Annotated in this window: 445 protein-coding genes, 10 tRNA genes, 1 other RNA gene, 11 pseudogenes and 2 other annotated features (2 of these 469 only partly in view); of the genes and pseudogenes, 192 read left to right on the top strand and 275 right to left on the bottom strand. The window is 42.5% G+C overall.

Annotation, left to right across the window (positions count from 1 at the left end; genetic code table 11):
• From ABEF84_RS08010 to ABEF84_RS07985, 6 genes are all read left to right on the top strand, one after another.
• On the top strand, positions 1–381 hold the final stretch of the coding sequence (locus ABEF84_RS08010; RefSeq protein WP_347454110.1) for a molybdopterin molybdotransferase MoeA. It extends 870 nt beyond the left edge of the window; 381 of the gene's 1,251 nt are visible here — the last part of the coding sequence; its start codon lies beyond the left edge, outside the window; it ends in the stop codon at positions 379–381.
• A 17-nt stretch (positions 382–398) separates the two neighbouring features.
• Positions 399–1,151 (top strand): molybdate ABC transporter substrate-binding protein, encoded by a 753-nt coding sequence (gene modA / locus ABEF84_RS08005; RefSeq protein WP_052127909.1) that lies wholly within the window; start codon positions 399–401, stop codon positions 1,149–1,151.
• 12 nt (positions 1,152–1,163) lie between these two features.
• Positions 1,164–1,850 (top strand): molybdate ABC transporter permease subunit, encoded by a 687-nt coding sequence (modB, locus tag ABEF84_RS08000; protein WP_034587176.1) that lies wholly within the window; start codon positions 1,164–1,166, stop codon positions 1,848–1,850.
• Positions 1,850–2,494, top strand: coding sequence for an ATP-binding cassette domain-containing protein (locus ABEF84_RS07995; RefSeq protein ID WP_034587178.1), 645 nt, complete (start codon positions 1,850–1,852; stop codon positions 2,492–2,494). Before modB ends, ABEF84_RS07995 begins: the two co-directional genes overlap by 1 nt.
• A 97-nt stretch (positions 2,495–2,591) precedes the next feature.
• A complete protein-coding gene (locus ABEF84_RS07990) occupies positions 2,592–3,794 on the top strand; it encodes an MFS transporter (protein WP_034587180.1) in 1,203 nt (400 codons plus the stop codon).
• 271 nt (positions 3,795–4,065) lie between these two features.
• Positions 4,066–4,269, top strand: a complete 204-nt coding sequence (locus ABEF84_RS07985) for a hypothetical protein (protein ID WP_034587181.1) — start codon at positions 4,066–4,068, stop codon at positions 4,267–4,269.
• A gap of 166 nt (positions 4,270–4,435) precedes the next feature.
• Here the strand turns inward: ABEF84_RS07985 and ABEF84_RS07980 are convergent, their stop codons facing one another.
• Together ABEF84_RS07980 and ABEF84_RS07975 are read right to left on the bottom strand one after the other, a co-directional pair.
• Complete coding sequence (locus ABEF84_RS07980) at positions 4,436–4,774, bottom strand: P-II family nitrogen regulator (protein WP_034587183.1); 339 nt, start codon at positions 4,772–4,774, stop codon at positions 4,436–4,438.
• A 185-nt stretch (positions 4,775–4,959) separates the two neighbouring features.
• Complete coding sequence (locus ABEF84_RS07975; RefSeq protein WP_004679438.1) at positions 4,960–5,823, bottom strand: IS982 family transposase; 864 nt, start codon at positions 5,821–5,823, stop codon at positions 4,960–4,962.
• Between the two features lie 205 nt (positions 5,824–6,028).
• Between ABEF84_RS07975 and ABEF84_RS07970 the strand changes: the two genes are divergently transcribed.
• Positions 6,029–6,232, top strand: coding sequence for a hypothetical protein (locus tag ABEF84_RS07970; protein WP_034585199.1), 204 nt, complete (start codon positions 6,029–6,031; stop codon positions 6,230–6,232).
• 8 nt (positions 6,233–6,240) lie between these two features.
• On the opposite strand, the gene ABEF84_RS07965 is transcribed toward ABEF84_RS07970, so the two are convergent.
• Together ABEF84_RS07965 and ABEF84_RS07960 are read right to left on the bottom strand one after the other, a co-directional pair.
• Positions 6,241–6,849: a MarC family protein gene (locus ABEF84_RS07965; protein ID WP_034585197.1), complete on the bottom strand. Its 609-nt coding sequence runs from the start codon at positions 6,847–6,849 to the stop codon at positions 6,241–6,243.
• Positions 6,850–6,877: 28 nt separating this feature from the next.
• Positions 6,878–8,914: a choline transporter gene (locus ABEF84_RS07960; RefSeq protein ID WP_160255607.1), complete on the bottom strand. Its 2,037-nt coding sequence runs from the start codon at positions 8,912–8,914 to the stop codon at positions 6,878–6,880.
• A gap of 271 nt (positions 8,915–9,185) precedes the next feature.
• Between ABEF84_RS07960 and betI the strand changes: the two genes are divergently transcribed.
• The 10 genes and pseudogenes from betI (at position 9,186) to ABEF84_RS07915 (ending at position 20,921) form a co-directional block, all read left to right on the top strand.
• Positions 9,186–9,764, top strand: coding sequence for a transcriptional regulator BetI (gene betI, locus ABEF84_RS07955; protein ID WP_005235723.1), 579 nt, complete (start codon positions 9,186–9,188; stop codon positions 9,762–9,764).
• Positions 9,765–9,785: 21 nt separating this feature from the next.
• Positions 9,786–11,261, top strand: coding sequence for a betaine-aldehyde dehydrogenase (gene betB, locus ABEF84_RS07950; RefSeq protein ID WP_347455849.1), 1,476 nt, complete (start codon positions 9,786–9,788; stop codon positions 11,259–11,261).
• A gap of 10 nt (positions 11,262–11,271) precedes the next feature.
• On the top strand, positions 11,272–12,927 hold the full coding sequence (gene betA, locus ABEF84_RS07945) for a choline dehydrogenase (protein ID WP_034585192.1): 1,656 nt from the start codon (positions 11,272–11,274) through the stop codon (positions 12,925–12,927).
• 127 nt (positions 12,928–13,054) lie between these two features.
• Positions 13,055–13,825, top strand: coding sequence for a hypothetical protein (locus ABEF84_RS07940; protein WP_034585190.1), 771 nt, complete (start codon positions 13,055–13,057; stop codon positions 13,823–13,825).
• A 355-nt stretch (positions 13,826–14,180) separates the two neighbouring features.
• A complete protein-coding gene (locus ABEF84_RS07935) occupies positions 14,181–16,382 on the top strand; it encodes an OsmC domain/YcaO domain-containing protein (RefSeq protein ID WP_034585187.1) in 2,202 nt (733 codons plus the stop codon).
• Between the two features lie 222 nt (positions 16,383–16,604).
• Positions 16,605–17,603: an acyl-CoA dehydrogenase gene (locus tag ABEF84_RS07930; protein WP_347455848.1), complete on the top strand. Its 999-nt coding sequence runs from the start codon at positions 16,605–16,607 to the stop codon at positions 17,601–17,603.
• A complete protein-coding gene (locus tag ABEF84_RS07925; protein WP_347455847.1) occupies positions 17,591–18,385 on the top strand; it encodes a PIG-L family deacetylase in 795 nt (264 codons plus the stop codon). Before ABEF84_RS07930 ends, ABEF84_RS07925 begins: the two co-directional genes overlap by 13 nt.
• Positions 18,303–18,776 (top strand): annotated as a pseudogene (locus ABEF84_RS15630) (class I SAM-dependent DNA methyltransferase); the annotation flags it as partial. The gene ABEF84_RS07925 and the pseudogene ABEF84_RS15630, both read left to right, overlap by 83 nt.
• 15 nt (positions 18,777–18,791) lie before the next feature.
• The gene (locus ABEF84_RS15625) at positions 18,792–19,493 is read left to right on the top strand and encodes a glycosyltransferase (RefSeq protein WP_404798883.1); all 702 of its coding nucleotides are present in this window, start codon (positions 18,792–18,794) and stop codon (positions 19,491–19,493) included.
• A gap of 213 nt (positions 19,494–19,706) precedes the next feature.
• Entirely contained in the window at positions 19,707–20,921 is a 1,215-nt protein-coding gene (locus ABEF84_RS07915) for an MFS transporter (protein WP_034585183.1), read from the top strand.
• A 39-nt stretch (positions 20,922–20,960) separates the two neighbouring features.
• On the opposite strand, the gene ABEF84_RS07910 is transcribed toward ABEF84_RS07915, so the two are convergent.
• Together ABEF84_RS07910 and otsB are read right to left on the bottom strand one after the other, a co-directional pair.
• The gene (locus tag ABEF84_RS07910; protein WP_034585181.1) at positions 20,961–22,388 is read right to left on the bottom strand and encodes a trehalose-6-phosphate synthase; all 1,428 of its coding nucleotides are present in this window, start codon (positions 22,386–22,388) and stop codon (positions 20,961–20,963) included.
• A complete protein-coding gene (gene otsB / locus ABEF84_RS07905) occupies positions 22,355–23,206 on the bottom strand; it encodes a trehalose-phosphatase (RefSeq protein WP_227504140.1) in 852 nt (283 codons plus the stop codon). The genes ABEF84_RS07910 and otsB overlap by 34 nt, the downstream gene beginning before the upstream one ends.
• A gap of 261 nt (positions 23,207–23,467) precedes the next feature.
• On the opposite strand from otsB, the gene tnpA (ABEF84_RS07900) reads away from it, so the two are divergent.
• The 3 genes from tnpA (ABEF84_RS07900) to tnpC (ABEF84_RS07890) all read left to right on the top strand — a co-directional run bounded on the left by tnpA (ABEF84_RS07900) (position 23,468) and on the right by tnpC (ABEF84_RS07890) (position 25,904).
• Positions 23,468–23,851 carry an IS66-like element accessory protein TnpA gene (gene tnpA / locus ABEF84_RS07900; RefSeq protein ID WP_004762545.1) on the top strand — a complete coding sequence of 128 codons (384 nt, stop codon included), beginning with the start codon at positions 23,468–23,470 and terminating at the stop codon, positions 23,849–23,851.
• The gene (gene tnpB / locus ABEF84_RS07895) at positions 23,848–24,183 is read left to right on the top strand and encodes an IS66 family insertion sequence element accessory protein TnpB (RefSeq protein WP_004691519.1); all 336 of its coding nucleotides are present in this window, start codon (positions 23,848–23,850) and stop codon (positions 24,181–24,183) included. The genes tnpA (ABEF84_RS07900) and tnpB (ABEF84_RS07895) overlap by 4 nt, the downstream gene beginning before the upstream one ends.
• Before the next feature lie 74 nt (positions 24,184–24,257).
• Positions 24,258–25,904 carry an IS66 family transposase gene (gene tnpC, locus ABEF84_RS07890; protein ID WP_347452989.1) on the top strand — a complete coding sequence of 549 codons (1,647 nt, stop codon included), beginning with the start codon at positions 24,258–24,260 and terminating at the stop codon, positions 25,902–25,904.
• Between the two features lie 195 nt (positions 25,905–26,099).
• On the opposite strand, the gene ABEF84_RS07885 is transcribed toward tnpC (ABEF84_RS07890), so the two are convergent.
• The gene (locus ABEF84_RS07885; RefSeq protein ID WP_347454101.1) at positions 26,100–27,479 is read right to left on the bottom strand and encodes a transposase; all 1,380 of its coding nucleotides are present in this window, start codon (positions 27,477–27,479) and stop codon (positions 26,100–26,102) included.
• Between the two features lie 188 nt (positions 27,480–27,667).
• Here ABEF84_RS07885 and ABEF84_RS07880 point away from each other — a divergent pair, with 188 nt between their 5' ends.
• Positions 27,668–29,680, top strand: a complete 2,013-nt coding sequence (locus ABEF84_RS07880) for a CocE/NonD family hydrolase (RefSeq protein WP_081403469.1) — start codon at positions 27,668–27,670, stop codon at positions 29,678–29,680.
• A 62-nt stretch (positions 29,681–29,742) separates the two neighbouring features.
• Here ABEF84_RS07880 and ABEF84_RS07875 read toward each other — a convergent pair whose 3' ends face one another.
• The gene (locus ABEF84_RS07875) at positions 29,743–30,795 is read right to left on the bottom strand and encodes an aromatic ring-hydroxylating dioxygenase subunit alpha (RefSeq protein WP_034585177.1); all 1,053 of its coding nucleotides are present in this window, start codon (positions 30,793–30,795) and stop codon (positions 29,743–29,745) included.
• A 167-nt stretch (positions 30,796–30,962) separates the two neighbouring features.
• Positions 30,963–31,895 (bottom strand): LysR family transcriptional regulator, encoded by a 933-nt coding sequence (locus ABEF84_RS07870; RefSeq protein ID WP_034585175.1) that lies wholly within the window; start codon positions 31,893–31,895, stop codon positions 30,963–30,965.
• A 269-nt stretch (positions 31,896–32,164) separates the two neighbouring features.
• On the opposite strand from ABEF84_RS07870, the gene ABEF84_RS07865 reads away from it, so the two are divergent.
• The 8 genes from ABEF84_RS07865 to ABEF84_RS07830 all read left to right on the top strand — a co-directional run bounded on the left by ABEF84_RS07865 (position 32,165) and on the right by ABEF84_RS07830 (position 41,234).
• The gene (locus tag ABEF84_RS07865; protein ID WP_347456336.1) at positions 32,165–33,220 is read left to right on the top strand and encodes an aromatic ring-hydroxylating dioxygenase subunit alpha; all 1,056 of its coding nucleotides are present in this window, start codon (positions 32,165–32,167) and stop codon (positions 33,218–33,220) included.
• Between the two features lie 109 nt (positions 33,221–33,329).
• Entirely contained in the window at positions 33,330–33,815 is a 486-nt protein-coding gene (locus ABEF84_RS07860) for a nucleoside deaminase (RefSeq protein WP_034585171.1), read from the top strand.
• A 328-nt stretch (positions 33,816–34,143) separates the two neighbouring features.
• The gene (locus ABEF84_RS07855) at positions 34,144–35,235 is read left to right on the top strand and encodes a BMP family ABC transporter substrate-binding protein (protein WP_347454942.1); all 1,092 of its coding nucleotides are present in this window, start codon (positions 34,144–34,146) and stop codon (positions 35,233–35,235) included.
• Between the two features lie 106 nt (positions 35,236–35,341).
• Positions 35,342–36,943, top strand: a complete 1,602-nt coding sequence (locus ABEF84_RS07850) for an ABC transporter ATP-binding protein (RefSeq protein WP_347456335.1) — start codon at positions 35,342–35,344, stop codon at positions 36,941–36,943.
• A gap of 41 nt (positions 36,944–36,984) precedes the next feature.
• The gene (locus ABEF84_RS07845) at positions 36,985–38,082 is read left to right on the top strand and encodes an ABC transporter permease (RefSeq protein WP_347456334.1); all 1,098 of its coding nucleotides are present in this window, start codon (positions 36,985–36,987) and stop codon (positions 38,080–38,082) included.
• A gap of 23 nt (positions 38,083–38,105) precedes the next feature.
• On the top strand, positions 38,106–39,026 hold the full coding sequence (locus ABEF84_RS07840) for an ABC transporter permease (protein ID WP_347454945.1): 921 nt from the start codon (positions 38,106–38,108) through the stop codon (positions 39,024–39,026).
• Positions 39,027–39,058: 32 nt separating this feature from the next.
• Positions 39,059–40,444, top strand: coding sequence for an amidohydrolase (locus tag ABEF84_RS07835; RefSeq protein WP_347456333.1), 1,386 nt, complete (start codon positions 39,059–39,061; stop codon positions 40,442–40,444).
• Between the two features lie 106 nt (positions 40,445–40,550).
• A complete protein-coding gene (locus ABEF84_RS07830) occupies positions 40,551–41,234 on the top strand; it encodes a metallophosphoesterase (protein WP_034585201.1) in 684 nt (227 codons plus the stop codon).
• A 76-nt stretch (positions 41,235–41,310) separates the two neighbouring features.
• Here the strand turns inward: ABEF84_RS07830 and cynS are convergent, their stop codons facing one another.
• Positions 41,311–41,760: a cyanase gene (gene cynS / locus ABEF84_RS07825; RefSeq protein ID WP_347456332.1), complete on the bottom strand. Its 450-nt coding sequence runs from the start codon at positions 41,758–41,760 to the stop codon at positions 41,311–41,313.
• A 290-nt stretch (positions 41,761–42,050) separates the two neighbouring features.
• Between cynS and ABEF84_RS07820 the strand changes: the two genes are divergently transcribed.
• The 3 genes from ABEF84_RS07820 to ABEF84_RS07810 all read left to right on the top strand — a co-directional run bounded on the left by ABEF84_RS07820 (position 42,051) and on the right by ABEF84_RS07810 (position 46,132).
• Positions 42,051–42,860: a formate/nitrite transporter family protein gene (locus tag ABEF84_RS07820; protein ID WP_034585157.1), complete on the top strand. Its 810-nt coding sequence runs from the start codon at positions 42,051–42,053 to the stop codon at positions 42,858–42,860.
• Positions 42,861–42,911: 51 nt separating this feature from the next.
• Positions 42,912–44,639: a bifunctional protein-serine/threonine kinase/phosphatase gene (locus tag ABEF84_RS07815; protein ID WP_034585154.1), complete on the top strand. Its 1,728-nt coding sequence runs from the start codon at positions 42,912–42,914 to the stop codon at positions 44,637–44,639.
• Between the two features lie 179 nt (positions 44,640–44,818).
• Positions 44,819–46,132 carry a sorbosone dehydrogenase family protein gene (locus ABEF84_RS07810; protein ID WP_347454096.1) on the top strand — a complete coding sequence of 438 codons (1,314 nt, stop codon included), beginning with the start codon at positions 44,819–44,821 and terminating at the stop codon, positions 46,130–46,132.
• Positions 46,133–46,498: 366 nt separating this feature from the next.
• Here the strand turns inward: ABEF84_RS07810 and ABEF84_RS07805 are convergent, their stop codons facing one another.
• The 3 genes from ABEF84_RS07805 to ABEF84_RS07795 all read right to left on the bottom strand — a co-directional run bounded on the left by ABEF84_RS07805 (position 46,499) and on the right by ABEF84_RS07795 (position 52,067).
• A complete protein-coding gene (locus ABEF84_RS07805; RefSeq protein WP_347454950.1) occupies positions 46,499–47,197 on the bottom strand; it encodes a DUF1826 domain-containing protein in 699 nt (232 codons plus the stop codon).
• Between the two features lie 138 nt (positions 47,198–47,335).
• Positions 47,336–49,888 carry an EAL domain-containing protein gene (locus tag ABEF84_RS07800; protein ID WP_347456331.1) on the bottom strand — a complete coding sequence of 851 codons (2,553 nt, stop codon included), beginning with the start codon at positions 49,886–49,888 and terminating at the stop codon, positions 47,336–47,338.
• Positions 49,889–50,141: 253 nt separating this feature from the next.
• Positions 50,142–52,067: a sigma 54-interacting transcriptional regulator gene (locus tag ABEF84_RS07795; RefSeq protein WP_347455768.1), complete on the bottom strand. Its 1,926-nt coding sequence runs from the start codon at positions 52,065–52,067 to the stop codon at positions 50,142–50,144.
• 224 nt (positions 52,068–52,291) lie between these two features.
• Here ABEF84_RS07795 and ABEF84_RS07790 point away from each other — a divergent pair, with 224 nt between their 5' ends.
• Genes ABEF84_RS07790 through ABEF84_RS07760 form a run of 7 tightly spaced genes read left to right on the top strand, consistent with a single transcriptional unit; the run spans position 52,292 to position 58,182 of the window.
• On the top strand, positions 52,292–52,774 hold the full coding sequence (locus ABEF84_RS07790) for an MSMEG_0572/Sll0783 family nitrogen starvation response protein (RefSeq protein WP_034585141.1): 483 nt from the start codon (positions 52,292–52,294) through the stop codon (positions 52,772–52,774).
• A 34-nt stretch (positions 52,775–52,808) separates the two neighbouring features.
• Positions 52,809–53,816: a Nit6803 family nitrilase gene (locus ABEF84_RS07785; protein WP_347454093.1), complete on the top strand. Its 1,008-nt coding sequence runs from the start codon at positions 52,809–52,811 to the stop codon at positions 53,814–53,816.
• 49 nt (positions 53,817–53,865) lie between these two features.
• Positions 53,866–54,945 carry an MSMEG_0568 family radical SAM protein gene (locus ABEF84_RS07780; RefSeq protein ID WP_347456330.1) on the top strand — a complete coding sequence of 360 codons (1,080 nt, stop codon included), beginning with the start codon at positions 53,866–53,868 and terminating at the stop codon, positions 54,943–54,945.
• An 11-nt stretch (positions 54,946–54,956) separates the two neighbouring features.
• Positions 54,957–55,556: an MSMEG_0567/Sll0786 family nitrogen starvation N-acetyltransferase gene (locus ABEF84_RS07775; RefSeq protein WP_347454091.1), complete on the top strand. Its 600-nt coding sequence runs from the start codon at positions 54,957–54,959 to the stop codon at positions 55,554–55,556.
• Positions 55,557–56,603 carry a sll0787 family AIR synthase-like protein gene (locus ABEF84_RS07770; protein WP_347454954.1) on the top strand — a complete coding sequence of 349 codons (1,047 nt, stop codon included), beginning with the start codon at positions 55,557–55,559 and terminating at the stop codon, positions 56,601–56,603.
• Positions 56,591–56,884, top strand: a complete 294-nt coding sequence (locus tag ABEF84_RS07765) for an MSMEG_0570 family nitrogen starvation response protein (RefSeq protein WP_347454088.1) — start codon at positions 56,591–56,593, stop codon at positions 56,882–56,884. Before ABEF84_RS07770 ends, ABEF84_RS07765 begins: the two co-directional genes overlap by 13 nt.
• An 11-nt stretch (positions 56,885–56,895) precedes the next feature.
• Positions 56,896–58,182 (top strand): MSMEG_0569 family flavin-dependent oxidoreductase, encoded by a 1,287-nt coding sequence (locus tag ABEF84_RS07760; RefSeq protein WP_347454955.1) that lies wholly within the window; start codon positions 56,896–56,898, stop codon positions 58,180–58,182.
• 87 nt (positions 58,183–58,269) lie between these two features.
• On the opposite strand, the gene ABEF84_RS07755 is transcribed toward ABEF84_RS07760, so the two are convergent.
• Positions 58,270–58,404: a diguanylate cyclase domain-containing protein gene (locus ABEF84_RS07755; RefSeq protein WP_347454087.1), complete on the bottom strand. Its 135-nt coding sequence runs from the start codon at positions 58,402–58,404 to the stop codon at positions 58,270–58,272.
• A gap of 254 nt (positions 58,405–58,658) precedes the next feature.
• Here ABEF84_RS07755 and ABEF84_RS07750 point away from each other — a divergent pair, with 254 nt between their 5' ends.
• The gene (locus tag ABEF84_RS07750) at positions 58,659–59,360 is read left to right on the top strand and encodes a VIT family protein (protein ID WP_034584550.1); all 702 of its coding nucleotides are present in this window, start codon (positions 58,659–58,661) and stop codon (positions 59,358–59,360) included.
• A gap of 209 nt (positions 59,361–59,569) precedes the next feature.
• On the opposite strand, the gene ABEF84_RS07745 is transcribed toward ABEF84_RS07750, so the two are convergent.
• From ABEF84_RS07745 to tatA, 4 genes are all read right to left on the bottom strand, one after another.
• Entirely contained in the window at positions 59,570–61,765 is a 2,196-nt protein-coding gene (locus ABEF84_RS07745) for a PhoX family phosphatase (RefSeq protein WP_347454086.1), read from the bottom strand.
• 185 nt (positions 61,766–61,950) lie between these two features.
• Positions 61,951–62,730, bottom strand: a complete 780-nt coding sequence (gene tatC, locus ABEF84_RS07740; RefSeq protein ID WP_347454956.1) for a twin-arginine translocase subunit TatC — start codon at positions 62,728–62,730, stop codon at positions 61,951–61,953.
• Positions 62,727–63,149 (bottom strand): Sec-independent protein translocase protein TatB, encoded by a 423-nt coding sequence (gene tatB, locus ABEF84_RS07735; protein ID WP_347454957.1) that lies wholly within the window; start codon positions 63,147–63,149, stop codon positions 62,727–62,729. The genes tatC and tatB overlap by 4 nt, the downstream gene beginning before the upstream one ends.
• 9 nt (positions 63,150–63,158) lie before the next feature.
• Positions 63,159–63,377, bottom strand: a complete 219-nt coding sequence (gene tatA / locus ABEF84_RS07730; protein ID WP_034584542.1) for a Sec-independent protein translocase subunit TatA — start codon at positions 63,375–63,377, stop codon at positions 63,159–63,161.
• A 331-nt stretch (positions 63,378–63,708) separates the two neighbouring features.
• Here tatA and ABEF84_RS07725 point away from each other — a divergent pair, with 331 nt between their 5' ends.
• The 5 genes from ABEF84_RS07725 (at position 63,709) to pstB (ending at position 69,958) form a co-directional block, all read left to right on the top strand.
• Positions 63,709–64,803, top strand: a complete 1,095-nt coding sequence (locus ABEF84_RS07725) for a porin (RefSeq protein ID WP_347454083.1) — start codon at positions 63,709–63,711, stop codon at positions 64,801–64,803.
• 344 nt (positions 64,804–65,147) lie between these two features.
• On the top strand, positions 65,148–66,179 hold the full coding sequence (locus ABEF84_RS07720; protein WP_034584633.1) for a substrate-binding domain-containing protein: 1,032 nt from the start codon (positions 65,148–65,150) through the stop codon (positions 66,177–66,179).
• 78 nt (positions 66,180–66,257) lie between these two features.
• The gene (gene pstC / locus ABEF84_RS07715; RefSeq protein ID WP_347456329.1) at positions 66,258–67,637 is read left to right on the top strand and encodes a phosphate ABC transporter permease subunit PstC; all 1,380 of its coding nucleotides are present in this window, start codon (positions 66,258–66,260) and stop codon (positions 67,635–67,637) included.
• A complete protein-coding gene (pstA, locus tag ABEF84_RS07710; RefSeq protein WP_347456328.1) occupies positions 67,637–69,028 on the top strand; it encodes a phosphate ABC transporter permease PstA in 1,392 nt (463 codons plus the stop codon). Before pstC ends, pstA begins: the two co-directional genes overlap by 1 nt.
• A gap of 12 nt (positions 69,029–69,040) precedes the next feature.
• Complete coding sequence (gene pstB, locus ABEF84_RS07705; RefSeq protein WP_404798972.1) at positions 69,041–69,958, top strand: phosphate ABC transporter ATP-binding protein PstB; 918 nt, start codon at positions 69,041–69,043, stop codon at positions 69,956–69,958.
• A gap of 279 nt (positions 69,959–70,237) precedes the next feature.
• Here pstB and ABEF84_RS07700 read toward each other — a convergent pair whose 3' ends face one another.
• Entirely contained in the window at positions 70,238–70,846 is a 609-nt protein-coding gene (locus tag ABEF84_RS07700; protein ID WP_034584623.1) for a TetR/AcrR family transcriptional regulator, read from the bottom strand.
• Between the two features lie 98 nt (positions 70,847–70,944).
• Here ABEF84_RS07700 and ABEF84_RS07695 point away from each other — a divergent pair, with 98 nt between their 5' ends.
• Both ABEF84_RS07695 and ABEF84_RS07690 read left to right on the top strand, forming a co-directional pair.
• On the top strand, positions 70,945–72,303 hold the full coding sequence (locus tag ABEF84_RS07695; protein WP_201771787.1) for an NAD(P)/FAD-dependent oxidoreductase: 1,359 nt from the start codon (positions 70,945–70,947) through the stop codon (positions 72,301–72,303).
• A gap of 84 nt (positions 72,304–72,387) precedes the next feature.
• Complete coding sequence (locus tag ABEF84_RS07690) at positions 72,388–73,251, top strand: alpha/beta hydrolase (RefSeq protein WP_052127886.1); 864 nt, start codon at positions 72,388–72,390, stop codon at positions 73,249–73,251.
• 150 nt (positions 73,252–73,401) lie between these two features.
• Here ABEF84_RS07690 and ABEF84_RS07685 read toward each other — a convergent pair whose 3' ends face one another.
• A complete protein-coding gene (locus ABEF84_RS07685) occupies positions 73,402–74,322 on the bottom strand; it encodes an alpha/beta hydrolase (RefSeq protein WP_034588431.1) in 921 nt (306 codons plus the stop codon).
• Between the two features lie 250 nt (positions 74,323–74,572).
• On the opposite strand from ABEF84_RS07685, the gene ABEF84_RS07680 reads away from it, so the two are divergent.
• From ABEF84_RS07680 to ABEF84_RS07655, 6 genes are all read left to right on the top strand, one after another.
• A complete protein-coding gene (locus tag ABEF84_RS07680) occupies positions 74,573–75,094 on the top strand; it encodes a helix-turn-helix domain-containing protein (RefSeq protein ID WP_347473872.1) in 522 nt (173 codons plus the stop codon).
• 175 nt (positions 75,095–75,269) lie between these two features.
• Complete coding sequence (locus tag ABEF84_RS07675) at positions 75,270–77,381, top strand: TonB-dependent receptor (RefSeq protein WP_034588426.1); 2,112 nt, start codon at positions 75,270–75,272, stop codon at positions 77,379–77,381.
• Positions 77,382–77,614: 233 nt separating this feature from the next.
• Entirely contained in the window at positions 77,615–78,613 is a 999-nt protein-coding gene (locus ABEF84_RS07670; protein ID WP_034588424.1) for a putative oxygenase MesX, read from the top strand.
• Positions 78,614–78,662: 49 nt separating this feature from the next.
• Positions 78,663–79,691 (top strand): methionine synthase, encoded by a 1,029-nt coding sequence (locus ABEF84_RS07665; RefSeq protein ID WP_034588422.1) that lies wholly within the window; start codon positions 78,663–78,665, stop codon positions 79,689–79,691.
• Positions 79,692–79,790: 99 nt separating this feature from the next.
• A complete protein-coding gene (locus tag ABEF84_RS07660) occupies positions 79,791–80,285 on the top strand; it encodes a flavin reductase (RefSeq protein ID WP_034588420.1) in 495 nt (164 codons plus the stop codon).
• Positions 80,286–80,425: 140 nt separating this feature from the next.
• Positions 80,426–81,343, top strand: a complete 918-nt coding sequence (locus ABEF84_RS07655; RefSeq protein ID WP_034588418.1) for a LysR family transcriptional regulator — start codon at positions 80,426–80,428, stop codon at positions 81,341–81,343.
• Between the two features lie 238 nt (positions 81,344–81,581).
• Here the strand turns inward: ABEF84_RS07655 and ABEF84_RS07650 are convergent, their stop codons facing one another.
• Positions 81,582–81,872: a hypothetical protein gene (locus tag ABEF84_RS07650; protein WP_347473868.1), complete on the bottom strand. Its 291-nt coding sequence runs from the start codon at positions 81,870–81,872 to the stop codon at positions 81,582–81,584.
• 13 nt (positions 81,873–81,885) lie between these two features.
• Entirely contained in the window at positions 81,886–83,109 is a 1,224-nt protein-coding gene (locus ABEF84_RS07645; protein WP_347473867.1) for a phage/plasmid replication protein, II/X family, read from the bottom strand.
• Positions 83,110–83,234: 125 nt separating this feature from the next.
• On the opposite strand from ABEF84_RS07645, the gene ABEF84_RS07640 reads away from it, so the two are divergent.
• The gene (locus tag ABEF84_RS07640; protein ID WP_247166053.1) at positions 83,235–83,429 is read left to right on the top strand and encodes a hypothetical protein; all 195 of its coding nucleotides are present in this window, start codon (positions 83,235–83,237) and stop codon (positions 83,427–83,429) included.
• 685 nt (positions 83,430–84,114) lie between these two features.
• On the opposite strand, the gene ABEF84_RS07635 is transcribed toward ABEF84_RS07640, so the two are convergent.
• From ABEF84_RS07635 to ABEF84_RS07610, 6 genes are all read right to left on the bottom strand, one after another.
• Positions 84,115–85,488, bottom strand: coding sequence for a zonular occludens toxin domain-containing protein (locus ABEF84_RS07635; protein ID WP_347473871.1), 1,374 nt, complete (start codon positions 85,486–85,488; stop codon positions 84,115–84,117).
• A gap of 1 nt (position 85,489) precedes the next feature.
• Entirely contained in the window at positions 85,490–85,762 is a 273-nt protein-coding gene (locus ABEF84_RS07630; protein ID WP_151725911.1) for a DUF2523 family protein, read from the bottom strand.
• Complete coding sequence (locus ABEF84_RS07625) at positions 85,759–87,069, bottom strand: virulence factor TspB C-terminal domain-related protein (RefSeq protein WP_347473870.1); 1,311 nt, start codon at positions 87,067–87,069, stop codon at positions 85,759–85,761. The genes ABEF84_RS07630 and ABEF84_RS07625 overlap by 4 nt, the downstream gene beginning before the upstream one ends.
• A 132-nt stretch (positions 87,070–87,201) precedes the next feature.
• Positions 87,202–87,480: a hypothetical protein gene (locus tag ABEF84_RS07620; protein ID WP_347473869.1), complete on the bottom strand. Its 279-nt coding sequence runs from the start codon at positions 87,478–87,480 to the stop codon at positions 87,202–87,204.
• A 476-nt stretch (positions 87,481–87,956) separates the two neighbouring features.
• Positions 87,957–88,247 (bottom strand): hypothetical protein, encoded by a 291-nt coding sequence (locus ABEF84_RS07615; RefSeq protein ID WP_347473868.1) that lies wholly within the window; start codon positions 88,245–88,247, stop codon positions 87,957–87,959.
• 13 nt (positions 88,248–88,260) lie between these two features.
• Positions 88,261–89,484: a phage/plasmid replication protein, II/X family gene (locus tag ABEF84_RS07610; protein ID WP_347473867.1), complete on the bottom strand. Its 1,224-nt coding sequence runs from the start codon at positions 89,482–89,484 to the stop codon at positions 88,261–88,263.
• Positions 89,485–89,609: 125 nt separating this feature from the next.
• Here ABEF84_RS07610 and ABEF84_RS07605 point away from each other — a divergent pair, with 125 nt between their 5' ends.
• Positions 89,610–89,804 carry a hypothetical protein gene (locus ABEF84_RS07605; RefSeq protein ID WP_247166053.1) on the top strand — a complete coding sequence of 65 codons (195 nt, stop codon included), beginning with the start codon at positions 89,610–89,612 and terminating at the stop codon, positions 89,802–89,804.
• A gap of 685 nt (positions 89,805–90,489) precedes the next feature.
• On the opposite strand, the gene ABEF84_RS07600 is transcribed toward ABEF84_RS07605, so the two are convergent.
• The 6 genes from ABEF84_RS07600 to ABEF84_RS07575 form a co-directional block, all read right to left on the bottom strand.
• On the bottom strand, positions 90,490–91,863 hold the full coding sequence (locus ABEF84_RS07600; protein ID WP_347473871.1) for a zonular occludens toxin domain-containing protein: 1,374 nt from the start codon (positions 91,861–91,863) through the stop codon (positions 90,490–90,492).
• A gap of 1 nt (position 91,864) precedes the next feature.
• Entirely contained in the window at positions 91,865–92,137 is a 273-nt protein-coding gene (locus ABEF84_RS07595; RefSeq protein WP_151725911.1) for a DUF2523 family protein, read from the bottom strand.
• Positions 92,134–93,444: a virulence factor TspB C-terminal domain-related protein gene (locus tag ABEF84_RS07590; protein WP_347473870.1), complete on the bottom strand. Its 1,311-nt coding sequence runs from the start codon at positions 93,442–93,444 to the stop codon at positions 92,134–92,136. Before ABEF84_RS07590 ends, ABEF84_RS07595 begins: the two co-directional genes overlap by 4 nt.
• 132 nt (positions 93,445–93,576) lie before the next feature.
• The gene (locus tag ABEF84_RS07585) at positions 93,577–93,855 is read right to left on the bottom strand and encodes a hypothetical protein (protein WP_347473869.1); all 279 of its coding nucleotides are present in this window, start codon (positions 93,853–93,855) and stop codon (positions 93,577–93,579) included.
• 476 nt (positions 93,856–94,331) lie between these two features.
• Positions 94,332–94,622, bottom strand: coding sequence for a hypothetical protein (locus tag ABEF84_RS07580; protein WP_347473868.1), 291 nt, complete (start codon positions 94,620–94,622; stop codon positions 94,332–94,334).
• A 13-nt stretch (positions 94,623–94,635) separates the two neighbouring features.
• On the bottom strand, positions 94,636–95,859 hold the full coding sequence (locus ABEF84_RS07575) for a phage/plasmid replication protein, II/X family (RefSeq protein ID WP_347473867.1): 1,224 nt from the start codon (positions 95,857–95,859) through the stop codon (positions 94,636–94,638).
• Between the two features lie 125 nt (positions 95,860–95,984).
• Between ABEF84_RS07575 and ABEF84_RS07570 the strand changes: the two genes are divergently transcribed.
• Entirely contained in the window at positions 95,985–96,179 is a 195-nt protein-coding gene (locus tag ABEF84_RS07570) for a hypothetical protein (RefSeq protein ID WP_247166053.1), read from the top strand.
• Positions 96,180–96,864: 685 nt separating this feature from the next.
• On the opposite strand, the gene ABEF84_RS07565 is transcribed toward ABEF84_RS07570, so the two are convergent.
• The 6 genes from ABEF84_RS07565 to ABEF84_RS07540 form a co-directional block, all read right to left on the bottom strand.
• Positions 96,865–98,238 carry a zonular occludens toxin domain-containing protein gene (locus tag ABEF84_RS07565; RefSeq protein WP_347473871.1) on the bottom strand — a complete coding sequence of 458 codons (1,374 nt, stop codon included), beginning with the start codon at positions 98,236–98,238 and terminating at the stop codon, positions 96,865–96,867.
• Position 98,239: 1 nt separating this feature from the next.
• Positions 98,240–98,512, bottom strand: a complete 273-nt coding sequence (locus ABEF84_RS07560) for a DUF2523 family protein (RefSeq protein ID WP_151725911.1) — start codon at positions 98,510–98,512, stop codon at positions 98,240–98,242.
• On the bottom strand, positions 98,509–99,819 hold the full coding sequence (locus ABEF84_RS07555) for a virulence factor TspB C-terminal domain-related protein (RefSeq protein WP_347473870.1): 1,311 nt from the start codon (positions 99,817–99,819) through the stop codon (positions 98,509–98,511). The genes ABEF84_RS07560 and ABEF84_RS07555 overlap by 4 nt, the downstream gene beginning before the upstream one ends.
• Before the next feature lie 132 nt (positions 99,820–99,951).
• Positions 99,952–100,230 carry a hypothetical protein gene (locus ABEF84_RS07550; RefSeq protein ID WP_347473869.1) on the bottom strand — a complete coding sequence of 93 codons (279 nt, stop codon included), beginning with the start codon at positions 100,228–100,230 and terminating at the stop codon, positions 99,952–99,954.
• Positions 100,231–100,706: 476 nt separating this feature from the next.
• A complete protein-coding gene (locus tag ABEF84_RS07545) occupies positions 100,707–100,997 on the bottom strand; it encodes a hypothetical protein (RefSeq protein WP_347473868.1) in 291 nt (96 codons plus the stop codon).
• Between the two features lie 13 nt (positions 100,998–101,010).
• Positions 101,011–102,234 carry a phage/plasmid replication protein, II/X family gene (locus ABEF84_RS07540; protein WP_347473867.1) on the bottom strand — a complete coding sequence of 408 codons (1,224 nt, stop codon included), beginning with the start codon at positions 102,232–102,234 and terminating at the stop codon, positions 101,011–101,013.
• Between the two features lie 125 nt (positions 102,235–102,359).
• Between ABEF84_RS07540 and ABEF84_RS07535 the strand changes: the two genes are divergently transcribed.
• Positions 102,360–102,554 (top strand): hypothetical protein, encoded by a 195-nt coding sequence (locus ABEF84_RS07535; protein ID WP_247166053.1) that lies wholly within the window; start codon positions 102,360–102,362, stop codon positions 102,552–102,554.
• A gap of 685 nt (positions 102,555–103,239) precedes the next feature.
• Here ABEF84_RS07535 and ABEF84_RS07530 read toward each other — a convergent pair.
• The 6 genes from ABEF84_RS07530 to ABEF84_RS07505 form a co-directional block, all read right to left on the bottom strand.
• Entirely contained in the window at positions 103,240–104,613 is a 1,374-nt protein-coding gene (locus tag ABEF84_RS07530) for a zonular occludens toxin domain-containing protein (RefSeq protein ID WP_347473871.1), read from the bottom strand.
• Position 104,614: 1 nt separating this feature from the next.
• Positions 104,615–104,887, bottom strand: a complete 273-nt coding sequence (locus ABEF84_RS07525; protein WP_151725911.1) for a DUF2523 family protein — start codon at positions 104,885–104,887, stop codon at positions 104,615–104,617.
• Entirely contained in the window at positions 104,884–106,194 is a 1,311-nt protein-coding gene (locus tag ABEF84_RS07520) for a virulence factor TspB C-terminal domain-related protein (protein ID WP_347473870.1), read from the bottom strand. Before ABEF84_RS07520 ends, ABEF84_RS07525 begins: the two co-directional genes overlap by 4 nt.
• Positions 106,195–106,326: 132 nt before the next feature.
• Positions 106,327–106,605, bottom strand: coding sequence for a hypothetical protein (locus ABEF84_RS07515; protein ID WP_347473869.1), 279 nt, complete (start codon positions 106,603–106,605; stop codon positions 106,327–106,329).
• Between the two features lie 476 nt (positions 106,606–107,081).
• On the bottom strand, positions 107,082–107,372 hold the full coding sequence (locus ABEF84_RS07510; protein ID WP_347473868.1) for a hypothetical protein: 291 nt from the start codon (positions 107,370–107,372) through the stop codon (positions 107,082–107,084).
• 13 nt (positions 107,373–107,385) lie between these two features.
• Complete coding sequence (locus ABEF84_RS07505) at positions 107,386–108,609, bottom strand: phage/plasmid replication protein, II/X family (protein WP_347473867.1); 1,224 nt, start codon at positions 108,607–108,609, stop codon at positions 107,386–107,388.
• A gap of 125 nt (positions 108,610–108,734) precedes the next feature.
• On the opposite strand from ABEF84_RS07505, the gene ABEF84_RS07500 reads away from it, so the two are divergent.
• Both ABEF84_RS07500 and ABEF84_RS07495 read left to right on the top strand, forming a co-directional pair.
• Entirely contained in the window at positions 108,735–108,929 is a 195-nt protein-coding gene (locus tag ABEF84_RS07500) for a hypothetical protein (RefSeq protein ID WP_247166053.1), read from the top strand.
• A 392-nt stretch (positions 108,930–109,321) separates the two neighbouring features.
• Entirely contained in the window at positions 109,322–110,647 is a 1,326-nt protein-coding gene (locus ABEF84_RS07495) for an ISNCY family transposase (RefSeq protein ID WP_347473866.1), read from the top strand.
• Between the two features lie 99 nt (positions 110,648–110,746).
• Here the strand turns inward: ABEF84_RS07495 and ABEF84_RS07490 are convergent, their stop codons facing one another.
• The 3 genes from ABEF84_RS07490 to ABEF84_RS07480 are packed head-to-tail and all read right to left on the bottom strand — an operon-like array spanning position 110,747 to position 113,373.
• The gene (locus tag ABEF84_RS07490) at positions 110,747–112,114 is read right to left on the bottom strand and encodes a hypothetical protein (RefSeq protein WP_347473865.1); all 1,368 of its coding nucleotides are present in this window, start codon (positions 112,112–112,114) and stop codon (positions 110,747–110,749) included.
• 8 nt (positions 112,115–112,122) lie between these two features.
• On the bottom strand, positions 112,123–113,100 hold the full coding sequence (locus ABEF84_RS07485) for an AAA family ATPase (protein WP_347473864.1): 978 nt from the start codon (positions 113,098–113,100) through the stop codon (positions 112,123–112,125).
• A 3-nt stretch (positions 113,101–113,103) separates the two neighbouring features.
• On the bottom strand, positions 113,104–113,373 hold the full coding sequence (locus tag ABEF84_RS07480) for a hypothetical protein (protein WP_347473863.1): 270 nt from the start codon (positions 113,371–113,373) through the stop codon (positions 113,104–113,106).
• An 84-nt stretch (positions 113,374–113,457) separates the two neighbouring features.
• On the opposite strand from ABEF84_RS07480, the gene ABEF84_RS07475 reads away from it, so the two are divergent.
• A protein-coding gene (locus ABEF84_RS07475) for an IS3 family transposase (RefSeq protein ID WP_100357698.1) occupies positions 113,458–114,677 on the top strand; the annotation gives its coding sequence in 2 pieces (ribosomal slippage) (positions 113,458–113,734 and positions 113,734–114,677; 1,221 coding nt in all).
• Positions 113,733–113,849 (top strand) — a sequence feature (AL1L pseudoknot). It overlaps the preceding gene by 117 nt.
• 182 nt (positions 114,678–114,859) lie before the next feature.
• Positions 114,860–115,777, top strand: coding sequence for a hypothetical protein (locus ABEF84_RS07470; protein ID WP_347473862.1), 918 nt, complete (start codon positions 114,860–114,862; stop codon positions 115,775–115,777).
• Between the two features lie 51 nt (positions 115,778–115,828).
• On the opposite strand, the gene csm6 is transcribed toward ABEF84_RS07470, so the two are convergent.
• From csm6 to ABEF84_RS07405, 14 genes and pseudogenes are all read right to left on the bottom strand, one after another.
• Positions 115,829–116,965, bottom strand: a complete 1,137-nt coding sequence (gene csm6, locus ABEF84_RS07465) for a CRISPR-associated ring nuclease Csm6 (RefSeq protein WP_347473861.1) — start codon at positions 116,963–116,965, stop codon at positions 115,829–115,831.
• A 12-nt stretch (positions 116,966–116,977) separates the two neighbouring features.
• Positions 116,978–117,529, bottom strand: coding sequence for a hypothetical protein (locus tag ABEF84_RS07460; RefSeq protein ID WP_347473860.1), 552 nt, complete (start codon positions 117,527–117,529; stop codon positions 116,978–116,980).
• Between the two features lie 323 nt (positions 117,530–117,852).
• Positions 117,853–119,087, bottom strand: a protein-coding gene (locus ABEF84_RS07455) for an IS3 family transposase (protein WP_347455548.1) whose coding sequence is annotated in 2 segments (ribosomal slippage) — positions 117,853–118,811 and positions 118,811–119,087 — 1,236 coding nt in all. Because the reading frame shifts where the segments join, the coding sequence is not laid out codon by codon here.
• Positions 118,696–118,812 (bottom strand) — a sequence feature (AL1L pseudoknot). (Overlaps the previous gene by 117 nt.)
• A 555-nt stretch (positions 119,088–119,642) precedes the next feature.
• The gene (locus tag ABEF84_RS07450) at positions 119,643–120,413 is read right to left on the bottom strand and encodes an alpha/beta fold hydrolase (RefSeq protein WP_347473859.1); all 771 of its coding nucleotides are present in this window, start codon (positions 120,411–120,413) and stop codon (positions 119,643–119,645) included.
• Positions 120,414–120,910: 497 nt separating this feature from the next.
• Positions 120,911–121,306 (bottom strand): hypothetical protein, encoded by a 396-nt coding sequence (locus ABEF84_RS07445; RefSeq protein WP_034584264.1) that lies wholly within the window; start codon positions 121,304–121,306, stop codon positions 120,911–120,913.
• Complete coding sequence (locus ABEF84_RS07440; protein ID WP_034584261.1) at positions 121,303–121,671, bottom strand: hypothetical protein; 369 nt, start codon at positions 121,669–121,671, stop codon at positions 121,303–121,305. Before ABEF84_RS07440 ends, ABEF84_RS07445 begins: the two co-directional genes overlap by 4 nt.
• 126 nt (positions 121,672–121,797) lie before the next feature.
• Positions 121,798–122,400 carry a nitroreductase family protein gene (locus ABEF84_RS07435; RefSeq protein WP_034584258.1) on the bottom strand — a complete coding sequence of 201 codons (603 nt, stop codon included), beginning with the start codon at positions 122,398–122,400 and terminating at the stop codon, positions 121,798–121,800.
• A gap of 353 nt (positions 122,401–122,753) precedes the next feature.
• Complete coding sequence (locus tag ABEF84_RS07430; RefSeq protein WP_034584256.1) at positions 122,754–123,245, bottom strand: hypothetical protein; 492 nt, start codon at positions 123,243–123,245, stop codon at positions 122,754–122,756.
• A 223-nt stretch (positions 123,246–123,468) separates the two neighbouring features.
• Positions 123,469–123,666 (bottom strand): hypothetical protein, encoded by a 198-nt coding sequence (locus ABEF84_RS07425; protein ID WP_347463719.1) that lies wholly within the window; start codon positions 123,664–123,666, stop codon positions 123,469–123,471.
• 12 nt (positions 123,667–123,678) lie between these two features.
• The gene (locus tag ABEF84_RS07420; protein ID WP_347463720.1) at positions 123,679–123,867 is read right to left on the bottom strand and encodes a hypothetical protein; all 189 of its coding nucleotides are present in this window, start codon (positions 123,865–123,867) and stop codon (positions 123,679–123,681) included.
• 128 nt (positions 123,868–123,995) lie between these two features.
• Positions 123,996–124,167 (bottom strand): annotated as a pseudogene (locus ABEF84_RS15620) (putative metallopeptidase); the annotation flags it as partial.
• A 311-nt stretch (positions 124,168–124,478) separates the two neighbouring features.
• Positions 124,479–124,652, bottom strand: a complete 174-nt coding sequence (locus ABEF84_RS07415; RefSeq protein ID WP_347456324.1) for a hypothetical protein — start codon at positions 124,650–124,652, stop codon at positions 124,479–124,481.
• 236 nt (positions 124,653–124,888) lie between these two features.
• Positions 124,889–126,283: a class II fumarate hydratase gene (gene fumC, locus ABEF84_RS07410; RefSeq protein ID WP_034586548.1), complete on the bottom strand. Its 1,395-nt coding sequence runs from the start codon at positions 126,281–126,283 to the stop codon at positions 124,889–124,891.
• Positions 126,284–126,397: 114 nt separating this feature from the next.
• Positions 126,398–127,405, bottom strand: a complete 1,008-nt coding sequence (locus ABEF84_RS07405; protein WP_034586550.1) for a UDP-glucose 4-epimerase — start codon at positions 127,403–127,405, stop codon at positions 126,398–126,400.
• A 272-nt stretch (positions 127,406–127,677) separates the two neighbouring features.
• Here ABEF84_RS07405 and ABEF84_RS07400 point away from each other — a divergent pair, with 272 nt between their 5' ends.
• A complete protein-coding gene (locus ABEF84_RS07400; protein WP_347473858.1) occupies positions 127,678–127,851 on the top strand; it encodes a hypothetical protein in 174 nt (57 codons plus the stop codon).
• Between the two features lie 99 nt (positions 127,852–127,950).
• Positions 127,951–128,730 (top strand): hypothetical protein, encoded by a 780-nt coding sequence (locus tag ABEF84_RS07395; RefSeq protein ID WP_347473857.1) that lies wholly within the window; start codon positions 127,951–127,953, stop codon positions 128,728–128,730.
• Positions 128,731–128,760: 30 nt separating this feature from the next.
• Here the strand turns inward: ABEF84_RS07395 and ABEF84_RS07390 are convergent, their stop codons facing one another.
• The 45 genes from ABEF84_RS07390 to ABEF84_RS07170 form a co-directional block, all read right to left on the bottom strand.
• On the bottom strand, positions 128,761–129,057 hold the full coding sequence (locus ABEF84_RS07390; RefSeq protein WP_347473856.1) for a DUF6527 family protein: 297 nt from the start codon (positions 129,055–129,057) through the stop codon (positions 128,761–128,763).
• Positions 129,054–129,827: an N-acetylmuramoyl-L-alanine amidase gene (locus tag ABEF84_RS07385; protein WP_347473855.1), complete on the bottom strand. Its 774-nt coding sequence runs from the start codon at positions 129,825–129,827 to the stop codon at positions 129,054–129,056. Before ABEF84_RS07385 ends, ABEF84_RS07390 begins: the two co-directional genes overlap by 4 nt.
• On the bottom strand, positions 129,824–130,105 hold the full coding sequence (locus ABEF84_RS07380) for a holin (protein ID WP_347473854.1): 282 nt from the start codon (positions 130,103–130,105) through the stop codon (positions 129,824–129,826). Before ABEF84_RS07380 ends, ABEF84_RS07385 begins: the two co-directional genes overlap by 4 nt.
• 61 nt (positions 130,106–130,166) lie before the next feature.
• Positions 130,167–130,400, bottom strand: a complete 234-nt coding sequence (locus tag ABEF84_RS07375; protein ID WP_347460608.1) for a hypothetical protein — start codon at positions 130,398–130,400, stop codon at positions 130,167–130,169.
• Complete coding sequence (locus tag ABEF84_RS07370; RefSeq protein ID WP_347473853.1) at positions 130,393–132,480, bottom strand: hypothetical protein; 2,088 nt, start codon at positions 132,478–132,480, stop codon at positions 130,393–130,395. Before ABEF84_RS07370 ends, ABEF84_RS07375 begins: the two co-directional genes overlap by 8 nt.
• Positions 132,481–132,497: 17 nt before the next feature.
• Positions 132,498–132,884 (bottom strand): hypothetical protein, encoded by a 387-nt coding sequence (locus ABEF84_RS07365; protein ID WP_347473852.1) that lies wholly within the window; start codon positions 132,882–132,884, stop codon positions 132,498–132,500.
• Positions 132,881–133,240 carry a carboxypeptidase regulatory-like domain-containing protein gene (locus ABEF84_RS07360; protein ID WP_347473851.1) on the bottom strand — a complete coding sequence of 120 codons (360 nt, stop codon included), beginning with the start codon at positions 133,238–133,240 and terminating at the stop codon, positions 132,881–132,883. Before ABEF84_RS07360 ends, ABEF84_RS07365 begins: the two co-directional genes overlap by 4 nt.
• 12 nt (positions 133,241–133,252) lie before the next feature.
• A complete protein-coding gene (locus ABEF84_RS07355; RefSeq protein ID WP_347473850.1) occupies positions 133,253–134,536 on the bottom strand; it encodes a hypothetical protein in 1,284 nt (427 codons plus the stop codon).
• Positions 134,537–134,589: 53 nt separating this feature from the next.
• Positions 134,590–136,209 (bottom strand): hypothetical protein, encoded by a 1,620-nt coding sequence (locus ABEF84_RS07350; protein ID WP_347473849.1) that lies wholly within the window; start codon positions 136,207–136,209, stop codon positions 134,590–134,592.
• A gap of 9 nt (positions 136,210–136,218) precedes the next feature.
• Positions 136,219–138,180 (bottom strand): hypothetical protein, encoded by a 1,962-nt coding sequence (locus ABEF84_RS07345; RefSeq protein ID WP_347473848.1) that lies wholly within the window; start codon positions 138,178–138,180, stop codon positions 136,219–136,221.
• 3 nt (positions 138,181–138,183) lie between these two features.
• Positions 138,184–138,588 carry a hypothetical protein gene (locus ABEF84_RS07340; RefSeq protein WP_347473847.1) on the bottom strand — a complete coding sequence of 135 codons (405 nt, stop codon included), beginning with the start codon at positions 138,586–138,588 and terminating at the stop codon, positions 138,184–138,186.
• Positions 138,585–142,181, bottom strand: a complete 3,597-nt coding sequence (locus tag ABEF84_RS07335) for a tape measure protein (RefSeq protein WP_347473846.1) — start codon at positions 142,179–142,181, stop codon at positions 138,585–138,587. Before ABEF84_RS07335 ends, ABEF84_RS07340 begins: the two co-directional genes overlap by 4 nt.
• 62 nt (positions 142,182–142,243) lie before the next feature.
• Positions 142,244–142,834 (bottom strand): hypothetical protein, encoded by a 591-nt coding sequence (locus ABEF84_RS07330; RefSeq protein WP_347473845.1) that lies wholly within the window; start codon positions 142,832–142,834, stop codon positions 142,244–142,246.
• Entirely contained in the window at positions 142,834–143,472 is a 639-nt protein-coding gene (locus tag ABEF84_RS07325) for a hypothetical protein (RefSeq protein ID WP_347473844.1), read from the bottom strand. Before ABEF84_RS07325 ends, ABEF84_RS07330 begins: the two co-directional genes overlap by 1 nt.
• A gap of 2 nt (positions 143,473–143,474) precedes the next feature.
• On the bottom strand, positions 143,475–143,753 hold the full coding sequence (locus tag ABEF84_RS07320) for a hypothetical protein (RefSeq protein ID WP_347473228.1): 279 nt from the start codon (positions 143,751–143,753) through the stop codon (positions 143,475–143,477).
• A 52-nt stretch (positions 143,754–143,805) separates the two neighbouring features.
• Complete coding sequence (locus ABEF84_RS07315; RefSeq protein WP_347473843.1) at positions 143,806–144,387, bottom strand: hypothetical protein; 582 nt, start codon at positions 144,385–144,387, stop codon at positions 143,806–143,808.
• Positions 144,388–144,463: 76 nt separating this feature from the next.
• Positions 144,464–145,216: a hypothetical protein gene (locus tag ABEF84_RS07310; protein WP_347473842.1), complete on the bottom strand. Its 753-nt coding sequence runs from the start codon at positions 145,214–145,216 to the stop codon at positions 144,464–144,466.
• Positions 145,206–145,370 carry a hypothetical protein gene (locus tag ABEF84_RS07305; protein ID WP_347473841.1) on the bottom strand — a complete coding sequence of 55 codons (165 nt, stop codon included), beginning with the start codon at positions 145,368–145,370 and terminating at the stop codon, positions 145,206–145,208. Before ABEF84_RS07305 ends, ABEF84_RS07310 begins: the two co-directional genes overlap by 11 nt.
• A gap of 1 nt (position 145,371) precedes the next feature.
• Positions 145,372–145,803 (bottom strand): hypothetical protein, encoded by a 432-nt coding sequence (locus tag ABEF84_RS07300; protein WP_347473840.1) that lies wholly within the window; start codon positions 145,801–145,803, stop codon positions 145,372–145,374.
• Positions 145,778–146,275, bottom strand: coding sequence for a phage virion morphogenesis protein (locus tag ABEF84_RS07295; RefSeq protein WP_347473839.1), 498 nt, complete (start codon positions 146,273–146,275; stop codon positions 145,778–145,780). The genes ABEF84_RS07300 and ABEF84_RS07295 overlap by 26 nt, the downstream gene beginning before the upstream one ends.
• 8 nt (positions 146,276–146,283) lie before the next feature.
• Complete coding sequence (locus ABEF84_RS07290; protein WP_347473838.1) at positions 146,284–146,751, bottom strand: DUF1320 domain-containing protein; 468 nt, start codon at positions 146,749–146,751, stop codon at positions 146,284–146,286.
• 9 nt (positions 146,752–146,760) lie between these two features.
• The gene (locus ABEF84_RS07285) at positions 146,761–147,744 is read right to left on the bottom strand and encodes a major capsid protein (protein WP_347460630.1); all 984 of its coding nucleotides are present in this window, start codon (positions 147,742–147,744) and stop codon (positions 146,761–146,763) included.
• 11 nt (positions 147,745–147,755) lie between these two features.
• Complete coding sequence (locus ABEF84_RS07280) at positions 147,756–148,127, bottom strand: head decoration protein (RefSeq protein WP_347460631.1); 372 nt, start codon at positions 148,125–148,127, stop codon at positions 147,756–147,758.
• A 12-nt stretch (positions 148,128–148,139) separates the two neighbouring features.
• A complete protein-coding gene (locus tag ABEF84_RS07275; protein ID WP_347473837.1) occupies positions 148,140–149,036 on the bottom strand; it encodes a hypothetical protein in 897 nt (298 codons plus the stop codon).
• 51 nt (positions 149,037–149,087) lie between these two features.
• Positions 149,088–150,293, bottom strand: coding sequence for a phage minor head protein (locus ABEF84_RS07270; RefSeq protein WP_347473836.1), 1,206 nt, complete (start codon positions 150,291–150,293; stop codon positions 149,088–149,090).
• Positions 150,294–150,578: 285 nt separating this feature from the next.
• On the bottom strand, positions 150,579–152,057 hold the full coding sequence (locus ABEF84_RS07265) for a DUF935 family protein (protein WP_347473835.1): 1,479 nt from the start codon (positions 152,055–152,057) through the stop codon (positions 150,579–150,581).
• A 9-nt stretch (positions 152,058–152,066) separates the two neighbouring features.
• Positions 152,067–153,599 (bottom strand): phage terminase large subunit, encoded by a 1,533-nt coding sequence (terL, locus tag ABEF84_RS07260; RefSeq protein ID WP_347473834.1) that lies wholly within the window; start codon positions 153,597–153,599, stop codon positions 152,067–152,069.
• A complete protein-coding gene (locus tag ABEF84_RS07255) occupies positions 153,600–154,070 on the bottom strand; it encodes a DUF2280 domain-containing protein (protein WP_347473833.1) in 471 nt (156 codons plus the stop codon).
• Between the two features lie 45 nt (positions 154,071–154,115).
• Positions 154,116–154,763, bottom strand: coding sequence for a putative metallopeptidase (locus ABEF84_RS07250; RefSeq protein WP_347473832.1), 648 nt, complete (start codon positions 154,761–154,763; stop codon positions 154,116–154,118).
• The gene (locus tag ABEF84_RS07245) at positions 154,760–155,194 is read right to left on the bottom strand and encodes a hypothetical protein (RefSeq protein WP_404798976.1); all 435 of its coding nucleotides are present in this window, start codon (positions 155,192–155,194) and stop codon (positions 154,760–154,762) included. The genes ABEF84_RS07250 and ABEF84_RS07245 overlap by 4 nt, the downstream gene beginning before the upstream one ends.
• A gap of 58 nt (positions 155,195–155,252) precedes the next feature.
• Positions 155,253–155,528, bottom strand: a complete 276-nt coding sequence (locus ABEF84_RS07240; protein WP_347473830.1) for a hypothetical protein — start codon at positions 155,526–155,528, stop codon at positions 155,253–155,255.
• Positions 155,470–155,691 (bottom strand): hypothetical protein, encoded by a 222-nt coding sequence (locus ABEF84_RS07235; RefSeq protein WP_347473829.1) that lies wholly within the window; start codon positions 155,689–155,691, stop codon positions 155,470–155,472. The genes ABEF84_RS07240 and ABEF84_RS07235 overlap by 59 nt, the downstream gene beginning before the upstream one ends.
• Before the next feature lie 427 nt (positions 155,692–156,118).
• The gene (locus tag ABEF84_RS07230) at positions 156,119–156,559 is read right to left on the bottom strand and encodes a hypothetical protein (RefSeq protein ID WP_347473828.1); all 441 of its coding nucleotides are present in this window, start codon (positions 156,557–156,559) and stop codon (positions 156,119–156,121) included.
• A 12-nt stretch (positions 156,560–156,571) separates the two neighbouring features.
• A complete protein-coding gene (locus ABEF84_RS07225) occupies positions 156,572–157,249 on the bottom strand; it encodes a metallophosphoesterase (protein ID WP_347473827.1) in 678 nt (225 codons plus the stop codon).
• A gap of 10 nt (positions 157,250–157,259) precedes the next feature.
• Positions 157,260–157,598 (bottom strand): DUF1064 domain-containing protein, encoded by a 339-nt coding sequence (locus tag ABEF84_RS07220; RefSeq protein ID WP_347464215.1) that lies wholly within the window; start codon positions 157,596–157,598, stop codon positions 157,260–157,262.
• Complete coding sequence (locus ABEF84_RS07215; RefSeq protein ID WP_347473826.1) at positions 157,595–157,924, bottom strand: DUF3310 domain-containing protein; 330 nt, start codon at positions 157,922–157,924, stop codon at positions 157,595–157,597. The genes ABEF84_RS07220 and ABEF84_RS07215 overlap by 4 nt, the downstream gene beginning before the upstream one ends.
• Positions 157,921–158,079 (bottom strand): hypothetical protein, encoded by a 159-nt coding sequence (locus ABEF84_RS07210; RefSeq protein WP_347464211.1) that lies wholly within the window; start codon positions 158,077–158,079, stop codon positions 157,921–157,923. Before ABEF84_RS07210 ends, ABEF84_RS07215 begins: the two co-directional genes overlap by 4 nt.
• Positions 158,076–158,672, bottom strand: a complete 597-nt coding sequence (locus ABEF84_RS07205) for a hypothetical protein (protein WP_347464210.1) — start codon at positions 158,670–158,672, stop codon at positions 158,076–158,078. The genes ABEF84_RS07210 and ABEF84_RS07205 overlap by 4 nt, the downstream gene beginning before the upstream one ends.
• The gene (locus tag ABEF84_RS07200; protein WP_347473825.1) at positions 158,669–159,079 is read right to left on the bottom strand and encodes a hypothetical protein; all 411 of its coding nucleotides are present in this window, start codon (positions 159,077–159,079) and stop codon (positions 158,669–158,671) included. Before ABEF84_RS07200 ends, ABEF84_RS07205 begins: the two co-directional genes overlap by 4 nt.
• Complete coding sequence (locus tag ABEF84_RS07195; RefSeq protein ID WP_347473824.1) at positions 159,039–159,731, bottom strand: hypothetical protein; 693 nt, start codon at positions 159,729–159,731, stop codon at positions 159,039–159,041. The genes ABEF84_RS07200 and ABEF84_RS07195 overlap by 41 nt, the downstream gene beginning before the upstream one ends.
• The gene (locus tag ABEF84_RS07190) at positions 159,728–161,056 is read right to left on the bottom strand and encodes a DnaB-like helicase C-terminal domain-containing protein (protein ID WP_347473823.1); all 1,329 of its coding nucleotides are present in this window, start codon (positions 161,054–161,056) and stop codon (positions 159,728–159,730) included. Before ABEF84_RS07190 ends, ABEF84_RS07195 begins: the two co-directional genes overlap by 4 nt.
• Positions 161,056–161,913 (bottom strand): replication protein, encoded by an 858-nt coding sequence (locus ABEF84_RS07185; RefSeq protein ID WP_347473822.1) that lies wholly within the window; start codon positions 161,911–161,913, stop codon positions 161,056–161,058. The genes ABEF84_RS07190 and ABEF84_RS07185 overlap by 1 nt, the downstream gene beginning before the upstream one ends.
• On the bottom strand, positions 161,883–162,044 hold the full coding sequence (locus ABEF84_RS07180) for a hypothetical protein (protein WP_347473821.1): 162 nt from the start codon (positions 162,042–162,044) through the stop codon (positions 161,883–161,885). Before ABEF84_RS07180 ends, ABEF84_RS07185 begins: the two co-directional genes overlap by 31 nt.
• Positions 162,045–162,087: 43 nt before the next feature.
• Positions 162,088–162,579 (bottom strand): phage regulatory CII family protein, encoded by a 492-nt coding sequence (locus ABEF84_RS07175; protein ID WP_347461046.1) that lies wholly within the window; start codon positions 162,577–162,579, stop codon positions 162,088–162,090.
• A 56-nt stretch (positions 162,580–162,635) separates the two neighbouring features.
• A complete protein-coding gene (locus ABEF84_RS07170) occupies positions 162,636–162,848 on the bottom strand; it encodes a Cro/CI family transcriptional regulator (RefSeq protein WP_347461045.1) in 213 nt (70 codons plus the stop codon).
• A gap of 110 nt (positions 162,849–162,958) precedes the next feature.
• Here ABEF84_RS07170 and ABEF84_RS07165 point away from each other — a divergent pair, with 110 nt between their 5' ends.
• The 10 genes from ABEF84_RS07165 to ABEF84_RS07120 all read left to right on the top strand — a co-directional run bounded on the left by ABEF84_RS07165 (position 162,959) and on the right by ABEF84_RS07120 (position 169,188).
• The gene (locus ABEF84_RS07165) at positions 162,959–163,660 is read left to right on the top strand and encodes a LexA family transcriptional regulator (protein WP_347461044.1); all 702 of its coding nucleotides are present in this window, start codon (positions 162,959–162,961) and stop codon (positions 163,658–163,660) included.
• 218 nt (positions 163,661–163,878) lie between these two features.
• Positions 163,879–165,000 (top strand): XRE family transcriptional regulator, encoded by a 1,122-nt coding sequence (locus ABEF84_RS07160; RefSeq protein ID WP_347473820.1) that lies wholly within the window; start codon positions 163,879–163,881, stop codon positions 164,998–165,000.
• A gap of 2 nt (positions 165,001–165,002) precedes the next feature.
• Positions 165,003–165,536 (top strand): DUF4411 family protein, encoded by a 534-nt coding sequence (locus ABEF84_RS07155; protein ID WP_347473819.1) that lies wholly within the window; start codon positions 165,003–165,005, stop codon positions 165,534–165,536.
• Between the two features lie 214 nt (positions 165,537–165,750).
• Positions 165,751–166,005, top strand: a complete 255-nt coding sequence (locus ABEF84_RS07150) for a hypothetical protein (RefSeq protein ID WP_347461040.1) — start codon at positions 165,751–165,753, stop codon at positions 166,003–166,005.
• Entirely contained in the window at positions 166,002–166,982 is a 981-nt protein-coding gene (locus tag ABEF84_RS07145) for a lambda-exonuclease family protein (protein WP_347460656.1), read from the top strand. Before ABEF84_RS07150 ends, ABEF84_RS07145 begins: the two co-directional genes overlap by 4 nt.
• A gap of 19 nt (positions 166,983–167,001) precedes the next feature.
• Positions 167,002–167,985 (top strand): recombinase RecT, encoded by a 984-nt coding sequence (locus ABEF84_RS07140; RefSeq protein WP_347473254.1) that lies wholly within the window; start codon positions 167,002–167,004, stop codon positions 167,983–167,985.
• A gap of 78 nt (positions 167,986–168,063) precedes the next feature.
• Positions 168,064–168,267: a hypothetical protein gene (locus ABEF84_RS07135; RefSeq protein WP_347473818.1), complete on the top strand. Its 204-nt coding sequence runs from the start codon at positions 168,064–168,066 to the stop codon at positions 168,265–168,267.
• Positions 168,267–168,611: a hypothetical protein gene (locus ABEF84_RS07130; protein ID WP_347473817.1), complete on the top strand. Its 345-nt coding sequence runs from the start codon at positions 168,267–168,269 to the stop codon at positions 168,609–168,611. The genes ABEF84_RS07135 and ABEF84_RS07130 overlap by 1 nt, the downstream gene beginning before the upstream one ends.
• Positions 168,612–168,621: 10 nt before the next feature.
• Positions 168,622–168,909: a hypothetical protein gene (locus tag ABEF84_RS07125; protein ID WP_347454025.1), complete on the top strand. Its 288-nt coding sequence runs from the start codon at positions 168,622–168,624 to the stop codon at positions 168,907–168,909.
• Positions 168,910–169,188, top strand: a complete 279-nt coding sequence (locus ABEF84_RS07120; RefSeq protein ID WP_347473816.1) for a DNA-binding protein — start codon at positions 168,910–168,912, stop codon at positions 169,186–169,188.
• On the opposite strand, the gene ABEF84_RS07115 is transcribed toward ABEF84_RS07120, so the two are convergent.
• Positions 169,185–170,204, bottom strand: a complete 1,020-nt coding sequence (locus ABEF84_RS07115) for a site-specific integrase (RefSeq protein ID WP_347454301.1) — start codon at positions 170,202–170,204, stop codon at positions 169,185–169,187. The two genes, ABEF84_RS07120 and ABEF84_RS07115, sit on opposite strands and share 4 nt — an antisense overlap.
• Before the next feature lie 280 nt (positions 170,205–170,484).
• Here ABEF84_RS07115 and tusD point away from each other — a divergent pair, with 280 nt between their 5' ends.
• The 4 genes from tusD to ABEF84_RS07095 are packed head-to-tail and all read left to right on the top strand — an operon-like array spanning position 170,485 to position 171,867.
• Positions 170,485–170,853 carry a sulfurtransferase complex subunit TusD gene (gene tusD / locus ABEF84_RS07110; protein ID WP_034586554.1) on the top strand — a complete coding sequence of 123 codons (369 nt, stop codon included), beginning with the start codon at positions 170,485–170,487 and terminating at the stop codon, positions 170,851–170,853.
• A gap of 43 nt (positions 170,854–170,896) precedes the next feature.
• Positions 170,897–171,247 carry a hypothetical protein gene (locus ABEF84_RS07105; RefSeq protein ID WP_034586558.1) on the top strand — a complete coding sequence of 117 codons (351 nt, stop codon included), beginning with the start codon at positions 170,897–170,899 and terminating at the stop codon, positions 171,245–171,247.
• A gap of 11 nt (positions 171,248–171,258) precedes the next feature.
• Positions 171,259–171,543, top strand: a complete 285-nt coding sequence (locus ABEF84_RS07100; RefSeq protein WP_034586561.1) for a DsrH/TusB family sulfur metabolism protein — start codon at positions 171,259–171,261, stop codon at positions 171,541–171,543.
• Positions 171,544–171,555: 12 nt separating this feature from the next.
• Complete coding sequence (locus ABEF84_RS07095) at positions 171,556–171,867, top strand: TusE/DsrC/DsvC family sulfur relay protein (RefSeq protein WP_347454302.1); 312 nt, start codon at positions 171,556–171,558, stop codon at positions 171,865–171,867.
• Positions 171,868–171,994: 127 nt separating this feature from the next.
• On the opposite strand, the gene ABEF84_RS07090 is transcribed toward ABEF84_RS07095, so the two are convergent.
• A complete protein-coding gene (locus ABEF84_RS07090) occupies positions 171,995–172,480 on the bottom strand; it encodes a hypothetical protein (RefSeq protein ID WP_347454303.1) in 486 nt (161 codons plus the stop codon).
• 299 nt (positions 172,481–172,779) lie between these two features.
• On the bottom strand, positions 172,780–173,247 hold the full coding sequence (gene ybaK / locus ABEF84_RS07085) for a Cys-tRNA(Pro) deacylase (RefSeq protein WP_347473815.1): 468 nt from the start codon (positions 173,245–173,247) through the stop codon (positions 172,780–172,782).
• An 861-nt stretch (positions 173,248–174,108) separates the two neighbouring features.
• On the opposite strand from ybaK, the gene aroQ reads away from it, so the two are divergent.
• From aroQ to accC, 3 genes are read left to right on the top strand one after another with little or no spacing between them, the layout of a single operon-like run.
• Entirely contained in the window at positions 174,109–174,564 is a 456-nt protein-coding gene (aroQ, locus tag ABEF84_RS07080; protein ID WP_347473814.1) for a type II 3-dehydroquinate dehydratase, read from the top strand.
• A gap of 16 nt (positions 174,565–174,580) precedes the next feature.
• Positions 174,581–174,997 carry an acetyl-CoA carboxylase biotin carboxyl carrier protein gene (gene accB / locus ABEF84_RS07075; RefSeq protein WP_004809213.1) on the top strand — a complete coding sequence of 139 codons (417 nt, stop codon included), beginning with the start codon at positions 174,581–174,583 and terminating at the stop codon, positions 174,995–174,997.
• 18 nt (positions 174,998–175,015) lie between these two features.
• Positions 175,016–176,383: an acetyl-CoA carboxylase biotin carboxylase subunit gene (accC, locus tag ABEF84_RS07070; RefSeq protein ID WP_347473813.1), complete on the top strand. Its 1,368-nt coding sequence runs from the start codon at positions 175,016–175,018 to the stop codon at positions 176,381–176,383.
• 65 nt (positions 176,384–176,448) lie between these two features.
• On the opposite strand, the gene ABEF84_RS07065 is transcribed toward accC, so the two are convergent.
• Positions 176,449–176,937 (bottom strand): hypothetical protein, encoded by a 489-nt coding sequence (locus ABEF84_RS07065; protein ID WP_347454019.1) that lies wholly within the window; start codon positions 176,935–176,937, stop codon positions 176,449–176,451.
• A 276-nt stretch (positions 176,938–177,213) separates the two neighbouring features.
• On the opposite strand from ABEF84_RS07065, the gene ABEF84_RS07060 reads away from it, so the two are divergent.
• Positions 177,214–178,641 carry a diguanylate cyclase gene (locus tag ABEF84_RS07060; protein ID WP_347454018.1) on the top strand — a complete coding sequence of 476 codons (1,428 nt, stop codon included), beginning with the start codon at positions 177,214–177,216 and terminating at the stop codon, positions 178,639–178,641.
• A gap of 39 nt (positions 178,642–178,680) precedes the next feature.
• Entirely contained in the window at positions 178,681–180,171 is a 1,491-nt protein-coding gene (locus tag ABEF84_RS07055) for an amidase family protein (protein WP_347473812.1), read from the top strand.
• 15 nt (positions 180,172–180,186) lie between these two features.
• Here ABEF84_RS07055 and ABEF84_RS07050 read toward each other — a convergent pair whose 3' ends face one another.
• Complete coding sequence (locus tag ABEF84_RS07050; protein ID WP_347454016.1) at positions 180,187–181,350, bottom strand: MFS transporter; 1,164 nt, start codon at positions 181,348–181,350, stop codon at positions 180,187–180,189.
• A gap of 424 nt (positions 181,351–181,774) precedes the next feature.
• Positions 181,775–182,005: a hypothetical protein gene (locus ABEF84_RS07045; protein WP_347454015.1), complete on the bottom strand. Its 231-nt coding sequence runs from the start codon at positions 182,003–182,005 to the stop codon at positions 181,775–181,777.
• A gap of 256 nt (positions 182,006–182,261) precedes the next feature.
• Between ABEF84_RS07045 and ABEF84_RS07040 the strand changes: the two genes are divergently transcribed.
• Both ABEF84_RS07040 and ABEF84_RS07035 read left to right on the top strand, forming a co-directional pair.
• The gene (locus tag ABEF84_RS07040) at positions 182,262–182,747 is read left to right on the top strand and encodes a nicotinamide-nucleotide amidohydrolase family protein (RefSeq protein WP_347454014.1); all 486 of its coding nucleotides are present in this window, start codon (positions 182,262–182,264) and stop codon (positions 182,745–182,747) included.
• Between the two features lie 37 nt (positions 182,748–182,784).
• Entirely contained in the window at positions 182,785–183,432 is a 648-nt protein-coding gene (locus tag ABEF84_RS07035; RefSeq protein WP_347454307.1) for an aminotransferase, read from the top strand.
• 67 nt (positions 183,433–183,499) lie between these two features.
• Here ABEF84_RS07035 and prpC read toward each other — a convergent pair whose 3' ends face one another.
• Positions 183,500–184,642, bottom strand: coding sequence for a 2-methylcitrate synthase (prpC, locus tag ABEF84_RS07030; protein ID WP_347454012.1), 1,143 nt, complete (start codon positions 184,640–184,642; stop codon positions 183,500–183,502).
• A 4-nt stretch (positions 184,643–184,646) separates the two neighbouring features.
• A complete protein-coding gene (prpB, locus tag ABEF84_RS07025; protein WP_347454011.1) occupies positions 184,647–185,531 on the bottom strand; it encodes a methylisocitrate lyase in 885 nt (294 codons plus the stop codon).
• A 232-nt stretch (positions 185,532–185,763) separates the two neighbouring features.
• On the opposite strand from prpB, the gene ABEF84_RS07020 reads away from it, so the two are divergent.
• Positions 185,764–186,417 carry a TetR/AcrR family transcriptional regulator gene (locus tag ABEF84_RS07020; protein WP_347454010.1) on the top strand — a complete coding sequence of 218 codons (654 nt, stop codon included), beginning with the start codon at positions 185,764–185,766 and terminating at the stop codon, positions 186,415–186,417.
• 111 nt (positions 186,418–186,528) lie between these two features.
• The gene (gene argF, locus ABEF84_RS07015; protein WP_347454009.1) at positions 186,529–187,449 is read left to right on the top strand and encodes an ornithine carbamoyltransferase; all 921 of its coding nucleotides are present in this window, start codon (positions 186,529–186,531) and stop codon (positions 187,447–187,449) included.
• Positions 187,450–187,502: 53 nt separating this feature from the next.
• On the opposite strand, the gene ABEF84_RS07010 is transcribed toward argF, so the two are convergent.
• The gene (locus tag ABEF84_RS07010; RefSeq protein ID WP_347454008.1) at positions 187,503–188,795 is read right to left on the bottom strand and encodes an MFS transporter; all 1,293 of its coding nucleotides are present in this window, start codon (positions 188,793–188,795) and stop codon (positions 187,503–187,505) included.
• Between the two features lie 335 nt (positions 188,796–189,130).
• Between ABEF84_RS07010 and ABEF84_RS07005 the strand changes: the two genes are divergently transcribed.
• Positions 189,131–189,607, top strand: coding sequence for a hypothetical protein (locus ABEF84_RS07005; RefSeq protein ID WP_034588896.1), 477 nt, complete (start codon positions 189,131–189,133; stop codon positions 189,605–189,607).
• Between the two features lie 39 nt (positions 189,608–189,646).
• Here the strand turns inward: ABEF84_RS07005 and ABEF84_RS07000 are convergent, their stop codons facing one another.
• The 9 genes from ABEF84_RS07000 to rpiA all read right to left on the bottom strand — a co-directional run bounded on the left by ABEF84_RS07000 (position 189,647) and on the right by rpiA (position 199,256).
• On the bottom strand, positions 189,647–190,000 hold the full coding sequence (locus ABEF84_RS07000) for a YnfA family protein (RefSeq protein WP_034588893.1): 354 nt from the start codon (positions 189,998–190,000) through the stop codon (positions 189,647–189,649).
• Between the two features lie 92 nt (positions 190,001–190,092).
• Positions 190,093–192,369: an ATP-dependent Clp protease ATP-binding subunit ClpA gene (gene clpA / locus ABEF84_RS06995; protein WP_347454007.1), complete on the bottom strand. Its 2,277-nt coding sequence runs from the start codon at positions 192,367–192,369 to the stop codon at positions 190,093–190,095.
• Positions 192,370–192,378: 9 nt separating this feature from the next.
• Entirely contained in the window at positions 192,379–192,789 is a 411-nt protein-coding gene (gene clpS / locus ABEF84_RS06990; protein ID WP_034588912.1) for an ATP-dependent Clp protease adapter ClpS, read from the bottom strand.
• 17 nt (positions 192,790–192,806) lie between these two features.
• On the bottom strand, positions 192,807–193,553 hold the full coding sequence (locus ABEF84_RS06985; protein ID WP_347454006.1) for a DUF6776 family protein: 747 nt from the start codon (positions 193,551–193,553) through the stop codon (positions 192,807–192,809).
• Between the two features lie 75 nt (positions 193,554–193,628).
• Positions 193,629–194,684, bottom strand: a complete 1,056-nt coding sequence (argC, locus tag ABEF84_RS06980) for an N-acetyl-gamma-glutamyl-phosphate reductase (protein ID WP_347454152.1) — start codon at positions 194,682–194,684, stop codon at positions 193,629–193,631.
• Positions 194,685–194,891: 207 nt separating this feature from the next.
• On the bottom strand, positions 194,892–196,487 hold the full coding sequence (locus tag ABEF84_RS06975) for a rhodanese-like domain-containing protein (protein ID WP_347454005.1): 1,596 nt from the start codon (positions 196,485–196,487) through the stop codon (positions 194,892–194,894).
• A 92-nt stretch (positions 196,488–196,579) separates the two neighbouring features.
• Positions 196,580–197,521 (bottom strand): aliphatic sulfonate ABC transporter substrate-binding protein, encoded by a 942-nt coding sequence (locus tag ABEF84_RS06970; protein ID WP_347454004.1) that lies wholly within the window; start codon positions 197,519–197,521, stop codon positions 196,580–196,582.
• Positions 197,522–197,786: 265 nt separating this feature from the next.
• Positions 197,787–198,467: a M48 family metallopeptidase gene (locus ABEF84_RS06965; RefSeq protein WP_034588883.1), complete on the bottom strand. Its 681-nt coding sequence runs from the start codon at positions 198,465–198,467 to the stop codon at positions 197,787–197,789.
• Between the two features lie 117 nt (positions 198,468–198,584).
• Complete coding sequence (rpiA, locus tag ABEF84_RS06960) at positions 198,585–199,256, bottom strand: ribose-5-phosphate isomerase RpiA (protein WP_347454002.1); 672 nt, start codon at positions 199,254–199,256, stop codon at positions 198,585–198,587.
• 104 nt (positions 199,257–199,360) lie between these two features.
• Between rpiA and ilvA the strand changes: the two genes are divergently transcribed.
• The 3 genes from ilvA (at position 199,361) to ABEF84_RS06945 (ending at position 203,067) form a co-directional block, all read left to right on the top strand.
• Positions 199,361–200,899, top strand: coding sequence for a threonine ammonia-lyase, biosynthetic (gene ilvA, locus ABEF84_RS06955; protein WP_034588878.1), 1,539 nt, complete (start codon positions 199,361–199,363; stop codon positions 200,897–200,899).
• Between the two features lie 177 nt (positions 200,900–201,076).
• Entirely contained in the window at positions 201,077–201,733 is a 657-nt protein-coding gene (locus tag ABEF84_RS06950) for a TrkA family potassium uptake protein (protein WP_034588876.1), read from the top strand.
• Positions 201,730–203,067, top strand: a complete 1,338-nt coding sequence (locus ABEF84_RS06945; protein WP_034588874.1) for a TrkH family potassium uptake protein — start codon at positions 201,730–201,732, stop codon at positions 203,065–203,067. The genes ABEF84_RS06950 and ABEF84_RS06945 overlap by 4 nt, the downstream gene beginning before the upstream one ends.
• 62 nt (positions 203,068–203,129) lie before the next feature.
• On the opposite strand, the gene ABEF84_RS06940 is transcribed toward ABEF84_RS06945, so the two are convergent.
• From ABEF84_RS06940 to ABEF84_RS06930, 3 genes are all read right to left on the bottom strand, one after another.
• Complete coding sequence (locus ABEF84_RS06940) at positions 203,130–204,272, bottom strand: phospholipase A (protein ID WP_347473259.1); 1,143 nt, start codon at positions 204,270–204,272, stop codon at positions 203,130–203,132.
• 19 nt (positions 204,273–204,291) lie between these two features.
• The gene (locus ABEF84_RS06935; protein ID WP_347473260.1) at positions 204,292–207,231 is read right to left on the bottom strand and encodes an insulinase family protein; all 2,940 of its coding nucleotides are present in this window, start codon (positions 207,229–207,231) and stop codon (positions 204,292–204,294) included.
• 165 nt (positions 207,232–207,396) lie between these two features.
• Entirely contained in the window at positions 207,397–207,846 is a 450-nt protein-coding gene (locus ABEF84_RS06930) for a GNAT family N-acetyltransferase (protein WP_034588870.1), read from the bottom strand.
• A gap of 275 nt (positions 207,847–208,121) precedes the next feature.
• Here ABEF84_RS06930 and ABEF84_RS06925 point away from each other — a divergent pair, with 275 nt between their 5' ends.
• The 3 genes from ABEF84_RS06925 to ABEF84_RS06915 are packed head-to-tail and all read left to right on the top strand — an operon-like array spanning position 208,122 to position 210,090.
• Positions 208,122–209,126 carry an adenosine kinase gene (locus ABEF84_RS06925; protein ID WP_347454001.1) on the top strand — a complete coding sequence of 335 codons (1,005 nt, stop codon included), beginning with the start codon at positions 208,122–208,124 and terminating at the stop codon, positions 209,124–209,126.
• A 14-nt stretch (positions 209,127–209,140) separates the two neighbouring features.
• Entirely contained in the window at positions 209,141–209,449 is a 309-nt protein-coding gene (locus ABEF84_RS06920; protein WP_347454151.1) for a Rieske (2Fe-2S) protein, read from the top strand.
• 20 nt (positions 209,450–209,469) lie between these two features.
• Positions 209,470–210,090 carry an OB-fold-containig protein gene (locus tag ABEF84_RS06915; protein ID WP_347454000.1) on the top strand — a complete coding sequence of 207 codons (621 nt, stop codon included), beginning with the start codon at positions 209,470–209,472 and terminating at the stop codon, positions 210,088–210,090.
• Positions 210,091–210,152: 62 nt separating this feature from the next.
• Here the strand turns inward: ABEF84_RS06915 and ABEF84_RS06910 are convergent, their stop codons facing one another.
• Both ABEF84_RS06910 and ABEF84_RS06905 read right to left on the bottom strand, forming a co-directional pair.
• A complete protein-coding gene (locus ABEF84_RS06910; protein ID WP_347453998.1) occupies positions 210,153–210,827 on the bottom strand; it encodes a YidB family protein in 675 nt (224 codons plus the stop codon).
• Between the two features lie 113 nt (positions 210,828–210,940).
• On the bottom strand, positions 210,941–211,411 hold the full coding sequence (locus ABEF84_RS06905; protein WP_347473261.1) for a DUF6231 family protein: 471 nt from the start codon (positions 211,409–211,411) through the stop codon (positions 210,941–210,943).
• Between the two features lie 35 nt (positions 211,412–211,446).
• Here ABEF84_RS06905 and ABEF84_RS06900 point away from each other — a divergent pair, with 35 nt between their 5' ends.
• A complete protein-coding gene (locus ABEF84_RS06900; RefSeq protein ID WP_347453996.1) occupies positions 211,447–212,319 on the top strand; it encodes a DUF2797 domain-containing protein in 873 nt (290 codons plus the stop codon).
• Between the two features lie 48 nt (positions 212,320–212,367).
• On the opposite strand, the gene ABEF84_RS06895 is transcribed toward ABEF84_RS06900, so the two are convergent.
• Positions 212,368–213,243, bottom strand: a complete 876-nt coding sequence (locus ABEF84_RS06895; protein WP_347473811.1) for an alpha/beta hydrolase — start codon at positions 213,241–213,243, stop codon at positions 212,368–212,370.
• A 246-nt stretch (positions 213,244–213,489) separates the two neighbouring features.
• Between ABEF84_RS06895 and ABEF84_RS06890 the strand changes: the two genes are divergently transcribed.
• Positions 213,490–214,236 (top strand): IS5-like element ISAba31 family transposase, encoded by a 747-nt coding sequence (locus ABEF84_RS06890; protein WP_347461136.1) that lies wholly within the window; start codon positions 213,490–213,492, stop codon positions 214,234–214,236.
• 97 nt (positions 214,237–214,333) lie between these two features.
• Here ABEF84_RS06890 and ABEF84_RS06885 read toward each other — a convergent pair whose 3' ends face one another.
• The 3 genes from ABEF84_RS06885 to ABEF84_RS06875 form a co-directional block, all read right to left on the bottom strand.
• Positions 214,334–216,199, bottom strand: coding sequence for a SurA N-terminal domain-containing protein (locus ABEF84_RS06885; protein ID WP_347473262.1), 1,866 nt, complete (start codon positions 216,197–216,199; stop codon positions 214,334–214,336).
• 130 nt (positions 216,200–216,329) lie between these two features.
• Positions 216,330–216,602, bottom strand: a complete 273-nt coding sequence (locus tag ABEF84_RS06880) for an HU family DNA-binding protein (RefSeq protein ID WP_004786051.1) — start codon at positions 216,600–216,602, stop codon at positions 216,330–216,332.
• A gap of 157 nt (positions 216,603–216,759) precedes the next feature.
• Entirely contained in the window at positions 216,760–217,239 is a 480-nt protein-coding gene (locus ABEF84_RS06875) for a phasin family protein (RefSeq protein ID WP_347453993.1), read from the bottom strand.
• A 202-nt stretch (positions 217,240–217,441) separates the two neighbouring features.
• Between ABEF84_RS06875 and ABEF84_RS06870 the strand changes: the two genes are divergently transcribed.
• From ABEF84_RS06870 to fdx, 8 genes are all read left to right on the top strand, one after another.
• On the top strand, positions 217,442–218,089 hold the full coding sequence (locus ABEF84_RS06870; RefSeq protein ID WP_347453992.1) for a hypothetical protein: 648 nt from the start codon (positions 217,442–217,444) through the stop codon (positions 218,087–218,089).
• A 111-nt stretch (positions 218,090–218,200) separates the two neighbouring features.
• On the top strand, positions 218,201–218,674 hold the full coding sequence (locus ABEF84_RS06865; protein WP_034588848.1) for an Rrf2 family transcriptional regulator: 474 nt from the start codon (positions 218,201–218,203) through the stop codon (positions 218,672–218,674).
• Position 218,675: 1 nt separating this feature from the next.
• On the top strand, positions 218,676–219,893 hold the full coding sequence (locus tag ABEF84_RS06860) for an IscS subfamily cysteine desulfurase (protein WP_034588847.1): 1,218 nt from the start codon (positions 218,676–218,678) through the stop codon (positions 219,891–219,893).
• A 103-nt stretch (positions 219,894–219,996) separates the two neighbouring features.
• Positions 219,997–220,383, top strand: a complete 387-nt coding sequence (gene iscU, locus ABEF84_RS06855; RefSeq protein ID WP_034588846.1) for a Fe-S cluster assembly scaffold IscU — start codon at positions 219,997–219,999, stop codon at positions 220,381–220,383.
• 40 nt (positions 220,384–220,423) lie between these two features.
• Positions 220,424–220,744 carry an iron-sulfur cluster assembly protein IscA gene (gene iscA, locus ABEF84_RS06850; protein ID WP_034588843.1) on the top strand — a complete coding sequence of 107 codons (321 nt, stop codon included), beginning with the start codon at positions 220,424–220,426 and terminating at the stop codon, positions 220,742–220,744.
• A gap of 133 nt (positions 220,745–220,877) precedes the next feature.
• Complete coding sequence (hscB, locus tag ABEF84_RS06845) at positions 220,878–221,393, top strand: Fe-S protein assembly co-chaperone HscB (RefSeq protein ID WP_347453990.1); 516 nt, start codon at positions 220,878–220,880, stop codon at positions 221,391–221,393.
• Positions 221,394–221,433: 40 nt separating this feature from the next.
• Positions 221,434–223,293, top strand: a complete 1,860-nt coding sequence (gene hscA, locus ABEF84_RS06840; RefSeq protein ID WP_347456318.1) for a Fe-S protein assembly chaperone HscA — start codon at positions 221,434–221,436, stop codon at positions 223,291–223,293.
• A gap of 16 nt (positions 223,294–223,309) precedes the next feature.
• The gene (fdx, locus tag ABEF84_RS06835; RefSeq protein WP_034588838.1) at positions 223,310–223,648 is read left to right on the top strand and encodes an ISC system 2Fe-2S type ferredoxin; all 339 of its coding nucleotides are present in this window, start codon (positions 223,310–223,312) and stop codon (positions 223,646–223,648) included.
• A 67-nt stretch (positions 223,649–223,715) separates the two neighbouring features.
• Here the strand turns inward: fdx and ABEF84_RS06830 are convergent, their stop codons facing one another.
• The 5 genes from ABEF84_RS06830 to aspA all read right to left on the bottom strand — a co-directional run bounded on the left by ABEF84_RS06830 (position 223,716) and on the right by aspA (position 231,500).
• On the bottom strand, positions 223,716–225,242 hold the full coding sequence (locus ABEF84_RS06830; RefSeq protein WP_347456317.1) for an adenylate/guanylate cyclase domain-containing protein: 1,527 nt from the start codon (positions 225,240–225,242) through the stop codon (positions 223,716–223,718).
• A gap of 58 nt (positions 225,243–225,300) precedes the next feature.
• On the bottom strand, positions 225,301–225,735 hold the full coding sequence (locus ABEF84_RS06825) for an HIT family protein (RefSeq protein WP_347453987.1): 435 nt from the start codon (positions 225,733–225,735) through the stop codon (positions 225,301–225,303).
• Between the two features lie 246 nt (positions 225,736–225,981).
• Positions 225,982–229,440 (bottom strand): transcription-repair coupling factor, encoded by a 3,459-nt coding sequence (gene mfd, locus ABEF84_RS06820; protein WP_347460667.1) that lies wholly within the window; start codon positions 229,438–229,440, stop codon positions 225,982–225,984.
• Between the two features lie 122 nt (positions 229,441–229,562).
• Complete coding sequence (locus tag ABEF84_RS06815) at positions 229,563–229,922, bottom strand: hypothetical protein (protein ID WP_347453985.1); 360 nt, start codon at positions 229,920–229,922, stop codon at positions 229,563–229,565.
• Between the two features lie 126 nt (positions 229,923–230,048).
• Positions 230,049–231,500: an aspartate ammonia-lyase gene (gene aspA, locus ABEF84_RS06810; protein ID WP_347473877.1), complete on the bottom strand. Its 1,452-nt coding sequence runs from the start codon at positions 231,498–231,500 to the stop codon at positions 230,049–230,051.
• 437 nt (positions 231,501–231,937) lie between these two features.
• Between aspA and trmA the strand changes: the two genes are divergently transcribed.
• From trmA to ABEF84_RS06795, 3 genes are all read left to right on the top strand, one after another.
• On the top strand, positions 231,938–233,020 hold the full coding sequence (trmA, locus tag ABEF84_RS06805) for a tRNA (uridine(54)-C5)-methyltransferase TrmA (RefSeq protein WP_347453983.1): 1,083 nt from the start codon (positions 231,938–231,940) through the stop codon (positions 233,018–233,020).
• Between the two features lie 253 nt (positions 233,021–233,273).
• On the top strand, positions 233,274–233,498 hold the full coding sequence (locus ABEF84_RS06800; RefSeq protein WP_034587298.1) for a hypothetical protein: 225 nt from the start codon (positions 233,274–233,276) through the stop codon (positions 233,496–233,498).
• Between the two features lie 312 nt (positions 233,499–233,810).
• Positions 233,811–234,371, top strand: a complete 561-nt coding sequence (locus tag ABEF84_RS06795) for a lecithin retinol acyltransferase family protein (RefSeq protein WP_347456520.1) — start codon at positions 233,811–233,813, stop codon at positions 234,369–234,371.
• Positions 234,372–234,422: 51 nt separating this feature from the next.
• Here ABEF84_RS06795 and ABEF84_RS06790 read toward each other — a convergent pair whose 3' ends face one another.
• Positions 234,423–235,334 (bottom strand): bestrophin family ion channel, encoded by a 912-nt coding sequence (locus ABEF84_RS06790; RefSeq protein ID WP_347456353.1) that lies wholly within the window; start codon positions 235,332–235,334, stop codon positions 234,423–234,425.
• A 136-nt stretch (positions 235,335–235,470) separates the two neighbouring features.
• On the bottom strand, positions 235,471–237,198 hold the full coding sequence (locus ABEF84_RS06785; protein ID WP_347456314.1) for a glutamine--tRNA ligase/YqeY domain fusion protein: 1,728 nt from the start codon (positions 237,196–237,198) through the stop codon (positions 235,471–235,473).
• Between the two features lie 477 nt (positions 237,199–237,675).
• Between ABEF84_RS06785 and ABEF84_RS06780 the strand changes: the two genes are divergently transcribed.
• The 3 genes from ABEF84_RS06780 to ABEF84_RS06770 all read left to right on the top strand — a co-directional run bounded on the left by ABEF84_RS06780 (position 237,676) and on the right by ABEF84_RS06770 (position 240,682).
• Positions 237,676–238,185, top strand: coding sequence for a peptidylprolyl isomerase (locus tag ABEF84_RS06780; RefSeq protein WP_347456313.1), 510 nt, complete (start codon positions 237,676–237,678; stop codon positions 238,183–238,185).
• 116 nt (positions 238,186–238,301) lie between these two features.
• Positions 238,302–239,018 carry a UDP-2,3-diacylglucosamine diphosphatase gene (locus ABEF84_RS06775; RefSeq protein WP_347456521.1) on the top strand — a complete coding sequence of 239 codons (717 nt, stop codon included), beginning with the start codon at positions 238,302–238,304 and terminating at the stop codon, positions 239,016–239,018.
• Positions 239,019–239,266: 248 nt separating this feature from the next.
• Positions 239,267–240,682 carry an LLM class flavin-dependent oxidoreductase gene (locus tag ABEF84_RS06770; protein WP_347460668.1) on the top strand — a complete coding sequence of 472 codons (1,416 nt, stop codon included), beginning with the start codon at positions 239,267–239,269 and terminating at the stop codon, positions 240,680–240,682.
• 83 nt (positions 240,683–240,765) lie between these two features.
• On the opposite strand, the gene hpaI is transcribed toward ABEF84_RS06770, so the two are convergent.
• Positions 240,766–241,560 (bottom strand): 4-hydroxy-2-oxoheptanedioate aldolase, encoded by a 795-nt coding sequence (hpaI, locus tag ABEF84_RS06765; protein ID WP_347456848.1) that lies wholly within the window; start codon positions 241,558–241,560, stop codon positions 240,766–240,768.
• 246 nt (positions 241,561–241,806) lie between these two features.
• On the opposite strand from hpaI, the gene nfsB reads away from it, so the two are divergent.
• A complete protein-coding gene (nfsB, locus tag ABEF84_RS06760) occupies positions 241,807–242,460 on the top strand; it encodes an oxygen-insensitive NAD(P)H nitroreductase (protein WP_347453977.1) in 654 nt (217 codons plus the stop codon).
• 109 nt (positions 242,461–242,569) lie between these two features.
• Positions 242,570–242,797 carry a hypothetical protein gene (locus tag ABEF84_RS06755; protein ID WP_347456522.1) on the top strand — a complete coding sequence of 76 codons (228 nt, stop codon included), beginning with the start codon at positions 242,570–242,572 and terminating at the stop codon, positions 242,795–242,797.
• Here ABEF84_RS06755 and ABEF84_RS06750 read toward each other — a convergent pair.
• The 3 genes from ABEF84_RS06750 to ABEF84_RS06740 all read right to left on the bottom strand — a co-directional run bounded on the left by ABEF84_RS06750 (position 242,760) and on the right by ABEF84_RS06740 (position 246,236).
• Complete coding sequence (locus ABEF84_RS06750) at positions 242,760–243,614, bottom strand: EamA family transporter (RefSeq protein ID WP_347453975.1); 855 nt, start codon at positions 243,612–243,614, stop codon at positions 242,760–242,762. The two genes, ABEF84_RS06755 and ABEF84_RS06750, sit on opposite strands and share 38 nt — an antisense overlap.
• Before the next feature lie 91 nt (positions 243,615–243,705).
• Positions 243,706–244,740, bottom strand: a complete 1,035-nt coding sequence (gene fba, locus ABEF84_RS06745; RefSeq protein ID WP_034589185.1) for a class II fructose-bisphosphate aldolase — start codon at positions 244,738–244,740, stop codon at positions 243,706–243,708.
• Positions 244,741–245,048: 308 nt separating this feature from the next.
• A complete protein-coding gene (locus ABEF84_RS06740; protein WP_347453974.1) occupies positions 245,049–246,236 on the bottom strand; it encodes a phosphoglycerate kinase in 1,188 nt (395 codons plus the stop codon).
• Between the two features lie 142 nt (positions 246,237–246,378).
• Here ABEF84_RS06740 and ABEF84_RS06735 point away from each other — a divergent pair, with 142 nt between their 5' ends.
• The gene (locus ABEF84_RS06735; protein ID WP_347453973.1) at positions 246,379–246,762 is read left to right on the top strand and encodes a DUF2237 domain-containing protein; all 384 of its coding nucleotides are present in this window, start codon (positions 246,379–246,381) and stop codon (positions 246,760–246,762) included.
• Complete coding sequence (locus tag ABEF84_RS06730) at positions 246,762–247,355, top strand: Maf family protein (protein ID WP_347453972.1); 594 nt, start codon at positions 246,762–246,764, stop codon at positions 247,353–247,355. Before ABEF84_RS06735 ends, ABEF84_RS06730 begins: the two co-directional genes overlap by 1 nt.
• A gap of 68 nt (positions 247,356–247,423) precedes the next feature.
• Here ABEF84_RS06730 and ABEF84_RS06725 read toward each other — a convergent pair whose 3' ends face one another.
• Entirely contained in the window at positions 247,424–248,299 is an 876-nt protein-coding gene (locus tag ABEF84_RS06725) for an IS982-like element ISAba825 family transposase (RefSeq protein WP_000102417.1), read from the bottom strand.
• A gap of 91 nt (positions 248,300–248,390) precedes the next feature.
• Positions 248,391–248,828: a hypothetical protein gene (locus tag ABEF84_RS06720; protein ID WP_347453971.1), complete on the bottom strand. Its 438-nt coding sequence runs from the start codon at positions 248,826–248,828 to the stop codon at positions 248,391–248,393.
• Between the two features lie 65 nt (positions 248,829–248,893).
• Here ABEF84_RS06720 and tnpA (ABEF84_RS06715) point away from each other — a divergent pair, with 65 nt between their 5' ends.
• The 3 genes and pseudogenes from tnpA (ABEF84_RS06715) to ABEF84_RS06705 form a co-directional block, all read left to right on the top strand.
• Entirely contained in the window at positions 248,894–249,277 is a 384-nt protein-coding gene (gene tnpA / locus ABEF84_RS06715; protein WP_004762545.1) for an IS66-like element accessory protein TnpA, read from the top strand.
• Positions 249,274–249,609 carry an IS66 family insertion sequence element accessory protein TnpB gene (gene tnpB / locus ABEF84_RS06710; RefSeq protein ID WP_347456825.1) on the top strand — a complete coding sequence of 112 codons (336 nt, stop codon included), beginning with the start codon at positions 249,274–249,276 and terminating at the stop codon, positions 249,607–249,609. Before tnpA (ABEF84_RS06715) ends, tnpB (ABEF84_RS06710) begins: the two co-directional genes overlap by 4 nt.
• A 74-nt stretch (positions 249,610–249,683) precedes the next feature.
• Positions 249,684–249,968: pseudogene (locus ABEF84_RS06705) on the top strand (IS66 family transposase); the annotation flags it as partial.
• Positions 249,969–250,020: 52 nt separating this feature from the next.
• Here the strand turns inward: ABEF84_RS06705 and ABEF84_RS06700 are convergent.
• Positions 250,021–250,953 (bottom strand): IS5-like element ISAba12 family transposase, encoded by a 933-nt coding sequence (locus tag ABEF84_RS06700; protein WP_063454701.1) that lies wholly within the window; start codon positions 250,951–250,953, stop codon positions 250,021–250,023.
• 175 nt (positions 250,954–251,128) lie between these two features.
• Here ABEF84_RS06700 and ABEF84_RS06695 point away from each other — a divergent pair, with 175 nt between their 5' ends.
• A complete protein-coding gene (locus tag ABEF84_RS06695) occupies positions 251,129–252,298 on the top strand; it encodes a cupin domain-containing protein (protein WP_347456824.1) in 1,170 nt (389 codons plus the stop codon).
• 80 nt (positions 252,299–252,378) lie between these two features.
• Here the strand turns inward: ABEF84_RS06695 and ABEF84_RS06690 are convergent, their stop codons facing one another.
• From ABEF84_RS06690 to ABEF84_RS06680, 3 genes are all read right to left on the bottom strand, one after another.
• The gene (locus tag ABEF84_RS06690; protein WP_347473810.1) at positions 252,379–253,158 is read right to left on the bottom strand and encodes a glutathione S-transferase N-terminal domain-containing protein; all 780 of its coding nucleotides are present in this window, start codon (positions 253,156–253,158) and stop codon (positions 252,379–252,381) included.
• Positions 253,159–253,264: 106 nt separating this feature from the next.
• Positions 253,265–253,774 carry a ribonuclease E activity regulator RraA gene (gene rraA, locus ABEF84_RS06685; protein WP_347456303.1) on the bottom strand — a complete coding sequence of 170 codons (510 nt, stop codon included), beginning with the start codon at positions 253,772–253,774 and terminating at the stop codon, positions 253,265–253,267.
• Positions 253,775–253,786: 12 nt separating this feature from the next.
• Positions 253,787–254,452, bottom strand: coding sequence for a nucleoside-diphosphate sugar epimerase (locus tag ABEF84_RS06680; protein ID WP_347453967.1), 666 nt, complete (start codon positions 254,450–254,452; stop codon positions 253,787–253,789).
• Between the two features lie 213 nt (positions 254,453–254,665).
• Here ABEF84_RS06680 and rpsT point away from each other — a divergent pair, with 213 nt between their 5' ends.
• On the top strand, positions 254,666–254,935 hold the full coding sequence (rpsT, locus tag ABEF84_RS06675; protein WP_004786139.1) for a 30S ribosomal protein S20: 270 nt from the start codon (positions 254,666–254,668) through the stop codon (positions 254,933–254,935).
• A gap of 192 nt (positions 254,936–255,127) precedes the next feature.
• Here rpsT and ABEF84_RS06670 read toward each other — a convergent pair whose 3' ends face one another.
• Positions 255,128–255,250, bottom strand: a complete 123-nt coding sequence (locus ABEF84_RS06670; RefSeq protein WP_347453965.1) for a hypothetical protein — start codon at positions 255,248–255,250, stop codon at positions 255,128–255,130.
• A gap of 276 nt (positions 255,251–255,526) precedes the next feature.
• Between ABEF84_RS06670 and ABEF84_RS06665 the strand changes: the two genes are divergently transcribed.
• A complete protein-coding gene (locus tag ABEF84_RS06665) occupies positions 255,527–255,967 on the top strand; it encodes a hypothetical protein (RefSeq protein WP_347456822.1) in 441 nt (146 codons plus the stop codon).
• A gap of 54 nt (positions 255,968–256,021) precedes the next feature.
• Here the strand turns inward: ABEF84_RS06665 and ABEF84_RS06660 are convergent, their stop codons facing one another.
• On the bottom strand, positions 256,022–256,771 hold the full coding sequence (locus tag ABEF84_RS06660; protein ID WP_347456821.1) for a phosphoglycerate mutase family protein: 750 nt from the start codon (positions 256,769–256,771) through the stop codon (positions 256,022–256,024).
• A 60-nt stretch (positions 256,772–256,831) separates the two neighbouring features.
• Positions 256,832–257,683 (bottom strand): 3'(2'),5'-bisphosphate nucleotidase CysQ, encoded by an 852-nt coding sequence (locus ABEF84_RS06655; protein ID WP_347456820.1) that lies wholly within the window; start codon positions 257,681–257,683, stop codon positions 256,832–256,834.
• A 12-nt stretch (positions 257,684–257,695) separates the two neighbouring features.
• Here ABEF84_RS06655 and ABEF84_RS06650 point away from each other — a divergent pair, with 12 nt between their 5' ends.
• The 4 genes from ABEF84_RS06650 to ABEF84_RS06635 all read left to right on the top strand — a co-directional run bounded on the left by ABEF84_RS06650 (position 257,696) and on the right by ABEF84_RS06635 (position 260,706).
• Positions 257,696–258,382 carry an HAD-IA family hydrolase gene (locus ABEF84_RS06650; RefSeq protein ID WP_034582456.1) on the top strand — a complete coding sequence of 229 codons (687 nt, stop codon included), beginning with the start codon at positions 257,696–257,698 and terminating at the stop codon, positions 258,380–258,382.
• Positions 258,375–258,815, top strand: a complete 441-nt coding sequence (locus ABEF84_RS06645) for an RNA-binding S4 domain-containing protein (RefSeq protein ID WP_034582459.1) — start codon at positions 258,375–258,377, stop codon at positions 258,813–258,815. The genes ABEF84_RS06650 and ABEF84_RS06645 overlap by 8 nt, the downstream gene beginning before the upstream one ends.
• Positions 258,816–258,959: 144 nt before the next feature.
• Positions 258,960–260,003, top strand: a complete 1,044-nt coding sequence (gene recA / locus ABEF84_RS06640; protein ID WP_034582462.1) for a recombinase RecA — start codon at positions 258,960–258,962, stop codon at positions 260,001–260,003.
• Between the two features lie 85 nt (positions 260,004–260,088).
• Positions 260,089–260,706, top strand: a complete 618-nt coding sequence (locus ABEF84_RS06635) for a regulatory protein RecX (RefSeq protein ID WP_347453962.1) — start codon at positions 260,089–260,091, stop codon at positions 260,704–260,706.
• Between the two features lie 563 nt (positions 260,707–261,269).
• On the opposite strand, the gene ffs is transcribed toward ABEF84_RS06635, so the two are convergent.
• Positions 261,270–261,366: signal recognition particle sRNA small type (gene ffs / locus ABEF84_RS06630), an RNA gene on the bottom strand.
• A gap of 290 nt (positions 261,367–261,656) precedes the next feature.
• Between ffs and ABEF84_RS06625 the strand changes: the two genes are divergently transcribed.
• Entirely contained in the window at positions 261,657–262,478 is an 822-nt protein-coding gene (locus ABEF84_RS06625; protein WP_347456818.1) for a YbgF trimerization domain-containing protein, read from the top strand.
• A 60-nt stretch (positions 262,479–262,538) separates the two neighbouring features.
• Here ABEF84_RS06625 and lpxA read toward each other — a convergent pair whose 3' ends face one another.
• The 12 genes from lpxA to rimO form a co-directional block, all read right to left on the bottom strand.
• Positions 262,539–263,327, bottom strand: coding sequence for an acyl-ACP--UDP-N-acetylglucosamine O-acyltransferase (gene lpxA / locus ABEF84_RS06620; RefSeq protein WP_347453959.1), 789 nt, complete (start codon positions 263,325–263,327; stop codon positions 262,539–262,541).
• Positions 263,324–263,809: a 3-hydroxyacyl-ACP dehydratase FabZ gene (gene fabZ, locus ABEF84_RS06615; RefSeq protein ID WP_152598512.1), complete on the bottom strand. Its 486-nt coding sequence runs from the start codon at positions 263,807–263,809 to the stop codon at positions 263,324–263,326. Before fabZ ends, lpxA begins: the two co-directional genes overlap by 4 nt.
• Positions 263,810–263,814: 5 nt before the next feature.
• Positions 263,815–264,885, bottom strand: coding sequence for a UDP-3-O-(3-hydroxymyristoyl)glucosamine N-acyltransferase (gene lpxD, locus ABEF84_RS06610; RefSeq protein ID WP_347456846.1), 1,071 nt, complete (start codon positions 264,883–264,885; stop codon positions 263,815–263,817).
• Between the two features lie 4 nt (positions 264,886–264,889).
• Complete coding sequence (locus ABEF84_RS06605; RefSeq protein ID WP_347454149.1) at positions 264,890–265,387, bottom strand: OmpH family outer membrane protein; 498 nt, start codon at positions 265,385–265,387, stop codon at positions 264,890–264,892.
• A 106-nt stretch (positions 265,388–265,493) separates the two neighbouring features.
• Positions 265,494–267,965, bottom strand: a complete 2,472-nt coding sequence (gene bamA / locus ABEF84_RS06600) for an outer membrane protein assembly factor BamA (protein WP_404798975.1) — start codon at positions 267,963–267,965, stop codon at positions 265,494–265,496.
• An 85-nt stretch (positions 267,966–268,050) separates the two neighbouring features.
• Positions 268,051–269,406, bottom strand: coding sequence for an RIP metalloprotease RseP (gene rseP, locus ABEF84_RS06595; RefSeq protein ID WP_347453956.1), 1,356 nt, complete (start codon positions 269,404–269,406; stop codon positions 268,051–268,053).
• Positions 269,407–269,409: 3 nt separating this feature from the next.
• A complete protein-coding gene (gene ispC, locus ABEF84_RS06590) occupies positions 269,410–270,606 on the bottom strand; it encodes a 1-deoxy-D-xylulose-5-phosphate reductoisomerase (protein WP_347453955.1) in 1,197 nt (398 codons plus the stop codon).
• Positions 270,607–271,431, bottom strand: a complete 825-nt coding sequence (locus ABEF84_RS06585) for a phosphatidate cytidylyltransferase (protein WP_347453954.1) — start codon at positions 271,429–271,431, stop codon at positions 270,607–270,609.
• Between the two features lie 3 nt (positions 271,432–271,434).
• A complete protein-coding gene (gene uppS, locus ABEF84_RS06580; protein ID WP_347453953.1) occupies positions 271,435–272,187 on the bottom strand; it encodes a polyprenyl diphosphate synthase in 753 nt (250 codons plus the stop codon).
• 7 nt (positions 272,188–272,194) lie between these two features.
• Complete coding sequence (gene frr, locus ABEF84_RS06575; protein WP_034582478.1) at positions 272,195–272,749, bottom strand: ribosome recycling factor; 555 nt, start codon at positions 272,747–272,749, stop codon at positions 272,195–272,197.
• A 78-nt stretch (positions 272,750–272,827) separates the two neighbouring features.
• Entirely contained in the window at positions 272,828–273,556 is a 729-nt protein-coding gene (pyrH, locus tag ABEF84_RS06570) for a UMP kinase (protein ID WP_034582480.1), read from the bottom strand.
• Between the two features lie 40 nt (positions 273,557–273,596).
• A complete protein-coding gene (rimO, locus tag ABEF84_RS06565) occupies positions 273,597–274,940 on the bottom strand; it encodes a 30S ribosomal protein S12 methylthiotransferase RimO (RefSeq protein ID WP_347453952.1) in 1,344 nt (447 codons plus the stop codon).
• A gap of 351 nt (positions 274,941–275,291) precedes the next feature.
• Between rimO and glnL the strand changes: the two genes are divergently transcribed.
• Complete coding sequence (gene glnL, locus ABEF84_RS06560; RefSeq protein WP_347453951.1) at positions 275,292–276,401, top strand: nitrogen regulation protein NR(II); 1,110 nt, start codon at positions 275,292–275,294, stop codon at positions 276,399–276,401.
• Complete coding sequence (gene glnG / locus ABEF84_RS06555) at positions 276,388–277,860, top strand: nitrogen regulation protein NR(I) (protein ID WP_347453950.1); 1,473 nt, start codon at positions 276,388–276,390, stop codon at positions 277,858–277,860. Before glnL ends, glnG begins: the two co-directional genes overlap by 14 nt.
• 60 nt (positions 277,861–277,920) lie before the next feature.
• Here glnG and ABEF84_RS06550 read toward each other — a convergent pair whose 3' ends face one another.
• From ABEF84_RS06550 to mnmG, 3 genes are all read right to left on the bottom strand, one after another.
• Positions 277,921–278,247, bottom strand: coding sequence for a hypothetical protein (locus ABEF84_RS06550; RefSeq protein ID WP_347453949.1), 327 nt, complete (start codon positions 278,245–278,247; stop codon positions 277,921–277,923).
• Positions 278,248–278,384: 137 nt separating this feature from the next.
• Positions 278,385–279,590, bottom strand: coding sequence for a 3-(3-hydroxy-phenyl)propionate transporter MhpT (mhpT, locus tag ABEF84_RS06545; RefSeq protein ID WP_347453948.1), 1,206 nt, complete (start codon positions 279,588–279,590; stop codon positions 278,385–278,387).
• Between the two features lie 302 nt (positions 279,591–279,892).
• Positions 279,893–281,773: a tRNA uridine-5-carboxymethylaminomethyl(34) synthesis enzyme MnmG gene (gene mnmG / locus ABEF84_RS06540; RefSeq protein ID WP_347453947.1), complete on the bottom strand. Its 1,881-nt coding sequence runs from the start codon at positions 281,771–281,773 to the stop codon at positions 279,893–279,895.
• Between the two features lie 266 nt (positions 281,774–282,039).
• Here mnmG and ABEF84_RS06535 point away from each other — a divergent pair, with 266 nt between their 5' ends.
• From ABEF84_RS06535 to ABEF84_RS06425, 23 genes are all read left to right on the top strand, one after another.
• On the top strand, positions 282,040–282,384 hold the full coding sequence (locus tag ABEF84_RS06535; protein ID WP_347453946.1) for a hypothetical protein: 345 nt from the start codon (positions 282,040–282,042) through the stop codon (positions 282,382–282,384).
• Positions 282,385–282,512: 128 nt separating this feature from the next.
• Positions 282,513–283,403 carry a bile acid:sodium symporter family protein gene (locus tag ABEF84_RS06530; RefSeq protein WP_347453945.1) on the top strand — a complete coding sequence of 297 codons (891 nt, stop codon included), beginning with the start codon at positions 282,513–282,515 and terminating at the stop codon, positions 283,401–283,403.
• A gap of 77 nt (positions 283,404–283,480) precedes the next feature.
• Complete coding sequence (locus ABEF84_RS06525) at positions 283,481–284,368, top strand: bile acid:sodium symporter family protein (protein WP_347455745.1); 888 nt, start codon at positions 283,481–283,483, stop codon at positions 284,366–284,368.
• A gap of 135 nt (positions 284,369–284,503) precedes the next feature.
• The gene (gene prmA, locus ABEF84_RS06520) at positions 284,504–285,409 is read left to right on the top strand and encodes a 50S ribosomal protein L11 methyltransferase (protein ID WP_347453943.1); all 906 of its coding nucleotides are present in this window, start codon (positions 284,504–284,506) and stop codon (positions 285,407–285,409) included.
• Between the two features lie 14 nt (positions 285,410–285,423).
• Entirely contained in the window at positions 285,424–286,299 is an 876-nt protein-coding gene (locus ABEF84_RS06515) for a DUF3426 domain-containing protein (RefSeq protein ID WP_347456299.1), read from the top strand.
• 401 nt (positions 286,300–286,700) lie between these two features.
• A complete protein-coding gene (gene fis, locus ABEF84_RS06510; protein ID WP_001086304.1) occupies positions 286,701–286,970 on the top strand; it encodes a DNA-binding transcriptional regulator Fis in 270 nt (89 codons plus the stop codon).
• Positions 286,971–287,065: 95 nt separating this feature from the next.
• A complete protein-coding gene (gene purH / locus ABEF84_RS06505; RefSeq protein WP_347453941.1) occupies positions 287,066–288,640 on the top strand; it encodes a bifunctional phosphoribosylaminoimidazolecarboxamide formyltransferase/IMP cyclohydrolase in 1,575 nt (524 codons plus the stop codon).
• A 147-nt stretch (positions 288,641–288,787) separates the two neighbouring features.
• Entirely contained in the window at positions 288,788–290,071 is a 1,284-nt protein-coding gene (gene purD / locus ABEF84_RS06500) for a phosphoribosylamine--glycine ligase (protein ID WP_347456816.1), read from the top strand.
• Positions 290,072–290,488: 417 nt separating this feature from the next.
• The gene (locus tag ABEF84_RS06495; RefSeq protein WP_347473809.1) at positions 290,489–290,800 is read left to right on the top strand and encodes a hypothetical protein; all 312 of its coding nucleotides are present in this window, start codon (positions 290,489–290,491) and stop codon (positions 290,798–290,800) included.
• A gap of 140 nt (positions 290,801–290,940) precedes the next feature.
• Complete coding sequence (locus tag ABEF84_RS06490) at positions 290,941–291,339, top strand: DUF4238 domain-containing protein (RefSeq protein ID WP_347473808.1); 399 nt, start codon at positions 290,941–290,943, stop codon at positions 291,337–291,339.
• A gap of 31 nt (positions 291,340–291,370) precedes the next feature.
• Positions 291,371–291,913, top strand: a complete 543-nt coding sequence (locus ABEF84_RS06485; RefSeq protein WP_347456814.1) for a GNAT family N-acetyltransferase — start codon at positions 291,371–291,373, stop codon at positions 291,911–291,913.
• A gap of 541 nt (positions 291,914–292,454) precedes the next feature.
• The gene (locus ABEF84_RS06480) at positions 292,455–293,330 is read left to right on the top strand and encodes a MetQ/NlpA family ABC transporter substrate-binding protein (RefSeq protein WP_005235248.1); all 876 of its coding nucleotides are present in this window, start codon (positions 292,455–292,457) and stop codon (positions 293,328–293,330) included.
• 72 nt (positions 293,331–293,402) lie between these two features.
• Positions 293,403–294,428, top strand: a complete 1,026-nt coding sequence (locus ABEF84_RS06475; protein WP_347453937.1) for an ATP-binding cassette domain-containing protein — start codon at positions 293,403–293,405, stop codon at positions 294,426–294,428.
• Positions 294,425–295,120 carry a methionine ABC transporter permease gene (locus ABEF84_RS06470; protein ID WP_347453936.1) on the top strand — a complete coding sequence of 232 codons (696 nt, stop codon included), beginning with the start codon at positions 294,425–294,427 and terminating at the stop codon, positions 295,118–295,120. Before ABEF84_RS06475 ends, ABEF84_RS06470 begins: the two co-directional genes overlap by 4 nt.
• 657 nt (positions 295,121–295,777) lie before the next feature.
• Entirely contained in the window at positions 295,778–299,350 is a 3,573-nt protein-coding gene (gene dnaE / locus ABEF84_RS06465; RefSeq protein ID WP_347455742.1) for a DNA polymerase III subunit alpha, read from the top strand.
• 34 nt (positions 299,351–299,384) lie between these two features.
• Entirely contained in the window at positions 299,385–300,233 is an 849-nt protein-coding gene (locus tag ABEF84_RS06460; protein WP_347453934.1) for an RNA methyltransferase, read from the top strand.
• A complete protein-coding gene (gene cysE / locus ABEF84_RS06455) occupies positions 300,233–301,042 on the top strand; it encodes a serine O-acetyltransferase (RefSeq protein ID WP_347453933.1) in 810 nt (269 codons plus the stop codon). Before ABEF84_RS06460 ends, cysE begins: the two co-directional genes overlap by 1 nt.
• A 105-nt stretch (positions 301,043–301,147) precedes the next feature.
• Positions 301,148–302,053 (top strand): ABUW_2363 family tetratricopeptide repeat lipoprotein, encoded by a 906-nt coding sequence (locus ABEF84_RS06450; RefSeq protein WP_347456813.1) that lies wholly within the window; start codon positions 301,148–301,150, stop codon positions 302,051–302,053.
• 118 nt (positions 302,054–302,171) lie between these two features.
• A complete protein-coding gene (locus ABEF84_RS06445) occupies positions 302,172–304,181 on the top strand; it encodes an alpha/beta hydrolase (protein ID WP_347456812.1) in 2,010 nt (669 codons plus the stop codon).
• 279 nt (positions 304,182–304,460) lie between these two features.
• A complete protein-coding gene (mutS, locus tag ABEF84_RS06440) occupies positions 304,461–307,097 on the top strand; it encodes a DNA mismatch repair protein MutS (RefSeq protein ID WP_347456811.1) in 2,637 nt (878 codons plus the stop codon).
• A 200-nt stretch (positions 307,098–307,297) separates the two neighbouring features.
• Positions 307,298–307,621 (top strand): ferredoxin FdxA, encoded by a 324-nt coding sequence (fdxA, locus tag ABEF84_RS06435; RefSeq protein WP_000144889.1) that lies wholly within the window; start codon positions 307,298–307,300, stop codon positions 307,619–307,621.
• 142 nt (positions 307,622–307,763) lie between these two features.
• A complete protein-coding gene (locus ABEF84_RS06430; RefSeq protein WP_347456810.1) occupies positions 307,764–308,474 on the top strand; it encodes a D-Ala-D-Ala carboxypeptidase family metallohydrolase in 711 nt (236 codons plus the stop codon).
• A gap of 132 nt (positions 308,475–308,606) precedes the next feature.
• Positions 308,607–309,272, top strand: a complete 666-nt coding sequence (locus ABEF84_RS06425; protein WP_347454322.1) for an O-methyltransferase — start codon at positions 308,607–308,609, stop codon at positions 309,270–309,272.
• Positions 309,273–309,497: 225 nt separating this feature from the next.
• On the opposite strand, the gene ABEF84_RS06420 is transcribed toward ABEF84_RS06425, so the two are convergent.
• The 15 genes from ABEF84_RS06420 to ABEF84_RS06350 form a co-directional block, all read right to left on the bottom strand.
• Complete coding sequence (locus tag ABEF84_RS06420) at positions 309,498–310,340, bottom strand: universal stress protein (RefSeq protein WP_034582516.1); 843 nt, start codon at positions 310,338–310,340, stop codon at positions 309,498–309,500.
• 174 nt (positions 310,341–310,514) lie between these two features.
• Positions 310,515–311,132: an acyltransferase gene (locus tag ABEF84_RS06415; protein WP_347456809.1), complete on the bottom strand. Its 618-nt coding sequence runs from the start codon at positions 311,130–311,132 to the stop codon at positions 310,515–310,517.
• The gene (locus ABEF84_RS06410) at positions 311,125–311,724 is read right to left on the bottom strand and encodes a YigZ family protein (protein WP_347456808.1); all 600 of its coding nucleotides are present in this window, start codon (positions 311,722–311,724) and stop codon (positions 311,125–311,127) included. Before ABEF84_RS06410 ends, ABEF84_RS06415 begins: the two co-directional genes overlap by 8 nt.
• Positions 311,725–311,831: 107 nt before the next feature.
• The gene (locus ABEF84_RS06405; RefSeq protein WP_347456807.1) at positions 311,832–313,019 is read right to left on the bottom strand and encodes an HlyD family efflux transporter periplasmic adaptor subunit; all 1,188 of its coding nucleotides are present in this window, start codon (positions 313,017–313,019) and stop codon (positions 311,832–311,834) included.
• Positions 313,016–315,154: a type I secretion system permease/ATPase gene (locus ABEF84_RS06400; RefSeq protein WP_347453924.1), complete on the bottom strand. Its 2,139-nt coding sequence runs from the start codon at positions 315,152–315,154 to the stop codon at positions 313,016–313,018. The genes ABEF84_RS06405 and ABEF84_RS06400 overlap by 4 nt, the downstream gene beginning before the upstream one ends.
• The gene (locus ABEF84_RS06395; RefSeq protein ID WP_347453923.1) at positions 315,151–316,695 is read right to left on the bottom strand and encodes a TolC family outer membrane protein; all 1,545 of its coding nucleotides are present in this window, start codon (positions 316,693–316,695) and stop codon (positions 315,151–315,153) included. The genes ABEF84_RS06400 and ABEF84_RS06395 overlap by 4 nt, the downstream gene beginning before the upstream one ends.
• Positions 316,696–316,833: 138 nt before the next feature.
• Positions 316,834–317,577, bottom strand: a complete 744-nt coding sequence (gene lptB, locus ABEF84_RS06390) for an LPS export ABC transporter ATP-binding protein (protein WP_347453922.1) — start codon at positions 317,575–317,577, stop codon at positions 316,834–316,836.
• Positions 317,577–318,143 carry a lipopolysaccharide transport periplasmic protein LptA gene (lptA, locus tag ABEF84_RS06385; protein WP_347453921.1) on the bottom strand — a complete coding sequence of 189 codons (567 nt, stop codon included), beginning with the start codon at positions 318,141–318,143 and terminating at the stop codon, positions 317,577–317,579. Before lptA ends, lptB begins: the two co-directional genes overlap by 1 nt.
• Complete coding sequence (lptC, locus tag ABEF84_RS06380) at positions 318,127–318,675, bottom strand: LPS export ABC transporter periplasmic protein LptC (RefSeq protein ID WP_347453920.1); 549 nt, start codon at positions 318,673–318,675, stop codon at positions 318,127–318,129. The genes lptA and lptC overlap by 17 nt, the downstream gene beginning before the upstream one ends.
• A gap of 32 nt (positions 318,676–318,707) precedes the next feature.
• Positions 318,708–319,247: an HAD-IIIA family hydrolase gene (locus tag ABEF84_RS06375; protein ID WP_347454325.1), complete on the bottom strand. Its 540-nt coding sequence runs from the start codon at positions 319,245–319,247 to the stop codon at positions 318,708–318,710.
• Positions 319,248–319,251: 4 nt separating this feature from the next.
• A complete protein-coding gene (locus ABEF84_RS06370) occupies positions 319,252–320,283 on the bottom strand; it encodes a KpsF/GutQ family sugar-phosphate isomerase (RefSeq protein ID WP_347473807.1) in 1,032 nt (343 codons plus the stop codon).
• A gap of 217 nt (positions 320,284–320,500) precedes the next feature.
• Positions 320,501–320,576 (bottom strand) — tRNA-Gly (locus ABEF84_RS06365).
• A gap of 64 nt (positions 320,577–320,640) precedes the next feature.
• Positions 320,641–322,062, bottom strand: a complete 1,422-nt coding sequence (cysS, locus tag ABEF84_RS06360) for a cysteine--tRNA ligase (protein ID WP_347473806.1) — start codon at positions 322,060–322,062, stop codon at positions 320,641–320,643.
• A gap of 152 nt (positions 322,063–322,214) precedes the next feature.
• Positions 322,215–322,631, bottom strand: a complete 417-nt coding sequence (locus ABEF84_RS06355; RefSeq protein ID WP_404798974.1) for a hypothetical protein — start codon at positions 322,629–322,631, stop codon at positions 322,215–322,217.
• Between the two features lie 129 nt (positions 322,632–322,760).
• Positions 322,761–334,904 carry an Ig-like domain-containing protein gene (locus tag ABEF84_RS06350; protein WP_347473804.1) on the bottom strand — a complete coding sequence of 4,048 codons (12,144 nt, stop codon included), beginning with the start codon at positions 334,902–334,904 and terminating at the stop codon, positions 322,761–322,763.
• 450 nt (positions 334,905–335,354) lie between these two features.
• Between ABEF84_RS06350 and ABEF84_RS06345 the strand changes: the two genes are divergently transcribed.
• From ABEF84_RS06345 to ABEF84_RS06335, 3 genes are all read left to right on the top strand, one after another.
• Positions 335,355–336,224, top strand: coding sequence for an SDR family oxidoreductase (locus ABEF84_RS06345; RefSeq protein ID WP_347454330.1), 870 nt, complete (start codon positions 335,355–335,357; stop codon positions 336,222–336,224).
• Between the two features lie 206 nt (positions 336,225–336,430).
• Positions 336,431–336,601, top strand: coding sequence for a hypothetical protein (locus tag ABEF84_RS06340; protein ID WP_347454331.1), 171 nt, complete (start codon positions 336,431–336,433; stop codon positions 336,599–336,601).
• 120 nt (positions 336,602–336,721) lie between these two features.
• Positions 336,722–337,399 carry a type 1 glutamine amidotransferase domain-containing protein gene (locus tag ABEF84_RS06335; protein WP_347454332.1) on the top strand — a complete coding sequence of 226 codons (678 nt, stop codon included), beginning with the start codon at positions 336,722–336,724 and terminating at the stop codon, positions 337,397–337,399.
• A 117-nt stretch (positions 337,400–337,516) separates the two neighbouring features.
• Here ABEF84_RS06335 and yfcF read toward each other — a convergent pair whose 3' ends face one another.
• Positions 337,517–338,182, bottom strand: a complete 666-nt coding sequence (gene yfcF / locus ABEF84_RS06330) for a glutathione transferase (RefSeq protein WP_347454333.1) — start codon at positions 338,180–338,182, stop codon at positions 337,517–337,519.
• Positions 338,183–338,416: 234 nt separating this feature from the next.
• Between yfcF and ABEF84_RS06325 the strand changes: the two genes are divergently transcribed.
• Positions 338,417–339,133 (top strand): glutamine amidotransferase, encoded by a 717-nt coding sequence (locus ABEF84_RS06325; RefSeq protein ID WP_347473803.1) that lies wholly within the window; start codon positions 338,417–338,419, stop codon positions 339,131–339,133.
• Positions 339,134–339,187: 54 nt separating this feature from the next.
• Here the strand turns inward: ABEF84_RS06325 and ABEF84_RS06320 are convergent.
• The 7 genes and pseudogenes from ABEF84_RS06320 to tkt all read right to left on the bottom strand — a co-directional run.
• Positions 339,188–340,255: pseudogene (locus tag ABEF84_RS06320) on the bottom strand (IS4 family transposase); the annotation flags it as partial.
• Positions 340,256–340,278: 23 nt separating this feature from the next.
• Positions 340,279–341,142 (bottom strand): IS982 family transposase, encoded by an 864-nt coding sequence (locus ABEF84_RS06315; RefSeq protein WP_347473799.1) that lies wholly within the window; start codon positions 341,140–341,142, stop codon positions 340,279–340,281.
• 94 nt (positions 341,143–341,236) lie between these two features.
• Positions 341,237–341,479, bottom strand: a pseudogene (locus ABEF84_RS06310) (transposase domain-containing protein); the annotation flags it as partial.
• 98 nt (positions 341,480–341,577) lie between these two features.
• Positions 341,578–342,168 (bottom strand): YceI family protein, encoded by a 591-nt coding sequence (locus ABEF84_RS06305; protein ID WP_347453917.1) that lies wholly within the window; start codon positions 342,166–342,168, stop codon positions 341,578–341,580.
• A gap of 126 nt (positions 342,169–342,294) precedes the next feature.
• Positions 342,295–342,747: pseudogene (locus ABEF84_RS06300) on the bottom strand (GNAT family N-acetyltransferase).
• A 143-nt stretch (positions 342,748–342,890) separates the two neighbouring features.
• On the bottom strand, positions 342,891–343,106 hold the full coding sequence (locus ABEF84_RS06295; protein ID WP_034585063.1) for a hypothetical protein: 216 nt from the start codon (positions 343,104–343,106) through the stop codon (positions 342,891–342,893).
• A 130-nt stretch (positions 343,107–343,236) separates the two neighbouring features.
• Entirely contained in the window at positions 343,237–345,225 is a 1,989-nt protein-coding gene (gene tkt, locus ABEF84_RS06290; protein ID WP_347473802.1) for a transketolase, read from the bottom strand.
• A gap of 637 nt (positions 345,226–345,862) precedes the next feature.
• On the opposite strand from tkt, the gene ABEF84_RS06285 reads away from it, so the two are divergent.
• From ABEF84_RS06285 to ABEF84_RS06275, 3 genes are all read left to right on the top strand, one after another.
• Positions 345,863–346,726 (top strand): IS982 family transposase, encoded by an 864-nt coding sequence (locus ABEF84_RS06285; protein ID WP_347473799.1) that lies wholly within the window; start codon positions 345,863–345,865, stop codon positions 346,724–346,726.
• Positions 346,727–346,938: 212 nt separating this feature from the next.
• Positions 346,939–348,105 carry a methionine adenosyltransferase gene (metK, locus tag ABEF84_RS06280; protein ID WP_347453915.1) on the top strand — a complete coding sequence of 389 codons (1,167 nt, stop codon included), beginning with the start codon at positions 346,939–346,941 and terminating at the stop codon, positions 348,103–348,105.
• A gap of 166 nt (positions 348,106–348,271) precedes the next feature.
• The gene (locus ABEF84_RS06275) at positions 348,272–348,583 is read left to right on the top strand and encodes a hypothetical protein (protein WP_347453914.1); all 312 of its coding nucleotides are present in this window, start codon (positions 348,272–348,274) and stop codon (positions 348,581–348,583) included.
• A gap of 133 nt (positions 348,584–348,716) precedes the next feature.
• Here ABEF84_RS06275 and ABEF84_RS06270 read toward each other — a convergent pair whose 3' ends face one another.
• The 3 genes from ABEF84_RS06270 to ABEF84_RS06260 all read right to left on the bottom strand — a co-directional run bounded on the left by ABEF84_RS06270 (position 348,717) and on the right by ABEF84_RS06260 (position 351,330).
• The gene (locus tag ABEF84_RS06270) at positions 348,717–349,226 is read right to left on the bottom strand and encodes a hypothetical protein (protein ID WP_347454147.1); all 510 of its coding nucleotides are present in this window, start codon (positions 349,224–349,226) and stop codon (positions 348,717–348,719) included.
• A 65-nt stretch (positions 349,227–349,291) separates the two neighbouring features.
• A complete protein-coding gene (locus ABEF84_RS06265) occupies positions 349,292–350,071 on the bottom strand; it encodes a TIGR03915 family putative DNA repair protein (protein ID WP_347473801.1) in 780 nt (259 codons plus the stop codon).
• Positions 350,072–350,103: 32 nt separating this feature from the next.
• Positions 350,104–351,330: a putative DNA modification/repair radical SAM protein gene (locus ABEF84_RS06260; protein ID WP_347453912.1), complete on the bottom strand. Its 1,227-nt coding sequence runs from the start codon at positions 351,328–351,330 to the stop codon at positions 350,104–350,106.
• Positions 351,331–351,534: 204 nt separating this feature from the next.
• Between ABEF84_RS06260 and ABEF84_RS06255 the strand changes: the two genes are divergently transcribed.
• Entirely contained in the window at positions 351,535–352,581 is a 1,047-nt protein-coding gene (locus ABEF84_RS06255; protein ID WP_347453911.1) for a nitronate monooxygenase, read from the top strand.
• Positions 352,582–352,638: 57 nt separating this feature from the next.
• On the opposite strand, the pseudogene ABEF84_RS06250 reads toward ABEF84_RS06255, so the two are convergent.
• The 4 genes and pseudogenes from ABEF84_RS06250 to dusB form a co-directional block, all read right to left on the bottom strand.
• Positions 352,639–352,905 (bottom strand): annotated as a pseudogene (locus ABEF84_RS06250) (hypothetical protein); the annotation flags it as partial.
• A 51-nt stretch (positions 352,906–352,956) separates the two neighbouring features.
• Positions 352,957–353,625, bottom strand: a pseudogene (locus ABEF84_RS06245) (glycine zipper domain-containing protein); the annotation flags it as partial.
• Between the two features lie 281 nt (positions 353,626–353,906).
• Entirely contained in the window at positions 353,907–354,566 is a 660-nt protein-coding gene (locus ABEF84_RS06240; RefSeq protein ID WP_347455723.1) for a hypothetical protein, read from the bottom strand.
• Positions 354,567–354,809: 243 nt separating this feature from the next.
• Entirely contained in the window at positions 354,810–355,835 is a 1,026-nt protein-coding gene (dusB, locus tag ABEF84_RS06235; RefSeq protein ID WP_347453909.1) for a tRNA dihydrouridine synthase DusB, read from the bottom strand.
• Between the two features lie 80 nt (positions 355,836–355,915).
• Here dusB and ABEF84_RS06230 point away from each other — a divergent pair, with 80 nt between their 5' ends.
• The 3 genes from ABEF84_RS06230 (at position 355,916) to ABEF84_RS06220 (ending at position 358,233) form a co-directional block, all read left to right on the top strand.
• The gene (locus ABEF84_RS06230; RefSeq protein ID WP_347453908.1) at positions 355,916–357,121 is read left to right on the top strand and encodes a DUF1615 family protein; all 1,206 of its coding nucleotides are present in this window, start codon (positions 355,916–355,918) and stop codon (positions 357,119–357,121) included.
• Positions 357,088–357,723: an HAD family hydrolase gene (locus tag ABEF84_RS06225; protein ID WP_347453907.1), complete on the top strand. Its 636-nt coding sequence runs from the start codon at positions 357,088–357,090 to the stop codon at positions 357,721–357,723. The genes ABEF84_RS06230 and ABEF84_RS06225 overlap by 34 nt, the downstream gene beginning before the upstream one ends.
• Positions 357,724–358,023: 300 nt before the next feature.
• Complete coding sequence (locus ABEF84_RS06220) at positions 358,024–358,233, top strand: hypothetical protein (protein ID WP_347453906.1); 210 nt, start codon at positions 358,024–358,026, stop codon at positions 358,231–358,233.
• 62 nt (positions 358,234–358,295) lie between these two features.
• On the opposite strand, the gene ABEF84_RS06215 is transcribed toward ABEF84_RS06220, so the two are convergent.
• Positions 358,296–359,390, bottom strand: a complete 1,095-nt coding sequence (locus tag ABEF84_RS06215; protein ID WP_347453905.1) for an acyl-CoA desaturase — start codon at positions 359,388–359,390, stop codon at positions 358,296–358,298.
• Positions 359,391–359,404: 14 nt separating this feature from the next.
• A complete protein-coding gene (locus tag ABEF84_RS06210) occupies positions 359,405–360,472 on the bottom strand; it encodes a ferredoxin reductase (RefSeq protein ID WP_347453904.1) in 1,068 nt (355 codons plus the stop codon).
• 148 nt (positions 360,473–360,620) lie between these two features.
• Here ABEF84_RS06210 and fabR point away from each other — a divergent pair, with 148 nt between their 5' ends.
• On the top strand, positions 360,621–361,301 hold the full coding sequence (gene fabR / locus ABEF84_RS06205) for an HTH-type transcriptional repressor FabR (RefSeq protein WP_034582563.1): 681 nt from the start codon (positions 360,621–360,623) through the stop codon (positions 361,299–361,301).
• Positions 361,302–361,356: 55 nt separating this feature from the next.
• Here the strand turns inward: fabR and ABEF84_RS06200 are convergent, their stop codons facing one another.
• A complete protein-coding gene (locus tag ABEF84_RS06200; RefSeq protein WP_347453903.1) occupies positions 361,357–362,160 on the bottom strand; it encodes an alpha/beta hydrolase in 804 nt (267 codons plus the stop codon).
• Between the two features lie 236 nt (positions 362,161–362,396).
• Here ABEF84_RS06200 and ABEF84_RS06195 point away from each other — a divergent pair.
• Positions 362,397–363,619 (top strand): IS3 family transposase gene (locus ABEF84_RS06195; protein WP_230244305.1). Its coding sequence is split into 2 segments (ribosomal slippage): positions 362,397–362,733 and positions 362,733–363,619, totalling 1,224 coding nucleotides; the frame shifts between segments, so codons are not numbered across the junction.
• A gap of 51 nt (positions 363,620–363,670) precedes the next feature.
• On the opposite strand, the gene rapA is transcribed toward ABEF84_RS06195, so the two are convergent.
• From rapA to ABEF84_RS06180, 3 genes are all read right to left on the bottom strand, one after another.
• Positions 363,671–366,508, bottom strand: coding sequence for an RNA polymerase-associated protein RapA (gene rapA, locus ABEF84_RS06190; protein ID WP_347453902.1), 2,838 nt, complete (start codon positions 366,506–366,508; stop codon positions 363,671–363,673).
• Positions 366,509–366,650: 142 nt separating this feature from the next.
• Positions 366,651–367,295 (bottom strand): RluA family pseudouridine synthase, encoded by a 645-nt coding sequence (locus ABEF84_RS06185; RefSeq protein ID WP_347453901.1) that lies wholly within the window; start codon positions 367,293–367,295, stop codon positions 366,651–366,653.
• Between the two features lie 130 nt (positions 367,296–367,425).
• Positions 367,426–368,136, bottom strand: coding sequence for a phosphopantetheine-binding protein (locus ABEF84_RS06180; RefSeq protein ID WP_347453900.1), 711 nt, complete (start codon positions 368,134–368,136; stop codon positions 367,426–367,428).
• A 188-nt stretch (positions 368,137–368,324) separates the two neighbouring features.
• On the opposite strand from ABEF84_RS06180, the gene ABEF84_RS06175 reads away from it, so the two are divergent.
• Complete coding sequence (locus tag ABEF84_RS06175; protein ID WP_347473800.1) at positions 368,325–368,585, top strand: hypothetical protein; 261 nt, start codon at positions 368,325–368,327, stop codon at positions 368,583–368,585.
• Here the strand turns inward: ABEF84_RS06175 and ABEF84_RS06170 are convergent.
• Entirely contained in the window at positions 368,556–369,431 is an 876-nt protein-coding gene (locus ABEF84_RS06170; protein WP_000102417.1) for an IS982-like element ISAba825 family transposase, read from the bottom strand. The two genes, ABEF84_RS06175 and ABEF84_RS06170, sit on opposite strands and share 30 nt — an antisense overlap.
• 106 nt (positions 369,432–369,537) lie before the next feature.
• Between ABEF84_RS06170 and ABEF84_RS06165 the strand changes: the two genes are divergently transcribed.
• Positions 369,538–370,008, top strand: a complete 471-nt coding sequence (locus tag ABEF84_RS06165) for a hypothetical protein (RefSeq protein WP_347454345.1) — start codon at positions 369,538–369,540, stop codon at positions 370,006–370,008.
• Positions 370,009–370,193: 185 nt separating this feature from the next.
• Here the strand turns inward: ABEF84_RS06165 and ABEF84_RS06160 are convergent, their stop codons facing one another.
• From ABEF84_RS06160 to thiE, 3 genes are all read right to left on the bottom strand, one after another.
• Positions 370,194–370,610 carry a heme-binding protein gene (locus ABEF84_RS06160; RefSeq protein WP_347454346.1) on the bottom strand — a complete coding sequence of 139 codons (417 nt, stop codon included), beginning with the start codon at positions 370,608–370,610 and terminating at the stop codon, positions 370,194–370,196.
• A 155-nt stretch (positions 370,611–370,765) separates the two neighbouring features.
• Positions 370,766–372,067 (bottom strand): glutamate-1-semialdehyde 2,1-aminomutase, encoded by a 1,302-nt coding sequence (gene hemL, locus ABEF84_RS06155; RefSeq protein WP_347453896.1) that lies wholly within the window; start codon positions 372,065–372,067, stop codon positions 370,766–370,768.
• Positions 372,068–372,109: 42 nt separating this feature from the next.
• Positions 372,110–372,736 (bottom strand): thiamine phosphate synthase, encoded by a 627-nt coding sequence (gene thiE / locus ABEF84_RS06150; RefSeq protein WP_347453895.1) that lies wholly within the window; start codon positions 372,734–372,736, stop codon positions 372,110–372,112.
• Positions 372,737–372,920: 184 nt separating this feature from the next.
• Here thiE and ABEF84_RS06145 point away from each other — a divergent pair, with 184 nt between their 5' ends.
• Entirely contained in the window at positions 372,921–373,784 is an 864-nt protein-coding gene (locus tag ABEF84_RS06145) for an IS982 family transposase (protein WP_347473799.1), read from the top strand.
• A gap of 683 nt (positions 373,785–374,467) precedes the next feature.
• Here the strand turns inward: ABEF84_RS06145 and ABEF84_RS06140 are convergent.
• Complete coding sequence (locus tag ABEF84_RS06140; RefSeq protein WP_347453894.1) at positions 374,468–374,851, bottom strand: DUF962 domain-containing protein; 384 nt, start codon at positions 374,849–374,851, stop codon at positions 374,468–374,470.
• 332 nt (positions 374,852–375,183) lie between these two features.
• Between ABEF84_RS06140 and ABEF84_RS06135 the strand changes: the two genes are divergently transcribed.
• Together ABEF84_RS06135 and ABEF84_RS06130 are read left to right on the top strand one after the other, a co-directional pair.
• Positions 375,184–376,641: a CYTH domain-containing protein gene (locus ABEF84_RS06135; protein ID WP_347453893.1), complete on the top strand. Its 1,458-nt coding sequence runs from the start codon at positions 375,184–375,186 to the stop codon at positions 376,639–376,641.
• A gap of 212 nt (positions 376,642–376,853) precedes the next feature.
• Positions 376,854–378,311, top strand: a complete 1,458-nt coding sequence (locus ABEF84_RS06130; protein WP_347453892.1) for a CHAD domain-containing protein — start codon at positions 376,854–376,856, stop codon at positions 378,309–378,311.
• 12 nt (positions 378,312–378,323) lie between these two features.
• On the opposite strand, the gene ABEF84_RS06125 is transcribed toward ABEF84_RS06130, so the two are convergent.
• A complete protein-coding gene (locus ABEF84_RS06125; RefSeq protein WP_347453891.1) occupies positions 378,324–378,956 on the bottom strand; it encodes a hypothetical protein in 633 nt (210 codons plus the stop codon).
• A 108-nt stretch (positions 378,957–379,064) separates the two neighbouring features.
• Here ABEF84_RS06125 and ABEF84_RS06120 point away from each other — a divergent pair, with 108 nt between their 5' ends.
• The 3 genes and pseudogenes from ABEF84_RS06120 to ABEF84_RS06110 all read left to right on the top strand — a co-directional run bounded on the left by ABEF84_RS06120 (position 379,065) and on the right by ABEF84_RS06110 (position 380,930).
• Positions 379,065–379,466 (top strand): DUF3144 domain-containing protein, encoded by a 402-nt coding sequence (locus ABEF84_RS06120; protein ID WP_347453890.1) that lies wholly within the window; start codon positions 379,065–379,067, stop codon positions 379,464–379,466.
• Between the two features lie 135 nt (positions 379,467–379,601).
• Positions 379,602–380,661: pseudogene (locus ABEF84_RS06115) on the top strand (amidohydrolase family protein).
• A 14-nt stretch (positions 380,662–380,675) separates the two neighbouring features.
• Positions 380,676–380,930, top strand: coding sequence for a hypothetical protein (locus ABEF84_RS06110; RefSeq protein ID WP_347453889.1), 255 nt, complete (start codon positions 380,676–380,678; stop codon positions 380,928–380,930).
• 73 nt (positions 380,931–381,003) lie between these two features.
• Here ABEF84_RS06110 and ABEF84_RS06105 read toward each other — a convergent pair whose 3' ends face one another.
• Both ABEF84_RS06105 and ABEF84_RS06100 read right to left on the bottom strand, forming a co-directional pair.
• Positions 381,004–383,790: a pitrilysin family protein gene (locus tag ABEF84_RS06105; RefSeq protein WP_347460678.1), complete on the bottom strand. Its 2,787-nt coding sequence runs from the start codon at positions 383,788–383,790 to the stop codon at positions 381,004–381,006.
• Between the two features lie 122 nt (positions 383,791–383,912).
• The gene (locus tag ABEF84_RS06100; protein ID WP_347460679.1) at positions 383,913–384,734 is read right to left on the bottom strand and encodes a PhzF family phenazine biosynthesis protein; all 822 of its coding nucleotides are present in this window, start codon (positions 384,732–384,734) and stop codon (positions 383,913–383,915) included.
• A gap of 125 nt (positions 384,735–384,859) precedes the next feature.
• Here ABEF84_RS06100 and ABEF84_RS06095 point away from each other — a divergent pair, with 125 nt between their 5' ends.
• Together ABEF84_RS06095 and gloB are read left to right on the top strand one after the other, a co-directional pair.
• Positions 384,860–385,447, top strand: coding sequence for a flavin reductase family protein (locus tag ABEF84_RS06095; protein ID WP_347453887.1), 588 nt, complete (start codon positions 384,860–384,862; stop codon positions 385,445–385,447).
• Positions 385,448–385,578: 131 nt separating this feature from the next.
• The gene (gene gloB, locus ABEF84_RS06090) at positions 385,579–386,313 is read left to right on the top strand and encodes a hydroxyacylglutathione hydrolase (RefSeq protein ID WP_347453886.1); all 735 of its coding nucleotides are present in this window, start codon (positions 385,579–385,581) and stop codon (positions 386,311–386,313) included.
• Between the two features lies 1 nt (position 386,314).
• Here gloB and ABEF84_RS06085 read toward each other — a convergent pair whose 3' ends face one another.
• Positions 386,315–386,587 carry a hypothetical protein gene (locus ABEF84_RS06085; RefSeq protein ID WP_347453885.1) on the bottom strand — a complete coding sequence of 91 codons (273 nt, stop codon included), beginning with the start codon at positions 386,585–386,587 and terminating at the stop codon, positions 386,315–386,317.
• 390 nt (positions 386,588–386,977) lie between these two features.
• Between ABEF84_RS06085 and ABEF84_RS06080 the strand changes: the two genes are divergently transcribed.
• Positions 386,978–387,181, top strand: a complete 204-nt coding sequence (locus ABEF84_RS06080; protein ID WP_034586525.1) for a hypothetical protein — start codon at positions 386,978–386,980, stop codon at positions 387,179–387,181.
• A gap of 147 nt (positions 387,182–387,328) precedes the next feature.
• Positions 387,329–388,261 carry an IS5-like element ISAba12 family transposase gene (locus tag ABEF84_RS06075; protein ID WP_063454701.1) on the top strand — a complete coding sequence of 311 codons (933 nt, stop codon included), beginning with the start codon at positions 387,329–387,331 and terminating at the stop codon, positions 388,259–388,261.
• 109 nt (positions 388,262–388,370) lie between these two features.
• On the opposite strand, the gene ABEF84_RS06070 is transcribed toward ABEF84_RS06075, so the two are convergent.
• From ABEF84_RS06070 to ABEF84_RS06020, 11 genes are all read right to left on the bottom strand, one after another.
• Positions 388,371–388,455 (bottom strand) — tRNA-Leu (locus tag ABEF84_RS06070).
• A gap of 43 nt (positions 388,456–388,498) precedes the next feature.
• Positions 388,499–388,572, bottom strand: a tRNA-Trp gene (locus tag ABEF84_RS06065).
• Between the two features lie 34 nt (positions 388,573–388,606).
• A tRNA-Leu gene (locus tag ABEF84_RS06060) sits at positions 388,607–388,691 on the bottom strand.
• 304 nt (positions 388,692–388,995) lie between these two features.
• Positions 388,996–389,081 (bottom strand) — tRNA-Leu (locus tag ABEF84_RS06055).
• 183 nt (positions 389,082–389,264) lie between these two features.
• Positions 389,265–390,227, bottom strand: a complete 963-nt coding sequence (locus ABEF84_RS06050) for an IS30-like element IS18 family transposase (RefSeq protein ID WP_075174500.1) — start codon at positions 390,225–390,227, stop codon at positions 389,265–389,267.
• A 255-nt stretch (positions 390,228–390,482) separates the two neighbouring features.
• Positions 390,483–390,568, bottom strand: a tRNA-Leu gene (locus ABEF84_RS06045).
• A gap of 316 nt (positions 390,569–390,884) precedes the next feature.
• Positions 390,885–390,969 (bottom strand) — tRNA-Leu (locus tag ABEF84_RS06040).
• A 43-nt stretch (positions 390,970–391,012) separates the two neighbouring features.
• A tRNA-Trp gene (locus ABEF84_RS06035) sits at positions 391,013–391,086 on the bottom strand.
• Positions 391,087–391,121: 35 nt separating this feature from the next.
• Positions 391,122–391,206 (bottom strand) — tRNA-Leu (locus ABEF84_RS06030).
• 107 nt (positions 391,207–391,313) lie between these two features.
• Positions 391,314–392,078, bottom strand: a complete 765-nt coding sequence (locus ABEF84_RS06025; RefSeq protein ID WP_347473798.1) for a protein kinase domain-containing protein — start codon at positions 392,076–392,078, stop codon at positions 391,314–391,316.
• 25 nt (positions 392,079–392,103) lie between these two features.
• Entirely contained in the window at positions 392,104–393,621 is a 1,518-nt protein-coding gene (locus tag ABEF84_RS06020) for a DUF3336 domain-containing protein (RefSeq protein ID WP_347453883.1), read from the bottom strand.
• Between the two features lie 191 nt (positions 393,622–393,812).
• On the opposite strand from ABEF84_RS06020, the gene ABEF84_RS06015 reads away from it, so the two are divergent.
• Both ABEF84_RS06015 and ABEF84_RS06010 read left to right on the top strand, forming a co-directional pair.
• The gene (locus ABEF84_RS06015) at positions 393,813–394,688 is read left to right on the top strand and encodes an ATP-binding protein (protein ID WP_347453882.1); all 876 of its coding nucleotides are present in this window, start codon (positions 393,813–393,815) and stop codon (positions 394,686–394,688) included.
• A gap of 550 nt (positions 394,689–395,238) precedes the next feature.
• On the top strand, positions 395,239–396,303 hold the full coding sequence (locus tag ABEF84_RS06010; RefSeq protein ID WP_347455652.1) for a hypothetical protein: 1,065 nt from the start codon (positions 395,239–395,241) through the stop codon (positions 396,301–396,303).
• A gap of 64 nt (positions 396,304–396,367) precedes the next feature.
• Here the strand turns inward: ABEF84_RS06010 and tsaD are convergent, their stop codons facing one another.
• On the bottom strand, positions 396,368–397,384 hold the full coding sequence (gene tsaD, locus ABEF84_RS06005) for a tRNA (adenosine(37)-N6)-threonylcarbamoyltransferase complex transferase subunit TsaD (protein WP_347453880.1): 1,017 nt from the start codon (positions 397,382–397,384) through the stop codon (positions 396,368–396,370).
• A gap of 147 nt (positions 397,385–397,531) precedes the next feature.
• Between tsaD and rpsU the strand changes: the two genes are divergently transcribed.
• Both rpsU and ABEF84_RS05995 read left to right on the top strand, forming a co-directional pair.
• Positions 397,532–397,747, top strand: a complete 216-nt coding sequence (gene rpsU / locus ABEF84_RS06000) for a 30S ribosomal protein S21 (protein ID WP_001136722.1) — start codon at positions 397,532–397,534, stop codon at positions 397,745–397,747.
• 34 nt (positions 397,748–397,781) lie between these two features.
• The gene (locus ABEF84_RS05995) at positions 397,782–398,228 is read left to right on the top strand and encodes a GatB/YqeY domain-containing protein (RefSeq protein ID WP_034584132.1); all 447 of its coding nucleotides are present in this window, start codon (positions 397,782–397,784) and stop codon (positions 398,226–398,228) included.
• Between the two features lie 87 nt (positions 398,229–398,315).
• On the opposite strand, the gene ABEF84_RS05990 is transcribed toward ABEF84_RS05995, so the two are convergent.
• The 14 genes from ABEF84_RS05990 to ABEF84_RS05925 form a co-directional block, all read right to left on the bottom strand.
• Entirely contained in the window at positions 398,316–399,278 is a 963-nt protein-coding gene (locus ABEF84_RS05990) for an IS30-like element IS18 family transposase (protein WP_075174500.1), read from the bottom strand.
• 116 nt (positions 399,279–399,394) lie between these two features.
• Complete coding sequence (locus tag ABEF84_RS05985) at positions 399,395–399,751, bottom strand: hypothetical protein (RefSeq protein WP_347455651.1); 357 nt, start codon at positions 399,749–399,751, stop codon at positions 399,395–399,397.
• Positions 399,752–399,865: 114 nt separating this feature from the next.
• Entirely contained in the window at positions 399,866–401,308 is a 1,443-nt protein-coding gene (locus ABEF84_RS05980; RefSeq protein WP_347455650.1) for a M48 family metalloprotease, read from the bottom strand.
• 86 nt (positions 401,309–401,394) lie between these two features.
• Positions 401,395–402,363 (bottom strand): D-glycerate dehydrogenase, encoded by a 969-nt coding sequence (locus ABEF84_RS05975; protein ID WP_347453876.1) that lies wholly within the window; start codon positions 402,361–402,363, stop codon positions 401,395–401,397.
• Positions 402,364–402,369: 6 nt separating this feature from the next.
• Positions 402,370–403,014: a hypothetical protein gene (locus tag ABEF84_RS05970; RefSeq protein WP_347453875.1), complete on the bottom strand. Its 645-nt coding sequence runs from the start codon at positions 403,012–403,014 to the stop codon at positions 402,370–402,372.
• Between the two features lie 198 nt (positions 403,015–403,212).
• Positions 403,213–405,102: a M48 family metalloprotease gene (locus tag ABEF84_RS05965; RefSeq protein WP_347453874.1), complete on the bottom strand. Its 1,890-nt coding sequence runs from the start codon at positions 405,100–405,102 to the stop codon at positions 403,213–403,215.
• A 91-nt stretch (positions 405,103–405,193) separates the two neighbouring features.
• Positions 405,194–406,729, bottom strand: coding sequence for an amidophosphoribosyltransferase (gene purF / locus ABEF84_RS05960; RefSeq protein ID WP_034584148.1), 1,536 nt, complete (start codon positions 406,727–406,729; stop codon positions 405,194–405,196).
• 24 nt (positions 406,730–406,753) lie between these two features.
• Entirely contained in the window at positions 406,754–407,335 is a 582-nt protein-coding gene (locus ABEF84_RS05955) for a CvpA family protein (RefSeq protein WP_347453873.1), read from the bottom strand.
• Between the two features lie 5 nt (positions 407,336–407,340).
• On the bottom strand, positions 407,341–408,342 hold the full coding sequence (locus ABEF84_RS05950) for a quinone-dependent dihydroorotate dehydrogenase (protein WP_347455648.1): 1,002 nt from the start codon (positions 408,340–408,342) through the stop codon (positions 407,341–407,343).
• A 90-nt stretch (positions 408,343–408,432) separates the two neighbouring features.
• Positions 408,433–408,912 (bottom strand): type II secretion system protein GspM, encoded by a 480-nt coding sequence (gene gspM, locus ABEF84_RS05945; protein ID WP_347453870.1) that lies wholly within the window; start codon positions 408,910–408,912, stop codon positions 408,433–408,435.
• Positions 408,912–410,051: a type II secretion system protein GspL gene (gene gspL, locus ABEF84_RS05940; RefSeq protein WP_347455647.1), complete on the bottom strand. Its 1,140-nt coding sequence runs from the start codon at positions 410,049–410,051 to the stop codon at positions 408,912–408,914. The genes gspM and gspL overlap by 1 nt, the downstream gene beginning before the upstream one ends.
• A 29-nt stretch (positions 410,052–410,080) precedes the next feature.
• Positions 410,081–410,536 carry a phosphoglycerate mutase family protein gene (locus tag ABEF84_RS05935; RefSeq protein ID WP_347453868.1) on the bottom strand — a complete coding sequence of 152 codons (456 nt, stop codon included), beginning with the start codon at positions 410,534–410,536 and terminating at the stop codon, positions 410,081–410,083.
• 67 nt (positions 410,537–410,603) lie between these two features.
• On the bottom strand, positions 410,604–411,677 hold the full coding sequence (locus tag ABEF84_RS05930) for an NAD(P)H-dependent glycerol-3-phosphate dehydrogenase (protein ID WP_347455646.1): 1,074 nt from the start codon (positions 411,675–411,677) through the stop codon (positions 410,604–410,606).
• 27 nt (positions 411,678–411,704) lie between these two features.
• Positions 411,705–412,286 (bottom strand): nitroreductase family protein, encoded by a 582-nt coding sequence (locus ABEF84_RS05925; RefSeq protein WP_347453866.1) that lies wholly within the window; start codon positions 412,284–412,286, stop codon positions 411,705–411,707.
• Positions 412,287–412,547: 261 nt separating this feature from the next.
• Here ABEF84_RS05925 and ABEF84_RS05920 point away from each other — a divergent pair, with 261 nt between their 5' ends.
• Positions 412,548–412,928 (top strand): hypothetical protein, encoded by a 381-nt coding sequence (locus ABEF84_RS05920; RefSeq protein ID WP_347453865.1) that lies wholly within the window; start codon positions 412,548–412,550, stop codon positions 412,926–412,928.
• A 57-nt stretch (positions 412,929–412,985) separates the two neighbouring features.
• Here the strand turns inward: ABEF84_RS05920 and rhlB are convergent, their stop codons facing one another.
• A complete protein-coding gene (gene rhlB, locus ABEF84_RS05915; protein WP_347453864.1) occupies positions 412,986–414,137 on the bottom strand; it encodes an ATP-dependent RNA helicase RhlB in 1,152 nt (383 codons plus the stop codon).
• 98 nt (positions 414,138–414,235) lie between these two features.
• On the bottom strand, positions 414,236–414,451 hold the full coding sequence (locus tag ABEF84_RS05910; protein WP_034584177.1) for a cold-shock protein: 216 nt from the start codon (positions 414,449–414,451) through the stop codon (positions 414,236–414,238).
• Between the two features lie 381 nt (positions 414,452–414,832).
• Between ABEF84_RS05910 and ABEF84_RS05905 the strand changes: the two genes are divergently transcribed.
• From ABEF84_RS05905 to ABEF84_RS05885, 5 genes are all read left to right on the top strand, one after another.
• Positions 414,833–415,066, top strand: a complete 234-nt coding sequence (locus ABEF84_RS05905) for a sulfurtransferase TusA family protein (RefSeq protein WP_347455645.1) — start codon at positions 414,833–414,835, stop codon at positions 415,064–415,066.
• 141 nt (positions 415,067–415,207) lie between these two features.
• Entirely contained in the window at positions 415,208–416,077 is an 870-nt protein-coding gene (gene rpoH / locus ABEF84_RS05900) for an RNA polymerase sigma factor RpoH (protein ID WP_034588065.1), read from the top strand.
• A 121-nt stretch (positions 416,078–416,198) separates the two neighbouring features.
• Positions 416,199–416,564 carry a DUF423 domain-containing protein gene (locus ABEF84_RS05895; protein WP_347453862.1) on the top strand — a complete coding sequence of 122 codons (366 nt, stop codon included), beginning with the start codon at positions 416,199–416,201 and terminating at the stop codon, positions 416,562–416,564.
• A 28-nt stretch (positions 416,565–416,592) separates the two neighbouring features.
• Positions 416,593–416,790 carry a sulfur carrier protein ThiS gene (gene thiS / locus ABEF84_RS05890; RefSeq protein WP_347453861.1) on the top strand — a complete coding sequence of 66 codons (198 nt, stop codon included), beginning with the start codon at positions 416,593–416,595 and terminating at the stop codon, positions 416,788–416,790.
• Positions 416,791–416,804: 14 nt separating this feature from the next.
• On the top strand, positions 416,805–417,587 hold the full coding sequence (locus tag ABEF84_RS05885; RefSeq protein ID WP_034588070.1) for a thiazole synthase: 783 nt from the start codon (positions 416,805–416,807) through the stop codon (positions 417,585–417,587).
• 70 nt (positions 417,588–417,657) lie between these two features.
• Here ABEF84_RS05885 and ABEF84_RS05880 read toward each other — a convergent pair whose 3' ends face one another.
• Positions 417,658–418,269 carry a glutathione binding-like protein gene (locus ABEF84_RS05880; RefSeq protein WP_347453860.1) on the bottom strand — a complete coding sequence of 204 codons (612 nt, stop codon included), beginning with the start codon at positions 418,267–418,269 and terminating at the stop codon, positions 417,658–417,660.
• A gap of 218 nt (positions 418,270–418,487) precedes the next feature.
• On the opposite strand from ABEF84_RS05880, the gene ABEF84_RS05875 reads away from it, so the two are divergent.
• On the top strand, positions 418,488–419,933 hold the full coding sequence (locus ABEF84_RS05875; protein WP_347453859.1) for a SulP family inorganic anion transporter: 1,446 nt from the start codon (positions 418,488–418,490) through the stop codon (positions 419,931–419,933).
• Between the two features lie 158 nt (positions 419,934–420,091).
• Complete coding sequence (trmB, locus tag ABEF84_RS05870) at positions 420,092–420,808, top strand: tRNA (guanosine(46)-N7)-methyltransferase TrmB (protein ID WP_347453858.1); 717 nt, start codon at positions 420,092–420,094, stop codon at positions 420,806–420,808.
• A 44-nt stretch (positions 420,809–420,852) separates the two neighbouring features.
• Here trmB and ABEF84_RS05865 read toward each other — a convergent pair.
• The 4 genes and pseudogenes from ABEF84_RS05865 to ABEF84_RS05850 all read right to left on the bottom strand — a co-directional run bounded on the left by ABEF84_RS05865 (position 420,853) and on the right by ABEF84_RS05850 (position 425,932).
• Positions 420,853–422,235: pseudogene (locus ABEF84_RS05865) on the bottom strand (coniferyl aldehyde dehydrogenase).
• Between the two features lie 87 nt (positions 422,236–422,322).
• Entirely contained in the window at positions 422,323–423,936 is a 1,614-nt protein-coding gene (locus ABEF84_RS05860; RefSeq protein WP_347453857.1) for a choline dehydrogenase, read from the bottom strand.
• A 103-nt stretch (positions 423,937–424,039) separates the two neighbouring features.
• A complete protein-coding gene (locus tag ABEF84_RS05855; protein WP_347453856.1) occupies positions 424,040–424,819 on the bottom strand; it encodes a F420-dependent NADP oxidoreductase in 780 nt (259 codons plus the stop codon).
• A gap of 54 nt (positions 424,820–424,873) precedes the next feature.
• The gene (locus ABEF84_RS05850; RefSeq protein WP_034586922.1) at positions 424,874–425,932 is read right to left on the bottom strand and encodes an RNA-guided endonuclease TnpB family protein; all 1,059 of its coding nucleotides are present in this window, start codon (positions 425,930–425,932) and stop codon (positions 424,874–424,876) included.
• 20 nt (positions 425,933–425,952) lie between these two features.
• Here ABEF84_RS05850 and tnpA (ABEF84_RS05845) point away from each other — a divergent pair, with 20 nt between their 5' ends.
• Together tnpA (ABEF84_RS05845) and ABEF84_RS15615 are read left to right on the top strand one after the other, a co-directional pair.
• Positions 425,953–426,366 carry an IS200/IS605 family transposase gene (gene tnpA / locus ABEF84_RS05845; protein ID WP_075167884.1) on the top strand — a complete coding sequence of 138 codons (414 nt, stop codon included), beginning with the start codon at positions 425,953–425,955 and terminating at the stop codon, positions 426,364–426,366.
• A 111-nt stretch (positions 426,367–426,477) separates the two neighbouring features.
• Positions 426,478–426,666, top strand: a pseudogene (locus ABEF84_RS15615) (transposase); the annotation flags it as partial.
• Here ABEF84_RS15615 and ABEF84_RS05840 read toward each other — a convergent pair.
• On the bottom strand, positions 426,661–427,623 hold the full coding sequence (locus ABEF84_RS05840) for an IS30-like element IS18 family transposase (protein ID WP_347473797.1): 963 nt from the start codon (positions 427,621–427,623) through the stop codon (positions 426,661–426,663). The pseudogene ABEF84_RS15615 and the gene ABEF84_RS05840 sit on opposite strands and share 6 nt — an antisense overlap.
• Before the next feature lie 75 nt (positions 427,624–427,698).
• Between ABEF84_RS05840 and ABEF84_RS05835 the strand changes: the two genes are divergently transcribed.
• On the top strand, positions 427,699–428,859 hold the full coding sequence (locus ABEF84_RS05835; RefSeq protein ID WP_347473796.1) for a transposase: 1,161 nt from the start codon (positions 427,699–427,701) through the stop codon (positions 428,857–428,859).
• A 14-nt stretch (positions 428,860–428,873) separates the two neighbouring features.
• Here ABEF84_RS05835 and ABEF84_RS05830 read toward each other — a convergent pair whose 3' ends face one another.
• The 7 genes from ABEF84_RS05830 to tnpA (ABEF84_RS05800) form a co-directional block, all read right to left on the bottom strand.
• Entirely contained in the window at positions 428,874–429,680 is an 807-nt protein-coding gene (locus tag ABEF84_RS05830; RefSeq protein WP_347456801.1) for a hypothetical protein, read from the bottom strand.
• 233 nt (positions 429,681–429,913) lie between these two features.
• The gene (locus ABEF84_RS05825; protein WP_347453851.1) at positions 429,914–430,570 is read right to left on the bottom strand and encodes a hypothetical protein; all 657 of its coding nucleotides are present in this window, start codon (positions 430,568–430,570) and stop codon (positions 429,914–429,916) included.
• Between the two features lie 169 nt (positions 430,571–430,739).
• On the bottom strand, positions 430,740–431,972 hold the full coding sequence (locus tag ABEF84_RS05820) for a dihydroorotase (RefSeq protein ID WP_347453852.1): 1,233 nt from the start codon (positions 431,970–431,972) through the stop codon (positions 430,740–430,742).
• 10 nt (positions 431,973–431,982) lie between these two features.
• Positions 431,983–432,999 (bottom strand): aspartate carbamoyltransferase catalytic subunit, encoded by a 1,017-nt coding sequence (locus ABEF84_RS05815; RefSeq protein ID WP_347453853.1) that lies wholly within the window; start codon positions 432,997–432,999, stop codon positions 431,983–431,985.
• A gap of 219 nt (positions 433,000–433,218) precedes the next feature.
• A complete protein-coding gene (locus ABEF84_RS05810; RefSeq protein ID WP_347453854.1) occupies positions 433,219–433,548 on the bottom strand; it encodes a hypothetical protein in 330 nt (109 codons plus the stop codon).
• A 151-nt stretch (positions 433,549–433,699) separates the two neighbouring features.
• The gene (locus ABEF84_RS05805; protein ID WP_347453855.1) at positions 433,700–434,020 is read right to left on the bottom strand and encodes a hypothetical protein; all 321 of its coding nucleotides are present in this window, start codon (positions 434,018–434,020) and stop codon (positions 433,700–433,702) included.
• Positions 434,021–434,262: 242 nt separating this feature from the next.
• The gene (gene tnpA / locus ABEF84_RS05800) at positions 434,263–434,676 is read right to left on the bottom strand and encodes an IS200/IS605 family transposase (RefSeq protein WP_075167884.1); all 414 of its coding nucleotides are present in this window, start codon (positions 434,674–434,676) and stop codon (positions 434,263–434,265) included.
• Positions 434,677–434,696: 20 nt separating this feature from the next.
• Between tnpA (ABEF84_RS05800) and ABEF84_RS05795 the strand changes: the two genes are divergently transcribed.
• Both ABEF84_RS05795 and rlmKL read left to right on the top strand, forming a co-directional pair.
• Positions 434,697–435,755 carry an RNA-guided endonuclease TnpB family protein gene (locus tag ABEF84_RS05795; protein ID WP_034586922.1) on the top strand — a complete coding sequence of 353 codons (1,059 nt, stop codon included), beginning with the start codon at positions 434,697–434,699 and terminating at the stop codon, positions 435,753–435,755.
• 98 nt (positions 435,756–435,853) lie between these two features.
• Positions 435,854–438,058, top strand: coding sequence for a bifunctional 23S rRNA (guanine(2069)-N(7))-methyltransferase RlmK/23S rRNA (guanine(2445)-N(2))-methyltransferase RlmL (rlmKL, locus tag ABEF84_RS05790; protein ID WP_347453849.1), 2,205 nt, complete (start codon positions 435,854–435,856; stop codon positions 438,056–438,058).
• Positions 438,059–438,140: 82 nt separating this feature from the next.
• Here the strand turns inward: rlmKL and clpB are convergent, their stop codons facing one another.
• The 3 genes from clpB to crp all read right to left on the bottom strand — a co-directional run bounded on the left by clpB (position 438,141) and on the right by crp (position 443,024).
• Entirely contained in the window at positions 438,141–440,720 is a 2,580-nt protein-coding gene (gene clpB / locus ABEF84_RS05785; protein ID WP_347453848.1) for an ATP-dependent chaperone ClpB, read from the bottom strand.
• A gap of 352 nt (positions 440,721–441,072) precedes the next feature.
• Positions 441,073–442,122 (bottom strand): NADP(H)-dependent aldo-keto reductase, encoded by a 1,050-nt coding sequence (locus ABEF84_RS05780; RefSeq protein WP_347453847.1) that lies wholly within the window; start codon positions 442,120–442,122, stop codon positions 441,073–441,075.
• 194 nt (positions 442,123–442,316) lie between these two features.
• Positions 442,317–443,024, bottom strand: coding sequence for a cAMP-activated global transcriptional regulator CRP (gene crp / locus ABEF84_RS05775; protein WP_347453846.1), 708 nt, complete (start codon positions 443,022–443,024; stop codon positions 442,317–442,319).
• Between the two features lie 147 nt (positions 443,025–443,171).
• On the opposite strand from crp, the gene ABEF84_RS05770 reads away from it, so the two are divergent.
• A complete protein-coding gene (locus tag ABEF84_RS05770; RefSeq protein WP_034588106.1) occupies positions 443,172–443,594 on the top strand; it encodes an OsmC family protein in 423 nt (140 codons plus the stop codon).
• Positions 443,595–443,672: 78 nt separating this feature from the next.
• Here the strand turns inward: ABEF84_RS05770 and ABEF84_RS05765 are convergent, their stop codons facing one another.
• The 15 genes from ABEF84_RS05765 to ABEF84_RS05695 all read right to left on the bottom strand — a co-directional run.
• Positions 443,673–444,713: a metallophosphoesterase gene (locus ABEF84_RS05765; protein ID WP_347453845.1), complete on the bottom strand. Its 1,041-nt coding sequence runs from the start codon at positions 444,711–444,713 to the stop codon at positions 443,673–443,675.
• Positions 444,714–444,764: 51 nt separating this feature from the next.
• Positions 444,765–445,022 carry a hypothetical protein gene (locus ABEF84_RS05760; RefSeq protein ID WP_347453844.1) on the bottom strand — a complete coding sequence of 86 codons (258 nt, stop codon included), beginning with the start codon at positions 445,020–445,022 and terminating at the stop codon, positions 444,765–444,767.
• Positions 445,009–445,299, bottom strand: coding sequence for a hypothetical protein (locus ABEF84_RS05755; RefSeq protein ID WP_347453843.1), 291 nt, complete (start codon positions 445,297–445,299; stop codon positions 445,009–445,011). The genes ABEF84_RS05760 and ABEF84_RS05755 overlap by 14 nt, the downstream gene beginning before the upstream one ends.
• A 293-nt stretch (positions 445,300–445,592) precedes the next feature.
• Entirely contained in the window at positions 445,593–447,830 is a 2,238-nt protein-coding gene (locus tag ABEF84_RS05750) for an NADP-dependent isocitrate dehydrogenase (protein ID WP_347453842.1), read from the bottom strand.
• Positions 447,831–448,727: 897 nt separating this feature from the next.
• Positions 448,728–449,381: a YitT family protein gene (locus tag ABEF84_RS05745; RefSeq protein ID WP_347453841.1), complete on the bottom strand. Its 654-nt coding sequence runs from the start codon at positions 449,379–449,381 to the stop codon at positions 448,728–448,730.
• 450 nt (positions 449,382–449,831) lie between these two features.
• Positions 449,832–451,478, bottom strand: coding sequence for an IS66 family transposase (gene tnpC, locus ABEF84_RS05740; protein ID WP_347473795.1), 1,647 nt, complete (start codon positions 451,476–451,478; stop codon positions 449,832–449,834).
• A 74-nt stretch (positions 451,479–451,552) separates the two neighbouring features.
• Complete coding sequence (gene tnpB / locus ABEF84_RS05735) at positions 451,553–451,888, bottom strand: IS66 family insertion sequence element accessory protein TnpB (protein WP_000618091.1); 336 nt, start codon at positions 451,886–451,888, stop codon at positions 451,553–451,555.
• On the bottom strand, positions 451,885–452,268 hold the full coding sequence (gene tnpA, locus ABEF84_RS05730; protein WP_347452990.1) for an IS66-like element accessory protein TnpA: 384 nt from the start codon (positions 452,266–452,268) through the stop codon (positions 451,885–451,887). Before tnpA (ABEF84_RS05730) ends, tnpB (ABEF84_RS05735) begins: the two co-directional genes overlap by 4 nt.
• A 201-nt stretch (positions 452,269–452,469) precedes the next feature.
• A complete protein-coding gene (locus ABEF84_RS05725; protein ID WP_347473794.1) occupies positions 452,470–454,197 on the bottom strand; it encodes an NAD-dependent malic enzyme in 1,728 nt (575 codons plus the stop codon).
• Positions 454,198–454,663: 466 nt separating this feature from the next.
• Positions 454,664–454,740, bottom strand: a tRNA-Val gene (locus ABEF84_RS05720).
• 26 nt (positions 454,741–454,766) lie between these two features.
• On the bottom strand, positions 454,767–456,773 hold the full coding sequence (locus ABEF84_RS05715; RefSeq protein ID WP_347473793.1) for a DUF3488 and transglutaminase-like domain-containing protein: 2,007 nt from the start codon (positions 456,771–456,773) through the stop codon (positions 454,767–454,769).
• Between the two features lie 9 nt (positions 456,774–456,782).
• Positions 456,783–457,691, bottom strand: coding sequence for a DUF58 domain-containing protein (locus ABEF84_RS05710; protein WP_347454146.1), 909 nt, complete (start codon positions 457,689–457,691; stop codon positions 456,783–456,785).
• An 8-nt stretch (positions 457,692–457,699) separates the two neighbouring features.
• Complete coding sequence (locus ABEF84_RS05705; RefSeq protein ID WP_347453819.1) at positions 457,700–458,659, bottom strand: MoxR family ATPase; 960 nt, start codon at positions 458,657–458,659, stop codon at positions 457,700–457,702.
• Positions 458,660–459,093: 434 nt separating this feature from the next.
• On the bottom strand, positions 459,094–459,396 hold the full coding sequence (locus ABEF84_RS05700; protein ID WP_347453818.1) for a YbdD/YjiX family protein: 303 nt from the start codon (positions 459,394–459,396) through the stop codon (positions 459,094–459,096).
• A gap of 10 nt (positions 459,397–459,406) precedes the next feature.
• Positions 459,407–461,373, bottom strand: the 3' portion of a protein-coding gene (locus tag ABEF84_RS05695; RefSeq protein WP_347455634.1) for a carbon starvation CstA family protein. It continues 133 nt past the right edge of the window; the window shows 1,967 of its 2,100 coding nt (coding positions 134–2,100); the start codon falls outside the window, past its right edge; it ends in the stop codon at positions 459,407–459,409.

The following is a 461,373-nucleotide window of genomic DNA, read 5'->3' as shown; positions in this document are numbered from 1 at the left end:
AAACCGGGCAAGCCAATGTTTTTTGCCAAGTCAGAACGATCCGAGCAAGGCACATGTTATTTACTAGGGCTGCCGGGTAATCCGGGCGCAGTCTATGTCGGAATGCAAATCTATGTAGCGACTTTGATGGATGCTTTACAGGGCCAAAAGCTGTTACCGCAATGGTTTAATGGGGTAATTAGTCATGATCTGAAAGCGGATAGTCGGGAACGATTGTTACGCATGGTCGCCAGCTTTGAAACAGGAATACTCAAATTGTCCAGCTTGCCAAAACAGCAGTCACATATGTTGAGTAACCTGATGCAGGCCAATTGCCTGGTGCGGATTCCAGCCCATCAAAACATACAGTCAGGGCAAGTATTACAGGGCTTATTTATTTAATTTACGTTGGTTCAGTCTTGAAGAATATATTTTTCAGTTTGGGGGTATGCAGCCTAATACCTGTTGCTGAGGCGGGAACGGTACGAATTTATGCCGCAGCTAGCTTGACCAATGCCGTGACGGATATCGTGCAGCTATTTGTCAAACAACATCCCCAAGTGAAAGTTGTCCCTGTGTTTGGGGCTTCTTCAGCCCTCGCAAGACAGATTGAAGCGGGCGCACCGAGTGATATTTTCTTTTCAGCCGATCAGGACTGGATGAATTATCTTGTAAATAAGCAAAAGGTGGTTAAAGCACAGGTCAAGCCTCTGTTGAGCAATCAGCTGGTTCTGATTAATCCCATTTATTCCAAGCAAAAATTCCAGGCCAGTCCTCAATTTAATTTTGCACAGTCCTTTCAGGGGCATTTATGTACCGGGCAAATGGAGTCGGTGCCGGTTGGGAAATATGCTAAACAGAGTTTAAGCAAACTCAATTGGCTGCACAGCCTGAATGGCCGAATTGTCGGAACTGACAATGCCCGTGCAACTTTGGCTTTGGTCGAGCGTGGTGAATGTCAGGCAGGGATCGTTTATAAAACCGATGCATTGCAAAGCAAGAAAGTCAAAATTGCCGGTATCTTCCCACCCCATAGTCACAGCCGGATCGTTTATCCAATCGCAGTAACCCAATTGGGGATTCGAAATGCTGATGCCATGAAACTAATGCGCTTTATGAGTCATCATGCCAAAGCCAGAGAAATTTACCAGCATTATGGTTTTAGATTCTAGGATGGGTCCAGCATGCTAACGCCAGAGGAACTGAATGCACTGTATCTGTCCGCCAAAGTCGCTGGCTTTGCGACAGTGATCTGTTTGCCTTTTGCTATCCTGCTGGCCTGGGTTCTGGCACGTTATGAATTTCGCCTGAAATATATTGTGGAAGCACTGCTGCAAATGCCGATGGTGTTGCCACCTGTGGTGCTGGGCTATTTATTATTGGTCGTTTTTGGTGGCAATGGCTGGATTGGACAATGGTTACAGCAGTGGGGCATACAACTAGCATTTAACTGGAAAGGGGCTGTGCTAGCAGCGATGATCGTGGCTTTCCCACTCATGGTGCAGCCCATCCGTTTATCTTTTCAGTTGATGAATCCACAACTGGAGCAGGTTGCCAGTTCATTAGGGGTTCATCCCTTCAAAGTCTTCTGCAGTATCAGTCTGCCACTGGCTTTTCCCGGTATTCTGATTGGCAGCATTCTATGCTTTAGCCGCAGTCTGGGTGAATTTGGTGCCACCATTACTTTTGTTGGCAATATTCCCGATGAAACCCGCACTATTCCCATTGCAATCTATTCATTGTTACAACAACCGGATGGTGAGCAAATAGCGTTGCGGCTGGTATTGTTGTCTCTTGGGCTGGCTTTTGCCGCTTTGCTGGCAAATTACTGGATCATGCAGAAATACCAGCGAAAAATTCAGGAGTGCTAATGCTGCAGTGTGAGTTTCATTATCAAAATAAAAACTTTAGTTTGGATGCAGCCATCCAGATGCAACATTCGGTATTAGGCATTATTGGGCCATCCGGTGCAGGTAAAACGACCTTTTTGAAACTGCTACTTGGACTCTATCAACCACAAACAGGCTTTATTCATTTAAATCAACAGATCCTGACAGATACAAGCCAGAAAATTGATCTTCCAATGCATCAACGTAAAATCGCTTTGGTGTTTCAGCAAGTGATGTTATTTCCACACATGAATGTGCAACAGAATCTGCTGTATGCCAAAAACTGGGGCAAACTGAAACAGAGCAAATTCCATTTAAATGAAATTGCGAAGTTGCTGGAAATTGATCATTTATTAGAACGACGGGTGCAACAATTATCAGGAGGTGAAGCACAACGTGTTTCCATCGGTCGGGCACTGTTATCTAGCCCTGAATTACTCTTACTTGATGAACCACTCACAGGATTAGATAGCAAACTGAAACAGCAAATCCTGCCTTTTTTAGCCCGAATCCGGGATGAAATTCAGGTGCCGATGATTTATGTGACCCATCATCATGAGGAGTTAGAACAGCTAGATGCAGAAATGATTGAATTAAAAGATCATCGCTTGAGCAATTTGCCGTAATGAATGATTTGAAAATACGAAAAAATAGAAAAATAAAATAAATTTCAAGTAATTTGGCTTAGCGTATAATCTTCAGCCATTACCGAATACGACATGGATGAATATGACGGATACCGCACAGGCCGAAGTAACGCAGTCTGCCTCAAAAATGGTTTTACCCATTGTTTTTGCTGTTGCCCTTGCACATTTTCTCAATGACCTGATTCAAGCCTGTTTACCAGCGATCTATCCTTTGCTGAAAACCAATTATGACCTGAGTTTCGGTCAGATCGGCTTAATTTCTCTCGTGTATCAATTGACGGCTTCTTTATTGCAGCCTTGGGTGGGCTTCTATACCGACAAATATCCAAAGCCTTATTTGCTACCGATCGGTATGGGTTTTACCTTATTTGGAATTTTGCTATTAGCTCTATCGCAGAGTTTTGCAATGTTGCTAGTTGCTGCTGCGATTATCGGGATCGGTTCTTCGACTTTTCATCCAGAAGCATCCCGAGTCGCGCGTATGGCATCAGGTGGCAAGCTCGGCACTGCACAATCGGCCTTTCAGGTGGGTGGCAATAGTGGTTCTGCGGTAGGGCCTTTACTGGCTGCACTGATTATTATTCCCAATGGTCAGGCATCTTCAGCATGGCTAATGCTGTTTGCTGCTTTTGGAATATTTGTGCTGTTTAAGGTTAGCCGCTGGACCATTACAAATAGTCAGACACAACTAAAAAAGATGGGTAGTACAGCAGCGGCTAAACTGCAGGGAACCACTTTAGTACGTGCGCTTGGTGTCATTGGTATCCTGATGATCGCCAAGTTTACCTATACCGTAAGCATCAGCAACTATTTTACTTTCTATCTCATTGATAAATTTGGCATCTCAATTCGAGATGCACAATTATATCTATTTGCCTTTTTAGGTGCCGTGGCAATGGGTACTTTCTTTGGTGGCCCAATTGGTGACCGGATTGGCCGAAATGCAGTGATCTGGTTTTCCTTTTTGGGCATGGCACCATTTGCCTTACTCATGCCGTATGCCAATTTATTCTGGACCTGTATCTTTTCAATTTTTGCAGGCCTGATTTTATCTTCAGCATTTTCTGCCATGGTGGTTTATGCCCAGGAAGCAGTCCCAGGTCGTGTCGGAACGATTGCTGGACTGATGTTTGGTGTGATGTTTGGCATCAGCGGGATTGCAGCAGCCGGATTAGGTTATGTGGCAGATCATACCAGCATCGCGTGGGTCTTCCAGTTATGTTCATACCTGCCATTATTAGGCATATTGAGCTTCTTCCTGCCTAAGACGCAAAAATAAAAATAGCATTTGAACGATCTTCTGAATGTAGATTGTGCCTGTTTAAAACCTCAAAGATCATTCATCTTTGAGGTTTTTTATTATTTCATCTGAATTTTATAAAAGGAAAGATAGGCAAAAATATGTGATTGATATTGCATTGTTTTATTTAATAAAGAATATGCTAGATTATAGTGAATAAAATATGATCAAATTTAAGAATTGGAATAATAATTGCTTGATATAAAACAAACAAAATCAGTTCAGTAGTTAAAAAGTTGGAGGGTGAGCGATGAAAGTAAGAATAATATCTACTCTCGCATTTTTAGGTAGCATTTCCATGTTCACGACAGTCAGTATGGCGGGCGAGGGTGGTTTGCATTTTGCTGAAAAAAATATTGCCAAAGCTGCAGAATACCAGGAGAAAAAGAAAGTGACGGTAACAGATGCCGAGGTTTTACAGGCCAAAACTGTTGAGGCTAAAATTCAAAACTAAAGATTTAAAAGATTTGATTTTTCATTTATTCAGAATAAAGCTCACTGCATCATGAGATGGGTGAGCTTTTTAGTAAATTATTGGTCTATATCGAAGTGAAATATAATTTATTTAGCTTCATGAACCACACTTGAATAAAGATAGATTTTAGGTTTAAACAAACATCTTAAAGTGCTGCTACGCCAGTCTCACTGGTTCTGATTCGCACCACCTGTTCAAGCGGAGTGACAAAAATCTTGCCATCACCGATTTTATCAGTACATGCCGCTTTAATAATGCCTTCAATCACCTGATCGACTTTTTCATCTGGGACGGCAACTTCTACTTTTACTTTTGGAAGAAACTCAACGCTATATTCAGCGCCACGATACATTTCAGAATGACCTTTCTGGCGTCCGGCACCTTTGACTTCAGTGACTGTTAAACCATGAATATCATGATGAGAAAGCTCAGTACGTACATCATCGAGTTTGAATGGTTTAATAATTGCTGTTATTAATTTCATCTCGATCTCCTTGGCTTATTGTAATGATTTAAAAATAGGTGATGGATGAAGAATAAGCAATGATATTATTTTTCAATTCATATGAAATTAAATGGATTTATGTATTTGATTTATAACTTTTCATAATAGTTAAGCTTAATCATCAGCGTTTTAAAATTTGAGTATCTCGGATGACTATCTATTACTTAACCTTTTAGCATATTTTGGAAAGTTGGCTTATTGGGGTTCAAACAATAAGCCACTACAGCAGCCATGATATTCACCATGAAGTTATTTACCGAACGATGACGTGAATGTTCAAGTTGATGTAAATTTTTTAATTGATCATTCACTGTTTCGATCAATCCTCTTCTGCAAAGTAATTGTTTTTCTTCTTCAGTTTGGATGGGTTTATTTTTCATATTCCGACGTGATGGGGTCAATATTTTCAGTCCTCTTGCTGCTAAAGCTTCGGCTTTTGCTTTGCTCAAATAGCCTTTGTCTCCGAGTAGGATCCCTTTTAATTCTTGAGTTAAAGATTCTAATATAGCAACATCATGAACATTTCCCGATGTCAGCTTGAGATTAATAATTTCACCTAAATTATTGATAACGAGATGTAATTTAAAACCATAAAACCAACCCGTACTACTTTTTCCACGACCGGCCAAGCCTTTAAATACACGATGCCTTTTAATCCGAAGATTATGGCAAACTACCAATTTAGTGGAGTCAATGATACTGATTCCCGTATCTTTTCCTTTCACCTGATGGAAGAAGCTACTCAGAGCTTGCAAACAACGGGGCATGATTTCAATAAATCGGTTGTAGCTAAGCAGTTTAGGAAAAGCAGATTTCCAGAATGGAACGATCATTTGGCAATAAAAATATTTGAAGAATCTAAAACCGGATTGATGAAATAAAATGACAATGGTCATTGCTTCAGACAAGCTTAAAGCTGACTTTTTCAACCTGGTTTTTTGATTAGAAATTAAAGCTTTCTCTAAAGATTCATTAAATTTTTTGCAGAAATCATCCAAAATACAAAATAATTCGGTAATATGATCCATTGAGAAGCCTTGTTTTATAACATTTTGTCTTGAGAACCAATATGTTACAAAAACAGGGCTTTTTTTCTACTCTTTTTTTATATCGAACTCAGGTTACTTAAATAAATCCGTTTCAAACCACAAATTTTCATTTACCAGACTTCAACAGCACATGATTTATAGTGTTTTAAAATAAAATCAACTGTTTGATGATATGTTGAAATGAATGAGAGTAAATACCAAGAAATTAACCGCTAAATTGCTCACGGCACATTGGACGCGTGAGCAGGACATTATTCTAATCGAAAATAATCACTTGCCGATTGAACAGCTCAGTGAAATGCTGAAATGCAGCCAAGAAGATATTATGGCGCGCCGAAAAGTCTTGGGATTGGTGACACGCAACAAGCAGTTAAGACGACTTTTATAATGATTAAATTATTTCTGTATGATGCCACTGACACCTGTCACAATCATATCAATGGCGATGGTTCCGATTAATAGTGCTGCGACACGACCAACGATATCGACATAAAGGTCAATATAATTAGAATATTTGTGCTGCATATGATCATGCAGATACTTCATCAGGATCAGTAAGCTACAGGTTAAAAATAAAGTGAAAAAGATCACCAGAATGGTTTGCATTAAACTGAGCTGAATCCCGGTAATCACGGAAGCCGAAATGGTGCCGGGACCGATCATAAACGGCATGGCAATCGTACCCGCCAGATGACTGGGCGCTCCACGCATCACACCAATCGTATCAGCACCTTCAAAGACATAACGATAGCCAATCACCAGAAAAATAATACCGCCAAAAATCTGGAAGGACTCAAACCGTACATGCAAGACTTCATTAAAGAAGGCTTCACCGGTTTTTGCAAAAATGATGAACACAATAAAGCTGATCAGACTGCCCTGAATCAATGCCATGTTGAATACTTTTGCGTCGGAATTACGGATAATTCCGAGCATATAGATACTCATCAGAAAAGGGTTGAGCAGGGAGAAAAACAGGGCAAATGCATTCAAACTTTCTGACATCATTCAGTCCTTCCGTAGTTGAGATATCCTAGATTTCACGGTCCGGGAACAGCGGACGTTTACCTGGGCTGATCCGGTTAATATGCAGATACATCATATGGCGTTCATATTTATCCAGGATGTCATTGATCACCTGTTCCTTACTATAACCGACCAGATCGTTGCCCTGAGAGCCTTCAAACAGATAACTTTCCAGACGATAGTAATAACGTTTGGTTCGTTTACCCCGTGAACTGAAATTTGGCGTGTCATAGCGTACCGGCCATATTTCATAGACAAAGTTTTCTTCTTCATCCAGCTGAATGGTGAGATCCAGATGATACAGTTCAGGTTCTTCCTCAAGCGGTTTTTCCTGAATATTTACTTGAATGCCTTTGTCAATTAACTCGGTTGCAACGGCCTCAATGGCTGGTTTGCAAACATTATCCAGCATGGTTCGGGTCTGGGATAGGCTTGGATGCAGCATGACCCGGCTCAGACGCTTCTTCCAGTTCAGGATATCCACATTACCGACCACAGGCGCAGCATTCAGACTGGTACTGGCCTGCCGAAAATCCTCCAGACGCAAGGACTTATACAGTCCGGCCATCACAAAGAAAATCACGAAACTAAAAGGCAGACCCATAATAATCGTGGTGTTCTGTAATGCTGTCACGCCATTCGCCATGAGCATTGCCAAAGTTAGCAAACCGATAGCAATGGCCCAGAACACACTGAGCCAGCGCGGTGAATCATGCTCAATATTAGTGAATTTAGTGGTGAAGTTCCCCAATACCAATGCCCCTGAATCCGCTGAAGTCACATAGAACAGCAAACCTGTAATGGTGGCGACACCTGCGAGAAATGTGAAACCTGGATACTGTGCTAGCAGGTCATAAAAACCATGCGCTGGATTTTCTAAAACAGTTGTCGCAAGCTGAGTATTACCATCAAAAATCACGCTGTATAAAGCACTGTTACCGAAAATAGACAACCAGGTCAGGGTAAATAACAGAGGAATAACTAAAGTCCCGGTGACAAATTCACGAATAGTACGACCACGGGAAATACGTGCCAGGAACAGACCGACAAAAGGCGACCAGGCAATCCACCATGCCCAGAAGAACAGCGTCCAGCTATTCATCCATTCTTTAGGCTGCTCAAAAGGAAAACTGCTTAAAGAGAGTTTCGGGAACTGGCTGAGATAATCACCAAAATTCTGAATTAGAGCCGCTAATAAAAACTCTGTATTTCCCATAAAGAGAATAAAGAGCAGCAACCCGATTGATACATAGATATTAATTTCAGACAGAACCCGAATACCTTTATTGACACCCGCAGTCACGGAAATAATAGTAATAATGACTGCAACACCAATTAATGCAGTTTGAATCCAGATATTTTCCGGCAAGCCGAACAGGACATGCAGACCGTAGTTCAGCTGAACCACACCAATACCGCAGGTTGTGGCAATACCAAAAATCGTACCGAGTACTGCAGCGGTATCTACTGTATGGCCAATTGGGCCATTAATTCTTTTTCCAAAAATAGGATAAAGCGCAGAGCGAATTGTCAGCGGTAAATTATAGCGATAACTGAAATAACCCAACGCAACCCCAATCAGCGCATACATGCTCCAGCCGGTCAGACCATAGTGAAACAGGGTCCAGACCATGGACTGACGTGCGGCTTCAAAGGTTTCAGCTTCACCCACTGGTGGACTCATATAGTGCGACAGAGGTTCAGCGACCGAGAAGAACATCAAGTCAATCCCGATCCCGGCTGAGAACAACATGGCCGACCAGCTCAGCAGGCTGAATTCGGGTTTAGAATGTTTGGGACCAAGCTTGATTTCGCCATAACGTGAGCAGGCGATAAAGACTATAAAAACCAGATACAGCGTTGCCGCCAGCAGGTAATACCAGCTAAAGGTACTACTGACCCAGTTTAAAATATTAATAATGACTAGATTGGCTTGTTCATTAAATAAAATCGTGATGATAGAAAACAGCAGAATAAGCGTCGCCGAACAATAAAAGACTACCTTATTCAGACTATCTTGCACCTCTTCGTTTTTCTTTTGCATAAATCTCTGACCATCGTTTTTGTTGCCGGATGATCTACAGTGCAGTGTGATTTAAAAGCAAAAGTTGGCCCTAAAGCTTCCTTGTTTTCGTGAATTACAAACTTTTGCAAATCCAAAACAAACTGCGCTGTACATCAAGGGTGAGCTGGCAGTATAATTTTTATTAATTGAACGTTCAATTAAAAAAGCGTTTATGAATTGTTACATCATTCAGCTATTTGCATTAGCAGAATGATTTTTTATTGCTACATCCGTTATTCAGGTTAGTCCTATGCCAAAAGTTGGTATGCAACCGATCCGTCGTCAGCAACTGATCGATGCCACCTTAGCTGCAGTCAATGAGCTAGGTTTTGCAGAAGCTTCAATTAGTCAGATTGCTCAGAGGGCAGGTGTCTCAACCGGCATCATAAGTCATTATTTTCAAGGTAAAAATGGGTTAATTGAAGCCACAATGCGTTACTTATTGCAGCAATTAGGTAAGTCTGTTGCTGAAATCAAGTCACAGGTGAATGACGCCCCTGAACAACGCTTACTGGCGATTGTGCGTGGCAATTTTACTGCTCCACAAACGGATAAAGCGGCCATGAAGGTGTGGTTGGCTTTTTGGGCCAGCAGTCTGCATCAGCCCGATTTACATCGTTTACAGCAAATAAACCATTACCGCTTACATTCCAATCTTAAATATGAATTCATGAAAAAGCTGAGTAAGGATCAAGCTGAGAAGGCAGCACAAGGTCTGGCTGCACTCATTGATGGATTCTGGCTAAGAGGTGCTTTAGTAAGTGGCGAAATTGATCCAGAACTGCCGATTGAACTGTGTAGTGAATATATCCGGCAACAACTCAAATAACCAATCTGCGAGGGAATTCCATTGACAACATTCAAACTGCAACGTCCTTATATCCATGGACAATATGTCGATGCAACGTCCAATAGCACGTTTCAAACTATTAATCCTGCCACCGGTGAAGTCCTGGCTGAAGTGCAGGTCTGTTCAAAAAATGATATTGATCGTGCGGTTGAATCTGCACAGCAAGGACAAAAAATCTGGGCAGAAATGACCGCGATTCAACGTTCGCGCATCTTGAACAAGGCAGTCGCCATTTTACGCGAGCGCAACGATGAGCTGGCAAAATTAGAAAGTCTGGACAGCGGTAAAGCCTTTAGTGAAACATCGACTGTTGATATTACGACAGGTGCAGATGTACTCGAATATTATGCGGGGATTCTACCGGTTCTTGAAGGCCAGCAAATCCCGCTGAGAAGCAGTTCCTTTGTCTATACTCGCCGTGAACCTTTGGGTGTTGTCGCTGGAATTGGCGCATGGAATTATCCGATTCAGATCGCATTGTGGAAATCTGCACCGGCACTCGCTGCAGGCAATGCCATGATTTTCAAAGCCAGTGAAGTTACGCCTTTAACTGCGCTGAAACTGGCAGAAATTTATACTGAAGCTGGTGTACCGCATGGTGTCTTTAATGTGGTTACCGGCAGTGGTGAAATTGGTGGTTATCTGACTTCGCATCCTGATATTGCCAAAGTATCGTTCACTGGTGGCCTTTCAACCGGCAAAAAAGTTATGGCACAAGCTGCAAATTCTAGCCTGAAAGAAGTCACTATGGAGCTGGGCGGAAAATCTCCACTCATTATCTGTGAAGATGCCGATCTGGATCTGGCGGCTGATATTGCCATGATGGCCAACTTCTATAGTTCCGGTCAGGTGTGTACTAACGGTACTCGCGTTTTTGTACCTTTGGCATTGAAAGCAAAATTTGAAGAAAAGATTTTGCAGCGTGTTGAACATATCCGTATGGGTGATCCTCTCGATCCTGAAACCAATTTCGGTCCGGTGTCCAGCTTTGAGCATATGGAAAAAGTGCTGGGCTATATCGAAAAAGGCAAGATAGAAGGGGCGCGCTTATTGTATGGCGGCGGCCGTGCTGAGGATGAACAGTTTGCCCAAGGGGCGTATGTCCTGCCAACCGTGTTTACCGACTGCCGCGATGACATGACCATTGTACGTGAAGAAATCTTCGGTCCAGTCATGAGCATCTTGAGTTATGATACCGAGCAAGAAGCGATTCGCCGTGCCAATGATACCGATTATGGTCTGGCCGCAGGTGTCGTCACACCAGACTTAGTCCGTGCACACCGAATTATTCATCAGGTCGAAGCCGGTATCTGCTGGATTAATACCTGGGGTGAATCACCTGCGGAAATGCCGGTCGGTGGTTATAAGCACTCCGGTGTTGGACGTGAAAATGGGCTTGTAACCTTGCAGCATTACACCCAGACCAAATCGATTCAGGTCGAACTCAGTCCTTTCCAGTCTGTATTTAGCGCATAAGGGGGATTTGATGAATTACGACTATATTATTATCGGTGCGGGCTCTGCGGGTAATGTTCTGGCAGCGCGTTTAACTGAAGATCCAGATACTAAAGTGCTATTACTTGAGGCAGGTGGTCCGGACTATCGTCTGGATTTTAGAACCCAGATGCCGGCTGCTTTAGCTTATCCTTTACAAGGACGCCGTTATAACTGGGCCTACCTGACTGATCCAGAACCCCACATGAACAATCGCCGTATGGAATGTGGTCGTGGTAAAGGTCTGGGCGGATCTTCACTGATTAATGGCATGTGCTATATCCGTGGTAATGCTATGGATCTGGAACAGTGGGCCAGCCTTAAAGGTCTGGAACACTGGAACTATGCGCAGTGTCTACCCTATTACAAAAAAGCTGAAACCCGCGATATTGGCGGCAATGACTATCATGGCGATTCAGGCCCGGTTTCAGTCGCAACGCCTAAGAATGGTAATAATGAGCTGTTTCATGCCATGGTGGAAGCTGGGGTTCAAGCCGGTTATCCACGTACCGATGACTTGAATGGCTACCAACAGGAAGGCTTCGGGCCAATGGATCGTACTGTGACACCACAAGGTCGTCGCTCCAGTACGGCACGTGGTTATCTGGATATGGCCAAAGGCCGGGATAATCTCACCATTATTACCCATGCCATGACCAACCGAATTCTGTTTAATCGCAATCAGGCGATTGGCGTAGAATATTTTGAAGGTCAAAATACCTTACAGCCGATTCAGGTCTTTGCGGATCGTGAAGTTCTACTATGTGCAGGTGCAATTGCATCTCCACAAATCTTGCAACGCTCTGGTGTAGGTCCGGCTGAGTTATTAAAAAGTCTGGATATTCCCGTGGTTCAGGATCTGCCGGGTGTGGGTGAAAACCTGCAAGACCATCTGGAAATGTACTTACAATATAAGTGCAAAAAACCGGTCAGTTTATATCCGGCATTGAAATGGTATAACCAGCCCATGATTGGCGCAGAATGGCTATTCCTGGGCAAAGGCATTGGCGCCAGCAACCAGTTTGAAGCCGGAGGCTTTATCCGTTCTTCGGATGAGTTTGAATGGCCAAACATCCAATACCACTTCCTGCCAGTGGCGATTAACTATAATGGGACCAATGCTATTCATGAGCACGGTTTCCAGGCCCATGTCGGTTCTATGCGTTCACCATCTCGTGGTCGGGTTCGCCTGAAATCCAAAGATCCATTTGAACATCCAAGCATTCTGTTCAACTATATGAGCACTGAACAGGACTGGCGCGAATTCCGGGATGCTATCCGTATTACCCGTGAAATTATGCATCAGCCCGCCCTGGATCCCTATCGTGGTGAGGAAATCAGTCCGGGCAAAAATCTGCAAACTGATGCAGAAATTGATGAATTTGTTCGTAATCATGCAGAAACAGCGTATCATCCGTCCTGTAGCTGTAAAATGGGTGAGGATGATATGGCAGTTGTCGATGGTTATGGGCGTGTGCATGAGATGCAAGGCCTACGTGTCATCGATGCTTCAATTATGCCGCTTATTATTACAGGCAACCTCAATGCAACCACGATCATGATGGCTGAAAAGCTTGCAGATCATATCCGTGGCAAGCAGGCATTACCTGCTTCTACAGCGCCTTTCTACCGGGCCCCACGCGCTTAAGTCATGGCTATATTCCTGTTGCTTATTGCATCAAGGAATATAGCGAAATTTATTTTTACCCAAAGCTGGATAGGGCTGTCATCGGTTTCAGTGTTATCCATTCTTTGCTTAATATAATTTATATTTTATGAGAATTTTCAAACAAACAGTCCTTTTCGGCTGTGCTGCTGTTTCTAGTGTTTATTGTTTTGCAGATGATGCAGAAGCAAAAAAAATTGAAACCAGTGGAAACATCAGTGTAGTTTCTAAATACATCTCCCGTGGTCTGACCAATGCGCCAGAAAATGATGACGTTGCCTTACAGGCAGCGCTGAATCTGGCTTATGGTAATTTTTATGTCGGTTACTGGGGCTCAACCTTAGGTTATTCCTATCCGGAACTGGAAGGCAAGAAGTCACATCGTCGCGATAAAGTCGAACATGATTTTATCGTGGGCTATACCTATAGCAGTGAAAACTACGACTGGAATTTTTGGGATGCGACCTACTATTATCCGGGTGGCAGCCATACCACTTCAAATGAATTAGGTTTGAATGTAAGTCGTGCACTGAATGACAAGACCAGTGTTACAGCAGGTGTATCGACCTATTTATATGATGTCGCCTATGCCAATCAAGGTGATACTTTTTATACCCTGGATCTAACCCATCAGATTAATAACAAGCTTGGTGCGCATGTCGGTGCAGCAGGTGGTTACTTTAATGATGAAGGCAAATATGAAGGTAATGAGCTGGGTAATACCACAAAACAGCATGCTTTCCGTTATGCAACTGCCGGATTGAGTTATGAAGTTGCGCCGAAATTGACCTTGTCTGGTGATTATATCTTCGGTGGTTATGACCGTTTTGGTGATAAACAGCGCGATCTCGCTGTGTTTGGTATTGGCTATGACTTTTAATTTGGATCTTTATCTGATTTAAACGACATATCTCACAGCCCATAAAATCCAGTCGGGAACAGCAAGTATCAATAAAAACAGCCTGTTCCCGGCTTAAAGCCAGATTTCCTGAATATTTAATTAACAGATATTTTGATAAATCTGCAGGAAATTCGAGCAAACATTATCAATTTCATAAAATGATTCTATAATAGCGCCCATTCTTACTCGAGCTTATCCTCAAGCTAACTGGTTGAAGGTTTAACCCGGGTTATTTTTATTTTTGAGTCAAATTCTCCTCCGTGATTCGGCTTGTATATTCAGATTTAGCATCTTATCTGTCCGTGGCGGCACATAAGAATATTTAGGTATCCACATGGAAATTAAGGTCAATTATCTCGATAATCTTCGTCAGGAAGCCAAGTTCGATGACTTCACGGTAATCGCCGATCAGCCGATCCGCTATAAAGGTGATGGTTCTGCGCCAGGCCCATTTGATTATTTTCTGGCATCTTCAGCTTTATGTGCAGCGTATTTCGTAAAAGTTTACTGTCTGGCACGTAATATCCCAACCGATAATATTCGTCTGTCGCAAAACAATATTGTTGATCCGGAAAACCGTTACAAACAGATATTCAAAATTCAGGTTGAACTGCCAGCTGATATTTCTGAAAAAGACCGCCAAGGCATTTTGCGTTCAATCGACCGTTGTACTGTGAAAAAGGTAATCCAGACCGGTCCTGAATTTGTCATTGAAGAAGTCGAAAGCATTGATGCTGATGCACAGGCCTTGCTAATGCCAAACTTGGCTTCTGGTCAGAGCACCATGATTCCGGGTAAGGACCTGCCGCTGGAAGAAACGATTGCCAATATGTCTGGCATTCTGGCTGGTCTGGGCATGAAGATCGAGATTGCTTCGTGGCGTAATATCGTGCCGAATGTCTGGTCGCTGCATATCCGTGATGCACAGTCACCAATGTGCTTTACCAATGGTAAAGGCTCGACCAAAGAGAGTGCACTGGCATCGGCGCTGGGTGAATTTATTGAACGTCTGAACTGTAACTTCTTCTATAATGACCAGTTCTGGGGTGAAGACCTGGCCAATGCCGAGTTTGTTCATTATCCAGATGAAAAATGGTTCCAGCCAGGTCCAAATGGCGAATTGCCAGCTGAAGTTTTAGATGACTACACCCGTGAAATTTACGATCCGGAAGGTGAGTTACTGGGTACACATTTATATGACACTAACTCAGGTAATAAAGCACGCGGCATCTGTTCACTGCCATTTGTGCGTCAGTCTGACAGCGAAACCGTATATTTCCCATCGAACCTGATTGAAAACTTATACCTGAGTAATGGTATGAGTGCCGGTAATACATTGGCAGAAGCTCAAGTACAATGTCTGTCTGAAATCTTTGAACGTGCGGTGAAACGTGAAATTTTGGAAGGTGAATTGACCCTGCCAGATGTACCAGAACATGTACTAGCCAAATATCCAAAGATTGTTGAAGGGATTAAAGGTCTGGAAGAACAGGGCTTCCCGGTACTGGTCAAAGATGCCTCATTAGGCGGTCAATTCCCAGTCATGTGTGTCACCCTGATGAACCCACGTACTGGTGGGGTATTCGCTTCATTTGGCGCACATCCAAACTTTGAAGTAGCACTAGAACGCAGTCTGACTGAACTGCTACAAGGCCGTAGTTTTGAAGGCCTAAATGACCTGCCACGTCCGACATTCAGCTCAAATGCTGTGACCGAGCCAAATAACTTTGTAGAACACTTTATTGATTCCAGCGGTGTAGTGTCTTGGCGTTTCTTTAGCAGCAAAGCGGATTATGAATTCGTGGAGTGGGACTTTACCAATAACGGTCAAAACAGCAATGCCGAAGAAGCTGAAGCCATGCTGAACATCCTGCAAGATATGGATAAAGAAGTATATATGGCGGTTTATACGCATCTGGGAGCAACAGCCTGCCGTATTCTGGTACCGGGTTATTCAGAAATCTATCTGGTGGAAGATCTGGTTTGGGACAATACTAACAAGGCGCTGTTATATCGTGAAGATATTCTGAACCTGCATCGTCTGGATGATGAACAGCTGGAAGCACTGGTTGAACGCCTGGAAGAAGCAGATGAAGATGATTACACCGAGATTCGTACCCTGATCGGGATTGAATTTGACGAAAATACCGAATGGGGTCAGCTGACCATTCTGGAACTAAAACTGCTGATCTATCTGGCTCTACAGCAATTTGAAGAAGCCAAAGATCTGGTAGAACAGTTCCTGCAATACAATACCAATACGGTAGAACGTGGCCTGTTCTATCAGTGCATGGATGTAGTACTTGAAGTACTGCTCGATGATGAGCTGGAACTGGAAGATTTTGAACCGAACTTCCGCCGAATGTTTGGTGACGAACGTATGAATGCCGTCATTGGTTCGGTTGAAGGCACTGTCCGTTTCTATGGCCTGACTGAAACCAGCATGAAACTGGAAGGTCTGGACCGTCATTTACGTCTGATCGACAGCTACAAGAAACTGCACGCAGCCCGTGCCAAGTTTGTTGCACAGCAATAATACTGTCTAACCTTAACCAAAAGACCGTCTCTCTGGAGGCGGTTTTTTTATGGGTGAAAAATCCCTTTATTTACAAATCCGACAAATTTCTGACAGAAACACTACAGCGTTTAGTCCTGAGTATAGGCATAAAATAATTCATAAAACAGTCATTTAAACCCTAGATTTAATGCGATGTCAGGGTAATAAAAGCGTGATAAAAATATTGAATGAGGAAAATTCATGTACCTCAAACAGCTGATCGACCAATTAAAAGCAGACTTTGATCCTACTGCAAACGAGCTTGAGCAGCAGATTGATCATGCCTTGTATCAGCTGATTCAGCATAGTGCTGAAGTGCCATATCCGGGTGAAGGACAAACCTTAAAACGTTGGAAAATCCTGAGTCAGGTGGCAGCAATTGATCTAAGCCTGGCTAAAATTTTTGAATCACATCTGGATGTACTGGCGATTCTGCATGAACTGCATGCAGGCCCTGAGCAGATAGTTGGACTCGCCGCAATCTGGGCAGCAGAAGGTGGTCCTGAACCATTAGAGCTGGAACATGGGCTTCTTTCCGGGATTAAACCTTGGTGTTCGGCAGCTGAACAGGTACAACAGGCATTAGTAACTTATCGGGATGAAGAAGAACGTTCTCAGCTGTTGTTAGTCGATATGACTCAGGATGGCATTGAGATTGATACCAGTGCCTGGCACGCCGTCGGGATGCAATATACCCAGACTGCTGCAGTGACCTTCGATAAAGTTCAAGCCAAACTGATTAGCAAACCCAATTACTACTTAGATCGTGCCGGATTCTGGCATGGCGCAGCGGGTGTGGCTGCCTGCTGGTATGGGGCAACGGCGAAACTGGCAGGTTTTCTTAAACAGGCGATGCAACATCAATCCAATGCGTTCAGGGAAATGTATTTGGGTGAGGTGAGCAGTAAGCTATATGCCTCACAAGCCTTATTTTATGAAGCTGCAAAACAGATTGACGCTGACCTTAAACATAGCCATGAACTGATAGTTCGATCTTTGCGTGCCGAGGTCGAAAATACTGCACTAGCCGTATTAGAATTGACAGGAAAAGCCTTGGGTGCAGCACCGTATTGTCAGCAGGCAGATTTTGCCCGTTGTGCAGCCGATCTGCCAGTGTTTATCCGGCAAAGCCATGCTGCTTTTGACCTGCAAAGGATCGGACAACTTTCCATGGGGGATGCGCCGTCATGGGCACTTTAAAACATCCAATCGTTGAGGACCGCATCATTCAGGGCGAAGGCACGGCGTTAGAAGAATGGCAGCAAAGCCAGCAACTCGCTAACTTAAAGCTATTTGACTTCACTTCTATATTTCCAGTGAATCACCGAATCTGTATTATCGCGCCACATCCGGATGATGAAATTATGGGATGTGCTGGCATGATCCAACAGCTGGATGCTGCGGGTTATGAAATTGTCCTGTTTGCTGTGACTAATGGTACAGCCAGCCATCCAAATTCCAGCCTGTATACACCTGAACAACTGGATTTGATCCGCCCACGAGAAAGCCTAAATGCCTTGCAAACCCTGAATCTCTCTAAACCTGTTCAACGGATTGCCCTCAATATTCAGGATGGAGAAGTCGCCCAGCAGCGTGATCAGCTGGCAGCTGCCTTAAAACAATATTTGAAGTCCCATGATATTTTAGTCACGGCTTTTGAGTATGATGGTCATCCGGACCATGAAATTACTGGGCAGGTATGTAAACAAGTGTCAATCGAGATGTCTTTAAAATGCCTGCAAGTTTTAATCTGGGCATGGCATTGGGCAAATCCGGAAGATGCACGCATTCCATGGCATAAAGCCTTAAAACTAGAACTTAGTTCACGTCAATTAAAGCTCAAATCAAAAGCAATGCAGTGCTTTAAAAGCCAGTTAGAGCCAGACTTGAGCACAGGCAATGATCCGATCGTGTCAGCCAGTGCATTGGAACGCTTATTACAGCCTTGGGAGGTTTATATTTATGACCAAGGTTGTATATAAGCATGACTACTTTGCTGAACTATACCGTGAAAATAATGGTGATCCATGGCGTTATGAACAACGCTGGTATGAACAGCGTAAACGTGACATCACGTTGGCAGTATTACCACAACCTTCATTCTCAACAGGAATTGAAATAGGTTGTAGTAACGGTGTGCTGAGTTCCGAACTTGCGAAACGTTGTGAATATTTAATATGTATGGATGCTAATCCAACGGCGATCCAGTTGGCCAATCAACGACTCACACATGATCATGTAAAAGTAGTGCAGGGGATTGTGCCACTGGATTTACCTGAGCAGCAGTTTGATCTCATTGTCGCCAGTGAAGTGCTGTATTACCTGGAAGAACAGATTCTGCAGCAGTTAATCTACTGGGTGAATACACATTTAAGTCCCAATGGTTGCATTGTAGCCTGTAATGAAGAGCTGGAAATTGCAAATTGTCTACAAGCTTTGGAACGAGCACGCCAGTATTTTTACCAGCATCAATCCCAGACCAAAAACATTGATATTGAAATCTTAGTCGTACTGGATAGCTGTACTGATCGAACTTTAGAAATCATCAAGACTTATAATGTTTCAATGATAAGTTGTACCTATCGCTGTGTGGGGCAAACGCGTGATTTAGGGATACGTTATCTCATTGAACAAGGCTGTGACTGGATTTGCTGTACTGATGCGGATTCCCGAGTGAGCTTGGACTGGTTTACCAGCATGCTAAAACATCAGCCGACACATGTGATCTGCGGAGTTGTCGAAATTGCAGAATGGCAACACCTGAGTGATGCAACCCGTCAAGATTACCTTTCTCATTATCAGGATCGGACGGGCCACCGACATATTCATGGTGCCAATTTATGTTTCCGGGCATCCAGCTATCTGGCTTTAGGCGGCTTTAAAGCGATGCCATGTCATGAAGATGTTGATCTGGTCAAAAGGGCTGAAAAAATCGGACTACATATTAGCTGGTCGAATCAGCTGCGCGTCATCACCAGCAGCCGTTTGAACTCACGTGTAGATGAAGGCTTTTCCCGCTTCCTGCGGGTGATTGAACAGGAAAATCTGCATGAATATTCATCTGAATCTGCACTCAGAAAAATTGTCTGAAATTTTTTGAAACTTTATTTTTTCATGAATCATAGGCTTAACAATTTAGCCTGATTTTGCTGATTAAAAACTATTCCATTTCGCATAAAACTGCTTATAATTCATCCGAAATAAGCCTCATGTACTAATACATTTCAAGTATAAGTACATGAGGTTTTTCTATGGATCAACGGTTAGGGATGCCGCACTGATTTACTTAATGGTTCATGCGATATGTATTTATTACCTGCTTCTGTTCGTGCGCTTCCACGTTCTCAATGGCAACGCATTGCGACTGCATTATGTTTCTTCGCTCTAGGCTTTAGCACAGCAGCCTGGGCACCGTTGATTCCATTGGTACAGCAGCGCCTGAATCTGTCACACTCAGATTTTGGAGTGTTACTGCTGGGTGCAGGTGTAGGTTCAATGATTGCAATGCCATTGGCTGGCCGTCTGGCACACCGTTTTGGTTGCCGTCCGGTGATTGCCACTGTGCTGGCAGCTTTTGCTGTCATTCTGCCGGCATTAGCATTAAGTCCATCTAAAGGTGTACTCGCTGCAGCATTATTTGCGTTCGGTTCGAGTGCAGGTGCACTGGGTGTTTCAGTCAACCTGCAGGCCATTAAACTGGAAAGCCAGCAACGTAAAAGTATGATGTCATTGTTCCATGGTATCTGTAGCTTAGGCGGTTTGGCTGGTGTATTAGGCATGACAACTATGCTTGGCTTGGGTTTAGCTGTTCCATTAAGTGCACTGGTGATCAGCCTGAGTATTATGCTGGTGATGATGCTAGCTGTACCTTTCTGCCTAAAAGCAGAAGCTCCTGCGACTGAAACTACACAGGTAAGTAAAGTTGAAGAAGAAAAGCATCGCCCTAGCTTTGCCATTCTGTGCATGGGACTTATCTGTTTTATCGCTTTTCTGTCTGAAGGCGCAGCGATGGACTGGAGTGGAATTTACCTGAATACTCAATTTAAAGTAGAAGCATCTCAGGCAGGTTTAGCGTATAGCTGTTTCGCAGCTTTAATGGTGGCAGGCCGTTTAAGTGGTCACCTGATCATCAAATTCTTTGGTGAAAAGAATACCATTTTGTACAGTGCAGCATTGGCGGGTCTAGGTCTGTTAACTGTGGTATTTGCACCAGTCTGGTATGTGGCTTTGATCGGCTATGCAATTTTGGGTCTAGGCAGCGCCAACATCGTACCTTTGATGTTCTCGCGTGCCGGACGTCAACCAAACATGCCTAAACATATTGCTTTATCATATGTTTCGATCTTTGCTTACACCGGTTCGCTGCTTGGACCTGCACTGGTCGGCTTTGGTAGTGAAATGATTGGTTTAAGTCATGTATTCTTTGTGATTGCAGTTGGCCTGATCGGGATCACTGTGTTGAACCAGATGAGTTCAGCACCGGCAACTGCAGCAGAAAAAACACAAACACCAGCTTAAAGCTGGTGTTTTTCTTTATAAAAATAAAAGTTAAATAATTTAGTGCTGTAAAGAGAGATGATGTGCCTTTTGTTTGCTGAGCGGGCGGTAAATATACTGGCTGCCCACATGTTTCAGATCTTTTAAAATCGAATCGCGCCAATGCAGAATGTCATAATCCAACAAACCTTGAAATAAGGCTTTATAACGGGCAATACGTTCAGTTCTTGGCATGGTAATGGCCCGTTTTAATGCTCTGATCATGCTGTACTGATCATGCGGATCAACAATCAGGGCTTCCTTCATTTGTTCTGCAGCACCCGCATATTTGGATAGAATCAAGATTCCTGGATCTTGTGGATCCTGCGCAGCGATATATTCCTTAGCCACCAGATTCATTCCATCATAAATGGAATTCACCCAGCAGATTTCCGCTTTGCGGTACAAGCTCATCAGGGCATGATGACTTAAAGTATCGTAGTAACAATCAAACACCGGTTTCTCTGTAGCAAATTCCTGATTGAGCTGTTCCACACCTTTTTGGAAATCACGATAAAGATGGGCATAGGTCGGAACTTCCAGCCGGCAAGGCGAAGCAATCTGGAACTGACGTATTTGTGACAGCATTTCTGGTGATTGCTGGAAACACTGCCGTAATGCATTCACTTTTTGTAATAAGCCTTTGCTGTAATCAATCCGGTCTACAGAAATAATGTGTTTGACGTCTGGATCAGCACTAAAATCAAAAGGCAAATCCATGGATGCTTGCTGTTCAGCACGACGCTGAATTGCGGTTGGATGTACACTGATCGGATAAGCCTTGATTTCTACCTGGCGCTGACCATTGCGCAGTGTATTCGGTGAATGCGCAGTCAAGGCAAACGTCGTTTTCAGAAATTCATAACAGTGTTTCTGATCACGTTGGGTTTGTAGGCCCAATAAGTCATATTGCGCCAAATGCACGGCAAGTTGCGGTGCACACACCAGATCTTTCCATTTCGCTGTTTCCGGAAAAGGAATATGCAGGAAGAAACCAATCCGGTTACGCATACCGAGCTGACGGCAATAATGGGCAACACTTAAAAAGTGATAATCTTGCACCCAGATCATATCGCTAGGTTGCGCGATCTTTTGTAGCTGGCGGGCAAACTTTAAATTGACATCCTGATAGATCTGGTAGTCCTGATCTGTATAGTCAATATACTGATTCTGGTCATGCATCAATGGCCAAAGTGCACCATTGGCAAAACCACAGTAATATCCCTGATATTCAGCTTCTGAGAAGCTGCAGGTATGATATTCAATTTGATGATCTTTCAGGACGTCAAATGTATGTTGCCGATTTGTCGTCTTTTTACCATTCCATCCCATCCAGATGCCACCAATACCGTTGAGGGCATCTTCAATGGCAACCGCCAGTCCACCTGCCTGTGTGGATTTTGGATTCGGCAGGGTTACGCGGTTGGATAATACAATGAGTCGGGACACGTGTTTTCTCCTTTCATTTCTTGTTTTAACGCTTGTAGTGTTGTTAAAAATTCATGTAAGAAAAAACCGACATCTGCCACATGATCTAAACGACCTCGGGCTGCGCTTTCTCCTGGACCAACTTTGATCGACATACCTCCATAGTCATTAATGGTGTGAAAACCAGCTTCATCCGTTAAATCATCCCCAATAAAAATGGGGTAGAACGCATGATCTTCAAGGCTGTTTAAGACGTGCCGGATGGCCGCACCTTTGTTACAGCCTCGAGGTACCAGTTCATAAACGCATTTGCCGCTTTTCAGTTCAAAACTTGAATTGTGTTTTAGATAATCTTCAATAATGGCTTTTGCCTGATCCGCATATTCAGGATGCTCACGAAAATGCAGGGCGATTGAATAGGTTTTGATTTCAACGCGGATTGGATGCCATTGTTCGGAATGTTGCTGTGCATGGACTTTGAGTTGATTTAATTCTTCGAGATTGACTTGTACCAGCTGTTGAACACTGCCATCTTGTTGCAGCAATTCCAGACCATGTGAACCGGCAATATTCCACTGGTGTGGTTGAATCAACTTTTGTGCCTGAGAAATGGAGCGTCCTGTTACTAGATATAGAGGAATCAGCTGTTGCAGCTGATTCAAGACATGTAATGTCGAAGTAGGAATGAAGCTTTTTTCGGGATCAGGATGGAATTCTGAAAGGGTGCCATCAATGTCTAAAAATAAAATAAAAGGATTGTTATTAATATTCGATCGTCGCTCAACTTTGTTGGCGATTTTATTAAAAATAAGATCAAGGACGGGGTATGAAGTTTTCATTTTGGTTTGTAAAAAATTACAGTCTCTTTGATGCATTGCTTATTTTTATAGCATGCAAAAGAACTGCTTTTTTTATTCTCACAATGAATAATACATTTCGCCTATCTAAAGTAACGTTGAAATATCTTGTAAAAATATCTTGAAAATCTAATACCTAGATTAATTTTATCCGACAGTAAGCGTCCGCTGAACACACCTTATGAATTCATCCTATAAGCCTTAATTTAGTCCCCACTTAAAAACAAGTGGGGACTAAAATTTATGACTACAAATCACCAGACATCCATCGCATCTCTTGCGAAAAAACGAAGAACATACAGTGCTGAATTTAAACAGCAGATCGTTCAGGCTTGTAAAGCACCGGACGTTTCAATTGCTTCGGTCGCTTTGCAACATGGATTGAATACAAATCTTGTATCCAAATGGATTCGCTTAATTGATGGTAAGCCAGGGAATGATCGCTCACCACTACCGAATAAACCTGCATTTATTGCCTTATCTTGCTCTGCACCATTAGATCCTACTCCTACTGACATGTTAACGGTTCAAATTACTTTACCCCACTCAAAAGCAGAAATTGGCTTGAAATGGCAAGTATCAGAAATATCTGCTTTAGCAGAATTACTCAAGGCACTTGCAACATGATCCGCATTGATGAAATCTGGCTCTCCACCCAACCTCTGGATATGCGAGCAGGGATGGATACTATCATGGCTCAGGTGGTGAGAGCCTTTGGCTACATTAAACCGCATTGTGCTTACCTGTTCTGTAATAAACGTGGCCATCGCATGAAAGTGCTGGTACATGATGGACTGGGCATCTGGCTGTGTGCCCGGCGGCTGGAACAGGGAAAATTCCACTGGGCGCAGGTTCACCAGGGTGAAAGCATGGCGATCAGTCCGGAACAGTTACAGGCACTGATCCAGGGTTTACCTTGGCAGCGCATTGGACGACAGCAGGTGGTGACGATGCTCTAAACTAGGTTGGTCCATTCTGCTATTCTCCAAACGTTCTATTTCATTCTTCTCATGACCTCAGGCATACTGCGGTCATGAATACGCTGCCTGACTTAAGCCAACTGACCCATGAACAACTGCTGGAATTCACCCGGCAGTTGGCAATGCAGCATCAGTCTCTGGCACAATCAAATCAAGAATTAGAAAAATCAAACCAACAATTAGATACCAAAGTTCAGCATCTTGAAGTCACCAATCAGCAATTAGATGCTCAAGTTCAACATCTTTCCATTCTCACGCAAAAATACGAGCATGAGCTCGCACTATTTAAACAGCACAAATTCGGCAGTAAAAACGAACATCTCACCGCAAAACAAATCCATCTCTGGGATGAAGCGGTCGAAGAAGATATTGCAGCCGTTGATCTAGAATTAGAACGATTAAATGCAGATAAAACCGATGCAGCGACAGAGAAAGCCACAGTCAACAAACCTAAACGTCGACTGCTGCCCGATCATCTACACACCATTCGTATTGAGCATGAACCAGCATCAACCCAATGCAGTTGTGGCTGCCAGTTACGTCGTATCGGCGAAGATATCAGTGAAAAACTGCATTTCAGACCGGCACAGTTCTATAAGGAACAGCATGTCCGTGGCAAATGGGTCTGTGATCAGTGTGACACCCTGACTCAGCAAGCGATGCCTGCCTATGTGATTGATAAAGGCATTGCTTCACCTGAACTGCTCAGCCATGTGCTGGTATCGAAGTATGCCGATCATTTACCGCTGTACCGTCAACGTCTGATCTATCAGCGGGCGGGAATCGAGCTTTCTAGATCAACGTTATCTGACTGGATAGGTCGCTGCGGTGTAGAACTGGAACCTCTGGCCAATGCCTTAAAAGAGGTGGTACTACAACAGCAGGTGCTGCATGCAGATGAAACACCGGTCACCATCATGCGGATGGGTGAGAATGATAAAAAACCGAAGAAAGGTTATGTCTGGGCCTATGCCACTACACAGTACAATCCAGTTCAGGCGGTGATCTATGACTTTCAGGATAGTCGTTCAGGCCAGCATGCTGCAGAGTTCTTGAAAGGCTGGCAGGGTTATCTAGTCTGTGATGATTACAGTGGTTATAAAGCACGCTTTAAATCAGGCCAGGTCATTGAGGTGGGCTGCATGGCCCATGCACGTCGTAAATTCCATGAACTGCATGTAACTGGGAAAAGTCAGGTCGCTGAACAGGCATTAGTGCTGATTCAGAAACTGTATGCGATAGAAGCAGAGCTCAGGAAAAAGACCGATGGTACAGCGGAAGACCGCCGCGAATACCGACAACAGCATAGTCAACCAGTGATGCAACAACTATATGAATGGCTCAACCAACATCATCTGACGGTGCCATCGAGTTCTCCCACCGCCAAGGCGATCAATTACACTCTGAAGCGTTGGCCAGCCTTAAGCCGCTATTTGGATGATGGCAATCTACCGATTTGCAATAATTGGGTAGAGAATCAAATGCGACCTTGGGCCTTAGGGCGCAAGAACTGGCTGTTTGCTGGCTCGCTGCGCAGTGGACAGCGAGCGGCAAATATCATGACTTTAATCCAGTCAGCAAAGCTGAATGGCTTGGATCCGTATGCCTATTTAAGTGATGTGCTGAAAAGGCTGCCGACGCATAAAGCGACCCAAATAGAAGAATTACTACCACATCGCTGGAAATCCAACTCAAATTAAAAAAATAGGCATGGGGTTCAGCGGACGCTTACATCCGACATTATTTTGCTGCCGCTATACAACAGATAAATAGATGCGCTTTTGTATAAGATTTTTTATTCATGACAAGCAACATTGTCACTTTGATATCGAAGTGTTAAGAATTGAGATTAAAAATGGATCAGAATTACAAGGAGACTGTTCCTTAAAATGTAGTCAAACATGGTCAAGGACTAATTCGCACTCTGTTAATGTCTTGTTGCCAAGCGTGTAACTAGAGCCTGAGTCGGTCAGTTCCGACTTGTAGCGGTCAGTCCGTTCTTGCAGAATACGTTTTACAGTTTTGTAAGGCGTATAACGACTTATCTCATTGTCGTTTAATCTTGCAAGCACGTTTCTCGCAGCATTCCAATCAGCCTGTATAACTTCCCCATTAGTACGGTAAAACCGATCTCCTTTACGTGTGCCAATCAATAGCCCACTAAAGGAATCAATTTGCGAAGTATATGCAGAATTGACAAGATGCACCGTAGAACCTCTACGGTGAGATATACCTGTTAGGGCATCAGCTAATAAGCCTTTAACCCATGTATTTAAGCGTCTATTGGTGTTTTTGCCATAGTTGCGTTTACTTTGAATTGGGGATGTTAAATCCTCCGCAACAATAACCTTAGCCTTATCAACTAATCGGTGGGTAGCTGTAAAGATCAATGTCTTGAGCTTTGCTTTTTGAGTATCTTGTCGCTTATCTAGTTTTTTTCGACCTAGATTATTTAACTCAATTTTCTGTTTCTTGTGTGGTTTAGATTTGGCAATCGCTCTGAGCTTGTTTCTGTGCTTGTACTTTTGATTTAAATAATCTGATTCACTTGAGATCAAATTGCCTAAACCATCACCATATACATCGCCATCAGAGTCCACAAAAGCTTCTGAGTACCCTTTATCAACGCCTACCGTTGCTGTGCCACAATCTTGAGTTTCAACTGCATCATAGGTTGAATGAACTTCAACATTACCATTTCTTAGAATAATCCTTAATGTGCCTTGCGGTGCAAAATCAACAGTCGTATTTAATGGGATTTTAATGGTTTGTCGAGGGATTAGGCTTGGTACTTTAAGCCAACATTGACCATTTAACTCAAAGGTTTTACACATATCCGCACGAACAATAATCTGATTATACGTGTGATTAACGCCATGCCTAAAGTGTTTACGCATTTGACGATGGAGGAAATTATCAGTAGCCCACTCTTCTTTTTTAAGCAACGTGTATAGTCTTTTTAATTCCTTATCGCATGTCGTTCTTTTTCGGATTGCTTGTTTTACCTTTTCTTTTGATGCTTCTCGATAGGCTTTAATATCACCTATGCAATCACGTAGCGTTTCCTTCCACGCATTTGCTGAAACACCAAAGTCACGACCTTCTTTCATCCACGCATCACGAATAGCTCTGTCACTGATATTCAAACCTGAAATAGCACCATATTTAGCCCAAACCTCGCTACGAATACGACCAAGTAAAACAGCTTGTTTCTCAAGCTGTTTGTACTTTTGCACATTCAAGTTTTTACAGTGGTGGATGCGGGTTAGTTTCAAAAGAAGTAAAACCTTGTGTTAGAATATTTAATAAAAAACATATACATATTGTATATGTTTGGTGTCTTTTGTCTATATTTTTAATGATAGTAATCTACTCTCTTATTTTAAAGAAAATCAAAAATAAACAAATGGATAAACAAAAAGTCCAAAAAAATAAAAACACAATAAAGCTCAGGACAACAGCCATGACGCTTCTTAATAAACTTTATGCTGCAATCGCAGCCACGGTAACCGTAGTTGCCGTAACCGTGGGTGTGGTCAACAAGGTCACATCACCCACCCAGCAGGTAGATGCAGATTTAAACTACCTGCAACCTCAGGTTTTACCTGTTTCTACAGGCTCAAGCTCTTCATATACCACAACTTTAAAAAATACCAAACTTGGTACCCGCCAGTTTCAGAGCCAGGCTCAAACACCTGTATCTGATAATGCAAATGCAAGATGGAGTAATTACACACGGGACTATCAATATCCGAATATGGTGACGCTGCCGGTGCAGTGGCTCAGCATGCGTGATGGCACCAGAATCGCAGTGCGAGTGACTTTACCTGCAGATGAAAATAAGCAGCCAATCTATGGCAAATTCCCGGTGATTCTGATCCAGACGGCGTATAACACCGGCCTAGCAGGGCAGATTGCTGACATGGCGGGTGGCCCAAACCCGGAATTTGTTCGTCGTGGTTATGCCACCGTCGTTGCTGATGTACGTGGCACCGGTTCTTCGGAAGGAGTATGGCAGGCCTTCGATGAAACAGAACAGGAAGACAGCAAGGAAATTATTGACTGGGCCAGCAAGCAGTACTGGTCAAATGGCAAGATTGGCCTCTATGGCGTGTCTTATCTTGGTATTACCAGCCTGCTCGGTGCATCTACGCAACATCCAGCAGTCAAGGCCGCTTTCCCAATGGTACCGATTGGCGATGGCTACCGTGACATTCTATTCAATGGCGGTCAACTCAATACCAACTTCATTCCGTTATGGATGAGTCTGGTCGGCTTGCTGGGTGCTTTGCCGGTCGATGCACTACAGGTTGATCCGGTCAACGGCATTGTCATGGGATTGGACAAAATCCAGAACATGCTGTTTGAATTCCAGCTTCCCTTAACCTTCCAGGCCCTACAGGGTACCGATACCGCTTTTGACAGCGATTTCTGGCGTCAACGTTCGCCGTTGGAATATGCCCATAAAATCAAGGTGCCGACCTTTGTTGTCGGTGGTACGCGTGACCTGTTCCAGCGTAGTGAACCCTTATGGCTGGAAGCGTTAAAAGACCAGACCACAGCCAAAATTCTAATTGGTCCATGGAACCATTTACAGGCTGCTTTGGGTTCAACTTCAGGCAATGGAGATGTCCCTGCAGTCAACAACATTGCCTTACAATGGTTTGACCAGTATCTCAAGGGTATAGATACAAAAGCAGAAAAATTACCCAACGTAACCCAATGGGTCTATGGTCATGAAAAATTTGTGACATCAACCGACTGGCCACATATCGGAATTCAGCCAGACCGTTTATACCTGAATAGCTTGGGCAAACTGGTGACGAACAAGTCAACGTCCAGCATTGGTGAAAGTTTCCTGCTTGAAGCACCTACTTTCGGGATTTGTTCGAATACAGTTGAGACAGTGACCATTGGTGTTGCTGCAATATTGCCATTCCCATGTTTGCAAAATAACAATATGTCGAACATTCCAGCAGCAGTGTTTAATTCTGATACCTTGCAGAATGACTATTATCTGAATGGGCCAATTCAGGCAGATCTTTGGGTCTCTTCCAGTGCTCCGGATATGGGACTGGTGGTTCGTATTGCAGATGTGGATCCAAAAACAGGCAATGCCAAAGCACTGAGTACCGGTATTCTGACCGCTTCTTTACGCAAGGTGGATGAAACGCGTTCTCGGTATATCAATGGCGTGATGATGCAGCCGTGGCATACCTTCAAGAAAGAGGATGTCCAACCACTGGAGAAGAACAAACCAGTGCTGATGAATATTGAAATTGCACCAGTGGCAGCACTGATTCCGAAAGGGCATCAATTACAGATTTCTGTGGTAGCAAGTGATATCTGGAAAGGCGTTGCACCATTACCAACGTTGAAATCCACCTTGAATGGTTCAATTTCGATTTATTCGAACTCCAAGTATCCATCCAGCGTGGTATTGCCAAAAGTGTCAACACAATATCTGAATCCTTAATTTCTTGAAAGATAAAAAGCCCCAGCATAAGTTCTGGGGCTTTCTTTTAGAAAATACTTAAATCAGGCTGCAAATAATGGACTAAAACCATGCTTACGTAATAATTTCCGGTACATGCTGGAGCTACGGTCGGCAGGGAAATGGGCTTCCAAAGACAAGTCCAAAGGCAAATATTCTGGTTTCTGGTTCTCCACAATCATACGGTCTTCTTCAAAGATTTTCAGGTTAAAGTCATACGCATCTTCAACTGGCAGATCTTTGTCATAGTTCCGACAGATGGGGGCAAACAGGCGAGTGGTACGCGCTGTCATCGGTGAAGCCGCATTCATAATCACTTGTTTGGCATCTTCCGGGAAATGAATGGTGAGTGTTGCCGTAAATGGTACACTTATTTCAAAATGTCGTAACCATTTAAAATTTTCTGCTCCCCGTTGATCCAGTCCAATCGGGTAACGTCCAACAGTACTTAGATAATCTGCTGCAAAACCATAATCCGTTTCATAGGTTTTATAATCAGGCACTTCAGCATTATCGGGATCACCAAAGGTATCTGGATGGACCCAGGCGAAATGCGCGACATCAATAAAACCTTCTAGTTGACGTCCCGCAAAGCATTTAATGTCCACGATTGGGCAGACCAGTTGCTGATAATCAGGATCTTCCCAATAAGGCATATACGGAATATTCGGTTCCGCATTTTTATCCGCCAGTAGAGAACACCAGATCAGGCCATATTTTTCTACTGAGGCATAGGTTTTTAGATGGAATCGATCAGAGATCTTTTGATCGGGATGGGCAGGAATACGGTTGCATTTACCTTCAGCACCGAAGCGCAAACCATGATAGGGACAGACCACACCTTGGCCGTCATTTTTGCCTAAACTTAACGCTACCCCACGATGCGGACAGGCATCTTTGGCAACAATCACTTCATCACCCATTTTATAAATCACCAAGGGCATATCCAAAAGCATTGTGCCCATCGGCTGCTCTGTGACTTCACGTGCCAGTGCGACTGGATACCAGTATTTTGCCAACAAGTGCCAGTCATGTTCAGAAAATGTCATATGAACTGGCAAGTCTGGATTATGGGTGAGGATCGTTTTGCTATTCATCATGGCCTCAAATTCGTCTGCTTTTCATGACTATAGAACAAGGACCCATTCACTGAAATTAGAGAAATCTGGACAACGCATTAAGAAAATTAGAACAGCTAAACGACATGCCTAACAAAAAGCGTGTTTTCGCTTAAACCTGAGGTTTAGACGATCTAAGCCATTATTTATCCCTCCAATTCCTGAGAGAGCTGATTTTTAAGGTGTTCCATCTGCTCAATAATGTGTTTAATCATCAGTTGTGACGCACGGGAAATTTGGCGTTTCGGTGCCACGCAAAGTGCGATAGTCAAAGGGCGTACACCTTTTTCGGTAATGGGTTTAAAAATCAGTTCATCACGTTGCAGCTCGGGATAGACATCCAGATAACTTAAGATGCCAATCCCGGTATTGGCCTTGATCATACTGTTCATTAAACGAATATCATTCGATTCCGTTTTCCGTGCAGGTATAAATTTGTGGTGTTTATAAATCGCCTGTACATAGTCATGCACAATTAGCGGTTCTGAGGGAATAAAGTGGTTGTCATTTAACGTATCCGAAAAATAAATCTTTTCAGCCTCTGCCAGTGGATGTTGTTTGGACATGACAAAACCCAATGGCAATTCAAGGAAATGTAAGACTTCAAGCTGATGATGGGCTTTGGGATTCATAATGAGTCCAAAATCCAGTTCAGCATCCATTATTTTGCGGGCAACCACTTCACTGTCAGCCACTCTAATATTGAAATTGATCCAGGGATACTGTTCATACATATGCTGCAGCGACTGCATGACAAAACCCTCACTCAAAGCAGCAATCAGCCCGAATTCGATACTGCCACGTTTTAGCCCCTGAATTTCATCAAAGCGAATACAGGTCTGCTGGAATTCCTTTTGCCATTTCAGAATATCGGCATACAGCATTTCACCCGCCAAAGTCAGTTTCAGCCCATTCGGTAAGCGCTCAAACAGATCGATACCCAGTTCTTCTTCAGCAAGGGCAATTTGACGATGTACTGCAGATACCGAGATAAACAGCTGATCCGCAGCCTTACGCAAACTTCCGCTTTTCGCTACCGCAATAAAGTATTCGGAAAAACGTGAGAAAGGAGTATTCAACAATTTACTCAAGCCAGATCTACCTGTATTTAAAATTCGATAAACAGCTTTATGCGAGTTTTATGCCAAGGCCGGGAACTAGAACCCAATAAAATCAGGTATTTCAGTCTTATGTTCTAATTTTTAGAATGATTTATACGAAACATTCTAATAGACGAAATATCAAAAAAACCAGTAATTTCAATCATAAATAAGTGGGACGTTAACTGAACTCGGCCACGTTCCAAGACATTAAAACGATTCAGAATTTTGCAGAAAAAAGGTTTGATATGAACGCTATTCCAATGATCAATGTATTTAGCAAACCATGCTACAGCCAGTTTGACGATCAGGATTGGGAGATTCTGGCGCATCATTGGTATCCGGTTGCACGTATTCAGGACGTCACCGAAAAACCGCAGCAAGTCACGTTGCTGGATGTCAAACTGGCAATCTATAAAACTGAAAGCGGTGCAATTCATCTAGTCCGTGATATCTGTCCGCACCGCGGGGTCCCACTGAGTAAGGGATGGGTTTCTGGAGAAAGTATCGTCTGTCCATATCATGGCCTCGAATATAATGAGCACGGGAAATGCGTCAAAATTCCGGCACAACCTGAGCTGACCAAAATTTCTGACCGTTTTTCACTGACCAAATTCCCAGTGGTCGAAAAATACGGTCTGGTGTGGACTAGCCTGTTTAATCGTGATGAAAGCACAGCGAATTTCCCGGTGCTAGAAACCTGGGATACAACAGAACATCAATCTATCCTGCCACCGTTTGTAGATATTGGTGGTTCCAGCGGTCGTCAATTAGAAGGCTTTATCGATGTCGCACATTTTGCCTTTGTGCATCACAATGCCTTTGCTGATCGTGACAATCCGGTGGTGCCAAAATACAGTACCGAACGTACACCATATGGCCTGCATACTGAATATGTTAGCAATGTCAGCAACTACCCGCATGGCTTGCAACATCTGGCACCAGAAGGTTTTTTATGGAAACGTGTGTTTGATGTCTATCCGCCATTTTCAGCAACATTAACCGTGCATTTCCCTAATGATGGCATCCTTAAAATCCTGAATGCGTGCTGTCCGGTCTCACATAATAAAACCCGACTGTTTGTACCACTGACCCGTAATTTTGATACGACAGGCGATTTACAGGCAGTTTACGATTTCAACGCGCAAATCTTTGCTGAAGATCAGGAAATGGTAGAAAGCCAAAAACCAGAAGAACTTCCGCTGGATATTTCAATGGAAGCGCATTTTGAAGCCGACCGTTCATCGACTACTTATCGACGTATATTAGCTGAAATGGGATTAAGTAAACGCTATGTTGTTTAATATGAGAGATTAATTTGGATTTAATATAAGCTGTATTTAAATAATATATTTTAAGTGCAGCTTATATTTTAAATATGATTTTATTTAAAATAAATTATGGAATGATTAAATGAGCCGTCCGAATCAGGAACAGATATTAAAATTTTTGAAACTCTCCAATGAGGTTGGACGTCGTGCGACCGAGCTAGGGCATCATCCTTTTGGAGCTGTACTGGTCGCGCCAGATCATGAAACGGTACTGTTGACCCAGTGCAATATCGATACGGTCAATCATGCCGAATCAACTTTGGCCCGTATCGCAGCGACCAATTATCCCGCGGATTATTTATGGCAATGTACGCTATATACCGCTGTAGAACCTTGCTGCATGTGTGCAGGAACCATTTATTGGGCCAATATTGGCCGTGTGGTGTATGGCATGTCGGAAGAACGACTGCTGGAATGTACCGGCAATCATCAGGAAAACCCGACCATGAGTGTCAGCTCGGAATATGTGTTTAGTCATGGACAAAAGGACATTGATCTGATTGGTCCAGTGCCAGAAATTGAAGCGGAAACTGTCAGCTTGCAACAGCAGTTCTGGCAAAACCGATAAATATTTATTTAAACTAAAATCCCATTTTTATAATGGGATTTTTTATTTTATAACGTAATAATTTTAAATATAAACGCCCAATTTAATTGCAGAAAATATTAAAAATGCACTTATTTAAAACACATTTATTCAATATAAAAAATAATCTCTGTTTATAAATTTAAAAACACTAAAGATGAGCTTTTATTTAAAAGGAATAAATTAAATCCATGGTTTTTTAAACAAGTTGGAATAGTTATTGCTAATTATAAATAGAACCGACTGAACTCATCTGAGCCAAGTTTTTAATGAATGTGCAAGAGCACACGTACAACAAGAGCGGAAGAGAATGAAAGAAAAAAAGACCTTTAAAACCGGATTCAAAACACTCATGGGGATGCTGTTTGCGGGTGGCCTGATGGCTGCTTCAATGACACATGCACAGGATAAAGCCGCATTTGTTTATATCGGACCGACCAGCGACCATGGCTGGACCTATTCACATGATCAGGGCCGAATCAAGGCTGAGAAAGCACTGGCCGGCAAATATAAAACTTCCTATATCGAGAATGTGCCTGAAACTGCCGATGCAGAACGTGTGATCCGTAACCTGGCACAGCAGGGCAATAAAGTGGTTTTTGCGACTTCATTTGGTTATATGAATGCGATGGAGAAAGTCTCCAAGCAGTTCCCGAATACCGTCTTTATGCATGCGACAGGTTATAAGCAAGGTAAAAACCTAGGCGTCTATGACGTACGTACTTATGAGGGTGCCTATATGCTCGGTGTAGTCGCAGGCCAGAAAACCAAAAACAATACACTCGGCGTTGTAGCGTCATTCCCGATCCCAGAAGTGGTGCGTAACATCAATGCCTATACCCTGGGTGCACAAAGCGTCAATCCAAAAGTAAAAACCAAAGTGATCTGGGTAAATTCTTGGTTCAACCCCGGTAAAGAACGTGATGCAGCTTTAGCTTTAATTGCACAAGGTGCAGATGTGCTGATGCAAAACACTGACTCTCCAGCCGTGGTTCAAGCCGCTGAACAGAAAGGTGTTTACGCTTTTGGCTGGGACTCAGACATGAGCAAGTTTGGTCCTAAAGCGCATCTGGCAGCTTCAGTACTACACTGGGAAAAAATCTATACCCCAGTGATGACGCAAGTCAGCAATAAAACCTGGAAACCAAGTGCTTTATGGTATGGCGTAAAACAAAAAGCAGTGGATATCGAAAACTTTGGTCCAATGGTCACTGCGGATGAGAAGAAAAAAGCCTTGGCTGCACGTGACGCGCTTCTAAAAGGCACCCTTCATCCATTTAGCGGACCAATTTACAAACAGGATGGCTCACTGTTAGTGGCTAAAGGCAAAACACTGGATGATGCAACCTTAGGAAAAATGAACTACTACGTGAAAGGTGTAGAAGGCGCATTACCAAAATAATGACAACAATAAGCAGCACTTTGATCTAAAAACAGGCTTGGTGATTCATCTGTTCTTGAACGAAAGTCAGATGAGTCATCCAGCCACATAAAACAGGGCACTGACAATGAACCAAACACAAGATTTGTCTGCGCATTCGCCCAAGCTGAATACAGTTTCAAGCCGAGAAATTCCACGTCTGGAACTGATCAATATCTGTAAAAGTTATAATTCTCTTAAGGCAAATGACCAGATTCATTTAACTGTTTATCCCGGACAGATTCACGCCATTTTAGGTGAAAATGGTGCAGGCAAAAGTACCCTGATGAAAATCATCTATGGTGCGGTCAAAGCAGATCAGGGCCAGATTCTCTGGAATGGCAAAGAAGTCAGAATCGACAGCCCATCCTTCGCCAGGAAGCTGGGTATCGGCATGGTCTATCAGCATTTTTCTTTGTTTGAGACCCTGACAGTTGCTGAAAATATTCTCTTAGGGCTAGACGAAAAAGCAGATTTAGCCGATCTCAGCAAGAAAATTATTGCCGTTTCTGAACAATACGGTTTACCAGTTGATCCACGACGTGAAGTACATTCCTTATCTGTCGGTGAACGCCAGCGTGTCGAAATCATTCGTTGCCTGTTACAACATCCAGAGCTGATTATTCTGGATGAACCCACTTCAGTGCTGACCCCACAGGCTGTACGACAATTATTTAAAACCTTACGCCTGCTGGCATCTCAAGGGGTATCTATTCTCTATATCAGCCATAAGTTGCATGAGATTCAGGAACTCTGTGATGAAGCAACGATTTTGCGGAATGGATGCGTGACTGGCAATGTAGATCCACGAGAAAAATCCACCAGTGAACTGGCTCGGCTGATGATTGGTCGGGATTTACCAACTTATGTACGCGCAGAATATGAAGGTACGCCTGAAACCTGCTTCGAAGTGACAAACCTCAGCTTTGAGTCCGAAGACCCCTTTGGAGTTTCTTTAAAAAATATCAATCTCAGCGTTCAGGCTGGCGAAATTATGGGCATTGCCGGTATTTCAGGAAATGGACAGGCTGAACTGCTGTCTTTGCTTTCAGGTGAAGCACTGACCAAAAACGGCATGCTGTATCTGGAACGGCAGGACATTACTGCACTGAGTGCTGGTCAACGCCGCGATGTTGGACTGGGCTTTGTTCCAGAAGAACGTTTAGGTCGTGGTGCCGTACCGAATATGACTCTGTCACAAAATACGCTGCTGACGGCCTATCGCCAGAAGTTTACCCAATGGGGGCTGATTAAATTTCAGAATATCCAGACTTTTGCAGAAAAAATTATCGAAAAGTTTGGCGTAAAAGCCAGTGGTGCTTCAGCAGAAGCCCGATCTTTATCAGGTGGTAACCTACAAAAGTTTATTGTTGGCCGTGAAATTCTACAAAACCCAAAATTTCTGATTGTGGCTCAGCCCACCTGGGGCGTGGACGTCGGTGCTTCCATGTTTATCCGCCAGACCTTAATCGATCTATCTCGTCAGGGGGTTGGTATTTTGGTGATTTCTGAAGAACTGGAAGAGCTGTTTGAGATGAGCGATCGCCTTTGTGTACTTTCCAATGGGGAATTATCAGCACCAGTACCGACTCAAGAAACCAATGCGGAAAAGATCGGCTTGCTCATGTCCGGTATTCAACAGCAGGAAGCTACCTCTACAACAACAGAAGAGGTAGGTGTTCATGCTTAAAACCGTATTCAAACAGTTAATACTTTTGGGAGGATGAGCACATGCATTTACTCGAACCGCGTGAGCATCCATCACAACTGATGAAATGGCTTTCACCCATCATTGCCTTAGTCGCCATGCTGATCGTAGGCAGTATTTTATTTTTAATGCTGGGCATCAGTCCGGCACAAGCCATGTATGTGTTTTTTATTGAACCGCTGATGAACTCTTATGGCTGGAGCGAACTGGCAGTTAAAGCCGGACCGTTAATCCTGATTGCACTGGGTTTAGCCGTCGGATTCCGTGCCAAGTTATTCAATATCGGGGCAGAAGGCCAACTGATCATGGGTGCCATTTTTGGTGGTGGGATCGCACTGCTATTTCATGAGCAAACAGGTTGGTGGATTCTACCGCTGATGATCGTCATGGGTGCCATTGGCGGTGCCGTATGGGGTGCAATTCCTGCTTTGTTAAAGACCCATTTCAATGCTGAAGAAACCCTAACCACCTTGATGATGAATTATGTGGCGCTGTTTGTATTGCTGTATCTGGTCAATGGGCCATGGCGCGATCCTGAAGGCATGAATTTCCCGCAAACCGTAATGTTTAGTGATGGTGCACTGTTGCCAATGATTGTGGAAGGGACACGCGTCAATACTTCGATCTTTATTACGATTGTGGCTGTGATTCTGTTCTGGGTGTTCATGCGTAAAAGCTTGACAGCATTCAAACTGGAAGTCAGCGGGCAGGCACCTTTAGCCGCTAAATATGCTGGTTTTTCATCTTCCAAAGCGATTTGGCTCAGTCTGGTCATTTCTGGAATGATGGCGGGGATTGCAGGCATATGCGAAGTGGCAGGTCCTATAGGTCAGCTCAATCCAAACCTGTCACCAGGTTATGGTTATGCCGCGATTATTGTGGCTTATCTAGGGCGTTTAAATCCAATTGGAATCGTCCTTTCAGGTTCATTAATGGCTCTCATCTACCTGGGCGGGGAAATGGCACAAATGCAATTACAACTCCCAGTCGCGATTACCGGGATTTTCCAGGGTTTATTGCTATTTTTCCTGTTGGCGTCTGATGCCTTGATTGAAAACCGCTACCGTTTTGCCAAAAAACGCGCGCTGCCTGCAGCTGAACCTGCTTCAGCGAATGCTTAACAAGATAAGAGGAAAAAAAGAATATGGCTATAGAAATGACTGCAATTCTGGCAGGAACCATTGCCGCAGCAACGCCTCTGATCTTTGCAGGCTTGGGTGAACTGGTGTCACAACGGACTGGCGTGATTAATTTAGGGGTGGAAGGCATGATGCTGGTCGGCGCAATTGCTGGCTTTGCGTTCGCTGCCCAATATGAGGCCAGCGTGTTTAGTGCCTTATTGATCGGTGGGCTGGCAGGGATGTTTATGGCATTGTTGTTTGCATTTTTCACGCTTTCACTTAGCACCAATCAGTCCGCATGTGGCTTGGCATTGACGATTTTCGGTATCGGGATCTCGGCGTTCTGGGGACAAAACTATGTCAGCATGGCTTTACCCGGCCTCAGCAGCTGGAATATTCCTGTATTAGCCGATATTCCATTCATTGGGCCAATCCTGTTCCAGCAAAACTATGTGGTTTATCTATCCATTCTGACATTTTTCGCAATCTGGTTTGTGCTGGCTAGAACCCGTCTAGGTTTGCTGTTAAAAGCAGTTGGTGAATCGCCTGAAAGTGCCCATGCCATGGGATATAACGTGCTCGCAATCCGCTACGGTGCTGTACTATTCGGCGGACTCATGGCAGGGATTGGCGGCGCTTTCTTATCGACGGTCTATACCCCCATGTGGATTGAAAATATGGTTGCAGGTCGTGGCTGGATCGCAATTGCACTGGTGGTCTTCGCTGTGTGGAAGCCAACCCGACTCATGCTGGGTGCCTATCTATTTGGGGGGGTGACGATTCTACAATTTCATGCACAGGCGCTTGGGATCAAAGTCCCGAATGAATTCTTAGCAGCGCTGCCTTACCTAGCAACAATTGTGGTGTTGGTGGTAATTTCCCGCGACAAGAAACTTTTAAAGATGAATTTGCCAGCGTCATTAGGCAAAACTTTCGTACCTTAAAGCTCATTAATGAAAAGATGATGTAGAGCAAAATGAAAATATTAGCAGCAGCCTATGTGCTGACCATGAATCATCAAAATGAATGCATCAAAAATGGGGCTGTATTGGTTGATGGCGACAAGATCAAAGCCATTGGCACCAAAGCTGAACTGACCCAGCAATATCCAGACGTGATGGTGCATGATTATCCCAAAGCCTTGCTGATGCCAGGCTTAATCAATACCCACTGTCATTCTGGACTCTTAAGGGGTACTGCTGAAGGTCTGCCTGTCTGGGACTGGCTGCAGCAGTTTATTGATCCTATGCATCGTGTTCTACTACCCGAAGATGCCAAGGCTGCATCCTATCTCTGTTATGCTGAAGCATTACTTTCTGGTACCACAACTATCGTAGATATGTGGCGTTATATGGATGGCAGTGCAGAGGCAGCAAAAGACTTAGGAATTCGTGCTGTTCTGGTGCCGTATGTAGCTGAGCATCCGGACCATGACTATTTTGAAACCTTAAAAAGCAATGAGTCCTTAATTAATCGTTGGCATCAACAAAATCATGGGCAAATTCAGGTCTGGGTCGGTTTAGAACATTTATTTTATGCAGAACCGCATGCGCTAAAACGTATTCAAAGCTTATGTCAGGATTATCAGACAGGTTTCCACACCCACAGCAATGAAAGCCAGTTCGATGTTCAGGAAAACTTACGCCGTCATGGTGTACGTCCCATCCAAACCTTAGAACAACTAGGTCTGTTGGATTTACCACAAACCCTCCTTGCACATTGTGTCTGGGCAGATCCGACTGAAATTCAAATTATGAAACAACACAATGTCGGCGTTGCCCATAATCCAATTTCCAATATGAAACTGGCATCAGGTGCTGCGCCTGTGCTGGAGATGCTCAAACAGGGGATTGCAGTAGGCTTAGGTACGGATGGCGAAAAAGAAAATAATAATCTAGATATGTTTGAGGAAATGAAAACGGCGTCATTATTGGCGAAGTTCTCTACTTTAGATGCCGCAGCATTGGATTCATTATCTATTTGTCAGATGGCAACGCGTACTGGTGCAAAAGCCGTAGGTATGCAGAATCAGATTGGCAGTCTTGAAGTAGGTAAATTAGCAGACATCATTGCTGTGAATATAGCGACACCACGTATGACACCATTGATCGATGAAGGTCGACTCTTTAATTTATTTACCAATCTGGTGCATGCTGTGCAGGGACAGGATGTGGTGATGACCATGGTCGGTGGTCAAATCGTCGTTGAAAATGGTAAATTGCTAAATGCAGATCTACAGCACTTAATCGATGAAGTGAATCGAGTAACGCCTTTACTCTTTGAACGTCGTGATGCATGGATGGCGCAAAAAGGAAAAGTCGTTAATGAATTAAATCGAAATATCGTTGAGGAAACTGAATAAATAGATTAATAATAAGTGTAGTAAATATAAAGAAAAACTATGACTATTGGACTTATCATTGATTGATGAATAAGTCCACTTTCAAATAATGAAAAATTCAGATCACATGACAGCGCTTTGTAGAACTATTCAAGGAACAGATTACGCCGCCATTTATGTAGTTGGGGATTTGCATGGTTGTTATCGCCTGTTGATGCAAGAACTGGAGAAAGTCTGCTTTAATTTTGAGACAGACTTACTGATTTGCACCGGTGATCTGGTGGATCGTGGCCGTGAAAACCTGGAATGTGTATCACTGTTGGATCAACCCTGGTTTTGCAGTGTGCGCGGTAACCATGAGGAAATGTGCATCAAAGGTCGCGATGATGTCTGGATGCAGGAGATGCATGCCCGCAATGGCGGCGAATGGTTTTATCTCTTGCCCATAGAAAAACAGGATCAATTAAGCGATATTTTTCTGTCACTTCCACTGGTGATTGAAGTTCAGCTGGAAGATAAAAAGATTGGCATTCTGCACGCTGATATTGATATCCATGACTGGAACCGGTTTAAGAAAAGAATTGCCAAGGGTGAAAGGAAAATTCCGGGCTTTACTTCAGCTTATACCAATACACTCTGGGGTAGAGGCCGCATTCGCCATCATTCACGCCGTTATAGAACCGTGAAAAAAGTGGATGAGATTTATCTGGGGCATACTATTGTCAGGGGGCATACCCAGATTGATAACTGCCACTATATTGATGTGGGTTCTTCTTATACGCAGAGGCTGTGTATCGTCAAAATTAAATAAGTTTAAGAACGATAAGAAAGAAAATTTTTATTCGAAATAAAAAGCCATCGTGTTCGATGGCTTTATCACATTTTGATTAATAGGTTTTATAAGGCAGGAATTTGCCAGACAATACGACATTGACGCGGTCACCATTCGGGTTTTCCTCACGCTGAATATCCATGCTGAAGTCGATCGCGCTCATAATGCCGTCACCAAATTCTTCATGAATCAGTTCCTTAATGGTAGAGCCGTACACATTTACCACTTCATACCAGCGGTAAATAAGAGGATCTATAGGAACGCTTGTTGGCAAAGAGCCTTTATAAGGCACAATTTGTAGCCATGCGACAGCTTCATCACTCAGGTCAAAAATCTGACCAATTTTCTCTGACTGCTCTTTATTAAATGCCATTTGTCCCAGACAAGCCGCCGTTACCCATTCTTTAGAAAGACCAATTTCCTTGGCGACATCTGTCCATTTAATTGACTTTAAAACTTTCGCTGAAATGATCATGTCAGTTACTTGTTGACGATGGGTAATCATAAAAAATCTCCAGAATATTTTTAAAATAGATTTATGTGAAATTTCAACAATGCAGTTCTCATGCCAACAATAGCTTTGGCATGAGGATGAAATGAAGAATAAAAAATTGAATGATTTTTATATTATTTGTGGCACAGCTTTTGCTTCATTAATCACAAACATGGCAATGGCGCCATAACACAAATTACCTGTTCTGATATTTAAGGCAACGACGCCTAAGGTTTAAAAGACCTTAGGCGTCGTTTTGTTTAAAGAACGGGTTAAGATTTAGAAATAATGAGGACGACCATATGGCATATCTTGCTCCTGCAGAATTTGCAAAAAAAGTAGTAGATGCTGGTGAAGCCAAGCTTCATATGGCAACGCGTGATGTTTTGATCCGTGCATTTATGGCGGGCGCGATTTTAGCCTTGGCAGCAGTATTTGCCATTACTATTGCCGTACAAACCGAGTCACCATTAATTGGTGCATTACTGTTTCCAGTCGGCTTTTGTATGTTGTATTTATTGGGCTATGACTTGTTAACTGGCGTATTTGTATTGACACCATTGGCTTGGCTGGATAAACGACCAGGTGTCACATGGGCACGGATTCTTAAGAACTGGGGGCTGGTTTTTGCGGGTAACTTTACTGGCTGTTTGGTAGTTGCTGTGCTGATGTCTGTGGTTTACACCATGGGCTTTGCAGCAGATCCAAACCCGGTCGGCGAAAAGATTTCCCATATTGGCGAAGACCGTACGCTTGGCTATGCTGCTTATGGTTTTTCTGGCTGGTTGACCATTTTTATCCGCGGCATGCTGTGTAACTGGATGGTATCTTTGGGCGTGATTGGCGCGATGATGTCAACCACTGTTAGCGGTAAATTTATCGCGATGTGGATGCCAGTGATGCTGTTCTTTGCCATGGGCTTTGAACACTCTGTCGTGAATATGTTCCTGTTCCCATTTGCCATGATGATGGGTGGTGACTTCTCGATTGCTGACTACTTCTTATGGAATGAACTTCCAGTTGCTTTAGGTAACCTGGTGGGTGGTTTATCCCTAACTGGTTTGGCACTTTATACGACACATGTCCGTACTGGTGCGAAAAAAGAATTTTAATCATTCACCATGTTTAAAGGGATCAATTTGATCCCTTTTTGAGTTTTTAGCATGAAAAAAAGCTTAAAAGTCAGTGTCGGGCAAAATTCTACGGCTGGAATTAAAGAGCAGAATCAAGATTTTTATGGCATCTATTTGCCAGAAGGTCATGTCCTAAAACAAAAAGGGATTGCCTGTGCGATTGCTGACGGGATTGGTAGTAGTAATGTCAGCCATATTGCTGCTGAAACCGCTGTCGGTAGTTTTTTATCGGACTATTATTCTACCTCAGATGCCTGGAGCACACAGACTTCGGCTGAACGGGTGATTCGTGCTACCAATTCATGGCTGTATGCTCAAACCCAGCAAAGCCAAGGACGTTTTGATAAAGACCGGGGCTATGTATGCACCTTATCTGCACTAATTTTAAAACAGCAACATGCCCATATTTTTCATGTTGGAGATAGCCGGATCTATCGAATCCGCAATGGAAAAATTGAATTACTCACAAATGATCATCGGGTCTGGCTATCTTCCAGAGAACACTACCTGAGCCGAGCCTTGGGTGTCGATTATCGGATAGAGATCGATTACCAAAGCATTGAGCTAAAAGAAAAAGATCTATTTTTACTCATGACCGACGGCGTCTATGAATTTGTTACAGACCAGCAATTATTAGATTTCAGCTTAGAAACAGACGATTTAAACCTACTTGCTCAAGCATTCGTCGAGCAGGCTTTAAAGCAGGGCAGTGATGATAACTTGAGTATTCAGGTGCTTTGTATCGAGCAGTTACCTGAAATGGCACAATTTCGAACTCAGCAAGACTACGTATTTCCGCAGCAGCTGAGCAAAGGCGAAGTATTTGAAGGGTATATCATTGATAAAATCCTGCACCAAAATCATCGCAGCTGCCTGTATTTGGCACACAATTCCCAGAATCAGCCCTTGGTGATTAAGACCCTGGCTGTCGATTTACAGCAGGATGAAAGCGCAGTAGAACAGTTTCAACTGGAAGATTGGATTTCAAAACGCCTGAAACATGACAACCTGATGCAGTGCTATCCCCATCACAACCAGAAAAAATATTTATTTCAATGTTATGAATACTTGCAGGGAGAAACCCTGGATCGTTGGCTGCATCGCCAGAAAAAGCCATTACAGCTTGAAGATATTTTACCCATTCTGCAACAAACGGCTTTGGCTTTAAATGCAATGCATCGACTTGAGATGCTGCATCAGGATGTACGACCAGAAAATATCATGGTCTTAGATACTGGAAATGACATCAAAATTAAGCTGATTGATTATGGTTCAACGGCGGTACGTGGTCTGGCAGAAATCAATCCCCAGCATGCCAATCGTCCTTTAGGCACATTAGCTTTTATGGCACCGGAATATTTTATTGATACCGCACCGTCCGTTCGATCCGATCAGTTTTCTCTAGCTGTAATGGCTTATTACTTACTTACCCGGCAATTACCCTATGGCACCGATCTGGCGCGTTGCCAGAGCTTAAACCAGCAGAAAAAGGTTCGATATCATTCTATTCAGAAATATCGGCCTGATTTGCCTGTCTGGCTGGATCAGGTGCTACATAAAGCACTGAATATTGAGCCAATGCGCCGTTATGAGGCATTGTCGGAATTCATTCATGATTTATCACACCCATCCAAAGAACTGTTAAAAACCAAACCATCGGCAATAATCGAACGTGATCCTTTGCTTTTCTGGCAGGTCTGTTGTGGGGTATTAGGGCTTTTACTGCTCTTGAGTATCGCATGGCCTTATCTTAAATAAAATGAAAGTCATATAGGGACTGATTAAGAGGATAAATAGGACTTTATTAAATAGATAATGAAATGAGATGTGCCGACTATAATAATGAATCGGCAACCAGATAAAACAAGAACTATATCGAGACAACTTAAACAGGCTTTTAAGATAAGGAAAGAACTACAAGAAAGCAGGGAATAACCATGTCTGCTCGATTTTTCCTATCAATCCTGAGTGCTACATTCATAGCTTCATTTACTGGTTGTACCTCATCCTCTAAGGCGCCAATTACAGACAGTTATGGTCCTCAGCCGCATTTACCAGAACCCAAAGCTAGTTTATTTCCAACCGTTAATATTGCACCTGCTAAGGGCTGGCCTGCAGGCACAATGCTTACACCGGCTGCCGGCTTAAAAGTTCAAGCCTTTGCCAAAGACCTTCAACATCCACGTTGGCTATATGTATTATCCAATGGAGATGTGCTGGTGGCTGAAACCGACGCACCACCTAAGCCGGAGGATAGTAAAGGAATTAAAGGCAAGATCATGAAAATGGTGATGCAAAAGGCAGGATCATCCTTTCCAAGTGCCAATCGTATCAGCCTGCTTCGCGATAGCAACAATGACGGCGTTGCTGACCAGAAAACGGTATTTCTGCAGAATTTATATTCACCGTTTGGAATGACACTGGTGGGTAATGTGCTGTATGTGGCAAATACAGATGCTTTAGTACGTTTTTCTTATCAATCCGGTATCACGCAAATCAGGGAAAGTGGCAGCAAAGTATTAGATTTACCAGCCGGTCCCTTAAATCATCATTGGACGAAAAATGTCATCACCAATCCTGCAGGTACCAAACTCTACATAACAGTTGGCTCCAATAGTAATGTGGCTGAAAATGGATTAGATCAGGAAGAGGGACGCGCACTGATCATGGAGTTTGATATCGAAACAGGTAAAGCCCGGCCATTTGCCACCAGACTGCGCAATCCCAATGGCATGGACTGGCAGCCACAGAGTGGGGAGTTATGGACTGTGGTTAATGAACGGGATGGGCTTGGCAATGACCTGGTTCCTGATTATTTAACCTCGGTGAAAGATGGTGCTTTTTATGGCTGGCCTTATAGTTACTTTGGTCAGCATATAGATACAAGAGTGAGACCACAAAACCCTGAACTGGTTGCACGTGCAGTTAAGCCAGATTATGCACTAGGTAACCATACTGCATCTTTAGGCTTAACTTTTTATAAAGCTAATTTGATGCCGCAATATCGTGATGGTGCATTGATTGGCCAGCATGGATCATGGAACAGAAAACCGCATAGTGGCTATAAAGTGATTTTTGTGCCATTTCAAAATGGCCAACCTGCTGGTCAGCCGCAAGATATTCTGACTGGATTTCTCAGCAATAAAGGGGAGGCTTTGGAAAGACCTGTTGGAGTGGCCGTAGATGCCGAAGGCGCGATATTAGTTGCGGATGATGTAGGCAATGTGATCTGGCGTGTGTCACCCAAATGATAGAGTGATTCAAAAGTAGGCACAAAAATAAAAGCCTTATAGTCTCTCCCAAAACTATAAGGCTTAGCGGCTGTAGTCTCTTCTTTTATCACTTACATCCCTTAAGTTCGCTGTCTTTCGACTTTATAATAATAATTATGCGGTTATTACCGGCTTTCCTTGCCAGCTCTTTGTGTGAAAGATAATGACAAGAATTAAGCAATGTTAAAATAGGGTAATTACTCTAAATTATGTAGGATATTACTTACAAAGCAGTACTTTTTTCATACAAAAGTTAACATTATATGAAATTTCATATAAAACAACTGGTTCTACTCCTGATTAACCCAGAGTTTAAACGGATTGAATAAGGGAATAGTGAATCTTTTAACAGATCAATAACAACCGATACTCTCCATCATTTTCTACAGGCGCCCGGTGCACGCAGGGTAAAGCCTGTTGGGTAGGATGATCAACAGCCAGTCGCCAAAGATTACCCAATCCTAAATTGATAGGCTGTGCATCCGCTTTCGGTTGATAATGCAGGTCAAAGTAATATTCTTCCAGAAACTTTTCGAACGATTCTTCAGTGCCATCATGTAATTGTTTCAGTTGTTCCCTGATTTCTGGGATCAGGATTTTTTGTTCGGCCTGATGATTGGGCAAAATATCACTCGCAGCACCATGATAGGTACATAAAAAAGTATCTGTTTCGATTAGTGAGCGGTCCACATGATAGGAATAGACATCTGTCGAAATAAAATCGAGTTCATCATCCCGTTCATAGCATTTAAGCAAATTTAGAGCAGGGGAAGCACCGCATTCTGTTAATAACTGCATATCTTGCAGAATGATTTCTCGGGCAAGAAGGCCATTTTTAGATAATTGAAGCGCTAATAAATCATCAATAGTAACTTCAGTGATATTTTCTTTTAATTCAAGCTGATCAACAATTTCTTTAAAATCTCCCACTAAATTTCTAGACCAGCAGGCAGCATTCATTTCATCTTTAAACTTTGTATGAATCAGCTCGGCAAAAGTAGAAACAACTTGAATTTGATGATTGTCAGAAAATGTATTGGTCATTTAGGAGAAAAGCGATTAATAGACTGTGCCTAATAATACGCTTAGATTTTTAGATGTGAAGCAGAATAAATAAGCTATATCCAAATTTTGGTCTTACTTATAATTTTAATTATTTACTCGTGAATCCATCATGCAGAATTATGGGTAATTTAACTTCAACTCGGTCAGCGCGGCAGGTTTCGCAAAATAATAACCCTGGAAATAATCACACTCTTGTTGTCTTAAAAACTCTGCTTGCGCTAAGTCCTCAATCCCTTCCGCAACGACCTGAAGACCGAGTTTATGCGCCATCACAATCATCGCGGCAACAATCGCACTATCTTTTTCATCTTCAGGTAAATGTTCAATAAAGCAGCGATCGAGTTTGATTTCATCTACCGGTAAGGTACGTAAATAACTCAGACTCGAATATCCCGTTCCAAAGTCATCCACAGACACTTGAATTCCCAAATCACGCAGCGCTTTCAGGATCTCTAAAGAACGATCCGCACCGGCGATTAACATGCTCTCGGTTACTTCTATTTTTAATAATTCAGGTGCTAGTCCGGTATTTTTCAGTGTTTCTTGTAATTCGTGCAAAAAGCCGGTGCGCTTAAACTGTAAAGGGGAAAGGTTCACCGCTACACTGAGACTCGCCCCATTTTTCTTATTCCATTCGACAATATCCTGACATGCTTGCTGTAAAACCCATTGTCCAATGGCGACAATCTGGCCTGTTTCTTCAGCAAATGGAATAAACTCGGCTGGAGAGATAAACCCTTTTTCTGGATGCTGCCAGCGGATTAAGGCTTCTACACTTTTGAGCTGGCCTGAGCGCGCATCAATTACCGGTTGATAGAACACCCTAAACTGGTTTTCTTCCAGCGCCACCATGAGTTCATGGCGCATCATGACATAATCCACTTTTGGTGTGGTGGCAGAATTAGATGCATACCAATGCCAGGTATTGCCACCTTCTTTTTTCGCTTCATTCATGGCATGGATGGCATGATGCAGGAATTGGCTGGATTTTTCGATCTGAGGGTCATCGTCAGCAATCCCAATACTGGCACTGATATGGATTTTATGACCCTCAATATCAAATGGGGCAGAAAGGCTTTTGAGGATTTGTTCTGCAATGACAACGACCTGTTTTAAGTCCTGATAATTATTCAGAATGATGCCAAATTCGTCAGCAGAGAAGTGCGCAATTATATCGTCTTGTTTAAAGAACTGACTTAGACGCTCTGCAACCGCAACCAGAAGTTGATCACCCAGCAGGTAACCTAAACTGTGATTGAGAGGCTGGAAACCATCTAATTCAATATACATGACAATCAGCGAACCATGATTCTCTCGGTGTTCACGGAAGGCAGTCTCCAGTTGTGTTTCAAAGGTGTGATGATTAATCAGGCCAGTTAAAGTGTCATGGGTTTGCTGACGGGCGATATATTCACTATCGGCCAGCTGTTGGGTAATATCCTGCTGTATGCCAATAAAATGGGTACAGACATTACTATCATTAAAAACTGGGCCTAAGATTAACTGGTTCCAGTACCAGCTGCCATCTTTACGATAGTTTTTAAGGATAGTTTTGATTTCTTTTTTTTCTATGAGTGCCTTTTCTATTTCCAGAATGATCTCAGGATCTGTGTCCGGACCTTCTAGAATTCGGCAACTCTTACCAATCAGCTCTTCTTTTTTATAGCCCGTAAGTTCTTCAAAAGCTGGATTTACATATTCAATGGGCTGATCTTTGGTCGCGCGCATCAAAGCGAGTCCATGTGGATTGGCATCGACACTGCGTTTCAACAGACGTAACATTTCTTCGCTTTCACGTCGCTCAGTAATATCACGGGCAATACTGAAAACTCCAACCACTTCTTCAGCTTGTTTAATTGGCAGGTAGGTTAGGTCCAACCAGTATGCTTTACCCAAACCATTGACTGCCTGAATTTCAAGATGCTGACTATTGCCTTTCAAGGCCTGATCGAAGGCGGCTTGTGTAACGGATTTATATTCTTCAGCAATGAAATTCGAAAAATGGACCCCCAGCCGCTCTTCCAGATGGAATTTGGTTGTTATTTCAGAAGCTAGATTGGCTTCAATGATAATGCCATCCAGATTATGTTCAAAAATCGCATCTGGGTGATAGGTAAAGAAAGAGCGGTATTTGTCATTCAGCGCCAGCCGTTGTTGCCGTTCAACATGCAGATCCATACTCAAGGCAATTAAAGAGGCGGCATGGCGAATTAATTGAATATGCGTAGCAGTTGGACGTTTAGGAAAGCGATAATAGGTCGCGAAGGTGCCATAGAGTTTTCCCATAGCATTAATAATCGGGGCAGACCAGCAGGCGTGTATATTTTCTTCTTGAATCAGATCATAGAATGGCTGCCAGTTGGGATCTGTATCCAGATTTTCACAAATGACTAATTTTTTATAAAAAGCAGCGGAACCACAGGCTCCCACATTTGGACCAATTTTAAGATCAGTAATCAGTTCACGATAACGGGGGGAAAAATGTTTTTCACCACTGACCAAATTTAAAGTTTGTTGTTCTTCTGAATACAGCATGACGGATACCATCGAATTCGGTATCCGGTTTTCCAGCCATTCACTGATGGTTTGAAATATGAGCGATAAATCAGCATGTTGCCCAATCAAATCAAAGATTGATTGGGTGTCTAAATAACTTGCTGTTTGCCCCATATGGCAGACCATCCTGTTGTTGTCGTTATATTATCTATATTTGCTTCATGGCTGTATAATCCATTTAGACGAAATGTTTACTTAAAATTATGTAAAATTCGCTAAATAGGGATGATTAATTCTACTCAATAAAATAGCAGAATCATGATCATGTTTATATATAATCATCTCAAAAACTTATATATTTTAGACTTTAACTTAAGTCAGTTTCTTGATTAAAATTGAATGATTATCCCCTGATATGTACCTTGAATTAATATTCAATTTTCAACTTTTTCAGTTTGGAAATTAAGGTCGTTGGATTAATTCCCAGCAATTTTGCTGCACCATTTTCTCCAAAAATTTTTCCATCACAATGCTCAACGGCGCGTTTCAGGTTATCTATTTCCAGCTGTTTCATATCCTCGATAGTTAGGATCTCTGGAATGTTTTGTTGTAATGGAATATTAGGCTGTTTTGCCGGATGCGCAATAGGCTGACCATCCTGTTCCAATAAATACTGAAATGACACAGCACCATGACGAGCTGTAATCATGGCACGTTCCAACACATTCTGTAATTCGCGGATATTGCCGGGCCAGTTATAGCGTTGCAATTCCTGGATATGTTTCTGGCTAAAGGATAGGTAAGGCACTTTACGTTTTTCACTGATCAGCTTGCTAAAGTGGCTAACCAACAGCGGAATATCTTCTTTACGTTCACGTAATGCAGGCGAAAAAATTGGAAATACGTTCAGGCGGAAATACAGGTCTTCCCGGAAGCGCTTCTGTCTGACTTCCAGTTTTAGATTACGGTTGGTCGCAGCAATAATCCGGACATTAACTTTACGCGTGCGTTCTTCACCGACCCGTTCAAAGGTGCCCTCCTGCAAGACACGAAGCAGTTTACTTTGCAACTCGAGTGGAATTTCACCGATTTCATCCAAGAAGAGTGTGCCTTGATCTGCCAGTTCAAAACGTCCGGCACGATCCCGGACAGCGCCAGTAAAGGCACCTTTGGCATGACCAAAAAACTCACTTTCAAACAGTTCAGCAGGAATTGCGGCACAGTTAACCCGGATTAGAGGCTGCTGCTTGCGATGACTAGACTGGTGAATCGCACGGGCAATCAATTCCTTACCCGTACCAGACTCGCCATAGATCATCACGTTGGCATCGGTTTGTGCAACGACCTTGATCTTTTCGATAATTTCCCGGATCGAACTACTATTCCCGACAATCTCATGGTACTGATTATCTTGCAGGATTTCTTCCTGCAGATATTCATTTTGCTGCTCCAGACGGCTTTTCAGGTTTTGCAGTTCATTCAGTGCCTGGGTAAGCTTGGCCTCGGTATTTAAGCGTTCAGAAATGTCACGGAAGACCACGACTGCGCCAATAATCTCGCCATCACGAATCACCGGGGTACTGGTAAATTCAACCGGGAAATAGCTGCCATCCACCCGCCAAAACACTTCCTGAATACCTTCATGCACCACGCCGTCATGGACCGCTGCATAAATTGGACATTCTTCTACGGGATAATGCCGGCCATCTTCATGGGTATGATGGTGAATCTGGTGAATATTCTTGCCGATAACATCTTCAGGTTTCAGCCCCAGCATTTTGGCGCCAACGGGGTTAATAAAGGTACACAGTCCTTGATGATTAATACTATAAATCCCGTCGCCCACGGCGCTCAGCAGTAAATGTTTACCCGTATCGGAATCAATAAACAGTTCCTGTAATGCCTGCCATTCCAGTAGACCCGCACGTATGGCCTTGTCGGCATTTTTATTAAATTGGCGCAGCTCCAGATCTTTAACATCCACCAGCGACCAGATCATGTAGTCATGCTGTTGATATGGTAAATGGATTGAATGCACATCCAGCTGGATTTTCTCGCCATTGCGGTCAAAGGCATAAATCTCATTATTCCAGGCCTGACCTTTATTTAACGTTTCCTCGGTAAAAGCGATCAGATAGGGCAGCTGGGTAAAATGACCAAAAAGAGAAGTAACTGATTTATTTAACAAGTCTTGCCGCTCATAACGCAGTAGACGGGCAGCAGCAATATTGAAATCAATAAAACGGTTCTCTTTCGGATCAATCATCATCAATGCCTGTGCGGTATGCTCGAAAGCCAAAGGCCGTAAAGAGTCCTCAGATTGTGCCCAACCTGAAATAAAGTCTGCTGCCATGATATGAAATTTCGTAGATATAGCTATGAAAAATCATAGTAATACGAAATTTCATAATTGTAAAAGACTTTTATTTAAACATTAAAAAAATGATGAAAATTAATTATTAAATAAAAACAATAATTTAAAAAATATTTTTAGCCATTCTCTTAACTTGGCACAGCTTTGGCAATAACTAAGACAAACCAATCAAGGTTGTTTAACTCATCTTATCGGAGCGCATTATGCCAAAAGTAGATATCGAACAATATAAAGATGGCGACTTCCTGGTCGACTATGAAGAAAAGGTATTTGAGGATGTTAAAGCCCAGCCAGGTGAAAAAGCACTGGTAACATTCCATACCGTGGCATTTGAAGGTTCGATTGGTTTAGTCAATGTACTGCAGGCGAAACGTCTGTTACGTAAAGGCTTTGAAACCAAAATCCTGCTTTACGGTCCAGGCGTACAACTTGGCGTACAACGTGGTTTCCCGACATTAGGTGCTGAGGCTTTTCCAGGTCACTTGGCAGTTAACAACCAGCTGAAAGCCTTTATGGAAGAAGGTGGTGAAGTCTATGCCTGCCGCTTCGCACTCCAGGCACTGTATGGCCAGACTGAAAAAGCGCTCATTCCTGGTATTCGCGCTATCAATCCACTGGATGTGATGGACTTAAAACTACTAATGCGTCGTGACAACGCATTAATTATCGATACCTGGACTGTGTAATTCAAAGATTAGGAAAAAATAGGGGAGTAAAACCATGAGTCGAATCGTAAAAGCTGCAGCCGTACAGTGTAGTCCAGTGCTTTATAGCCAAGCAGGCACCGTAAAAAAAGTCTGTGAGCTGATTACTGAGCTTGGACAGCAAGGTGTGCAATTTGCAGTTTTTCCTGAGACTGTGGTGCCGTATTACCCTTATTTTTCCTTTGTCCAGCCACCGTTTGCGATGGGTAAAGAACATCTCAAACTGCTCAATGAATCTGTGGTGGTGCCTTCAGAAGCCACAAACCTCATTGGCGCTGCATGTCGTACTGCGCAGATGGTGGTCTCTATTGGAATTAATGAACGTGCAGGTGGGACAATTTATAACGCCCAGCTGCTCTTTGATACAGATGGCAGCATCATCCAGCATCGTCGCAAAATTACCCCGACTTATCATGAACGTATGGTGTGGGGACAAGGTGATGGCAGTGGTTTACGCGCCATTGATTCCGCCGTCGGACGAATTGGTTCATTGGCGTGCTGGGAACACTACAACCCATTGGCGCGTTTTGCCCTGATGGCAGATGGTGAACAAATTCATGCCGCAATGTTCCCTGGCTCTTTAGTGGGACAGGTTTTTGCCGATCAGATCTCCGCAACGATTCAACATCATGCACTGGAATCCGGCTGTTTTGTAGTGAATGCCACAGCATGGCTGACACCAGAACAGCAAGAACAAATTATGCAGGATACCGGCTGTGAAAAAGGTCCAATCTCAGGGGGCTGCTTTACTGCCATTGTTTCACCAGAAGGCAAATTTTTAACAGCACCGTTAACTGAAGGTGAAGGTTATGTAATTGCCGATCTGGACTTTAGCCTGATCGATAAACGCAAACGCATGATGGACTCAGTGGGTCATTACAGTCGTCCTGAATTGCTGAGCCTGCTGATTGATCGCCGCAAAACCCAGGTTTTACATGAATATCCAGAATCAAATCTATCAACAAACCAAGAAAAACTGAGCAACTTTACCACGCCAACAGAAGAGCTGTTTAGTAAAGCATAGCAGTCAAATTTGAAAATGAATTAAGTATTACGTGTAAGGAGTGTCCGCCATGTCAGCAGTTGAATTACTCAGTGACCTGCAATGCAATGGCCTGAAATGGGAAGGTGAAGTCGGTCTGGCCCGTAAAGGTGGTGCCGGCCCAAGCGACCACAAAGCCCTGAGTCTGAATGGACAGACCATGATGATTCCTGTGCTGAATCTTGCCGCTCAGGATTCTCCTTATACTGCACAGCAGGACAAAGAAACCGACAATGTCATTGTTTTCAAAAATAAGATTCCGGTTGCCACGCTGACTGCACCGAAACGCCCTAAGTTTTATGACCTGAAAACCGCAGATGGCATTCCATATGAACAGATTGCCACCTTGCATAGTCATGATGTTCTGGCAACCACAGTTTTGCAGCACTGTATTCGCATGAATAACAAGGCAACTGCATGCCAGTTCTGTTCGATTGATCAATCTCTCAAAGATGGCCGGACCTTAATCCGTAAACGTCCTGAACAACTGGCGGAAGTGGCTAAAGCAGCTGTCGAGCTGGATGGGATCTCTCAGATGATTCTGACCACAGGAACACCGAATACACCGGATCGTGGTGCTGAGATTTTATTTGATTCAGTAACTGCAATTCGTGCAGCCGTTGATTTGCCAATCCAGGTGCAATGTGAACCACCTGATGATTTTAGCTGGTTTGCCAAGTTAAAAAATGCAGGTGCCGTATCTATTGGCATGCACTTAGAAGCTGTGAGTGATCGGGTGCGACACAAGATCATGCCGGGTAAAGCGGAAGTATCCCTAGATAAATATTTTGCGGCATTTAAGGCAGCCGTTGAAGTCTTTGGCCGGGGGCAGGTCAGTACCTATATTCTGGCTGGGCTTGGCGATACCCAAGAAGAAATTCTGGAGATGACAGCTAAACTGACTGAAATCGGTGTCTATCCATTTGTGGTGCCATTCGTACCAATTCAAGGTACACCACTTGAGCATCATCCAAAACCTGAGCCTGAATTTATGCAGGCGCTCTATCTGGAAATTGGTGCTCAGTTGAAACAGCATCAATTGAAGTCTGAAGACACTCAGGCGGGTTGTGCCAAATGCGGTGCCTGCTCATCACTCAAAGCTTATGAATAGGAGAGATCGCGATGTATTTAGATGATGATCTTTCACAAAACCCATGGCTGCAGGCAGTTAACCAGCAACTGAAACATTATCTGGCTGATGAATTTATTAGTGCAGATATCGTGATCAAAATCGTTAGTGAAGACTGGGAACGCCGCCAGTATTACCGTCTCCGTGAAGCGACATTTCGTGATGAACAACAAATTCTGAAAGAAGATCGGGATGAATACGATTTTAAAGCATTCGGTATTGTGGCAATTGGTCAGATGTTTGGTGAACCGGATCGTGTGATTGGTGCAGTCCGAATCTTTCCTGACGGCAAACAGACCTGGTGGGGTGGCCGGCTCTGTGTCGATCCCTTATACCGTCACCACCGAGCCATTGGTAAGGCCCTAATCAATGCAGCTGTTTCTACTGCAAAAAATCTGGGATGTCAGCGTTTTCTCGCGACAGTACAGCAACAGAATGAAGGGTATTTCCAGAAGCTGCATTGGCATAGCGAACAGAATATTCAAGTTGCCAATATTCCGCATGTACTGATGCAGGCAGATCTAGCACATTATCCATTGAGCAATATCAGTCAGGCTTACATGCAGCATTCCTATGCAATGCAGGAGGTGTAAATGAACCAGTCAGAACTTGAACGATTGCTCGGCTACCTCAAACAGACACCCGCCATGCAGGCGAAAATGAATATTGGTCAAGGGATCAAAATAGCCCAGCCAAACATTGAAAAGCTGGCAGATCTGTATGCCTTGCCGGGAGATGATACCGCTGCGATTGCCACAGAACATGGCTATATGCTGCATGCCTGCGAAGGCATGATTCCCAGCTTTGTTGAACATCATCCCTATTTTGCAGGCTGGTCAGCGGTGATGGCGAATATCAGTGATATTGCAGCGATGGGAGGCCGAGCGACATCTGTTGTGAATAGCTTCTGGCATCGCAACACTGAGCAAGCACAAGCATTAATTCAAGGGATGCAGGATGCCTGTCAGTGCTACGGTGTGCCATTAGTCGGTGGACATACACATATAGATTCTAATTTTCAGCCAGCACTATCGGTTGCCATTCAGGGGCAAGCTAAACGGCTGTTATCAGTCATGCATGTGCAACCACAACAAAATATTTTGCTGGCACTCAATATGAAAGGCCAGTTCCATCCAAACACCACTTACTGGAAATGCTTTGAAAACGTAGATGGAGCCAAGTTACAGGCAGAACTGGAAATTTTCCCACAACTGGCAGAACAGGGCTTAGCTTATGCAGCACGAGATATCAGCAATGCCGGCATTCTGGGCAGCCTGCTGATGTTACTGGAGGCATCCGGCTGTGGTGCAGATATTCAGCTGGATCAGATTATTAAACCGCAAGATGTCGACTGGCAGCACTGGCTACAAATCTTTCCTAGTTATGGTTTCCTGCTGACTGCAGATGATGCTGAGTGTGAAGAAATTATTGAACTTTTTGCTTCGCAAGATCTGCATTGTGCCGTGATTGGGCAAGTAAAAGATTCAGACAAAGTCACTGTTGCTAATAAAGATTTAAAAGCTGAATTCTGGGACTTCCAGCAAGCATTTACCGGTCTGTGCTATGCAAAACAGATCCAAGATTTTCAAAGATATCAACATGATTTTAGACAAGCGGAGCTCAGCGTATGCCAAGCGTGAATTTCACAGTGAAATGGCCGAATGGTCAAAGCAGTAATTTCTATTCACCAAGCACCATTGTCTATGAATATTTTCACAAAGGTCAGCAATGGGCCGTTCAGGAATTTTTAAAACAGGCTGAACAGGCCCTGCATGCTGCTTCCGAACGGGTACGTGCGCGTTACGGCTTTGCCTGCAGTTCAGCTATGGATACGCTCAACCGTATTCAGGAACAGGCAACGTCATTCTCAGTCAAGCCTGAAGACACCATTGAAATAACTGACATTTATAACATCGACTAGAGGAAATCATTATGTTTCAATCAACAAGTTTAAAATCACATTATGATGTCGTTATTGTCGGTGGTGGGCAGGCTGGACTTTCAGTCAGTCATTATCTTAAACAGGCCAATATCGATCATGTCGTTTTAGAAAAAGAAGATTGTCTAACCCATAGCTGGCGTAAAAAACGCTGGGACAATTTCACTTTGGTAACGCCAAACTGGCAGTGTTTATTGCCGAACCATCCATATCATGGCAATGATCCAGACGGTTTTATGAAACGGGATGAAATTGTCGACTATCTGGATGGATTTATTGAAAAGCTAAATCCACCTGCATTATTAAATGTCGTCGCTGAACAAGTCACTAAAATTGCCGAGCAGCATTTTCACATTCGAACCAGCATTGGTGAAACGACTGCAAATCAGGTGGTGATAGCAGCGGGCGGTTATCACACGCCAATATATCCAAAACTCAGCTCTGAATTACCGGAGCATGTCTATACCATTCATTCCGAGCAGTACTTTAATGCTGAGCAATTACCGGAAGGGAATGTCCTGGTTGTCGGTTCTGGCCAGTCTGGTGCGCAGATCGCAGAGGATTTGCATTTAGCTGGCAAGAAAGTCTATCTCTCCATTGGTGATGCACCGCGCTGTGCACGTTTTTACCGTGGCAAGGATGTGGTGAAATGGCTGTTTGAGATGGGCTATTACGAAACCACGGTGAAAGATCATCGCTATAGTGAAGAAGTTCGTAACAGTACCAACCATTATGTAACCGGTCGTGATGGTGGTCGAGACATCGATCTGCGTAAGTTTGCGCTCGAGGGCATGCAGTTATTTGGACGTTTTGCTGACTACCAGAATGGTTCACTTAAATTCCAGCCAAACCTGGTACAAAACCTGGATAATGCAGATGCTACCTATAACCGTATTAATGCTTCCATTGATACGTATATTGAGCAGAATGAAATTGAAACGGCTGAACCTGCCAGTGTCTATACACCAGTTTGGCAACCAGAAACAGAGCGGACAGAAATCAATTTAGCTGAGGAAAATATTACTTCAATTATCTGGTGCATCGGCTTTAAACCGGATTACTCATGGATTGATCTGGATATTTTTGAAAACAGCGGCTATCCAAAACATGATCGTGGGATCACAGTAGATCCAGATGTCAGCTTTATTGGTTTACCATGGTTATACACTTGGGGGTCAGGACGTTTCCTAGGGATCGATCAAGATTCACAATATTTGTCTAAGCATATTATTCAACGCCATCATGCCTTTAAGGAAAAATATGCAGAGATGATTGCATAAAGATCATCAGCATAATCTCTAGAATTTTGACCGCATGATTTCATGCGGTCATTTCCGTTAGACAGATAAAAAATGAATAATCTTGAATCAGGCAAAGACAACCTGGTTTCGGCCTTGCTGCTTTCCTTGATACATGGCCTGATCTGCTCGTGCAATCGCAGTCTGCATGCTTTCATTCGACTCCACCAAAATAATGCCAGTATTTGCGGTGGTATGAATCACTTCACCACTTTTCAATTTACGATGCCGAAGTGTGTGACGCTGCTGTGCGTTTAATTCGCGATAAAGGATATGTTTTACCGAGTTAAATAGGTTTGATGCCCAGTGAGTTAGTATTCAAAAACACATCATGATTTTATCTTTTGAATCATGATCCGGGAGATGACCACACCGTTATTTTCTTAAAATAAATAGTTGTTTCTTTTAGGGAAATAATTATAGGATAAGAATGTTGATAACAATAAAGAGAGCTCATCGTGCGGCATTCTTATCATAGTGAAAAGCATTATTTTGAACGGGCAGGATGGTTGCGTGCTGCTGTACTTGGGGCAAATGACGGTATTATTTCCGTGACCAGTCTGGTCGTGGGAATGGCAGCGAGTGGGGCCTCTACACATACCTTACTGGTGACTTGCGTAGCTGGATTAATTTCTGGGGCAGCATCGATGGCTGCGGGAGAATATATCTCGGTTAAATCCCAGCAGGATATTGAAAAGAATGATTTGGCAATGGAGGCACGTGAACTAAAACGCCACCCGGATAATGAGCTGAAAGAACTTGAAAATATTTATATCAAGCGTGGACTCTCACCAGATGTGGCACAAACCGTTGCCTTACAACTTACAGCGCACAATGCTTTAGACGCCCATGCCCGCGATGAAATCGGAATATCTGAAAGTAACGCTGCGCAACCGTTTCGTGCGGCATTTTCTTCCGCCTGTGCCTTTACCACAGGTTCACTCTTTCCATTACTTTCAATTTTGTTACTGCCTGAACAATACCTAGATAAAGGTGTAATACTGGTCGGTGTCTTGAGCCTGGGAATTACAGGAGCACTGGCGAGTTATACAGGCGGAGTAAGTATCTGGAAAGGTTCAGTTCGAGTAATGATTTGGGGCATCATCGCGATGCTGTTTAGTTCCTGGATCGGTTCATTATTTAACGTGACTGTGGCTTAGCTTCGTAGATATTTTTTATCTATTCAATCAATGTGTTAGATAAAGAATAGCCCTAATAACTTTTACAGCCTCAAAAAAAATAGACTCATTGCATAATATGCAATCTCAATCAAAAGCTCACCTCATAAAGAAATTATTATTTATTACAATAACTTATAAAAAACACAAAATGCCGGCATCAAGCCAGCATTTTGAGATAAGTCAGTTATTTATCCAGCTATAGTTCCGCCATCCTTGCGAGTAATGACTACAGTAGCAGAGCGTGGGCGAGAAGTGGCAGACGAGTTAGTCTGTGAAGCAGGCCAATGACTGGTCGGCTTATCATAACTTCGCGAGTCTTCTCCAGGGTGCTGTACGTTGACAAAAATAGCCTTATAGTCTGGTGTCATGGTTACCCCTGTAATCTCACAGCCTTTTGGGCCTGTCAGGAAACGACGTAATGTCTGGTCTGTCACTTGAGCACCGACAATCGTTTCTTGACCTGAAGATGTTATTGTTCGGATACCATCTCCAACTTGACCTGGAAGTGCAGCTAGCATCATACAGTTGGTGGTGTCTGTATAAGCACCATCATCAGTCTGAATCCACAGCACTCCACGAGGGTCAAACCACATTCCATCTGGCGATGAGAGGTCATTATTATCATTCAAACCAGATAGGTTGATATTTTGTGCCATTTGGGCTTCAGCACCAAATAGATAAATATCCCATTTGAATGTTGTTGCTGTAGTTGTATCCGCATCTTCATGCAAACGGATGATATGGCCATTTACGTTACCCTTACCACCTTCAGGATCACTATAGTTACGCGGATTGGCTGTATCTAAAGGATGTGTAGTACCGCGGTTTGAGTTGTTTGTCAGCGTTACATAGACTTCGCCATTTTCAGGATTAACTGCAACCCATTCAGGACGATCCATCTTGGTCGCGCTAACGCTATCAGCTGCCAGTCGGGCAAAGGTCACAACATCAGCTTGTGAACTAAAAGGATAGACAGTGTTTTGCTCGTTCAAACCATTGCTTGCATAACTCAGTTCAATCCATTGGCCACTACCGTCTGCATTAAATTTGGCAACATAAAGTTTACCATTGTCCATATATTTATCTCCGGCTGCATAACCACCATTACGGTCGTTTTCATTCCATTTGTAGTCAGAGACAAATTTATAAATGTACTCTCCACGAGAGTCATCACCCATATAGAAAGCCAGATTATCATCTTCACGAGCCCGACTTGCGCGACAATCTTCATGAGCAAAACGGCCTAAAGCTGTACGCTTCACAGGCATTTGTCGGCTATCAAAGGGATCAATTTCTACAATCCAACCAAAAGTATTTGGTCCATTACGGTAGTCCTTTGCTGCCTGATCAGCTGTCACATCCGCATTCCATCGATCATAAAGATCTTGCGGTTCAATTGAACCCACTGCAGTTTCCCAAGCATAACGTGAACTTGAACCTGCTTTTAAACCATAACGTTCTAAAGCTATTTTTTCATGAGCTTGGCGATTATCGTCATCCGTTTTGCTACGGACAAAATATCCAATAAAATTCTCTTCTGTGGTGAGATATGTTCCCCAAGGGGTATAGCCATTACCACAGTTGTTATGAGTACCCCGGGTTAATTTTCCACCTGGCGAGAAACGTGTAGATAGTAGAGTTGACCCACTTGCAGGACCTGAAAAGCTCATGACAGTAGAGGCAGTAATACGACGGTTAAAAATCGAATTTTTAACAATTTCTACCTTTTGAGTGGTGCTATCTTTTTGAATATGGACGATAGAAATCCCATGTGCATTCGTTTCACGAATCACTTCATCTTCAGGACGACGACCATCAACTTTGGTTGGGCCTTGAGGATGTAAGAAAGTTGGATTGATATATTCATGGTTCATCACAAGTAGACCATGTTCAGACACAGTCGGATCATAACGACCATTGGTCATGTTCAAGCCAAAAAAGCTCATGCCATCATGGCAATCGCCAGAGCGAAACTGAAAGCTTGGACCATTTGGAATATTGTTATCATCCCAGTCTGAATACGCAGGATTAATCGAATCACCAAGTGCGTATAGGACATTAGCCTCATAGCCGTCTGGTACAGTGACGATATCGTTTAAATTCTTAGCAACCGGGCTAAAGCTCAGTTTCTCAGGTTTTGCATCTGGGTTAAGGGCAGGTGGATTTGGCATTGTCTCAGTGGGTGGTAGAGTAGATTCATTATCATCATCGTTACCACAGCCTGTGAGAGAAGAGGCTAAAGCTAATGCGGCAGCTCCACTAGCAGTTTTAGCAATCAAGTCACGACGAGATACGGATATTTCTAAAATATCCCGAAAGTGTTGATTGTTAGAATTATTATTGTCTAATTCCTGATTTTCATCATATGGCAGGTAGTCTGTCATTTTTTTATTCCCATAACTAAGGTTTGGTTGTGTTTTAAAGTCAGGAATAAATTACTGGTTAAATATGACAGATCGGTGAAGCTAATATTACAAATTTATTAAACATAATATTGATTTTTATAGAAAAAATAAAGCAGCCAAGGCTGCTTCATAAGTTTTTTTCTTCTTGTATGTTCTTTTTCTTCTTATTCCTTTTTCTCTAAAGATGCCTTTTCTATGCATTTACCGGCTGCTAAACCTAATTCAAATAATAACCACATTGGCACCGCTAACATGATCATGGACAGGGCGTCTGGTGGTGTTACAAACATGGCAATAAAAAAGCATCCCACTATAATAAACCGTCTTTTTTCCACCAAAGTCTGTGTACTGACTATCCCAATCAGGATGAATAATAGGGTGATAATCGGGATTTCAAAAGTAAAACCAAACACTAAAAAAAGTTTAAGACAAAATGCCAGATAACTATTGATATCGGTCATCGGTGCTACGGTTTCTGGCGATACGCTGATAAAAAAATGAAGGATAGACGGCAAAGCGATTAAATAAGCAAAAGCAATACCTGTATAGAAAAGCGCAATACTGCTGATTAATAGGGGTAAAGCGAGTCTTTTTTCTTTTGTATATAACGCTGGCCGAATAAAGGTCCAGAGTTGATATAGGATAAATGGCATTGCAATAAACAAAGCAATGAAAAAGTTTAATTTAAAGGGTGCCATGAATGTCGCAGTTACATCGGTTGCAATCATGGTGGAACTTACAGGTAACTGAGCACGCAAAGGCTCTGATAAAAGCTGATAAGTTTCCGATGCGAAAGGCAATAAGCATAAAAATAGCACTAATAATACACTTACAATTTTGAAAAGGTGTTTTCTTAAAATCACCAAGTGTTTCGAAATCGGCATTTCTTCTAACTGGATTGATTGCGCATCCTTATTCATTTGGGTCGAAGGTAAAATACTCATACAGCCACCTTTATATCAGTATAATTTTTTTCTTGTTTTGCTACCTTATCCAGTTGGGTTGGCGGTAGATATATTGGCGAAACAGGTTGGGTGATGAATTGATAAGTACGTTCGTTGTTTAATATCGGTTTTTCAGAACTTTTAAACGTTGGCTGAATAACGCTGTTCGTATTCGCTAGTTGTGCCTGCATTTTTGATTCTAATTCCTGAATACGATTTAGCTCAGTTTGCATTTGCTCACGCAGTTCTGACAGTCTTAATTCACGGTCTAGATCATTTTGTATATTGCTAGCGATCCTTTTGAATTTGGCCGACCATTTACCGATGAAACGTGCTGCTTCAGGCAGTTTATCTGGTCCAAGAACGAGAAGCGCAATGATGCCAAAGACCAGGAGCTCAGTCATTCCAATATTGAGCATAGCGATACCTTAATTCTTGATTGAAGTCTCACTCGCTTTAACTTCAGCATCAATCGTACGGGAATGTTGAAGTTGAGCTATTTCGGTTTCTTCTTCACGAACTGATTTCTTGAAGTCCTTGATTGCACCGCCTACATCTTTTCCTAGATTTTTTAGTTTGGAAGTACCAAAAAGTAAAATCACGACGATTGCAAAAATCAATACATGCCAGATAGATAGTCCTGCCATTTCTTTATTCCTTATTGAATAGATTTAGATTGACGGACTTATATCAACATTAAAAAATGACAAAACCATGAAACTTTGATGTCAATTTAATGACAGGGACAGAAAAGGTAAATTTACAATTACGTGTGATTGGAATATATATTTAAGCAGCTTTCTTTAAACTCAAATTATGTAGTCATAGGCTTAAACGGGATTCGAGTTATTTAATATTTTTGTAATATTTTCTTAATAATACTGACATATTCGAAATCAATACTGGCTCCAAAAGAGACGTGGTGATCCTCATCACTACAGCATTTAAAAACGACGATAAGTCTTTATTGGAGCAAAAATGAAAAAAACTGCTATCGCACTTACCATTGGGGCAAGCATTTTAACACCTATGATTGCGTCAGCTGCAGACGTTAAATTATATGGGCGAGCACATGTCTCTCTCGACTACTTAGAGGATGGTCAAGACTACCAGGAAGTTGGACTATCCTCTAACTCATCACGTTTAGGTTTTAAAGTTGAACAAAAAATTAATGATGATTTAAATGTTTTTGCACAAATTGAACAGGAAATCAGTTTCGCGAGTGGTGATCAAGACTCAAAAGCCATTAATTTTTCTACACGCGATACTTTCGTAGGGCTTAAAAATGATCAATACGGTCAACTACGTGTAGGTCGATTTGATAGTCCATTTAAAACTGCACGTAGTCCAGTCAATCAATTTGGCGATATGATCGGCGATATTCGGAATGTAACGCGTGTTGGCGACTTAAAATTCGATGAGCGCAATGAAAATACACTGGAATATAAATCACCCAAATTTGCAAATGGCTTTAATGTACTCGCTGCAATTTCTATGAACAGTGGTAAAGAAAATTCCAAGGATGCAGATGGATCTGGTAAAGACGATAGCAAAGCATATGACCTTGCGCTGACCTATAAAAAAGATCGCATTGACTTTGCAGCCGCTTACCAGAATTTCGGTAAAAATTCAGCCAATACAGCAGCACCTACAGAAGAGACGAACTCGGGGCGCGATGCATTTCGTATCGCAGGTTCTTATCAATTCACTGAAAGTTTAAACTTGGGTGCCTTATATCAAAAAGCGCAGTTTGATGATTCAGATCGCGGTCTAGATGCACAAGTTTGGGGAGTTTCAGGTGAATATAAATTCACACCTAAAACACTGCTACGCACTGAGTATTTTTACCGGGATGTCGACAGAGAGGATGCGAACACGAGTTTAATCGCCTTAGGCGTGGAACACAAACTTGATCCTGCTCTACGCTTATACGGTAATGTCGCAACCACTCTGAATGATAAAAATGCCAACTTAACCCCTTGGAAAGAAGGCCGAAGTTTAGGTAATGGCGTTAGTGGATTAGCAGGTCAAGATGCTCTCGCGCTATCACTGGGTATGCGCTACGATTTCTAATCAACAAACACTGATATAAAAGGATACCCATCTAAGGTGTCCTTTTTTTATTTAATTGATCATGGCATTGGGTATGTTCTTAGGTAGCCTTGTACCGGACATAGCGGCTAGTAAAACTGCATCTGATGATTTGATTTACTATCACATTATTTTCTGTACTACAGACTCAAAACACAACCCAATATTTTGAAAATATTGATTATTTATAATTAATTTCTTGCTGTAATAACTTTCATAAAACTTTAATAAATCTGCAACCTGCTTGTCATATTCAAAAATCAAAATGTTGGTATCGAAACAAGTAACACGCTAAAGGCGTAGCTAAATATAAAGAGAGATACTAAATGCGTTTAACAACAGCAATGACAACAGTGGCATTAATGGGAACTGTAGCGGCATGTGCAGCGAATGCCGCACGCGATACGATCCAGATTGCAGGTTCTTCAACTGTCTTACCTTATGCCAGTATCGTGGCTGAAGAATTTGGCAACACATTCCCACAGTTTAAAGCCCCAGTAGTCGGTTCAGGTGGTTCATCTGCAGGCTTAAAGCAGTTCTGTCGTGGTGTGGGTGATAACACGATTGATATTGCCAATGCTTCCCGCCAGATCAAAAGTGCCGAACTCGCCGAATGTAAGAAAAATGGTGTCAATAAAGTTCTGGAAATCAAGATCGGTTATGACGGCATTGTCTTTGCCTCGAATGCCAAGAAAGCAGCTTATAAACTGCGCCCACAACATGTCTTTGCCGCACTCGCCGCTGAAGTGCCATCTAATGGCAAGATGGTACCTAATCCATATACCCGCTGGAACCAGATTGATCCAGCACTTCCGAATGAGCTAATCACGCTGGTTATCCCGGCTTCTAATCATGGAACGCGCGAAGTCTTCCAGGAGAAGATGGTGGATGCAGGTTGTGAAACGTACGCTGCAATTAAGTCTCTAGACAAAGATGCCCAGAAAAAAGCGTGTAGTACCTTCCGTAAAGATGGTCGGGTGATTGAAATATCCGGTGATTATACTGAAACCCTGGCACGCCTGAAAACATCACCAAATGCAGTAGGAGTCTTTGGGCTTGGTTTCTATGATCAGAACCGTGACAAGCTACGTGTCGCGACGGTGAACAATGTTGCTCCATCAGAGAAAACGATCCTGAATGGTACTTATCCGGTATCCCGTCCATTGTACTTCTATGTCAAAGGTGAACACCTGAAATCAATTAAAGGTCTGCAACAGTTCACTGAATATTTCCTGAATAAAAAAGTATCGGGCAAAGGATCAAAACTGGAAAGAGCAGGGCTGATTGCCATGTCTGACAAGGAGCGGTCAGTGGTGCTGACAAACTTCAAAGCAAATAAGGCAGTTGTACTGAAGTAGGTAATGAAATGGCTGGGAGCAGGAAACTGTGACCAGCTTTTTTTCAACGATGAAGATTGAAAAAACAGTGGAGCATCAATGAATCTGCTACTACTCGGTATATTACTGGCGATCATCGCGATTGCTTATCAGCTCGGATTAAGCCGAAGCCAGCAATTGGCAGGTCAGGGTAAGAATACCGCCATGCTGAATTCACGTCCTGGCTACTATGGTGCGATGGTGGCTTTATGGTGTGGGATTCCAGCATTTTTTATTTTTCTGCTCTGGAGTCTGGTAGAGCCTGTCATCCTGAAACAGTTGGTTGTGAACCATTTGCCAGGACAGATGGTGGCAGACATGGATCAGGCAAGCTTAAGCATCGTGGTGGATCGGGTACAGGCACTGGCTTCCGGTTTTGGCGTCAGCGATACGCCCCAAGCCTATGAACTGTCTGCAGCAGAACAGATGGCACGCATGCTGAGCATCAGCAGCTATGCCAAGCTGGTGGTGGTCATCTCAGCTGCGGTTGCCGGGCTGGTCTGGGCAAAGCGACGCATCACCAAACAGTTACGTGCCCGCCATCAGGTCGAAAAAGTGATCAATATTAGTCTGGCACTCTGTTCTGGCGTGGCCATCCTGACCACACTGGGTATCGTCATGTCGATGTTTGGCGAAGCCATGCGCTTCTTTAGCTTTGTTAGTCCGATTGATTTCTTCTTTGGTACTGAATGGAATCCGGGATTTAGCAGTTCAGGCGATGCCGAAGGCAGTTATGGTCTGTTGCCATTACTGTGGGGCACAGTCATGGTCAGTGCAATTGCACTGCTGGTTGCTGTACCTATCGGTTTGATGATTGCAATCTATCTGGCGGAATATGCTTCTCCACGATTTAGAGCCTGGGTCAAGCCGATCATTGAGGTACTTGCAGGGATTCCAACGATTGTCTATGGCGTATTTGCCTTGATGATTTTAGGTCCATTTCTGAAAAGTCTAGGTGCCATGTTAGGTGTTGATATCAATGCCACCAGTGCCCTGACAGCGGGTGTGGTAATGGGCATCATGATCATTCCATTTGTCTCATCACTTTCAGATGACATCATTACCCAGGTACCACGTGCACTTCGCGATGGTTCGCTAGGACTGGGCGCAACCAAATCGGAAACCATCCGTCAGGTGGTGCTTCCCGCTGCCTTACCCGGTATCATGGGCGCCTTTTTACTTGCAGCTTCCCGTGCCATAGGTGAAACCATGATCGTGGTACTGGCTGCGGGGAACAGTCCGATCCTGCATGCCAACCCGCTTGAAGCGGTCTCTACCGTCACCATGACCATTGTGAATCAGCTGACAGGGGATACAGATTTCGCCAGTCCACAGGCATTGGTAGCCTTTGCACTCGGTCTAACCCTATTTGTGATTACTTTAGGTTTAAACATCATTGCACTGATCATTGTGCGCAAATATCGTGAGCAATACGACTGATGACTACTTCAAATACCACGCCGATGGATCAGGATCTAGATCCAGTAAGTGCAGCAGCGCAGCGGGAAAAGCGCAAAAGGATCATTCAGGATTCCTTGGCCAAGCGCCATCGCCAGGAAAAATCATTTCGCAGGTTTGGTCAGTCTGCAGTATTGGCGGGTCTGTTCTTTGTGGTGTTGCTATTTGGCAGCATCTTGGCCAAAGGATTACCTGCATTCTGGCAGAGCAGCATGAGCCTGCCGATTTACTTTGACCCAGCTATTGTTAATGTAGAGCCGAAGCCAGTGCAGTCTGACAAAGAATCACCGGCACAATATCAGGAACGCTTGTTAGCCTGGCAAATGGAAATGGGCATGGTGGATTGGGATGCACTGATCATCAATGGCATGTTGGCACGGAATCCCAAGCTAGAAGCACAGCGTGACGAACTGGGCGCTTTATACGCCAGTTCTGAAGCCTACCGTTTGCGGGACATGGTGATGAATGACCCATCACTGATCGGTCAGACAGAGCAGGTAAAAATTCTGGCGGATGCCAATGTTGATGTCTGGCTAAAAGGCAATATTGACCGCGATCTGTCAGATGAACAACAACAGCTGAGTCCAGAAGTACGCCAACTGGCAGACAGTATGAAAACTTCAGAGCTCATCAAAAGCAGTTTTAATACCCAGATCTTTACCAGTCCAGATTCACGCAGTTCACCTGCGGCTTCTGGTTTGGCAGGTGCCTTTATGGGGTCGCTGTTCATGATGCTGATTGTCATCCTGATCTCGATTCCCATTGGTGTTGCATCAGCTATCTATCTGGAAGAGTTTGCACCAAAGAACTGGATCACAGATGTGATTGAGGTGAATATCAACAACCTCGCAGCAGTACCTTCCATTGTCTTTGGTTTACTGGGTGCAGCGATCTTTATTGGCTGGATGCATTTACCTTTATCTGCACCATTAGTAGGTGGTTTGGTCTTAAGCCTGATGACTTTACCTACCGTGATTATTACTACCCGAGCTTCTTTAAAAGCCGTACCGCCGTCGATTCGTCAAGCTGCACTGGGCTTGGGTGCCTCACGCTTACAAACAACTTTCCATCACGTGTTGCCACTGGCACTGCCGGGTATTTTAACTGGTGCAATCATTGGTGTAGCACAAGCATTAGGTGAAACAGCACCACTTCTATTGATTGGGATGAGTGCCTTTGTTGCCAGTGTACCGGCCACTCCACTGGATCAATCGACAGCCTTACCTGTGCAAATTTTCCTGTGGCAGGGCAATGAACTGCGTAACTTCTTCGAAGGACGTACTGCCGCAGCCATTATTGTTCTTCTTGCGCTCATGATTGGATTAAACAGTTTAGCCATCTGGTTGCGCAAGAAATTTGAAATCCGTTGGTAATAAGGAAAAAGAATGATGAACACGACAGAAATTTTAAAATCTATCATGCAGGATCCAGAGTTGAATTCACAAGCATTATTATTTAATTCAGCAGATGCAGCAGCTAAATCCATCCCTATATTGACTCCACAATCAGTCGCTAAAACTGAAAGCAAGCAAGCTGACAAAAGTCATCAGATCAAAATCAGTACCCAGGATGCGCATGTTTACTATGGCGAATCTGAGGCCATTAAAGGAATTGATCTGGACATTTATGAAAATGAAGTCATTGCCTTTATTGGTCCATCTGGCTGTGGGAAATCAACTTTCCTGCGTATGCTCAACCGCATGAATGACAGTATTGAGGGTTGCCGTATGACAGGAAAAGTGTTGCTGGATAATCAGAATATTTATGATCCGACTCTGGATGTGGTAATGCTACGCGCCCAAGTCGGCATGGTGTTCCAGAAACCGAATCCGTTTCCAAAATCAATTTTTGAAAATGTGGCTTATGGTCCAAAACTGCATGGACTAGCTCTAGATCGATATGATCTGGAAGAAATTGTTGAGAACAGTTTACGTAAGGCGGGGTTATGGGCTGAGGTAAAAGATCGACTGAATCAACCAGGAACAAGCCTGTCAGGTGGACAGCAGCAGCGTTTATGTATTGCACGTACCATTGCAGTTTCACCTGAGGTGATTTTAATGGATGAACCCTGTTCAGCACTTGATCCGATTGCAACCGCCAAAGTTGAAGAACTGATAAGTGAATTAGCGCAGCAGTACACGATTGCAATCGTCACGCACTCGATGCAACAGGCAGCGCGTGTATCCAACCGAACAGCATATTTCCACCTGGGTCATTTAATTGAAGTGAATGCAACAGAAAAAGTCTTTTCTCAACCTGATCATGAGTTGACTGAGGCTTATATTACTGGACGTTTTGGGTAATACGACCCGTAGAAGGCTTAAAAGTTAAAACATTTAATTAAAAAATAGAGCAATTGAAGTGTTTAATGCTGGTTTTGACATGGACTGCATAATATAGATTAAATCAAATAATAGTTTTTATGTATTATATTATACATATAAAGTCTTTTATTGTTTAAGAAGTGATCTGTATAATTCTCGCCCAGATACTAAGGCTGTAGTTTCTGATTTATTTCTTATTCTTGTTTTTCTAAGCTCATCCGTCCCGCGGATGAGCTTTTTTTTTGTCTGGTCTTTAGATTAAATATAAGCTTTTTTCTCCAGATAAGCTTCGCAAACCAGTAGGGCTTCTTGCTGCAATTCCTCAGTAATATAGCCATAACGATAAAAGCTGTGTTTCATCAACGAGAAAATTAATTCAATCATGATGGTGATATCTTCGGTTTTTTTGAGCGTTAAAGGATTTTCCTTTTGGGTAAAAATTTTGACGAACTCTTTGGATATCTCTTCGATCACAGCTTCTTGAAGGCTAAAACCTTCAATGTTTACTGGACCACCCAGAATCAGCATGCTGGCTGGCTTATTCTGGTTATAAAAAGCAGAGGCGTTACTCAAGGCATCTTGAATGATGTCCAGCACTGACCATGTCTTGTAGATCTGAGCATTATGGGTCAAGTAACTTTGCAATTTTTGGAAATACCGATTTACGATTAAGCTAAACAGATGATCTATCGTAGGAAAATACTGATAGATATGATTTCGTGGCACACCTGAAATTTGTGAAATTTCCTGGATGTTGCATTCAGCTAAAGCCCTGGTTTCTAAAAGATCTATGGTGGTTTGAATCACTTTTTCCAGACGCTCGATACTTCTTTTCTGAACTGGCATCTTCACTTCATTCATCAGCATCTTACATCCCCTCATTGATTTCCTAAAAAAACTACCCTATATTTTAAAAAACCGACACGTGACGGATTTTAGATTAAAATATTTTCATGGAGCTAAAAATGAATAAAACTGTCTGCATTATTGGCGCAGGCCCTTCAGGCATTGCCGCAGCAAAAAACTGTAAAGAATATAATATAGCGTTTGATCTATTTGAAAAGAATGACAAAGTTGGCGGAAACTGGGTATTTAACTCAAAAACAGGTCATTCATCTGTTTATGAGAACACGCATATTATCAGTTCCAAAAAACTTTCAGAGTATGAAGATTACCCGATGCCGGATCATTATCCAGATTACCCACGGCATGATCAGCTACAACAATATTTCGAGAACTATAGTAAATACTTTCAGGTGTATGACCAGATCAAGTTTAACCATACCGTAGATCATGTTGAACGTATGGCTGACGGTCAGTGGCAAGTGGATTACACCGATGCAGAAGGGCAGAAGCACCAAAAAATTTATCAGTATCTGATGGTGTGTAATGGCCATCACTGGATGCCAAAGTATCCAAAATATGAAGGCAAATTTACCGGCAAATGGATGCATTCACATGATTTTAAAGGTGTGAATGATGAATGGCGTGATAAAAAGATTTTAGTGATTGGAGCCGGGAACTCAGGCTGTGATGTCGCAGTAGAAGCCGCACGCGTCAGTAAAGATGTTTACCTCTCAATGCGTAGCCCTCAATGGTTCCTGCCAAAATTTCTGCTTGGCCTTCCAAGTGATATGGTCGCAAAAGCCTTAGAGAATTTACGTCCTAAAACACGTCAGAGCATTCTGACCAAATCTTTAAAAATCCTGACTGGTAATTATGAGAGTTTTGGATTACCTCCAACGACGAAGCCAGTATTAAGCCAGCATCCGACAGTCAACTCAGATTTAATTGATTATGTTCGCCATGGGAAGGTCAAGCCTAAACCAGCCATTAAAAAATTAGATGGCAAAACAGTTGAATTTACCGATGGTACCAAGCAAGAGTTTGACATCGTTTGTTGCTGTACCGGATTCTGGACTGTATTCCCATTCTTTGACCCTGAATTTATCAATTTCCAGCATGCTGAAAAAATACCGCTGTATCGTAAAATGATGCATGCGGATTATGACAATTTATACTTTATTGGATTGTTCCAGCCGATTGGTTGTATCTGGCCATTAGCAGACTTCCAGGCACGTATCGCTTGTCAGGAAATCTTGGGCAAGTATAAGCGTCCAAAAGATATGAAAGCAGCAATCCAACATGAGCTGGATCATCCTCACTACAAATTTGAGGGTGGGCAACGGCATGCTGTAGAAGTAGATTACAATACGTTCCGTACTGAACTTGTTTCTGATCTAGCATCAGCAGGTGTACAAGTACCTCCTCGTCATTTCAATATTTCAGCGACAAAATTATTCTCCAGATTATTGACTGCTTAGCTAAATGCGGTAAGTTTTGTAATAAGTGCTCCCTGCACTTATTACAAATAATTAAAAAAAGAACCGTATTACAAGGAATGCGTGATGCAGATAAAAAATATTCTAATTCCCATAGAGTCGTTTCACATTCAGGCTGATTTATATATAAATAATAAAGACTTACCCTTTGTAATCATGGCACATGGCTTGGGTGGTGATAAAAGTTGCGCTCTAGACCTTTACATTCAAGCTTATCTGGAACAGGGCTATAATATTTGCTGTTTTGATCATCGCGGATTTGGTAAGAGTAGTGGAAAATATAAAAATCTCGTTGATAAAAACAGTCAATTGAAGGATTGGAAAGCGGTCATTCAATATATTAAAGATGAGTTCAATCTGACTGAAAAAGACCTCATTTTATGGGGATATTCCTTTAGCGGGGGACATGTCTTAACACTTGCCAGTGAGCAGAATTACCGTGCCGTCATTGCCAATTTTCCCCATGTCGACGGATTGGCAAGCCTTTGCAAATATCCAATCCAATATCTTTTGCCTGCAACTTTCTTAGCGCTTACGGATATGTGCTATCGTGTTTTTGGAAAAGCCAAGAATATGAGCGTGGTTGCCAAAAACCGGTTTGCAGTACTTTCAGGCAAAGATTGCTATGATGGATATTACTCGTTAATTCCTGAAAATCAGCATTGGGATAATCAAGTACCTGCCAGAATTGTATTGACGATCCCATTTTATCGCCCCATCGCGATCAGCCATAAAATTCAAACGCCGACCTTGATCGTTGGAGCTAAGCAAGATTCATTGATTCCGATTTCAAGAACACGTAAGACCGCCCAAAAATCAGGCCATATCGAGTATTTTGAAGAGGAATGTGGGCATTTCGATCTATTTCATCAGCCGTTCATGAATCGGATTCAGTCACAACATTTTAGGTTTCTTCAGCAACTTAGGTGATTCCAAGCATTGAAAGCATCAATCGATAGAGAATCCTATGCAGAGTCAGATCCCTAATGAAAAAGCAGCCTGATACAAAATTAGGCTGCTTTTTGTCAGGTACGTAGTACTTTCAATTGATTGCTTTACATTAAATAGATTTCTTTGGTTTCATCCATTTAAATTCTTAAGAAAATTCAACTGGTATCCGACATTTTTTGAGAAATAAGGCTCGAAGTATGGATCAAAATGATCGGCTTCCATTTCGATAACTTGCAGGAAAGGATTCTTCACCTTTTCAATTTTTTCAGGAACAAAAGGTGCGACAGTATCTTGTTTCGCTCCAATAATCAGCATAGGAACTTTGACCTGTTTTAACCGTTTCCATGGGCGATAGAATCCCATGGTTAATAAGGACCGTGCAGTTACCCGATTGTCATAGTCTATATTCAACTTTTCTTTGGCAAGTTCCATGGCATTCCAGGCCTGATCACGATCCATGGCTCCCAATTGACCTGGTTGAGAAACAGTGGGAATACAAATGCGTTCACCAGGTTTAATTCTGTCTGCCAGACCATACCCTAAGAATTTAAACATTTGTGGGAGGGGAACAGAGCGAACAGTTTTGATGCCATCAAGCATAGGAACCTGGATAATCGCGCCTTTTAATTCAGGATGCTTTGCTGCCAAGTCCACTACGTGTCCACCACCAAATGAAGTCCCCCAAACAATGATGTTGTCAGCATCTACTTGGGATAAGGATTTCAGATGTGCTAATGCCTGGTGAGCAGTTTTTACGCGTTTCCACGGATTGATATCTTGCCGTGGTAAGCCAGCACTACGTCCCCAACCTGGATAGTCGAACTCCATTACCGCATAACCTTGGGCAACAAAGTGATTGATAAAAGAGTCGGTTAATGCACCTTGAATACTTCCCCAACCACCCACCATAAGAACTGCTGGAAGTTTCTGATTTTTACACTCGTTTGGAACATGTAATGTTGCCGAGCAAAGGGTGCCATCGGTTAAAAATGTAGATTCAAGGACAGATTTCTTGATATGTGAGGTATCAGGATATTTGCGGTCTGACATATATGTTTGCCTGCTCTTAGATTTTTCGATGGCTACCTTCCATCTCATTTTTATTGAAGAATGCACCAGAAAATTAAACTTATTTTGATCAATCCATAGTGCATTATTATTCTTTTACGTTATCTTGAATGACAATCAAGATAACTAAATTTAACTATATTCTTGAATACTATTCAAGAAATATTTACGATGCTGTTTTTGATAGTTTTATGCGATAGAACTTTAATTACTAGAAGAGTGAGAAATCTGAATGGCCCGTAATAAACGTGTACAAGATCGAGAACAAAAACAACAAGAGATCATTGATGCTGCACGTTTGTTGTTTCTGACTGAAGGGTATGATGAGACATCCATGAGCCGTATCGCCGTGGAAGCTCAAGTTGCGCCGAATACCATTTATTGGTATTTCAAAAATAAAGATGAACTGCTGGTGAGTATTCTCAATGCGGAATTAACCAGGCATGCAAATGAATACATGATGCAATCCGAAAAGGAGCTTTCTGAACGCCTGATCTGGGTGGTGGATCAGCTGCAATTGGTGAATCGTCTAGTGAGTACTGTACATGCCAGATTAAAGTTTTCACCCGAGTTGAAAGAGTGGCATGAGCGATTTCATACCATGGTAGAAGCGTTATTCCGTTTGGAATTACAACAGATAGGTGTTTCCGCAGATCAAATGGAAACGAGAGTCAAAATAGCTGTTTTTACTATAGAAGGTCTTTTAGCGCATCAGTTACCTGAGCCAGAAAAAAAGCTATTTGTTCGGCATTAGTTGCCAAGTTTTAGTTAAATTATAAATAGAAGTAATTAGAGAATGATAAGTTCTTCAATGGAAAATTCGAGATTATTCCCAAAATATATCGTTAGGTAAATTTAAAAATTAATAAAAATAGATATTTGGCATACGTTTTGCTTGTAAGGGGCGCATTATACTTATAGGGATTAAGATGAGATTAAAAGCATTAACCATCGGACTTTTTGCCACTGGGAATTTATTTAATTTTGCTTTTGCTGGTGGAACGCTTTATCCCCAACTTGAAACCATTCACATTTTTGCACATGCCGATTCTGAAAGCCAAAATGGTATTGCATATTCAGCTACCCAAGGAACGGTCACTAAAGAACAACTCAAAAATCGGCCTATGCTTCGACCTGCTGAAGTTCTAGAAACTGTACCGGGTTTAATCGTGACCCAACACAGTGGTGATGGTAAAGCTAATCAATACTTTTTACGTGGCTTTAACCTCGATCATGGGACAGACTTCGCGACCTCGGTTGATGGTATGCCATTAAATATGGTGACCCATGCACATGGGCAGGGATATACAGACATAAATTTTGTTATCCCTGAACTTATTGAAAACCTGCATTATCATAAAGGTTCTAATGAGGCTGCTGATGGTGATTTTGCTTCGGCAGGTAGTGTCAAACTCAAAACCATCAGCACACTTGATCGTCCATTTGTACAAATGACATTAGGTTCACACGATTACAAACGTATCATTGCTGCTGAAGCTGCAGAAATTGCAGACGGTACATTGCTTGGTGCCGTAGAAGGTTTAAGCAATGATGGGCCATGGGATAGAGATCAAAATCTAAAAAAACAAAACTATTTATTAAAATACACACATGGTGATGAAAAGAATGGCTGGAGCTTAACAGGCAATCATTACGATTCCAGCTGGAATTCGACAGATCAGGTGGCTCAGCGTGCAGTTGAACAGGGCTTAATTGGACGTTTTGGTACGCTCGATCCAAGTGATGGTGGAGAGACCACCCGTACATCCATTGCCTTTGAAAAGCTGGTGACACATGACGATCAACAAACAGAGTTCAATCTATATGGCATTCATTCCAAATTAAATCTGTTCTCTAATTTTACTTATTATCTTACGGATGCAGAGCGTGGCGATCAGTTTGAACAGGCGGAGGATCGTTATATCTTTGGTGGAGCTGTCCAGCATAATTGGCACAGTCACTGGGATAATCGGTTGGTGATTATCCGAATAGGCGCATCTACACGTTTTGATGATATAGATGGATTAGGCCTCTATCAGACACAAGGTCGCCAACGTTTTAATACTATCCGTGAAGATCAGGTGAAAGAATATAACGTCGGGGTTTGGGCAGAGAATCAGGTGCAATGGACACCATGGTTCAGGAGTATTACAGGTCTGCGTACAGACTACTTCAATTTCGATGTAGATTCAGATTTAGCAGTAAACTCGGGTCATACAGATGACCACATTTTCAGTCCAAAACTGAATTTGGTTTTTGGTCCATGGGCGAATACCGAATATTACGTGAATTATGCTTACGGTTTTCATAGCAATGATGCACGTGGGACGACCATTAAAATCAATCCAGATCCGCGAGATGAAAGTTATCTAGAACAAATAGATGCCGTAGATCCACTGGTAAGAACGAAAAATGCGGAACTTGGCGTTCGTGGACAGTGGTTGCCAAATTTAAATACCACCATTGCATTGTGGCAATTGGATTCAGATTCGGAGTTACTCTTTGTGGGTGACGCGGGTACAACTGAAGCGAGCCGTCCGAGTCGTCGTCAAGGTATTGAGGTGAGTAACTTCTATAAGCCAAATGACAATTGGATGGTAGATGTTGATTTGGCCTTATCCAAAGCACGATATAAAGACCATGCTGAGGAAGGGAGGTACATTCCTGGTGCGATTAATAGAACTGCATCCGCTGGAATTATTTACACACCTGCACAACCATGGAGCATTGGCTTAAGAATGCGTTACTTTGGTGCAAGACCGCTGATTGAAGATAACAGTGTGAAATCAAGTGCATCAACTTTGGTCAATCTACAAGCTGGCTACGAGATTTCTAAAAATCTAGAGGCAAAACTGGATGTGCTGAATTTGTTCAACCGTAAAGTGAATGACATTGAATACCTGTATGAGTCCTGTTTAGCCAATGAACGTTCTACACCTGAGTGCGATGCAGCTTCAGATAGCCGTGAAGGGTTTGTAGATCAGCATATACACCCAGCAGAAGACCGTAGTTATCGTTTTTCTCTGAAATATACATTCTAATCAATTTGGAAATATTCCATGAAAACCTCCCCAGACTGGGGAGGTTTCTGTTTTTTCAGGTAGAGATCGATATTTAGGAAAATATTTAGTAAATCGTTTGGAGAATACCTTAAAGTGAATTTCCTTCAACTTTAACTGAATTTATATCGTTTTACTCATTTAGAAATTCACGCTTAAATAAGCCCATTCAGAAATTTTGCTTTTATTTTAAAAATTTAAGGTTGTGAATCTCCATGAGTAACAAATTTGCATGTTCAATTAAACGTATTCGTTTTGATGAGAACTATGAGCCAGCAAACAGCACACGTTTGACTACGAACTTTGCCAATTTGGCACGCGGGGAAAGCCGTGAAGAAAACCTGCGTCGTACCTTGGCGATGATCAATAACCGTTTTAATAGCTTGGCAACGGTAGATAATCCAAAAGGTGATCGCTATTCACTTGAAATCGATATTATCTCTGCTGAAATTGATATCGAAGGCAACGGCCAAACGTTTCCATTTATTGAAACCCTAAAAAGTACCATCATTGACCATCAAACGGGTGAACGTATTGAAGGCATGATTGGTAACAGTTTCTCATCGTATGTGCGTGATTATGACTTTAGCGTGGTACTACCAGCACTAGGTTGTAAGTTTAATGAAATGCCAGAAGACTTTGGCGACCTGCACGGCAAGCTTTATTTACATTTAGTGAATTCTGATGTGTTTAAAGCTGAATTCAAAAAACAGCCAGTGATCTGCTTAAGTGTTTCGACAACCAAAACGTATTACCAAACTGCCAATGTACATCCAGTACTCGGTGTGGAATACACTAATGATGATTACTCTCGTACTGATGCCTACTTTGCCAAAATGGGTTTAAGCGTACGTTACTTTAAGCCTCAAGGTGCGAACGCGCCACTCGCATTCTACTGCGCAGGGGACTTGTTACGTGATTACACCGATTTTGAATTGATCAGTGCCATTAGCACCATGGAAAGCTTCCAACGCATCTATCGTCCTGAAATCTACAATACCAATTCACCTGCAGGTGTGGTGTATCAACCAAGCTTGAGTTATGGCGATTATTCATTGACGCGTGTTGTCTATGACCGAGTTGAACGTGGTCAGTTAGCTGTGAAACAAGGCAAATGGACTGAAGAAAACTTCATCAAGCCATATAAACACATCCTTGATGAATGGGCTGCCAATTTCAAAGTAGAAACAGCCCAGAAAAACCAAGCTGCTTAAAAACTCAAGATATTTACAGATTTGCGAATTTAAAGAAAGAAGATTAGTTATGGCAATTTTACTTCCTACCTCAACAGCAGGCAGCTTACCGAAACCATCTTGGCTTGCTGAACCTGAAAAGCTGTGGTCTGCGTGGAAACTTGAAGGTGAAGAACTTTTAGAGGCGAAACGTGATGCACTGAAGTTATCTTTACATGAACAACGTCAAGCAGGCATTGATATTGTCAGCGATGGTGAACAAACCCGTCAGCACTTTGTCACCACATTTATTGAACATCTTGAAGGTGTGGATTTTGAGAAACGTGAAACCGTTCGTATCCGTAACCGTTACGATGCCAGCGTACCATCAGTTGTAGGTGAAGTTTCTCGTAAACAGCCTGTCTTTGTTGAGGATGCCAAATTCTTACGTAGCCAAACCAATCAACCGATCAAATGGGCATTACCTGGTCCAATGACGATGATTGATACACTGTACGATGGTCACTATAAGAGCCGTGAAAAACTGGCCTGGGAATTTGCCAAGATTCTGAATCAGGAAGCTCTGGAACTCGAAGCAGCAGGAGTAGACATCATCCAGTTCGATGAACCAGCATTTAACGTGTTCTTTGATGAAGTGAATGACTGGGGGGTGGCAACTCTGGAACGCGCGCTTGAAGGTCTGAAATGTGAAACAGCCGTTCACATTTGCTATGGCTATGGTATTAAAGCCAACACAGACTGGAAAAAGACCTTGGGTTCAGAATGGCGTCAGTACGAAGAAGCTTTCCCTAAACTGCAAAAATCCAAGATTGATATTGTGTCCTTAGAGTGCCAAAACTCACGTGTACCGATGGATTTAATTGAACTGATTCGTGGCAAGAAAGTGATGGTCGGTGCCATTGATGTCGCAACTAATCAGATCGAAACACCTGACGAAGTGGCCGATACTTTACGCAAGGCACTTCAGTTCGTCGATGCAGACAAGCTGTATCCTTCAACCAACTGTGGTATGACACCGCTGTCTCGTCAAGTGGCACGTGGCAAGCTTGAAGCGTTAAGTGCAGGAGCTGCCATTGTTCGCCAGGAGCTTTGTGCTTGACACCAAAGGGGACGAGAGCAGGGGCGAAAGATTCATCCATCATTCGCTTCTGCTTGATTCGAAGCACCACGCCAATTATATACATTTGAGATCAAAGAGATGATTGAAGCAACTGACTTTAGAAATGCAATGTCTTTATTGACGACTGCTGTAAATGTTATTACAACACAAGGTACAGCAGGGATGCATGGCTTTACTGCATCTGCGGTATGTAGTGTCACCGATACACCACCAACATTACTGGTTTGTATGAATCAATCCTCTCGTTCTCATGCACATTTTATTGAAAATAAAGTGCTATCAGTCAATGTACTCAGCACACAGCATGAACAGCTCTCAAATGCATTTGCATCAAGCAAATTCAATTCTGAAGACCGTTTCAAACTTGGGAGTTGGACCACACTCAAAACAGGTGCTCCGATTTTAGAAGATGCTTTGGTAAGTTTTGATTGCAAGATAGAAGAGATTAAAAATGTTGGCACACATAGCATTTTCTTATGTCGTGTATTAGCCATCAAACAAAGTCAACAAGAGGAAAGCCTGGTCTATTTTAACCGTGCTTATCATCAGATTGGTGAGGTCGAAACAGTTTAATAAGCATAAGTAATATGTATTCATATTGAGTGAATTTGATTCACTCAAATCAATGAAAGTTGAGATTTATACATCTTTAAGTTTCATTACCGTATGCTGTCTCTGACAGATAAGGCTTTTCCCAATGGTTTGGATCTTTCATGATTGAATTACGACACTTAAAGACACTTAGCGCTATACGTGAACATGGCTCTTTAGTCGCGGCAGCAAGTGATTTATGTTTAACGCCGTCTGCAGTATCGCATCAACTGCGTGAGTTGGATCAATGGTTTGGTGTGGAAGTTGTGAACCGTAAGACTCGTCCGGTTAGTTTTTCAAATGTTGGATTACGCCTATTGAAGTTGGCAGATGAAATCTTGCCTCAAGTTCAAATAGCACAAAGCGATATTACTCGTATTGTTCATGGACAAACAGGACGCATTATTTTTTCTTCAGAGTGTCATAGTTGTTTTGACTGGTTGATGCCACTTCTGAATCAGTACCGTAGTCAATATCCCGATGTTGATTTAGATTTTGCTTCTGGTTTTGAAGCGAATCCACATGAGCTTTTGCAAACAGGTGAGTTTGATCTGCTGATTACTGCTGATCCAATAGCCCTGAAGGGAATCGAATATTTTCCAATTTTTGAGTATGAATCTCGGCTAGTTTTATCTAATACACATCCGTTGGTGCGTGCCAAAGAGATTACAGTACAAGAACTTGCAGAAGAAACCTTGATCACTTATCCAGTAGATAAGCATCGTTTGGATATCATGTCATGTTTATTTATTCCGGCGAACATCATGCCTAAGAAAATTCGAACTACTGACTTAACCCAAATGTTGATCCAGCTAGTGGCTAGTGGTCGAGGAATTGCTGCATTACCAGATTGGGTTGTAAGTGAGTATGAACAGAAAGGATGGGTATCGTCACGACGTTTGGAATGTGTTTCGCCTCAAGGTTTGCGCCGTAGCTTATATGCGGGTTATAGAATTGAAGAAAAGCAAAAAAACTATTTCGAAGGTTTTTTGAAGCAGCTTGAGCGGTTTTCTAAGATGAGGATGGATTATTACAGTTAGCTAGTAAAAAAATCTAAGTACAATAAATCTTTTAAATAAATTGTAGTTTCAAGTAAAACATCAAAGTCATAAGAGTAGGTTCACCTCATAATATTTTATTTAACATAATATACATTATACGAAATAATGTATTTTAAACCTTTGATTTTGCTAAGCTTTCTAAATGCAAAGCATTCATGAAAAGATAAATCTTGTTCATTAACAAAATATTGGCCACACCCTGAACAGAAATCCATATCTAAGCTCCAACTTTCTTAAGCACTGGCTTAACACTGAAAATTTGCATCTCTGCACCATAATTTGTTTGACGTTCAACAAATTCAATTTCTACTTCTTGATAATTTTCCGCACACTCAATAAGGACTGCTTGGATCTGTTCAACTGGCATCATGCCAGGTGTAGGTTTTAAACTATATTGAACAGGACTTAACACAGTGGTTTTCAGGGAAAGCTTATCTTCACCTGTTTTTTTATCCTGATACTTGTTAGCAATTGGTGTAATTGTGCGTTTATTAAATTGAACTTGCATGGTTATAGCCTCCTCAGGCAACTAGATATAAGCCCTTTTTAGGACTGTATTGTGAAACTGGAATTTGATAGTCAGATGGCTGCTGGTCGCACATCTTGAGTTCAAACATACGGACAAACGGAATAACTTTGCCGTTAGGATTCTTATGAAGGTTTTGAATGTGAGATTTTGAAATACCGCAATCTAATAATGAATTAAGGCATTTATAAAATTGAGCTTCACTATACAAACCCTTAGTTGCAGTTAATCCAATCTGACGTACCAAAGAATAAAACTTCATAGCGTTATTAGCTTTTGTAAAACTTTCTTTACCAGTCTTTGTATAAGTCACTAATTTAGATTTGAGTAAATCTAAAATTTCGCCATCACTTGAAAAATTCATATATTTACCCTTCATTGTGTCTAAGATCGGGTCAAAAGCTACGTGCCAGAGGCGTAGCAATAATTCTGGCTGTTCATGTTGCAAATTAATTAACTGAAATAAATTAGACGGATAACCGTTTTTAGTTAGATACGTTTTAGTAATACGTGCTTCGAGACGTAAAACAGCATTAGCAAAAGGCAAAGCATCATGCATAGCCATGACAAGTGATTTAGAGCGCATACAGCCCTTCTCTGCTTGTTTCTGAACCTTATTTAATTGGGCTTTTACTTCTTCAAATTTGCCATACGCTTTAGGACGAACACTTGCACCATCGTTACCCCAAGTAATGTAATTATCGTATTTGACTTGACGCGCTTTACGGTGGCCAGATGCAAGATTGGACATATAGTCAAGAACTGGCTGAACCATATTCTGATGAGGCAATCTAAAAAGATAAGTAGTATCAAGACAAAGAACTTCTGTTTTATCTCTATCAAGAATCGCACTCAATTTAGGAAATGCTTCAAAAAACATTCCAAGCATGTGCATAGCACCAAGTTCTATAGATTCAAAACCATAAACATTGTGACCCTGTAAAAGCTTAAGTGGAGATGCTTTTAACTCAACATAAGGTACTGTATTCATAGTATTGGTATAAAACTTAACAGCCATATCTGTATAGTCACTTGGTAGAGCTTCATAAGGGTGATACAAGTCCCCTGTTATGGTCTGGCCGTCATCTGTCTTACTTACATGGCGTGTTGCTGCTGGAACTCCATAATCGCGAATATCACCATTGAACTGATGGTGATTATCAAAACTACGCACATGCGTAGGAATGATTGGAATCGCTAAACGGAGGAAATCGAGCATTTTTATACATGTATACAAATTACATTGAGATAAATTTAATACATGTACACATGAATATCAAGCACAAATTACATGTATACAAGTAGTATTGACAACATGTTAGATGAATACAGATTGGTTAAAAAATGGCAATTACAGTTAGGCTAAACGATAAAGAGCAAGAAATGCTTAGAAAAAAATGTATTGAGCTTAATAAACTATTGATTAATAGAAATTTAATGCCAATAAAAGAAAGCGAGCTTGTACATATTATTTTAGAACAATGTATAAATGAAACTGAATTAACAACAAGTGGACAAGTAAGGGTTATAGCTAAATAATTGGCTTAAATGCGAAACATTCTTGATAACTCTGAAAGCTCCGTTATATATAGCTCATAGAGCGAATTGCAAAAAACTTTCGAGAGTCAGGCACACTATTAGACAGTAGTGTGCCTTTTTCTTAGCGCCCTACTCCTCACACTCGTCGAAGCTCCTCGCGTTCGTCATGATGCGCAGACAGATGTTCGTATAATGAAGATTGATGTTAAAAAGCCCCGTGAGACGGTCTATTTTCTCACTGGGGCTTAGTAACATAATCTTCGGCTACATTATACGAAATCAGTCTTATAAGATTTTCACCAGGATAACACCTGGTCAAATGTAATATTTTGCCAACAATAAAAAATGATCAGAACAAAGAATCAATAACTTACGAAATTTTATGCTTTCCCAGGATAACTTCCCAGGTGATACATAATGCCAATCTCCCTGGTAAGCATTGATCTCTCCAGTGGCTAAAAAATCGAGTATAAAAACCGTATCAAAAAGCCAATAATTAAAAGCATTATAAAAAACTTAAAGCACCACTTAAAAAAACCTTTGAAATCCATATTATGTCAGTTCGGGCGGAACACGCCCTCTATTTGCCCCTATTAGATTCATCTTACCGGATTTTGTAATCAGGGAAAGAAAAATCATAATTTTAATGGGTGGCGTGTCACTCGTAGACACTCGTTAATTAATATCAAGCAGATGATTCTTGAACAGGTAAAGCGTTTTCAGTTTGCGGAGCTGCTGATTGTGGTTGCTGACCTGAATTAGTCGTTTGATTGCTTGAGGCCTGTTGTTTGAAATAGTTATATGGTCTGTTTGAACTGTCTTCCATAAGTCCTTTGCAGAGTTTTGGATCAATTCCGTTAATTTGTGTTCCCTGCTGGTCATAAGCTTTACATGATTTCTTGCTACAAAAACAACCAGAAAAAACCCGAATACTTGTAGGCTGAACGAACTGAACAGGCTGATAGCCGAATGGATCGGCAGGGTCATAAGCTGGCTCAATATCCAGAGTAGATTCATTGTTAGAAGTATTAAGAGGATTGTCATTTTCCCCCTGAACTTTCTCAGAGCCTGTTTCTGTTGTTGCTGGTGATTGCTTAGAATCAGATTTATCGCTTGATGGTTTGGCTGAATCATGTGGAGTACCTGTAGCAATCTGTCTAACTACGTTATTTTCCTTTGAAAAAGTACAGGTAAATAAGGAAATACAAGCAATTAAGACAGCAGATAAAATCATAATAAAGCGCCAAGGCAATCGACGCTTATGTGTATGAGCAGTTGAAGAACGGTAATATTTATAAAGATCAGGTGGAAAGGCAAAAGTATCTTTAATTTCGGCTGTTGCCTTATTCTTAAACGCATTCGGATCAATCTTGCAGGTTGACCATTCATATTGTGTAGAGCGTTTAAGACCAAAAGAATTGACCAAATGACGATGATGACCAACTAAAGCCCTAAATTCTTTTCGAACAAGATCAGGAAATTGAGTAATACCAACAATGTCAAAACCACGATGACGATGAATAGTTAAGTCTTTAACAATTGGATCAACTCCCCTATTTTCAGATGAAAATATAGGAATATTCTGGATTTCATCATAAACAACATAAGAGCCATCTGGGAGCTTGCGCCAGTCTGCATCTGATGGAATAGGACGGACTGTATCAATTTCTAAGCCAGCGATATTGGTATAGATAGTTCTAACAGGTCGGACTTTATTTAAAGAAAGATTATGTTCTTTATTAACTCGTTCAATAATTTCATTATAAAAAATAGAGCGATAAAAATAATCTTCAATACGTTCTGATGATTTTAAAAAATCAAAGTAATTATTATCAAAATGAAAAACTTCATCTTTTAAATCAACACCTTGACCAACTTTTCGAACACAATAAGCAAATTCGTCAGATAAACTTTTATCCTGGATAAGCTTTAAATTAGTTTCATATATTTTTGGATTAAGAATGATATTTTTTTGATTAGTTTTTTCTAATTGAACAATATCACGAACGTTAATTAACGTTTTGCCTGCACCTGGTGTTCCTGTATCTAAACGAATCATTTTAAATCTTCTTTAATGCCAAGTTGCCAGCATTCAGTGATAGCCTTGTCACGATTGCAGCAAGTACAGTTGAAAAGAAAATATCAAATCCGGCTAAGTGTAGAATCGCAATCAAATCACCGGGTATACCGTAAGATTGTTGTTGAACAGCATTAACCGCCTGTTGAAAAGCAATGTAAGAAATTGATGAAGTTGTAAGAGCAACACCAGCACCAGTCAGGATATTTTTAAGAGCGCCCTTTTGTAAATCCTGTAATAAAGAAGATAAACTCATTCTGATCTCACCCCACCAATAATTAATGCAGCAATAAAAAAACCGACAAAAATAAGCACAGGTTTAGCTGTAGAAACAGTTGTACAAATTGGCTCATAAGAGATAGGTAATTTGATGATACCGACGCCCATATTGACCTCGGCTTCACGATCGGAAGGACATGAACCCCCAAAAGCAATATCAGTATCTATATCTGGTTGTTCTTGTTCTGGAATATCTAATTCAGTGTCATCTTGTTGTTCTGACTTAGCCCAATCCTTAACAGCAGTCCAGGCTTCAGAAATTGATGTAGCCCATTCTTCGGCCTTTGATTTTCCTGTTTCCCACCAATTTGTAAGAGTTTGAGGAAAAGAGATAACAACTTGAGCAGCTTCACAGACCAAAGGTGCCCAACCACAAAAAACAGGAAATTCAATTGATAAATCGGTTGCTTCAGGATTAGCTGTATTAGGTTTTGCTTCTCCAGTAGCTTCATTGGCTTTTTCAGCAGCAGCTTCATCAGCAGGCTTTGTTTGTGCAGATGCTTCTAACTGTTGAACGATAGGACGAGCTTTTGCATCATCTTTTTCAGCTTCGGCAACAATATCAGCAGCAGCGGCAGTAGTAGCAACTTGTGCAGAAGCATCACCACTTTCAGCATTTGAAATTACTTGTTGAGCAACAGTTTCTAGAGGAATAGATTTTTCCTCACGTTCTGCATTGGGATTGTAAGCAGGATTTGAAACATAAGGAATTTGATAATTCAAATCCCAGTTACGCAGATCGGGATAACGCTTAGAATGAAAATAACAATTACCATTTTCGGCATTAGCCATATTGGTACTGATTAAGGTATAGTCCCTTTGATTGCTTTGAGTTGCAACAAAAGCACATGCAGTAGTTAGAGAATCAAAAAGATATCTTTGTCTATCATCGCCATAAACAGTAAAAACTTTTTGAGCATGTGGACAGCCTGAAGATTGACAATCACTTACTTCAGGAAAATATTTAATTGCATTATTTTCAGGATCGAGAACCCAATCAACAGAGCCTAACAACTGTTCAACAGCAACGGAAAGAGCATAACCAGCAGCACCACGAGCGAGGACTTTAGCAACACCGCTTGCAGGGGGAGTAATTTTTGCAGTGCCTTTTTTTATGTAATCAACGCCATCAATAACAACTCTTTTTGTACCTTCATAAACAGTAGAAGCACCTTGAGCAACACCACCGCCCAAAGTCCAACCGCCAACATTGGCAGCATGAGCCGTAGTAAATAAATTGAAATAAAGAGTAAATGTAAGAAGTACAGTTAAAAACTTTTTCATCTGATTACTCTCCAAATACCATGTAAAGCAACCCAAGGAACGATGACTAATAACCAATAAAAAATAGATGCGTTTTCCATACTTCCCCCTTATACGAAAATCCCAGCCGAAGCTGGGAGATTCGAGCAGTAATTAACGTGCTTTCTTGACGTAAGCCCAACCAAGAAGCAACGCAACTACACCTGCAAGGATTGTTAGAATTGACAAAACGCCAGTTGAAACGCCACTCATTTCAGTTGAAATTTCGGTAAACAGATCAGCAACACCAGCAGCATTTGCACTAGAAGCAACTACCATTGAACCAACAGCAGCACCAGCAGCAGCAAAAGTAGGACAATGACGTTGGAACCAAGTTTTTTTACCCTGTTGAACAGTTGCTTCCATACGTTCTACGTTTTTTAAATTAGACATAATCGTCTCCTTTTTTATTTGCTCTGGTGGTAGATGAGCATAATGAAAGACCACCCAATCAAAAGGACGTAGATACTTGCAATCGGTGTTAAGATTAAAAGTGCATCGTCCTTTGTGATTGCTAACTGGTCGATTACTGGCGTGTACTCGACCCACTTAAGGCAGGCATTTGTGCTTTCTTCGACAATTTCACAGATGCTTGCCATTTCTTAAATTCTCTTTGTACAGTTATAAAAATGCTTGCAATAAACCAATTGATCAGAGAATTTAGCACCGCATTTCTTGCACTTATAAATGAGCTGTGACATTATAATTATTACCCTAACCTATTGATTTATTTACATATTATACATTATACGAAATAATGTATTTTAAACCTTTGATTTTGCTAAGCTTTCTAAATGCAAAGCATTCATGAAAAGATAAATCTTGTTCATTAACAAAATATTGGCCACACCCTGAACAGAAATCCATATCTAAGCTCCAACTTTCTTAAGCACTGGCTTAACACTGAAAATTTGCATCTCTGCACCATAATTTGTTTGACGTTCAACAAATTCAATTTCTACTTCTTGATAATTTTCCGCACACTCAATAAGGACTGCTTGGATCTGTTCAACTGGCATCATGCCAGGTGTAGGTTTTAAACTATATTGAACAGGACTTAACACAGTGGTTTTCAGGGAAAGCTTATCTTCACCTGTTTTTTTATCCTGATACTTGTTAGCAATTGGTGTAATTGTGCGTTTATTAAATTGAACTTGCATGGTTATAGCCTCCTCAGGCAACTAGATATAAGCCCTTTTTAGGACTGTATTGTGAAACTGGAATTTGATAGTCAGATGGCTGCTGGTCGCACATCTTGAGTTCAAACATACGGACAAACGGAATAACTTTGCCGTTAGGATTCTTATGAAGGTTTTGAATGTGAGATTTTGAAATACCGCAATCTAATAATGAATTAAGGCATTTATAAAATTGAGCTTCACTATACAAACCCTTAGTTGCAGTTAATCCAATCTGACGTACCAAAGAATAAAACTTCATAGCGTTATTAGCTTTTGTAAAACTTTCTTTACCAGTCTTTGTATAAGTCACTAATTTAGATTTGAGTAAATCTAAAATTTCGCCATCACTTGAAAAATTCATATATTTACCCTTCATTGTGTCTAAGATCGGGTCAAAAGCTACGTGCCAGAGGCGTAGCAATAATTCTGGCTGTTCATGTTGCAAATTAATTAACTGAAATAAATTAGACGGATAACCGTTTTTAGTTAGATACGTTTTAGTAATACGTGCTTCGAGACGTAAAACAGCATTAGCAAAAGGCAAAGCATCATGCATAGCCATGACAAGTGATTTAGAGCGCATACAGCCCTTCTCTGCTTGTTTCTGAACCTTATTTAATTGGGCTTTTACTTCTTCAAATTTGCCATACGCTTTAGGACGAACACTTGCACCATCGTTACCCCAAGTAATGTAATTATCGTATTTGACTTGACGCGCTTTACGGTGGCCAGATGCAAGATTGGACATATAGTCAAGAACTGGCTGAACCATATTCTGATGAGGCAATCTAAAAAGATAAGTAGTATCAAGACAAAGAACTTCTGTTTTATCTCTATCAAGAATCGCACTCAATTTAGGAAATGCTTCAAAAAACATTCCAAGCATGTGCATAGCACCAAGTTCTATAGATTCAAAACCATAAACATTGTGACCCTGTAAAAGCTTAAGTGGAGATGCTTTTAACTCAACATAAGGTACTGTATTCATAGTATTGGTATAAAACTTAACAGCCATATCTGTATAGTCACTTGGTAGAGCTTCATAAGGGTGATACAAGTCCCCTGTTATGGTCTGGCCGTCATCTGTCTTACTTACATGGCGTGTTGCTGCTGGAACTCCATAATCGCGAATATCACCATTGAACTGATGGTGATTATCAAAACTACGCACATGCGTAGGAATGATTGGAATCGCTAAACGGAGGAAATCGAGCATTTTTATACATGTATACAAATTACATTGAGATAAATTTAATACATGTACACATGAATATCAAGCACAAATTACATGTATACAAGTAGTATTGACAACATGTTAGATGAATACAGATTGGTTAAAAAATGGCAATTACAGTTAGGCTAAACGATAAAGAGCAAGAAATGCTTAGAAAAAAATGTATTGAGCTTAATAAACTATTGATTAATAGAAATTTAATGCCAATAAAAGAAAGCGAGCTTGTACATATTATTTTAGAACAATGTATAAATGAAACTGAATTAACAACAAGTGGACAAGTAAGGGTTATAGCTAAATAATTGGCTTAAATGCGAAACATTCTTGATAACTCTGAAAGCTCCGTTATATATAGCTCATAGAGCGAATTGCAAAAAACTTTCGAGAGTCAGGCACACTATTAGACAGTAGTGTGCCTTTTTCTTAGCGCCCTACTCCTCACACTCGTCGAAGCTCCTCGCGTTCGTCATGATGCGCAGACAGATGTTCGTATAATGAAGATTGATGTTAAAAAGCCCCGTGAGACGGTCTATTTTCTCACTGGGGCTTAGTAACATAATCTTCGGCTACATTATACGAAATCAGTCTTATAAGATTTTCACCAGGATAACACCTGGTCAAATGTAATATTTTGCCAACAATAAAAAATGATCAGAACAAAGAATCAATAACTTACGAAATTTTATGCTTTCCCAGGATAACTTCCCAGGTGATACATAATGCCAATCTCCCTGGTAAGCATTGATCTCTCCAGTGGCTAAAAAATCGAGTATAAAAACCGTATCAAAAAGCCAATAATTAAAAGCATTATAAAAAACTTAAAGCACCACTTAAAAAAACCTTTGAAATCCATATTATGTCAGTTCGGGCGGAACACGCCCTCTATTTGCCCCTATTAGATTCATCTTACCGGATTTTGTAATCAGGGAAAGAAAAATCATAATTTTAATGGGTGGCGTGTCACTCGTAGACACTCGTTAATTAATATCAAGCAGATGATTCTTGAACAGGTAAAGCGTTTTCAGTTTGCGGAGCTGCTGATTGTGGTTGCTGACCTGAATTAGTCGTTTGATTGCTTGAGGCCTGTTGTTTGAAATAGTTATATGGTCTGTTTGAACTGTCTTCCATAAGTCCTTTGCAGAGTTTTGGATCAATTCCGTTAATTTGTGTTCCCTGCTGGTCATAAGCTTTACATGATTTCTTGCTACAAAAACAACCAGAAAAAACCCGAATACTTGTAGGCTGAACGAACTGAACAGGCTGATAGCCGAATGGATCGGCAGGGTCATAAGCTGGCTCAATATCCAGAGTAGATTCATTGTTAGAAGTATTAAGAGGATTGTCATTTTCCCCCTGAACTTTCTCAGAGCCTGTTTCTGTTGTTGCTGGTGATTGCTTAGAATCAGATTTATCGCTTGATGGTTTGGCTGAATCATGTGGAGTACCTGTAGCAATCTGTCTAACTACGTTATTTTCCTTTGAAAAAGTACAGGTAAATAAGGAAATACAAGCAATTAAGACAGCAGATAAAATCATAATAAAGCGCCAAGGCAATCGACGCTTATGTGTATGAGCAGTTGAAGAACGGTAATATTTATAAAGATCAGGTGGAAAGGCAAAAGTATCTTTAATTTCGGCTGTTGCCTTATTCTTAAACGCATTCGGATCAATCTTGCAGGTTGACCATTCATATTGTGTAGAGCGTTTAAGACCAAAAGAATTGACCAAATGACGATGATGACCAACTAAAGCCCTAAATTCTTTTCGAACAAGATCAGGAAATTGAGTAATACCAACAATGTCAAAACCACGATGACGATGAATAGTTAAGTCTTTAACAATTGGATCAACTCCCCTATTTTCAGATGAAAATATAGGAATATTCTGGATTTCATCATAAACAACATAAGAGCCATCTGGGAGCTTGCGCCAGTCTGCATCTGATGGAATAGGACGGACTGTATCAATTTCTAAGCCAGCGATATTGGTATAGATAGTTCTAACAGGTCGGACTTTATTTAAAGAAAGATTATGTTCTTTATTAACTCGTTCAATAATTTCATTATAAAAAATAGAGCGATAAAAATAATCTTCAATACGTTCTGATGATTTTAAAAAATCAAAGTAATTATTATCAAAATGAAAAACTTCATCTTTTAAATCAACACCTTGACCAACTTTTCGAACACAATAAGCAAATTCGTCAGATAAACTTTTATCCTGGATAAGCTTTAAATTAGTTTCATATATTTTTGGATTAAGAATGATATTTTTTTGATTAGTTTTTTCTAATTGAACAATATCACGAACGTTAATTAACGTTTTGCCTGCACCTGGTGTTCCTGTATCTAAACGAATCATTTTAAATCTTCTTTAATGCCAAGTTGCCAGCATTCAGTGATAGCCTTGTCACGATTGCAGCAAGTACAGTTGAAAAGAAAATATCAAATCCGGCTAAGTGTAGAATCGCAATCAAATCACCGGGTATACCGTAAGATTGTTGTTGAACAGCATTAACCGCCTGTTGAAAAGCAATGTAAGAAATTGATGAAGTTGTAAGAGCAACACCAGCACCAGTCAGGATATTTTTAAGAGCGCCCTTTTGTAAATCCTGTAATAAAGAAGATAAACTCATTCTGATCTCACCCCACCAATAATTAATGCAGCAATAAAAAAACCGACAAAAATAAGCACAGGTTTAGCTGTAGAAACAGTTGTACAAATTGGCTCATAAGAGATAGGTAATTTGATGATACCGACGCCCATATTGACCTCGGCTTCACGATCGGAAGGACATGAACCCCCAAAAGCAATATCAGTATCTATATCTGGTTGTTCTTGTTCTGGAATATCTAATTCAGTGTCATCTTGTTGTTCTGACTTAGCCCAATCCTTAACAGCAGTCCAGGCTTCAGAAATTGATGTAGCCCATTCTTCGGCCTTTGATTTTCCTGTTTCCCACCAATTTGTAAGAGTTTGAGGAAAAGAGATAACAACTTGAGCAGCTTCACAGACCAAAGGTGCCCAACCACAAAAAACAGGAAATTCAATTGATAAATCGGTTGCTTCAGGATTAGCTGTATTAGGTTTTGCTTCTCCAGTAGCTTCATTGGCTTTTTCAGCAGCAGCTTCATCAGCAGGCTTTGTTTGTGCAGATGCTTCTAACTGTTGAACGATAGGACGAGCTTTTGCATCATCTTTTTCAGCTTCGGCAACAATATCAGCAGCAGCGGCAGTAGTAGCAACTTGTGCAGAAGCATCACCACTTTCAGCATTTGAAATTACTTGTTGAGCAACAGTTTCTAGAGGAATAGATTTTTCCTCACGTTCTGCATTGGGATTGTAAGCAGGATTTGAAACATAAGGAATTTGATAATTCAAATCCCAGTTACGCAGATCGGGATAACGCTTAGAATGAAAATAACAATTACCATTTTCGGCATTAGCCATATTGGTACTGATTAAGGTATAGTCCCTTTGATTGCTTTGAGTTGCAACAAAAGCACATGCAGTAGTTAGAGAATCAAAAAGATATCTTTGTCTATCATCGCCATAAACAGTAAAAACTTTTTGAGCATGTGGACAGCCTGAAGATTGACAATCACTTACTTCAGGAAAATATTTAATTGCATTATTTTCAGGATCGAGAACCCAATCAACAGAGCCTAACAACTGTTCAACAGCAACGGAAAGAGCATAACCAGCAGCACCACGAGCGAGGACTTTAGCAACACCGCTTGCAGGGGGAGTAATTTTTGCAGTGCCTTTTTTTATGTAATCAACGCCATCAATAACAACTCTTTTTGTACCTTCATAAACAGTAGAAGCACCTTGAGCAACACCACCGCCCAAAGTCCAACCGCCAACATTGGCAGCATGAGCCGTAGTAAATAAATTGAAATAAAGAGTAAATGTAAGAAGTACAGTTAAAAACTTTTTCATCTGATTACTCTCCAAATACCATGTAAAGCAACCCAAGGAACGATGACTAATAACCAATAAAAAATAGATGCGTTTTCCATACTTCCCCCTTATACGAAAATCCCAGCCGAAGCTGGGAGATTCGAGCAGTAATTAACGTGCTTTCTTGACGTAAGCCCAACCAAGAAGCAACGCAACTACACCTGCAAGGATTGTTAGAATTGACAAAACGCCAGTTGAAACGCCACTCATTTCAGTTGAAATTTCGGTAAACAGATCAGCAACACCAGCAGCATTTGCACTAGAAGCAACTACCATTGAACCAACAGCAGCACCAGCAGCAGCAAAAGTAGGACAATGACGTTGGAACCAAGTTTTTTTACCCTGTTGAACAGTTGCTTCCATACGTTCTACGTTTTTTAAATTAGACATAATCGTCTCCTTTTTTATTTGCTCTGGTGGTAGATGAGCATAATGAAAGACCACCCAATCAAAAGGACGTAGATACTTGCAATCGGTGTTAAGATTAAAAGTGCATCGTCCTTTGTGATTGCTAACTGGTCGATTACTGGCGTGTACTCGACCCACTTAAGGCAGGCATTTGTGCTTTCTTCGACAATTTCACAGATGCTTGCCATTTCTTAAATTCTCTTTGTACAGTTATAAAAATGCTTGCAATAAACCAATTGATCAGAGAATTTAGCACCGCATTTCTTGCACTTATAAATGAGCTGTGACATTATAATTATTACCCTAACCTATTGATTTATTTACATATTATACATTATACGAAATAATGTATTTTAAACCTTTGATTTTGCTAAGCTTTCTAAATGCAAAGCATTCATGAAAAGATAAATCTTGTTCATTAACAAAATATTGGCCACACCCTGAACAGAAATCCATATCTAAGCTCCAACTTTCTTAAGCACTGGCTTAACACTGAAAATTTGCATCTCTGCACCATAATTTGTTTGACGTTCAACAAATTCAATTTCTACTTCTTGATAATTTTCCGCACACTCAATAAGGACTGCTTGGATCTGTTCAACTGGCATCATGCCAGGTGTAGGTTTTAAACTATATTGAACAGGACTTAACACAGTGGTTTTCAGGGAAAGCTTATCTTCACCTGTTTTTTTATCCTGATACTTGTTAGCAATTGGTGTAATTGTGCGTTTATTAAATTGAACTTGCATGGTTATAGCCTCCTCAGGCAACTAGATATAAGCCCTTTTTAGGACTGTATTGTGAAACTGGAATTTGATAGTCAGATGGCTGCTGGTCGCACATCTTGAGTTCAAACATACGGACAAACGGAATAACTTTGCCGTTAGGATTCTTATGAAGGTTTTGAATGTGAGATTTTGAAATACCGCAATCTAATAATGAATTAAGGCATTTATAAAATTGAGCTTCACTATACAAACCCTTAGTTGCAGTTAATCCAATCTGACGTACCAAAGAATAAAACTTCATAGCGTTATTAGCTTTTGTAAAACTTTCTTTACCAGTCTTTGTATAAGTCACTAATTTAGATTTGAGTAAATCTAAAATTTCGCCATCACTTGAAAAATTCATATATTTACCCTTCATTGTGTCTAAGATCGGGTCAAAAGCTACGTGCCAGAGGCGTAGCAATAATTCTGGCTGTTCATGTTGCAAATTAATTAACTGAAATAAATTAGACGGATAACCGTTTTTAGTTAGATACGTTTTAGTAATACGTGCTTCGAGACGTAAAACAGCATTAGCAAAAGGCAAAGCATCATGCATAGCCATGACAAGTGATTTAGAGCGCATACAGCCCTTCTCTGCTTGTTTCTGAACCTTATTTAATTGGGCTTTTACTTCTTCAAATTTGCCATACGCTTTAGGACGAACACTTGCACCATCGTTACCCCAAGTAATGTAATTATCGTATTTGACTTGACGCGCTTTACGGTGGCCAGATGCAAGATTGGACATATAGTCAAGAACTGGCTGAACCATATTCTGATGAGGCAATCTAAAAAGATAAGTAGTATCAAGACAAAGAACTTCTGTTTTATCTCTATCAAGAATCGCACTCAATTTAGGAAATGCTTCAAAAAACATTCCAAGCATGTGCATAGCACCAAGTTCTATAGATTCAAAACCATAAACATTGTGACCCTGTAAAAGCTTAAGTGGAGATGCTTTTAACTCAACATAAGGTACTGTATTCATAGTATTGGTATAAAACTTAACAGCCATATCTGTATAGTCACTTGGTAGAGCTTCATAAGGGTGATACAAGTCCCCTGTTATGGTCTGGCCGTCATCTGTCTTACTTACATGGCGTGTTGCTGCTGGAACTCCATAATCGCGAATATCACCATTGAACTGATGGTGATTATCAAAACTACGCACATGCGTAGGAATGATTGGAATCGCTAAACGGAGGAAATCGAGCATTTTTATACATGTATACAAATTACATTGAGATAAATTTAATACATGTACACATGAATATCAAGCACAAATTACATGTATACAAGTAGTATTGACAACATGTTAGATGAATACAGATTGGTTAAAAAATGGCAATTACAGTTAGGCTAAACGATAAAGAGCAAGAAATGCTTAGAAAAAAATGTATTGAGCTTAATAAACTATTGATTAATAGAAATTTAATGCCAATAAAAGAAAGCGAGCTTGTACATATTATTTTAGAACAATGTATAAATGAAACTGAATTAACAACAAGTGGACAAGTAAGGGTTATAGCTAAATAATTGGCTTAAATGCGAAACATTCTTGATAACTCTGAAAGCTCCGTTATATATAGCTCATAGAGCGAATTGCAAAAAACTTTCGAGAGTCAGGCACACTATTAGACAGTAGTGTGCCTTTTTCTTAGCGCCCTACTCCTCACACTCGTCGAAGCTCCTCGCGTTCGTCATGATGCGCAGACAGATGTTCGTATAATGAAGATTGATGTTAAAAAGCCCCGTGAGACGGTCTATTTTCTCACTGGGGCTTAGTAACATAATCTTCGGCTACATTATACGAAATCAGTCTTATAAGATTTTCACCAGGATAACACCTGGTCAAATGTAATATTTTGCCAACAATAAAAAATGATCAGAACAAAGAATCAATAACTTACGAAATTTTATGCTTTCCCAGGATAACTTCCCAGGTGATACATAATGCCAATCTCCCTGGTAAGCATTGATCTCTCCAGTGGCTAAAAAATCGAGTATAAAAACCGTATCAAAAAGCCAATAATTAAAAGCATTATAAAAAACTTAAAGCACCACTTAAAAAAACCTTTGAAATCCATATTATGTCAGTTCGGGCGGAACACGCCCTCTATTTGCCCCTATTAGATTCATCTTACCGGATTTTGTAATCAGGGAAAGAAAAATCATAATTTTAATGGGTGGCGTGTCACTCGTAGACACTCGTTAATTAATATCAAGCAGATGATTCTTGAACAGGTAAAGCGTTTTCAGTTTGCGGAGCTGCTGATTGTGGTTGCTGACCTGAATTAGTCGTTTGATTGCTTGAGGCCTGTTGTTTGAAATAGTTATATGGTCTGTTTGAACTGTCTTCCATAAGTCCTTTGCAGAGTTTTGGATCAATTCCGTTAATTTGTGTTCCCTGCTGGTCATAAGCTTTACATGATTTCTTGCTACAAAAACAACCAGAAAAAACCCGAATACTTGTAGGCTGAACGAACTGAACAGGCTGATAGCCGAATGGATCGGCAGGGTCATAAGCTGGCTCAATATCCAGAGTAGATTCATTGTTAGAAGTATTAAGAGGATTGTCATTTTCCCCCTGAACTTTCTCAGAGCCTGTTTCTGTTGTTGCTGGTGATTGCTTAGAATCAGATTTATCGCTTGATGGTTTGGCTGAATCATGTGGAGTACCTGTAGCAATCTGTCTAACTACGTTATTTTCCTTTGAAAAAGTACAGGTAAATAAGGAAATACAAGCAATTAAGACAGCAGATAAAATCATAATAAAGCGCCAAGGCAATCGACGCTTATGTGTATGAGCAGTTGAAGAACGGTAATATTTATAAAGATCAGGTGGAAAGGCAAAAGTATCTTTAATTTCGGCTGTTGCCTTATTCTTAAACGCATTCGGATCAATCTTGCAGGTTGACCATTCATATTGTGTAGAGCGTTTAAGACCAAAAGAATTGACCAAATGACGATGATGACCAACTAAAGCCCTAAATTCTTTTCGAACAAGATCAGGAAATTGAGTAATACCAACAATGTCAAAACCACGATGACGATGAATAGTTAAGTCTTTAACAATTGGATCAACTCCCCTATTTTCAGATGAAAATATAGGAATATTCTGGATTTCATCATAAACAACATAAGAGCCATCTGGGAGCTTGCGCCAGTCTGCATCTGATGGAATAGGACGGACTGTATCAATTTCTAAGCCAGCGATATTGGTATAGATAGTTCTAACAGGTCGGACTTTATTTAAAGAAAGATTATGTTCTTTATTAACTCGTTCAATAATTTCATTATAAAAAATAGAGCGATAAAAATAATCTTCAATACGTTCTGATGATTTTAAAAAATCAAAGTAATTATTATCAAAATGAAAAACTTCATCTTTTAAATCAACACCTTGACCAACTTTTCGAACACAATAAGCAAATTCGTCAGATAAACTTTTATCCTGGATAAGCTTTAAATTAGTTTCATATATTTTTGGATTAAGAATGATATTTTTTTGATTAGTTTTTTCTAATTGAACAATATCACGAACGTTAATTAACGTTTTGCCTGCACCTGGTGTTCCTGTATCTAAACGAATCATTTTAAATCTTCTTTAATGCCAAGTTGCCAGCATTCAGTGATAGCCTTGTCACGATTGCAGCAAGTACAGTTGAAAAGAAAATATCAAATCCGGCTAAGTGTAGAATCGCAATCAAATCACCGGGTATACCGTAAGATTGTTGTTGAACAGCATTAACCGCCTGTTGAAAAGCAATGTAAGAAATTGATGAAGTTGTAAGAGCAACACCAGCACCAGTCAGGATATTTTTAAGAGCGCCCTTTTGTAAATCCTGTAATAAAGAAGATAAACTCATTCTGATCTCACCCCACCAATAATTAATGCAGCAATAAAAAAACCGACAAAAATAAGCACAGGTTTAGCTGTAGAAACAGTTGTACAAATTGGCTCATAAGAGATAGGTAATTTGATGATACCGACGCCCATATTGACCTCGGCTTCACGATCGGAAGGACATGAACCCCCAAAAGCAATATCAGTATCTATATCTGGTTGTTCTTGTTCTGGAATATCTAATTCAGTGTCATCTTGTTGTTCTGACTTAGCCCAATCCTTAACAGCAGTCCAGGCTTCAGAAATTGATGTAGCCCATTCTTCGGCCTTTGATTTTCCTGTTTCCCACCAATTTGTAAGAGTTTGAGGAAAAGAGATAACAACTTGAGCAGCTTCACAGACCAAAGGTGCCCAACCACAAAAAACAGGAAATTCAATTGATAAATCGGTTGCTTCAGGATTAGCTGTATTAGGTTTTGCTTCTCCAGTAGCTTCATTGGCTTTTTCAGCAGCAGCTTCATCAGCAGGCTTTGTTTGTGCAGATGCTTCTAACTGTTGAACGATAGGACGAGCTTTTGCATCATCTTTTTCAGCTTCGGCAACAATATCAGCAGCAGCGGCAGTAGTAGCAACTTGTGCAGAAGCATCACCACTTTCAGCATTTGAAATTACTTGTTGAGCAACAGTTTCTAGAGGAATAGATTTTTCCTCACGTTCTGCATTGGGATTGTAAGCAGGATTTGAAACATAAGGAATTTGATAATTCAAATCCCAGTTACGCAGATCGGGATAACGCTTAGAATGAAAATAACAATTACCATTTTCGGCATTAGCCATATTGGTACTGATTAAGGTATAGTCCCTTTGATTGCTTTGAGTTGCAACAAAAGCACATGCAGTAGTTAGAGAATCAAAAAGATATCTTTGTCTATCATCGCCATAAACAGTAAAAACTTTTTGAGCATGTGGACAGCCTGAAGATTGACAATCACTTACTTCAGGAAAATATTTAATTGCATTATTTTCAGGATCGAGAACCCAATCAACAGAGCCTAACAACTGTTCAACAGCAACGGAAAGAGCATAACCAGCAGCACCACGAGCGAGGACTTTAGCAACACCGCTTGCAGGGGGAGTAATTTTTGCAGTGCCTTTTTTTATGTAATCAACGCCATCAATAACAACTCTTTTTGTACCTTCATAAACAGTAGAAGCACCTTGAGCAACACCACCGCCCAAAGTCCAACCGCCAACATTGGCAGCATGAGCCGTAGTAAATAAATTGAAATAAAGAGTAAATGTAAGAAGTACAGTTAAAAACTTTTTCATCTGATTACTCTCCAAATACCATGTAAAGCAACCCAAGGAACGATGACTAATAACCAATAAAAAATAGATGCGTTTTCCATACTTCCCCCTTATACGAAAATCCCAGCCGAAGCTGGGAGATTCGAGCAGTAATTAACGTGCTTTCTTGACGTAAGCCCAACCAAGAAGCAACGCAACTACACCTGCAAGGATTGTTAGAATTGACAAAACGCCAGTTGAAACGCCACTCATTTCAGTTGAAATTTCGGTAAACAGATCAGCAACACCAGCAGCATTTGCACTAGAAGCAACTACCATTGAACCAACAGCAGCACCAGCAGCAGCAAAAGTAGGACAATGACGTTGGAACCAAGTTTTTTTACCCTGTTGAACAGTTGCTTCCATACGTTCTACGTTTTTTAAATTAGACATAATCGTCTCCTTTTTTATTTGCTCTGGTGGTAGATGAGCATAATGAAAGACCACCCAATCAAAAGGACGTAGATACTTGCAATCGGTGTTAAGATTAAAAGTGCATCGTCCTTTGTGATTGCTAACTGGTCGATTACTGGCGTGTACTCGACCCACTTAAGGCAGGCATTTGTGCTTTCTTCGACAATTTCACAGATGCTTGCCATTTCTTAAATTCTCTTTGTACAGTTATAAAAATGCTTGCAATAAACCAATTGATCAGAGAATTTAGCACCGCATTTCTTGCACTTATAAATGAGCTGTGACATTATAATTATTACCCTAACCTATTGATTTATTTACATATTATACATTATACGAAATAATGTATTTTAAACCTTTGATTTTGCTAAGCTTTCTAAATGCAAAGCATTCATGAAAAGATAAATCTTGTTCATTAACAAAATATTGGCCACACCCTGAACAGAAATCCATATCTAAGCTCCAACTTTCTTAAGCACTGGCTTAACACTGAAAATTTGCATCTCTGCACCATAATTTGTTTGACGTTCAACAAATTCAATTTCTACTTCTTGATAATTTTCCGCACACTCAATAAGGACTGCTTGGATCTGTTCAACTGGCATCATGCCAGGTGTAGGTTTTAAACTATATTGAACAGGACTTAACACAGTGGTTTTCAGGGAAAGCTTATCTTCACCTGTTTTTTTATCCTGATACTTGTTAGCAATTGGTGTAATTGTGCGTTTATTAAATTGAACTTGCATGGTTATAGCCTCCTCAGGCAACTAGATATAAGCCCTTTTTAGGACTGTATTGTGAAACTGGAATTTGATAGTCAGATGGCTGCTGGTCGCACATCTTGAGTTCAAACATACGGACAAACGGAATAACTTTGCCGTTAGGATTCTTATGAAGGTTTTGAATGTGAGATTTTGAAATACCGCAATCTAATAATGAATTAAGGCATTTATAAAATTGAGCTTCACTATACAAACCCTTAGTTGCAGTTAATCCAATCTGACGTACCAAAGAATAAAACTTCATAGCGTTATTAGCTTTTGTAAAACTTTCTTTACCAGTCTTTGTATAAGTCACTAATTTAGATTTGAGTAAATCTAAAATTTCGCCATCACTTGAAAAATTCATATATTTACCCTTCATTGTGTCTAAGATCGGGTCAAAAGCTACGTGCCAGAGGCGTAGCAATAATTCTGGCTGTTCATGTTGCAAATTAATTAACTGAAATAAATTAGACGGATAACCGTTTTTAGTTAGATACGTTTTAGTAATACGTGCTTCGAGACGTAAAACAGCATTAGCAAAAGGCAAAGCATCATGCATAGCCATGACAAGTGATTTAGAGCGCATACAGCCCTTCTCTGCTTGTTTCTGAACCTTATTTAATTGGGCTTTTACTTCTTCAAATTTGCCATACGCTTTAGGACGAACACTTGCACCATCGTTACCCCAAGTAATGTAATTATCGTATTTGACTTGACGCGCTTTACGGTGGCCAGATGCAAGATTGGACATATAGTCAAGAACTGGCTGAACCATATTCTGATGAGGCAATCTAAAAAGATAAGTAGTATCAAGACAAAGAACTTCTGTTTTATCTCTATCAAGAATCGCACTCAATTTAGGAAATGCTTCAAAAAACATTCCAAGCATGTGCATAGCACCAAGTTCTATAGATTCAAAACCATAAACATTGTGACCCTGTAAAAGCTTAAGTGGAGATGCTTTTAACTCAACATAAGGTACTGTATTCATAGTATTGGTATAAAACTTAACAGCCATATCTGTATAGTCACTTGGTAGAGCTTCATAAGGGTGATACAAGTCCCCTGTTATGGTCTGGCCGTCATCTGTCTTACTTACATGGCGTGTTGCTGCTGGAACTCCATAATCGCGAATATCACCATTGAACTGATGGTGATTATCAAAACTACGCACATGCGTAGGAATGATTGGAATCGCTAAACGGAGGAAATCGAGCATTTTTATACATGTATACAAATTACATTGAGATAAATTTAATACATGTACACATGAATATCAAGCACAAATTACATGTATACAAGTAGTATTGACAACATGTTAGATGAATACAGATTGGTTAAAAAATGGCAATTACAGTTAGGCTAAACGATAAAGAGCAAGAAATGCTTAGAAAAAAATGTATTGAGCTTAATAAACTATTGATTAATAGAAATTTAATGCCAATAAAAGAAAGCGAGCTTGTACATATTATTTTAGAACAATGTATAAATGAAACTGAATTAACAACAAGTGGACAAGTAAGGGTTATAGCTAAATAATTGGCTTAAATGCGAAACATTCTTGATAACTCTGAAAGCTCCGTTATATATAGCTCATAGAGCGAATTGCAAAAAACTTTCGAGAGTCAGGCACACTATTAGACAGTAGTGTGCCTTTTTCTTAGCGCCCTACTCCTCACACTCGTCGAAGCTCCTCGCGTTCGTCATGATGCGCAGACAGATGTTCGTATAATGAAGATTGATGTTAAAAAGCCCCGTGAGACGGTCTATTTTCTCACTGGGGCTTAGTAACATAATCTTCGGCTACATTATACGAAATCAGTCTTATAAGATTTTCACCAGGATAACACCTGGTCAAATGTAATATTTTGCCAACAATAAAAAATGATCAGAACAAAGAATCAATAACTTACGAAATTTTATGCTTTCCCAGGATAACTTCCCAGGTGATACATAATGCCAATCTCCCTGGTAAGCATTGATCTCTCCAGTGGCTAAAAAATCGAGTATAAAAACCGTATCAAAAAGCCAATAATTAAAAGCATTATAAAAAACTTAAAGCACCACTTAAAAAAACCTTTGAAATCCATATTATGTCAGTTCGGGCGGAACACGCCCTCTATTTGCCCCTATTAGATTCATCTTACCGGATTTTGTAATCAGGGAAAGAAAAATCATAATTTTAATGGGTGGCGTGTCACTCGTAGACACTCGTTAATTAATATCAAGCAGATGATTCTTGAACAGGTAAAGCGTTTTCAGTTTGCGGAGCTGCTGATTGTGGTTGCTGACCTGAATTAGTCGTTTGATTGCTTGAGGCCTGTTGTTTGAAATAGTTATATGGTCTGTTTGAACTGTCTTCCATAAGTCCTTTGCAGAGTTTTGGATCAATTCCGTTAATTTGTGTTCCCTGCTGGTCATAAGCTTTACATGATTTCTTGCTACAAAAACAACCAGAAAAAACCCGAATACTTGTAGGCTGAACGAACTGAACAGGCTGATAGCCGAATGGATCGGCAGGGTCATAAGCTGGCTCAATATCCAGAGTAGATTCATTGTTAGAAGTATTAAGAGGATTGTCATTTTCCCCCTGAACTTTCTCAGAGCCTGTTTCTGTTGTTGCTGGTGATTGCTTAGAATCAGATTTATCGCTTGATGGTTTGGCTGAATCATGTGGAGTACCTGTAGCAATCTGTCTAACTACGTTATTTTCCTTTGAAAAAGTACAGGTAAATAAGGAAATACAAGCAATTAAGACAGCAGATAAAATCATAATAAAGCGCCAAGGCAATCGACGCTTATGTGTATGAGCAGTTGAAGAACGGTAATATTTATAAAGATCAGGTGGAAAGGCAAAAGTATCTTTAATTTCGGCTGTTGCCTTATTCTTAAACGCATTCGGATCAATCTTGCAGGTTGACCATTCATATTGTGTAGAGCGTTTAAGACCAAAAGAATTGACCAAATGACGATGATGACCAACTAAAGCCCTAAATTCTTTTCGAACAAGATCAGGAAATTGAGTAATACCAACAATGTCAAAACCACGATGACGATGAATAGTTAAGTCTTTAACAATTGGATCAACTCCCCTATTTTCAGATGAAAATATAGGAATATTCTGGATTTCATCATAAACAACATAAGAGCCATCTGGGAGCTTGCGCCAGTCTGCATCTGATGGAATAGGACGGACTGTATCAATTTCTAAGCCAGCGATATTGGTATAGATAGTTCTAACAGGTCGGACTTTATTTAAAGAAAGATTATGTTCTTTATTAACTCGTTCAATAATTTCATTATAAAAAATAGAGCGATAAAAATAATCTTCAATACGTTCTGATGATTTTAAAAAATCAAAGTAATTATTATCAAAATGAAAAACTTCATCTTTTAAATCAACACCTTGACCAACTTTTCGAACACAATAAGCAAATTCGTCAGATAAACTTTTATCCTGGATAAGCTTTAAATTAGTTTCATATATTTTTGGATTAAGAATGATATTTTTTTGATTAGTTTTTTCTAATTGAACAATATCACGAACGTTAATTAACGTTTTGCCTGCACCTGGTGTTCCTGTATCTAAACGAATCATTTTAAATCTTCTTTAATGCCAAGTTGCCAGCATTCAGTGATAGCCTTGTCACGATTGCAGCAAGTACAGTTGAAAAGAAAATATCAAATCCGGCTAAGTGTAGAATCGCAATCAAATCACCGGGTATACCGTAAGATTGTTGTTGAACAGCATTAACCGCCTGTTGAAAAGCAATGTAAGAAATTGATGAAGTTGTAAGAGCAACACCAGCACCAGTCAGGATATTTTTAAGAGCGCCCTTTTGTAAATCCTGTAATAAAGAAGATAAACTCATTCTGATCTCACCCCACCAATAATTAATGCAGCAATAAAAAAACCGACAAAAATAAGCACAGGTTTAGCTGTAGAAACAGTTGTACAAATTGGCTCATAAGAGATAGGTAATTTGATGATACCGACGCCCATATTGACCTCGGCTTCACGATCGGAAGGACATGAACCCCCAAAAGCAATATCAGTATCTATATCTGGTTGTTCTTGTTCTGGAATATCTAATTCAGTGTCATCTTGTTGTTCTGACTTAGCCCAATCCTTAACAGCAGTCCAGGCTTCAGAAATTGATGTAGCCCATTCTTCGGCCTTTGATTTTCCTGTTTCCCACCAATTTGTAAGAGTTTGAGGAAAAGAGATAACAACTTGAGCAGCTTCACAGACCAAAGGTGCCCAACCACAAAAAACAGGAAATTCAATTGATAAATCGGTTGCTTCAGGATTAGCTGTATTAGGTTTTGCTTCTCCAGTAGCTTCATTGGCTTTTTCAGCAGCAGCTTCATCAGCAGGCTTTGTTTGTGCAGATGCTTCTAACTGTTGAACGATAGGACGAGCTTTTGCATCATCTTTTTCAGCTTCGGCAACAATATCAGCAGCAGCGGCAGTAGTAGCAACTTGTGCAGAAGCATCACCACTTTCAGCATTTGAAATTACTTGTTGAGCAACAGTTTCTAGAGGAATAGATTTTTCCTCACGTTCTGCATTGGGATTGTAAGCAGGATTTGAAACATAAGGAATTTGATAATTCAAATCCCAGTTACGCAGATCGGGATAACGCTTAGAATGAAAATAACAATTACCATTTTCGGCATTAGCCATATTGGTACTGATTAAGGTATAGTCCCTTTGATTGCTTTGAGTTGCAACAAAAGCACATGCAGTAGTTAGAGAATCAAAAAGATATCTTTGTCTATCATCGCCATAAACAGTAAAAACTTTTTGAGCATGTGGACAGCCTGAAGATTGACAATCACTTACTTCAGGAAAATATTTAATTGCATTATTTTCAGGATCGAGAACCCAATCAACAGAGCCTAACAACTGTTCAACAGCAACGGAAAGAGCATAACCAGCAGCACCACGAGCGAGGACTTTAGCAACACCGCTTGCAGGGGGAGTAATTTTTGCAGTGCCTTTTTTTATGTAATCAACGCCATCAATAACAACTCTTTTTGTACCTTCATAAACAGTAGAAGCACCTTGAGCAACACCACCGCCCAAAGTCCAACCGCCAACATTGGCAGCATGAGCCGTAGTAAATAAATTGAAATAAAGAGTAAATGTAAGAAGTACAGTTAAAAACTTTTTCATCTGATTACTCTCCAAATACCATGTAAAGCAACCCAAGGAACGATGACTAATAACCAATAAAAAATAGATGCGTTTTCCATACTTCCCCCTTATACGAAAATCCCAGCCGAAGCTGGGAGATTCGAGCAGTAATTAACGTGCTTTCTTGACGTAAGCCCAACCAAGAAGCAACGCAACTACACCTGCAAGGATTGTTAGAATTGACAAAACGCCAGTTGAAACGCCACTCATTTCAGTTGAAATTTCGGTAAACAGATCAGCAACACCAGCAGCATTTGCACTAGAAGCAACTACCATTGAACCAACAGCAGCACCAGCAGCAGCAAAAGTAGGACAATGACGTTGGAACCAAGTTTTTTTACCCTGTTGAACAGTTGCTTCCATACGTTCTACGTTTTTTAAATTAGACATAATCGTCTCCTTTTTTATTTGCTCTGGTGGTAGATGAGCATAATGAAAGACCACCCAATCAAAAGGACGTAGATACTTGCAATCGGTGTTAAGATTAAAAGTGCATCGTCCTTTGTGATTGCTAACTGGTCGATTACTGGCGTGTACTCGACCCACTTAAGGCAGGCATTTGTGCTTTCTTCGACAATTTCACAGATGCTTGCCATTTCTTAAATTCTCTTTGTACAGTTATAAAAATGCTTGCAATAAACCAATTGATCAGAGAATTTAGCACCGCATTTCTTGCACTTATAAATGAGCTGTGACATTATAATTATTACCCTAACCTATTGATTTATTTACATATTATACATTATACGAAATAATGTATTTTAAACCTTTGATTTTGCTAAGCTTTCTAAATGCAAAGCATTCATGAAAAGATAAATCTTGTTCATTAACAAAATATTGGCCACACCCTGAACAGAAATCCATATCTAAGCTCCAACTTTCTTAAGCACTGGCTTAACACTGAAAATTTGCATCTCTGCACCATAATTTGTTTGACGTTCAACAAATTCAATTTCTACTTCTTGATAATTTTCCGCACACTCAATAAGGACTGCTTGGATCTGTTCAACTGGCATCATGCCAGGTGTAGGTTTTAAACTATATTGAACAGGACTTAACACAGTGGTTTTCAGGGAAAGCTTATCTTCACCTGTTTTTTTATCCTGATACTTGTTAGCAATTGGTGTAATTGTGCGTTTATTAAATTGAACTTGCATGGTTATAGCCTCCTCAGGCAACTAGATATAAGCCCTTTTTAGGACTGTATTGTGAAACTGGAATTTGATAGTCAGATGGCTGCTGGTCGCACATCTTGAGTTCAAACATACGGACAAACGGAATAACTTTGCCGTTAGGATTCTTATGAAGGTTTTGAATGTGAGATTTTGAAATACCGCAATCTAATAATGAATTAAGGCATTTATAAAATTGAGCTTCACTATACAAACCCTTAGTTGCAGTTAATCCAATCTGACGTACCAAAGAATAAAACTTCATAGCGTTATTAGCTTTTGTAAAACTTTCTTTACCAGTCTTTGTATAAGTCACTAATTTAGATTTGAGTAAATCTAAAATTTCGCCATCACTTGAAAAATTCATATATTTACCCTTCATTGTGTCTAAGATCGGGTCAAAAGCTACGTGCCAGAGGCGTAGCAATAATTCTGGCTGTTCATGTTGCAAATTAATTAACTGAAATAAATTAGACGGATAACCGTTTTTAGTTAGATACGTTTTAGTAATACGTGCTTCGAGACGTAAAACAGCATTAGCAAAAGGCAAAGCATCATGCATAGCCATGACAAGTGATTTAGAGCGCATACAGCCCTTCTCTGCTTGTTTCTGAACCTTATTTAATTGGGCTTTTACTTCTTCAAATTTGCCATACGCTTTAGGACGAACACTTGCACCATCGTTACCCCAAGTAATGTAATTATCGTATTTGACTTGACGCGCTTTACGGTGGCCAGATGCAAGATTGGACATATAGTCAAGAACTGGCTGAACCATATTCTGATGAGGCAATCTAAAAAGATAAGTAGTATCAAGACAAAGAACTTCTGTTTTATCTCTATCAAGAATCGCACTCAATTTAGGAAATGCTTCAAAAAACATTCCAAGCATGTGCATAGCACCAAGTTCTATAGATTCAAAACCATAAACATTGTGACCCTGTAAAAGCTTAAGTGGAGATGCTTTTAACTCAACATAAGGTACTGTATTCATAGTATTGGTATAAAACTTAACAGCCATATCTGTATAGTCACTTGGTAGAGCTTCATAAGGGTGATACAAGTCCCCTGTTATGGTCTGGCCGTCATCTGTCTTACTTACATGGCGTGTTGCTGCTGGAACTCCATAATCGCGAATATCACCATTGAACTGATGGTGATTATCAAAACTACGCACATGCGTAGGAATGATTGGAATCGCTAAACGGAGGAAATCGAGCATTTTTATACATGTATACAAATTACATTGAGATAAATTTAATACATGTACACATGAATATCAAGCACAAATTACATGTATACAAGTAGTATTGACAACATGTTAGATGAATACAGATTGGTTAAAAAATGGCAATTACAGTTAGGCTAAACGATAAAGAGCAAGAAATGCTTAGAAAAAAATGTATTGAGCTTAATAAACTATTGATTAATAGAAATTTAATGCCAATAAAAGAAAGCGAGCTTGTACATATTATTTTAGAACAATGTATAAATGAAACTGAATTAACAACAAGTGGACAAGTAAGGGTTATAGCTAAATAATTGGCTTAAATGCGAAACATTCTTGATAACTCTGAAAGCTCCGTTATATATAGCTCATAGAGCGAATTGCAAAAAACTTTCGAGAGTCAGGCACACTATTAGACAGTAGTGTGCCTTTTTCTTAGCGCCCTACTCCTCACACTCGTCGAAGCTCCTCGCGTTCGTCATGATGCGCAGACAGATGTTCGTATAATGAAGATTGATGTTAAAAAGCCCCGTGAGACGGTCTATTTTCTCACTGGGGCTTAGTAACATAATCTTCGGCTACATTATACGAAATCAATCTGTAAGCCCAAAATAGAAATGTCCGGTTTCTCCAAAGTAAAAATGTCCGCTTTTAGAATATGCACTTTTGCGATTATTGAAGCGGACGGTTTGATATGTTGGTGTCTATGTCGGATAAAGAACTTAAACGATTGTCGGTCTTGCAGGAAATCTGCGATCAACGCATAACTCAATCCCAGGCTGCTCAGCTACTTCATATTTCAGAACGTCAGATCAGACGCTTACTGCAGAAATACAAAGCTCAAGGTCCCGCTGCATTAGCCCATGCCGGTCGTGGCCAAATTAGCAATTCCAAACTTCCTGAAGAACTCAGACTCAAGTGCCTCAATATTGTTTCTGACCAACTCCATGGTTTCGGACCCACTTTAGCGCATGAAAAGCTCACTACCGTACATGGATTCGATCTTTCAGTAGAAACCCTGCGTTCTTGGATGATTGCAGCTGACTTATGGATTCCTCGATCCAAGCGCCTGAAACGCCCATATCAGCCTCGATATAACCGGGATTGTTATGGTGAACTGGTACAAATCGATGGCTCACACCATGACTGGTCTGAAGGAAGAGCCGCTAAATGCTGTCTGCTAGTCTTTATCGATGATGCCACAGGCAAATTGCAGCATTTACGCTTCTGTGAATCAGAATCAGCCTTTGACTATATGATTTCGACACGCTTGTATGTTGAACAGCATGGTAAGCCTTTAGCGTTTTACAGCGACAAACATTCAGTCTTTAGGGTGAATCAAAGCAGCAAGAAAGACAGCAAGATTACCCAGTTTGGACGCGTACTCAGTACCCTCAATATCGATATCATCTTCGCCAATTCACCCCAGGCCAAAGGCCGTGTGGAACGTGCCAACAGAACCCTTCAGGACCGTCTGATCAAAGAGATGCGTTTGGAAGGTATCAGTTCGATTGCAGATGCCAATAAGTGGTTGCCCTGCTTTATTGAGCAATTTAATCGCAAATTTGCCAAGATGGCCTTTAACCCTAAGGATTTACACCGCTCTGCCACCGAAACAGCCGAGCAATTAGATGATATTTTTACCTGGCGAGAGCCACGTAGAGTCACCAATAGCCTGACCATTACTTATGATAAATGTGTATATCTCCTGGAGAGTACAGAAGAAAACCAGAGGCTGATTGGTAAATATCTTGAGTTCCTGGAATACCCGGATGGTACCGTGGCCATCATGCATGAAGGCCGGAAGATCAATTACAGCATCTTCGATAAATTAAGTCAGCTCAACCAGCGAGAGATTGTTGAGAATAAACGGTTGGGTGCTGTTCTGAATCATATCCAACAACAGCATGAAGAACTGGAACAACAAAACAAACGCAATCGTTCTCAAAAGATGCCAAGCAGACGTGCACAGAAAACAGCAATTCAACAACGAAATCTGAATCCTGTGCTTGACTTGGAAATGTCCATATAGGACATTTCTATTTGGTTATTAGGTAGGACATTTCTACTTGGGAATAACACAATCAATATATTTGATTCTAATTCAACGGATCCACCATCGTTCATTTAATTAAACTTGTAATTGAAAATAAAGTAAATTTGTAATTCTTTCAGACGTACCTAAAGTATTTATCAGTAGACATTTTTTGTCTTCTAATTTCAAATAAATATTTGAAGCAAATAATTCACGGATATCAACAGAATAAAAATTATCTATTGCTTTAATTCTTTTATCTAAACCAATCACAGTATTAATAAGTATTTCAAGCAAAATATCTTCAATAAATTCTTTAATGGGTCTACTTATCTTAAGATTCTTATATGTGGATTCTAATTTGATGATTCTTTTTATTTCATTCCTACCCAATAGATTAAAATCCAACCAGTTTGAACACATTAAATGACTTGCATACTCATATTGACAAACAGTCCAAATATTATTATGAAATTGAGAACCATCCGATACCCAACGATACTCTCTTTTTCTTTCAGCCCATTTGCATTTACGTTTGTTTTTAAGGTGAATGATCTTATTATACTCAAGATAATGATTAACCAAATTAAAGATTTTAAAATTATTAAATTTATTTAGTTGCAATTTATTTTTATAAAATTCTAATATGTTATTTATTTGATCTTTATACTGTATCAAGAAAAATAAAATTTCCTCGTTATCGTAAATTTTAACTCTAGCTTTTGTTTTCCTAAAATAAGGAAACAAAAAAAGAAGTTCATTAGGGATTGGAGAAATATAATTTAAAAAACTTATCAAATTTTTAAGATTATTCTCATTTACCGTATGAATTATATTCCCTGTAATTAAAGAATAACAATTTATATTTTCCTCCAAACCAATCAACCAATCTCTTATTTTACAAAAATATGATGTTAAAAATTTATGTTTATTCCTTGGCCAGGATGGATTTTCCATAACTGATAATTCAATTATTTTCTGCACTCTTAATGAAAAAATATCATTTTTACTCAAATTTTTTCTTACTATTAGACTTTCTTTTTTTAATTTAATCCTATGGACAGGACATATAACCATCCAATTTTTATTAAATAGCTCACTATGAAAACCAGATTTAATACATGATTCACAATAAGAGAATATCTTACTATGGCAATCATGATTCTTTTCAATAATTATTTCTCTTTCAATGCAATCATGTCTTTTATATAGAAAATTCGAATAGGATTTTAAAATTTCCTTATCATTCAATGATATGTTATTAAAAAAAATATTAAATTTCCTCTCATTCTCATATAGATTTGACCAGAATTTAAAAAAATTTTTAGCAGTCATCTGATTTAAATAACAAAATTTAGCAGCAAAACACTCGAATGATTCCGTTTCACTCAAGATATCAATACCCCAATTAAAGGCGATATAATTTTCATTAAAGCTATTAAGATTGCTTATATTTTTAATCATGAACTCACCTAAAGTGGTATTTCAGAAATCATAAGAATATGGCTTTCAAAACCTGTTGTTTTTATTGAATTTAACCAATATTCTAATGATTCAAGCTTTTCCCAGTCTTCATCATCATTAACAAAGTCTTTAAGAGTTCTTTCAATTAATGCTGCTATATGCTGCATAGGTATTTCGAATTTATTTTTCTTATATAAATTTTGTGGATATTCTTTTTGAAAAGCCTCCCATATTAAGTCAGCATAATTGAAAAGCCGTTTTCCTTTTTTATACCCCCTTGGGGCAAAGTATTCCAAATATGTAGTTCCACTTCCATCCGGCCACTCAGAATCTTCCTCATATGACTGAAGAATAAAAATAAGTTCCTTTATATCTGTAATACCTTTAAATCGATAATTACCTGTAAAAAATCTAGCTGTTATGTGTGGATTGCCAGTTCTAGCCAAATAATTCGGTTTATAATTAATGTTATGTGAAGCTATTGAAAATACACTTAATTTGTATCCATTTATATCTAAATTATTTTGCAGCCCTAATAGCCATTTCCATTCTTTAAGTGTTATTTCTTGGGCTTCATCAATTAAAAGAATTACATAATTACTTTGAGCAAAATCAGCTATCGTTTTAAATCTTTCTTCTACTAAATTTCTTGCAACAATTTTTGTTTTGGGTTTTTTTATATCATAAAGTTCATACTTTGATGCTTTTAGTATTTCATTCCAAAACTCGCCTTCACCCATTAAAGAGTCTTTGCGACTCCATAATACTAATGGCACGTCCTGTCCAAAGCGTTGTGACAATTCGATAATCAAATAATCCCTTACACTACGAGTTTTGCCAAATCGAGATGGTCCAAACAAATACTCTCCACTCAGTCTTTGTTCTATCCAATTTCCAATTACCGAAATCATTTCATCCATAGGTGGAGTATAAATAGTATATTTCTGGGTAAATATAGGATGATTGGGATCAACTCTAGAATTCATATGTCACCCCTGCACTATTTTTCTTCTTGCTGGTAAGTTTGTTAAATCATAATTCTTACTGCTTCTTTCCAATGATTTAGCTGAAGACTCCTCACTAGGAGATAGAGTCGATTTGGATTCATCTTGAGGTGTAGAAATATCTAATGGTTTGATTACGTTTTCATCATTAATTGAAGAATCTGTTTGCATCATTTCTTCATTTACTAATATCCTTTGTAATTCTAAATAAGCGGGATGTGGTGGCAGCTTTCTATGTGTTACTGCATACTCCATAAATGCGGTTACAGCATCTTGGTTTTTGTATGTATGAACCGTACCGGGTTTGTCGGAGAGTCAATATTCTGAGAGACTATTCCGATGAAAAAACCAAACTATACCCCCGAAATTAGAGAAAGAGCGGTTCAATTACTAATTGAATCTGAAAAAGATTATCCATCGAATTGGGCAGCAGTTTCCGCAATTGCTCCTAAAATTGGCTGTACTCCTGAAACACTACGTGTTTGGTATCAAAAATACTTAGATCAACAAAATCCCGCCAAAGTACAACAGGTATCTGACCAAGAAAAAATGAAGCAAATGGAACGTGAAATTAAAGAATTAAAACGTGCCAATGAAATTCTACGTAAAGCAGCCGCTTTTTTCGCCCAGGCGGAGCTCGACCGCCCACACAAATAATGGTGGATTTTATCCTTAACAATAAAGATCGATATGGTGTTGAGGCGATTTGTAGGATTTTACCGATCGCTGCTTCAACCTATTACCGGACTTTAGATCTCACAGTAAATCCAGAACATCGAGCGAAACGAGATTTACATGACTTGCAGCATGCTGAGGAGATTAAGCGAATTTGGAAAGAAAGTTCAGGTCGATACGGTGTGCGTAAGGTCTGGCAACAACTGAAACGTGAAGGCTATGTGATTGCACGTTGTACAGTTGCTCGATTGATGCAAAAGCTAGGTATACAAGGTGTTTGGCGTGGTAAGAATAAACAAACCACCCGTAACCGAGATGACCAAAAACGAGCAGATGATTTAGTGAAACGTAATTTTAATGCTGATCATCCAAACCAACTATGGGTGGGTGACTTTACGTATATTCAAACTCATTCAGGCTGGGTATATACCGCATTTGTTATTGACGTGTTCTCACGAGCAATTGTTGGATGGAAAGTATCTACACGGATGAATACAGATATGGTGCTCGATGCATTGGAGCAAGCATTGCACGATCGAGGTATGCCTAAGAATGTGATTCATCATTCAGATAGAGGTGTTCAATATCTTTCTATTCGCTATACCAATCGTTTAGAAGCAGCAAATTTACGAGCATCAGTCGGTACGACAGGTGATTCATACGATAATGCTTTGGCTGAAACGGTGAATGGCTTATACAAAACAGAGGTGATTGAATATCTAAAAGCAGATTGGCAAGGTTTAGCGGATGTACAACTTGCGACATTAAATTGGGTAGATTGGTTCAACAAAAAGCGTGTACACAGTGCACTGGGTTATGTATCGCCTTTTGAGTTTGAAGCAATGTACTATGATAAGATTAATCCGTTAGGTCAGGTGGCCTAACTTAAATAAAAAAGTCTCCGACAAACCCGGTACGGTTCACATATAGTAACCGGGGTACAATTTCTTTACATGACCGCAATAATAAGCTGATTCTAGAGAAAAAAGAGGAATCAATTTATGATCATCGCACACCAGTAACTTTAACCCATACCTTTTCAGAATTTAAGACTCTTCAGCCAAGATTGGAAATTTCAAAACTTACTGGCTACTCAAATCTTTGGTTAAACTCTTTAAACGCCATGACCTTTTCATCTTGGAACTATATCCAAGATTTTACAAGCAGAGTTACAGGCAATGGACCTGTAATTGAAGGAATGTCTTGGTATGATTTCGCTCGAAAAGTAGCATGGGAACGTTTCTATCCTTCTCTACCTTTCGTTTTTATTCTTTTAGGTGTGGCTCTGTACGGTGGTTGGCGCAGATATCAAATTGAAAAAATAAATATCAAGTTAATTAAACAGCAACAACGTTTAAATCAGGAGAAATTTGAACTAGAAAAATCTGTTCAACAATTGAATGTAGACTTAGAAGAAAAAGATCATGAGGCTTTTTTACTTAACTCTAGTATCCAAGATCTTATTGTAAAAATTGAAAATTCGGTTGATCGCAAAGAAATTGATGCTCTATTAGTTGAAAAACAAGAACTAGAAAACGAACTTCGAAATAATGAAAGCGAAAAATCTAAACTTTTAAGAGTACTCGGTCAAAAGGATCGCGCTCAACAGGAATTACAAAGTCGTATTGAGGAATATGAAATTAAGCATGGCTACACTTTAGTTGGGGAATTTGTACGATATTGGACATATTTCGAAAAACAACTTCAACGTTTATGTTCTAGAGAACTCCAACAACAATTAAACAACTCTAAGGGCAAATCGGTATCTGCTTCATTAATGATTGATGACCTATATAATCAAGCAATCATTAATCAAAATTTGCGTGATGACTTACACCTAGCCCGTAAATTCCGTAACAGCGTTATGCATGCATCAAATGTCGATAATCAAAGTCATTATCAACATATTATTCATGATTTAAAAGGTAATATTAAAATCCTTGAACAAGCTATCGATAAATTACAAAAACAGGATCTTTACTAAACTAACGTTGATGATTTATAAGGGCAGCTGCTTACAGCTGCCCTTATAATATTAGAAAGATATAACGCGATCCTTAAAATTATCTTTTATAGTAATGTCCTCTCTTTCAATCGGAAGATAAAAAGGCATACTTCTTCCATTTTGCTTTGGTACGATTCTAGCTGCCAACTCGACACCTAATTTTTTTTCTAGATGTTTTTTTAGCTTAGACTTTGTTGACTCGAAGAATTCTTTATTCACGACTATAGATGTCTCACCACCCTTAAGCTCATCATAATGTGTTAGGTATTCGGCAGTCAGTTCTTCTATAATTTGAATTTCTGCATCAGAATTATCACCCTTTGCCTTACCTGTTGGTGCTTTAATGCCAGCCTGACCTTTAATTTTGTTGTCAGCGAACCACATCAGCATGGCCATTTCTCGAGCAGGAATATCTATCTGTTCTCCACCATTAACCCTAATATATTGATGAGTGACATCGATCTCTAATGAAAGATTTTGATTAGATTGGTTGATTTGTTCCACAACATCTGAAAATTGGTAGGTGTCCATTTTAAGCGGATGAGTATCTGGCAATGCATTTCTTAAGCGCACGAAAGGGATATCTGCCAAAAAAACTTTAGCATGCTGTGCATTTAATCGTTCTTGTGACATATTTTTGCCAACATAATGCTCATATGGTGTTGGATAGTAAAAGCCATCTGCAAATTCGAACTCTTCTGATACTAGAACATGAGACATACTATCTTGGGCTCTGCCATACAAAGAAAGTGCATAGCCTGCATAAAACCCCATTGTTTTACGACCACCTGCAATAGACACATGTAACTTAGAATCATCATCTTCAGTAAATAACTTAATCAAACGACATGTTTCATTTGCAGCTAACTCGTTATCATCTAAAGTCTTAAGATCCTCTAACTCTTTTCCTTGATACCTAATGACATGAACAGTGGAATCGTCAAATCTAATATTTGATAAATGAAAATCTTTAAGAAATTTCTCAAAAATACCATCATTAAACAACCGAGATCGAATTTGGATTTTTCCTTTCGCCGTAGTCAACACATGTATTTCAGTTGGTACCCATTTATCATTATTTTCGGGATCAGCAGCCAATGCATACAGGGTTTCCGTGATGATTTGCGGTGTCATTCCTGTAACTAAAAATAAAATGTCCTTTTGCATGTGCCTTTTCCCTTACGTTGTACTCAGTAATATTTCAAACAATTGATCACAGCCTTGAACAGGATTTGATTCTATAACGTTTTCTTCAATATAAAATATCTTTAGATTTTCAAAACCATATTTCTGGATATTTTCAAAGATATGCATATATATCTGATGTTTCTCATTAGCATCTCTACTTTTTCCTATATAAATAACTTTGTCAGGTACTGGGACAGGATGCAAATCTGTTAATAAATTTCTGATATGTGCTTTTGCCAAACAATCTTTACCAGGCCAGTTTTCAATTAAATTTGTGAAAATACTACCAACTCCTATAAGTATCTCACCATTAAATTTTATATGTTTTAAATGATATTTGGCTCTAGTGACCAACAAGTCTGATGTGAAAACTTTATTACTAGAAAATTTAAAAAAAACTTGTTCCCACCAAACGTAAGATGGCATCGGTGCTACTGGATGAAAGACATCAACAGATTGATTTCTATTTTTATAAAATTCTAAGCACTGAGCAAATAATTTTTCTTTAAGTAACTCATTAGTGCCTTCAAGTGCAATATACATAAAAGTGGCCTTTTGTTTTTATATCTGTGCGAACAAAAGCAAGCTTGGATTTTAGCGAAGATTCATACGATGTATGTAAGAGCGTAAGCTTCCAAAGAAAGTCTCTGATTCGACACCAAGATTTTTATTTAATTTTATTTTTATATAAAGAAAGAATACTAGTCCCTGCGTAAGCTTGCCAAATAAATATTCCTATTCGAGATTTTACTATATTTACTAACATAAAATACAAGCAAGGGATGAAAGCAATGACAATCTATATGAATTCAGAGCAGTTCTTTTTGTGAACCGTACCGGGTTTGTCGGAGACTTTTTTATTTAAGTTAGGCCACCTGACCTAACGGGTTAATCTTATCATAGTACATTGCTTCAAACTCAAAAGGCGATACATAACCCAGTGCACTGTGTACACGCTTTTTATTGAACCAATCTACCCAATTTAATGTCGCAAGTTGTACATCTGCTAAACCTTGCCAATCTGCTTTTAGATATTCAATCACCTCTGTTTTGTATAAGCCATTCACCGTTTCAGCCAAAGCATTATCGTATGAATCACCAGTCGTACCGACTGATGCTCGTAAATTTGCAGCTTCTAAACGATTGGTATAGCGAATGGAAAGATATTGCACACCTCTGTCGGAATGATGAATCACATTCTTTGGCATGCCGCGATCATGCAATGCTTGCTCCAATGCATCGAGCACCATATCTGTATTCATCCGTGTAGATACTTTCCATCCAACAATTGCTCGTGAAAACACATCAATAATAAAGGCGGTATAGACCCAGCCTGAATGAGTTTGAATATACGTAAAGTCACCGACCCATAGTTGGTTTGGATGATCAGCACTAAAATTACGTTTCACTAAATCATCTGCCCGTTTTTGGTCATCCCGGCTACGGGTAGTTTGTTTATTCTTACCGCGCCAAACACCTTGTATACCTAGCTTCTGCATCAATCGAGCAACTGTACAACGTGCAATCACATAGCCTTCACGTTTCAGTTGTTGCCAGACCTTACGCACACCGTATCGACCTGAACTTTCTTTCCAAATTCGTTTAATCTCCTCAGCATGATGCAAGTCATGTAAATCTCGCTTTGCTCGATGTTCCCTTGCGAAGCAATGCTTCTCATCGCAGAGATCTAGAGTCCGGTAATAGGTTGAAGGTGCGATCGGTAAAATTCTACAAATCGCCTCGACTCCGTACAGCTCTTTATTATTATGGATAAAATCCACCATTATTTGTGTGGGCGGTCGAGCTCCGCCTGGGCGAAAAAAGCGGCTGCTTTACGTAGAATCTCATTGGCGCGTTGCAGTTCTTTATTTTCGCGTTCGAGTTGTTTGATACGTTCTTGGTCTGAAAGCTGCTGTACTTTAACTGGATTTTGTTTATCTAAATATTTTTGATACCAAACACGTAGTGTTTCAGGAGTACAACCTATCTTGGGAGCAATAGCGGTGATCGCAGCCCAATTCGATGGATAATCTTTTTCAGATTCAATCAATAATTGAACCGCTCTTTCTCTGATTTCAGGGGTATATTTTAATTTTGTCATCGGGATAGTCTCTCAGAATATTGACTCTCCGACAAACCCGGTACGGTTCATTGGGTTTAACTAACCATGCTGCCAAACGATCTACCCAGCGTGGTATGAAGAGTAAACATATTGCTAATCTATTAAGATTCGGTCGTAAAAACTACAAGAATGGTGCAATATATTACAGTGTTGGAAAGAAGGAAATTTCTAGATATAAAGATATTTGCCCAGGATTAAAAGAGATGAATGGGATGCATCTTATTGTATCAATAACTGGCAATGTCATAACCATGTTCCGAAATAAAAGTTTTCGGCATATAAGGTTTTGATAAATATAATGTTTATATAATATACAAAATTAGTTAATAATTCATAAAAGTTACAACTTTAATTAAATAATAATTAACTAAACTTCTTACCTATAAATTATATCTATTTGAATTTAATGTTTTTTATTAGTAACAAGTTTAGTTAACTGAACGACCATCGTTGTTTATCTACTTAACTCAAGATCTTCAAATTTCAAATAAAGACCAGTTGCTGTTGCTTACCAAGCATTAGCCTCAACAAATTTTATGACTGAGCATCCAGAAAATTCTGCATCTGCCCCAAGACCTGCGCCGTCTTTTCACCATGTAACCAGTGTCCAGCATCTTCAATCAGTTCTATTTTTGCATTTGAAAATTGATGTTCGATCGCAGCAAAATGTTCTGGTTTAGAAATATAAAATGAATTTCCACCTCTCAAAAACAATGCTAGCGTATTCACAGGTTCAATATCTTCCCAAACCAGAATATCTGGGTAATGGTTATAAAGAGTTTGTACATTAAACAACCATGTTCCTTTATTAAAGGATTTCAGCAAAAATTGAATGACCATTTCTTCATTCAGATATTCACGCATGATTTTTGCGGCATCAAGACGTGAGGAAACATTGGCTCGCTCAACAGCAAATAAGGCTTCAAAAATTTCGGCATGATGATTTTCATGATAATTAATTGGTGTCATATCTAGTACTACAAGTTGCTCTACCCGATCACGTGCCAGATCTGCTAATTTCATCGCAACTTTTCCGCCCATAGAATGACCCACGACAACAAATTTTGTAATATTCAGGCTATCTAATGTTTCTAGTACATCTTGTGACATCAGCTCATAATTATGCTCATCACTATGTCCTGATAAACCATGATTACGTAGATCAAGCTGAATCACAGCTCTTTGGCTGGAAAAATGTCGTGCCAGCATTCCTAAGTTACTCAAACTCCCAAATAAACCATGTATGAAGACCATTGGACTAAGTTGTGAGTCATCATGAGTGGTTAATTGATAGTTAAGGATCATTTCGAATTCCGCTGATTTCTTTATTTAGGAGTTAGTGTGTGAATTTTACAGGAAATTAATCAGTTGCCAATTTAGAATTATAATTCTGCTTAGGCTATTTTATAGTTAAGAAAATCTCTTAGGCTACTGAATGACTTTGAAACTGGTTAAGTTAAGCTCATCCGACCACGCTATGAAAGTAATTTTTATTTATGAAATTAATTATATAGCACAAAATAAATAGCTACTGATTGAGCTAAATTTATATAGGAATAATTTGATTCAGTTACTCAAATTATTTACTCAAAAGATTGATTATATCTTTAAAAAAATAGCTTAGGCTATTTTTTTAACCTAATAGATAAACCAACCTTAGTTTCGCCCTATTAATATTTAAAAATACTAATGATTCTAATAATTTTGTGGATATATGCCTGGGAAAATCACTAATCACTTCTATTTTTATATAGTTCTACTAAATAGAAAAATAAAAGATCGCCTTATATTTATAATTTAGATTATTCCTCTTCAGTAGGTTGTTCTTCCCTGTTCTTACAAAATACCCCAGATGTCATGCCTGAACTATTCATGCTCTGATTTTGACGATCAAGAAAATTCTGGGCAATCGTAGCCATCATGGAAGCCATATTCAGCTGACTGTTTTCTTGAGAAGCTTTCAAAATATTCTCATAGGCTTGAATACGGTCACATAGAGCCTGACGCTCAGCATTGATGCTGGGTTTCTGTTCCCCTGTATGAGGCTCATCCAGAACAGCTTTGGTTTCATTCACAATACGGGTCTGGTCAGCAATATACTGGTCGTATTGTTCCTGAGTCATACTTTCAGCCACGGCGTAATTCATTAAGAATACGCCGTTAAGTCCTAGCCAAATGATACCAGCAAGCTTCTTCATTCCTGACCTTCTTTCCAGACATCTTCATAATCATCAGCATCGATCATGAAACGATAGCCTTGTTCCAAGGCCAGATACGGCAGAACGTCTGGCGCGATATCCTGCAATTCTCGCACTGTCATCAGTTCGAAATCTGCATCACTAGACACTTCTTCACCACCATAGATATACCAGCTGACTTTGCTTGCTATATCTGGTGCTTTGCGAATACCAACAATAGGATCCTGATTTAAAGTATGGACAGCCACAGCAATTACATCATCCCCACTCACTTCAACATAGGTAGAGCCAACTTCTTCACACAGTAATTTCTGTTCTGCAATAAGTTCTTGAAGTGGTGAAAGTTTCTGGGTGTTTTTTGACATGGCGTCATTACTCTAAATTCAATGCGCCCTAAGTGTAGCCTAATTTTTATAATTCTGAATGTGCTTTTTGTCGCTTGATACATGACATCTGCCTATAAAAATTCAGGCAGATGCCGGATTTTCAAATTATTTGAATACCTTGAAACGCTCCAAGTCAGAAATGTAGTCTTTGTCACGAGACTCGCCTTCTACTGAACCGAATACCAGCTGTGCACGAAGTTTCCAGTTTGTTGGAACTTCCCATTCTGCATGCACCTGCTCATCAACAATCGGGTTGTAATGCTGCAACGATGCCCCTAAACCTTCAGTGTGCAATGCTGTCCAGGTAGCAAACTGCGCCATTGCAGTAGAATGCTCTGCCCAGATCGGGAAGTTTTCTGCATAAGATGGGAACTGCGCTTGCAGACCTTTTACCACCTCTTGATCTTCAAAGAACAAAATAGTGCCGAAGCCTGCCGCAAAGCTTGCCATTTTCGCAGTAGTTTTTGCTGCACTCTCTTCATCCTTGACATAGCTTTTTAATTTGTCTGCAACAAAGCCCCAGAATTTTTCATGCTCACCATTAAACAGGATCACAGCACGTGAAGATTGCGAGTTAAATGAAGATGGACTTTGCTTAATTGCATTTTGAATCAAATCAGTCAGGTACTCAGGAGATTGTGAAACATTCTTGCCAATGGCATATACAGTACGGCGTTTTGTAATTAAATCTAAAAACTGATTCGACATTATGGAAAATCCTTGGATATATCTTCGAGAAAATTTGAACCATCCAGTAATTTTATTAAGTTTTTCTTATTCAAAAGAAAAACCAACTTGATTGGATGACTTTGTATACCTTAAGAAAAAATAGCTGAGATTGCTACGCTATTTTCTTGATAATTATATACATGATACAAATAAGCAAAATTGATTCCAACATACCCCTCTAGTATTCTATTTTATAAAGCAAAATCAGAATGATAACCTAAATTAATTTGCTTAGGCTATTTCATATAAACCAAAAATACCTTTTATATCAACCGGTAAAAATAATCCTCCGCTTGGGAGGATTATTGAATCATGAAATTTTCAATAAAAGCTTAGAGTTTTGCATTCAGCACATTCGCAGGAACTTTAGCTTTCCAGAGTTCACGCAGTGTCGGCAGATAGAATTTCTCACCAATTTCGATGAGCTCAGCATCGATCAAGGCATGGATATCGTGCATAAACAGATAGTCTAGTTCGACTGTAGAAAGTTTTAGATGCTTCTTCTGATATTCCTTACGTTTTTGTTGTGTCTGACGAATCAATTGGTCTGCAAAAGCTTTATCCTTAAACTGGCTAATCGCCCCTAAACGCAGCTCAATAATGCCCCAGCCAGCTAATAACATCTGGAAAGTTTCAAAATCTTCAGACGTGGATTCCCATGTCATTTCATCCAGATTTTCATTTTCAGGCAGCACAGGAAGCAGCAGTTCCATCACACTTGGGAAAATCTTCTTAAAGTTCAGAATAAATTTAACAGGATGCTCACCTGGATAATCCTTGAATTGCACCTTCTTTTGAACATCTATTAAATAAATATCGAGCATTGAAAATTTTCCTAGATAAGATACTGTTTTACAAAAACTTAATTTCTCACTTGTAAAATTCTTGCAAAACTGTAATAAAAAGCGGTGTGCATTTTAGCAATTATGACATCTTATTCAACGTTAATTAAATAATAGATTCATTACAGAAAAGGTTTTAGCTTAAAAATTATTCCACATGGATCAATAAAGACCGGCATTTAGCCGATCTCTTTATTAGTTACCATCATTTAGCTGTGGTATTGGATTTTTTAACTGCTTGAGCTTGGGCTTTGGTAGTCTGTGCCCTAGCTGGGGCGTGAGGCTCCTTGTAATAGTGTAAATAGCCTGGCTCATAGCTATAACTTACAACTGCAGCATCACAGTCAATTTCGTCCAATTCTTCCATATCGTAGATTTCAGACATGCCATGATTTTTCTTCATAAATGCAGCGGCCTATTTGTAAGTGAGTTTCTTTTTAGAAACCAATAACTCTTCTTTCCAACTTCCACCAAGAATATCTTTAGAGTTGAAATAGTAACAAATCTCACTAGGAACCTTTGTTTTTGGATATTGAGCATTCGCTGCAAAATTAATTAAACCAAGCCCTAAAATTACCCCAATAATTTTCGTTAATTTCTTCATTTCTTAAATTTCAAATAAAAAGTAGAAATTAAATTCTATGTATTACTACACCTCTAAAAAAATGGCATAAGTTATTTAATTATAATAAATTAGTATTATATAAATTAATGGAAAAGTCCTGTATATGTTCAATTTATAACACTTGTGCCACAACACGCAGTGATACATTCAGGTACAAACGGCGCATTCTTAGAGCTTAATAGATTCGTCAGCACCCCACCGTTTAATTTCACCGAAGAACACTTCTACATCATGCTCAACCACAATATGATAAAGCTCATGCTCGATCAAACGACAGAAATGAAGAAATCAGGTTTTAACCCTTCCTTTGACTGTTTTTACAACACATTTATTCTCGGCAATAAAAAAAGCCCACAATTACTGTGGGCTTTCCCCTGAATCATTTTGCGCTGATTTTAGGGTTGTTGAAAAACGTATTCACTATAGCCAAACCATAGAAAACTCAAACAAATATATAAATTTAATATAGTTAAATACATAAAATATCTTAAGAATTAAAGTAATCCAAAAATTGTGATTGGACATTAATCTTTGTTTTCTACCCATATAAAAAACCCGCTCATTGAGCGGGCTTAACAGATGGGTATGAATTATTCAATTTTACTGACTTTACCGCTTCCTAGGCATTCAGCACACTGTTTACCATCTACGACATCATAGCCACTTCCCTTGCAGCTATTACAATTTTTGGCAACATACTCTGGGTATGCATCATCATCGTGATATGGTTCTTCTATGTCAAAATCATCATCAAAATCTACCATTGCCCTTACCTCGTTTTTCTAATTATCAGGGAACTTATATTAGTAATCTGAGCTCAAATCTCTGTCAAAAGCTGCGCGATAGATGGTTCCAGCTTCTGGATCAATTTCCACACGCTAGAGGATCTATTTTCTGCGAAAACTTAGGGTTACGGATATTATTTAATTTTGTATCTATACAGCTCTATAAAACAAAAAGCCCTCTTTAAGAGGGCTTTCCTATGCTAATAAGATCAGGCTTATTTTACATTCGGTGCAACCATCTTCTCCGGTCGAACGACTTCATCAAACTGCTCAGCAGTGACCAAACCAAGCTCAACTGCAACCTGTTTCAAAGTCTTACCTTCTTTATAAGCCGTTTTTGCCACTTTGGCCGCATTTTCATAACCAATTACCGGATTCAATGCAGTTACCAGCATTAATGAGTCATGCAGGAAATGCTCAATCTTGTCACGATTCGGCTCAATACCGACGGCGCAATTATCATTAAAACTATTACATGCATCCCCTAGCAATTGGATCGACTGCAACAGATTAAAAGCGATTACCGGCATAAAAACATTGAGTTCAAAATTACCAGAAGCCCCTGCCACATTAATAGTCGTATCATTACCCAGCACTTGTGCTACCACCATGGTCATGGCTTCGCTTTGGGTTGGATTGACCTTACCTGGCATAATACTTGAGCCTGGTTCATTTTCAGGAATGCGCAATTCACCAAAACCACAACGTGGACCACTAGCTAACCAACGAATGTCATTGGCAATCTTGTTCAGGCTCACTGCCAAAGTCTTTAAAGCACCGGAAGCAAACACTGCCGCATCACGACCTGCCAAAGCTTCAAACTTGTTTGGCGCTGTGACAAAAGGCAAACCGGTTAGCTTTGCCAATGTTTGTGCTGCTTTTACTGCATAGTCCGGATGCGCATTCAAACCGGTTCCTACCGCAGTACCACCTAAAGGTAATTCGTATAAGCCATGTAATGCCTGTTCCAGACGTAATAAGCCATGATCTAGCTGAGAAACATAACCACTAAATTCCTGCCCCAAGGTCAACGGCGTCGCATCCTGCAAATGGGTACGACCGATTTTGACAATGTTGGAGAATTCCTGAGATTTGGTATGCAAGGTATCACGCAGTTTTTTGACCGCTGGAATCAACAATTCATTGATTTGCAAACTTGCCGCCACATGGATTGCGGTTGGAAACGAATCATTGGTGGATTGTGCACGATTGACATGATCATTCGGATGCACTGGCTTTTGCGAACCCAAAGGATTGCCCAGTTTCTGGTTGGCAATATTGGCAATTACTTCATTACAGTTCATGTTACTTTGCGTACCTGAACCTGTTTGCCATACCACCAGTGGGAACTGGCTATCCCATTTTCCTTCAATAACTTCTTCTGCTGCTGCAACGATGTAATTCGCCAGTTCATTCGGTATCTGATTAAGTTCAGCATTGGTTAGTGCTGCTGCCTTTTTAACTAAACCCATGGCGCGGATCATCGGACGAGGCAGACGTTCATTACCAATTTTGAAATTCTGCAAACTACGTTGAGTTTGTGCACCCCATAATGCTTCGCTTGGAACAGCAACTTCACCCATGGTGTCATGTTCAATACGTGTTTGCATAGCTCACCTCTTTGTTAAGTCTTGATATTTCCTTTGTTCTTGCTCCATCTTAAGCAAAATAAAACAAGCAGTAAATGATAATTATTATCAATAATAAAGATCATGCTGATCGGCTTATTGTCCCCTTAAGGTGCTCTGATAAAAGCGCCATTCATCTTCTATCATCTGCCGGATCGAACGTTGCGGTTGCCAGCCCAATATCTCTTTGGCTTTTTCTGCCTGGGAACCGACCTGATCTAATTCTGGACTAGTGTCATACAACGCTTCTTCCGTCTTGATGGCAATTTGTGCTACTTCGCCAATCTCATCCAGCAGTTTTTGTATCGAAATCATCTCTCCGGCAATATTAAAGGCTTCACAGGCAAAAATTTGTTTACTTAACCACTGCAGAGTCTTAATAATGGCGTCACAGCAGTCCAGCACATGCAAGAAACTGCGTTCTACGGTTTTATCTTCGGTATTGGCATGTCTACGCAGTTCAATACTTTCCCGTTGTAAGGCAGCAACCTGCATAGCCAACGGAATAATATTTTTGGGCAATGGCGGCACCAGTTCACCAAGCACACCATGCTCAAATGCCCCGGCAATATTACACAGCCTTAAAATAGCAATTTTCCATTCATTATCAGTTTTTGCCGTATCCCGGATGATTTCTTCAACCATCTGCTGCGATTTGATATAGGGATTGGGATAACTATAGTTAAAAGGCATATCTTCAGTCAGATCAGCACTCGACTGTCCATACACAGCCAGACTGGATAAATGCACCAGATGACGCACACCCGTGCGCTGCATGGCGCGTAGCAGACTCATAATACAACTGACATTATCATTATAATATTCAAGCGGTTTTAGGACAGATTCTTCTAGCGATTTGAAGCTGGCGGTATGGACAACGGCGTCAATGGAATGCTGTTCAAATACCTTGTTTAAAGCTGGTGTATTACGGATATCGATTTTGACAAATGGCACATACATGCCGGAAATAAATTCCAGACGCTCCAAGGTTTGTAAGCTGGCATTAGCCAGATTATCAACCACAATGACCTGTTGCCCTTGTGCGAGCAGACTTAAAGCAAGATGAGAGCCTATAAAGCCTAAACCACCGGTCACTAAAATCATTGTTTATTAACTCCGCTTTAGAATCAGTATCTTAAATTGATATGGTGTTTATTTGGTGCTTTCTCCGACTTATCCACAGGATCAAAAACGCAAAAACCGACCCAAAATTTCTTCTGAGCCGGCTAATCTGCTCAATAAGTATATTTTATTTTACAGGTCGAACAAAAGTTGATTGTTATGTAATGTATGGAATTCATGACAATGAATTAAGCCTCATCTTGAGAGCTTTTATTAAATTATAATCTTCAGTTATAAAACTGAAAGGTAGGAAGATGAGCAGCGACTACCCACACTATATAAAGAAGAATGATATAAAGAAGAATGGAAAATATTTAGCCTGCCAGATCCAGACAGATGAATACGATTTCTTGGAAGTGTCAGACGTTGATGCTATGTATTCTGCTGGCTGGTATTGGGATAAGGATTTTAGGAAGGCGTGGAGATAACAAGACAATGAGAGCATGGACCTACTTTTATATAGTGCACACGATTCAAAAAGGAAGTATTTTTAAGAAGTAGCTTAGGTGGAGTTTGAGGGGGTAGTCTTGGAATGTAAATTTAAAAATATAAAACCAATCGCTTTTAGTTTCGGGGTTAGCATAGTAATAGCATTTATTTTTTTAATGGCGACATTTTATATACTGGCATATTCAGAGCCTAATGCTATAAGTGATGCCTTGAGCACCACTGGAAGTTATTTTGGAGCAGTGGCAACACTGGGAGCTGCGGTTATTGCTGCATACCTTTTTAATGATTGGAGGGTTGAGAAAAATTACGATTTGGAAAATCAATACTTATCAAATATTGTAATTGGTTTGCGTGATATTCATGCAGAATTGTTAGAAATGCAGTATTGTTCTAAGAAGATAAAAGAAACTAATGATAAGTTAATCTCCTACTCTTATTACATAAATCGACCAAGATTAGATATTCAGTCTGCTATTAATAAACTTAAAGCAGATGTTGAGATCTATTCAATGCTTATGGATGACGATAAATTATTCATTTTATTAGATGATCTTCTAAAAGATTGCAAAATTTTTGATAACAATTACAACCAATTGATTCATAAGTACTATAGTGATTATCTTGGTGAACTATATAAGTACTTTAATGAAAAAGAAAAAAATATACCCGATATTAAAGATAAAAGTTCTTTCGAAAGACCATATGTTGAAAATGAGAAACGCATCCTTGCTGTACAGATTAAGGATATCCAAGTATTTTTCTATTTAAAAGCAATTGATAAGATTGCAAAAAAAACTATTGAGTCGCATGAAGATTTAAAGATCTTTTGCATAAAGAAGCTTCGACCGCAAGAATGAACAAAGCCCTCACTTGAGGGCTTTTTAACATTAGAATTCTTCCACTGGTAACAAGTCAACAGTGTGACCTGCCAAACCATGGTGACAATCCGATAAGAATTGAATCTTTCCATTTGTGATAAATGAATGGCATTGGCTTGGATGGCCTTGGTTCACCATTAATGATGGTGTGAATGTTGGTGCATTCACATTCCCATTAAAATCCCATCGGATACGATGCTGCTCACCAACATGTATGGGGTGAAGTGTCTTGCATCCTGGACATTCAATGAAGTAAATACCATTGGATTGCAGCAATACATTACTTACTCTCTTAAACTCGCTCATTTGCTGGCCTCATATTCAATCAGAACTTTAGCCACAGCTTTAGCTGCGATCCAATAACGTGCCTGGTATGCTGCAAGCTCATCTTCATTCGAAATAAAGCCAAGCTCTACAATTAGGCCACCGGCATTGATATAGCCTAGACTGCCACGCGCTGATTTGCTCTGATCAATCCAACCGTTATCACCACGTAACCGACTGCCAAGAGCATCAGCTACAGCTTTAGATAAGTCCTGTGCAAGTTTCTTATCTTTCGGCAGCGCAATCGTTTCAATACCATTCGCCTGTTTTGATGCTGCTGCATTCATGTGGAATTCAACCGCAACACTTGAGCCTTGAATTAATTTTACCGCAGCAGATAATGGATCGTTCTTGGTGCCAGTGCCATCAGTTTTGACTTGCAGCCCTGCTTCACGCAAATAATGAGTCACTGCATTGCGGAAATTGACGACCAGATCTGCTTCTTTGATTTTGCCATTTACCGCACCAGGATCAGTATTTGAATGCCCCGCTGTGACTGTGACAAATTGATTTACTTCATGCAATTCAGGTTGCTTTTTGAGTCGAGCAAGTACCATAGCCACACCGACAAGCATGCCGATCCACTCGGCTGCATTCTCAGGAATCTTGTTTTTCAGCTCCTGGGGAATAATATTCCAGACATTTAAAAACTGCTCTGAGAATAAAATCAGGCCATAAAAAAAAGCGCTAATTGCGCCCACTTGTACTGACTTGAGTTTCCAAGCCTGTTTCCAGTCTTCAATAAGTTTCATTTACCACCCCATTTCATAGATTGTGATTTAAGCCAGTTTTCAATAAATGTACTTCCCAAAATCCCCAGAGCTGATGCAATCGCAATCAAGGCTAGTGGATTAATATCTGGGATTTGCAGAATAATTGCGCCCGCTATAGTTGACGTTGCAGCCCCAAGAATGGTGCGACCAATCATCAAGCGCCATGTCAGTTCTTCATCTGAAACAAGTAGTTTGGCAAAGCCAATACTCGCCCCTATTACAATCAGTAAAAGCAGATTCTTTTCATGGTCTTCCATGAATCCCCCTTAATTTTGGTAATAAAAAAGCACCCAATTGGGTGCCAGATTTAAGAAAAAACTAAACTTCTATGCTTGATTGAGACCCGCTTGGTGCAGGTCGCAGAATCACTTGATTGGATACAAAAACACGCTGGCCAAGGTTATATTGGACGCCACTTGTGCATAACACTGGACCTGAACCGCCATCAATCTGCACTCGGTATTCAGGATGGTTTTTTGATGTGATCGTGCCGATGTATTCAGCATGTGTAGGATTCAATAGCTTGCGCAGTTCAAAAAGAGGATTACTCACGGCTGATTCTCTCCACTTTAATTGATTCAGTTACCTTGCCATGGCTATAGGATCCGCTGACAGAATCGATCACGCCCCACCATTTGCCAGCATAAGCCACTGTTTTACCAGGTAGCATCTCACCGAGTTCACTGGTGACAGGGATGCCAGATAATGTATGGAACTCCTGAACATTGGCTTTAATTAACTCCATCTTGCCGTAACTGGCACCGGATACCACGTCAAATAGTGGGCCGGTCACTGTCTCAAGCGGAACATCGCCAGCTGTTCCACGTTGGATGACTTTCAAACTGTCACCGCTTCGGCTATTCACTACAGTAATCGCATTGTAGTCGGCAATGTAATCCGCATTCTGTTCAATGGTTTGCTGCAGCACAGCACTTTCAGGAATCAGAATGTCGTAGTCATCAATAGACATTAAATCCCAATGGCCTTTAGTGTATTTCGGCAGAATAGACAGCGTATTTCCTGCTTTCTGGCTATAGATAAAACCGCCACCAGACTCAACCACCTGCTTGATTGCATCCAATGGCGCAAGTTCTGCATAGCTCAGGCTTTCCGTTGCCACGATCCAGCCGACATCATCAATCAGTTGCCAATCAATTTCCGTTTCAGATAATGCCCGATCAATTTCAGCCTGAACCAACTGCACTGATGTTCTTTCATTGTCTTGGATAAATGAGCGCTTCGGTGCGTAATCGGCTGAGTTTAATGCTGTGACGCTACGACCTGAGTAAGTATATGTTCGGTTTGCAAAGCGGATCGATTCTGAGTGCGTTTCCAGCAAAACATGATGCTCAAAACCGTTGATCATCAGTTTTAAAATCACCGGCTGATTATCAATTGGCTCTAATTTTTCTTTCTCAGTGTGTGCAACCGTAATCGAATGCGACCAGACAAACTGGCTTCTGCTGGTCTGGTAGGTGCCATTTAATACTTTAATTGGCCCACCGTTATCTAATCGTTCGGCATATAAAGTATTTGCCATATACCACCATTTTTTTCTTGGTAGTGCTGGGATACAGTCATCAGCACCAAAATTTAAAATAACATTGTGTGAATCAGCGTCATGGCATAAACAGACAAAATTAAGATTGCCGTCACCCTGATATTTCGGCTTTACAGGTTTAGGCCAAGGCTTTACGGGATGCTTTCTGTAGTGAATTGCTTTTGCCTTATCCCACGGCAATTCAGTCTTGGTGACAATCTCAAGCCCTTTATCCCATTTAAAAACAAAGCAGTGCTCGATCTGCTCTGCAACTTCATGTGAATAAGTGAATTGCTTACGCCGTCGGATCATCTCCTGCCATTTGGTTTTCCGGTTATGACGCAGCTTGATGGTTTCTTCATGCAGATAATGTTGATGAATAAAGCGCTTATCGCCTTCTTCCCAGATGATGTATGCATCAGAACTCAAACCGGTTGCTTGCTCATGCAAGGATCTAATCGACCGGGTTAATGACCCTGCCTGCTCATACTGAATATTTGCCTGATTCGAAATGACTAAGCCCTGATCATAAAAAAGAGCCTCATTCGAGACTCTTAATATTGGCTTGGCCCATGGTATTTCTATGCTGCTTAAAGCTGTAATAGCTTTCTTGTACCGCAAACCTAAACCTAGAGATACACCCGGCAAGTGATTGATATCGAATAATGCTTTAACTTCAAATTGAAATTCAGTACCCAAAACCGTATCAATGGTGCATAGGTTTTCAGCAAAAGACGCTTCGATTTCAAAGCTAAAACTGGTGTCTAAAACCGTATCAATTTGCCCGATAACATCGGTATTTTCTTCAAAGACCGCAACGACTTCAAAGCCAAACTCGGTATCAAGCACCGTGTCTATGACTGCAGTATTTACACCACTATCCGCATAAACTGCTGTGATTTCAAATGAGACTTCGGTATCGAGTGCAGTATCAATAACACCAGAAACACCATCCCCAAAGTTAAGATTAGTCGAGCCATCAGCTAGATGCTCAAAATTGAGAATGATGTTGTGGCTGTCGGTATTATCAGGCTTAAAGTTCAGGTTTAGGTTGTGAGCATCAACGGTGCCGAGCTTATTTTTAAAATCCACATGAGCACCTTTTTAATTTAAGGTCTGAGTTTTATCGATTGGATAGATAAGGTACCACCCACGACCAGATTAGTATTCGCTAGAGTTATGTCGGTTCCCACAGCTAAATCAGCAGCCACTTCACCTGCACCGTTATAAATCCGCGCCCATGTTGCAGTGCCGGTTTTGATCACCGTTGCTGTGTCTGTTGAATGAAGCTCTACATATGTGGCTGTAGTTTCTTTAATGCAGGGTTCTGGAAAAACCAAAGTGACCAGAGCATTGTTTGAATCTGCCGCCACCGATGTATCTGTAGGCTGCACACCCTCATAAAAAATAACGGTAGCACTTTGGCTACCGCTATCCATAAATTCTGCAAAGGCTTGAATCATGGCAAGCCGAGCATTGATTGATGTTTGACTCATTTCGCCACCACTTTATCTGAAATAACTGCGTTATATTCTTCATTCGGGTCAAACGCCACAACAAAGCACTCCAGGCCGACGGCAATGTTACGAAATTCATAAGACCCGTCGTTTTTTGATGTGGTTTCCCATAGTAAAAGTCGGTTTGATCTGCGAAAACAACAGACTGGTACACCGGCATAGTTGTCGCCGGTGCGTTTTACCGACCCTTTAATGCGGCCGGTGCCATGATTCTCGTTGGATGACAAAATCATGCCTTCCTTTACCCGTGGAATTACCGCAACCTTTAAATCCTGGATAATTTCCGGGTCCGGCGTATAACCACCACAAAACCGCCTTCTATAATTAAAAAGCATAAGCCCCCCCCGTTAACTATATGAAGTGTATTTAATGGGCTCAATTGGTACCGCTACGGCCCGCCCGTTTGATACGGTGGTGTTATAGGACATGCTGGCACAAGTAAAAAGTCTGACCCCGTCAGGTGTATATTGAATCGACGGGGATGTGGTCGCGTTATATGGAACAAAATTACCAGAATTAACCATGACTTGATGTAAGCCATAAACGGCCCCCAAAACCTGGCTGGTGTTGTATTCATAAATATCCAACGGCCTTAATGTAGTGGTGTTGAATTCATCAATATTAGTTGGTAAAAGGCTGCTAACCGGGTGCCGTGTATGGTTTGAGTTGGTGGTTAGTATGCTATTTTCTACCGCTTTAACAAAATCAAAACGGACCCGTAAATTTCCAATTGAAGCGTAGCCAATCCCGTCGTTGGGTGAAGTGGCATTGGCGCAAAAATTACCACCACTCGGTCCGATGCCATTCCCAGCCGTGTTTGTTAATACTGCAACAAGGACTGGATAATCCAAGATTTCGTAGTCCAGGCAAGCTGTCGGGAAAATGCCATAAACGCTGTGTGAAATATTGCCGTTATTTTTATAACCGTCGCCACATTGGAAACATAAATGGTATTTACTGCCCGTGAATGCCCCATGACCAAAAGGCCCGTTAAACCCTTGCTGGTAGGTGTAATTTGCATAAGATGAGCTGCCAGTATATGTATCCCACCGCGGAATATTGGCCGCTGTAGCCATTATATTTTTAGTTAGTTGCAAGGCATTAGGGTCGTCAATAAAACCCTCATCTGCGTCGTATGATTTTCCGATGCAAACCGTTACGGACGCCCTGTAATTTATATTTGGCTCGAAAAACATACGAACAAAACGCGGCGTATCATCAATATGCAACATTTCATAAATATGAACAGACCCGGATTCATAAACCAGGTCCCAGCCCAGTGGTGCAATAATTGTTGAAAAACCGCCTTCGATAGATACCGGGGCGTCATCAATAGTTAATACAACCGTATCCGTGGTTACTGAATCAATATGAAATTCACCGCCATTGATTGAAGATAATACGCCGTCCTCAATTTTTAAAACCCGGTCCGCTTTGTAGCCATGCGCCCCGCCGTAATTTAATGTGACTTGGTTGCCGGATACGCCAACACTTACAACCGAATTTCTGTTGTAACCTTCATGCAATATCTTTTTAAAATTGGACGGGTTTTTTGCTGTTGCCCCAAAACACATATCAAGGCCAACGTCAGAGCAATCATAATATTTTGTCTGTGTCTGCTTCATTGCCATTTTTACTACTCATAAAAAAAGACCGCATGAAGCGGTCATATTTGGTTAATTGATTACACAACTCGGTCAATGTCGCCACGCAACATGATCTGGAAAGAGTCAGAAATTGCTGTTGGTTCGCTTTGCTGTACAGTGCGAATTATCCAGACTGGATGCATCGCAGCAATCGTATTAAAGCGAAGCGTATTACCATTCGCCCATCCTACACCCCAACCTTCTTTTTTAATCACAAAATAAGGCTTATTGGTCACAGGGTTAAGTGGCGCATAATCAACCGTTGTTGAACCATTTAATGACAATCGGCCTGTAGTTTCTCCAACGCAATAAAAGCTTTCTGCACCGGTAAAGACTATCGCCCAACGTTCCTGAATCGCACCTTTATTGGTGACTTCAATTGGATAAATCGAATCATTGTAGTTTGCTGAAATTGCCGAGCCTGTCGGCTCATCATTCCATACGTTGTTCCAGGCTTGCTGCACAAACTTCCGTGTGTAGCGTGCCTGCATATCGCCAATGACTAAAGCAGAACCGACAATCGTATCCACTGCTTCATAGTTGTGGGTTAAAGGTTTGGTAAACGTTAACTGACCATTGATCTGTACATCACGGATTAAGCCCATGTCCTGATAGCGGTATTTCACTGTCAGTGGTGCGGCCAGATTGCCCAGTACGAAGTCACCACCCAACGTCACACGACCATAATCATAATCGACCGTGTACAAATCGAAAGCTACTTTCGTTCCGTTAGCATCTTCAAGTTCAGCCCACGAAATGCGCTGATCACTCAGATCGTATGTGGTTCCAGCAATCGCACTTGGCAATTCCTGAGACTTACTTGAGCTGACAATCCCGATGCCACCTACACGGAAAATTGGCACTCGACCATCAATTGGCAAGCGAGTAGCAGACAGACCTAGAATCTCGGAATCTAGTGGAATGTAGGTATAGGCTACGGCGTTATAACGTACTGATGAGGCATCTACCCAGACTGGAACATTGATATAGGTATCTATCCCTTCCTGATATTCCAGCAGCGGATCGTACCAGTCATTCGCTTCAATCTCTGCTCGGTTGGCTTCAGTGATCTTAGTTTTGATATAGAAGTAAATCGTGACAAATCCATTATCCCAATTGACCTGCCCATGCGCCCGACTGGTTTCAATTACGCCATTTTCATCAGCGGTTAATGTGAGCTGACCAAATTCAATAGTACCCACCACCACAGTTAAAGATTGTGGCCGGATCGGCATAATTGGGGTTCTGAAACTAATTTTATTAACTGGCAATAGGTCTGTTGTGGTGGTTAAGGATTCAAGTGCAATCGTGTTGTCTGCATTCGATGTCCATGAGTCGATTTCAACAATACCGGTACCATACTGGATAGCACCTGATTGAATCCCACTGTTATTTGCAGGATCCACGTTTCGATATAACAAACCAGTGCGATCCAGAAAAGTATCAGTACCGACTTTAAAGCGAGCTGAGCCTGTCAGAATCTGCTCATCAAAGCCAGAAGATAAATCCAGCTTGAGCTTGTTTGCCGTCACGGTGTGTGTTGCTGAATTCGAGCCTGATGTATCACGGTATTTCACTTGTACATCGACGGCACTAAAGGCTTTCAGTTCAACCTGTTCACCTTGAATACTGGATGTTTGTGGAGAATAAAAAGACATATTTCCTCCCTAGGCAGCCGAATAGATAGCCATAGGTGTAAAGGTTTGCACAAATCTGCTTGCTGTACTCTTTGGTGTGACTTCAACTGCGCCAGTGGCATAGATAATGGTGCCTTGCACTTGACCACGGCTATTCACTAAATTCCCCATAGTTGCATTCACCGGCACATCTGTCAGGGTTACAGACCCTGCAATCCCCTCACTGCTTTGAAGTGGAATTTTTAACTCAACACTATTTGGCTGAATTGCTGGTCCGGTACCAATGGTAAAGGTCAGCTTTTGATTTGCAGGCGTAACATCCATTTTGGTCTGTTCAAGTGATTGACCATAGTTGTAGATCACCGAAAAGACCGTACCTTTTTGTGGCAACTTATTTGGAATAATCTTGCCAGTACCGGTGGCATAGTTAATTTCACCTGTAGCATCACCAGTAAACTTACCTTGAGCATTAGAGGTTGCTGTTTTCTCTTCACCCTCAAGCAGCCAGTTAATGGTGATACCCGGCAATACACCCAGTCGACCCAAATCAAACTCAAATGCAGCTTTTTCTACACTTAGGTTGGATCGCACAAAAGTGATAATCGGTGTACCCCAGTTCAGCAGGATCGGCGTATCCACATCCGGCAAGGCACCTGTGGTGAGTAACCATGACCCAGTTTCATAGTTGATCATGCCTGAACCAAAAGATGGACTGGCAGCCTTTAACTGGCCTGAACCATCATCTTTAAGCTCATAGAACTTGCCCTGCGACATGTATGAAATCGAAAGTGCACCAGGTGCAGGAATTGGAATTAAAACTCCGGTCCAGTTGGTGCTTTGGTTATTTTGAGTCACCGGGATGGCATGACTCTGGTAATACTGATTCGGTGCAGCTGCTGGTTTGAATGTGATATTTAGGCTAGTGGTTCCAGCCGGTGCTGCTGCAGTCCACTGAATCAAACCACGTTGATAATCAATCGTACCAACCTGTGTACCTTGAGTATTTTTAAGCAGGCCGCCCTGATCAGTGATCTGCTGGCCTTGTAAAGTGAAAGCCACACTGGATGGAATCACTGCTGAACCGATATACAGGTTCTGGCTCACACCAATCACCATATTCGGATAATTGACCGTGATGGTACCTTCATTACCCGCTACCAGGACTACGCTTTCACCAGCCGCATTCACATCAACAATTGGGGTTTCGGTCTGGGCAGATGGAATCAGCTGGGCAAAGATACTTTTGGCATTGACTGTAAACTCGCCCACATTGGCATCAGTAGCCAGTGCTGTAGATGAATAATACAGACCAGTATCTGCAACAATGGTATCGCGGATAATGGTTTTTGATTTTTCCAAGTTATACCATTGACGCGCTGAAAGGCCGACAAAGTCTGCTTCAAGTGGATCGTTTAAAGAGTAGGTTGCAACCTTGTATTCGATTTCCTCTTTATCAATCACCATTTTAGCAATCCGTGTATCAACTTTAGTGATCCGCACATACTGCTCACGCTCTAAGGCTTTACCCTCATCTGAAATCAATACAATGGTATCGCCTACTGATGCCTCAACTTCTTGTGGCCACATCACAACCTGAAGTGATGACATGCCCTGCCAATGGGTATCTAGTGGCGTGCCAGCAATTTGCCCACCTTTTGCCAGATAGTTTTCTACACGGTTTTGGGCTGACTGGCGCTCATCGGTAAAGTTGCCTGTACTGAATAGCAGTGCTGATACCGCTGGATCTTCTGGCAACTCGGAAATGAATACAGTCGCACCCATAAGCTTGTCTGTATCTTCGGTTGTCACCGCTGGAAATACTTTCCGCATAGCAACATCACCAGTGGTGCGGTTCAGTTCAGAAATGTCGTCAAACAGGTTGTTACTCAGGCCATCTGCCACGATTTGACCGTTATATTTGCCACCCCCGTCAGCGTTATCAGTATCGCGTTCAGCGTGATAAATAACTAAGTCTTTAGTTTCAATTGCCATGGTTTACGCGCTCCAAAAACGCAGAGTGAGGTTTAAAAAGTCATCAAGTGATGTTGGTGGGATGCCTTTTACGTATGAAGCTTCAAGCGGTGCTGATGTATGGTTGAACACCACATCAAACTCCCGACTGTCATGCGGCAATTCAAACTTCAGGCGAAACTCTTCACTGAGCTTTGCCCACTCTCGAAGTGTTCTGACCGCGCTTAATTTCGCCCAGCCCATACCGGTATCAGCAGGAACCAGGGTGATTGGACGAGCACCAAGTTTTGTGCCTTCCTGAATGTGTGGAGTGCCGTCAATCGCATACTCGACACTTTGCTCTTTGGACTGCCAATCGAATTCATCAGACCAAAAAAAACCGTCTTCTAATGGGACGGTTTCTGATGTTGCTAAGCGAATAAGTTTCATGTTGATTTCGCCACACCTTGAAGTTGTTTGATTAATTTACTCATCGTGTCCTCAGTCTCCTCATCACCATAAACAGACAAGGTTTGACCACCAAACTGAATGTCATACTTCACGTTTTTCGATGCTTGACCTGATGCAGGCGATGATGCACCTGGTGTAGATGGTGCATAGGAACCTAAGCCAGAAGATGCCACCTGAATATTCTGCAGTAGCTCATTAATCTTATTGGTACCGTTCTGAGTAGTTTTACCCAGCTTCATTGCCTTATCGAACTCTGCATTGCTTAAGGCTGTTAGTGCACCGCCACCGCGGCCTAAAGACTGGGCTTTTGCATCTCTATCAGCCTGTAGCCCTTGAGACCAGATCGAAGCAGCCAGTTTTTTGGCCTCAGAATCGCTGTAGCCTTTAGATTTAATGGCAGCAATTACATCATCCTTGGTGTATGAGTTGTAGTCATACAATGCCTTACTAAGTGCCTCACCTTGTTTCTTGAGTCCTTCCCTAAATTCATCGGTGCCAGACGCTACAGCCTGTCTAGCTTCCTCCCATGCATCTGTAACCTGATTAGCAGCACTAACGCCATCGTTTCCTGTCCGGTTGAAGCTAGCCCCTAACTGGTCTACGGCGTTGGCTGTGCTTCGAATAGTTCTCTCGACTTCGTTATAGCTTTGAACTGAAGCCTTTCCTGTACTATCTACTTGTATCTGTAGATTACGCCCGGCTCCAGCTGCATTGGTCGCAGCTATAACTGCAGCATCACCGGATGCAGCTGCTGACTGTGCAGCTCTTTGGTAGGCTTTCTCGACGCCTTCTGCTGTGGCCTTGCCACTGTCCCGGATAGTGATGTAATCCATTAGGGCCTGTTGTGCTGCTAGCTTAAGCTGCTCTTTGGTCTGGATGCCTAAGCGCCTAAATGCCTCTGTGACTGGATCAATATCGTCAGGTATGCCTTGAGCCTGTCTCTTGAGTGCAATCAAGCCTTGTTCAACATTGGACGTTGAAATTACACCTTGATCCTCGAACTCCTTCAGCTTGGCTTTGGCTGCCTCTACTTCGGCCTGGCTCTTGGCAGTCTGTAGCCACTTGTACCATGACTGATAGATGATATTCCCGGCTTGGTCTCCAGTTACACCAAGCTCTTTCAGTTCACCCCCTAATTTATCGATATCCTCACCGGACTTAGTGAATTGTTCAGATACCTTGTTAAGGGATTTATCCAGGTCTACCCCGAATTTCTGGGCCAGTTCTGACGCTCTTGTGTACGCCGTAGCTGAGCCTTCAGCCGTTTTCTGGTTAAGTTCCAGTAATTGATTCTGTCTTAGCGTTCTATTGGCCTGTAGCTCTTGCTCCTTAGCATTGATCTGGTTGAGCTTGTCCTGAGCCTGCTTAAGCTCGTTCAAGTCACCTGATGCCTTAGCCTCCTGAATCTGCTTCTCTAGGGCTGCACGTTCAATCGCTGCCTGCTTCTGGAAAGCCAGGTATTCAGCATCGGCCTTCTGTAGATTCTCTGTAGCAATCCTAATAGCTTCAGTTTTTTGCTGAGACTCTGTGAGTTTCTGCCCGGCAGCATCCAATGCTGAGACAGTAATTTTCCCTGCCTCATCCATTGCCACGGCGTAGCCTTTGGCAGCCAGTTCGGACTTGAGCTGTTCAGACAGTACTCCGTCATTTGCTGCTATGGCTGCATTGGCATAGTCCTCTGCTGCCTTGATCCGTTTCTGGGCGCTAGCGGTTTCGTCTGCAGTAATTTTGTCTAAGGCGGCCTTAGTCTTGTCTACTCGTTCCTGTGCCTTTTGTTCTTCAGTCTTAGACATTTCCTCCAAGCGTTCAATGTACTTGGATTTAAAGCCCATAGCCTGCTTGTCTGCTTCAGCATAATACTGCTTGGCCTTTTCCTTCATGATGTCAGCATTGGCAGCAAACTGCTTACTCACATCACCCCAGGTGAGTGCAGCCATAACACTATTGGCAGCGGCGGCCAAAGAGTAGAAAGCACCGGTGATAAGGTTTAAACCGATTTTAATGCCAACTATTCCATCCTCTACCATGCCAAAGACAAGCGATAGGCCCTGTAAAACCCTCGTTAAGAAGCTTACCTGCTCTCCTGAAGCCGAAGCCTCTCCAACGAATGAAGTGAGCAAGGAGGTAAAGCTGGTTAAGGCCGTTCCCAATACATCATCAAGGGTTTCTCCTAATTCCCATGCACCGGATACAAGTTCTTTAAATAAATCATATAGTGAGCTTAGAGCACCCTTTAATGCTTCTGTTTCTGAATCTAACCCTGAATATCGCTCTGTTATGGCCTCTACTGCGCCAATAGCATCCTCAAACAAGGTGGTGATCCAACCCATGTCCCCGCCCAATGTAAGCATGGCCTCTGATAGCCGGGCTGAGATTTGATGTTTTTCATTTAGCTTGGCAATAACGTCCGTTAAATTGTTTCTCAATGCTACAGCTGCATCGGCTGTAGAGTTAGCCATTGAGCTAGCCAGCTCTTCATTCCGATCTCTGGACTCAATAAGCGCCGTAGTGAGTTCTTTAATGGAGATTTTACCGCTCGCCCCTAACTGACGGATTTCCTCTTCTGTGCGCCCAGTGCTTTCAGCCATATCTTTTACGACATTATCAGCGCCTGTAATGATGGACATCCATGCATCTGCATCTACCGCACCCTTAGCCATTGATTTTGCTAGGGCGTCCTGTGCTGACTGTGCTTGGTCTGCTCTGGTGGCGTTATGAGTGAAGGATAGTGATAGGCTCTCAGTAACCGCTAGGATTTCCTCTGTTGAGTAGCCTAGTGATTTCATGGTGCTGGAGGTGGCTAGATAAACCTCCTGAGCTTCATTTAGTGGGCGGTAGGTCTTATTTGCCAGATCTAACAGTCTGGCTTGTACCATGGTGTATTCTTCTGCGCTACTGGTGGCATTCTTGATCCGCTCGCCCATCTGCTGTGTAGCATCGGCTGTCTGTAGTAGCTCTTTGACGGTTAAGCCTAGTCCTAAGCCTGCTAAACCCGCTGCCAGTGTCCCTACTGCTGCCTTAACGGTACTAAAGCCCTGTTTAGCCTTGTCTGCAGCGCTGCTCGTTTCCTTCAGCTCTGTATTGGCCTTGTCTACGGCGTTATCAAAATCCTTAAATGCCGTTTCAGCTTCATGTACTTCGGTTTCTAGCAGTTTTACTCGCTGTTTAGCTGCCTCAATGTCATGAGGTGAAGCATTGGTCTTAGAAAACTCAACTAAAGACTGTCTAGCTGCCACCAGATCCGCTTTCAATTGGTCTAGTGCCTTCTCTGCCTTCGTTCCAAAGTCTTTGAAATTATCCGCTGTAGCTTTGGCGCCACCCCCTGCGCCGTTAATGGCATCCGTTGCCCCTTTTAAGGTTGTCTTGAGTTTATCTGCCAGTTCTAATGATTCTTTCGGTACGATTTTAGAAATAGCATCTGAGGTCTTTCTTGCTTCACTCTCAAAACTAGCAGTTCCCTGCTTAATGGCTTGCTGTAAGTCGTTAAATGCTTTTTCAGCATCCCTAACATTAGAGATTAGCCCTTTTGATTCCCCGTCCAAAATCAATTTAAAGGTTAGATTCTTGCTCATACAAAACTCCGGGCAATAAAAAGCCCTGCTCAGGGGCAGGGCTAAAATAAGTGAAGAACAATCTAGGTGGATTTTTTATCCCACAATTCATATTGACCAGAACTAAGCCTTGTCTTATAGCTTGATTCTCTTACGGTTAATAATGCACACCTGCAGCCACGCCTCGGTTTTTCCCAATGAGCCACTGCTTGTTCTAAGAACACATCATCCATATCAAAAAGCTTATTCGCATAAAGGTAGCATTCTTTAGGAGTGTATATATCCAACACCGGCGACCAGAGCACCTTATGCTTTCCATTCCATGACGGCGTTTCTAGTGCTCGCTTATATACCTCAAAAAAGCTATGCCGATTAAAAAACCAGGCCGCATAATATTGATCATTCTCAAGCATATCCCTATCAATATAAATTCTTAAGAAAGATGGTATTAGGGCAATATAACGATCAATAAAACGCGCATACAAAGTTTCAAATTTCTTTAGCTTTCTGTTTGTGATGCACCCAAAAATATCAAGAATCTCAAAGTTAAAAAAATTGTGGTCTGCTTTGCATTCAATTCCAATTTGGCGCAATTGCTCCACTTCCTCTTTGGAGAAAGCTTTGTTAAACCAATTCTTATGGCTAATAGCTTCTTTTTTAGAATTATCAAGCATTATGCGCAAACCTGATCCCATGCTTTATCAAACTCGTATGAATCCATATTATCGCCTTCAATTGCCACAATCGCCGAGCTTGCTATAAATCGTTTAAATCCAGTGTATCCACCAAAGCTATTCTTACTGTTCACTTCGCCACAGTAACCATGTTGATTTCTGATCTGAGCACTATCAGGATCTTTTAGGAATTTCTTCAATGCAATTTCAGCATCCATCTCCATTGCAATAGCGCGATCACGCGCCTCTCTCTCACGATCACGCCGCTCTTTCTCTGCTGCTTTGGTGGCTTCACGCTCAGCAGTGGCTTTTCTTTGTTCTTCAGCACGTGCTTTACGATCCGCTTCGCGCGCCAATAGCTCAGGACTTGCCGTACCGTTTTCTAAAGCTTTCTTTTCTGAGGCTTGAAGAAACATACCTGAGAAGCTCAGTAAGAAAAATATACCCACACCCAACCATAAGCCTTTAATAGATGGGTTTGTATCAGCTATCTTTTTCTGAATTGGAGGCAACATTAAAACGCCAGCCAACAACATAAGTATGCTACCCAAGAAGCTTTCGCCTATAAGAGTTATTCCGCGAACAATAAAAACCAGTCCAAAAAACCAAAGAACAGCGCCAATTATTTTATTCTTCATAATCAACGCTCCCACTCAATCGTATAAATCCGACCATCCACTACAGTAATCGTGTAGTTCTGACCATTTACGGTGTAGCGATAGGAGACTGCTTTATGTGGCCAGCCTTTGCGGTCATGGATGACATGAGCATAAGATGATTCAGGATTACCCAATATATCAATCATCTGTCCGTATGATGATCCACGTTCTACAAAGCTTCCACCACTACGAATCGAATCAACGCCAACAGCAAAAGCAGCCGAGCTAAATAGCGCTGCAGCTAAAATGAAATATTTCATATAACCCCCTAAATTATTATTCCTCTATAATAACTTTTGAGGCGGTTAATGATCAATCAATCTTCAATTCTTTCTTTAACTTAGATTGGCCTTTCTGGTCCATGTGTGGTGCATAGATATGGTAAACAGCCATGTTGTGACGTTTCACTGCTGCATCCGTATAGGCTAGAAATGCGCCGTATGACATTTTCATGATTTCGCTATGCTGATGGCCCATCGAGATCAGGAACTGGAATGAATCAAACCATGGGTTTTCCTGCTTTTTGGCTCTCATTCTGGCCTTATAGTCTGCACCTGGTTCCTTCGGCTTGTCGATGAAATACGGTGCATTGATGGTTAAGGCTGCGTGAATCAGCTTGATAAAGCCTTCCTGATCCTTAGCCAGTTCGAGTATTTCTTTATATTCAATGCCAGTTAAATGCGCCAGCATCGCAAGTACCTGAACTGCATGTTTTTGAAACAACTCTGACAGAATTTCATCTGAATAAGTTTTGTCTTTCAGGAATGCTTTGATTGGTTCAGCACATGACACAAACAGGTCAAAGCTTTCCATGATGACCTGTTTCACTTCAATACTTTTATCCCCTACTGGAACAGCGATTGAGCGATTAGAGGCAAGGAAAAACTCATTCATGATGGAATCTCAAAAAATACAGGCACAAAAAAAGATGCATAAGCATCTGTGGAGAATCTTTGTGCCTGTAATGGGTTTAGGCGGCAGCTGGAATAGTCACGAAATAACCATACAAGCCAAGTTCGCCATCAACAGCTTTCGATGTATCTGATAACGCCTGACCTGAAATCGCATACTGACCAAGTTCTTCATGAATTAATGGGAACTCGGTTTCTGGTGACTTCTTGGTACGGTGCAAAGTCACAGCCACATTGTCACCGTTTGCAGTGTTCACACCCTTAAAGAACAACATATATTCTTTAGAGAAGTCTGAAGCAAAGGTGGTGTGTGTCACAGCACCTTTAGTGTAAGTCGCTTTAACCGGTGTGGTAATACCTGCCACATCTTTAAAGATGACTGTACCAAACACAGGATCAAGCGTGTATTTGCTTTCATCGATTGTGGCTGCTGGTTCGGCAGAATCGGTGAATGAAACTTGCGTTAGGTTATAGCCATCAAGTTTGATTTCTTCACCAGCTTTAACCGTACCAAGCGACTGAGCTTCCACTGTTGATCCGGTCACTGTGTGATTCTTACCAGACAGAATGTACTGCAGGTTTTCCTTGTCAATTTCTTCAAGTTGACCTGAGAAATTCACGCTAGTAGTCTGCACCATGGTGAAGTCGGTCGTACGCTGACCTGTGGTGCTTTCCTTGTGTTCAAGAATATCAGCACCAATTTCCAGCGTGAATTCAGGCACGTTACCGATAAAACGTAATGCACCTGCCACACCAGCAGAGATTTCAGCAAGATAGAAACGGCCTTGCAATGAGATGTATTTATTTGCCATCGGCTTTCTGCCCCTTGGTATTTAATTTGGTTTCTGTTTTGACCTGCTGAATAGCGCCTTGACTAAGCAGCTGCTCAATCTGGTGCTGTGGCAAGTCCCCGATAATGTCCCCGACTGCCCAAGGGCCAATCGGCTTTAATGCTTTGTAAGCCATATCAATTTCCAGCAATGATTTTTGTGGATTCAAAGACGAGTGTTGTGTACGCAAAAGTCGGACTGTAAGCGTCACGGACTTCTACCAGTTCAAGTGGTCGTGTAGATCCGTTCGGACGCCACCCTGAAAGCAACTTAATGACCTTTTCTGTCAGCAGCCCAAGCTCATCATTCAAGGCATTGCCGTTGCTTTGCTGTGATTGAGCATTACGACATGCCACAGAAACCGCCCATTGCTGACCAAGCATGTTGGCCTTGCCTTGTCCTGCACTGCTGCGAGTATTCAGACGGGCAAAGTTCACATGAGCCGATGGTGTGACCTGCGACATTTCCGTGACTGTGGTCGAGTTTGCAGGGGTGTAAATCTTCAGAAATTCGGGAATTTCCTTCAATTTCTCTGCAATCTCGTCACGTACTGCGAAGAATGTAGTCATTAATAAAATCCTCAACCACATCCAGCACCATGCGCTCATCTTCAGCATTAATGCCAAGTTGAGTACGTGGTGGTAATGTGGCCTTTTTGACTTTTCGATAGTTGCCTGCGACAGCAAAGGTGATATAAGCGCCGTTTTTTGGCAGGATTTCAGCGCCAAAATGCAATGGGATTGCATACGGCACGTTGGTCCCAACCTCAACGCCATGCGATGAAGGATTGTGCGTGTAGGAGTTCATCAAGCGCCCGGTATCACGCAGCGTTTGACCGCCTTGCAGATTGGCTCTCCATGAACGTTTCCACGGATTGCCGTCTACATCCTCACCGTGAATAAAACGCTGCCTTGTGCTTTCCACAAGTTCAGCACCGATCTGATCAAACAGTTCGTACTGATCACCACCAAACTCCCGCAATCGCTTGAGAATGGCTTCAATCGCAGAACTGTCCGAACCAATGGTTATTGCAAACGGCATGCATCACCTCACATGGTTGGCATTTTCCCCAGCACATCATCACTAAATACACCATCGGTATATGTCGTTCCGATGGGTGCTGCTGACGGTCTGGTGTCCACCTGATCCTGAACAATCTCCTGTGTTTGAGCATCCATGATCTGCAAGTCGGCTTTGTTGTCCTGCACACGCTTCAGAAAAGCAATGGCATCGTCATAAAGCTTGGTGACATGCTCGGTTGGCTGCTCAAAGTGGAGACGATAGCGTGCAATGTCACACGCTATCCGGTTTAAGTTGCTCGGCACGTTTGGCAAAGGCAGAGAATAACGGCCACCGATGTAGCCGTTGATTTCCTCCGTAGCGTCCTGCAATGCGGTTTGCACCGCATCCACAGTTTCCACCTCCTCATCTTCATCCGGTGCCGGGAACATTAACTTCAGGTTCTCGATCTGCTGCACACCAAAGCGTCTTTTCAAGTCGGCTTCAGTTGCGTACATGGTTCACCTTTAAGCTGACGCTGCGCCTGACACTTTCACAAGCGCTTTAGGTTTAGCAACGATTGGAAGTTGGTTTGACTGTACGTGCAAACCAAAGCCACGATCATAGTCAAGCGTGCGCTGTTTTGCGTAATACGGTAATGCAAGCGTATTTGCTGTTTCATTGAAGTCAGCAGGTGCGAGTGCATTCAGGAATACGTCTTGAGTACCCACTGGATACGCATGGCCTGTATTTGAAGCAACGATTGGTGTGCCGCCTACTGATTGACGGTTCACGATGAACTTCAGGCCGCCAAATTCAAAGCCAGAAGTGTTAGAACGACCTAAACGCTGTTCTGCAGCAGACCATCCCAAGAACACGTCTTTCACGCTTTTGTGATTGGTCAGCGCGTCATAGAAAGTACGGTCTACTTCAACTTCAATGCTTGAGTAAACTTCCTGACCTAAACCATCTTCGATCATGTCAATTACGTCCTGACATTTCGCAAGGATGTTGGTGGTTGCAGTCGCAAGGTCAAAGTAAACAACCTGCGGAGTCACGCCAAAGCGAGCGTTATAGTCAACGATGGTTGATCCATTCGCATCAAGGATGACGCCCTGCTTTGCTTTTGAGCGACGGAAAGCAAGCGTTGCATCAATCTTGTTTTTCATTTGCTGCAACTTGTCCAGCACTTTGCCTTGAACAGTCTCAGCCTGAGTTGAACCGAATGCACGTACACCGATTACGTCAGCAGCTAAAACCACATCCTCAAGTGGCATGTGCGGAATCGCAAAAGATTCAGCAGTACGCTCACCATCAGAGTTTTTAGGCGCTACGCCACCCCATGCAGTTGTAGGCACAAGGATTTGGTTTTCCTTGTAGAACTCAACCGTAAATTCTTTAGTTGTGCCTGCAATGTTACGGAACAGTGCTGCATCGTTTGGATTGCCAATACGAGTTGGCAGATTAGAAATTGCCGCTGACAATTCTTGAGTTGAAAAAATTGGGTCCATACATTAGCTCCTTATGCTGAACGAACAGTTGTGATGTGCAACTTCGCTAAATCTGCTAATGCTGCGGTTTTCTTAGCGCTTGCTAAGCCAGATTTAAAAGTCAGATTCTCTGAAACGACTTTTGCATTACGTGCCACGTAAACGCCTGCGCCTGTTTCGCCTGCGCCTGTAGTGACTGCATCACCCACAAAAATACCTGCGGCCACTTCGTTTTCAGCACCACCATAAATCTGTGCCTGACCATTGGAATTCAGTGAAATCACTGAACCGTCAACTAATGTTTGTGACGCAGCAACAACCACGTTTTCACGTGATGGACGATGATTGCCGTCTAATTCATTCGCCAACCATGCTGACGTTGGTTTTTCAAGAGTTACTGTCATGTGATTGACCCCTTATTGACGTTCTTTTGCTAAATCAGCCAAAGATTTAGGCTGCGCATTAAATTGTTGTTTCTCATCACCAGCCTGATGGCTGAACAGATAATTCGGCAAGTTAGGCTTTTGCGGTTCTGGTTTTACCGAGAATTGGCGAAGCTGTTTTGCTGTAAAAGCAAATGCTGTATCGTCCAGACCTTTCATTTCAGCGATGTCTTCAGCACTGAATTCTTTGCCTAAGTCTTTCGCCAAAGCGGAAATTTCAACTTCACGCTTTTGTGCTGCAAACTGTTTAATTTGCTCTTTGAGATTTGAAATCTCGGTGTCCTGCTCGGCAATTCGAGCTTTCGCCTGTTCTAATTCGGTCACGTCTGTGTCCTCTTTTGGTTGTTGGGTTGGGTTGTGGTTGGCTGCCACTGCGTTTGTGTTGTCATCTGCGCCCAAAGCACAAAAAGACACTTCACGAATACGACCATCACGGAATACTGTGATTGGCCCTTGATACGTTTTGCCGTTTACAGTGACTTGCTGATTGACCGGGATTTCTTCGATCTTGCCCGGCTCGATGCGCACTGACATTTGCCAAGGGAAGCCGTCATCAGAGTCTTGAGCGACTTGTGTACCAAACTCATTGCTCATCAGATCGCCTGAGATAACCAGGCCTTGATCGTGGCTGATTGAATGGCTATTGATGGCACCGGCACGCTGTTTCGGGTTGTGTTCGAGTAATGCGGGGATACGGCCTTTGATCTGCATAGAATCCAAATCAAAAATCACTCGTTCCCAGTACCAGTGATCAATGATCGGCTCACCGCTATAGGCCACACCGCTAAAGGTGCGTTTCTTTTTGCCTTCCTCTGGCTGACCAATTTCAAACTGGCCTAGCTGAAAGCAGTTCTTTTGCTGTTCTTGCATATTTCACCCAATAAAAAAGCACCCGAAGGTGCTTAAAGTTGAATTTGTAAATCAGTTAACTAAGGCTTTCAGTTTGTAGGTCAGCTTGCCTTTGACTGTCTCAATCGAAACCACTTCAAATGACAACCCCAAAGGAATTATCACGCCGTCGTTCAATCCGAGTTGCTGCAGATCAATACCTAAGCCTCTCATATTCTCAATCTGAATCACCACATCACCAGCAGACTCAGCCATGAGCAACGGCGCGCTCAATTGAACCGTTTGCCCGACCTGATACGCTGCGACCTGTTGCAAACCTACAGAACCTGCCACGATTGCAGTCTGATTGCTTGCCACAGCTTGAATCGCTGCCATGTCTGACCGTATCCATTGCTTAAGCACATCATCAGCCAGAGAGCTTGCAGATGCGTTTAAGTAGTTGGTTAGCGCTAGATCATTCTTCATCACGTAATCCAGTAATACCCGGATCGCACTTGGTCGAATGCCCGGATCAAGCGGAATCACTGTATTGGCTACTGTGTCGAATAGGTCTTTGGTCTTTTCCTCCATTGGAGAAAAAAGGCTTTTTAGTTTTTTAGCACTTTCCCACTCGGCCTGAATCATTTTCTTTTGCTCAAGCAAGTATTCCTTATCCAAAGCAGACTTATTGATCTTCTGGTTTACCAGGTCTTCCAGATCGCCAAATTGCAAAGGATGTGATGACCAATCCAAAGCTTCAGCAACTTGTGGAAGTTTTTCATCTGGTGTGATGCCGTATTTCAATGCCTGTGCTTCGGTTAAAGCTATGCACGTGCATCTACAGCGGAAACCCGTTGGAGGATAATGTGTTAGCCAGAAAGGATGATCTATCGGCAATACGATACGATTCAACGCTAAATGCGCTGGACGCACCCGACTGTCATCAATCGCCGAATACATCAGATATGGTCGGCGTTTCTTGTTCCGTTGCTGTTGAAGCCACCGACCATGACCATAAGCATTCTGGATATTGGTACGGAATACGTTGTCCAGATAATGTTCTGGCAGATCAATACTTTTCTCACTGACCAGTTTCTGGAAGTCCTTGAAAGTGCCACCGTCGGCAATCGATTTATTCACCGCCTTGATGACCGTCTCAATCTGCTCAAGACTCGATAGAAAGCTAACCGTGGTTGCTATCTGTCGGGTCTTAAGGTCCATTGAATAGAACTCATCAGGTAGCACGATCTTTTTACTGTGAGCGTACTGAAGCGCCTCAAGAAATGTGACTGGTTGCATATAAACACCCCATCACGAAACTCGCCACAGCCAAACAAACCATCATTATGATGAGTAGAAGTTTATTGAAGTTTGCATATGGATCTGGATTAAAAGACTTAGGTTTCCAACCAAGTCGAGGTCGACCGATTGGTATCAATGGTGGTGGTTCTACAAATTTAGGTTTTGCAGGTGACATATCAATGTCTGGCCCGTCAATAATTGTTGGCTGTTTGCATGAACACGGCATATATCCATTCCCATTGCGACCATTAAAACCCTTACGACATGAAATACATTTTCCCATCACTTATCCTCGCTCGCAGCCATATACCCTAAAATGTCCGCTGCATACAGACACTGATCTAAATTGGCTGCAAACTGTGATCGAGTTGCATCAGGAATCAACTGCATCAGGTTATAAGCCAGGCTTTCAGGACTATCAGACTTGAAGATCAATTCTTTCACCTGGTCAGGATTCAAAAGCTGTAAATCCTGAGTGTCCGTCAGTTCCTCAACTTCCTGTTGTGCCGGTGATAGCTTGCTTGCCTGTGCCTTGAAGTTAAACGCCGTCTTAGGTAATGCAGTAAACTGAGTAAATGCAGTCTGCACCGGTTCAGCAACGTCGCCTTGCTCTAGCCCGTATTCACGCTGGAAATATTGGCTAGTCAGGTTGGCTCCGGCATTCTTCAGCTTGACGTCACGGTCTGCCTTTTCGACTTCCAGTGACTTCTCTTCACCAATGATGATCTGATGACGTTCCCATCCGTTCAGGTCGCACAGTGCATTCACAATGGCCTGAATCGTTGGCAGGATCATGCGAACATCAGCTTTGAACTTGGAGTTCTGTACCTCAAGGTGAATTTCACCCAATGCACGACTACCTGCGCCATCGGTGCCACTGGTCAGCGTCTGGCCTAGAATCACCTTCTGAATGCGACGTTCAAGGTTCTTATCGAAGGTGTCATAAGTACCGGATGCGCTACCTGAAGCTGATCCTGAACTCACGATTTCAACCGAGTCACTTTGACTGATTGCAATCACCTTGCTGGCATGCGCACGCAATAAAGCGTCACGCATTTCAGTGTTTTGGCCTGTGGTAGACTTACCCACCAGCATCGGCAAACCGTACTGTTCAACAAACTTTGCCCAGAACTTAAAGCCACTGTTTTTGAAGAACCAGACCCAATACAAACGACTCAGTAACGCTTCGCCGTATGGATTCTCAAAAGTCGGCTTACAGCGAGTCATGAAGTGCTTAAACTTCTGGTCGCAGATTTCATCCTTATGGGTTTTGCTGTAATCGCGCTTAAGCAGCAATCGACCATCATTCTTAGGCTCATACCACTGCATTGGCTTTTCACCAATCCACTGTAAACCAATGAATGGTGTCACTACATTGTCATCGATATGGGTCGCTTCAGGGTTATACACCGCTTCAAGTACCGAATATCCATACCAGCGTGCATTTTGTGCACCCAATACGATATCCGACCACCATTCACGCAAATGGTCATTCAGGATCTGAGCTGCTGTAGTATCTGCTGGCTCTAAACGCCATGGTGCCGATTCGAGTTTATCCTGGCGTTTTTCAACACACTGATAAATCTCGTCATCAAACATCATGACCTTAAGATGTTGCCGGGTGATACCCGCCTTTTTCAGAACTTCATCACCATCCGGCATCCGCGTCAGGTAATTGATTAAAGCCAATTCAGCTTCATGCGAATAAAGCATGCCCGTTTCTGGCTTGCTGTTACTCTTCTTTTTGTCTTTCTTAGCCATAATAAAAACCTATGAAGCTGGTGCACTGTAATTCATCATGATCTTGGCCTCATTGATCGCGTCCGCTAACGGGTCAAATTGGTCGTCGTGGTCATGTGTCATATCTGCAGTTAAGCCTTCCACCTCATCAAAGAACGGCTGTAGCCAGGGCGCATCAACCGGAACCATCACAAAGCGGTTATCTGGTTGTTGCTCGTAGTTGCTTTCGATGTGAGGGGTAACATCCATCCAGCGTGTTAATTTGTCTGTATTTCGCTGTATTGGCAGAACCGGTATTTCAGTCTCGTGCGCCAGCGTCTGGATCAATTGAGTACCAGATGCCTTATCCTCTACTTTCATGTAGCGGATCGGCTTGGTACGCCAGTCAAATGCCTTGTGCTTGTTCAGGAAGGCTTTGGCCTGCCTGTTAAGCTCTGGTGCTTCCCACTTGCCGCGCAATATATCGATAATGTACAGCTTTCCATCCACACCCATGCCGACCAGAATAAATACAGACCAGTCGTTGTGCTCTTTGGTTTTTTGCGCTGTATCAGCAAACACGGCACGCCATAACAGTTCAGGCAATTCACGATAGCGCCCAAACCATTCAGATTTCACCAGATCACCGCCGAGTTTCTTCGGTGCCTGCATGTACTGACTACTAAATGTGTAACGCGATACCGTTGCACCGTCCTTGTCCTGACCGCCTTGCTCAAGCTGCAGCAAGGATTGAAGCGATTCCTTCATAGGCCAGTAGCTTTGCCGACCTTTCTCATCACGCTCCACATCACGTGGCACAAGTTTCTGAATATGTTCAGGCAATGTTGCAATGTATGCATCATCAATTAGTGCCGGAATGGATATCTGTGTCCAGTTACCCGGCAGGTTTCCAGTCATCACAAAGTGTGTTGGGTCTTCAGTGTGAAGTCTTTGCATGATCATGATGATTGGCGTGTCTGATGTCGCACGACGTGAGTTCACTGTATTAAGTAGCTTACGGTTTGCTGCATCACGCTTAATTTTACTGAAAGCGTCTTCTGGCTTTAATGGGTCATCAATGATGATGCACCCGGTAAAACCATCGTCTAACGTACCCGCTCGACGTCCAGTGACCTGACCACCCATAGAGGCCACATACACATGGCCCACATCGTAGTCTTCAACTGTAATTTTCCATTCTTTCTTGGAGTCGGTGCTATTGGATACAGTCAAACCCCACATCTGGCGAAAGTCTTTAGACTTCACGATGTCACGCGCTGTATCAGATACACCCTCAACCAGTGATTGTGAGAACGATAAATATAAAAAGCGTGAACGGGCATTTAAAGCCAGTCCACGTGGAATTAAATTGGTTGTGAGTTCAGTTTTACCAGCACCCGGCGGAACGTTGATAACGACGTTTTCAAGCTCACCAGCAATAACCTGATCAATAATCCATGAGATATAAACGTGGTGCCAATTCACCGTAAATTTAAAACCCATGCGAGGTTTAAAGAATCGCCGGGTGAAATACAAATGTTCATCTTCACACAGCTTCTTTTCAACCTGTGTTTGCAGATCCATTTAATATTCCTCTTGGGCCTTCTTGATTGCCTCATTGATTTGATCTTGAGTGGCTTGAACAACAGTGGTTTGAAGTGGTTTGCCGTCCTTCCCTGTAATTTCCTGACGGTTGGTGTATTGATTACCTTCCTCTTTAGCTGCCTGTTCCAGAATCTTTAAAAGCATCACCGTATTTTTTGAATTACGGACAGCTAAGTTTTGATACATCTGCAACCGGACAGCTTTGTTAGCAATCGGGATGTTTTGAGGTTTTTCCAGGAAATCTTTGCGAGTTGCTTCAAACTCTTTTTTTAAATCTTCACTTAAGTTTTGCCCTGTCCGCTTAGTTGGATCGTAAGCCTCACACTGTTGTGGAGTAACTGCCAATCCATCAAATTCTTGTTTGATAAGGTCGGCTGTTTCTTTAGGTGTATTAAATACAGCAAGCGAGCGAACTATATAGAGTTTTTGCTCTTTATTTAGTCTCGCCATAAATTCACCATTGTCCAACTACATCCAACACACAAATCAAAAAAATCAAGCCAACTTCAATAAACACGTACCGCATGCATGAGCAATATTGGCCCGAGATATTGTTGGACCATCATTTGCAAGCTCTACCATTTTTTGGACATCTGGTGATGCACCGTAACGTTGGACCACACCATGGAATTCTTCAACGTCGTGACCACGTAAATAAAGTTTTGGTAGACCAGTGGTTGGGCTGATATACATTTCACCCTCATGGTTCAACTCATATCCAATGTGATAAAGCTCATGCTCAATCAAAGCACAAAACTCAGCATCACTAGCCGACTCAGCAAAACCAGCACAAACCGTGATGATGTATTTCGGGATATATCCAAACCACTGCACCATTTGAAGCTCTTGCCGCTTGCGCTTCCATCCGCCAGCCATGATTGCAGTTTGCTCGCACTGACCAAAGACGATGCGACCACCTTTCTCAAATGGGCGACTCACCCACATGAAACCAATCAGGTCGCGACTGTAGTAAGCCAGGTGATTATGATCTGGATTGCACAAACTTCCTTCTTCTTCAATAAAAGTGTCCCATACCCAGTCTTTCAGATCCTCATCAGGATGAAAGTCATAAGGCACTTCATTGTGCATGCTCCAATCAAAATTAAAAGCTTCCATGTCTTTAGGTGGCATTGGTCGCTTCATTGGCTCATCTCCCACGCATACATCAGATCTTCAGGCGTATGCAGATAGCACCCATGCTTATTACAGAAAGCATGAATGTCGTTTAGGTATTCAGTGAACTGATCCACCGTTGCATCCGTGGTGCTGATCAATTCATTCAACCCATCAGCCACTTGCTGATACATCGGGTGCTTTTGATCTCTCAAAACCTTTACTGCTGCAAATGTCTTTCTGTATTGGCCAACATCATCACGATGATAAATACGTGCTAAGAATTGCTTCTTGAAAAATAAATGTTCTGAATCTTTATCTGTGCCTTGACGTTTAGCCCATTGAGACAGCCAAAGCCAATACAAACGATTCTGAGCCTTACTTCGATCTTCTTGCTTCTGATCAATCCGAACCACCAAAGGCTTGCCATCACTTGCAGCAGCCGCATGATGCTTATGCATAAACGCAATAGCACGACCTACCTCTTCAAATGACTTGATGATAAATTGAGCTTTAAGTTCAGAAGGCTTCGTCATCACACTTACTCAACATCACTTCCGTTTTCACAAGCCACTCTTCAAACATGATTTCACTTGCTTCACGGCTACCCAATTTGTACTGATCAAAATCAGAATGGCACACATGACACAAAGGCACTGTGAACTCATCACTGGCTTTAATCGATCTGCCCTTACCATGCTTGACACTATTTGAATGAGCAGCCTGGCTATTAGGATTACCGCATCGAATGCACGGCAACTTTCTGATTGCTGCGAGTCTTTTTGGATTCCGCATTTAGTTGCTCTTCTATGCCGTGGATCTGTTTATTCACCTTACGAAGTTCAGCACCGCACATTTCTTTAAATGCATAGCTTGAAAAGAGATGGTTGTAATTCATTAAGCGGCTGCGGTTCTTTTCGAGTACTTCTAAATTCCGTTTTGCTTCTACGATGTCCATGATCACCACCAATAAGAAAAGAAAAACCCCGCCAATAATGCATATTTAGCGAGGTCTTATGTGCCGTAATCCGTCCGGCAAAATGCCACTGGAGTGGCGAGGGTTTATTCATCCAGCCATTTGCCACACTTACGACATTCGATCTGGATAAAAATATCCGACTCATAATCATAGTGATGAAAGCAGAATAGGCGCTTTAGGAATTGGAGCATGTGGATCTCCTGAATCTGGGAGGCGGTAATTAACTCTAAACCACTACGATTAAAGAAAACCGCCATAATGGCGCCCTGATATTGCTTACACCAACATTTCTCAGGGCATTAAAAAAGCCCACCATTTGGCGAGCTTTTAATTCAATCTAGTGCTTTAACGTACACTTCGATCACTATAACACAAAATAGCATATTCGCATTTAAACGCAAGTTATTTAATCAATTTTCAGTCTTTTATCATGCCCTGCTAAATAAAACTTTCCTGCATAAACCATGTTATTAATCGAGCTACGACTCAAAGTAAATTCACGCACCATTTGATCGAGTGATAATCCCCGCACATTCTTCTCAATAAACAACTGCACCGCCACTTTTGCCGAAGCACAAACCGTCGTAGTCTTATTAAAATCAACAATCAGCTTACGCACCTGCTCAGCTTCAAAATCATTGATATGGCAAATAACCTGATCCTTACGTGGTGCTGCCCCTTTGTTGTTTTCAAGAATCAGCCAGTAGATCTGATTCACATGCAGCCCATCTGGCTCATGGCCTGATTTCATTCGACTGATCTGGATATAAGCGCCGTATTGTTTAAGCCATTCCTCAATCGTAAATTTTGACCAATCCATCACTTCTGCCTTCACCATCGCATTCATCCCTATTCCCTCTTAAATCTTGCTTAAATCTAAAATTGTCATTGTTCCCCAATGCACTGCACCTGTATCAATCCAGTAGCAGTTATCGCGCTTGCATGGCTTTTGAGTGACCGTGTGACCCATGATTACCGCATCAATGCCGGACACATGGGTGTATTGCTTTTTATCTTCGTCTAGTCGATCACGACCCCACATGGCCAACTCAGATGGATCGCGGAATACTGTTGGCTCTTGAGTGAAAGTTTCCTTAAATTCATCCCAATTGTTCTGCTCAATATGCCCATGAACAAAACCGAACTTTTTACCGTTGTGACTGATTTCCAAAACCACTGGCAACTCAGCGAAGGTTTTTGCAATGTTGTACATCGCCTGCCCATCCAGCATATAAAACCACTCACCACCATTCGCCACATGACAGCGCTTATAGGATTCGTTATGCAGCCCACCAATACATAGATCCTCATGATTGCCGCGCACTGACGTAAACCATGGCTTGGACAGTAATTCGATACACTCGATATTTTGAGTACCACGATCCACCAGATCACCAACCGCAACCAACAAATCATTTTCAAAGTCGAAGCCAATTTCTTTAAGTCGAGTCATAAGCAGGTTGTAGCAGCCATGAATATCACCAACTGCCCACAACTTCCCTTTAATTTCTTTATCCCAAATTTTTACTAAAGCCATCCCTATACCCCTAAATCTCTCTAATCTCTAAACCGTGTACCGACTTCATCAAGTGCTTCTTTAGACGGTAAACTGGCAAATTCCGTGTCATTTTGCTTTTAACATCTTCAACCACCAGTTGCCCCTTTTCCTGATAAACAAAATCCGCAACATACTTCACTGCTGGCTTGCGTCTTGGTTCATTCTCAAACTTGACTGACTCAGCCAAAATGAAAGCCTTCTGCAGTTCCAGATTCTTTATTTCCCCTGCGCGTTCCAACAGTGATAAATCCCGATAACGCCTGGCTTCTTTCTGACTATCGAAAGTGATGCCGTTAAGCACCACCTTCTTGTTTTTGTATTTAGTCACTTCCACGCTCCACACTTGTGAGCACAAACCATGGTCCCACCATCCAAGCCATCAACCCAGTGGTGGTGGCACAGATTTTTCTCAGCCTCTAAAATCGCTTTAGGAACACTCACACGACCTTCAACCTCAATCAGCTTACGTTGATACCATTCAGCCTTCTTTAAGTCCTCTAAGCCGTTTTTATGCTTATATCGCCACTGGTATTTGAAGATGTTCCCGCGAAGGTAGCCAATAAACTCATCACGGCTTAACATGGACTCCATGGCATCGATGCATTCAATTGCACCAGATGCATAGTGACTCGGATTATTTACGTTATCTGTCATTCCCCACTCCAAAAACTGTTTTCAAATTCTTCTTTTTTCTGCATTTCTTCAATTTCACGATGTGCAGCATCCCATTGCTTTTGTGCTTCATCACGTTCTGCTTGTGTTAAGCGATGGTCATGGCGCTTATCGTTCAGTGCTTTTAAGTCTGTCATGCCGCCAACTCCTGCAAACGATATTTCCTACGCATCCCGCGACTCACACGTTCAGCCTTAAATTTTGAATAGCTTTGGAAGTCTTTAAACTTGATCTCGGCTTTCATGTAGCACATGCACTTAAACAGCTTGTAACCCTTATCTAAAAATGGCTTATGCACATCATCAGTTTCTTGCTCTAAGCCTTTCCATCTGCGCTTAAACCCATGTTCATCCACCAACTTTGCATCACTTCCACCAAGCTTGAATTGGTCGTATGTCATGCTTGGCACATTGAATTGCACTGCTGAGGTTTGGATGTCGGTTGGGTCGTCTTGGTGGTAGTAGTAAGAATCCATACCCACGAAAAATGCTGTGTCGTCAGTCATCAAATCCCACAGAATTGCCACAATTAAATCGCCATCAAAATATTCATACATGCCCTCGATAGCCTGTTTTTTTGATGCGCCAGCCGCTTTCAATCTGTTTGATGCTTCGGTCAATTCAACATCATCAAACGATGACCACAGCTCGTAAGTTTTAGCCATTTCAGCCTTATACAATTGGCCTAACTTATTCGGATTGTATTTTTTATTACGCTTTGGCTTTTTCATGCTGCTTTCACCCTTTTAATCTTTGCCGCGTATTCTTCTTCCAGTTGTTCAACCCGGTTTTTCACCTTCATAATCTTGTCGTATTCAGACTTGGTCAGTTTTGAGCTTTTCGCAGGCGTAATAGTTGAACGGATTCGCTGTGCTGGAATGCCAGTTAGTTCGGCTAGATATGATCTACGTGGTTTATTGCGATTCACACTGTCATTGCACCAGGTAATCAGGCGATCAACTAAACTTGGATCAACATACTGGCTACCTAAAACCTCCTTGGGCGTATTTTGAGGACGTGGTTTAATCTGGAATCCCGGCAATGATTTAATCTTTCCACCACGTTTCAAAAATGCTTCCACATCATTTTCAAGCTGCTCACGTAAATTGTTCTTCTTCACCGCTGCTGTGTAGCTCATGTGAGCCAATAATTCGTTTGTAATGCTCATGCTGCACCCCAAATAAATCCTCTTGCTCACCCTGACGCACATCACCACCCCACTGCATAGCCATAGCATCAGCAATCCCCTGGAATGTTTTGGATCTGATGTTGGATCGCTCTTTACCCGGTGAACAGAAATGAATGCGCTCACGTTCCTTTCTCGGAAGTCGCATCATTTCCTCCTTCACATCCATTGTTGGATTGAGCAATGGCAGACCCTTCAACCATAGGCATGTAGTTTTTTGCTCCATGTGTCCAAACTGCCACGGATGAATAATCTGATCCGGTTTGCGATATACGCTCGACATAATGCAGACAGGGTTTTCAATGGCGATGCGCGGAATGTCACACTTGGCCAGCATCATAAAAAAGCTCACTGCTGCATGCTGACGGCCATCATGAATCTTCTTTTCAAAATGACGGCTTCCGCTTACTGCAATATGCGTACACGGTGGATGGGCAATCATCATGTCAAATGGATAATCCAGGAGGTCGCGTACATCACCCTGGTAATGTGGTCCAAAATCAGAATCACTTGGCTGCATGTCACATGAAATTGCATCATGGCCAAGCTTGATAAATGCATCACGGACAGTGCCGGACTTCTCGCATGCGATTAGAATCTTCACACCCCACCCCCTGCGCTTTCCTCTACTCGTACCGATGCAAAGCGACAAATATCCAAACGATCCATCACCCGAACTACGCCTTTCTTGCCATGACGGTTTTTAGCGATAATGATTTCTGTAATACCGCTCGGCATTTCGTCATCACTGTTTAAAATTGGATGCACCAGTAAAATCTGATCCGCGTCTTGCTCGATCTGGCCAGACTCTTTCAAGTCGGATGCCTTTGGTCGCTTCCCTTTTTCAGATTCACGGTTGAGCTGTGCCAGTGCGATTACAGGACAATCAAATTCCTTCGCCATCGCCTTCAAATCACGACTGATTGAACTGACTTCCTGATAGCGGTCTTTCTTGGTCGGGTCGCGTACCAGTTGCAGGTAATCAATGATGATGCAGCCCAATTTTTTGTAGTTGCGCTTGGCCTTACGTGCATAAGAATGAATCTCTGCAATGGTCGGCTTTTGCTTATCTTCGATGTGAATCGGTAGCTTGCTAAAACGATCCTGAGCATATGCAAATTCCTGAATCATCCCGTCGTACAGATCGGCATTGTGGATGTTGTCGTATGGAATCTGGGTGAGTGCTGAGATACAGCGATTCGTGAATGTCTCTACATCCATCTCGGCAGATACAACCAGTACCGCTTCCTTGAACTGCATAGCGGTCTGAATCGCCACCATTTGCGCCAGAGTGGATTTTCCTGATCCAGGTCTACCACCGATCACACAAAAGTGTCCGCGCTGAATGGTGCCCACCACGTTATCCAAATGAGGCAGGTTGAATTTAACCCCTGTGTACTGCTTGTTGGCTTTCGCTTCTGCTTTCTGGATCAGCTGATCACCAGCGCGTTTTAGCGCTTCAGCAAATGTAAAACTGGACTTCTCCAATTTTTCATTGGTGGTCGCCTTGTTCAGGATATTCTCAGCAGCGTTATGCACGTCAGGCACGGTTAAGTCTCTTGCCACTTCCTGAATGCTTCGGCCCATCTTTTCAACTTCACGATGCGCTTTCAGCTTGTTGAGTTCAGCAACATAGGATTCCAGGTTGTAGAAGCTCGACGGTGCATCTGTCATCAACGTCATCAGGTATTCAGATGGACTTACGCCAACCAGTGAGTTTTTCTCATTCAGTTTCTGTTCAACGAAAACCACGTCGTACGGTTTGTTCTCATTAGCAAGGTCAGTAATGGCTTTGTAGATTTCCTGGTGGCGAGTTGCGAAGAAGCAATTTTCGTCCAGATCGTTCATCACAGTTTCAAGTGAGTTTTGAACGGTCATGAGTGCAGCAAGTACACATTGCTCGATGGAGTTGTTATGAATATCGATCATTACCAATCCCCCATGTCAGCTTGGAGGTTTTGGGTGTCGACAGGTTGATTCTGTGGGTTGGCTTGCTGCATGAGTTTTTCAGTAAGACCTGAATCACGTTTAATCCACTTCACAAAATTCGAATACATCTGGGCATCACCTACTGCACCAGTGATAATTTTGTTTTCGTAGTGAGGATTAATTTCAAGCAAAATTTCTTCAGCTTGGTCTTGAGTGATTTTTGGTAATCCAGAACGCTGTAACCAAGAATTCAGAGAATGTAAATCTGGTGTCCAGAGATTCAGAATTTCATCCGGTGAATTTTTTGCGTTTGCGCTCTCTTTAAATTTTTCTTTAATATTTTCTTTTATAGGGTACGGTTCAACCGTACTACCCCCATGCGGTTCAACCGTACTACCCCCATGCGGTTCAACCGTACTACCCCCATGCGGTTCAACCGTACTACCCCCATGCGGTTCAACCGTACCAGTATCGTTTGTTAGTACTACGGTTGTTTGGGATGGGTTTGGGAGAATAGTGATCTGATTTGTTGTGCCAGTTGTGCGGGTAACAGAGATTAATTTAAGCTGTTCAAGTTCACGAATACGAGCGTAAACAGTTTCATCTCGCTTGATGCCGCAATACTTTTTAAAGGTATCTGTAGCAATCGATGCCTTGCTGCGATTAAAGCCCACAGTTTGACGCAGAATGAGCATATAGCACTTGAACGCCTTATCACTAAGCTGCGCCATATACATGTCATCAATGACGAAATTAGGCGTTCTAGAGTACTGTTCGGTCACAATGACTGCCTTTTCTGTTAGTTTTTCAAAATCCAGTCCAATGTTCATGACACCACCTGCATTGCAAATTTGCATAATTCAGCTTTCGCTTTAGCTACCGCTTGAGAATTGGCGATGGTTTTTTCGGCCATGTATCGCTCGACTGCTTTTTGAAATAAGTAAATCTTTCTATTTACTTCGATTTCGGTTAAAATTTGATTGTTCATAATGGTTTACCTCGTGATTGAACATGAAGCCTGACCTCATCCCTCAGGCTTTTTCCATTTGTAGAGCTGATAAATATTTGGCGCACTGGCCTTTCATGGCCTTGCGTAATGACTGAATGTTGTGTTCGATCTCTTCCAGGATGCGATCTGTTTCATCCATCTCAGCAGGCGTTACTACCCCGTCTTCTAAAGCGTTCAGAACCTGTTTGTTCGCTTCACCATTGCTGATGTTCATACCAAGTAATGACTCAAGAACAGTTAGCTCATGCCCTTTTCCTTCGGCGTCAGCTACAGGAATCAGCATCAAACCCAATTGATGTGCCCACACTTTTAAAACTGCAGGATTTTGCGTATAGGTCAGCATGAATTCGAATGCTTTAAGGCTTGGCAAATGCTGTTCCATGTTTGGATTGGCATAGTTCAATGCTGTCTTGTGTGATACACCCAACACGTCTGCAATTTCCTTTGGCGTAATCCCCTTGGTCTGGTGGATCATCTTGTGCAAAGCAGCTTTAGTTTCCTTTGATATATCCATGTGAATTCCTGTTTATATTCACGTTTATTTCAAATAGTTACGGGTTGATAATGAAATTAAGCAGTTAAAAGTGCCGTGGGCTCTTTCTGACTACGAACAATTTTGTAAGAAATGGTTGGAACAAGAGCCATGATTTTTCCAACGGAAGGATCCGGAACATATTCCCCCCATTGATTGACTGCTTGAGGAGTAATGCCAATTTCATCAGCTAGATGCGAAGCATTTTTAAAATGCTCAATTGCATCGCTGGTTTTAATAAGTACTTTCATATCAATACCAAAAGTATGCTTTATTTTTAAAGTGTACTTTAATACATATTTGCAAGCAAGCTTTATTGATTGTGTTGTAAGCTGGCTTTAAAATTAAAGTGAATTTTACTATGAGCACACTTGAGGATCGGATTAATCAAGCTATATCTCATTTCTTGACGAAAAATAATTTAAAGAAATTGGATAGAGCTGCTATGGCTAAGTACTGTGGGGTATCTGTAGCTGCTGTAGGCCAATGGATAAATGGAAAAACTGGCTCTCTAGATAGTCTTAAAAATGCTAAAGCCGCTCAGTATCTTGGGGTAAATCCTTATTGGCTGGCGGGAGACTCAAAGTTCAATATGATTGAAGTATCAGGCAATCTAAAACTTGATAATAGTATTGATCTATCAAAGAAACAGGAAATTATAGGTCGCCTCATCCCCGTCATCTCTTGGGTACAAGCAGGCGCATGGACTTCTGTTGAAGCAGTTCCAGCCGGTACACAATTCGAAGAATGGCTACCGCCTAACCCACGATGTGGAAAGAATGGCTATGGCTTAGAAGTGGTTGGTGAGTCAATGCTCCCAGACTTCCGCCCTGGTGATAAGATTTATGTGAATCCAGATTTTCTACCAGCTGATCTTAAGACTGGCGATCTAGTTATTGTTGCCTGTGACGGCGATAGCGAAGCGACCTTCAAAAAACTGATTTTAGAAAGTGGCCAAGTTTATTTGCAGCCTCTAAATCCTAACTGGCCAGAGCAGACCATCCCCTTAAGAGATGGCTGCAAGCTGGTTGGTAAAGTGGTGGGGTTGTATAGGGATGTTTAAAAAGTAAGTCACCGGTGACTTTGTGGAAATAAAAAGCCGCTTATGCGGCTTGGGTATTAACTTCGAACCCGACGCAGTCCCTTAGAACAGATCGGGTGATGATAGGAATCAATGCAGTTTATAGGGTTTTGGTTTGGGAATTAATTGGGCTAAATTCAGCAAGTGCTAAAATAAATCTAGTATAATGCTAGGTATCTACAAGAGGCTTTTAAAGACTGATGGTTATTGAATTGGTTAAACACTCACCAAATGCGCTAAGACGCTATATGACTGACATGAATGTGTCAGCGAGTGCACTCGCCAATTTAACTAAGATATCTCAAAGCAAAATTAATAAGGCCTTGGATGAAGTTGAAGTATTTAAGCTGAGCCAATTAGAAACTATTTCAAAAGTTTTATTTGTGCCAACAGTGTATCTAACAACTGATAATTTTATCTATGAGCGTAATACGCCTGAAATAATAGAATTTAGAAATCATATAGATATTCCAGAAGATAGATATAAAGAAAATGCTTTAGTGCAGGAATTTTGCCAAGTTAGAGATAACTTTATATCTATATTAAGTTCTCTGAATGAAGAGCCTAAAGCTTTCGATTTGAAGCTTAGCGGAACTAATGCAGAAGAAGATGCTCAAGCAATAATTGACTATTTTGGTTTTTACACACACAGCAAAAAAATCAAGAATTCAGATGATTACTTTAATGCTTGGAGAGACATTGTAGAGCTCATGGATGTAATAGTTATAGATAGAGGGCGTGATAAATTTGGCTCGGATGGTATGTGTTTGTATTTTGATGCCGCACCCATTATTGCCATTTTTAGCTCAGGACAATCTCAATCTAGAAAGCTATTTACTTTAGTTCACGAAATTGTCCATTTGGGATTAGGTAGTAGTGTCTTTGATGGACGATTACTAGAATCTGACAATAGTCTTGAAAAATATTGTGATCAAGTTACAGGGTATGTTTTAGCCCCAAAAAATATTGTGGCTGATTGCTTTAATGAAAATTTAACCATCGAAGAGAATGTTATTCTTATTCGAAAACAAACAAAAGCAAGTAAGGCGGCTATTGCCATTCAGTTAAAAATGCTTGGATTAATAAATCAAGATCAGCTTGTTGATTATTTAGATTACATTAAACCCAAAGAAAATGGTGGGGGGTTCGGTTCTAAGAAGGAAAATATGGTCTTAAAGTATTTTGGCTACAACTTTGTTGAAAAAGTTATGAGTGCAATGTGGCAAGAGCGCATATCATCCAATACCGCCAAAAATATTCTTGGATTCCATAAGACATCAAAACCGTCAGCCTTTAAAGAATTACAGCAAAAGGTCTTCTAATTATGATTAAAATTAGCTTAGATACAAATGCTGTATTAGACTTTTGTTACAGAAATTATCCAGAACAAATATTTAAAGAAATATGGAGTTCTTTAGAAAGCTCCAGACTAGCCAACCAAGTTAAGTTTTATATGTGCGAAGCTGTTTTGCATGAAATTGAACAAAAGATTGCAGACTATGAGTATGATGAATCAATATTTCATGCCTTTCTTGATCGTTTCTGTGTTCATCAAATCAAGCCAAATGAACACGGAACATCAATCCTTGGTTTGAAACAAGAGTTATTAAAATATAATGCATCAAAAAATTCACACCACGTAACAAAAGATAATTACGCTGATCTCGATGTTGTTAGTTTGGCTCATCATTATGGTTCAGATGCTTGTGTTATAACATGCGAGCAAAGAAATCCTTTTTTAAACTGGGATGCTAAATCACAAGGCCACAACATAAAAGTTCCCAATATTTGTGAAAAACTAAATATTGAATGTGGTAACTGGTCTTATTTATTTTCAAAACTTGGCTTTTTGTTTTAATTATTTTTATATTTTCCCCAAACAACCCACCCCAGCGGTGGGTTTTCTTTTGTCTATTAAAACATAAATAAAGCATAGTTTAAAAATATATTTAAAGCATGCTTTACATATAATATTTATTAAAGTATGCTTTAACCATCAAGTGAAAAGAAACCTCAGCGTAGCGCTAACTACCTGAGGCATGACCCACACCTAACCTGTGAGTGAAAACATTATGAATAAACACCCAGTACAAAGTCAATTGCCGGAATTCGGCACATCACGCATGACGTCTCCACGTCTGTACCAGCATCCTGAGCCACAGCAAGAATCAAAAATTGCCGAAGCTGCCAAGAATACTGCGGCTTTCCTGCTTCTTATCTGCATCTTTGGCGGTCTTGGTTTCATGTTCGTTCACCAGGCTGACCGTGAATCCGCTAACCAAATTGAAACAATTGCGCAGGCGGTGACTGTGGAGGATGCGGAATGAATACTCAAGTGAACACTCAGGAAATTGAAAACGCACGCCAGGCATGGCTAGAAGCACGTCGTCTTGGTATTGGTGGCTCTGATGTGGCTGCAATTCTGGGATTAAGCAAATATAAATCCCCTTACCAACTTTGGCTGGACAAAACAGGCCGTACAGACGTTGAGGATTCTCAAAGCGAAGCGTCTTATTGGGGCACCACCCTGGAAGACATCGTTGCGAAGGAATACGCAAAACGTAACGGTGTGAAGGTTCAGCGCGTGAATGCCACTATTGTTCACCCAGAACATGACTGGATGCGCGCCAACATTGATCGCGCCATTATCAATCCTGATATCTCAGGTAATGTCCGTATCAAAGACGGAAAGCTGACCACTGACCGTATTCTGGAATGTAAGACTGCTAACCAGTACCTGGCGAAATTGTGGGGTGATGAGCAGTCTGAACAGGTGCCAGATTACTACCTGACACAAGTGCAGTGGTACATGGGTATTACAGGTGCTTCGATGTGTGGTTTAGGTGTGCTGATCGGTGGCCAGAAGTTCCGCAGTTATCAGGTCGCATTCGATCCTGAGCTGTTTGAAATGCTCACAGATGAATGCTCAAAGTTCTGGAATGAGCATGTTCAGGCTGACGTTCCACCTGCACCAACTACGTTTGATGATGTGACTCATCGATGGGAACGCCACGTTGCAGGTAAAGACATTGATGTGGATGCAAGCCTTGAGCAGTTGCTTACAGAGTACAAAGACCTGAACGGCACGATCAAGGAAGCAGAAGAAGAACTGAAAGCACTCAAGCTGCAGATCGTGTCACGTTTTGAAGATGCGGAAGCCATCATTTCAGGCGGTAAAAAGCTGGCAACGTACAAATATCAGGAGCGCAAAACACTGGATAGCACTGCACTGAAAGCAGCACATCCAGACATTGCAGAACAGTTCACAAAAGTTTCAGGCACTCGCGTGCTACGCATTAACTAATTTTTTGGGAATAAAAAACATGAACTCAATTGTAAAAACAGGACAAAACACTGCCGTTAATTTTCTGACTCCGAACAACCTGCAGGAAGCAATGCAGATCGCTGAAATCCTTGCAAGCTCTGACATTGTGCCGAAGGACTACCAGCGCAAGCCAGGCAACATTCTTGTTGCTATGCAGTGGGGTGCTGAAATTGGCTTACAGCCACTTCAAGCCATGCAAAACATTGCGGTGATCAATGGCCGCCCTTCGATCTGGGGTGATGCAATGCTGGCTCTCGTCCGTGGGTCTGGATTACTGGAATCCATCAAAGAGGAGATTACACCGGATGGATTGAAGGCTATCTGTACTGTGAAACGTAAAGGTGAGGAACCAGCCGTTTCAGAATTCAGCATGGAAGATGCTAAACGCGCCGGACTATCTGGCAAGCAAGGCCCGTGGACTCAGTATCCAAAACGCATGATGAAACTACGTGCACGTTCTTACGCTCTGCGCGATGTGTTCCCGGATGTGCTCAAAGGTATGGCGATTGCTGAGGAAGAACAGGATAAAGAAATCGATATAACACCAGCTGGCGCACCTAGAACAGAAACCAAGCCGAATACAGGCGCATCTGCTCTGAAAAGCCGCCTGAAAAAGAAAAATGATGCTGTTGATTCTTCAGCTAAAGAGCTGGATCTGAGTGTGTATTACATCAACATCAAGGATGCACGCACATTAAACCAGCTTGAAAAAGTGGGTGAAGAAATTGCAGCACTAAACCTTGGCGAACCAGCCAAGTCTGAAATTGGCGAAGTATTTAAAGAGAAGCGCCGTCAATTGAAGGAGCAAGTGAAATTGCTTGTTCAGTCGATTATCGACCAGATCAATGATGCTTCAGACATGAATGCTCTTAACCAGATTATGGAAAACGAATTTGAGCCAGCATCAGGCGAGATGACTGACGAGCAGATCGCACAAATTAATTCTGCTTATGAAGCTCAAGAAGCAGCTTTGACACCTTGAGCATGGACGATTGCACCCTTCGGGGTGCTATTTAGGAGTGAAAGCAGCATGAAAAAACACTACCGAGTCCACCCTCTCATGAGTGAAGCCTTCATTATCTGGCTCACTCACCTTGGGTATAAATGTGTAATTTCTGCTGGCGGTGCACAGTTTTATAACACTGCTACAGGTAAGGGCTTCCCGCGAAACGTAATGATTATGGCGAACGGTCGCTTGAATAAAGCAGCGACTCAATTGTTTGAAGAATTTAAGGGGCATGACCCTTTTGGCGAGGTGGTGTGATGGATATTGAAAAATTAAAAGCTGAATTTGAGCAGTCTGAATGCTTCAAGCGTCTTGAGCATGTTGCGCAGTACACTTTTTTTGAATTTGGGGCGTATATCAAAAGAACTGATGTTCCAGCTGACATTGAAAAGAAGTGTAAGCACTTAATTACAGCTCTGATTTTTAGCTGGGAAGCATGGAGGGAAGCCAAAGCGAACGCGGTGCCGGCTCAATTGGATGTCAATTCAATACTTCATGATATTGATTACTATTTTGATAATGGTTTGAGCAATACAAAAAGAATCGCTAATAACTTGCTTCAGTCAATTTATGAAAAGTTGAGTGGTGAAGTTAAAGCATAGGAGCCAGCCAATGATTGAAATTCAACAAAAAATTTCTCTGGCCAACCTGGTAATTGATCACCTTTATAAAGAAAAGCCATTTTACTTAACCATGAGTGAAAAGCAGTTTGAAATGTTCTTGAGCATGGTTGAAGCATCTGGTCTGGATATCGGGTTCTCAATTAAGAATATGGCCAATCTGGTGCGTATTGAGTTTGATGAGCGTAATGCCGATCGCGTATATCACGCGCTTTCAAGCTTTATTAATGAGCATGAATTGCCTGAAACGGTAGTAAAAAGTTTAAAGGAGGTGTCTTGAATGGCTCGTTACACCATCACTGTTGAAGCCGAAAGACCGCCTCAAATCATGTTAGGTCAGACTATTGGCGGTGCAACAGTGAAGGAGCTTAAAGAGGTTGAAGTCGAATTGGTTTCAGCTTCTCACCTAGCTCAGAAATACAACTTGTCAGTGACCACGATTCGAGAAAAGTTAGCCCCGATCAATCAAGGTACACAAGGCAAGGCGCTATACAATCCACGCCTTGCACATGACTTGCTGACCGTGAAAGTTAAAAGAGGCAGACCGAGAGCTAATTAGCTCTCACTGTCATTAAACATTTCCACCAGGTCTTGAGCATCTGGATTGTAATAAGTGTTCACTAGCATCGAAATCGTCTTGTGGCCTGTAATCTTGGCCAACACTTCTACCGGTAATTTCCTCACTTTCACCATTCTTGTAATAGCTTCATGCCGCGAGTCATGGAAGTTGATATGCGGCAGCCCTGCTCTTTTCTTAGCTCGAACCCATGTGGCGCAACATTGATCTTTATCAATTGGCAAAAGTTGATTATTGGTTTTAGGCAGTAATGATAAAAGTCGTTTCGCTTCCTTAGATAATGGAACGTTTCGAGATTCACCATTTTTAGTCATCGGTAAATGCACAAAGCCTTCTTTAATATCCTGTCTTTTCATGGCAAGGATTTCACCCTGACGCATTGCGGTTTCCAAAGCAAATAGGAATGCCCAGGCTACATAATGACGTGATGTTTCAGGTGTGGTGATTCCATCCCAACTTAACGCCTTGAGCATTAAAGCCTGATCTTCCTCAGTGATACGCTGACTTCTTGATTTTTCTTTGCCTGGCATCGTGACTGAATGCCACACATTGGAATCAATCAGAAATAGTTCTTTCATGGCATAAGTGAACACGGCTGAATAAATCGCATGCTCATTCCTGAGTGTTGCCACCTTTACTTCTTTCTTACGGTTATTTCGCCATTCTGCAATATCGGCAGGCTTAAAGTCATAAATAGACTTGTCTGCTAAATTTGGTGCAATTCGATCAAGGTTTTTTATTTTGAAATTGATTGTTCGTGCGGATCGCATGTGTCGACCATGCTCTTGATAGTATTTGGCGCATAAATCTCTAAATGGATAAGCAGGCTTTTCACCTTGTTCGATTGCTTTTTTACCGGAGCGAAGCTCAAGCAATTTGTTATAAGCCCATTGCTCACATTCTTTTTCTGTGTCGCGTGTAGCTGAGTATCGTTTCTTGTCAAAAGTTACAATGATACGCCAGCTGGAACCCCGCTGGATGGGCTTTGGTATTTTCATATTGTTGGTGCAGATTTGGTGCAGATTACTTTTTATTCTAGCGATAAAGTTGAAAAATGAAAGGAAATAGAGGGGATTTTGTGCAGATATGTCAGAAGTTTAGTGATGGTATTTGATTTACACATAGTTTTAAATTATTGTTTTTATTAATTTAATTTTATTTTTACTTTTAATTTTTGTCTTATTTTTAGAAAAGATCATCTAAAATCATTGTATACTACCTTTTTATTATGTAGCCCAGATCAACTTCCTGAGGTTGATCAAGCCTGTAGTGAATTTCATGAGCACCTTAATTCTTATTACCTCCGCCCCGACATCGATACATGCCTGGCATGCCTTGGGTCTTGCCAAGGCATTACAGCAAAAACAGGAAGACTTTCGGGTTTTCTTCTATCAGGACGGTGTGTCAGTCGCCAATGCCTTGCAGTGGGTTCCAGACGATCAGCGTCATCTCACTCGGGAATGGCAGTCCTTACAGATTCGTCTGCCGGTGTGTGTGAGTGCGGCGTTAGCACGTGGCATCACAGATCAGGAAAATGCTCAACGTCACAATATTCAACAACATAATCTTGCAGATCAGTTTGAACTGGTCGGATTGGGCGAACTCGCTGATGCTGTCCAATCTGCACATCGTCTGCTTCAATTCTAATCGCTCTATTTTCGGGATATGTTGCTTTTAAAAGGTATATTGTGTGAAATCTGTACTCGTTATATTAACCCAGTCCAACCTGAATTCCTTGCAGATTCATGAAAGCCTCTCAGCTACCATGGTACTGGCAACCTTCGGCTCAGAAGTAAAAGTATTATTGCAAGGTGCGGCCTTAAGCTTGCTGCGTTCTGAGCTGGAATTTGATCAGCTGAAACATGCATTTAAAATCGCATCCAACATGGTGGATAGCTTTGAATTCTATGACCTGACGCCAATTCTAGTAGAGAGCAAAAATCAGAACTCGCCTTTTGTTCAACATACTGAACAGGAAATCGAATTCGTTGAACTGAATCCTGCCTTCATTCAAGGCTTTGACCATGTGCTGTACTGGTAAGGTGATCTCCCATGTCTAATTCAACTCTTTATATGATCCAAGCCAGCTATGCAGCAACGGCGCAGGTGTTAGAACAGCTATCCCAGCTTTATAGTGAAAATGATCAGGTCATCCTGATGGGTGATGCCATACTGGCAATAGAACATCCTTTTTTGAAGCAACTTAAAGAAATTTATATTCTGGAAAATGAGGCTCAACTTTTACCTCAACCAGACATTGCCAACTTAAAAATCATTAACTATGCCGAATTTGCAGAACTATGCCTTGGCTTTAACCGCTGCATTTCGCTGAAGTAATACGGATTAAACATGAATTTAGAGCTAGACCAAGATGGTCACTTAGTCGATTACACCATCTGGAATGAAGAAGTCGCCCAAGTACTGGCAGATAGTCTGGATCTGCAACTTACCCCTTGGCATTTTGAGATCCTGCAAGCCGTACGTCAGTTTTACCAGCAGTTTGGACATTCACCTGCAACGCGTCCTCTAATTAAATTCCTGATGAAAACCGTCAGTCCAGAAATTAACAATGCGATACTGCAGGAAAGATTTAATACTGGATTAGTGGCACGTCACTTAAGCCGTCTGGCAGGGATTCCAAAACCACCCAACTGTCTATAAGCACACTGTTCAATAATAATACCCAAGTCATTTAGGCTATTCTCATCAATTTACAATACTTTGAGATCGATAAAAAAAGCCCAGCGAATTGCGGGCTTTTTATTTACTAGAGAATAATTAGCCAACTTTAAGCATAGCGTGTTCTCAGCTTGGCAATCGCGCGATATAACTCATGCTGATATTCAGGTAGATAGCTTAGTAGCAACCGAATATTTTCCTGAGCTTCCTCATGCTTAAGCGTGTTGTTTTCGAGCATTTTCTGCTGCTTGTTTAAAAAGGTTCTGAGCTGCAGATATTCCGGTTTTTTCCCGCTACGCAGTGCATCTAGCATATTATAGTAGTCAGTCAAAAAACGATTACGTTCCTGAATTTGCGGTGAAAGCAAGTAAGGAGAATTGCCTTGATGTTGCCTGGCCTCGCTGACACTTTCAACTGGCTCTGAAGATCGCGAAATTGCAAGTGTTTTACCATGCAGCAATACCCCAGTCGGCACATAGGCATAATTCAGCCCCAGATCTTTCCGATAGATTTCCTCATGAATCTGAAAGCCGATCAGCCACAACACTAAAAATAAAGCGATGATACTAAATAGATAAACACCTCGTTCATTCATAAGCCACCTCCAGATTAACTCTGTTTAGGTTTAGGAATTGAAACGCTGTAAATTTCTGAAATACAAAATTTACGTTATGTAACATAACGACGCTCATGAGCAGTGCTCCAATTTATTTTTTGTTTTTCTTGTTTTATTTTTTGTTTTTCTATAGACACCTCAAGTGTGCCTTTGTATTAAAAATATACAAAATGAAAAATTTTGTGAAGTGCTATCCGACCAAAAATAAACCCGGAATATGCTATTCATCGGCATGTTCCGGGTTTAATGAAATCTTAATATTTTTTTAAGAGCTGGAATTACTCATCTACAATATCAACAAAATGGGCACTCAAGACTTTGGCTAAATCTGCTGGTATTAAGCCAATGTCCAGCCCACGCTTGCCACCGCTGACATACATTTTTTCCAGTTTTTCCGCAGATGCGTCAATGACGGTTTTCAGGCGTTTCTTTTGTCCCACCGGACTGATCCCGCCAACCAGATAACCCGTTAACCGTTCAGCCTGTTTCGGATCCGCCATTTGAAGCTTTTTGCAGCCAAATGCATGTGCTACTTTTTTCAGGTTAAGCTGATGGTTCACGGGTAAAACAGCAACGAAATACTGCTTTTCATCAGTGACTAGTAAAGTTTTAAATACTTCTTCAACAGATAGTCCGAGCTTTTCTGCCGCTTCCAGACCGAAGCTTTTCGCATTTGGGTCATGTTCATATTCATGAATGCTGTATTCGATTTTATTGGCTTTTAAAAGTTTGCAAGCTGGGGTCATGGTCTTGGCTATTTTGTTATTGAGGCCTTTATTATATGAAATTCAAAGCTGGAACGTGCAGCTACAAGATATTCATCGTTTAAACTTTCTGCGAATAGTCGATTTATTAGAGCCAACGCATAAAGCGGCACACTTTACCTGATTAAAGCAATATGAATTCATACCAGCTTTTGCCAATCCTGATGATTTTCAAAATTGACCTATGTACATTTTTTCGTCTGCAGTAATGAACATTTCAGTCATTAGGATTTTTAGGGCTTACTCATTGTTAGAAGCCATCAAGATCAGGAGCTATATTCCTTATTGTCTGTTCTTGATCAGATACATCGAAATATAAATTTTTATAAAACAAAGTGCCTTTTATCAGAAACTTTTAAAATAACCCATTTTGGAATCATTTTTTATTTTTTTAAATTATTTCATTAACTTAGATTAATTAAACCAATTATCCTCAAGTACTATAAATCAAAGCATTGCTTATACCCTATATCAATAAAAAGAGAGGAAACAAATGATTTCTTATAAGAGAAATAACAACGAGGTTGATTAACTGAGTTTATTGATTTCTGATGAAAACCAGTTGACTTATCGATAGTCGCGTAGCAATGTTACAGAAACATTATTAACTCATTTCGCCAATTCAGCATACAATGTAAAACTTCGACATATTTTCCATATTTGTCATTTTTTAACATTGCCAATTCTTTGCAAAGTTCGCATTATATAGGCCGCTATTAGGCACGCGCTTTCTACACCAATTCAAACAAAATTTTTAAAAAATGTAGAATTTCATGCCATAATGGAGGAAGTTTGCTGAGAACTTGCAAACTTTTTTGAAACTTTTGAATTGGAGCAAGCTGAATGAGTTCGACCATTTTGGTCATTCATGGACCGAATTTGAATTTGCTAGGAAAGCGTGAACCAGAAGTCTATGGTTATTTAACTCTTGATGATATCAATCAACAGCTGATCGCCCAGGCGAAAAATGCCTCCGTAGAATTAGAAACTTTCCAGAGTAACTGGGAAGGTGCCGTTGTCGACCGAATTCATCAAGCACAACAAAACGGCGTGCAATACATCATCATCAATCCTGCAGCGTTGACACATACCTCTGTTGCAATACGTGATGCCCTACTTGGTGTTGCTATCCCATTTATTGAAGTCCATTTGTCCAACGTGCATGCACGCGAGGCATTCCGACATCATTCATATTTATCCGATAAAGCCATCGGCGTGATCTGTGGTTTAGGTGCAAAAGGCTATGCTGCCGCACTCGACTACATCATTGAAAAAATTCAATCTTCTCAGCAATCTTAATTAGGAATACTGTCTCATGGATATCCGTAAAATCAAGAAACTCATCGATTTGATGATTGAGTCTGACTTACAGGCGATCGAAGTTAAGGAAGGCGATCAATCCATCGCGCTAACTCGTCGCAATCCAGTGGTTGCAGCAGCTGTTCCTGCAATGCCTGCACCTGCTGCTGATGTTCCAGCAGCGAAATCACCACGCGGTGCAGTTGAAAAATCTCCAATGGTCGGTGTGTTCTATGCAGCACCAAGCCCAGGCGAAGCTCCATTCGTAAAAGTTGGTCAAACCGTTTCTGCGGGTGAAACACTGGGTATCATCGAAGCAATGAAAATCATGAACCCAATCGAAGCAACTCAAAGCGGCGTAATTGAAGAAATTCTGGTGAAAAATGGTGAAGTGATTCAGTTTGGTCAACCACTTTTCCGTTACCGCGCCTAATCACTTCGGGGATTCATAATGTTGCAAAAAGTTTTAATTGCAAACCGAGGTGAGATTGCCCTGCGCATCGCCCGAGCTTGCAAAACTTTGGGAATTAAAACTGTCGGTGTCTATTCAGACGCTGACAAGGACCTGATGCACCTGCGCTTCTGTGATGAAGCCGTGTGTATCGGCCCTGGCGCGAGCAGCGACAGTTACCTGAATATTCCAGCCATTATCACAGCAGCTGAAATTACTGGTGCAGATGCCATCCACCCAGGTTACGGTTTCCTATCTGAAAATGCTGAATTTGCTGAAATCGTGGAAAGCTCCGGCTTTATTTTTATCGGCCCGCGTCCAGAACATATCCGCCTGATGGGTAACAAGGTTTCTGCGATTATCGCCATGAAAAAAGCTGGCGTACCAACCGTACCTGGCTGTGATCATGCAGTAACGATTCACAATGCCTTAGCTGAAGCAAAAGAAATCGGCTTCCCGCTGATCGTGAAAGCTGCTGCCGGTGGTGGTGGTCGTGGTATGCGTATCGTAGAACGTGTCGATACCCTACTGGAATCCGTACAGGCGGCTCAGCGTGATGCAGAAATGTGGTTCGGTGATGACACTGTCTACATGGAACGCTTCCTGCAAAAACCGCGTCACGTCGAAGTTCAGGTTCTAGGTGATGGTAATGGCCATGCGATTCACTTATATGACCGCGACTGTTCTTTACAGCGTCGTCACCAGAAAGTGCTTGAAGAAGCGCCAGCGCCAAACCTGCCAGAACAGGCACGTGCCGACATTCTTGAAGCTTGTGTCAATGCATGTAAATTGATGCAATACCGCGGTGCAGGTACTTTCGAATTCCTGTTTGAAGACGGCGAATTCTTCTTTATTGAAATGAATACCCGTGTTCAGGTCGAGCACCCAGTCACTGAAATGGTGACTGGCATTGATATCATCGAGCAGCAATTACGTATTGCCGCTGGCCTAGGGCTGAATATTCAGCAAGAAGATGTAGTAGTTAAAGGTCACGCGATCGAATGTCGTATCAATGCTGAAGATCCATCGACCTTTATGCCATCTCCGGGCAAGATTGAGACTTTCTATGCGCCGGGTGGTGCCGGTATCCGTTTAGATTCTCACATCTACCCAGGCTACAGCATTCCGCCATATTATGATTCAATGATCGCCAAGCTGATTGCGCATGGTAAAGATCGTGAAACAGCCATTGCCCGTATGAAGCAGGCACTAGATGAAATGATCCTGACCGGGATTAAAACCAATATTCCATTGCACAAAGATCTGATCTTGCAGGATGAAAATTTCTGTGAACAGGCGATGGATATTCACTATTTAGAAAAACATCTTCTTAAACAATTAGAAGGTGCTGCTGAAGAAAAGGCTTAATGCCTTAACCTTCAAAATATAAAAACCGCTAAATCATTAGCGGTTTTTTATTGGGCAATAATTCATCACGGTAATATACGTCTTAACGTTGCAAAGCATTGATCGGCTTTTTCACCCGCACAAAAATTAATGGTATGTGGATTTTGCCATTTCACGAAATACTGGGTCACTTCACCAGCCTGATCTTCCTGATTGCCTGAACAATCAACCTGATTATTATCATACTTGACTTGCATGATCAAAGCGGGTGCCTGTTCAGTAGTATCCTGAGACACCTGATAGTCATAAATACCTGAAGACCATTCCTCACCACTTTTGATAACGACATTATTATTCGATTTAAAATTATAGTATTCGATGCATTTCTTATTATTTGGAATTTCCATTCCCCACAGTCCCAGAATTTCCGGACGAGTCACCACACGATAGGTATTTGCCGTTTGAGAAGCCTGCGTTTGGACTTGAGTTACTTGTGGTGTTTTTTTATTTGCATCTGCAGCCATTGCCCAGGTGGACAAAGTAAGCAGCATCAGGCTTAGACACGTTCTTTTCATATTTTAAGAATCATTCCTACAATGCAGTCTAACTTAACATATTTTTTTGAAGTCAGCGTATAGCGAAAAAAGCTTTTCATCTGTTGGCTTAAAAATATCATTCGTCTACATAATAGCCATTTCAATTCAAGAGAATTTTGTTTATATTTTGTACCCAACAGAACTTTAATAATGAATTAAATTAAAGACTAGCAATAACAAAAAGAAAAATTGCACAGCTCAAGTAAATAAAAATAGCATGTGATTTTTCATTGTAAATTTATAGGGTAACTTGATTTGCGACTTGCTGACTTAAAAGAAAAACAACTGGATCCAGAAAGTGCTGCATATATCATTATTGCACTGCTTATCCTTGTTTGCAGCTTTATTGGTATTGCTACCCGTCCTATGGGTTATCTGGCATTCTTGTGGCCAGCCAATGCCGCCCTGCTTGCCTTTTTCTTGCGTTTTCCCAAGCTGAATAACAAAGGTGGCTGGCTTGGTGCTTTCAGTGCCTTTATGTTTGCCGATCTGGTTACTGGTGGTCCATTCCTGCAAAGTCTGTTCCTGACCCTGTCTAATCTGCTTAGCACCATCGTTTCTCTGTTCTGCATCCGCTATTTCAAGATCAACTATAAATATTACAATACCGGCTATACCTTTATTCATCTGTTTGGCATTTTTGCTTTTGCCGGCTGTCTCGCCAGTGCGGCTTTTGCGGTATTGACACTGGTCAATGTTCCGGATTCATTCATTACTCTGGAAAATATGCAGATTGATTTTTTCCTGTGGTGGACTGGTGAGATGGTGAATTACATCATTATTCTGCCATTGGTGCTGGCTTTTCCACGCATCAAGGACATTCACTATTTCTTAAATAATCGTCGCAAAAAAACTTACGAAGTTAGCTATTTCTTTCCCCTGATCGCCATTGCCATCTGCGTGTCTCTGACCCATATTTTTTCGGGTCCAGGTGCGTTGATTTATCCAATGGCGGCCTTGATCTGGGCTGCCTTAACTTATCGTATTTTTACCATTTCGATTATTAATATGCTGGTGTTACTGTTTACTTACAACAGCCTGACCCAGGTCTATCTGGAACATGATGCACTGATCAATTCCACCACCTTCATTTCCTTACGCATAGGCTTATTTATGCTGGCCTTAGCACCGTTGATTCTGTGCATTATTAGCCAAAACCGGAATGAACTTTATAAGCACGTGCTGTATCTGGCGAATTATGACACACTGACCCGCACCATGAACCGGCACTTTTTCTTTCAGGAAGGTGAAAGTTTACTGGAACAGACGAAAAAATTGCCGTTTTCATTGATCATGCTAGATATTGATCATTTTAAACGACTCAATGATGAGTATGGGCATCATGTCGGTGATACTGTACTGCAACAGTTTGCTGAATCAGTCAAAAGCAATCTGCGTAGTTATGACCTGTTTGCCCGGATCGGTGGAGAGGAATTTGTGATTCTGATGTGGGACATTGATCATGACGAAGCCAATGCAATTGCTGAACGTATTCGCTATGTAGTGGAAAATACCCCGATCTATCTGGACTATGGCAGAACAGTGAATATCACGGTGAGTCTCGGTATTACCCATCAGATCGCACCACAAAAAGTAGATTTGCAGCATCTGATTAATATCGCAGATCAGGCATTATATCGTGCCAAACATTTGGGGCGTAATCAGGTGGTATTAGCATCTTAAAAGAATTTAGAAATTGTAGTGATTAGAACAAGGATTGTTATGAATTATCAGGAATATCTTAAATACGATGGTCTGGGACTGGCTGAGCTGGTCGCTAAAAAAGAAATTCATCCATCAGAACTGCTGAATATTGCACTGGAGCGTAGTAACCAAGCCAATCCAGAACTGAATGCCATTATTATTCCGATGCATGATTATGCCCAGAAACGTACCCAAACTGATTTGACCGGTCCTTTTGCCGGAGTGCCCTTTCTGGTGAAAGACCTGTTTCAGGAATATGCAGGTTATCCGACCTCTTATGGCTGTAATGGATTTAAACGGATTGGCTATATCGCGGATCGTAATGCAGAAATCGTTAATCGCTGGGAGAAATCCGGGATTGTGACCTTTGGCCGCACCAATACCCCAGAGTTTGGCATCAAAGGGATTACGGAGCCAGATGCTTGGGGCAGCTGTAAAAACCCGTGGAATCTCAAACATAACAGTGGGGGCTCATCGGGTGGCTCGGCTTCTGCGGTTGCTGCTGGGATTGTCCCGATTGCTGGTGCAAGTGATGGCGGTGGTTCAATCCGCATTCCGGCTTCTTATTGCGGGCTGTTTGGCCTGAAACCTAGTCGTGGTCGTACCCCCTGGGGCCCACAAATGAGCGAAGCCATGCATGGTGCTGCGATGCAACATGTGCTCACTAAAACCGTGCGTGATAGTGCAGCGATGCTCGATGCCACACATGGCGAAGATCACCATTCCATGTTCAAGATTATGCGTCCACATACGCATTACTTGGAAATCATTCAGCAGCCACCGAAAAAACTAAAAATTGCTTTTAATACTCAATCTCCAATTGGAACTCAAGTTTCTCAAGATGCTATTCAAGCCGTTGAACAAACCGCCAAGCTACTTGAATCATTAGGCCATGAAGTTGTAGAAGATCGTCCAGAGATTGATGGCATGCAGCTGGCTAAGGATTTTATTACCACCTGGTTTAGCCAGTTCTCTTATATGCTGGATGAAATCCGTAAACATTACGACGCTAAATTCACTGATTTTGAACTCGACTCCCAAGTCCTAGCGGCTTTTGGTGCGAAAACCACGGCGATTGAATACATCCATAACCTGAATAACTGGGGCGTGTATGTATCACAAATGAACCAGTTCTTTAACCGTTATGATCTGTATCTGACCCCGGCCACGGCGTCCGTTGCACCGCAAAATGGCGAGATTAAAACACCTGACTGGCAAAAACCAATCCTGAAAGCCTTACTCGGTATAAGAAAAGCTCACCTGCTCGCTCAGGGTAAACTGGTCGATCAGATGGTGAAAGACAACCTGAAATGGGTGCCTTTTACCCAACTGGCCAATATTACAGGCTTACCCGCGATGTCCGTACCTTTGTACTGGAATGAGCAAAATCTGCCATTGGGTTCGCAGTTTATTGCGCCATTTGCACACGAAGACTTATTACTACAATTGGCCGCACAGCTTGAACAGGCACAACCGTGGTTCCATCGCTATCAGGACATTCAAATCTAATCAGTAACTCCCAGATCAGGTGGGATGTGTTTCCACCCGATTGGGTAATCCTGCTAAAAGTAACAAACCTAAAAGCGTAGAAGCCGCTGCACAAATAAAGATCGTAGCGCCGCCAAAGACATCCCAGTACTGTCCCGCCAGAATACTGCCACTTGCCACACCCAAGCCCCACATGGTGCTATACAGCGCTTGTCCTCGTCCCTGCTGTCCTGCCGAAAAGTTCTGAAAAATTACCCGCATGGCGATCATATGAAACAGGCCAAAACTAAAGGCATGAATACTTTGTGCCATAAACTGGGCAATAAACATGGATGGCAGCATGCCAACAATCAACCAGCGCACACCTGTTAATAATAAACAGATCAGCACTAAGGTACGCCATGCCCAACGTTTAAAGAATAAAGTCGCATATGCAAACATGATAATTTCTGCAATTACCCCAACCGACCAGAGCAAACCAATCTGACTGGTACTGAAACCATGCTGACTAAGAAAGTTGCTGTAGAAACTGTAAAATGGCGCATGCGAGAACAGCATGATCAATTCAATCAGAAAAAAGCTATACACTACTGGTTGTTTCAAGATTGGCCAAAGTGGTTCCAACTGTTTCTGCGCCGTGGGTGCTGCGGAAGGCTCTTTAATACTAAAGGACCAGATAAAAGCCAGAAATGAAATACACAGCAATATCACAGGCAACATGCTCACCGGAATAATTCCAAAAATCGCCCCTATACCAAACACTCCGGCAATAAAGCCAACAGATCCCCATTTACGCACCTTGCCATATAATTCGGCACGTTTTTCGCCCAGCCAGAACAAGGTCACACCTTCAAATTGGGCCAAGATCGCATTCTGAAAGAAGCTAAAAATCAGCATCAGCAAAGCGACGGATTGAAAGCTATTGGGGATGATAAAGATCATGAACCAGATACACGCTTCCATCCAAGTGGCGATGCGTACCAGCAACATACGTTTCCCGGATTTATCGGCTATCCAGCCCCAGATCATCGGGGCGAAGAAACGGGTCACAATGGCGATTGAAGATAAAATTCCGATTTCTGAATAGCTAAAGCCTCGATCTTCAAGATACAAGCTCCAGAACGGCATAAATGCCCCAACGATTGCATAGTAGCAGAAGTAAAAACCGCCGAGTCTGGACTGGATGGGAAGATTGAGCATTGAAATAAACCGGCCTAAAAATCAGAAACTTAAAATTGTGAAAGCTGTATCCTATTGTATTCGTTTTACCGTCCATACAGTTCACCAGTCTACAAATCAGTCTACAAAATTTATTTTTGTAGATTTCAAAATATTTGTAGACTGCTAGATTAAAGCCCTCACTTAGAGGGCTTATGAATTTTAATATAGGCGTCTACTTTAGCAGCACAATCTGCATTATGCGATCCCGCTGTAAAACAGCAAAGCGCCCACTATGGAGCGCGGCCTTTATCTTTTCTTCTCACAATCACGGAATTCAATTTCATACGTGTATTCGTATGTATGGACGCCTAGCAAGCATTTTGAACCGTACCGGGTTTGTCGGAGACAAACCCTTAAAAAAACCTCTATAAAAGAGGTTTTTTTAATTCAGTTCAAAGCACAATTAAATTGTAACGACTTTTACAATAATCGTTTGCGAGTCTTCTTTTTCTTCTGGAAGCTGTAATCGTTTTAGCTCTTTGCTTTTCACTTTAAATTGTAGATTCTGATATGTGATCACTGCTGGAATTTGATCAAAATACTGGTTATCCGCATCAATTTCTTCCTGAAATAACGGGGTACCCAACTGATAGTCCAGACTTTTTAGGACTACATATTTCACTGTAGTTTTCATTGTGACTTCCTACTTTCATTAAGCACTTTATTTTTATTTTTACCACTGTTCCCCGGTCGATGATACCGTTAAATTCAATTTTCGATTAACAGTTGAGCGAATAGCTGCCTGGCATGTCATCATTCCTTATCCTAGTTCAAAAAACGTATTTTCTTTAAGCAATCTTTAGATAAATGTGTACTAACGTAATGGCTGTTGAATAAGCTAGTTTTGCCCGATACATTAGATGTATCTGAATAAAATAAAAATGAACACCATGTTAAAAGACTGTTGTGATTTACTCGAACAAAAAGGCCTAAAAGTCGCATTTGTAGAAAGTGCCAGCTCCGGCTATCTAAGCAGCCAATTTTCGATCTATAAAAATTGTGGTGCCAACATTTTGCTCGGTGGCCTGGTCTGCTACGACCCTGAATTAAAGATGGATATTCTTGGCGTGCCTAAAGAGCTGATTGACCAATATACAGCTGAATCCATGGAAGTGACCCAAGCGCTGGCATCTTCAGGCAAAAAACTGTTTAAAGAAGCGGATATGATCGTAGCGTGTACCGGATTACTTAAACCAGGTGGCAGTGAATGTAAAGAGAAGCCGGTTGGCACCTTCTTTATTTCAATTTTCTATCAAGATCAAACTTATGACTACCGTTACCTGATTGACCACGGTGCACCTGAAGAACGTTTAGATATACTCACAGAAAAAATTGCAGACCAAATGAGTGAATTGATTAATGCTAAAGTAACTTAAACAAAAATTCAACTGAATATAGCTCATGAGGAACAGGATGCAAGGAAAGCCAATTTTATTTACATCACTGATGATGTTAAGCCCTTTCAGCATGGCGACTGTCGGTGGTCCCGAAACCATTGAAGTTCTAGGCTATGATCAAAAAGACCAAAAAATCTTTCTCATTCGGCAGTATCATGATCAATTTGGTCACTTACCGCAATTGTATTATTACCAGCTGAATTCCAGAACGCCACAAAAGCTCATTGAGGTGAAATCGATTTATAAGCATTTGGATAAGAAACTCTCTCAAGCTGAAAAACAGCTTCAGCAGGAATTAAAGAAAATTCAAACCCGATTAATCCCTTTAGAGTCCATTCCTGTTTCCTCATTCAAGGTACAGAAGTTAAAACAGAAAGTGACTGAAGGTGATTTCTGGCAATATAACCATCCGGATGATGCCTTTATCCTGAAGAAATATGAGCAGACCTATCAGGTCTGTTCGCAACATGCATCTAGTCTGGTGTTAAGCAGTACCAGTTACATTAATCCGTCATTACATGTTAGCAACGCATGGCAGATCCCCAATCGCTCAGCTCAACTGGCGATCGTAGAGTATCAAGGTATTAATATGGAAAGTGGCTATAGCAAACAGGATGCTAGTTTACTGCTGCCACAAACTGCAAAATCAAAAACAACATGCTGATTATGAAAAATATAAGAAATAAAAAAAGCGGTGAACTGATCACCGCTTTTTTAAATCACATACCGTATTAAACTGCTACAGCACTACGCTCAGAAATCGGAACCACTTTACGCAATTCTGGACCAATATAATCCGCACTTGGACGAATAATACGGTTATCTGCACGCTGTTCCATTACATGTGCTGCCCAACCGGTAACACGTGACATCACAAAGATTGGGGTAAACAGTTTGGTTGGAATGCCCATGAAGTGATAAGCAGATGCATGGAAGAAGTCAGCATTACAGAACAATTTCTTCTCACGCCACATCACTTCTTCACAACGCACAGAGACTGGATAAAGAACGGTATCACCGACATCTTTCGCCAGTTTTTCCGACCAGCGTTTGATAATGGCATTACGTGGATCGCTGTCTTTATAGATCGCGTGACCAAAGCCCATGATCTTTTCTTTACGTTCCAGCATACCCAGCATTTCACGTTCAGCTTCTTCTGGCGACTTCCAGTTTTCAATCATGTCCATCGCTGCTTCATTGGCACCACCGTGTAATGGGCCACGCAGCGAACCAATCGCACCAGTAATACAGGAATGCATATCAGACAGCGTTGATGCACAGACACGCGCAGTAAAGGTCGAGGCATTGAACTCATGCTCTGCATACAGAATCAGTGAAATATTCATCACCTGTTCATGTAGCGCATTCGGCTTCTCACCCCGTAACAAGTGCAGAAATTGCGCACCGATCGAATCATCATCGGTATTTTCTTCAATGCGTACGCCGTCATGGCTATAACGGTACCAGTAGCAGATGATTGCTGGCAGCGTTGCCAGAATTCGGTCTGCAACATCCTGCTGTTCAGCAAAAGACTGTTCCGTTTCTAGGTTGCCGAGCATCGATACGCCAGTACGCATGACGTCCATCGGATGCGACTCTTTTGGAATACGTTCCAGAACTTCTTTAAGAGCCTGTGGCAGGCTGCGTAGTGATTTGAGTTTTGCCTTGTAAGCCGCGAGCTGTTCAGCAGTCGGCAATTCACCAAAGAAAATCAGGTAAGCTACTTCTTCAAACTGGCAATGTTCTGCCAGGTCCTGCACATCATAACCACGATAGGTCAGGCCTGCACCGCTTTTTCCTACCGTAGAAAGTGCAGTCTTGCCTGCAACCTGTCCGCGCAATCCTGCACCTGTCAGTACTTTTCCTTCAGCCATTGTTTTAATTCTCCTGCTTGAACAGTTTATCTAAAGTGTCTTCAAAGCTGTGATAATCTAAAAATTCATAAAGTTCTTTACGCTGCTGCATCTTGTCCAGTACATTTACCTGAGTGCCATGCTCGCGAATGGAGTGCATCACTTCCAACGCAGCTTTCTGCATCGCACGAGTTGCGGACAATGGATACAGCACCATGCGAATGCCCTGCTCAGCTAATTCATCTGTGGTGTAATACGGCGTATCACCAAATTCAGTGATATTGGCCAATACCGGCACACCCACTGCATCGCACACGGTTTTATACATAGTGATATCGGTCATAGCTTCGGCAAAGATGGCATCTGCACCCGCTTCCACACAGGCACAGGCACGGTCAATTACGCCTTGCAAGCCTTCTTTCTGTAAGGCATCAGTACGTGCCATCACCACGAAGTTTGAATCTGTTTTTGCATCCACTGCCGCTTTAATACGGTCCACCATTTCCTGTTGGGAGACGATTTCTTTATTCGGACGGTGACCACAACGCTTCTGTGCCACTTGATCTTCAATGTGTACTGCTGCTGCGCCAGCAGAAATCATTTGCTTAATGGTGCGGGCAATATTAAAGGCACCGCCCCAGCCAGTATCGATATCCACCAGTAACGGCGTATCGACACGTTCAGTAATACGGCGGACATCTTCTAAAACATTATCTAGACTGGTCATACCCAGGTCAGGCAGACCGTAGGAGTAGTTTGCGACACCAGCACCGGAGACATAAATGGCTTTATAACCAACCTGTTTTGCCATCATGGCGGCATAGGCATTTACGGTTCCAATAATTTGTAAAGGTTTCTCAGTTTCTAATGCTTCTCTAAACTTTAAACCTGCAGACGTTTGTTGTGTCATCTTCCCTTTCCACAGTGTTGGCTTTAATTATTGAAACCTGAGTATACCCAGAACTGTTGTTCAATCCATGACCCAATAGAATAAATGCTCTAAAACTTTAGTCAAACATGCAAGTACCGGTTAGTAAAATTGTCAAACAAAACAAGGCTTACAGGCTTGCCATGAAATCTGGGCATAACTTTGATATGATGACCTCTGGAATATTTCAAAATGTGCTGATTTCATCATCAATATGCAGGATCTTGTCCAACTGGAACCCTTAGCCAAAGATGTGCCACCAACCAAACGTGGGCATGAGCGCTGTCTCGCCTTGCTGATCAGTGCAACCGAGCTATTTCTGGAACGTGGCTATGATGCAGTTTCACTGGATGACATCGTCAATCATGCCGGCGGCTCCAAAGCGTCTATTTATAAATATTTCGGCAGTAAAGAAGGTTTATTTAAAGCAATCTGTGACTATCGTCGTACCCAATTTTTTAAAGATATCTGCCTGCCATTTTCTTTAGATACTGCACAGAACTTTCGCAATTATCTGATCCAGACTCTGGTGAACTTTTTCCAGCACATCAAACAGCCGCAGAATGCTGCATTTATACGTCTCATTGTGGAACAAAGTGGTCGCAATCTGGATATTGCCCAGCATATTCATGAACAAGGCCCAAAGCATATCCAGCATTCCATTGCAGAAGTACTGTCTCAGGCACATAAAAAAGGCCTGCTGAATTGTCCAAATCCATTATTTTCGGCACAGCTGTATTTCGGCATTTTAAGAAATATCGAATGGCGTATTTTGATGGGTCTGCCCAGCGACGAAACTGATCAAGAAACCATCGAATATATTCAATATTGTGTCGATCGCTTTCTAGACGGTCACCAAAAGGTCTAGTTTTTTTGCAATTTGCTTTTCATATAGTATATTAGCCGATTCCGTATTTTATTTAACTAACCAACAACTAATTGTTGAACCTGCTTTTCAGCAATTATTGTGGAGTAACGAATGGCTCTCCGTCACTTTCTGACTTTACGCGATTTATCGACTTTAGAACTCAACCAGATTCTGCAACGCGCGATCGAGCTCAAGCGCAAACAGCATAACAATGAAGTTTTCCAGCCTTTCGTTGGTAAAGTCATGGGTATGATTTTTGAAAAATCCAGTACCCGTACCCGTGTTTCGTTTGAAGCTGGCATGACCCAATTCGGCGGCAGCGCAATCTTCCTGTCCTCTCGTGATACCCAGCTGGGTCGTGGTGAGCCGATTGAAGATTCAGCACGTGTAATTTCAAGCATGCTAGACATCGTGATGATCCGTACTTTCGGTCATGACATCGTTGAACGCTTTGCTTCTTATTCAAAAGTGCCTGTGATCAATGCTCTGACGGATGACCACCACCCTTGCCAGTTACTGGCTGATATGCAGACTTACCTGGAACACCGCGGTTCGATCGAAGGTAAAACTGTGGCATGGATCGGTGATGGCAACAACATGTGTAATTCATACATTGAAGCAGCACACATGTGGGGCTTTAAACTGAAAGTTGCTGCACCTAAAGGCTATGAGCCACAAGAAAAATTCCTGTCTGAATTCGCACACTGCGTAGAACTGGTTGATTCCGCTGAAGATGCAGCGGTCAATGCTGACCTGATCGTGACTGACGTTTGGGCGAGCATGGGCCAGGAAGAAGAACAGAAAGTGCGTGAAAAAGCATTCGCGAACTATCAAGTGAATGAACGCCTGATGGATCTCGCACATCCAGACTGTCTGTTCATGCACTGCCTGCCTGCACACCGTGGCGAAGAAATTTCAGAAAACATGCTGGACCACAAAAATGCCGTAGTTTGGGATGAAGCTGAAAACCGTCTGCATGCCCAAAAGGCACTGGTTGAATTCCTGCTGAATGAAAACCTGAAAAAAGACTAAATTGCAGTCCAATAAAAAAGCACCTGAATAGGTGCTTTTTTATTGCTTAAAGCTTAGTGATCATCTTTTAAGAATTTCGGTTCTTTCGGCAACTGCCAACTACAGAAGAAACACACCAGCAGCATGATAATGACATAAATGAAGAAGACATTTTCAATGCCTGCAGATTTAAACTGTAAAGCGACTGAAGGTGCCGAGCCACCAAAGACAGCATTACCCACCGCATAAGAGAAACCTACACCCAAAGCACGTACATGCGGCGGGAACATTTCCGCTTTCACAATACCGCCAATCGAGGTGTATAGACTTAGCAGCAACATGAGGAAGATCAGCAATAATGCAACGATAAATGGCGTTTCACTGAATGCCCGCATACCCACCGCCATCACAGGATAAATCGCAATTGCCATCAGGCCACTAAATAACAGCATACAGGTACGACGTCCAATCTTATCCGATAAGGCTCCAAATACCGGCTGTGCAATCATTAGGATAAAGATACAAGCCGTCATGATAAATCCGACGGTCTTCGGATCAATGCCGATATTGGTCAGATAGGTTTTTGAATACACCGTAATCACATAAAAGCTGAGTGAACCTGCTGAGGTATAACCGACAACTAGTAGGAAGGTTTTCCAGTGATTCTTAAACAGTTCACGCAGCGTTCCGGACTCTTCTTTGTCACTGTCTTCATGCGACAAGGTTTCTTCTAGACGGCTACGTGCCAGCAATGAACCAATCGCAGCCAGACCACCAATCACAAAAGGAATGCGCCAGCCACCGTCCAGCAACTGCTGTTCAGACATAAAGCCGAGGAAAATCACGCCCAGCAGACTGGCCAGGAGCTGACCACCGGTTAAGGTCACATACTGGAAAGAGGAAAAGAAACCACGTTGACCACGCAAGCCCAGCTCACTCATATAGGTCGCGACGGAACCATATTCACCACCAACGGATAAGCCCTGTAGCAGACGTACCATCAACAGCAGGAATGGTGCAGCCATCCCCACCTGCTCATAGGTTGGCAATGCCGCAAACAGGAATGAACTGAGTGCCATCAGGCAGATAGAAATCACCATGGACTTTTTACGACCATGCTTGTCCGCAATACGGCCAAATAACCAGCTGCCGATCGGACGCATAAAGAAACTGGCAGCAAATACGCCCCAGACATAAATTGCCTGGGTCGAACTATCCATATTCGGCGCTGTCAGCGCTTTGGTAAAATAGGCTGCAAATACAGCATAAATATAGAAATCGAACCATTCGACCAGATTACCGGAGGCAGCACCTACAATCCCCTTGATACGACTCGCCTTTTCCTGTTTGGTATATGCTTGACTCAAATTAATACCCTATATTTTGAAAATAAAAGTTCCTGGTTTATGAATCATTATTTTCTTGCTCATAAACACATGTCGTTTTGCGCATACATACTGGCACAAAGCTGTATGTTGCTATTGGGGAGGTGTATGACTATAAACGTAGATGAATATTCACACAAAAAGTAATTTATATTTCTTAATAGATTTTTCATATAATTTCTTTTTGAAATTCTATATCTTATGAATAAGTAATTTGATGAGACGTATAAATTTGAAATTTACAAAGGTCGAGTTGCGCAGTGTTTTTATTCATGTTCTCATTAAGCGCATAAATACAGCAACTCTTCGTGATTTACATGAAATATAGAACACCTTTTTTCGCTGCACTTGGCCTGGGTTTAGGCATTATTTCCACAGCGATTCACGCATCAGAATTTGACCAATATCTGCAACAAAAACAGATCATCAACAGTAAATACAAGATCAAGAAAAAGGCCGAACTGAATGAACTGCTGGCCGTTCTGAGTGCGGAAGATTCCAAAACCTTGCCGCTGCAGATTGACCAGAACACGGTAATTGAACAGTTAAAACTGACGGCTGATAAAACCGAACTCAAAGGCTTGATCATTACCCCGGATTTTGCCCAGTTTGAACAGGATAAGGGCACGAAGGAAGTGACCAGCCTGATCCGCAAGAATCTTCTGAATAACTGTGCCATTTTCTATGAACACCAGTATCAACTGCAAAATCCATATAAAGTGAGCCTGGAACTCAGCTCAACCACACAAACGTATGATGTGGAAATTACTCAGAAAGACTGTAAAGGCAAATAAGCCTTTACAGCGGAAACGTATTACATGGTTTGAAGTGAATTAACGAATCAGACCTTGTGGCTGCAAAATAATAATCAGTGCACCGAGGATTACCACCAGCCCACCGAGCAAATCCCAACGAGATAAACTCACCTGATCAACAAAACGCAGCCACATCAGTGCTGTAAAGATATAAATACCGCCATAGGCCGCATAGATACGGCCTGAAGCCGCGGGATGCAAAGTTAACAGCCAGACAAAGACTGCTAGTGATAACGCCGTCGGTAGCCAGAACCAGTGGCTTTTACCCTGATTTAAAATCAGATATGGAAAATAACATCCCAAAATTTCCATCACGGCAGTGATCAGAAACAGGCAGAATGTGGTGATGAGTTTGCTGAACTGAAATTCCATATCGTGTTATTAGACATTTAAGAAAAAATTTATTTGATCATAACAATAAAAGAACCCGTGCTTGCACGGGTTCTTTTTAATTTCTTGGACTTTTAAGCTGGTTCAGCAGTCTGGTCTTCAAATACTTCCAATTTCAAGCCGACAGCCTTGCCATTTTCTTTACGGACAGAGACTGCGACATTACCGCCATTTTCTGCAAGCTCACCAAACAGAATCATTTCTGCCAGTGGTTTTTTCAGATGTTCCTGAATCAAACGTTGCATTGGACGAGCACCCATCAGGCGATCATAACCATTTTCAGCCATCCATTCACGCGCACTCTGATCCACTTCCAGCACCACTTTCTTCTCATCCAGTTGTGCTTGCAGTTCAGTCAGGAACTTGTCTACCACACTTTCGATCACCGTAGTCGGCAATGCCTTGAACTGGATCACGCCGTCAAGACGGTTACGGAATTCAGGTGAGAAGGCTTTCTTCATCGCTTCCTGATTGTCTTTGCTGTTATCCTGCTCCATGAAACCAATGCTGACACGGGAAATGCTTTCCGCACCAATATTGGTAGTCAGTACCAGTACTACGTTACGGAAGTCAGACTTACGACCGTTATTATCGGTCAAAGAGCCATGATCCATGATTTGCAATAACAGGTTAAATACATCTGGATGGGCTTTTTCAATCTCATCCAGCAGCAAGACACAGTGCGGATTTTTGTGAATCGCATCTGTCAGCAAACCACCTTGATCGAAACCGACATAGCCCGGAGGCGCACCAATTAAACGGGAAACCGCATGACGTTCCATGTATTCCGACATGTCGAAGCGTACCAGTTCTACACCCAGCAGTTTAGCCAGCTGTTTGGTCACTTCGGTTTTACCGACACCAGTTGGACCTGCGAAGACAAAGCTACCGACTGGCTTGTCTGGAGATTTCAGACCTGCACGCGACAGTTTGATTGCAGAAGCCAGTGCTTCAATCGCTTCATCCTGACCAAACACCACTCGTTTAAGATCACGTTCCAGATTCTCAAGCACAGTCTTGTCGTCTTTAGAAACCGTTTTTGGTGGAATACGGGCAATCTTGGACACGATGTCTTCGATGTTTTCCACCGTAATCAGGCTGTCTTCCTGCTCCGCTTTCAGACGGCGCTGAGCACCCGCTTCATCGATGACATCAATAGCTTTATCCGGCAGGAAACGGTCATTGATAAATTTCGCTGACAGTTCTACTGCAGAGACCAGTGCCTGATCGTCATATTTCACATGGTGGAAATCTTCAAACTTAGATTTCAGGCCACGCAGAATATCAATGGTTTCAGAAATCGAAGGCTCATTGACATCAATCTTCTGGAAACGACGTGATAAAGCATGATCTTTTTCAAAGACCTGACGGTATTCCTGGAATGTAGTTGAACCGATGCAACGTAATGTGCCATTCGCTAAAGCTGGCTTGATCAGATTCGATGCATCCATAGTGCTGCCCATGCTGGAACCTGCACCAATGATCATGTGAATCTCATCAATAAACAACACGGCTTCTGGTTTCTTTTTCAGCGCATTTAACAGTTGTTTTAAACGCTTTTCGAAGTCACCACGGTATTTGGTTCCTGCTACCAGGGCACCGATATCCAGGCTATAGATTTCGGCTTTTTCCAGCGGTTTAGGTGCCTTTCCATTTACAATTAACCATGCCAGACCTTCGGCAATGGAAGTTTTACCAACACCAGGATCACCCACCAGCAGCGGGTTGTTTTTACGACGACGGCAAAGAATCTGTGCAGCACGCTCAATTTCTTTTTCACGGCCAATCAGTGGATCAGTTTTACCCTTCTGCGCTTCAAGGTTCAGATTGGTTGTGTACAAATCCAATGGACCAGAAGCACTTGAAGATGCGGATTCGCCATCCAGCTCTTCAATTTCTTCTTCAGACTGTACTTCTTCCTTGCGAGTGCCATGAGACAGGTATTGTGTCAAAGTCAGACGATTAATCTGATGACGTTTCAACAGATACACTGCAAACGAATCACGCTCAGAGTACATTGCAACTAGAATATCAGCACCTTCAACGGTACGATCCCCACCACTTGACTGTACATGGAAAATTGCACGCTGCAGGATCCGGTCAAAACTTTCAGTTGGATGGGGTGCTTGATCGTTATTCTCACCGAGTTTCGGAGTGTGTTGTTCTACGTATTCTTCAAGTTCTTTACGCAATACCACAATATCTGCACCACACGCTTTCAGTGCATTCACTGCGGAATCATTATCAAGTAAAGCCAATAATAAATGTTCTACTGTCAGAAACTCATGTCTCTTTTGACGAGCCATGCTAACAGCCAAACGTAGTGATACTTCTAATTGACGACTGAGCATGCAACCCCCTTAATCTTTAGGCTCAATCTGGCAAAGTAATGGATGACCTTGTGATCGAGCGTAATTATTGACTTGGTTCGCTTTCGTTTCCGCAATGTCTCGTGGATAGACGCCAGCAACACCTTTTCCTTCATAATGTACAGTTAGCATTACTTGTGTAGCTTGGTCAAGATTCATTGCAAAGTATTGTTGTAAAATTTCAATTACAAACTCCATTGGGGTGTAATCGTCATTCAACAGGACTACAGCGTACAGGGGTGGACGTTTTAATTCTGGTGGTGCAGTTTGTACTGCAATATCAGCATCTTCATCCTCAAACGTGTTTGCTAAGCGTGGACTGATGTGCCAGTCGACAATACCAGACTGGTAAAAGGAATTCTTAATTTCACTTAGACAAATATGACGTTTGTTGCTTGGCATAGATTTACTTTTCACACTTAGTTTGCATTCGGTTCAGTCTGTGGGATCTCAGACAGGAATGCAGATTGGTTTTCAATCGCCGGACCCTTACCCCAACTAAAACGGCGAGTCACAGGTTTAGCCCCTGTGAGGCGAACTTCAATAAACTCAGGCACAAAGCCTTTCGGCATGGTCCAGCGCCCGGTCAGACGTTCGTAATTTTCAAAATTAAAGTTCTTGTCTGCCATTGGTACGACCAAAATTTCGCTACCACGAATCAGACGAATTTCTACAGAACCAGAGACACGAGCCTTGCTTGGGCTGACCTGAATCAGATCCAGCTGATATTCATAGGCATTTTCAGGCAACGGTTTTACCGCAATATGCTGGACTGACAATGGCAGACCACCACGCTGACGCAGCACTTCACGATACAGCACTGCCAGACTTTCTGCTTGGGTATGTTCATCACGTGCCTTATTCACTGCCAGAAACAGGTCATTAGCATTGCTGACTGCCAGATCACGTTCCTGCGTGGTCGCATTGAGTTTTTTGTTTAATGCTTCCAGACTGGTTTTCTGCTTTTGTACCACTTCAACCAACTGCTCGGCATCTGCCTCAAAACCCACTGCCGTCAGACCCTGACGATGACCCACGGAATAGCCAAGCAGGCCACTGCCCAGAACCAGCACTGCAGCACCAATTGCCAGTGGCAGATTCCCTTTCAGAAAGGGTGCTTTTTCCTTTTCATCCTGGATCATATCGTTGGGTTCAGTATTCGGCATTGTGTTCTCTTCTATCTTTTTCAAGACACACATTTAAATCGAAATTCAAATGTGTGTGAAGTTTTAATACGTTTTTTATGGTAATAAAGCAATATTCTGCAGACCAGCATTTTCAGCAAAACCAAACATCAGGTTCATGTTTTGTACTGCCTGACCAGCTGCCCCTTTGACCAGATTGTCCTGTGCAACCAGAATCACCAGTTTGGTTGGTTGTGGCTTGTACAGCGCAATACGCAGTTCATTGGCACCACGTACGGAACGGGTTTCTGGTGAGCTGCCGGCTGGCATCACATCAACAAACTGTTCATTAACATAGAACTGTTCATACAATGCCTGTAAATCAGCAGCCTGACCTGCTTCTGTTAAATCTACATAAATTGTAGACAGCATACCGCGAATCATTGGTACCAAGTGTGGCACAAACAGGATATGGTCAAATACACCTTTTTGACCTGAGATATTTTCCAGTGCTTCCACGATCTCAGGATGGTGACGATGGCCCGCTACACCATACGCTTTAAAGTTATCTGCATTTTCAGAATAGATCATGCCCAGACTGGCTTTACGGCCTGCACCTGAAACACCTGATTTGGCATCAATGATAATGCTTTCTGGTTTAACCAAAGCTTCCGCAGATTTCAATACTGGTGCTAGACCAAGTTGTACAGTAGTTGGATAACAGCCTGGGTTACCAATAACATTCGCCTGTTTGATCTTGTCACGGTTCAGTTCAGACAGACCATACACTGAATCTTTTAATACATCTGGACAAGCATGTTGCATGCCATACCATTTTTCAAACTGATCCAGATTTTGCAGACGGAAGTCCGCCGCAAGGTCGATGACTTTAGTATTAGCAGCGACCAGTTCTTCTGCATGTTTCATTGCCACACCGTGAGGAGTCGCAAAGAACACCACATCACAAGATTTCAGCAGATCAATGCTCAGGTCAGAAAACTGAAGATCGGTATGACCACGCAGGCTTGGGAACATGTCATCCACACGGCGGCCTGCTTCGGTACGTGATGTCAGTGCTTTCACTTCAACGTTTGGATGTCGTAGTAATAGACGCAAAAGTTCAACGCCTGTATAACCTGTACCACCAACAATACCCACTGAAATCACGATGATTACCTCAAAATAGATGTTTCCTTTATGGCCTGTAGTATGACAGGAACTTGATATTTTCTAAACTGTTTCACTTGGGATTGGTTGTTTTTTAATTTGATCTTTGCCTTTTAAGCCTTTCTGAGATTTTTAAAAGGCTTATAAAATTTGCTTACGCTATTTGCATAAAAAAGAAAAAGCCGCATTACGCGACTTCTTTTCATCTTATGCTTAAACCACAAAGAATCCATGAGTACCATCTTTCTTTAACTGTTCGACCAGTCCATATTCCCAGTCCAGATAAGCCTGCATTGCCTCAAAGGAGTTATCAGTGCCTTCATAAGGACGTTTATAGCGGTCAATCTGAGGTGACAAAGTTTGGACATCTTCTGTCGTCAGTTCAAAGCCTGCATTTTTCCAGCCAACATTGCCACCTTCCAGTACATAAAGTTCCTGCCCCGGTGCCAGATAAGGTGCAATTTCCTCAGCAGCGAATTTGGCTAATATGGCTGCGCCGCAGGTCAAGACAATGGCTTCCTCGGCCTGAAATTCAGGTTGCTGGATCAGGTTAATAGCATCTGCTTTGAGTAACCATGCTGCACCCGGCAGATGCCCTTTTTTATACTGTGCAAATGGCAGCACATCCCAAATCGCAATATCTTTTTGCTGTTTAAGTTCAGCCAATGCTCTTGGTGAAATCAGTGGAATTTCCTTGACTAGAGGCACTTGCGGCTTCCAGGCCCCTTGTTCGGTGAATGCTGCTTTAAAGTCAGTTTCCAGCACATAAACTTCCCAGTTCATCTGGCCCAACCATGATGCAGTCATATAGGCACGAACCAGCAGATCATCCACCAATACAATGCGTGCGCCACGTACCGCCGCATTATGATCTGTTTCCTGTACCAACTGACCACCCGCGACCCAGCGTGAACCTGCTAAATGGCCTTGGATATATTCCTGTTCATCCCGTACATCAAAGATATAAGTTGTACGGCTTGAATCTGCTTTTAACTGATTCAACTGTTCCAGTGAAATAGTCTGAACTCTCGCTTTGGCAGCCAGTTGTTTTGCATTTTCCAGCAATTCAGGTTTTATAATGGTTTTTGTATCTTTAAAAGAACGGCTTTGACCATGCTCCAGACTTTGCCCCGCCAATGTCCAGCCAATTGTGCCATTACGTAGTGCATACACTGGATGCGGAATCTGGGCATTGACCAATGACTGGGTGCCAATAATACTACGGGTACGGCCCGCACAGTTCACGATGATCATGGTATTTTCATCTTTCACCAAAGACGGCGCACGCAATACCAGTTCAGCACCCGGTACGCTTTGCCCGGTTGGAATGCTCATGGTGTTGTATTCATCAAAACGGCGTGCATCCAAAATCACGATATTCTCATTCGCATCAATCTTGGCTTGCACTTCCTCTGCACTGAGTGACGGCGTATGCTTGAAATGCTCAACCCATTCACCAAACGCTTTGGTGGCTGAGTTCACATCAATAAACAGCTCACCACCATCACGTTGCCAGGCATTTACCCCACCTTTAAGGACGTACACCTGGCTATAGCCATAACGGGTCAGCTTTGCATAAGCGCGCTCTACCCGGCCATCGCTATCATCATAGATTACAATGGTGGTATCTAGACGTGGGATGCGGTTCAGAATTTCAACTTCCAAACGGGACAGTGAAATATTAGTGGTAAATAAAGGATGTGCTTGTGCGTAAATATGTTCTTCTCGCAGATCAACAATGGCGATTTCATGTTTCGCCAATAGCTTTTCCCTGATTTGCTGGTAATTTAGTTCTGGAATTTGGGACATGGAAGATCTCTTTAACATTTGACACCAAAGCATCTGCTTAGGCTATTTACTAAAATAGGAAAAGCCCCGAGCATCTCGGGGCTTCTTGAACATTAATGGGTTTGGAAAATGTCAGATGCTTTGGCATCAATGGTGTTTGGAATCAGCTTTTCATTAAAGAAGGCATCAGCAATCTTTTGCTGTTCTGGCATATCTTCAGGAGATACTGCTTGTACGTTATAGCTACGGTTGGCATTGGCTTTCAGGACAACTTCCTGTGGCAGATCACCCCACAATGGCGCCAGAATTTTCGCCGCTTCGTCCGGATGAGCTTTTACCCAAGCTGCTTTTTCTTTCAGGGTATCTACGATGTCATTTAAAATCGCTGGATTTTCTTGGGCAAATTTATGACCAGTCAGGTAATAACGGGTATAGCTTGCCAGACCTTCACCAGATGCCAGCACTTTGGCATGCTGAACTACAGTACCGCTGGATACATACGGTTCCCAAGTCACCCAGGCATCCACGCCACCATGTTCAAAAGCTGCACGACCATCTGCCGGGCTTAACCATGCTGGAGTAATATCCTTAAAGCTTAGGCCTGCCTGATTTAAAGCTGCGATCAACAGGTAATGGCTACCCGCTGCTTTGGTTACAGCAATTTTCTTACCTTTCAAATCAGCCACTGATTTGATAGTCGAATTTTGTGGAATCAGAATGGCTTGTGCATTTGGTGAAGCAGTTTCTTTGGCATAGTAAGTCAGATTTGCTTTTGCAGCCTGTGCAAACACAGGAACTGTATCTGCCACATCTGCCGTTACATCGACACTGCCAACATTCAGCGCTTCAGCCAAAGGCTGACCGCTGGTGAATTCATGCCAGCTGACTTTGACCTTCTTTTCAGCCAGTTTCTTTTCCAATTCCCTTGTTTCTTTTAACAAGGTCATCAGTGTAGAAGAACGCTGGTAACCAATACGGACGGTATCCGCTTTATAAGCTGATTCTTCTGCTTTTTCTTGTGGTGCTTCTGCCTTATTACATGCAGTCAAGAACACACTAAAAATTAGTGTGAAAATGAATAATAACCTAGATTGAACCATCGTAATCTACCTTATGTACTGGAAAATACAGCCTCTAGCCTTATAGTTAAAAAGACTAAGAACCGTTTAATTTTTCCGCATTCTAGATAAGCAGATCGGGAATTAAAAATAATCAATTTTCATAAGTGCAGCAGAAAAACTTCCAACCATTTTTTATATAAATTTATGATTTGAATATTATTTTTAAGAAATTATATTTTCTGTGATTGTTCTTTTAATTCTAGTTCATCCACCAATACGGCATGATTGTGTTTTTAAGCATTTTTCGATGAATGGAATAATTAGGATCATGCTTTTCCACTTCTGCCCAAAAACGCGGACTATGATCAAAATGTCGGGTATGTGCCAGCTCATGTACACACAAGTAACGCACAATATGTTCTGGAAACAGGATAATCCCGCTATTCAGCATGATGTCATGTTTAGCCGAACAGCTGCCCCATCGTGTTTTCGGCTGGCGAACATTACAAATGTTAAATGATAATCCTGTTTCTTGGCTTACTTTGTCCAGATAAACAGGCAACTGTTCTTTAGCATAAGAAATGGCAAAGGCTTTTAAATAGGTTTCAGGATTCCGGTCACTGATCGATAGCTGTAATGATTCAGCATTAAAAACAAAGTTCTGCTTTTGACTTTGATACACGATCTGGATTGACTGAGCCTGATTGAAAAGCTGCAATTCTGTCGGTAAAGATCTATCAATACTTTGATTTTTTTCCTGCTGGGATTTCCAGGTTTTGAGTAGCCAGCTTTCAGCTTGGTCAATAAAATTCTGAATCTGTTTTTTATTACAAAAGACTGGAGCTGTTAAACGAATTTGATCCCCCTCTACACGAAGTCTGAGACGTGTTGAGCGAACGTTTCGGGTGATTTGAATTTCGGGTAAGTCGTTTAGAGTCATTTTAATATTTAATCGTTATTTTAATCCTCCTCCTTGCGCAGCAGTGCTGCTCACCTTTTTCAAAGGAGGGAGAAAGCCCCTCTTTAAAAAAGAGGGGTTTGGGGAGATTTTAAAAAATTAAATAGCAGTACGCTCTTCAATACCATCATTGGTTGCAACAATCGCGATATCTGCCTTGTTTAGTGCAAAGATCCCGTTACATACCACACCTGGAATATTATTAATGGTTTTTTCCAGATCAATTGCATTCAGGATATTCAGGTTATACACATCCAGAATCACGTTACCATTATCTGTCGCTACACCTTCACGATAAACCGGGTCACCACCTAACGCCACCAATTTTCGCGCCACAGCAGAACGAGCCATTGGAATCACTTCAACAGGAAGCGGGAATTCACGGCCTAACTGCTCGACCCATTTAGAATCATCGACGATACACACGAATTTTTTGGCAATAGAAGCCACAATTTTTTCACGTGTCAGCGCAGCACCGCCACCTTTAATCATGTGCAGGTGACGGTCGATTTCGTCTGCACCATCTACATAAGCATCCAGACCACCCACGCTGTTCATATCAACCACTTCAATGCCCAGTTTTTTCAGGCGTTCTGCAGTTGCTTCAGAACTAGCGACCGCTGCTTCTAATTGCAGTTCAGGTAACAGTTCAATTAAAAAATTAACAGTACTACCAGTACCTACGCCTAAAATGCCCCCTTTTGGTAAGTGCTTTAATGCTGCTTTGGCTGCAGCTTGCTTTTTCTCATCTTGGGTTGCATATAGACTCATGACATCACTCAACTAATTTGGACTTTTGCAGTAATTTTAAACCGCTCAGCCTTGTGGTTTGTTACAATAGACCCTTATTTTAAACTGTTAGATGGAAAATTAACATGCTGTCTCGTTTGGTTCGACAAATTTTACAAGCAACGGTCTACGATGTTGCAATCGAAACTCCACTCGAAGCAGCGCCACGAATTAGCGAACGTCTGAAAAACAACATTCGCTTTAAACGTGAAGATTTACAACCGGTCTTTTCTTTCAAACTACGCGGTGCCTATAACCGTATTAGTCAATTACCGAAATCACAACTCGAACGTGGCGTTATCACAGCTTCAGCAGGCAACCATGCACAAGGCGTGGCACTGTCAGGGAAAAAGTTGGGTATTCGCGCGATTATTGTGATGCCGAAAACCACACCAGACATCAAGGTACAAGCCGTTAAACGTCTTGGCGGTGAAGTAGTTCTGCATGGCGATTCATTTGACGTTGCCAATAAATATGCGATCCAGCGTGCCGAAGAAGATGGCATGACTTTCATTCCACCTTATGACGATGAACTGGTCATGGCCGGTCAAGGGACCATTGCTAACGAAATTCTGCGTCAATGGCGTGATGTAGAATATGTTTTCGTTGCTGTAGGCGGTGGCGGTCTGATTGCAGGTGTTGCAGCGTACTTGGGTGATGTGGCACCGCACGTTAAAGTGATTCCTGTTGAATATGAAGAATCAGCATGTTTAAAAGCCGCTTTTGAACACAATGAACGTGTGATTCTGCCATCTGTCGGTCTGTTTGCTGATGGCACTGCGGTTGCACAGATTGGTGAAAAACCGTTTGATGTGATCCGTCTGCAAAAATCAGATAACTCAGGCCCAATCGTAGAACCAGATGTAGTGCTGGTGAATACCGATGAAATCTGTGCTGCGATTAAAGATACCTTTGATGAATGTCGTAGCATCGTTGAACCATCAGGTGCAATGGCACTAGCAGGTATCAAAAAATACGTGGCTGAGCACGGCATTGAAGGGAAAAACATCGTATCTATCGTCTGCGGTGCGAACATGAACTTCGACCGTCTACGTTATATCGCAGAACGTACCGAACTTGGTGAACGGAAAGAAGCGATCTTTGCCGTGACCATTCCAGAAGAAAAAGGTTCATTCCTGAAATTCTGTCGTGCGCTGCAAGGCCGTAATATCACCGAATTCAATTACCGTGCTAGCGATGCATCTGCTGCGCAAGTCTTTGTCGGCATCAGCCTGAAAAATGGTGAAAAAGAGCGTCAGGAAATTTTTGAAAACCTGAAATTCCAATATGATGTAGATGATCTATCTGATGATGAAGTGGCTAAACTGCATATACGTTACCTGATTGGTGGTCATGCCGATATCGAAAATGAACGTCTGTTCCGTGTGGAATTCCCGGAACGTCCAGGTGCATTGCTGACCTTCCTGGAACGTCTCGGTCCTACTCACAACATTACTCTGTTCCACTACCGTAACCACGGCGCTGCTGAAGGTCGTGTACTGGTCGGTCTGGAAGCAGAAGATGCACAGCAGAACCCGGATGGACTGCTTGAAACCCTGGAAAGCATCACTTATCCATACCAGGAAATCACCAACAATCTGGGTTATCAGCGTTTCCTGAAATAAGTCAGTATGACTAAATTTTAAAAAACCGTCTTTCGAGGCGGTTTTTTTATGCAAGTCATTCACTTCAATCTTAAATATTTATGTAACGCAAATAGCTGAAATATAAATAAAGCACTAAGATAGGCAGATATTAAATGTAAGGCGCATCGATAAGCGCGACAACTTTAGGAAAAATACATGGCACTGTTTGCTGTGATTGGTTTGGGCAGTTTTGGGGCCACTGTGGCAACTCAACTCATGTCGCTCAACCATGAAGTTATTGGCATCGACCTGAACAAGAAATATGTTGAAAATGTTTCCGACAATCTGACCCATGCGGTAATCGCAGATGCGACCGACGAGCATGTGCTGGATGAACTGAATGTCCAGAACTGTGAAGCCGTTGTAGTTGCGATTGGTGAAGATATAGAAGCCAGTATCCTCTGCGTACTGCATCTGAAAAATATGGGCGTGCAGAAAATCTGGGCCAAGGCTAAATCCAAAGCGCATCACATGATTCTGACTCATCTCGGTGTCGACAAGATTATTCACCCCGAAGAAGATATGGGCGTGCGTATTGCACAGTCCTTAAGCTACCCGATGGTTAGCCGCTACATGGCACTTGAGGACGACCGCTATCTGGTCAAGATTGAAATTCATGCAGAACAAAGCGGTGTAAAACTGAATCAGCTGATGGATCATGTACCAGAAATTAAAACTATCCTGCATAAACGTGGTCCAGAAGTGCAATATGTGCTGGATCCAAACCTGGTATTAAAAACGAATGACATCCTGATCATTGAAGGTCTGTTAGAGCCTTTGCGCCGCTTATCCAAACATTTTAAGAACCTATGAAAATGACTGCCCATAAAAACCGCACCATTAATCTTAGCCCGCCGAGTATTATCGCGCTGGGCTTTGTGGGGCTGATCATTATCGGTTCATTACTGCTGATGCTACCGATTGCCCATCATGGTGAGGTAACCTGGTTTCAGGCAGTTTTTACCGCAACCTCTGCAGTGACGATTACCGGCTTATCCGTCGTCAATGTCGGCGCAGCCTATACCGTATTTGGCAAAGTCGTCATCATGATTCTGCTGCAATGTGGCGGACTGGGCTTTATGACCTTTGCCATTCTGGCGGCGATGAGTCTGGCCCCGAAAATGGGATTACGGCAACAGGTGATGGCTCAGGAATCCATTGGACAAACCAGCCTGAAAAAGATCAGTACTACCATTAAAGCAGTTTTTCTCTACTCGATTTGCATTGAAGCCATTGGGACCGTGATTCTGACCATTGCCTGGCTGCAAGACTATAACTTTAGCCAGGCATTCTTTTATGCGCTATTTTACAGTATTTCTGCGTTTAATAATGGTGGCTTTTCCCTGTTCCCAAACAGTTTAATGAGCTTCTCGGACCAGTATTTCATTACTTTTACCATCAGTATGCTGTATATCATCGGTGGGATTGGTTTTCTGGTATTGATGGATGTCCGCCAGCATAAACGCTGGAGTAAACTGACGACCAACAGTAAATTGATCCTGAGCACCATTGCTGGATTGAATCTGTCCGCCTTTATCCTGATCTGGATTCTGGAAGCCTCCAATCCACAGACATTGGCACTCATGAGCGTCGGTGATCAAGCTGTGAATGCATGGTTCCATGCTACGGTTCCCCGCTCTTCTGGTTTTCACAGTCTACCCTTAGATCAGATGACCAATGCTTCAACACTGGTGACCATGTTCCTGATGTTTATTGGTGGTGGCTCATTAAGTACTGCCGGTGGGATTAAAGTTGGCACCTTTATTATCGTGGTGATCAGTGTGATCAGTTTCCTGCGCCGTGAAGATGAAATCCGCCTGTTCCGGCATTCGATTCCAGAAAAAACCACCTTTAAGGCTTTGGCTGTGGTCTGTATTACGGCGCTGCTCATCGCTGGTGGATTTATGAGTCTGCTGATTCTGGAACCGGATCAGGATTTTCTGGATTTGTTGTTTGAAACCGTTTCGGCAGCCTGTACCGTAGGTCTTTCACGTGGCATTACCCATGAATTACAACCTGCCAGTCTGTTTGTGCTGATGCTGCTGATGTTTGCCGGTCGTTTGGGACCACTGACACTAGCTTATTTCATTGCAACTCCGAAAAAGAGCCGACTCAAACATCCTCCTTCAGAAATTCAGGTGGGATAAAATAGCTAGATATAAAAAAATCCACGTCGTAACGTGGATTTTTTATTGGTTAATGAATGGCATTAGAACCAGTTCATCAGGGAAACCCCTAAGCCGACATAGGTCGCCTTATGGTTATAATCAATCAGGCTTTCACCATAGCCATCAAACAACTGGAAATGTCCACGTAGACGTCCACTGATTGGAAATGCCCAGTCAAACTGTGCTGCACCGCGATTATCATCACCACCTTTTAAGGTATGATGTAACATCAGGGTAAAGTCATGATCCTTCCAGCGATAGAAGGCTGTTAAATCACCACGACCAATATAATCCTTAATATCTGGATTATTATCATCCGGAAGGTCTTCTTCAAAACGATACCAAGGACGTAGCATCAGGGCAAAGTTATTACGCTCGAAGCCCAGATTTAGCATCACCCGGTTCCAGCTACGGGATAGTGGATCAGAACGACCATTAGACTGGTGATTCAGGGTTAAGCCCAGCATACGCCAGTCCAGACCAAACAGATCATAGTTAGTCCGGAATACCAGACTCACTTCAGGCTCGTAGTTGGTTTCACGGAAAGGACGAGATTCCTCTGAGTTATACACTTGCCAGCGTGAAGACTGGGTATAAGCCACCCAAAGGTCACCATTATCTCCAAAGATATTTTCAACTGCTTTGGTCTTTAACGACAGCTGGAATTTAGATTCCATCGACTTCAGATTTTGATCTTCAGTTACCGTATTGCGTTCATTCGGACTACTCGGAAACTCGTTTTTCTTGGATGTCCAGAATCCCGGCAAGACATACACCGGCTGATAGGAACGGATATTCCAGGTGCCGAGCTTACTTTCGGGAGACAACTCCCAACGGCTGTCCAGTAAAGAAAGGGTGGGTTTTAGGGGTGAACCTTCACTGACTGCAACACTAGAAACGGTTTTATCGATTTTCGCTTGCAAGTTATCCGGTTCAGGTGCCAATTCAGCTGCTGCACGACGTTCAGAAACCAGTACTGTCTTGTCTGTTTCTGGCACCTTGAATAAGGCATCATAACAGGCCAAACGTTCTGAATTGATTTCTACTGCTGCACAAGCCTCTGCCGTAGAAGGTGTCGGACTTTGTAGCACAGTTTTTTCGACAGCATACACCTGCGCCCCACTCAAACAGCCGAGCAAAACACTTAGCTGTAAAGTTGAGCGCTTAAATGAATTAAGCGCCATTCACTTTTCCTTTCTTATTTTATTGAACCTGTTGAATCACAAATCCGAGCTGTTCTAGTGCTTCACGTTTTGCCACTGGTGCTACTATGGCGCGAGATGGTTGTTGCTCAAGCAGATATTGCTGTGCCACACGTTTCAGGTCATCCAGCGTTACATTGAGCAAACGTTCACGTAACTGCTTGCGGAATGCCGGGGTACGTTGATGCAGGTAGGCATAACAAGCAGTAATTGCTTCTCCCGCTGGTGAACCCGGTTTATCCATGCTCGCGATCAGGCCAAGAATTGCTTCTTCCAGCTGATGCGGTTGCTGTTCAACATTGAGCAACCATTGCACGCTGGCTTCAAAGTCTTTAAAGGTTTCTGCCAGACGTGGGTCACGGTAGCTGTAGAAGCGGAATGAGCAAGCATTGCCGTCATAGCTCGCACCGCCACCATAGGCACCGCCTTTTTCGCGGATAGCACTGTGCAGATAGCCATTACGCAGATAACCTGCCAATACCATCAACGGCGCCGCATCCGGATGAGAGACTTCGACTGCCGGATAAGCCGCGGCACAGAACTGTACATTGGCTTGGATTAACCAAGCTTCATCCGTATCCTGCATGACTTTTTCAACTTGGGTCAGCTGCACTGGCGTTGAATCCACTGCGACTTTGTCCCAAACGTTTTGCACTTCTTCGACCAGACGGTCCGCATGTGGTTCTTCACAGACCAGTAGGAACTGTTTCGGCGCCTGCAACAAGGCACGATGAATACGTTGCAGCTCTTCAATCATGGCATCATAAGCCGCATCATCTTTCTCGATTTGAGACACCAGGTTCATTAGCCAGTTCAATGCACCCAGGCCGGTATTGTGATAGTCACGAGTGGCTAAAGCGCTGTGCTGACGTGAAGCAACCTGCATTGCATAACTATGTCCTGAGCCAGAAATACGTGAATGCCAACGCGTTTTACGTTGTTGCAACAGCTCGATAATACGGGCTTTTTCATCGAAGCGAAGCTGCTCAAAACCGGTTTTCAGCAACTGGATCGCTTCCAGATTATTCACTAAAGATTTCGTGGTTAGGGTCAGCCATGCAGAAATTTTGTTCTTGTCATCCACTTTAGAACGCAACGATGCGCCCATACCCAGGCCACCACTGACTGCAGTCTGGATTTGCTGGAATTCCAGGTAGCTATACTCACCTGCACCAACTTCTCCTACCAGAATAGACAACAGGTTGAAGTATGGCGATTGCACCACTTCATCCGGAATCTGTACCAGTACCTGTTGATAATAAATTCCATTGGTACCCGCATAGTACAGGTTCAATGGTGTATCTACACGATTGGAAATGATCTCACGCAGTTGACCCTGAACAATCTGCAGTTCCGCCGGAATATCTTCCAGACCAACTTTCGGCAACAGGCTGAGGTCATCCGGTGTTTCTTGGCGGATTTTCAGTGCTTCAGTTTGTTTTTCAATTTCAGTTTTTTGCTCTTCAGTCAGGTTTTTGCCAATTTCTGCCAGACGTGCTTTTTCTTCTTCAGCTTCTTTGGCTGATTTGGTCGCATCCGGAACCAGAGTTAACTGGACACGGTGCGGATTATCAAGCAGATGCTCTTTGATCAGATTAGACAACCACATCGGGTCTTTCAGCTCTTCTTTTACCGCAGCAATCGCAGAATCCACATCCCATACCTCTACTGGATCACAGTGGTGGATTGCACTGCTGAGGCCATTGAGAATGAGGCTTAGGCCATATGGAGTTCCATCCCCATTGATTTCACGTTGATGCAGTTCGATCTGATGCAAGATCGCATCCACGGCTTTTTGATCCACTGGTTTAGAAGCCACTTCTTCCAGAATCTTAAACACGCCATTTTTAAATTCTTCAGCATGTTCAGGATTTGAACCCTGCACTGCACAGTAGAAGGTCATTTCAAAGTTTGAATCATCGACACCCATAAATGGACCAGTCGACTGTGCATAGCCACAGGTTTCAAGGTAATGACGTAGTGGTGATGCAGAATCTTCCAGCAAAATACCTTCCACCAGACGCATACCCAAACGCAGCTTGATTTCACTCGCTTCTGGCAATAACCATGAAATCACATGATAAGTCTTGTCACGCAGGTCATCAGCATCAACGGCATAAGTATCGGTTACGGTAAGTGGTGCAGTCAGGCGTTTTTCCGGAGTTGAATATAAAGTCTGACCTTTCTCAAATTTAGACAGTGCCAGAGTTTCAAACTGTTCCTGTAATTCATAAGCGGACTTGTTACCGAAAGTCATAAAGACCGCATTACTTGGATGGTAATGTGATTTATAGAAATCAACCAACTCTTGGTAAGTCAGGTCAGGAATATCTTTAGGATCACCACCCGAATTATAGTGATAAGTGGTGGTTGGGAACAGATAATGCGCCAGCGTGTGATAGAGCTGATCCGAAGGAGAACTCATCGCCCCTTTCATTTCATTAAAGACCACGCCTTTATAAACAGGTTCACCATTTTCCAGTTCAATACGAATACCTTCCTGAGCAAAATCCAGCGGATTCAGGTTCGCTGCAAATGCCGCATCCATATATACTTCCAGCAGGTTCTGGAAATCTTTATCGTTCTGGGTTGCAAATGGATATGCCGTCCAGTCTGCAGCGGTAAAGGCATTCATGAAAGTGTTCAGGGAACGGCGAATCATCAGAAAGAATGGATCACGTACCGGGAATTTTTCTGAGCCACAGAGCGCCGTATGTTCAAGAATATGGGCCTCGCCTTTGGAATCCATCGGCTGAGTACGGAATGCCACGAGAAAGACATTTTCATCGTGACTGGTTGCCAGGTGATAATGAGTGGCGCCGGTCACTTTATGCTTATATTCAGACACTAAAATGTCTAAAGCTTCAACATGGTGTTGACGTACCAACTGAAACGCAGGATGAACAGTTTGTGAAATGGTTTCAGTGACATCTACAGTCATGCGATCTCCTAATTTTTTAGATAAAAAACAATTAATCGCATTATAGCTTTAGTTCTTGTTATTATTCACGCTGAAAACCGATGATTTTGATCGAATTAAGTAAACTTGGTCATTCATAAAATAAATCACCAAGTTTTAACCGTCGAATGAAAATTTTAAGCTGGCTTAAACCAAGTATTTAAAATAGTTATAGTTTGGATGGTTTTCCACAAAGACATAATTCTGCTTCTGGTAGAAGCTTGCAGCCAGCTTGGTTTCAGTATGCAAACACAGTGCTGAATAATGCGGACGTGCCAACTGTTCCAGATACGCCAATAATTGTTTGCCCACCCCATGTTGACGGTATTTCGGATGCACATAGAAACGGCGGACACGCCCGATCCGTTCTTCAATGCCATCTGGCCCCCATTGTTGGTTCAAGCCACCACAGGCAATCAGCTTATCACCATCGTAAGCGACTGCCAGATATTCATTGTCTTTGCTAAACGAGTTTTTTCCTGTGCGATATTCTTCAACTAATTTCTCAATCAAATCATAGCCTTCCTTTTTCGCTAAGGTAGCCAAAGTGTTGATCTGATCTGGTAATTGTTCGGCTTTTACAATCTTAATATCCATATATACACACTTTTAGAAATGATAGTCTCGGCTCAACCTGTCTAAGCCTCTACAGATTTAACACAGGTAGACTACACTTATAAATAAAATCTGTACTTTAAATCAATGGGATGTTTGGATGATTTTGAAAATTATCCATTTTTATTCGACCAAAGTGCAAGTTAAGTATCTTTAAACCATACTCAAAAAATTTTGAAAATGATTCAACACCCTACAGCAATCCTGAGCATTCGTGTAAACTTAGGACTTTCGTTTTTTGAATGTGACTTTCTAACATGGCAAATGTTGATCTTTTTGCAATTGGTAATGCGCTAATTGACCAGGAATTTAAAGTATCTGATGACTTTCTAATTGCAAACACCCTGCAAAAAGGCACCATGCAACTCACTGATGGTGAAACACAAGCCGTACTGTATGAAAACCTGAAAGCGACCCAAACCTATAAAGGCCAGGCTTCTGGTGGTTCAGCTGCAAATACTACGGTTGCTTTTGCTGCATTAGGTGGTTCCGCATTTTATGCCTGCCGCGTGGGTAATGATAATCTTGGTCAAATCTACCTGAATGGCTTAAATGAAGCTGGCATCCAGACCACAACCCGTTCCATCAGTGAAGGTGTCACTGGTACCTGTATGGTACTGGTCAGCCCTGATTCAGAACGCACCATGCATACCTACCTGGGTATTACCGCTGAACTGACCGATGAACAGATTGATTTTGCTCCACTGAAAACTGCGAAATGGCTGTATATCGAAGGTTATCTGTCTACTTCAGAAACTGCACGTCATGCGGTTGAACAGGCTCGCACCATTGCCCGTGCCAGTGATGTCCAAATTGCCTTAACCTTATCTGATCCTGCCATGGTGCAGTATGCACGTAGTGGTCTGGATGAAATGATTGCTGATGGTGTGGACTTGCTGTTCTGTAATGAACAGGAAGCACTGATGTACACTGGTACAGATAATTTGGATGCTGCTTTGGAAAAATTACAAGAAATTAGCAAACACATTGTCATTACATTGTCAGCCGAAGGTGCACTAATTTGTAACGAAGGACAAAGCTTTACTGTACCAGGCCGCAAGGTAGAAGCAGTCGACACTAACGGTGCTGGCGATGCCTTTGCGGGTGCATTCTTATATGCTCTGAATGCAGGTCTAGACTGGAAAGCGGCGGCTGAACTGGCAATTCTGGTTTCGAGTGAAGTGGTTTCACAATTTGGTCCACGTCTGCCTGTTGCTGAATACGCGGCATTATTAAACAACTTCCAGAAGGAATGTGCTTAATGTATAAAATTTGTATGACTGAAGACATCCCGGAACGTGAATCACGTTCCTTTGAGCTTCCAAATGGGGATACGATTTTTATTACGCAACGTGATGGTATGTTCTATGCCTATCAAAACCTGTGCCCACACTTACAGGTTGAACTGGAATTTCTGGAAAACCAGTTCCTCGATCGTGATCAGGAATTTATAGAATGTTCGACTCACGGGGCCTTGTTCCTGGTTGAAACCGGTGAATGTATTTCTGGACCATGTCAAGGCCAATCACTTGAAAAAGTTGAAATTACCGTGCATTCTGATGGTGGAATTTACCTCGTAGAATAACACTTACACTGGATGCGACCATGCCAGCATTTTTCACCGACTATAACCTGATGCCTTTTCATCTCAGTCTGATCGCCGTGATTTTTTTGGGTATGGTCGAAATTTTGGGCTATTTTTTTAAGGTACGTCCAACCCAATTTTTCCAGAAAATTTCCCCTTTCGATTTGCACAATCTTGATCTACTCAACGTCAAGTTTTCCAAAACCTTAATTGTGTTTTTCCTGTTGATGAACTTCAGCTTTGCCGGCTATGTGCTACAGCTATTGGTGTATTCACAGGAGATGAAATTCTGGCCAGCGTATTATCTTATCATTCCAGCTTTAATCATCGCGATTTTCTTCACCGTGTTTATGATCCACTGTCTGGATCAGGTGATTCCACCGAAATACAAAAAGCATCATGTCAATCTGATTGGGCGTCTAGCCACCATTTCCAGTGGCAACGCCCGCCCTGGATTTTCTGCGCAGGCCCGTGTACGGGATGAATATGGTCAGCTGCATTATGTGCAGGTGGAACCGGAATTTGGCGAGCTGGAATTTCAGTCGCAGATTATTTTGATTCGTACCCGTAAATCACATTATGTGGCCAAGAAAATCAGTAAATCAAATCGTCTGTTTAGCCTGGATCTGGAACATTCCTAGAAAGTGAAATCACTATAAAAAAAGCCCGGTGAAATGACCGGGCTTTTTTATACCAATATCCATTAACGTTTCAGAAAACCCGACACTATATTCAGTACATTCTGAATATCATTATTGGCTTCCTGCTTACTAGTCTGTTCACCTTGTGGCGTTAGGGAATCGATGATCTCCGGCAAGACTTTGGAGATAGCGCTATACACATCCTGCTTCGGCGCATGTACCTGTTCAGCGACCTGTTCCACTTCCTGATCATCAAACAGAAATTGCAGCTGCTGATTATCAATCGGCGCATTATCACCTGGCCCAGTCGATACCCAGTCATCAACCTGATTGGTTAGACCTTGACCTTTGAGCTTATCCAAAGCCCCTTGTAGACCACCCTGTTTCTGAATCCAGGCCAATACCAACGGCAACACGGCAATCAGTAATGTTTTGGTTCCACCTGACCCTAGGCTAGAAGATTGAGGCTGCTGATTAGGTTGTTGATGATGCTGTTGCTGTGATTGACCGCCACCCAACTGACTCAGCACCGAACCAAGAATCCCTCCCAAGCCACCCTGCGGGCTAGAACGTTGTCCTGCATTCTCACCATTCAATTGCCCAAGCACAGCACCTAAAATGCCTCCCAGACCACCTTGAGACTGTTGGGATTGATTCTGGTTTGGATTTTGTTGTTGCTGCCCACCACCTAAGGCCTGCTTGGCCAAGATTTCCACAATATTACTAAGGTTGGTCATACCCGTATTTCCTGTAAAGCTTTCTTACAGCATACGTGGTACTTTGGCAGCGCACCTGTTGGAAATTGTTAAGAAGTGCAAGCAATCTTAAGCAACTTTCTATGAGTAGATCATTACCAGCGGTATTTGTCCCAGTTTTCGGGATTGGCCCAGAACTTGGAGTTAAACCAGTCTGGCACATGCTTATAGGTCAGGATATTAAATTGCCACAAGGCAAAGTCGCTATCATGCGTCGTTTTATCAATCAGTTGCGTCAAGCCTAAAGAACGCAGCAACTTTTCATCTTGCAAACGGCTAACCACTACCAGACGACGGGCAAACAGATCACGCAGTTTCACAAGCATTTGCCCAATGATTTGGTCTGAAAGTTCACTGGTTTCTGCAGTATCCAGCATCACGACGGCCAGATCATAACGTTGCTGAAAAGGCAGACTTAGGAACTCAGATACGTTAAAATAATGCCATTGAATCGACTGATTGAACTTGACCTGGGTCAGATCCTGACCAATACAAATCGCAGTTTGGATTGGCTGTTCCTGCGCGAAATCATCTAACATCGACGAAATAACATTCTGTTCAGCCATAACTGCATCCTTATGATTTAAGTGAGTAATTTTTCATGGAACTTCAGGGCATTTGCCATAAAATGCACGCCGGTCTCAAGAACCTTAGTGTAACTGAACAAGATATACACCGGGCAAATGTTGAATATAAATTTATCCTAGATCGTTCAGAAATTGACCTTCCATTTAATCTTGGCCAGGAAATCGAGATTGAATGGACCGGCAATATCTACTGTGTCTCTTGCGGTGCAAAGACTTCCAAATCTTTCTCGCAGGGACACTGCTTTAAATGCTTCAAGACCAAGGCTTCTTGCGACATGTGTATCATGAAGCCGGAAACCTGTCATTATCACCTCGGCACTTGTCGTGAAGATACGTTTGCCCATGAAGTCTGCTTTCAGCCTCATATTGTCTATCTGGCTAATTCTAGCGCACTGAAAGTCGGAATCACCCGTGAAGGTCATATGCCGACCCGCTGGTTAGACCAAGGGGCGACTCAGGCTTTGCCGATTATGAAAGTGGGTTCACGACGCCTTTCCGGCCAACTGGAAGTTATGTTTGGCACTCAGGTCGCAGATAAAACTGATTGGCGTAAACTCCTCAAAGGCGAAGCCGAACCGATTAATCTGATCGATATCCGTGACCAGTTGCTGGATGAATTTGCTCCACAAATCACCACCATCCGTGATGAGTTCAGCATGAGTCTAGACTTCAATGAAAATGTGGAAATCCTTGAACAGGAACGTCCACGTGAGTTTATCTATCCGGTAGAAAGCTATCCTGAAAAGATCAAGTCACATAACCTGGATAAAACCCCAATTATCCGTGGCAAGCTGCAAGGGATTAAAGGCCAGTATTTAATCCTGGATACCGGCGTGATCAATATCCGTAAATATACTGGCTATGAAATCAAGGTTCGGGCTGAATAAAACAGGCTGACAAAAAGCGGGAAAATCTCCCGCTTTTTTCTTGCTCTCTCATTTAATTTTCTGCAGAAATTTAAGATAAGGTTGCACCATTAACTGCTCAGCTTCAAGAATCGGCATATGTCCAATTCCCTCCAGAAGGAGTGGTGGCGCAGCATTTTTCAGCAGATTTTTTAACTCATAAGCAGCTTCTACATTAATAATCCTGTCCTGCTTGCCCCAGACAATAAATACCGGTTGCTCCAGTCCACGCACGATCAATGCGAAAGAGTCCGGCGTATATAGTTTGGACATAGTCACCAGTTGCTCAACCATTTTATAGGTATTAGACGATTGCTGAATCATCAGTTTTTCCTGCGCAACACGTAATTCAACCGGAATGAAAGGCTGCGACTGCATCACCAGATTCATCAGCTTGTCAAAATCACCCGCTTTTCTCACTACCAGATCATTCAAATGAGTCATGTCTTTTAGATAAGGTGTATTAGCAGACTGATACACACCAGCGCTATCCACCAGTAGCAAGGATTTTACTTCTGCTCCACCCATGGAATGCCCGGCAATATGCAAATTTGGATTCAGTTGTGCAGCATCAATAAAGCGGCGTAATTTTTCTGCCAGATTCGGAATGGACAAGTCAAAATCCGTTGGAACAAGGGTTTCCCCATACGCAGGCAGGTCTGGAATAATCACATGGTAATGTGGTGTCAGATAACGCGCGACCCGGTTCCAGTTGTCCCGGGTACCGGAAAGACCATGTAGCAGTAACAAAGTCGGCTTAGCTAGATCACCGCCTTCACTATAGCTCCATTCAATTTCATTGACTTTGAGCTTTTTACTGCTAAGTCCGGCCCAGCTACGTTCCTGTTGCAGAATATGACGGAAATTCAACTCAGCAGCATGTGATGATAATGAGACCAATAACATTAATAAACCAAGCATAATATTTTTGTAAAATCGCCGCGTCAGGCGATCCATCCATACATGGCACATACTGTCTTTTCCTTGATATTCTTGAGCTTTTATTATTTTTCATATCTCATTTTAAACCGGTTTTAATCTGATTTTTATTTACCCAATAGATTGTTTTCTTTAGGGTGTGTTGACACTTTTAGCTTAAAAAAATAGCGAAGTAGTAAAATCAAATCACCAAACCCAATTTTACTATTCGCTATGCCTCGTACCATGCTGACAGATCAACACTGGCAAAAGTTGAAAGTTATTCTGCGCAATTTATCCATTCACCACAACTCAAATTTACGCAATTTTATTGAAGCTATTCTCTATAGAATTAGAACAGGCTGTCCGTGGCGAGATATTCCTTCTTGTTTTGGTCATTCCAACTCTATTTTCAAACGTTTTAATCGTTGGTCAAGCAGCGGTAAGTTACTTAGATTATTCAAATTACTAGCCTCATGCCCCGATATGGAGTGGATTTTTATTGATGGCTCTCATGTACGTGCTCATCAACATTCTGCCGGCATAGCGAATCAATCTATTTCTAAAAGTGTAGGAGGAAACTCCTCAAAAATACATTTGATTGTTGATGCACATGGTAATCCTATTGATTTCATGATTACCGATGGAACCACACATGATGTTAAAGTTGCGCCTGATTTAATATCAACATTAGATTTAAAAGAGACAAAAGTGGTATGTGCAGATAAAGGCTATGCTTCAGAACCACTGCGTGAACAGATCAGGAAAACAGGGACTAAAGCGAATATACCAAAGAAAACGAATAGCCAATCGAACAATGATCATATGGACTGGTATTTATATAAAATCAGGCATTTAGTTGAAAATATGTTTTGTAGATTAAAGCAATTTAGAGGAATAGCTACTCGATATGACAAGCTCAAAAGAAATTATCAAAGTTCTGTTGCCTTAGCCTGTATATTTTTATGGCTACCTTTATAGGGTTAATTATGAACAGTAAGTGTCAACAGACCCTAATTTTGAGCGAATTCTGGCAACAAAAAACCAGCCCTCAGGCTGGTTTTTTGACTAAAATCACTTATTTGATTTTCGCATGCGCTTTCAGATAACGAGTGTAGTCATCAAACTCTTGCTGACCACGTAGTTGTGAATAGAGTTTCATCAACTCTTGACGTTGTTCTTCGCTCAACACCGTAATCGGATTTTTCTTCACTTCAGATACTGCAACGACTACCAGTTCATTTGGCAGGCTAGCAGTCGTCACTGACCAGAAGCCGGCTTTAGGTGCTTTCAAGCTAAATGCCGCACGCTGTACATCGCGTTTCAGCAAACCTTCGGCACGGGTATAAATACCCGCATCTTCAAATGATAGATTACCTTTTGCTACAGATGCTGCAGGTTTGGTTTTGAACTCTTCCAGGGTTTTCTGGATTTGCGCTTTCGCTGCTGCCAGTGCTTTTTCTTCAATCAGTTTAGCTTTGACGCGTGGTTTTGCTACAGCAAATGGCTGCTCACCCACTGCATAGTAGTTACGCACTTTCACCCAAGCCACATCGCCATTCGCAAGTTGAATGCTTGAAGAAACATTACGATCACCATTTTTCACGTCATCGTTAAACAACTTCACTTTCACATTTGCATCGCTGAGTAATGGATCACGAGTAGCTAAAGTCACACCTTTAGCAGACTTAACCTGTATGCCTTTCACTTCCTGAGCCACCACATCCAATGAGTCAGCACTCACCACCATGTCATTCAGACCATTCACTGTATCTGAGAAGGCATTGGCTTTTTTTGCAGCCAGTACTTCTTCAGTCAGACGTGCTTTTTGTGATTCAAATGATGGAACATCCACATTTGGGGTTTCAACTGCAATGATGTGATAACCATAATCTGTTTTTACTGGTGCAGAAACTACACCCGGTTTCAGTGAAGCAACCGCTTTATCGAAGGCATCACCAAATACGCCAGTTTCATAAACAGCAATCGCACCGCCTTTCGCCTTAGATTCCGGATCTTCAGAATATTGCGCTGCTGCCTGAGCGAAGCTAGTACCTGCTTTGATTTTCGCTGCGACGTCTGCAGCCAGTTTTTGTGCTTCTGCTTCAGAACGGCTATCTGCCGTAATCAGGATGTGTTTTACATCTGGTTTTACCGCAGACTTTTGTGAATCTACAAATTTCTTATAGGCTTCTTGCAGTTCAGCTTCAGTGGCTGCAGCTGTTTCAGTTTGAATATTGGCTGGGCTTAGTACCACATAGTCCACATCCACGCTGGTTGGCTGCTTGAATACGGTTTTGTGTTTTTCATAATACGCTGCAACTTCAGCATCGCTGACTTTGACATTTTTCTTGTAGTTATCCAGATTGACGCTGGCAATATGTACGTGACGCTGTTCAGTCTGAAGATTGGCAATCTGTTCAATATCCAGCTTGCTGACCAATGGATAGTCCATAAAAGTCGATGACAGCATTTTCAGCGCATGGTCGTTACGCAGACTGGCAATCAGCTGACGGCTGTTCATACCGACAGATTTCAGATAATTCTCGTACAGCGCATTAGAGAACTGACCATTTTCCTGGAAGCTCGGCTGCTGGGCAATCATCTGTTCAATCTGCTGATCGCTCAGGCTAATACCCAGCTTTTCGGCTTGCTGTAACAGTAAGGTACGCGCAACCAGCGTATCCAGAGCTTTCTGCTCAATGAATGTCTGGTTTAATAGAGTTTCATCGCCATTGGCATAGGCCAGATATTGTTGTTTGAATGTTTTTGTCAGAGATTCAAGTTCTTTTTTCGATATATCCGTACCATTAACCGTCTTGGCCGTATCCTTGTTCCCGCTACTAAAATATCCTTCAATACCTACAAGTGCTAAAGGGGTTAAAAACAGAACGAGCAAAACCTTGCCCAACCAACCCTTAATAACTTTACGAAAAGATTCCATAAGTATTCCAATATTTTATTTGCGTGGGATTTTAACCGAAAAAACCCGTTGAATGAATGTGTTAATCCTGAATATTTCGACAAGCAATAAAAAACGCGCCTAATAAGGCGCGTTTGGTCGCTGCATTCGATTAAGCAACAGCGTCTTTTAAGCCTTTACCAGCTTTGAAACTTGGTACTTTGCTTGCTTTGATTTCAAGTGTCGCACCAGTTTGTGGGTTACGGCCAGTACGTGCAGCACGTTCTTTCACACCGAAAGTACCGAAACCAACCAAAGTAACTGTATCACCCGCTTTAAGTGCCTCAGTAACAGAAGCAATTGTAGCATCTAAAGCTTTACCAGCGTCAGCCTTAGATAATCCCCCTTTTTCTGCAATTGCATCAATTAATTCTGATTTATTCATGAAAATTACGTCCTCTTAATATCGTTTATTTAAGGTCCAAGAATTTGTGTAAGTTGCCTTAACGACTTTATAACAATGCTTTAGCCCTAAACGCAATACTCTTCGACCTGTTTTTTTTTAAAAAATAGGCGAAAAAAACCTTGAATAATGAATAAAGTCACTTTCTTTGTGTTTTTTTCGACATTTCTTCTTTTAACTGCTCTTGATCCGCGATAAGCCGATCCATTTTTTCATGCAGCTGAAGGAGCAGCTTTTCCAGTTGTTGCACATCCTTCGCAGTCGCCAATCCTATACGATTCAAGGAATGATGAACAGAGTGATCAATCAGCTTTTCCACTTTATCTTTGGTATCTGTGACCGATTCTTTGGCCTTTTCTGAGACCTTCTCTACAGTTTGATCCGCAATGTCTGTGGTTTTGGATTCCAGCTCCTCACCAACCTTGACTAGCGAGTCGAATAATTTGTTGCCTTCTTCCTCGGCACGGGAAAATGCGCCCAGCCCTGCCAGCCAGATCTGCTTGGTATATTTCCGAAAATCCAGAACCGATTTACGCTCAGCGCCTGATTTAGACCTGCCTTTCGATGTTTTTTTTCCAGCTTCCGCTACTGCTTCTTGTTCGACTTCAGGTTTGTCCATTTTGCTGTCTCCTGATTATTTTCCATGCAGATTCTATATATAAATCTACAAAATGATAGCATTTTAGCAAACTTAGCACTTGCCAGTTTTGCTAAACTGTTCTACAAAGCAACTTATTTAACAAATTAAGTTTAATCCCTGAAATATTACCCAGGCAGGAAGCTTTATATTTCATTTTTTAGGAAAGGACTGGTCAGGATCTATGAGCGAATCGGAACAAAGTCAAAAGCAGCCGCATTTTTTGCTGACAATGACTTTAATTGTTTTAGAAACCTTCTTCACTTTCATTCTAAAACATGATCGCGTCGTTGCCTTACAAGCTAAAAAATTCATTGACGAAAATATTGCGATAAAAATCAATAGCTATATTCCCTATTTCGATTTTTATGTGCGCTTTACCGACAAAGGTCTGCTATTCGATTACATGCCACCAAATAAGATCATTGATCTGGATGTACGTACCACGCTTGCTGACCTAATTAAAATCTTTGTCTTTGGCAATCGTCGCAGCATCAAAGCCATGCGTATTGATGGTGACAAGGTGCTTAAAGATGAATTCCGTGACCTGCTGACTTTATTCGCCCTACCAAAACTTCTGGCAGATTGGAAACAGTGGCTGTATGAACCGGCTGATGAAAGTGATGTGGTGGCGTCACGGAGCCGTATTGCTCCGCTTCTGGATAAAATCGATCAGCAACGCTCCCGCATTAACAGTCTGCAGGTCGAAGTCAAACAGTACAAAAACCGGATCCGTCGCATGCAGCGTCGCCAGAAAATAGTCAATACCATCTTTGGTCTAATCACTGTACTTTTAGTTACGTTATTAGTGTATAATTGGTTCAGTCATTAAATCCTTATTTTCTGCATCATTAGCCTTCAAATTTGCATAATAAAAAAACTTGACTATTTTAGTCAGGATTCTTAAAATCGACACATCTAGTCTAACCATGTGTATCGAATCATGCGCTTAACCACTCGCGGTCGCTACGCAGTGACTGCTCTTCTTGATCTAGCTTTGCAGCCAACTGAACAAACGATCACGCTTGCTGAAATTGCAGCACGCCAAACGATTTCCGTTGCTTATCTTGAGCAGTTATTTGCCAAACTAAAACGTCATGGCTTAGTTTCGAGTGTCCGTGGTGCCAATGGTGGTTACCATTTAGCTCGCAATGCTCAAGACATCACAGTGTTAGAAATCATTGAAGCTGTAAACGAAACAGTTGATGCCACTCGCTGCGACCATAAAGGCAACTGCCAAAATGGCGCGATGTGCTTGACTCACGATTTATGGCAGGAACTCTCCCACCACATTGCCGATTATCTTGCAAAAATCACGCTTGCTGACCTGGTAGCCCGTGACAACGTACAAACCGTGTCACTGCGCCAAAATTCAGCATCTTTTGATTCAGCCCTTTTATCGGTTACAGGTATTTGACATGAAACGTCCGATTTATCTTGACTATGCAGCAACCACTCCTGTAGACCCTCAAGTTGCAGAACGCATGATGGAATGCTTAACGTACGAAGGCACCTTTGGTAACGCAGCATCACGTTCACATGCTTACGGCTGGCAAGCGGAAGAAAAAGTTGAATACGCACGTGAGCAAGTCGCTAACTTAGTAAAAGCTGACCCACGTGAAATCGTATGGACTTCTGGTGCGACTGAATCTGACAACCTTGCCCTAAAAGGTGTAGCTCAGTTCTATGCATCTAAAGGCAAGCACATCATCACTTCTAAAATTGAACACAAAGCAATTTTGGATACTTGCCGTGAATTAGAGTCTGAAGGCTTTGAAATCACTTATCTGGAACCACAACCAAAAACTGGTCTGATTACTCCAGAGATGGTTGAAGCTGCAATCCGTCCAGATACCATTCTTGTTTCCCTGATGATGGTAAACAACGAAATCGGTACCGTGACTGATGTGGCTGCAATCGGTGAGATCACTCGTGCGAAAAAGATTTTCTTCCACGTGGATGCTGCACAGGCTGCCGGCAAAATTGAAATCGACCTTTCTACCATGAAAGTCGACCTGATGAGTTTCTCTGCTCATAAAATTTATGGTCCTAAAGGTATTGGCGCCCTGTTCGTACGTCGTTCACCACGTGTACGTCTAAAAGCACAAATGCATGGTGGCGGTCACGAACGTGGTATGCGTTCTGGTACATTGGCGACTCACCAGATCGTGGGTATGGGTGAAGCGTTTGAACTTGCGGGTAAAAACCTGGAAGCTGAACAAAAACGTCTTCGCGTACTGCGTGACAAACTTTGGAATGGCTTAAGCTCACTTGAGCAGGTATTCCTGAATGGTCACCCGACTCAAAACGTAGCCAACTACCTGAACGTTAGCTTCAACTTTGTTGAAGGTGAATCGCTAATGATGGCACTTAAAGATTGCGCAGTATCTTCAGGCTCAGCTTGTACATCTGCAACTCTTGAACCATCTTACGTATTACGTGCTCTGGGCCTGTCAGACGAACTTGCACACAGCTCAATCCGCTTCAGCTTTGGTAAATACACCACTGAAGAAGACATTGATCATGTACTAGAGATTACTAAAGCTGCTGTTGAGAAGTTACGTGAACTCTCTCCGCTTTGGGATATGTACAAGGAAGGCATCGACCTTTCTACAGTTGAATGGGCTGAGCATTAATTTTGACACTGAGATAACAACATTTGTGTTGTTATCTCATTGATAAAAGATTTTTAATCCCCATATTTAATATTAGGCTGACCCCGAGGTTTGGAGAAGCAACATGGCTTATAGCGACAAAGTAATTGACCATTATGAAAACCCACGTAACGTTGGTGTTTTAGACAAAAATGCAGAAAACGTAGGTACAGGCATGGTGGGTGCACCTGCATGTGGCGACGTGATGCGTCTGCAAATTCAAGTGAATGATGAAGGTGTAATCGAAGAAGCACGCTTCAAAACTTATGGCTGTGGTTCTGCAATTGCGTCTAGCTCCCTAGTCACCGAATGGTTAAAGGGTAAAACTCTGGACGAAGCGCAAGCGATCAAAAATATTGACATTGCAAACGAGCTGGCACTTCCACCAGTAAAAGTACACTGCTCTGTACTTGCTGAAGATGCAATTAAGGCTGCTGTAGAAGACTACCGTAGCAAAAAAGCTAAAGCTTAATCGCTGACGTATTTTCTGAAGAAAGATTAACGGAGTTTTCATGATCCATTTAACTGAAAATGCTGCAACTCATATCAGCAATTACCTGAAAAATCGCGGTAAGGGTGAAGGCATTCGCGTTGGTGTGAAAACTTCAGGCTGTTCTGGCTTGGCTTATGTACTCGAATTCGTTGATGAAGTCGATGCACACGACCAAGTATTTGAACAGTTTGGTGTTAAGGTTTTCGTTGACCCGAAAAGCCTGGTTTATCTCGAAGGTTTAGAGATGGACTATGTCAAGAACGGTCTGAACGAAGGCTTCGAATTTAACAATCCAAATAAAAAAGGTGAATGTGGTTGCGGTGAATCCTTTACTGTTTAAAGTTTAAGCGTTCACTTCTCCGTTCCCTTGCAGCATTAAAACAGTGTCACCTACACTGTTTTAATTGCATTTAGGCCGTCGTTTTTTAGCTTAGCGCAGTTATTTTACCTATTAATCGTGGACCCTATCTCCCATGAATCATTTTGAGTTGTTCAATCTTCCCGTCTCACTGGATATTGATACTGCTGCTTTAAAATCAGAATTTTTGAAGCTACAACAACAATATCACCCGGATAAAGCTGAAGACAAAGACCAGGCCCTGATCAAATCAAGTGAAATCAACCAGGCATTCAAAGTGCTTTCTTCAGTGGATAGCCGTGCAGCTTATCTCCTGTCACTGAAAAAACAGGATTATCATCTGGATCAATCCATCAGTGATTTTGAGTTCCTGCAAGATGCCCTGGAAATCCGCGAACAGTTGGATGAAGCCCGTTCGGCAGAAGATCTGTCTTCACTTAAAGTGGAAGTTCAACAGTGGATTGATGGTCTGGTACGAGAGTTCAAGATTGATTATGACGATGAAGATTGGGGTGAAGCTCGCGATACCGTGCGCAAACTGCGTTTCTTTGTAAAAGTCATGGCCGATATCGACAAGGCGGAAGATCGCTTCCTCGATGATGACAGCTTTGATCTTGACGACGATTTTTAATTTTTCTCTTTAATATTTAACGTGCAAAGGATGTAACACTATGGCTCTCTTGCAGATTGCAGAACCAGGTCAATCAAGTGCACCGCATGAACACCGCATTGCGATTGGTATCGATTTAGGCACCACCCACTCTTTGGTAGCCACGGTTCTATCAGGTAAAGCCAAAGTACTCAATGATGAACAAGGACGTGTGTTACTCCCTTCCATCGTTCATTATGCAGAGCAAAACACACAGTACGGCTATGAGGCTGCACCATTTATTACCACCGACCCGAAAAATACCATCGTTTCTGTGAAACGTTTTATGGGCCGTTCACAGGCGGATATCAAATTCCAGCATCCTTACACACTGGTAGGTGAAGCGAATGAGATGCCTGCTTTTGAAACCGTTCAAGGTCGTAAAACCCCGGTTGAAATTTCAGCAGAAATCTTAAAAAAGCTGAAAGACCGCGCTGAAGCAAGTCTAAAAAATGAAATTAATGGTGCAGTAATTACTGTTCCTGCATATTTTGATGAAGCACAGCGTCAGGCAACCCGTGATGCTGCTCAACTGGCTGGTTTAAATGTCCTGCGTTTACTGAATGAACCTACCGCGGCTGCAGTGGCTTATGGGCTGGATCAGGAAACCAACCTGAGCACCGATCGTAACTATGTGATCTATGACTTGGGTGGCGGTACGTTTGACGTTTCGATTCTGCGTTTCTCTCAAGGTGTCTTCGAAGTCCTGGCAACTGGTGGCCATACCGCACTAGGTGGTGATGACCTGGATCGCCTGATTCTGAAGTGGGCTAAAAAACAGCTGGATCTGGAACACCTGGATGATGAAGAATATGCACACTTCATTACCGCTGCCCGTCGTGCCAAAGAAGCACTCAGCGACAAAGAATCAGTTGAGCTGAAAATTCTGGACCATAGCCTAACTTTAGACCGTCCAACTTTTGAAGAAATCATTAAAGTTGCGTTGGATAAAACTATCAGCGTTTGTAAGCGCGTAATGCGTGACGCCAAGCTGGAACTGGATGATATTCAGAATGTGGTACTGGTAGGTGGTTCTACCCGTTCCTACGCAGTACAGAAAGCGGTGCGTGAAGTCTTTAATCAGGAACCTTTGTGTACCATCAACCCGGATGAAGTGGTTGCCATTGGCGCTGCTATTACCGCCGATCAATTGATTGGTAACAGTAAAAATGGTTCGTTATTACTCGACGTAACTCCGCTTTCACTTGGTTTAGAAACCATGGGTGGGTTAGTGGAACGTCTGATTGCACGTAATACTGCAATTCCAGTTGCACGTCGTCAGGAATTCACCACGTATCAAGATGGTCAGACTGCTATGCTGATTCACGTGGTACAAGGGGAACGTGATCTGGTCGATCACTGCCGTAGCCTAGGCCGTTTCGTACTGCGAGGCATTCCACCTATGACTGCAGGTCAAGCACGTATTGAAGTGACATTCCAAGTCGATGCAGATGGTTTGCTGACGGTATCTGCCCAAGAAACCACGTCTGGTGTGAAAGCACACATTGATATCAAGCCATCGTATGGCTTGTCGAGTGAAGATACCGAGCGTTTATTGCTTGAAGGTTACAAGTACGCAGAAGAAGACAAAAACCTGCGTCATCTTCAGGAAACCAAGGTTGAAGCACAACGTGAACTTGAAGCACTCAATCAGGCGCTGAAAGTTGATGCCAAACTGTTAAGCGAACAGCAACTGAATGACCTGAATGCAGCCACAGCCCAACTTGAGCAGGAGCTGCAAGGCACAGATATTAAAGCCATTGAATCTGCTGTCGAACAGCTTAAAATACATAGCGATGCATTTGCAGCACTACGTATGAACCAGCACATTGATGCTGCGCTCAAAGGCACCAAACTCGACGACTGGTCAAACTCAAACTAAATTTAAGGTAAAGACTATGCCACGTATTAAAGTTCTTCCACATGCGCAAATTTGCCCTGAAGGTGCTGAGTTTGAAGTTGAGCAGAATGCCAATTTATGTGAAAGCCTGTTAAACAACGGAATTAAAATTGAACACGCATGTGATATGTCATGTGCATGTACGACTTGCCACGTCATCGTGCGTAAAGGCTTCGACAGCCTGGAAGAAATGAGTGATGTGGAAGCAGACCTTCTCGATCGTGCTTGGGGCCTGGAACCTGATTCACGCCTGTCTTGTCAGGTTAAGATTGTGGATGAAGATCTGGAAGTTGAAATTCCAAAATACACGATCAACCATGCTTCTGAAAATCACTAAGCAGGCAGGTTATATAAAAAAAACCACGCTCAGGCGTGGTTTTTTTATTGGCTGAAATTTCTTTTTATCAACTTACCCGGCTCGTGGTGTTTTCCTTTTCACTCGCTTCGACCAATTTATTGACAGTTTGATCCGTTTCTGAATTTTCTGCAATCTGCTCAGCCACCATATCTTCAAGTTTCAGTTTGACGAAACCTTTAGAATTGGTAAATTTCTGCTGAGTCTGAATACGCTTGATCATTTTTTCCAGAATATCAATCAGCTCTGGATATTCATAATTCTGCACTTCATCCAGATTCAACAACAGATGAAAGCCTTTATATTCATAATCAAACCAGCGCTGATAATCGACTTTCTCGGATTTGTATTTTTCCATCACCTGCCAGGTACGTACCGGCTCTTTAATCCCTTTCAGGAAAATTGGTGCCTTAGGTGCACACAAGTAGTCATTCTTGACCAGATTATAAGTGTCATCAGAAATCAGGATTTCATCCACCTGTGCCGCACTTTGTAAACGTGCAGCCAAGTTGGCATCCCGACCCACAATGGTATAAGCCATACGGTGATTGGCACCATAGTTGCCGACGTGGCAATAACCAGTAGAAATCCCCATACGGATATGTAGTGGCGGATACCCCATTTTCACCCAGCGCTCACGCAGAATTTTCATCTGCTGGCGCATGGCAATCGCCATTTCCAGACAGGTTTTGGCATCCTGTTCTACGCCTTGACTATGCGGATCACCAAAGAAGATCAGGATCGCATCTCCCATAAACTTGTCGACCGTACCTTCATAATGTTTGGCAATCTCCGTCATATGACTGAGATAGTCATTTAGCAGGAAGGCCAGATCATCTGGAATCAGCGTTTCGGATAACTCGGTAAAACCCTGAATATCTGAGAAGAACACAGTCAGTTTTTTACGCTTGTATTCAATCTTGGCTTCTGACTCACCTTTCATGATCGATTGCCACAACTGCAACGGCGCATAACGGCTGAGCTGGTTAGCAAATTCCATATAGCGGTTCATCTGATCATAATAATGATCTTTTTTCACCGCCATATAACGTGCTCGACGGGCCTGGTAGTAATTCCCGATTCCCACATAGGTAATCATGCACAGGAAACCCAGCACAGTCAGTTCACTGCTAGTCGGCTGAAAATAATCACCAAAACCAAAAATAAAAATGTTACTGAGATAGAAAATTACCACACCAATCAGGCTGGCTAAGGCAAAAGTCAGAAAGGAAATTTTGTTGCTGATTGCAGTATAGAGTAAGGCCACAAATGCCAACAACGACAGTACCAAGCTCAGATGAATGGCTGACAGAATGATGGCAATCACGGTCATATCGAGCATAAAGAAGACTTTACGCTTCACATCGGTATCGTAACGATAGATCAGCCAGTGTGACAGCTTCGGCAGCGCAAGGATAATCGCAAGAAATAAAAATGGGATAAAAATTTGATACTGCGTATCAGGCGCTGTGTAGTGAAAGACGACGATCACCAGCGAAAGCATGAGATAACCCATCAACCGATGGAAAAACTCAAATTCTTTCGGCTCTTGATTCACCCAATCGTCTATATGCACTCAGTTGCTCCTTGCAGCACTGTATTAATTACAGGCCTGATATGCAGCATGAATCGGATTAGTCCATACGCCAATCAAATGGCATATCTCCCTGACCACGTAGCGCCAACATTAAGGTTTGGCGCATGTGAGCAAGAACTTCGCTGCTATATGGAACCGCTGGAGTGCCCCATACTGGTTTAGGCCATGCCACATCATTCTGGTAACGTACCACATGATGGAAATGTAGCTGTGGAACCATATTCCCCAGTGCAGCCACATTCATTTTGTCTGCACGGAATACACGCGCCAACTGGCTCGATAACCAGCTAGACTCACGCAAAAACTGTTCCTGATCAGCTTGACGAAGTTCGTATAATTCTGTAATGCCTGGAACACGTGGAACAAGAATTAGCCACGGAAATTGCATATCATTCATTAAACGACATGTCGATAAAGGAAAGTCGCCTACATAAAACGTATCTTGAGCAAGTTGAGGATGCAAACTGAACATATCTTTATAAATGATGCAAAATTAGAATGATGGCTAATACTACCATATCCAGTGCTGACTGAATATTGTAAGCAATGTGTTTCAATACAAATTTGGAAGATTTGTTTTGAACCCGGTCACATCCCTGACTTTACTCCATCCCCTAAATTAATCAATAGTTCCCCGGCACAAATAAATGACTGGGCAATCAAGTGTTAAAGGCAGGGGCAGAATTTCCTTTCTCTCCCTGCCTTTAAGTCACAGTATTTAGTGCAACTCTTTCAGCAAATGATCCAGCAGATCATTCAGGAACTGGATGCGTTTCTGATAGTCTTCCAGCATCACCATGACTTTTAGACGCTGTCCGCCGTTCATGCGGAAATAGGTCGGATGCTTCTGCATCATCTGGATAATGCTCATCGCCTGCACCGGAGTATCTGGGGCAAATTCGATATGTCCGCCCTGTGCTGTAATATCAATTTTGGTAATGCCAAGTTGTTCCGCCTTTAAACGGATCTGATGCACGGCAAACAGCTGTTTCACCGGTTGCGGTGGAATGCCAAAACGGTCAATCAGCTCCATCCGGATATTGTCGAGCTTTTCCTGAGTGTCGGTATTACTGATACGCTTATAGAACAGCAGACGTTGATGCACATCACCGAGGTAGTCATCCGGAATCAAGGCTGGCATATGCAGGTTGATTTCCGCAGTCAACGACAATGGTGCATCAAAGTTCGGGGTTTTACCTATCTGGATGGCTTTGGTCGCTTTTTCCAGCATTTCCATATATAAGCTATAACCAATCGCCTGCATCGAACCACTTTGCTGCTCACCCAGCAGTTCACCAGCACCACGGATTTCCAGATCTTCTGTTGCCAGCATAAAGCCCGCACCCAAAGTCGATGCACGCTGAATGGCATCCAGACGTTTTTCTGCATCCCCTTTTAAGCCTTTAATCGATGGCACTAGCAGATAGGCATAAGCCTGATGGTGTGAACGCCCCACGCGACCACGTAGCTGGTGCAGCTGGGCTAGGCCGAGCTTGTCCGCACGTTCAATCAAAATAGTATTGGCATTTGGTACATCAATCCCGGTTTCAATGATGGTCGAGCAGACCAGCACGTTGTATTCTTTGTGATAGAACTGCTGCATTACCTGCTCCAGTTCACGTTCACGCATCTGACCATGTGCAACTATGACACGTGCCTCCGGAACCAGTTCCCGCAGACTTTCTGCGGCACGCTCAATGGTTTCGACTTCATTATGCAAGTAATAAACCTGACCACCACGCAGCAATTCACGCAGAATCGCCTCTTTAATGGTGTCATTGGTCTGTTCCTGTACAAAGGTTTTCACCGCCAGACGGCGTGCTGGTGGTGTCGCGATAATCGACAGGTCGCGCATCCCGCTAAAGGCCATATTCAGCGTACGCGGAATTGGGGTCGCGGTTAAGGTCAGCATATCCACATCCGCACGCAAAGCCTTGATGCGCTCCTTGTCGCGTACGCCGAAACGGTGTTCTTCATCGACGATCATCAGGCCCAGATTTTTGAACTGCACGTTTTCCTGCAGGATTTTATGCGTACCGATAACGATATCAACCTTGCCTTCAGCCAGGTCTTCAATGGTTTTGGTATGCGTTTTGGAAGAACCAAAACGTGACAACACTTCAATGCGTACCGGCCAATCTGCAAAACGGTCTTTAAAAGACTCATAATGTTGCTGGGCTAATAGCGTGGTTGGTACTAAAACCGCTACTTGGCGACTATTTTGTACCGCAACAAAAGCTGCACGCATCGCCACTTCCGTCTTACCGAAACCCACATCCCCACAGACCAAACGATCCATCGGCTTGGCCTGCTGCATGTCATATAAAGTTGCTTCAATGGCATTGGCCTGATCTGGGGTTTCTTCATAGGCAAAGCCACTGGCAAACTGCATATACAGGCTTTGATCGACCTCAAAACTAATGCCTGGTTTAGATGAACGGCGCGCCTGTATATCTAACAGCTCGGCCGCCACGTCATGAATCTGCTCTAATGCCTTGCGCTTCGCTTTGCTCCATGCATCGGTACCCAATTTATGTAACGGTGCCAGATCAGGATCACCGCCACTATAGCGACTGATCAGATGCAGATTGGTGACGGGCACATAAACCTTGGCATCATCAGCATAATCTAGCTGCAGAAATTCATGATCCTGATCATCAATACTGAGGGTAATCAGACCCGCATAACGTCCCACACCATAGTCAATATGTACCACCGGCGCACCAATGGTCAGCTCGGTCAGGCTGCGAATCAAAAACTCTTCTGAAACTTCCTGCTGACGCTTGCGACGGCGCTGTACCACGCGATGTTCATAGAGCTGGTTTTCCGAGATCACGCTGATACGATCGGTGACCACCAGACCACGTTCTAGTGGTGCACTGGTAATGGCAATGGCATGCAGTGAATCGACAAAGGCATCAAAATTGTCTACGGTTGGAATATCGCCCAGACTAGGTCGCAAAGCATCTTTCAGAGTTTCACGACGCCCGGCACTTTCAGCGACCAACAGCACTGGATGATTGGCAGCATCAATATATTTTTTGACTTCGGTAAACGGTTTTTCCCGTTTTGGATCGACAGGCAAACGTGGCGGTGTCTGGGTATCCAGATTGATGACACCGGCTTTTTCATCAAAGATTTCTTGAGAAGCAATGATACGACCAAACTGATTCAGCTGTTCCAGTACCTGATGGGCCTGACAGAACAACATTTCTGGCGGCAGGATCGGCTGATCCATGTTATGCCGACGATCTTCATAACGACGGGTGACTTCTGCCCAGAACTGGTTTAAGGACTCTTCAATCCCACGATCTGTAATGACAATGCCATTCTTAGGTAAGTACGCTGCCAGTGTACTTTCTTTTTGCATTGCTTCAGCACTAAAGAATAGTGGCATATAAAACTCGATGCCAGGCGAAGCAATACCATCCATGACATCTAGATACAGCGGATTTTTTTTCGGATTTGCGGTTGGAAATAACTCACCATAGCGGTCACGGAAAGTAGCACGCCCTTCTTTCAGTGGGAATTCCTGGGCCGGCAAAACCGTAAATTGTTCTAAAGTTTGTGTGGTACGTTGGGTTTCAGGATCAAAGAATTTTAAGGTTTCGATTTCATCATCAAACAGGTCAATCCGGATCGGGGCTTCCTGACCAGAGGCATAGATGTCCATGATGCTGCCGCGTACTGCAAATTCGCCATGATCATAGACGGTATCGACCAGATGATAGCCGGCTTGAACTAGCTTGTTTTTTTGTTGTTCCAGATCAAATTTCTGCCCAACCCGGATATCAAAATGTTCCCCAAGTACCCATGAGCTTGGTGCAACGCGTTGTGCCAGTGTCGAAGCGGAAAGTAGCAATACACCGGTTTGCGGCATATTCGACAGAATTGCCAGACGTTCAGACACGATATCCTGATGCGGTGACAGGCGGTCATAAGGCAGAATTTCCCAGTCTGGAAAAATGGTCGGTTTGATGCCATAAAATTCCAGTTCACTTTCCAGCTGTGCCAGATGCTGATTATTGCGCGCTACAATCACAAACATCTGCTTGTGATTTTTGGAGATTTCTTTCAGCAACAGCGCCGTCGATGAACCCTGCAGGTTACCTAACCAGCGTCGTTCACCCGCCTTGAGTTGTTTGAGGTTGAGTTGGGAAATTTCTTGTTGGAACATGTATATAGCTTTAAAGTCTAAACAACATGTTCCTTATACTATCACGATGGCATCCAGTGATTTCGTTATTTTTATGCAGTTCTTGCACTGTCATTCAGTGTAAATTTTAATGAATTAAAATCCTACTTTTTCTCACGCAGGAAATTGCGATAGTAATCATTTAACTTCTTCACAATAGCTTTAAACTGCAGCAAGTTTTCTTCGGTATTGCCGAGTCGCGGGTTAAAACGTTGATGGGCAATTTCCAGATCAATCTTTTCATTGATGATCATGGCAGTGGAATACAGCTCTTTCAGATCATCAAAAGTTTTCATGCGGCGATTGGATAAATATTCTAAACGTTCTCCCAGTTCCTGATTCAACTGGATACCATCCACCACATAGCCGGTATCCCCAGCATACTGAATATTATTTTCTTGCAAAAACTGCTGCGCAGGCGAAGGTTTATTCGATTTGAATAATGCACTGATCTTGTCAAACATGCCGGATTCCTGAGGCTTCTTGATAAGAAGATAGTCTAGATGAAAATGCCCCAAACCCACAGGCTGGATTTGAGGCAAATGGTTAAAATCAGTACATTCTATAAATCATTATAAATATCGTTAATTTCAGGAAACCTGTTCCAGCTGGCTAACCTCGTTCGGTACTTCAGACACCAGATTTTGAATAGCAAAGATTTCTTCTAGCTGTTCTGAACTGAGTAGACCTAATTCCAACACCACTTCAGGTACGGTTTTATTCTCACGAATACACTGCTTGCCAATTTCATCGCATACTGTATGACCTAGAATCGGTTCTAATAAGGTAATGATTCCAATACTGCGCATGACAGCATTTAGACAGTTCTGCTCATTAGCCTGAATACCGGCAATACATTTCAGCGCCAGTGTCTGCATCCCCTGAATCAGCAATTGGATCGATTCATTTAAAGATATAGCAATCACGGGCTCCATGACATTGAGCTGTAATTGCCCTGCTTCTGCCGCCATGGTTACGGTCAGGTCATTGCCAATCACACGAAAAGCAATCTGATTGACCACTTCCGGTATCACCGGATTAACTTTGGCTGGCATGATTGAAGAACCAGCCTGCAATTCTGGCAAACGAATTTCCGCCAGTCCACCACGCGGACCAGAACTCAGCAGGCGCAAGTCATTACAGATCTTGGACAATTTCACTGCCAGACGTTTCAAACTGCTGGACAGAATAATAAACACGCCACAGTCACTGGTGGCTTCGACATAATCTTCCGCGCCTTTTAAAGGTAAACCGCTAATTTGTGCTAAAGCTTCTACCACTCGCTTGGCGTAACCAGTCGGTGTATTGACACCCGTACCAATCGCGGTTGCACCGAGATTCACTTCCAGCAATAACTGACGGCTTTGTTCAATCAGCTTAAAGTCTTCTTTTAATAAAATCGCAAAAGCGCGGAATTCCTGCTCCATGGTCATTGGTACCGCATCCTGTAACTGGGTACGACCCATCTTGATGATGTATCGGAATTCAGTTGCCTTACTATATAAGGTCTCAATCAATACTTTCTGGGCATTTAATAATTCATCCAGACGAGAATAAGTCGCTAAACGCAATGCGGTTGGATAGACATCATTGGTCGATTGCGAAGTATTAACATGATCATTCGGATGCAAAATCTGATATTCACCTTTCTGATACCCCATCAGTTCTAGGGCACGATTGGCAATCACCTCATTGGCATTCATATTGATGGACGTCCCTGCTCCGCCCTGATAAGGATCGAGAGGAAATGCATCCTGCCAGTTTTCTGGATGCTTAATCAGTTCATCACAAGCCTGCTGAATGGCAATACACTGTTGCTCGCTAATTTTGCCAAAATGACAATTGGTTTGTGCTGCAGCCTTTTTTACCTGTGCCAGTGCACGGATGAAATGAGGTTGCTGACCAACAGTCAATCCGGAAATCTGAAAGTTTTCTAACGCACGTAAGGTATGAATGCCGTAATAGCTATGCTGGGGAATGTGCTTTTTACCCAATAAATCCTGTTCGATTCTGTGCAAATCAATTTGAAGCATATTGTCCATATTGTGATGTACTCTTGGCGATGAAGTACCCAAAGGGATTACTTTCACTATGCGCAGCCAAAGCTAAAACGAACAGAAAACTTTAGGATGATATTTGCAACAAGATGTGTCTAATTTACACACGTTGTTAATCTTGTAATGCTATGTAAGTCAATTTTGTTTTAATTCGACACATTCGCAGAAACATATCTGCAGAAACCGGTGAAAAATCCAGATCATTATCGAAAATTAAAAATGATAATTTTCAAATAATGCGTTTCACGTAACAATTCCATCCTGACAATCATCTTCCAATTTATCGTCAAATTTCTTCCCTTAACTGATTTGCTCCGTTTTTATATGTCTTTTCACGCCATACTTCCGCAATAGTCTTAGGCAGAGCAGCGATTTTTTGCTACCATCTTGGCTTTCGAAATATTTGCGATTTTTTACTGCATATGACCTCATCTTATCAGCAACAACTAGATGCCAAAGTTGCCCACATCAGCGAACAATTTGCCGAATATCAACCACCTGCCCTAGAAGTATTTGATTCGCCTGAACAGTACTATCGCATGCGTGCTGAATTCCGGATCTGGCATACTGAAGATGACCTGTTTTATGCCATGTTTGAACGCGATGAAAATGGCAGCAAGAAAATCATCCGTATCGATGAGTTTCCAGTCGCTGACCGCCGTATCAACACCCTGATGCCACAACTGATTGAAGCATTTAAAGCAGATACAGAGCTGAAAACCCGCCTGTTTGAAGTTCACTTTCTGGCAACATTAAAAGGTGAAGTGCTGGTATCCTTGATCTATCACCGTAAACTGGATGAAAACTGGGAAGCGGCTGCCAAAGCACTGGCTGAAAAACTGAATATCAAAATCATCGGTCGCAGCCGTGGCCAGAAGTTTGTCTTGAGCGATGAGTTTGTCGTAGAAGAACTGAGCGTATTCGATCGTAAATATCAGTACAAACAGATCGAAAGCAGCTTTACCCAGCCGAATGCGCAAGTCTGCCAGAAAATGCTGGAATGGGCATGCAATGCTGCTCAGCAATCCGATAAAGATTTATTAGAACTTTACTGCGGTAATGGTAACTTTACCCTGCCACTCTCCACCCGCTTCCGTCGTGTACTCGCAACAGAGTTGGCGAAATCTTCAGTCTATGCGGCTGAATGGAATATCCAGCAAAATGGTATTGAGAATATTCAGGTGGCTCGTTTGTCTGCAGAAGAATTCACTCAGGCCTACAACGGCGAGCGTACGTTCCGTCGTTTACAGGAAGCCAATATTGACCTTTCAACTTACGACTTCGATACTGTTTTTGTCGATCCACCACGTGCCGGTGTGGATGATGAAACATTGAAACTGCTGCAGCGTTTTACACGAATCATCTATATTTCGTGTAATCCAGACACATTGCATGCCAACCTGAAACAGCTAACACAGACCCACAAAATTACCAAGTTCGCGATGTTTGATCAGTTCCCGTATACTCATCATGTCGAGTCTGGTGTGCTGCTCGAAAAAATTTAAACAATTTGTTTCTGAATTATTTTGTTATAGATAAATGAGGCCGAATAAGGTCTCATTTTTATTGCCGATTTATCACTTGAAAATAATGGACTTAGTTAGACCATGAATTAGGACTAATTGGAATAAGGCTTAAATTCTGAACCGTCATCGGAAAATCTGCAGTTCAACTGCTGCTTTTCTCACTTTTGCAGTATTGCTTTATTTAAAATATTGTCTATATTTCAAGCTATGTTAGGTCATACATGAAGGCTCTATGAGTTTTTGGCAAAAGTTGTTCGCGAATGAACAGCAAAATGAACACAAGAATCAAATTGCTTGTGTTGAAAATGATTGCGCTTGCAAGTCCAATGAACAGCTTCTTGAAGCTTTGGCGAAAGCCACTGATGAAGATACGATTATAGGCATCAAAAAAGTTCTTGCTTCCCGTGGCTATAGCCGTAAAGAACTCAATGAGCTGCAGCACTTACCACTCCAGTAAGCTGCAAAATTCATAAATAGAAAAGCATCTGTGCAAGCAGATGCTTTTTTTATTTCTATTAATTAACAAGCTGCTCTAGTTCTGAATTAACCAAAACATTAGATACGAGCTGAAAGGCAGTTACCAAAATCATTTTAAAAGTTTGCTTAGGCTATTTCATACTTTCCCTCAAACTGCTTATCTTTTCTTCATTAACCTTTTATTTAACTCATCAGTTCGATGAATTTTTCCTCTTAAACATCGATAAAGTCACAAAAAAAGGCTAAACTCAGATTTTTGATACATTTGTATATCATTTAGCATTCAAGGCATATGCAACAGACTCAGCGTTTCCCCTTAGGTGCCCACCTTATGGTCAAACATTTCGGCTATACCCATCATGGTATTTATGCCGGACGAGGTCGTGTTATCCATTATTCCGGCTTTGCACACTTATTTAAAAAGCATCCGATCGAAATTACTTCCATCGAAAAATTCAGCCACGGCAAACCGATTCTGGTGCAGGGATATTCCAATCCTAAATACAAAGGCCGCAAGGTCGTGCGCCGTATGCGTTCCCGCATGCATGAAAATAACTATCACCTGATTATCAATAACTGTGAACATCTGTGTACTTGGGCCATTACTGGGGTGGAAAGCAGCCCACAGGTGACCCGTATGATGAACCGCCTGACGACGATTGGTTATATCAGTTCGGTGATGAGCTTTATGAACAGCATGTTCCTGACCATCACCACCACTAGCTTTGCACTGGCGCTGTATATCAAGAAAAAACTGCATGACAAGGCCAAAATGCGTATGCAGCAGTATCGTGAGCTGAAAGAACAATTTAGTCAGGAACACCCTGACTTTAGCCATCTGAAAAAGCGCTAACCCAAAATAAAGCCCCATATCAAAGGGGCTATTCGAGACCTTTAAATAAGCTTAGCTTAACTGCCCTTTATATGCTTTTAAGGGTTCAGGAATTTCTTTACCCAGTGAGCTTAGTGTTTCTCGTTCTACTAGCCTTACAATGGAATCCAGCGCCAGATCGTTGTCCTGTAGGCCGAATGGCTCTTCTAGCTCGGCACTCAGTTCATCCAGTCCTAAAAATAGATAAGCAATCAACGCTACCAATATCGGTGTCCACAGGCCTAAATTAGCTTCCAGACTGAATGGCAGAATAAAACAGAAGGAATACACTGCTCGATGCAGCAACACTGAATAGGAAAATGGCAACGGCGTTGACAGAATCCGGTCACAGCCCGCCTGGATATTACCTAAAGCTACTGTATGCTGGTTGAGATTATTATAGATGATGTCAGAGATCAGCCCAGATCGATAACCTGTCACTAACTGCTTCTGCATCTGTTCAAGCACCCATTGTGACGGATTGACCTGCTGGGTAATCTGGTCAAAAGCATCAGTATCGAATTGAGTGGTATTGCGATAATGCTCAATACTACTTTCCTGCTGGCGCAGACGATCCCTTAATAGATGAGTAAACAGCATCATTCGTGATAACAGCACTTCCCGCTCCTGACTCTCCAGCACGTAAGTATCTCTGCTTAAATGGCGTGTAGTGGCAATCAGAGCACCCCAGAGTTTGCGTCCTTCCCACCATCGGTCATAACAGGCATTGTTCCGGAAACTGAGAAAGATCGAAAGAATCACACCAAAAATGGTAAAACCAATCGCCGGTACCGTAGGCAGGCTGACATAGTGTTCCTGACGTAAATAGACCAATATTCCGGAAATTAGGATTACTGAGACTAGTGCCGGTAACACCTTGGGCAAAATGGTGCCATACCAGGCAAACAGCAGGCTAAAACTATTACTTTTATCACGGACAATCATCTTGTTATTTTCTGCTCCATAGAAAAAGCCCAACCGAAGTTGGGCCATCTCAAGTTATGAAGATCATATGTACGGAAGCCTAAAAGGAAAGATATTCCTTGTTTAATCTCCGCAACCTGGATCAATCATTCACCATTTATTTGCCTGGTTTAAAGCTGTCTTTCAAATCCAAGATACGGTTGAAGACTGGTTTTTCAGGGCTGTGATCATAACGATCTGCCACGAAATAGCCTTCACGTTCAAACTGGAAGCGATCTTCAGGTTTAGCTTCAGCTAAAGCGGGTTCAATCACTGCTTGAACGACTTTCAATGAATCCGGATTCAGGTTCTCAAGGAAATCTTCACCTTCTTCTGGATCCGCTTTGGTGAACAGACGGTCATAGATACGCACTTCTGCTGGTACACCCTTAGCTGCAGATACCCAGTGAATCACACCTTTGACCTTACGGCCTTCAGGGTTCTTACCTAAAGTCTCTGGGTCGATTGAACATTTCAGCTCAACGACTTCGCCATTTTCATCTTTAATCACTTCGTCACATTTCACCACGTAAGCATGACGCAGACGTACTTCACCGCCTGGGATCAGACGTTTAAAGCCTTTCGGTGGCTCTTCTTCAAAGTCTTTACGGTCAATGTAGATTTCAGAAGTTAATGGAATCACACGCTCGCCCATATCTACGTTTGGATGGCGTGCATGTTTCAGATCCATGTCTGCAGGCAAGTTAGTCAGTGTCACTTTTAATGGATTCAGCACTGCCATACCACGTGCTGCAGTATTTTCTAAAGACTGACGAATGCAGTATTCGAGCATTGCCACATCAACGATACTGCCATCCACCTTAGACACACCGACACGTTTACAGAAGTCACGAAGACCTTCAGGCGTAAAACCGCGACGGCGCATACCGACAACGGTTGGCATACGTGGGTCATCCCAGCCATTGACATAACCGCCTTCAACCAGCTTACGTAGCTTACGTTTAGAGGTAATGGTGTAGTCTACATTCAGACGGCTAGATTCGTACTGACGTGGAACTGCAGGTGATTTTACCTTCTCAACAACCCAGTCGTAGAATGGACGGTGATCCTGGAATTCCAACGTACACAGCGAGTGAGTCACGCCTTCAATGGCATCCGATAATGGGTGCGCATAGTCGTACATTGGGTAGATTTTCCATTTATCACCAGTCTGATGGTGCTCAGAATGCAGGATGCGATATAGGATTGGGTCACGCATATGCACGTTTGGAGAAGCCATGTCGATTTTGGCACGAAGTACGGCCTGTCCTTCGGCATACTCACCATTTCGCATTTTTTCAAAACGTTCCAGGTTTTCTTCCACAGTCGCGTCCCGTTGTGGTGAGTTTTTACCTGGTTCTACAAAGTTACCGCGATTGATACGGATTTCTTCAGGAGTCTGCAAATCGACATAAGCATCGCCTTGCTTGATCAGCTGGATCGCCCATTGATAAAGTTGGTCGAAATAGCTAGACGCATAGCGAGGTTCACCATTCCACTGGAAACCTAACCATTTCACATCATTGGCAATACCATCCACATATTCTTGTTCTTCTGCATCTGGGTTGGTATCGTCAAAACGCAGGTTGCATAGGCCATTAAATTCTTCAGCAATACCAAAGTTCAGGCAAATCGCTTTTACGTGACCGATGTGCAGGTAACCATTTGGCTCAGGTGGGAAACGTGTCACCACTTGCTGGGTACGGCCTGCAGCTAGGTCATCAGTGATTACCTGACGCACAAAGTCTAAGCCCGGCTGTTGTTCCTGCTGCTGCGCTGAATCGACTGCATTGTTATTTTGGGTCGGGTTCTCTGGCAGAGATGTAACAACATCATTTGGCTTCATGATTAATCATTCACTTCTAAAGTTAAAAATTAAGGGTTTTATGTCATATTGCGGGGAGACTTCGCACACGCCACAAAGCATAAACTAAAGTCCCTTAGTTTAACTTTAGGTGATCAATCTCTCAACTGCTAACTGTGGCATTTGTTCCCTATTCAATCATTTTCAAAATACCGTACATCGTTCTTGTTTCAATACCCATAAAATGAAAAAGATAGTAGAGTCATAAAAGTCAGCATGACCGTATATCGCTGTTTAAGAAAAGAAACATTTTCTAGTATTAAAATATGGCATTGTTAAAACATGCAAAGCACAAAATTTTCCCAATTTACCTGTGAGCACAACGCATAAATAAAATACGATTTTCAGGATTTTACCGAAGAAAAGTATATTTTTACTTGCCTTGTCGATTACAGTTTGCTTATGCTTCTCTCATTCAAAAAAACCATGACATTTATGTCATGATCAGGAGATTACACAATGAGTTTTCCTCAAGTCGAATTAAACACCAATAAAGGTCGTATTGTTCTTGAATTAAACGCTGAAGAAGCACCTAAAACAGTGGCAAACTTCTTGCAATATGTACGTGACGGTTTTTATGACGGCGTAATTTTCCACCGCGTTATTGACGGTTTCATGATCCAGGGCGGCGGCTTTGACGAAAACTTTAAAGAAAAAGCAACTCGCGACGCGATTGAAAACGAAGCTGACAACGGCCTGAGCAATGACGTAGGTACAATTGCAATGGCACGTACTCAAGCACCTCACTCTGCTTCTGCCCAGTTCTTCATTAACGTGAAAAACAACTCTTTCCTGAACCATACAGGCAAAACTGCGCAAGGTTGGGGTTATGCAGTATTTGGCAAAGTGGTTGAAGGTATGGACGTTGTAAACGAAATCAAAGGCGTTCGTACTGGCAATCGTGGCTACCACGCTGACGTTCCGCTAGAGAACGTTGTGATTGAATCTGCAAAAATCATTTCTGAATAATTTTTAATCCTCCCTAACCCTCCTTTTTCAAAGGAGGGAACATCCATAAAAAAATGGGATTCTCCTCCCTTTATCAAAAGGAGGCTGGGAGGGATTAAATACAAAGGAAAAGATTTGTGATCCATCTGTTTATCGCTGATTTACATTTGTCACCTGATCACCCTCGACTTGTTCGGGGGTTTTTAGATTTACTGGATGCCTATCAAGATAAGCTAACTCAACTCTACATTCTCGGTGACTGGTTCAATGCCTGGATTGGTGATGATTATACAGCTCCCTGGCTGGATGAAATTGTTGAACATTTAAAGCAGTTCACTCAAGCTGGAAATCAGGTTTATTTTCTGGTGGGTAACCGTGATTTTGCCTTGGGTCCAGATTTTCTGAAACAGTTTTCGGGGAAATTACTTCCGGATGTTCAGATCCTCAATATTGCAGGCAAAAAAATCCGGATTGAACATGGTGACGCACTCTGTACCGATGATGTCAGCTATCAACGTTTCCGTAAAATTATCCGTCATCCTTGGCTCGTTAGCTTCTTAAGAAAAATGCCGCTCTCCTTCCGCGCCCGACTGGCGCAAGGCTTCCGCAAGAAGAGCCATGAAGCACAGCAGTTCAAAAGCTATGAAGTCATGGATGTAAACCAGGATGCCGTTAAAGCTGCACTCAAAGATGTTGACCTGCTGATTCATGGACATACTCATCGTGCCAACATTCATGATGTGGATGGCAAGAAGCGGATTGTACTAGGTGACTGGAAAGAAGATACAGCACAGATTCTGGAGTTGGCTAATGATCCTGAACAGGAAATTAGGCTGAAAATTTGGTGTTATTAAACAGGTTAAGATAAATATCCTGAATTAAGTAATACTTTATAAACTTAGGCTATTTTTAATATTTACCCTTAAAAAACCTGAACTCATCACTTTCAAAGAATCAGCTCTCCTCTATATCCATCAATTTTTATAAGTCCATCATTAATTTTTCTATATATCTAATCTTATAAAGTTCGAGATTTTTATTATTTATCATTTCTAACTTTGTCCCCTACGATGTTTGAAACACGTAACACTCCTAGAACATCATGACCAATCAAATCCGATTCAATGCCTTTGAAATGAACTGTATCGCCCACCAGTCACCGGGCTTATGGCGTCACCCACTGGATCGCTCCACAGAATATAAAGATCTGGAATACTGGACGGATCTGGCGAAGATTCTGGAAAAAGGAAAATTTGACGGTATTTTTATTGCCGATGTATTGGGCATTTATGATGTTTATCATGGTTCAGCTGAGCATGCCTTGACCGGTGCAGTACAGGTTCCAGTCAATGATCCACTACAAATCGTGCCTGCCATGGCTGCTGTAACCAAACATCTGGGCTTTGGCGTCACTACTTCCATTTCTTTTGAACATCCCTATCCATTTGCTCGTCGCATGAGTACGCTAGATCACCTGACCAAAGGTCGTGCTGGCTGGAACATCGTGACTTCCTATCTGGAGAGCGGTTCAAAAAACCTCGGCCTCAAAACCCAGGTCAGCCATGACAATCGCTATGACATCGCCGATGAATATCTGGAAGTGCTGTATAAACTTTGGGAAGGTTCCTGGGAAGATAACGCGGTGTTACGTGATAAAGAGCGCGGCATCTTTGCAGATCACACCAAAGTCCATCCAATCAATCACGAAGGCCAATACTTTACTGTACCGGGGATTCATATTTGTGAGCCATCGCCACAACGTACCCCTGTGTTATATCAGGCTGGTGCATCAAAGCGTGGTCAGAAGTTTGCCAGCCAGAATGCGGAATGTGTCTTTATTTCAGCCCCGACCCAAATTGCTGTGAAAAAACTGGCAGAAGGTGTACGTCATAATCTGGTTCAGGAAGGTAAAGATCCAAACTCGGTTCTAATCTACACCATGCTAGCCATTGTTGTGGATGAAACTGATGAAAAAGCGCAGGCGAAGTTCCGTGAATACCAGCAATATGGCAGCTATGATGGTGGACTAACCCTGGCTTCGGGCTGGTCAGGTGTGGACTTCTCTCAATTCAAACCAACCGACAAAGTGGAATACATCCAGACCAATGCGATTCAATCGATGCTGGAATCTTATGTCCAGGCCGATCCAAACAAGATCTGGACCATTGAAGAAGTAGCGAAATGGACCAGCGTTGGCGGCAATGGACCAGTGATCGTTGGTTCACCAAGCACAGTAGCAGATAAGCTGCAGGAATGGATTGAAGTCACCGGTATCAATGGCTTTAACTTGGCTTATATCCTGGCACATAAGAGCTTTGAAGATATCGTGGAATACGTGATTCCAGAACTGCAACGTCGTGGTGTTTACCAGACTGAATACCGTGAAGGTACACTGCGTGAAAAATTGTTTGGCCAAGGTCCACGTCTTCCAGATACTCACCGAGCAGCGCAATACCGTTATAAAGCGAGTCAAGCTGAATCTGTACAAACAGCTGAGCTGGTTGCTGAAGTGGTTTAATTCACTTATTGGTGAAAATCAGGCAAAGAAAAAGGCAACTGTACAATTAGTTGCCCTTTTCATTTCAGGGAATACCAAGCAGATTAATAGCCACCTTCAGATTTCACGACTTCAGTACCCTGTTTATATTTAGATAACAGCTCACGTAAAGAATTCATCAAGACACTGGTATCTACGCCCACTGCCACAAACTCAGTACCCAAATCCAGATATTTCTGGGTCACTTCATGCTGGGTCGACAGAATGCCAGCCGCCTTGCCTGCTGCACGAATGCGCTGGATCGCATCGACAACTGCTTTTTGCACTTCAGGATGGTTTGGATTACCTTCGTAGCCCATAGTTGCAGACAGATCTACTGCACCAATAAATACACCATCAATGCCGTCAATTTTTAGAATTCCATCCAGATTTTCCAGACCTTTCACCGATTCGATCTGGATCAGCAGACAGATATCTTCATGTGCTTTCTGATAATAATTCGGAATACTGTTCCAGCGAGTGGCACGCGCTAATGCAGCGCCTACACCACGAATACCTTCTGGCGGATAACGAACTGCTTTGACCATCAACTCTGCCTGCTCCACAGTTTCCACCATCGGGATCAGCAGGCTTTGTGCACCAATATCAAGTAGCTGTTTAATCAGCTGCACGCTACCAATCGGTGGACGGACCACCGCCTGAGATGGATAAGCCGCAATGCTCTGTAATTGCGACAGTGTGGTCCTCAAGTCACTGGGAGCATGCTCACCATCAATCAGCAACCAGTCATAGCCCGCATTGGCAGCAATTTCTGTACCGTAAGCATCTGCCAGACCGACCCACAACCCGATCTGCTGTTCGGTCTTCAGTTTTCTTTTGAAGTAATTGGTGTATTGCATACGCCCACTCGCTTGCATGTCTTTGCTTATACAGACTATTAAACGCCTCTTGGCAAAAAGTGCCAATAGTGAAAAGCTCTTTTTTGATTAGCAAAAGGTCTAAGTTCATGCGTTATAAATTCTAAGCATCTGCAAAATGACCACTTTGCCTGATGCCAATTTATTGTAATAATCAACTTCGAAGTCAGCAGCATGCTGCTACCTCGATCTCAACCCAAGATAAATATTGAAGCATGGAGTCCAGTTATGGATGTACTTAAGGTATCTGAATCTCGTTACACAACAAAAGCTTATGATCCATCCAAGAAAATTCCGCAGGAACAGTTTGATCGTTTGACCGAGATTCTTCGCTTGGCTCCATCTTCAATCAATATTCAGCCTTGGCACTTTTTTATTGCTGATACAGATGAAGCCAAACAGCGTATTGCCAAAGCTTTAGTCGGTAAATATGCCTACAATGCACCAAAAGTATTGGATTCTTCACATACCATCGTGTTTTGCACCAAAGCGGACATTAACAAACAGCATCTGGAAAACCTGCTTGAACGTGATGATGTGTTAGGCCGCTTTAAAGATGAAGCAGCCAAAGAAGCACAGCGCAATACCCGTACTGGCTATATTGAATATTACCGCAATGAAAAAGGTGATATTCAGCGCTGGGCAGAAAACCAGACCTTTATTGCCCTTGGTCATGTGTTATTAGCTGCAGGTGTTGAAGGTATCGATGCCACCCCGATTGGTGGTTTTAATGAAGAAATCCTGGCTCAAGAACTGAAGTTAGATGAACAGGGTCTAATTCCATCTGTGATCGCAACATTTGGTTATCGCAGTGAAAGTGATTTCAATGCCAAATTGCCAAAATCTCGTCTGAAAGCCGAAGACATTTTTACAAAATTATAAGATTTTGTGATATAAAAGGGGCGCAAAGCCCCTTTCCTTGTCATTGTGGGCCTATTTTTTGCTTATTTAAAAAACAATCATAAATTCAGAATAAAAAATAGAGGTTTCCATGTCGGTTCTTCCATCCAGACCAATGAAATTTGAATGTAAACACTGCGACAAAATCTATTTACATCAATATAAGTATGAACAGCACAGTTATCCACATTGCCCACACTGCCGACAGGCCGGCTTATTGCTGGGTATGGCAGAAAAGGAGGACCTGATTCGTTTACCCCTGAATTATGCCAGTACTTACGTCAAGCAGACATGGCATAGGCTAAGCAAATCACACTAGAAATTCCCAAGACCAATCCAATACTGCTTGCAGGTTTTAAGCGCTCTTTAAACAAGATCAGGCCTGCAAGCACGCCGAACATTACCACCAGAATATTCATTCCCGCAAAGACAATCGCTGGCGTGTCTTTAAGCAGCATATGTGCTTTTACATAAAAGGCAATATTGGCAAAGTTCAGTCCACCTAGGACCAGTCCTGCACCTACATGTTTTAAATCCCCCAGATGCTTATATTGAACTGCTAGATAAGCCATCGACAGTACAAAGGCACAGATAAACATCATGTTTAAAGTGAGCGCAAACTGTAATCCTAAACTTGTGGTGTATTTTAAAAGTACATCGATGAGTGCATAACCGACCCAGACCAAGCCCAGATACATCATGCCACGCTTGCCTGTACTCGTATCACCGCGATGAGAAAACAGGATACACAATACGGCGCTAATCCCGAGTCCAATCCCTAACAGTTTTAACTGGTTAAACTGTTCCTGAAAAATGAAGTAGGCTGCAGTCAAAGAAAGTACCACTGATAAACGTTGCGCGATTTCAGTTTTTAAAATTCCCGCAGTTTGTAGAGCACGGGCCAGCAACAGAAATACGCTGGGCAACAAAATACCCAAAGCACCAATCAGTAGCCACGGCGTATTTGAGACCGACATATGGGTAAAATCTGGTTTAAACCAGAAAAAGCATAAGATACTGGCCGTCGCATAATTCCAGCCAATCAGGTGAATCGGATTTAGTCCTCTGCTCTTCCCGACTTTTAATAAGATCGAGACCAGTACGCTGCACAATGCAGCAGCAATAATCAGTTCCATTGTCTGCTCATCATTATTTTAAGTGCTTTATTTTATGACAAAAAAGCCCACAAAATCTTGTGGGCTTTTCAGTTGATTTTCAGGCTAGCAATTAGTAGCGAGAAACCATTTTTTCCAATGAGATTGGACGGATTTTGTCAGCATTACCCGCTGTACCGAATGCTTCGTAACGATCCACACAGATCTGTTTCATTGCATCAATTGTTGCAGTGAAGAATTTACGTGGGTCGAATTCGCTTGGTTTTTCAACCAGGAAGCGACGGATAGCACCAGTAGAAGCCAGACGCAAGTCAGTATCGATGTTGATTTTACGAACACCGTGTTTGATTGCTTCAACCAACTGATCAACAGGAACACCGTAAGTCTCACCGATGTTACCACCATGTTCATTGATCACTTTCAGCCATTCTTGTGGCACAGAGCTTGAACCGTGCATTACCAGGTGAGTATTTGGCAGCGCTTCGTGAATTTCCTTGATGCGGTCGATCGCAAGAATGTCACCTGTAGGTGGACGAGTGAACTTGTACGCACCGTGTGAAGTACCTACTGCAATTGCCAGCGCATCCACATTGGTATCCGCAACGAATTGACGCGCTTCTTCAACAGAAGTCAGCAGTTGAGAATGGTCAAGAACACCTTCAGCGCCTACGCCATCTTCTTCACCTGCCATACCAGTTTCAAGACTACCCAGGCAACCGATTTCACCTTCAACAGAAACGCCACAAGCATGCGCCATTTCTACAACACGACGAGTTACGTCAACATTGTATTCGTATGAAGTCGGTGTTTTACCATCTTCACCCAGTGAACCATCCATCATCACTGATGAGAAGCCTAACTGGATTGAACGTTGACATACTGCAGGGCTAGTTCCGTGGTCTTGGTGCATTACCACTGGAATATGTGGCCATTCTTCGATTGCAGCCAAAATCAGGTGACGCAGGAACGGAGCACCTGCGTACTTACGCGCACCCGCAGATGCCTGTACGATAACAGGTGAATTAGTTTGGTCTGCCGCCATCATGATGGCACGCATTTGTTCTAAGTTGTTTACGTTGAATGCTGGTACGCCGTAACCATGTTCGCCGGCGTGATCCAAGAGCTGGCGCAATGAAATAAGAGCCATAATATCCTCCCAGGTAATGCGACATATTCTACATGCGAACCGTATTCAATTCAGCAAGAAAACACATAAATTGATAAAAAATCCCTGCTTTTGCAGGGACTTTGGGGCTTGACTTTGCTACTTATTCAACAACAGCGTCTAAACATGCAACATCTGGACTTTCTATAGTTAATTCCCCCACTAAGTCATTAGCAATCACTGTCGGTTCAATAGTACTTTTTCATCCAGAAATGTGTGTGCTGGTAATAAAAAAGCCGGTATCAAACCGGCTTTTTTTTGCTAGAAGCATTTACTTCAAGACAATACGATTAAGCACGCTCTAGAAGTACAGCAACTGCAGGAAGCGTTTTACCTTCAACGAATTCAAGGAATGCACCACCACCAGTTGAGATATAGCCAATTTTGTCAGCTACATTGTATTTGTCGATTGCAGCCAAAGTATCACCACCACCTGCAATAGAGAAACCTTCAGATTCAGCAATTGCTAAAGACAGTGCTTTAGTACCTTCACCGAACTGATCTACTTCGAATACGCCAACTGGACCATTCCACAGGATAGTTTTAGACGTTTTTAGGATTTCCGCAAATGCTTTAGCTGTTTCTGGGCCCACATCAAGGATCATGTCGTTGTCAGCAACATCTTCAACTTTTTTCACAGTAGCTTTAGCCGCAGCCAATGAACCCAGGAAGTCGTCAAAGTTGATTTCAGAAGCATCAGCCACTACCACGTCAGTTGGAAGAGGAACAGATACTTTCGCAGCGATTGCTTTTGCTGTGTCGATCAGGTCGTTTTCACACAGTGATTTACCCACATTGTAGCCAGCAGCTGCAAGGAAGGTATTTGCAATACCACCACCCACGATTAACTGGTCGCAGATGTCAGACAGTGAAGTTAGTACGTCAAGTTTAGTTGAAACCTTAGAACCTGCAACGATCGCAACCATTGGTTTTTCAGGAGTTTTTAATGCACGACCGAGTGCATCCAGCTCTGCTGCCAACAAAGGACCTGCTGCCGCAACTTTAGCCTGACGAGCAACACCTTCAGTAGAAGCTTCTGCACGGTGCGCAGTACCGAATGCATCCATTACGAACACGTCACAAAGCGCTGCATATTTTGCTGCCAGTTCTGGGTTGTTTTTCTTTTCCCCAACATTAAAACGGCAGTTTTCAAGCAAAACCACTTGGCCAGGCTGAACTTCAACACCATCTAAGTAGTCAGTGAACAGTTTGACTTCCTGACCTAATGCTTCAGTCAGATAAGCTGCTACAGGTGCAAGAGACTGTTCAGGCTTAGGCTCACCTTCAACCGGACGACCAAGGTGTGAATACACCATTACAGCAGCACCTTTTTCTAATGCAGCTTTAATTGTTGGAAGTGCCGCGCGTAAACGCGCATCGCTGGTGATCACGCCATTTTTTACTGGTACGTTTAAATCTTCACGAATAAGAACACGTTTACCCGCCAGGTCAAGGTCAGTCATGCGTTGAAAGTTCATGTAGAGCTCTCTTTTATTGATATTAAAAACGAGGGGGATTTTAAATGATTATGCAGAAAAAGGTTAGCATCTTTTGCAGAAAAGCTAACGATTGCCAAAGTTTTGTTATGATAGGAAAAAGCATCTACCAGATACAGTACCTATGTCGATACATCCAGATCCAGAGTTAAACCGTTTAAATGTTCTTGGCGAGCCATTGGCAAGCTGCTGTTTTGATCCCATCACCGGCTATTTCCGCAATGGCTTCTGCCATACTGCACCGAGTGACATTGGTCAGCATACTGTTTGTGCGCAGATGACCTCAGAATTTCTCAACTATTCACAAAAAGTAGGTAATGATCTGATCACGCCATTACCCGAAGTTGACTTTCCAGGACTACAGCCGGGAGATTTCTGGTGTATCTGCGTGACCCGCTGGGTAGAAGCTTATGAGGCAGGATTTGCCCCACCGATTAAGCTTCAAGCCTGCCATAAGGCTGTTCTGGCTTATGTCCCTCTCCATGTTTTAGAAGAATACGCTGTCTAATGAATACCGCAAAAATCATCCTGGCTTCATCCAGCCAGACCCGTAAAGAACTGATGGATCGTTTACGTCTTGATTACGTATCGATCGTCCCGGACATTGATGAATCACCGAAAGGTGAAAATCATGCAGATGATTTAGCTAAGCGCCTAGCGTTTGAAAAAGCCCGCTATATCGCTGAACAGCATCCTGATGCGATTGTGATTGGTTCCGATCAAGTCGCATGGCGAGAAGGCGCACCTGATATTTTTATAGGTAAACCTTTAACCTCTGAAAAAGCCATTCGCCAGCTACAGGCCAATTCAGACAAGATTGTATATTTCAGTACAGCGTTGAGCGTACAGCAGAAATCTACCGGTTTTGAAAGAACACTGGTAGAACACTACAAAGTTAAATTCCGCAAGCTGTCTCAGGCAGAAATTGAGCGTTATGTGAAGTTAGAACAACCATTGCATTGTGCTGGTAGCTTTAAATGTGAAAGTTTAGGCATTAGCCTTTTTGAAAAAATGATTGGGCAAGACCAGACGACATTAATGGGAATGCCGATGATCAAGCTCTGTAGTATTTTGCGTGAACTGGATATTCTGGTTCCTTAAATCAGTATTTATAACAGTGCAGCCACTGGGCTGCATTGTTATTTATTATCTTAACGCCAATCTCAACTTTAAATAAGCTTTTCAAATTGAATCGGTGAATAACCACATTTTTTATTCATAACGACGCAGACCGTATGTGACAAAATCTTTCTGATAAAACGATGCGATAAGTGCCATAAATCTCTTGCCCTTACTTTTTGAATATTAAAGCGATCAGTTAATTGACCAATGACCGTTTCAATTTTCCTTCGTGCTCTCATAAGCAACCTCATTGATTCTTGAGATCTAGAGTCCGGCATATTCTTTCTTAAAGGAGTTTGTAGATCAACATACTGAAATTTATAGTATTCTTTCAAGCTGGGTCTTAAGTAACCTTTATCTGCACCTAGTAACCCATGAATATTTTCTGTGATTTCTGGTGCAACATCACGCTCATCTACATTTGCTGGAGCGAAAGTATAGCCAGTAATCATACCCTCCAAATTAATTACAAGATGCCCTTTAAAACCATAGTATTTCTCTTGTTGTGCAGCACAATAACTAAAACCTGCATGTTCTTTGAAATTCTTGTGTCTTTTTGCTCGACTATAACGACAAACAGGTATAGGAAATCCATCAATAAAATGAATATGATCCTGACCATAATGTGCAGTTAATTGGGCTGTGATTTTTTGATGAACTTGCCATAAGTTTGCACAATGCTTACAAAAGTTAGGATATGAACCTAAATGAGGGAACCAACTTAAGTAATTGTTTTTAAAAAACATCCATATGCTTTTATCCGTATCCATTTTGAGACACTCACCAACAATTTGCATTGTGATAATTTCAATATCGGTTAAAGCAGGTGGAAAACCACGTTTTCTTAATGGTTCAGAGACTATAGTTGGGTAAATTTCCTCTATGATTAAATAGACAATGATGATAAATTCTTCAGTGGACATAACTGTAATTTTATTTTCATAGACGGATTTAAAATGAGGTTATGTCCTTTTTATTTCAATGACTTAAAAAGTTGAGATTGGCGTTATCTTATTAACCAATTATCTGTTGCTGATCCGAGAAAAGCTGTTGTAAATAGTGATCCGCCTGATTATCCAATGTCAATGGATCTGTCGCTTGAGCAACTTCCTCCGTATTTGCTTCAATAACAATTGGATCATTCTCATTTTCTAACACAATCGTATTTTCGACATCATGAGAATCAGAAAGCATATCTGCTAAGGAAATAATATCTGATTTCATATAATCTATATCCAGCAAATTACTTTCTTGTCCTGAGAATACCGATAAGAAATCTATCTGATTGTTTGAATTTATTATTTCATCCGCGGCATCTAGAACTTGATAAAGTTGTGTCTCCTGATTTGACTCTGAAACTATAAAACCAATCAACTCCTCAGCATAAATAATGTCTTTTTTCTCCTCGAAAGAATTAATCTCATCAGTTTGGTAAGCGTCCGCTGAACACACCTTATGAATTCATCCTATAAGCCTTAATTTAGTCCCCACTTAAAAACAAGTGGGGACTAAAATTTATGACTACAAATCACCAGACATCCATCGCATCTCTTGCGAAAAAACGAAGAACATACAGTGCTGAATTTAAACAGCAGATCGTTCAGGCTTGTAAAGCACCGGATGTTTCAATTGCTTCGGTCGCTTTGCAACATGGATTGAATACAAATCTTGTATCCAAATGGATTCGCTTAATTGATGGTAAGCCAGGGAATGATCGCTCACCACTACCGAATAAACCTGCATTTATTGCCTTATCTTGCTCTGCACCATTAGATCCTACTCCTACTGACATGTTAACGGTTCAAATTACTTTACCCCACTCAAAAGCAGAAATTGGCTTGAAATGGCAAGTATCAGAAATATCTGCTTTAGCAGAATTACTCAAGGCACTTGCAACATGATCCGCATTGATGAAATCTGGCTCTCCACCCAACCTCTGGATATGCGAGCAGGGATGGATACTATCATGGCTCAGGTGGTGAGAGCCTTTGGCTACATTAAACCGCATTGTGCTTACCTGTTCTATAATAAACGTGGCCATCGCATGAAAGTGCTGGTACATGATGGACTGGGCATCTGGCTGTGTGCCCGGCGGCTGGAACAGGGAAAATTCCACTGGGCGCAGGTTCACCAGGGTGAAAGCATGGCGATCAGTCCGGAACAGTTACAGGCACTGATCCAGGGTTTACCTTGGCAGCGCATTGGACGACAGCAGGTGGTGACGATGCTCTAAACTAGGTTGGTCCATTCTGCTATTCTCCAAACGTTCTATTTCATTCTTCTCATGACCTCAGGCATACTGCGGTCATGAATACGCTGCCTGACTTAAGCCAACTGACCCATGAACAACTGCTGGAATTCACCCGGCAGTTGGCAATGCAGCATCAGTCTCTGGCACAATCAAATCAAGAATTAGAAAAATCAAACCAACAATTAGATACCAAAGTTCAGCATCTTGAAGTCACCAATCAGCAATTAGATGCTCAAGTTCAACATCTTTCCATTCTCAATCAAAAATACGAGCATGAACTGGCGCTGTTTAAACAGCACAAATTCGGCAGTAAAAACGAACATCTCACCGCAAAACAAATCGGCTTTGTTGCACAAAGATTTGAAATGCAAAGCGCACCTAATTGAGCTAAATTTAAGGCGTAACTTGGGTAAGTGGTCGACCTAATTCCGTAAATCTGTTAAGGACTGCTACACGTGCATGGATCTCATTCACTTGGCTATCAAAACTCCTTGCACTGAGTTTATCTCCTAATAATTTGATGCAATGCATCTTAGTTTCAACCAAACTTCGCCGATGATAGCCTGACCATTTTTTCCATAGTGTCCTGCCTAAACGTTTAATTGTTCGAAGTAATTCATTTCGCTCTAGCGAGCTACTCTTTGTATCTTTCCATGGTTTCGCATTTTTTCTAGGTGGAATCACCGCATGCGCTTGCCGATCTGCAATGACCTGACGGCATTGCTTGGTGTCATAAGCTCCATCGGTATAAACAGAGTTAATCTGCTCATCTTGTGGAATCTGATTAAGTAAATCACCAAGCACCTGTGAATCACTGACATTATTGGTTGTAAGCTGAACTGCTCGTATTTGTAGGGTTTTAGCATCTATACCAATATGAAGTTTACGCCATTGGCGACGATATTCAGGTCCATGTTTCTTGCGTTTCCATTCGCCCTCACCTAGAAACTTCATGCCTGTAGAGTCCATGAGTAGATGCAGCCCATCGCTACTTTTTTGGTAGCTGATTACAATATCAATATGCTTTTGTCTTCTACAAAGCGTGGTGTAATCTGGAGCTATCCAATTTAATCCGCAAAGTTTAATCAGACTTTGCACAAAGCCAGTAACCATACGTAAAGACAGACGGAATAAGGATTTAATCATTAAGCAGCACTGGATGGCTGCGTCGGAGTAGGTTTGATTTCGCCCTTGTTTGCCTTTTGATGGCGCATACCATTGCGTAGCAGGATCAAACCAAATGGCAATATTTCCGCGACTCATGAGTGCTCGGTTATATGCGGGCCAATTGGTTGTGCGGTAGATTTTGTGTGTAGGCTTCTTCATTTGAAAATTATATCGCTGAAAAAGCCTTTACAGATAGGTTTGTGCAACAAAGCCTTAAAGAAACAAAGCCTGTTTATATTAAAAGTTAGATCAATAAAATTGATTACTCAGAATCTCTCTTGCACCATTACATAACTCAAGGGACAATAAGCAAAATTTATCTGTAGTTAATCCCATGTCCCAACCTTTAGATGTATTAGGCGGAATTACCGCTGAACAGTTCCTTGCTGAATACTGGCAGAAAAAACCTCTCCTTGTGCGTAATGCTATGCCTGAAATCGCAGGTCTGCTGGAACCTGATGATGTGATAGAACTAGCCCTTGAAGAAAATGTCACAGCTCGCCTGATCAAACAGAAAGATCGTGATCCAAACCAGTGGTCAGTGAAGTCTTCACCTTTACTGAAAGCAGATTTCCAGAAGATGCCAAAATTGTGGACCCTACTGGTACAGGCAGTTGACCACTATTCTTTTGACCTATCTGAACTCTGGAAAAAATTCCCATTTATTCCTCAATGGCGTCGTGATGACATCATGGCCTCCTATGCACCTAAAGGCGGTTCAGTCGGCAAGCATTTCGACTATTATGATGTATTTCTGGTACAAGGTTATGGTCATCGTCGCTGGCAGTTAGGCCAGATGTGTGATGTAGAAACTGAATTTTTACCTGGTCAGCCATTAAAACTACTTCCCGAAATGGATGTGAATTTTGATGAAGTGCTGGCTCCGGGTGACCTACTCTATGTACCACCAGGTCTGTCCCATTACGGCGTTGCTGAAGATGACTGCCTGACTTTCTCTTTCGGTTTTCGCATGCCAAACGTCAGCGATATGATGGATCGTGTTGGTGATAAATTCGCTGAAAATGAAGCCCTGCGTAACCCCCTCACTGACATCATTCGTGATCAGATTTCAGCACCGGGACAAGTGACTACCCATGAACTGGAATACCTGAAAGACAAAGTCATGGAGCAGCTGCTCAACTCGAATGTGCTGGAAGATGCCATCATGACCTTGATGTCTGAGCCCAAATATCCAGAAAATATTCCGGAAGCTGAAGAAATTGGCACGGGTGATCTGGAAGAAGCGTTGGATCAGGGCTATAGCATCATGCTGGAACCCGCTTCTCGCCTGCTCTATACAGAAGAAGATGGCGAAGTGCTGTTCTGGGGCAATGGTGAAGGCTTATGTATTTCCGATACCTTTGCTGAAAAGCTGAAATTGATTGCCAATGGTGAAACCGTTGCACTGGATCTGGACTTTGCTGATGAGGACATGCTGGAAGATCTGGCTGACCTGTTGAATGAATCGATTCTGATGCTGGTTCCACCTGCTGAAGAAGAATAAGCTGCATAAAAAGAGGATCTTGATGATCCTCTTTTTATTTGTGATTAAAGTATTTTTATAGCACCAACAATTTATCTTCACTAAGCACTATACTGATGCTGTAAATAGTTCACAATCTCTTTAGATTCAAACATTTTCACCCCAGTATTTGGGTCAACCAAATAAGGGACCTGAATGTTATCTCCCATCACTTTTAACACTTGTTCACGTTTGCCACCCGGTAATGGTTCATATTTACCGGGTTTTAAGCGCAGTTTTGCTGGACCATAATCCTGCCAGCGCTCTTTGGCGACATTATGAAAAATAAACGGTAGTTCCAACTCACTCAAAACAGCGCGTACCACTCGGGTAAAAGGACTCGCTTCAAAGCCCCATAATTCCAATAACTTTTCAGGTGCTGGACGATTAATAATCTGTTTATCCACCCAAACACCACGAGCGCCATTCACAATTGTTCCAGCAAGAGCCACTGTCGGAATTTTAGGATAATGAGTATATTTACTTGGTGTCTTGCCATTTTTGCCATAATGCTTAAACAGATGATGAATAATCTCCTGTGATTCATACATCTGGTCACCGGTATTTTCATCGACTAAAAATGGAAAACGCGTTTTACTCCCTAGCTGTTTGACGATCGGACGGTATTTGGTGCCACCTTTCGGACATGGGTAAACCTCATAATCCAGATTCAGTAAAGTTAATACCTCACGCACCCGACGACAAAATGGTGAACCTTCAAATTCATACAGTTTGATTGGCTTTTCAGGCTGATTCGGAAACGGCGTACCCACCATCCCTCTCCCACCTTGGGTAATTGATGATACCAATGCCTGTACAACCTTGATTTGATGTGGGAGCATACGATTTATCCTTTTTTGTTTTAGTGACCGTGAAAGTAGGCAGATTAAGTGACTTTCACGGTATTGCTGATTTTTTCTTATTCTGTCAGTTTAAACAGCTTGCTGCTTAATCGACTAATTTTTCTTTAGACAGCACAATGCCGTTATTGTCAGCATAGACATATTCACCCGGCGTAAATCTCACACCACCAAAGTAAAGCGGTACATCGACTTCGCCAATACCTTTACGGTTGCTCTTTTGAGGAATAGAAGCCAAGGCATGTACACCAAGGTCCAGCTCAGCAATGGCATCTACATCACGTACACAGCCGTAGATAATCACGCCATTCCAGTGGTTCTTCACTGCTGATTCAGCGATCAGGTCACCCATCAGTGCACAACGCATAGACGCGCCACCATCGACGACTAATACCTTATCTGTACCATCCGTCGCCAATAATTCTTTAACACGTGAATTATCTTCAAAGCACTTTACCGTGACAATCTGGCCGCCAAAGCTTTTACGTGCGCCATAGCTTCTAAAGAATTTGCCATCCAGGCATGGGGTGACCACCTGCAAGTCTTTATCCGGATTGTCATCAAGCAGGTCACAAGTTACAAATGGTACGCTGGACACGATTTTTTACCCTCATTTCATTTTTTGTATGGCTAAATTATCATAAATTTCAAATTTCACAGTCTGATTCAGGGCTGCATATACCATAGTATGAGCCACCTGCTCGGCTGTCACTGGCTTGTATTTAAAAGAATCCGGTACCAAATGCGAAAATTTGCTATAAAGCTTTTGTGCAGTATCTTCCAGCAAACGTTTCTGTCCGCGCTCACCGAGCAATAAAGACGGACGGATAAGGCTGATCCGCTCTAGACTCAAGGTCTGAATATAATCTTCCAGTTCACCCTTAACCCGGTTATAGAAAAAATGGGATTTGGCATTCGCTCCCATCGCACTGATCAACAAATAATGCGCCTCGGTTTCCTGAACCAGTTCGGCGAAATGGGCATTAATCGTGTAATCCACATTATAAAAAGCATCTTTTGAGCCAGCCTGCTTTAAAGTCGTGCCCAAACAGCTAAAGGCATGAGTATGACTACTCACGTCCTCCTCATTTAGCATCAGAAAGTCTTCAAAGACCAGCTGTGTGACTTTGGGCCACTGTTCAAATTCTGGCTGATATTTACGTACCACCACACTAATACGCTGGGTACTCGGCTCATTCACCAACTGCCTGACCAGACTCTTGCCGACCAGGCCTGTAGCCCCGATGACGATAGGATATGTTATGGTTTTAGTCATTTTTTGTACGATCTCCCTGCTCGAATACTAATCTAACGTTTTCTTTAGAATTTTTCTGCAACTAAAATGTTGTCAAAGCATGTCAAGACTTGACTTAAGCCCTCAGTTTCCTCAAAATATGGCACTTGTTTACGGGCTGGTGATAGTTCTTCTGATGTGGTTTTCAGTTGAGTTTCAGCCCGCCCAGACCAATCTATTTCAAGGAGTGCACGAGTGGCAAACTCTGCTCAAGCTAAAAAACGTGCTCGTCAAAACGTTAAAGCACGCAAACACAACGCAAGCTTGCGTTCTATGGTTCGTACATATCTTAAACGTACAGTAGCTGCTATTGCTGCTGGCGACTATGCTGTTGCTACTGAAGCTTACAAAAAAGCTGTTCCAGTAATCGACCGCATGGCTGACAAAGGTATCATCCATAAAAATAAAGCAGCTCGTCATAAGAGCCGTTTAAATGCGCAAGTTAAAGCATTAGCTTCTAACTAATCGCTAAACAAAAAAAGCCCCTTTGGGGCTTTTTTTGTGCCTAAAATTTAAAATTTCTGTATTGAAAATATATTTTAAAGTGCAGATGGAAATTCCTTCAATATTCAAACTACATGAAAATCCTACCCATCTTCTATTCTCTCAAAAGACTTAATCAACAAAAATTGCACTTATTCAGTTAGACCCTAAGCATTATTCATCTTTATCCATAGAATGCGGGGTTGTGGTTTGATCCTGCTCTGCATTATCAGTATCACGTTGACACGCCGTTAAGCCAACCAGAAGCACCAAACTTAAAATTGTGATTATTTTCATAGTCATTCCTATACTTGTAATATTGATTTATCTATCAGCATAGTGATTTTTCATGCTTACTCTATTTCACTTTCATAAGAGAAATGTAAAAAAGCCTGCCTGGATAATTATATGACTTACGGATTATCAGTTCTGGCCTCTGCAAATTAGGAAAACTCCCTATTCATTACCACTCTCAAAAATTCATAAAAGCTAATTAAATCCCATAAAATTTTTATGGTATTCTAAAAATCAGAAGCATAATATCTCTAGAATCACTTTATTTGGGGAACAAATATGATTACTAAATTCCTGCCAACATTAGAAAAATTTCAGAATATAGAACAGCAGTACATCGAGTATTTTACAAGTAAGGGTGAAAAAGACGTTCTCGGTCGTGTGATTTCAAATATGAAAGGCACTGCAGAAATTCAGGCTTCCCAAGGTGTAGATTCATGGCTCAGTTATGGTGTGTACTTACCCGCAGTTGAGCGAATTTTTGCAGAACATACCGGTGAAAGTGAAGCTGAGTTTTATGCCCGCACCCAATATCCACAGCAAATCGTTGAAACCTATACGATTGCCGAACATCCAATCGCAACCTTAATTGCTGCGGGTAAATACAGCCGTATTCATCAACAGAATACACCTGTTAATACCTCTGTCTGGCCATTGAACGATGATGGCGACAGCATTGACCTAAACCAGTATCCAAATCGTATCAAAGCTAAAATTTAAGAAAATTAATAAATAGAATTAAAAAAGCTCAACCATCATGATTGAGCTTTAATGTTATTTATGAGTCTTGAATTCCGAATTCTGGAACTGAGAAATATCAAGTTCATGCACCTTGCCCCGCCAGATCCATTTCAGTTTGGATTCTTCAAACACATCACCTTCAAACCAGACAAACAGTCCTTCCATCATTTTCGGCCAGTCTTCTTTGCTGACTTCCTGATGACCTGACATTACCGCAATCATGGCAGCGAGAATGGTATCATGACTCACCGCAAGACTGAGTCCATACGGCGTTTTCGGATGGGTGTTATAGATTAGCTCCAGCACATCCACCACACCATGAATCGGGTGTTTCATCCCTGGCAAAGCATTATTCACAAAACTGTTAATAAAACCCAAAGCACCCTGTTTTTTGAAATAAGGGCCAGCTTTTTGGATATCCAGCACAAAACTTCCCGGTTCGACCAATAGACCTTGCTCAACGATTTCAATTTTATGCGTATGCGGTGCTTTATTGGTTTGATCCGCTCCTTCAATCATCAACGCCGCAGTATCCACACAACGCTGAATCGGGCTGGAAATACAATGCTGAATATTGCGATCGGTCTGATCCACCAAATACGCACCCCATTGCTGCGCCAGATCACGGCCCTGAGGCGTCAATTGCAAATCATAGCCAGCCAGACCCTGACCAGCAGTATCTTCACGCAGGGAATGACGCGTAAACAGGGTTACAGGCGTCTTGGTATCAGGCAATAAATCAATTGCACTGAGCATACTCGGTGGAAGCAGTTTTAATGACACAATCTTGCCAACTGATCTATCAACGGAATCTGCCTCACTATAACATGAACAGGCAACAGCTCAATCACCGTCTTGCATGTCTGCGAGGGCCTGAAATGCCAATTTCTGCATATCTTTGGTCTTATAGGCAATGAATCCGCCATTTAATAAGGTCTCACGCTGATTATAGCTAAATGGCCGGCCTTTAAAATCCACCAGTCCACCGCCAATCCGCTCAATCAGGCATTGCCCAGCACTGGTATCCCATTCACAGGTTGGATGGAAACGTGGATAAATATCTACACGATCTTCCAGCATCATGCAGAACTTGTAGGCACTGCCCGCCTTGATCTCATCAAAATCCGTCAATTTCGCCAGACTTTCCAGATAAGCAGCATATTTTGGTTTTTTCTGGCTGCTTTGGCTTAAACCGACCTGTACCGTTTCTGCCTGCACTGACTGTACATACTCATACCAGCCATCTTGCTGAATATCGTATTTAAATGGCATGCCTTGCTCAGGACAGAAATAAACAAGCTGTTGTGCCGGAATTGCCAAAATAGCAAAAGTAGTAAGATTGCCTCTGACCAGACTCAGGTTAATTGTAAATTCCGGACGTTGATGTAGAAATTCCTTGGTGCCATCTAATGGATCGAGCAGCCAAAATTCAGGCCAGTCATGCCGCCCCTTTTGTGAGCCTTCTTCAGATAATAGCGGTAGATCAGAAATTTCAGCTAGTGCTTGGGTCAAATAGGTATTGGCCCGATAGTCCGCCTGCGTGACCGGTGAATCATCCTTTTTCTTTTCAATGTCAAAAGCCGCACCGGAACAATATTGCTGATATTCTTCTCGCAAAATTTCGCAGGCTTGTGTCAAAATGGGCACAAACTGCAAAATCATCGGATCTTGTGGTGCTGTTGTTGCTTTAAACATAGAAAACCTTATATGTCGAATTGTCCAGAAAAACCGCCTGTCATTTTTGATATGGACGGTACCCTACTTGATCTTGCTTATGATGATTTCATCTGGAATGACCTGCTTCCCGTCCGTTATGCTGAAAAGCATGGTTGCAGTCTGGAGCAAAGTCGAGCAACGCTCTATGCGTTCTACCAAGAACATAATCATACTCTAAATTGGTACTCTTCGCGCTTCTGGACATCTAAAGTCGAAGTCGATGTACTTGCTATGCAAATCGAGCATAAAGATAAAGTTGCTTTAAGGCCACAAGCACTCGAGTTACTGGATTATTTAAAAGAAAATGGTTATCCGATCTGGCTGGCAACCAATGCCGACTGTGCAGGTCTTGCCTTTAAATTAGAACATTTAAATCTCAAAGGTTATTTCGATGTGATTGTCAGCTCGGAAACCCTCGGTCATGCCAAAGAATTTATTGAATTTTGGCAAGGTCTTCAGGCACTTCATCCATTCGATCCAGCAGAAGTCTATTTTATTGATGATACAGAAAAAGTCCTGAATGGCGCCAAAGCATACGGGATCCAGAACCTGTTTAGCATCAAGCAGCCTTCTTCCAGTAAAGTTGCCCGTGAGACTTGCAATTACCCGATGCTGGACCAATTAACAGACTTAATCCCTTATTTAAATCAGTCTGAGGTTAAGAAACAATATGCGTAAATCGTCTTTACCCGAAGATGCGGTAGGCATGCGTATAGATAAATGGTTATGGGCGGCACGTTTTTTTAAAACCCGCTCCATTGCCAAAAATGCCATCGAAGGCGGTAAAGTGCATATTGGTGGTGAACGTGTCAAAGTCTCCCGTGAAGTCCGGATTGGGATGGAAATTACCATCCAGCAAGGCATTGACAAAAAGACGGTGATTGTTAAAGAGCTGTCAGATGTGCGTGGTCCTGCGCCTGTGGCACAAAAACTGTATGAAGAAACCGAAGTCAGTATTGCACGTCGGGAGTTGATTGCATCACAGAGAAAACTGCATAATCTTGCACGTCCCGATCATCGACCAAGTAAAAAAGACCGTCGGGATATCAATAGATTTAGAGATGAAAATAGTCAGCAATTTGACCGTTATTGGTCTTATAATGATGATTAAATTCAAGCGTCAGAGTGTGTCGCACATGCACTGACTTTTATAGAATATCAGGGAACATTCTGTCACTATACACCTGTGGAACAAGATCTAATTTAAGACATCCACTTGAGTACTAAAGTTGTGACATCGTATTGAGGTTGTAAGATGGATGAGAATAAAAGCAAGGCGCTGAATGCTGCCTTAAGCCAAATTGAAAAGCAATTTGGTAAAAACACAGTAATGCGTCTTGGTGATAATACCGTTCAGGCGGTTGAAGCTGTATCTACAGGTTCTTTAACGCTGGATATCGCACTCGGTATTGGCGGTTTACCTAAAGGCCGTATTATCGAAATTTATGGTCCTGAATCTTCAGGTAAAACCACAATGACTCTGCAAGCAATTGCACAATGTCAGAAAGCTGGTGGTACCTGTGCATTCATCGATGCCGAACATGCGCTTGATCCTCAATATGCACGTAAACTCGGTGTAGATATCGACAACTTGTTGGTTTCCCAGCCAGACCATGGTGAACAGGCACTGGAAATCGCCGACATGTTGGTACGTTCAGGTGCGATTGATCTGATCGTTGTCGACTCTGTTGCTGCATTGACTCCTCGTGCCGAAATCGAAGGTGAAATGGGCGACTCGCACATGGGTCTGCAAGCGCGTTTGATGAGCCAGGCGCTGCGTAAAATTACCGGTAATGCCAAACGTTCTAACTGTATGGTGATCTTCATTAACCAGATCCGTATGAAGATTGGTGTGATGTTCGGTAGCCCGGAAACCACAACTGGTGGTAATGCACTGAAATTTTACGCTTCTGTACGTCTAGACATCCGTCGTATCGGTCAGGTAAAAGAAGGCGACGAAATCATTGGTTCAGAAACTAAAGTTAAAGTCGTGAAAAACAAAATGGCACCTCCGTTCAAGGAAGCACTGTTCCAGATCCTTTATGGCAAAGGTGTCAACCATCTCGGTGAATTGATTGATCTTGCTGTACAACAAGAGATCGTTCAAAAAGCGGGTGCTTGGTATTCATATCAAGGTGACAAGATTGGTCAAGGTAAGAACAATACCATTCGCTACCTCGAAGAGAATCCTGAACTTGCTCAAACCATTGAGAAACTGATTCGTGAACAGCTTCTGACTACTGGTAATGTAGTGGAAGACAAAGACGAAGAAGAACCAGCCGACTTTCTGGATGCATAATCCTTAAACGTCATCACAGATCGCCCTACGGGGCGTTTTGTTATTATGGCTATGTGTAAATGAAATATTGAAAACTGGATCAATCATGTCAGACGCAAAGTTTAGCAAACTCCTGGATTATGAAACCATCAAGCAGCAATTTGGTAATGCTGAAGATGAATCACAACCAGCAGTTTCTGTACAAGCAGATGCTCTACCTGAATTTGATTCTGAAGAAAGCCTGTTTGGTGGAAATCGAAAAGAAGAACGCAAACCTGGCTTAACTGGCTCTCGCCTACGTTCCTATGCTTTTGCCGTTCTGACCCGCAAGGAATACTCCAAAGCCGAGTTGATTGAAAAACTCTGCCTTTATGCCGAAAATCGGGATGAAGTTGTAACTCTTGTTGATGAGCTATCTCGTGAAAATTATCAAAGTGACCAACGAGTGGCTGAAACACTTCTTTCCAGCCAGAAACGTAAAGGCAAAGGTCCAAATCAGATTAAAATGAAGCTGAAAAGTAAAAAGATTGATAGTAGCCTGATCAGTGAAGAACTGAAGGAAACTGACTGGGTACAACAGGCTTATGAGCTGAAAGTAAAAAAATATGGCACTGAAGTTACTAAAGATCCAAAACTAAAAGCCAAGCAGATTCGTTTTTTGATGTATCGCGGTTTTGAAATGGATGCGATTATAAAGGCGATTAGCCGTAAAGTTGAGGATTAATAGCTATCTATATTTGACTTAATAATCTACTAAGTTTTCATTTTAAGTATTACTCATGACATGGTAGTCAGTTTTATCAATAAAAGATTTTTCAAATTAGCTCAATCAATGTGGAGCATAAGGATAGTTCGCAAATAAAAAGGCACGAAGTTCATCGTAACAATCTAAATATTCATACAGTTTAAATTGAGGTCTATCCCGCCCTTTCAGATAAAGATTGATATGCATGAAACCATTCACAGTACGCTCATTAATCTTTTCAATTTGCGATAGTGGTATGACCGTAGTTTTAAACCCATGTATGATTAAACTATTTTCCTCTAACTCTATTCGATAATGCCATAATCGAAGCACATACAAAAAAGAGAAAACGCAAATTACCGCACACAATGCAATAATAAAAATTTGAATGTTTGGTGTAGGAAACTGAATGAGTAATAAGGTAGTTAAAACAGACAGAAATATAACACCCACATAGAAAATACTACGTGTGATTTTGAAATATAAAGTGATGAAACTAGTAAAAGGATAGTACATAGTTTTTATTATAATAATGGTGGCAACCCTACCAGCAAAGCTTCGGCACATCGCAGATCTACTACCGTTGCTACCTTCCGGTCCTGGCGGGGTTCATAGAGTACAATTGCGAAGTAACCGGCAGGGCTACCATTGCAAGAAAAGAGTATAGAGATTTTTATTAAACTTGCAAGCCGAAAAACCTAAAATTCTAGGCTTGGCTATCCATTTGATTATTTTAAAAACAATGTAGGATTCTTTAAGGATTTTCTGTAAATGCGGGATACAAAATTTCCAGTCAAAACTCCGCCAAACTTTGTAAATGCATGTTGCAATTCCCGTGAAGGACGTTTTAAATGTGAAACATTATATTAAATAATTTATTTGATTAGTCGTCTTGATCAGCGGTTAACTCAATACAACATGGAAAATGGATGATGTTGAAAAAGCATATCTTGTGCGCCTTGAGCATGCTCTGTACTACCCCACTCTTTGCCAATGTTCCGATCGAATCACGCGGCCTGAGCCAAGGCAGTAGCAATCCAGCACTTGCATCTACTCCGCCAGCCCTCCCATCTGGTGCAGACGTGCCCGTGCAAACCAATATGAGCTGGCAATTGCTACAAAAAAACCAGCAACTGGAAAATGACATTCGTAGTTTACGTGGCAAGATTGAAGAACAGGATAACGAAATCCAGACCCTGAAAAATGAACTGGCCAACCGCTATGCCGATCTGGACCAACGTCTGGAATTACTGCAACAAAAAGTTGATCCGCAAGAAACTGAAGCAACTGAGCAGGATAATCAACAGGATACTGCACCCAGTTCAGGGTCAGGCAACGGCAAGCTAAGCCAAAATACACAAACTTCTGCATCTTCTGCTCAACCGACTGAAGCAGAAAAGGCAGCCTATACGGTTGCCTTAGATGCGTATAAAAATGGCGGGGCAGCCAAAGCCATTGCACCAATGCAAAACTTCATTAAACACAATCCAAACAGTGTTTATATCAGCAATGCTCATTTCTGGTTAGCTGAGTTTAATCTTTCGATTGATCCACCTAATTTCAATGAAGCAAAAAAAAACTATGGAATTGTAGCTGATCAATATCCCAACTCGGCCAAAGCTGCACGGGCGCTATATCAGCTTTATAATTTGAGCCAGGAAGTCGAAAAGAATTCAACTTTGGCAGCACAGTACAAATCTCGCTTACTCAAGAACTACCCACAATCTGAAGAAGCCAAATTCTTTAAATAAAATATTTCAGATATAAAAAAGACACCTCATTGGGTGTCTTTTTTTATTACGGGCAATTTATTAACGCACAATACCGCGTTTCGACTGTTCCAGAGAATCAATCAGCAACTGAGCTTCAGCCACTTCTGGTAAAATCTCGTTACGGATTTTTTCAATCGCTTCCTGCGTGGTCAAACCGGCTTTATAAATCAGCTTGAATGCTTCGCGCAGACCATTGATCACATTTTTTGACCAGCCTTTACGACGCATGCCTTCTACATTCATGGCAAATGCATGTGCTGGATTACCTGAAACCATCACGTAAGCAGGAACATCTTTCAGAATCAGGGATGCACCCCCGATCATGCTATAAGAATCAATCTTACAGAACTGGTGGATACCTGAGTTACCACCAACAACCACATAATTGCCGACATGCACGTGACCTGCTACACCGACGTTATTGGCAAAGATATTGTGATCACCGACCATACAGTCATGCGCAATATGCGTATTCACCATGAGCAGGTTATGACTACCAATCTTGGTAAGGCCATGATCCTGAACCGTACCGCGGTGCAGACTGCAATGTTCACGAATCTTGTTATAGTCGCCAATTTCCAGCCAGGTTTCTTCACCCGCATATTTCAGGTCTTGACAGACTTCACCAACACTCGCGAACTGGAAAATCTCATTATGCTCGCCAATGCGTGTATAACCACCTACCACAACATGCGAATGCAATTTAGTACCAGCACCAATCGTGACATTTGGCCCAATGATACAATAAGGACCAATCTGTACATCTGGTGCGATCACTGCAGATGCATCAATGATGGCTGTTGGATGAATTAGGGGATTATTACTCATGCCTGCTCGACTTTCAGATGGGAAATCATGATTTCCGCGGTTGTTGCGACTACGCCATCCACTGTGGCTATACAATTATATTTGTAAATGCCACGCTTTTGCATCACTAATTCAGATTTAAGCACCAATTGGTCGCCAGCAACCACCTGTTTTTTAAATCGAACCTTCTCTGCACCAGCAAAAAGGAACAAAGAGCCCTCTTTCGGAGTCTCATTGTTCATGACAAAACCAAGGATACCAGAGACCTGTGCTAATGCCTCAACAATCAGCACGCCTGGCATGATCGGGTAATTCGGGAAATGGCCCTGCAAAAACTCTTCATTAATTGAGACGTTTTTATAACCTACGATGCCATTATCAGTGATATCTACAACTCGATCCACCAACAAGAATGGATAACGGTGAGGCAAATATTCACGAATCGTTTGAATATTCATTGGCAATTCAGGCTTCGTGAATGTAGGCATATTCGATTCTGTCATCATAATTATTTACGCAACTTAAATGTTGATTCAATGGACTCAATTTGAGATTGCATATGATCAAGGCGTTTCATTACCTGGGTCAATGGCACATCTGCTAATTGTCTCAAGCGAACAACCGTGCGTTTCCATTGTTGATTTGGCAATAAACCCATACCTGAAGAATAGGTCCCTGGCTCTGTAATGTTATTTGTCACCATTGACATTCCGGTCAATGTTACATTATCAGTGATATGTAGATGCCCTGCCACACCACAAGCACCTGCAAGGATACAGTTTTTGCCAATCGTAGTACTACCTGCAATACCACAGGTAGCAGCAATGGCAGTATTTTCACCAATATGAACGTTATGCGCGATTTGCACAAGATTATCAATAATGACACCATTTTCTAAAATTGTGTCATCGAGTGCGCCACGGTCAATACTACAGTTTGAACCGATACGTACATCATCACCAATACGAACGGAACCTAATTGAGCAATACGGTTCCATTTCCCTTGATAAGGTGCAAAGCCAAAACCTTCACTACCGACCACAGTATTAGCATGGATCCGTACACGATCACCCACTTTGGTTTCACCTGTTAGCGTGACATGCGCATCGATAAAGCAGTCTTTACCAATTTCGACACCATCATCAATTTGAGCATGTGAATTGATAATGGTATTGGAACCCACCACACAGTTCTCACCAATCACGACATAGTGACCAATGTAGGCATCTTCTGCGATAACTGCTGAAGGATGAATCTGAGCCGTGCTTTCGATCCCGCGCTGAGTTTGCTTTTTCTCAAAGACATGAGTCAGGATAGCAAAAGCCAGATAAGGATTTGCGACGACAATAAAATTCTGATGTGAACTTAGCTGTGCTTTTAGTTCAGCGGTGACAATCAGTGCACCGGCCTGACTGTTTTGTGCTTGTTCCAGATATTTATCTACATTGACAAATGCCAGATCTTGAGAAGTTGCATGTTCAAGACTCGCCAAGCCTCTTAACTGCAAATCTGCCTGACCTACACACTCGCCTTGAACCAGACGAGCAAGGTCAGCTAATTGAAACTGTTGATGATTCATTGAATTATTTAATTGCATTAACCTTTTGAATCATTTTATCAGTTAAATCATACTTAGCGTCATAGGCAAGTGCGCTATTTTTATTCAAAACCGCATCCAACTTGTTCTCTTGACGTAATTGCTCAGCAACTTGTTTGATACGGCTATCAAAAACTGAACGAATCTGTTGGATTGAATTTTGTGCACTGCTTTGAACAGACTGTTGCAACTGTTCCAGTTCCTTGAATTTAGCTTGATACTGATCGCTCAGTTTTTTCTTGTCCGCTTCACTCATTTTAGGATTGGCTTGAGCACGTTGTTGAATCGCTTGCAACTCCTGATTCAGCTGTTCAAGCTTGGTGCTTTGCGGTTTGATCTTTTGCTGAAAAGCAGTATTTTGCTGTTTGAGATAGGTACTGTTTTCTACAACGCGTTCTAAATCGATCACACCAATACCTGCAGCCTGCGTCATTGAGGTCAAACTTGCTGCAGCAATACCTGCAACCATCATCATTTTTTTCATCATTAATTCTCTATTAAATTAAAAGGCTATCTATAAAAATGGCCTTGCAAATAACATTGAATTGTCATTTTACAAGGCCAGAAAATATCAAATGTATTCAATACTATTAGAAAGTACGACCAATCTCAAACTGGATATTCTTGGTATCATCACCATCTTTTTCATTCAATGGGTATGCATAACTCAATGATAATGGACCAATCATGGTAATCCAGGTAAAGCCAGCACCTACGCTATAACGCATATTACCTAAATCAAAGCCAAAGTTGTCTTTACAATATTTCTTGGCATTAATTGCATCACCGTTTTTATCGTAAACATCACCATTTGGAACATCACAGTTTGTATCAAAAACTTGTGCACCTTCAGCAAATAGCACTGGACGGACCTGACGCGCCCAATCTCCTTTAAATGGTACTGGGAGTGCCAATTCAGCACCAAACTGTACTAAAGCATTACCACCCACTTCTTCAGGATCGTAATCATAATTACGATTGTTATTCGATATCACACTCGGGTATTTTGGCCCGAGTGTACTGTTTTCATAACCACGTACTGAACCAAAGCCACCTGCATAGAAGTTTTTATAGAATGGAAGGTCATTACCATAACCCAACTTACCATAACCACGAGCCACGAAATTCTTGCCTAATGGGAAGTAAACATTTGCATCATAAGTGACTTTCTGATATTCAACATCACTTCCCGGTAAAGCAATTTCACCATTCACACGATGCGAGATACCGGTAGTAGGAAATATTGGACGGTTTAAGGTGTTATATGACCATCCCAAATTTAAGTTATAAGTTAAGAAATCACCCTCAAATGCATTTGGTACATCTGGAATAATTTCACCCTCACATTCTAAACCAATTGGAGTACCTTTATCGTCGTAAATAGTCTTGTACGTTCCTAAACATACATCTCCACGTGCCGTATCTTTACCACCATTCGCTAACAAATAATCACGCACATAGGTAGAAACATAAGGTCCTGTAGTTACTTCTGTCTGATCAATATTTAAACCAAAACTCAAACTCTGATTTTCATCAATTGGATAACCGAAGCTAATACCTCCACCTAAGCTATCTGTAACATAGTTATTAACGTTATAGTCATCATCTAACTTGGTTTTACGGTAGTACAGATTATAACCTCGACGAACACCATCAATGGTGAAGTATGGATCAGTTACACTTAGGTTATAATAGTCTTGAGTTTCAGAACGTGACAGATCAATCGAAACGCTGTTACCTGTACCCAAAAAATTCGTCTGGCTTAGCCCGGCTTGGAAAGTTACACCACCACTTTGCGAGAAACCGACTGCTAAGGTACTAGTCCCTGAATGTTGCTCTTCAACTTTTACATCCAGATCAATCTGGTCTGGTGAACCAGGAATACGCACTGGCTTAATATCTACGGTTTTAAAGAAACCGGTACGCTCCAGACGGACTTTAGACAAGTCAATTTTTTCATTGCTTGCCAGCGCACTTTCCATTTGGCGCATTTCACGACGTAACACTTCATCAGCGGTTTTGCTATTACCACTGAAGTTAATACGACGCACAGTCACCTGTTGACCGGGATTGATATAATAGTTAAGGTCAACTAACTTGGTTTCTTTATTAATCTCAGGGACAATATTCACTTCAGCAAAGTAATAGCCTGCATTACCATATTTACGCAGTAACAATTGCTTAACAGCATTTACCTTTTCTTGTGAATAGATTTCACCATTTTTATAGAGCTGCAGAGTTTTCAGTTCATCAGTCGAATATAGTGCATCACCCAAGAATTTGGTTTCACCGAACTTGAACTGTTCACCTTCATCTACAGATACTTCAATAAAAACATGCTTTTTATCTTCGCTCAGGTTTAAGCTTGAATTATTGATATTAAAGTTGATATAGCCACGGTTCAGATACATCGCACGCAGTGATTCAAGACTCGCCGCCATTTTCTCACGTGCATAGCGGTCGTTACGCGAAATTACCGAGTTCCAGGAGCTTTCCTTGATTGCAAAAGCCTGTTTAATCTCATCTTCTTTAAAAACCGTATTGCCAATGATATTGATATCAAAGACTTTGGCTGCTTTACCTTCAACAAACTCGATTAGCAGATCAACACGGTTGTTTGGCTTTGCTGTGGTTTTTACTGTCACATCTGCATCATAACGACCTTGCTGCATATATTGCTGTTCAAGCTCGGTTTCAACTGTTTGTAATGCAGATTTTTTCAGAACTTCACCTTCAGCAAGTCCCATTTTTTTCAAGCCTTCTTCCAAAGCTTCTTTCGGGATTAGCTTATTGCCTTTCAGTTCGATCTTGGAAATGACCGGACGTTCAACTACCTGAAACACCAGTGTATTACCGACCTGAGTAGCTTTTATATCATCGAACAAGCCTGAAGCATACAGACTGCGGATCGCATTCGCGATGATCGGATCATTAACCCGATCACCACTATTGATTGGCACTAAGCCAGACACATTTTCAGGAGTTAGGCGGACCAATCCATCAAATTTTATATCTTCTACTGTGAATTCATCTGCTGCATATGCTTGTTGTGCAACTGCCATAGCACTAACGAGTGCCAAAGGCATAAATAAATGTGTGTGCTGCATGCCAGTCTTTTCCGCTTGTTAATTTATTCCATCTACGTTGTTATAAACGCATAAAATCATTAAATAGAGCCAGTAGCATCATACTACCCAGCAATACCATACCAATTTTTAAGCCAACCAATTGTATTTGTTCAGAAACAGGTTTACCACGCAATAATTCAATAAAATAGTAAACCAAATGTCCGCCATCAAGCATTGGAATCGGCAGTAAATTCAATATCCCTAAACTTACACTCATTAGTGCCATAAAGGAAATAAAAGTTTGCCAACCCATTTCTGCACTTTGGCCCGCTACTTTCGCGATCGTGATCGGACCAGATAAATTATCCAGACCAATCAGACCACGTACCATTTTCACGATCGAGTTCAGGATCATGGACGACAGCTGTGCCGTCTTGTCAAAGGCCATCACCAATGCTTCGGTCGGACTGTATTGAATCGTTTGTTTATATTCTGCAGGAATGGTGATTTTACCTGGGTCGCTTTGTACACCCAGCATACCAGTCACATTCCCCATATTGTCGCGTTTTGCCTGCGGCATCACCTGTAAGTGCACCACCTGACCATTACGTAATACGTCAATTTTCAGTAATTTTTCTGGAGATACCTGTACCACCTGTACCACATCGTACCAGTTCTGCATTGACTTACCGTCAATGGCAACAATCTTGTCACCTTCTTTCATCCCTTGACGAATAGCTGCGCCATCTTCACTGAGTTTGGATACTACTGCCGGAATCTCAGGACGATATGGGATGAAGCCTAATACATCGAGTGGAGATTGTGATTGATCTTTCAGGAAGTTCTGAATCGGCAGATTAAAGTTTTTGACCTGTCCATCACGCTCAGCCTGAATTGTAATCTGCCCAGTTTCACCGACACGGTCGACCAGTGCATAGTTCAGTTTTTCCCACGTGCTGACTTGTGTTCCATCCACCGCAACAATTTTGTCACCTTGCTGCATTTGTACCGTAGCAGCAGGCGTATTTGGCAGGACTTGACCAACACGGGTATTTAATTGCTCTTGAGCCGGCAGAAACAGAATCCAGAACAGGATCACTGCAAAGAAAAGATTGATCAGTGGGCCAGCAGCGACAATGGCAATACGCTTCCATGGATGCTGACGGTTAAATGCTTTCAGCAAATCTTGCTCAGGGACATTACCTTCACGCTCATCCAGCATTTTCACATAGCCACCAAATGGCAAAGCGGATAACTGGTAATTGATCCCGGATTTTTTCGACGTCCATTTTAATACGGTTGGGCCAAAGCCAATCGAGTAAACCAGCACCTTCACGCCCAGTTTACGCGCTACAAAGTAGTGTCCAAATTCATGAATCGCAATGAGCGGACCCAATAACAGTATTGCAGCTGCGATAATAAACAAGGCGTTCATGGATTAACTTCCTTTATTTACAACAAATTGACGTGCAATATCACGCGCCTGCTGGTCAGCCTGAAGAATCACATCCAGCTGATCTGCTGTCTGATTGTCCATCGAATTTAGCGTATGTTCAACCACCTGAGGAATTTGAGTGAAAGCAATTTTTTCATTTAGAAAAGCTGCCACGGCAATTTCATTGGCTGCGTTCAAAATCGCGGGTGCAATTCCGCCTTGCTGCATGGCCTGACGGGCTAGTTTCAGTGCAGGAAAACGCTGAGTATCCGGTTGCTGAAAATTCAATTGAGAGTGGATAAACATATCCAGTGGTGCAACATGCGTGCTAATCCGCTCCGGCCAAGCCAACGCATGTGCAATCGGCGTACACATATCCGGATTACCCATTTGTGCCAAAGTTGAACCATCTACATATTGAACCATGGAGTGAATAATACTCTGTGGATGCACCACCACTGTAACAAATTGTTCTTTTACCGCAAATAAATGACAGGCTTCAATGAGTTCCAAGCCTTTGTTCATCAAAGTCGCCGAATCAACTGAGATCTTTTGACCCATGGACCAGTTCGGATGTTTACAAGCTTGGGCTGGTGTCACCATTTTAAGCTGTTCAAGCGTATGGTTCAGAAATGGCCCACCAGAGGCAGTCAGTAGAATCTGCTGTACGCCCAGTTTTGGTTTTCCATTACGTTCAGCTTCGAAATAATTGGCTGGTAAACACTGAAAAATAGCATTGTGCTCGGAATCCACTGGAAGCAATAAAGCACCATGGTCACGGGCGGCTTGCATCATGATGTCACCCGACATTACCAAAGCTTCTTTATTAGCTAGCAGCACACGCTTACCCGCTTTTACAGCAGCTAACGTCGGCAACAAGCCTGCTGCACCAACAATCGCAGCCATCACTACATCCACTTCTGGATGTTCAGCAACCGCAATCAGCCCAGCTTCATCCTGCAGGATTTCAATTTCAGATAATTGATGCTGTTTAAGTAATTGTGCCAGCTCATCCACTCTGGACGCTGGCACCACAGCAACTTTCGGTCGGAACTTCTTGCATATCTCAACCAGTTCCGCAATGCGGCTTTGGGCAGTCACAGCAAATACGCTGTAGGCTTCAGGATGTCGCTGCAGGATCTTTAAAGTACTTTGACCAATGGAACCTGTAGCACCCAATATACAAACAGCTTGTGACATCTATAAATCTACGCCAATTAATTTTAAAACATACATGCCAGCAGCAAAGATCGGTGCTGCAGCGAGGAGAGAATCAATTCGGTCCAATACACCACCATGACCTGGCAGAATACGACCCGAATCTTTAATGCCTGCGCGACGTTTGATCATGGATTCAAACAGATCGCCCAAGACAGAACTAAATACGGTTAATACTGACAAAATCAGAAACAAAATCAGCTCTGGAATACTGATATCCAGGTAAAGTAATGCCACTGTAATGACAATCAACATCGAAGTCAGGATACCCCCATACAAACCTTCAACTGATTTGTTTGGGCTGACACTTGGTGCCAGTTTTTTCTTGCCAAATTTACGACCAACAAAATAAGCACCGCTATCTGCGCCCCAAACCAACAGGAACAAGTACATCAGCCACCAAGGTGAACTATCCCAGACTGAATAGATAGCTGTGACGGCAGCAGAAATCAGGATGACGCCGATTCCATACAAGCTTGGATTGTACCAGCCATCATATTCTGGATAGGATTTGACCCAGTAAATACTTAAAATCCAGGTCAGAATCGATGCAATCCAGAGCAGCATCGACATATCATTAAAATGAAGTGCAAGTGCTGAAAGAACTGCGGTGAGCAAGCCATAACCCCATGCAACTGGCTTGAGCACTTTTCTTCCCTGGCGTGGCATGAGCTTGAACCACTCATAACCGGCAACGCCTGCAGCGACAACCATCAACACAAACATTGGGTAATAAGATGTGGTGGCAAACATACAACTCAGTACAACAGCCACCAATACCAATGCGGTTATAATCCGCTCTAACATGTATTAATTCTCAAGTTTCTCTTGCTGAATCTGTTCTGAAGTTTTGCCAAAACGGCGTTCGCGCCCACCAAAGACCGCAAAGGCATCATCCAGCTCTTCAATGGTAAATTCTGGCCATAAGGTATCAGTGAAATACAGTTCCGCATATGCTGCCTGCCACAACAGGAAATTGGATAAACGGAAATCACCACCGGTACGAATCAACAGATCCACAGGGGGTAAATCACTCAGACTTACATATTGACCAAAAACTTCAGTATCAATTGCATCAAGTTCTAATTTATTTGTTAAAACATCCGCGGCAATGCGTTTCGCAGCCTGCGCCATGTCCCACATACCGCCGTAACTCACGGCAATGGTCAGGGTCATGCTATCGAACTTAGCAGTCCTTTCCTCAGCTTGCAACATTAAAGCTTGCAGTTCAGGAGATAAACGGCTGCGATCGCCGATAAAGCGTAAGGCAATATTGAATTTTTCCATGCGCGGCAACTGTTCATGAATTGTGTCTTCAAGCAATTTCATGAGTAGGTCCACTTCATACTGTGGACGGTTCCAGTTTTCACTCGAAAATGCGAATACAGTTAAGGCCTGAATATTTCTTTTTCTACAGTGTTCGACAATCGGATCAAGGACAGTTTTCCCTTCACGGTGTCCTTCACCTTTTTGCATCTGATTTTTTTTGGCAAAACGGTTGTTGCCATCCATGATGATGGCAACATGTCTTGGAAGACGGGTACTTTCTTCAGGATGGGTCATTGATGAATTAGACCTTCATCAATTCAGCTTCTTTTGCAGCCAGACGTTTGTCCACTTCTGCAACATATTTATCGGTAATTTTCTGGATTTCATCAGATGCACGACGCTCTTCATCTTCAGAAATTTCTTTTTCTTTCAATAGAGCTTTGATGTCACCCAACACATCACGGCGAATGTTACGAATCGCAACTTTAGCATTTTCAGCTTCATTACGCGCAATTTTCTGCATGTCACGACGGGTTTCTTCTGTCAGTGCTGCCATTGGTACACGAATCGCGTCAGCCGTAATTGGGTTCAAGCCTAGATCAGATTCACGGATCGCTTTGTCAATTGCTGCAACCATTGTACGTTCGAATGGTTGAACCAGTAATGTACGCGAATCTTCAACACCAATGTTAGCAACCTGGTTCAATGGCACATCTGAGCCATAGTAAGGAACCATAACACCGTTCAGAATGGATGGATGTGCACGTCCAGTACGAACTTTTGCAAAACCATGTTCCAACGAGTCAAGTGACTTGTTCATACGGTCTTCTGCGTCTTTTTTAAGATCGTTAATCATATGATCTTCCTTACTTAATTCTAAAAAATGTAAAAGCTAAATCGGGAACTAGTATAAAGGGCTTCGAGCCTCACGTCATTAATTGGTGACGTGAGTACCCTCATTTTCACCCATCACAACGGACAATAAAGCACCAGACTTATTCATATCGAATACTTGCAGCGGTACGTTGTGGTCACGGCACAGACAGATTGCTGTTAAATCCATCACCCCTAGTTTTTCATCCAGCACCTGATCAAATGTCAATGAATCGTATTTCACTGCATCTTCGTATTTGCTTGGATCTTTGTTATAAACGCCATCAACCTTAGTCGCTTTCAGGATCAGATTCGCTTCGATTTCAATACCACGCAGGCAAGCTGCTGTATCCGTAGTAAAGAACGGGTTACCAGTACCGGCAACGAATACACACACTTCACCACGAGTCAGGTGACGGATCGCATCACGGCTAGAGTATGATTCTACAACAGTGCCGATTGGCAGCGCTGACAGCAAACGTGTCTTGATATTACGGCGTACCAGTGCATCACGTAGCGCCAGACCGTTCATCACAGTTGCTAGCATACCCATCTGATCACCGGTTACACGACCAACCAGACCGTCTTTTTGCAACTGGCTTCCTCGATACAGGTTACCGCCACCCACAACAATACCCACTTGTACACCTAGGCCAACCAGGTGAGCAATTGATAGAGACATCTGGTCCAGGATTTGGGCATCAATACCCATATCCTTGTTGCCTGCAAGTGCTTCGCCTGAAAGTTTCAGCAAAATACGGCCAAAACGCGGCTTTTTAGAATCCAACATCATCAAACTCCAAATTATTTCATTTAATTTTATCTAAGTATTAAGCTGATTTAATCGAAATCAGTTTTGCAAACAGGTCATATTCGTCTGCATCTGTAATTTCGACTTCAAGCAAATCACCTGCTTTGATCAGGCTCTTATCAATATCTTCAACAAATACATTACCATCAATTTCAGGTGCATCTGCATAAGAACGTGCCACAGCAACCGGGAATTCTTCTTCCAGATCATCTACTAGTACTGTCATTTTCTGGCCAATGCGTTTTTGCAGTTTGGCTGCTGAAATGGCTTGTTGTACCTGCATGAAACGTTCATAACGCTCCTGCTTCACTTCTTCAGGCACGTGATCTGGCAAGTCGTTCGCTGCTGCACCTTCAACTGGGGAATAAGTAAAGCAACCTACACGATCCAGCTGTGCTTCTTGTAGCCAGTCTAACAGCATCTGGAAGTCTTCTTCGGTTTCACCCGGGAAGCCCACTACAAATGTAGAACGAATGACCAGCTCAGGGCATTTCTCACGCCATACTTTTAAACGCTCCAGTGTATTTTCACTGTGTGCTGGACGTTTCATCAGCTTCAGAATTTTCGGGCTGGCGTGCTGGAATGGAATATCCAGATAAGGCAGGATTTTGCCTTGTGCCATCAGATCTATCACTGCATCCACGTGTGGATATGGGTAAACATAATGCAGACGCACCCAGATACCGAGTTGACCGAGTGCTTCACACATATCATAGAATTTGGTTTTAACCGGCTGACCGTTCCAGAAATCCAGCTTGTACTTGGTATCCACACCGTAAGCAGAAGTATCTTGAGAGATCACGAGTACTTCTTTGACGCCCGCACGTTTTAATGCAGCCGCTTCTTCCAGCACGGAACCGACCGGACGGGATACCAGATCACCACGCATGCTTGGAATAATACAGAATGTGCAACGATGGTTGCAGCCTTCCGAAATTTTCAGGTAAGCATAGTGTTTTGGAGTAAGACGAATGCCTTGCTCAGGTACTAGGTCAATAAATGGATTGTGTTTTGGTGGTTCAGGAACATATTCATGCACCGCATCCATCACTTCTTCATATGCCGCAGCACCGGTCACTTTCAGGACATTCGGGTGCATCTGGCGAATCTTATCTTCATCTTTACCGAGACAGCCAGTAACAATCACGCGACCATTCGCGCTCATCGCTTCACCAATGGCGTCTAAAGACTCTTGTACTGCAGATTCAATAAAACCACAGGTATTAACTACTACTAAATCCGCGCCATCATAATCTGATGCCACATCATAACCTTCAGTTTTTAACTGAGTAAGAATTCGCTCGGAATCAACCAATGCCTTAGGACAACCTAAAGAAACAAAACCGACTTTGGGGGATTTCATGAATCTGCGCTCCACTAGAATGCGCGTATTGTATGTCTTTTCGCAGCATAAAAACAGTTGAAATGGCGACTGTTTGCGTCAAGCACCAAAATAAAGCCATAAAATATTCAATATAATTATGAGTGCACCAAATTAGAACAATTCTGCTTTACAGGTCAATTTAACTCGGCTATATCATTAATAAAACCGGTATCCTCATAACTACTCTCCCGATTCCCTGCAATATTTTAGGGAAATTTTCAAAAGTTGGCGTGCATTTTGCTTAATGTGCATCAAATGAGAACTTAAGATTTTGTTTTTTGCTTTATGAAGATGCCATTGCGCTATTTTAATACAGGAAAACCACCGCTAATGGATCAGCCTATTTCTATCGACTATCGCTTACTGGTGGACAATCTCACCACTGCCATTATGTTGGTCGATAGTAACCTGAATATCTACTATCTAAACACGGCTTGCGAAGCCATGTTCGATATCAGTCTTTTGCGCGCATCTGGCACGCCAGTACTTAATATTTTACAAGCGCCGACGGATGAGTTTAAGACAAAAGAGTCCCTGTATAACACGCTGCATACCGGACAACCTTATACCCGCCGTGAAGCAACCATTATTGTCAACTTTAAAGACATTCATGTGGATTACACAGTTTCCCTGCTCAATACCGGTAAACCCACCCACCCTTTACTACTAATCGAGCTGAACCAGCGCGACCGTATGCTGAAAATTTCTCGCGAGGAAAACTATATTCAGCAGCATCAGGTTGCGCGCCAATTGATTCGCGGTGTTGCTCACGAGATTAAAAACCCGCTCGGCGGCATCCGCGGCGCAACCCAATTGCTGGCCCGTAGCCTGGACGATCCAAAATACAAAGAATTCACTGACATTATTATCAATGAAGTCGATCGCCTTCGGAATCTGGCCGACACCATGCTTGGTTCACGTCAGCTACCAAGTTATGAATTAGTCAATGTACATGAACCACTGGAACGTGTGCGTTCACTGATCGCCAACCAGACCAAAAAGAAAATCAAAATTACCCGGGACTACGACCTATCCTTGCCAGAAGTTTTGGCGGATCGCGACCAGCTGATTCAGGTCATGCTGAATATCTGTGTCAATGCCGTTCAGGCCATGACAGAAAATAAAGACTTCTTTATCGAGCATCAGCCAGAACTGATCTTAAGAACTCGGATTCAACGTCTCTATACCATTAATGGGGCAATTCACCGCTCTGTAGTGCGCATCGACATCCAGGACAATGGTCCAGGTGTGCCGGAAGACATTATTGAATCAGTGTTCTACCCACTAGTGACCAGCCGTGCCAAAGGAACCGGTCTCGGTCTGAGTATTGCTCAAAATATTATGCATCAACATAACGGAATGATTGAATGCCAGTCAGTTCCAGGAAAAACCGTATTTAGCCTATTTTTACCTTGGGAGTCAGATCATGTCGCGAAATAAAATATGGGTCATTGATGACGATCGTGCCATGCGTTGGGTACTAGAAAAAACATTTAAAGAAGAAGGTTTCGACGTCACCAGCTTTGAAGAAGCTCAGTCAGCGCTCGATCAGCTGAGCGTAGATGCGCCAGATGTGATCCTGACCGATATCCGTATGCCAGGAATTGATGGCCTGACTTTCTTAAGTAAAGTCAAAAACAGCTATCCAGACCTGCCGGTCATTATTATGACAGCACACTCGGATCTGGAATCTGCAGTATCCAGCTATCAAACTGGTGCATTTGAATATCTACCGAAGCCATTTGATATTGATGAAGCTCTGGCATTGGTGAATCGTGCGATCCTGCACATCACCAAACTGCAACAACAGGAATCTGCCAAAACTGTTCCTGCCATTCAATCTACCGAGATCATCGGTGAATCTCCTGCCATGCAGGAAGTATTCCGTGCCATTGGCCGTCTGTCACAGTCACATATTACCGTGCTGATTAATGGTGAATCTGGTACTGGTAAGGAACTAGTCGCGCATGCCCTGCATCGCCACTCGCCACGTAGCAATAAACCGTTTATTGCCCTAAACATGGCAGCAATTCCAAAAGACCTGATCGAGACTGAATTATTTGGCCATGAGAAAGGCGCGTTTACCGGTGCCAATACGCAACGCCAAGGCCGTTTTGAACAGGCCAATGGCGGCACACTGTTCCTGGATGAAATCGGCGATATGCCATTTGAAACCCAGACCCGTTTGTTACGTGTCCTGGCTGATGGAGAGTTCTACCGCGTCGGCGGTCATGTTCCGGTAAAAGTGGATGTACGTATCGTCGCTGCAACCCACCAAGACCTGGAAAAGCTGGTACATGATGGCCGCTTCCGTGAAGACTTGTATCACCGTCTGAACGTGATTCGTATTCATATTCCTAAACTGGCGCATCGTTCTGAAGACATTCCAATGCTGGCAGAACACTTCCTGGCTCGTGCTGGTAAGGAACTGGGTGTGAATCCAAAAATTCTGCGTCCAGAAACCAAGGAATATATGCAGAAGCTGCCTTGGCAAGGGAACGTTCGTCAGCTGGAAAACACCTGCCGCTGGTTAACCGTCATGATCACCGGTCGTGAAGTCTATCCTGAAGACTTGCCACCTGAACTGAAACAAATTCCTCTACCTCAGGACAACGGCACACCAATTCCGAACCTCAACCAGATTGCACCGCATCACTGGGATGAATTACTGGGTCAATGGGCGATTCAAAAACTGAAAAATGGTGAGATGAAAATTCTCGACATCGCGACACCAATGTTTGAACGCACCCTGATTAATGCTGCCCTGCAACAAACCCGTGGTCGTAAGCGTCATGCTGCTGAACTGCTTGGCTGGGGCCGCAATACCCTGACCCGTAAGCTAAAAGAACTCGGTATGGACAGTGCTGATGACGATGAAGTAGAAGAAGTTGAAGGTTAAGCTTTCATTTGAATCTCATAAAAAAGCGCCATCTGATTTGGCGCTTTTTTATTTTTAGCTTTAAGCCGTAAGTCCGATATAACGAAAATAACCAGCCGCACCCAAATCTGATTTCATAATGATAAATTCCGGATAGCTGCTGGCAGTCAGTTCTGCAAACATATTCAGCTGATCATCATTGGCATGCAGATCATCCACCGTGTGCTGCATGGTCTGCTCAAACTCATCAGTGATGTATTCAAAGCCAATATCCATGGCAATAAATAAAGTATGTTCACATGGCTGAATATACTGTTCTTCCTGCCAGTTAATAATCAGCTGCTGGCAATGTGGACAAGCAATATTGTCTGTGGCTTGAACGTCGAGTTCGATGAGTTGGTATGACATATTGAAAATCAAATAAGTTAACTGGCCTTATTCTAGCAAAATCTTCAAATACTTCTCTTAATTTAAACCTCTGCTATATTCAACTATAAAAAGCCCGCATGATGCGGGCTTTTCAGTCATAACAATCAGTAAGTAGATTACTTATGATTGGCTTTATAGGTAGACAATGCAGCCACTGCAACGGCAGACAGAATCACACCCGGTGCACTGGCGATCAGAATACCAGTTGTGCCCAAACCCAATGCCAGAATTTTCCCAGTTAATAATGGCCCAGTCATTGCACCTAAACGACCGAGTGAAATCGCACTTCCCACACCAGTTACCTTGCCAGCATTGGAATAGAAGATTGGCGAAATACCATACAGAATGGACTGACCACCAGTCGAGAAGATACCACCTAAAATCCCTGCAAAAATCAGCAATGGAATTAAAGTTGTGGTAAACAGCGTCACGATTGCTACCAACAGACCAGTATAAATAATAATTGCCATTTGCCAGAGTTTAAGACGGTCTAGCAGATAACCCATGCCTAGCGTACCCACTACAGCCCCCACCTGGAACAGCATCATAATCATAAAGGCTTGCTGTTTTTCCAGCCCCTGTTCCATCAACAGGTTTGGTAACCAGCTGATCAGAATGTAGTTAATCATTAAGGTAAAGAAGAAACTCAGCCACAGTGGCAGTGTCTGCTTATAGCGCTGCTCGGCAAACAGTACTTTTGCCATAGATGGCACTTCAGTATTTGCCTGTACTTCTGCCACAACTTCTTTTTTCTTATCGCGTAGAATCCAGCCCATAAAAGGCAGCAATGCCAATGGTGCAATACCACCAATCAGGAATAAGGTTTGCCATGGAATGTCTTTAATAAAAGTCGCCAGACCCGCAACAAAGATCGCACCTACTGGCAGACCACAATACATTAAGCTGTTCAGTTTACCCCGGTTGGCTTCACTCGCTTCCGCACCAACCACTGAGATCATGGTTGGCATCGCAGCACCTAAGCCCAGACCAGTCAGGAAACGTGCAACATAAAGAATCGTGTCATTCGGTGCTAATGCTGTGATACTCATAAAAATACCAAAGATCAGAATCGACAGCATCAGCACCTTTTTCTGACCTAAGTAATCAGCGATACGGCCTCCAAAGAAAGCACCAAAGAGCATACCAAATACCCCTAGGCTAAACACAGAGCCCATTTGTACCTGATCGAGACCGAAGCTCGTTGCGATACCTTTCGCTGCAATTCCCGGTGCCTGCAGGTCAAAACCTTCAAAGAAAGCGACCCAGAAACACAGGAAAACAGTTAGAATTTTTTGTAATTTTTCAGAGCGTATATTTGCCATATGCTCACCCTCTATTTATTAATACCAATCTTATTGGTCAAGATTTTCCTCTTATATGGGGCAGCAACATAGACAGACCATGGTCTGACCAGTGAAAGATAAAATGATGAAAATTCGCTAAATTTAAGACATAAAAGATCTAAAAATAAGTTAAATTGGCTATAACTAAATTATTTTTTAATTTATTTTCAATTAGTTATGTTTATTAAAGTTATTTATTATCAAACCATAGCTCATAACAATCGTGAACTTTTTATGCCATAAAAAAGCCCGCATAATGCGGGCCTTTTCACCTCAAAATCTTAAGCAGATTTCTTGGTATTGGCATTCTTACGAATAGTAATCATCACTAATTGAACTGCTGCAGGAGTTACTCCTGGAATACGGCTTGCTTGCGCCAGCGTTTCCGGACGAACCTGTTTCAACTTCATAGTAATTTCACGAGAAAGACCAGACACTGCATCATAATCAAAATCTGCAGGAATCTTGGTTTCTTCCAGACGTTTCATTTGTGCCACGTCTTGGTGCTGACGGTTGATATAACCTTCATATTTCACCGCAATCTCAATCTGATCACCAACTTGTTGAGAGACTTCAGAACCGGTCAATTCAGCAATTTGGGCAAATGTAATATTTGGACGTTTCAGCAAATCAATCGCAGAACACTCTTTAGAAAGATCAGCACCCGTCATTTCAATGAATTTTTTACCCATTGGATTGTTTGGCGCCGCCCAAAGGTGTTGCAGACGACCAGTTTCACGTTCAACCGCTTCCATTTTTTCACAGTAAGCTGCCCAGCGTTCGTCATCCACCAGACCCAATTCACGGCCGATTGGTGTTAAACGTTGATCCGCGTTGTCTTCACGCAACATCAAACGGTATTCCGCACGTGAGGTGAACATACGGTACGGCTCTTTGGTACCTAAAGTAATCAGGTCATCAACCAGTACACCCATGTACGCTTCATCACGTTTCGGTGTCCATTGTTCCTGATCCCATGCACGGCGTGCAGCGTTCAGACCAGCTAACAAACCTTGTGCACCTGCCTCTTCATAACCTGTTGTACCGTTGATCTGGCCAGCGAAGTACAGGTTATTGATCGCTTTGGTTTCAAGCGTAAATTTCAGTGCTTGCGGATTAAAGTAATCGTATTCGATTGCATAACCTGGACGCAGAATATGTGCATTCTCCATACCACGGATCGAACGTACCAGCTCAAACTGAACGTCAAATGGCAATGAAGTTGAAATACCATTTGGATAAAGCTCATGCGTATCCAGACCTTCTGGCTCAAGGAATACCTGGTGCGAGTCTTTATCGGCAAATTTATGAATCTTGTCTTCAATCGAAGGACAGTAACGTGGACCTACACCTTCAATCTTACCGGTGTACATTGGTGAACGGTCCAACCCACCACGGATAATCTCGTGCGTACGTTCATTGGTATGTGTGATATAGCAGTTCACCTGTTCCGGGTGCATCGATACATCACCCATGAATGACATGGTTGGTGATGGGAAATCACCTGGCTGTGGCGTCATGACAGAAAAATCAACTGAACGCGCGTCAATACGTGGTGGAGTACCAGTTTTCAGACGACCCACTGGCAATTTCAATTCACGTAGACGGTGTGCCAGGGAAATTGAAGGAGGATCGCCTGCACGGCCACCTGAAGCATTGTTCAGACCGATGTGAATCACACCGCCTAAGAATGTACCGGCAGTCAGCACAACAGTTTTCGCATCAAAGCGGATACCCATTTGGGTCACAACACCCTTAACTGTATCGCCTTCTACGATCAGGTCATCTGCAGCTTGCTGGAAAATGTCCAGATTGGACTGGTTTTCCAGCATATGACGAATCGCTGCTTTATAGCGTACTCGGTCTGCCTGCGCACGAGTGGCACGTACTGCAGCGCCTTTACGAGAGTTCAAGATACGGAACTGAATACCGCCTTTATCGGCAGCCAAAGCCATCGCACCGCCTAATGCGTCAATTTCGCGTACCAGATGCGATTTACCAATACCACCAATCGCCGGGTTACAGCTCATCTGCCCTAAAGTCTCAATGTTATGAGTTAAGAGTAAAGTCTGTCGGCCCATACGTGCTGCAGCCAATGCTGCTTCCGTACCTGCGTGACCGCCACCGATAACAATGACATCATATACTTTAGGATAGTGCATAGTGGTAATTAGAGAGATAGAAAAATGGATAGCTGAGCATTATAGCAAATTTCAGCTTAAAGTTGACAAATTCAGTGGAATTAATTCATCCTTCACATTTCTTGTTTTTATAATGATTCTTAATAGTCACTTAATCTTTCATTAATTAGCAAAACATTGAAAAATCAATACATATCTACTCTATTTGTTACCTGATGCATATTGTTTGAGCAGTCATATTTTCTAATATGTAACTTTGATGCTCCGCGAGAAAAAAGGTGAAATACATGGATAAGAAATTATTATTTTCAATAATGCTCGGTGCAATGTCAGTTACAGGTATGGCAACTGCAAATGATAAGGTTGAAAAAGTTTATAACCCGGATCTGTACCAGAAAGTCTGTAAAGGCAAATCTACGGGTCAGGCCGTCAGCTTCCCATACCGTGGCATTATCTGGAACGGAACCTGCGAGCCGCAGTTCTTCTCCAACGATAAAAATGCTTTAACCGGTACAGAAGCAGAAATCTATACCGCATGCCAGGAGGGATCTGGTACAGGAACTGCAACCATCAATGGTCAGGAAATGCAGGGTAAATGTGCCCTCGGCTTTACCCCGCCACGTCCAAAATAAACGCTTCTATACCACTTATCACTTTAATGGGCAAGACCGAGGGTTTTGCCCATTTTATATTGATTATTTAAGTATTTAAGTTAAACTCGAATCTAAGACGAAGATCCTATAATAAAAAGGATATTGAAATGGATTCGGTATTTTTTGTCTTTTTACTGCCAGTTTTGCTGGCAATTTTAATGATGGGGCTGGGTCTGGAATTACGCATCAAGGATTTTATACGCGTCGTCCAATATCCCAAAGTTATTTTTGTTGCCTTATTCACCCAACTGGTTTTACTGACCAGTCTGGCCTTCCTGATCTGTATCGTGCTTCAGCTTCCGCCGCTGCTGGCTATGGGCATGATGTTGCTTGCAGCGTCTCCAGGCGGCCCAACCGCCAATCTGTTTAGCTACTTATATAAAGGCGATGTTGCCCTCAACATTACCCTGACCACGATTAATACCGTACTTTCCATTTTTACCTTACCTTTTATTATCAAACTGTCTTTATTGTTCTTTTTGGGCAGCGAAGATCAGGTCAGTATGCCAGTAGAAAAAATGGTTCAGGTGTTCTTTATCATTCTGATCCCAGTACTGCTGGGTATGGCATTACGAGAAAAGTACCCTAAACTATCCATCACTGTTAGCCGTCCGATGCGTATCCTCGCCATCAGCTTCCTAATCGCCTTATTCCTGTTTACCATCGTACGGGAGCGTTTCCATCTGCTCGAATACTTCCACAGTATCGGTATCGCAGCGGTGATTTTCTGCTTTAGCAGCCTGTTTATTGGCTATTGCCTGCCTTTATTGCTCGGCATTCCAGATCGTCAGGCACGTGCCTGTACTTTTGAAGTCGGCATTCACAATACCGCTGTCGCGATCACAGTCGCTATTTCTGTCCTTGGAAATACTATGATTGCAGTACCGGCCGGCATTTATACGATTGTGATGTATTTCTTTGCCACACTATTTGGCTTTTTTATCAGTAAACAGCAACACGCCTATCAAAAATCTGAACAACATTTATCAGATTTGTAACTACAAATATAAAAATCCGTTTCCTGCCTGTATGCTCAATCAACAATAAGAAAAAATAATCGATCAGGAGCATACAGATGGATTCTGGAATAATTACAATTTTACTGCCGCTGGCATTGGCAGTCATCATGATGGGACTCGGCCTTGAACTGACCTTAAAAGACTTTGCCCGGGTCAGCCGCCATCCAAAAGCAGTGCTGATTGCACTTTGCTGCCAGCTCATCCTGCTGGTTGGCATCGCCTTTGCCTTATGTAAGCTCTTTGCTTTAACACCATTACTGTCAGTTGGGCTGATGCTGCTCGCTGCTTCTCCTGGTGGCAGTACTGCCAATCTGTTCAGCTATCTGTTTAAAGGTGATCTGGCACTCAACATTACCTTAACTGCGATTAATTCAGTGATTGCTGCAATTACCCTGCCTTTGATTGTAAATTTCTCGATCATGCACTTTATGCAGGACAGCCAACAGATTGGCTTACAGTTCAGTAAGATTTTACAGGTATTTGCAATCATATTAATTCCAGTTGGAATCGGCATGCTAACTCGCCACTATGCACCTGGTATTACTGAGAGGCTAAATAAGCCTTTACGTATCTTTGCCGTGACTTTTCTGGTACTCATTATCATTGCAGCCATCGTTAAGGAACGAGCGAATATCAGTGAATATCTCACTCAGATTGGTCTCGCAACTGCCTTATTCTGTATGCTAAGCCTAAGTATTGGCTATCTAGTACCACGTATGCTGAAGATCAATAGTGCTCAGGCACGAGCCAGTGCTTTCGAGATTGGCATTCATAACAGCACACTAGCAATGACCATTGCCTTAACAGTGATTGGTAGCTCTACAGTTGCCATGCCTGCTGCTGTTTATTCCATATTTATGTATATTTTCGCTGCGATTTTTGGTCTGTTACTGAATCGTTTGGCACCGCTTCAGGTGCAGAAAGCCTTACCAAGTTTGGATTAGATAACTATTCATCAGTATTTAAGGAGATTTTATATCTCCTTTTTTTATTTACATCTGCTCAGCAAACTTGCAGCACAAGTCCAGCGAGTTCCGCTACAATAGCTTTTTGAAAAAGATATACATAAGGTTATTTCTGTGAAGTGGTTACAAATTCATATTACGGTTGATCAAGCTCAGGTTGATTTCACTGAAACATTGCTTAGCTCGCTGGGTGCTGTCAGTGTGACCCTGGACGATGCTGAAAATCAGGATTTACTGGAACCGCTTCCAGGTGAAACACCACTGTGGAATAAAGTCATTGTCACCGGAATCTATGCCCAAGAGGATGACGAAGATGAAATCGATGTGGCCGCACTGGAAACTTTTATTCGTGCCCAGCTACCTGAGGCACCGATCCGTCACGAGTTTTTGGAAGACCAGGCTTGGGAACGCACTTGGATGGATGCTTACGAGCCAATCCAGATTTCTGAAAAATTCTGGATCGTACCGGAATGGATGGAAGCACCGGAAGCCGATGCAGTCAATATCAAGCTGGATCCAGGTCTGGCCTTTGGTACAGGTAACCATGCTTCAACTTTCTTGTGCCTGCAATGGCTAGGTAAAACTGATGTCAAAGACAAGATTGTGATCGACTACGGTTGTGGTTCAGGTATTCTGGCAGTTGCTGCACTGCTTTTAGGTGCGAAAAAAGCATATGCCACTGACATCGACCCGCAAGCAGTATTGGCAACCCAACAGAATGCTGAACTGAATGGTGTGCTGGATCGTTTATACGTGGGCTTACCAGAAGAGTTTAATGAAGAAATCGGCGCATTAAAGGCAGATGTTTTTGTCGCTAACATCCTTGCTGGACCACTGATGATGCTGGAACCGCATTTTGCCGAACTGGTTAAACCGGAAGGTGAATTTGCACTGGCTGGGGTAATTGAAGAACAAGTTGCTGATGTTACTAGCATTTACTCAAATCATTTTGATATATTAGAAGTCGAAAAACGAGATGAATACTGGTGCCGTATTTCAGGTAAACGCCATAAGGACTAAAAAAGCGTAAATGTATGAGTGACAAACGAACCCTCTGCCCGACTTGTTCCACCATCTACAAAGTAACGGTTGCTCAGCTAACCATTGCACAGGGTATGGTTTGTTGTCCCAAATGTTCCACGTCTTTTAATGCTCTTTCCCATCTGGTGACTGATACTCCAGCATCAGCTACCACAACAGTTCCAGAAACCGATCCTGATGCACCACGCAAGATTCTGGAATCCGATTTTGATCCGGAACTGTATAACAGCAAAATTCCATCTCGTCAGGACAACCTGCTGCACATCTTTGATGAAAAGGTCGAAAACTCTAATATCGACCTAAAAACCTATCTGAACAATCTCAACTATTTTAGCACTGAACCCATCAGTGCCCTTCCGGCTATGAACTGGGAAGATAATCTGGATGATGAAAACCGCCGTTCGGTGTTGCGTTATGCAGGTTGGACTTTTATTAATATTGTTCTGCTAGCTTTCCTAATTTTCCAGTTCTTCTGGTTTAATCCGCAGTACTTAAAAAACAGCCATGTCATGAGTACGGCCTTTCATGCCGTGTGTGATGTGCTGAACTGTTCCAGCATGGAAGAACATTACAACCTAATTAACACCAAAAAAGTCAAAGTCACCGCATTAGGCAAGAATGAGACCCAGTTTAGCGGTGAGCTAATCAATTATCATGATCGCAGTCTGGCGATGCCGCTATTACGTCTAGACCTAAAAGACAATGGTGTGATCACCACCACCTATATGCTGTCACCATCCGAATACCTAATCGAAAGTCTGGCACGAATTGAACGTATTCCTAAAAATAGCCCGTTCAAATTTGAGTTTAAGGTACCAGCCGACCGAAAAAGCTTCGACAGCTACAATTTGGAAATTATTCGCCCATAATATTGAAAAAACCTATTAAAAAAGCAAAAAAAAGTTAAAAAAAATGCAGTTTTCTTGCTCACTTTTGCCTAGACAATGGTATTATACGCGCCACGAAAGCTAAGTACTGCCAACTCCTCGCGACTTTTTCACTAAAATATAGTCTTGCCTAATGCGCTTAATTTATTAATGCGTATCGAGCAGATTTTTTTGTGTTAATTTTGGCCAGTAACAAAAATTTAACTATTGTTACGCTTATTTTTCGACCAACGCGCCGAGATGTGTCAAGCTACTAGCTCAAAGTAATGACCAAGTTTTAGGACTCCGGTTTTAGGATCTAAAACGGAGTTCATTTCAATTTCTAGACCACTTATATATATCACTTTACCCAAGTGATATTTGTTTTTTTCGGATTAATTCGCATGAATAGCAAATCTCCTATTTTTACTGCACAATCTGATGTTGCTCTACGTATCCACGTAGATCGCGCAGTTCGCCACTACTTTGCACAACTGCAAGGCGAGCAACCTTCTCAGGTGTATGACATGGTGCTGGCAGAAATGGAGAAGCCTCTTTTATCTGTAGTTCTAGAATATACGCGTGGTAATCAGACTCGCGCCGCTGAAATTCTCGGCTTAAACCGTGGGACTTTACGTAAAAAGTTAAAAGCACACGGTTTAATGAGTGAATAAATGATAAAATGCTTGCGTTAATCGCAGGCATTTTTTTTTGACTGCTATTAGCTATTTTAGATTTAATCTGTTCCTTGATAACTGTGACGAAGATCATGACTATTAAACGCGCTTTAATCTCTGTTTCCGACAAAACCGGTATTGTCGAATTTGCACAAGACCTAGCTGCTCTGGGGGTAGAAATTCTATCTACAGGTGGAACATACAAATTGTTGAAAGACAATAATGTCCCTGTCGTTGAAGTTTCTGAGCACACTGGTTTTCCAGAGATGATGGACGGCCGTGTTAAAACACTACATCCGAAAATCCATGGGGGTATTCTAGCTCGTCGTGGTCTAGACGAAGCTGTGATGGCTGAACACAACATTGATCCAATCGACCTTGTTGTTGTGAACCTTTACCCATTTGCTGCAACAGTTGCAAAACCGAACTGTTCACTGGCTGATGCGATTGAAAACATCGACATCGGTGGCCCTACTATGGTTCGTGCTGCTGCGAAAAACCATGCGTCTGTGGGTATCGTAGTAAATGCTTCTGACTATGCAACTGTTGTTGCTGAGCTGAAGGCTGAAGGCTCTTTATCTTATGCAACCCGTTTTGACCTGGCAGTGAAAGCATTCGAACATACTGCTCAATACGACGGTATGATTGCCTCTTACCTGGGCGCTCGTGTAGGTAAAGAAGAAGGTCAAGCAGACAAATTTGCGCGTACTTTTAATACACAGTTAAACAAGGCACAAGATCTTCGTTACGGCGAAAACCCGCACCAATCAGCTGCGTTCTATGTAGATCCAGCTGCGAAAGAAGCGTCTGTTTCAACTGCTAAACAGTTACAAGGTAAAGAATTATCTTATAACAACATCGCAGATACTGATGCTGCGCTTGAATGTGTGAAATCATTTGCTAAACCTGCATGTGTCATCGTAAAACACGCGAACCCATGTGGCGTTGCAGTATCTCTAGATGGTATCAAAGCAGCTTATGACCTGGCTTATGCAACTGACCCAGAATCTGCATTTGGTGGCATCATTGCATTCAACCGTGAATTAGACGTTGAAACTGCTAAAGCGATCGTTGAACGTCAATTCGTTGAAGTGATCATTGCACCGAGCATCGCTGAAGGCGTACTTGAAGTAACTGGTGCGAAGAAAAACGTACGCGTACTGGTATGTGGCGAACTTCCAGCAATTGACGAACGTGCTCCACAGCTTGACTACAAACGCGTAAATGGCGGCCTGCTGGTTCAAGACCAAGACCTTGGCATGATCACTAAAGATGACCTGAAAGTTGTGACTAAGATTGCTCCAACTGAACAGGAAATTGATGACCTGATCTTCGCTTGGAAAGTTGCGAAATACGTGAAGTCTAACGCAATCGTATATGCGAAAAACCGTCAAACCATCGGTGTCGGCGCTGGTCAGATGAGCCGTGTAAACTCTGCACGTATCGCTGCGATTAAAGCGGAACATGCTGGTCTAGTTGTTGAAGGTGCGGTAATGGCATCTGATGCATTCTTCCCATTCCGTGATGGTATCGACAACGCTGCAAAAGCTGGCATCAAATGCATTATCCAACCAGGTGGTTCAATGCGTGATGAGGAAGTGATTGCTGCAGCTGACGAACACGGTATCGCAATGGTGTTCACTGGCATGCGTCATTTCCGCCACTAATATTTTAAAGTATTAAATTTCAGACCCTCCTTTTCGAAGGAGGGTTTGCTACATCAGTAGATTGATTTACATCTTGTTATAAGATGTCTAAAGATTTTGAACCTCATTGGGTTTGTGGAATTTCATTTTCGAGGGAATTTTCTAAAGATGAACATTTTAGTTTTAGGTAGTGGCGGCCGTGAACATGCACTGGCATGGAAAATCGCACAAGACGATAAAGTGGCAAAAGTGTTCGTTGCACCGGGCAATGCGGGCACCGCAACTGAAAATAAATGTGAAAATGTCGCTTTGGACATTCTCAATAACCCTGCCATTATTGATTTCGCGAAAAACAATGCTGTTGACCTGATCGTCGTTGGTCCAGAAGCTCCTCTGGTGAATGGTGTGGTTGATGCTTGCCGTGAAGCTGGCCTAAAAATTTGGGGTCCAACCCAATTCGCTGCACAGCTGGAAGGTTCTAAAGCATTTGCAAAACACTTCCTGAAACGCCACAACATTCCAACTGCTTTCTATGACGTGTTCACTGAAGTGGATGCAGCGAAAGCATTTGTTGAGAAAAATGGCGCACCAATCGTGATCAAGGCTGATGGTCTTGCTGCGGGTAAAGGCGTGATCGTCGCAATGACCAAAGAAGAAGCCTTTGCTGCGATTGAAGATATGCTGGCGGGCAACAAATTTGGTGATGCCGGTTCTCGTGTGGTAATTGAAGAATTCCTTGCAGGTGAAGAAGCATCTTTCATTTGTATGATTGATGGTGACAACATCCTGCCAATGGCGACGTCTCAAGATCATAAACGTATCTTTGAAGGTGATCAGGGTCCAAATACTGGTGGTATGGGCGCTTACTCTCCTGCGCCTGTTGTAACTGCTGACGTGTTTGAAAAAGCAATGAATGAAGTGATGCGTCCGACTGTTGAAGGTATGAAAAAAGACGGTCACGTATACACAGGTTTCTTGTATGCAGGTCTGATGATTGACGACCAAGGTCAACCAAAAGTGATCGAGTTCAACTGTCGTTTTGGTGACCCTGAAACTCAACCGATCATGATGCGTCTAAAATCATCTTTAGTTGATTTGGTTCAAGCAGGTCTTGAAGGTAATTTACCGAAAGAAGCTGAATGGGATGAGCGTAAAACTGTCGGTATCGTACTGGCATCTAAAGGCTACCCAGAAACGTCTAGCAATGGTGATGTAATTTCTGGTCTAGATACTGAAATGACAGATGCCAAAGTATTTCATGCAGGTACCAAAGCCAATGAAAATGGTGAAATCGTCACTGCGGGTGGTCGTGTGCTTTGTGTGACAGCACTTGGTAATACCATTGGTGAAGCACAAGCGAAAGCATTAGAACTTTGTGAGAAAGTGACTTTTGACGGCGCCCAATACCGTAAAGATATTGGTTACCGTGCAATTGCTCGTGAAAATGCTTAATTCTTTCTCGTAAAAGATTAAGTAAAAACCCCGCTGAGTGCGGGGTTTTTATTTCATTACAAGTTATTTTCACAAAATCTTGATAATGTATAAGATACTTCGAATTACCCTGAATAAAAATCTATATGCTGGCAACAAACCAATGGGAATTCACACCCAAACAATTACAAATAAAAAGAGAAAATCATTATGTATGGGCTAACTACCTAAAAAATTAGTCTACAAATAATTCAGATATCTGGTATACAACGCAAAAACTCAAAATAGCTCGTGATAGCGTCAAAGCGATGGCAAAGGAAAAAGATTTATATAGAGCTAGGTATCTTTCCAATGAGCATTTACGATTCATTTTACAATTATCAGCACAATCACCAATAGAATTACAAAACCTTCATAGATCATTTTTAAATAGTTTTTTTGCAACTTCAAGAAATAGAAAAACTATACCTGTCAGTAAACAGCATTGATAAAACTGATGAAAAAGTTATAGCTCATCTTGAAGCATTTAAAAGTAACACCCTAGAAAACATTCATAGTGCAATTGAAAAAAACGTCTATACAATTCTAGAAGAGCTACAAAAACAGAACTTGAAAATTTTGGATGAACTTGAAAACATGATTAATTTCATGAATTTTTTTGGTCATCAAATCGCTAGAACAACACTTTTTCGAAATAAAATATTAGCCGCTCATACCAATTCAACCCGGCTTTGTTGCATAAATATGTAAGCATCTGATTTAAATAAATTTAATTTTGGATCAAAAAATAATCAAAACTTCTAAAATCATATAGTTATGAAATCTTTGTGCAACAAAGCCATTCAACCCTACAAACAATTTGTAAAGAATCTTGGTGGTGCATAAGCTACATGTATGGTATGAATATTGGAAAAAGTTTTTTTGAAACCCGAAAAGTCGATAAACATTGTTTGTTAATCAATAACTCAGATGAAGATTTTATTACATCAAACCATCCAATTATTAATGTACATTCAAAAATAAATGAAAATGATTTAGCTGTTCCTTCTAGCGAAGAAGCAGATTATTTTTATCCAATTTCTCCCAGAATAGCCTATATGATTAACAAATCTGATTTATTCCAAAATGGGATAAACCACGTATCTATAGATTTTGTTAAAGCTATGAATAGAAAATTAGCTTTTTACGCAGATCAATACATTATTGCTACCACAGAAAACCAATTAAAAATTTATAAAGGTTTCGTTGGTCAAAGACTAAAAGTTGTTAAAGGAATAAATAGTAAATAAGATATCAACCTAACACTAATTTCTGTATTTTATGAAAATCCAAACCCCTCGCCTAATCCTCCGCCAATGGCAAGAATCCGACACTGCCCCATTTATTCAAATGTGTGCAGATGAGGATGTGATGCGTTATTTTCCCGCCCTACTGACACCTGAACAAAGTTTACAATTTATCGAAAAAGTGACTCGGCAGATTGATCAGCATGGTTGGGGTTTATGGGCAGTTGAGCTAAAAGAGACTAAAGAATTTATTGGTTTTATTGGGCTGCAACCCCAACCTAAATTGTTTGAGTTTTCACCCTGTATTGAAATTGGCTGGCGGCTAGCAAAAAAATATTGGCATCAAGGTTATGCGACTGAAGGTGCTCTCACAGTATTGGATTACGCATTCAATACTTTAGATTTGAATAAAGTTGTATCTTTCACTGCCACAGTCAATACACCATCTGAAGCTGTGATGAAAAAGATAGGTATGGTAAAGACCCAAGAGTTTCAGCATCCAAAGTTGCCAGAAGATCACCCTTTATGCTGGCATGTGTTGTATGAGGTCAATCAAAGTAATTACTCAAGCAAATAAGGCAAGGCTTAAATCCATGTTAGGCATTCATTAATAAAGGATCTTTTATTAGCTTTGTGGCTTGACGAATTTACTCATGTTTATTCATTTTTATGATTTCTATTGGATAAAATCTTATAAAGATGAATATTTAAGCGGTTTGGAATTTTGGCTTATCTTCAATAAAAATAATATATTGTATTCATTAATATTTTAATCATTTTTATCCAATTTATATTCTATTAAAAAGATAAGTAAATACTTTTTATCCACTATATCGAATAAATAATAATTGCTATGATTGCGCCCATTCAGAGTGCCAAATTTGACTATATCTTATTAAAAACCTCTATTTACTCTCTCCAGATAGAGAGTTCATATAGCGGTTTGGTGAACTCTGACCCGATCGAATTAACGTGAACTGTTGCAGTACATTTGCATTTTCCCTGCCGGAGCCACATGCGACATCGATCTAGAGTCAGATGAAAGTGTAATAAAACTCCACTTTAACATGACCTTAAAATGCATATACTTTAGGCAACACGAAAATTAGGACATCTTTATGAAAAAGCTACTTGGCGTTTTACTCAGTGCATCTGTACTGACTTTAACTGCATGCGGAAAACAAGAAGCGCCTGCAACGGACGCAGCACAAAACAAAGATTCAGGTGAATTGCAAACGGTTACTATGGCATCGACTGGTTCAGATGCTGACGTATGGCGCTACATTTCAACTTTGCCTGAAACTAAACAAGCCGGCATCAAGCTTGATGTGAAAAACTTTACTGACTATGTGGCGATGAATACTGCTGTTGCCAACAAAGAAATTGATGTCAACGCCTTCCAGTCTTATGCCTATATGGTTGCTTATAACGACGCCAATACGCAAAAGATCGCTCCACTTTCTACGACTTATCTTGAGCCAATGGGGATTTACTCAAGCAAAGTGAAAAAAGTTGAAGAGTTTAAGCAAGGTGCGACAATTGCTATTCCTAACGATGGCGCGAATGAATCACGTGCATTGTTACTTTTACAATCTGCGGGTCTGGTAAAACTTAAACCAAACTTTGACCTGGTAAAAGGTACGCCTGCTGACATCACTGAAAATGCGAAACAGATTGTCATCAAGCCAATTCAAATGGCGACTGCAGTCCGTGTGAAAGATGAAGTAGATGCGATTGTTCTAGGTAATACTTTGGCAATGGAAGGTGGTCTGAACGTATTGAAAGATGCGATCTATTACGAAGCGATTGATCAAAGTACTAAAATGAATGTTAACATTTTAGCTGTCGCTGCTGACCGTCAAAATGATCCTGTACTTCAAAAAGTTGGCCAGTTGTATCATACTCCTGCTGTGAAAGCCTATGTTGATGAACACTTCGGTGGTACTAAAGTTGCTGTAAATAAACCAGTGACTTATTTAACCGAAGAAAAGTAATACAATAATCAATATTCAGAACAGGCAAGATTTCTTGCCTGTTTTTTTATTCGTGATGCAGTATTTGACACTATGATTGAATTTAAAGACATCTCCAAACAGTATGAGCTCAAGGGTCAAACCTTACGTGCCTTGAATCGGATTAATTTACAGATTCCAACCGGCAGTATCTTTGGCATTATTGGCTATAGTGGTGCCGGTAAAAGTACCCTGATCCGCCTGATTAATCTGCTTGAACGCCCTACTTCTGGTCAGGTGATTATCAATGGCACGGACTTTACTGCTTTGGATGCCAAATCATTGCGTCAGGAACGTACCCAGATCGGCATGATTTTCCAGCATTTTAACTTAATGCAGACCAAAACTGTTGCTGCCAATATTGAAATGCCAATGAAGTTGCTTGGCTGGAGTAGGGCTGAACGGGAAAAACGTCTCGAAGAACTGCTGGATTTTATTGATCTGAAACATAAGCGTCATGCTTTCCCGGATGAACTGTCCGGTGGTCAAAAGCAACGTGTTGGTATTGCTCGTGCATTGGCAAATCACCCAAAAATTTTGTTATGTGATGAAGCAACTTCTGCTCTAGATCCGCAAACTACTAAATCTGTACTGCAACTACTCAAACGCATTAATCAGGAACAAGGCATTACCATTGTTATGGTGACCCATGAAATGGATGTCATTGAGACCGTATGTGATTATGTGGCTGTCATGGAAAAAGGTGATGTGATTGAAACCGGTTCTACCCTGCAGATCTTTAGTCAACCTCAGCATCCAACGACGAAAAACTTCATTCAAACTGTACTCCAGCAAAATTTGCCAGTGAACATTCTGGCGAATCTGGAAAATCAGAATCATCACAGTATTTATTGTTTAAAATTCCTCGGTAGTTCTGCGCAGGAAACCGTGATTCAAGGTGTGATTAAACAGTTTGATATCAGCTTGAATATCCTGTTTGCCAATATGACAGAAATTAATGGTTCAGTGATTGGCCAGATGTTTATTCAGCTCTTAGGCGATCCAGCGCAAATCACAGCGGCAATGCAATATCTGAGAGACAACGGCGTACAAGTAGATCAAGCAGGAGTACAAGAATGAGAGACTTAATTGTACAGTGGTTGACCACCATTACTGCGCCATTCTGGAAAAGCTCCCTATCGATGGACCAGTTTGTTACTGCACTGCAAGAAACCTTTCACATGGTGTTCTTCGCGATGCTGTTTGGCTGCATCTGGGGCTTTATTCAGGCGATTATCCTACTAGTGACTCGTCCAAATGGAATTCTACCCAACCGTATCATTTACCATAGCTTAAATCCGATTGTAAATGCCCTACGCTCTCTACCATTTATTATCCTATTGATTGCGGTTATTCCACTAACCAAGTTTTTGGTGGGTACTTCTATCGGGACTTGGGCGGCTATTGTACCGTTGACTATTTATGTTGGTCCTTATATCGGTCGTTTAGTTGAAACCTCTCTGCTAGAAGTCAACGAAGGGATTATCGAATCTGCCCAAGCCATGGGTGCAACGCCAATGCAGATTATCTTTAAGTTTATTCTGCCGGAAGCGCGTAGCTCATTGATCCTTAACCTGACCACTGCAACCATCAGCCTGATTGGTGCAACCGCGATGGCCGGTGCTGTGGGTGCCGGTGGTATTGGTGATCTGGCGATTTCTTATGGTTATCAGCGTTTTGATACATCTGTCGTAATCATGACTGTGATTGTTTTATTGATCCTAGTTCAAATTGTGCAAAGTGTTGGGGACTGGTTATCACGACTTCGTTAAGCTAAATTCCTAAGTAAATAAAGCCCTCTTTTTGAGGGTTTTATTCTTATATAAAAATCTATAACACCCTAATTAACCTATTAACTATCGAGGTTGGCGACATGGATGTCGCCCGTTGGCTTGTCTTACGTTCACTTTAAAGCAGTGCTTAAAGTTTACTCAGGACATATCGTCAAGCCAACAGAAGATTTTTGTTACCTTGCGCAGCAATGCTGCTCATCTTTCAAAAGTAAAAGCAATAAATCTAAATACCCAAATTCTAAATACTATAAATGATTAATTAATTTTTGAACTTTATAACTTTTCTCATCTAGATAGCTATATACCTAAAAAAGTCACTAAAAATTGATTCTTATTTTAGAAATGAGAGAAAATAAATTTTATTACTAAAAGTTTTCCCTTACTTTTGACGGGGCAAAAGTAACAAAACCCCTTTGTTGATCTGATGGCACTTCCTTGTGCCACAGATCAACTGGCGACATCCATGTCGCTGGGCTATAGATTTAATTTCAGGGAAATTATCCTTGTTTAAATAGAATAAGCACTCCAAAGTCTACTTTAAATTAAGGTCTAAAAGTTCAGCATTTCCCCTCAATTTCAAACTGAAACAATAAATCCCGTGCTAAACTATCGAGTGGTTTTTGCAGGGACTCATATATGCACTTTGTTCATCTTGGTATTCATACTGAATTTTCGATTACTGAATCCATCGTACGTATACCTGATCTAGTCAAAGCTGCTGCAAATGACGAGATGCCTGCGCTCGCCATTACAGACCTGTCTAACCTGCACGCTGCGGTAAAATTCTATAAAAAATGCCTGGGTGCCGGGATTAAACCAATCTTAGGTTCAGAAATCCGCCTGAATGATGCCGAACATCGCGCTACCCTGCTAGCGATGAGCAACAAAGGCTGGCGCAATCTGACCGAACTGGTCTCTGAAGGTTATATTAGTGGTCAACAACTGGATATTCCTTGCGTACAAAAAGAATGGATCCTGAACCAAAACCAAGATTTGATTGTACTGCTCGGCATCAATTCTGATGTCGGTAAAATGCTGATTACCTCGAACCCGCAAAAAGCTGAACCACTGCTACAAGAATGGGTCGAAAAATTCGGTAACCGTGTTTACCTCGCACTAACCCGTACCAACCGTGCCAATGAAGATGCTTTCATTGAAGAAGCCGTCAAACTGGCGAAAAAATTTAATATCGGTGTGGTCGCACATAATGACGTACACTTTATTGCGCGTGAAGACTTTGAGGCCCATGAAGCACGTGTTTGTATCGCCGATGGTTATGTGCTAAGTGATAACCGCCGCCCAAAACTGTATAGCCCTGAGCAATATTTCAAAAACTCAGAGGAAATGGCGGAACTATTTAGCGATATTCCAACCGCGATTGAAAATACCTACCACATCGCACGTCGCTGTAATGTGACCTTGCGTCTCGGCTTCCACGATCTGCCAGATTATCCGATTCCAGAGGGTCATACCATTGACACCTACTTCACCCATCTCTGTGAAGAAGGTTTGGAAGAACGCCTGAATTTCCTTTATCCACCAGAAAAGCGTGGTGAGGACTGGCCAGAAATCCGCAAGCCTTATGATGAACGTCTGGCCTTTGAGATCAATATTATTCTCACCATGCAGTTCCCAGGCTACTTCCTGATCGTGATGGACTTCATTCAGTGGTCGAAGAACAACGGCGTACCAGTTGGCCCAGGTCGTGGTTCGGGTGCAGGTTCTCTTGTAGCATATAGCTTGAAAATTACAGATCTTGATCCACTGCGTTATGACCTGCTGTTCGAACGTTTCTTGAACCCGGAACGTGTATCGATGCCCGACTTCGACGTCGACTTCTGTATCGCGGGTCGTGACCGCGTGATCGATTATGTGGCACGGACTTATGGCCGTGATGCGGTATCTCAGATCGCGACTTTCGGCACTATGGCAGCCAAAGGTGCGATTCGTGACGTGGCGCGTGTACTGGGCAAATCCTATGGTCTGGCAGACCGTATTTCTAAACTGATTCCAACCAAGCCTTTAGGTTTAAGTCTGGAAGAATCACTCGAAGCTGAACCACAGCTCAAAGATATTGTCACCAATCCTTCGAACCCTGATTATGACGATGCTTCAGAAATCTGGGAAATGGCGCTAAAACTGGAAGGCATTACCCGGAATACCGGTAAACACGCCGGTGGTGTGGTGATTGCCCCAACCAAGCTGACCGACTATTCCGCTGTACTCTGTGATGCCGATGGTACTGGTCGTGTCGCTCAGTTCGATAAGGACGACGTCGAAGCTGCCGGCCTGGTGAAATTCGACTTCCTGGGTCTGCGTAACCTGACCGTGATTGAAGATGCAATTAAGCATATCAATGCTCGCCCAGACATCACGGAGCCGGTGAATATTTCTTATATCCCACTGGATGACAAAGCCGCCTATAACATCTTCGCAACGGCGAATACCACTGCGGTATTCCAGTTTGAATCCGTCGGCATGAAAAAGATGTTGAAGGATGCACGTCCAAGTAAGTTCGAAGAAATTATTGCATTCGTATCCCTGTACCGTCCTGGCCCCATGGACCTGATTCCAGACTTTATCTTCCGTATGCACGGTGGTGAGTTCGAATACCTGCATCCATTGCTGGAAAAAGTGCTGGAACCGACTTACGGGATCATGGTATATCAGGAACAGGTGATGCAGGCGGCACAGTTCTGTGCGGGCTATACCCTCGGTGGTGCGGACTTGCTGCGTCGTGCCATGGGTAAAAAGAAAGTTGAAGAGATGATTAAGCATCGTCAGATCTTCATCGAAGGTGCAGCGAAAAAAGATATCGATGAAGCCACTGCAAACCATATCTTTGACTATATGGAAAAATTTGCAGGCTATGGCTTTAACAAATCGCACGCTGCTGCTTATGCTTTGGTTGCCTATCAAACTGCTTGGCTAAAAGCCCACTACCCGGCTGAATTCATGTCTGCGGTGATGACTTCGGAAATGCAGAACACCGATAATGTGGTGTTCCTGATTGACGACTGCCGTAATAATGGCCTAGAAGTGCTGCCGCCATCGGTGAATATGTCGCTGTACCAGTTCCATGCCAGCGATCCCCAAACCATCGTTTATGGTTTAGGGGCAATTAAAGGCGTTGGTGAAGCCGCAATGCAATCGGTGATTGAATCCCGCCAGAATGATGGCCCCTATAAAGACCTGTTTGACTTCTGTCATCGGATTGACCTGAAGAAAATCAATAAACGTACCTTGGAAGCCCTGATTCGTGCCGGTGCACTGGATTGCTTGGGCATTGAACGTGCCGATCTGATGGCACAATTACCGGAAGCAGTTCAGGCAGCGGAACAGGCACGGCATAACCGCGAAACCGGGATCATGGACCTGTTTGGTGAAGTGGAAGAAGTTCAGCGTAAACCGATTAAGCCAGTAAAACCTTGGTCCGATGAAGTGCGCCTGAAAGGTGAAAAAGATACTTTAGGCCTATACCTGACTGGTCACCCGATTGATGTTTATCGCAATGAACTAAAAGCCTTTGTGCCTTGTCAGATCAATGAACTGACGCCGACCCGTCGTGGTGTAACTACTGTTTTTGCCGGCTTGGTTGTGGATGTGGCCAACTTCCCGAACCGGATGATGGTGACACTGGATGATGGTACTGCACGTATCGAGATTTCCAGCAACCACGAACGCTTCCAGCGCTTCAAAGACATCATTCAGGTTGAAAAAGTTGTGGTGATTGAAGGTGAAATTTATGAGCGTGAAGGTTTTGACCGCCCACTTGGTCGTCTGACCAAAGCCTTTAGCCTGAATGAAATCCGTCAAAAACGTGCCAACAGCATCAAGATCACCCTAGATGCCGAGCATTATAGCAAGACGCTTTCTAAAGACCTGCAGCAAATCTTGTTGCCCTATACCAATGTGGATATGAGCACGCATATTCCAGTGATTTTGTACCTGGATTATGGCTATGCTACTGCCGAACTGCATTTAGGATTAAGCTGGAAAGTTGCGCCGCTGGATGAGCTACTCGCCAAATTGCGCGACTATTTCGGCAAGACTGCCCTGCATATCGAATATCAGGTGAAATCTAAAGCTGCCCGTGCCGTATCGTATGAAGAAGCCAAACCTGTTGAAGTACCACCACCGCCCGCTGACATGAGCATGGACGATGCACTGGCACTCTATGAAGCTGAGTCTCAGGCCCAGTATTCCTAATCTCTCAATTTAAAATATTCAAACTGGAATTATCATGAGTCTAATTGACAATGCTGCTGTTTCAGCACATCTCTCCCATGTGCGTATTGTCATGGTGAATACCACCCTCCCAGCCAATATCGGCAGTGCACTCCGTGCCATGAAAACCATGGGACTATCCAAACTGGTTTTGGTAGCACCAAAAACCTATCCGCATCCGGATATTGACGCACTGGCAGCAGGTGCAACGGATCTAATTGAAAAAATTGAAATTGTCGATACACTGGAAGATGCAATCAAGGACTGCCAGATTGTCTTTGGTACCAGTGCACGTAGCCGTACCATTCCATGGCCTTTACTGGATGCGCGCCCAGCAGCTGAAAAAGCGCTTTCTGCAGTCGTTCAAGAAAAACAGGAAATTGCCATTTTATTTGGTCGTGAAGACCGTGGCCTTACCAATGAAGAACTGGCCATGGCCAACTATCACCTGACCATTCCAGTCAATAGCGACTACGGCGTGTTAAACGTTGCTCAGGCGATTCAGGTCATCTGTTATGAACTGCGTATGGCAGCACTGGATCAGGTTGAACATCCCCGTGATCCGAAAGCCACCATGCAAGTGGTGGATGGCATTGAAATGGAATGGGATGAGCCGCTGGTCACTCATGATCAGATGGAACAGTTTTATCCGCATCTGGAAAAAATGCTGGCAGAAATTGAATTTATGGATCCAAAAAATCCACGATTGCTGCCTTTACGCTTGCGTCGCCTATTCGGACGTATACAATTAGATCGTATGGAATATCACTTATTGCGTGGTATTTTCAGCCGTGTTCAAGCCCTGAATAACGGCACCTGGAAGAAATCTTCACATACTACCCAACAGGACGAGGATCAAATCTAATGTTCAAACAGCTCAAAGAGGATATACAGGCTGTCTTCGCGCGCGATCCTGCTGCACGCAATACCCTGGAAGTCTTGACTACCTATCCAGGCATTCACGCGCTGATTATGCACCGTGTTGCTCATGAACTGTGGAACAAAGATTGTAAAGGTACGGCACGTGCACTGTCCTCTGTTAGCCGTTTCCTGACCGGGATTGAAATCCATCCAGGTGCCAAAATTGGCAAACGCTTCTTCATTGACCATGGCATGGGTGTGGTGATTGGTGAAACCGCGGAAATTGGTGATGATGTGACCCTGTATCACGGCGTTACTTTGGGTGGTACCACCTGGAATAAAGGTAAACGTCACCCGACCCTGGAAGATGGGGTTGTGGTCGGTGCGGGTGCCAAGATTCTTGGGCCATTTACCGTCGGTAAGAATGCCAAGATTGGTTCCAATGCTGTAGTGACCAAAGCCGTACCAGAAAATACCACTGCAGTGGGTAACCCGGCGCGCTTTATCCGTAAAGATGAACCGAAGGATGAAGCTGAAGCACGCCGCCGTGACTATGCGCAAAGCATTGGCTTCCAGCCTTATGCGGCAACTGAAGACCAGTCTGATCCGATTTTAGACGGTATGCGTGTACTGCTGGATCGTATTCAGCAGAATGAAAAGCGCATGAATATGCTCTGCAACCGTCTGTCACTGCTAGACCCGACTTTCAACAAGAATCAACTGAATGAGAAACCATTCAGTAAAGAAGAACTGAAAATTCTTGAAGATGCCCGCCGTGAGTGTGAAGCCCAAACCTCACAATCTAAAGCTTAATTCTCAAGAATAACATGCTGTCACTTGCATGTTCGTTTTAGTTTTCTTAGACTGACGAACATGCGTTTTACCAGCTTTTCAAAATAACATAAATGGATGTATACCATGACATTTAAGCCATTGGCGCTTGCCTGCTTAGCGATTGCATTGACGGCGTGTTCCACTCCATCCCACAAACCCGCTGCACCACAAAATGCAATGGTCTTTGCTGAACCGGAACTGACTCCACCTTTTTATGCATTAAACCCATTTAACTATAACGAACCACCTCCATTTGAAATTCACCTGCAAAAAGCAACAGCGGCGCCAGTGACAAAAATGGTGGTGAATAGTAGTGAAGATCCGTCGAAAAAAATTACGCTGGAAGTGAACAAGCTGATCATTCCAACGGTGAACAGCAATACACGTTCGATGCGCTATGCAACACTGGCAGGTCAGGATGAAATCGATATCACGGATATTGATGACTTCCTGCAACTGGTTGAAGGTAAGGCACGCCACTATCCACCTCGTTTTACTGAACGTCAAGAACGCAAAGGTTTTGAAATTAAGCTGAAACGCGTGACTCAACAGCTGGATACTTTAGCTGCCAATAGCAATGCGTCTTTTGACGTGCTGATCCGTGCATTTAAAGCCAGCGTGATGGCGCGTAACCTGGACTTAGGTTCGGTCTACACCACCAAATCTCTGACTTATGCGCAACGTATCCTGAAAATCAACCAAGATGATGCAGAAGCTAACTTCTGGTTCGGTTTCGGCCTTTCTGAAGGTGGTGGTCATCGTGAGGCCATTCCTTACCTGGAAAAAGCCATGAAAGCCGGTGTTCAGGAAGCGTATCTATCTGCGGCAAATAACTACATTGCCATGGAAAATAAAAAGAATGCGGTTCAGGTTCTGAAAAACTATAAAGTGAAATACCCGCAAGAAGCTGAAGTTGCTGATCGCCTGATTCAGGAAATCGAGAAACAAGGTCGCTGGAATGTATGGCAAGTGATGACACCAAAAAATTAATGTAAATATTACTCGAATCAGAGTTACAAAATAGACTGCTGCGGCAGTCTATTTTTTTGAAAAAATAAGTAAAATACAAAACATTACTATACACTTAGACTGAGCTTCCAGAATCTATATGCACTATAAAATGAATAAAGCATTGCTCCTCTGTTCACTCATGTTCACCACGGTCCTAACCGGCTGTCAGGTGGTCAGCGTAAAAGAACAGGCCATTAATGTCACCATCAGCAATGAGCGTGACAGTATTTTGACCCGGGACAAGCTCAGTGAAGCCAGCCTGAATGTGCTGTCCATGACTGGACGCGAAGCCAGAATCTGTACTGAACAGCCACAAAATTGTGTCAATGAACTAAAACAGATTCCCGAAATTCTGGATGAACAGTTACTCTCCACTGCCAGTGAACTGTATCTAGCCAAATCATTACAACTAGGGAAATCTTCAGAATGTAAAAATGGTGGTTTACTGGCAAAAACCCAGTCTGAAGAAAAGAAGCTGCTGCATAAGCAGAATCAGGAAAAATGCCAAGATCAGCAGCTGGCGATGCTGGATCAAAGTATCCGTTACAGCTATGCCTACCTGTTCAAGACTCAACGTGCCCCGCAAGACCGGATCTTTGACAACCGTCAGGTTCAGATTCGTGACTTCTATAACCTGGCCATTGCCCATCTGATTCATGTTTATTCCGAGCGTCATAAAGCCAAGGAAGCCAGCCGCAAGATTCAGGTCGGGAATAGTATTTATACAGTAGATTTCGAAAACTATCCGGAAATCAAGGACCAGCCTTTCGAGCAGCTGATGTCGACCTATAACATGAACTTTTCCGGCCTGCGTTCGATTACCCGTCGTGACGGTTTTGGTTCTGAATTCGTGGTGGTGTTACCGGAAGAAAAACGCATTACCCCCAATAAAAAATATATTGTCGATCCACTAAACTTTAAATATCAGGAAGGCCGCAATCCGAATATTCACTCAGCACGTTATTTAGCGACTACTATTACAGCAATTCCAAAATCGGCAACTAGCGTTGAGCAAATTATCAATGGCCCAGAATTCCAGCTCAAACTGTATGACCCGTATAAGCATGATAAGGTGACAGTCGCTGGCAAGCAGTATTCACTGGCTGCCAACTTCTCGGCACCTTATGGTCTCTGGCTGGCTCAAAACAATCTGGGACGCTCGGCTTATCTGATACTAATTGACCGCGATGACAACCTGACCATGCCGCATCTGTATATGCTAGAACCCTATAATCCGAAGAAAAAAGTGATTGTACTGGTTCACGGTCTGGCTAGTAGTCCGGAAGCCTGGATCCGCCTGACCAATGACATTATGGGCGATCCGGTACTGCGTGAGAATTTCCAGGTCTGGCAGGTGTTCTATTCTACCAATATGCCAATTCTGGAAAGCCGCTACCAGATCAATGCCCTGATCCAGCAAGGCTTCCAAAAGGTCAATCAACAGGATCCAGCGAAAAAAGATGCCGTGCTGATCGGTCACAGTATGGGCGGTGTGATTGCCCGTTTACTGGTCAGTGATGCCAATCTGGTACCCCGTACCGAAGAATTGCTGAATAACCGCCGGATCGAACGTTTCCGGAGTAATCCGTTATTTAAAGCCCGTTTGCAACTGAAACCGGTACCCAACTTTAGCCGTGCCATTTTCCTGGCGGCCCCACACCGCGGCACCGATTATGCGGATCGCTGGTTTACCTTGGCAGCACGTAAGATTATCAAGCTACCGGGTGCTTTCCTGGGTGCCTTCGCCGATACTCTGCAAGGTGAAATTGGTCTGGATGATTTCGTCAAAGAGATTGGTCATGACATGATCCAGAACGGGCCAAGTGACCTGTCACGAAACTCGAAATTTAATGCCATCACCCGTGATGTCGTTCCTTACAAAGGCTTAAAGTTCCATTCCATTATGGGCAATACTACAGGCACTAAAGACAAGGATGTCATGACGGATGACGTCGTGCCATATCGCAGTGCCCATCTTGACGGCGCACTTTCGGAAGAGATCATTAAAGGTGGCCACTCGATTCAGGAAACCCCTGAAGCAGTGCTGGAGCTACGTCGGATTCTACGCTTGCATTTAACTGAACTCGGGCTATATCAACCAAAGTAAATCTATAAAATAAAAAACCGGAGCCTAGGCTTCGGTTTTTTATTTTCAGGTTATATAAATCTTGCATTTAGCGTCGTGAAAACAGCCAAACTTTCGGCTGATTGGAACGAAGTCAACGAATCCATTTCTTTCTAAAAATTAATTTTGCTAGACTTAGCACAACAACGATTTTGCATTACTGTCAAAAAATACTGTACAGCCACATGATACATGAGCTGCAGATCAGCAGTATTGAATGAATACTCAGTATGTCTATTATTTCTAAAGGATTTCTTCTTAATGACCAGTTCAGAACTCATGGCTGATCTTTCAACCCTTACTCCCATGATGCAGCAATACATGGCAGTCAAACTGCAGCACCCGCATTCGCTGCTGTTTTACCGCATGGGTGACTTCTATGAACTGTTCTTTGAAGATGCACATAAAGCCGCCAAAATTCTCGGCATTACCCTGACGCACCGTGGTAAAGCCAATGGTCAACCGATTCCGATGGCGGGTGTGCCATACCATGCTGCAGAAGGCTATCTGGCCCGTCTGGTCAAAAAAGGTGAAACCGTCGTAATCTGCGAGCAGATCGGTGAAGTCACCGGCAAAGGCCCAGTTGAGCGCGGTGTGGTACGTATCATTACGCCAGGCACACTGACCGATGATGCTTTACTCGGTGCCCATCAAACCTCCAATCTGGTTGCAGTTTGTCTGCAGCAAAATAGCATCGGTATTGCCCTGCTAGATCTTAGTGCAGGTATTTTCAAGGTACAGCAGATCGATTACGACCTGAACCAGCTGGCGATTGAACTGGCTCGCCTGATGCCAAGTGAAATCGTGGTGGATGAAAACTTGCAGGATCAGGAACTGGTTGAACATCTGAAACGCCTGCTGGATGTGCCAATCAGCCGTCGTCCCAATGTCGACTTTAACCTGAACAATGCCCAGAAAACGTTGTGTGACCAGTTTGCTGTCAGCACACTGGCAGGTTTTGGAATTGATCATCTACCACTGGCCAAAGCCGCAGCTGCTGCCCTGATTCATTATGCTAAGGAAACCCAGAAAACTGCGCTGCCTCATATCCGTACTATTAAGCTGGAACAAAGTTCAGACTTTATTGCCTTGGATCCAGTCACTCGTCGCAATCTGGAACTGATCGAACCTCTATTTGAACATGGTACCTCCCTGTTCCAGCTAATCAATGATTGCCAGACTGCCATGGGGGGACGTCTGCTGAGCCGCACCCTGATGCAACCGCTACGCGATACAGCCATTCTGGATGAACGCCTGGATGCGATTCAAACCTTGCTAGAAGGTTACCACGAAGCACCCGTACGTCTGGTCTTAAAAGAAATCAGTGATATTGAACGGGTGCTGAGCCGTATTGCTCTCGGCAGTGCGCGCCCACGTGATCTGGTGCAACTGCGTCAGGCCTGTGCTCAAATTCCATTCCTGCGCCATGCCCTGAAACCGATGGTCAACCAGCAGCAGTCTAAATTACTAGCCCAGCTGAATGAAGAACTCGGTGATTTTCATGGTCTGCATGAACGCCTGATGGCGGCCATTGTAGAAAATCCACCCGTGCTGCTGCGTGATGGCAATGTCATCGCTGAAGGATTCGATGCCGAACTCGATGAACTGCGTAAAATCCGTGACCATGCCGGTCAGTTCCTGATTAATCTGGAAATCCAGGAACGTGAATCCACCGGCATTCCAACCCTGAAAATTGGTTACAACCGTGTTAGTGGTTACTACATTGAGCTGACCCGTGCCCAGGCCGATCAGGCACCGGATCATTATATCCGCCGCCAAACCCTGAAAAATGCCGAGCGTTATATCACTCCGGAACTGAAAGCCTTTGAGGACAAAGTGCTTTCCAGTGAATCACGTGCGCTAGCGCGGGAAAAAATGCTGTTCGAAATGCTGCTGGACGAACTGCGTCAGGACATCGCTAATCTACAGATGATGAGCAGTGCCATTGCCCAAATTGACCTGCTGTGTAACTTTGCCCATCAGGCTCGACTACGTAACTGGTCACGTCCAAAATACAGTCCAGAAATTGGCCTACAAATCAAGGCGGGTCGTCATCCCGTGGTAGAAGCACTGAGCAAATCCGCCTTTACCCCGAATGATACCCAGCTGGATTATCAACACCGTATGGCAATTATTACCGGTCCAAACATGGGTGGTAAATCTACCTTTATGCGCCAGACAGCCCTGATTGCCCTGCTGGCATATTGTGGCAGTTATGTACCGGCACAATCCATGACCATAGGCCCAATTGACCGCATCTTTACCCGGATTGGTTCAGCAGATGATCTCTCTACCGGGAAATCCACTTTTATGGTGGAAATGACCGAGACCTCTCAGATTCTACATCATGCCACAAGCCAATCACTGGTGCTGATGGATGAGGTCGGACGTGGTACCAGTACCTATGATGGTTTGTCCTTAGCTTGGGCCTGCGTACTGGACTTAACTCGCCGTATTCAATGTCTATGTCTGTTCGCAACCCATTATTTTGAACTGACTGAACTGGCCAAAGAACCGGGCATCGATAACTACCATGTCACCGCACGTGAAGTAAACGGCAACCTAATCCTACTACATAAAGTCCAGCAAGGCCCAGCGAGTCAGAGTCATGGTTTGCAGGTAGCAAAACTGGCCGGCATTCCCGCTAGCGTGATCAAGGAAGCACAAAATCGGTTGCGCATACTAGAAAAACAGCAGCATGCCAAACCACAAAGCCCACAACCTGATCTTTTTGCGGTTGAACAGGTTGTGGAAACCGTGGTGGAACGTATTGTTGAAGTTGAAAAACCTTCACCGATACTCGACATGTTGGAAGAGATTGATGTGGATAGTCTCAGTCCACGTGAAGCCCTACAGCAGCTTTATGCTCTCAAAGACCTGCTGAAATTGCCGGGCTAAATGATAAACCGTCTCATTTCATATGAGACGGTTTTTTCTATCTATGCTGGAAACTCCGGTTTTAAAGCATTCAGCCGTTTTTTTGTAAAAATAACAGCCCTATATATAACAAATATCAATAAAAGCAATTGTTAGTTGACTGCGTTTTTGCCTAAAATACGCATTAGTTATTAGAACCATATTTTTAGGTAGCTGTCGCCATGACCTTTGTTGTCACTGAAAATTGTATTAAATGTAAATACCAAGACTGTGTTGAAGTTTGCCCAGTAGACTGTTTCTATGAAGGTCCAAACTTCCTTGTAATTAACCCGGACGAATGTATTGACTGTGCGTTATGTGAGCCAGAATGTCCTGCAAATGCAATTTTCTCGGAAGATGAGTTACCTGAGGGTCAAGAAGTCTTTATCGAGCTAAATGCTGAACTGTCTCAAAAATGGCCGAACATCACCCAGATTGGTGAACAGCCTGCAGACCGTGAAGAATGGAACGGTAAGCCAGACAAATTGCAATATCTTGAAAAGTAATTTTCTTAGAACTGCGAAAAAGACTAGTCTAGACTGGTCTTTTTTTATACCTCATGCACACATTTCATTGCAATTTATCCTGATTTTCTCCGCAAAAGTGGACTAAAATAGCGCTATTTTTAAAAATACCTGATTTCTGATAATGAAGCATTTCTTCAAGGGATTAATGGGTCTCATCATGATCCCTGCTGTCATAGTGGGTTGTACCACTACGACAAAAAAACCATCTACAGAACCCGGAAAACGTATTTATATTCCGCAGGAACAGGTCGAACTCAAACGTCCTGCCCGTCCTAAAAGCACGCCTTATGCCTATACCAACTGGACGACGGTTTCTGACAACCTGTCCCGTGTGCGTGAATATGAGAATTTCCTGAATCGTAATGGTGTCGGCAACATTATTCCGAACTTTGAATTGATGCGTACCGCACGTGATTGGTCACGCTGTGGTGGACCACAATACATGGTGCCAAGCCGTGAATTGTGGGCCAATCAGCTACCAACCCTGCGTATTTTTAAATATCTGGTTGCCGCCAATGTCCTGACCGATTTTGAAGTGACTTCCGTGTATCGGGATCTGCCACTGAACAAATGTGCTGGTGGTGCCAACTCATCACGTCACCTGTATAACTCGGCAATTGATTTCCGGATCGGACCAGAGTTCCCACAACCTGAGGACTATGCCTTCATTGAAAATACCAAGTTCAAGCTATGCCAGTTCTGGATCCAGCATGGTCGTAGTCTGAATATGGGGCTTGGTTTATACGCTTCCGGCCAGATTCATATTGATACTCAGGGCTATCGTACCTGGGGCCCGGACTTAAGCTACCGCTCTTCCATGTGTAATTACTAAGCCATGACAAAGGCAATACATATCACAAGAAAGGTTATGTATTGCCTATTTTTAAAGCAAATATAGAACAATAAATTGCGCTCTACTGCGAAAGGTTTAAAATGCCTGCATCGCAATATAGGTGCCCAAGTTATGCAACAAATGTGGACTGATCTCGACAATTATATAGATTCACATTTAATTCCTGATGATCCCATCCTGAAACAAACCCTCGACAATACCGCTGCACATGGCTTCCCTGACCATCTGGCTGTCGCGCCGAACCAGGGCATGTTGTTACAGATGCTGATCCAGATGAATGGCTGCAAGCGTGTGCTTGAGCTGGGGACCTTTGCCGCTTATAGCACCATGTGGCTGGCACGTGCCCTGCCAGAAGACGGTTATATCCTGACCATCGAAGGTCGTGATACCCATGCAGCCATGGGCCAGGAAAATATCGACCGTGCTAACTTAAAACAGACTGTAGAACTGAAATGTGGCCGTGCTGCCGATATTCTGCGTGCGCTGCCAGAAGATATTGAACCTTTCGATTTTATCTTTATTGATGCGGATAAACAGAGTTATCCAGAGTATTTGGAATTATGCTTAAACCTGTCTCATTCAGGTACGGTGATTTTCTTGGATAATGTGATTCGTGCGGGCGCAATCATTGATCCTGAAAATAAAAAGCCAAGTATTGAAGGTATTCGTAGCATGTTTGAACTAATGCAGAACCACCCGCGTTTATTATCTAGTACCGCTTTACAGACAGTGGGCAGCAAGGGACACGACGGTTTTGCACTGGCAATTGTCAAGTAATATTCAGTGTGTAAAAAACACTCAAAACAGTATTAATTATATATAACAACAACTTGCATAATCTAGCCACAGAGTTATCCACAATATATGAGGATAACTCTGATTATTTTTAAAACAGAATTGTAACGAGCTTTAATTTTTTTCTTTTAGCTGCATTTTTTCAATACTCGTATGCCTGGTCACAACCTCTTTAATTTCAAAATTTTCTTTGTGCTTAGCTCTTATCTACTTGGCCACCAGTAATGGCACTTTGGAATTCCGGAAAATCGTTGTGGCAATACTGCCGAGGAAGAACTGGTGAATCTTGCTATGACTGAATGCTCCGAGCACAATCAGTTGAATGCCTTGTTCCTGCTGGTAAGACAGGATATTTTCTGCAACATCGCCATAACGGTACTCAGGCACCACATCCAGGCCGGCCTGTTTTAGGTATTGCAGCGGTTCATTGAGGATTTCCGCATGATCACCGACATAGAGCAGATGACATTGCAGTAAACGCAGCAAATCACTTTCAGCAATGCGTTTCATCATCTTGATACAGGTCGGTGAATATTCATAGGCGAAGATAAAGCGTGTTGGTGGCTTAAAGTTTTCACCCACTGTCATCACTGTACAATTAGCCCCACGGATAAAGTTTTCGACATTGGTGCCCATCGGCTTGTTCTTTTCGGCTGAACGTTCACCCAGACGACCAATCACGACAATGTCCTCTGGTCGCAAAATCTGGAAACTCTGCTCCAGAAAATCCCCTTTCTCCTGAATATGAATAGTATTCAGTCCGTGCTTTTCTTTAATTTGATCGGAAATATGTCGTAACAGATTATTACTATAATCCAGTGCTAATTCACTCTGTTTTTGTTCCAGCTCAGCCAATTCTTTCAGCAACATGGCATTGCTTTCAAAACCGATGACCCCGCTAATTTCCCCCAAATGGTAACTAGCTGGGTAATAGTCCAGCACCTGTAATAACACCAGTTCTCGATGGGTCTGCTTGGCAATCCATGCAGCCGCTTCCGCAATCGCATTAATGCACGGAGAAGAATCAATGCAGGCAATGACACGTTTCATGTTCAGCCTCTCTTTTATAATAAAAATTCTTAGATATTTTTAAGTTAGCATAGCATTTGACAAATGTGCAGCGAATTCTGTAGCTATGGATTTGAATTATGTTAATTTTTATGTGATATACTTGGAGTGAATTTTCATTTTTGACACCAACCTCACTATCCCTGTTAAGATCATTTATTCTCGATAACGGATAAATCGGACCGGATTACCTGCCACAATCATACGTTCACCTACATCTTTAGTGACCATGCTATTCATCCCAACCACAGCTTGATCGGCAATTTTTACTCCGTCTTTGATACCGACATGCGCACCCAGCCAGACATCCCGGCCAATCTCAATCCCTTTAGACCGTACTGGCTGCTTGTAAATCGGCTGTTCCAGTTCCATACCATGATCAAAAGCATACAGATGACAATAAGCAGCGATCCGCACCTGATCATGCAGCTTGATGCCGACTCTTCCACCATCCAGGATACAGTGATGGTTAATCGCAACTTCATTGCCGATTTCCAGTGGTCCATGCAAGGTACAATCCGCAGCAACAAAGGTATTATTACCAATCACAATCTTACGGCCAGGCTCGGCAAAAATATGTGCCAGTGGTGAAATAAAGCAGTTTTCACCAATTTCCACCGTTTCCATTTCGCGCAGATAATCCTGATATTCGCGTTGCCACTGTTCTGCCCAGAGTCGGTTTTTCGGCTTTAATGACCAGTACAGCCATGGCATATAATTCAGCCGGTGCTTATGCTGCTCTCGGTATTTCAGTAATGGGTCCTGTTCAGTCATCTTGCGGTTCATCCATGATTTTTAGGGCTTCACGGCCACGGGTGACATCCTGAATTTTCAGCGCAAACGGTTTGATCTGATGTTTCTGCATTTGTGCTGTCACTTCAACGCCGTCAGTCGTATAGTCTTCCTGATAATCAATCTGTTGCTGGTTCAGTTCGTACTGGAAAATCGCCCATTCACTGAAATTACAGCGGAATATGACTTTTCTCTTTTCAATCAGCTCAATTTTTTCTGCCAGCAGCAGACACTGACCTGCACAGCCACCATAAGCCCGCACCAAGCCACCAGTTCCCAATTTGACGCCACCAAACCATCGATTGACTAATACTAGCACATTGGTCAGCTCATTGCCTTCAATCGTGGCCAGAATCGGTCGGCCCGCCGTACCTGAAGGTTCACCATCATCATTAAAACGGACATTGTGTCCAATTTTCCAGGCCCAGCATTGATGCGTCGTGCTTGGATCATGATAGGCTTCCAGAAAATCTCTGACATCCTGCTCGGATTCAACCGGCGTGGCAAAAGCCTGAAAGCGGCTTTTCTTGATCTCTTCTTCAAAGCTAACCAAACTGGAAATGGTAAACGGCATGGGATTCAAACACTAACATCACACCGGCGCAGTATAACGTGTTTACTTCCAGAAATAAAAAAAGCCTCTATTCATAGAGGCTTAATTTTAAACAATGATGATTCGGATTAACGTTCGCGCAACGCTTCCTTAGCCTTATTGAATGGCTTAATCAGGTAATCCAGCACGGTTTTTTCACCGGTACGGATATCCACCGTTGCCACCATACCAGGGGTGATATTGAACTCCTGACCGGTTTTATTGGTCAACTTGTCACTATCGGTACGGATATAGACGCGGTAATAGAACTGATCCTGTTTTACCTCATCGCGTAGAGTATCAGGTGAAATTACGGTCACCTTACCTTTCAGACCACCATAAATCGAATAGTCATAGGCAGTGATTTTCACTAAAGCTTCCTGATCCGGACGGATAAAAGCGATGTCACGTGGTGAAATACGTGCTTCTACCAGCAATTTTTCATCCAGCGGCACAATGGTCATCAGCTTGCCATTTTGTGGAATTACGCCACCTAAGGTCATTACGTCAATTTCTTTGACTACGCCACGTACAGGTGATTTGAAAATAGTCCGTTTCAGAGTGTCAGATTTACCACGCACCACTTGTTGCTGGGTTTCAACATCGGTATTGGCTTTGGCCAGTTCTTCACGGGCTTTGACGTAATATTGATTTCGTACATCGTTCATCTGATTTTGCAGGTCATTGGCTTCACGTTTCAGACGCAGTACTTCCACTTCACTGGCTGCCCCCTTTGCCACCAGCGGCTCAGTCATCGCCAGTTCCTGTTGCACCAATACCAGTGCATGTTTCAGACCCGACAATGATTCTTCCAGATTGGCACGACGTGATTTGTACAGTGCAGTTTCTTCAGCCACCAGTTTCGGCTCTTTTAGCACTTCTGGTGGGAACGACAACGGCGCACCGGTGACTTCTGCACGTAAACGCGCTGCTGTTGCACGGGATGAAATGAGCAGCGATTCGGATTCACCGACATTGGATTCAAAGCGGGTTGGATCTAGCTGAGCCAAAATTTCACCTTGCTCGACAATCTTACCCTCTTTGACATTCAGCTTGGTCAGAATCCCGCCTTCCAGCGACTGAATCACCTGTTCTTTGGATGATGGGATCACTTTACCGGTCCCCGTAGAAACTTCTTCCAGCTTGAACAGCCATGCCCAGGCCAGCAGAATCAGCAAACCAATCCCGATAATCCAGATCACCAGACTCGATTTTGGCAGTGGTGGTTCCTGGAAGCTGACTTTGGTTGAACGTTTTAATTCCTGTTGTTCACTCATGCGTTTGCTCCCGCTGCACGTTTTACTCCACCTTGAGACTGATTCAGAATCTGGTCACGCGGGCCATCCATCACAATCTTGCCATCATTCACCACAATGATACGGTCTACCAGTTCCAGTACTGCACGACGGTGTGTTGCCACCACCATGGTCCGGCCAATCAGGTAATTCTTCAGATTGTCGATTAACAATTTTTCAGTCACATCATCAATCGCTGCAGTGGGTTCATCCAGTAACAGGATACGTGGCTGACGGATCAACAAACGGGCCAACAACAAGGCCTGACGTTGACCTCCAGAGAAGCCAACACCACCCTCTAGAATGACATGATCCAGACCTTCTTTTTTCTCCTGCACAAAGCCAAGTGCACCAGTCAGTTGTAGTGCTTCCAGAATCTGCTGGTCGGTTGCCAGAGGCGCACCCAAAGTCAGGTTTTCACGAATGGTGCCATAGAACAGTTGTGAACCCTGATTGAGTAGGCCCATATCACGACGTACATCTGCCGGATCAATCAGGTTCAGGTCGATCCCATCCAGTTTGACCTTGCCTTGGACTGGTGTTTGCATACCTGATAGCAGTTGCAACAACGTTGATTTACCAGCACCGTTACGGCCCAAAATGGCAATTTTTTCGCCCGGTTTGATTTCCAGTTTTGGAATCACCAATGTTGGTTTTGGATCATCTTCACCATATTTGAATACCACACCACTCAGGTCATAATGACCTTCAATAAATGGGCGGTGAATAAGATGCGAATAATCCGGCTGATCGACTGGCTTTTTCATCAGCTCATCCAGACCTTGTTTGGCTACTTTGGCCTGCTGGAAACGCCCCAAAACACCTGTGATTTGCGAGATTGGTGCCAACATACGGGATGACAGGATCGAACATGCCACCAGTGCACCGGTGGTCATCTCACCATCCATAACGGCAAAACACCCCACCAATACCACAATGGCAAAAGTCAGACCCTGAATTTTCTGCGTCCAAGCCGTCATCAAGCCCACAATTTTGCGTTGCTGCATGCTGACATCGGCAGACACTTCATTCATATGATTCCACTGGTTCTGGAAACGTGATTCCGCACGTAGCAGTTTGATATCTTCAATGCCCTGCACTGCTTCAACCAGCAAGGCATTACGAATGGAAGATTCACGCATCCCCATCTGCGCCAGTTGCGCCAGTTTTTTCTGTGCCAAAATGCCCGGCAAGATCATTAATGGCACGACCAAGAGCATTACCCAGAACAGCTTGCCACCAATCAGCCAAAAAATGCCCAGGAACAGGAAAAAGAATGGCAGATCAGCAATTGCTGTCACCGTGGTTGAGGTCACCAGTTCACGCACACCTTCCAGCTCACGAATCTGAGAAATAAAACTACCTGTCGACTTGGAACGCTCTTTATTTTTAATCCGCAGTGCATGACCAAACACCCGATCTGAAATACGCAAATCCGCGCGTTTACCAATAATATCGGACAGGTAAATCCGTGATACGCGCAAGGTAAACTCAAAGATTGCAGCCAGTAAGACACCACTCGCCAATACCCACAGTGTTGGAATGGATTGTGATGGAATCACCCGGTCATATACGTTCATCGAGAACACGATAGTTGCCAGTGCCAGAATATTGGCAATCAATGAAGCGAACATCACATCGATATAACGTTTCCAGTCTTTCAGTACAATCGACCAGAACCAGTTTTTCTCGAATGGCTTGATATATTCATCGACACGCGCATCCGGTACCGAAGATTCAGGACGCAGCACATACAGATTTTTTGCGCCTTCCTGTAGGCGTTCTAAAGTAAAGACCTGTGACAATCCCTGATCGCCACTCATCTGTACGCTGGCATTGCCTTCACTGTCGATCCGCTCGATAACCCCGACTTCACCGCTATCGAATTCGATCAGAACCGGTAGTTTCCATGGACTGAGTAAGCTGGCATCAAACTTGTTTTTACGTACATTCAGACCAATCTGACGTGCTACCACCTTAAGCAGTTCATCGACATTTTGATGCTGGTTCCATTCTAGTTGTAACCGGATCCTTTCTTCAGATGGCTCGATACGATAATGCTTGGCAATATTCAGCACCGCCTGAAGCCACGGCTGATAATTTATAGTATTACTCATGGCTGTACTTCAAACCCCTGAATAGAAATACGGTTAAGGTCATACAGATCACGGGTACGACCAGTAACCTGAATGTACTGAACAATGGCGGAATAAATATCGTAGCGCGCAGTTTCGATTTCCTGTGCTGCACTGTGAATCGCCTGTTCTGCGTTTAATAAGTCCACCACGGTTCGAGTGCCCAATTTATATTGTTCTTGATACAGCTCTTTGGTCCGAACCGTGGTTGCACGGCGCTGTGCCAGAATATTCATCTGTCGCTGTTTATTTTCAATCTGTTCCCGAATCAGACGTACCTGATCGACCACATCCAGATAGGCGGTACTCACCTGTGCACGCGCAGCTTCTTCAGCATAACTGGCCGCACGGGTCTGGGATTTAATCGAACCACCCTGATAGAAATTACTGGTCGCTTCAATCATCACAGAATTATACAGACCATCATCTTCATTATTATTCGGATTTCGACCATTCACTGCCTGGCTAAGACTACCTTTCAGATTAATGGTTGGATAAGCACTCAGTTTGGCCTGTTCTTTTTGGGATTTGGCCACTTCCACCCCTGCATAAGCCAGCATCAAGGAAGGAATCTTGGTAAATTCCGGCTCCTCATACAGCCCTGCCTGTTGCACGATACTATCTGGAATTTCCCACTCAATATTTGAAACATCAAAACCAAGTAAGGTCCGTAGTTTCTGTTGATACTGACGTAGCTGGGTCTGTTGCACGATCAGGTTATTCTCGGCCGCTTCCAGGTTAGATTGGGCCTGAATTGGGTCGGCCTGACTGCTGATACCGGCTTTGGCACGCAGATTGGCAATCTCGGCAATGCGAGCAATTCCCTGCTTTTGCTGCTCGGCAATCTTGGTGATTTCCTGATAACGCTTAATATTCACAATCGCATCGGCAACTTCCAGTGCAACCTGATCCAGACTGACCAGTACCCGTGCCTGTTCTTCAGCTAGCTTGGCCTCTTCGGTAGTGACACTGGATTTCACCTTACCAAAATCATAAAGCAGCTGAGTCGCATTTAAAGAAAGCAGTTGCCGACCACGTTCACCCTTGGTTAAGTCAGCTGTACTCATCCCACCAGAAATTTGGGGATAATATCCTGCTTTCGCAACATCAATATTCGCCGCTTGCGAAGACAGTGACGAAATACTCTGCGCAATTTCTGGTCGGCGCTGTACTGCGGTAAGTACAGCTTCTTTCAGATTCATGCGTCGGGGTATTCCCGCAACGAGGGCATAAGGCTGCGGTGTCATCGAAGATGGCCTGCCTATTGAGGGTAATTCCTGGACACGAGACGTATCCAGCTGAAAATTACTTAATTCGCTAATATCAACCGTATGAGCAGACTTTTCAGGAGTCGGTGTAAACAGCTTGCTTACGCCCTGTTTAAATCCATCAAAATAAACGTTTTGAGAATCAGCCGCATAAACCGGTGAAATTTGCAAAGGCAAAAGTAATGCAAGAAATGCCCTTTTTTTACCCTGTAAGTTTCCCCGATTTTTTTTAAATTTTTTTGCTTGCAATCGCATGATGAGGATGTCGTATTTTTGACTAACAATATATTAAAACATTTTAAAGGTGAATGATTTTAAAATGTATTAGACGAAAAAATCCCACACTACGACATTCGGGCCGAAAGTGTGGGATTCATACCAGAAAAATCCTACTTATACGGTAAAATCATCACCCAAATAGACTTTTCTAACCGTTTCATTACTCAGGATTTCTTGTGCCGTGCCTTCTGCGATCACTGCGCCTTCACTTACAATATAAGCATGTTCACAGATTGCCAATGTTTCACGCACATTATGGTCGGTAATCAATACACCAATCCCGCGATCTTTCAAGGTCATAATAATATCCTTGATATCTCCTACTGAAATTGGGTCGACCCCGGCAAAAGGCTCATCCAGTAACATAAATTTTGGATCAGCTGCCAGTGCACGCGCAATTTCAGCACGTCGACGTTCACCACCAGACACACTCATTCCGAGAGAATCTTTGATATGGGTAATCTTAAAGTCTGCTAATAATTCAGCCAGACGCTGCTGACGCTGCGCTTTGGTCAAATCCTTACGGGTTTCCAGAATTGCCATGATATTTTCTGCAATCGTTAACTTACGGAAAATCGAGGCTTCCTGAGGTAGATAACCTATCCCTTTGCGGGCACGTTCATGCATGGCTAAATCAGACAGATCCAAGTCATCTAAATGGATTTCACCTTTGTCCATCCGTACCAAGCCAACGACCATATAGAAACTAGTGGTTTTACCCGCACCATTAGGACCAAGTAGACCAACAATCTGTCCACTTTGCATACTAAAGGACACGTCCTTGACTACCCAACGTTTACTGTAGTTTTTTGCCAGATGCTTGATCGTAAGGGTTTGCACTTGCTGTGGCTGTGTCATTAATCACGTGCTCCCGGGAAAGATTTTGAACTCGAAGGCGGAATCACGATCTGAACACGACCAGAAGATGAACCAGTCTTGTTCGGTGTACCAACAGCTTCAATGTCACCTTTGTTCATGCTATAGCGTAGTGTATTACCTCGGATGCTGGCACCATCCTGTTCTAGGAAAGCATTACCAGTTAGTGTGATAATCCCGGAGTCAGCGTTGTAGACAATTTTATTTGCATGACCTTTGGCAAGGCCTTTATTCGCATCAACCTTTTGCTGGAATCGTGCAGGACTACCATTGGCTGTAATAGAACTAATTTCCTTCTTGCTATTCAAGTTTGCAACAATGGAATTGGCCTGTAGCTTCATGGTGCCCTGTTCAATGATCACATTACCTGTATAGGTCGTTACACCGGTACGTTCATTAAAGGTCGCACGGTCTGCAACCAAGGTAATCGGTTGCTGACGGTCTGAAGGCAGTGCAAAAGCAGAGACTGAGCACACACCTAGCAGACCAGCAAGTGCAGTTCGTTTCAGGAAAGTAGTCATCATTTGCGGTTTAAGAATTGGGTTCATACTTTCCTCGAATATTAAAAAATTCGTATTGGCCGTCATTAAGATTAGCCTTCAATCCCTGACTGATAAACTCGGCCTGTGGCGAGCTTACCTGTACAGTTTTGTCTGTTTCTATTTCCCGCGTTTTAGGAAAACCCGTTAGCTCATTAGTCACAAGTTGAAGTTGGCCATTTTGAAGCATTTTAGTTGCTTTCACACCTTGTGAAAGTACCACTCTAGTATTGTCTTCATAGCCATTGGCAAGATGGGCAGTAAAGGTGGCATCCACTTTGCCATCTTTATACATCGAAGCATTCAAATTCTCGAGTTTTGATGTCTGCTTCTGCATATCCTGCTCAAGTCGGTCTACTTTGGCACGGACAGTCAGTTGGCCTTGTTCATTGGTTTGAGTCAAATTTACATTTTCAGCGGTTGATTTCATGCTACTACCAGCATCCACTTCAAGTTTCTTGCCACTTCCGCTGTAATAGTAATAACCACCACTTATCGCTGCGAGAGTAATCGCGGTTACATATAAAACTTTAGTATCCATAAGCGGTGTTTTAACCCAAAACCTTTAAGTAATTAATATGGCGCACGAATAAACTTTTCAAGTAATTCTTCGTAAACACCTTTGGACATCAGCAGCATGTCACAGATTTCACGAACAGCTCCACGGCCACCCATTGCTTGGGTTACCAGATCGGCACGACGACGTACTTCCACATGACCATTTGGTACAGTGACTTTCATACCTGCAATCGCAAAAGCAGACAGATCAGGCCAGTCATCGCCCATATACAAACAGTCTTCCGGATCCAGATCTAATTGTGCACAGGCTTCACGCAATGCGACGCCTTTATCTTCACGTCCCTGATACACCAGATCAACACCGAGGTCAGACATACGTTTTTCAACGATATTGCTTTTACGACCAGTAATGATGATGACTTTTAATCCGGCCTGTTGCACCAGTTTCATGCCCAGACCATCACGGATATCAAAGTTTTTGATTTCATCTCCGCTATTAGTCAAGGTGATAAAACCATCACTCAGAATACCATCCACATCAAGCACCAATGCTTTCATATGACGTGCTTGTTCTAATAACACATAAGATGCCATTTTCTTAATTTACCCCGGCCTGAATTAGGTCATGCATACTAATTACACCAATCAATTTATTGGCATCATCTACAACGACAAATTGGTTAATCTTGCGCTCATTCATACGCTCTAAGGCTACAACTGCACGTTCTTCTTTAGAAATCGTCTGCGGATTAGGAATCATCACTTCACGCACTGGCAGATTCACATCAAAGCCTTGTTGTTTATCGAGCAAACGACGTAAGTCACCATCGGTAAAAATACCGAGTAGTACATCATTTTCATCAACAACCGTAGTTAAACCTAGACGCTTATCAGTAATTTCATAAAGCACTTTGTTCATCGGTGTATCAGGTAATACTTTTGGCAATTCTTTACCTTTATGCATCAAATGTTTGACATGCAAAAGCAAACGTTTACCCAATGCACCAGCAGGATGTGAACGGGCAAAATCATCAGAAGTAAATCCACGTGCTTCAAGCAAAGCGACTGCCAACGCATCACCTAGCGCAAGTGTTGCAGTTGTCGATGAAGTCGGCGCTAAACCCAATGGACAAGCTTCCTGAATATTACCTAAAGTCAAAGCGACATCCGCATTTTGTGGCATTGGTCCGCTAGCATCACCACTAATGGTGATTAACGGCACGCCCAGATACTTGATCAATGGCATCAACATCATGATTTCATCGCTTTTACCTGAATTGGAAATCGCGATGAGCACATCACCAGCGACTAGCATCCCCAGATCACCATGCCCAGCTTCACCTGGATGCATAAAGAAAGACGGTGTACCCGTTGAGGCAAAAGTCGCAGCCATTTTACGACCAATATGCCCAGATTTCCCCATACCGGTCACCACCAGGCGACCTTTACACTGCAAAATAATTTCACAGGCTTGGCTAAAACGTTCATCTATCTGAGTGGCTAAAACTTGTAACGCGTGTTCTTCAATACGCAGTGTTTCTAATGCTGCTTTCTGGAAATCGACGGGATTCGCTTTATTTTCTTGATTCAATGTCTGCTTACCTGCTCTAAGCTTAGAGAAAATTCTCATTTCAAAGAAATAATTTTCGCAATTTTAGCATAAGCATGCAAATAGCATGTTTTTAAATGTGATGCTTTTACCAAAATTTCACCACTTTTTAGTTAACTCGTCTCCATAATTATTTAAAGATAACAATTCGTGATTAGGATTAAGGTATAGTTAAAAACAAATTAATTTAAGACAAAAAAAAACCTTAATCATTATTTGATTAAGGTTTTTTAAATCTTGGAGCGGGAAACGAGACTCGAACTCGCGACCCCAACCTTGGCAAGGTTGTGCTCTACCAACTGAGCTATTCCCGCGTTATGGGGAGCATTATAGAGAGTTTCCTGTCAGTGTCAACTCTCTAGATGAGCAACTGCTGAATTAATCAGCACGACGCCATACGGTGCCTTGACGGGTATCTTCCAGCACAATGCCTTGATCCAGCAAAGACTGACGGATTTCATCAGCACGGGCAAAGTTTTTCTCTTTCTTGGCATCTTTACGTTGCTGGATCAAATCTTCGATCTGTTCTTCAGTCAGGCCTAAAGCTTCCTGGCCAATATCAGATTTCAGGAAATCATCTACAGGGTGTTGCACCAGCCCCAGAATATTAGTCAGATAACGTAAAGTTGAATAATAAATCACAGCCTGTTCAGCATTTTCTTCTTTTACCGCCCGATTGAGTTCTTTGTTGACTTCAAAAAGAACAGCAATTGCTTCTGCAGTATTGAAGTCATCGCGCATGGCAGCATTGAAACGTTCAACCAAGGCTTCATCTAAAGTATCAACCAGTTTGTCACCATAAACAGCTTGATAAGCTTTAAATGAATGATAGAAACGTGACAATGCAGTTTTTGCTTCTTTGAGTGCAATATCAGAGAAGTTGACCGGGCTACGGTAGTGTGAAGATACGATGAAATAACGGATGACTTCAGGATGGAATTTCTCCATAACATCACGAATAGTGAAGAAGTTGCCGAGAGACTTCGACATTTTCTCGCCATCGACATTAATGAAGCCGACATGCATCCAGTAATTCACATACTGTTCACCTGTTGAAGCTTCTGATTGTGCAATTTCATTTTCATGGTGCGGGAAAGTCAGGTCAGAACCGCCACCATGAATATCAAAATGATTACCCAGACAGCAGGTCGACATGGCAGAACATTCGATGTGCCAACCTGGACGACCGTTGCCCCAAGGTGAAGCCCAGAACGGTTCATTTTCTTTGGCATGTTTCCATAATACGAAGTCGAATGGATGCTTTTTCTCGACTTCAACATCGATACGTTCAGATGCACCGGCCTGCATATCTTCCAGTTTACGACCAGATAGGCGACCATATTGGGCAAATTTTTCAACTTGAAAATAGACATCACCATTTGATGCAGGATATGCCGTCCCATTATCCACCAAAGTGCCAATCATATTCTGCATTTGCTGGATATATTCAGTCGCACGTGGCGCTTCATCAGGATGTAAACATCCCAGACTTTCCGCATCTTCATTCATGGCTTGAATAAAACGGTCAGTCAGTGCTGTAATGCTTTCGCCGTTTTCATTGGCACGTTTAATAATTTTATCATCAATGTCAGTAATATTACGGACATACTTGACTTTCCAGCCCTGACTGCGCAGGAAACGGATAATATAGTCAAATGCAACCATAACACGCGCATGTCCGATATGACAGTAGTCATAGACCGTCATACCACAGACGTACATGTCAATATGACCTTCCTTACGCGGCACGAATTCTACTTTTTTGCGTTGCTCTGAGTTATATAGAACAAATGGTTGCATAGCTGTTCAAAAGACTTCAATTAAAAGGATGGCTCATCTTAACCTAAGCATTATTATTCATAAAGTTTTCATGTCTTTTTCTTCGGGATATTTTTATGTTGCATAAAAAAGACCAGCTTTACTGGTCTTTTATTGGTTAATTTTTAACAAAATTATGCTTGGATATTCGTTTTACATTGCATCAGCAATTTACTGGTTTTAGGGCCGTAAAAATTTACGATGCTGGTATTTTTAACTCGTGCCCAGTTTTGCTTATCCTTTTGATAAAAATCAACAGTAAAACCTTGATATTTGGCGGTTTTCAAATATTGATAGCCCTCAAAAGATTTTGTGCTGCTTTTCTCAATAGACTTTAATAAAGCATGTTTCCGTTTGGCAGAAATTAAGCGAAAAATACTTTTATCTCCAATAACATAGGATAAATCATGAGCTTTATTTTTTGAACAATCTAAAGCATAGCGGCCTTGTAGTTCCTCTAATAAATATTGAGATGTAACTTGTGCAGTCCCCCCTGCAAACGATGAAACAGACAAAACAGAACAAACAATGATAAATAACAATTTGTACATATTCAAAAATTCTCCGATCTTTATCACATACTTTTCTTAAAGGGATTTCTAAAGCTAAATAGAGAAAAACCAGCAACCGCAGTTACTGGTTTTTCAAGTGTTTGCTTAAATCAATACTGAGAGATCTACTTAGAAGATGATGTTTTGCAACAAGTCATCTAAGTCAATCGGCTGTTTCTGATTGGCTAGAATCAAGGCCGCTGTCATTTCATGACCGACTTGCCCATCGACTGCAGCTGCAGCGCCGTCACGGTCAATTGAAACGATTGCCAATTGATTATCCGCATCGTAATCGACACGCACGAAGTCTGCTTTTTGACTGCCGTTTTCTTCATCGTAACCAATCAACAAGTCAGACACATCAATACGATCACCTTCTGCCAAGTTAAAGTCTAACCAAACATCGACATCACTCGCTTGCAGCTGGGTATTTGCATCTAACGCTTCAAGCTGAACCGTATCTGCACCTAAACCACCACGTACAAAGTCATTGCCTTGTCCAACAACAATGGTGTCATTGCCATTTAGACCATAGAAACGATCACTGTGTTCAGTTCCTGTAAGTGCAACATCATGTCCATCTGTGCCGACAATCACCTGTTCATGCATGGCATTGAAGGATTCACCATTCAACGCATTTAATCCAAGCAACTGTGCCACATTGCTGCTCACACTGGCACCTGCAGCATCGACTGCTGTAATACTCAAGCTATTGATCACACTCAAGCTTAAGACATCACCGGTGAGTAAGTTCCCTTTTTGTGCTGTCAGATATACGGTGCTTAACACTTCGTTTACCGCATAGTTATCAAGTGTTCCGCCATTGATTGCCGTAATCACAAGGGTTGAACTTGGCGCAATTAAACCAAGTACACCATCGCTATACACGCTTTCAAGGCGCATACCCAACGACGCTGCAATCGCATTCGATGCTTCGAGTACCATTGGGGTCACACTGACATCCACAATTGGCTGATACTTCACTTCCACACGTGACAAGTTATTGTCTGCATCATAAGCCGTTAAATATTGATCACTTAAGTTCAATAAGCCCAATGCATCCAAGTTAATCAAGCCCAAGAGACTGTTCACACCTACTTGTGTCACAGGTGCAGTGTTATGGTCTGTCGCTTGTTGGCCTACAATGTTGCCTACATCGACCAGGCTCTCACCTGTTTGCACATGGTCACCGTCATAATCTGTAACGTCTGCAGAAATGCTTAAGTCTGGCTTGTGGTTCAATTGTGCTTCAGTAAATTCTGCAGAATCGACCGCCAAATTACCATTGACCAGTAATTGTTCGATAATTTCCACATCACTGAGCGTTGTCCATTGACCTGCACTGTTTTTGCCATGTAGTAGATCGATACCTTCTAATACGATGATTTGATCGGTCTTATCTGCATGACCATTGGCATAACCACCTGCATAAGCGCCATCACTGCTGATCAGGATACGAGTCGCTTCCACATCACCATCAGCATTCAATACGGCTTCAAAATGTAGATAGTTGGTCAAATTACCCACGCTATAGCCAATTCGGCCTTCACCCACGAGCAAGTTCGCAAGGTCAAGGACATCACCACCTTGGCTGACAGCTGCTGCATAGAAATCCTCAATCACATCGACTGGAATCTCTTCACCTGCTAAGGCTTGATCGCCACGCTCCCATTTGAAGACATCACTGAAACGAATCAATGCTTCATCTTTGCTCGGAGGTTGATCGCCCACCAAGGTATCATTGCCTTTACCACCGATGAGGATATCTTTGCCATGACCACCATATAGGGTGTCATTGCCTAGACCACCTCGCAGAATGTCACTGCCTGCATAACCATATAAGGTGTCATCACCGGCATAACCATAAAGACGTTCGTCGTTGTCACCCCCTTCGATCGTATCTTTATTGGCTGTACCTTCTTTCAGCAAGCCTTTCTCACCCAAATTCAGTAACGCACCAAGGCCATCCACCACACCGACTTCGGCTAGGTCAAGCGTATTGTCATAATGCGTCTGACCACGGCTGTCTGTGACACGAATGGTTTGTGTTGGCAACACTTTGACATCGAGTACCTGACCTAAACCAGACACAGGACTCACGGTACCCAAGAACTCATTGAGTTTTTGTAGATCCATCACACCACCATCTTTTGCAGTAATGGTGATCTTGGCTGGTGTGAGCAACACTGCTGGAATACGGCTGATTTTAAAGCCAAACTCTGCTGCCATCTCTTTCGAGTAGCTGTACATCAAGCCAAGATCTAGATTGACCAATGCACCTGACAAGATCTCCACTTTGGTGATGTCGTTGTTGGCATCGCTGACAGTGAAGGCCTGTGAATTACTCAGGTCAATTAAGCCCAATAAGCTGACATTGGCAGCACCGAGTAAACCACCGGTATCGCCCAAGTGCGCCACTGGATCTTGCTGTGCTGGTGCAGGCTGACTGATGCCGAGTGATTCAACACGGTATACACCTGTTTCAAGGTTGACGGTCACCTGATTACCATGAATGGTTGAAACCGTCAGGACATGTTGATCTGGTACATAGTGATAGGTATACACTTGATCAGATTGACCCAACTGTTTCACGGTATTCGTTGTGGCATCGTACTGATAAACATTACCGGCAATGCTTACACTGCTGAGATAACCGCCATCAATACCGAAGGAATCAACTAGATGTCCTTCTACTGCATCGCCGACCTGCGTTAAGGCATCGACAATCACTTCATTTACAGTTGGCTGACCATCTTGAATCACAATTGTAAAGTGTTTGCTTTGATCGCCCATTACCACAGGAATCACCAAACTGTACAAATCATTGTTGGCCTGATGATCGACACCTTGCGCCAATACAACATCGTACAAACCTTGTGCATTCGCTTTCACTTCAAGTACAAGCGCACCAGATGCATCTTTGGCCACCAAATGATCTTTGGCTTCGAGTGACCAGGTCACTGGCTGGCCTTTGACATTGAAGCTTTGTGCGGGTAATGCCAATTCCACATCAGCAGCTGCAAGATGCGTATGTTGAACAATCGCTTCACCTGCATAATCTGCTTCTTTGAGTGTGATCACATCACCCAATTGTGTCGTAATATCCACAGATGTGGTAGTTAAGTTACCTGCAGCATCTGTTGCGTTCACCACCAACGGATAGGTTGCTTGGTCTTGCAATGCTGTTACATCTTCAGGCGCAAAATGTGCTGTCCATGTATACCAACCATCGGCACCCGGTGTTGCGCTGATCACCGCATCAACTGTGATCTCTGTACCTTCGATCTGCAAGGTGATCTTGCCGGTATTTTCTTCAACACGACCTGTCACCTCAAAGCCATCATTGAGATCACTTTGTGATAAGTGAATGCTATCCACATCATCACCTGCTACATGATCGACAATCACCTCAGGCGCAACGGTATCAATGGTCACATCTAAGCGATTGGCCTCTGATACGTTACCTGAACTGTCAATCTCATGAATAACAACGGTGTACTCACCTTGTGGCAATGCTTCAGGGAAAGTGTAGCTCCAATGACCATTGGCATCGGATTTTACTTTTACTTCAGCATAAACAGGGGTGTGATCGACTGCGTTATACAATGCGATTTGAATCTGGTCACCTGCCTCATGAACAGTTCCTTCAAACATTGGCAAGGTATCATTCGTCACAATAGAAGTCTTACCTGCCAATTTAATTTCTTCTGGCTTATCTAAGGTAAAACCATTGGCATCGATACTATCAATCAGTGTAGTGAATTCAGGTGCATCCGTTGGGGTACGGTCAAACGTGACGGTTAAAGTCGCCTGAGGTGTAGATGCAGCTAAATTGTCATACAGTTCAAAACGGTATAAACCATCCGCTGACATTTGCCCCAACAAATCTTTAACATCAACTTCCCAATTGGTATCAGAGCCATCTACTTTTTTCACAGACTTTACTGTGATCGCAGGGCTAAATTCGAGATGACTACCGATTGGATTGCCTTGGGCATCGACCTGAATCACACGAATATAAGCAAGATCAACACTAGAGGTCGTATTACTACGTGCACCTTGTACAACAAATGACTGTGCTTCAATAATGTCCGCCCATTCACCTTTATTCATGACGTTATCGCCAGCAATGGTGAAAATAGTTGCAGATTCAGTCTTTTGCAGCTGTGCCTCATGAACACTTGGTTCACTTTGGTTGTTCAGCTTATCTTTGGCACTTGCTGTGAAGTTCACATCAATTGGCAGCAATGGCACTTGACTGCTTGGTAATGGATCAAACGTCACACTCCAATTACCTAACTCATCAGCCTCTGTTGTTGCTGTGAGCTTGGTGTCATCGCTCAATGACAAGCGGTTTTGTTCATTACCCTTGGCGTTTTTAAACACCACTTGTAGCGTTTCACCTTGTGCCAGTTCGCGGTTCAAATCAATCTGTGCAACTTCACTTGATGCACTGATGCTCGCTGTACCAATGACAATATTGTTTTGATCCAAGATCTCAAAGATCCCTTTGGAATCCGCTGTGACAACCAGCTGTTGTGGAGACATGAATCCCGCAACGATCACTGGGTCAAAGAGTCCACCTTTCGATGAAACGGGTTGATACCATTCGACAGTGACGGTACTTCCTGCTTCAGCTTCGCCTTTCACGGTAATGCCGCTCACAAACTCCGCTGATTTGATGAAGTCTTTTTCAGTCTCTTTGGCATTATTGATGGCATGAATCACCGGTGCTGGTGTAAATGTATCAATGTTCAAACCAACAGGTGCTGATTCGGCAACATTATTGCCTTTGTCTTTACTTTGAACGGTAAGACTATGCTGACCATCCAAACGACCATCCACTAAGAAGGATGCAAATGTAGGATCCGTACTGTCAAAGACAAACTCCCAAACACCATCTTCGCCCGTGATTTGCTTATCACCAATCGATTGACCGTTGAAATACAAATTCACTTCAGAGAAGGCTTCAGCAGTACCTGAAATTTTGAACTCAGTTGCTGAAACATATTTGCCCACAGGAACAGCAACAAAGTCATCTCCTTGTGCATATTCCAATGCTTTAATGATGACAGGTTCCGCAGTCCAATCCACAATTTCAACTGGTGGCAAGCTTACGACAACTTCATTACCCGCTTGATCAATCAGTTTGAATTCAATCGGTGATTGGCCATCTGCTGGATAAACGATCAGATCGGCTGCTTTTGCAGTTGGTAATTGAATGAAATATTGACCCGCTTCATTTGGTTGCAAGGTCTCCCATTGATCATCGCCTAAGTGATACTGAAGCGTATGATGTTCAGGGATATCTTTGATTTCAATCAGACCTGATTCGGTTTGTACCGCTTGATCCGTCACTGCTTGACCATCAATTTCAATGACTGGCGCAGCAGGTGGTGTTAAATCAATGTGCCATTCTTTTGGCTCAGCGACAATCTGCTGATTACCCGCTTCATCAACGACTTTGACCTGAATACTATTTTCAGGATAATCACCTTCACTTAAGGTAAATGAATCTTTTACACCTAAGTGCCATGTCTTACCGCCATTGGTCGAATAATACCAAGTCGCATCTGCATCGATATTTGTGACATGGAAGACGTTCTCTGAGGTAATGCCATCTCCATCCACATGCGTATCTGTTGGTGGCACAATTTCAGGTGTAGCAAGCGTGACATCTACCGTGAAATTCAAGACAGTTTGCACGTCTGGATCTAAGGCAGATGAGAGTTCAACATGCAATGCTGTTTCAGGCAACTCAATTGCTTTGCCTTCGACATCTTTGACTACGTGCAAGTCGAGTTCCCAAATCCCATTTTCAGCAACGATGGTTTCAAAGCTTGCAATGATGTTGCCATCTGCATCTTTAATCGTTAAGAAAATGTGATCATTTGGCGTACCACGCCCCATAAATGTCGGCTGTGAATCATTGGTGAGGCTACCATCATCAATCGCACTGGCTTCTTCTATACGAATACCATTTTCATCAACGTGATCGAGTGCCGCCAATAACATTGGTTTGCTTTGTACAGAGGCATTATTTTCTGGCGCAATGACTTGTGTAAAATCAGCAACATCTGTGCCATTCACACCCTGTTGATCGGCAGATTGTAAGGTATTGGCATCATCTGCAGCACCATGATCACGATACGCAACTTCAACGTTTTGATCCGCAGCAAAGATACGTGGTTCAGTGCTGAGCGTAACTTGAGTTCCTTGAATCTCAACACCCGTCACCGCAACGTCCTCTCCATTTACACGAACTGTAAATTGCTCGGCGTCAGGGCCTTGTGTGTGATTGAGCTCAGCATCAAAGCTCAGGATGATGTGTCCATCTGCATTAACTTCTGAGTGAATGAGCGTTGGTGGTACAGCAATCACCAATTGGATCGCATCACTTGGTTTACCCTTGTTGCCTTCCGCATCCACGATCACGTATTGAATGTCGTGTTCACCATTTTCCAGTGGCGCTTTCGGTGTCAAGGTACCTGTTTCTGCATCGTACTCGGCTTCAACCACTTCACCATCAACAAGTAATTCTGCAGTTTCACCTTCTTGAAGCTCACCAATCACAATACCTGGGGTACTGTCATCTGTTGGCTTGTCTACTGGGAAGTTGCCTTGTTCATCACCAACGTTGTCGTAGTACGCCGTTGGCGCTGCCGGAGCGGCATCGATCACCAATTGGATCGCATCACTTGGTTTACCCTTGTTGCCTTCCGCATCCACGATCACGTATTGAATGTCGTGTTCACCATTTTCCAGTGGCGCTTTCGGTGTCAAGGTACCTGTTTCTGCATCGTACTCGGCTTCAACCACTTCACCATCAACAAGTAATTCTGCAGTTTCACCTTCTTGAAGCTCACCAATCACAATACCTGGGGTACTGTCATCTGTTGGCTTGTCTACTGGGAAGTTGCCTTGTTCATCACCAACGTTGTCGTAGTACGCCGTTGGCGCTGCCGGAGCGGCATCGATCACCAATTGGATCGCATCACTTGGTTTACCCTTGTTGCCTTCCGCATCCACGATCACGTATTGAATGTCGTGTTCACCATTTTCCAGTGGCGCTTTCGGTGTCAAGGTACCTGTTTCTGCATCGTACTCGGCTTCAACCACTTCACCATCAACAAGTAATTCTGCAGTTTCACCTTCTTGAAGCTCACCAATCACAATACCTGGGGTACTGTCATCTGTTGGCTTGTCTACTGGGAAGTTGCCTTGTTCATCACCAACGTTGTCGTAGTACGCCGTTGGCGCTGCCGGAGCGGCATCGATCACCAATTGGATCGCATCACTTGGTTTACCCTTGTTGCCTTCCGCATCCACGATCACGTATTGAATGTCGTGTTCACCATTTTCCAGTGGCGCTTTCGGTGTCAAGGTACCTGTTTCTGCATCGTACTCGGCTTCAACCACTTCACCATCAACAAGTAATTCTGCAGTTTCACCTTCTTGAAGCTCACCAATCACAATACCTGGGGTACTGTCATCTGTTGGCTTGTCTACTGGGAAGTTGCCTTGTTCATCACCAACGTTGTCGTAGTACGCCGTTGGCGCTGCCGGAGCGGCATCGATCACCAATTGGATCGCATCACTTGGTTTACCCTTGTTGCCTTCCGCATCCACGATCACGTATTGAATGTCGTGTTCACCATTTTCCAGTGGCGCTTTCGGTGTCAAGGTACCTGTTTCTGCATCGTACTCGGCTTCAACCACTTCACCATCAACAAGTAATTCTGCAGTTTCACCTTCTTGAAGCTCACCAATCACAATACCTGGGGTACTGTCATCTGTTGGCTTGTCTACTGGGAAGTTGCCTTGTTCATCACCAACGTTGTCGTAGTACGCCGTTGGCGCTGCCGGAGCGGCATCGATCACCAATTGGATCGCATCACTTGGTTTACCCTTGTTGCCTTCCGCATCCACGATCACGTATTGAATGTCGTGTTCACCATTTTCCAGTGGCGCTTTCGGTGTCAAGGTACCTGTTTCTGCATCGTACTCGGCTTCAACCACTTCACCATCAACAAGTAATTCTGCAGTTTCACCTTCTTGAAGCTCACCAATCACAATACCTGGGGTACTGTCATCTGTTGGCTTGTCTACTGGGAAGTTGCCTTGTTCATCACCAACGTTGTCGTAGTACGCCGTTGGCGCTGCCGGAGCGGCATCGATCACCAATTGGATCGCATCACTTGGTTTACCCTTGTTGCCTTCCGCATCCACGATCACGTATTGAATGTCGTGTTCACCATTTTCCAGTGGCGCTTTCGGTGTCAAGGTACCTGTTTCTGCATCGTACTCGGCTTCAACCACTTCACCATCAACAAGTAATTCTGCAGTTTCACCTTCTTGAAGCTCACCAATCACAATACCTGGGGTACTGTCATCTGTTGGCTTGTCTACTGGGAAGTTGCCTTGTTCATCACCAACGTTGTCGTAGTACGCCGTTGGCGCTGCCGGAGCGGCATCGATCACCAATTGGATCGCATCACTTGGTTTACCCTTGTTGCCTTCCGCATCCACGATCACGTATTGAATGTCGTGTTCACCATTTTCCAGTGGCGCTTTCGGTGTCAAGGTACCTGTTTCTGCATCGTACTCGGCTTCAACCACTTCACCATCAACAAGTAATTCTGCAGTTTCACCTTCTTGAAGCTCACCAATCACAATACCTGGGGTACTGTCATCTGTTGGCTTGTCTACTGGGAAGTTGCCTTGTTCATCACCAACGTTGTCGTAGTACGCCGTTGGCGCTGCCGGAGCGGCATCGATCACCAATTGGATCGCATCACTTGGTTTACCCTTGTTGCCTTCCGCATCCACGATCACGTATTGAATGTCGTGTTCACCATTTTCCAGTGGCGCTTTCGGTGTCAAGGTACCTGTTTCTGCATCGTACTCGGCTTCAACCACTTCACCATCAACAAGTAATTCTGCAGTTTCACCTTCTTGAAGCTCACCAATCACAATACCTGGGGTACTGTCATCTGTTGGCTTGTCTACTGGGAAGTTGCCTTGTTCATCACCAACGTTGTCGTAGTACGCCGTTGGCGCTGCCGGAGCGGCATCGATCACCAATTGGATCGCATCACTTGGTTTACCCTTGTTGCCTTCCGCATCCACGATCACGTATTGAATGTCGTGTTCACCATTTTCCAGTGGCGCTTTCGGTGTCAAGGTACCTGTTTCTGCATCGTACTCGGCTTCAACCACTTCACCATCAACAAGTAATTCTGCAGTTTCACCTTCTTGAAGCTCACCAATCACAATACCTGGGGTACTGTCATCTGTTGGCTTGTCTACTGGGAAGTTGCCTTGTTCATCACCAACGTTGTCGTAGTACGCCGTTGGCGCTGCCGGAGCGGCATCGATCACCAATTGGATCGCATCACTTGGTTTACCCTTGTTGCCTTCCGCATCCACGATCACGTATTGAATGTCGTGTTCACCATTTTCCAGTGGCGCTTTCGGTGTCAAGGTACCTGTTTCTGCATCGTACTCGGCTTCAACCACTTCACCATCAACAAGTAATTCTGCAGTTTCACCTTCTTGAAGCTCACCAATCACAATACCTGGGGTACTGTCATCTGTTGGCTTGTCTACTGGGAAGTTGCCTTGTTCATCACCAACGTTGTCGTAGTACGCCGTTGGCGCTGCCGGAGCGGCATCGATCACCAATTGGATCGCATCACTTGGTTTACCCTTGTTGCCTTCCGCATCCACGATCACGTATTGAATGTCGTGTTCACCATTTTCCAGTGGCGCTTTCGGTGTCAAGGTACCTGTTTCTGCATCGTACTCGGCTTCAACCACTTCACCATCAACAAGTAATTCTGCAGTTTCACCTTCTTGAAGCTCACCAATCACAATACCTGGGGTACTGTCATCTGTTGGCTTGTCTACTGGGAAGTTGCCTTGTTCATCACCAACGTTGTCGTAGTACGCCGTTGGCGCTGCCGGAGCGGCATCGATCACCAATTGGATCGCATCACTTGGTTTACCCTTGTTGCCTTCCGCATCCACGATCACGTATTGAATGTCGTGTTCACCATTTTCCAGTGGCGCTTTCGGTGTCAAGGTACCTGTTTCTGCATCGTACTCGGCTTCAACCACTTCACCATCAACAAGTAATTCTGCAGTTTCACCTTCTTGAAGCTCACCAATCACAATACCTGGGGTACTGTCATCTGTTGGCTTGTCTACTGGGAAGTTGCCTTGTTCATCACCAACGTTGTCGTAGTACGCCGTTGGCGCTGCCGGAGCGGCATCGATCACCAATTGGATCGCATCACTTGGTTTACCCTTGTTGCCTTCCGCATCCACGATCACGTATTGAATGTCGTGTTCACCATTTTCCAGTGGCGCTTTCGGTGTCAAGGTACCTGTTTCTGCATCGTACTCGGCTTCAACCACTTCACCATCAACAAGTAATTCTGCAGTTTCACCTTCTTGAAGCTCACCAATCACAATACCTGGGGTACTGTCATCTGTTGGCTTGTCTACTGGGAAGTTGCCTTGTTCATCACCAACGTTGTCGTAGTACGCCGTTGGCGCTGCCGGAGCGGCATCGATCACCAATTGGATCGCATCACTTGGTTTACCCTTGTTGCCTTCCGCATCCACGATCACGTATTGAATGTCGTGTTCACCATTTTCCAGTGGCGCTTTCGGTGTCAAGGTACCTGTTTCTGCATCGTACTCGGCTTCAACCACTTCACCATCAACAAGTAATTCTGCAGTTTCACCTTCTTGAAGCTCACCAATCACAATACCTGGGGTACTGTCATCTGTTGGCTTGTCTACTGGGAAGTTGCCTTGTTCATCACCAACGTTGTCGTAGTACGCCGTTGGCGCTGCCGGAGCGGCATCGATCACCAATTGGATCGCATCACTTGGTTTACCCTTGTTGCCTTCCGCATCCACGATCACGTATTGAATGTCGTGTTCACCATTTTCCAGTGGCGCTTTCGGTGTCAAGGTACCTGTTTCTGCATCGTACTCGGCTTCAACCACTTCACCATCAACAAGTAATTCTGCAGTTTCACCTTCTTGAAGCTCACCAATCACAATACCTGGGGTACTGTCATCTGTTGGCTTGTCTACTGGGAAGTTGCCTTGTTCATCACCAACGTTGTCGTAGTACGCCGTTGGCGCTGCCGGAGCGGCATCGATCACCAATTGGATCGCATCACTTGGTTTACCCTTGTTGCCTTCCGCATCCACGATCACGTATTGAATGTCGTGTTCACCATTTTCCAGTGGCGCTTTCGGTGTCAAGGTACCTGTTTCTGCATCGTACTCGGCTTCAACCACTTCACCATCAACAAGTAATTCTGCAGTTTCACCTTCTTGAAGCTCACCAATCACAATACCTGGGGTACTGTCATCTGTTGGCTTGTCTACTGGGAAGTTGCCTTGTTCATCACCAACGTTGTCGTAGTACGCCGTTGGCGCTGCCGGAGCGGCATCGATCACCAATTGGATCGCATCACTTGGTTTACCCTTGTTGCCTTCCGCATCCACGATCACGTATTGAATGTCGTGTTCACCATTTTCCAGTGGCGCTTTCGGTGTCAAGGTACCTGTTTCTGCATCGTACTCGGCTTCAACCACTTCACCATCAACAAGTAATTCTGCAGTTTCACCTTCTTGAAGCTCACCAATCACAATACCTGGGGTACTGTCATCTGTTGGCTTGTCTACTGGGAAGTTGCCTTGTTCATCACCAACGTTGTCGTAGTACGCCGTTGGCGCTGCTGGTGGTACTTGTTCTGATGGTGAGTCAGTGTTGCTGCCTTCAGTATTGCCTGAATCAGTGTTTCCACCTTCAGTGTTATCTTCTACGGAATTAGTTTCTGAAGAACTCGATGAACTCCCCCCAATAGCTGCTGCCATCAACCCACTAACACCTACTGTACCAACAATCGGCCAAACACTAATAAATGAGCTTTCTGAATGACCATATAATAATGGCTCTATTTTATCTATCGGATTATAAGAAATCGTTTCAAAATCAAATAAAAATAATTCTGAGTTCTCATTTCTAAAAACAAGTGAGCTTTCTTCGATATTAAAGTTATCAATTACAATTTGTTCGCCATTTTTTAAAGTAATGATAGCTTTATTATCTAAATATTCAATTTTTTCAATATCTTCTATCTTTACATCAATTAAAACCACAGACTCTTCTTTTAGTTGGATTGCTTCTATATATTCTTTAATAAGTTTATTGCTACCGCCTGCTTTTGAGATGACTTGAACCTGCATAGGAAACCCCTGGAAATACATTTATTATTGAATTTATTAAACAATTTTTAAATTTATATTTCAAGCAATTGAATCACAAAATAAAAAATAAAAGCGATTCAAATCACACTGTAAAATTTTAGGCCAACATATTGAATTTATAGATATTTCATATACGTAAATAAAATATTAGATATAATAATCTTATAAATATTTAATAAATAATATATTTTTCATTTATAAATATATTTTTTTAAATTTACGCTCTGATTCATTCTTTAGTCTAATACTTGATTAGTTCAATAAATGTAGCAAACGTCATTTGCTTTTATGTCTTTTATTAAAGATTTAACAAATTTGTAAGACCTTTCATAGCGTTTGTTATGAAATGTCAGCTCTCAGCCTATTTCTCCAAAATCTTCCTAATATATTTTTTCTGCCTATAACCTCAAACAATGGAACTGAAAAAATATGAATCATTATCCTGAAACCCCAAATTCTACTGAAACTCAAGAACATCAACCTGGCGTACAAACACGCATGGATCCTGAACCGGAAATCATCAAACCAAACTATAAAGGCAGCGAAAAATTAAAAGGAAAAGTGGCATTAATTACTGGCGGAGACAGTGGTATTGGACGCTCCGTTTCTGTCCTGTTTGCCCGTGAAGGTGCCGATATCGCAATTTGCTATCTGGATGAAGACCAAGATGCGCAGGACACTAAAAAGCTGGTCGAAGCAGAGGGACAGCGCTGCCTACTTATAAAATGTAACTTGCAACAACCCTCTGAAATTCAGGATCTGGTTAAACAGACCATTCAGGAATTTAAAACCATTAACATTTTGGTAAATAATGCGGGCGTTCAGTACCCACAAATAAGCATTACCGATATTTCTCCCGAACAACTGAATAAGACATTTAATGTCAATATCCTGAGTATGTTCCATTTAACACAGGCCGTGCTGCCACATATGCAGGCTGGCTACAGCATTATTAATACCACGAGTATTACCAGCTATCATGGTCATGATGAGCTGATTGATTATTCCAGTACCAAAGGTGCGATTACTTCTTTTACCCGCAGCCTCTCCACCAGCCTGCTCAAACAGAAGACCGGAATTCGAGTCAATGGCGTTGCTCCAGGTCCAATCTGGACACCACTTATTCCAAGTAGTTTTGATGCAGAAACCCTCAAAGAGTTTGGCAAGGACACGCCGATGGGCCGTATGGGGCAACCGAGCGAAGTGGCCCCTGCCTATTTATTTTTAGCTAGTGATGAAGCCAGCTATATTTCTGGTCAGGTCATTCATGTGAACGGTGGCAGCATTATTAATGGTTAAAATGAGTAAAAGATAACGGTCTATGTCTATATAGGTCGTTATCTTTTATTTGAAGTCTTATATGAAATTAATAGTGAGTCCTACCCACAATTAAAAATATTTAAACACTAAAACATTTCCCAACAAATCCTGACAGTTACTTACCCTGTATAAATTCAGTCCTTGCTATAGTCATTTTCACAACTATTCGGATTGAGGATTAGGTCATGCCTAGAGGTGATAAATCGGCTTATACCGATAAACAGAAACGCCAAGCAAAACATATTGAAGACAGTGAAATAGATCAAGGACGTTCTCAAGAAGATGCTGAACGTATTGCCTGGTCAACCGTCAATAAACAGGATGGTGGCGGCAAGAAAAAGAAAAGTGATAAATAGCTGCCGATTAGAATAGTGTTAAGAAACGCCGATCTAAGACACCCCATTTAAATCAAGCTTTTATTTCAACCGGCTTTATATTTTCCTATTCAAAAAAACGACATCATTTCAGGTATTCCTATGAAAATTCTAATTGTTCTAACTTCACATGATCAACTGGGAGAAACTGGTGAAAAAACTGGTTTCTGGCTGGAAGAACTGGCTGCACCTTATTATCGTTTTATTGATGCCGGTGCCGAAGTCATACTTGCCTCACCCAAAGGTGGTCAACCACCGCTCGATCCAAAAAGTGGCACTCAAGATGCACAGACTGAAGCTACCCGGCGTTTTGAGGCAGATGAGCAAGCCATGCGAGCATTGGCGAAAACTGTGCCCTTAAGTGAAGTAAATATTGAGGACTTTGATGCAGTGTTCTATCCAGGTGGTCATGGGCCCTTATGGGATTTAGCGAATGATGAAAACTCGATCCGTTTAATTCAACAAACTTTACAATCCCACAAACCGGTTGCACTGGTCTGTCATGCGCCAGGCGTATTAAAAAATGTTCAAGATGCTAAAGGCAAACCGGTTGTTGCTGGAAAAAATGTCACTGGCTTTAGCAACAGTGAAGAAACCACTGTCGGGCTGACCAATATTGTGCCTTTCTTGGTAGAAGATACGCTTAAGGAAAATGGTGGAAATTACTCTAAAGCTAAAGACTGGCATGTGCATGTTCAGCAGGATGGTTTATTAATTACCGGTCAAAATCCGGCTTCTTCTGCAGCAACAGCAGATGCCTTATTAAAGTTATTAAAATAATGCTTAAAATAAAATATCTCCAATAAATAACGCCTGATTAGTGCAAATCAGGAGTTATTTATTGTCTAGCGAACAGGTAAATTTGAATATTTCTTCAGGATAAAATCATTTTCAAATTTAAGGTACATCAAAAGGTGACGGATCCCAGGTACCACGTTCCAATTCCCTTAATTTAAACCACACATGCACCGATTCCCGCTCAAAGTTACGCATCGCATAACTATATAGTTTTTCTGGAATTGGCACCTGATAACTGATCAAGCGATGCAACATAAAACCCAGATCAAAATCAGCAATACTCCACTGGGAACCAATCCATACATCACCAATCAAAGACTCTGCGACACGAACCAGTCGATCGACCTCTGCCTGGGTATTACGGTCTGGAATAAATTGCTGTGGTGGTGGCTGAAAAATCCCGGTTGATGGCATATTTTCACGAATCAAGCCAAAATCCGATTTAACTAGCAACTGCGCGGCACGACATCTGGCACGGGCATAAATATCTTTTGGGTAAATAACAGGATACTCTGGCGCAGGAAACAGCTCATCCAGGAATTCAGTGATCGCCATTGATTCAAAAATCGACCCATTATCCACGGTTAAACAAGGAATTTTCCCGCTTTTACACACGCGCAAATAGGTATCTGACTTGTTCTCCCCCTTATCCAGGTCGATTTTAACTTCCTGAAACTCAACTCGCTTTTCTCTGAGGGCCACAAAAGCTGACATGGCATAGGGACTGATTCTTTTTCGATCAATATACAGGCTAAGACGTTGCATAGTGAGGCTCCTCATGATGGAGTTGTTATAAGGAATGGAGTTCTATGCGCATTGCATAAGATGATCATTTCAATCTATACCTAAATGTCGATCAACAATAGCAGAGTATCTTTACAGAATTTAATCAATTGCAAACAAGTGCTATTTTGGTGCAGTAGCACACTGATTTATATAAAACTTTTCAAGGCATTAGATTCGCGCTAAATTAAATCATTTCCTTAATTTGACACGACCATGCTTAATTTTGATGAGTTTCCTGACACCGTCTATGCAATCCAACATCTCGCCTTTGAAGACCTTGGGGCTTGGGAAGATGTTTTTTATCAGCTCGGCTTGCGGGTACGCTATTTTGAAGTCGGTGTGGATGACCTGACCAAGGCCTATGAACACAAAGGTTTAACCGTCATTTTAGGCGGTCCTATCGGAGTCTATGAAACTGAGGACTACCCTTTTTTACAACAAGAAATAGACTTACTAAAAGTACGCTTAGAACAGAATTTACCGACTTTAGGCATCTGTCTAGGCGCACAACTGATTGCACATGCTTTGGGTGCGAAAGTTTATGCGGGTCATGTCAAAGAAATCGGCTGGTCTAAACTAACTTTAACCCAAGTCAAAAATAATCCACTCGTTGTTTTGGAAAATACTGAAGTACTGCATTGGCATGGCGATACTTTTGACCTCCCAGTTCAGGCGGAACTATTAGCAAGCTCTGCCCTGTATCCGAATCAGGCTTTCCGTGTCGGTGAAAATATTTTGGCCCTGCAATTCCATCCTGAAGTCGCAGCAGATAGTCTTGAAAAATGGCTGATTGGGCATACCTGTGAGCTGCGTAAAGCCGGGATCAATATTCCTGCATTACGTGCTGAAAGCCAGAAATTTGCTTCAGTTTTAGAGTCTACATCGGGGCAAATTGTTCAGCAATTTATGGATAATCTGCAAAGCAGCTAATTTTTTGATTTGATTCAATGATAAAAAGCACCCAATCGGGTTAATGCCAGTCAGTTAAGAGATTGACTGGCTTTTTCTTGGGTATTTTTGAGGTTTTCCTTTTACAACCCTTGGATAACTCCTCACTCTTCTCTCAGGTATAACATACCGATTAGATTTCTCCATTAAACTTTCCAGATGTTTGGGTAGATTACCTGCAGAAGCCAAAGAGTCGAATCTGAGTAAATTAAGAAGGGCAATAGATGCAATATGAAAACTGATCCTCAACGGGCTTACTTTGGCACGTTGAGCCATATATTTCATTTGTCTTCTTAGAACATTATAAGCAATCAAGACACCCCATAATTCTTGATAAATTAAGTCTGGCTGTTTGCTCCTTAAGTGCTTACCTTCCTGTAAATTGCTTTTAATTTCTCGGTAACACATTTCAATTTCCCAACGCTGAGCATATAACTTTGCCAAGGCTATAAGTGGGTATGTCTTTGAATCTAATAATGAAGTAATGTAACGTCTGATTTTTCCTGCCTGCTCAACTTCAATTAAACGTGCTTCCCAGTAATCTCCTAATGCTGGATTAAGTTTTTTGGCTCTTGCTGATATTGGCATCCTGATATGAAAATCATGTGGGGAATTCCGTTTAATTATGTCATAACGTAAATTATCTTTAGCTCGCATAAGCCAATGGCTTGATTCTCCACGTGTTTGCCAGCCTATTAAAAAATCAGCAGAGAAATAAGCTCGATCAAACAAAGTAATACTTTGTGCTGGAGGAGATAATTGATTTGCTAATGTGAGTTCACCTTGATCCATACTGCCTATTTGGGCATCTATGATTTCATGAGTATTGGTATTCACTAGACACGTGGCTCTAACTTGTGGGTAAGGTGCTACAGCAGTTTTACCTTTAGATGAGCCAAAATGATTAAAATTCTCCTTGGTCAGTGGCATAGACCAAACCACCCCGTCAACAGCACATACACTAAGACCTTGAAAGGTTGAATATTGTTGTTGTGATTCATCAAACCATGCTTGGCTGATTAAGGAGAATAAGGCGGCTAAAGGTTCTCGACCTAAACGTTGTCGAGCTTGGACAGCTGCACTAGGAACACAATAATCTGTTGTAACCTGAGTTCGATGAAATCCACTTAACCTTTTAGCATATTTTGGAAAGTTGGCTTATTGGGGTTCAAACAATAAGCCACTACAGCAGCCATGATATTCACCATGAAGTTATTTACCGAACGATGACGTGAATGTTCAAGTTGATGTAAATTTTTTAATTGATCATTCACTGTTTCGATCAATCCTCTTCTGCAAAGTAATTGTTTTTCTTCTTCAGTTTGGATGGGTTTATTTTTCATATTCCGACGTGATGGGGTCAATATTTTCAGTCCTCTTGCTGCTAAAGCTTCGGCTTTTGCTTTGCTCAAATAGCCTTTGTCTCCGAGTAGGATCCCTTTTAATTCTTGAGTTAAAGATTCTAATATAGCAACATCATGAACATTTCCCGATGTCAGCTTGAGATTAATAATTTCACCTAAATTATTGATAACGAGATGTAATTTAAAACCATAAAACCAACCCGTACTACTTTTTCCACGACCGGCCAAGCCTTTAAATACACGATGCCTTTTAATCCGAAGATTATGGCAAACTACCAATTTAGTGGAGTCAATGATACTGATTCCCGTATCTTTTCCTTTCACCTGATGGAAGAAACAACTCAGAGCTTGCAAACAACGGGGCATGATTTCAATAAATCGGTTGTAGCTAAGCAGTTTAGGAAAAGCAGATTTCCAGAATGGAACGATCATTTGGCAATAAAAATATTTGAAGAATCTCAAACCGGATTGATGAAATAAAATGACAATGGTCATTGCTTCAGACAAGCTTAAAGCTGACTTTTTCAACCTGGTTTTTTGATTAGAAATTAAAGCTTTCTCTAAAGATTCATTAAATTTTTTGCAGAAATCATCCAAAATACAAAATAATTCGGTAATATGATCCATTGAGAAGCCTTGTTTTATAACATTTTGTCTTGAGAACCAATATGTTACAAAAACAGGGCTTTTTTTCTACTCTTTTTTTATATCGAACTCAGGTTGTTGTACCAAACACGAGTTTTAATTGTTCTACCACATAGCTGATGGGTTGATTGCGAAACAAGGCAAGCCCAAGAACAAGCCAAACCACGTGCTCAGCAGGTAATTTTCTCCTTCTGATCGATGCCTTACCTGTTTGATGCAGAGATGTTTCAATCCAATTTAAGTCAATAAGTTCACAAAAATGGCTAAGTGATGGGAGAGCATGTTCAAGAGTGGATTCTAAATGTTCAGATAAAGACATAAAAAAATGAGCGTATTTACATACACTCATTTTTACTACATTTTTCTAATATTTGCTTAACTGACTGGCATTACCCAATCGGGTGCTTTTTTATTGGTTTAGTTCTTTTTCGGAGCCGGCACAGAAGCTTCAGTCGTGATATTCACAGTAATCTTATCACCGACATTTGGTACATATGCCCCTACACCAAATGCAGAACGGTCAAATGAAGTCGTTGCATTAAAACCAACCGTTTGCAGCTTAGTCATTGGGTGTACGCCCTGTTTATTTAACACTGCATCCAGCACCACTGGCTTAGTCACGCCTTTCACTGTGAGATCACCAGTAATTTTATATTTGTTTTTGCCTAAAGCTTGAACCTTGGTACTTTTAAAGGTGATATTTGGATATTTCGCAACATCAAAAAATTCTGCGCTTTGAATATGCTCATCCAGTGCTTTGACATTAGTATTGATACTGGATACTGGAATTGTGACATTCACAGATGAATTGGCAGGTTTTTCATTATCGACATTAATGGTGCCCTGAATATCGCTAAAGTTGGCATAAGGCGTAGAAAAGCCAAAGTGACTCCAGCTAAATACGGTCGCAGTGTGTCCCGGATCAATGGTATAAGCCACTGGTTTTGCCATGGAGAATGTTGCTACAGTAGCCAAAGTCAGGCCCACAGCCAAAGTTATTAATTTCATGTCATAACCCTCTGTTTTGAATAGGTTCTAATCTAGCTGAATTGGAATTATTTACATCGCTAAAGATAGAACGATTTGTTGCATGCATGGAACGGTAAAATTGTAAGCAGAATGACTCTGCCGATATCAGGTCATCTTGTATTGAATAAATCCGGTTTTCTTTGCCACCCGATCATATAATTGCTGGGCTGTTGTATTGGTCTCATGCGTCAACCAATAAATCCGATCACAACCACGCTGTTTTGCATGTTGATATACCTGTTCAATCAAAGCCCTTGCTACGCCTCGCCCACGAAAATCAGCATGGATATATAAATCCTGTAAATAGGCATACGGCGTCAACATCCAGCAACTGTCATGTTCAATCACATGCACAATGCCCACCACTTGCTGATCGAGGATGATAGCAAAGCCATAGATATGCTCAAGCTCGAGACTGCTTAGCTTTTGCCAGGTATTCTGATTTAATTGATCCGAGAGTTTAGTCTGGTAAAAAGTTTGATAATCTTGTCAGAGTGGTAGCCATTCCTGCTGACTAATCTTTTCCAAAGGAACAACCTGAATTTGTTCTTGTATCATTGTTATAGATGCTTTTATTAAAAGTGATTAAATCAGCTTAGGCTATTTTTAATGCAAAAGTAAGTTCTTAGATTTCCAAATTTACTGAAAAGATATCTGACAAAAACAAAAAAGCCCCGATTGGGGCTATTTGAGTTTTCAGCTTAGAGCTTTTCTACCAAGATGCGGTCAACCTGTTTTAAACCAGAATGTTTTTCATGATTCTTACGACGGATCTTGATGATCTTTTCTTCCGCCATTTCTTGCAGTAACAGCTCTACTGCCATCATGGCTTCCAGTGGCAGGTCCTGACCAATCCACTTCTGTTCACCTGCATCCATTAAAGTAATTTCATCGTTAATTTGCTCATATAAACTCATGTTCATCTCACTTTTTTGCAATCAACCATGGGGAGAACTTTTCAGCTGTTGATGCATGGAATAGCTGAAAAGACAAAACAAAAGACGCCCCAAAACTGGGGCGTCCTCGAAAAGCTGTTTAATCGAGTGATTAAGCAGTAATTTCTTTCACTGCTGCGACAACTGCCTCAGTTGTAATACCGAAGTGTTTAAACAGGTCTTTAGCAGGCGCTGATTCACCATAAGTGGTCATACCGATCACACGACCGTCTAGACCGACAAATTTCCACCAGTAATCTACATGCGCAGCTTCAACAGCAACACGTGCACGGATGTTTGATGGAAGAACCGCTTCACGGTAAGTAGCATCCTGTTTCATGAATTCTTCAGCACATGGCATAGAAACCACACGTACACCTTCAAGCTGTGCGTGAGCTGCCATTGCCAGTTCAACTTCAGAACCAGTGGCGATGATGATCGCTTTCAGTTCGCCTTTTTCTTCAGCCAATACATAACCACCTTTGGCAATGTTCTCAATTTGTGCTTGAGTACGGGTTTGGAAAGGCAGGTTTTGACGAGAGAAGATCAACGCAGTTGGGCCTTCGCTACGCAGCAGCGCAGATTTCCAAGACACTGCAGCTTCAACAGTGTCACATGGACGCCATGTATTCAGGTTTGGTGTACCACGTAAAGATGCGATTTGTTCAACTGGCTGGTGAGTTGGACCATCTTCACCCAAGCCAATAGAGTCGTGAGTGTAAACATGAATCACGCGTTGTTTCATCAGTGCTGACATACGGACTGCATTACGCGCATATTCCATAAACATCAGGAATGTTGCGACGTAAGGAATGAAACCGCCGTGTAATGCAACACCGTTGGCGATCGCAGTCATACCGAACTCACGTACGCCGTAGTGTACGTAGTTACCCGCAGGATCAGATTCTACGCCTTTTGCCCCTTTCCATAAAGTCAGGTTAGAACCTGCAAGGTCAGCAGAACCACCTAAGATTTCTGGAAGTTCAGGAGCAAATGCCTGAATCGCAGCCTGGCTTGCTTTACGGGTTGCCACTGTTTCAGCTTTGGCATTTACTTCAGCAATGTAAGCGTCTGCTTTAGCAACGAAATCAGCTGGAAGTTCACCAGACAGACGGCGTTTCAGTTCAGCTGCTTCAGTTGGATATTTCGCTGCATATGCTGCAAAAGTTTCGTTCCAAGCTGCTTCAGCTGCTTTACCTTTTTCTTTTGCATCCCAAGCTGCATAAACGTCAGCAGGAATTTCAAATGGACCTTCAGTCCAGCCCAGTGCTTCACGAGTTAATACGATTTCGTCATTACCCAATGGCGCACCGTGGCAGTCCTCTTTACCTTGTTTGTTCGGAGAACCTAAACCGATAATGGTTTTACAGATGATCAGGGTTGGTTTAGCAGTTTCAGCTTTTGCTTCAATAGTTGCCTGACGGATAGCATCGCTATCGTGACCGTCAACTTTAATCACTTGCCAGCCGTAAGACTTGAAGCGTTGCTCTGTATCGTCAGAGAACCAGCCTTCTACTTCACCATCAATAGAAATACCATTGTCATCATAGTAAACAACCAGTTTACCCAGACCCAAAGTACCGGCCAATGAACATGCTTCGTGAGAAATACCTTCCATCAGACAGCCATCGCCTAGGAAGCAATACGTGTAGTGGTCAACAACTTTAATGTCATCTTTATTGAATTGAGCAGCAAGCGTTTTTTCAGCCAGGGCAAAACCAACCGCGTTTGCGATCCCTTGGCCTAAAGGACCAGTGGTGGTTTCAACACCTGGTGCATAGCCCAATTCTGGGTGACCAGGCGTTTTAGAATGTAATTGACGGAATGATTTCAAATCTTCGATTGAAAGATCATAGCCCGTTAAATGAAGAAGTGCATATTGCAGCATTGAGCCGTGACCGTTAGACAATACAAAGCGGTCGCGGTTTGCCCAATTCGGGTTAGTTGGATTGTGGCTTAAAAATTCACGCCAAACCACATCAGCGATGTCTGCCATCCCCATCGGAGCACCTGGATGTCCTGAGTTTGCTTTTTGCACAGCATCCATTGCCAATACACGAATTGCGTTTGCAACACGACGTTCATTAAGCGGGGTTGTCATAAATCAGAGTCCAAATAATTCAGAAATAGAAATTGATGAAAAAGACTTTCAAAACTGCTGCATATTGTCTTAAAAAAACGACGAGGGGTAAAGTGCAGCCTACAATATTTATCACTTTATTGTGGTTTGGATTCGTTATCGTACATTTAATCTACAGTATAAGCCTATAAAGTAACTGATCTCTGCCCTTTTATTAGTATAAAAACTCTATTTTACATATAGTTAAATACTGATTCTGGTTTTAAAATATTCAAATTATTTGTAAATAAATTCGCTCTACAACTACCTGCTTATCACCTTGACTGATTCAATTATTATTTCATATCACTAATCGGACTAAACAGTTTTAAAGCTCAACTGCATTTTCACTTTTCTGGATCTAAAGTTTTTAAAAAATGTTCTTGGTGGAAATACAGACTTTCTTACACTTGATATGAGCCATAACTTTAAAATTTGATGAATCAATCAAGCAAAAGTAGCTTAAATTAGATGCGCGAAAACTATGATTGATATACACCTTCTCAGATCAACCAAACTAGATTTAACCTGAGTTCGATATAAAAAAGAGTAGAAAAAAAGCCCTGTTTTTGTAACATATTGGTTCTCAAGACAAAATGTTATAAAACAAGGCTTCTCAATGGATCATATTACCGAATTATTTTGTATTTTGGATGATTTCTGCAAAAAATTTAATGAATCTTTAGAGAAAGCTTTAATTTCTAATCAAAAAACCAGGTTGAAAAAGTCAGCTTTAAGCTTGTCTGAAGCAATGACCATTGTCATTTTATTTCATCAATCCGGTTTGAGATTCTTCAAATATTTTTATTGCCAAATGATCGTTCCATTCTGGAAATCTGCTTTTCCTAAACTGCTTAGCTACAACCGATTTATTGAAATCATGCCCCGTTGTTTGCAAGCTCTGAGTTGTTTCTTCCATCAGGTGAAAGGAAAAGATACGGGAATCAGTATCATTGACTCCACTAAATTGGTAGTTTGCCATAATCTTCGGATTAAAAGGCATCGTGTATTTAAAGGCTTGGCCGGTCGTGGAAAAAGTAGTACGGGTTGGTTTTATGGTTTTAAATTACATCTCGTTATCAATAATTTAGGTGAAATTATTAATCTCAAGCTGACATCGGGAAATGTTCATGATGTTGCTATATTAGAATCTTTAACTCAAGAATTAAAAGGGATCCTACTCGGAGACAAAGGCTATTTGAGCAAAGCAAAAGCCGAAGCTTTAGCAGCAAGAGGACTGAAAATATTGACCCCATCACGTCGGAATATGAAAAATAAACCCATCCAAACTGAAGAAGAAAAACAATTACTTTGCAGAAGAGGATTGATCGAAACAGTGAATGATCAATTAAAAAATTTACATCAACTTGAACATTCACGTCATCGTTCGGTAAATAACTTCATGGTGAATATCATGGCTGCTGTAGTGGCTTATTGTTTGAACCCCAATAAGCCAACTTTCCAAAATATGCTAAAAGGTTAAGTGGATTTCATCGAACTCAGGTTAGATTTATGAAAGGCAAAAAATAGCCCAAACACGTATTCATCCTTTATATATCAATTTTTCAAATACTGTTATTCAAATAAAAACGAATTAAATTGAAACAATTTCAGCCAATTTTACCGTTCAAACCTAGTCCTCTGGCGCAACACGATGTAACATATCGGGTCTTTAAAATTAACTGTGATAGGACTATGCGCGAGTACGCTGTATTTACCTCGGAATCTGTAAGCGAAGGCCATCCAGATAAAATGGCTGACCAAATCAGTGATGCTATCTTGGATGCAATCTTAAAAGAAGACCCATATGCGCGGGTTGCTTGTGAAACGCTTGTAAAAACGGGTGCTGTTGTACTTGCCGGTGAAATCACAACAACTGCAAATGTTGACTTCGAAGCGATTGTACGTAAAACCGTAAATGGCATCGGTTATCACCATTCTGATCTTGGCTTTGACGGTTCAACCTGTGCCGTAATCAACATGATCGGTAAACAGTCTCCTGAAATCGCTCAGGGTGTTGACCGTCAAAAACCTGAAGATCAAGGTGCCGGTGACCAGGGTCTGATGTTCGGTTATGCCAGCCGTGAAACTGACGTGTTAATGCCTGCACCAATTTCTTATGCACACCGCTTGATGGAAAAACAGGCTGAGTTACGTCGTAATGGTACCCTGCCTTGGTTACGCCCTGATGCAAAAAGCCAAGTGACATTCGCGTATGAAAATGGCATGCCGGTACGTCTGGATGCCGTAGTACTTTCTACCCAGCACGATCCTGAAATTACACAAGCTGATTTGAAAGAAGCTGTGATTGAAGAGATCGTGAAGAAAATCATTCCTGCTGAAATGTTCCATGCAGATACCAAATTCCACATCAACCCAACCGGTATGTTTGTGATCGGTGGTCCTGTAGGTGACTGTGGTCTGACTGGCCGTAAAATCATTGTCGATACTTACGGTGGTATGGCACGTCACGGTGGTGGCGCTTTCTCTGGTAAAGATCCTTCAAAAGTGGACCGTTCAGCTGCGTATGCTGGCCGTTATGTTGCGAAAAACATCGTTGCTGCTGGCTTGGCTGATAAATGTGAAATCCAGGTGTCTTATGCAATTGGTGTTGCAGAGCCAACTTCGATTTCAATCAACACTTTCAATACTGGTAAAGTTTCTGATGAACTGATCATTCAATTGGTTCGTGAACACTTTGACCTGCGTCCATACGGCATTACCCGTATGTTGAATCTGTTACAGCCAATGTATAAGCAAACTGCGGCTTATGGTCACTTTGGCCGTCAAGGTTCTGATACGGCCTTTACTTGGGAAAAAACAGATAAAGTTGAAGCACTGCGCGTATCTGCCGGTCTGTAATTTTTCAGCTCTAAAAAGCCTGCTTTATGCAGGCTTTTTTGTTTTCAGCGTTTTCCAAATGGTTGACAACTTTTACACGAAAGCCACATTTTTTAGCATTCTGAAGCACGTGATTCCGATACTATCTTGTTATTCAATGATCTATGACAACAAAAGGAAAAACACAATGAATAAACTTCTTATTGCTTTAGGTTTGACGGCCACAGTTGCTTTGGTTGGCTGTAGCAAGGAAAAACAGCCTGAGACAGGTGCGACCACCGGTGAACATTTAGAAAATGCAGCTGAACAGGCAGGTCATGACATTTCAGATGCCACCAATCATGCTGCAGACGAAACCGCAGTCGCTGCCGATAATGCCGCGGACAATGCCAAAGAAGCAGCTGCAAACGCTAAAGAAGCTGCCAAAGATGCGACTGCAGCCGTGGCTGGTTCAGTTGAAGAGGGTGCCGCAAATGTCCGTGAAAAAGCGGAAAATTAATTCAGCAATCACTTATTCTGAGTTGAATATTTACTAATAAAAAGCCTGCCCAGTTGCAGGCTTTTTCATTCATTCGACTTATCCAAGATAAAAAGTTCTTCATAAAATAGACTTTTTATGCTTGTTTCGTTTTTTATAGAGCAGCCTTCAGGTTACAGCCATAATTCATGACCTGCTGTACCTGGCGGTAGCTGGTATAGCGATCCAGAATAAAGGTGTAGAATTGGTCAGCACTGGAGAAATCAGCTTTCAGGTTTTCTTTTTCTGCGTTTGGCAATTTCACAGTATTAAGCAGATTTAGATTGTGATGCCCCAGACGATACATTTCGGCAAAATAGCCATTCATCATGTCACAGTAGGCAATTTTTGTGGGCTTTAATGCGGTACTGGCCACTAAATGCTGGTTCAGGGTTTGTAGATTATTCACATCCAGTGGAAACTGATGGGCAAAGGCAATACTTTCTACTTTTTTAAACTGAGCAAAATCCGTTGCCAGTTTCTGGTTGAGCGCTTCAAAACGCTGCTGTAATTCCTGAGCAGATTGTACCTGATATTGCTTTGGATCAACCTCAGCTTTCTGTGCTTCCTCTGAACATGCCACCAACATCAAACCAAGAGCCAAAGTACCCAGCCATACCTTCATCAATGCATCACTCAAGCAAAAAACAAAACGTTCTGATTATGCCTGAAATAATGGCAAAATGTGTTTCAAAGTACTTTCTCATTCATATAACGCCAGTAGCGTTTCGGCACATACTGAATATGCAATTTCATGTTCAGGCGCGCTTGAATATTTACACTTTGAAAATAATCCTTCAACAATTGGTCATACAATACTTCTTCATCATCCAGCTCGATGCTAAAGTCCTGACTGTGTCCAATCCTTGCCTGCGGATCAATGGCTTCGGCATTCATTTCCACCTGATGCACCTGCTCTAGATCATAATAAATGCCATATTGACGCGGCTCGTCATAGATCAACCATGCCTGATCCTGATAACGCTCCTTAAAATGCCGGGTGATGATCGGCAGTACATTAAAATCCGGTTTCACCAGACTCAAAAACAGACCATCCTTACATTTTTTAAAGCGCACAAAAGCTTCCATGCGATGCTTTTCGCGACCGACCTGTTTCGCCCATTGTGACATACCAATCACCGCAGCATGACCATAGTCCTGATCGACCGGATGCTGGTTTTGAAATACATATACGGCAAAATCAAATAAATTCTGGAAAGCCTGTTCCTGCTCGGACAGGAAAGCAAAATAAAAGGCTCTTAAACTGGCAGATAAGATTTTCTGCTTCAGCCCTTGCCAGACCCGCTGGCCATATTCCTCATTGGATGCCACGTGAATAAACTCATCAAACAGGCCATTTTGTGCATGCGGATTGGCAGTAACGCTAACCTCATATTCCTTAAAGGCAAACGCACGAAAAATACAGCTCAGTAAGCCCGTCATGCTGCCATCAAAACAGTAACGTGCCATCAGAAGCCAAATCCCAGTTGTGGTGATAACTGCTATTGATATTTGGAATTACCGGAAAGCAGAATCTGCTGACGGATTTGATACGATTGCTGTTCCTTTTTAAATTTTGGCGTATCGGCACAGCGGATAAAATGCTGGGCACGGTTATAGGCCACACCTATCCGTTTCAGCTGATCAATATGAATCTGGCCGAAACGGCGAGCCTGTACTATTTTTTTCGCTGATCGCACCCCAATCCCCGGCACACGCAGAATCATTTTGTAATCTGCGCGGTTGATATCGACTGGAAATGCTTCCGGATGGCGTAATGCCCAACTCAGTTTTGGATCAATATCCAGTTCCAAATTCGGATGCTGATCATCCACAATTTCATCCGCGGCAAAGCCATAAAACCGCATCAGCCAGTCGGACTGATACAGCCGGTTTTCCCGTAATAATGGCGGTGCTGAACCGACTGCCGGTAGGGCTTTTTCTTGCTCATTAATGGGAATATAGCCAGAGAAATAAACACGTTTCAGTTTAAATTCCTTGTAATGCCGATCCGCCATCAAAATAATGTCTTTGTCGGTTTCCTGATGTGCGCCGACCACCATCTGTGTGGTCTGCCCTGCTGGTACAAACTTTGGTACCGACTTAATGATTTTCGATTCATCTTTGATCTGGATCAGACGATCTCGGACAATGCCCAGATCTTTCTGCACTTCGGCATGGCTTTTTTCCGGTGCAAATTTCCTTAACCCTGCTTCGGTCGGCATTTCCAGATTGATGCTCATCCGGTCTACATATAGTCCTGCTTCGGTAATACTTTCCTGTGAAGCTCCGGGGATGGTTTTGAGATGGATATAGCCATTAAAATTTTCTTCCAGCCGCAGTTTTTTCACCACCTGTAGCATACGCTCCATGGTGTAATCCGCCGATTTAAAAATTCCGGAACTGAGAAACAGACCTTCAATATAATTGCGGCGATAGAAGTTCATAGTCAGATCAACCACTTCCTGCACGGTAAAAGCTGCACGTTTAACATCATTGGAACGGCGCGATACACAATAGGCACAGTCATAAATACAGACATTGGAAAACAGAATTTTCAACAAGGAAACACAACGCCCGTCTTCGGTATAGCTATGACAGATGCCGTTTCCGGTATTGCCAAGTCCTTTGTCTTTATTTTTACGATTGCTGCCACTTGAAGAACAGGATACGTCATATTTGGCAGCATCATCTAAAATCTGCAGCTTTTCACGGATACGATCAGACATGAGTTGGAATGTTTTAAGCAAAATCTTATTAAAAATTGATCAGATGCTGTCACTTGGTTCAGAGATCCTTTTAGCGTCAAACGATGTCGCCTTAAATGTAATCTAATTGTAACGATCTTCAATTATTTCAAAACAAAATAACCAATATGAATTGCTTAATTTTCAAGGCGAAGGCAAAGTAAAAGAATCACAAGGAGCAACGTCATGTCTTTATTGGAAAAATTAGGCATCAAACATCCGATTTTATTAGCACCAATGGCCGGGGTTTCTACACCAGAACTCGCTGCCGAAGTTTCCAACCAATGCGCCTTGGGTTCATTGGGATTGGGAGCTAGCAGTGTAGAATCGGCGCGTGAACAGATTCTGCAAACTCAGAAACTGACGGACCAACCATTTCAGGTCAACTTTTTCTGCCATAAGTCTGAACCGCTGGATGAGAAACTGGCGGAAGCCTGGATTGCCCAATTTAAGGACAAGTTTGCTGAATACGGGGCCGAAGCACCGAAAACCCTGAAATGTATTTACCCAAGTTTTAGGGACAATGATCATTATTTGAACCTTGTACTGGAAACCAAACCTAAAGCGGTGAGCTTTCATTTCGGTATTCCGCTGCCACATCAGGTACAGGCACTTAAAGAAGCTGGAATTCTTACCATGGTTTCAGCCACCAATCTGGCCGAAGCGCGTGCCATTGAAGCTGCAGGCATTGATATTGTGATTGCACAAGGTATTGAAGCCGGCGGACATCGCGGCATTTTCAATACCAAATTTGATGCTTCTGTGAAAACTTCCAACCTAATCAAGCTGATCAAGCAGTATTGCTCCCTGCCGATCGTTGCTGCAGGTGGCATTATGGATGGCTATCAGGCCCGCCAGATGCTGGACTTCGGTGCTGAAGCCGTGCAACTTGGTACCGCCTTTGTTCAGTGCAAAACCTCAAATGCCAATGACGCCTATCGCAAAGCGCTTTTATCCAAACCACTGACTCAAGTAACTGCGAGTATTTCTGGCCGTCCAGCACGTGGCATCATTAACCATTGGCATCGCGACATTGATACGCCCGATCGCCTGGATGTACCAGGTTACCCCTATACCTATGATCTGGCCAAGCAGCTGCATGCTGCTGCAGTCAAACATGGTGATCATGGCTACGGCGCCTTCTGGGCAGGCTCTAATTCGGCACAGATCCGTGAAATGGAAGCCTCTGATTTGATCAATCAGCTCATCCTTGAAATGAAACAGCAACCTTAATATTGTATGCAAATAAAAAACCTCTCATTGCGAGAGGTTTTTTCTTATGCGCCTAAATTAATGGGTTGCACGATTCCAGGCATCCTTCACTGCCTGTTTCGCCTGTTCCCAGTTCAAACGGGATTCACCTTTAGCCTGCTCCCATTTAGTTCGCAAGTCTGGCTCTGCCTGGTCAAAATCTACATTGTTGTAGTTCGCACGGTTCTCATAACCCAATCGATAAGCACCACGATAGTCGCGATCATAGTCCAGATCACCATGAATACTACGAGTCTCATTATAATATGGAGTCTGGGTGTAGCGTTCACGCCAATAGTTATCATCATTATCCCGTAATCGTTCTGATCCGGACAGGGCTGCGCCTTCTGATGAGTCAGTTGTACGATTCCAAGCATCCTTGACTGCCTGTTTGGCATGTTCCCAAGTCAAGCGGGATTCACCTTTGGCTTGTTCCCATTTGGTATGCAGGTCGGGTTCAGCCTGATCAAAATCTACATTATTGTAGTTCGCGCGGTTCTCATAACCCAATCGATAAGCGCCACGATAGTCACGATCATAATCTAGATCACCATGGATACTACGAGTCTCATTATAATATGGGGTTTGGGTATAGCGTTCACGCCAGTAATCGTCGTCATTATCTTGTAATTTTTCTGAGCCTGACAGCGCCACACCTTCCGGCGTATCAATGGTCGGCTCAGATGCTTCTGCCATTTCATTACCAGCAAGACCACCTATTACCCCACCGACTAGTCCACCAACGACTGCACCAGCAGGACCGCCGACTGATCCAATCGCGGCCCCTGCTGCTGCACCACCTAAAGTTCCGGCACTGGTTGCAACCGGATGATCTCCGGCTTCATTCATATCCGGCACCCGGTGGCTTTCTTTATTCGGCAGATTTAAATCTTCACGTGCACTCCCCGAAGTCGGTGGGCTGTTTTTTAAGGTCTGGTCATTTTTAAAGGCTTCCCGATTTTCTTGATTCAGGTCAGGTTGATTTGTTGGATTGATACCTGAACCTGGCTGATTACTCGTTGTCATTCTGTTTCTCCCTTGATCCTGTTGAGACAAGATTGAAGTTTCATCTTGAATATTGCTTTTCATCATAGGGAAAGTTCAGGTTAATACTGTCCAAGTCCTGTCCGCTTTCAGTGAAGGAGTACTACGCTATGTATTTGTAAACCATTCATGTAACAGCCTGTCTGCCTTACATGTCAAAACATAAAAAAGGTACGTTTTCTATAACTATAATTCATAGTTTTCCATTTTCTGTAAGCATAAAAAACCTCTCTAAAAAGAGAGGTTCTAATAGAGGATTAAGCTTATTTAGTGGTTCGATCCCAAGCATCCTTGACCGCATGTTTAGCCTGTTCCCAGTTCAGGCGGGATTCACCTTTAAACTGTTCCCATTTGGTTTTTAGATCTGGTTCAACTTGATCAAAAGCCACTTTACCGTTGTAATGGGCACGATTTTCATAACCCAGTCGATATGCGCCACGATAATCACGATCATAGTCCAGATCAGCATAGGCATTACGGCTTTCACTGTAATATGGACGTTGCTGATGCTGTTCGCGCCAGTAATTATCATGCTCATCCAACAAGCCTGATGTTTCATTAGTAGTCCGATCTGGATGATCCGACGTTGAAATATCTTTGCCAGCAATACCACCCAGTACTCCACCAATGATGCCACCGACCAATGAACCGCCTGGGCCACCGACCATACCGAGTGTCGCACCGACTGCGGCACCGCCAACACTTCCCGCACCTGTTGCCAAAGCCTGATCGCCTTTTTCCGCTTCTTTTTCATCTGGATCAAGTGGTCTTGAGCTTTCTGTAGAAGCTAAATTAGGATCAGCTCCCTCTGCGATCGAAGGATCCATTTTTAACACTTCTTCATGCTTGACTGCGTTGCTTTCTTCAATCGAATCGCTTGGCATTGCCGGGTTAATGTTTGAAACTGGTCGATTGATTGTCATTCTGATTCTCCCTAAATTTTTTAAACAAGATTGAAATTTCATCCTGTTATAGATCTTTTCATCATAGGGAAAGTTCAGGTTAACTCTGTCCAAGTCCTGTCCACTTTAGGTGAATTTACTCAACAGCTATGTACAGGTAAGCTGTTCTTGTAACTATCGTGTGGTATTCAATGACGGAATATAAAAAAGGTACGGTTTATACAACCGTACCTTAAAAATTAAAAGCCTAACGAAAGGATAAAATCAGGTGGTTTCCAGCAAATTCACCTGCTCAACCTGTACATCACTCATGATCTGACCATGATCTAACAGGCTATTGAAATAGTCTTCCACCACCTTGTACTGATCAGCAGTATTTTCCACCTTATACATATTCTGGCGAAATTCATTACTGGAACGCAGGCCTTTGGTATACCAAGCGATATGTTTACGTGAGATCCGGCAACCGGAATATTCACCGTAGAATTCATATAGCTCTGCCAGATGTCCTAGCAATACATCTTTAACTTCAGCAATGCTTGGTGCCGCCAGCTTTTCTCCAGTCTTTAAATAATGTGCGATTTCACGAAAAATCCAGGGACGGCCTTGCGCCGCACGACCAATCATTACTGCGTCCGCACCAGTGTAATCTAGTACATATTTTGCCTTCTCTGGATTATCAATATCTCCGTTCGCAATCACAGGAATATTCAACATCGCTTTGACATCTTTAATCAGAGAATAGCGTGCCGTATTCAGGTACATATCTTCACGGGTACGGCCATGCAGTGCCAGCGCTACAATACCGGCTTCTTCCGCCCGTTTCGCCACGCGCATGATATTTTCCTGACCATTCAGATAACCCAGACGTGTTTTTAAAGTTACTGGTACATCAACTGCTGCAACTACAGCATCCAGAATCCGTGCAACTAGGTCTTCATCTTTTAACAGTGCTGAACCGGCCAGTTTATTGCAGACCTTTTTCGCGGGACAACCCATATTAATATCAACAATTTGCGCGCCATTGGCGACCTGATAACGTGCTGCTTCTGCCAGATCTTGTGGATCTGAACCGGCAATCTGCGCCGAAATCGGGGCAATCTCGCCATCAAAATTGGCACGATACAGACTTTTCTTGCTCATGCGCAAGGTCTTGTCCGAGGTCATCATTTCACTGACGGCATGACCTGCACCAAAATATTTGCACAGGGTACGGAATGGACGGTCAGTCACGCCTGCCATAGGAGCGACGATCAAATTATTTGACAGTTGATACGGACCAATATACATATAAATTCATCACTTTGTTGATTGGCATAGTATACTGCATCTGCCTTGATCGCTCATCTGTGGAATCTGATTTAGACAATATGAACAAACCCCTCAAGCCAATTTTTGCTGTTAAGTCTTGGTCTATCCTTGCCCTTTCCCTTACTTTAGCTGGATGTGGTAATGGTTCCTGGTGGTCCTCAGATGAGCCAACCATGGATGCTGATCAGATCCGTAAAGCCATTCCTGCACGTGTCAGTAACCGCGATTCATGGGCCAAAGACATCTATGACATCACTGAACAGCTGGGTATTCCACAGACCAAAGAAAATGTCTGTACCATTGTGGCAGTGGTCGATCAGGAATCCAATTTCCATGCCGATCCTGCGGTACCCGGTTTGGGTGATAAAGCCGTCAAAGAAGTTCAGGGACGTCTGGAAGAAAAATTTACCGAGAAACTGGGCGAAAATATTGGTGGAACAGTCGCTGGATATTTTGAGGATGTCCTGAAGAACTATCCAACACCAGAAAATAACTACCTCAGCCAGATGCGCAAGGTCAAAACTGAACGCGAATTAGATGAACTCTATCGTGAAATTTTTGATTTTATGGCGCAAAAATATCATGTCAGTGCACTCACTGGTGCAGCGAAACTGTTCGGCCAGAATATTGGTGAAAAAATGAACCCAATTACCACACTGGGTTCTATGCAGGTTCATATCAGTTATGCCAAAGAGCATAAACGCCAAGGCGGTAGCATTGCCGACCTGCGTACTGACCTATATAGCCAGTACGGCGGTCTTTACTATGGTATTCACCGTCTGATGATGTATCCGGCAGACTATGATAAGCCGCTATACCGCTTTGCTGACTATAACTCTGGTCGTTATTCTAGCCGTAATGCTGCATTCCAAAGTATGTTGAATGACCTGACCGAAACAGCGTTGGATCTAGATGGTGACTTATTGCTGTACAGCAAAGATGGCAGTGTACGTTCTCAAAAAAGCCAGTCTGAGCGTGAACTGATTAAAGTTTTTGCCAAACATAATTTTATTATCACTGAACGTCAGATTCGTTCTGACCTGAAAAAAGAGAAAGAAAAAGACTTTGAAGACACCATGACCTATCGTGGAGTGGTAAAGCTTTACGAAGAACAGACAGGCAAGAAAGCCATGTATGCCATTATGCCTGAGGTAGTGATTACGGGTCCAAAACTGAGCCGTGATTACAATACCAACTGGTTTGCTAGCCGTGTAGATGGCCGTTATCAGACATGCATGCGCAAAATCAAAAATCTCAAGCTCTAGCCCTGTTCGACTTTGATGGAACCTTGTATCCGCATGACAGCTTTACAGGGTTTATTTTTGATGTTCTGAAAAAACGGCATATCATTAAACGTGGCCTAAAAGTTTTACCTTGGATCATGGCGTATTATCTTAAGGTTTACCCTGCCCATAAGATGCGCCCCAAGCTGTATTGCGCAATGTTTAAAGGTTGTGAACTTAAGATGATTCAGCCTTTAGCCCAACACTATACGGATAAATTATTAAAAGAGCTCGAACCTTCTTTACTCAAGCAATTACAACAACATCAGCAACTTGGACATAAAATCATCCTAGTTTCTGCAACTATTGACCTATATCTTGAAATGATTGCTCAGGCTTTAAATGTTGAGTTGATCTGTTCCAAAGTCGAAATCAAGAATAGGAAACTAACAGGTAAATATCTGACACCGGACTGTAGCTGTATGCAAAAGAAGCTCAAAATCTTAGAAGTAGTTAATCTTGCAGATTATGAAGTGATTTATGCGTATGGGAATAGTGAGGAAGATTTGGAGATATTAAGTCTGGCGCAACATCATTATATGGTAGGAGCAGATAATATGCTTCCAAAACTAGGCTTGCTCTAATTAGCTAGGCAGCATTAATAAATCTATATTTTCTTCTTTTCTATAATTTTAAATGTAAATATTATTTTTTGCTATGAATATTCAAATATTTCATCTATTTGCATATACAAAGCCTAAATCATAATTTTATTTAAAATCACTTAATAAAAGCATGAATATATCTTATTCCGAAATAACATATATAAATTAAATATTACAATTATAACTTTAGTCTATAAACCTAAAAATTATATATTTCATGTGATAAATTTCTCATAAATTTCAAACAATATGATGTATTTACATAAAGGCATTGTCACAATGAATCTATTCAATCCTCCCAAACAGGTCAGAAACCTGTATATCAAATATGGTGAAAACCCCTTTGTTTTATTATCCAAATTTATTTATGCAGCACATCGCCAGAAATGGAGCAAAGAAGAAATTGAGCGTGTGATTTCTGCAGCCAAAAAGGGAAATTATATTGCGTTGATTCGAATTTTACGTAGCCATACCCATATAGAAGAATAATTAAATGCTTTTAAAATAAAAAACCACCCAAAATCAGGTGGTTTTTTTGTGCTTGTTCAATCTTATTTTTTAAACGGAAAAGCATACTTCACAATACGTTTTAACACACTGCCGTACTGTTTAACCAAGCTGGCATTGTTATAGTTCAAGCCATATTTCTTACAGACTGCTTCTACTTTCGGTCCCATCTGACGGTAACGACGTGCCGGAATATCCGGATATAAATGGTGTTCAATCTGGTGGCTCAAGTGACCAGTCAGAATATGGAAAGCTTCAGAACCTGTCAGGTTGGAAGAACCACGGATCTGGCGCATATACCAGTGACCACGGCTTTCATTTTCCAGTACAGATTTCGGGAACACTTCCACATCTTTGGTAAAGTGACCACAGAAAATGATACTGAAGGTCCAGATATTACGGATACCATTCGCGACCAGGTTACCAGTTAAAACAGGCAACGCTGCAGGACCAGCGATCAATGGGAAGAAGACATAATCCTTAAACAGCTGACGGGTAATCTTGCGCTGCATTGGTTTCCATTCTTCTTTGGTCTGCTCTTTGGTTTTACGACCTTTGAAATATTTACCCAGTTCAAGGTTCTGGATTGCTACACCCCACTGGAACAACAAGCAGAATGGAATGCTATAAATTGGCTGGAACAGGTAGAACGGTTTCCAGCGTTGTTCAGGGAACAGACGCACCAGACCATAACCAATATCATCATCCATACCTTTAATGTTGGTATAAGTATGGTGCTTGAAGTTGTGAGTTTGACGCCAGTTATCAGACGTACCGACAATATCCCATTCATAAGTCTGGCCATTCAGCTTTGGATCATTCATCCAGTCATATTGACCATGCATGACATTATGACCCAGTTCCATGTTTTCCATGATCTTAGCAAAACCCAGCAGACCTGTACCTAATAGCCATGCTGGTGGGAACCAGCCAGCGAATAACAATGCGCGACCAGCGATTGAAGAATAACGGATGGCAGAATAGACGCGACGAATGTATTTAGCATCTTTCTCACCCAAGTCATCCAGTACTTCCTGTTTGATGGCATCAAGTTCACGAGCAAGTTCATCCAGTTCAGTCTGGGTCAGTTCGCGGTTTTTCGGATTTTTAAAATATTGAAGTTTTACCGGCATATTCATAGGATTCAACTCGCTTATAGGTCGATGACAAGGTCAGTCTGCGCTGAATTCACACAAATTTTCAGGAGATTTCCTGGTTCTTTATTTTGTGCCCCATTGACTAAATTCTTGGTAGAACCTTCCACTTTATTGCAGGCGCATTTGTTGCAGATCCCCATGCGGCAGCCGTGGTTCGGTTTAATGTTTTGCTGTTCCAGACTTACCAAAATCGACTGGCCTTTTGGAATGCTGACCACTTTATTGGATTGGGTCAGGGTGACATTCACAAAGCCAGTTTCAGTGTTGTCTGTCAGGCTCATACTGAAAGCTTCAGATTTGAATACTTTCGCTTGAGCACACAGGTTTTCTGCCTGAGCCACAAAACCAGATGGACCGCAGGCATAAACAGTCGACTGTTCCAGATTTTGCAGATCAGCAAGATGGTTTGCATTCAGGCGTTCAGCTGCTGGCTGTTCCTGAGTGGCAAATACTTTAAAAGTGAAATTCGGATATTTAGAAGCCAATTCTTCAAAACGCTGTTTGAAAGCTGCATCCTGATAATGTTTTACCCAATACAGCAGTTGAACCGGTTGTTGAGCAAACTTGCCGCTTTTCTCTAATGCTTCAAGCAGACTCAGCATTGGTGTGATACCACTACCCGCAGCCAGCAAAACTAAAGGTGCGATATCATTGGCTAAAGTCATATCCCCAAATGGCTGACCGAATTCGATCACATCACCCACTTGCGCAATATCAGCAGCCCAGTTACTCACTTTTCCGCCATCCACTTTTTTGATGGTCAGCAGCACGTGTTGTGCATCTACCTGAGTCAGACTATAGCTACGCTCGTAGCGAATCCCATTCACTACCACGAATACCGGGTGATGTTGCCCCGCCTCGCCAAACTTGAACAGACGATTGACCTGAATTTTCAGGCTAACCATGTTCTGAGCCGCATTTTCTTTCTGCACGATCTTGCCCAGCGCCTGGTTCACCGACCAGATTGGATTCAGTTTCTGCATCCAGAAATTAATCGCATATTGATCAATAACGCTTTCTTTAAAGAAATCGATTGGCGATTTACGTTTTGCGAGTGCCTGCATCTTGAGAGATACCTTGTGAGCTTTTGAATTATTATACACATGTATATATATTTGTATATACACTCGTATTGTATCTATCTGTTTCACAGTTCAACGGGCTTCGCTATAATGCGATAATGCCTTTATTCCACCCTAGAATGAGTCTTCAATGAAAATAAGCAGTGACGCTTCCCTACTCGAATCAAAAAGCATTGATGAACCGATCACTGTACGCAGTGTGGGTCGGAAGGCCACCATTACCAAAGAAGAACTGTTCCAGGCCGCGCTAAATCTGATTGGGCCACAGAAAAGTATTGCCTCTTTAAGCCTGCGCGAAGTTGCCCGCGAAGCCGGGATTGCCCCCAACAGTTTTTATCGACATTTTAAAGATATTGATGAACTGGCGATTGAACTAATTGACCGTGCCGGTCTGGTACTGCGTAAAATCCTGAATGAATCACGTCTCAAAGCTTCCAAGCAGAACAGCATTATCCGCAGCTCTGTTGAAGTGTTTATTGCCCAGCTTGATGCTGATGAAGGCAACCTGAGCCTGCTTCTCCGTGAAGGTTATACCGGTTCACAGTCTTATAAACAGGCAGTGGAACGTCAGTTGCAATATTTTCAGCAGGAACTGCAGGAAGATCTAGTCCGTCTGGAAAAAGTGAATAAAAGCCGCCTACTCTATCCGGATATTGCCGCTAAAGCGATTACCCAACTAGTATTTAACATGGGCGCCAAAGTGATTGATATGCCACCCGATCAGCGTAAAGAAATTGCCGAACAGACCATGATCATGATTCGAATGATCTTGGAAGGTGCCCGTCATCTGGATCAGTCCCAGATTCGCTAAGCTGAAACAATTCCAAATAAAAAAGAGATGCTGGTCATCTCTTTTTTAATACCCTTTATCCCAATGTCTTTAGTTTATTTTTTACAAATTCTGCCACCATTTCCGGCTGTTCTAGTGGAAACATATGCCCACCTGGAAGTACTGAATAATCAATCTGATAAATTTTCTTTAATCCCTGTGGCAAGCCTTGCTGATAAAACGGACTCTGTTCAGCGGTAATTAAATGAATCGGGACTTGAGGTGGCTTACGCGGCGTACGCCACCACCAGGCTGGAACAGTACGAAAAATTTCGGCTTCCACCCGTTTGGGAATTCGTAAAGTCACGCCACCCCGTTTGGGATCATCCACAATGCCGCTGTCGATATAATCCAGAAAACATTGCTCATCAAAACTGCGGAACAGACGATTATTGCGTAAAGTTGAAACGGCTTCCTCACGTGAAGACCAATGATCTTTACGTTTCAAGGTCACCCCCGCTGGCGTATAGCGATCAACACTCTTTAGATTCAGCGCCTTGATCACTTCAAATATGGCACTGTTTTTCCCAATTACAAAGGGCGGATCCATAATGATCAGCTTGGTGAATAACGCTGGCTTTTTATAAGCCGCCATCATAGTAACTAGCCCGCCAAAAGAATGTCCTAATCCAATTACCTGCTGATGAGGAAACTGTTGTTCAATATCAGCAATCACCTCATCCACCAGATAACGCCAGTCCTTGGTAATTGGATAACGAGGATTCATTCCGATCAAGGGAATACTTTTAACGTTATATTCATCCTCAAAGCAGTTTAAAAATGTGTGGTACGTAGCAGATGGAATCCCATTGGCATGAGTAAAATGGAGTGTATGCTTCATATTTTTATGTGAATCGTCAATCCTTGATATTAGTCAGCTTAACGTGAAAACTTGAACACATTCGGGATAAAATCTTCCAGCACATGACTTTTAAGTCACTGGATACAAAGTAAAAGCTCAAACTCCCTTAGTACGATCTATTAAAGCCGCAATAAAAAAGCAGCCCGAAAGCTGCTTTTTATAAATTAAACAATGTCCCGTCCTGAAATAAGTTTACACCTTAAGAGACTTATTTTATGGAACATAAACGAGAACAACGAGTTAAACGTACACAACGTGACTATAGCTTTGCCTTTAAAATGATGGTGGTACATGAAGTAGAAAAAGGGCAAATTACTTATAAGCAAGCTCAGGCAAAATATGGTATTCAAGGAAGATCAACTGTGCTGGTATGGTTACGCAAGCACGGACAACAGGACTGGACTTCGAATATGCCGACTTCTTCTAAACGCCAATTGACACCCCAACAACGAATCCGCCAATTAGAAAAGCAGTTAGCCGCAGAAAAGCTTAAAACTGAATTTATTCAGGATGTGATTTATCACATTGATAAAGAATGTGGGACTGATCTTGGAAAAAAGTATACCGAGCACGTTTCAAAGATTGGCAAAGCCAAAGAAGACTAAGCGTTTCACGTTATTGTCAGTGGTTGGGAATCACCCGACAAGCTTATTATCAAGCAGAAAAACGTGCTCAAATGACTGCACAAGCAACTGAACAAATACTTGAGTTGGTTATGGAATATCGCTGTCTCATGCCAAGTATCGGAACACGTAAGCTGTATTGGCTTATTAAAGGCAAATTGTTGCAACGTGGTTTAAAGTGTGGACGGGATCAGTTATTTAAAATATTGAAAGAAAATAACTTATTGATTCGCCCTAAGCGTCGCTATACAAAAACTACGGATAGCAAGCATTGGATGAAGAAGCATCCAAATTTATTAAAGGATTATTCAGCAGTGCAAGCCAATGAAGTCTTTGTTAGTGATATTACCTATGTTGAGAGTGCTGAAGGTGTGCATTATTTATCCTTGGTGACAGATGCTTATACCCGACAGATTAAAGGTTATAAGTTATCGAATGATATGCGTGCGGAGAATGTTGTGCAGGCTCTACATATGGCGATGCAGCAAGCGACAGATCGAGCGACTAGGATGATTCATCATTCAGATAGAGGTGCTCAATATTGCTCTGAGCTATATCAATCGGCATTGCGCCATTATGGGATATGTCCTTCCATGACAGATGGCAAGGACTGTTATCAGAATGCATTAGCAGAGCGAATTAATGGAATATTAAAGCAGGAGTTTTTAACCACGCGATGTCAAACCATGAAGGAGTTAGATCACTTAATTGCGGAATCTATCATGATTTACAATTGTTATAGACCGCATTTAAGTTTAAATATGAACACCCCGAATCAGATGTATGAGCAAACAAAAACCGAGCTAATTGCTTAACTCGGTTTGAAGTGGAATACTGTCAATCTATTTCAGGACAAGACACAATGATTATGGTTTGACTACGACCATCACCTGAATGGCTTCTGGAGTTACAGACAAACCATCCAACAAATTCAAACCTTCTTTCTGCAGTTTTTGCAGACGGGTGATTTCATCTTCACGGATGCTTGGGTTGAACTGTTTCAGATAAGTCAGACGGTCAATCTCATATTGCCATTTGCTGCCATAAGCTTCTTTGGCCTGCTCTTTAAATTGAGGCAATGCTGAACGCGCCAACTCCAGAGCTTGCTGATAACGTGCTTCAATTACTTCACGACGTGCTTTCACCACTTGACGACAGCTATTGCCATCCAAATGATGCAGATAAGGTTTCAGGATTTCTGGAGCAATTTTTTGTGACAGATCCTGACCTTTTTCACTCAGCAATACACGAATCAATTGTTGTGGCAAACTTGCTGGTAGATTCAATGCTTTTGGCGCTACCACATCCACTTTGAACCATACTTCTAAAAGTACAGAGCCTTGTGGCAATGCCGCTGACTTTAATACCGCCACGTTAGTGCTACCAAAGCCTTGAGTATTAATCATTTCCATCACAGATTCAGTGAATGGATGCTCAAGGGTCAGATATTGCGCATCTTCACGGATTTGTGCCTGATCGCGATAGAAAGTCGCGGTCATGCCTTCTTCGTCCAAAGTCAGACCTTGCACCTGCATCTGATCGGTTGGCTTGATGATCACGGTACCGTTACTTTGCTCATCAAAATCAATGTTGGTTGACGCCATAAAGCGCTTCATGAACATCGGCAAAGTCGTATTATCATCATAGTCTTCTAGCGCATTAACAATTTCCTGTGCCACCATTGGACGACAAGAATTGTACTCCAGCAGACGGTCACGGCCTTCCTGCAATTCGGCTTCCAGTGCCTGACGCTGCACAGTGACTTCTTCTAGCAGGTCTTCAAATTGCTGACCTTTGTCTGCCAGCAAGCAGTCTTTCAGTTCAACAATAAAGTTTTCCTGCAAAGTTTGCGCTGTTGGCGAAATATTACTGAAAATGTTTAACGCTTCGTTATACCAGCGGAACATACGCTCCTGTGCAGTACCAACGAGGTAAGGCACATGAATCTGGATACGGTTTTGCTGACCGATACGGTCCAAACGACCAATACGCTGTTCCAGTACATCCGGGTTGGCTGGAAGGTCAAACAGGATCAGGTCAGAGGCGAACTGGAAGTTACGGCCTTCGGAACCAATTTCTGAACACAGTAAAATTTGTGCACCATAAGATTCTTCAGCGAAGTATGCTGCTGCCTGGTCACGTTCCAGCAGGCTCATGCCTTCATGGAACATTGCGGTACGGATACCGGCATGCAGACGCAAGGCATTTTCCAGCGCTTCCACGACTGGACCGCTACGAGCAATCAGCAACACTTTCTTGTGTTTCAGATCGGTACGCAGTTTTTCCATCAGCCAAGGCACACGTGGATCAGTTTCCATCCATGAACCATCCAGCTGGGATTCTTCTGGCCACATCTGTTCACGCAGCTTGCCATCCATTGACCAGCCTGCTGGTGAAGGAAGTGGTGCGGGCTGACAGTCGCGACCTGGGAAACCTTGAATCGCTTCACGGGTATTACGGAACAGGATACGACCCGTACCATGACGGTCTAAAATTTCATGAATAGCACGGAAACGCTGCTCAGGCGTATCTTCAACCTCATGGCCGAGCAGACCTTTCAGTGCAGTCAGATGCCCTTCTTCGAGTGGCATATCTGACATTAACACTTCAGCGATTTTTGCAGTCTGCTGATATTGTGCTTCTTCATCCAGGAAGCGATCTAAAGAATTAAAACGTTGCGGATCAAGCAGACGCAGGCGGGCAAAGTGCGATTCCACACCCAGCTGTTCTGGTGTCGCCGTTAACAGCAATACGCCCGGGGTTTTTTCAGCGATTTCTTCAACCAGATCGTAACGGTCGTTACCGCCCTCTTCCTCGCTCCACATCAGGTGATGTGCTTCATCGACCACAAGAAGATCGAAGCCAGCTTCTAATGCCTGTTCGCGTAGATCTTCGTGATCCACCATCAAGTCTACAGAAGCAATGATACGCTGTTCAGTCAGGAACGGATTCAGGTCAGGATCGTGTTCTTTGATCGATGCGGTACGGGTCAGGTCAAACAAAGAGAATTCCAGATTGAAACGACGGCGCATTTCAATCATCCACTGATATTGCAGGGAATCTGGTACCAGAATCAGTACACGCTCAGAACGTCCAGTTTTCAGCTGCTGATGAATGATCAGACCAGCTTCAATGGTTTTACCCAGACCGACTTCGTCGGCCAAAAGTACACGTGGTGCAAAACGCTGACCGACTTCATGTGCGATATAGAGCTGGTGTGGAATCAGGCCAACTCGTGAACCGATCAGACCACGCAGCGGGCTATTTTGCATATTGGCTTGCATCAGCATCGCTTCAATACGCAGGTCATACCACTCTTTATAATCAATCTGGCTTGCTAATAAACGGTCGAGTGGTTTGGACAACTGAATAGTTGCACCGACACGAGTTTCATTGAGTGCTTTGCGTTCTTCAGTGCCATCTTCCAGGGTACGTACCACGTGATAGCGCACTACACCATTACGGTCTTCAACGGATACAACCGTCCAGGTGTTACCTTCCTGATCTTGTAGCTCATCATTGGCATTGAAAATGATGCGAGACAAAGGTGCATTGCTACGCGCATAGACACGGGTTTCGTCGCTTTTCGGAAATAAAATGCTGACCGATCGCTCATCAACATCAATGAGAACCCCCAGACCGAGTTCTGTTTCAGTATCTGATAACCAACGTTGACCAATAGCAAACTGCTGCAATTTTTCCACCTTTATCTTAAGTTCAAGACTGCAAAGATCGTGCTCAAACACAACAGGTCATTTGAGCAAAATTTCACACCTATAAGCAATATATTTTGACATAAAGCCCACCAAAAGTGGGCATGAATCACGATGATTAACCAAGTATTTCCTAGAATGGTGCCGGGCAGTAAAACTCGACTTTTTCTGCATTTTTAGGATGAATAAAGCTCAGCTGCTCTGCGTGCAGGCAAAGTCGCGGCATCAGCTGTTGCTGTTCCGCTGTCGCATATAAAGTATCACCAATAATCGGATGACCTAAATATTGCATATGTACACGCAGCTGATGCGAACGTCCGGTAATCGGGGTTAGTTTTACGCGCGTGACCGGCTGTCCCTGAATTTCAAAATGTTCTACGGCCTGCCAATGCGTCAATGCTGGCTTGTTATGATTCGGTTCAGCGATATGAAGTGGCGGACGACTTGGATCGTAAATCACAGGTACATCAACCGTACCTTCACCTTCTAATGTCCCTGCGACAATGGCTTGATAGGTTTTATCGGTTTGGCGATCCTGAAATTGGCGGGAGATAATTTTTTGTGCTTCGCGGGTCAAGGCAAAAATTAGAATTCCAGAAGTGTCCCGATCGAGACGGTGAATAAGGAGAGTTTTGGGTTCTAATTCTATTAATCTGTTAATGAGGCAATCTTGCAAATCTTCTGTCTTACCGGGAACCGTGAGTAAACCTGCTGGTTTATGAATGACCATAAAATCGTCATCACGATGTATCAGATGTTCGGTTAGAAAATTACTCAAGGTTCAATCCCTGGCTGATCGCGAAAAACAAGGCGGCAATAATAGAAAGCTTGGCACAGAATTACAATGTCGTTTTCTTTAATTGCCGATGAAATTTCCGATTATGTTAAGAAAATTGCCCAATTAGTGCTTATCGACCTGCCGATTGCAGTACAAAGCTGACCAATTCATGCAATGTTGGATGCGCATAGACATCTTCATAACGCACATTGGCACCGTTAGCACGCCATACGCCAACCAGACTCACTACCGCGACTGAGTCCAGTCCATACTGTCTTAGGTCAACATTTGGATCGATTTCCAGTGCATCCATATCCAGCTGTTCAGCGACTGCTAGCATAATGCCTTTAGTCGACAGTACATATTCCGACGGCGCACTCAGGTTCCATAACCGGGTCAGGCTATAGCTGTTCATATGATGCAAGCCTTGTGCCGAAATGTTATCAATCCACTGAATATGCTGTTCCTGATTGGGCAGCAAAATCGCATCATCAATCACGCAGATTTGTTCAGTCACACTTTGCAGATGTGGCAGAATCTGTTTCAGCATCGGTGTTACCTGCCCGGCAAAGATTAATTGAGGATGGGTTGAGGCATATTCACCCAATTGCTGCATGCCTTGAATCAGGTCATCACCATAGAGATCGACAATGGGAATATCCAGTGCTTTGGCTTTATTGCTGATCTGGATCAGATGGGTCATCAGGTCGCTGTCTTGTATGCCTGCCATCATCCTTAAATTTTGCAGTCCTACCAGTACCAGCACAGATTGTGTTGAAGATAGCTGCCATTTGGCTTGGGAAGAAGCAAACTGGATTTTTTGGGGCATTGGGTACAGCATATGTTTCTCGTTTAAATTTAAGACCAATAATCTAGCATTTTGATCTCTGTTGATGTTAAATATAATAAGATGCTAAATCTTATTGCATTTAACTATCATTTTTCTTAATTAAAACAATAAACTTCAGTAAAACAAACATTAATAAAGTTAAAAATAACTACAACCTATTAATAACAAGGATTTTTCAAATGTCACATTTCTATTACCAAACAAATCTTTTTCAACCAAAGATATTTATAAATCAATTAAATATCAATATAAACATTCATACAGATATTTATTCTAAAGTTGAGGATATTAATTTTTGTTTTCAAAATTTTAAAGATTCATGTGAATTTCAAGAAGAAAATGAAATCAAAGATAAAGCTTTAACTGTCCTTTCTCGCTATAGAAATATAATTAAAACGCCAATCTCAACTTTAAATAAGCTTTTCAAATTGAATCGGTGAATAACCACATTTTTTATTCATAACGACGCAGACCGTATGTGACAAAATCTTTCTGATAAAACGATGCGATAAGTGCCATAAATCTCTTGCCCTTACTTTTTGAATATTAAAGCGATCAGTTAATTGACCAATGACCGTTTCAATTTTCCTTCGTGCTCTCATAAGCAACCTCATTGATTCTTGAGATCTAGAGTCCGGCATATTCTTTCTTAAAGGAGTTTGTAGATCAACATACTGAAATTTATAGTATTCTTTCAAGCTGGGTCTTAAGTAACCTTTATCTGCACCTAGTAACCCATGAATATTTTCTGTGATTTCTGGTGCAACATCACGCTCATCTACATTTGCTGGAGCGAAAGTATAGCCAGTAATCATACCCTCCAAATTAATTACAAGATGCCCTTTAAAACCATAGTATTTCTCTTGTTGTGCAGCACAATAACTAAAACCTGCATGTTCTTTGAAATTCTTGTGTCTTTTTGCTCGACTATAACGACAAACAGGTATAGGAAATCCATCAATAAAATGAATATGATCCTGACCATAATGTGCAGTTAATTGGGCTGTGATTTTTTGATGAACTTGCCATAAGTTTGCACAATGCTTACAAAAGTTAGGATATGAACCTAAATGAGGGAACCAACTTAAGTAATTGTTTTTAAAAAACATCCATATGCTTTTATCCGTATCCATTTTGAGACACTCACCAACAATTTGCATTGTGATAATTTCAATATCGGTTAAAGCAGGTGGAAAACCACGTTTTCTTAATGGTTCAGAGACTATAGTTGGGTAAATTTCCTCTATGATTAAATAGACAATGATGATAAATTCTTCAGTGGACATAACTGTAATTTTATTTTCATAGACGGATTTAAAATGAGGTTATGTCCTTTTTATTTCAATGACTTAAAAAGTTGAGATTGGCGTAATTAAAAATAAAAAGGAGTTCTTGAAAGCATTAAATTTTAGTTCTAATAATTTTAATAAGAGTTTAACTGAATTTGATAAACTAGATTTATCCATTATTGAGACAGGGTTAATTTTATTAGATGAGTTTGTTTCAAAATCACAATTATTCGATAAAAACAAAAAAATAGTTGATGGGCTATATAATGATATTAAAAATTTTTACTTTTCTACAATAGGAACATATCTAGATAATAATTTCTGGTACAACCTTCAATTTTTTGAATTTTTATTAGAAAACAAAATTCTTTCCCATTATTCTAGACAGGATTATCAATTTAACTTTAAAAAAAATGAATTGGAAGATTTTTTTGCTGAAAATAGATCAAAAATTTTAGGAGATCTATTACGGAGTGAAGATATATATAGCCCGTTACAGGATCGTAGATTTGTTATATATTATGATATACATAAAAGAATTATGTCTTTTACAATACCAGTACTTTTAAATTAGATAGTTTTTATCTTTCATTATAATGTTTCCATAATCTATTCATCTTCTGTTGGGTAATATTTGCATTTTCAAGCACTTCTCTCAAAATAGCAAGCTAAGACATAAACTGTCTTAGCTTGTACTCCATTTATCAAAGATAAAAGTTTTATAAATATAGCTAATTTAAACTTGAATAAAACTATAATTTAATTGTTCCAAATTAAAAACTTTTCAATCGTCTGTTGCGCAATCTCCGCATCCTGAAAAGACTTTACTCCAGAAACACCCATCGCACCAACCAGCTGCCCTTGATACAAAATTGGTTCACCACCTTCCAACATACCAGAAAAAGTATCCATGGTCAGAAAGCCCATTTGACCACCTTTGATAATATCTTCAAATAGCTTGGACGGACGGCGACTAATCGCAGAACAACGTGCTTTTTCCAGACACAGGTTTGCCGTCATTGGTGAAGCGCCATCCATACGCTTCATCGCCAACAAATTCCCAGTTTCATCGACCACCGCAATACTGACATTAAAACCCTGCTCTAACGCATATTCATAGGCCTGATTCAATAAAAACTCGGCATCACTTAATGTCAGATAATGTTTAGTTTGCATTCATCAATATCCCTAATTTTAGAATTTAAGCTCCCCTAACCCTGAGCCATATATGGCGAAAGGAAAAGAAGGGAAATTTTATTATTTCTACAAAAGAAATTCCCTCTTTTGAAAAGGTGAGAAGCACCGCTTCGTAAGAGGGAGGATTTAAAAACTTAAGCTCTCATTTCAGCAAAAGTTTCTTTAGCAGCTTGAATGGTAAACTCAATATCTTTATCGCTATGTGCTGCAGAGAAGAAACCTGCTTCAAATGCAGAAGGTGCCAGATTCACACCACGTTTCAACATACCGTGGAAGAACGTACGGAACGCTGCAACATCACATTTCAGGATGGAATCAAAACCTGTGATTTCTTCTTGATTAGTAAAGTAAAGACCGAACATACCACCGACTTGCTGAGTACGGAATGGAATGCCAGCTTGATCAGCTGCCGTTTGTAAACCTGCCAGCAGTTTTTCCAGTTTCGCGGTCAGATTTTCATAGAAACCTGGTTCTCGCAGGTATTTGAACATTTCAATACCTGCACGCATGGCTAATGGGTTACCCGACAATGTGCCTGCCTGATACACGTTACCCAGTGGCGCGATACATTCCATGATTTCACGTTTACCACCAAAAGCACCAACTGGCAGACCTGCCCCGATGATTTTACCTAAAGTGGTCAGGTCAGGAGTCACGCCATAATGCGCCTGCGCACCGCCTAAGCCAACGCGGAAACCTGTCATCACCTCATCAATAATAAAAACTGAACCGTGCTCATCACACAATTGACGAATGGTTTGCAGGAAGCCATCGATCGGTTTGACCAGATTCATGTTACCTGCCACTGGCTCCACAATCACACCAGCAATTTCTGAACCGAATTTAGCGAAACATTCTTTCAGCATTTCGATGTCATTGTATGGCAGGGTCAGCGTGTGTTTCGCAAAATCAGCCGGTACACCTGCTGAAGTCGCCTCACCTTCACCTTTGGTCAGCAAGCCTGAGCCGGCTTTAACCAGTAGTGAGTCAGAGTGACCGTGGTAACAGCCTTCAAACTTTACGATCTTGTCACGACCAGTATAACCACGTGCCAGACGGATCGCTGTCATGGTGGCTTCAGTACCAGAGTTAGTCATACGCACCAGTTCAATCGATGGCATGATTTCACAAATAATATCTGCCAGCGTGGTTTCATGTACGGTAGGTGCACCAAAGCTCAAGCCATCAACAGCGGCATCCTGAACGGCTTTAATAATCGCTGGATGCGCATGCCCCAGAATCATTGGCCCCCATGAGCCAACATAGTCCACATAGCGCTTACCATCGACATCATACAGATAGGCACCTTGCGCTTTTTCGATGAAAATTGGTGTACCACCAACGCCATTAAAGGCACGTACTGGTGAATTCACTCCACCTGGAATATGTTTACTGGCTTGTTTGAACAGTTGTTCTTGCTTTGGAGATAAGCTCATAGAGGTATCCAACTAAAAATTTAGAAATAAAGTAATAAGGTTTTATGCAACCGCTGTAGATTTAAATAGCGTAGACCATTCATCCAGACGCTCTGGAATGGCATTCATCGGACGGCCCAATACGTCACTGATCACGGCACAGTAATCTGCACCACATTCAATAACTTCTTTGGAGTTTTCAACTGTTAAACCACCAATAGCGCAAATTGGCACATTCAGTTTTTCTTTGGCCAGTTTTAATGTTTGCAGACCAATATTGCCGGCTTCTGGCTTAGATGCAGTGGCATAGATCGCACCGAACGCCACATAGTTAGCACCATCAGCAATGGCCTGCTCGGCCAGTTCGAGCGAATTGTTACAGCTACGACCAATCAGTACATTTTTAGGCAACTGTGCAACTGCTTCCTGAATCGAGCCATCGTCCTGGCCCAGATGCACACCTACGCCATATTTAACTGCCATTTCTAGATCATCATTAATCACAAACGGCACACGATATTCCGCACACATGGCTTTCATGTACTCGATTTCATAAATCTGATCTTCTTTCGCCACTTTTTTGCGACGGTATTGCAGCACTGAAATACCACCATTGGCCATCGCTCCTTCCAGCTTGGCCAATAAAAGTTCTAAAGGATCATCATTGGTAATTAAATATAAACCGCGCATGATTACCGCCACTCAAAATACATAGGTCTATTATAGGCATAACCGGCACCTTAGGCAGCCTTTTCCCGGCGTATTTTCAGCAAATAATTAACCTGAGTTCGATATAAAAAAAGAGTAGAAAAAAAGCCCTGTTTTTGTAACATATTGGTTCTCAAGACAAAATGTTATAAAACAAGGCTTCTCAATGGATCATATTACCGAATTATTTTGTATTTTGGATGATTTCTGCAAAAAATTTAATGAATCTTTAGAGAAAGCTTTAATTTCTAATCAAAAAACCAGGTTGAAAAAGTCAGCTTTAAGCTTGTCTGAAGCAATGACCATTGTCATTTTATTTCATCAATCCGGTTTGAGATTCTTCAAATATTTTTATTGCCAAATGATCGTTCCATTCTGGAAATCTGCTTTTCCTAAACTGCTTAGCTACAACCGATTTATTGAAATCATGCCCCGTTGTTTGCAAGCTCTGAGTTGTTTCTTCCATCAGGTGAAAGGAAAAGATACGGGAATCAGTATCATTGACTCCACTAAATTGGTAGTTTGCCATAATCTTCGGATTAAAAGGCATCGTGTATTTAAAGGCTTGGCCGGTCGTGGAAAAAGTAGTACGGGTTGGTTTTATGGTTTTAAATTACATCTCGTTATCAATAATTTAGGTGAAATTATTAATCTCAAGCTGACATCGGGAAATGTTCATGATGTTGCTATATTAGAATCTTTAACTCAAGAATTAAAAGGGATCCTACTCGGAGACAAAGGCTATTTGAGCAAAGCAAAAGCCGAAGCTTTAGCAGCAAGAGGACTGAAAATATTGACCCCATCACGTCGGAATATGAAAAATAAACCCATCCAAACTGAAGAAGAAAAACAATTACTTTGCAGAAGAGGATTGATCGAAACAGTGAATGATCAATTAAAAAATTTACATCAACTTGAACATTCACGTCATCGTTCGGTAAATAACTTCATGGTGAATATCATGGCTGCTGTAGTGGCTTATTGTTTGAACCCCAATAAGCCAACTTTCCAAAATATGCTAAAAGGTTAAGTGGATTTCATCGAACTCAGGTTAATTAGCCTGTTTAACCGATTTATTTTATGAGCAAAATCATAGGTTATAGCGATAACTTATCTAAAATCATTTAATTTTCATCTTTAGTCATCTGCATAACCCAAGGAGTAGGACTTTCCTGCTTTAGGCAGCATAAAACAGCTAGATACAGTTTAGTGATGAATTTTTCAGAAAATATAAAAAATGAGAATCAAATTAAATTTACAAATATTATTTTACAAATAGCTTTAAAAATATTTTGTTCCAGGGATGTTTATTTGAACAAAACTAGGTTAAAAATAAATCAACAACACAAAATTACAAAGTTTAACTCAACAATGAGTTTACCGTTTTGACTCTTTCCCCTTCCGTAACATCGTTCGTGGGGAAACGTAGAAAGTCCGGAAAGAGTCAATTTAAAAATGGCAATTCAAGTTTGCCGGTAAGAAAGCCTGTCAATGATGGGCTTTCTTACATTCCAATATATATAAAGCCCATAAAAAAAGCCCGGAGAAGGTCGCTCCAGGCTTGGAAAACTGAGTATTTTTCGAGTTGCATTCGCGATTAAAAATAGCTTTGAAGACAACACCCTATAATTAATAGAATATTAACTCTAAGCTTGCAAGTCATTTCGTGTAGTTTCTGCTGACCCATGGTTCACTTTTGGTGCAAAAAATGGTCTAGCTTGGAATTTTGTCCTGATCGCGACTGATCAGACTAATATTGCCACGCAGCACATCGGCAAACATACGCCAGTCCGAAATAAAGCTATAGATCGGCTGTTTAAAGCTGGCAGGCTTGTTTTTCTCAAACATAAAATGCCCAATCCAGGCACATGCATAACCCGAAGCCAGACCATACAGGAAATATTTTGGCTTACGTTGCAGAATCGCCTTGCCAAAGAAATATAGTCCAATGCTGCTGCCAACGATATGCAGACGGCGGCTCATGATATTGCGGTGCTCGGTCAGGTAAAATCGATAGAATTCATGATAATCACGGATCGGCATTGGCTGGCGAACTGCTGGCAACTGATCCTTCTGGGCTTCTACAAGTGCATTCATATAACATCATCCTGATATTTTTTAGTTCACATTAGCGCATATTTTCGGCAATTAAAAGTAGGATTTTTTGTCTGAATTTCAGTGCATTAAAATGCTTTTCATTTGAATCATCCCGACTTTCAACTGTTTAAGCCACTATAAAATTCATCAGCTTAAATCGCTTCACGACTTTTCTGCCCGGTCAAGTCTTACTAAAAAAATGATTTTGGTTACAATCTTGGCCTTAAAAATCTAAAAATAGGCTGGCTGTGTTCAGGAATTTTTTCTTTTCCTAGACTTGGCATTAACAGCGCTGTCTATGTTTTATAGGCAGTATAAACAGGACATTACTCATGGTTGAAGTTGAACTTAAATTTCAGATTCCTGCAGCGCGTCGCAATGCATTACTCAAAGCGCTTGATCCGAAAAAATCACAACAGATTCAACTGCAAGCCAAATATTACGATACTGAAGACTGCCTACTGTCTAAAAATGGCGTAGCACTGCGCCAGCGTCTGGAAGGCACGCGTTGGGTACAGACCCTGAAAGCGGCAGGTAAAAGCCATATTGAGCGCTTTGAACATAATTATGATTTAGGTGAATTGGAACAGGCACCTGAGCTGGATCTCAGTATTTATGCCAATTCCCCTGAAGCACAGAAAATTCTAAACAATGCGTTGGGCAATCAACTGGATCAGCTTAAATTACAGTTTGAAACCGACATTTCCCGCACCTTGCGTGTGATAGAACATGAAGGCACGGAAATTGAAGTCGCGCTGGATGTCGGTGCAATCCGTACCCTAGATGTAGAACAGGAAGTGCATGAAGTCGAATTTGAACTGAAAAGTGGTTCGGTTGAGCAATTACTCGCTTTTAGCTTTGAATGGGTCAAGAAATATCAGCTGTGGCTAGATGTACGCAGCAAGGCTGAAATCGGTAATCTGCTAGCAACTGGTCAAAAAGTCAGTCCAGCCGTACAGACCAAAGAATTCCAACTCAGCAAGAAAGACAGTGCGGGAAAAGCGCTGTGCAACCTGATTGCCCAGCAGATGCAGCACTTATTGCCGAATATCGCGGCGATTTCGGCACAGGTCGCTGAACAGGAACATATTGATCAGGCACAAAAAGCGCTAGATCACCTGTATTTAAGCGTCTTGCTGTTTAAAGACTGGCATTCTGGTATTTCGGATAAATGGGCACACCAGCTGGAAGCATTCAAGAAACAGTTTGAGCACCTGCAACATTTACAGCATATGCAAAGCACCCTAGCGGCTTTCCTGCAAAATCCAACGACGGCGGAAAACCTGAGTAAAGATATTCTCTATGCCAAGGAAAAGCTGGGCAATCTGGTCAAATCCACCCTGAATGTGCATCATTATCTGGAACTGCTGATCTTTAGCCTGACCGATGATGCCAAACAGTCACAAGATTTAAGAAGTGCAGCACAGGCGACCTTGCAGCAACAATATAAAGCCTTGCAGGAACAGATGAACCAGACCGAAGTACATGACTTTGAACAGCTGGATCTGCTGGCAAGCCGGATTCAGGAACTCAAGTTTAGCTTCCCGATCCTGACCTCGATTTATGATGTGAAAAACTTGCAGAAATACAGCAAGGCACTAAATGATGCCCAATTAGCTGCCACCGAATATCAAACCTTGGCTTCTTCTGCCCTGTATATCCAGCAGACCGAGCTGGAAGCCAGTGACTGGTTTGTATTGGGTTGGCTGACTGCCAAGCAGGAAGTCTATGCACAACGCTTACTGGAAGCGACAGAACAGTTCCTGGTCAGCCGCAAACTGATTAAATAACTCGCTTATTTTCTTTACTTAGCAATGCCCAGATTTAGTCTGGGCTTTTTTATCTCCACAATAAATTTTGTCACAATTCTGCTTCGCTGAAGTGTAATTATCTCTGTTAAAAAATACTCACCTAATCGCAACAAAGAGCTAGCCATTTGCTTCAGTGTCATCGCTCGATTTAAAGCTATAGTCAAGATAGAAGCCTTTAGAGGAATGCTGTGATGTCAGAAATTGAGCTCAAGTTTCAGGTCCCTTCACACATGCATGCACAACTGCAGCAGGACTTTGCTGCGCTGACACCAGAACGCCAGCATCTGTGGGCGCGATATTTTGATACCGAAGACTTAAGGCTATATGGACATAACATTGCACTACGCCAGCGTCAGGAAAATGGACTATGGCGGCAAACTATTAAAACCCCTTCAAAACCACCTTTTGAACGACTGGAATTTGAAATTGAACTCGGAGAAACCCAGCCGGAACAATGTGAGCTTTCCTGCTACAAAGACCATCCAGAAATCCGGGAATTGCTCAAAGAAGCGCTTGGCTCACTTAAAGAATCTTTAATCCTGCAATTTGAAACTGAAGTGCAACGTTCTGTTCGTACCGAAAAATATAAAAACAGCACCATTGAAATTGCCTTTGATCAAGGTGAAATACGCCATGGCAGTGAATTTACCGCCGTATATGAGCTGGAATTTGAGCTGAAGGAAGGACAGCTGAATGAACTGACTGAATTTTTCCAACCGTGGATTGAACGTTATGAACTCTGGCTAGATAGCCGCAGCAAGTCAGATCGTGGATATTCGCTTGTGGAAGGCAGCAGCATTACTCCGGCCCAGCATCAACTGCCGCTGGAACTGAGTGATGATGACAGCCTGCACACAATGCTGCAGAAAATTATCCGTAATACATTAGAACATTTGCTGCCGAATGCCACGGCGCTGGCTGCCGAGCGTTATGATAGTGAACATATCCATCAGGCTCGAGTGGCGATCCGGCGTCTGCGCAGTGCTTTACGTTTTTTTAATGTTGATGAACTGGAGATTCCACCTATCTGGATCGAACAGCTGTCTGATCTTTTCCAGCAATTGGGCACGACACGAGATCGAGATGCACTAGCTGAAAGCCTATTACCGCAACTGGAAGCTGCTGGTTCGCCACTGGTCGAGCTACCACCTGCCACAGAAAAAGAGCTTGATGTCAGTCAGTTATTCCGTCAGCCGGAAACCAACTATCTGTTTCTGGATCTATTACGTTATAGCCAGTCCAAACCTAAGAAAATCTCAGCAGATCTCCAAATCCTGTTAAAACGATTGAGCAAGCTGCATCAGCAAGTCTGTGCGGATGCCAAACAGTTTAGTGAACTGGATATTGAAGACCAGCACCGAACCCGTAAACGGGTCAAACGTCTGCGCTATAACATCGAATTTCTGCAAAGTCTGTTCCCATCCAAACTGGTAAAAACTTACCTGAAAGCCTTAAAACCGTTGCAGGAAAGTCTAGGACATTATAATGACTTGAATGTTGCAGAAAGCCTGTATGAGCCTTATGTAAAACAGAAACCTAAAGCCTGGTTTGTACTCGGCTGGCTACGTGCCGAACAAAAGCGACTGCAAAAAGAAATTCAGGCTGAACTGCAAGATTTTTCCCAGATTCAGCCCTTCTGGAAGAAATAAGCAAATCAAGACCTAGCGATATTTGCCGTAGACTTTCCAGGTATTGTTATCGGCTAGCGGATCACTATAACTATCACTACGCTGCTTGCGTGGCTTGTCACGCGCATCCACCAGTTCAAAATGCTGTTCTACACTGAGTACAATGCCATTCACATAAAACCGGGTTCGAGTATATTCACTCTGCCCATGCTGAAACACATAAGTACGCAAATCAACAAATTCCCGATGTGCCACCAAGGCAGCGGTTTCATCACTATCTAGCCAGCGTTGCATGGCCTGGACCTGCTCTGGTTCAAACTGACCACATTTTTCAATCAGGCTGGCAATCCCACGAAAGGTTTTTGATTCCTTGGCCCGAGTTTTATTGATCCGAATCCGATCCACATGGAAATAAAACAGCGGCAAGTTTAAATGGCTCGGCAGATGTACCGCATCCAGCACTTCATCTTCCATAAAAGGCTGAAACAGGTCCTGCGCCCGTTCTATTAACCCACTCCACTGGCGGTAATAGTCTTCCACCTGTGACTTGCTGCCATAATAAATCGGCAGCCCTTCAACATTGGCCAGATTCACAGGTGGCCAAATGTTCTGGCGCAATAAGGCGATATCACTTTTCAGGCTTTGTACAGCAATTGCATCTTGCATGGGAATCACATTTTTATGCTTAGGCTATTTTTAGATTAAGGCAAAGGTTTAGTTTCTGCAAGGCTTTGCCTATAATGAGCCATTCAGATTGAGTGTCAGGAAAAATTCATGGTTCAAAAGATTGAAGCGACCGATGTAACCGAAGAAGAAGCGTTAAATGCTGCATTCTTTGAACGTGCTGATGAATTTATCAAGCAGGCCAACGAGTTTAGCCGTGTAGAAAAAGGCTCACAGGAAAGCCCGAGCGAAAAACGCGGTCAGGTGAGCGCTTCGATGTTGTTTGCCACTGCCCGTTTTAATACCTGGGTGGCTGCCAATAACTTCAAAGATGGCAATGAAATGCGTGAAGCCAAGGACCAGGTCATGTCCTATATTCTTCAGCAGTTCCAATTAATGCTGGAAGACAACTATGACGAATATTGTGATCAGTTTGAGAACTATCTACGTTTCCGTCGCAACGAAGAGTTCCATGCCAACAAGCACAAACATGATCACGACCACGATCATTAATACAAAGCCCTTCGGGGCTTTTTTCATGCCTGTTTAGACAGAATAACTTTGCTTAAACTTTCTGCATTGACCTCCCTCTCTTTTTAACCCATAACTCTAAAAATATTATTTCAATAACAACAAATAGAGGATGTCATGCAGCTGAATTTTCCAATTATTGATCCGCATATCCATCAATGGGATCCCTACCACACCCCGCATGCGGCTGCGCTGGCAGTCAAACTGTTTGGCAGGCATCCTCACTTGTTAGATCGCATGGTACGCCTTTTCAGTCCCAAACCAATCGTTGACACCGTAGGCCTGACAGAACACATCACAGCACCGTACCTACCTGAAACTACAAACGGGATATCGGGGATTATCAGGTCGAACAAGTGGTGCATATTGAAGCCAGCTGGCATGAACAGAAAGGTGCTGGCGTAGTCAATGAAACCAAGTTTATTGCTAGTTTGCCCTTTCAAGAACATGGTTTGGAATTAGTGCGATTGTGGCTACCGCAGATCCACGGCGCAAAGATTTTAAACAGCTACTTGAGCTGCATCAGGAAGCTTCACCAAAGTTGCGTGGTATCCGTAAAATGGCATCCTTCCATCCTGACAGAGGCGTGCATGCCTGGGCAGATGAACCGCATTTATACCTGAATAAAAAATTCCAAAAAGGCTTTGAGCATCTGGCCAAAGCCGGACTGAGTTTTGATGCCTGGGTCTACTCGACCCAGCTTGCAGATGTGATCCAACTTGCCAAAACTTTTCCGGAAACACCGATTGTGCTGGATCACCTTGGTACACCGGTGGGAATATTTGGAAAAGTCGGTAAAGGTACGGGCAAGACAGCCCAAGAAAGACAAAATATTTTGGAACACTGGAAAGATAATCTCGCTAAGCTGGCCGAATGCCCCAATGTCTATACCAAAATCTCCGCACTGTTTATGCCTGTACTTGGTCATAAATTCCACAAGCAACGACGTTTAGCATCCAAAGATGAATTGTTGGAATATGCAACCCCAGTGATTCAGCATGCACTGCAATGTTTCGGTACAGACCGGACTATGTTTGCTTCCAATTTCCCCATGGATCGGGTCAGTACCAGCCTGGTGAATATCATCGATACCTTTAGCGATATTGTGCATGACTATGATAAAAATGCTTTAAGGCCAGTATTTTATGCAAATGCCAAAACATTTTATCGATTATAAATCGGAGCTGTTCCATGCTTGAGATAAGCGAGGTAAGTTTCAGCCAAAAAATTTGGTGTGTGGTTTTAATTGTGGTTTGTAGTTGGATGAGTTCCTATTACTATCAACAAATCATCAAACATCCATTTAATCATGACATCGCTCTTGGCTGTATTTTAATGGGAGGTGGTGTTTATATATTCTTATTTTTAATTTATGGCTGGCAACCTCAACTAGCTGTACTAGCTGGTATCATCGGTGGTATTGGTTTTAGCTATCGGGCTACCTAGATCAGTATTTTAGATTAAAAATAAAAAAACCTCCCTGCTACAGGAGGTTTTTAAATAGATGATCTATAAAATTTTATTTTTTGGTCAGTGTCGGCGGATTCACCGGCTGGCCATATTGATCCGACATCACCTCAACCAGCAAATACGTTTTCAGATATTTCTGAATTACGGCATCAATATCAGCCTTGGTTAATGCTGCCAGCGCCTTGTCACGTTTTTGGCGATAGTTCAAATCACGGTCACGTTCTAGCTGAGAGACTAACATGCTGTGAATACGGCGATCATCTTCCAGTACATTGACGCGTTTTTTCAGCAAACTGGCTTTTGCTGCTTCCACTTCCTGATCCGTAACCCCCTTGCTTTGCAGTTCACGAATCACTTTCTGGATGGACTCTGAAACTTGAGCCGAACGTCCAGCCGTATAATTGGCACCAAAAGATAATGCACCAACATCATTCCATTCCGAAAAATCTACACTGGCACTAAAACCATAGACCAGCGCGTTCTTTTCACGCAGTTCCTGTGCCAGACGTGAAGACAATTGTGAATCGCCAATAATATGTCGCAGTACCAATAAGGCTGGCACATCCGGATGATCTGCACCGACTGGCATGGAGATCGAGGCCAGATAGCTGCCAAACTCACGTTGTTCCGACAGGGCATGCACTTTCTGAGCCGGATATTCGATATAGGTAGATGTTAAATGTTCAAAAGGTTCAGCTGTATTCCAGTCTGCAAATTCCTGCTGGATCAATGCCTGCATGGTTTTTGGCTTAAAGTCGCCAGTGACAGCAACCCGGGCACGATGGGTCTTAAAGAAACGCTGATATAGCTCCTGCACCTGCTCACGCGTGGCTGTCTGATACTGCTGTTTGGCCAGTTCTGGCTCAAAGTGATAACGTAAATCCCCCGGCTCATAACGTTCCACCAGTCGGGCAAAAGTCAGGCCTGTCACGGTATCCGGTTCAGTATATGGACGCTCCAGACTGGACAGCGACTGTGACTTGATCAGGTCAAATTGGGTCTGTTCAAAGGTCGGATTCTTTAACACATCAAGAATGTATTTAAAGTATTCCTCGAAATGCTCTTTCTTGGCGGAAATGGAAATATTCAGGCCATTTCCCGTTGCACTAACATTGGCTGATCCACCGACTTCAATGGTTTTGTCTGAAATCTGTTGCAGGCTCTGGGTCTTGGATGCACGCATAATCAGATAGGCCATCAGATCAAGCAGTTCGCCCTTATGTTTCAGCGTTTCAGCGGTACCAAAGTCCAGCGCAATGGTCGAATAGACCTTGTCATCACGGGTCTGGGTTGGGAACAGTGCATATTGAATGCCATTGTTCAGCTTACCGCGCTGAATCTGCTTTTCCTTACTATTCAGCAGCTTTTTAGATTTCTTAACATATTGCTTCACTTCCGCCTGATACACCGAAATATCTTTAAGCGGCTCTTCACTCACTGTCTGCTGGTCCAAGGTCGGTTTGTTTTCCGCAACTTCCTGCAACTGTTGTGCTTTTTTCTGCTCTTCCGGGGTTGGAATAATATTACCCTGAATACGGTATTCAGCCTTAAAGAAATCTTTATAGATCTTGTTAGCATCTGTCACCGACAGCTGCTGAATGTCATTCAGGTCTTTAAAATATTTTGACCAGTCTCCGCTATAGGTCACGATGTAATCACTTAGGCGTGAACCCAAGGCCGCTGCATTATTTTTAATATTGTCCGCAGCATTGCGGGTCATGTTTTTCACCCGATTCAGCTCGGTTTCATTGAAATCCTTGCTCTGTTCGACTCCGGTGTGTAAAGCCTGTTCAACCTTTTGGACATCATGATTTGGGGCATAGACCGCACCCATAAAGACCATATTCATGTCTTTATCCAGCCAGGTGGTGGACTGTACCGCAGTGGCAATCCCTTGCTCGACAATGCCCTGATACAGGTGCCCGCTCGGCTGTAAAGTATATAAGGTTGGCGTCACCGATAATGCCGTCTGTTTTGCGGTTTCAGCACGGTTCAGGTAGATATTGTATTTGGCATAATTACTGCCCTTCGCCACAGTAAATTCGCGCTGCTTGATTTGTTCAGGTTGTAGTTCCGGTACTTCCGGCTGTTTCGGTACAGGCCGCGCCTTGATCGGACTGAAATGCTGGTCGATATATTTCAGCACCTGTTTTTTGTCGAACTTGCCGGAAAACACCATATAGGCGTTATTCGGGGCATACCAAGTTCGGTAGAATTGGTTCAGCTCCTGCATATTGATCGATTGCAGCTCATTTAAATCACCAATCGGCAGACGACCCAGATGCTGGTTGCCATAAGCAGATTTAAAAATCTGGTCCATCAGCACGGAAAATGGCTGATCCAAACGGATTTCCCGTTCACGTTTAACAATATCAATTTCTGTTGGAACATATTTTTCCTGCAGCACTAGCTTGTCCATTCGCTCAGCTTCCAGCTGGATCACTGCAGCGAGGGCTGTGTTTTCTGGACGGATCAAATTGGTATATTTAGTCGAGTAATAATCCGTGCTGGCATTCGAAGAAAGCGTGTACTGATCCAGGCGGCGCTGGAATTCATCCCCTTTGATATTTTCGGTGCCCTTAAATGCCAGATGTTCCAGCAGATGCGCCAGACCGCCCTTGCCCTGCGGGTCGTTTAATGAACCGGTAAAATACACCGTATTCATGAAGGTTTTATTTTCTTTTTCATTCGGTGCAAGGACGATTCTTAAACCATTATCCAGTTTATATTCTTCAATATTTTGTTCCGTTTTCACCAAAACTGGCTGAGCAAAACTGAGCGTTGCAGCGCCCATTAAAAACATGGAAAGTGTTAATTTTTTAAAGCGTAATGACATTCTTGATCCAGCAAACATGAACATTCTTATTCATCGAATATAATAGAGAATGATTCTCATTGTTGATAGTTATATTTTCTAAAAGCCACTGTAGCCAGCAGCTTTTAACCTCTTAAATCAATTTAAAGCAGTATCTCAGCCTGCATATATAACTTGCCATAGCCTGAAACTTCAATCCGCTCATTGTCTTTCATTTCACAATATAGTACCCCGCCACGCTGTGATGCCTGATAAGCAATTAATTTCTGCTTGCCTAATCGTTCTGCCCAGATAGGAACAATCCCGGTATGAATCGAACCGGTCACTGGATCTTCATTAATTCCATTACTAGGGGCGAAATAACGCGACACACAGTCATATTGTTCTGCACCTGCGGTCAAGGCCACATCCAGCAATGGTTCAGATGCCGTAATTGTAGTGCGACGGTCATTCACCTGTTTCAGCAAGGCAAAATCCGGGGTTTCATCCAGCACATCCTGCACCGACTCATACTCAATAATATAAGCCTGCTCATTCAGGTAAACATTCTTAAAGGTCTTGGTGAGTGCAGCACGCAATACTGCTGGATATTCATCCACCAACACTGGACGACGTACCGGAAAATTCATACGAATGCGACCATCTTCATCCTGACTAACTGTAAAAATACCCAAGTTTTTTACATGAAAGCGAATAGTTTTGTGTTCGGTATAATCCTGAAATAGCACAAAGCTGCTCGCCAACGTTGCATGTCCACAGAAATCCACTTCCTTGGTCGGGGTAAACCAGCGGATTTCATAGTTTTCCGCATCCAGGATTTTGACAAAGGCGGTTTCCGACAAATTATTTTCCAGCGCAATGTTCTGCATCAGACTTTCATCCAGCCATTCATTCTGCACAATTACTGCAGCAGGATTGCCCTTGAACAGATCCGTGGTGAAGGCATCCACTTGATACATTTTCATTGCTTATGCTCCATGTTGTTAGGGCTTTAGTTTAAAAGCTTTTTCACAAGAAAAAATTTATATATGTTAACAAACAGATAAATGCATACTTTCCAGCAATTCCTGCTAATTATTTTAGGACTGACATGTTAAATCCACATCTTAAAGCCGTTCCCCTGGAAAAATCCTATCGCGTACTCAACCATGGCCCAACCGTACTGGTTTCTGCAAAAGATCAGCAAGATACCGATGTCATGGCAGCCGCTTGGGCCTGTGCACTGGAGTTTCAACCTGCCAAAGTTACTGTGGTTTTAGATAAAAGTACCAAGACTCGAAAAATTATTGAAAATTCAGGCTATTTTGCACTACAGGTACCCACACTCAAGCAGCTCAAAATGGTATATCAATTAGGCACCATCAGCCTGCATGACGAACCCAATAAACTAGAAAAATGCGGTGTTGAACTGTTCCAGTTTGAACAGGCTGAGATTCCTGTAGTGAATGGTTGTGCTGCTTGGCTGCTCTGCGAGCTAATTCCTGAACCACACAACCAGCAGCATCATGACTTGTTTATAGGCAAAGTCATTGCCGCCTATGCCGATGAACGCGTGTTCCGTGACGGCCACTGGTATTATCAGGAAGTCGAGTCAAAATGGCACAGTATTCACCATGTTGCTGGTGGTCATTTCTATACCATTGGCGATCCAGTTTCAGTGGATGATATAGACGAATAATTTACCGATTTTCAGACAATATTATTCTGAAAATTTTGTACATGAATCATGCATAAATATACCGCCCAGCATTACTTACTGCTGGGCAAATATGCTACTTTATAAAATAATTTCAAACGGTTTAATGACACATGATGCCTTTTAAAATCCACTGCATAGACGTCAAAAATAGCTTACAGAATTATATCTGGCTGCTGGAACATACCGACTCCAAACAGGTTGTGGCCATTGATCCCACAGAATCTGGACTGGTACAGGAGTATTGCCAGCAAAATAATCTGGAACTGGCACAGATCTGGCTGACACACTGGCACAAGGATCATATTGGCGGTGTACCTGAACTGATTCAGGGTAAAAACATTCCAGTCTACGGCCCGCGTGAAGAGCTAAGCAAAATTCCATTTATTACTCATCCGCTGGAACATGACAATCAGTTCAAGTTTCATGGTTTAGAGGTCAGCATTATCAGCGTACCGGGACACACCTTAGGCCATATTGTGTACTTTATTGATGCCCTGGATGTGCTGTTCTGTGGTGATACCCTGTTTGCCATGGGCTGTGGTCGCGTGTTTGAAGGCACCTTTGAACAGATGTTCCATTCCCTATCTCGTCTGGCCGCCTTGCCACCACGTACCAAAGTATATTGCACGCATGAATACACGTTGTCTAATGCCCAGTTCGCCCTACATGTTGAACCGGACAATCTGGAAATTCAGGAACGGCATGAACAGGTAGAACGCCTAAGAATGCTCGGTGAATGTACCCTGCCAAGCAGCATTGAAATCGAACTGAAAACCAATCCTTTCCTGCGTGCAGACAGTGTGGAAGAGTTTACCCGTTTGCGTACTCTCAAAGATAATTTCTGATCTAAAGAATTTGATTGCTTTGCGCGTAGGCATCCAACTCAGCCTGAGTCACCACGCGTAAAGCATGCATCTCATCCACCCGTACCAGTAACAAACCACCCAATGCCGGCTGATAACGACGTGCGCTGCCAAAAGGTGTATAGGCCACTTTGGATTGCACGGTAAATTCCAGCCAGTTCTCATGTCCCAGCATCACAGCCACTGGTGTCAGCCCCTGTTGCTGCATCTGCTCAATCGTGTCTTTGACATATTGTTCAATATTGATTTGGGCCATAATGAAAATCCAAAGTGTAGAAAAAGATGAAGCGATCAAATAATAAAATTAATAAAACGAGTATTAGTTCACTCGAGGAAATAAATGCCTAGCTACATGCCTATTTAAGCATAAAGGCAGTGATCAATCGGCATTCGACCAAAACAAGACAGTTTGCGTTAAAAGCCGCTGCAAATATAGCCAGACAGATCCTTAGATATAATATTTAGTTACAACATCTAAAAGTATCTAGAAATCATTTATTTAGTTATTTTTTGATGGTTTTTTATGCATTTGTATGCTGATAAATACGACATTTTCAGAAGATTTAAATAATTTTAAAAATTTTCCCCTTTAAAAAAAATTTTTTCACCCTAATTTATTAAGAAATAGTGATGAAGGAGTTATCTCGTGAAAAAAGTGGTGAAAGCAAAAAATCTTCTAGCATTCCGTTTATGGTTAGAAAAATTGGGGTATTCAGTCCGCACCTTGGCCGACAATCGTGGTTTTACCTTTAGCTTTAAAAAAGAATATGGCCTTGTGACCTGCGACCTTTCAGGCAATGCGCTTGCCATGCAGTTAGGGGAAGAATTCGAAGACCATTTGAAAGCTTAAATTGCATCACTTTTAACGAGAATGATCAATTTCAAGCATCAATAATTTTAATGCCAAGCCAGCCCATTTCGATGGGCTCTTTTTTTTGCCTATGGCTTTGTTGCACAAACCTATCTGTAAAGGCTTTTTCAGCGATATAATTTTCAAATGAAGAAGCCTACACACAAAATCTACCGCACAACCAATTGGCCCGCATATAACCGAGCACTCATGAGTCGCGGAAATATTGCCATTTGGTTTGATCCTGCTACGCAATGGTATGCGCCATCAAAAGGCAAACAAGGGCGAAATCAAACCTACTCCGACGCAGCCATCCAGTGCTGCTTAATGATTAAATCCTTATTCCGTCTGTCTTTACGTATGGTTACTGGCTTTGTGCAAAGTCTGATTAAACTTTGCGGATTAAATTGGATAGCTCCAGATTACACCACGCTTTGTAGAAGACAAAAGCATATTGATATTGTAATCAGCTACCAAAAAAGTAGCGATGGGCTGCATCTACTCATGGACTCTACAGGCATGAAGTTTCTAGGTGAGGGCGAATGGAAACGCAAGAAACATGGACCTGAATATCGTCGCCAATGGCGTAAACTTCATATTGGTATAGATGCTAAAACCCTACAAATACGAGCAGTTCAGCTTACAACCAATAATGTCAGTGATTCACAGGTGCTTGGTGATTTACTTAATCAGATTCCACAAGATGAGCAGATTAACTCTGTTTATACCGATGGAGCTTATGACACCAAGCAATGCCGTCAGGTCATTGCAGATCGGCAAGCGCATGCGGTGATTCCACCTAGAAAAAATGCGAAACCATGGAAAGATACAAAGAGTAGCTCGCTAGAGCGAAATGAATTACTTCGAACAATTAAACGTTTAGGCAGGACACTATGGAAAAAATGGTCAGGCTATCATCGGCGAAGTTTGGTTGAAACTAAGATGCATTGCATCAAATTATTAGGAGATAAACTCAGTGCAAGGAGTTTTGATAGCCAAGTGAATGAGATCCATGCACGTGTAGCAGTCCTTAACAGATTTACGGAATTAGGTCGACCACTTACCCAAGTTACGCCTTAAATTTAGCTCAATTAGGTGCGCTTTGCATTTCAAATCTTTGTGCAACAAAGCCTTTGCCTATTAAAAATTCAGGCAAAAAAAACAAGGCATCAACCTTGTCTCTTTTGAGTGGTGGGGACGGAGAGACTCGAACTCTCACACCTCGCGGCGCTGGAACCTAAATCCAGTGCGTCTACCAATTTCGCCACGTCCCCAGCAGGGTACCAACCTAACGTTGGATTTCTCAAACTTTAAATCTGGCAGAGGATCAAGGATTCGAACCTTGACGAACGGTTTTGGAGACCGTCATGCTACCATTACACCAATCCTCTACACTTACCACCTTACTTAATCGCTTAAGTAATTTGGTGGGGACGGAGAGACTCGAACTCTCACACCTCGCGGCGCTGGAACCTAAATCCAGTGCGTCTACCAATTTCGCCACGTCCCCGTTGGTCGTGTATATTATAGAGAACACTCCCCTTTGACAAGCCATTTTGCAAGCAATACAGGCGTATTCTGCTAGAAATTAAGCAGTTAATTGTATTTTTCTTTAAATTTTCAAAAAAACTGGAATACTTTTATTGTTATTAACTGGTTCAATCTGCTGCTATACCTTAAATTTCTTCATCCATTTTTTGAGATGATCTAAGTCTAAAAATTTACCTGTGAGCAATTTTTCAAACTGATGTGTGCCATTTTCAAAATTTCAGCCATAAAAAAAAGCAAGGTATGTAACCTTGCTTTTTCGTATCTGGTGGGGATAGAGAGACTCGAACTCTCACACCCAGAGGGCGCTGCGACCTGAACACAGTGCGTCTACCAATTCCGCCATATCCCCGATGAGCGCTATATTAGAACGATCACCCCGGCATTACAAGGATTTTATACGGTTATTGCGCTCGTTCATTCAATAATTAATCAATTGATGTGATTTTGGATTTAAAGTGCATCTATTCTTATTGTCACGTGGACAATTGCAATTAGAAAAATAAGTTCTAGCTTATCTTTTTAATTGGCGGATTCAAGCGGCAAGTGCAACAGTATAAAAACCAGCCATAACTTCACTCGGTGTATACCAACCTAGCGTTTTTCTAGGACGATGGTTGAGTGCAAATTCTATCTGCTCTATTTGTTCGTTTGACACGTCATCAAACGATGATGATTTTGGCAGATATTGACGGATTAAACCATTCGTATTTTCATTTCTAGCTCGCTGAATAGACTTGTAAGGATCAGCAAAATACGTCTCTATCCCGGCATCAGTAATTCTTTTGTGTTCGGAAAATTCTTTACCATTATCAAATGTCACACTATAAGCATGGCTCATTCGTAAACGATCTAACGCACAAGTAATCGTTTGAGAGGATGCTCTCGTTGATCCTAAATGAACAATATGTACATACAGGCTCTTTCGATCAACAAGGGTTAATAAAGCACCTTTATGATGTTTACCAATCACCGTGTCACCTTCGAAATCTCCTAAACGTTGTCGTTGATCAATGACCTGGTCTCGACAGTGAATACTTGTTTTATCAATGATTTGCCCCCTACGATCCGTGTTTTTGTAACCTCGTTTTCGATATTTCTTCTGATGCCTTAAGTGTAGATGGAGTTTACCGCCTTTTGATTTATCTTGATAAATGTACTGGTAAATCCACTCATGTGAAGGTACATCCAGCCAACCGCGTTGTGTTAAAGCACCTGAAATTTGTTCTGGTGACCAGTCCAAGCCAATTAAATAATCAATATAGGCGAAGGCAAATGCTGTCATTGATGAGGAAGGACGGTACCGTCTTTGACTTGCAAATTTAGCTGCCTGTTGAGCCCTATATCCACGTTGCCCAGTATTTCTTTTTAATTCACGGTAGATGGTTGATCGTGAACGCCCTAACTCCCGAGCAAGGTTAGCGATTGAGCTTTTACTTTTCAAAGTAGCATAAATTTCGTATCTTTCATCTTGAGAAAGTTGGGTGTATTTCTTCATTGTGTGCTTTCCAATTGCGAGTTGAAAAAGTCTAATGATTCTATGAATACACCTAACTTTTTCAACTAACTACAAATGTGTCGCACTTGGGATTTGAATCTGCGATTAATAATATGGGCTAAGATTAACCTGCTCATCAAATAGATACCTCACTGAAAGCTAGTATTGTCTGATCTAAAATCAAAAGCAATATCACCACCCTACCAAATCACAGGTATAAAAAAAGCAAGGTATTTAACCTTGCTTTTTCATATCTGGTGGGGATAGAGAGACTCGAACTCTCACACCCAGAGGGCGCTGCGACCTGAACACAGTGCGTCTACCAATTCCGCCATATCCCCGATGAGCGCTATATTAGAGCGATTAATTGAAGATTACAAGCCACAGAATGATCAGAAATGTCTTTTTTAATCAAAAATTAAGCAATTAAAATGATTTGCTATTTTTATCACCAGATTTGAAAAGATTCAGCGCGTTAATCAACAGTTTTCAGCTAAATCCTAGTGTTTTTTTAACAGTAACAATATAGCTTATGAGCTCTAAGTTTAGCATCTTTCAAGACCAGTAAGCGATCCCAAAGCTTTCTAGATTCAATTCAAATCATCCTCTCAAATTGCAGGCAAAAAAAAACAAGGCATCAACCTTGTCTCTTTTGAGTGGTGGGGACGGAGAGACTCGAACTCTCACACCTCGCGGCGCTGGAACCTAAATCCAGTGCGTCTACCAATTTCGCCACGTCCCCATCAGGGTACCAACCTAACGTTGGATTTCTCAAACTTTAAATCTGGCAGAGGATCAAGGATTCGAACCTTGACGAACGGTTTTGGAGACCGTCATGCTACCATTACACCAATCCTCTACACTTCACCATCTTACCTAATCGCTTAAGTAATTTGGTGGGGACGGAGAGACTCGAACTCTCACACCTCGCGGCGCTGGAACCTAAATCCAGTGCGTCTACCAATTTCGCCACGTCCCCGTTGGTCGTGTATATTATAGAGATCAATTTGGCCTGACAAGAACTTTTTCATCAAAGCCACAACGATTGCGCAAATAAAAAGCAGATTGTTGTTTTTTGTATTTTTATCAGTCAATTACAGTGAATAAAATACTTCGAATCTGCTTAAAATCGGTAAAACGATTGGCTTTCTGCTTGGCAAGCATGCCTTCTAATACCGATTGAAATAACTGAAATTGAGTATGCAACTGAATTTGCAGGCGCCGACAATGTAAATAAGCCCAGTCTTCATAATCACCTGCCCTCAGTCGGGTTTGCATCAACCATTCTAGCCAAATGATGCCCAGTGCATAAATTTCCGTTTGCACTGTTTTCGCTTCGCCATGAAACAACTCAGGCGCCATATACCGTGGTGTTGCATCCAAGCTTTGAGATGGAACATCGCTGAATCGTCGAACCTGTTCAAAATCAATCAACCTGACTCGACCCTCATACTGAACAAAATGTTCAGCTTTCAGATCGGCATGTAGATAGCCACATTGATAGAGATGCATCACTGCATCCAGACTTGCCAGTAAATGAGTTTGTATTTGTTTCAAGCTTAATTTATGCGGTGATACAGCAAAATGCGCAGGGCAATCTCGCAATAAAATTCCCTGCTGATATTGCTCATCCTTCACTGTGATTTCATGATCAATCAACTGATAAGGAGTGAGAAAATCAGCTTCATGATTATTTAAGAATGATTGGTAAAAATTCCACTCATTTTCAAAGCCCTGCTTGCTATATAAAGCTGCGTCAGGCTGCTGTACCTTCAGCCAATAGAATTGCTCCCCCAGCCTGCCTCGATATAAACGGCGTCCAAAGGCCAAACTACGGGCTTTGGTTTGCAACTCAAACTGAATCTGCTGCAATTCTTCAGATGTCAACGGGAATGTATTCTTGGGTCTGCTCTTCAGGTTCATTTTGAAAATTTAACAATTCCAGACAATGCTGGATGGTTTTGCCTACCCGCTCCTGAGTTTCAATCATGGAGATTTTCGGCCAGGTGGCACGCTCACCTTCACGTTGCAGGATTTTAAACAGATGCGGACGCGGGTTTTGCAGCATATAAGTATAGTGACGTAAGCCATATTTACCGACAATATTCACATCACCATAATAGCGCTGATCTACCACGCCATAACCATGATCCAGCAGACGGCGTACCGGTGGAATACTGCCAGCACGTTCACGAGTAAAGTCCATCAAGCCTTTGGCAAACACCTTGCCTTGACGACGGGCAATGCGTTGCGGCCAGCTCAGCATATCTTTACGGAAACGTGAAGCATCATCCTGCATAAATGGCACGATATGCGGATTGACCTGACTGGCAATGGTGTAATTGATATTGTACAAACGTGCCATTTTTTCCTGCGGGAAATCACTGCGCACGCTACCGTCCACCCAGCGTGTCGCACCCATATATGGCGTGAATTTCCCATCATGGCGTTTACTGGTCAGACGTACTGGCGGAAACAAGATTGGCACAGCACAAGAAGCCAGTACCGCACTCCAAACCAGCAAATCTGGCGAGGTATAAGCATTCATGATGCGTGAATCTTGCGATGCATCATACGGTGCAACTGCAATATTGATATGCAAGCCTGAATTTTTCAGTGCTTCTTCAAAGGTAAAATTCCCCAGGTTCTCGACCAGGAATTTTTTTAGGTATTTCACATCGGCAAAGCCACCATTGCCCTTCATCAGCTCACGGAATTTGCGGAAATGAAATGCTTCGTTAAAGAAGTTGTGCCCTTTCAGGATATCCGCATATTCAGAAGGCTTGGATACACCCAACATGGCAGTCATGATTGCACCAGCACTGGAACCGGATACCACTTTGGGCATCAAATCCTGTTCCATTAATGCCTTACATACACCGGTATGAAACAAACCTAAGGTTGCGCCGCCAGAAAACATCAACGCTGGCTGACCATAAGCATGCTGGCAGCGCTCAAAGAATTCGATTTTTTCTTCTACTGTTAAACATTCACATTGATCAGACGCAATATAAGCCAGACATTTACTGACTTCTTCAACATAATCTTCAATGATTTTTTTGGTACCAACATAGGTTTCAATAAACAGTAAAGGATGGGCAATGTTGGCAATATCGTAGCTCAGCCCTTCACGTAATATATACATCAAGTCTTTAGTGCGATGCTGCATGCGATAGCGTCGCAATTTACCCAGACGATGTGCAATCACTTCTGCATCAAAATATAGTGAAGAATTATCAAGCTTCCATTCCTGTGCCCCAGTTTCTTCATCCAGTTTTAATGCAATATATTTCCATTCCTCATAGGTCTCGGCATTTTCTAATTGCTGTTTTAATTTTTTAATGCGATAGGTCTGATGCGGATTGATATGGGTATTGAAGTCTTTAAACAGCATGCTATACGTAATCCTTATGTTTATTTTTGGCGCCACAAGAACTGCAATCATTTAAGTACAACAGATCATAGCGGCGGGACAATAGCCGAAAATCTCCTTTCCTTGGCAAATTATCACATTTTTCTTGCTTTGACTGCGTTTTTTACAGTGGTAGTATCATCAGCATCATTTAAACGATGTAATCTGCAATCATGGCTACAATTGAGTTACCTGACAATATTTTAAATACTCTTTCCACTGTTTTACAGCAGCTGCAACAAACCCTTCCTGAGCTTAAAACGGCCCCGGATTTTTCTGCCTATGCCTATAAATGGCAAGATGGCCAGCTCAAGCCAATTCACAAGCTGAAAGCTATTGCACTGGATGACTTAAAAGGCATCAAAAAACAAAAAGAAAAAGTAATTCAGAATACCCTGCAATTCCTGAATAACCTACCTGCCAATGATATTTTGCTCACCGGTTCACGCGGTACCGGCAAATCATCTATCGTCCGTGCCCTGTTAACTGAATATGCCGAGCAAGGTTTACGACTAATTGAAATTGAACGTGATGATTTATCAGATCTACCAGAGATCCAGAAGCTGATTGCAGACCGTCCGGAAAAATTCATCGTGTACTGTGATGACCTGGCATTTAATGCAGAAGATGAAAATTACCGTAGCCTAAAAAGTGTTTTAGATGGCTCACTACAGTCTGGTTCCAGCAATTTTGTGATTTATGCGACCAGTAACCGTCGTCACCTGTTGCCGGAATTCATGCATGAAAATACGCCAGCCACCAAGGTCGATGTACCACAATACACTGAACTACATCCGCAAGAAGCGATTGAAGAAAAAATCTCGCTCTCTGACCGTTTTGGTATGTGGCTCTCTTTCTATCCGATGGATCAGAATCTTTACTTAGAAATTGTGGAGCACTATCTGAAAAAAGCCGGTATGGAGCTGACTGCAGAAGCACGTGCAGAAGCCTTACGATGGTGCCAAGGCCGTGGTCAGCGTTCGGGCCGTGCAGCTTATCAATTCTCAAAGCATTGGATTGGTTCACAACAGCTCAAGGTATTGAATTAATCTAATTTAGCCCAAAATTTTCCAAGCTCAGTTTTGTTTAATCATGTAATTATTCTTTAACAAAACTGGGCTTTTTAATATCTAAAGAAGTTTATTAAATCATTAAAATAAAAAATATTTAATTTAATTATCTCGCAATTTTCATGTAATTATCGATTACGTTTACAAACAAATTAGCACCAACATAATACATTTAAAATTTATACCCTTTTCAAGTTTATTATTTGAAACCCAAATAAAAAATATAGCTTTCTCTCAAACGCATTTAATTAAAACAAATATTTGTTTTATAAAAAATATAAATCAACACCACCTCAATTAAAATTATTAAATAATTTAAAAAAAACACCTCTTTAACTATCTTAAATTTTCGCATTTTTCTTAAAAATCTCTCAAATTGCAATGCAATATCATTCATGCATAATTTGCATGAATTTTAAGATTAAATTGCAACTGCCGAATTAGGTAAATCACTTGATCTTAAAATCAATTCAGCAAGAAAAACAAAGTCATTTAATAACTTTAAAAAATAAGCACCAAGGGAATAAACATGACACTGAAATATAAAATGAGTGGAATAGCGCTATTAGCTGGTCTTTTGACGGCATGCGGTGGCGGTAGTGGAAGTAGCAGTGAATCAGCTTCTAGCAACTTACCAGAAAATTTGCCAGATGCCATTTCCCCTGAACTGCCTGATGATTTTGTCCCATTTACCGATGAGACCATTTTGGACAAAATTAAAAATGCGATTACGGGACAAGATGGTACCAGTGAACTTGCAAATAACTACAATGAAGCTCTCGCCCATATGGTCGGTGAGATTTTTGCCGATTATCCGCTTGGCCGGACAGGTCGTGCATTGCAGGTGTATAACCTCGGTGTAAACAGCATCAAAATTGGCAATCTAACCTGTGCTGAAGTCAATACAAATGGCAATACCAAAACACTCACATTAAAGCCCAATAAAGAAACCTGTATTGTTTTGGATAAAACGTTCGTAGCAGGTTCCAAAATCACGCAAACCGTGAATAGTGACACTACAACGGTTACTTTTGACAATGTTCGCTATGGCCACAATTTGGATTTTAGTCTGAAAGACCAATATTTGATTTCAGGCTCTATTCGATATACTTCTTCAAAATCCTCCTTAGGCAAAGAACGTAAATACGATATTTCCAACCTGAGTTTTCAACGGGTAAAAACGGATAGCAATAAGCTGACTGAAGTTGATGTCTATAATGCAGATAGTCGTGAATATTTACAGTTAAAAGACTATAGCTTTAGTCTGGTGGATGATTTTGGCAGCGGCAGCAATGGCACCAGAACTTTACATTCTAAAGGCACAGTGATCGGACAGCCTTTAGATGCAAAATTTAGATATACCTTTAGTTTTGATACAGGTTCTACCCCATTCATCATGAATGAGATTAGCCTAAATAATTACCACCATTTACCTGAGCAAGGCAGCGTCAACATTACTCATAAAAAAGGTTTGTTTGATAATGAACTGATTACCAAGATTCGTCAGGATGAGCCACGTTCATTAAAAGCGGGCGTTTATCTTGGAAATACAAAAGTAGATGATATTTTGTGGTCTTCCATTATTGGTAAATAAATATAAAAAACCTCATCAAGTGATGAGGTTTTTTGTTGTCGCATTCTATGTATTAATCAATACATTAAACCACTTCCGGATTTGTCAGCTCAGTCATTGGCCAACGCGGGGTCGTAGTGACAGCCAAACCATCCTGCTGCCCTGCTTTTAAACGTTGATAACCCGTAAAGGCAATCATGGCACCATTGTCGGTACACAGCGCAGGTTCCGCATAGTAAACGGTTGCCTTGATTTTGGCCAAATCGGCTTCTAAACGCTCACGCAAACGTTTGTTAGCACTTACACCACCCGCAATCACTAGACGTTTTAAACCGGTTTGCTTTAATGCCTTGACTGATTTTTTCACCAAGGTATCGACAATGGCTTCCTGGAAGCTGGCTGCAATATCGGCATCGCGGTTTTCATCACCCAATTTCTTCATTTGTACAGAAACTGCGGTTTTTAAGCCACTGAATGAGAACGTCAGATCCTGATGTAACATTGGACGTGGGAACGCAAAGGCATTCGGATCGCCCTGTTCAGCCAGTTTGGAAATGTTCGGACCACCCGGATATGGCAGCCCCATCATTTTTGCAACTTTATCGAAAGCTTCACCCGCTGCATCATCAATCGATTCGCCTAACAATTCATATTGGCCAATACCGTAAGCTGCCATCAACTGAGAGTGACCACCTGAGACCAACAGTGCCACGAATGGAAATTCTGGTGGAGTTTTAGAAAGTAATGGTGCCAGCATATGACCTTCCATATGGTGCACACCAATTGCCGGTTTATTTAATGCAAATGCCAAGGTACGACCAAACAAGGCACCGGTCATTAATGCACCCATTAAGCCCGGACCACGGGTATAAGCCACGGCATTAATTTCAGATTTCTTGACACCACTTTGTTCAAGCAGCTGATTCAGAAGTGGAATCAGTTTACGCACATGGTCACGTGAAGCCAGTTCCGGAACTACACCACCATATTCAGCATGCAGTTTAATCTGGCTATACAGAACTTGTCCGCGTAAACCCAGCTCGCTGTCATAGAGCGCGAGTCCTGTTTCATCACACGATGTTTCTAAGCCTAAAACGATCATTAAACTGCCTATTACCTGTATCAATTCAATTACGATAACTATTATAGGCTTGTGATATAAGATGTAAATGAGTAAAATACTGACCTTCACTTGTGATCACGGGCAATTCGGCCCATGATCTTATCCATAACTTAATGAGGATTCTTCATGCCACAAGTTAAATTGAAAGAAGGCGAACCAGTAGACGTAGCTATCCGTCGTTTCAAACGTTCATGCGAAAAAGCGGGCGTTCTTGCTGACGTTCGTAAACGTGAATTCTACGAAAAACCAACTCAAGAACGTAAACGTAAAAAAGCTGCTGCTGTTAAACGCTACCAGAAGAAACTGGCTCGCGAATCAGTACGTACTACTCGCCTTTACTAAGATTAATTTGTGATTGACTGCCTGGACAAGATAAATGACTACTTTAAAAAACCAAATAACTGAAGTTTTAAAAGCAACAATGCGTGCTAAAGAAATGGACAAGTTAACGGTTATACGTAGTCTGCAGGCGGCAATTAAGCAAATCGAAGTCGATGAGCGCAAAGAACTTGACGACGCTCAGGTTCTTGCGGTCATTGAAAAGCAAATTAAACAACGTAAGGAATCGATCAAAGCCTATGAAGGTGCTGGTCGAGAAGATTTAGCTAGTAAGGAACAAGCTGAAGTTGAGGTTCTGTCTCAATTTCTACCAGAAGCTATGACTGAGGAAGAGCTTGATTCCCTCATTGCGCAAACAATTGCAGCGCAAGAAGCTACTAGCATGAAAGATATGGGTAAGGTGATGAATTCTCTGCGTCCGCTCATAGCCGGGCGCGCCGATCCTGCACAAGTTTCTGCAAAAATTAAAGCAAAACTGGCCTAATTTCTACTGTAAATAAATCTATTTTTGCGTTGAACTGACTAACTCTCTAGCCAGTTCTCAGCAAACAAATTCTTAAAAATGGCGGATTCAAGCGGCAAGTGCAACAGTATAAAAACCAGCCATAACTTCACTCGGTGTATACCAACCTAGCGTTTTTCTAGGACGATGGTTGAGTGCAAATTCTATCTGCTCTATTTGTTCGTTTGACACGTCATCAAACGATGATGATTTTGGCAGATATTGACGGATTAAACCATTCGTATTTTCATTTCTAGCTCGCTGAATAGACTTGTAAGGATCAGCAAAATACGTCTCTATCCCGGCATCAGTAATTCTTTTGTGTTCGGAAAATTCTTTACCATTATCAAATGTCACACTATAAGCATGGCTCATTCGTAAACGATCTAACGCACAAGTAATCGTTTGAGAGGATGCTCTCGTTGATCCTAAATGAACAATATGTACATACAGGCTCTTTCGATCAACAAGGGTTAATAAAGCACCTTTATGATGTTTACCAATCACCGTGTCACCTTCGAAATCTCCTAAACGTTGTCGTTGATCAATGACCTGGTCTCGACAGTGAATACTTGTTTTATCAATGATTTGCCCCCTACGATCCGTGTTTTTGTAACCTCGTTTTCGATATTTCTTCTGATGCCTTAAGTGTAGATGGAGTTTACCGCCTTTTGATTTATCTTGATAAATGTACTGGTAAATCCACTCATGTGAAGGTACATCCAGCCAACCGCGTTGTGTTAAAGCACCTGAAATTTGTTCTGGTGACCAGTCCAAGCCAATTAAATAATCAATATAGGCGAAGGCAAATGCTGTCATTGATGAGGAAGGACGGTACCGTCTTTGACTTGCAAATTTAGCTGCCTGTTGAGCCCTATATCCACGTTGCCCAGTATTTCTTTTTAATTCACGGTAGATGGTTGACCGTGAACGCCCTAACTCCCGAGCAAGGTTAGCGATTGAGCTTTTACTTTTCAAAGTAGCATAAATTTCGTATCTTTCATCTTGAGAAAGTTGGGTGTATTTCTTCATTGTGTGCTTTCCAATTGCGAGTTGAAAAAGTCTAATGATTCTATGAATACACCTAACTTTTTCAACTAATTACAAATGTGTCGCACTTGGGATTTGAATCTGCGAATTCCAATATTTTACAAATTACAATTTATATTTTTGCTTTGCAGCAATTGCATCATTTTTGAAGCTTTCACCTGATCCACAATATCCTGTCTTGTCATTTTCTGTAGCTTAAAATCCAGTGCTTCACGGTTTTTTTCGGTGGCTTGGTGCAAGCGATCCACATAACCCCCAACAATGCTACAAAACTCCGACTGCTGAGCCGCAGTCAAATTCTGCTGTTGCGGATCAAGGCTACGCAAAAATTCCCGGGATTGCTGATGGTAATCCGTACTGATTTTTTCAACCGACTGCGCATAATCCTTTAAGCTTGCCGCATGCCCCGTCGATATTCCCCAAACTAAAAACAGGCACAATAATCTATTTTTCATTCACCCTTTCTCATGTGCTTCAATTTGCCGCTCAGCATAGTATAAGAAAGGTCGAATTAAAAGCCGCCAAAGATCGAATAAACTAGGATCTATCTGGTGCTTATATTAAGAAGATCAGATCTCGTATTGACGTTCCTGCTGCATCTGTTTTAAACGCTTGGAAATAGTGGCAGACAGAGACTGATTCCCCTTACTGATCCGCTGCGCGTGCAACAAGGATTTAATCGCAGTTTCTTCATTGCCTGACCAATATTCTACTTCTGCACGATAACGCAGCACATTGACCGCCTTATGATCTGACGCAGGCTCAGCATTGGTGGCTGTCAGCATCAAGCGCCAGGCACTTAAATCACGTGGATTGGCATTTAGAAAGCGCTGTACTAGCATTTTGGCCTGATCGGTCTGTTTCATCCGGATCAGCACTTCGGCATATTTATAATTCAAGGCCCTGTTTTCCGGCATAATGGTCGCGGCAGAACGCACACTATTTAAAGCCAGATTCAGCTGATTTTTACCTAGATAAATATCTGTCTGAAATAGCACCAGTAATGGATGAATCTGGTTATGCTTTTTTGCCTGTTCCAATGCCTGCTGAGCATTCTCTTCATCACCTTGTTGTAGATAATAAGCACATAAGGCCAATTGAGCAGCAAAATTGTTTTGCCCAGCTAATAATTTCAGCTGCTGTTCGGTGGTCTGACGGGATAAAACCTTGCTGTACCATTTAATGACATCAAACGTTGGATCGGCCAGTTTGGTTTTTACTTTGGGTAGCTGGTTGGCACGCAACCGGGCTTCACTCATACGTTCAGTGGTCAATGGATGGGTAAACCAGAAATCCGGCAAAAAGCTTAAACGGCTGGTGGAACGATGCATCACTTCAAAAAAATCGGCCATGCTTTGCGGGTTATAGCCAGAAGCATACATATATTGCATACCAATTCGATCCGCTTCACGTTCCTGATTGCGGCTATAAGATAACTGCTGATCCATCAATGCGGCTTGCGAACCCATCATCACGGCAGCACCGGCATCCCCATCTGCTTGTGACGCAACCAAGGCACCCACCAAAATACCCGCCAAAGCCAATAGTCCCTGTCCCTTAAAGGCTTCCTGAGATCGACTGTAATGACGTTGTGTGACATGTGCAATTTCATGCGCCATCACTCCCGCCACTTCATCCATATTTCTGGCAGAATTCAGCAGGCCTAAATTCAGGGCAAACAGTCCGCCCGGAACTGCGAAAGCATTAATTTGTGGATCATTAACAATCACCAAACCAATCGGTTGCTGCAGTTGAGTCTGGCTAAGAATATGAGAAAATACGGAAAAAAGCTGATCTTCCATCCACGGGTTTTCAATCACCGGAAGCTGGCGCTGTACCTCACGATAGACCTTCTCCCCGATCATGCGTTCTTTCTGCTGATCGATCAGCCCAACACCGGTACCAATTTCAGGTACCGTAAACTGGATGGAACTATGATCAAAAGTCTCTGCTGCACTATGCCCCGCCACAATCGATGCGCTTAACCCACAAGCCAAAACTAAACGTTTCAATGAATAATTCTCTAAGCCCGATTTTCCTAACCAACTGAATATACCATTGAAAAATGGGCATATATGCAAGGAAATGTTATTTAATTTTATTGAAACTGTGGATTCACCACATAACGCGGTACACGCCCTTCCAGCACATCCACCAGATTTTGATACGCCAGTTCTGCCATACGTTTACGGGTTTGCGCCGTTGCCGAACCTACATGGGGCAAAGTCACTACATTATCTAAAGTAAACAGTTCAGACTGCTGCAATGGCTCTTGTTGATAGACATCTAAACCAGCAGCAAAAATCTGACGGTTCTTTAATGCCTGAATCAAGGCCTGTTCATCCACTACTGAACCACGTGAAATATTCACAAATACGGCATGAGACTGCATTTGAGCCAGCTGTTCAGCGCCAATCAGGGCGTTGGAATCAGCATTCAGATCAACCGCGACCACCACAAAATCGGAACGTTGCAACAGTTCGTTTAAACTGCAGTATTCTGCATTTAGGCTTTGAGCCAGTTCCAGCTTTTCACGACGGTTATGATACAACACATTCATGTTAAAACCGTAAAAGCCGCGTCGTGCAATTGCGGCACCGATATGGCCCAGCCCAATAATACCTAAAGTCTTGCCAAAGATATCCATACTGAACTGTGCTTCACCCACAGTTCTTTGCCATCGCCCCTGCTTGGTCCATTGATCCAATACCGGGACTTTACGCGCCGCGGCCATTAATAAGGCAAAAGCCAGATCAGCTGTGGTTTCAGTCAGCACATGCGGTGTATTGCTGAGATAGATTTTCTTCTCATTTAAATATTCCAAGTCATAGTTGTCATAACCGACACTAACACTGGAGATGATTTTGAGTTTGGTGGCACTGGCCAGATTGTCACGATTCAGCAAACGCCCTGCCCCAATCATGGCATCTGCATCCTGGACATGCTGAAAAATCTGTTGATTGATATCGCCTAATTTTGGCTGGATATAAACGACATTATATTGTTGTTCGAGTTTGTTCTGGATTTCTGGATGAATTTGACTAAATACCACCACTTTTTGCTTCATGCGTAATTATTCCATTAAGACAGGTTTGCCTTGCATAAACTGCCACAGGCGTTTTTTAAGGATCGGCTGCTCCACCATCTCCTGCAGTGAAGCCAGTTGAATAATCTTGCTATTGGAATAATGCGGAATTTTACCCAGGAAAATAATATTTTTTTCGTGACTCATGGCATCGATGAAACCCTGAATATAGGTTTCCACACCACGACCATCTTGTACATTATCCCAAGGGAACGGCCAGTTCAGCTCCGAAAATTCACATAATACCGCACGCTGGATATTGGCCCATAACTGTTGCTGTGCTTCATTTATCGTGGTGGCATCAATCACAAGGGTGCAATGTGCCAGACTGATGGCTTGTAAGCTAAATGGCTCGACATGCACCAGATCACGCAGTTCCTGCCCTTGTGCTACTACAGGTTGAACCGGCTCAGTAACCTGTTCCACCGGCGCAGGTGTAGGTACAGAATTTTCTAGAGGGATACTATCGGGTACAGATTTAGCCTTTAGCTCAGGCAAGATAATTTCACTGATGACTTCGGGCTGGGCCTGATCTCGCCAGATGGCTGGCTGGTGCGGCTGACACGGCTCTGCCCGAGGAATCCAGATATCAATTCCTAATGTTGCCAGTATGTCTCGCTGATGCCCAATCATCTTTTCTTCATCACCATTTTCAGGTCGAATATTTTAGCGGGATTCCCACTCTCTTGCCGAACTTTTTAAGTCGTTTTCTGATATTTGTCACTGAACAATTAGATGATCTCAAAATAAATCATTTTCACTAAATTTTTATATGTCACCAAGGGCCTTAAAACATCATCCAGCAATTTAGAGCTGAATACAAACTGACCACTAAATAATCATAATACTATTCTTTTTCTGCATCTGGTCAATGATTTCATCCGTTTCAAAACCAAGACGCCAGTACAATAACTCCATCACATCAAACTCATCCTGGGTGATAATCCGGTCACTCCACAGACAGACTTCAGCAACCCCTAAAATACTGAGACGATCCCGCAGCAAGAGTCCAGAAATATCATTCAGAATCTCTGCCAGATCAATCGGTTCATCTGAAATCTCAGCATACATTTCCAGTTCTTTCTGAGTCAGAATACGTTTTAAAATCCGCTCGCGTACTTCCAGCTGGTTACCACTGTTGATCTGCTGCACGTGCAACAAGGCATCAATCAAACGTACAATTTGCGGTTTCACTTCTTCCAGTGCCGTTGGGGTATGTGCCGGTAGCAGGTTTAATTCATATTTAACACATTCCAACAACAAGGCATCCAGCAAACCAATTTCACCATCTTCCTGAATGATCCGCGCCAGTTTCATCGCAAACTGGCGTGCTACGGTGGTTGGCATACCCCCAATATTTTTTACTGCCTGACGAAAAATCGAGATATGTACTCGCCCATCCAAATTTAATAAGGAATCAACAATCGCGCGGCTAACTTCTGCTTCAGTCGGGATAAATTCACGATATTGGCGGATCATCAGAATCGCCACCATGACTTCTCGTGAACCAGTTGCGGTTTGTAAGGCGCGTGCGATCAGTTCCGGGCGTGGGGTATTGGCCCGGTTTTCAGGATTTAGTGGCTTGATCGCATCTTTCAAGGCAAAACTGATGGGAGACAGACGCAATAATGGCAATGGCTGCGGCGAACTCCAAGTGGAAACATTATTGACTGCAACTTCTTCCAGGGAACGGAATAGGCTAAATAAAGGCTGATTCTTGAGCTTTTTCAGGTTTTCCAGCTGCAGGTCTTGGATCAGCGATGGATTAAGCTCATAAATCCGTTTTTCAATACTCGGATGGATATTCAACCAGTTTTGTGGACTTAATGAGTTGGCAAAACACATATGTGAAATGGATTCAGCATATTCACTATGAATCTGCGAGCCGGAATGGTGTACATAAATCCGTAGCAGCGTTTGCACGTTGGCATCATTCTGAATCAGCCGACGGGTTTTCTTGTCATTTTTATAAGTACGCCCACCCAAGGAAATAAACTTGATAAACCGGCTAATTAAAACACCGAGACTCCCAATCAGCCAGATAACCGCACCAATCGAAACATAAAGCGTTTCAAACTTGTTCTCAGCAGGCTGGCCAAGACGATAGAAGCCTTTTTTGGCAATCTTGCTGCCCCACTGACTAAAGGTGGTCAAGCTGCTATATAAGATTTTTAACCGGGTATTTTCAGCAGCTTCACCAGACAGAATCTTGTTAAATTCATGACTGAGCAGCCCATACAGTTCAAGCTCATCCAGATTCTGCAAGGCTCCCCAAGTCAGAATAATCGCAGTATTACTTGGATTAAAACCTGCCGTCAGCGCATTTACCCCGACTTCATCTGGTAACACATAGACTGCCGGTGTCTCAATCAAAAAAGTATCTGCTAACTGTTCGGTAATTTTCAGGGCAGCACTTTCTTCAGGCACACTTTCAATTAAGCTAAGACGACGTGCTCCCATCTGCCGGGCTAAGGAATAGCCCCCAGCACGAAATACATAAAACTCATAGATTACCGAGATTGCCATAATCAGGCTGACCAGGGTAATCAGATAGGGACTCAGGAAATGCCAGTAAATCGATTGGGTAGGATCAAGATAAAAAACAAATAAGCCCACCACCGTATTGATGATGAAAATGGTTAGTAGTACAGCAAGCAAACAGAAACTGGCTGGCCATAACATATTTTTATTTTTAACAAACACGTATCCTACGCTGCTCAATGCCTCACCCTGATCACATTGTTTTTTAGCTTTGGCCCCATCATAAATGAAAAAAGCGGGAAATTCCCGCTTTTTTCATGAATTTAGCAGCTTAGACTTCACGTACACCGCTCAGGTCAACCGAAGCCGCATCGATATTCACATCGATAAACTTGTCACCTTTTTTTGCACCATCATTACGCTTCTGCTCAAGATCGTTCAGATATTGTTCATCAATGCTACCTGCCACATAGATACCATCAAATACCGAACAGTCAAACTCACGCAGATGTGGCACTTTCTTGGTACGTACGGCATCTTTCAGGTCTTCCAGATCTTGGAAAATCAGACGGTCAGCACCGATGATTTCACGAATTTCTTCTACGCTGCGTTCAGATGCGATCAGCTCAGATTTCGCTGGCATATCAATACCGTACACGTTTGGATATTTCACCATTGGCGCAGCAGAAGCGAAGAATACTTTTTTCGCGCCGGCATCACGCGCCATCTGGATGATTTCGTTACAAGTGGTACCACGCACAATCGAGTCATCAACAAGAAGGACATTTTTGCCCTGGAATTCCAGCTCAACCGGGTTCAGTTTCTGGCGTACTGATTTTTTACGCAGTTGCTGACCTGGCATAATAAAGGTACGGCCAATATAACGGTTTTTCATGAAACCTTCACGGAATTTCACGCCTAAGGTATTGGCTAGTTCCAGTGCAGAAGTACGTGAAGTATCCGGAATTGGAATTACCACATCGATATCATGTTCATCACCCCACTCACGCAGGATTTTTTGCGCCAGTTTCTCACCCATTTTCAGACGGGCTTTATAGACTGAAATACCGTCAATGGTGGCATCTGGGCGCGCGAAATACACATATTCAAAGATACATGGACGATATTGTGGATTTGCAGCACATTGCTTAGTGAAGAAGTTACCGTTTGAGTCGATAAATACCGCTTCACCTGGCTCGATATCACGTTCAACTTTAAAGCCTAGCGCGGTAATCGCAACCGATTCGGACGCAATGATATATTCCATGCCCTGTTCAGTTTCACGAGAACCGTAGATCAATGGACGAATCCCATTTGGATCACGGAAGCCTACCAGACCTTGACCAGTAATCATGGCAACCACGGCATAACCACCTTTGCAGCGTTCATGTACGCGGGTGACTGCATGGAAAATATCCTCAGAAGTCGGTACCAGTTTGCCGCGTTTTTGCAGTTCGTGTGCTAATACGTTCAGCAATACTTCAGAGTCAGAATCGGTGTTCATGTGACGCAGGTCAGTCTTGAATAGGTCATCATGAATTTCTTCAGCATTGGTCAAGTTACCGTTATGCGCCAGTGTAATACCGTACGGTGAGTTGACATAGAACGGCTGAGCTTCGGCACTGCTTGAAGTACCCGCAGTTGGGTAACGCACATGGCCAATACCGTAATTACCTTGTAATGCACGCATATGACGGGTATGGAATACATCACGAACCATACCAACATCTTTACGTAGGAACAGGCGGCCTTCCTGACATGTCACAATCCCAGCTGCATCCTGTCCACGATGTTGTAACATCGTTAATGCATCAAACAACATTTGGTTAACAGGTGATTTACCAGCTATACCAACCACTCCACACATAGCAACCTCGCAGACAAGCTAGGATTAATAAAAAGGATTATTTGTAGATTCAGCCGAGGACTTTCCTTTGACAGGATGCCCAGCTGATGCATCTGAAGACTGGCTTGAATCTTCAGACTTGATATGTTGTAAGGCTCCGTTTGTAGCATCCTTGGACAACTGAGTCGCCCACGGCGCATACGGCAGAAAAGTCTGAACCATTTTCGACTGTTTCCAGTGCGGCGAACTTTCTACCCATGGACCAATGCCCTGCATGGTAATCAAAATGATCAACAGGCCTTTCAGACTACCAAAGACACCACCGGCCAGACGGTTTAAAGGCCCCAGTTTCAGGGTCTTTAAGATACGGTTGAGCAAATAGGTCACAATCCAGGTCAGCACCACAATCATCAGGACGATGAAAGCAAATGCTGCAATCTTCTGTACTACTGGATCTGTACTGAGAGAGACCATGGAGGGCGCAAGTAGCGTCGAATATTTCGCAGCAACAATCAGTGCAAAAATCCATCCCGCTAAGTTCGCAAAGGCTTTAATCAATCCTTGACGCAAACCGTTTAGCCCTCCAATGAGCAAGATGATCAGTAAAAAGATGTCAATGGCGGTCATGGAATTCAGAATGCGTCAATGCAGTCTTTAACAAGCTTCGGCCCTGTATATATGAGGCCAGAATAGACTTGTACAAGGGTAGCACCCGCCTGCTTTTTGGCAGCAGCATCGGCACCGGAAAGAATACCACCCACACCAATCAATGGAATCTGCCCTTGCAGAATGTCTGCAAACGCTTTCAAGCAAGCTGTACTTTTCTCAAATACTGGCGCACCAGACAGACCGCCAGCTTCTTCAGCGTGTTCCAGACCTTCTACACCTTCACGGGACAAGGTTGTATTGGTCACAATCAGACCGTCAATTTTATATTGCATTAATTGCTGGGCAATGAATGCAATATCTTCAGCTTCTAGGTCTGGCGCAACTTTAAGTACCAGAGGTACATAATGCTGGTTTTCTTGAGCAAGCTCAAGCTGACGGTTTTTGAGCGTTTCCAGCAACTGGGTGAGCGCATCACCACTTTGCAAGCTACGCAGGTTTTTTGTGTTGGGAGAGGAAATATTAACAGTAATATAGGAAGCGTAATTATAAACCTTTTCCAGACAGATCAAATAGTCGTCAGCGGCATTTTCAACGGGAGTCGTCGCATTTTTGCCGATATTAATCCCAAGAACACCTTTGAATTTTGCCGCTTTGACGTTTTCAATCAATTGATCCACACCATCATTATTGAAACCCATACGGTTAATAATGGCTTTAGCCTGAGGCAGACGAAATAAACGCGGTTGTGGATTGCCAGGTTGAGGATGCGGAGTCACGGTACCAATTTCAATAAAACCAAAACCCTGACTGGCAAGGGCATCAATATAGGCACCATTTTTGTCCAAACCTGCTGCCAAACCAACCGGATTCGGGAATTCAATTCCCATACAGGTCACTGGTTTAGAAGCAACATTTTGACGCATCATCCCCATGGCATGGGAAGATTTCAACAGTGATAGTGTCAGCTCATGTGCACGCTCTGGTGCTAAAGAAAACAACAAAGGGCGGGCTAGAGAATACAACATATCGAGAAAAGTCTACTGCTTTCTAAGTCGGCATATTATAGTCACAGCCCGGTAAAAAAACCATGCTTTGCAAATCTTTATTTTTACCGTTTACATGACAGTCGCTGTTAGTTTAATCTGCCCGGCATCGCTGATAAGTTCCATTTTTTCAACACTTAAGCCACTCTGCGCCAGCTGGGTCAGGAAATTTGCCAACACTGCATAATTCTCATGACTCACATTTAGTAATATTTTATCGTCCTGCTGCTGCGATGAAACTGACAATCCCTGCTGCTGTGCTGCCCGCTGAACTTTCTCGGCAGCATCCAGTTGCAGATCACCAGCCGGTTTCATGCTGGCTGCATTGCTCTGCATCCAGACAATCGTGTCTTTTAAAGTATTCAGGCGTTTTTGCTGGGTCTCTGCTGCTTGGTGCATATAGAACAGGGCTGAACCGACAGCTGCCACCAACACAAAAATGGTCGCAAAAATCACCATATAGCGTTCGCGCGCACTCAGACTATCCAGATAGTCACTGATGCGCTCAATCTGCTGATCCATTCGGGTCTGAATATTTTCAATCATGCTCATTATTGTATTCTCACCGATCCGACTGCACCTGCAGCATTGGCCTGAACATTTCCTAATTCCACTTTCATGCCCTGTTGTGCCAGCTGACGCGTCAAGGTACTAAATGCATCCGGTGATTGAGCTTGTAGCTCCATGCTTAAAGTAGAAGATTCATAATTTACACGCTGTGCCACCATCTGGTTCTGCATCAGCACTGGTCCAATCCGGCTGATCAGGTCAAAAGACTGGGTATTGGCAGACTGATTCAGGCGCAACTGCCCTTCAAACTGACTTTTGATATTCTGTTCCGTCACCGGGAAATTCTGGCCGAACCAGTATTTAAACTGATCTACGGCTTGTGCCGCAGTCTGGTTGGCAATTTTCTTGTATTGATACCAGCGTACTGCATCATAACTAAACTGCAGTGCCAAAATACCCAGGAATACGGCTGCACAGGCTTTCCAATAACTAGAGACTGGAGCCCCAGATTTTGCTTTAGGCAAGACATTAAAGGGATGTGCTTTCGGCTTTTTCAGCTTAGGGATACTGTATTGAAAAGATTTAATCTGATCATGCGTCGCGACTGATTCCAGACTACGCAACTGGTCATTGCTCAGGCCACTGACCTGATAGCTAACATCCTTCGGCTGATAATCCAGATACAGACTCAGGTCATCAACCGAATGCCCCACATATTCCGCCTCGCGCACCAGCAACTGGTCGCCAATGTTTGCGATCATACGTTGGTTTTCAGCAGGAATAGGTAAGACCAGAAAATCTGGCAATAAGGCAGTGACTTTGACCGGTAACAGATGCAATGCATGCTGCATGGTTTCAACCGCAGAATTAGCAATCCCGAGAACGGTCAATTGATCTGGCTGCTGGAAATAATGCAGTACTTTCATCGCATCAACTGGTAGAATGATATATTCCTCCAACAGATACTTGATCGCGTCCTGCCCCATTTTCTTGTACTGGGCTTTAGGCATTGTCTGCTGCAAAATCTGCACATGACGGCTCGGGAAGAAAACTGTCGCTTCTTCACCATGATGCCCCTGGATATCCTGAATCAGTTGTTCCAGCGTCGCGGAACTTTTCCAGAATTCCCCATCTGACCATTGCCAAACCCCATTGGCTTCTGGCATCCATAAATACAACATTGATTAAGTTCTGCCGTTTTAATAGTTTTTTATACTGTTGGAATAAAGCTTTTTTGCTGGATCGATAAACCTGCCGCAATCACAGCCTGATCATAAATCCGAGCTTCTGCCAAATGAAAAGGATGGAAGTTTTCTTCGGTCAAAATTGAAGCAATGTGCGCCACCACATTCATATGACACACCACCACAATCGACTCATACGGTAGATGTGACAGCCATTCCACTGCAACCTTGGCATCATCATCCGGTTTAATGGTATTACAGATGACTACTGGTACATCATTAAAATAAGCCTGCAGATGTGATAGTGTTTCCTGAGCACGCAGCAACGGACTCACCACAAACACTTCCGGCTTGATCACATCCTTTAAATATTGCGCTGTCTGCTCTGCCTGCAAATGCCCGCGCTCAGTCAATGAACGCTTTGTATCATTGCCATTGACTGGTGCAGCTGCTTCGCCATGACGTACCAGTGTCAGTTGCATACCATTTCCCTGTTTGGTTTATCTATGATCACGAATTAAACGTGATCATCATGTTTTCTCTTATAAATCAGACTTGCTGATGTGGCAAGACAAATTCCACATCACTGCGATGACCGTTCTTCATCAAGGACACGGCAATACTCATTGGTGGTGCGCCTTCAAAGATCACTGCGTACAGAGCACAGGTAATTGGCATATACACATCCAGCTCTTCCGCACGTGCCTTGACCTGCACAATAGTGTTGATCCCTTCCGCGGTCTGACCGAGCTCAGTTGTCGCTTGTTCTAAAGTTTTGCCTTTACCCAGTGCATAACCGACCTGATAATTACGGCTTAGTGGGCTGTTACAGGTTGCAAATAAATCGCCCACCCCAGACAATCCTAAGAACGTTAACGGGTTAGCGCCAAGCTTCACCGCAAAACGGCTCATTTCTGCCAGCGCACGGGTCAGGATCATACTCCTGGTGTTTTCACCGACGTTATAGGCAGCAGCCATACCCATCGCCACAGCATAGATATTTTTTAGCGCACCACCTAGCTCGACACCATTAACATCATCACTGGCAAAGACGCGGAACAAAGCACTATGCAATGCTTGCTGTACCGCATAACGTACCAACTCGGATTTACTGGCAATGACCGTACCCGCTGGTTGACCTGCGACAATTTCTTTCGCCAGGTTTGGACCAGATAGCACACCATACGGCACTTCTGGCAATTCTTCGCGAATGATGTCACTCATAAAGCTGAAAGTTTTTGCTTCAATACCTTTAGTTAAGGAAATAACCGCCTGTGAGGTAATATAAGGCTTGATCTGTTTGATCACATCGCGGAAAGAATGACTCGGAATCGCCACCAGAATAATGTCACGGTCACGTACCGCTTTTTCTAGATCAGAAACGGCTAATAATGCTGATTCCAGCTGGAAATCAGGCAAATAACGTTTGTTGATATGCGTCGCATTGATATCTGCTGCCGTCGCTTCATCACGGATCCAGATCATGGTGTCACAGCCATTGCGCACTGCAGTATTGGCCATCGCGGTACCAAAACTGCCACCACCGAGTACTGTTACACGCAATGCTGTTTTGCGGTCAATTTCTACTGGCTCGACCAGATCTGAAAATTTTAATTCTGACATGGAGTTTAAATATCCTTCTTCAGCCCATTAGTGGGATGGATTCCACGGGCTGACAAATTCTGCTGTATGAATTTCTGCACGTGGCGCAATACTTTTCGCGGCTGTACCAATATAAATGATGCCTGAAACCAGATCATCCCCGGAAATGCCTAAGGCTTTTTTGAAGTATTGTGATTCTACGACTGCCCCACTACGCCACATGGTCGAAAAACCTTGCGCTTGTAACGACAACAGGAAATTCTGGATCGCCGCACCAGAACTCAAAATCTGTTCAAAATGCGGTACTTTTGGATGCTCTTTCAGACGAGTCAAAGCGACCACTAGTAAAGGCGCACGAAAAGGATGGTTTTTGACGCGTTCGATTTGTGCCGCCTCCGTCTGACCTAAATCGATTAATGCTTGAGATAGCAATTCACCAAAAGCTTCGCGCTGATCTTCTGGAATAATTAAAAATTCCGTAGGTTTTAAACGGTGATGATCGGGAGCGGTAAGTGCGGCTTGAAAGGCTTTTTCCAGCTGTTCTGCATTTGGTGCTGGTGCCACCAGGTGACCAATAGATTGACGTTGATGAATATTTTGATGAACGATTTCGATCGCTGATTCGGTCATTGCCTTATATTTCTATACTTAAAAACTATGCTCAAGATTAGCATATTCATGCGATTATTCTCTATATGTGGGATTTTTTATTGCTGCTCGCATTATGTTATTTTGTAGAACTAACCCGATCTTTGTACTGGATTGATGTTTTATTCAACAGTACTGACATTGTGCTTACTGAAAGTTGCCAAACTTATACAAGCCCTCCAAATTCTCAAGATTATTATGTGATGAATTAAACGATTATCTGAACTTGATGAGTTTAACAACATGAAAAATATACTGACCATGGGTGCAGCTTTGGCGACTGCACTGGCTTTGACCGCATGTAGTTCTAATCCGACCAATACCACTGCAATCCAAAAAGAAAACAACCAGTTTGAAGTGACTGGTCTTGGTAAAACCCAAGTCATTGCAAAAAATAATGCAGTGAACGCCGCTTCTAAAACCTGTGGTTCTCGCGCAACCCCAATTATTGTCGACGAACAGTCTACTTATGATGGCGCACTGAAAGGTGTCGTGGATGAACAAACCGGTCAGATGATTCAGGCAGCAGCCAAAGTACTCAGCAATATTGCAGGTACAGGCAATAACATCAATTCAGATGACGACTATCAAACTACGCTGACTTTCCGTTGCCAATCGAACTAAGTTTTCGATAGGCCATAAAAAACCGCTCAATCGAGCGGTTTTTTTATTGGCTGGAAATTAGCAATAACCTTCCAGTCGGGTCAGTGGTAATTTCTGACCAATCGCTTTTTCAATTTCTGGCAGATAGAACGCATCATCTTCGGACAAGAAGCTGATACTCACACCACGGGTTCCGGCACGACCGGTACGGCCAATACGGTGTACATAGTCATCGGATTGTTCTGGCAGAGTAAAGTTCACCACATGTGATACACCGTCGACATGAATACCACGACCCGCAACATCGGTTGCGATCATGATGTTGTGCTTGCCATTCTTAAACTGATCTAGCATTTTTAAACGCTTGTCTTGGGCGATTTCACCAGACAGCATTACGACTTTATAACCATCTTTTTTCAGGTGGTCATACAACTTACGCACCTGATCACGACGATTGGCGAAGATCATCACTTTCTCGATCGGTTCATCACGCAGGATATCCTGAAGCAGTTTGTATTTGTCGGCTTTCGCAACCATATAAACGCGCTGTTCTACATCGGCATTGGTTTTCTTTTCCGGCTCGATTTCAACAGTTACCGGTTCAAACAGCCATTGTTGTGCCAGATTTAGTACGTCATAGCTAAAGGTTGCCGAGAACATCAAGGTTTGACGCTGTTCTTTGCGTGGCGAGAAACGCACGATACGTTTTACTGATGGGATAAAGCCCATATCCAGCAAACGGTCAGCTTCATCAATCACCAGGAATTCGATCAGATCAAGCCAGACTTCTTTCTGTTCGACAAAGTCAATCAGTCGACCTGGAGTTGCCACCATAATATCGACCGGCGCTTTATCCAGTTGCGCTTTCTGTTTATCGAAATCTACACCACCCACCAGCGTTACCACACTTAAGTCGGTGTATTTGGTCAACTCCAGCGCATCACTTTCGATTTGAAGTGCCAGCTCACGGGTCGGCGCCAGAATCAGGGCACGTGGCTCACCACGATAGCGCTGTTCTTTCACCGGATTATTGAGCAGGTCGTTAATCACACTGATCAGGAAAGCTGCAGTTTTACCTGTACCTGTTTGAGCACGGCCAATAGCATCATGTCCTGCAAGTGTGAACTTCAGAACCTTCTGCTGGATGGGCGTCATGCTGGTAAAGCCCAAGGCATCAATCGCTTTTTTTAGATTGGGATGTAAATTTAAGGTCTCAAAACCAGAAGACATATAGCACTGCTCAAATTGAAGGGTCTTTACGATATTGCCTAGTATAAACAAAAAACGCCCCAATTTACATTGGAGCGTTTTCGAACTGAATCCGAAGATTAGTCAAGTGTCTGCACTTCTTCAGCTTGGAAGCCTTTTTGGCCTTTTACAACGCTGAATTCAACACGTTGGCCGTCACGTAGTGAACGGTGGCCTTCGCCAAGAATTGCACGGAAGTGAACAAATACGTCGTCACCGCCATTACGTTGAATAAAACCAAAACCTTTAGTGTCGTTGAACCACTTAACTACGCCTTGTTCGCGAGCAGCTGTCATAAGTCAATCCTCATTGTAACTAAGAGAAGGACCACCCGGTGTTGCAAACAGCAGACCAAACAAGTTTGAAAATATTATTTTTAAGCTTGTAATCATTCTGTAAAACTATTAACAAAATCCCGGTTACATCCATTTTGTTATAGGGCGAAAAACAACGTGTTTGTTTATCTAAAATCCTACTAACCCATCGAGCTTAACATGGGTTTCTGACAATTAATAGCCTTTTTTTAGGTTTGTTCTAATTGATTTCGCTATTTTTTCAGAAATTTGCATAAGGTTTTTTTAATGATAATTTCGTTTGAATTTTTTTAAAAAAGTTGGGATTTGGCATCCTATTTGCTAATATTTAAAGCCTTTTTTAGGTTGAATGAATTTACGGAAATGAGTGATACTGCAGGTCAGATTCGCACCATTTATGCTATGGGCAAACCCTGTCCAATGCCATTACTGATGTTAAAGCGAGCACTGAAAAGTTACCCGGGTGAAACCTTTCTGTTGAAGTCATCCGATCCGCATAGTCAGGTCGATGTTTCGCGTTACTGCGAGATTCACCAACTGAAGTATGAATTGAAACAAATTTCCGACGTGGAGTTTCACTACTTAATTGAATCCTAAAAATTTTCAATTAAACTGTTTATCTCCATATTTGCAAAAAAGTTTACATTTCTCTACCCAAACATCCATCATTTGATTGAAGATTGGATTAAGATAAATCATAGATTTGGGAATGATCCCGTTATTCCTCAAGGAGAACACATGAGTGACAGCAGCAATCAATTGATGCCCCTGTCATTATCGGCGCCAGGTGTCAATCTCGGTGCTTATATTAGTACTGTCAATCAGATTCCTATTTTAACTGCCGAACAAGAAAAAGAGTTGGCAGACCGATATTTCTATGACCAGGACCTGGACGCAGCAAAAATGCTGGTGATGTCCCACCTGCGTTTTGTTGTACATATTGCACGTAGTTATGCAGGTTATGGCCTGCCTCAAGGTGACCTGATTCAGGAAGGCAACCTTGGTTTAATGAAAGCGGTAAAACGCTTTGACCCGAATATGGGTGTCCGTCTGGTTTCCTTTGCCGTGCACTGGATTAAGGCGGAAATCCACGAATATGTGATTCGTAACTGGCGTATTGTTAAAATTGCGACCACCAAAGCACAGCGTAAACTGTTCTTTAACTTACGTAGCCTGAAAAAATCTTCTAAAAAGCTCACTCTTGAAGAAGCGCAATCGATTGCCAATGACCTGAATGTGACTCCTGAACAGGTGCTGGAAATGGAAGGCCGTCTGACGGCTTATGATGCAGCATTCGAAGCTTCCGGTGATGATGACGATGAAGGTTCAGGTCATGTCGCTCCAGCTTTGTATCTGGAAGATAACCGTTATGATCCGGCACGTCTGATTGAAAATGAAGACTATGAGGAACAAAGTACCGCTGCCCTGCATGATGCGATGGAACAGCTGGACGACCGTTCACGCAACATCCTGCAACGTCGCTGGTTAGATGATGAGAAATCTACCCTGCATGAACTGGCTGCTGAATATAATGTTTCCGCTGAACGGATTCGTCAGCTGGAAAAGAATGCCATGGAAAAAATTAAAATCGCCATGTCTTCCAACTAAGCGTTACACAACTGATCAAAAAGCCTTCAGAGATGAAGGCTTTTTTGTCTTTTAATGCCGTGTCTCGAAAGCCGCTTTTATGCTAAGGTAAAGCGCAAAATTTACAGGAAGATCAGTTCAGATGTGGATTGCGATTTCAGCGATTAACCTGGCACTTGCCGTAATGCTGGGCGCTTTTGGCGCACATGGTTTAAAAGCCCGTGCCACTGAAGCTCAACTGGCCTGGTGGCAGACTGCGACCGATTACTTTTTCTATCATGCTCTAGGTTTATTACTGTTGGGGATTATGGCAAAAGTCATTCCAGAATTGCCATTCAAGCCAAGCTTTGTCCTGATTCAGTTGGGCATTCTATTCTTTAGTGGCTCACTGTATATGATGGCACTAGGCCTACCGCGTGGTTTAGGGGCAATCACCCCGATCGGTGGAGCACTGATGATTGCAGGCTGGCTGGTGCTGGCATGGAACGCATTCAAACACATCAAATAACAACGGGTCACGTTCAGAGGATGCCAAAATGAACATTTATATCAATGGCGAACAACAACAGACCGACTGCAAGACCTTGATGGATCTGATCCAGAGTCTGGCACTTGAGGGTAAGCGCTATGCCGTTGAAGTCAACGAAATGATCATCCCTAAAAGCAGACTGGCTGAAACGCCGATCTGCGAAGCAGACAAAATAGAAATCATTCACGCTGTCGGTGGCGGCTAAAGCTCGGAAACACTATGCAAGATTTACTACAAATTGGTTCACGCCAATTCCAGTCACGTCTGTTAGTTGGTACAGGCAAATACAAAGACCTTCAGGAAACCGAACAGGCCATTCAAGCCAGTGGTGCTGAAATCGTCACAGTGGCGATTCGCCGGGTCAATATCGGTCAGCATCCGGATCAGCCGAATCTGCTTTCCGTGATTCCACCAGAGAAATACACCATTCTGCCAAATACCGCGGGCTGCTTTGATGCCAACAGTGCGGTGCGTACCTGCATGCTAGCACGTGAACTGCTCGATGGTCATAATCTGGTGAAACTGGAAGTATTGGGGGATGAAAAGACTTTATATCCAAACATCACCGAAACTTTGAAAGCGGCCCGCACTCTGATTGATGATGGCTTTGAGATCATGGTCTACACCTCGGATGACCCGATTGTGGCGCAGGAACTAGAAAGCATGGGTTGTGTGGCGATTATGCCTTTGGGCAGCCTAATCGGTTCAGGCTTAGGGATTCTGAATCCGCATACCATTTCCATTATTAAAGAAAATGCCAAAGTTCCAGTCTTGGTCGATGCCGGTGTCGGAACTGCCAGTGATGCAGCCATTGCCATGGAACTGGGTTGCGACGGCGTACTGATGAACACAGCCATTGCTGCTGCACAGAATCCGGTACTCATGGCCTCTGCCATGCGTAAAGCGGTTGAAGCAGGTCGTGAAGCTTTCCTTGCGGGTCGTATGCCACGTAAGCGTATGGCCAATGCCAGCTCGCCAGAAACCGGTTATTTCTTTAAATAATTTTTTAAAGCGAAATCATGCCCAAAAATAAAGGACTCAATTGAGTCCTTTATTTTTTTCGAATTATAAATTAAGGAATCAGACCTTCATCACGCATCGCGATCTGTACAGACTGACGTTCAGCCACTTTATTACGCAGTGCAATAATATTCTTGTATGGGCTTAAGTCATGACCGATATGGTTCGACCAGTTGGTCAGTACAAACAGGTAGGCATCTGCCGGACCAAAGTTGTCATCGACCAGATAATCATTGTCTGACTCACCAATCTGTTTATCGATATAACTTAACAGACGGTCAATCTCTGCATAGCCTTTTTTCTTGGCTTCTTCATCTAATGGTGCACCGAAGAAAACCGCATAAGCATCATGCAATTCCGAGTTCAGGTACCCCAGCCATTCCAGTACTTTGGCACGTCCCATACCTGATGGCGGAATCAGATCTTGTTTTGGATCGTGTTGCGCCAAGAATGGCAGGATTGCGACGTTTTCGGTCAGCATCAGCCCCGGGTTAATTTCTAATGCAGGTACATAACCCTTCGGATTGATTTCGTAATAATCCTCGCCTTTCTCAGTTTTATGTGTTTTTAAATCAACACGTTCCAAATCAAAATCGACATTAATTTCATTTAAAATAATATGTGCTGCCAACGAGCATGCACCAGGTGCATAGTAAAGCTTCATTTCTGATCCTTGTTATCTACTTCTCAATGTTTTAAATCGCTTCCAACAAACTTTCAAGTGATCAAACCTGTAAATTGCAAAAAAGCGTAACTGCCGCCGAAAGACATTTACTCCTTCAATATTGAGTATATTCAGGGCATTTTCAAGTCATTCTTGTGTGGATTTTTAAATCAGGACGATTAAGATACGCAGGGTTTAAAATGAAATGATGAAATTCTGTGATAAGTCTGAAAAAAGAGGAATGGTTTTCCAATATTCGCACCGATGTCCTGGCTGGACTGGTGGTGGGTTTGGCGCTGATTCCTGAATCTATTGCTTTTTCTGCCATCGCTGGCGTTGACCCTCAAGTGGGTCTGTATGCTTCTTTCTGTATTGCAGTATCCATCGCTTTCTTTGGAGGTCGTCCAGCCATGATCTCGGCAGCGACTGGTGCTATGGCTTTGCTAATGATTACCTTGGTCAAAGAACATGGTCTGCAATATCTGCTGGCTGCAACAGTACTCACTGGAATTATTCAAGTGATTGCTGGATCATTTAAAGTCGCTAAATTAATGCGTTTTGTCTCGCAATCGGTCGTCTATGGCTTCCTGAATGCACTAGCGATCCTGATTTTTATCGCTCAGATTCCGGAAATGCAGAAAATGGATACAACAGGTTATCTGTTTGTAGTCATCGGCTTGGCGATTATCTATTTGTTTCCTTATCTGCCGAAAATCGGTAAGGCTATTCCCTCGCCACTGATCTGTATTATTGTACTGAGTGGACTGGCCATGCTGTTGGGGGCCGATATGCGTACCGTCAGTGATCTGGGCCATTTCCCGGATACTTTGCCAGTGTTCTTGATTCCAGAAATTCCACTGAATTTTGAAACTCTACAGATCATTTTTCCTTATTCAGTAACACTGGCAACTGTGGGCCTGCTTGAAACCATGATGACCACCACAGTAATTGATGAAGTCACTGAGACTGAAGGCAACCGACATCAGGAATGCCGTGGTCAGGGTATGGCGAATATTGTCAGCGGTTTTATGGGCGGGATGGCAGGCTGTGCCATGATTGGTCAGTCGATCATTAATGTTTCTTCTGGTGCGCGTACCCGTCTTTCTACACTGGTGGCAGGGGTGTTTCTGCTCTGTCTGGTGGTGTTCCTGAAAGATTGGCTGGCTTATATTCCGATGGCAGCACTGGTCGCGATTATGATCATGGTGTCATTTACCACCTTCCAATGGGGTGCAATTAAGCAATTTGGCAAGCATCCGCTTGCTTTTAACGTGGTAATGATTGCCGTAGTGCTGGTGGTATTAGCAACGCATAACCTGGCACTCGGTGTATTGATAGGTGTGGTTCTTTCTGCCCTGTTCTTTATTAACAAGCTAGAAAATACGGTTCATGTTGATACCCATCTGATTGATGAAAATTCACGTCGCTATGTGATTTCCGGGCAGATTTTCTTTAGCAGTTCAGACCGCTTCTATCAGTTCTTTGACTTTAAGGAAAAAGTGAAAAAGGTCGAGCTGGATCTGACCCATGCACATATCTGGGATGTAACCTCAGTCAACATGTTTAATAATGTAGTGCAGAAATTCAAGGCTCAAGGAATAGATGTACAGGTAATTGGACTCAATGAAGCCAGCAGTACGTTAGTCGATCGTTACCAGACCTGATTAGAAATCATATTCAGTAAAAGGGCCAATTGGTCCTTTTATTTTACCTGCCTTTTACTGAAGCTCTATTTTTAATAGTGAATTCCCGAGAAAAGTTTGACTTGCACCGCTCAGGACTTAAAATACCGCATTCGAAATTTTTAAGATTTGCCAAAGTTATGTCGAACGATCAATTAGACCAGCAAGTCGTGGAGCTGGACAATCTAAGCGAGCACCGTGAAATTGTGACGTTTATGCGCCGCTCAGCACCGCTGAACACCTCTCAACGTACTGCGCTAGAACAATATGGTCACTTAATTTTGGAATATCCGGTGGGTGATTTACGCCAGCATTTTGAACATCCTGAACGACCACTAACTGTAGAAATCGGTTTTGGTATGGGCCGTTCATTAGTATTGATGGCGAAAGCTAATCCTGAACGTAACTTTGTCGGTATTGAAGTACACGTACCGGGCATCGCACAATGCGTATATGAAGCAGGTAATGAAGGTCTGACGAATCTGCGCGTACTGGATGCCGATGCAATTCAGGTGTTACGTGAAATGCCAGACAACAGCATTAATACGGTACAGCTATACTTCCCTGACCCATGGCAGAAGAAACGTCACTTCAAACGTCGTTTTGTGGTGCCTGAGCGTATGGCGCTGGTTGAACAAAAACTTGAGCTTGGTGGTACTTTCCACTCTGCAACAGACTGGGAACCGTATGCGGAATGGATGCTAGACGTCCTAGATAATCGTCCTCGTTTGGAAAATCTGGCGGGTAAAGGCAATAGCTATCCTCGTCCTGAATGGCGTCCGATCACTAAATTTGAACGTCGCGGGATTGAAGCGGGTCACAAGATTAATGACTTTATCTTTAAGAAAATCTCTTAATTCAAGACTGAAAAAAAGCGCTGACAGGTTCAGCGCTTTTTTTATTATCGAAGAAAAAGACGATAAATTAGTTTGAGAATCGAACTGCCATACGGCGGATAGATCAGTTTCATTAAACTGAATTTTGGTCGGCTGAACACCGACTTGGCATGACTAAAGGTCTTAAAGCCTTCATGGCCATGATAATGCCCCATGCCGGATGGGCCAATTCCACCAAACGGCATATCTTCCATACCTGCAGTCATCAAGGTTTTATTTAGGCAGACCCCACCGCTATGTGTCGCATGCAGAACTTTCTGCTGTTCAGCTTTGTCATAGCCAAAATAATACAGTGCCAGTGGTCGGTCATGCTGGTTGATATATTCAATGGCTTCATCAATCTGTTCATATCCAATGACTGGCAACAACGGTCCAAAGATTTCATTCTGCATAATCAGCATATCTTCATGCACATTAGTCAAGGCCAGATGTGGCAAACGGCGCCCATCTACACCCTGTTCAATCTGATGCAGCTGTGCACCTTTGGCTTTCGCATCCTCAATATAGTCTTGCAAGCGGGCAAACTGCCGGTCATTGATGATGGTCGTATAATCCGGATTACTCAGGATGCTGTTTGGATAAAACTGTCGAATCGCGTTGAAATAGGCTTCGATAAAGGCTGGGATTTGTGAATGATGAACAAATGCATAATCTGGTGCCACACAAGTCTGGCCGGCATTCATGGTCTTGCCAAACGCCAGACGGCGTGCACTTTCCTGCAAATCGGCATCTTTTGCGACAATGACCGGTGACTTGCCACCCAATTCCAGTGTCACTGGGGTTAAATTGTCTGCAGCTGCATGCAGTACATGCCTTGCGATGGATGTCGCACCGGTAAATAGCAAATGATCAAATGGTAAGGTGGTAAATTGCTGCGCAACTTGGGCATCGCCTGTTACCACTGCAATCTGATCCGCAGGAAAATATCGTGCAATAAGCTGTTGAAACAGGCTAGAAAATTCCGGGGTATATTCACTCATTTTCAGCATGACCCGGTTACCCGCTGCCAATGCCTATCCCAAAGGACCAATCGCCAGAAACAGTGGATAATTCCACGGCACCACAATACCCACAACGCCTACCGGTTGATACATTACATAACCGGTCGCAGGCTGAAACAGAATGCCGACCTGACGTTTACTCGGCTTCATCCATTTTCTTAGATGCTTTAAGCTGTGTTTCAGCCCATTCAAGCTGGTCAGCACTTCAAACAGCTTGGTTTCATCAAGACTGCGGTTGGAAAAATCCTGGCTGATCGCTGCTGCCATTTCATCCTGATGCTCTACCACCATGCGATAAAGCGTTTTTAGTTGCTGGCAACGCTGTTCATAGCTTAGATATGCTGCTTGCAAGCAGGTCTGACGCTGCTGCTGAAAAATATCCTGCATGTATTTGGCACTATCCAGATTCGCCCCTTGTTCCCATGATGTCATATGCTGTCCCTATTAATTCTGTAAAATGAAATTCTCATATTGTTAAGCCACTTTTGGAGCGTGTTGTCTTGCCCTGATCAGATCCACGGCTTTTTCGGCAATCATGATGGTTGGTGCATTAGTATTGCCATTCACGACCGATGGCATGACCGAAGCATCAATGACCCGAAGATTCTGAATACCATAGACACAAAGTTCAGGATCAACGACAGACATCTCATCAACACCCATCTTGCAACTGCCGACCGGGTGATACACCGTATCCACCCGATTACGCAGAATTTCCCGGATGTCATCATCTGTTTTCACATTCGCAGTAAATAAATCCTGCGTATATAGATTGGACAGTGATGGTGACAGCATCAATTTCTGGGTCAATTTAAAACCTTGAACCAAATCCTCCAAATCACGTTCATCATCTAGAAAATTCGGATCAATCAGTAACGGATCATGAATATTTGGTCCGCTCAGCTTAATCGAACCACGGCTGCGTGGATTTAACAGACAAACATGACAGGAAATGCCGTGACTGCGATGAAATTTACGCGCATGGTCATCTACCAGTGCCACGACGAAATGCAGTTGCAGGTTTGGAATTTTCAGCTCAGGTGAGCTTTTGATAAAACCGCCACATTCTGCAAAATTGGAGGCAATCATGCCACGGCGTTCACTGCGATAACGTGTAATCTGCTTCCACATATCCAGTGAACCCGACATGGAAATACCAAAGGTTCCAGCAAATTCCTTGAGGGTATAACCAAAAATAAAATCAGGATGATCATGAAAATTTTTTCCGACTCCCGACAAGTGATGCTTAACTTCGATACCATGCTGCTGCAGTTCGTCTGCATCGCCAATGCCCGATAACATCAAGATATGGGGAGATTGAATCGCTCCGGCCGAGAGCAAGACTTCCTTCCGCGCACAAAGTGTTTTTAGTTGACCCGCATGCTGTACCTGAACACCCACTGCTACTTTTTGCTCGATGAGAATTTTATGGGTGGTGGCTTTGGTCCAGACGGTTAAATTTGACCGATTCAAATGTGGAAACAGATAAGCTCGCGCTGCGCTACAACGTTCACCATTGTCATGCGTGACCTGATAAATGCCCAAGCCTTCCTGCTCAGCGCCATTAAAATCATCCAGTACTGGATAGCCCTGTTCACGGGCAGCCTGCAAATAACGTTCATGGAAAATGCTGTCCGTTTGCACATCCGATACATGCAAAGGGCCAGCATTGCCATGATATTCATTTTGAATGCGATGATTGTTCTCGGAGCGGATGAAATATGGCAATACTTCCTCATAAGACCAACCAGTACAGCCTTGTGCGGCCCAGCCATCATAATCAGCACGGTTGCCACGAATATAAATCATGGCATTGATCGCGGAGGAACCACCTAAGCATTTACCCCGTGGCTGATAGCCTTTGCGCCCATTCAGGCCTTTTTGCGGAACGGTTTCAAATGCCCAGTTATTGATTTTGGTCGGCAAACTCATGACACAGGCGGCGGGAATGTTCACCGTCCAGGCATTACCATGACCACCTGCTTCTAAAAGACAGACCGAAATATTGGGATCTTCACTTAAACGACTGGCCAGTACGCATCCCGCGCTTCCGCCACCAATAATGATGTAATCAAATTCCTGTTGCATTGTTATTGTTCCATTTTCATTATTATCTTCTCAACTTAAGATATTTTCTGAAAATAGACAATCAATTATTCAGAATTCAAGTAGCTATGACGTTTTCTCAGGTCTAGGAAGGTTGATGACGTTGCAATATCTGTTGACTGAGTATGGCATAGACCTCTGCTAAATCTGGTCGCTGTGATTGTTGCAACATCTGCTGATGTATATTCAGAATATTCTGATCGCCACGCATCGCAGGCCCGGTCTGCATCTGACAGGGATCATTCTGTGTGGCTTTATTGGCCGTTTCCAGAATGAGTGGATAAAGCAGACTAAAATCCACCTGCTCTGCATCGACCACCTGCTTAGCCATGTCATAACAGTAATTGCTAAAGTTACAGGCAAACACTGCAGCCAGATGCAGACTTAAGCGCTGGCTGGAACTGTAATTATAGACACGATTGCTTAGGCTATTTGCAAGATCTAATAATAAGATTTGATCCTGCTCATTTGTCGCTTCAATAAACAGTGGTGTGGTCTGCCAGTCGATATCGCGTTCCAGACTAAAGGTTTGCAACGGATAAAACACGCCTGCACGTGTATGGGCTTTTTTGAGGACATCCAGATGGGTACTGCCAGAAGTATGCACGATCAGACTGTATGGTAGATACGGATGAATCTGCCCAATCACAGAAGCAATGGACTGGTCACTCACCGCAATGATTACCAGATCAACATTGGCTGTGAGTTCTTCAGACTGAGTAATAGCCTGAGCCTGAAACTGTTTTGCCAGTTGCTGTGCTTTATCCATGGTTCGGCTATAAATCTGCACAATCTCATGTTGTGCGGATAATACCTGCGCCAGATGATAGGCTACTCGCCCTGCCCCAATAAGACTAATCCGCATCTGTTTCTATTCCTGATGAGTTGTGCACAGCATGCCATTGACATCCTCTCCGACCTAAAGGACGGAGATTCCTCCTGCGAGACGCCCATGTCCGAGCGCAAGAATATTCAGTGCTGAGTTTATATCTCTATCGTGGAATGTACCGCACTCCACACACTGCCATTCTCTTATTCCAAGTCCTGCTCTACCTTTCAGACTACTGGAGCGTGAGCCGCAGCACGAGCAAGTTTGGGTGGTATAGGCTTCATTGACTTCTTCATACCATACCCCTGCGTTCTCGCATTTATACTTGAGCATGGTTCTTAAGGTCGTCCAACCTGCATCGAGTACAGACTTAGCTAATTTTGTCTGTGCCAATGCTTTGGCATTCACATTACCAACGAAGATGGCTGCATGTTCATTCACCAGTTTATGACTGAATTGATGCAGCATATTTTGACGTAGATTTTTGATCTTGGCATGAATCGCTTTGACACGTTTTTTATTTCTTGCTCTTTGAGCAATACCAAGTTTTTGTTCATATTGACGATAGATTTTAGGCGCTTTGAACTTTACACCATCTGAGCAAGTCGCAAGGTCTTTGAGTCCTAGATCAATGCCAATTGAGGTTTTAGCGGTGGTTTTCTCTGTTTTAATTGAATCAACCACAAGACATACATACCAACGCCCTCGGCTATCCTCGACAAACGAGCCTGTTTTAACATTGTATTTACTTAGTCCGTAACTGTCCCATAGCTTGAATTGATGCTTGCCGTATTGGACATACCCATCGGCATATTTCACCGCCACTTTTTTAAATGGAATCCAACCGAGAGAACGTCTAGCATTTTTTTTGTTACTGACACGCCATTTTAGCTTGGCTTTTTTAAATTGCTTTCTTCGAGTAACTAATTCTTCCGCAACTGCCTGTATGGTTTGGCTGTGCAAATTGCACTCTTTTGATGTACCTTTCGTGTATTTAGCAATATCGTAAGCTGAAAAGAATTGTTGTTTTCTTTGCAAGTGTTTAAAACACAAATCATTGACATAGTTCCAGACAAAATTAACTTCAGATGCCAATTGGTCTAGCACCTTGCAATGTTTGTCTTTTATACGTAATTTAAGTGTCTTCATCACTAAAATATATTTGGTCTATGGATAATAGTCAAGAGATTAGAACAGGTCGTCACTGTGTTTTTAATATGCACGTTCATTTAGTCTTTGTGGCTAAATATCGTAGAGATGTTTTTACCAAAGCTATGCTCGAAACTATGAATGAAGTATTCAAGCGCATTTGCTTAGACTTTGAAGCTAAGTTGGTAGAATTTGATGGTGAGCATGATCATGTTCATTTACTTGTGAACTATCCACCAAAAGTAGCTATTTCTAGCTTGGTTAACAGCCTAAAAGGTGCATCTAGTCGTATTTTAAGAACTAAACACCCTGAAATTAAAAACAAATTATGGGGGAATGCTTTGTGGTCGCCTAGTTATTTCGCTGCATCGTGTGGAGGTGCTCCCATTGGGATTATTAAACAATATATCCAACAACAGCAAACACCGCATTAGCAATCCTAGCTAATCCCCACAAGGGGGACTAGCGGATTGCAGCCTTATATCCCCGCCCTGAAGGGCATAGGTATCTACACAATTTCCATGTTTTGCGTTAAATTGAAGAGCATGCTCTTCAATTTTAACATCTCTCGCTTAGATCAGCGCCTTGTCAAACGTTACAACAACCTCGTTCAACTCAATATGAATCCTCTTGCTTCACTTGCTCCTGCAATCAAAGATATTGCCTCTGCTCAAAAAAATAGTTTCGCAACGACGCAAGCTGTATGGCGGTTTTTAAATAAGGCGGATTCAAGCGGCAAGTGCAACAGTATAAAAACCAGCCATAACTTCACTCGGTGTATACCAACCTAGCGTTTTTCTAGGACGATGGTTGAGTGCAAATTCTATCTGCTCTATTTGTTCGTTTGACACGTCATCAAACGATGATGATTTTGGCAGATATTGACGGATTAAACCATTCGTATTTTCATTTCTAGCTCGCTGAATAGACTTGTAAGGATCAGCAAAATACGTCTCTATCCCGGCATCAGTAATTCTTTTGTGTTCGGAAAATTCTTTACCATTATCAAATGTCACACTATAAGCATGGCTCATTCGTAAACGATCTAACGCACAAGTAATCGTTTGAGAGGATGCTCTCGTTGATCCTAAATGAACAATATGTACATACAGGCTCTTTCGATCAACAAGGGTTAATAAAGCACCTTTATGATGTTTACCAATCACCGTGTCACCTTCGAAATCTCCTAAACGTTGTCGTTGATCAATGACCTGGTCTCGACAGTGAATACTTGTTTTATCAATGATTTGCCCCCTACGATCCGTGTTTTTGTAACCTCGTTTTCGATATTTCTTCTGATGCCTTAAGTGTAGATGGAGTTTACCGCCTTTTGATTTATCTTGATAAATGTACTGGTAAATCCACTCATGTGAAGGTACATCCAGCCAACCGCGTTGTGTTAAAGCACCTGAAATTTGTTCTGGTGACCAGTCCAAGCCAATCAAGTAATCAATATAAGCGAAGGCAAATGCTGTCATGAGTGATGAAGGACGGTACCGTCTTTGACTTGCAAATTTCGCTGCCTGTTGAGCTCTATATCCACGTTGCCCAGTATTTCTTTTTAATTCACGGTAGATGGTTGATCGTGAACGCCCTAACTCCCGAGCAAGGTTAGCGATTGAGCTTTTACTTTTCAAAGTAGCATAAATTTCGTATCTTTCATCTTGAGAAAGTTGGGTGTATTTCTTCATTGTGTGCTTTCCAATTGCGAGTTGAAAAAGTCTAATGATTCTATGAATACACCTAACTTTTTCAACTAACTACAAATGTGTCGCACTTGGGATTTGAATCTGCGTAATGATAAAATCTCATTTAAACAATTAAATGAACCTATTCAAAAACTTGCTTGTGATCAGATTAAGACATCGCTGCATCGTTATGCTTTAGTTATTCATGATTGGTCACAAATCCAATATGTGACACATCGTAATAAAACCCAAAAACTCCAAAGGACACATCAGTACGACTCAGGCTATGAATTACAAACGAGCTTACTTGTTGATGCTGCTTCTGGACTACCTGTTGCTCCATTAGCTCAGACCCTTTCTAGTGCTTCAGGTTGCTATTCGACATTCAATGAGCAACAGACCGAACATAAAACCCATTTAGACTCCCTTTCTGAACAAATTCAAAAAGTTGAACAGTTTCCTCTTGATAAAACCTGCGTACATATTATTGATCGTGAAGGAGATTCCATTGCTCATCTCAGGGAATTAAGCAGTCATGGTTTTCAATGGCTTATTCGAGCAAAGGAAGGAAATCGGATTGAGCATCAGGGTGAAATATGTAAAGTTGGAGAAGTTGCTGAACGTATCGAAATACAGCAAGTGAAACCCATTTCTTATAAGGGTAATCAACATATGCTTTATGTTGGAGAAACCAATGTTCGGCTTACCCGTGCTGCAAAATCAAATAAAAAAGATTGTTTAGGTCAAAGAGTTGCTCCTCAGAAAGGTGCTGCAATTGAGGCTAGACTGATTATTGCGGTGGTTAAAGATATTAATGAAAAGACAGTTGCAAGATGGTCATTGATCAGTAATGTACCAACTGAGATTACCGCAGTAGAACTGACGACTTGGTATTACTGGCGTTGGTCAATCGAATGTTATTTCAAACTTCTCAAGCAAGCAGGCCATGATATTGAGTCATGGCTTCAGACTACGCCAGAAGCGATTTTAAGGCGTTTGCTAATCAGTTGTATGGCTTGTGTGTTGACGTGGAGAGTACAGCGTTGTACAGATGAACAAAATCAGAAAGTCCGTGCATTTTTGACTAGACTTCCAGGTAGACAACAGAAAAGAGGCAAGGTAGAGAGTGCGCCTGCCATATTGGCAGGACTCTCGATTTTACTAAATACTCTTCAACTGCTCTCAGAATATTCAATAGATGAACTGAATGAAATCGCAACTATTGCACTAGGTACCTAAAGATGTGTAGATACCTATGCCCTGAAGGGCGAGGTTTTACGGCTAAAGGGATAAATCTGCTTGATCTCGTTTTGCAGGATTTGCATATACTGCGGATCATTCAACTGTACCTGACAACTGGTGATCTGTCCCTCATTTCCCGTACTCAGCTTTAAAAATGCCGGCTGAGTCACAGCTGCCTTACTCTTCTGCATGTCACGGATATCGTCCGGATCATCATCACGGGTACAACCGCGGAAGAAGAACATGATGAGCACTGCAACAGCAATGAAAGCGATCACTGGCACAATGAAAGCATTACGTTTAGCTTTCTGAATAGGTGGTTCAGTTGGTTTTGGATCGATCCCCGGCACTGGCGTAGGATTATGATTTACCAGTGGTGAAGCACCCATAGAAAGCAGTAGTGGCGAAGCCCAAGTCGGCACAGCTTTCTGAATCGACTCGTTATTGGTTTCAATCACATAATTGACTGCATCGGGTGTGGATGCCTCAGCTTCTGTTTTTAAATATTCAATAGTGGGTTTAATGGAACGATTTAAGGTCTGTTCCAGTTGATCTTGTGGGACTCCATTCGACTGACTCGAAATATGCTCCAGCACTTGCTGTTTCAGTTCCGACTTTTCCGCAAACAGCTCGCTGACTTTAGGATTCAGCTGATTGGTCAAGCTGTCCACCCGATCTGGATTGGCACGCAGGATACTCAGCAAGATCGGATAAAATTGTCCCAGTGCCTGATCATTTTCAGCCATGTATTCCGTTTCACCTTGAAGCACGCGTGGAGTGACATTATTTTTTAATCGTTCAATCAGGTCTGTGTTCATAGAGCCACCATTCTTTTCTTTTGATTTTTTTAATTTTTCGTTAAGAATGAGTGTAACGAGCCCTCTTTTTAGAGGATGTAATTAATTGTATGGATATCATAAAGTTTCACGAGTTCTGTTGAACTCTGTTAATTCATACTGCACCAACTGTAGTGAGCTTTTAACAATCAAGCTGATTCGTGGAAATAATTTTACGCATGAATCACCTTCTTAAAATAATCATACTCGCAATCCTAATCAGACGGATGCTGTGAGTGATCATGACGAGATATTTGTCGTTCTAATTGTCGGTGATCAGTATAGACTTGCTGGGCAAAGCCCCAGATTCCAGCAAACAGCATCACAATAAAAGCAACAACCATTCCGAAACCAATCCCCTGAACTCTATTTTGCTGGTACTGTTTTCTTACTGACATAGTCTGCAGTCGAGTCCATCTAGGTACAGATTTGGCAGCCAGTGATTCCAGAATTGATGTTGTCCAGGTCGGCAATGCCTGATGGATCTTCTCTGCATGATGATCCAGCAAATGTACAATTCCCTCCACTTGGGTTGTTCCGGCTTCATGCTCAAGAAAACCCAAAGTGGGAATAATGGCTCGATTGAGTACCTGTTCAAATTCCGTTTCAGGAATCGGTCGGTTTAATTGTTGCTGCAACTTTTGCAGATATTGTTGTTGAAGCTGGTGATTACCGTGAAAGATTGCGTCAATGCTCGGGTCAAGCTGCTGGTTTAAATCAGCAATTAAAGATGGATGTACATGCAAGATACTCAATAAAAAAGGATAGAAGCGACAAAGTGCCTGATCCTTTTCTAGCAGATCATTAAGTTCATCTTTTAATATGTAAGGCGTAACAGCGACATTGAGTTTTTTGACAAGATCCATGCTCATGAGCTGCACCACTTTGTCATTACATTGGTCTTAGTCTCTAATAAGTCGCAGTGCAATATCTGTAAATTATTGTTGGCTTATCACATGCTATATTTATCTTTAAAGCTTTATTTTTACTATAAAAAAAACCGACTAAAGTCGGCTTTTTAAAATTTACTGTGATCTATGACTAATTGAATAATCGAAGGACTTTACCTTTCACAGTTTGATTGATCAATGGCGTATTTTTACCCTGTGATACAATGGTTTCTTTAGTTAAAGTCCATTCCAGCTCTGGATCAACCAGTACCCAGCCCGCTTCCTGAATCCAGCGGTCCTGCATTTTCGCTACAGTCGCAGGTGCAAGCGTCACTTTTTCCACCCATTCTAGCGGAGTAAACAGACCTTCATTTACCAGTTGCATACCGAAAGGTACAAAAGTATCAAAAGCGGTAAAGCCCGGTTGGGTTTCAGCAAACGGCGCCATTTTTGCAGAACTGCTGAGTGGTTCGTGATGGGTACAGATCGCGTCAATTACACCTGATTTCACGCCTTGACGTAAAAGTTCCTTATCATTTTCAGAACGCAGTGGCGGACGCACGTGAGCCAAGGAGTTAAAACCATCAATCAGTGCATCGGTTAAATGCAGTTGATGCATCGCCACGTCACAAGTGACTGGCAAACCTTTTTCTTTGGCAATACGGATCAGTTCAACTGAAGCACCACAAGACAACAGGCCGAAGTGAGCGCGTACTTTGGTTGCTTCAATCATCAGCAGGTATTTGGCAATTGCCACAGTTTCAGCCAGTGCCGGAATCATTGGCAGACCTTGGCGAGATGCAATAAAGCCTTCATGCGCACAGCCGTCTTTGGCGATTTGTGGTTCTTCCGCATAGAACACCACAGTCAGGTTCAGACCTGCTGCATATTCCAGCGTACGGATCACCACGTCATCATCGGCAAACGGCGCATTGGCATTGGAAACAGCTGTACAGCCGCCTTTTTTCAGACCGGCCATATTGGCAGGCTGATTGCCTTTTAGACCCTGAGTTTGTGCACCAATCACTTCCAGATAGATACCACCATCTAGCATTGCTTTTTCAACCAGACCGTGAATCAGGGCACCATTGTCTTGTACGATTGGTTTCGAATCTGGTGGGGTAAATACATGCAGAATACCGTTTTCACGCGCAGCCTTCCCTTCAGATTTCAGCGTACCATGCTGTTGCTGGCCTGGCTCACGCAAACGTGCACATAAGTCCACCATGGTTGGCATCAACCATTTGCCTTGACCATCAATGGTTTCAGACACATTAGCCGTTTCAGCAACGCGCTTACCATTTTCCAAATAAACCGTTTGTACACTGTCGGTTTTTTCGATTGGGTCCAGAACTCGAACATTCTCAATTTTTACAATAGACATGACTTATTCCTTATACCGCAATCGCTTCAATCAAACCTTTTTCCTGGAGCTGACCTTGCATCGCAAGGGCTAACACCGCCATACGCACTGCAATACCATTGGTCACCTGATGCAGGATCACCGACTGTGGGCCATCCGCAATGCTGGAATCGATTTCCACACCACGGTTCATTGGTCCTGGATGCATCACGATACAATCTGGTTTAGCCAGTGCCAGACGTTCCTTGTTTAAGCCGTACATTTTGTAGAATTCAGCTTGTGAAGACAGCGCCGGTGAATCAATACGTTCATTCTGGATACGCAAGGTAATGATCACGTCACAGTCTTTGATGCCATCTTCCATGTTATTAAACAGACGCACTTCTGGACCATAATCATCGAAACCATAAGGCAACAATGTATTCGGTGCAACTACACGAATGTCTTTACAGCCTAGGGTTTGCAACGCAGCCATATCGGAACGTGCCACACGTGAATGTTTGATATCACCAATGATGGCAATCGAGATATCTTTATAATCTTTTTTGGTCTCACGACGAATGGTCAGCATGTCTAGCATCGCCTGGGTGGGATGGGCATGACGGCCATCACCGGCATTAATGATTGCTACATGTGGACAAACATCTTTAGCAATAAAATGCGCTGCACCTGAAGATGAATGACGCACCACAAAAATGTCCGCTGCCATGGCTTCCAGGTTCCACAGCGTATCACGCAGGGTTTCACCTTTGGAGGTACTTGAACGGGCGATATCGATGTTCAGCACGTTGGCAGAAAGGCGTTTTGCAGCCGCCTCAAACGTGGTGCGGGTACGGGTAGAATTTTCGAAAAAGAGGTTCATCACCGTTCGCCCTTCGAGCAAATTATTGGTAATGAGCTGATTTTGGTCATTAAAAAAGGACGCCGCGGTGTCCAATATTTTTGTAAGAGTTTCTTTAGAAAGACCTTCGATAGTCAAGAAGTGTTTTAGATTGCCTTCTTTATTGAGTTGAATCTGGCTCGGTGTATGCAATGCAGCCAAGTGCATGAGAGATTCCTTATACGTTAAGTCAACGTATTATACAGAGAATCGCCATTCTTGGCACTTGGCAATTCGGCTACTTGTATAAAAACCGGCTCGATAATAAAAATTGATTTTGAAATTCCTATGTATTTTTTCAATAAGATAATTTAAACGAATTTTTAGAATGAATATTTTATGTTCTAAAATGGCACTCAAGTCTGGAGCTTGAATGCCATAACTGATCTAGCGTAGTGCGCCAATATAATGATGTGAGACTTGTGCCCGATAAATATCATCTTCAGTTGGTTCAACTTTCATTAATTCATCGTTATTTTTTAGCTGCAAACCCGCTTTTTGACTTATGTTCGAATCGGAAGAGAACTCGAATACGTCTTTAAATTTTTCAACCAGACGCAGTAATTCTGGATCACGTGTGGCTTCAGCTAATACGATCACATGTTCGGCATAATCACTATTTTCAGACAGATAAATGGCATCAATTACCCGGCCTGAAACTCGTCTCAAACGTGCATAAATTAAAGTCGCAATTGAAAAACTTTCTGTATTGACCATTCTTGATTCCCCAATCATTTAAAAATCGAGATTGCAGCCTCTCCCCAGCGACTGCAATCTCGTGATAATTACAGCAATATCCATACCAAAATTAAAAAGCCCATCTGCAATTAAGACAGGCTTTTTATAAAAACCACAATTCAGTTATAAATCAGAATAGGCTAAAACTTACATGGCCTTCATCATATTTGGCCGAACCGCCTTTTCTTGATACATCATCCTGAATATTCTCATAATTTCCTCTTTCCAGCTGCTCGTCATCCGGCAGATCCAGCAACTGACGCAAGCGCTCGACATGCGTTGCCAGCTCTGCATCCCGGGTTTCTAGTGCCAGCGTAATCACATGATGTGCATAGGAGCGATCCTGCATCAGATACATCACGTCAATTACTCGACTATTCACTTTTCTTAACCGTGCATACAACAATGTTGCAATGGAAAAAACATCATCACGACCGGATGTAATATTCACCCTATATCCCTCTGTAAAATAAAAGATTTAATCAACAAGTTCCTCTTGTTGATGCTGTGTAATTTTACATATCTCATGAATTTTCAATTTGCTTTTTATACCAAGATTAAGAGCTTTTTATAATTATTAGCTCTAACTGTGATGGACCAGATTTATCCCTTTAGCCGCAAAACCTCGCCCTTCAGGGCGGGGATATAAGGCTGCAATCCGCTAGTCCCCCTTGTGGGGATTAGCTAGGATTGCTAATGCGGTGTTTGCTGTTGTTGGATATATTGTTTAATAATCCCAATGGGAGCACCTCCACACGATGCAGCGAAATAACTAGGCGACCACAAAGCATTCCCCCATAATTTGTTTTTAATTTCAGGGTGTTTAGTTCTTAAAATACGACTAGATGCACCTTTTAGGCTGTTAACCAAGCTAGAAATAGCTACTTTTGGTGGATAGTTCACAAGTAAATGAACATGATCATGCTCACCATCAAATTCTACCAACTTAGCTTCAAAGTCTAAGCAAATGCGCTTGAATACTTCATTCATAGTTTCGAGCATAGCTTTGGTAAAAACATCTCTACGATATTTAGCCACAAAGACTAAATGAACGTGCATATTAAAAACACAGTGACGACCTGTTCTAATCTCTTGACTATTATCCATAGACCAAATATATTTTAGTGATGAAGACACTTAAATTACGCATAAAAGACAAACATTGCAAGGTGCTAGACCAATTGGCATCTGAAGTTAATTTTGTCTGGAACTATGTCAATGATTTGTGTTTTAAACACTTGCAAAGAAAACAACAATTCTTTTCAGCTTACGATATTGCTAAATACACGAAAGGTACATCAAAAGAGTGCAATTTGCACAGCCAAACCATACAGGCAGTTGCGGAAGAATTAGTTACTCGAAGAAAGCAATTTAAAAAAGCCAAGCTAAAATGGCGTGTCAGTAACAAAAAAAATGCTAGACGTTCTCTCGGTTGGATTCCATTTAAAAAAGTGGCGGTGAAATATGCCGATGGGTATGTCCAATACGGCAAGCATCAATTCAAGCTATGGGACAGTTACGGACTAAGTAAATACAATGTTAAAACAGGCTCGTTTGTCGAGGATAGCCGAGGGCGTTGGTATGTATGTCTTGTGGTTGATTCAATTAAAACAGAGAAAACCACCGCTAAAACCTCAATTGGCATTGATCTAGGACTCAAAGACCTTGCGACTTGCTCAGATGGTGTAAAGTTCAAAGCGCCTAAAATCTATCGTCAATATGAACAAAAACTTGGTATTGCTCAAAGAGCAAGAAATAAAAAACGTGTCAAAGCGATTCATGCCAAGATCAAAAATCTACGTCAAAATATGCTGCATCAATTCAGTCATAAACTGGTGAATGAACATGCAGCCATCTTCGTTGGTAATGTGAATGCCAAAGCATTGGCACAGACAAAATTAGCTAAGTCTGTACTCGATGCAGGTTGGACGACCTTAAGAACCATGCTCAAGTATAAATGCGAGAACGCAGGGGTATGGTATGAAGAAGTCAATGAAGCCTATACCACCCAAACTTGCTCGTGCTGCGGCTCACGCTCCAGTAGTCTGAAAGGTAGAGCAGGACTTGGAATAAGAGAATGGCAGTGTGTGGAGTGCGGTACATTCCACGATAGAGATATAAACTCAGCACTGAATATTCTTGCGCTCGGACATGGGCGTCTCGCAGGAGGAATCTCCGTCCTTTAGGTCGGAGAGGATGTCAAAAAAAATTCCACAGCTTTAATAGCCAAAATACGGTAAACTTGGCGCAGTTTTTATTTATTCTTTTCCGGTCTCTCTATTTTATGAATACCTCTTCACGTTTAAGCAATTATTGGGTCACCTGTGCCGATGGTCTGGAAACCTTATTAGAAGAAGAAATCAAAGGTTTAGGTGTTCAGAATATTGAACGTTTCCCGGGTCGTCTGACCTTCAAAGGTACGCTAGAAAACGCTTACCGCATCTGCATGTGGTCTCGTCTGGCCTCTCGTGTACTGATGCCGATCCACACCCATGAAATTGAATTCTCCCATGATGCACGTGATGTCGCTGAAGAGCTTTATGAAGGTGCAATCAGCTTCGACTGGTCACTTATTTTTGCACCACAAAGTACCTTTGCCATCCGTCTGCATGTCGAACGTGAAATCAAGGTCAATACCCAGTTTGCAACTTTGCGTGCCAAAGACGGTGTGGTGGATTCCTTTATGGAAGCTGCCGGTAAACGTCCAAGTATCGACACTAAATCGCCTGAAATCACCATGTACATTCTAGCGGGTAAAAAAGCCCATACTTACTGCCTAGACCTGTCCGGTGATTCGTTGCATAAACGTGGTTATCGTCGTTTTATGACTGAAGCGCCGATCAAAGAAAACCTTGCCGCAGCAATCCTGCAAAAAGGTGGCTTAAAAGACTGGAATCCAGACATTGTGGTTGATCCAATGTGTGGTTCAGGAACATTTATTATTGAATCCCTAATGATCCTGACTGACCGTGCACCAGGTATGGTACGTCGTTTCGGCTTTAATGGCTGGAGCGGTCATGACCATGACTTGTGGATGAGTATCAAAGCCGAAGCTGTTGAGCGTCATAAAGCCGCTCTGGAGAATCCGTTACCAAAATTCTATGCTTTCGATGCTGATTGGGAAGCAGTTAAAGCCACCAAGCAAAACATTATTGCTGCCGGTTTTGAATCACTACTTGATCATATCGTGATTGAAGAACGCACTCTGTCGGATTGGCCAGACTTCCAGGCCGAAGGCAAAAAAGTGTTCTTCGTTACTAACCCACCATACGGTGAGCGACTGGGTGACAAAGCCTCTAACCGCGCCTTGTACCTGGGTCTGTCTAACCTGCTGCAAAAGAATTTCCCGAATCAGAAAGCGGCAGTCATTGCAGCACAGGTGGAACAGGCGGACGTCCTTGCCTTCAATGATCCGCAATTACTGCGTCTAATGAACGGTAAGCTGCCGATCTATATCCGTTTTGGCACAGTCAAACCTGCAGCAGTGACTCAGCCTTTCCTGGCCAACTGGCAGCCACAGCAATTCGAGCCAATCGAAGGTGCAATGGAATTTGCCAATCGTCTAACCAAAAATATGCAAGCGCTGCGCAAATGGGCAGTCAAGGAAAATGTATTCTGTTTGCGTCTGTACGATGCGGATCTGCCAGACTTTAATGTCGCGATTGACCTGTATGGGGATCGTTTGCATGTACAAGAATATGCACCACCAAAAAAAATTGATCCTGAAAAAGCCAAGAAACGTTTTAACCTGGCATTGCAAGCCATTCGTGCTGTGACTGGTCTGGGTCGTGATGCAATCTTTATCAAGACCCGTGCCCGTCAGGAAGGTAAAAACCAGTACACCAAACAAAGTACAGCATCTAAACGCTTTATCGTACAGGAAGGTCAAGCCAAGATTCTAGTCAACCTGACCGACTATCTGGATACCGGTCTGTTCCTAGATCACCGTCAAATGCGTCTGCGCATTTTCCGTGAAGCCAAAGGTAAGCACTTTCTAAACCTGTACAGCTATACCTCTACTGCGAGCTTACATGCAGCACTGGGCGGTGCGGCAAGTACCACCAGCGTAGATTTGTCCAATACTTACCTGAACTGGTCAAAAGAAAACTTCGTTCTGAATGGCTTGACTGTCGATCATGCCGATCAGCAGCATCAGTTCTTCGCGTCAGATTGTTTCGAATGGCTGAAAGAAAGTCATGAGCAATATGACCTGATCTTTATCGATCCGCCAACATTCTCCAACTCGAAGAAATTCTACGGGACTTTTGACGTACAACGTGACCACGTCTCCCTGATTAAGCGTGCCATGAACCGCTTAACTACCGATGGTACCTTATACTTCTCCAATAACTACCGTGGTTTCGAGATGGATGAAATGATTGAAGGTCTCTATGACGTACAAGAAATCACCCATGAAACCATTGGTCCAGACTTCAAACGTAACCAGAAAATCCACCGTGCATGGAAAATTACCCATCCAAAGGTGTAATTAAAGCAGACGGCTTTTATTAGAAATTTCAGACAATAAAAAACCCAGCCTAGGCTGGGTTTTTTATTTATTCAATCATAGATTAATTAAGTTTCATTTTATCGAACACCAGATGATCCCCTTCACCGCTGACGACAATTGTATCACCAGGGTTGAATTTGCCTTCAAGAATGCTCTGCGCCAGACCATTTTCAATACGTTGCTGAATCGCACGTTTTAATGGACGAGCACCGTACAATGGATCGAAGCCCACATCGATCAACTGATCGAAGGCACTGTCTTCAACATTCAAACGCAAGTCACGTTCAGCCAGACGTTGGCGCAGACGGTTCAACTGGATATCGGCAATGCCACGGATTTGGTCTTTTTCCAGCGAATGGAATACCACAATCTCGTCGATACGGTTAATGAACTCAGGACGGAAATGTTCCGATACCGCATTCATCACTACGCTACGCACTTCATCTTTGGTCGCGCCACTACCCAATTCACGTACATCGCTTGAACCCAAGTTAGAAGTCATCACGATGACAGCATTCTTGAAGTCCACCACACGACCTTGAGAGTCGGTCAGACGACCATCATCCAACACTTGTAGCAAGATGTTAAATACATCGGGATGGGCTTTTTCTACCTCATCAAACAGAATCACACTATAAGGTTTGCGACGTACCGCTTCAGTCAGCACACCACCTTCTTCATAGCCCACATATCCTGGAGGTGCACCAACCAAACGACTGACAGAGTGTTTCTCCATGAATTCCGACATGTCGATCCGCACCATTGCATCGTCACTATCGAACAGGAAGTTTGCCAGTGCTTTGGTCAACTCGGTTTTACCCACACCGGTAGGCCCAAGGAACAGGAAGGAACCACTTGGGCGATTTGGATCAGACAAGCCAGCACGTGAACGACGTACCGCATTGGATACCGCCACCACAGCTTCATCCTGACCCACCACACGGCTATGCAGGAATTCTTCCATATGCAGCAGTTTTTCACGTTCACCTTGCATCATTTTCGATACAGGAATACCTGTAGCTGCACTGACGACTTCAGCAATCTCATTGTCGGTGACTTTATCACGCAGCAGTTTTGGCGCTGCATTATCTTCAGCCGCTTCAATACGTTCCAGCTGTTTTTGCAGTTCTGGAATCACACCATATTGGTAACGTGCCGCTTCTGCCAGATCACCTTCACGCTGCGCTTTTTCCAGGGCAATACGCGCCTGATCCAGTTTCACCTGAATGTCTTTGTTGCCCGCAACCAGTGCCTTGTCTGCACGCCAGATTTCTTCCAGTTCACTGTACTCTTTCTCAACTGAAGCAATCTGTTCTTCCAGATGTTTCACTTCGCCTTGCGCGCCAGAGTCCTCGTCTTTTTTCACAGCTTCAAGCTGCATTTTTAGCTGAATCAGACGGCGTTCCAGTTTATCCAACGCTTCCGGTTTAGAATCCAGCTCCATTTTGATACGCGATGCTGCTTCATCAATCAGGTCAATGGCTTTATCCGGCAATTGACGATCGGTGATGTAACGGTGCGACATTTTCGCTGCTGCGATAATTGCAGAGTCGAGAATCTGTACTCCATGGTGAGTGGCATAGCGGTCTTTCAAGCCACGCAGGATCGCAATGGTATCTTCCACGCTTGGCTCATCTACCAGTACTTTCTGGAAACGACGCTCTAAAGCAGCATCTTTCTCGATGTATTGACGGTATTCATCCAGTGTAGTTGCACCTACACAGCGCAGCTCACCACGTGCCAGCGCTGGTTTCAGCATATTACCCGCATCCATTGCGCCATCACCTTTACCTGCACCCACCAGTGTATGCAGCTCATCGATGAACAGAATAATTTCGCCTTCATGTTTGGCCAGATCTTTTAGAACAGCTTTTAGTCGTTCCTCAAATTCACCACGGTATTTGGCACCAGCCAGCAATGAACCCAGATCCAGAGACAAGACACGTTTGCCTTTCAGGCCTTCTGGTACTTCGCCATTAACAATACGTTGTGCCAAACCTTCGACAATCGCTGTTTTACCGACACCTGGTTCACCGATCAGTACGGGGTTATTTTTGGTACGGCGTGACAGAACCTGAATGGTACGGCGAATTTCGTCATCACGACCAATCACAGGATCCAGCTTGCCCTGTAACGCGCGTTCGGTCAGGTCAATCGTATATTTATTCAGGGAATCACGCTGGTCTTCATGACTGTTGCTCATGACTTTCTCATCGCCTCGAATTTGATTAATGACTTGTTTTAGGGCATCTGCCTTCACGCCCACACTATTTAAAATATTTTTGGTCGTACCTGTTTCAGCCAGCGCCAGTAACACCCAGTCAGTCGACAAAAACTCATCCCCAGCTTTCTGGGCAAAGCTGTCTGCCAGATGCAAAGCTTTGGCCGCTTCAGGACTCAGGTTAATATCACCGGTGTTATGACTTAAGGTCGGGGCATCTTTCAGGGCTTGTTGCAGCTTGCTCTGCAAGTCACGCAGATTGGCTCCAGCCTGTTGCAGCATGCTGACATTCGCGTTTTCATCCAGCAGGGTTGCCAGAATATGGATACCGTCTATAGAAGCATGGTCCTTGGACATAGCCAGGGATTGCGCATCAGAAAGCGTTTGCTGCAGGCGATTTGTAAATTTCTCAAAGCGCATTCTTGTTATTCCTCACAACAAATTTTCAACTTAATTCATATATGGGAGCAGGCGCACAAATTTCAAATAAAATTTTATATAATTTTCAAAAACTTAATAAAATAACCACTTAGTCTTTAATATTAATATTGGTCTTCTAGGAAAATATTTCAAGTGAGCAAAAGTAGAATTTTTATGCGGAGGATGAACTATTAATATCTTATTCAATTTACCTTGCTATTTTGCTGCTGGGCATAAAATAACTCACCTATTTCATGTCTCCTAGATCCCTGTAATTCATCATCAAATTTAATTTCTCATAAAATTAAAAACACCCTCACTTGGAGGGTGTTTGAAAATGGCAATAAAAGAATTATGGTGCCGGATTTGGCTGCTGACGGTGAATTGCTTCAATGCCTTGCAAGACTTCTTCAGACAGATCTACGTCAAAGGCCTGGATATTTTCTTTCAGCTGGTCCAGATTAGTTGCACCAATAATGGTACTGGTCACAAAGAACTGTTGCTTGATGAAAGCGAGTGCCAGTTGGGTGAGTGTCAGGCCATGCTTTTCCGCCAGCTGAGCATATTGCTCCACTGCCCATTCACTTTCCGGATTGCTATAACGGCTAAAGCGAGAGAATAAGGTAACACGTGCATTGGCAGGACGCGCGCCATGGCGGAATTTACCAGTCAGATAACCAAAGGCTAGCGGAGAATACGCCAATAGACCCACCCCTTCATATTTGGCAATTTCCGACATGCCAATTTCATAAGTGCGGTTCAACAGGCTATATGGGTTTTGTACGCTGACAAATTTGGACAAACCAAGCTTCTCTGCCAGATGCAGGAATTTCATCGTACCCCATGGCGTTTCATTGGACAGGCCGATATAACGAATACGACCTTTTTTAATTTCATCATGTAAGGCAGTCAGGGTTTCTTCCAGATCTGTCACAGCACGATCTTCTGCCGCTTCCGTATTGCCATAACCGAGCTTACCGAAGAAGTTAGTTGGACGTTGTGGCCAGTGTAGTTGGTACAGGTCAATATAATCGGTTTGCAGGCGTGACAGCGAGTTATCAATCGCAGTAGAAATTTCCGAAGCTACAAAGCGAGTTTGACCGTCACGGATATGGCTACCACCTTGCGATGGACCAGCAATTTTAGATGCTAAAAACAACTTGTCACGCCCACCACGTGAAGCAATCCAGTTACCAATAATTCGTTCTGTCGCACCTTGGGTTTCCGGTTTTGGCGGTACGGGATACATCTCTGCGGTATCCCAGAAATACAGTCCCTGATCCAGTGCATAGTCCAGCTGTTCAAAAGCTTCATCTTGAGTATTTTGCTCACCAAAGGTCATGGTGCCCAGACAAATTTCTGGAAGTAAAATGCCGGTATCTGCAAGTGGTTTAAATTGCATGAAGAATCCCTGTCTGTTCTAAGTCAGCTGATATAAATGATGTGTATAGAAATAAAGTGTGCTTAGAGTATAGAAGGAAAGTCTCAGGCTGAAATCATCTTTTCTGAGAAGTTTGTTCTTATTTGTGATGATGAATTTTCAGCAGGTATCAAAAAAGCAAACCCGAAGGTTTGCTTTTTTCTTGAGTCAAAGAATTATTCTTCTTCAAACTCTTCCTCAGCAGGTGCTTCATTCTGTTCCAGTGAAGCATCAAAAATCAGAATAGCTTTACCGTCGGTCTCGATCATGCCCTGTTCTTCTAAAGTTTTCAGAACACGACCCACCATTTCACGGGAACAGCCCACGATACGACCGATTTCCTGACGGGTAATCCGGATCTGACGACCATTTGGCAGAATCATCGCTTCAGGCTGAGCAGACAAATCAATCAGACAACGCGCAATACGACCAGATACGTCGATAAACGCAAGATCGGTCACTTTACGGGTAGTGTTTTTCAGACGGCGAACCAGCTGGGCAAATACCGCATAACTTAAGTCTGGATATTGCTTGCTCAGTTCATGAAAGTTTTCGTAGCTAATTTCGGCAATTTCACAAACGTCACGTGTACGCACTTCTGCAGTACGCTGTGGATTTGCCTCGAATAAGCCCATTTCCCCAAAGAAGTCACCCGCGTTCAAATACGCTACGACAATTTCACGGTCATCATCTTCACGAAGAATGATCGATACAGACCCCTTCAGAATCAAATATAAAGATTTGGATTCTGTTCCTGCATCAACGATCGTTGTACGTTTTGGGTAACGATTAATATATGCACGTTTTAATAATGCTTTCACCGATTCTGGCAGTTGGCCCGGAGACAGCGCATCTGTGCTTAATTGTGAAAAGTTTGAAGTCATGCTAACAGTTCCAAATAAGGATAATTTTTAGATCGCACAAGACCTAATGTGAACTTGTCACACAGAGGGAATGAAATTCCTTATCAACCCAATTTATGTTAGTGTACAGTTACTTCGTAAATTTATAGCTTTTTTTAGGTAGTTGCAATGCAAACAAGTGTACATTGGCTAGAGAATGTTGCTTTTGAGGCAAAAACTCAAAGTGGTCATACTGTGGTAATGGATGGCTCGCCAGAATACGGCGGTGAGAACCGTGGTCCTCGCCCAATGGAACTGATTTTGACCGGTCTGGGTGGCTGTGCTTCGTTCGATATTGTCACTATTTTAAAGAAAGCACGTCAAGAGATTACCGACGTTCGTTGTGAACTCAAAGCAGAACGCGCAGATGCCATTCCTGCGGTATTTACGAAGATTCACCTGCATTTTGTGGTGACCGGTAAAGGCATTAAAGAGAAACAGGTTGCCAAAGCCGTTGAACTGTCTGCAGAGAAATACTGCTCTGCCAGCAAAATGCTGTCTGATGGTGGTGTAGAAATTACGCACGATTTTGAAATTATTGAAGCTGAATAATACAGCTAATTTAATGATAAAGGCGGTCCTGGTGGCCGCTTTTTCTTTGCCTATCATTTAATAGTGCGGCAATAAAATTTAAGCAGAGTACGAAGTCGAATAAGTTGAACCATCCTCAAAAATTACCTGCTTTTCAGGCCATCTAAGTGCCCCTAATTTGCTAGAAAATTCTCGTTGATGCTGTCGATCCAGATAGCGTTTCCCCACTGAATAATCTACACAGAAGACATTCTGCTTATGACCAAACCACTGCAGTGGCTCAATCTTCTGAAACAGTCCGGCTTTGACTTCGGCCGTATTAAACTTACGCCAGTAATGGCCAATAATCACCGGGATATCATCATGATAATGTTCCCACCACGGCAGCCGGTCTTTCATGCGCCATTTGCCACCCGCATAGATGGGCTTGTCCGTCATAAATTCGGCACCTGAGGTGACAACCTTAATCGGGTTATACATCTGCTCAATCCATTCTTTTTGAGCCAGATGTTTGAGCCAGGGAATTTCACTATTGGGATCGGTAAGCTCGTTACGGTATTGCTCTGCTTCCTGTAAGGCAGGTTCGGCAATGCCTACATCATCAATCTGTTGCTGAGTCTGCTGGACAAAATGATCATAGGCTTCACGTAAATGCAGGTGATCCAGCATCTTTAAACGCAAAATCGAAGTCTCATCCCAGCAAGCATGTACCACACGCAGCTCCTCGGATTCCAGTGCGATAGGTAAAGTATGCAGGAATTGTAGAATCCATTTCTGATCTTCAGGGGTAGCGGGTACAGAGTTAAAAGACTTCTGGTCATCCATATGCGGGGAGCCGAAATACCAGCCATTGCCTTCACGACAGGATTCGTTCAGCAGATTCAGTTCATGATTACCCAGGATACAGTAAGCTTTGCCCCGTTCCATTAACAGCTTGACCTGACGCATCACTGCGACACTGTTCTGACCACGGTCACAGAGATCGCCAACAAAAATCAGTTTACGCTGCTCAGGATGTTCACCTTCGAGGTTATAACCCATGACATGCAGCAGGCTGTTTAAGGCATCAATTTCGCCATGAATATCGCCAACAATGTCGAACCGATCTCCCTGAATCGGCTGGATGAACTGATATGACATTCAGACACCTCCTGCGACATTAAGTAATAGTTATGAAGCTCTGGCTTTTATCTATTGTTTTAATTTTTTCAGCGCTGTTACGGTATTGTCAATACGCTGAATCGATGGTTCAAGTCCCATAAATTCCGACTCGATTTCATACAGATAATCCTGTATTTCCTTTGCTGAATAATTGCCATTTAACATCCGGCAAACATCATATGCATAACTGTCATATTCATCCTGACAGGCTGCCACATCGCCTACACCAATCGGATCCCAAGCCTGATTGAGGATTTGTCGTACCTGATGAAATTCAATGCTTTTCAATATTATGTACCCTATTTTGTGAAAATTTGAAAGCCCCAAAATATAAAAGTGATTTTACTTGTTGCTGGTATTCCTCAGAATCAAACACGACCTGTCCATATTGTTCAAACTGGGCAATATTCGGATTATTAATTTTAAGTAAGAAAACTTTCGGGAATTGCGCTTGCAATAATGTCTGATCCAGTTGATTGAACTTTGGATAATACAGTGCATAGCCTGCCCAATGCTGAGTCGCAAACAGAAGTACCTGATGATTTTCATCTTCATGTTCCGCCATGATCACTTCAGGTTGAAATTGCTGAATGATCTGTTCGTAGTTTTGGTCTCGAGTGATTTGTTGCTGAATTTCTTGATGATTGACTGTTTTTATAATTTACATTACCTTCTCTTTCTTCACTATCTTTCCTTTTAAGTATAAGAAATTGAAGTAATAAATCCATTTATAAACGGCTGATGAAAGACATAAATTGTCGCACTAAGAAAACGATAATTTTTTATTTTAAAAACAAAAACCGGTGCCTAAGCACCGGTTTTTTTCACTTTACTAATCTCAAGGTTAGTACGACTTGATTAAGCGCTCAGTGATTCAATGATTTGATTCAGCGTAGCACTTGGACGCATTACTGCATTTACTTTCGCAGGATCAATTGCGTAGTAACCACCGATGTCTACAGATTTACCTTGAACAGTGTTCAGCTCTTCAACGATTTTTGCTTCATTTTCAGCCAGTGATTTCGCGATCGGTGCGAATTTAGCTTTTAGTTCAGTATCTTCGTCTTGAGCAGCAAGTGCCTCAGCCCAGAATTTAGCCAGGTAGAAGTGGCTGCCACGGTTGTCCAGTTCACCAGTACGACGTGATGGAGATTTTTCGTTGTCTAATAACAGACCAGTTGCGTGGTCAAGTGTCTTAGCCAGCAGTTTCGCACGTGCGTTGTTTTCTTTGATACCCAGCTCTTCCAGAGAAACAGCCAGTGCAAGGAATTCACCCAGAGAGTCCCAACGTAAGTGGTTTTCTTCAACTAATTGTTGTACGTGTTTAGGCGCAGAACCACCAGCACCAGTTTCGTACATACCGCCACCTGCCATTAGAGGCACGATAGAAAGCATTTTCGCTGAAGTACCCAGTTCCATGATTGGGAACAAGTCAGTCAGGTAGTCACGCAGGATGTTACCAGTTACAGAAATAGTATCCAGACCGCGAGCAACACGTTCAAGTGTGTAACGCATTGCACGTACTTGAGACATGATTTGGATGTCTAGACCTTCTGTATCGTGATCTTTCAGGTATGTTTGAACTTTCTTGATCAGTTCGTTTTCGTGTGGACGGTATGGGTCCAACCAGAAGATTGCTGGCATGCCAGAGTTACGAGCACGAGTTACAGCCAGTTTCACCCAGTCGCGGATCGGTGCGTCTTTCACCTGACACATACGCCAGATATCGCCTTCTTCCACGTTTTGAGACATCAACACTTCACCAGTTTCGATGTCAGTGATGTTCGCAACACCTGCTTCAGGAATTTCGAAAGTCTTGTCGTGTGAACCGTATTCTTCAGCTTTTTGAGCCATCAGACCAACGTTAGGAACAGTACCCATAGTACGTGGGTCAAAGTTACCATTCCATTTACAGAAGTTGATCATTTCCTGGTAAATACGTGCGAATGTAGATTCAGGCATTACTGCTTTACAGTCGTAAGGCTTGCCATCAGCACCCCACATTTTACCACCAGCACGGATCATTGCAGGCATAGAAGCATCTACAATCACGTCGTTAGGTGAATGGAAGTTAGTGATGCCTTTTGCAGAATCAACCATTGCCAGCGCTGGACGATGTTCTTGACAAGCGTGCAGGTCTTCAATGATTTCTTCACGTAAAGAAGTCGGCAGAGTTTCGATCTTCTCGTAAAGACCAGCCATACCGTTGTTTACGTTAATGCCTAATTCGTCAAACAGTTTGCCGTGTTTTTCGAACGCTTCTTTGTAGTAAATACGCACACAGTGACCGAATACGATCGGGTGTGACACTTTCATCATAGTCGCTTTAACGTGTAGAGAGAACAGGATGCCTGCTTCTTTACAATCCGCTAATTCTTTTTCGTAGAATTCGCAAAGCGCTTTTTTGCTCATGAACATTGAGTCGATGATTTCACCGTCTTGCAGCGCAACTTTTGGCTTAAGAACAATAGTTTCACCAGACTTAGTGATCAGTTCCATTTTCACATTACGCGCACGGTCAAGTGTCATTGACTTTTCGCCGTGGTAGAAGTCACCTTCGTGCATGTGAGAAACGTGAGTTTGTGACCATGCTTTCCATTCACCCATAGAGTGTGGATGTTTTTTCGCATAGTTTTTAACCGCAGCAGGAGCACGACGGTCAGAGTTACCTTCACGCAATACAGGGTTTACAGCTGAACCTAAACATTTGCTGAAGCGAGCTTTCAGTGCTTTTTCTTCTTCAGTAGTCGGGTTTTCTGGATAATCAGGAATTGCATAGCCTTTAGATTGAAGCTCTTTAATACACGCAGTTAACTGAGCAACAGAGGCACTGATATTTGGAAGTTTAATGATGTTTGTACTTGGATCTTGGGTAAGACGGCCTAGCTCAGCAAGGTTATCAGTTACTTTCTGTTCTTCAGTCAGGTAATCTGAAAATTCTGCGAGCACGCGTGCTGCAACAGAGATGTCAGTTTTGACAATCTCAACGCCAGCAGGCTTGGTAAAGTTCTCAATGATCGGCAGTAGTGAATAGGTCGCCAGTAGCGGCGCCTCATCGGTCAGTGTATAAATGATTTTTGACTTTCCACCAGCCATATATAGCCCCTTGCGTTTGATAGAGTTTTGAGGATCAAGCTTTTGGCTCAGACCCTATGAACCGATACGTTTGAATTAAACCTTGAAAGTATCTTATCTCTGCGCTTTACAGTCAATGAAATATCATTTCAAGTTGTGATTTTGCTGAAAAAACATACAATTTGTTGCAATTTCCTGTTGGTTATAATGCATACAATTCCGAGTAAATTCATATAGAAAAAATCTATTATCAAATAATTAATCGTTTCTTTTGATTAATTATCTAATTTATTGATATGTGTTTTTTAAGCTTATCCAAAGCCAAATGATTACTTGTGTTTCTATAACTTTATTAACCTCGAATCAGCTGATTTTTTGGTTTTGACCAGCCGATAAAAAATACAGAAAATTATTTAAATCATCTTTTCGATACTTCTATTCAAGAAATGAAAGTTTTTAACTATTAAAAATAAGCCCAAAGTAATGAAATCTGTTTTGAACAGTTGGACTTAGTGACAAGACACCTAAAACAAATTGGTCAATTTCAAACAACCCAGAAATATGCTAGCAAAATAGCTGATTTTACTGTTTTTAATTTTCGTAAAGTCATGTGATTTTCGCTTATTGATTCGACAAAATTCAGCTTTAAAAATGTAATTTCCGAACCCAAAAATTCGAACCAAGAATCCCCCTTTTTGACTCAATTTGTTGCACTTTGGACTGCATAAATGATTGTAGAAATTTGTTATGGAAAAGCTGATTTCTGGGCTACATCCAGCACAAGTCAACTTTATAGACAACCTGTACTCGCCACCGAATGAGGTCTTTCTGATACGAAAAAAGGCAATGGATATCCGCCCATTGCCTTTATTTTGCAGTTTGAATCGCTCAGATGGTATTAAAGCTATTTCTCTATTGTTAACCTGCCCGATAACGTCCCGGCCGATGGTTAATGGCCAGAAAACTGCCCATAATTACCGCGGCAAAAATGGACCAAAGCACTTTGTCCAATGGCACAATCCACAAAGCCAGCAATACCACAATCGAATCAATGATCATCTGGATATTGCCCGCTTTGATTCCCCACTTTTCCTGTGCATAGAGCGAAATAATCGTTGCGCCCCCGAGACTGGATTTATGCCGGGCCAGAAACAGCACCCCAGCTCCCATTAGAAAGCCACCAGCGATTGCAGCGAAGGCTGGATGTAGATAATCAATATGCAAATATTTGGGCGCTACATAGGTAATCAAGGACAATAAAGCCACTGATATAAAAGTCTTTAAAGTAAATGCACGGCCAATATATTTCCAGGCGAACCAGTAAAACGGCGCATTGATGAAAAAGTAAATCAAACTGAATGACCAGCCTGTAGCATAGTGCAGCACAAAAGCCAGACCAGCCGTACTGCCAGTCAATAAACCTGCCTGGGCAAACATGCTCATGCAAATGCTGACAAATAAAGTACCTGAAAAAAGTGCTTGAATATCTTCAAACAAACTGTGTTGTTTGAGATCTGTTGATGCGGGTTGCCGCAGCGCAGAAATTACGCGAGAGTTAAGATGAATTGCCATGTTGTTCTAACCTTTAAAACTCTTTTCCGCTTGTGACGAAGCCGAGGGTTTCATTACGGTCTGTGCTTTTGACGCAGAACCAATCGGTATTTTGTTTATGCAATTTATTTGCCAGTCATGACATCTAAACCGGTTTTTATGTGATATTTCATTGCACTCTGGGTAAGAGCTCAGCTGAAATTAGTTGTAGATTAATACATTAACCCATTTAAAGAAAAGTAATTTGTGAACCGATACTTCAAATGCTAAAAAAGTAAAATTCGCCTGCTGTTTTATCCCCTATTACATCGGCAACAATTTCTAAAATCACTGAAACTATAAACACAACAGAATAATGATCGGGACTTTATACAATCAAAAGAGAATAAGGTTTTAAACAGGTGAACACTAATGGCACGACCAGATGAAAATGAAGAAAGTAAGCGTCCGCTGAACCCCATGCCTATTTTTTTAATTTGAGTTGGATTTCCAGCGATGTGGTAGTAATTCTTCTATTTGGGTCGCTTTATGCGTCGGCAGCCTTTTCAGCACATCACTTAAATAGGCATACGGATCCAAGCCATTCAGCTTTGCTGACTGGATTAAAGTCATGATATTTGCCGCTCGCTGTCCACTGCGCAGCGAGCCAGCAAACAGCCAGTTCTTGCGCCCTAAGGCCCAAGGTCGCATTTGATTCTCTACCCAATTATTGCAAATAGGTAGATTGCCATTATCCAAATAGCGGCTTAAGGCTGGCCAACGCTTCAGAGTGTAATTGATCGCCTTGGCGGTGGGAGAACTCGATGGCACCGTCAGATGATGTTGGTTGAGCCATTCATATAGTTGTTGCATCACTGGTTGACTATGCTGTTGTCGGTATTCGCGGCGGTCTTCCGCTGTACCATCGGTCTTTTTCCTGAGCTCTGCTTCTATCGCATACAGTTTCTGAATCAGCACTAATGCCTGTTCAGCGACCTGACTTTTCCCAGTTACATGCAGTTCATGGAATTTACGACGTGCATGGGCCATGCAGCCCACCTCTATGACCTGGCCTGATTTAAAGCGTGCTTTATAACCACTGTAATCATCACAGACTAGATAGCCCTGCCAGCCTTTCAAGAACTCTGCAGCATGCTGGCCTGAACGACTATCCTGAAAGTCATAGATCACTGCCTGAACTGGATTGTACTGTGTAGTGGCATAGGCCCAGACATAACCTTTCTTCGGTTTTTTATCATTCTCACCCATCCGCATGATGGTGACCGGTGTTTCATCTGCATGCAGCACCTGCTGTTGTAGTACCACCTCTTTTAAGGCATTGGCCAGAGGTTCCAGTTCTACACCGCAGCGACCTATCCAGTCAGATAACGTTGATCTAGAAAGCTCGATTCCCGCCCGCTGATAGATCAGACGTTGACGGTACAGCGGTAAATGATCGGCATACTTCGATACCAGCACATGGCTGAGCAGTTCAGGTGAAGCAATGCCTTTATCAATCACATAGGCAGGCATCGCTTGCTGAGTCAGGGTGTCACACTGATCACAGACCCATTTGCCACGGACATGCTGTTCCTTATAGAACTGTGCCGGTCTGAAATGCAGTTTTTCACTGATATCTTCGCCGATACGACGTAACTGGCAGCCACAACTGCATTGGGTTGATGCTGGTTCATGCTCAATACGAATGGTGTGTAGATGATCGGGCAGCAGTCGACGTTTAGGTTTGTTGACTGTGGCTTTCTCTGTCGCTGCATCGGTTTTATCTGCATTTAATCGTTCTAATTCTAGATCAACGGCTGCAATATCTTCTTCGACCGCTTCATCCCAGAGATGGATTTGTTTTGCGGTGAGATGTTCGTTTTTACTGCCGAATTTGTGCTGTTTAAATAGTGCGAGCTCATGCTCGTATTTTTGCGTGAGAATGGAAAGATGTTGAACTTGAGCATCTAATTGCTGATTGGTGACTTCAAGATGCTGAACTTTGGTATCTAATTGTTGGTTTGATTTTTCTAATTCTTGATTTGATTGTGCCAGAGACTGATGCTGCATTGCCAACTGCCGGGTGAATTCCAGCAGTTGTTCATGGGTCAGTTGGCTTAAGTCAGGCAGCGTATTCATGACCGCAGTATGCCTGAGGTCATGAGAAGAATGAAATAGAACGTTTGGAGAATAGCAGAATGGACCAACCTAGTTTAGAGCATCGTCACCACCTGCTGTCGTCCAATGCGCTGCCAGGGCAAACCTTGGATCAGTGCCTGTAACTGTTCCGGGCTGAGGGCCACGGTTTCACCTTGGTGAACTTGAGCCCAGTGAAATTTGCCCTGTTCCAGCCGCCGGGCACACAGCCAGATGCCCAGTCCATCATGTACCAGTACTTTCATGCGATGGCCACGTTTATTACAGAACAGGTAAGCACAATGCGGTTTGATGTAGCCAAAGGCTCTCACCACCTGAGCCATGGTCGTATCCATACCTGCACGCATGTCCATGGGCTGAGTAGACAACCAGATTTCATCAATGCGGATCATGTTGCAAGTGCCTTGAGTAATTCTGCCAAGGCAGGTATTTCTGATACTTGCCATTTCAAGCCAATTTCTGCTTTTGAGTGGGGTAAAGTAATTTGAACCATTAACATGTCAGTAGGAGTAGGATCTAATGGTGCAGAGCAAGATAAGGCAATAAATGCAGGTTTATTCGGTAGTGGTGAGCGATCATTCCCTGGCTTACCATCAATTAAGCGAATCCATTTGGATACAAGATTTGTATTCAATCCATGTTGCAAAGCGACCGAAGCAATTGAAACGTCCGGTGCTTTACAAGCCTGAACGATCTGCTGTTTAAATTCAGCACTGTATGTTCTTCGTTTTTTCGCAAGAGATGCGATGGATGTCTGGTGATTTGTAGTCATAAATTTTAGTCCCCACTTGTTTTTAAGTGGGGACTAAATTAAGGCTTATAGGATGAATTCATAAGGTGTGTTCAGCGGACGCTTACCCAGCTAGTAAAATTCAGTTTTTTTGTATTAAAAAAGACTTATAAGTATTTCTGCCTATAAGCCTTTATTTCACAAAATAAAAATTACAATCTACAGCTCTAAATTGATGAGCTATTAAAAACTCACCCTTTCATATCGGCGATATTCCGGTTTCCAGAAATTCGCTTCAATTTTATCTTTCAAGGTTTCGACATCTATCGGTGGGGCAACACCATCTTCAACTGCGGCTTGCGCAACCTTTAACGCGATTACTTTGGAAATCTGCTGAATTTGATCCAGTTCAGGTAATAGATCTGCTTTTGGATCTTTCAGCTTTGGCGAACATTCAGCCAAGGCATTACTCGAAGCCATCAACATGTTATTAGTCACACGTTTGGCCCCGGAAGCAATCACGCCCAAACCAATCCCAGGGAAAATATACGAGTTATTACATTGCGAAATATTATAAATCTGCCCCTGATAATTCACAGGTGCGAATGGACTACCGGTGGCAATCAAAGCCTTACCATCTGTCCATTGAATGATATCGGCAGGAACGGCTTCTACCCGTGATGTCGGGTTTGATAACGGCAGAACGATTGGATGTTCACAATTTTCAGCCATTGCCGTAATCACATCCTTATTGAACAGACCTGGCTGTCCTGAAACACCAATCAATACCGTAGGTTTGGCATGTTTCACGACATCTAGTAATGAAATTGTATTTTCCGCATCAGCCCATTTGGCAATACTTTTCGGATCCTGAGCCAGCTTTCTCTGGAAATCGAGCAGATTTGGTTGATTATCAGTAATCAGGCCAAAACGGTCCACCATGAAGACACGTTTACGTGCTTGTGCATCAGTCAGCCCTTCAGCAACCATCTGGGCAATAATCTGTTCAGCAATACCACAACCTGCTGAACCAGCACCGAGGAAAGCCACAGTCTGGTCTTTTAATTTTTTCTTGGACGCATAAGATGCTGCGAGTAAAGTACCCACGGAAACAGCTGCTGTGCCTTGAATATCATCATTAAAACAGCACACCTTATCCCGATATTTTTCCAATAATGGCATGGCATGGTGCTGGGCAAAATCTTCAAACTGGATTAAGGCATCTGGCCATCTTTCTTGAATTGCCTGAATCACCTGATCGACAAAATCGAAATATTCATCACCGCCAATCCGGGGTTTACGCCAGCCCATATAAATCGGGTCATTCAGTAATTGTTGGTTGTTGGTTCCCACATCCAGGGTAATTGGCAAGGTATAAGCTGGACTGATACCACCACAAGCGGTATATAGCGCCAGTTTTCCAATTGGAATGCCCATACCACCAATTCCTTGGTCGCCCAAACCAAGAATTCGCTCACCGTCTGTAATTACAATCACTTTAACATTACGACGATTCACATTCCGCAGAATCTGATCAATGCGGTCACGGTCTGGATAAGCAATAAAAATGCCACGATGGCGACGATAAATATCCGAGAAACGCTGGCATGCCTCACCTACGGTCGGCGTGTAGATGATTGGCATCATTTCACTTAAGTGATTTTCAATTAAGTGATAATACAGCGTTTCATTGGTGTCCTGAATGTTACGCAGATAAATATGCTTATTAATTGCATCATTAAATGAACAATATTGCTGATAAGAACGCTGACTCTGTTCTTCAATCGACTCGATTGCATGTGGAAGCAGGCCATGCAGGTTAAAACTGGTACGTTCTTCTTCAGTAAATGCAGAACCTTTATTTAGCAAGGGTAACTCAAGCAGACTATATCCTGCATACGGCACATATAAAGGACGTTGGATTTTCTGATTCTTGGTCACTTTTTCGGACTCGCTTTTGCTATTTGGCATATTTCTCTGGAAATCACTTATTAAATTATGGTTTTATATTAACGTTATTCTCAGCAATACAGCTATTTTAATAATTAATATTAACAAAACCATTATTTAGTAAATTAATACACTTAAATTTATTAAAAATTAGATCTTTAAAATATATAAATATATTTTTCAAGTATTAGAAACATAAAATTGAATTTACAAAAATATTTAAATTAAATCAACTACATAACCACCTAAAACTCTTTTTAATTTTTCTATTTACAATTGTCAACGTGAGAACCAGTCAAATATATAAAATTTTAAATTATTTTCTTTTTATTTATCTTAATTAAATCAATAAATTATATTTAAAAATTTTCTTAATTTTAATAAAATCACTAAATTTAAAAATTATTCCTCAATGAATATGAACCATTTTTCAAAGATATTAAAAATAAAAAACCTCCTAAATTACTTTAGGAGGTTTTCTGAATCTTGGTAGGCATATCCAGACTCGAACTGGAGACCTCTACGATGTCAACGTAGCGCTCTAACCAACTGAGCTATACGCCTAGAATGCGTTGCATATTATAAACTTTTCAAAGTGAAGACAAGTTTTTTCCTTGACTTTTAATAATATATGCACATTTTTTAAGCAAATCATTGAATTCACTAATATCTTTTGAATCCATGGATTGATCCGCATACTGATTTCTTTCATAAATATTCACCGCTTGCTGAAAAACCATACTCTGTTTTATATCTGTCTCAGTAGATAAACGTTGCATCCAATGCCTAAAGGTTTCAGCTGATTGTCGATGTAAGTGTTTACTCAATGATTTTTCCAGACTAGAAATTGCATGCTCAAATGGAGATCGTTGTTGTTTATTTCGCAGATAAATCCAGAGAAAATAACTGATCAGCAGAAGCAGAATACTTGCTATCAGAATCCAAACGGCTGCATAAGCAGAGTTGAGTCCCAACTTAGACATCCAGCTACGCTGTGATTCTGCATTATAGCCCACCACTTTGCTTTGCCATTGATAGCTGGCATAGTCACTCCAGATACGCAGTTTGGTCAGCATTTGATAATGCGCTGCCCATTTGCCTTCCCCTAACACGGCCTCATCCTGAGAAATTACATGTTGCATCCCTTCATCAATCCGTTGTGGAGCAATCATGGCTGTCGGGTCTATCCGCTGCCACTGGTTATTGACCCAGACTTCGGTCCAGGCATGTGCATCCATCTGCCGCACTTCCCAGCTTTTACCATCCGGGGCCAATGAACCGCCCTGATAGCCTGTGACGACCCGTGCAGGAATACCAGCGTAACGCATCAACATCACAAAACTTGAGGCAAAATGTTCACAAAAACCACGGCGGGTCTGGAACAAAAACTCATCAACACGGTTTTGACCTAAGGTTCCCGGGGTCAAGGTATAGACAAACTGGTTCTGTCGATACCAGTTCAGCACATTCTGGATATAGCGCTGTGGACTATCACTCTGTTTGGCTAAACGGGTAGCCAATGCCTGGGTTTTTGGATCAAATTGCGTTGGTGTCCGCGTATTCAACTGCTGTAAAAAATTGGAATGTAAGAATGGTTGCTCTACCTGTGTACCTACCCAACGTAAATGAATCGGCTCCATACGCTGCGTCAAACGGCGAGGAACGATCCCCCAGTCATAACGGCTGTAATAACGGTGCTCTAACGGGATTGATTGTTCCAGCCCCATCACCCAAAGCACGGATGGATCTGAAGCTAAATACTGATAATCCCATCCCGCAGGTAAAGGATTCACATCCGGCTGGGAGCGAAATTGTGGCTGCTGATTGACTGCACTGCTGGTCCAGGCTTGCCCATCATATTCATCCAATACCAAAGCCCGCCAATACAATTCTGAACGTGGCGGCAGTTTGCTGACATCACCAATAATCCGGAATGCTAGTGCACTGGACTGCGAAAGCTCAGCAATATCACCAGGAGACATACGATCACTAATCCCAGTCACCCCTTTCTTTTCCGGAATCGGTATATGCCACATTGGCGGCAGACGTGGAAAAAAGATGAACAGCAAGATAAAAAATGGCAATGCATACAGGATAAACCTCCCCACATGCTTGGCATCCTGCCTTAAGGCACGTTCCTGGGCCTGCGCATCGGGTTCGAATTCACTGGTCTGCACCCGATACAGTCCAATCAGACAGCTGAGCAGACATAATAAAATACCAAAGGTCATAATAAAAGACTGGCTAAACAGGAAACTGCTTGCCGTCACAAACAGGGCAAAATTAAACAGGATAATCAGGTCACGCTTGGTCTTGGTTTCAAAAGCCTTGGCAAATAAGAAGGTAGACAGAACAGAAACACCCGCATCAATCCCCAGAAAACTTTGATAACTAAAATAAATGACTGCCAGTGCTACAACCGTCAGTAACAGTACCCAGGTTTTAGACAAAATAGTTTGCTTTCTAAAATTCAGCCAGAGCAAGACCAGCATCAAGGTAAAAATAGCACTAAGCCCGATAGGTAAATAACTGACCTGCACAGCCAGAATCAGGCTCAGGCTGAGTAAAATCGCAGTACGAATGCTGGCCGTCATCATGATTATTTCCTAAGCCTGTGCCAGCAAGAGTTTGGCCTGATGCAGCTGTTCATTGCCAGTACCTCGATCCAATTGACTGTGGGGTAAATGCAGACTATACGCCAGTTGCTGATGCTCGCATTGTTCCACCAGTCCCATCATCAATTGCAGTTTTTCTTCATGTGACTGGCTCGGCATATGGCTGTAGTGGATTTCCAGTTGATTGTCCTGATTCTGGTATTGCTCAAATACCTTAGTATAGAGTCCCTGACCACGTGCCACCTGCTTCCAGGACACGGCATGTAAAGACTCGCCTACCTGATAACTCCTCAATTCCCGAAACTCATCCAGATCCGGTTCAAACTGCTGCTGGACATGTTTATTTTCAACGGATGAGTACTCTGCTTTGGGTGCAATCCAGCTGCTATGCTGGTGGTAAAGATAAGACCAGGCCCGAACCAATCCAAATGGATATAAGGAATAGATCTGAATCACTGGAAATTCGAACTTGCCACGCTGAGCCGCATAAAATGGAATGGTGAAATGTTGCTTATTCTGGTTGATGAGCACTTTATGCAACTGCTCACCCGCCTTTAGATAAAGATACCTTGACTGGGTAATCGCCTGATGAAAATAAAAATGCAGCTGTAAATCTTGTCCAACCTGCCCGACTTCATCGGCAACAATTTCAATCGTTAAACCATGCAGCTGCTTAAAAGTCAGATAAAAACTGATACACAGCACTGCACTGATCAGAAAGCAGAAACCCAGAATCAGGTTATTGGCATAATTCACACCAGCAACGAAAGTGATCAGGATCAGTACCAGATAGAGATAGCCCTGCTGGTAAATAAAGACCAACACATCACGCTGCGTCAGCTGTTTCTGCTTCCTAAACTGAAAACGCTTACTGAGCCAGCTCTGCCAATACTTTCCCAACATCAGGCCTAACTCACTGCGACCTGCTGCATCACATTCTGTGTTTCAGCTTCACTTAAACCCAAACGATGTGAAGATACGGCGACAAACACAGCCTGTACATCATCCGGCGTTACGAAGGCACGACCTTCAATCAAAGCATACGCCTGTGCAGCGCGTTTCAATGCCAGTAAACCACGCGTTGATAAGCCATAACGATTTTTACGGGTTTCCGCTGCAAGATCCAGCAGATATTCCTGCACCAGATCACTAATATGTACCTGCTGTACCAGACTTTGTAGCTCCAAAATCTGGTCTTCACTAAAGACATTTTCCAAAGTGGCAATCAAGGCAAAACGCGATTCCTGTTGCAACAGCAATTTCTCAGCCTGGCGCGATGGATAACCCAATGATAAACGCATCAGAAAACGGTCCAGTTGTGATTCTGGCAAGGCATAGGTACCACTTTGAAATAACGGGTTTTGTGTCGCAATCACCCAGAATGGCTGGGGCAAGGCATAACGCATACCATCCACAGTCACAAAACCTTCTTCCATGGCTTCCAGTAAGGCACTCTGGGTTTTCGGACTGCAACGGTTAATTTCATCGGCCAACAGAATCTGTGTAAAAATTGGTCCCTGCTTAAATTCAAATTGATGTTCTTTCTGGTTAAACATGTTGATCCCAATCACATCGCTGGCCAGCATGTCATTGGTAAATTGAATCCGCTGAAACTTCAGACCAGCAAGGTGCGCCAGGCTGCTGGCCAAAGTGGTTTTACCAAGTCCGGGCAAGTCTTCAAACAGCACATGCCCACCAGCAATCAGACAGCATAAGGCCAGTTTGGTCTGTGCCTGCTTATCCAGCACAATTGCATTGACTTCTTCAAGAAACTTCTGAATATGGGGGGTATAGCTGGCAATTTGTTGTTCCAGCTGAGCCGTTATGTGTACGATGTCATGATTGGCTTTCTGCTTTATGCCCCACATCACTTTTTCCTATATAAATTAGTTATTTGAGATTAACATACACGGTTTTCAGGATAGACAGAAGTGCAATAATATATCTTTACACTGGATTGCTGGATCAATCTGCCAAAATTTCAAATAAAATCTAGTTTGTTTTAAATCTCAATCCAGAAAGATAAATCTCTAGAATACTTATAAAGGCAAGCCCTGTATCTAAGAAACCAAGTCTTTAAATTGATCACAGGAAAATTGGCTAGTTTTTTCTCAAATTGATTCATGCAATTCAAGGTATAAAACCAATACCTTAATAGTCTATTAATAAATTACTCTATCTTAAATTCATTCACGATTCTTTTACATTCCCCTCTCGGAAGCCTAAAACTAAATCTAGTCATCCCTTCTTATTTTCAACCATAAAGAAAGCGCCCCGAAAGGCGCTCTTTTTTACTGATCCATTAACATGGACATTTCTTCATGCCACCGCCAGCAGATGGATACCGAGTATCTACACAGTAACGGTAAAAGGTTTTAGCATCCATCACCTCCAGATCCGGATGGTGCTGTTTCATGTGCGCCAGATAATTCTGGTAATCCGGCACACCGACCATCAAACGGAAACTCTGCTGCAGACGTTGCCATAACGTTGCAATGCGTGACCAATTCTTCGGATTCAGGATCAGATCCTTTTGCGACATCACGGTCATTTTGATGATCTTATAGATCACAGTTTTTCCGCTTTTAACAAATTTCAGATTCATCGCCTTCTCCTTAGTGATGTGCAGTCGGCTTGATTTCCGCTGGATCACGGTAAACTGCTGGGGATTCATGTACCGTTGGCTCAGGACTTGCCAGCGCACGGCGAATTATGCCAAATGCCGCAAACAGCATCACAAAAGCCACGATCATAAAGAAAGCACACAAGCCAGCATTGATCTGATTCGCCATCGCCACTGTCTGCATCTCTGCCAACGTTTTTGCAGGCGCCAGAATTTCATTATTGGCAATCGCATTATTGAAACGCTCAGCCTGTGCCAGGAAACCAATTTTTGGATTTTCATGGAAAATCTTCTGCCAGCCTGCAGTCATGGAGGTCACGAACAGGAATGCGGTTGGTAACACAGTCACCCACACGTATTTCTCTTTCTTCATCTTGAACAGGATCACGGTACCCAGAATCAGTGCCATTGCTGCCAGAATCTGGTTACCGATACCGAAGAGTGGCCACAAGCTATTAATACCGCCGAGTGGATCGACTACGCCCTGATACACGAAGAAGCCCCAACCGGCTACGGCCACTGCAGTCCCAATCAGGTTACCAATAAAACTAGAAGAATGTTTTACCGCTGGAATCACGATACCCACGGTATCCTGAACCATAAAACGGCAAGCACGGGTACCGGCATCTACCGCAGTCAGAATGAACAGTGCTTCAAACAGAATCGCGAAGTGATACCAGAAGGCCATCATTTCACGACTATTAAAGATTTCGGTAATGATATGCGCCATACCGATCGCAAACGTTGGTGCACCACCGGTACGAGAGAGGATTGAATTCTCCCCCACTTCCTGAGCCAATACAGTTAATGCTTCTGGAGTCACCACAAAACCAAGGTTACGCACCGCTTCTGCTGCGGTATCTACCGTCGTACCCAATAATGCAGCTGGCGAATTAATCGCAAAATACACACCTGGATCCAGAATCGCCGCACAGATCAGCGCCATAATCGCAACAAAGGATTCCATCAACATGCCGCCATAACCAATCATACGGATATCAAGTTCGTTGTTGACCAGTTTCGGGGTGGTTCCTGAAGATACCAATGCGTGGAAACCAGAAATTGCACCACAGGCAATGGTAATAAACAGGAATGGGAACAGTGAACCGGCAAAGACTGGACCAGTACCATCCACAAATTTGGTAAATGCTGGCAGCTTCATTTCTGGCATTGCAAACAGGATCCCGATGGCCAGACCAACAATGACACCAATTTTCAGGAAAGTGGATAAATAGTCACGCGGTGCAAGCAGCAACCAGACTGGGAGTACAGAAGCGATAAAACCATAAATGATCAGCGCCCAGGTCAGTTCGGTACCTGTCAGGGTAAAGAATGGCCCCCAGTATGGGTGTTGCGCGATGTTTTCACCATAGATAATGCCGAGCATCATTAACACAAAACCAATAATAGAAACTTCTGCAATGCGTCCCGGACGGATAAAACGCATGTAGATACCCATAAACAGTGCAATCGGAATCGTCGCAGCAATACTGAACACGCCCCATGGACTGTTGGTCAATGCTTTCACGACAACTAGTGCCAAGACCGCCAGAATGATGATCATCACGCCGAGAGCACCAAGCATCACTACGATTCCGGCAAAAGTACCGAGCTCTTGTTTTGCCATCTCACCGAGTGAACGACCATCACGGCGGGTTGAGATAAATAGTACCAGGAAGTCCTGTACTGCACCGGCCAATACCACACCGACCAACAGCCAGATCGTGCCTGGCAGATAACCCATCTGCGCTGCAAGGATTGGCCCAACCAAAGGACCTGCACCGGCAATTGCAGCAAAGTGATGACCGAAAAGAACACCTTTATTGGTTGGGACATAATCCAGACCGTCATTTAAACGATGTGCTGGCGTCAGGCGACTGGCATTCAGTCCAAATACCTTGTCCGCAATAAATAAACTGTAAAAACGGTAAGCGATGCTGTAGATACAGGCAGCGGCCA

It is taken from the genome of Acinetobacter sp. ANC 7912 (genome assembly GCF_039862785.1).
Taxonomy (GTDB): Bacteria; Pseudomonadota; Gammaproteobacteria; order Pseudomonadales; family Moraxellaceae; genus Acinetobacter; species Acinetobacter thermotolerans.
Note: the sequence above shows the minus strand (reverse complement) of the source record. Positions and strands in the feature narration are given on the sequence as shown.

Coding starts and splice junctions, on each gene's coding strand:
- modB (WP_034587176.1), top strand. CDS start 1,164: ATGCTAACGCCAGAGGAACTGAATGCACTGTATCTGTCCGCCAAAGTC.
- ABEF84_RS07995 (WP_034587178.1), top strand. CDS start 1,850: ATGCTGCAGTGTGAGTTTCATTATCAAAATAAAAACTTTAGTTTGGAT.
- ABEF84_RS07990 (WP_034587180.1), top strand. CDS start 2,592: ATGAATATGACGGATACCGCACAGGCCGAAGTAACGCAGTCTGCCTCA.
- ABEF84_RS07985 (WP_034587181.1), top strand. CDS start 4,066: ATGAAAGTAAGAATAATATCTACTCTCGCATTTTTAGGTAGCATTTCC.
- ABEF84_RS07980 (WP_034587183.1), bottom strand. CDS start 4,774: ATGAAATTAATAACAGCAATTATTAAACCATTCAAACTCGATGATGTA.
- ABEF84_RS07975 (WP_004679438.1), bottom strand. CDS start 5,823: ATGGATCATATTACCGAATTATTTTGTATTTTGGATGATTTCTGCAAA.
- ABEF84_RS07970 (WP_034585199.1), top strand. CDS start 6,029: ATGAGAGTAAATACCAAGAAATTAACCGCTAAATTGCTCACGGCACAT.
- ABEF84_RS07965 (WP_034585197.1), bottom strand. CDS start 6,849: ATGTCAGAAAGTTTGAATGCATTTGCCCTGTTTTTCTCCCTGCTCAAC.
- ABEF84_RS07960 (WP_160255607.1), bottom strand. CDS start 8,914: ATGCAAAAGAAAAACGAAGAGGTGCAAGATAGTCTGAATAAGGTAGTC.
- betI (WP_005235723.1), top strand. CDS start 9,186: ATGCCAAAAGTTGGTATGCAACCGATCCGTCGTCAGCAACTGATCGAT.
- betA (WP_034585192.1), top strand. CDS start 11,272: ATGAATTACGACTATATTATTATCGGTGCGGGCTCTGCGGGTAATGTT.
- ABEF84_RS07940 (WP_034585190.1), top strand. CDS start 13,055: ATGAGAATTTTCAAACAAACAGTCCTTTTCGGCTGTGCTGCTGTTTCT.
- ABEF84_RS07935 (WP_034585187.1), top strand. CDS start 14,181: ATGGAAATTAAGGTCAATTATCTCGATAATCTTCGTCAGGAAGCCAAG.
- ABEF84_RS07930 (WP_347455848.1), top strand. CDS start 16,605: ATGTACCTCAAACAGCTGATCGACCAATTAAAAGCAGACTTTGATCCT.
- ABEF84_RS07925 (WP_347455847.1), top strand. CDS start 17,591: ATGGGCACTTTAAAACATCCAATCGTTGAGGACCGCATCATTCAGGGC.
- ABEF84_RS07915 (WP_034585183.1), top strand. CDS start 19,707: ATGTATTTATTACCTGCTTCTGTTCGTGCGCTTCCACGTTCTCAATGG.
- otsB (WP_227504140.1), bottom strand. CDS start 23,206: ATGAAAACTTCATACCCCGTCCTTGATCTTATTTTTAATAAAATCGCC.
- tnpA (WP_004762545.1), top strand. CDS start 23,468: ATGACTACAAATCACCAGACATCCATCGCATCTCTTGCGAAAAAACGA.
- tnpB (WP_004691519.1), top strand. CDS start 23,848: ATGATCCGCATTGATGAAATCTGGCTCTCCACCCAACCTCTGGATATG.
- tnpC (WP_347452989.1), top strand. CDS start 24,258: ATGAATACGCTGCCTGACTTAAGCCAACTGACCCATGAACAACTGCTG.
- ABEF84_RS07880 (WP_081403469.1), top strand. CDS start 27,668: ATGACGCTTCTTAATAAACTTTATGCTGCAATCGCAGCCACGGTAACC.
- ABEF84_RS07875 (WP_034585177.1), bottom strand. CDS start 30,795: ATGAATAGCAAAACGATCCTCACCCATAATCCAGACTTGCCAGTTCAT.
- ABEF84_RS07865 (WP_347456336.1), top strand. CDS start 32,165: ATGAACGCTATTCCAATGATCAATGTATTTAGCAAACCATGCTACAGC.
- ABEF84_RS07860 (WP_034585171.1), top strand. CDS start 33,330: ATGAGCCGTCCGAATCAGGAACAGATATTAAAATTTTTGAAACTCTCC.
- ABEF84_RS07855 (WP_347454942.1), top strand. CDS start 34,144: ATGAAAGAAAAAAAGACCTTTAAAACCGGATTCAAAACACTCATGGGG.
- ABEF84_RS07850 (WP_347456335.1), top strand. CDS start 35,342: ATGAACCAAACACAAGATTTGTCTGCGCATTCGCCCAAGCTGAATACA.
- ABEF84_RS07845 (WP_347456334.1), top strand. CDS start 36,985: ATGCATTTACTCGAACCGCGTGAGCATCCATCACAACTGATGAAATGG.
- ABEF84_RS07840 (WP_347454945.1), top strand. CDS start 38,106: ATGGCTATAGAAATGACTGCAATTCTGGCAGGAACCATTGCCGCAGCA.
- ABEF84_RS07835 (WP_347456333.1), top strand. CDS start 39,059: ATGAAAATATTAGCAGCAGCCTATGTGCTGACCATGAATCATCAAAAT.
- ABEF84_RS07830 (WP_034585201.1), top strand. CDS start 40,551: ATGACAGCGCTTTGTAGAACTATTCAAGGAACAGATTACGCCGCCATT.
- cynS (WP_347456332.1), bottom strand. CDS start 41,760: ATGATTACCCATCGTCAACAAGTAACTGACATGATCATTTCAGCGAAA.
- ABEF84_RS07820 (WP_034585157.1), top strand. CDS start 42,051: ATGGCATATCTTGCTCCTGCAGAATTTGCAAAAAAAGTAGTAGATGCT.
- ABEF84_RS07815 (WP_034585154.1), top strand. CDS start 42,912: ATGAAAAAAAGCTTAAAAGTCAGTGTCGGGCAAAATTCTACGGCTGGA.
- ABEF84_RS07810 (WP_347454096.1), top strand. CDS start 44,819: ATGTCTGCTCGATTTTTCCTATCAATCCTGAGTGCTACATTCATAGCT.
- ABEF84_RS07805 (WP_347454950.1), bottom strand. CDS start 47,197: ATGACCAATACATTTTCTGACAATCATCAAATTCAAGTTGTTTCTACT.
- ABEF84_RS07800 (WP_347456331.1), bottom strand. CDS start 49,888: ATGGGGCAAACAGCAAGTTATTTAGACACCCAATCAATCTTTGATTTG.
- ABEF84_RS07795 (WP_347455768.1), bottom strand. CDS start 52,067: ATGGCAGCAGACTTTATTTCAGGTTGGGCACAATCTGAGGACTCTTTA.
- ABEF84_RS07790 (WP_034585141.1), top strand. CDS start 52,292: ATGCCAAAAGTAGATATCGAACAATATAAAGATGGCGACTTCCTGGTC.
- ABEF84_RS07785 (WP_347454093.1), top strand. CDS start 52,809: ATGAGTCGAATCGTAAAAGCTGCAGCCGTACAGTGTAGTCCAGTGCTT.
- ABEF84_RS07780 (WP_347456330.1), top strand. CDS start 53,866: ATGTCAGCAGTTGAATTACTCAGTGACCTGCAATGCAATGGCCTGAAA.
- ABEF84_RS07775 (WP_347454091.1), top strand. CDS start 54,957: ATGTATTTAGATGATGATCTTTCACAAAACCCATGGCTGCAGGCAGTT.
- ABEF84_RS07770 (WP_347454954.1), top strand. CDS start 55,557: ATGAACCAGTCAGAACTTGAACGATTGCTCGGCTACCTCAAACAGACA.
- ABEF84_RS07765 (WP_347454088.1), top strand. CDS start 56,591: ATGCCAAGCGTGAATTTCACAGTGAAATGGCCGAATGGTCAAAGCAGT.
- ABEF84_RS07760 (WP_347454955.1), top strand. CDS start 56,896: ATGTTTCAATCAACAAGTTTAAAATCACATTATGATGTCGTTATTGTC.
- ABEF84_RS07745 (WP_347454086.1), bottom strand. CDS start 61,765: ATGACAGACTACCTGCCATATGATGAAAATCAGGAATTAGACAATAAT.
- tatC (WP_347454956.1), bottom strand. CDS start 62,730: ATGAGTATTTTACCTTCGACCCAAATGAATAAGGATGCGCAATCAATC.
- tatB (WP_347454957.1), bottom strand. CDS start 63,149: ATGCTCAATATTGGAATGACTGAGCTCCTGGTCTTTGGCATCATTGCG.
- tatA (WP_034584542.1), bottom strand. CDS start 63,377: ATGGCAGGACTATCTATCTGGCATGTATTGATTTTTGCAATCGTCGTG.
- ABEF84_RS07725 (WP_347454083.1), top strand. CDS start 63,709: ATGAAAAAAACTGCTATCGCACTTACCATTGGGGCAAGCATTTTAACA.
- ABEF84_RS07720 (WP_034584633.1), top strand. CDS start 65,148: ATGCGTTTAACAACAGCAATGACAACAGTGGCATTAATGGGAACTGTA.
- pstC (WP_347456329.1), top strand. CDS start 66,258: ATGAATCTGCTACTACTCGGTATATTACTGGCGATCATCGCGATTGCT.
- pstA (WP_347456328.1), top strand. CDS start 67,637: ATGACTACTTCAAATACCACGCCGATGGATCAGGATCTAGATCCAGTA.
- pstB (WP_404798972.1), top strand. CDS start 69,041: ATGATGAACACGACAGAAATTTTAAAATCTATCATGCAGGATCCAGAG.
- ABEF84_RS07700 (WP_034584623.1), bottom strand. CDS start 70,846: ATGCTGATGAATGAAGTGAAGATGCCAGTTCAGAAAAGAAGTATCGAG.
- ABEF84_RS07695 (WP_201771787.1), top strand. CDS start 70,945: ATGAATAAAACTGTCTGCATTATTGGCGCAGGCCCTTCAGGCATTGCC.
- ABEF84_RS07690 (WP_052127886.1), top strand. CDS start 72,388: ATGCAGATAAAAAATATTCTAATTCCCATAGAGTCGTTTCACATTCAG.
- ABEF84_RS07685 (WP_034588431.1), bottom strand. CDS start 74,322: ATGTCAGACCGCAAATATCCTGATACCTCACATATCAAGAAATCTGTC.
- ABEF84_RS07680 (WP_347473872.1), top strand. CDS start 74,573: ATGGCCCGTAATAAACGTGTACAAGATCGAGAACAAAAACAACAAGAG.
- ABEF84_RS07675 (WP_034588426.1), top strand. CDS start 75,270: ATGAGATTAAAAGCATTAACCATCGGACTTTTTGCCACTGGGAATTTA.
- ABEF84_RS07670 (WP_034588424.1), top strand. CDS start 77,615: ATGAGTAACAAATTTGCATGTTCAATTAAACGTATTCGTTTTGATGAG.
- ABEF84_RS07665 (WP_034588422.1), top strand. CDS start 78,663: ATGGCAATTTTACTTCCTACCTCAACAGCAGGCAGCTTACCGAAACCA.
- ABEF84_RS07660 (WP_034588420.1), top strand. CDS start 79,791: ATGATTGAAGCAACTGACTTTAGAAATGCAATGTCTTTATTGACGACT.
- ABEF84_RS07655 (WP_034588418.1), top strand. CDS start 80,426: ATGATTGAATTACGACACTTAAAGACACTTAGCGCTATACGTGAACAT.
- ABEF84_RS07650 (WP_347473868.1), bottom strand. CDS start 81,872: ATGCAAGTTCAATTTAATAAACGCACAATTACACCAATTGCTAACAAG.
- ABEF84_RS07645 (WP_347473867.1), bottom strand. CDS start 83,109: ATGCTCGATTTCCTCCGTTTAGCGATTCCAATCATTCCTACGCATGTG.
- ABEF84_RS07640 (WP_247166053.1), top strand. CDS start 83,235: ATGGCAATTACAGTTAGGCTAAACGATAAAGAGCAAGAAATGCTTAGA.
- ABEF84_RS07635 (WP_347473871.1), bottom strand. CDS start 85,488: ATGATTCGTTTAGATACAGGAACACCAGGTGCAGGCAAAACGTTAATT.
- ABEF84_RS07630 (WP_151725911.1), bottom strand. CDS start 85,762: ATGAGTTTATCTTCTTTATTACAGGATTTACAAAAGGGCGCTCTTAAA.
- ABEF84_RS07625 (WP_347473870.1), bottom strand. CDS start 87,069: ATGAAAAAGTTTTTAACTGTACTTCTTACATTTACTCTTTATTTCAAT.
- ABEF84_RS07620 (WP_347473869.1), bottom strand. CDS start 87,480: ATGTCTAATTTAAAAAACGTAGAACGTATGGAAGCAACTGTTCAACAG.
- ABEF84_RS07615 (WP_347473868.1), bottom strand. CDS start 88,247: ATGCAAGTTCAATTTAATAAACGCACAATTACACCAATTGCTAACAAG.
- ABEF84_RS07610 (WP_347473867.1), bottom strand. CDS start 89,484: ATGCTCGATTTCCTCCGTTTAGCGATTCCAATCATTCCTACGCATGTG.
- ABEF84_RS07605 (WP_247166053.1), top strand. CDS start 89,610: ATGGCAATTACAGTTAGGCTAAACGATAAAGAGCAAGAAATGCTTAGA.
- ABEF84_RS07600 (WP_347473871.1), bottom strand. CDS start 91,863: ATGATTCGTTTAGATACAGGAACACCAGGTGCAGGCAAAACGTTAATT.
- ABEF84_RS07595 (WP_151725911.1), bottom strand. CDS start 92,137: ATGAGTTTATCTTCTTTATTACAGGATTTACAAAAGGGCGCTCTTAAA.
- ABEF84_RS07590 (WP_347473870.1), bottom strand. CDS start 93,444: ATGAAAAAGTTTTTAACTGTACTTCTTACATTTACTCTTTATTTCAAT.
- ABEF84_RS07585 (WP_347473869.1), bottom strand. CDS start 93,855: ATGTCTAATTTAAAAAACGTAGAACGTATGGAAGCAACTGTTCAACAG.
- ABEF84_RS07580 (WP_347473868.1), bottom strand. CDS start 94,622: ATGCAAGTTCAATTTAATAAACGCACAATTACACCAATTGCTAACAAG.
- ABEF84_RS07575 (WP_347473867.1), bottom strand. CDS start 95,859: ATGCTCGATTTCCTCCGTTTAGCGATTCCAATCATTCCTACGCATGTG.
- ABEF84_RS07570 (WP_247166053.1), top strand. CDS start 95,985: ATGGCAATTACAGTTAGGCTAAACGATAAAGAGCAAGAAATGCTTAGA.
- ABEF84_RS07565 (WP_347473871.1), bottom strand. CDS start 98,238: ATGATTCGTTTAGATACAGGAACACCAGGTGCAGGCAAAACGTTAATT.
- ABEF84_RS07560 (WP_151725911.1), bottom strand. CDS start 98,512: ATGAGTTTATCTTCTTTATTACAGGATTTACAAAAGGGCGCTCTTAAA.
- ABEF84_RS07555 (WP_347473870.1), bottom strand. CDS start 99,819: ATGAAAAAGTTTTTAACTGTACTTCTTACATTTACTCTTTATTTCAAT.
- ABEF84_RS07550 (WP_347473869.1), bottom strand. CDS start 100,230: ATGTCTAATTTAAAAAACGTAGAACGTATGGAAGCAACTGTTCAACAG.
- ABEF84_RS07545 (WP_347473868.1), bottom strand. CDS start 100,997: ATGCAAGTTCAATTTAATAAACGCACAATTACACCAATTGCTAACAAG.
- ABEF84_RS07540 (WP_347473867.1), bottom strand. CDS start 102,234: ATGCTCGATTTCCTCCGTTTAGCGATTCCAATCATTCCTACGCATGTG.
- ABEF84_RS07535 (WP_247166053.1), top strand. CDS start 102,360: ATGGCAATTACAGTTAGGCTAAACGATAAAGAGCAAGAAATGCTTAGA.
- ABEF84_RS07530 (WP_347473871.1), bottom strand. CDS start 104,613: ATGATTCGTTTAGATACAGGAACACCAGGTGCAGGCAAAACGTTAATT.
- ABEF84_RS07525 (WP_151725911.1), bottom strand. CDS start 104,887: ATGAGTTTATCTTCTTTATTACAGGATTTACAAAAGGGCGCTCTTAAA.
- ABEF84_RS07520 (WP_347473870.1), bottom strand. CDS start 106,194: ATGAAAAAGTTTTTAACTGTACTTCTTACATTTACTCTTTATTTCAAT.
- ABEF84_RS07515 (WP_347473869.1), bottom strand. CDS start 106,605: ATGTCTAATTTAAAAAACGTAGAACGTATGGAAGCAACTGTTCAACAG.
- ABEF84_RS07510 (WP_347473868.1), bottom strand. CDS start 107,372: ATGCAAGTTCAATTTAATAAACGCACAATTACACCAATTGCTAACAAG.
- ABEF84_RS07505 (WP_347473867.1), bottom strand. CDS start 108,609: ATGCTCGATTTCCTCCGTTTAGCGATTCCAATCATTCCTACGCATGTG.
- ABEF84_RS07500 (WP_247166053.1), top strand. CDS start 108,735: ATGGCAATTACAGTTAGGCTAAACGATAAAGAGCAAGAAATGCTTAGA.
- ABEF84_RS07495 (WP_347473866.1), top strand. CDS start 109,322: ATGTCGGATAAAGAACTTAAACGATTGTCGGTCTTGCAGGAAATCTGC.
- ABEF84_RS07490 (WP_347473865.1), bottom strand. CDS start 112,114: ATGATTAAAAATATAAGCAATCTTAATAGCTTTAATGAAAATTATATC.
- ABEF84_RS07485 (WP_347473864.1), bottom strand. CDS start 113,100: ATGAATTCTAGAGTTGATCCCAATCATCCTATATTTACCCAGAAATAT.
- ABEF84_RS07480 (WP_347473863.1), bottom strand. CDS start 113,373: ATGGAGTATGCAGTAACACATAGAAAGCTGCCACCACATCCCGCTTAT.
- csm6 (WP_347473861.1), bottom strand. CDS start 116,965: ATGCAAAAGGACATTTTATTTTTAGTTACAGGAATGACACCGCAAATC.
- ABEF84_RS07460 (WP_347473860.1), bottom strand. CDS start 117,529: ATGTATATTGCACTTGAAGGCACTAATGAGTTACTTAAAGAAAAATTA.
- ABEF84_RS07450 (WP_347473859.1), bottom strand. CDS start 120,413: ATGATCCTTAACTATCAATTAACCACTCATGATGACTCACAACTTAGT.
- ABEF84_RS07445 (WP_034584264.1), bottom strand. CDS start 121,306: ATGAAGAAGCTTGCTGGTATCATTTGGCTAGGACTTAACGGCGTATTC.
- ABEF84_RS07440 (WP_034584261.1), bottom strand. CDS start 121,671: ATGTCAAAAAACACCCAGAAACTTTCACCACTTCAAGAACTTATTGCA.
- ABEF84_RS07435 (WP_034584258.1), bottom strand. CDS start 122,400: ATGTCGAATCAGTTTTTAGATTTAATTACAAAACGCCGTACTGTATAT.
- ABEF84_RS07430 (WP_034584256.1), bottom strand. CDS start 123,245: ATGCTCGATATTTATTTAATAGATGTTCAAAAGAAGGTGCAATTCAAG.
- ABEF84_RS07425 (WP_347463719.1), bottom strand. CDS start 123,666: ATGAAGAAAAATCATGGCATGTCTGAAATCTACGATATGGAAGAATTG.
- ABEF84_RS07420 (WP_347463720.1), bottom strand. CDS start 123,867: ATGAAGAAATTAACGAAAATTATTGGGGTAATTTTAGGGCTTGGTTTA.
- ABEF84_RS07415 (WP_347456324.1), bottom strand. CDS start 124,652: ATGGTAGATTTTGATGATGATTTTGACATAGAAGAACCATATCACGAT.
- fumC (WP_034586548.1), bottom strand. CDS start 126,283: ATGCAAACACGTATTGAACATGACACCATGGGTGAAGTTGCTGTTCCA.
- ABEF84_RS07405 (WP_034586550.1), bottom strand. CDS start 127,405: ATGATTTTAGTGACCGGTGGTTTAGGCTTTATAGGCTCTCATCTTGCT.
- ABEF84_RS07400 (WP_347473858.1), top strand. CDS start 127,678: ATGAGCAGCGACTACCCACACTATATAAAGAAGAATGATATAAAGAAG.
- ABEF84_RS07390 (WP_347473856.1), bottom strand. CDS start 129,057: ATGAGCGAGTTTAAGAGAGTAAGTAATGTATTGCTGCAATCCAATGGT.
- ABEF84_RS07385 (WP_347473855.1), bottom strand. CDS start 129,827: ATGAAACTTATTGAAGACTGGAAACAGGCTTGGAAACTCAAGTCAGTA.
- ABEF84_RS07380 (WP_347473854.1), bottom strand. CDS start 130,105: ATGGAAGACCATGAAAAGAATCTGCTTTTACTGATTGTAATAGGGGCG.
- ABEF84_RS07365 (WP_347473852.1), bottom strand. CDS start 132,884: ATGAGTCAAACATCAATCAATGCTCGGCTTGCCATGATTCAAGCCTTT.
- ABEF84_RS07360 (WP_347473851.1), bottom strand. CDS start 133,240: ATGCTTTTTAATTATAGAAGGCGGTTTTGTGGTGGTTATACGCCGGAC.
- ABEF84_RS07355 (WP_347473850.1), bottom strand. CDS start 134,536: ATGGCAATGAAGCAGACACAGACAAAATATTATGATTGCTCTGACGTT.
- ABEF84_RS07350 (WP_347473849.1), bottom strand. CDS start 136,209: ATGTCTTTTTATTCTCCACAAACATCCAGTATTCAAGGTGAACAGGTT.
- ABEF84_RS07345 (WP_347473848.1), bottom strand. CDS start 138,180: ATGGCAATTGAAACTAAAGACTTAGTTATTTATCACGCTGAACGCGAT.
- ABEF84_RS07340 (WP_347473847.1), bottom strand. CDS start 138,588: ATGAAACTTATTCGCTTAGCAACATCAGAAACCGTCCCATTAGAAGAC.
- ABEF84_RS07335 (WP_347473846.1), bottom strand. CDS start 142,181: ATGAGCAAGAATCTAACCTTTAAATTGATTTTGGACGGGGAATCAAAA.
- ABEF84_RS07330 (WP_347473845.1), bottom strand. CDS start 142,834: ATGCTTGATAATTCTAAAAAAGAAGCTATTAGCCATAAGAATTGGTTT.
- ABEF84_RS07325 (WP_347473844.1), bottom strand. CDS start 143,472: ATGAAGAATAAAATAATTGGCGCTGTTCTTTGGTTTTTTGGACTGGTT.
- ABEF84_RS07320 (WP_347473228.1), bottom strand. CDS start 143,753: ATGAAATATTTCATTTTAGCTGCAGCGCTATTTAGCTCGGCTGCTTTT.
- ABEF84_RS07315 (WP_347473843.1), bottom strand. CDS start 144,387: ATGAATGAGTTTTTCCTTGCCTCTAATCGCTCAATCGCTGTTCCAGTA.
- ABEF84_RS07310 (WP_347473842.1), bottom strand. CDS start 145,216: ATGGCAAATAAATACATCTCATTGCAAGGCCGTTTCTATCTTGCTGAA.
- ABEF84_RS07305 (WP_347473841.1), bottom strand. CDS start 145,370: ATGGCTTACAAAGCATTAAAGCCGATTGGCCCTTGGGCAGTCGGGGAC.
- ABEF84_RS07300 (WP_347473840.1), bottom strand. CDS start 145,803: ATGACTACATTCTTCGCAGTACGTGACGAGATTGCAGAGAAATTGAAG.
- ABEF84_RS07295 (WP_347473839.1), bottom strand. CDS start 146,275: ATGCCGTTTGCAATAACCATTGGTTCGGACAGTTCTGCGATTGAAGCC.
- ABEF84_RS07290 (WP_347473838.1), bottom strand. CDS start 146,751: ATGTACGCAACTGAAGCCGACTTGAAAAGACGCTTTGGTGTGCAGCAG.
- ABEF84_RS07285 (WP_347460630.1), bottom strand. CDS start 147,744: ATGGACCCAATTTTTTCAACTCAAGAATTGTCAGCGGCAATTTCTAAT.
- ABEF84_RS07280 (WP_347460631.1), bottom strand. CDS start 148,127: ATGACAGTAACTCTTGAAAAACCAACGTCAGCATGGTTGGCGAATGAA.
- ABEF84_RS07275 (WP_347473837.1), bottom strand. CDS start 149,036: ATGCAAGAACAGCAAAAGAACTGCTTTCAGCTAGGCCAGTTTGAAATT.
- ABEF84_RS07270 (WP_347473836.1), bottom strand. CDS start 150,293: ATGCAACCAGTCACATTTCTTGAGGCGCTTCAGTACGCTCACAGTAAA.
- ABEF84_RS07265 (WP_347473835.1), bottom strand. CDS start 152,057: ATGGCTAAGAAAGACAAAAAGAAGAGTAACAGCAAGCCAGAAACGGGC.
- terL (WP_347473834.1), bottom strand. CDS start 153,599: ATGGATCTGCAAACACAGGTTGAAAAGAAGCTGTGTGAAGATGAACAT.
- ABEF84_RS07255 (WP_347473833.1), bottom strand. CDS start 154,070: ATGGCGAGACTAAATAAAGAGCAAAAACTCTATATAGTTCGCTCGCTT.
- ABEF84_RS07250 (WP_347473832.1), bottom strand. CDS start 154,763: ATGAAGCGACCAATGCCACCTAAAGACATGGAAGCTTTTAATTTTGAT.
- ABEF84_RS07245 (WP_404798976.1), bottom strand. CDS start 155,194: ATGCATAAGCATCATGCGGCTGCTGCAAGTGATGGCAAGCCTTTGGTG.
- ABEF84_RS07240 (WP_347473830.1), bottom strand. CDS start 155,528: ATGCGGAATCCAAAAAGACTCGCAGCAATCAGAAAGTTGCCGTGCATT.
- ABEF84_RS07235 (WP_347473829.1), bottom strand. CDS start 155,691: ATGGACATCGTAGAAGCAAAACGGAATTTAGAAGTACTCGAAAAGAAC.
- ABEF84_RS07230 (WP_347473828.1), bottom strand. CDS start 156,559: ATGAATGCGATGGTGAAGGCAGAAGTGATGGATTGGTCAAAATTTACG.
- ABEF84_RS07225 (WP_347473827.1), bottom strand. CDS start 157,249: ATGGCTTTAGTAAAAATTTGGGATAAAGAAATTAAAGGGAAGTTGTGG.
- ABEF84_RS07215 (WP_347473826.1), bottom strand. CDS start 157,924: ATGACAGATAACGTAAATAATCCGAGTCACTATGCATCTGGTGCAATT.
- ABEF84_RS07210 (WP_347464211.1), bottom strand. CDS start 158,079: ATGACAGACTTAAAAGCACTGAACGATAAGCGCCATGACCATCGCTTA.
- ABEF84_RS07205 (WP_347464210.1), bottom strand. CDS start 158,672: ATGAAAAAGCCAAAGCGTAATAAAAAATACAATCCGAATAAGTTAGGC.
- ABEF84_RS07200 (WP_347473825.1), bottom strand. CDS start 159,079: ATGAGCTACACAGCAGCGGTGAAGAAGAACAATTTACGTGAGCAGCTT.
- ABEF84_RS07190 (WP_347473823.1), bottom strand. CDS start 161,056: ATGATCGATATTCATAACAACTCCATCGAGCAATGTGTACTTGCTGCA.
- ABEF84_RS07185 (WP_347473822.1), bottom strand. CDS start 161,913: ATGCAAATTTGCAATGCAGGTGGTGTCATGAACATTGGACTGGATTTT.
- ABEF84_RS07180 (WP_347473821.1), bottom strand. CDS start 162,044: ATGAACAATCAAATTTTAACCGAAATCGAAGTAAATAGAAAGATTTAC.
- ABEF84_RS07175 (WP_347461046.1), bottom strand. CDS start 162,579: ATGGATATATCAAAGGAAACTAAAGCTGCTTTGCACAAGATGATCCAC.
- ABEF84_RS07170 (WP_347461045.1), bottom strand. CDS start 162,848: ATGAAAGTACTTATTAAAACCAGCGATGCAATTGAGCATTTTAAAAAT.
- ABEF84_RS07165 (WP_347461044.1), top strand. CDS start 162,959: ATGAGCACACTTGAGGATCGGATTAATCAAGCTATATCTCATTTCTTG.
- ABEF84_RS07160 (WP_347473820.1), top strand. CDS start 163,879: ATGGTTATTGAATTGGTTAAACACTCACCAAATGCGCTAAGACGCTAT.
- ABEF84_RS07155 (WP_347473819.1), top strand. CDS start 165,003: ATGATTAAAATTAGCTTAGATACAAATGCTGTATTAGACTTTTGTTAC.
- ABEF84_RS07150 (WP_347461040.1), top strand. CDS start 165,751: ATGAATAAACACCCAGTACAAAGTCAATTGCCGGAATTCGGCACATCA.
- ABEF84_RS07145 (WP_347460656.1), top strand. CDS start 166,002: ATGAATACTCAAGTGAACACTCAGGAAATTGAAAACGCACGCCAGGCA.
- ABEF84_RS07140 (WP_347473254.1), top strand. CDS start 167,002: ATGAACTCAATTGTAAAAACAGGACAAAACACTGCCGTTAATTTTCTG.
- ABEF84_RS07135 (WP_347473818.1), top strand. CDS start 168,064: ATGAGTGAAGCCTTCATTATCTGGCTCACTCACCTTGGGTATAAATGT.
- ABEF84_RS07130 (WP_347473817.1), top strand. CDS start 168,267: ATGGATATTGAAAAATTAAAAGCTGAATTTGAGCAGTCTGAATGCTTC.
- ABEF84_RS07125 (WP_347454025.1), top strand. CDS start 168,622: ATGATTGAAATTCAACAAAAAATTTCTCTGGCCAACCTGGTAATTGAT.
- ABEF84_RS07120 (WP_347473816.1), top strand. CDS start 168,910: ATGGCTCGTTACACCATCACTGTTGAAGCCGAAAGACCGCCTCAAATC.
- ABEF84_RS07115 (WP_347454301.1), bottom strand. CDS start 170,204: ATGAAAATACCAAAGCCCATCCAGCGGGGTTCCAGCTGGCGTATCATT.
- tusD (WP_034586554.1), top strand. CDS start 170,485: ATGAGCACCTTAATTCTTATTACCTCCGCCCCGACATCGATACATGCC.
- ABEF84_RS07100 (WP_034586561.1), top strand. CDS start 171,259: ATGTCTAATTCAACTCTTTATATGATCCAAGCCAGCTATGCAGCAACG.
- ABEF84_RS07095 (WP_347454302.1), top strand. CDS start 171,556: ATGAATTTAGAGCTAGACCAAGATGGTCACTTAGTCGATTACACCATC.
- ABEF84_RS07090 (WP_347454303.1), bottom strand. CDS start 172,480: ATGAATGAACGAGGTGTTTATCTATTTAGTATCATCGCTTTATTTTTA.
- ybaK (WP_347473815.1), bottom strand. CDS start 173,247: ATGACCCCAGCTTGCAAACTTTTAAAAGCCAATAAAATCGAATACAGC.
- aroQ (WP_347473814.1), top strand. CDS start 174,109: ATGAGTTCGACCATTTTGGTCATTCATGGACCGAATTTGAATTTGCTA.
- accB (WP_004809213.1), top strand. CDS start 174,581: ATGGATATCCGTAAAATCAAGAAACTCATCGATTTGATGATTGAGTCT.
- accC (WP_347473813.1), top strand. CDS start 175,016: ATGTTGCAAAAAGTTTTAATTGCAAACCGAGGTGAGATTGCCCTGCGC.
- ABEF84_RS07065 (WP_347454019.1), bottom strand. CDS start 176,937: ATGAAAAGAACGTGTCTAAGCCTGATGCTGCTTACTTTGTCCACCTGG.
- ABEF84_RS07055 (WP_347473812.1), top strand. CDS start 178,681: ATGAATTATCAGGAATATCTTAAATACGATGGTCTGGGACTGGCTGAG.
- ABEF84_RS07050 (WP_347454016.1), bottom strand. CDS start 181,350: ATGCTCAATCTTCCCATCCAGTCCAGACTCGGCGGTTTTTACTTCTGC.
- ABEF84_RS07045 (WP_347454015.1), bottom strand. CDS start 182,005: ATGAAAACTACAGTGAAATATGTAGTCCTAAAAAGTCTGGACTATCAG.
- ABEF84_RS07040 (WP_347454014.1), top strand. CDS start 182,262: ATGTTAAAAGACTGTTGTGATTTACTCGAACAAAAAGGCCTAAAAGTC.
- ABEF84_RS07035 (WP_347454307.1), top strand. CDS start 182,785: ATGCAAGGAAAGCCAATTTTATTTACATCACTGATGATGTTAAGCCCT.
- prpC (WP_347454012.1), bottom strand. CDS start 184,642: ATGGCTGAAGGAAAAGTACTGACAGGTGCAGGATTGCGCGGACAGGTT.
- prpB (WP_347454011.1), bottom strand. CDS start 185,531: ATGACACAACAAACGTCTGCAGGTTTAAAGTTTAGAGAAGCATTAGAA.
- ABEF84_RS07020 (WP_347454010.1), top strand. CDS start 185,764: ATGCAGGATCTTGTCCAACTGGAACCCTTAGCCAAAGATGTGCCACCA.
- argF (WP_347454009.1), top strand. CDS start 186,529: ATGGCTCTCCGTCACTTTCTGACTTTACGCGATTTATCGACTTTAGAA.
- ABEF84_RS07005 (WP_034588896.1), top strand. CDS start 189,131: ATGAAATATAGAACACCTTTTTTCGCTGCACTTGGCCTGGGTTTAGGC.
- ABEF84_RS07000 (WP_034588893.1), bottom strand. CDS start 190,000: ATGGAATTTCAGTTCAGCAAACTCATCACCACATTCTGCCTGTTTCTG.
- clpA (WP_347454007.1), bottom strand. CDS start 192,369: ATGCTCAGTCGTCAATTAGAAGTATCACTACGTTTGGCTGTTAGCATG.
- clpS (WP_034588912.1), bottom strand. CDS start 192,789: ATGCCAAGCAACAAACGTCATATTTGTCTAAGTGAAATTAAGAATTCC.
- ABEF84_RS06985 (WP_347454006.1), bottom strand. CDS start 193,553: ATGCCGAATACTGAACCCAACGATATGATCCAGGATGAAAAGGAAAAA.
- ABEF84_RS06975 (WP_347454005.1), bottom strand. CDS start 196,487: ATGTCCCAAATTCCAGAACTAAATTACCAGCAAATCAGGGAAAAGCTA.
- ABEF84_RS06965 (WP_034588883.1), bottom strand. CDS start 198,467: ATGACTCTAAACGACTTACCCGAAATTCAAATCACCCGAAACGTTCGC.
- rpiA (WP_347454002.1), bottom strand. CDS start 199,256: ATGAGTCTATATGCAACCCAAGATGAGAAAAAGCAAGCTGCAGCCAAA.
- ilvA (WP_034588878.1), top strand. CDS start 199,361: ATGCTGTCTCGTTTGGTTCGACAAATTTTACAAGCAACGGTCTACGAT.
- ABEF84_RS06950 (WP_034588876.1), top strand. CDS start 201,077: ATGGCACTGTTTGCTGTGATTGGTTTGGGCAGTTTTGGGGCCACTGTG.
- ABEF84_RS06945 (WP_034588874.1), top strand. CDS start 201,730: ATGAAAATGACTGCCCATAAAAACCGCACCATTAATCTTAGCCCGCCG.
- ABEF84_RS06940 (WP_347473259.1), bottom strand. CDS start 204,272: ATGGCGCTTAATTCATTTAAGCGCTCAACTTTACAGCTAAGTGTTTTG.
- ABEF84_RS06935 (WP_347473260.1), bottom strand. CDS start 207,231: ATGACTGTAGATGTCACTGAAACCATTTCACAAACTGTTCATCCTGCG.
- ABEF84_RS06930 (WP_034588870.1), bottom strand. CDS start 207,846: ATGGATATTAAGATTGTAAAAGCCGAACAATTACCAGATCAGATCAAC.
- ABEF84_RS06925 (WP_347454001.1), top strand. CDS start 208,122: ATGGCAAATGTTGATCTTTTTGCAATTGGTAATGCGCTAATTGACCAG.
- ABEF84_RS06920 (WP_347454151.1), top strand. CDS start 209,141: ATGACTGAAGACATCCCGGAACGTGAATCACGTTCCTTTGAGCTTCCA.
- ABEF84_RS06915 (WP_347454000.1), top strand. CDS start 209,470: ATGCCAGCATTTTTCACCGACTATAACCTGATGCCTTTTCATCTCAGT.
- ABEF84_RS06910 (WP_347453998.1), bottom strand. CDS start 210,827: ATGACCAACCTTAGTAATATTGTGGAAATCTTGGCCAAGCAGGCCTTA.
- ABEF84_RS06905 (WP_347473261.1), bottom strand. CDS start 211,411: ATGGCTGAACAGAATGTTATTTCGTCGATGTTAGATGATTTCGCGCAG.
- ABEF84_RS06900 (WP_347453996.1), top strand. CDS start 211,447: ATGGAACTTCAGGGCATTTGCCATAAAATGCACGCCGGTCTCAAGAAC.
- ABEF84_RS06895 (WP_347473811.1), bottom strand. CDS start 213,243: ATGTTATTGGTCTCATTATCATCACATGCTGCTGAGTTGAATTTCCGT.
- ABEF84_RS06890 (WP_347461136.1), top strand. CDS start 213,490: ATGCCTCGTACCATGCTGACAGATCAACACTGGCAAAAGTTGAAAGTT.
- ABEF84_RS06885 (WP_347473262.1), bottom strand. CDS start 216,199: ATGGAATCTTTTCGTAAAGTTATTAAGGGTTGGTTGGGCAAGGTTTTG.
- ABEF84_RS06880 (WP_004786051.1), bottom strand. CDS start 216,602: ATGAATAAATCAGAATTAATTGATGCAATTGCAGAAAAAGGGGGATTA.
- ABEF84_RS06875 (WP_347453993.1), bottom strand. CDS start 217,239: ATGGACAAACCTGAAGTCGAACAAGAAGCAGTAGCGGAAGCTGGAAAA.
- ABEF84_RS06870 (WP_347453992.1), top strand. CDS start 217,442: ATGAGCGAATCGGAACAAAGTCAAAAGCAGCCGCATTTTTTGCTGACA.
- ABEF84_RS06865 (WP_034588848.1), top strand. CDS start 218,201: ATGCGCTTAACCACTCGCGGTCGCTACGCAGTGACTGCTCTTCTTGAT.
- ABEF84_RS06860 (WP_034588847.1), top strand. CDS start 218,676: ATGAAACGTCCGATTTATCTTGACTATGCAGCAACCACTCCTGTAGAC.
- iscU (WP_034588846.1), top strand. CDS start 219,997: ATGGCTTATAGCGACAAAGTAATTGACCATTATGAAAACCCACGTAAC.
- iscA (WP_034588843.1), top strand. CDS start 220,424: ATGATCCATTTAACTGAAAATGCTGCAACTCATATCAGCAATTACCTG.
- hscB (WP_347453990.1), top strand. CDS start 220,878: ATGAATCATTTTGAGTTGTTCAATCTTCCCGTCTCACTGGATATTGAT.
- hscA (WP_347456318.1), top strand. CDS start 221,434: ATGGCTCTCTTGCAGATTGCAGAACCAGGTCAATCAAGTGCACCGCAT.
- fdx (WP_034588838.1), top strand. CDS start 223,310: ATGCCACGTATTAAAGTTCTTCCACATGCGCAAATTTGCCCTGAAGGT.
- ABEF84_RS06825 (WP_347453987.1), bottom strand. CDS start 225,735: ATGTTCAGTTTGCATCCTCAACTTGCTCAAGATACGTTTTATGTAGGC.
- mfd (WP_347460667.1), bottom strand. CDS start 229,440: ATGTTCCAACAAGAAATTTCCCAACTCAACCTCAAACAACTCAAGGCG.
- ABEF84_RS06815 (WP_347453985.1), bottom strand. CDS start 229,922: ATGTTTGACAAGATCAGTGCATTATTCAAATCGAATAAACCTTCGCCT.
- aspA (WP_347473877.1), bottom strand. CDS start 231,500: ATGGACAATATGCTTCAAATTGATTTGCACAGAATCGAACAGGATTTA.
- trmA (WP_347453983.1), top strand. CDS start 231,938: ATGACCTCATCTTATCAGCAACAACTAGATGCCAAAGTTGCCCACATC.
- ABEF84_RS06800 (WP_034587298.1), top strand. CDS start 233,274: ATGAGTTTTTGGCAAAAGTTGTTCGCGAATGAACAGCAAAATGAACAC.
- ABEF84_RS06795 (WP_347456520.1), top strand. CDS start 233,811: ATGCAACAGACTCAGCGTTTCCCCTTAGGTGCCCACCTTATGGTCAAA.
- ABEF84_RS06790 (WP_347456353.1), bottom strand. CDS start 235,334: ATGATTGTCCGTGATAAAAGTAATAGTTTTAGCCTGCTGTTTGCCTGG.
- ABEF84_RS06785 (WP_347456314.1), bottom strand. CDS start 237,198: ATGAAGCCAAATGATGTTGTTACATCTCTGCCAGAGAACCCGACCCAA.
- ABEF84_RS06780 (WP_347456313.1), top strand. CDS start 237,676: ATGAGTTTTCCTCAAGTCGAATTAAACACCAATAAAGGTCGTATTGTT.
- ABEF84_RS06770 (WP_347460668.1), top strand. CDS start 239,267: ATGACCAATCAAATCCGATTCAATGCCTTTGAAATGAACTGTATCGCC.
- hpaI (WP_347456848.1), bottom strand. CDS start 241,560: ATGCAATACACCAATTACTTCAAAAGAAAACTGAAGACCGAACAGCAG.
- nfsB (WP_347453977.1), top strand. CDS start 241,807: ATGGATGTACTTAAGGTATCTGAATCTCGTTACACAACAAAAGCTTAT.
- ABEF84_RS06755 (WP_347456522.1), top strand. CDS start 242,570: ATGTCGGTTCTTCCATCCAGACCAATGAAATTTGAATGTAAACACTGC.
- ABEF84_RS06750 (WP_347453975.1), bottom strand. CDS start 243,614: ATGGAACTGATTATTGCTGCTGCATTGTGCAGCGTACTGGTCTCGATC.
- fba (WP_034589185.1), bottom strand. CDS start 244,740: ATGGCTCTTATTTCATTGCGCCAGCTCTTGGATCACGCCGGCGAACAT.
- ABEF84_RS06740 (WP_347453974.1), bottom strand. CDS start 246,236: ATGAACTTTCAACGCATGACTGACCTTGACCTGGCGGGTAAACGTGTT.
- ABEF84_RS06735 (WP_347453973.1), top strand. CDS start 246,379: ATGTCGATACATCCAGATCCAGAGTTAAACCGTTTAAATGTTCTTGGC.
- ABEF84_RS06730 (WP_347453972.1), top strand. CDS start 246,762: ATGAATACCGCAAAAATCATCCTGGCTTCATCCAGCCAGACCCGTAAA.
- ABEF84_RS06725 (WP_000102417.1), bottom strand. CDS start 248,299: ATGTCCACTGAAGAATTTATCATCATTGTCTATTTAATCATAGAGGAA.
- tnpA (WP_004762545.1), top strand. CDS start 248,894: ATGACTACAAATCACCAGACATCCATCGCATCTCTTGCGAAAAAACGA.
- tnpB (WP_347456825.1), top strand. CDS start 249,274: ATGATCCGCATTGATGAAATCTGGCTCTCCACCCAACCTCTGGATATG.
- ABEF84_RS06700 (WP_063454701.1), bottom strand. CDS start 250,953: ATGAAGAAGCCTACACACAAAATCTACCGCACAACCAATTGGCCCGCA.
- ABEF84_RS06695 (WP_347456824.1), top strand. CDS start 251,129: ATGTCCCAACCTTTAGATGTATTAGGCGGAATTACCGCTGAACAGTTC.
- ABEF84_RS06690 (WP_347473810.1), bottom strand. CDS start 253,158: ATGCTCCCACATCAAATCAAGGTTGTACAGGCATTGGTATCATCAATT.
- ABEF84_RS06680 (WP_347453967.1), bottom strand. CDS start 254,452: ATGACTAAAACCATAACATATCCTATCGTCATCGGGGCTACAGGCCTG.
- ABEF84_RS06670 (WP_347453965.1), bottom strand. CDS start 255,250: ATGAAAATAATCACAATTTTAAGTTTGGTGCTTCTGGTTGGCTTAACG.
- ABEF84_RS06665 (WP_347456822.1), top strand. CDS start 255,527: ATGATTACTAAATTCCTGCCAACATTAGAAAAATTTCAGAATATAGAA.
- ABEF84_RS06655 (WP_347456820.1), bottom strand. CDS start 257,683: ATGTTTAAAGCAACAACAGCACCACAAGATCCGATGATTTTGCAGTTT.
- ABEF84_RS06650 (WP_034582456.1), top strand. CDS start 257,696: ATGTCGAATTGTCCAGAAAAACCGCCTGTCATTTTTGATATGGACGGT.
- ABEF84_RS06645 (WP_034582459.1), top strand. CDS start 258,375: ATGCGTAAATCGTCTTTACCCGAAGATGCGGTAGGCATGCGTATAGAT.
- recA (WP_034582462.1), top strand. CDS start 258,960: ATGGATGAGAATAAAAGCAAGGCGCTGAATGCTGCCTTAAGCCAAATT.
- ABEF84_RS06635 (WP_347453962.1), top strand. CDS start 260,089: ATGTCAGACGCAAAGTTTAGCAAACTCCTGGATTATGAAACCATCAAG.
- ABEF84_RS06625 (WP_347456818.1), top strand. CDS start 261,657: ATGATGTTGAAAAAGCATATCTTGTGCGCCTTGAGCATGCTCTGTACT.
- lpxA (WP_347453959.1), bottom strand. CDS start 263,327: ATGAGTAATAATCCCCTAATTCATCCAACAGCCATCATTGATGCATCT.
- fabZ (WP_152598512.1), bottom strand. CDS start 263,809: ATGACAGAATCGAATATGCCTACATTCACGAAGCCTGAATTGCCAATG.
- lpxD (WP_347456846.1), bottom strand. CDS start 264,885: ATGAATCATCAACAGTTTCAATTAGCTGACCTTGCTCGTCTGGTTCAA.
- ABEF84_RS06605 (WP_347454149.1), bottom strand. CDS start 265,387: ATGAAAAAAATGATGATGGTTGCAGGTATTGCTGCAGCAAGTTTGACC.
- bamA (WP_404798975.1), bottom strand. CDS start 267,965: ATGGCAGTTGCACAACAAGCATATGCAGCAGATGAATTCACAGTAGAA.
- rseP (WP_347453956.1), bottom strand. CDS start 269,406: ATGAACGCCTTGTTTATTATCGCAGCTGCAATACTGTTATTGGGTCCG.
- ispC (WP_347453955.1), bottom strand. CDS start 270,606: ATGTCACAAGCTGTTTGTATATTGGGTGCTACAGGTTCCATTGGTCAA.
- ABEF84_RS06585 (WP_347453954.1), bottom strand. CDS start 271,431: ATGTTAGAGCGGATTATAACCGCATTGGTATTGGTGGCTGTTGTACTG.
- uppS (WP_347453953.1), bottom strand. CDS start 272,187: ATGACCCATCCTGAAGAAAGTACCCGTCTTCCAAGACATGTTGCCATC.
- frr (WP_034582478.1), bottom strand. CDS start 272,749: ATGATTAACGATCTTAAAAAAGACGCAGAAGACCGTATGAACAAGTCA.
- pyrH (WP_034582480.1), bottom strand. CDS start 273,556: ATGTTGGATTCTAAAAAGCCGCGTTTTGGCCGTATTTTGCTGAAACTT.
- rimO (WP_347453952.1), bottom strand. CDS start 274,940: ATGAAATCCCCCAAAGTCGGTTTTGTTTCTTTAGGTTGTCCTAAGGCA.
- glnL (WP_347453951.1), top strand. CDS start 275,292: ATGGATCAGCCTATTTCTATCGACTATCGCTTACTGGTGGACAATCTC.
- glnG (WP_347453950.1), top strand. CDS start 276,388: ATGTCGCGAAATAAAATATGGGTCATTGATGACGATCGTGCCATGCGT.
- ABEF84_RS06550 (WP_347453949.1), bottom strand. CDS start 278,247: ATGTCATACCAACTCATCGAACTCGACGTTCAAGCCACAGACAATATT.
- mhpT (WP_347453948.1), bottom strand. CDS start 279,590: ATGGCAAATATACGCTCTGAAAAATTACAAAAAATTCTAACTGTTTTC.
- mnmG (WP_347453947.1), bottom strand. CDS start 281,773: ATGCACTATCCTAAAGTATATGATGTCATTGTTATCGGTGGCGGTCAC.
- ABEF84_RS06535 (WP_347453946.1), top strand. CDS start 282,040: ATGGATAAGAAATTATTATTTTCAATAATGCTCGGTGCAATGTCAGTT.
- ABEF84_RS06530 (WP_347453945.1), top strand. CDS start 282,513: ATGGATTCGGTATTTTTTGTCTTTTTACTGCCAGTTTTGCTGGCAATT.
- ABEF84_RS06525 (WP_347455745.1), top strand. CDS start 283,481: ATGGATTCTGGAATAATTACAATTTTACTGCCGCTGGCATTGGCAGTC.
- ABEF84_RS06515 (WP_347456299.1), top strand. CDS start 285,424: ATGAGTGACAAACGAACCCTCTGCCCGACTTGTTCCACCATCTACAAA.
- fis (WP_001086304.1), top strand. CDS start 286,701: ATGAATAGCAAATCTCCTATTTTTACTGCACAATCTGATGTTGCTCTA.
- purH (WP_347453941.1), top strand. CDS start 287,066: ATGACTATTAAACGCGCTTTAATCTCTGTTTCCGACAAAACCGGTATT.
- purD (WP_347456816.1), top strand. CDS start 288,788: ATGAACATTTTAGTTTTAGGTAGTGGCGGCCGTGAACATGCACTGGCA.
- ABEF84_RS06490 (WP_347473808.1), top strand. CDS start 290,941: ATGTATGGTATGAATATTGGAAAAAGTTTTTTTGAAACCCGAAAAGTC.
- ABEF84_RS06485 (WP_347456814.1), top strand. CDS start 291,371: ATGAAAATCCAAACCCCTCGCCTAATCCTCCGCCAATGGCAAGAATCC.
- ABEF84_RS06480 (WP_005235248.1), top strand. CDS start 292,455: ATGAAAAAGCTACTTGGCGTTTTACTCAGTGCATCTGTACTGACTTTA.
- ABEF84_RS06475 (WP_347453937.1), top strand. CDS start 293,403: ATGATTGAATTTAAAGACATCTCCAAACAGTATGAGCTCAAGGGTCAA.
- ABEF84_RS06470 (WP_347453936.1), top strand. CDS start 294,425: ATGAGAGACTTAATTGTACAGTGGTTGACCACCATTACTGCGCCATTC.
- dnaE (WP_347455742.1), top strand. CDS start 295,778: ATGCACTTTGTTCATCTTGGTATTCATACTGAATTTTCGATTACTGAA.
- ABEF84_RS06460 (WP_347453934.1), top strand. CDS start 299,385: ATGAGTCTAATTGACAATGCTGCTGTTTCAGCACATCTCTCCCATGTG.
- cysE (WP_347453933.1), top strand. CDS start 300,233: ATGTTCAAACAGCTCAAAGAGGATATACAGGCTGTCTTCGCGCGCGAT.
- ABEF84_RS06450 (WP_347456813.1), top strand. CDS start 301,148: ATGACATTTAAGCCATTGGCGCTTGCCTGCTTAGCGATTGCATTGACG.
- ABEF84_RS06445 (WP_347456812.1), top strand. CDS start 302,172: ATGCACTATAAAATGAATAAAGCATTGCTCCTCTGTTCACTCATGTTC.
- mutS (WP_347456811.1), top strand. CDS start 304,461: ATGACCAGTTCAGAACTCATGGCTGATCTTTCAACCCTTACTCCCATG.
- fdxA (WP_000144889.1), top strand. CDS start 307,298: ATGACCTTTGTTGTCACTGAAAATTGTATTAAATGTAAATACCAAGAC.
- ABEF84_RS06430 (WP_347456810.1), top strand. CDS start 307,764: ATGAAGCATTTCTTCAAGGGATTAATGGGTCTCATCATGATCCCTGCT.
- ABEF84_RS06425 (WP_347454322.1), top strand. CDS start 308,607: ATGCAACAAATGTGGACTGATCTCGACAATTATATAGATTCACATTTA.
- ABEF84_RS06420 (WP_034582516.1), bottom strand. CDS start 310,340: ATGAAACGTGTCATTGCCTGCATTGATTCTTCTCCGTGCATTAATGCG.
- ABEF84_RS06415 (WP_347456809.1), bottom strand. CDS start 311,132: ATGACTGAACAGGACCCATTACTGAAATACCGAGAGCAGCATAAGCAC.
- ABEF84_RS06410 (WP_347456808.1), bottom strand. CDS start 311,724: ATGCCGTTTACCATTTCCAGTTTGGTTAGCTTTGAAGAAGAGATCAAG.
- ABEF84_RS06405 (WP_347456807.1), bottom strand. CDS start 313,019: ATGAGTGAACAACAGGAATTAAAACGTTCAACCAAAGTCAGCTTCCAG.
- ABEF84_RS06400 (WP_347453924.1), bottom strand. CDS start 315,154: ATGAGTAATACTATAAATTATCAGCCGTGGCTTCAGGCGGTGCTGAAT.
- ABEF84_RS06395 (WP_347453923.1), bottom strand. CDS start 316,695: ATGCGATTGCAAGCAAAAAAATTTAAAAAAAATCGGGGAAACTTACAG.
- lptB (WP_347453922.1), bottom strand. CDS start 317,577: ATGACACAGCCACAGCAAGTGCAAACCCTTACGATCAAGCATCTGGCA.
- lptA (WP_347453921.1), bottom strand. CDS start 318,143: ATGAACCCAATTCTTAAACCGCAAATGATGACTACTTTCCTGAAACGA.
- lptC (WP_347453920.1), bottom strand. CDS start 318,675: ATGGATACTAAAGTTTTATATGTAACCGCGATTACTCTCGCAGCGATA.
- ABEF84_RS06375 (WP_347454325.1), bottom strand. CDS start 319,247: ATGGCATCTTATGTGTTATTAGAACAAGCACGTCATATGAAAGCATTG.
- ABEF84_RS06370 (WP_347473807.1), bottom strand. CDS start 320,283: ATGAGAATTTTCTCTAAGCTTAGAGCAGGTAAGCAGACATTGAATCAA.
- cysS (WP_347473806.1), bottom strand. CDS start 322,062: ATGCAACCATTTGTTCTATATAACTCAGAGCAACGCAAAAAAGTAGAA.
- ABEF84_RS06355 (WP_404798974.1), bottom strand. CDS start 322,631: ATGTACAAATTGTTATTTATCATTGTTTGTTCTGTTTTGTCTGTTTCA.
- ABEF84_RS06350 (WP_347473804.1), bottom strand. CDS start 334,904: ATGCAGGTTCAAGTCATCTCAAAAGCAGGCGGTAGCAATAAACTTATT.
- ABEF84_RS06345 (WP_347454330.1), top strand. CDS start 335,355: ATGAATCATTATCCTGAAACCCCAAATTCTACTGAAACTCAAGAACAT.
- ABEF84_RS06340 (WP_347454331.1), top strand. CDS start 336,431: ATGCCTAGAGGTGATAAATCGGCTTATACCGATAAACAGAAACGCCAA.
- ABEF84_RS06335 (WP_347454332.1), top strand. CDS start 336,722: ATGAAAATTCTAATTGTTCTAACTTCACATGATCAACTGGGAGAAACT.
- yfcF (WP_347454333.1), bottom strand. CDS start 338,182: ATGCAACGTCTTAGCCTGTATATTGATCGAAAAAGAATCAGTCCCTAT.
- ABEF84_RS06325 (WP_347473803.1), top strand. CDS start 338,417: ATGCTTAATTTTGATGAGTTTCCTGACACCGTCTATGCAATCCAACAT.
- ABEF84_RS06315 (WP_347473799.1), bottom strand. CDS start 341,142: ATGGATCATATTACCGAATTATTTTGTATTTTGGATGATTTCTGCAAA.
- ABEF84_RS06305 (WP_347453917.1), bottom strand. CDS start 342,168: ATGAAATTAATAACTTTGGCTGTGGGCCTGACTTTGGCTACTGTAGCA.
- ABEF84_RS06295 (WP_034585063.1), bottom strand. CDS start 343,106: ATGAGTTTATATGAGCAAATTAACGATGAAATTACTTTAATGGATGCA.
- tkt (WP_347473802.1), bottom strand. CDS start 345,225: ATGACAACCCCGCTTAATGAACGTCGTGTTGCAAACGCAATTCGTGTA.
- ABEF84_RS06285 (WP_347473799.1), top strand. CDS start 345,863: ATGGATCATATTACCGAATTATTTTGTATTTTGGATGATTTCTGCAAA.
- metK (WP_347453915.1), top strand. CDS start 346,939: ATGCGCGAGTACGCTGTATTTACCTCGGAATCTGTAAGCGAAGGCCAT.
- ABEF84_RS06275 (WP_347453914.1), top strand. CDS start 348,272: ATGAATAAACTTCTTATTGCTTTAGGTTTGACGGCCACAGTTGCTTTG.
- ABEF84_RS06270 (WP_347454147.1), bottom strand. CDS start 349,226: ATGAAGGTATGGCTGGGTACTTTGGCTCTTGGTTTGATGTTGGTGGCA.
- ABEF84_RS06265 (WP_347473801.1), bottom strand. CDS start 350,071: ATGGCACGTTACTGTTTTGATGGCAGCATGACGGGCTTACTGAGCTGT.
- ABEF84_RS06260 (WP_347453912.1), bottom strand. CDS start 351,330: ATGTCTGATCGTATCCGTGAAAAGCTGCAGATTTTAGATGATGCTGCC.
- ABEF84_RS06255 (WP_347453911.1), top strand. CDS start 351,535: ATGTCTTTATTGGAAAAATTAGGCATCAAACATCCGATTTTATTAGCA.
- ABEF84_RS06240 (WP_347455723.1), bottom strand. CDS start 354,566: ATGACAATCAATCGACCAGTTTCAAACATTAACCCGGCAATGCCAAGC.
- dusB (WP_347453909.1), bottom strand. CDS start 355,835: ATGTATATTGGTCCGTATCAACTGTCAAATAATTTGATCGTCGCTCCT.
- ABEF84_RS06230 (WP_347453908.1), top strand. CDS start 355,916: ATGAACAAACCCCTCAAGCCAATTTTTGCTGTTAAGTCTTGGTCTATC.
- ABEF84_RS06225 (WP_347453907.1), top strand. CDS start 357,088: ATGCATGCGCAAAATCAAAAATCTCAAGCTCTAGCCCTGTTCGACTTT.
- ABEF84_RS06220 (WP_347453906.1), top strand. CDS start 358,024: ATGAATCTATTCAATCCTCCCAAACAGGTCAGAAACCTGTATATCAAA.
- ABEF84_RS06215 (WP_347453905.1), bottom strand. CDS start 359,390: ATGAATATGCCGGTAAAACTTCAATATTTTAAAAATCCGAAAAACCGC.
- ABEF84_RS06210 (WP_347453904.1), bottom strand. CDS start 360,472: ATGCAGGCACTCGCAAAACGTAAATCGCCAATCGATTTCTTTAAAGAA.
- fabR (WP_034582563.1), top strand. CDS start 360,621: ATGAAAATAAGCAGTGACGCTTCCCTACTCGAATCAAAAAGCATTGAT.
- ABEF84_RS06200 (WP_347453903.1), bottom strand. CDS start 362,160: ATGAAGCATACACTCCATTTTACTCATGCCAATGGGATTCCATCTGCT.
- ABEF84_RS06180 (WP_347453900.1), bottom strand. CDS start 368,136: ATGCTGTACCCAATGCCCCAAAAAATCCAGTTTGCTTCTTCCCAAGCC.
- ABEF84_RS06175 (WP_347473800.1), top strand. CDS start 368,325: ATGTCACATTTCTATTACCAAACAAATCTTTTTCAACCAAAGATATTT.
- ABEF84_RS06170 (WP_000102417.1), bottom strand. CDS start 369,431: ATGTCCACTGAAGAATTTATCATCATTGTCTATTTAATCATAGAGGAA.
- ABEF84_RS06160 (WP_347454346.1), bottom strand. CDS start 370,610: ATGCAAACTAAACATTATCTGACATTAAGTGATGCCGAGTTTTTATTG.
- hemL (WP_347453896.1), bottom strand. CDS start 372,067: ATGAGCTTATCTCCAAAGCAAGAACAACTGTTCAAACAAGCCAGTAAA.
- thiE (WP_347453895.1), bottom strand. CDS start 372,736: ATGCGCGGTTTATATTTAATTACCAATGATGATCCTTTAGAACTTTTA.
- ABEF84_RS06145 (WP_347473799.1), top strand. CDS start 372,921: ATGGATCATATTACCGAATTATTTTGTATTTTGGATGATTTCTGCAAA.
- ABEF84_RS06140 (WP_347453894.1), bottom strand. CDS start 374,851: ATGAATGCACTTGTAGAAGCCCAGAAGGATCAGTTGCCAGCAGTTCGC.
- ABEF84_RS06135 (WP_347453893.1), top strand. CDS start 375,184: ATGGTTGAAGTTGAACTTAAATTTCAGATTCCTGCAGCGCGTCGCAAT.
- ABEF84_RS06130 (WP_347453892.1), top strand. CDS start 376,854: ATGTCAGAAATTGAGCTCAAGTTTCAGGTCCCTTCACACATGCATGCA.
- ABEF84_RS06125 (WP_347453891.1), bottom strand. CDS start 378,956: ATGCAAGATGCAATTGCTGTACAAAGCCTGAAAAGTGATATCGCCTTA.
- ABEF84_RS06120 (WP_347453890.1), top strand. CDS start 379,065: ATGGTTCAAAAGATTGAAGCGACCGATGTAACCGAAGAAGAAGCGTTA.
- ABEF84_RS06110 (WP_347453889.1), top strand. CDS start 380,676: ATGCTTGAGATAAGCGAGGTAAGTTTCAGCCAAAAAATTTGGTGTGTG.
- ABEF84_RS06105 (WP_347460678.1), bottom strand. CDS start 383,790: ATGTCATTACGCTTTAAAAAATTAACACTTTCCATGTTTTTAATGGGC.
- ABEF84_RS06100 (WP_347460679.1), bottom strand. CDS start 384,734: ATGAAAATGTATCAAGTGGATGCCTTCACCACGGATCTGTTCAAGGGC.
- ABEF84_RS06095 (WP_347453887.1), top strand. CDS start 384,860: ATGTTAAATCCACATCTTAAAGCCGTTCCCCTGGAAAAATCCTATCGC.
- gloB (WP_347453886.1), top strand. CDS start 385,579: ATGATGCCTTTTAAAATCCACTGCATAGACGTCAAAAATAGCTTACAG.
- ABEF84_RS06085 (WP_347453885.1), bottom strand. CDS start 386,587: ATGGCCCAAATCAATATTGAACAATATGTCAAAGACACGATTGAGCAG.
- ABEF84_RS06075 (WP_063454701.1), top strand. CDS start 387,329: ATGAAGAAGCCTACACACAAAATCTACCGCACAACCAATTGGCCCGCA.
- ABEF84_RS06050 (WP_075174500.1), bottom strand. CDS start 390,227: ATGAAGAAATACACCCAACTTTCTCAAGATGAAAGATACGAAATTTAT.
- ABEF84_RS06020 (WP_347453883.1), bottom strand. CDS start 393,621: ATGCTGTTTAAAGACTTCAATACCCATATCAATCCGCATCAGACCTAT.
- ABEF84_RS06015 (WP_347453882.1), top strand. CDS start 393,813: ATGGCTACAATTGAGTTACCTGACAATATTTTAAATACTCTTTCCACT.
- ABEF84_RS06010 (WP_347455652.1), top strand. CDS start 395,239: ATGACACTGAAATATAAAATGAGTGGAATAGCGCTATTAGCTGGTCTT.
- tsaD (WP_347453880.1), bottom strand. CDS start 397,384: ATGATCGTTTTAGGCTTAGAAACATCGTGTGATGAAACAGGACTCGCG.
- rpsU (WP_001136722.1), top strand. CDS start 397,532: ATGCCACAAGTTAAATTGAAAGAAGGCGAACCAGTAGACGTAGCTATC.
- ABEF84_RS05995 (WP_034584132.1), top strand. CDS start 397,782: ATGACTACTTTAAAAAACCAAATAACTGAAGTTTTAAAAGCAACAATG.
- ABEF84_RS05990 (WP_075174500.1), bottom strand. CDS start 399,278: ATGAAGAAATACACCCAACTTTCTCAAGATGAAAGATACGAAATTTAT.
- ABEF84_RS05985 (WP_347455651.1), bottom strand. CDS start 399,751: ATGAAAAATAGATTATTGTGCCTGTTTTTAGTTTGGGGAATATCGACG.
- ABEF84_RS05975 (WP_347453876.1), bottom strand. CDS start 402,363: ATGAAGCAAAAAGTGGTGGTATTTAGTCAAATTCATCCAGAAATCCAG.
- ABEF84_RS05970 (WP_347453875.1), bottom strand. CDS start 403,014: ATGATTGGGCATCAGCGAGACATACTGGCAACATTAGGAATTGATATC.
- purF (WP_034584148.1), bottom strand. CDS start 406,729: ATGTGTGGAGTGGTTGGTATAGCTGGTAAATCACCTGTTAACCAAATG.
- ABEF84_RS05955 (WP_347453873.1), bottom strand. CDS start 407,335: ATGACCGCCATTGACATCTTTTTACTGATCATCTTGCTCATTGGAGGG.
- ABEF84_RS05950 (WP_347455648.1), bottom strand. CDS start 408,342: ATGTTGTATTCTCTAGCCCGCCCTTTGTTGTTTTCTTTAGCACCAGAG.
- gspM (WP_347453870.1), bottom strand. CDS start 408,912: ATGAGCATGATTGAAAATATTCAGACCCGAATGGATCAGCAGATTGAG.
- gspL (WP_347455647.1), bottom strand. CDS start 410,051: ATGTTGTATTTATGGATGCCAGAAGCCAATGGGGTTTGGCAATGGTCA.
- ABEF84_RS05935 (WP_347453868.1), bottom strand. CDS start 410,536: ATGCAACTGACACTGGTACGTCATGGCGAAGCAGCTGCACCAGTCAAT.
- ABEF84_RS05930 (WP_347455646.1), bottom strand. CDS start 411,677: ATGTCAGAATTAAAATTTTCAGATCTGGTCGAGCCAGTAGAAATTGAC.
- ABEF84_RS05925 (WP_347453866.1), bottom strand. CDS start 412,286: ATGACCGAATCAGCGATCGAAATCGTTCATCAAAATATTCATCAACGT.
- ABEF84_RS05920 (WP_347453865.1), top strand. CDS start 412,548: ATGAAAAATATACTGACCATGGGTGCAGCTTTGGCGACTGCACTGGCT.
- rhlB (WP_347453864.1), bottom strand. CDS start 414,137: ATGTCTTCTGGTTTTGAGACCTTAAATTTACATCCCAATCTAAAAAAA.
- ABEF84_RS05910 (WP_034584177.1), bottom strand. CDS start 414,451: ATGACAGCTGCTCGCGAACAAGGCGTAGTTAAGTGGTTCAACGACACT.
- ABEF84_RS05905 (WP_347455645.1), top strand. CDS start 414,833: ATGAGTGATACTGCAGGTCAGATTCGCACCATTTATGCTATGGGCAAA.
- rpoH (WP_034588065.1), top strand. CDS start 415,208: ATGAGTGACAGCAGCAATCAATTGATGCCCCTGTCATTATCGGCGCCA.
- ABEF84_RS05895 (WP_347453862.1), top strand. CDS start 416,199: ATGTGGATTGCGATTTCAGCGATTAACCTGGCACTTGCCGTAATGCTG.
- thiS (WP_347453861.1), top strand. CDS start 416,593: ATGAACATTTATATCAATGGCGAACAACAACAGACCGACTGCAAGACC.
- ABEF84_RS05885 (WP_034588070.1), top strand. CDS start 416,805: ATGCAAGATTTACTACAAATTGGTTCACGCCAATTCCAGTCACGTCTG.
- ABEF84_RS05880 (WP_347453860.1), bottom strand. CDS start 418,269: ATGAAGCTTTACTATGCACCTGGTGCATGCTCGTTGGCAGCACATATT.
- trmB (WP_347453858.1), top strand. CDS start 420,092: ATGTCGAACGATCAATTAGACCAGCAAGTCGTGGAGCTGGACAATCTA.
- ABEF84_RS05860 (WP_347453857.1), bottom strand. CDS start 423,936: ATGCAACAGGAATTTGATTACATCATTATTGGTGGCGGAAGCGCGGGA.
- ABEF84_RS05855 (WP_347453856.1), bottom strand. CDS start 424,819: ATGCGGATTAGTCTTATTGGGGCAGGGCGAGTAGCCTATCATCTGGCG.
- ABEF84_RS05850 (WP_034586922.1), bottom strand. CDS start 425,932: ATGAAGACACTTAAATTACGTATAAAAGACAAACATTGCAAGGTGCTA.
- tnpA (WP_075167884.1), top strand. CDS start 425,953: ATGGATAATAGTCAAGAGATTAGAACAGGTCGTCACTGTGTTTTTAAT.
- ABEF84_RS05840 (WP_347473797.1), bottom strand. CDS start 427,623: ATGAAGAAATACACCCAACTTTCTCAAGATGAAAGATACGAAATTTAT.
- ABEF84_RS05835 (WP_347473796.1), top strand. CDS start 427,699: ATGTGTCGCACTTGGGATTTGAATCTGCGTAATGATAAAATCTCATTT.
- ABEF84_RS05830 (WP_347456801.1), bottom strand. CDS start 429,680: ATGAACACAGACCTGATTGAACGATTAAAAAATAATGTCACTCCACGC.
- ABEF84_RS05825 (WP_347453851.1), bottom strand. CDS start 430,570: ATGAGCATGGATCTTGTCAAAAAACTCAATGTCGCTGTTACGCCTTAC.
- ABEF84_RS05820 (WP_347453852.1), bottom strand. CDS start 431,972: ATGTCTATTGTAAAAATTGAGAATGTTCGAGTTCTGGACCCAATCGAA.
- ABEF84_RS05815 (WP_347453853.1), bottom strand. CDS start 432,999: ATGCACTTGGCTGCATTGCATACACCGAGCCAGATTCAACTCAATAAA.
- ABEF84_RS05810 (WP_347453854.1), bottom strand. CDS start 433,548: ATGGTCAATACAGAAAGTTTTTCAATTGCGACTTTAATTTATGCACGT.
- tnpA (WP_075167884.1), bottom strand. CDS start 434,676: ATGGATAATAGTCAAGAGATTAGAACAGGTCGTCACTGTGTTTTTAAT.
- ABEF84_RS05795 (WP_034586922.1), top strand. CDS start 434,697: ATGAAGACACTTAAATTACGCATAAAAGACAAACATTGCAAGGTGCTA.
- rlmKL (WP_347453849.1), top strand. CDS start 435,854: ATGAATACCTCTTCACGTTTAAGCAATTATTGGGTCACCTGTGCCGAT.
- clpB (WP_347453848.1), bottom strand. CDS start 440,720: ATGCGCTTTGAGAAATTTACAAATCGCCTGCAGCAAACGCTTTCTGAT.
- ABEF84_RS05780 (WP_347453847.1), bottom strand. CDS start 442,122: ATGCAATTTAAACCACTTGCAGATACCGGCATTTTACTTCCAGAAATT.
- crp (WP_347453846.1), bottom strand. CDS start 443,024: ATGACTTCAAACTTTTCACAATTAAGCACAGATGCGCTGTCTCCGGGC.
- ABEF84_RS05770 (WP_034588106.1), top strand. CDS start 443,172: ATGCAAACAAGTGTACATTGGCTAGAGAATGTTGCTTTTGAGGCAAAA.
- ABEF84_RS05765 (WP_347453845.1), bottom strand. CDS start 444,713: ATGTCATATCAGTTCATCCAGCCGATTCAGGGAGATCGGTTCGACATT.
- ABEF84_RS05755 (WP_347453843.1), bottom strand. CDS start 445,299: ATGGCGGAACATGAAGATGAAAATCATCAGGTACTTCTGTTTGCGACT.
- ABEF84_RS05750 (WP_347453842.1), bottom strand. CDS start 447,830: ATGGCTGGTGGAAAGTCAAAAATCATTTATACACTGACCGATGAGGCG.
- ABEF84_RS05745 (WP_347453841.1), bottom strand. CDS start 449,381: ATGGCAATTCATCTTAACTCTCGCGTAATTTCTGCGCTGCGGCAACCC.
- tnpC (WP_347473795.1), bottom strand. CDS start 451,478: ATGAATACGCTGCCTGACTTAAGCCAACTGACCCATGAACAACTGCTG.
- tnpB (WP_000618091.1), bottom strand. CDS start 451,888: ATGATCCGCATTGATGAAATCTGGTTGTCTACTCAGCCCATGGACATG.
- tnpA (WP_347452990.1), bottom strand. CDS start 452,268: ATGACTACAAATCACCAGACATCCATCGCATCTCTTGCGAAAAAACGA.
- ABEF84_RS05725 (WP_347473794.1), bottom strand. CDS start 454,197: ATGCCAAATAGCAAAAGCGAGTCCGAAAAAGTGACCAAGAATCAGAAA.
- ABEF84_RS05715 (WP_347473793.1), bottom strand. CDS start 456,773: ATGATGACGGCCAGCATTCGTACTGCGATTTTACTCAGCCTGAGCCTG.
- ABEF84_RS05705 (WP_347453819.1), bottom strand. CDS start 458,659: ATGTGGGGCATAAAGCAGAAAGCCAATCATGACATCGTACACATAACG.
- ABEF84_RS05700 (WP_347453818.1), bottom strand. CDS start 459,396: ATGAATCTGAAATTTGTTAAAAGCGGAAAAACTGTGATCTATAAGATC.